Source organism: Mesorhizobium sp. 10J20-29 (assembly GCF_054130485.1).
Window position 1 is genome coordinate 1,678,305 of record NZ_CP199156.1, and the last position, 448,966, is coordinate 2,127,270.

Annotated in this window: 428 protein-coding genes, 3 tRNA genes and 3 pseudogenes (2 of these 434 only partly in view); 188 read left to right on the forward strand and 246 right to left on the reverse strand. The window is 64.8% G+C overall.

What is annotated here, in order from left to right; all coding sequences use genetic code 11:
• Together ACT2BZ_RS08010 and ACT2BZ_RS08015 are read right to left on the reverse strand one after the other, a co-directional pair.
• Positions 1–633 (reverse strand): IS3 family transposase gene (locus ACT2BZ_RS08010; protein ID WP_457936118.1). Its coding sequence is split into 2 segments (ribosomal slippage): positions 1–297 and positions 297–633, totalling 1,353 coding nucleotides (it extends 719 nt beyond the left edge of the window); the frame shifts between segments, so codons are not numbered across the junction.
• A gap of 52 nt (positions 634–685) precedes the next feature.
• A complete protein-coding gene (locus tag ACT2BZ_RS08015; protein WP_457940355.1) occupies positions 686–1,195 on the reverse strand; it encodes a ParB/Srx family N-terminal domain-containing protein in 510 nt (169 codons plus the stop codon).
• Positions 1,196–1,847: 652 nt separating this feature from the next.
• On the opposite strand from ACT2BZ_RS08015, the gene ACT2BZ_RS08020 reads away from it, so the two are divergent.
• From ACT2BZ_RS08020 to ACT2BZ_RS08050, 7 genes and pseudogenes are all read left to right on the forward strand, one after another.
• Entirely contained in the window at positions 1,848–2,861 is a 1,014-nt protein-coding gene (locus tag ACT2BZ_RS08020; protein WP_457940356.1) for an ABC transporter substrate-binding protein, read from the forward strand.
• Positions 2,862–2,939: 78 nt separating this feature from the next.
• A complete protein-coding gene (locus ACT2BZ_RS08025) occupies positions 2,940–3,731 on the forward strand; it encodes an ABC transporter ATP-binding protein (protein WP_457940357.1) in 792 nt (263 codons plus the stop codon).
• Positions 3,732–3,733: 2 nt separating this feature from the next.
• Positions 3,734–4,468, forward strand: coding sequence for an ABC transporter permease (locus ACT2BZ_RS08030; protein WP_457940358.1), 735 nt, complete (start codon positions 3,734–3,736; stop codon positions 4,466–4,468).
• 257 nt (positions 4,469–4,725) lie between these two features.
• A complete protein-coding gene (locus ACT2BZ_RS08035; RefSeq protein WP_457941252.1) occupies positions 4,726–5,247 on the forward strand; it encodes an ABC transporter permease in 522 nt (173 codons plus the stop codon).
• Between the two features lie 42 nt (positions 5,248–5,289).
• Positions 5,290–6,522, forward strand: a complete 1,233-nt coding sequence (locus tag ACT2BZ_RS08040) for an LVIVD repeat-containing protein (RefSeq protein WP_457940359.1) — start codon at positions 5,290–5,292, stop codon at positions 6,520–6,522.
• Between the two features lie 18 nt (positions 6,523–6,540).
• On the forward strand, positions 6,541–7,551 hold the full coding sequence (locus ACT2BZ_RS08045) for a CobW family GTP-binding protein (protein ID WP_457940360.1): 1,011 nt from the start codon (positions 6,541–6,543) through the stop codon (positions 7,549–7,551).
• Positions 7,552–7,902: 351 nt separating this feature from the next.
• Positions 7,903–8,069: pseudogene (locus ACT2BZ_RS08050) on the forward strand (IS21 family transposase); the annotation flags it as partial.
• Positions 8,070–8,197: 128 nt separating this feature from the next.
• Here the strand turns inward: ACT2BZ_RS08050 and ACT2BZ_RS08055 are convergent.
• Positions 8,198–9,133 (reverse strand): 3-keto-5-aminohexanoate cleavage protein, encoded by a 936-nt coding sequence (locus tag ACT2BZ_RS08055; protein WP_457940361.1) that lies wholly within the window; start codon positions 9,131–9,133, stop codon positions 8,198–8,200.
• A gap of 331 nt (positions 9,134–9,464) precedes the next feature.
• Between ACT2BZ_RS08055 and ACT2BZ_RS08060 the strand changes: the two genes are divergently transcribed.
• The 5 genes from ACT2BZ_RS08060 (at position 9,465) to ACT2BZ_RS08080 (ending at position 14,138) form a co-directional block, all read left to right on the forward strand.
• Positions 9,465–10,163 (forward strand): ABC transporter ATP-binding protein, encoded by a 699-nt coding sequence (locus ACT2BZ_RS08060; protein ID WP_457940362.1) that lies wholly within the window; start codon positions 9,465–9,467, stop codon positions 10,161–10,163.
• On the forward strand, positions 10,163–11,062 hold the full coding sequence (locus ACT2BZ_RS08065; RefSeq protein ID WP_457940363.1) for an ABC transporter permease: 900 nt from the start codon (positions 10,163–10,165) through the stop codon (positions 11,060–11,062). The genes ACT2BZ_RS08060 and ACT2BZ_RS08065 overlap by 1 nt, the downstream gene beginning before the upstream one ends.
• Positions 11,052–11,939 carry an ABC transporter permease gene (locus tag ACT2BZ_RS08070; protein WP_457940364.1) on the forward strand — a complete coding sequence of 296 codons (888 nt, stop codon included), beginning with the start codon at positions 11,052–11,054 and terminating at the stop codon, positions 11,937–11,939. Before ACT2BZ_RS08065 ends, ACT2BZ_RS08070 begins: the two co-directional genes overlap by 11 nt.
• Complete coding sequence (locus tag ACT2BZ_RS08075; protein WP_457940365.1) at positions 11,936–12,982, forward strand: ABC transporter substrate-binding protein; 1,047 nt, start codon at positions 11,936–11,938, stop codon at positions 12,980–12,982. Before ACT2BZ_RS08070 ends, ACT2BZ_RS08075 begins: the two co-directional genes overlap by 4 nt.
• A 97-nt stretch (positions 12,983–13,079) precedes the next feature.
• Positions 13,080–14,138 carry an amidohydrolase family protein gene (locus ACT2BZ_RS08080; RefSeq protein ID WP_457940366.1) on the forward strand — a complete coding sequence of 353 codons (1,059 nt, stop codon included), beginning with the start codon at positions 13,080–13,082 and terminating at the stop codon, positions 14,136–14,138.
• 68 nt (positions 14,139–14,206) lie between these two features.
• Here the strand turns inward: ACT2BZ_RS08080 and ACT2BZ_RS08085 are convergent, their stop codons facing one another.
• A complete protein-coding gene (locus ACT2BZ_RS08085) occupies positions 14,207–15,586 on the reverse strand; it encodes an NAD-dependent succinate-semialdehyde dehydrogenase (RefSeq protein ID WP_457940367.1) in 1,380 nt (459 codons plus the stop codon).
• Between the two features lie 2 nt (positions 15,587–15,588).
• Complete coding sequence (locus ACT2BZ_RS08090) at positions 15,589–16,368, reverse strand: IclR family transcriptional regulator (protein WP_457940368.1); 780 nt, start codon at positions 16,366–16,368, stop codon at positions 15,589–15,591.
• Positions 16,369–16,630: 262 nt separating this feature from the next.
• On the opposite strand from ACT2BZ_RS08090, the gene ACT2BZ_RS08095 reads away from it, so the two are divergent.
• From ACT2BZ_RS08095 to ACT2BZ_RS08105, 3 genes are all read left to right on the forward strand, one after another.
• Positions 16,631–17,284 carry a TetR/AcrR family transcriptional regulator gene (locus tag ACT2BZ_RS08095; protein ID WP_457940369.1) on the forward strand — a complete coding sequence of 218 codons (654 nt, stop codon included), beginning with the start codon at positions 16,631–16,633 and terminating at the stop codon, positions 17,282–17,284.
• Between the two features lie 164 nt (positions 17,285–17,448).
• Positions 17,449–18,402: a cyclase family protein gene (locus tag ACT2BZ_RS08100; protein ID WP_457940370.1), complete on the forward strand. Its 954-nt coding sequence runs from the start codon at positions 17,449–17,451 to the stop codon at positions 18,400–18,402.
• 76 nt (positions 18,403–18,478) lie between these two features.
• A complete protein-coding gene (locus ACT2BZ_RS08105) occupies positions 18,479–19,219 on the forward strand; it encodes an SDR family oxidoreductase (protein WP_457940371.1) in 741 nt (246 codons plus the stop codon).
• Between the two features lie 15 nt (positions 19,220–19,234).
• Here ACT2BZ_RS08105 and ACT2BZ_RS08110 read toward each other — a convergent pair whose 3' ends face one another.
• From ACT2BZ_RS08110 to ACT2BZ_RS08125, 4 genes are read right to left on the reverse strand one after another with little or no spacing between them, the layout of a single operon-like run.
• The gene (locus tag ACT2BZ_RS08110; protein WP_457940372.1) at positions 19,235–19,990 is read right to left on the reverse strand and encodes an ABC transporter permease; all 756 of its coding nucleotides are present in this window, start codon (positions 19,988–19,990) and stop codon (positions 19,235–19,237) included.
• A 2-nt stretch (positions 19,991–19,992) separates the two neighbouring features.
• Positions 19,993–20,688: an ABC transporter permease gene (locus ACT2BZ_RS08115; RefSeq protein ID WP_457940373.1), complete on the reverse strand. Its 696-nt coding sequence runs from the start codon at positions 20,686–20,688 to the stop codon at positions 19,993–19,995.
• Between the two features lie 59 nt (positions 20,689–20,747).
• Positions 20,748–21,515, reverse strand: a complete 768-nt coding sequence (locus tag ACT2BZ_RS08120; protein ID WP_457940374.1) for an ABC transporter ATP-binding protein — start codon at positions 21,513–21,515, stop codon at positions 20,748–20,750.
• Between the two features lie 22 nt (positions 21,516–21,537).
• Positions 21,538–22,479: an ABC transporter substrate-binding protein gene (locus ACT2BZ_RS08125; protein ID WP_457940375.1), complete on the reverse strand. Its 942-nt coding sequence runs from the start codon at positions 22,477–22,479 to the stop codon at positions 21,538–21,540.
• Positions 22,480–22,749: 270 nt separating this feature from the next.
• Between ACT2BZ_RS08125 and ACT2BZ_RS08130 the strand changes: the two genes are divergently transcribed.
• Genes ACT2BZ_RS08130 through ACT2BZ_RS08145 form a run of 4 tightly spaced genes read left to right on the forward strand, consistent with a single transcriptional unit; the run spans position 22,750 to position 26,520 of the window.
• On the forward strand, positions 22,750–23,661 hold the full coding sequence (locus ACT2BZ_RS08130; RefSeq protein ID WP_457940376.1) for a PfkB family carbohydrate kinase: 912 nt from the start codon (positions 22,750–22,752) through the stop codon (positions 23,659–23,661).
• Positions 23,658–24,668 carry a tagatose 1,6-diphosphate aldolase gene (locus tag ACT2BZ_RS08135; protein WP_457940377.1) on the forward strand — a complete coding sequence of 337 codons (1,011 nt, stop codon included), beginning with the start codon at positions 23,658–23,660 and terminating at the stop codon, positions 24,666–24,668. Before ACT2BZ_RS08130 ends, ACT2BZ_RS08135 begins: the two co-directional genes overlap by 4 nt.
• Positions 24,669–24,688: 20 nt before the next feature.
• Positions 24,689–25,471 (forward strand): SDR family NAD(P)-dependent oxidoreductase, encoded by a 783-nt coding sequence (locus ACT2BZ_RS08140; protein WP_457940378.1) that lies wholly within the window; start codon positions 24,689–24,691, stop codon positions 25,469–25,471.
• Positions 25,472–25,485: 14 nt separating this feature from the next.
• Complete coding sequence (locus ACT2BZ_RS08145; protein WP_457940379.1) at positions 25,486–26,520, forward strand: L-idonate 5-dehydrogenase; 1,035 nt, start codon at positions 25,486–25,488, stop codon at positions 26,518–26,520.
• 548 nt (positions 26,521–27,068) lie between these two features.
• Here ACT2BZ_RS08145 and ACT2BZ_RS08150 read toward each other — a convergent pair.
• Positions 27,069–27,962: a LysR family transcriptional regulator gene (locus tag ACT2BZ_RS08150; protein WP_457940380.1), complete on the reverse strand. Its 894-nt coding sequence runs from the start codon at positions 27,960–27,962 to the stop codon at positions 27,069–27,071.
• Positions 27,963–28,050: 88 nt separating this feature from the next.
• On the opposite strand from ACT2BZ_RS08150, the gene ACT2BZ_RS08155 reads away from it, so the two are divergent.
• The 4 genes from ACT2BZ_RS08155 to ACT2BZ_RS08170 are packed head-to-tail and all read left to right on the forward strand — an operon-like array spanning position 28,051 to position 31,960.
• Positions 28,051–29,196, forward strand: a complete 1,146-nt coding sequence (locus tag ACT2BZ_RS08155; RefSeq protein WP_457940381.1) for a mandelate racemase/muconate lactonizing enzyme family protein — start codon at positions 28,051–28,053, stop codon at positions 29,194–29,196.
• Between the two features lie 17 nt (positions 29,197–29,213).
• Positions 29,214–30,182 carry a DctP family TRAP transporter solute-binding subunit gene (locus ACT2BZ_RS08160; RefSeq protein WP_457940382.1) on the forward strand — a complete coding sequence of 323 codons (969 nt, stop codon included), beginning with the start codon at positions 29,214–29,216 and terminating at the stop codon, positions 30,180–30,182.
• Positions 30,179–30,685, forward strand: coding sequence for a TRAP transporter small permease (locus ACT2BZ_RS08165; protein WP_457940383.1), 507 nt, complete (start codon positions 30,179–30,181; stop codon positions 30,683–30,685). The genes ACT2BZ_RS08160 and ACT2BZ_RS08165 overlap by 4 nt, the downstream gene beginning before the upstream one ends.
• A gap of 12 nt (positions 30,686–30,697) precedes the next feature.
• Positions 30,698–31,960 (forward strand): TRAP transporter large permease, encoded by a 1,263-nt coding sequence (locus tag ACT2BZ_RS08170; RefSeq protein ID WP_457940384.1) that lies wholly within the window; start codon positions 30,698–30,700, stop codon positions 31,958–31,960.
• Between the two features lie 148 nt (positions 31,961–32,108).
• Here the strand turns inward: ACT2BZ_RS08170 and ACT2BZ_RS08175 are convergent, their stop codons facing one another.
• The 4 genes from ACT2BZ_RS08175 to ACT2BZ_RS08190 form a co-directional block, all read right to left on the reverse strand.
• On the reverse strand, positions 32,109–33,374 hold the full coding sequence (locus ACT2BZ_RS08175; protein WP_457940385.1) for an ABC transporter substrate-binding protein: 1,266 nt from the start codon (positions 33,372–33,374) through the stop codon (positions 32,109–32,111).
• A gap of 86 nt (positions 33,375–33,460) precedes the next feature.
• A complete protein-coding gene (locus ACT2BZ_RS08180) occupies positions 33,461–34,510 on the reverse strand; it encodes an aldo/keto reductase (protein ID WP_457941253.1) in 1,050 nt (349 codons plus the stop codon).
• Between the two features lie 10 nt (positions 34,511–34,520).
• Positions 34,521–34,868 carry a TIGR04076 family protein gene (locus ACT2BZ_RS08185; protein WP_457940386.1) on the reverse strand — a complete coding sequence of 116 codons (348 nt, stop codon included), beginning with the start codon at positions 34,866–34,868 and terminating at the stop codon, positions 34,521–34,523.
• Complete coding sequence (locus ACT2BZ_RS08190; RefSeq protein WP_457940387.1) at positions 34,861–35,577, reverse strand: GntR family transcriptional regulator; 717 nt, start codon at positions 35,575–35,577, stop codon at positions 34,861–34,863. The genes ACT2BZ_RS08185 and ACT2BZ_RS08190 overlap by 8 nt, the downstream gene beginning before the upstream one ends.
• A gap of 173 nt (positions 35,578–35,750) precedes the next feature.
• Here ACT2BZ_RS08190 and ACT2BZ_RS08195 point away from each other — a divergent pair, with 173 nt between their 5' ends.
• From ACT2BZ_RS08195 to ACT2BZ_RS08215, 5 genes are read left to right on the forward strand one after another with little or no spacing between them, the layout of a single operon-like run.
• Positions 35,751–36,560 (forward strand): ABC transporter ATP-binding protein, encoded by an 810-nt coding sequence (locus ACT2BZ_RS08195; protein ID WP_457940388.1) that lies wholly within the window; start codon positions 35,751–35,753, stop codon positions 36,558–36,560.
• Positions 36,557–37,312 carry an ABC transporter ATP-binding protein gene (locus tag ACT2BZ_RS08200; RefSeq protein WP_457940389.1) on the forward strand — a complete coding sequence of 252 codons (756 nt, stop codon included), beginning with the start codon at positions 36,557–36,559 and terminating at the stop codon, positions 37,310–37,312. The genes ACT2BZ_RS08195 and ACT2BZ_RS08200 overlap by 4 nt, the downstream gene beginning before the upstream one ends.
• Positions 37,309–38,220: a branched-chain amino acid ABC transporter permease gene (locus ACT2BZ_RS08205; RefSeq protein ID WP_457940390.1), complete on the forward strand. Its 912-nt coding sequence runs from the start codon at positions 37,309–37,311 to the stop codon at positions 38,218–38,220. Before ACT2BZ_RS08200 ends, ACT2BZ_RS08205 begins: the two co-directional genes overlap by 4 nt.
• Positions 38,217–39,230: a branched-chain amino acid ABC transporter permease gene (locus ACT2BZ_RS08210; RefSeq protein WP_457940391.1), complete on the forward strand. Its 1,014-nt coding sequence runs from the start codon at positions 38,217–38,219 to the stop codon at positions 39,228–39,230. The genes ACT2BZ_RS08205 and ACT2BZ_RS08210 overlap by 4 nt, the downstream gene beginning before the upstream one ends.
• Positions 39,214–40,695 carry an aldo/keto reductase gene (locus tag ACT2BZ_RS08215; RefSeq protein WP_457940392.1) on the forward strand — a complete coding sequence of 494 codons (1,482 nt, stop codon included), beginning with the start codon at positions 39,214–39,216 and terminating at the stop codon, positions 40,693–40,695. The genes ACT2BZ_RS08210 and ACT2BZ_RS08215 overlap by 17 nt, the downstream gene beginning before the upstream one ends.
• Before the next feature lie 97 nt (positions 40,696–40,792).
• On the opposite strand, the gene ACT2BZ_RS08220 is transcribed toward ACT2BZ_RS08215, so the two are convergent.
• Positions 40,793–40,877 (reverse strand) — tRNA-Leu (locus tag ACT2BZ_RS08220).
• 247 nt (positions 40,878–41,124) lie between these two features.
• Here ACT2BZ_RS08220 and ACT2BZ_RS08225 point away from each other — a divergent pair.
• Positions 41,125–41,703: a NifU family protein gene (locus tag ACT2BZ_RS08225; RefSeq protein WP_457940393.1), complete on the forward strand. Its 579-nt coding sequence runs from the start codon at positions 41,125–41,127 to the stop codon at positions 41,701–41,703.
• A gap of 19 nt (positions 41,704–41,722) precedes the next feature.
• Here ACT2BZ_RS08225 and ACT2BZ_RS08230 read toward each other — a convergent pair whose 3' ends face one another.
• Together ACT2BZ_RS08230 and ACT2BZ_RS08235 are read right to left on the reverse strand one after the other, a co-directional pair.
• Entirely contained in the window at positions 41,723–42,157 is a 435-nt protein-coding gene (locus tag ACT2BZ_RS08230; protein WP_457940394.1) for a hypothetical protein, read from the reverse strand.
• Positions 42,158–42,367: 210 nt separating this feature from the next.
• Entirely contained in the window at positions 42,368–42,988 is a 621-nt protein-coding gene (locus ACT2BZ_RS08235; protein WP_457940395.1) for a L,D-transpeptidase, read from the reverse strand.
• Between the two features lie 370 nt (positions 42,989–43,358).
• Between ACT2BZ_RS08235 and ACT2BZ_RS08240 the strand changes: the two genes are divergently transcribed.
• From ACT2BZ_RS08240 to ACT2BZ_RS08270, 7 genes are all read left to right on the forward strand, one after another.
• Positions 43,359–44,264: a helix-turn-helix domain-containing protein gene (locus tag ACT2BZ_RS08240; RefSeq protein ID WP_457940396.1), complete on the forward strand. Its 906-nt coding sequence runs from the start codon at positions 43,359–43,361 to the stop codon at positions 44,262–44,264.
• Positions 44,265–44,442: 178 nt separating this feature from the next.
• Positions 44,443–45,078, forward strand: coding sequence for a (2Fe-2S)-binding protein (locus ACT2BZ_RS08245; RefSeq protein ID WP_457940397.1), 636 nt, complete (start codon positions 44,443–44,445; stop codon positions 45,076–45,078).
• Positions 45,079–45,080: 2 nt separating this feature from the next.
• Complete coding sequence (locus ACT2BZ_RS08250) at positions 45,081–46,058, forward strand: FAD binding domain-containing protein (RefSeq protein ID WP_457940398.1); 978 nt, start codon at positions 45,081–45,083, stop codon at positions 46,056–46,058.
• Positions 46,055–48,277 carry a xanthine dehydrogenase family protein molybdopterin-binding subunit gene (locus ACT2BZ_RS08255; RefSeq protein WP_457940399.1) on the forward strand — a complete coding sequence of 741 codons (2,223 nt, stop codon included), beginning with the start codon at positions 46,055–46,057 and terminating at the stop codon, positions 48,275–48,277. Before ACT2BZ_RS08250 ends, ACT2BZ_RS08255 begins: the two co-directional genes overlap by 4 nt.
• A gap of 97 nt (positions 48,278–48,374) precedes the next feature.
• Positions 48,375–48,833 (forward strand): DUF2231 domain-containing protein, encoded by a 459-nt coding sequence (locus ACT2BZ_RS08260; RefSeq protein ID WP_457940400.1) that lies wholly within the window; start codon positions 48,375–48,377, stop codon positions 48,831–48,833.
• A complete protein-coding gene (locus ACT2BZ_RS08265) occupies positions 48,826–50,394 on the forward strand; it encodes a PQQ-dependent sugar dehydrogenase (RefSeq protein ID WP_457940401.1) in 1,569 nt (522 codons plus the stop codon). Before ACT2BZ_RS08260 ends, ACT2BZ_RS08265 begins: the two co-directional genes overlap by 8 nt.
• A 354-nt stretch (positions 50,395–50,748) precedes the next feature.
• Entirely contained in the window at positions 50,749–52,146 is a 1,398-nt protein-coding gene (locus ACT2BZ_RS08270; protein ID WP_457940402.1) for a pilus assembly protein TadG-related protein, read from the forward strand.
• A 58-nt stretch (positions 52,147–52,204) separates the two neighbouring features.
• On the opposite strand, the gene ACT2BZ_RS08275 is transcribed toward ACT2BZ_RS08270, so the two are convergent.
• The 15 genes from ACT2BZ_RS08275 to ACT2BZ_RS08345 all read right to left on the reverse strand — a co-directional run bounded on the left by ACT2BZ_RS08275 (position 52,205) and on the right by ACT2BZ_RS08345 (position 69,751).
• Positions 52,205–53,587: an FAD-containing oxidoreductase gene (locus ACT2BZ_RS08275; protein WP_457940403.1), complete on the reverse strand. Its 1,383-nt coding sequence runs from the start codon at positions 53,585–53,587 to the stop codon at positions 52,205–52,207.
• A 129-nt stretch (positions 53,588–53,716) separates the two neighbouring features.
• Positions 53,717–54,763 carry an alpha/beta fold hydrolase gene (locus ACT2BZ_RS08280; RefSeq protein ID WP_457940404.1) on the reverse strand — a complete coding sequence of 349 codons (1,047 nt, stop codon included), beginning with the start codon at positions 54,761–54,763 and terminating at the stop codon, positions 53,717–53,719.
• Between the two features lie 44 nt (positions 54,764–54,807).
• Entirely contained in the window at positions 54,808–55,458 is a 651-nt protein-coding gene (locus ACT2BZ_RS08285; protein ID WP_457940405.1) for a VOC family protein, read from the reverse strand.
• A 126-nt stretch (positions 55,459–55,584) separates the two neighbouring features.
• Positions 55,585–57,216, reverse strand: a complete 1,632-nt coding sequence (locus ACT2BZ_RS08290; RefSeq protein WP_457940406.1) for an ATP-binding protein — start codon at positions 57,214–57,216, stop codon at positions 55,585–55,587.
• Positions 57,200–57,529, reverse strand: a complete 330-nt coding sequence (locus ACT2BZ_RS08295) for a hypothetical protein (protein WP_457940407.1) — start codon at positions 57,527–57,529, stop codon at positions 57,200–57,202. The genes ACT2BZ_RS08290 and ACT2BZ_RS08295 overlap by 17 nt, the downstream gene beginning before the upstream one ends.
• 238 nt (positions 57,530–57,767) lie before the next feature.
• On the reverse strand, positions 57,768–58,139 hold the full coding sequence (locus ACT2BZ_RS08300; RefSeq protein ID WP_457940408.1) for a hypothetical protein: 372 nt from the start codon (positions 58,137–58,139) through the stop codon (positions 57,768–57,770).
• A 102-nt stretch (positions 58,140–58,241) separates the two neighbouring features.
• Complete coding sequence (locus tag ACT2BZ_RS08305; protein WP_457940409.1) at positions 58,242–58,874, reverse strand: response regulator; 633 nt, start codon at positions 58,872–58,874, stop codon at positions 58,242–58,244.
• 4 nt (positions 58,875–58,878) lie between these two features.
• Positions 58,879–62,109 (reverse strand): sensor histidine kinase, encoded by a 3,231-nt coding sequence (locus ACT2BZ_RS08310; protein WP_457940410.1) that lies wholly within the window; start codon positions 62,107–62,109, stop codon positions 58,879–58,881.
• 316 nt (positions 62,110–62,425) lie between these two features.
• Entirely contained in the window at positions 62,426–63,208 is a 783-nt protein-coding gene (locus tag ACT2BZ_RS08315) for an SDR family oxidoreductase (RefSeq protein WP_457940411.1), read from the reverse strand.
• Positions 63,205–64,383, reverse strand: coding sequence for a hypothetical protein (locus tag ACT2BZ_RS08320; protein ID WP_457940412.1), 1,179 nt, complete (start codon positions 64,381–64,383; stop codon positions 63,205–63,207). The genes ACT2BZ_RS08315 and ACT2BZ_RS08320 overlap by 4 nt, the downstream gene beginning before the upstream one ends.
• 15 nt (positions 64,384–64,398) lie before the next feature.
• The gene (locus tag ACT2BZ_RS08325) at positions 64,399–65,613 is read right to left on the reverse strand and encodes an amidohydrolase/deacetylase family metallohydrolase (RefSeq protein WP_457940413.1); all 1,215 of its coding nucleotides are present in this window, start codon (positions 65,611–65,613) and stop codon (positions 64,399–64,401) included.
• Between the two features lie 71 nt (positions 65,614–65,684).
• Positions 65,685–66,770 carry a Gfo/Idh/MocA family protein gene (locus tag ACT2BZ_RS08330; RefSeq protein ID WP_457940414.1) on the reverse strand — a complete coding sequence of 362 codons (1,086 nt, stop codon included), beginning with the start codon at positions 66,768–66,770 and terminating at the stop codon, positions 65,685–65,687.
• Positions 66,771–66,850: 80 nt separating this feature from the next.
• On the reverse strand, positions 66,851–68,011 hold the full coding sequence (locus ACT2BZ_RS08335) for an ABC transporter substrate-binding protein (protein ID WP_457940415.1): 1,161 nt from the start codon (positions 68,009–68,011) through the stop codon (positions 66,851–66,853).
• A 74-nt stretch (positions 68,012–68,085) separates the two neighbouring features.
• A complete protein-coding gene (locus tag ACT2BZ_RS08340; RefSeq protein WP_457940416.1) occupies positions 68,086–68,931 on the reverse strand; it encodes an ABC transporter permease in 846 nt (281 codons plus the stop codon).
• Positions 68,932–68,938: 7 nt separating this feature from the next.
• A complete protein-coding gene (locus ACT2BZ_RS08345; protein WP_457940417.1) occupies positions 68,939–69,751 on the reverse strand; it encodes an ABC transporter ATP-binding protein in 813 nt (270 codons plus the stop codon).
• A gap of 261 nt (positions 69,752–70,012) precedes the next feature.
• On the opposite strand from ACT2BZ_RS08345, the gene ACT2BZ_RS08350 reads away from it, so the two are divergent.
• The 3 genes from ACT2BZ_RS08350 (at position 70,013) to denD (ending at position 73,959) form a co-directional block, all read left to right on the forward strand.
• Positions 70,013–70,978 (forward strand): MurR/RpiR family transcriptional regulator, encoded by a 966-nt coding sequence (locus tag ACT2BZ_RS08350; protein WP_457940418.1) that lies wholly within the window; start codon positions 70,013–70,015, stop codon positions 70,976–70,978.
• Between the two features lie 43 nt (positions 70,979–71,021).
• Positions 71,022–72,803, forward strand: a complete 1,782-nt coding sequence (locus ACT2BZ_RS08355; RefSeq protein WP_457940419.1) for an NAD(P)-binding domain-containing protein — start codon at positions 71,022–71,024, stop codon at positions 72,801–72,803.
• Between the two features lie 169 nt (positions 72,804–72,972).
• Complete coding sequence (gene denD / locus ACT2BZ_RS08360; protein ID WP_457940420.1) at positions 72,973–73,959, forward strand: D-erythronate dehydrogenase; 987 nt, start codon at positions 72,973–72,975, stop codon at positions 73,957–73,959.
• A gap of 54 nt (positions 73,960–74,013) precedes the next feature.
• Here the strand turns inward: denD and ACT2BZ_RS08365 are convergent, their stop codons facing one another.
• The 7 genes from ACT2BZ_RS08365 to ACT2BZ_RS08395 are packed head-to-tail and all read right to left on the reverse strand — an operon-like array spanning position 74,014 to position 81,963.
• Positions 74,014–75,819, reverse strand: a complete 1,806-nt coding sequence (locus ACT2BZ_RS08365) for an ABC transporter ATP-binding protein (RefSeq protein WP_457940421.1) — start codon at positions 75,817–75,819, stop codon at positions 74,014–74,016.
• A complete protein-coding gene (locus ACT2BZ_RS08370) occupies positions 75,816–76,760 on the reverse strand; it encodes an acetamidase/formamidase family protein (RefSeq protein ID WP_457940422.1) in 945 nt (314 codons plus the stop codon). Before ACT2BZ_RS08370 ends, ACT2BZ_RS08365 begins: the two co-directional genes overlap by 4 nt.
• The gene (locus tag ACT2BZ_RS08375) at positions 76,750–78,396 is read right to left on the reverse strand and encodes an ABC transporter substrate-binding protein (protein ID WP_457940423.1); all 1,647 of its coding nucleotides are present in this window, start codon (positions 78,394–78,396) and stop codon (positions 76,750–76,752) included. Before ACT2BZ_RS08375 ends, ACT2BZ_RS08370 begins: the two co-directional genes overlap by 11 nt.
• A gap of 37 nt (positions 78,397–78,433) precedes the next feature.
• Positions 78,434–79,354 (reverse strand): ABC transporter permease, encoded by a 921-nt coding sequence (locus tag ACT2BZ_RS08380; RefSeq protein ID WP_457940424.1) that lies wholly within the window; start codon positions 79,352–79,354, stop codon positions 78,434–78,436.
• Positions 79,354–80,259: an ABC transporter permease gene (locus ACT2BZ_RS08385; RefSeq protein ID WP_457940425.1), complete on the reverse strand. Its 906-nt coding sequence runs from the start codon at positions 80,257–80,259 to the stop codon at positions 79,354–79,356. The genes ACT2BZ_RS08380 and ACT2BZ_RS08385 overlap by 1 nt, the downstream gene beginning before the upstream one ends.
• A complete protein-coding gene (locus tag ACT2BZ_RS08390) occupies positions 80,237–80,842 on the reverse strand; it encodes an ANTAR domain-containing response regulator (protein WP_457940426.1) in 606 nt (201 codons plus the stop codon). The genes ACT2BZ_RS08385 and ACT2BZ_RS08390 overlap by 23 nt, the downstream gene beginning before the upstream one ends.
• Positions 80,839–81,963 (reverse strand): transporter substrate-binding protein, encoded by a 1,125-nt coding sequence (locus ACT2BZ_RS08395; protein ID WP_457940427.1) that lies wholly within the window; start codon positions 81,961–81,963, stop codon positions 80,839–80,841. Before ACT2BZ_RS08395 ends, ACT2BZ_RS08390 begins: the two co-directional genes overlap by 4 nt.
• 423 nt (positions 81,964–82,386) lie before the next feature.
• Between ACT2BZ_RS08395 and ACT2BZ_RS08400 the strand changes: the two genes are divergently transcribed.
• Together ACT2BZ_RS08400 and ACT2BZ_RS08405 are read left to right on the forward strand one after the other, a co-directional pair.
• Entirely contained in the window at positions 82,387–84,396 is a 2,010-nt protein-coding gene (locus ACT2BZ_RS08400; protein ID WP_457940428.1) for a sensor histidine kinase, read from the forward strand.
• Between the two features lie 75 nt (positions 84,397–84,471).
• A complete protein-coding gene (locus tag ACT2BZ_RS08405) occupies positions 84,472–85,845 on the forward strand; it encodes a PAS domain-containing protein (RefSeq protein WP_457940429.1) in 1,374 nt (457 codons plus the stop codon).
• 56 nt (positions 85,846–85,901) lie between these two features.
• On the opposite strand, the gene ACT2BZ_RS08410 is transcribed toward ACT2BZ_RS08405, so the two are convergent.
• The 9 genes from ACT2BZ_RS08410 to ACT2BZ_RS08450 form a co-directional block, all read right to left on the reverse strand.
• Positions 85,902–86,216, reverse strand: a complete 315-nt coding sequence (locus ACT2BZ_RS08410) for a DUF982 domain-containing protein (protein ID WP_457941254.1) — start codon at positions 86,214–86,216, stop codon at positions 85,902–85,904.
• Positions 86,217–86,922: 706 nt separating this feature from the next.
• Entirely contained in the window at positions 86,923–87,558 is a 636-nt protein-coding gene (locus tag ACT2BZ_RS08415) for a hypothetical protein (RefSeq protein ID WP_457940430.1), read from the reverse strand.
• 141 nt (positions 87,559–87,699) lie between these two features.
• Entirely contained in the window at positions 87,700–87,981 is a 282-nt protein-coding gene (locus ACT2BZ_RS08420; RefSeq protein WP_457940431.1) for a BMC domain-containing protein, read from the reverse strand.
• Positions 87,982–88,005: 24 nt separating this feature from the next.
• Entirely contained in the window at positions 88,006–88,263 is a 258-nt protein-coding gene (locus tag ACT2BZ_RS08425; RefSeq protein WP_457940432.1) for a EutN/CcmL family microcompartment protein, read from the reverse strand.
• Positions 88,260–88,682, reverse strand: a complete 423-nt coding sequence (locus tag ACT2BZ_RS08430) for a hypothetical protein (RefSeq protein WP_457940433.1) — start codon at positions 88,680–88,682, stop codon at positions 88,260–88,262. The genes ACT2BZ_RS08425 and ACT2BZ_RS08430 overlap by 4 nt, the downstream gene beginning before the upstream one ends.
• The gene (locus tag ACT2BZ_RS08435) at positions 88,675–89,286 is read right to left on the reverse strand and encodes a BMC domain-containing protein (protein ID WP_457940434.1); all 612 of its coding nucleotides are present in this window, start codon (positions 89,284–89,286) and stop codon (positions 88,675–88,677) included. The genes ACT2BZ_RS08430 and ACT2BZ_RS08435 overlap by 8 nt, the downstream gene beginning before the upstream one ends.
• 3 nt (positions 89,287–89,289) lie before the next feature.
• Positions 89,290–90,891, reverse strand: a complete 1,602-nt coding sequence (locus ACT2BZ_RS08440; RefSeq protein WP_457940435.1) for an aldehyde dehydrogenase family protein — start codon at positions 90,889–90,891, stop codon at positions 89,290–89,292.
• A gap of 14 nt (positions 90,892–90,905) precedes the next feature.
• Entirely contained in the window at positions 90,906–92,198 is a 1,293-nt protein-coding gene (locus ACT2BZ_RS08445) for a class-III pyridoxal-phosphate-dependent aminotransferase (RefSeq protein WP_457940436.1), read from the reverse strand.
• 22 nt (positions 92,199–92,220) lie between these two features.
• Positions 92,221–93,189 carry a phosphotransferase enzyme family protein gene (locus tag ACT2BZ_RS08450; protein ID WP_457940437.1) on the reverse strand — a complete coding sequence of 323 codons (969 nt, stop codon included), beginning with the start codon at positions 93,187–93,189 and terminating at the stop codon, positions 92,221–92,223.
• Positions 93,190–93,500: 311 nt separating this feature from the next.
• Between ACT2BZ_RS08450 and qhpR (ACT2BZ_RS08455) the strand changes: the two genes are divergently transcribed.
• Entirely contained in the window at positions 93,501–94,568 is a 1,068-nt protein-coding gene (gene qhpR, locus ACT2BZ_RS08455; protein WP_457940438.1) for an AraC-like transcriptional regulator QhpR, read from the forward strand.
• 39 nt (positions 94,569–94,607) lie between these two features.
• Here the strand turns inward: qhpR (ACT2BZ_RS08455) and fabG are convergent, their stop codons facing one another.
• From fabG to ACT2BZ_RS08490, 7 genes are all read right to left on the reverse strand, one after another.
• Positions 94,608–95,387 carry a 3-oxoacyl-ACP reductase FabG gene (fabG, locus tag ACT2BZ_RS08460; protein WP_457941255.1) on the reverse strand — a complete coding sequence of 260 codons (780 nt, stop codon included), beginning with the start codon at positions 95,385–95,387 and terminating at the stop codon, positions 94,608–94,610.
• 27 nt (positions 95,388–95,414) lie between these two features.
• Positions 95,415–96,233, reverse strand: coding sequence for an ABC transporter permease (locus ACT2BZ_RS08465; protein ID WP_457940439.1), 819 nt, complete (start codon positions 96,231–96,233; stop codon positions 95,415–95,417).
• A 2-nt stretch (positions 96,234–96,235) separates the two neighbouring features.
• A complete protein-coding gene (locus tag ACT2BZ_RS08470) occupies positions 96,236–97,093 on the reverse strand; it encodes an ABC transporter permease (RefSeq protein WP_457940440.1) in 858 nt (285 codons plus the stop codon).
• Positions 97,094–97,105: 12 nt separating this feature from the next.
• Entirely contained in the window at positions 97,106–98,170 is a 1,065-nt protein-coding gene (locus ACT2BZ_RS08475; protein ID WP_457940441.1) for an ABC transporter ATP-binding protein, read from the reverse strand.
• Between the two features lie 98 nt (positions 98,171–98,268).
• Positions 98,269–99,432, reverse strand: a complete 1,164-nt coding sequence (locus tag ACT2BZ_RS08480) for an ABC transporter substrate-binding protein (RefSeq protein ID WP_457940442.1) — start codon at positions 99,430–99,432, stop codon at positions 98,269–98,271.
• Between the two features lie 260 nt (positions 99,433–99,692).
• Positions 99,693–100,127: a diol dehydratase small subunit gene (locus ACT2BZ_RS08485; RefSeq protein ID WP_457940443.1), complete on the reverse strand. Its 435-nt coding sequence runs from the start codon at positions 100,125–100,127 to the stop codon at positions 99,693–99,695.
• Positions 100,124–102,418: a propanediol/glycerol family dehydratase large subunit gene (locus ACT2BZ_RS08490; RefSeq protein WP_457940444.1), complete on the reverse strand. Its 2,295-nt coding sequence runs from the start codon at positions 102,416–102,418 to the stop codon at positions 100,124–100,126. The genes ACT2BZ_RS08485 and ACT2BZ_RS08490 overlap by 4 nt, the downstream gene beginning before the upstream one ends.
• A gap of 394 nt (positions 102,419–102,812) precedes the next feature.
• Between ACT2BZ_RS08490 and qhpR (ACT2BZ_RS08495) the strand changes: the two genes are divergently transcribed.
• The gene (gene qhpR / locus ACT2BZ_RS08495; protein ID WP_457940446.1) at positions 102,813–103,712 is read left to right on the forward strand and encodes an AraC-like transcriptional regulator QhpR; all 900 of its coding nucleotides are present in this window, start codon (positions 102,813–102,815) and stop codon (positions 103,710–103,712) included.
• Positions 103,713–103,730: 18 nt separating this feature from the next.
• Here the strand turns inward: qhpR (ACT2BZ_RS08495) and ACT2BZ_RS08500 are convergent, their stop codons facing one another.
• Together ACT2BZ_RS08500 and ACT2BZ_RS08505 are read right to left on the reverse strand one after the other, a co-directional pair.
• The gene (locus tag ACT2BZ_RS08500) at positions 103,731–104,654 is read right to left on the reverse strand and encodes a proline iminopeptidase-family hydrolase (RefSeq protein ID WP_457940448.1); all 924 of its coding nucleotides are present in this window, start codon (positions 104,652–104,654) and stop codon (positions 103,731–103,733) included.
• 80 nt (positions 104,655–104,734) lie between these two features.
• Positions 104,735–105,496 (reverse strand): LuxR family transcriptional regulator, encoded by a 762-nt coding sequence (locus ACT2BZ_RS08505; RefSeq protein ID WP_457940449.1) that lies wholly within the window; start codon positions 105,494–105,496, stop codon positions 104,735–104,737.
• Positions 105,497–105,609: 113 nt separating this feature from the next.
• Here ACT2BZ_RS08505 and ACT2BZ_RS08510 point away from each other — a divergent pair, with 113 nt between their 5' ends.
• From ACT2BZ_RS08510 to ACT2BZ_RS08530, 5 genes are read left to right on the forward strand one after another with little or no spacing between them, the layout of a single operon-like run.
• Positions 105,610–106,500, forward strand: coding sequence for a proline iminopeptidase-family hydrolase (locus ACT2BZ_RS08510; RefSeq protein WP_457940450.1), 891 nt, complete (start codon positions 105,610–105,612; stop codon positions 106,498–106,500).
• 51 nt (positions 106,501–106,551) lie between these two features.
• Positions 106,552–107,490: an ABC transporter permease gene (locus tag ACT2BZ_RS08515; RefSeq protein WP_457940451.1), complete on the forward strand. Its 939-nt coding sequence runs from the start codon at positions 106,552–106,554 to the stop codon at positions 107,488–107,490.
• Positions 107,487–108,338: an ABC transporter permease gene (locus tag ACT2BZ_RS08520; RefSeq protein ID WP_457940453.1), complete on the forward strand. Its 852-nt coding sequence runs from the start codon at positions 107,487–107,489 to the stop codon at positions 108,336–108,338. Before ACT2BZ_RS08515 ends, ACT2BZ_RS08520 begins: the two co-directional genes overlap by 4 nt.
• Positions 108,335–110,062: a dipeptide ABC transporter ATP-binding protein gene (locus ACT2BZ_RS08525; protein WP_457940454.1), complete on the forward strand. Its 1,728-nt coding sequence runs from the start codon at positions 108,335–108,337 to the stop codon at positions 110,060–110,062. The genes ACT2BZ_RS08520 and ACT2BZ_RS08525 overlap by 4 nt, the downstream gene beginning before the upstream one ends.
• 22 nt (positions 110,063–110,084) lie before the next feature.
• Positions 110,085–111,599, forward strand: coding sequence for an ABC transporter substrate-binding protein (locus ACT2BZ_RS08530; protein ID WP_457940455.1), 1,515 nt, complete (start codon positions 110,085–110,087; stop codon positions 111,597–111,599).
• A gap of 86 nt (positions 111,600–111,685) precedes the next feature.
• Here the strand turns inward: ACT2BZ_RS08530 and ACT2BZ_RS08535 are convergent, their stop codons facing one another.
• Positions 111,686–112,486 (reverse strand): response regulator transcription factor, encoded by an 801-nt coding sequence (locus ACT2BZ_RS08535; protein ID WP_457940456.1) that lies wholly within the window; start codon positions 112,484–112,486, stop codon positions 111,686–111,688.
• Positions 112,487–112,640: 154 nt separating this feature from the next.
• On the opposite strand from ACT2BZ_RS08535, the gene ACT2BZ_RS08540 reads away from it, so the two are divergent.
• The 7 genes from ACT2BZ_RS08540 (at position 112,641) to ACT2BZ_RS08570 (ending at position 118,641) form a co-directional block, all read left to right on the forward strand.
• Positions 112,641–113,771: an ABC transporter ATP-binding protein gene (locus ACT2BZ_RS08540; RefSeq protein ID WP_457940457.1), complete on the forward strand. Its 1,131-nt coding sequence runs from the start codon at positions 112,641–112,643 to the stop codon at positions 113,769–113,771.
• A 45-nt stretch (positions 113,772–113,816) separates the two neighbouring features.
• Positions 113,817–114,974: an ABC transporter substrate-binding protein gene (locus ACT2BZ_RS08545; protein ID WP_457940459.1), complete on the forward strand. Its 1,158-nt coding sequence runs from the start codon at positions 113,817–113,819 to the stop codon at positions 114,972–114,974.
• 19 nt (positions 114,975–114,993) lie between these two features.
• Complete coding sequence (locus tag ACT2BZ_RS08550) at positions 114,994–115,851, forward strand: ABC transporter permease (protein ID WP_457940460.1); 858 nt, start codon at positions 114,994–114,996, stop codon at positions 115,849–115,851.
• Between the two features lie 7 nt (positions 115,852–115,858).
• Positions 115,859–116,689: an ABC transporter permease gene (locus ACT2BZ_RS08555; RefSeq protein WP_457940461.1), complete on the forward strand. Its 831-nt coding sequence runs from the start codon at positions 115,859–115,861 to the stop codon at positions 116,687–116,689.
• Positions 116,686–117,447, forward strand: coding sequence for an SDR family NAD(P)-dependent oxidoreductase (locus ACT2BZ_RS08560; protein ID WP_457940462.1), 762 nt, complete (start codon positions 116,686–116,688; stop codon positions 117,445–117,447). Before ACT2BZ_RS08555 ends, ACT2BZ_RS08560 begins: the two co-directional genes overlap by 4 nt.
• Positions 117,425–117,970 (forward strand): hypothetical protein, encoded by a 546-nt coding sequence (locus ACT2BZ_RS08565; protein WP_457940463.1) that lies wholly within the window; start codon positions 117,425–117,427, stop codon positions 117,968–117,970. Before ACT2BZ_RS08560 ends, ACT2BZ_RS08565 begins: the two co-directional genes overlap by 23 nt.
• A gap of 332 nt (positions 117,971–118,302) precedes the next feature.
• A complete protein-coding gene (locus tag ACT2BZ_RS08570) occupies positions 118,303–118,641 on the forward strand; it encodes a hypothetical protein (RefSeq protein WP_457940464.1) in 339 nt (112 codons plus the stop codon).
• Positions 118,642–119,668: 1,027 nt separating this feature from the next.
• On the opposite strand, the gene ACT2BZ_RS08575 is transcribed toward ACT2BZ_RS08570, so the two are convergent.
• Positions 119,669–119,758, reverse strand: a tRNA-Ser gene (locus tag ACT2BZ_RS08575).
• Between the two features lie 254 nt (positions 119,759–120,012).
• Between ACT2BZ_RS08575 and ACT2BZ_RS08580 the strand changes: the two genes are divergently transcribed.
• The 3 genes from ACT2BZ_RS08580 to ACT2BZ_RS08590 all read left to right on the forward strand — a co-directional run bounded on the left by ACT2BZ_RS08580 (position 120,013) and on the right by ACT2BZ_RS08590 (position 122,296).
• On the forward strand, positions 120,013–120,339 hold the full coding sequence (locus tag ACT2BZ_RS08580; RefSeq protein WP_457940465.1) for a hypothetical protein: 327 nt from the start codon (positions 120,013–120,015) through the stop codon (positions 120,337–120,339).
• A 43-nt stretch (positions 120,340–120,382) separates the two neighbouring features.
• Positions 120,383–121,039 carry a peptide-methionine (S)-S-oxide reductase MsrA gene (msrA, locus tag ACT2BZ_RS08585; protein ID WP_457940466.1) on the forward strand — a complete coding sequence of 219 codons (657 nt, stop codon included), beginning with the start codon at positions 120,383–120,385 and terminating at the stop codon, positions 121,037–121,039.
• A 267-nt stretch (positions 121,040–121,306) separates the two neighbouring features.
• On the forward strand, positions 121,307–122,296 hold the full coding sequence (locus ACT2BZ_RS08590) for a BMP family lipoprotein (protein WP_457940467.1): 990 nt from the start codon (positions 121,307–121,309) through the stop codon (positions 122,294–122,296).
• Positions 122,297–122,376: 80 nt separating this feature from the next.
• Here ACT2BZ_RS08590 and ACT2BZ_RS08595 read toward each other — a convergent pair whose 3' ends face one another.
• Complete coding sequence (locus tag ACT2BZ_RS08595; protein ID WP_457940468.1) at positions 122,377–122,865, reverse strand: hypothetical protein; 489 nt, start codon at positions 122,863–122,865, stop codon at positions 122,377–122,379.
• An 11-nt stretch (positions 122,866–122,876) separates the two neighbouring features.
• Positions 122,877–123,086 (reverse strand): SlyX family protein, encoded by a 210-nt coding sequence (locus ACT2BZ_RS08600; RefSeq protein WP_457940469.1) that lies wholly within the window; start codon positions 123,084–123,086, stop codon positions 122,877–122,879.
• A gap of 201 nt (positions 123,087–123,287) precedes the next feature.
• On the opposite strand from ACT2BZ_RS08600, the gene ACT2BZ_RS08605 reads away from it, so the two are divergent.
• From ACT2BZ_RS08605 to deoA, 7 genes are all read left to right on the forward strand, one after another.
• The gene (locus ACT2BZ_RS08605; protein WP_457940470.1) at positions 123,288–124,820 is read left to right on the forward strand and encodes an ABC transporter ATP-binding protein; all 1,533 of its coding nucleotides are present in this window, start codon (positions 123,288–123,290) and stop codon (positions 124,818–124,820) included.
• Complete coding sequence (locus ACT2BZ_RS08610) at positions 124,817–125,368, forward strand: cysteine hydrolase family protein (RefSeq protein WP_457940471.1); 552 nt, start codon at positions 124,817–124,819, stop codon at positions 125,366–125,368. Before ACT2BZ_RS08605 ends, ACT2BZ_RS08610 begins: the two co-directional genes overlap by 4 nt.
• Positions 125,365–126,504 carry an ABC transporter permease gene (locus ACT2BZ_RS08615; protein ID WP_457940472.1) on the forward strand — a complete coding sequence of 380 codons (1,140 nt, stop codon included), beginning with the start codon at positions 125,365–125,367 and terminating at the stop codon, positions 126,502–126,504. The genes ACT2BZ_RS08610 and ACT2BZ_RS08615 overlap by 4 nt, the downstream gene beginning before the upstream one ends.
• A gap of 1 nt (position 126,505) precedes the next feature.
• Positions 126,506–127,477, forward strand: coding sequence for an ABC transporter permease (locus ACT2BZ_RS08620; protein WP_457940473.1), 972 nt, complete (start codon positions 126,506–126,508; stop codon positions 127,475–127,477).
• Positions 127,478–127,479: 2 nt separating this feature from the next.
• Positions 127,480–127,872: a cytidine deaminase gene (gene cdd / locus ACT2BZ_RS08625; RefSeq protein WP_457940475.1), complete on the forward strand. Its 393-nt coding sequence runs from the start codon at positions 127,480–127,482 to the stop codon at positions 127,870–127,872.
• Positions 127,869–128,675 (forward strand): purine-nucleoside phosphorylase, encoded by an 807-nt coding sequence (locus tag ACT2BZ_RS08630; protein ID WP_457940476.1) that lies wholly within the window; start codon positions 127,869–127,871, stop codon positions 128,673–128,675. The genes cdd and ACT2BZ_RS08630 overlap by 4 nt, the downstream gene beginning before the upstream one ends.
• A 68-nt stretch (positions 128,676–128,743) precedes the next feature.
• Entirely contained in the window at positions 128,744–130,063 is a 1,320-nt protein-coding gene (gene deoA / locus ACT2BZ_RS08635) for a thymidine phosphorylase (protein ID WP_457940477.1), read from the forward strand.
• A 3-nt stretch (positions 130,064–130,066) separates the two neighbouring features.
• Here deoA and ACT2BZ_RS08640 read toward each other — a convergent pair whose 3' ends face one another.
• From ACT2BZ_RS08640 to ACT2BZ_RS08650, 3 genes are all read right to left on the reverse strand, one after another.
• A complete protein-coding gene (locus ACT2BZ_RS08640; RefSeq protein WP_457940478.1) occupies positions 130,067–130,630 on the reverse strand; it encodes a TIGR02281 family clan AA aspartic protease in 564 nt (187 codons plus the stop codon).
• 98 nt (positions 130,631–130,728) lie between these two features.
• Positions 130,729–131,358, reverse strand: coding sequence for a uracil phosphoribosyltransferase (gene upp, locus ACT2BZ_RS08645; RefSeq protein WP_457940479.1), 630 nt, complete (start codon positions 131,356–131,358; stop codon positions 130,729–130,731).
• Between the two features lie 106 nt (positions 131,359–131,464).
• Positions 131,465–132,445, reverse strand: a complete 981-nt coding sequence (locus tag ACT2BZ_RS08650) for an adenosine deaminase (RefSeq protein ID WP_457940480.1) — start codon at positions 132,443–132,445, stop codon at positions 131,465–131,467.
• Between the two features lie 112 nt (positions 132,446–132,557).
• Here ACT2BZ_RS08650 and ubiE point away from each other — a divergent pair, with 112 nt between their 5' ends.
• The 5 genes from ubiE (at position 132,558) to ACT2BZ_RS08675 (ending at position 138,480) form a co-directional block, all read left to right on the forward strand.
• The gene (gene ubiE, locus ACT2BZ_RS08655) at positions 132,558–133,334 is read left to right on the forward strand and encodes a bifunctional demethylmenaquinone methyltransferase/2-methoxy-6-polyprenyl-1,4-benzoquinol methylase UbiE (RefSeq protein WP_457940481.1); all 777 of its coding nucleotides are present in this window, start codon (positions 132,558–132,560) and stop codon (positions 133,332–133,334) included.
• Between the two features lie 13 nt (positions 133,335–133,347).
• Complete coding sequence (ubiB, locus tag ACT2BZ_RS08660; RefSeq protein WP_457940482.1) at positions 133,348–134,922, forward strand: 2-polyprenylphenol 6-hydroxylase; 1,575 nt, start codon at positions 133,348–133,350, stop codon at positions 134,920–134,922.
• Positions 134,923–134,982: 60 nt separating this feature from the next.
• Entirely contained in the window at positions 134,983–136,398 is a 1,416-nt protein-coding gene (gene coaBC / locus ACT2BZ_RS08665) for a bifunctional phosphopantothenoylcysteine decarboxylase/phosphopantothenate--cysteine ligase CoaBC (protein WP_457940484.1), read from the forward strand.
• A 96-nt stretch (positions 136,399–136,494) separates the two neighbouring features.
• A complete protein-coding gene (locus ACT2BZ_RS08670) occupies positions 136,495–138,156 on the forward strand; it encodes an FAD-dependent oxidoreductase (protein ID WP_457940486.1) in 1,662 nt (553 codons plus the stop codon).
• Between the two features lie 15 nt (positions 138,157–138,171).
• Positions 138,172–138,480, forward strand: a complete 309-nt coding sequence (locus tag ACT2BZ_RS08675; protein WP_457940487.1) for a UBP-type zinc finger domain-containing protein — start codon at positions 138,172–138,174, stop codon at positions 138,478–138,480.
• Positions 138,481–138,661: 181 nt separating this feature from the next.
• Here ACT2BZ_RS08675 and gyrB read toward each other — a convergent pair whose 3' ends face one another.
• A complete protein-coding gene (gene gyrB, locus ACT2BZ_RS08680; RefSeq protein WP_457940488.1) occupies positions 138,662–141,103 on the reverse strand; it encodes a DNA topoisomerase (ATP-hydrolyzing) subunit B in 2,442 nt (813 codons plus the stop codon).
• Between the two features lie 221 nt (positions 141,104–141,324).
• Between gyrB and ACT2BZ_RS08685 the strand changes: the two genes are divergently transcribed.
• Positions 141,325–142,704, forward strand: coding sequence for a cytochrome P450 (locus tag ACT2BZ_RS08685; protein ID WP_457940489.1), 1,380 nt, complete (start codon positions 141,325–141,327; stop codon positions 142,702–142,704).
• On the opposite strand, the gene ACT2BZ_RS08690 is transcribed toward ACT2BZ_RS08685, so the two are convergent.
• The 3 genes from ACT2BZ_RS08690 to rsmI form a co-directional block, all read right to left on the reverse strand.
• Entirely contained in the window at positions 142,701–142,946 is a 246-nt protein-coding gene (locus ACT2BZ_RS08690) for a DUF3297 family protein (protein WP_457940490.1), read from the reverse strand. The genes ACT2BZ_RS08685 and ACT2BZ_RS08690 overlap by 4 nt on opposite strands.
• A 101-nt stretch (positions 142,947–143,047) precedes the next feature.
• Positions 143,048–143,422, reverse strand: a complete 375-nt coding sequence (locus ACT2BZ_RS08695) for a YraN family protein (protein ID WP_457940491.1) — start codon at positions 143,420–143,422, stop codon at positions 143,048–143,050.
• On the reverse strand, positions 143,412–144,305 hold the full coding sequence (gene rsmI / locus ACT2BZ_RS08700) for a 16S rRNA (cytidine(1402)-2'-O)-methyltransferase (protein ID WP_457940492.1): 894 nt from the start codon (positions 144,303–144,305) through the stop codon (positions 143,412–143,414). The genes ACT2BZ_RS08695 and rsmI overlap by 11 nt, the downstream gene beginning before the upstream one ends.
• A gap of 149 nt (positions 144,306–144,454) precedes the next feature.
• On the opposite strand from rsmI, the gene ACT2BZ_RS08705 reads away from it, so the two are divergent.
• Positions 144,455–144,634, forward strand: a complete 180-nt coding sequence (locus ACT2BZ_RS08705; protein ID WP_457940493.1) for a hypothetical protein — start codon at positions 144,455–144,457, stop codon at positions 144,632–144,634.
• Positions 144,635–144,699: 65 nt separating this feature from the next.
• Here the strand turns inward: ACT2BZ_RS08705 and ACT2BZ_RS08710 are convergent, their stop codons facing one another.
• The 5 genes from ACT2BZ_RS08710 to rph are packed head-to-tail and all read right to left on the reverse strand — an operon-like array spanning position 144,700 to position 148,137.
• On the reverse strand, positions 144,700–145,137 hold the full coding sequence (locus tag ACT2BZ_RS08710) for an EamA family transporter (RefSeq protein WP_457940494.1): 438 nt from the start codon (positions 145,135–145,137) through the stop codon (positions 144,700–144,702).
• A gap of 53 nt (positions 145,138–145,190) precedes the next feature.
• On the reverse strand, positions 145,191–146,360 hold the full coding sequence (gene hemW, locus ACT2BZ_RS08715; RefSeq protein WP_457940496.1) for a radical SAM family heme chaperone HemW: 1,170 nt from the start codon (positions 146,358–146,360) through the stop codon (positions 145,191–145,193).
• Positions 146,357–147,004 carry an RdgB/HAM1 family non-canonical purine NTP pyrophosphatase gene (gene rdgB / locus ACT2BZ_RS08720; protein ID WP_457940497.1) on the reverse strand — a complete coding sequence of 216 codons (648 nt, stop codon included), beginning with the start codon at positions 147,002–147,004 and terminating at the stop codon, positions 146,357–146,359. The genes hemW and rdgB overlap by 4 nt, the downstream gene beginning before the upstream one ends.
• Positions 147,004–147,414 (reverse strand): VOC family protein, encoded by a 411-nt coding sequence (locus ACT2BZ_RS08725; protein ID WP_457940498.1) that lies wholly within the window; start codon positions 147,412–147,414, stop codon positions 147,004–147,006. Before ACT2BZ_RS08725 ends, rdgB begins: the two co-directional genes overlap by 1 nt.
• 6 nt (positions 147,415–147,420) lie before the next feature.
• Positions 147,421–148,137, reverse strand: a complete 717-nt coding sequence (gene rph / locus ACT2BZ_RS08730; protein ID WP_457940499.1) for a ribonuclease PH — start codon at positions 148,135–148,137, stop codon at positions 147,421–147,423.
• Between the two features lie 142 nt (positions 148,138–148,279).
• Between rph and hrcA the strand changes: the two genes are divergently transcribed.
• From hrcA to cysK, 4 genes are all read left to right on the forward strand, one after another.
• Positions 148,280–149,350 carry a heat-inducible transcriptional repressor HrcA gene (gene hrcA, locus ACT2BZ_RS08735; RefSeq protein WP_457940500.1) on the forward strand — a complete coding sequence of 357 codons (1,071 nt, stop codon included), beginning with the start codon at positions 148,280–148,282 and terminating at the stop codon, positions 149,348–149,350.
• Between the two features lie 63 nt (positions 149,351–149,413).
• Positions 149,414–149,611: a hypothetical protein gene (locus ACT2BZ_RS08740; protein ID WP_457940501.1), complete on the forward strand. Its 198-nt coding sequence runs from the start codon at positions 149,414–149,416 to the stop codon at positions 149,609–149,611.
• A gap of 67 nt (positions 149,612–149,678) precedes the next feature.
• Positions 149,679–150,296, forward strand: a complete 618-nt coding sequence (locus ACT2BZ_RS08745; RefSeq protein ID WP_457940502.1) for a LysE family translocator — start codon at positions 149,679–149,681, stop codon at positions 150,294–150,296.
• A 137-nt stretch (positions 150,297–150,433) separates the two neighbouring features.
• Entirely contained in the window at positions 150,434–151,399 is a 966-nt protein-coding gene (cysK, locus tag ACT2BZ_RS08750; RefSeq protein ID WP_457940504.1) for a cysteine synthase A, read from the forward strand.
• A 29-nt stretch (positions 151,400–151,428) separates the two neighbouring features.
• On the opposite strand, the gene ACT2BZ_RS08755 is transcribed toward cysK, so the two are convergent.
• The 5 genes from ACT2BZ_RS08755 to rpe form a co-directional block, all read right to left on the reverse strand.
• Positions 151,429–151,767 carry a DUF190 domain-containing protein gene (locus ACT2BZ_RS08755; RefSeq protein ID WP_457940505.1) on the reverse strand — a complete coding sequence of 113 codons (339 nt, stop codon included), beginning with the start codon at positions 151,765–151,767 and terminating at the stop codon, positions 151,429–151,431.
• Between the two features lie 12 nt (positions 151,768–151,779).
• Positions 151,780–152,220, reverse strand: coding sequence for a fluoride efflux transporter FluC (locus tag ACT2BZ_RS08760; RefSeq protein ID WP_457940506.1), 441 nt, complete (start codon positions 152,218–152,220; stop codon positions 151,780–151,782).
• Complete coding sequence (gene crcB, locus ACT2BZ_RS08765; RefSeq protein ID WP_457940508.1) at positions 152,217–152,612, reverse strand: fluoride efflux transporter CrcB; 396 nt, start codon at positions 152,610–152,612, stop codon at positions 152,217–152,219. Before crcB ends, ACT2BZ_RS08760 begins: the two co-directional genes overlap by 4 nt.
• 122 nt (positions 152,613–152,734) lie before the next feature.
• Positions 152,735–153,286 carry a thioredoxin family protein gene (locus ACT2BZ_RS08770; RefSeq protein ID WP_457940509.1) on the reverse strand — a complete coding sequence of 184 codons (552 nt, stop codon included), beginning with the start codon at positions 153,284–153,286 and terminating at the stop codon, positions 152,735–152,737.
• A gap of 23 nt (positions 153,287–153,309) precedes the next feature.
• Positions 153,310–153,984, reverse strand: coding sequence for a ribulose-phosphate 3-epimerase (gene rpe, locus ACT2BZ_RS08775; protein ID WP_457940510.1), 675 nt, complete (start codon positions 153,982–153,984; stop codon positions 153,310–153,312).
• A 164-nt stretch (positions 153,985–154,148) separates the two neighbouring features.
• On the opposite strand from rpe, the gene ACT2BZ_RS08780 reads away from it, so the two are divergent.
• A complete protein-coding gene (locus tag ACT2BZ_RS08780) occupies positions 154,149–154,637 on the forward strand; it encodes an SH3 domain-containing protein (RefSeq protein WP_457940512.1) in 489 nt (162 codons plus the stop codon).
• A 31-nt stretch (positions 154,638–154,668) separates the two neighbouring features.
• On the forward strand, positions 154,669–155,460 hold the full coding sequence (pcaD, locus tag ACT2BZ_RS08785; protein WP_457940513.1) for a 3-oxoadipate enol-lactonase: 792 nt from the start codon (positions 154,669–154,671) through the stop codon (positions 155,458–155,460).
• Positions 155,461–155,478: 18 nt separating this feature from the next.
• Here the strand turns inward: pcaD and ACT2BZ_RS08790 are convergent, their stop codons facing one another.
• The 4 genes from ACT2BZ_RS08790 to ACT2BZ_RS08805 all read right to left on the reverse strand — a co-directional run bounded on the left by ACT2BZ_RS08790 (position 155,479) and on the right by ACT2BZ_RS08805 (position 158,319).
• Positions 155,479–156,402: a hypothetical protein gene (locus ACT2BZ_RS08790; RefSeq protein ID WP_457940514.1), complete on the reverse strand. Its 924-nt coding sequence runs from the start codon at positions 156,400–156,402 to the stop codon at positions 155,479–155,481.
• A gap of 15 nt (positions 156,403–156,417) precedes the next feature.
• Positions 156,418–156,960, reverse strand: a complete 543-nt coding sequence (locus ACT2BZ_RS08795; RefSeq protein ID WP_457940515.1) for a hypothetical protein — start codon at positions 156,958–156,960, stop codon at positions 156,418–156,420.
• A 232-nt stretch (positions 156,961–157,192) separates the two neighbouring features.
• A complete protein-coding gene (locus tag ACT2BZ_RS08800; RefSeq protein ID WP_457940517.1) occupies positions 157,193–157,429 on the reverse strand; it encodes an Lrp/AsnC ligand binding domain-containing protein in 237 nt (78 codons plus the stop codon).
• 59 nt (positions 157,430–157,488) lie between these two features.
• A complete protein-coding gene (locus ACT2BZ_RS08805) occupies positions 157,489–158,319 on the reverse strand; it encodes an alpha/beta hydrolase (protein WP_457940519.1) in 831 nt (276 codons plus the stop codon).
• Positions 158,320–158,500: 181 nt separating this feature from the next.
• On the opposite strand from ACT2BZ_RS08805, the gene ACT2BZ_RS08810 reads away from it, so the two are divergent.
• The 6 genes from ACT2BZ_RS08810 to ACT2BZ_RS08835 all read left to right on the forward strand — a co-directional run bounded on the left by ACT2BZ_RS08810 (position 158,501) and on the right by ACT2BZ_RS08835 (position 165,630).
• Positions 158,501–160,870, forward strand: a complete 2,370-nt coding sequence (locus ACT2BZ_RS08810; protein WP_457940520.1) for a DUF1989 domain-containing protein — start codon at positions 158,501–158,503, stop codon at positions 160,868–160,870.
• Positions 160,871–161,138: 268 nt separating this feature from the next.
• Positions 161,139–162,113 (forward strand): ABC transporter substrate-binding protein, encoded by a 975-nt coding sequence (locus ACT2BZ_RS08815; protein WP_457940521.1) that lies wholly within the window; start codon positions 161,139–161,141, stop codon positions 162,111–162,113.
• Between the two features lie 82 nt (positions 162,114–162,195).
• Positions 162,196–163,272, forward strand: coding sequence for a quaternary amine ABC transporter ATP-binding protein (locus ACT2BZ_RS08820; RefSeq protein WP_457940523.1), 1,077 nt, complete (start codon positions 162,196–162,198; stop codon positions 163,270–163,272).
• Positions 163,273–163,274: 2 nt separating this feature from the next.
• A complete protein-coding gene (locus ACT2BZ_RS08825; RefSeq protein WP_457941256.1) occupies positions 163,275–165,248 on the forward strand; it encodes an ABC transporter permease in 1,974 nt (657 codons plus the stop codon).
• 17 nt (positions 165,249–165,265) lie between these two features.
• Positions 165,266–165,556, forward strand: coding sequence for a YybH family protein (locus ACT2BZ_RS08830; protein WP_457940524.1), 291 nt, complete (start codon positions 165,266–165,268; stop codon positions 165,554–165,556).
• Positions 165,553–165,630 (forward strand): nuclear transport factor 2 family protein, encoded by a 78-nt coding sequence (locus ACT2BZ_RS08835; RefSeq protein WP_457941257.1) that lies wholly within the window; start codon positions 165,553–165,555, stop codon positions 165,628–165,630. The genes ACT2BZ_RS08830 and ACT2BZ_RS08835 overlap by 4 nt, the downstream gene beginning before the upstream one ends.
• Positions 165,631–165,649: 19 nt before the next feature.
• Here ACT2BZ_RS08835 and ACT2BZ_RS08840 read toward each other — a convergent pair whose 3' ends face one another.
• Together ACT2BZ_RS08840 and ACT2BZ_RS08845 are read right to left on the reverse strand one after the other, a co-directional pair.
• Positions 165,650–166,531: a bifunctional helix-turn-helix transcriptional regulator/GNAT family N-acetyltransferase gene (locus tag ACT2BZ_RS08840; protein WP_457940526.1), complete on the reverse strand. Its 882-nt coding sequence runs from the start codon at positions 166,529–166,531 to the stop codon at positions 165,650–165,652.
• Positions 166,532–166,586: 55 nt separating this feature from the next.
• Positions 166,587–167,930 (reverse strand): flavin-containing monooxygenase, encoded by a 1,344-nt coding sequence (locus tag ACT2BZ_RS08845; protein WP_457940527.1) that lies wholly within the window; start codon positions 167,928–167,930, stop codon positions 166,587–166,589.
• A 205-nt stretch (positions 167,931–168,135) separates the two neighbouring features.
• Between ACT2BZ_RS08845 and ACT2BZ_RS08850 the strand changes: the two genes are divergently transcribed.
• Both ACT2BZ_RS08850 and ACT2BZ_RS08855 read left to right on the forward strand, forming a co-directional pair.
• A complete protein-coding gene (locus tag ACT2BZ_RS08850; protein ID WP_457940529.1) occupies positions 168,136–168,858 on the forward strand; it encodes a helix-turn-helix domain-containing protein in 723 nt (240 codons plus the stop codon).
• Positions 168,859–168,950: 92 nt separating this feature from the next.
• Entirely contained in the window at positions 168,951–169,220 is a 270-nt protein-coding gene (locus ACT2BZ_RS08855; RefSeq protein WP_457940531.1) for a cyclase, read from the forward strand.
• A gap of 73 nt (positions 169,221–169,293) precedes the next feature.
• Here the strand turns inward: ACT2BZ_RS08855 and ACT2BZ_RS08860 are convergent, their stop codons facing one another.
• On the reverse strand, positions 169,294–169,617 hold the full coding sequence (locus ACT2BZ_RS08860) for a hypothetical protein (protein ID WP_457940532.1): 324 nt from the start codon (positions 169,615–169,617) through the stop codon (positions 169,294–169,296).
• A gap of 42 nt (positions 169,618–169,659) precedes the next feature.
• Positions 169,660–170,013, reverse strand: coding sequence for a hypothetical protein (locus ACT2BZ_RS08865; RefSeq protein ID WP_457940533.1), 354 nt, complete (start codon positions 170,011–170,013; stop codon positions 169,660–169,662).
• A gap of 148 nt (positions 170,014–170,161) precedes the next feature.
• Between ACT2BZ_RS08865 and ACT2BZ_RS08870 the strand changes: the two genes are divergently transcribed.
• Positions 170,162–170,626, forward strand: coding sequence for a hypothetical protein (locus ACT2BZ_RS08870; RefSeq protein WP_457940535.1), 465 nt, complete (start codon positions 170,162–170,164; stop codon positions 170,624–170,626).
• A 305-nt stretch (positions 170,627–170,931) separates the two neighbouring features.
• On the opposite strand, the gene lepA is transcribed toward ACT2BZ_RS08870, so the two are convergent.
• The gene (gene lepA / locus ACT2BZ_RS08875) at positions 170,932–172,737 is read right to left on the reverse strand and encodes a translation elongation factor 4 (protein ID WP_457940536.1); all 1,806 of its coding nucleotides are present in this window, start codon (positions 172,735–172,737) and stop codon (positions 170,932–170,934) included.
• Positions 172,738–172,804: 67 nt separating this feature from the next.
• A complete protein-coding gene (locus tag ACT2BZ_RS08880) occupies positions 172,805–174,043 on the reverse strand; it encodes an NAD(P)/FAD-dependent oxidoreductase (RefSeq protein ID WP_457940538.1) in 1,239 nt (412 codons plus the stop codon).
• 456 nt (positions 174,044–174,499) lie between these two features.
• Here ACT2BZ_RS08880 and ACT2BZ_RS08885 point away from each other — a divergent pair, with 456 nt between their 5' ends.
• The 6 genes from ACT2BZ_RS08885 to ACT2BZ_RS08910 all read left to right on the forward strand — a co-directional run bounded on the left by ACT2BZ_RS08885 (position 174,500) and on the right by ACT2BZ_RS08910 (position 180,432).
• Positions 174,500–175,798 (forward strand): imelysin family protein, encoded by a 1,299-nt coding sequence (locus tag ACT2BZ_RS08885; protein ID WP_457940539.1) that lies wholly within the window; start codon positions 174,500–174,502, stop codon positions 175,796–175,798.
• 73 nt (positions 175,799–175,871) lie between these two features.
• Positions 175,872–176,183, forward strand: a complete 312-nt coding sequence (locus ACT2BZ_RS08890) for a (2Fe-2S)-binding protein (protein WP_457940540.1) — start codon at positions 175,872–175,874, stop codon at positions 176,181–176,183.
• Positions 176,149–176,634 (forward strand): bacterioferritin, encoded by a 486-nt coding sequence (gene bfr, locus ACT2BZ_RS08895; protein ID WP_457940541.1) that lies wholly within the window; start codon positions 176,149–176,151, stop codon positions 176,632–176,634. The genes ACT2BZ_RS08890 and bfr overlap by 35 nt, the downstream gene beginning before the upstream one ends.
• Before the next feature lie 122 nt (positions 176,635–176,756).
• Positions 176,757–178,244: a di-heme oxidoreductase family protein gene (locus ACT2BZ_RS08900; protein WP_457941258.1), complete on the forward strand. Its 1,488-nt coding sequence runs from the start codon at positions 176,757–176,759 to the stop codon at positions 178,242–178,244.
• Positions 178,244–179,323 carry an imelysin family protein gene (locus ACT2BZ_RS08905; RefSeq protein WP_457940542.1) on the forward strand — a complete coding sequence of 360 codons (1,080 nt, stop codon included), beginning with the start codon at positions 178,244–178,246 and terminating at the stop codon, positions 179,321–179,323. Before ACT2BZ_RS08900 ends, ACT2BZ_RS08905 begins: the two co-directional genes overlap by 1 nt.
• A 2-nt stretch (positions 179,324–179,325) precedes the next feature.
• Positions 179,326–180,432: a DUF1513 domain-containing protein gene (locus tag ACT2BZ_RS08910; protein WP_457940543.1), complete on the forward strand. Its 1,107-nt coding sequence runs from the start codon at positions 179,326–179,328 to the stop codon at positions 180,430–180,432.
• 37 nt (positions 180,433–180,469) lie between these two features.
• On the opposite strand, the gene ACT2BZ_RS08915 is transcribed toward ACT2BZ_RS08910, so the two are convergent.
• From ACT2BZ_RS08915 to ACT2BZ_RS08955, 9 genes are all read right to left on the reverse strand, one after another.
• On the reverse strand, positions 180,470–180,724 hold the full coding sequence (locus ACT2BZ_RS08915) for a DUF2934 domain-containing protein (protein ID WP_457940544.1): 255 nt from the start codon (positions 180,722–180,724) through the stop codon (positions 180,470–180,472).
• 87 nt (positions 180,725–180,811) lie between these two features.
• Complete coding sequence (phnN, locus tag ACT2BZ_RS08920) at positions 180,812–181,435, reverse strand: phosphonate metabolism protein/1,5-bisphosphokinase (PRPP-forming) PhnN (protein WP_457940545.1); 624 nt, start codon at positions 181,433–181,435, stop codon at positions 180,812–180,814.
• A complete protein-coding gene (locus ACT2BZ_RS08925; protein WP_457940546.1) occupies positions 181,432–182,568 on the reverse strand; it encodes an alpha-D-ribose 1-methylphosphonate 5-triphosphate diphosphatase in 1,137 nt (378 codons plus the stop codon). Before ACT2BZ_RS08925 ends, phnN begins: the two co-directional genes overlap by 4 nt.
• On the reverse strand, positions 182,569–183,276 hold the full coding sequence (locus ACT2BZ_RS08930; RefSeq protein ID WP_457940547.1) for a DUF1045 domain-containing protein: 708 nt from the start codon (positions 183,274–183,276) through the stop codon (positions 182,569–182,571). It abuts the gene before it with no gap.
• 143 nt (positions 183,277–183,419) lie between these two features.
• A complete protein-coding gene (gene iolB / locus ACT2BZ_RS08935; RefSeq protein WP_457940548.1) occupies positions 183,420–184,217 on the reverse strand; it encodes a 5-deoxy-glucuronate isomerase in 798 nt (265 codons plus the stop codon).
• Position 184,218: 1 nt separating this feature from the next.
• Positions 184,219–184,455, reverse strand: a complete 237-nt coding sequence (locus ACT2BZ_RS08940; RefSeq protein WP_457940549.1) for a DUF3329 domain-containing protein — start codon at positions 184,453–184,455, stop codon at positions 184,219–184,221.
• Between the two features lie 19 nt (positions 184,456–184,474).
• Complete coding sequence (gene iolE, locus ACT2BZ_RS08945) at positions 184,475–185,389, reverse strand: myo-inosose-2 dehydratase (RefSeq protein ID WP_457940550.1); 915 nt, start codon at positions 185,387–185,389, stop codon at positions 184,475–184,477.
• A 105-nt stretch (positions 185,390–185,494) separates the two neighbouring features.
• The gene (gene iolD, locus ACT2BZ_RS08950) at positions 185,495–187,342 is read right to left on the reverse strand and encodes a 3D-(3,5/4)-trihydroxycyclohexane-1,2-dione acylhydrolase (decyclizing) (RefSeq protein WP_457940551.1); all 1,848 of its coding nucleotides are present in this window, start codon (positions 187,340–187,342) and stop codon (positions 185,495–185,497) included.
• A gap of 20 nt (positions 187,343–187,362) precedes the next feature.
• On the reverse strand, positions 187,363–189,294 hold the full coding sequence (locus ACT2BZ_RS08955) for a bifunctional 5-dehydro-2-deoxygluconokinase/5-dehydro-2-deoxyphosphogluconate aldolase (protein WP_457940552.1): 1,932 nt from the start codon (positions 189,292–189,294) through the stop codon (positions 187,363–187,365).
• 145 nt (positions 189,295–189,439) lie between these two features.
• Between ACT2BZ_RS08955 and iolG the strand changes: the two genes are divergently transcribed.
• Positions 189,440–190,429 carry an inositol 2-dehydrogenase gene (iolG, locus tag ACT2BZ_RS08960; protein ID WP_457940554.1) on the forward strand — a complete coding sequence of 330 codons (990 nt, stop codon included), beginning with the start codon at positions 189,440–189,442 and terminating at the stop codon, positions 190,427–190,429.
• A gap of 10 nt (positions 190,430–190,439) precedes the next feature.
• Entirely contained in the window at positions 190,440–191,267 is an 828-nt protein-coding gene (locus ACT2BZ_RS08965) for an SDR family oxidoreductase (RefSeq protein ID WP_457940555.1), read from the forward strand.
• Positions 191,268–191,276: 9 nt separating this feature from the next.
• Here ACT2BZ_RS08965 and ACT2BZ_RS08970 read toward each other — a convergent pair whose 3' ends face one another.
• The gene (locus ACT2BZ_RS08970) at positions 191,277–192,110 is read right to left on the reverse strand and encodes a MurR/RpiR family transcriptional regulator (RefSeq protein ID WP_457940556.1); all 834 of its coding nucleotides are present in this window, start codon (positions 192,108–192,110) and stop codon (positions 191,277–191,279) included.
• Positions 192,111–192,249: 139 nt separating this feature from the next.
• On the opposite strand from ACT2BZ_RS08970, the gene ACT2BZ_RS08975 reads away from it, so the two are divergent.
• The 7 genes from ACT2BZ_RS08975 to ACT2BZ_RS09005 all read left to right on the forward strand — a co-directional run bounded on the left by ACT2BZ_RS08975 (position 192,250) and on the right by ACT2BZ_RS09005 (position 201,609).
• A complete protein-coding gene (locus ACT2BZ_RS08975; RefSeq protein WP_457940557.1) occupies positions 192,250–193,359 on the forward strand; it encodes a Gfo/Idh/MocA family protein in 1,110 nt (369 codons plus the stop codon).
• A gap of 162 nt (positions 193,360–193,521) precedes the next feature.
• Positions 193,522–194,703, forward strand: a complete 1,182-nt coding sequence (locus ACT2BZ_RS08980) for an ABC transporter substrate-binding protein (RefSeq protein WP_457941259.1) — start codon at positions 193,522–193,524, stop codon at positions 194,701–194,703.
• Positions 194,704–194,772: 69 nt separating this feature from the next.
• The gene (locus ACT2BZ_RS08985; protein WP_457940558.1) at positions 194,773–196,452 is read left to right on the forward strand and encodes an ABC transporter permease; all 1,680 of its coding nucleotides are present in this window, start codon (positions 194,773–194,775) and stop codon (positions 196,450–196,452) included.
• 24 nt (positions 196,453–196,476) lie between these two features.
• Positions 196,477–197,121 carry an ATP-binding cassette domain-containing protein gene (locus ACT2BZ_RS08990; protein WP_457940559.1) on the forward strand — a complete coding sequence of 215 codons (645 nt, stop codon included), beginning with the start codon at positions 196,477–196,479 and terminating at the stop codon, positions 197,119–197,121.
• On the forward strand, positions 197,121–199,610 hold the full coding sequence (gene hrpB / locus ACT2BZ_RS08995) for an ATP-dependent helicase HrpB (RefSeq protein ID WP_457940560.1): 2,490 nt from the start codon (positions 197,121–197,123) through the stop codon (positions 199,608–199,610). The genes ACT2BZ_RS08990 and hrpB overlap by 1 nt, the downstream gene beginning before the upstream one ends.
• Positions 199,611–199,648: 38 nt before the next feature.
• Complete coding sequence (locus tag ACT2BZ_RS09000; RefSeq protein WP_457940561.1) at positions 199,649–201,031, forward strand: ActS/PrrB/RegB family redox-sensitive histidine kinase; 1,383 nt, start codon at positions 199,649–199,651, stop codon at positions 201,029–201,031.
• 14 nt (positions 201,032–201,045) lie between these two features.
• On the forward strand, positions 201,046–201,609 hold the full coding sequence (locus tag ACT2BZ_RS09005) for an ActR/PrrA/RegA family redox response regulator transcription factor (RefSeq protein ID WP_457940563.1): 564 nt from the start codon (positions 201,046–201,048) through the stop codon (positions 201,607–201,609).
• A gap of 1 nt (position 201,610) precedes the next feature.
• Here the strand turns inward: ACT2BZ_RS09005 and ACT2BZ_RS09010 are convergent, their stop codons facing one another.
• Complete coding sequence (locus tag ACT2BZ_RS09010; RefSeq protein ID WP_457941260.1) at positions 201,611–202,111, reverse strand: MmcB family DNA repair protein; 501 nt, start codon at positions 202,109–202,111, stop codon at positions 201,611–201,613.
• A gap of 275 nt (positions 202,112–202,386) precedes the next feature.
• Here ACT2BZ_RS09010 and ACT2BZ_RS09015 point away from each other — a divergent pair, with 275 nt between their 5' ends.
• Positions 202,387–202,779, forward strand: a complete 393-nt coding sequence (locus tag ACT2BZ_RS09015) for a low affinity iron permease family protein (RefSeq protein WP_457940564.1) — start codon at positions 202,387–202,389, stop codon at positions 202,777–202,779.
• An 18-nt stretch (positions 202,780–202,797) separates the two neighbouring features.
• On the opposite strand, the gene ACT2BZ_RS09020 is transcribed toward ACT2BZ_RS09015, so the two are convergent.
• The 4 genes from ACT2BZ_RS09020 to ACT2BZ_RS09035 form a co-directional block, all read right to left on the reverse strand.
• Positions 202,798–203,787 (reverse strand): SDR family oxidoreductase, encoded by a 990-nt coding sequence (locus ACT2BZ_RS09020; protein ID WP_457940565.1) that lies wholly within the window; start codon positions 203,785–203,787, stop codon positions 202,798–202,800.
• A gap of 89 nt (positions 203,788–203,876) precedes the next feature.
• The gene (locus ACT2BZ_RS09025; protein ID WP_457940567.1) at positions 203,877–205,187 is read right to left on the reverse strand and encodes a hypothetical protein; all 1,311 of its coding nucleotides are present in this window, start codon (positions 205,185–205,187) and stop codon (positions 203,877–203,879) included.
• Positions 205,188–205,217: 30 nt separating this feature from the next.
• On the reverse strand, positions 205,218–206,357 hold the full coding sequence (locus tag ACT2BZ_RS09030; RefSeq protein WP_457940568.1) for a glycosyltransferase: 1,140 nt from the start codon (positions 206,355–206,357) through the stop codon (positions 205,218–205,220).
• Between the two features lie 133 nt (positions 206,358–206,490).
• Positions 206,491–207,648, reverse strand: a complete 1,158-nt coding sequence (locus ACT2BZ_RS09035; protein ID WP_457940570.1) for a polysaccharide biosynthesis/export family protein — start codon at positions 207,646–207,648, stop codon at positions 206,491–206,493.
• A 493-nt stretch (positions 207,649–208,141) separates the two neighbouring features.
• Between ACT2BZ_RS09035 and ACT2BZ_RS09040 the strand changes: the two genes are divergently transcribed.
• The 3 genes from ACT2BZ_RS09040 to ACT2BZ_RS09050 all read left to right on the forward strand — a co-directional run bounded on the left by ACT2BZ_RS09040 (position 208,142) and on the right by ACT2BZ_RS09050 (position 212,202).
• The gene (locus tag ACT2BZ_RS09040; protein WP_457940571.1) at positions 208,142–209,818 is read left to right on the forward strand and encodes a type I secretion system permease/ATPase; all 1,677 of its coding nucleotides are present in this window, start codon (positions 208,142–208,144) and stop codon (positions 209,816–209,818) included.
• Positions 209,815–211,125 (forward strand): HlyD family type I secretion periplasmic adaptor subunit, encoded by a 1,311-nt coding sequence (locus ACT2BZ_RS09045; protein WP_457940572.1) that lies wholly within the window; start codon positions 209,815–209,817, stop codon positions 211,123–211,125. The genes ACT2BZ_RS09040 and ACT2BZ_RS09045 overlap by 4 nt, the downstream gene beginning before the upstream one ends.
• Before the next feature lie 66 nt (positions 211,126–211,191).
• Positions 211,192–212,202: an endonuclease/exonuclease/phosphatase family protein gene (locus ACT2BZ_RS09050; protein WP_457940573.1), complete on the forward strand. Its 1,011-nt coding sequence runs from the start codon at positions 211,192–211,194 to the stop codon at positions 212,200–212,202.
• Here the strand turns inward: ACT2BZ_RS09050 and ACT2BZ_RS09055 are convergent.
• Positions 212,199–213,065, reverse strand: a complete 867-nt coding sequence (locus ACT2BZ_RS09055; protein WP_457940574.1) for an aldo/keto reductase — start codon at positions 213,063–213,065, stop codon at positions 212,199–212,201. The two genes, ACT2BZ_RS09050 and ACT2BZ_RS09055, sit on opposite strands and share 4 nt — an antisense overlap.
• Positions 213,066–213,230: 165 nt before the next feature.
• Between ACT2BZ_RS09055 and ACT2BZ_RS09060 the strand changes: the two genes are divergently transcribed.
• Positions 213,231–214,874, forward strand: a complete 1,644-nt coding sequence (locus ACT2BZ_RS09060) for an FAD-dependent oxidoreductase (protein WP_457940575.1) — start codon at positions 213,231–213,233, stop codon at positions 214,872–214,874.
• A gap of 10 nt (positions 214,875–214,884) precedes the next feature.
• Here ACT2BZ_RS09060 and arsK read toward each other — a convergent pair whose 3' ends face one another.
• From arsK to ACT2BZ_RS09100, 8 genes are all read right to left on the reverse strand, one after another.
• Positions 214,885–216,114: an arsenite efflux MFS transporter ArsK gene (gene arsK / locus ACT2BZ_RS09065; RefSeq protein WP_457940576.1), complete on the reverse strand. Its 1,230-nt coding sequence runs from the start codon at positions 216,112–216,114 to the stop codon at positions 214,885–214,887.
• 51 nt (positions 216,115–216,165) lie between these two features.
• Positions 216,166–217,599, reverse strand: coding sequence for an FAD-dependent oxidoreductase (locus ACT2BZ_RS09070; RefSeq protein WP_457940577.1), 1,434 nt, complete (start codon positions 217,597–217,599; stop codon positions 216,166–216,168).
• Positions 217,600–217,650: 51 nt separating this feature from the next.
• Positions 217,651–217,971, reverse strand: a complete 321-nt coding sequence (locus ACT2BZ_RS09075) for an ArsR/SmtB family transcription factor (RefSeq protein WP_457940578.1) — start codon at positions 217,969–217,971, stop codon at positions 217,651–217,653.
• Positions 217,972–218,045: 74 nt separating this feature from the next.
• Complete coding sequence (gene arsH, locus ACT2BZ_RS09080) at positions 218,046–218,780, reverse strand: arsenical resistance protein ArsH (protein ID WP_457940579.1); 735 nt, start codon at positions 218,778–218,780, stop codon at positions 218,046–218,048.
• Positions 218,773–219,192: an arsenate reductase (glutaredoxin) gene (arsC, locus tag ACT2BZ_RS09085; RefSeq protein WP_457940581.1), complete on the reverse strand. Its 420-nt coding sequence runs from the start codon at positions 219,190–219,192 to the stop codon at positions 218,773–218,775. Before arsC ends, arsH begins: the two co-directional genes overlap by 8 nt.
• A 1-nt stretch (position 219,193) precedes the next feature.
• Positions 219,194–220,276: an ACR3 family arsenite efflux transporter gene (gene arsB, locus ACT2BZ_RS09090; RefSeq protein ID WP_457940582.1), complete on the reverse strand. Its 1,083-nt coding sequence runs from the start codon at positions 220,274–220,276 to the stop codon at positions 219,194–219,196.
• Between the two features lie 9 nt (positions 220,277–220,285).
• A complete protein-coding gene (locus ACT2BZ_RS09095; protein WP_457940583.1) occupies positions 220,286–220,795 on the reverse strand; it encodes an arsenate reductase ArsC in 510 nt (169 codons plus the stop codon).
• Positions 220,792–221,139 (reverse strand): ArsR/SmtB family transcription factor, encoded by a 348-nt coding sequence (locus ACT2BZ_RS09100; RefSeq protein ID WP_457940584.1) that lies wholly within the window; start codon positions 221,137–221,139, stop codon positions 220,792–220,794. The genes ACT2BZ_RS09095 and ACT2BZ_RS09100 overlap by 4 nt, the downstream gene beginning before the upstream one ends.
• A 166-nt stretch (positions 221,140–221,305) precedes the next feature.
• On the opposite strand from ACT2BZ_RS09100, the gene cls reads away from it, so the two are divergent.
• Complete coding sequence (cls, locus tag ACT2BZ_RS09105; RefSeq protein WP_457940585.1) at positions 221,306–222,742, forward strand: cardiolipin synthase; 1,437 nt, start codon at positions 221,306–221,308, stop codon at positions 222,740–222,742.
• A gap of 110 nt (positions 222,743–222,852) precedes the next feature.
• Here cls and ACT2BZ_RS09110 read toward each other — a convergent pair whose 3' ends face one another.
• Complete coding sequence (locus ACT2BZ_RS09110; RefSeq protein ID WP_457940586.1) at positions 222,853–223,227, reverse strand: response regulator transcription factor; 375 nt, start codon at positions 223,225–223,227, stop codon at positions 222,853–222,855.
• 256 nt (positions 223,228–223,483) lie between these two features.
• On the opposite strand from ACT2BZ_RS09110, the gene ACT2BZ_RS09115 reads away from it, so the two are divergent.
• The 5 genes from ACT2BZ_RS09115 to ACT2BZ_RS09135 all read left to right on the forward strand — a co-directional run bounded on the left by ACT2BZ_RS09115 (position 223,484) and on the right by ACT2BZ_RS09135 (position 230,366).
• Positions 223,484–225,313, forward strand: coding sequence for a sensor histidine kinase (locus ACT2BZ_RS09115; RefSeq protein ID WP_457940587.1), 1,830 nt, complete (start codon positions 223,484–223,486; stop codon positions 225,311–225,313).
• Positions 225,310–226,647: a sigma-54-dependent transcriptional regulator gene (locus ACT2BZ_RS09120; protein WP_457940588.1), complete on the forward strand. Its 1,338-nt coding sequence runs from the start codon at positions 225,310–225,312 to the stop codon at positions 226,645–226,647. The genes ACT2BZ_RS09115 and ACT2BZ_RS09120 overlap by 4 nt, the downstream gene beginning before the upstream one ends.
• Positions 226,648–226,932: 285 nt before the next feature.
• Positions 226,933–227,940 (forward strand): DctP family TRAP transporter solute-binding subunit, encoded by a 1,008-nt coding sequence (locus ACT2BZ_RS09125; protein ID WP_457940590.1) that lies wholly within the window; start codon positions 226,933–226,935, stop codon positions 227,938–227,940.
• Positions 227,941–228,040: 100 nt separating this feature from the next.
• Entirely contained in the window at positions 228,041–228,736 is a 696-nt protein-coding gene (locus ACT2BZ_RS09130; RefSeq protein WP_457940591.1) for a TRAP transporter small permease, read from the forward strand.
• A gap of 10 nt (positions 228,737–228,746) precedes the next feature.
• Positions 228,747–230,366 (forward strand): TRAP transporter large permease, encoded by a 1,620-nt coding sequence (locus tag ACT2BZ_RS09135; RefSeq protein WP_457940592.1) that lies wholly within the window; start codon positions 228,747–228,749, stop codon positions 230,364–230,366.
• Between the two features lie 20 nt (positions 230,367–230,386).
• Here the strand turns inward: ACT2BZ_RS09135 and ACT2BZ_RS09140 are convergent, their stop codons facing one another.
• The gene (locus tag ACT2BZ_RS09140) at positions 230,387–231,142 is read right to left on the reverse strand and encodes an FkbM family methyltransferase (protein WP_457940593.1); all 756 of its coding nucleotides are present in this window, start codon (positions 231,140–231,142) and stop codon (positions 230,387–230,389) included.
• 43 nt (positions 231,143–231,185) lie between these two features.
• A complete protein-coding gene (locus ACT2BZ_RS09145; RefSeq protein WP_457940595.1) occupies positions 231,186–232,247 on the reverse strand; it encodes a glycosyltransferase family 2 protein in 1,062 nt (353 codons plus the stop codon).
• A 75-nt stretch (positions 232,248–232,322) separates the two neighbouring features.
• Here ACT2BZ_RS09145 and ACT2BZ_RS09150 point away from each other — a divergent pair, with 75 nt between their 5' ends.
• Positions 232,323–233,516 (forward strand): glycosyltransferase, encoded by a 1,194-nt coding sequence (locus ACT2BZ_RS09150; protein WP_457940596.1) that lies wholly within the window; start codon positions 232,323–232,325, stop codon positions 233,514–233,516.
• A gap of 43 nt (positions 233,517–233,559) precedes the next feature.
• On the opposite strand, the gene ACT2BZ_RS09155 is transcribed toward ACT2BZ_RS09150, so the two are convergent.
• The 7 genes from ACT2BZ_RS09155 to ACT2BZ_RS09185 all read right to left on the reverse strand — a co-directional run bounded on the left by ACT2BZ_RS09155 (position 233,560) and on the right by ACT2BZ_RS09185 (position 240,676).
• A complete protein-coding gene (locus ACT2BZ_RS09155) occupies positions 233,560–234,339 on the reverse strand; it encodes an ion channel (protein ID WP_457940597.1) in 780 nt (259 codons plus the stop codon).
• Positions 234,340–234,343: 4 nt separating this feature from the next.
• A complete protein-coding gene (locus ACT2BZ_RS09160; protein WP_457941261.1) occupies positions 234,344–235,594 on the reverse strand; it encodes a cation:proton antiporter in 1,251 nt (416 codons plus the stop codon).
• Positions 235,595–235,637: 43 nt separating this feature from the next.
• The gene (locus tag ACT2BZ_RS09165; RefSeq protein WP_457940598.1) at positions 235,638–237,215 is read right to left on the reverse strand and encodes a sensor histidine kinase; all 1,578 of its coding nucleotides are present in this window, start codon (positions 237,213–237,215) and stop codon (positions 235,638–235,640) included.
• A gap of 138 nt (positions 237,216–237,353) precedes the next feature.
• The gene (locus tag ACT2BZ_RS09170) at positions 237,354–238,946 is read right to left on the reverse strand and encodes a peptide chain release factor 3 (RefSeq protein WP_457940599.1); all 1,593 of its coding nucleotides are present in this window, start codon (positions 238,944–238,946) and stop codon (positions 237,354–237,356) included.
• Positions 238,947–239,014: 68 nt separating this feature from the next.
• Positions 239,015–239,503 carry a hypothetical protein gene (locus tag ACT2BZ_RS09175; protein WP_457940600.1) on the reverse strand — a complete coding sequence of 163 codons (489 nt, stop codon included), beginning with the start codon at positions 239,501–239,503 and terminating at the stop codon, positions 239,015–239,017.
• 153 nt (positions 239,504–239,656) lie between these two features.
• The gene (locus tag ACT2BZ_RS09180; protein ID WP_457940602.1) at positions 239,657–240,457 is read right to left on the reverse strand and encodes a class II glutamine amidotransferase; all 801 of its coding nucleotides are present in this window, start codon (positions 240,455–240,457) and stop codon (positions 239,657–239,659) included.
• 3 nt (positions 240,458–240,460) lie between these two features.
• Positions 240,461–240,676, reverse strand: coding sequence for a DUF6356 family protein (locus ACT2BZ_RS09185; protein WP_457940603.1), 216 nt, complete (start codon positions 240,674–240,676; stop codon positions 240,461–240,463).
• A 108-nt stretch (positions 240,677–240,784) separates the two neighbouring features.
• On the opposite strand from ACT2BZ_RS09185, the gene ACT2BZ_RS09190 reads away from it, so the two are divergent.
• The 3 genes from ACT2BZ_RS09190 (at position 240,785) to ACT2BZ_RS09200 (ending at position 242,735) form a co-directional block, all read left to right on the forward strand.
• On the forward strand, positions 240,785–241,255 hold the full coding sequence (locus tag ACT2BZ_RS09190) for an Lrp/AsnC family transcriptional regulator (RefSeq protein ID WP_457940604.1): 471 nt from the start codon (positions 240,785–240,787) through the stop codon (positions 241,253–241,255).
• Positions 241,256–241,322: 67 nt separating this feature from the next.
• Positions 241,323–241,796 (forward strand): dUTP diphosphatase, encoded by a 474-nt coding sequence (dut, locus tag ACT2BZ_RS09195; protein ID WP_457940606.1) that lies wholly within the window; start codon positions 241,323–241,325, stop codon positions 241,794–241,796.
• Positions 241,797–241,925: 129 nt separating this feature from the next.
• On the forward strand, positions 241,926–242,735 hold the full coding sequence (locus tag ACT2BZ_RS09200; protein WP_457940607.1) for an isocitrate lyase/PEP mutase family protein: 810 nt from the start codon (positions 241,926–241,928) through the stop codon (positions 242,733–242,735).
• 7 nt (positions 242,736–242,742) lie between these two features.
• Here ACT2BZ_RS09200 and ACT2BZ_RS09205 read toward each other — a convergent pair whose 3' ends face one another.
• Positions 242,743–243,465, reverse strand: a complete 723-nt coding sequence (locus ACT2BZ_RS09205) for a sulfate transporter family protein (RefSeq protein ID WP_457940609.1) — start codon at positions 243,463–243,465, stop codon at positions 242,743–242,745.
• A 152-nt stretch (positions 243,466–243,617) separates the two neighbouring features.
• Between ACT2BZ_RS09205 and ACT2BZ_RS09210 the strand changes: the two genes are divergently transcribed.
• Positions 243,618–244,616, forward strand: coding sequence for an adenosine kinase (locus ACT2BZ_RS09210; protein ID WP_457940610.1), 999 nt, complete (start codon positions 243,618–243,620; stop codon positions 244,614–244,616).
• Positions 244,617–244,620: 4 nt separating this feature from the next.
• Here ACT2BZ_RS09210 and ACT2BZ_RS09215 read toward each other — a convergent pair whose 3' ends face one another.
• Positions 244,621–246,639: a hydantoinase/oxoprolinase N-terminal domain-containing protein gene (locus ACT2BZ_RS09215; protein ID WP_457940612.1), complete on the reverse strand. Its 2,019-nt coding sequence runs from the start codon at positions 246,637–246,639 to the stop codon at positions 244,621–244,623.
• 303 nt (positions 246,640–246,942) lie between these two features.
• The gene (locus ACT2BZ_RS09220; protein WP_457940613.1) at positions 246,943–247,284 is read right to left on the reverse strand and encodes a hypothetical protein; all 342 of its coding nucleotides are present in this window, start codon (positions 247,282–247,284) and stop codon (positions 246,943–246,945) included.
• Between the two features lie 710 nt (positions 247,285–247,994).
• Between ACT2BZ_RS09220 and ACT2BZ_RS09225 the strand changes: the two genes are divergently transcribed.
• On the forward strand, positions 247,995–248,987 hold the full coding sequence (locus ACT2BZ_RS09225) for a DUF2971 domain-containing protein (RefSeq protein ID WP_457940614.1): 993 nt from the start codon (positions 247,995–247,997) through the stop codon (positions 248,985–248,987).
• 202 nt (positions 248,988–249,189) lie between these two features.
• Here ACT2BZ_RS09225 and ACT2BZ_RS09230 read toward each other — a convergent pair whose 3' ends face one another.
• From ACT2BZ_RS09230 to ACT2BZ_RS09245, 4 genes are read right to left on the reverse strand one after another with little or no spacing between them, the layout of a single operon-like run.
• A complete protein-coding gene (locus ACT2BZ_RS09230) occupies positions 249,190–250,230 on the reverse strand; it encodes a heme-dependent oxidative N-demethylase family protein (RefSeq protein WP_457940615.1) in 1,041 nt (346 codons plus the stop codon).
• Positions 250,231–250,243: 13 nt separating this feature from the next.
• Entirely contained in the window at positions 250,244–251,209 is a 966-nt protein-coding gene (locus tag ACT2BZ_RS09235) for a PDR/VanB family oxidoreductase (protein WP_457940617.1), read from the reverse strand.
• The gene (locus ACT2BZ_RS09240; protein WP_457940619.1) at positions 251,206–251,805 is read right to left on the reverse strand and encodes a dimethylamine monooxygenase subunit DmmA family protein; all 600 of its coding nucleotides are present in this window, start codon (positions 251,803–251,805) and stop codon (positions 251,206–251,208) included. Before ACT2BZ_RS09240 ends, ACT2BZ_RS09235 begins: the two co-directional genes overlap by 4 nt.
• 14 nt (positions 251,806–251,819) lie before the next feature.
• The gene (locus ACT2BZ_RS09245) at positions 251,820–252,953 is read right to left on the reverse strand and encodes an aminomethyltransferase family protein (protein WP_457940621.1); all 1,134 of its coding nucleotides are present in this window, start codon (positions 252,951–252,953) and stop codon (positions 251,820–251,822) included.
• A 313-nt stretch (positions 252,954–253,266) separates the two neighbouring features.
• On the opposite strand from ACT2BZ_RS09245, the gene ACT2BZ_RS09250 reads away from it, so the two are divergent.
• The 15 genes from ACT2BZ_RS09250 to sugE all read left to right on the forward strand — a co-directional run bounded on the left by ACT2BZ_RS09250 (position 253,267) and on the right by sugE (position 266,609).
• Positions 253,267–253,587 carry a hypothetical protein gene (locus ACT2BZ_RS09250; protein ID WP_457940623.1) on the forward strand — a complete coding sequence of 107 codons (321 nt, stop codon included), beginning with the start codon at positions 253,267–253,269 and terminating at the stop codon, positions 253,585–253,587.
• A gap of 9 nt (positions 253,588–253,596) precedes the next feature.
• The gene (locus ACT2BZ_RS09255; protein ID WP_457940624.1) at positions 253,597–253,980 is read left to right on the forward strand and encodes a hypothetical protein; all 384 of its coding nucleotides are present in this window, start codon (positions 253,597–253,599) and stop codon (positions 253,978–253,980) included.
• Between the two features lie 9 nt (positions 253,981–253,989).
• A complete protein-coding gene (locus tag ACT2BZ_RS09260; protein WP_457940626.1) occupies positions 253,990–254,157 on the forward strand; it encodes a hypothetical protein in 168 nt (55 codons plus the stop codon).
• A 10-nt stretch (positions 254,158–254,167) separates the two neighbouring features.
• A complete protein-coding gene (locus ACT2BZ_RS09265; protein WP_457940627.1) occupies positions 254,168–255,562 on the forward strand; it encodes an APC family permease in 1,395 nt (464 codons plus the stop codon).
• 19 nt (positions 255,563–255,581) lie between these two features.
• Positions 255,582–256,307 carry a hypothetical protein gene (locus ACT2BZ_RS09270; RefSeq protein WP_457940628.1) on the forward strand — a complete coding sequence of 242 codons (726 nt, stop codon included), beginning with the start codon at positions 255,582–255,584 and terminating at the stop codon, positions 256,305–256,307.
• Complete coding sequence (locus tag ACT2BZ_RS09275; protein WP_457940630.1) at positions 256,304–256,582, forward strand: hypothetical protein; 279 nt, start codon at positions 256,304–256,306, stop codon at positions 256,580–256,582. Before ACT2BZ_RS09270 ends, ACT2BZ_RS09275 begins: the two co-directional genes overlap by 4 nt.
• 126 nt (positions 256,583–256,708) lie before the next feature.
• Positions 256,709–257,605, forward strand: a complete 897-nt coding sequence (locus ACT2BZ_RS09280; protein ID WP_457940632.1) for a class II glutamine amidotransferase — start codon at positions 256,709–256,711, stop codon at positions 257,603–257,605.
• Positions 257,606–257,610: 5 nt separating this feature from the next.
• Complete coding sequence (locus ACT2BZ_RS09285) at positions 257,611–258,297, forward strand: GltB/FmdC/FwdC-like GXGXG domain-containing protein (protein WP_457940634.1); 687 nt, start codon at positions 257,611–257,613, stop codon at positions 258,295–258,297.
• Positions 258,298–258,307: 10 nt separating this feature from the next.
• Positions 258,308–259,636: an FMN-binding glutamate synthase family protein gene (locus ACT2BZ_RS09290; RefSeq protein WP_457940636.1), complete on the forward strand. Its 1,329-nt coding sequence runs from the start codon at positions 258,308–258,310 to the stop codon at positions 259,634–259,636.
• 67 nt (positions 259,637–259,703) lie between these two features.
• Entirely contained in the window at positions 259,704–261,011 is a 1,308-nt protein-coding gene (glnT, locus tag ACT2BZ_RS09295; protein ID WP_457940638.1) for a type III glutamate--ammonia ligase, read from the forward strand.
• Between the two features lie 39 nt (positions 261,012–261,050).
• Entirely contained in the window at positions 261,051–262,304 is a 1,254-nt protein-coding gene (locus tag ACT2BZ_RS09300) for a sarcosine oxidase subunit beta family protein (protein ID WP_457940639.1), read from the forward strand.
• Positions 262,305–262,320: 16 nt separating this feature from the next.
• The gene (locus tag ACT2BZ_RS09305; protein WP_457940641.1) at positions 262,321–262,599 is read left to right on the forward strand and encodes a sarcosine oxidase subunit delta; all 279 of its coding nucleotides are present in this window, start codon (positions 262,321–262,323) and stop codon (positions 262,597–262,599) included.
• The gene (locus ACT2BZ_RS09310) at positions 262,596–265,577 is read left to right on the forward strand and encodes a sarcosine oxidase subunit alpha family protein (RefSeq protein ID WP_457940642.1); all 2,982 of its coding nucleotides are present in this window, start codon (positions 262,596–262,598) and stop codon (positions 265,575–265,577) included. The genes ACT2BZ_RS09305 and ACT2BZ_RS09310 overlap by 4 nt, the downstream gene beginning before the upstream one ends.
• Positions 265,570–266,205 (forward strand): sarcosine oxidase subunit gamma, encoded by a 636-nt coding sequence (locus ACT2BZ_RS09315; protein ID WP_457940643.1) that lies wholly within the window; start codon positions 265,570–265,572, stop codon positions 266,203–266,205. Before ACT2BZ_RS09310 ends, ACT2BZ_RS09315 begins: the two co-directional genes overlap by 8 nt.
• 89 nt (positions 266,206–266,294) lie before the next feature.
• Entirely contained in the window at positions 266,295–266,609 is a 315-nt protein-coding gene (sugE, locus tag ACT2BZ_RS09320; protein ID WP_457940645.1) for a quaternary ammonium compound efflux SMR transporter SugE, read from the forward strand.
• 6 nt (positions 266,610–266,615) lie between these two features.
• Here the strand turns inward: sugE and ACT2BZ_RS09325 are convergent, their stop codons facing one another.
• Complete coding sequence (locus tag ACT2BZ_RS09325; RefSeq protein WP_457940646.1) at positions 266,616–268,508, reverse strand: ABC transporter ATP-binding protein; 1,893 nt, start codon at positions 268,506–268,508, stop codon at positions 266,616–266,618.
• 157 nt (positions 268,509–268,665) lie between these two features.
• On the opposite strand from ACT2BZ_RS09325, the gene ACT2BZ_RS09330 reads away from it, so the two are divergent.
• On the forward strand, positions 268,666–269,034 hold the full coding sequence (locus ACT2BZ_RS09330) for a DUF3307 domain-containing protein (RefSeq protein ID WP_457940647.1): 369 nt from the start codon (positions 268,666–268,668) through the stop codon (positions 269,032–269,034).
• 39 nt (positions 269,035–269,073) lie between these two features.
• Here ACT2BZ_RS09330 and ACT2BZ_RS09335 read toward each other — a convergent pair whose 3' ends face one another.
• From ACT2BZ_RS09335 to ACT2BZ_RS09360, 6 genes are all read right to left on the reverse strand, one after another.
• Positions 269,074–270,219 (reverse strand): Gfo/Idh/MocA family protein, encoded by a 1,146-nt coding sequence (locus ACT2BZ_RS09335; protein ID WP_457940648.1) that lies wholly within the window; start codon positions 270,217–270,219, stop codon positions 269,074–269,076.
• Between the two features lie 25 nt (positions 270,220–270,244).
• Entirely contained in the window at positions 270,245–270,991 is a 747-nt protein-coding gene (locus tag ACT2BZ_RS09340; RefSeq protein ID WP_457940649.1) for a sugar phosphate isomerase/epimerase family protein, read from the reverse strand.
• A 40-nt stretch (positions 270,992–271,031) separates the two neighbouring features.
• A complete protein-coding gene (locus ACT2BZ_RS09345; RefSeq protein ID WP_457940650.1) occupies positions 271,032–272,129 on the reverse strand; it encodes an ABC transporter ATP-binding protein in 1,098 nt (365 codons plus the stop codon).
• Positions 272,130–272,134: 5 nt separating this feature from the next.
• A complete protein-coding gene (locus tag ACT2BZ_RS09350; RefSeq protein WP_457940651.1) occupies positions 272,135–273,076 on the reverse strand; it encodes a carbohydrate ABC transporter permease in 942 nt (313 codons plus the stop codon).
• The gene (locus tag ACT2BZ_RS09355) at positions 273,069–273,974 is read right to left on the reverse strand and encodes a carbohydrate ABC transporter permease (protein ID WP_457941262.1); all 906 of its coding nucleotides are present in this window, start codon (positions 273,972–273,974) and stop codon (positions 273,069–273,071) included. The genes ACT2BZ_RS09350 and ACT2BZ_RS09355 overlap by 8 nt, the downstream gene beginning before the upstream one ends.
• A gap of 69 nt (positions 273,975–274,043) precedes the next feature.
• On the reverse strand, positions 274,044–275,282 hold the full coding sequence (locus tag ACT2BZ_RS09360) for an ABC transporter substrate-binding protein (RefSeq protein WP_457940652.1): 1,239 nt from the start codon (positions 275,280–275,282) through the stop codon (positions 274,044–274,046).
• A 387-nt stretch (positions 275,283–275,669) separates the two neighbouring features.
• Between ACT2BZ_RS09360 and ACT2BZ_RS09365 the strand changes: the two genes are divergently transcribed.
• Positions 275,670–276,719, forward strand: coding sequence for a LacI family DNA-binding transcriptional regulator (locus ACT2BZ_RS09365; RefSeq protein ID WP_457940654.1), 1,050 nt, complete (start codon positions 275,670–275,672; stop codon positions 276,717–276,719).
• Positions 276,720–276,746: 27 nt separating this feature from the next.
• Here ACT2BZ_RS09365 and ACT2BZ_RS09370 read toward each other — a convergent pair whose 3' ends face one another.
• The 4 genes from ACT2BZ_RS09370 to ACT2BZ_RS09385 form a co-directional block, all read right to left on the reverse strand.
• Positions 276,747–277,142: a VOC family protein gene (locus tag ACT2BZ_RS09370; protein WP_457940656.1), complete on the reverse strand. Its 396-nt coding sequence runs from the start codon at positions 277,140–277,142 to the stop codon at positions 276,747–276,749.
• A gap of 13 nt (positions 277,143–277,155) precedes the next feature.
• Positions 277,156–277,629, reverse strand: a complete 474-nt coding sequence (locus ACT2BZ_RS09375) for an SRPBCC family protein (RefSeq protein ID WP_457941263.1) — start codon at positions 277,627–277,629, stop codon at positions 277,156–277,158.
• Positions 277,630–277,741: 112 nt separating this feature from the next.
• On the reverse strand, positions 277,742–279,016 hold the full coding sequence (locus ACT2BZ_RS09380; protein ID WP_457940657.1) for an RNA polymerase sigma factor: 1,275 nt from the start codon (positions 279,014–279,016) through the stop codon (positions 277,742–277,744).
• Positions 279,013–279,387 carry a YciI family protein gene (locus ACT2BZ_RS09385; RefSeq protein ID WP_457940659.1) on the reverse strand — a complete coding sequence of 125 codons (375 nt, stop codon included), beginning with the start codon at positions 279,385–279,387 and terminating at the stop codon, positions 279,013–279,015. Before ACT2BZ_RS09385 ends, ACT2BZ_RS09380 begins: the two co-directional genes overlap by 4 nt.
• Positions 279,388–279,530: 143 nt before the next feature.
• Between ACT2BZ_RS09385 and ACT2BZ_RS09390 the strand changes: the two genes are divergently transcribed.
• A complete protein-coding gene (locus ACT2BZ_RS09390) occupies positions 279,531–280,562 on the forward strand; it encodes a trans-3-hydroxy-L-proline dehydratase (protein WP_457940660.1) in 1,032 nt (343 codons plus the stop codon).
• Positions 280,563–280,569: 7 nt separating this feature from the next.
• Here ACT2BZ_RS09390 and ACT2BZ_RS09395 read toward each other — a convergent pair whose 3' ends face one another.
• From ACT2BZ_RS09395 to ACT2BZ_RS09410, 4 genes are all read right to left on the reverse strand, one after another.
• Positions 280,570–280,752 carry a hypothetical protein gene (locus tag ACT2BZ_RS09395; RefSeq protein WP_457940662.1) on the reverse strand — a complete coding sequence of 61 codons (183 nt, stop codon included), beginning with the start codon at positions 280,750–280,752 and terminating at the stop codon, positions 280,570–280,572.
• 3 nt (positions 280,753–280,755) lie between these two features.
• Complete coding sequence (locus ACT2BZ_RS09400) at positions 280,756–281,157, reverse strand: hypothetical protein (protein WP_457940663.1); 402 nt, start codon at positions 281,155–281,157, stop codon at positions 280,756–280,758.
• A complete protein-coding gene (locus ACT2BZ_RS09405; protein ID WP_457940665.1) occupies positions 281,157–281,390 on the reverse strand; it encodes a hypothetical protein in 234 nt (77 codons plus the stop codon). Before ACT2BZ_RS09405 ends, ACT2BZ_RS09400 begins: the two co-directional genes overlap by 1 nt.
• A gap of 131 nt (positions 281,391–281,521) precedes the next feature.
• Positions 281,522–281,731: a cold-shock protein gene (locus tag ACT2BZ_RS09410; RefSeq protein ID WP_457940666.1), complete on the reverse strand. Its 210-nt coding sequence runs from the start codon at positions 281,729–281,731 to the stop codon at positions 281,522–281,524.
• 585 nt (positions 281,732–282,316) lie between these two features.
• Here ACT2BZ_RS09410 and ACT2BZ_RS09415 point away from each other — a divergent pair.
• Positions 282,317–284,284, forward strand: coding sequence for a hypothetical protein (locus ACT2BZ_RS09415; protein WP_457940667.1), 1,968 nt, complete (start codon positions 282,317–282,319; stop codon positions 284,282–284,284).
• Positions 284,285–284,295: 11 nt separating this feature from the next.
• Complete coding sequence (locus ACT2BZ_RS09420) at positions 284,296–287,994, forward strand: DUF7929 domain-containing protein (protein ID WP_457940668.1); 3,699 nt, start codon at positions 284,296–284,298, stop codon at positions 287,992–287,994.
• Between the two features lie 67 nt (positions 287,995–288,061).
• Here ACT2BZ_RS09420 and ACT2BZ_RS09425 read toward each other — a convergent pair whose 3' ends face one another.
• Complete coding sequence (locus ACT2BZ_RS09425) at positions 288,062–289,519, reverse strand: MFS transporter (protein ID WP_457940669.1); 1,458 nt, start codon at positions 289,517–289,519, stop codon at positions 288,062–288,064.
• Between the two features lie 127 nt (positions 289,520–289,646).
• On the opposite strand from ACT2BZ_RS09425, the gene ACT2BZ_RS09430 reads away from it, so the two are divergent.
• On the forward strand, positions 289,647–290,537 hold the full coding sequence (locus tag ACT2BZ_RS09430; RefSeq protein ID WP_457940670.1) for a LysR family transcriptional regulator: 891 nt from the start codon (positions 289,647–289,649) through the stop codon (positions 290,535–290,537).
• A gap of 8 nt (positions 290,538–290,545) precedes the next feature.
• Here the strand turns inward: ACT2BZ_RS09430 and nagA are convergent, their stop codons facing one another.
• The 4 genes from nagA to ACT2BZ_RS09450 are packed head-to-tail and all read right to left on the reverse strand — an operon-like array spanning position 290,546 to position 294,396.
• Positions 290,546–291,718, reverse strand: a complete 1,173-nt coding sequence (nagA, locus tag ACT2BZ_RS09435) for an N-acetylglucosamine-6-phosphate deacetylase (protein ID WP_457940671.1) — start codon at positions 291,716–291,718, stop codon at positions 290,546–290,548.
• Positions 291,715–292,743, reverse strand: a complete 1,029-nt coding sequence (locus tag ACT2BZ_RS09440; RefSeq protein ID WP_457940672.1) for an SIS domain-containing protein — start codon at positions 292,741–292,743, stop codon at positions 291,715–291,717. The genes nagA and ACT2BZ_RS09440 overlap by 4 nt, the downstream gene beginning before the upstream one ends.
• A complete protein-coding gene (locus ACT2BZ_RS09445) occupies positions 292,740–293,528 on the reverse strand; it encodes a GntR family transcriptional regulator (protein WP_457940673.1) in 789 nt (262 codons plus the stop codon). Before ACT2BZ_RS09445 ends, ACT2BZ_RS09440 begins: the two co-directional genes overlap by 4 nt.
• Positions 293,521–294,396, reverse strand: coding sequence for a BadF/BadG/BcrA/BcrD ATPase family protein (locus ACT2BZ_RS09450; protein WP_457940674.1), 876 nt, complete (start codon positions 294,394–294,396; stop codon positions 293,521–293,523). The genes ACT2BZ_RS09445 and ACT2BZ_RS09450 overlap by 8 nt, the downstream gene beginning before the upstream one ends.
• 196 nt (positions 294,397–294,592) lie before the next feature.
• On the opposite strand from ACT2BZ_RS09450, the gene ACT2BZ_RS09455 reads away from it, so the two are divergent.
• From ACT2BZ_RS09455 to ACT2BZ_RS09475, 5 genes are all read left to right on the forward strand, one after another.
• Complete coding sequence (locus ACT2BZ_RS09455; RefSeq protein WP_457940675.1) at positions 294,593–295,528, forward strand: N-acetylmuramic acid 6-phosphate etherase; 936 nt, start codon at positions 294,593–294,595, stop codon at positions 295,526–295,528.
• Positions 295,529–295,551: 23 nt separating this feature from the next.
• Positions 295,552–296,811, forward strand: a complete 1,260-nt coding sequence (locus tag ACT2BZ_RS09460) for an ABC transporter substrate-binding protein (protein ID WP_457940676.1) — start codon at positions 295,552–295,554, stop codon at positions 296,809–296,811.
• Positions 296,812–297,015: 204 nt separating this feature from the next.
• Complete coding sequence (locus ACT2BZ_RS09465) at positions 297,016–297,939, forward strand: carbohydrate ABC transporter permease (RefSeq protein WP_457940677.1); 924 nt, start codon at positions 297,016–297,018, stop codon at positions 297,937–297,939.
• Positions 297,940–297,951: 12 nt separating this feature from the next.
• Positions 297,952–298,791 carry a carbohydrate ABC transporter permease gene (locus ACT2BZ_RS09470; protein WP_457940678.1) on the forward strand — a complete coding sequence of 280 codons (840 nt, stop codon included), beginning with the start codon at positions 297,952–297,954 and terminating at the stop codon, positions 298,789–298,791.
• A 55-nt stretch (positions 298,792–298,846) separates the two neighbouring features.
• On the forward strand, positions 298,847–299,848 hold the full coding sequence (locus ACT2BZ_RS09475) for an ABC transporter ATP-binding protein (RefSeq protein ID WP_457940680.1): 1,002 nt from the start codon (positions 298,847–298,849) through the stop codon (positions 299,846–299,848).
• A gap of 138 nt (positions 299,849–299,986) precedes the next feature.
• Here ACT2BZ_RS09475 and ACT2BZ_RS09480 read toward each other — a convergent pair whose 3' ends face one another.
• The 3 genes from ACT2BZ_RS09480 to deoC all read right to left on the reverse strand — a co-directional run bounded on the left by ACT2BZ_RS09480 (position 299,987) and on the right by deoC (position 304,353).
• Entirely contained in the window at positions 299,987–300,832 is an 846-nt protein-coding gene (locus tag ACT2BZ_RS09480; RefSeq protein ID WP_457940682.1) for a fumarylacetoacetate hydrolase family protein, read from the reverse strand.
• Positions 300,833–300,844: 12 nt separating this feature from the next.
• Positions 300,845–303,220 (reverse strand): aldehyde dehydrogenase family protein, encoded by a 2,376-nt coding sequence (locus ACT2BZ_RS09485; RefSeq protein ID WP_457940684.1) that lies wholly within the window; start codon positions 303,218–303,220, stop codon positions 300,845–300,847.
• A 77-nt stretch (positions 303,221–303,297) separates the two neighbouring features.
• Positions 303,298–304,353, reverse strand: a complete 1,056-nt coding sequence (deoC, locus tag ACT2BZ_RS09490; protein ID WP_457940686.1) for a deoxyribose-phosphate aldolase — start codon at positions 304,351–304,353, stop codon at positions 303,298–303,300.
• A gap of 284 nt (positions 304,354–304,637) precedes the next feature.
• Here deoC and ACT2BZ_RS09495 point away from each other — a divergent pair, with 284 nt between their 5' ends.
• Positions 304,638–305,102, forward strand: coding sequence for an MAPEG family protein (locus ACT2BZ_RS09495; protein WP_457940688.1), 465 nt, complete (start codon positions 304,638–304,640; stop codon positions 305,100–305,102).
• Positions 305,103–305,162: 60 nt separating this feature from the next.
• Here the strand turns inward: ACT2BZ_RS09495 and ACT2BZ_RS09500 are convergent, their stop codons facing one another.
• Positions 305,163–305,984 carry a ferredoxin--NADP reductase gene (locus ACT2BZ_RS09500; protein WP_457940689.1) on the reverse strand — a complete coding sequence of 274 codons (822 nt, stop codon included), beginning with the start codon at positions 305,982–305,984 and terminating at the stop codon, positions 305,163–305,165.
• Between the two features lie 200 nt (positions 305,985–306,184).
• On the opposite strand from ACT2BZ_RS09500, the gene ACT2BZ_RS09505 reads away from it, so the two are divergent.
• Genes ACT2BZ_RS09505 through ACT2BZ_RS09515 form a run of 3 tightly spaced genes read left to right on the forward strand, consistent with a single transcriptional unit; the run spans position 306,185 to position 310,596 of the window.
• Positions 306,185–308,254, forward strand: a complete 2,070-nt coding sequence (locus ACT2BZ_RS09505) for a hydantoinase/oxoprolinase family protein (protein ID WP_457940691.1) — start codon at positions 306,185–306,187, stop codon at positions 308,252–308,254.
• Positions 308,251–309,969: a hydantoinase B/oxoprolinase family protein gene (locus ACT2BZ_RS09510; protein WP_457940693.1), complete on the forward strand. Its 1,719-nt coding sequence runs from the start codon at positions 308,251–308,253 to the stop codon at positions 309,967–309,969. Before ACT2BZ_RS09505 ends, ACT2BZ_RS09510 begins: the two co-directional genes overlap by 4 nt.
• A gap of 54 nt (positions 309,970–310,023) precedes the next feature.
• Complete coding sequence (locus tag ACT2BZ_RS09515) at positions 310,024–310,596, forward strand: hypothetical protein (RefSeq protein ID WP_457940694.1); 573 nt, start codon at positions 310,024–310,026, stop codon at positions 310,594–310,596.
• On the opposite strand, the gene ACT2BZ_RS09520 is transcribed toward ACT2BZ_RS09515, so the two are convergent.
• The 7 genes from ACT2BZ_RS09520 to ACT2BZ_RS09550 all read right to left on the reverse strand — a co-directional run bounded on the left by ACT2BZ_RS09520 (position 310,584) and on the right by ACT2BZ_RS09550 (position 318,500).
• The gene (locus ACT2BZ_RS09520; protein ID WP_457940696.1) at positions 310,584–311,144 is read right to left on the reverse strand and encodes a putative glycolipid-binding domain-containing protein; all 561 of its coding nucleotides are present in this window, start codon (positions 311,142–311,144) and stop codon (positions 310,584–310,586) included. The two genes, ACT2BZ_RS09515 and ACT2BZ_RS09520, sit on opposite strands and share 13 nt — an antisense overlap.
• Before the next feature lie 22 nt (positions 311,145–311,166).
• Positions 311,167–311,622, reverse strand: a complete 456-nt coding sequence (locus ACT2BZ_RS09525) for a MarR family winged helix-turn-helix transcriptional regulator (protein ID WP_457940698.1) — start codon at positions 311,620–311,622, stop codon at positions 311,167–311,169.
• Positions 311,619–312,200: an amino acid synthesis family protein gene (locus tag ACT2BZ_RS09530; protein ID WP_457940700.1), complete on the reverse strand. Its 582-nt coding sequence runs from the start codon at positions 312,198–312,200 to the stop codon at positions 311,619–311,621. The genes ACT2BZ_RS09525 and ACT2BZ_RS09530 overlap by 4 nt, the downstream gene beginning before the upstream one ends.
• Entirely contained in the window at positions 312,193–313,077 is an 885-nt protein-coding gene (locus ACT2BZ_RS09535; RefSeq protein ID WP_457941264.1) for a UPF0280 family protein, read from the reverse strand. Before ACT2BZ_RS09535 ends, ACT2BZ_RS09530 begins: the two co-directional genes overlap by 8 nt.
• Before the next feature lie 2 nt (positions 313,078–313,079).
• Entirely contained in the window at positions 313,080–314,612 is a 1,533-nt protein-coding gene (locus tag ACT2BZ_RS09540) for a 6-hydroxynicotinate reductase (RefSeq protein ID WP_457940701.1), read from the reverse strand.
• A gap of 274 nt (positions 314,613–314,886) precedes the next feature.
• Complete coding sequence (locus ACT2BZ_RS09545; RefSeq protein ID WP_457940702.1) at positions 314,887–317,643, reverse strand: molybdopterin-dependent oxidoreductase; 2,757 nt, start codon at positions 317,641–317,643, stop codon at positions 314,887–314,889.
• Positions 317,640–318,500 carry an FAD binding domain-containing protein gene (locus ACT2BZ_RS09550; RefSeq protein WP_457940703.1) on the reverse strand — a complete coding sequence of 287 codons (861 nt, stop codon included), beginning with the start codon at positions 318,498–318,500 and terminating at the stop codon, positions 317,640–317,642. Before ACT2BZ_RS09550 ends, ACT2BZ_RS09545 begins: the two co-directional genes overlap by 4 nt.
• A gap of 191 nt (positions 318,501–318,691) precedes the next feature.
• On the opposite strand from ACT2BZ_RS09550, the gene pncA reads away from it, so the two are divergent.
• Complete coding sequence (gene pncA, locus ACT2BZ_RS09555) at positions 318,692–319,297, forward strand: bifunctional nicotinamidase/pyrazinamidase (protein WP_457940704.1); 606 nt, start codon at positions 318,692–318,694, stop codon at positions 319,295–319,297.
• On the opposite strand, the gene ACT2BZ_RS09560 is transcribed toward pncA, so the two are convergent.
• The 7 genes from ACT2BZ_RS09560 to pncB form a co-directional block, all read right to left on the reverse strand.
• Positions 319,294–320,001, reverse strand: coding sequence for an ABC transporter ATP-binding protein (locus tag ACT2BZ_RS09560; RefSeq protein WP_457940705.1), 708 nt, complete (start codon positions 319,999–320,001; stop codon positions 319,294–319,296). The genes pncA and ACT2BZ_RS09560 overlap by 4 nt on opposite strands.
• Complete coding sequence (locus tag ACT2BZ_RS09565) at positions 319,994–320,725, reverse strand: ABC transporter ATP-binding protein (RefSeq protein WP_457940706.1); 732 nt, start codon at positions 320,723–320,725, stop codon at positions 319,994–319,996. Before ACT2BZ_RS09565 ends, ACT2BZ_RS09560 begins: the two co-directional genes overlap by 8 nt.
• A complete protein-coding gene (locus ACT2BZ_RS09570; protein ID WP_457940707.1) occupies positions 320,722–321,681 on the reverse strand; it encodes a branched-chain amino acid ABC transporter permease in 960 nt (319 codons plus the stop codon). Before ACT2BZ_RS09570 ends, ACT2BZ_RS09565 begins: the two co-directional genes overlap by 4 nt.
• On the reverse strand, positions 321,678–322,559 hold the full coding sequence (locus ACT2BZ_RS09575; RefSeq protein WP_457940708.1) for a branched-chain amino acid ABC transporter permease: 882 nt from the start codon (positions 322,557–322,559) through the stop codon (positions 321,678–321,680). The genes ACT2BZ_RS09570 and ACT2BZ_RS09575 overlap by 4 nt, the downstream gene beginning before the upstream one ends.
• A gap of 50 nt (positions 322,560–322,609) precedes the next feature.
• Entirely contained in the window at positions 322,610–323,896 is a 1,287-nt protein-coding gene (locus tag ACT2BZ_RS09580) for an ABC transporter substrate-binding protein (protein ID WP_457940710.1), read from the reverse strand.
• A 168-nt stretch (positions 323,897–324,064) separates the two neighbouring features.
• On the reverse strand, positions 324,065–325,513 hold the full coding sequence (locus tag ACT2BZ_RS09585; RefSeq protein ID WP_457940711.1) for a hypothetical protein: 1,449 nt from the start codon (positions 325,511–325,513) through the stop codon (positions 324,065–324,067).
• Between the two features lie 182 nt (positions 325,514–325,695).
• Positions 325,696–327,000 carry a nicotinate phosphoribosyltransferase gene (gene pncB, locus ACT2BZ_RS09590; protein ID WP_457940712.1) on the reverse strand — a complete coding sequence of 435 codons (1,305 nt, stop codon included), beginning with the start codon at positions 326,998–327,000 and terminating at the stop codon, positions 325,696–325,698.
• A gap of 194 nt (positions 327,001–327,194) precedes the next feature.
• Here pncB and speB point away from each other — a divergent pair, with 194 nt between their 5' ends.
• Positions 327,195–328,256: an agmatinase gene (gene speB / locus ACT2BZ_RS09595; RefSeq protein ID WP_457940713.1), complete on the forward strand. Its 1,062-nt coding sequence runs from the start codon at positions 327,195–327,197 to the stop codon at positions 328,254–328,256.
• 4 nt (positions 328,257–328,260) lie between these two features.
• On the opposite strand, the gene ACT2BZ_RS09600 is transcribed toward speB, so the two are convergent.
• Both ACT2BZ_RS09600 and ACT2BZ_RS09605 read right to left on the reverse strand, forming a co-directional pair.
• Entirely contained in the window at positions 328,261–329,661 is a 1,401-nt protein-coding gene (locus ACT2BZ_RS09600; RefSeq protein ID WP_457940714.1) for an MATE family efflux transporter, read from the reverse strand.
• A 149-nt stretch (positions 329,662–329,810) separates the two neighbouring features.
• A complete protein-coding gene (locus ACT2BZ_RS09605; protein WP_457940715.1) occupies positions 329,811–331,004 on the reverse strand; it encodes an MFS transporter in 1,194 nt (397 codons plus the stop codon).
• A gap of 223 nt (positions 331,005–331,227) precedes the next feature.
• Here ACT2BZ_RS09605 and ACT2BZ_RS09610 point away from each other — a divergent pair, with 223 nt between their 5' ends.
• Entirely contained in the window at positions 331,228–332,115 is an 888-nt protein-coding gene (locus ACT2BZ_RS09610) for a DMT family transporter (RefSeq protein WP_457940716.1), read from the forward strand.
• A gap of 18 nt (positions 332,116–332,133) precedes the next feature.
• Here the strand turns inward: ACT2BZ_RS09610 and ACT2BZ_RS09615 are convergent, their stop codons facing one another.
• The 7 genes from ACT2BZ_RS09615 to ACT2BZ_RS09645 all read right to left on the reverse strand — a co-directional run bounded on the left by ACT2BZ_RS09615 (position 332,134) and on the right by ACT2BZ_RS09645 (position 340,163).
• A complete protein-coding gene (locus tag ACT2BZ_RS09615) occupies positions 332,134–333,720 on the reverse strand; it encodes an FGGY-family carbohydrate kinase (RefSeq protein WP_457940717.1) in 1,587 nt (528 codons plus the stop codon).
• Complete coding sequence (locus ACT2BZ_RS09620) at positions 333,717–334,388, reverse strand: HAD family hydrolase (RefSeq protein ID WP_457940718.1); 672 nt, start codon at positions 334,386–334,388, stop codon at positions 333,717–333,719. Before ACT2BZ_RS09620 ends, ACT2BZ_RS09615 begins: the two co-directional genes overlap by 4 nt.
• A 17-nt stretch (positions 334,389–334,405) precedes the next feature.
• Positions 334,406–335,884, reverse strand: a complete 1,479-nt coding sequence (locus tag ACT2BZ_RS09625) for a mannitol dehydrogenase family protein (RefSeq protein ID WP_457940719.1) — start codon at positions 335,882–335,884, stop codon at positions 334,406–334,408.
• A gap of 14 nt (positions 335,885–335,898) precedes the next feature.
• Complete coding sequence (locus tag ACT2BZ_RS09630) at positions 335,899–336,894, reverse strand: ABC transporter ATP-binding protein (RefSeq protein WP_457940720.1); 996 nt, start codon at positions 336,892–336,894, stop codon at positions 335,899–335,901.
• A gap of 52 nt (positions 336,895–336,946) precedes the next feature.
• The gene (locus tag ACT2BZ_RS09635; protein WP_457940721.1) at positions 336,947–337,771 is read right to left on the reverse strand and encodes a carbohydrate ABC transporter permease; all 825 of its coding nucleotides are present in this window, start codon (positions 337,769–337,771) and stop codon (positions 336,947–336,949) included.
• Between the two features lie 17 nt (positions 337,772–337,788).
• Positions 337,789–338,661 (reverse strand): carbohydrate ABC transporter permease, encoded by an 873-nt coding sequence (locus ACT2BZ_RS09640; protein ID WP_457940723.1) that lies wholly within the window; start codon positions 338,659–338,661, stop codon positions 337,789–337,791.
• A 191-nt stretch (positions 338,662–338,852) separates the two neighbouring features.
• Positions 338,853–340,163, reverse strand: a complete 1,311-nt coding sequence (locus ACT2BZ_RS09645; RefSeq protein WP_457940724.1) for an ABC transporter substrate-binding protein — start codon at positions 340,161–340,163, stop codon at positions 338,853–338,855.
• 328 nt (positions 340,164–340,491) lie between these two features.
• Between ACT2BZ_RS09645 and ACT2BZ_RS09650 the strand changes: the two genes are divergently transcribed.
• Positions 340,492–342,159, forward strand: a complete 1,668-nt coding sequence (locus ACT2BZ_RS09650; protein WP_457940725.1) for an adenylate/guanylate cyclase domain-containing protein — start codon at positions 340,492–340,494, stop codon at positions 342,157–342,159.
• 104 nt (positions 342,160–342,263) lie between these two features.
• On the opposite strand, the gene ACT2BZ_RS09655 is transcribed toward ACT2BZ_RS09650, so the two are convergent.
• Together ACT2BZ_RS09655 and betI are read right to left on the reverse strand one after the other, a co-directional pair.
• A complete protein-coding gene (locus ACT2BZ_RS09655; protein ID WP_457940726.1) occupies positions 342,264–343,280 on the reverse strand; it encodes a hypothetical protein in 1,017 nt (338 codons plus the stop codon).
• A 260-nt stretch (positions 343,281–343,540) separates the two neighbouring features.
• A complete protein-coding gene (gene betI / locus ACT2BZ_RS09660) occupies positions 343,541–344,125 on the reverse strand; it encodes a choline-binding transcriptional repressor BetI (RefSeq protein ID WP_457940727.1) in 585 nt (194 codons plus the stop codon).
• A gap of 119 nt (positions 344,126–344,244) precedes the next feature.
• Here betI and choX point away from each other — a divergent pair, with 119 nt between their 5' ends.
• Together choX and ACT2BZ_RS09670 are read left to right on the forward strand one after the other, a co-directional pair.
• Positions 344,245–345,180: a choline ABC transporter substrate-binding protein gene (choX, locus tag ACT2BZ_RS09665; protein WP_457940729.1), complete on the forward strand. Its 936-nt coding sequence runs from the start codon at positions 344,245–344,247 to the stop codon at positions 345,178–345,180.
• On the forward strand, positions 345,177–345,989 hold the full coding sequence (locus ACT2BZ_RS09670) for an alpha/beta fold hydrolase (RefSeq protein WP_457940731.1): 813 nt from the start codon (positions 345,177–345,179) through the stop codon (positions 345,987–345,989). Before choX ends, ACT2BZ_RS09670 begins: the two co-directional genes overlap by 4 nt.
• Positions 345,990–346,171: 182 nt before the next feature.
• Here the strand turns inward: ACT2BZ_RS09670 and ACT2BZ_RS09675 are convergent, their stop codons facing one another.
• Positions 346,172–347,131 (reverse strand): sugar-binding transcriptional regulator, encoded by a 960-nt coding sequence (locus tag ACT2BZ_RS09675; RefSeq protein ID WP_457940732.1) that lies wholly within the window; start codon positions 347,129–347,131, stop codon positions 346,172–346,174.
• Positions 347,132–347,357: 226 nt separating this feature from the next.
• On the opposite strand from ACT2BZ_RS09675, the gene ACT2BZ_RS09680 reads away from it, so the two are divergent.
• On the forward strand, positions 347,358–347,993 hold the full coding sequence (locus tag ACT2BZ_RS09680; RefSeq protein WP_457940733.1) for an HAD family hydrolase: 636 nt from the start codon (positions 347,358–347,360) through the stop codon (positions 347,991–347,993).
• 93 nt (positions 347,994–348,086) lie between these two features.
• Here ACT2BZ_RS09680 and ACT2BZ_RS09685 read toward each other — a convergent pair whose 3' ends face one another.
• Complete coding sequence (locus tag ACT2BZ_RS09685) at positions 348,087–349,991, reverse strand: diguanylate cyclase (RefSeq protein ID WP_457940734.1); 1,905 nt, start codon at positions 349,989–349,991, stop codon at positions 348,087–348,089.
• Between the two features lie 263 nt (positions 349,992–350,254).
• Positions 350,255–351,022, reverse strand: coding sequence for a class II aldolase and adducin N-terminal domain-containing protein (locus ACT2BZ_RS09690; protein ID WP_457940735.1), 768 nt, complete (start codon positions 351,020–351,022; stop codon positions 350,255–350,257).
• A 126-nt stretch (positions 351,023–351,148) separates the two neighbouring features.
• Between ACT2BZ_RS09690 and ACT2BZ_RS09695 the strand changes: the two genes are divergently transcribed.
• A complete protein-coding gene (locus tag ACT2BZ_RS09695) occupies positions 351,149–353,005 on the forward strand; it encodes an adenylate/guanylate cyclase domain-containing protein (protein WP_457940736.1) in 1,857 nt (618 codons plus the stop codon).
• Here ACT2BZ_RS09695 and ureG read toward each other — a convergent pair.
• Genes ureG through ACT2BZ_RS09725 form a run of 6 tightly spaced genes read right to left on the reverse strand, consistent with a single transcriptional unit; the run spans position 353,002 to position 357,487 of the window.
• Positions 353,002–353,634: an urease accessory protein UreG gene (gene ureG / locus ACT2BZ_RS09700; protein WP_457940737.1), complete on the reverse strand. Its 633-nt coding sequence runs from the start codon at positions 353,632–353,634 to the stop codon at positions 353,002–353,004. The two genes, ACT2BZ_RS09695 and ureG, sit on opposite strands and share 4 nt — an antisense overlap.
• Positions 353,631–354,071, reverse strand: coding sequence for a DUF3995 domain-containing protein (locus tag ACT2BZ_RS09705; RefSeq protein ID WP_457940738.1), 441 nt, complete (start codon positions 354,069–354,071; stop codon positions 353,631–353,633). The genes ureG and ACT2BZ_RS09705 overlap by 4 nt, the downstream gene beginning before the upstream one ends.
• Positions 354,068–354,733 carry an urease accessory protein UreF gene (locus ACT2BZ_RS09710; RefSeq protein WP_457940739.1) on the reverse strand — a complete coding sequence of 222 codons (666 nt, stop codon included), beginning with the start codon at positions 354,731–354,733 and terminating at the stop codon, positions 354,068–354,070. The genes ACT2BZ_RS09705 and ACT2BZ_RS09710 overlap by 4 nt, the downstream gene beginning before the upstream one ends.
• The gene (ureE, locus tag ACT2BZ_RS09715; RefSeq protein WP_457940740.1) at positions 354,726–355,316 is read right to left on the reverse strand and encodes an urease accessory protein UreE; all 591 of its coding nucleotides are present in this window, start codon (positions 355,314–355,316) and stop codon (positions 354,726–354,728) included. The genes ACT2BZ_RS09710 and ureE overlap by 8 nt, the downstream gene beginning before the upstream one ends.
• A gap of 29 nt (positions 355,317–355,345) precedes the next feature.
• Positions 355,346–357,058 carry an urease subunit alpha gene (gene ureC, locus ACT2BZ_RS09720; RefSeq protein WP_457940741.1) on the reverse strand — a complete coding sequence of 571 codons (1,713 nt, stop codon included), beginning with the start codon at positions 357,056–357,058 and terminating at the stop codon, positions 355,346–355,348.
• A 27-nt stretch (positions 357,059–357,085) separates the two neighbouring features.
• Positions 357,086–357,487: a lysozyme inhibitor LprI family protein gene (locus ACT2BZ_RS09725; RefSeq protein ID WP_457940742.1), complete on the reverse strand. Its 402-nt coding sequence runs from the start codon at positions 357,485–357,487 to the stop codon at positions 357,086–357,088.
• Between the two features lie 161 nt (positions 357,488–357,648).
• On the opposite strand from ACT2BZ_RS09725, the gene ACT2BZ_RS09730 reads away from it, so the two are divergent.
• A complete protein-coding gene (locus ACT2BZ_RS09730) occupies positions 357,649–358,125 on the forward strand; it encodes a hypothetical protein (protein WP_457940743.1) in 477 nt (158 codons plus the stop codon).
• A 44-nt stretch (positions 358,126–358,169) separates the two neighbouring features.
• Here ACT2BZ_RS09730 and ACT2BZ_RS09735 read toward each other — a convergent pair whose 3' ends face one another.
• The 5 genes from ACT2BZ_RS09735 to ACT2BZ_RS09755 are packed head-to-tail and all read right to left on the reverse strand — an operon-like array spanning position 358,170 to position 360,531.
• Positions 358,170–358,475, reverse strand: coding sequence for an urease subunit beta (locus tag ACT2BZ_RS09735; protein WP_457940744.1), 306 nt, complete (start codon positions 358,473–358,475; stop codon positions 358,170–358,172).
• A 2-nt stretch (positions 358,476–358,477) separates the two neighbouring features.
• A complete protein-coding gene (locus ACT2BZ_RS09740; protein WP_457940745.1) occupies positions 358,478–359,068 on the reverse strand; it encodes a HupE/UreJ family protein in 591 nt (196 codons plus the stop codon).
• A gap of 37 nt (positions 359,069–359,105) precedes the next feature.
• Positions 359,106–359,363 (reverse strand): DUF1272 domain-containing protein, encoded by a 258-nt coding sequence (locus ACT2BZ_RS09745; RefSeq protein WP_457940746.1) that lies wholly within the window; start codon positions 359,361–359,363, stop codon positions 359,106–359,108.
• A gap of 11 nt (positions 359,364–359,374) precedes the next feature.
• Positions 359,375–359,677 (reverse strand): urease subunit gamma, encoded by a 303-nt coding sequence (locus ACT2BZ_RS09750; protein WP_457940747.1) that lies wholly within the window; start codon positions 359,675–359,677, stop codon positions 359,375–359,377.
• 14 nt (positions 359,678–359,691) lie between these two features.
• Positions 359,692–360,531: an urease accessory protein UreD gene (locus ACT2BZ_RS09755; RefSeq protein ID WP_457940748.1), complete on the reverse strand. Its 840-nt coding sequence runs from the start codon at positions 360,529–360,531 to the stop codon at positions 359,692–359,694.
• Positions 360,532–360,743: 212 nt separating this feature from the next.
• Between ACT2BZ_RS09755 and ACT2BZ_RS09760 the strand changes: the two genes are divergently transcribed.
• The 3 genes from ACT2BZ_RS09760 (at position 360,744) to ACT2BZ_RS09770 (ending at position 363,025) form a co-directional block, all read left to right on the forward strand.
• Positions 360,744–361,001 carry an acyl carrier protein gene (locus ACT2BZ_RS09760; RefSeq protein ID WP_457940750.1) on the forward strand — a complete coding sequence of 86 codons (258 nt, stop codon included), beginning with the start codon at positions 360,744–360,746 and terminating at the stop codon, positions 360,999–361,001.
• 1 nt (position 361,002) lies between these two features.
• On the forward strand, positions 361,003–362,214 hold the full coding sequence (locus tag ACT2BZ_RS09765) for a beta-ketoacyl-[acyl-carrier-protein] synthase family protein (RefSeq protein WP_457940752.1): 1,212 nt from the start codon (positions 361,003–361,005) through the stop codon (positions 362,212–362,214).
• 106 nt (positions 362,215–362,320) lie between these two features.
• Complete coding sequence (locus tag ACT2BZ_RS09770; protein WP_457940753.1) at positions 362,321–363,025, forward strand: glutathione S-transferase family protein; 705 nt, start codon at positions 362,321–362,323, stop codon at positions 363,023–363,025.
• A 13-nt stretch (positions 363,026–363,038) separates the two neighbouring features.
• On the opposite strand, the gene ACT2BZ_RS09775 is transcribed toward ACT2BZ_RS09770, so the two are convergent.
• The 4 genes from ACT2BZ_RS09775 to ACT2BZ_RS09790 all read right to left on the reverse strand — a co-directional run bounded on the left by ACT2BZ_RS09775 (position 363,039) and on the right by ACT2BZ_RS09790 (position 366,989).
• Positions 363,039–363,329, reverse strand: coding sequence for a hypothetical protein (locus tag ACT2BZ_RS09775; RefSeq protein WP_457940755.1), 291 nt, complete (start codon positions 363,327–363,329; stop codon positions 363,039–363,041).
• 93 nt (positions 363,330–363,422) lie between these two features.
• Positions 363,423–364,031 carry a nucleoside triphosphate hydrolase gene (locus ACT2BZ_RS09780; protein WP_457940757.1) on the reverse strand — a complete coding sequence of 203 codons (609 nt, stop codon included), beginning with the start codon at positions 364,029–364,031 and terminating at the stop codon, positions 363,423–363,425.
• Positions 364,032–364,121: 90 nt separating this feature from the next.
• Positions 364,122–365,114 (reverse strand): diguanylate cyclase domain-containing protein, encoded by a 993-nt coding sequence (locus tag ACT2BZ_RS09785; RefSeq protein ID WP_457940759.1) that lies wholly within the window; start codon positions 365,112–365,114, stop codon positions 364,122–364,124.
• Between the two features lie 105 nt (positions 365,115–365,219).
• The gene (locus ACT2BZ_RS09790) at positions 365,220–366,989 is read right to left on the reverse strand and encodes a methyl-accepting chemotaxis protein (RefSeq protein WP_457940761.1); all 1,770 of its coding nucleotides are present in this window, start codon (positions 366,987–366,989) and stop codon (positions 365,220–365,222) included.
• Between the two features lie 260 nt (positions 366,990–367,249).
• Here ACT2BZ_RS09790 and ACT2BZ_RS09795 point away from each other — a divergent pair, with 260 nt between their 5' ends.
• The 3 genes from ACT2BZ_RS09795 to ACT2BZ_RS09805 all read left to right on the forward strand — a co-directional run bounded on the left by ACT2BZ_RS09795 (position 367,250) and on the right by ACT2BZ_RS09805 (position 369,263).
• Entirely contained in the window at positions 367,250–368,092 is an 843-nt protein-coding gene (locus ACT2BZ_RS09795; protein WP_457940762.1) for a D-alanyl-D-alanine carboxypeptidase family protein, read from the forward strand.
• Positions 368,093–368,220: 128 nt separating this feature from the next.
• Complete coding sequence (locus tag ACT2BZ_RS09800) at positions 368,221–368,667, forward strand: group III truncated hemoglobin (RefSeq protein ID WP_457940763.1); 447 nt, start codon at positions 368,221–368,223, stop codon at positions 368,665–368,667.
• A 143-nt stretch (positions 368,668–368,810) separates the two neighbouring features.
• On the forward strand, positions 368,811–369,263 hold the full coding sequence (locus ACT2BZ_RS09805) for a pyridoxamine 5'-phosphate oxidase family protein (RefSeq protein WP_457940765.1): 453 nt from the start codon (positions 368,811–368,813) through the stop codon (positions 369,261–369,263).
• 15 nt (positions 369,264–369,278) lie between these two features.
• On the opposite strand, the gene phnE (ACT2BZ_RS09810) is transcribed toward ACT2BZ_RS09805, so the two are convergent.
• The 4 genes from phnE (ACT2BZ_RS09810) to phnD form a co-directional block, all read right to left on the reverse strand.
• Entirely contained in the window at positions 369,279–370,091 is an 813-nt protein-coding gene (gene phnE / locus ACT2BZ_RS09810) for a phosphonate ABC transporter, permease protein PhnE (RefSeq protein WP_457941265.1), read from the reverse strand.
• On the reverse strand, positions 370,091–370,894 hold the full coding sequence (phnE, locus tag ACT2BZ_RS09815; RefSeq protein ID WP_457940766.1) for a phosphonate ABC transporter, permease protein PhnE: 804 nt from the start codon (positions 370,892–370,894) through the stop codon (positions 370,091–370,093). The genes phnE (ACT2BZ_RS09810) and phnE (ACT2BZ_RS09815) overlap by 1 nt, the downstream gene beginning before the upstream one ends.
• Positions 370,894–371,712, reverse strand: a complete 819-nt coding sequence (gene phnC / locus ACT2BZ_RS09820) for a phosphonate ABC transporter ATP-binding protein (RefSeq protein WP_457940768.1) — start codon at positions 371,710–371,712, stop codon at positions 370,894–370,896. The genes phnE (ACT2BZ_RS09815) and phnC overlap by 1 nt, the downstream gene beginning before the upstream one ends.
• Before the next feature lie 71 nt (positions 371,713–371,783).
• Positions 371,784–372,731, reverse strand: a complete 948-nt coding sequence (phnD, locus tag ACT2BZ_RS09825; protein ID WP_457940769.1) for a phosphate/phosphite/phosphonate ABC transporter substrate-binding protein — start codon at positions 372,729–372,731, stop codon at positions 371,784–371,786.
• Between the two features lie 244 nt (positions 372,732–372,975).
• Here phnD and ACT2BZ_RS09830 point away from each other — a divergent pair, with 244 nt between their 5' ends.
• Positions 372,976–373,767, forward strand: coding sequence for an inositol monophosphatase family protein (locus tag ACT2BZ_RS09830; RefSeq protein WP_457940770.1), 792 nt, complete (start codon positions 372,976–372,978; stop codon positions 373,765–373,767).
• Here the strand turns inward: ACT2BZ_RS09830 and ACT2BZ_RS09835 are convergent.
• From ACT2BZ_RS09835 to ACT2BZ_RS09845, 3 genes are read right to left on the reverse strand one after another with little or no spacing between them, the layout of a single operon-like run.
• A complete protein-coding gene (locus ACT2BZ_RS09835; RefSeq protein WP_457940771.1) occupies positions 373,757–374,833 on the reverse strand; it encodes an ABC transporter ATP-binding protein in 1,077 nt (358 codons plus the stop codon). The two genes, ACT2BZ_RS09830 and ACT2BZ_RS09835, sit on opposite strands and share 11 nt — an antisense overlap.
• A complete protein-coding gene (locus tag ACT2BZ_RS09840) occupies positions 374,833–377,109 on the reverse strand; it encodes an ABC transporter permease (protein WP_457940772.1) in 2,277 nt (758 codons plus the stop codon). The genes ACT2BZ_RS09835 and ACT2BZ_RS09840 overlap by 1 nt, the downstream gene beginning before the upstream one ends.
• 3 nt (positions 377,110–377,112) lie before the next feature.
• A complete protein-coding gene (locus ACT2BZ_RS09845) occupies positions 377,113–378,138 on the reverse strand; it encodes an ABC transporter substrate-binding protein (RefSeq protein WP_457940773.1) in 1,026 nt (341 codons plus the stop codon).
• Positions 378,139–378,321: 183 nt separating this feature from the next.
• Here ACT2BZ_RS09845 and ACT2BZ_RS09850 point away from each other — a divergent pair, with 183 nt between their 5' ends.
• Positions 378,322–378,789 carry an NUDIX hydrolase gene (locus ACT2BZ_RS09850; protein ID WP_457940774.1) on the forward strand — a complete coding sequence of 156 codons (468 nt, stop codon included), beginning with the start codon at positions 378,322–378,324 and terminating at the stop codon, positions 378,787–378,789.
• Between the two features lie 34 nt (positions 378,790–378,823).
• On the opposite strand, the gene ACT2BZ_RS09855 is transcribed toward ACT2BZ_RS09850, so the two are convergent.
• From ACT2BZ_RS09855 to ACT2BZ_RS09865, 3 genes are read right to left on the reverse strand one after another with little or no spacing between them, the layout of a single operon-like run.
• Positions 378,824–380,257, reverse strand: coding sequence for an FGGY family carbohydrate kinase (locus tag ACT2BZ_RS09855; protein ID WP_457940775.1), 1,434 nt, complete (start codon positions 380,255–380,257; stop codon positions 378,824–378,826).
• Positions 380,254–381,504, reverse strand: coding sequence for an NAD(P)/FAD-dependent oxidoreductase (locus ACT2BZ_RS09860; protein ID WP_457940776.1), 1,251 nt, complete (start codon positions 381,502–381,504; stop codon positions 380,254–380,256). Before ACT2BZ_RS09860 ends, ACT2BZ_RS09855 begins: the two co-directional genes overlap by 4 nt.
• Positions 381,497–382,894: an FAD-dependent oxidoreductase gene (locus ACT2BZ_RS09865; RefSeq protein WP_457940777.1), complete on the reverse strand. Its 1,398-nt coding sequence runs from the start codon at positions 382,892–382,894 to the stop codon at positions 381,497–381,499. The genes ACT2BZ_RS09860 and ACT2BZ_RS09865 overlap by 8 nt, the downstream gene beginning before the upstream one ends.
• 179 nt (positions 382,895–383,073) lie before the next feature.
• Between ACT2BZ_RS09865 and ACT2BZ_RS09870 the strand changes: the two genes are divergently transcribed.
• The 4 genes from ACT2BZ_RS09870 to ACT2BZ_RS09885 all read left to right on the forward strand — a co-directional run bounded on the left by ACT2BZ_RS09870 (position 383,074) and on the right by ACT2BZ_RS09885 (position 386,875).
• The gene (locus tag ACT2BZ_RS09870) at positions 383,074–383,829 is read left to right on the forward strand and encodes a DeoR/GlpR family DNA-binding transcription regulator (RefSeq protein WP_457940778.1); all 756 of its coding nucleotides are present in this window, start codon (positions 383,074–383,076) and stop codon (positions 383,827–383,829) included.
• A 55-nt stretch (positions 383,830–383,884) separates the two neighbouring features.
• On the forward strand, positions 383,885–384,397 hold the full coding sequence (locus tag ACT2BZ_RS09875) for a TRAP transporter small permease subunit (RefSeq protein WP_457940779.1): 513 nt from the start codon (positions 383,885–383,887) through the stop codon (positions 384,395–384,397).
• On the forward strand, positions 384,394–385,716 hold the full coding sequence (locus ACT2BZ_RS09880) for a TRAP transporter large permease (RefSeq protein WP_457940780.1): 1,323 nt from the start codon (positions 384,394–384,396) through the stop codon (positions 385,714–385,716). The genes ACT2BZ_RS09875 and ACT2BZ_RS09880 overlap by 4 nt, the downstream gene beginning before the upstream one ends.
• Before the next feature lie 67 nt (positions 385,717–385,783).
• A complete protein-coding gene (locus ACT2BZ_RS09885; protein WP_457940782.1) occupies positions 385,784–386,875 on the forward strand; it encodes a C4-dicarboxylate ABC transporter in 1,092 nt (363 codons plus the stop codon).
• A gap of 104 nt (positions 386,876–386,979) precedes the next feature.
• Here ACT2BZ_RS09885 and ACT2BZ_RS09890 read toward each other — a convergent pair whose 3' ends face one another.
• The 4 genes from ACT2BZ_RS09890 to ACT2BZ_RS09905 form a co-directional block, all read right to left on the reverse strand.
• Positions 386,980–387,630: a GntR family transcriptional regulator gene (locus ACT2BZ_RS09890; RefSeq protein ID WP_457940784.1), complete on the reverse strand. Its 651-nt coding sequence runs from the start codon at positions 387,628–387,630 to the stop codon at positions 386,980–386,982.
• A 101-nt stretch (positions 387,631–387,731) separates the two neighbouring features.
• A complete protein-coding gene (locus ACT2BZ_RS09895) occupies positions 387,732–388,592 on the reverse strand; it encodes a transglutaminase-like domain-containing protein (protein WP_457940786.1) in 861 nt (286 codons plus the stop codon).
• Between the two features lie 183 nt (positions 388,593–388,775).
• On the reverse strand, positions 388,776–390,899 hold the full coding sequence (gene katE / locus ACT2BZ_RS09900; protein WP_457940787.1) for a catalase: 2,124 nt from the start codon (positions 390,897–390,899) through the stop codon (positions 388,776–388,778).
• A 117-nt stretch (positions 390,900–391,016) separates the two neighbouring features.
• The gene (locus ACT2BZ_RS09905) at positions 391,017–391,523 is read right to left on the reverse strand and encodes a YciE/YciF ferroxidase family protein (RefSeq protein WP_457940788.1); all 507 of its coding nucleotides are present in this window, start codon (positions 391,521–391,523) and stop codon (positions 391,017–391,019) included.
• A 315-nt stretch (positions 391,524–391,838) separates the two neighbouring features.
• On the opposite strand from ACT2BZ_RS09905, the gene ACT2BZ_RS09910 reads away from it, so the two are divergent.
• The 6 genes from ACT2BZ_RS09910 to ACT2BZ_RS09935 all read left to right on the forward strand — a co-directional run bounded on the left by ACT2BZ_RS09910 (position 391,839) and on the right by ACT2BZ_RS09935 (position 399,133).
• Positions 391,839–392,138 (forward strand): hypothetical protein, encoded by a 300-nt coding sequence (locus ACT2BZ_RS09910; protein WP_457940789.1) that lies wholly within the window; start codon positions 391,839–391,841, stop codon positions 392,136–392,138.
• Positions 392,139–392,541: 403 nt separating this feature from the next.
• Entirely contained in the window at positions 392,542–392,880 is a 339-nt protein-coding gene (locus ACT2BZ_RS09915) for an NAD-dependent epimerase/dehydratase family protein (protein WP_457940790.1), read from the forward strand.
• A complete protein-coding gene (locus ACT2BZ_RS09920) occupies positions 392,811–393,587 on the forward strand; it encodes an NAD-dependent epimerase/dehydratase family protein (protein WP_457940791.1) in 777 nt (258 codons plus the stop codon). Before ACT2BZ_RS09915 ends, ACT2BZ_RS09920 begins: the two co-directional genes overlap by 70 nt.
• A complete protein-coding gene (locus ACT2BZ_RS09925) occupies positions 393,584–394,855 on the forward strand; it encodes a glycosyltransferase (protein WP_457940792.1) in 1,272 nt (423 codons plus the stop codon). Before ACT2BZ_RS09920 ends, ACT2BZ_RS09925 begins: the two co-directional genes overlap by 4 nt.
• 24 nt (positions 394,856–394,879) lie before the next feature.
• Positions 394,880–397,699 (forward strand): DUF3131 domain-containing protein, encoded by a 2,820-nt coding sequence (locus ACT2BZ_RS09930; RefSeq protein WP_457940793.1) that lies wholly within the window; start codon positions 394,880–394,882, stop codon positions 397,697–397,699.
• A gap of 87 nt (positions 397,700–397,786) precedes the next feature.
• Positions 397,787–399,133, forward strand: coding sequence for a nucleotide sugar dehydrogenase (locus tag ACT2BZ_RS09935; RefSeq protein ID WP_457940794.1), 1,347 nt, complete (start codon positions 397,787–397,789; stop codon positions 399,131–399,133).
• Positions 399,134–399,242: 109 nt separating this feature from the next.
• Here the strand turns inward: ACT2BZ_RS09935 and ACT2BZ_RS09940 are convergent, their stop codons facing one another.
• The 6 genes and pseudogenes from ACT2BZ_RS09940 to ACT2BZ_RS09965 all read right to left on the reverse strand — a co-directional run bounded on the left by ACT2BZ_RS09940 (position 399,243) and on the right by ACT2BZ_RS09965 (position 405,386).
• On the reverse strand, positions 399,243–401,132 hold the full coding sequence (locus ACT2BZ_RS09940; protein WP_457940795.1) for a bifunctional sugar phosphate isomerase/epimerase/4-hydroxyphenylpyruvate dioxygenase family protein: 1,890 nt from the start codon (positions 401,130–401,132) through the stop codon (positions 399,243–399,245).
• Positions 401,129–401,566, reverse strand: coding sequence for a type II 3-dehydroquinate dehydratase (locus ACT2BZ_RS09945; RefSeq protein WP_457940796.1), 438 nt, complete (start codon positions 401,564–401,566; stop codon positions 401,129–401,131). The genes ACT2BZ_RS09940 and ACT2BZ_RS09945 overlap by 4 nt, the downstream gene beginning before the upstream one ends.
• A gap of 15 nt (positions 401,567–401,581) precedes the next feature.
• A pseudogene (locus ACT2BZ_RS09950) lies at positions 401,582–402,882 on the reverse strand (TRAP transporter large permease).
• Positions 402,879–403,397 carry a TRAP transporter small permease gene (locus tag ACT2BZ_RS09955; RefSeq protein ID WP_457940797.1) on the reverse strand — a complete coding sequence of 173 codons (519 nt, stop codon included), beginning with the start codon at positions 403,395–403,397 and terminating at the stop codon, positions 402,879–402,881. The pseudogene ACT2BZ_RS09950 and the gene ACT2BZ_RS09955 overlap by 4 nt, the downstream one beginning before the upstream one ends.
• A gap of 58 nt (positions 403,398–403,455) precedes the next feature.
• Complete coding sequence (gene dctP / locus ACT2BZ_RS09960) at positions 403,456–404,442, reverse strand: TRAP transporter substrate-binding protein DctP (RefSeq protein ID WP_457940798.1); 987 nt, start codon at positions 404,440–404,442, stop codon at positions 403,456–403,458.
• Positions 404,443–404,477: 35 nt separating this feature from the next.
• The gene (locus tag ACT2BZ_RS09965) at positions 404,478–405,386 is read right to left on the reverse strand and encodes a shikimate dehydrogenase (protein ID WP_457940799.1); all 909 of its coding nucleotides are present in this window, start codon (positions 405,384–405,386) and stop codon (positions 404,478–404,480) included.
• Between the two features lie 107 nt (positions 405,387–405,493).
• Here ACT2BZ_RS09965 and ACT2BZ_RS09970 point away from each other — a divergent pair, with 107 nt between their 5' ends.
• A complete protein-coding gene (locus ACT2BZ_RS09970) occupies positions 405,494–406,216 on the forward strand; it encodes a TetR/AcrR family transcriptional regulator (RefSeq protein WP_457940800.1) in 723 nt (240 codons plus the stop codon).
• Positions 406,217–406,407: 191 nt separating this feature from the next.
• Here the strand turns inward: ACT2BZ_RS09970 and ACT2BZ_RS09975 are convergent.
• From ACT2BZ_RS09975 to oiaX, 14 genes and pseudogenes are all read right to left on the reverse strand, one after another.
• Positions 406,408–406,521, reverse strand: a pseudogene (locus ACT2BZ_RS09975) (hypothetical protein); the annotation flags it as partial.
• 314 nt (positions 406,522–406,835) lie between these two features.
• Complete coding sequence (locus tag ACT2BZ_RS09980; protein WP_457940801.1) at positions 406,836–407,591, reverse strand: SDR family NAD(P)-dependent oxidoreductase; 756 nt, start codon at positions 407,589–407,591, stop codon at positions 406,836–406,838.
• 55 nt (positions 407,592–407,646) lie between these two features.
• Positions 407,647–409,566 (reverse strand): hypothetical protein, encoded by a 1,920-nt coding sequence (locus ACT2BZ_RS09985; protein WP_457940802.1) that lies wholly within the window; start codon positions 409,564–409,566, stop codon positions 407,647–407,649.
• Between the two features lie 61 nt (positions 409,567–409,627).
• Positions 409,628–410,722 carry an ABC transporter ATP-binding protein gene (locus ACT2BZ_RS09990; RefSeq protein ID WP_457940803.1) on the reverse strand — a complete coding sequence of 365 codons (1,095 nt, stop codon included), beginning with the start codon at positions 410,720–410,722 and terminating at the stop codon, positions 409,628–409,630.
• 41 nt (positions 410,723–410,763) lie between these two features.
• A complete protein-coding gene (locus tag ACT2BZ_RS09995) occupies positions 410,764–411,618 on the reverse strand; it encodes a carbohydrate ABC transporter permease (RefSeq protein WP_457940804.1) in 855 nt (284 codons plus the stop codon).
• The gene (locus ACT2BZ_RS10000; protein ID WP_457940805.1) at positions 411,618–412,550 is read right to left on the reverse strand and encodes a carbohydrate ABC transporter permease; all 933 of its coding nucleotides are present in this window, start codon (positions 412,548–412,550) and stop codon (positions 411,618–411,620) included. Before ACT2BZ_RS10000 ends, ACT2BZ_RS09995 begins: the two co-directional genes overlap by 1 nt.
• A 120-nt stretch (positions 412,551–412,670) precedes the next feature.
• Complete coding sequence (locus ACT2BZ_RS10005; RefSeq protein ID WP_457940806.1) at positions 412,671–414,329, reverse strand: extracellular solute-binding protein; 1,659 nt, start codon at positions 414,327–414,329, stop codon at positions 412,671–412,673.
• Between the two features lie 150 nt (positions 414,330–414,479).
• Positions 414,480–415,535 (reverse strand): NAD(P)-dependent oxidoreductase, encoded by a 1,056-nt coding sequence (locus ACT2BZ_RS10010; protein WP_457940807.1) that lies wholly within the window; start codon positions 415,533–415,535, stop codon positions 414,480–414,482.
• Between the two features lie 12 nt (positions 415,536–415,547).
• Entirely contained in the window at positions 415,548–416,324 is a 777-nt protein-coding gene (locus ACT2BZ_RS10015; protein ID WP_457940808.1) for an HpcH/HpaI aldolase family protein, read from the reverse strand.
• A 62-nt stretch (positions 416,325–416,386) separates the two neighbouring features.
• Complete coding sequence (locus ACT2BZ_RS10020; protein WP_457940809.1) at positions 416,387–416,686, reverse strand: putative quinol monooxygenase; 300 nt, start codon at positions 416,684–416,686, stop codon at positions 416,387–416,389.
• Entirely contained in the window at positions 416,683–417,393 is a 711-nt protein-coding gene (nanR, locus tag ACT2BZ_RS10025) for a transcriptional regulator NanR (protein ID WP_457940810.1), read from the reverse strand. Before nanR ends, ACT2BZ_RS10020 begins: the two co-directional genes overlap by 4 nt.
• Before the next feature lie 164 nt (positions 417,394–417,557).
• Positions 417,558–418,895: a four-carbon acid sugar kinase family protein gene (locus tag ACT2BZ_RS10030; protein WP_457940811.1), complete on the reverse strand. Its 1,338-nt coding sequence runs from the start codon at positions 418,893–418,895 to the stop codon at positions 417,558–417,560.
• Between the two features lie 9 nt (positions 418,896–418,904).
• Complete coding sequence (gene derI / locus ACT2BZ_RS10035; RefSeq protein WP_457940812.1) at positions 418,905–419,348, reverse strand: D-erythrulose-4-phosphate isomerase; 444 nt, start codon at positions 419,346–419,348, stop codon at positions 418,905–418,907.
• Between the two features lie 40 nt (positions 419,349–419,388).
• Positions 419,389–420,645, reverse strand: a complete 1,257-nt coding sequence (gene oiaX, locus ACT2BZ_RS10040) for a 3-oxo-isoapionate-4-phosphate decarboxylase OiaX (RefSeq protein WP_457941266.1) — start codon at positions 420,643–420,645, stop codon at positions 419,389–419,391.
• Positions 420,646–420,830: 185 nt separating this feature from the next.
• Between oiaX and ACT2BZ_RS10045 the strand changes: the two genes are divergently transcribed.
• Entirely contained in the window at positions 420,831–421,550 is a 720-nt protein-coding gene (locus ACT2BZ_RS10045; RefSeq protein ID WP_457940813.1) for a transcriptional regulator NanR, read from the forward strand.
• Positions 421,551–421,633: 83 nt separating this feature from the next.
• Here ACT2BZ_RS10045 and ACT2BZ_RS10050 read toward each other — a convergent pair whose 3' ends face one another.
• From ACT2BZ_RS10050 to ACT2BZ_RS10075, 6 genes are all read right to left on the reverse strand, one after another.
• Positions 421,634–422,662, reverse strand: a complete 1,029-nt coding sequence (locus ACT2BZ_RS10050; RefSeq protein WP_457940814.1) for a Gfo/Idh/MocA family protein — start codon at positions 422,660–422,662, stop codon at positions 421,634–421,636.
• A gap of 2 nt (positions 422,663–422,664) precedes the next feature.
• Positions 422,665–423,729: an ABC transporter permease gene (locus ACT2BZ_RS10055; protein WP_457940815.1), complete on the reverse strand. Its 1,065-nt coding sequence runs from the start codon at positions 423,727–423,729 to the stop codon at positions 422,665–422,667.
• Complete coding sequence (locus tag ACT2BZ_RS10060) at positions 423,722–425,281, reverse strand: sugar ABC transporter ATP-binding protein (protein WP_457940816.1); 1,560 nt, start codon at positions 425,279–425,281, stop codon at positions 423,722–423,724. Before ACT2BZ_RS10060 ends, ACT2BZ_RS10055 begins: the two co-directional genes overlap by 8 nt.
• Positions 425,278–425,922: a DUF2291 family protein gene (locus ACT2BZ_RS10065; RefSeq protein ID WP_457940817.1), complete on the reverse strand. Its 645-nt coding sequence runs from the start codon at positions 425,920–425,922 to the stop codon at positions 425,278–425,280. The genes ACT2BZ_RS10060 and ACT2BZ_RS10065 overlap by 4 nt, the downstream gene beginning before the upstream one ends.
• Positions 425,923–426,003: 81 nt before the next feature.
• Positions 426,004–426,945: a substrate-binding domain-containing protein gene (locus ACT2BZ_RS10070; RefSeq protein WP_457940818.1), complete on the reverse strand. Its 942-nt coding sequence runs from the start codon at positions 426,943–426,945 to the stop codon at positions 426,004–426,006.
• Positions 426,946–427,011: 66 nt separating this feature from the next.
• Positions 427,012–427,839, reverse strand: a complete 828-nt coding sequence (locus ACT2BZ_RS10075; protein WP_457940819.1) for a phosphogluconate dehydrogenase C-terminal domain-containing protein — start codon at positions 427,837–427,839, stop codon at positions 427,012–427,014.
• Positions 427,840–427,938: 99 nt separating this feature from the next.
• On the opposite strand from ACT2BZ_RS10075, the gene ACT2BZ_RS10080 reads away from it, so the two are divergent.
• Positions 427,939–428,730: a triose-phosphate isomerase gene (locus tag ACT2BZ_RS10080; protein ID WP_457940821.1), complete on the forward strand. Its 792-nt coding sequence runs from the start codon at positions 427,939–427,941 to the stop codon at positions 428,728–428,730.
• A 665-nt stretch (positions 428,731–429,395) separates the two neighbouring features.
• A complete protein-coding gene (locus tag ACT2BZ_RS10085) occupies positions 429,396–431,363 on the forward strand; it encodes an outer membrane protein (protein WP_457940822.1) in 1,968 nt (655 codons plus the stop codon).
• A gap of 329 nt (positions 431,364–431,692) precedes the next feature.
• On the opposite strand, the gene ACT2BZ_RS10090 is transcribed toward ACT2BZ_RS10085, so the two are convergent.
• The 5 genes from ACT2BZ_RS10090 to ACT2BZ_RS10110 form a co-directional block, all read right to left on the reverse strand.
• A complete protein-coding gene (locus tag ACT2BZ_RS10090; RefSeq protein ID WP_457940823.1) occupies positions 431,693–432,307 on the reverse strand; it encodes a hypothetical protein in 615 nt (204 codons plus the stop codon).
• Positions 432,308–432,314: 7 nt separating this feature from the next.
• Complete coding sequence (locus tag ACT2BZ_RS10095) at positions 432,315–432,947, reverse strand: hypothetical protein (RefSeq protein ID WP_457940824.1); 633 nt, start codon at positions 432,945–432,947, stop codon at positions 432,315–432,317.
• A gap of 116 nt (positions 432,948–433,063) precedes the next feature.
• A complete protein-coding gene (locus tag ACT2BZ_RS10100; RefSeq protein ID WP_457940825.1) occupies positions 433,064–434,353 on the reverse strand; it encodes a hypothetical protein in 1,290 nt (429 codons plus the stop codon).
• A 110-nt stretch (positions 434,354–434,463) separates the two neighbouring features.
• Positions 434,464–435,300 (reverse strand): TniQ family protein, encoded by an 837-nt coding sequence (locus ACT2BZ_RS10105; protein ID WP_457940826.1) that lies wholly within the window; start codon positions 435,298–435,300, stop codon positions 434,464–434,466.
• Positions 435,293–435,853 carry a hypothetical protein gene (locus ACT2BZ_RS10110; RefSeq protein WP_457940827.1) on the reverse strand — a complete coding sequence of 187 codons (561 nt, stop codon included), beginning with the start codon at positions 435,851–435,853 and terminating at the stop codon, positions 435,293–435,295. The genes ACT2BZ_RS10105 and ACT2BZ_RS10110 overlap by 8 nt, the downstream gene beginning before the upstream one ends.
• 103 nt (positions 435,854–435,956) lie before the next feature.
• Here ACT2BZ_RS10110 and ACT2BZ_RS10115 point away from each other — a divergent pair.
• A protein-coding gene (locus tag ACT2BZ_RS10115) for an IS3 family transposase (protein WP_457936118.1) occupies positions 435,957–437,308 on the forward strand; the annotation gives its coding sequence in 2 pieces (ribosomal slippage) (positions 435,957–436,293 and positions 436,293–437,308; 1,353 coding nt in all).
• Positions 437,309–437,420: 112 nt separating this feature from the next.
• Here the strand turns inward: ACT2BZ_RS10115 and ACT2BZ_RS10120 are convergent.
• Positions 437,421–437,621 (reverse strand): hypothetical protein, encoded by a 201-nt coding sequence (locus ACT2BZ_RS10120; protein WP_457940828.1) that lies wholly within the window; start codon positions 437,619–437,621, stop codon positions 437,421–437,423.
• Between the two features lie 196 nt (positions 437,622–437,817).
• Between ACT2BZ_RS10120 and ACT2BZ_RS10125 the strand changes: the two genes are divergently transcribed.
• Positions 437,818–438,009 carry a hypothetical protein gene (locus ACT2BZ_RS10125; protein WP_457940829.1) on the forward strand — a complete coding sequence of 64 codons (192 nt, stop codon included), beginning with the start codon at positions 437,818–437,820 and terminating at the stop codon, positions 438,007–438,009.
• A 523-nt stretch (positions 438,010–438,532) separates the two neighbouring features.
• Here the strand turns inward: ACT2BZ_RS10125 and ACT2BZ_RS10130 are convergent.
• The gene (locus tag ACT2BZ_RS10130) at positions 438,533–438,766 is read right to left on the reverse strand and encodes a hypothetical protein (RefSeq protein WP_457940830.1); all 234 of its coding nucleotides are present in this window, start codon (positions 438,764–438,766) and stop codon (positions 438,533–438,535) included.
• A gap of 1,242 nt (positions 438,767–440,008) precedes the next feature.
• On the reverse strand, positions 440,009–440,296 hold the full coding sequence (locus ACT2BZ_RS10135; protein ID WP_457940831.1) for a DUF982 domain-containing protein: 288 nt from the start codon (positions 440,294–440,296) through the stop codon (positions 440,009–440,011).
• Positions 440,297–440,507: 211 nt separating this feature from the next.
• Here ACT2BZ_RS10135 and ACT2BZ_RS10140 point away from each other — a divergent pair, with 211 nt between their 5' ends.
• Both ACT2BZ_RS10140 and ACT2BZ_RS10145 read left to right on the forward strand, forming a co-directional pair.
• Positions 440,508–440,699, forward strand: a complete 192-nt coding sequence (locus ACT2BZ_RS10140) for a hypothetical protein (RefSeq protein ID WP_457940832.1) — start codon at positions 440,508–440,510, stop codon at positions 440,697–440,699.
• 863 nt (positions 440,700–441,562) lie between these two features.
• Positions 441,563–442,309, forward strand: coding sequence for a FecR domain-containing protein (locus ACT2BZ_RS10145; RefSeq protein WP_457940833.1), 747 nt, complete (start codon positions 441,563–441,565; stop codon positions 442,307–442,309).
• A 270-nt stretch (positions 442,310–442,579) separates the two neighbouring features.
• On the opposite strand, the gene ACT2BZ_RS10150 is transcribed toward ACT2BZ_RS10145, so the two are convergent.
• Positions 442,580–442,645: transfer RNA gene (locus tag ACT2BZ_RS10150), tRNA-Arg, on the reverse strand.
• Positions 442,646–442,721: 76 nt separating this feature from the next.
• Between ACT2BZ_RS10150 and ACT2BZ_RS10155 the strand changes: the two genes are divergently transcribed.
• The 4 genes from ACT2BZ_RS10155 (at position 442,722) to ACT2BZ_RS10170 (ending at position 448,593) form a co-directional block, all read left to right on the forward strand.
• Positions 442,722–444,044, forward strand: coding sequence for an integrase (locus ACT2BZ_RS10155; RefSeq protein WP_457940834.1), 1,323 nt, complete (start codon positions 442,722–442,724; stop codon positions 444,042–444,044).
• 991 nt (positions 444,045–445,035) lie between these two features.
• Complete coding sequence (locus ACT2BZ_RS10160) at positions 445,036–447,381, forward strand: AAA family ATPase (RefSeq protein ID WP_457941267.1); 2,346 nt, start codon at positions 445,036–445,038, stop codon at positions 447,379–447,381.
• 583 nt (positions 447,382–447,964) lie between these two features.
• Positions 447,965–448,225: a hypothetical protein gene (locus ACT2BZ_RS10165; RefSeq protein WP_457940835.1), complete on the forward strand. Its 261-nt coding sequence runs from the start codon at positions 447,965–447,967 to the stop codon at positions 448,223–448,225.
• A 38-nt stretch (positions 448,226–448,263) separates the two neighbouring features.
• A complete protein-coding gene (locus ACT2BZ_RS10170; RefSeq protein WP_457940836.1) occupies positions 448,264–448,593 on the forward strand; it encodes a hypothetical protein in 330 nt (109 codons plus the stop codon).
• 80 nt (positions 448,594–448,673) lie between these two features.
• Here the strand turns inward: ACT2BZ_RS10170 and ACT2BZ_RS10175 are convergent, their stop codons facing one another.
• A protein-coding gene (locus tag ACT2BZ_RS10175; RefSeq protein WP_457940837.1) for a recombinase family protein crosses the window boundary here: on the reverse strand, positions 448,674–448,966 show its 3' portion. The gene runs 286 nt beyond the window's last position; only the last 293 of its 579 coding nucleotides appear in the window; the start codon falls outside the window, past its right edge; it ends in the stop codon at positions 448,674–448,676.

Consider the following 448,966-nt stretch of genomic DNA (forward strand, 5'->3'; position numbering starts at 1 on the left):
GTTCGCGCGGCGAGAGCTCCGACTGATCCAACGCCAGTTCGATGATCTGATCATGAATCTCAGCCGGTATCCGGTTCCACACTCGGCTCGGCGCCGATGAGCGGTCTTCCAGCGCTTCCGGGCCGCCAACAAGGTAACGATCATACCAGCGGCAGAAAGTCCGGCGTGGGATGCCCAGATGCTCAAGTGTGCGACGAGCTGGCAGGTGTGACTGCTCGACAATCCGGATGATCTCGAGCTTCTCGGATGCGGGGTATCTCATTCGTCGTCGCCCCCATCCGCGATCATGCTTTTTTTAAGCAGACGGTTCTCGAGCGTCAGGTCGGCAACGCATTCCTTCAGCGCACCGGCCTCTCGGCGCAGATCCTTCACTTCGTCGGTGGTGGCGGCACGGGCGGTATCGCCCGCCAAGCGCCGCTTGCCAGCCTCCATGAACTCTTTCGACCAAGTGTAATACAGGCTCTGAGCGATGCCCTCCTTGCGGCACAGCTCGGCTATGCTGTCGTCACCGCGTAGGCCATCCAGCACGATCCGGATCTTGTCTTCCGCTGAGAAATGCCGCCGAGTTGCCCGGCGGATATCCTTCACTACCTGCTCTGCAGGTCTCTTCGCATTCGTCGTTTTGGGTGGCATCGTCATTCCTTCGTCAATGCGACGAGACCAAAACTCTCCTTAAGTCACAACCTCAAATCTGGGCCATAGGTGCTGACGGGAAACAACCTTCCCTGGAAACCGGCTCGGACTCTGGTATCACAATCGGCCCGTCCAGTTCCTGCAGGGGCAATAGTGACGGTGTCGTCAGCTTGTCGACCTCAATGGTGTCGAAGCCGGTCAAAGTGATGTCGAAATCCGTCGATGTGAGGTCGGCCAATTCAGAGGAAAGCAGATCCGGTGACCATACCGATGTGATTGCCAACTTGTTATCGGCAAGGCGCAACGCACGCTTCTGAACATGCGAAAGGTCGGCAAGACGTATGACGGGCACAGTTTCCAGCCCCAATTCCTTTGCCGCCTCAAAGCGCCCATGACCAGCAATGATCTCCCCGTTCTCATCGGCCAGAATCGGATTGGTAAACCCGAACTCGCGAATGCTAGCTGCGATTGAACTGATCTGCTTGCGCGAATGATGCCGGGCATTGCGTGCATAGGGGTGCAGCGCCGAAGGCGGCATATACTGCAGCTCGGTATACGTCATGGCTTGATATCCAGATGTCTTGGAGCTCTATTCTTGAATGCAGAATTTCATAAGTCAACAACAAAAACTTCATCCATCGGAAAATTTAGTTTAAAACGTTATACAACTAATAGTCAGTGGCGCTTTATATTGGTTTAGTTGTTGTATTTAGTCGCAAGCAGATTTGATTGTTCTCAACGAAGACGCAATTATTGGTGGACTAGCGCGCATGGCTCATTGACTCTCCCCTTGGCCAACTGAATGGCAGAAAGCAGAACCCAAAACGAAAAGCTGGGTTATTGTAGCGAGCTACCAAGGCGGAAACAGAGAGGCTGCGAGCGGCTCTGTTGGCGGATCGGTGATGGTTCCGGTTTAAAGCCATGATGCAAACAGCGGGACGTCAGTCGAAGATGACTGGATATTGCGCCGGCGTTTTGAACCGCCTTTTCACATATTGGCCTTCGTGCCCCAAAATTAGGGAGGCAGGCGTCTACGAATCTAGGGGCTATTCAGATCACCCGATACACATTCGCGCCGCTACAGAATGGTCCTGGCTGAAAAAAATTTCAGTAGGCGCCAAAATGCTCTCGGGTGTGATTGACAGATTCCGACCTGAGGCGCTGTTGCGAAAACGTAAAGCTCGTTGAGCAGTCCACTGGGAGGTGACCGTACCATGTTCAAAGCAATCGCTAAGGCAGCAATTGTCCTTGTAGGGATAGCCATTGGCTCCAATGCATCGAACGCTGATCCGCTAAACATCCGAATTGGATGGTCGACAATGCCAGGGCACATGATACCCGTGCTCTATCTGAAGCCTGAAATCCTGAAGCATTACGGGACCAGCTACACGGTTGAGCCGATCAAGTTCAAAGGGAGTTCGCCTCAGATCAGCGCCCTCGCCGCCAAAGAGATAGACATGGCCGCGTTTGGCCCCTTGGTTCTCGCGTTGGCGGTCAACAACGCTCACCTCGATGTAAAGCTAGTAGCCGACATCTTGCAGGATGGTGCAAATGGATACCATTCGTCGCCTTACTTGGTTAGGACCGATTCTGGTATCGAAACAGTTGAGGATCTGAAGGGAAAACGTATTGCGACGAATGCGATCGGGTCGTCAGTCTACACCGCAATGCAGATCATGTTCGGTAAACACGGGTTGGTCGATAAGCGCGACTACACCATGATAGAGGTCGGATTTCCCAACATTCCAGCGATGCTAGAAGAACGTAAGGTCGACCTCGGACCGGTCCTGCATCCCATGTCGGCAGATCTCCTGGCTACGGGAAACTACAAGGTGCTTTTTCGTACGATGGATGCCGTTGGACCGTCTCAGTCCACGTTTCTCGTCGCGCGTGGGGAGGTTCTTGCTGAGCATCGTGACCAGATGATGGACTTCTTCGAGGATCATGTACGTGCCTATCGGTGGTTTGCGGACCCCGCGAACCGCACGGAAGCGATCGGGATCATTGCCAAGTTTATGCAGCAGGACCCGGCAACGCTCCAGCATCTGTTTTCTAAGGACGACTACTACCGTGATCCATTTTTGATCCCGAACGTAGAAACGGTACAAAACGTGATCGACATCACAGTCGAAGCTGGATTGTCGCCAACCGATGGTATCGAGGTTGCACCTAATCATGTCGATCTGAGCTTCGTTGAGGAAGCCAAACGCCGCATCGAGGCCGAGTAACATTGGGTCGCTGAGGGTGAAATTGTAGTACAGCAAAATAGACGTTGTTGGATATTCAATAAAAAAGTAGCACATATTATGGAAACTGGCATTGGTATTAAGATTAGCGATCTGAATCATCGCTATGGTCCCCCGAGTGGCCCCGGTATCCCAGTGTTGGACAATGTGAACCTTCATATAAGGGACACGGAATTCCATGTGCTTCTTGGGCCATCTGGGTGCGGCAAGAGTACGCTCCTATACCTGATCGGCGGGTTTCTGCCGATCAGGTCAGGGACAATAGAAACGGTCGCAGGACTGGTAAAGAATCCTGGGCCGGATCGTAGCATCGTCTTTCAAAATTTTGCTCTGTTCCCTTGGATGACAGTGATTCAAAACGTAGCCTACGGCGTGAAGAAAAAGGGCCTTCCGAAGGAAGAGTGTAGCCGCATTGCGCAGCAACATATTGATCTCGTGCATCTGTCCGGATTTGAAAAGTCCTATCCATCTCAGCTGTCCGGGGGAATGCAGCAACGAGCTGCGCTCGCCCGAACCCTTGCGATTGATCCACGCATACTGCTGATGGACGAGCCCTTTGGCGCATTAGACGCACAAACTCGACGTGTAATGCAGGAAGAGCTCAGACTCATCTGGAAGAGAAGCCCAAAGACGGTTGTGTTTGTAACCCACGATGTGCATGAGGCCGTTTATCTCGCCGACCGAATTTCAATCATGAGCGCCAGGCCTGGCCGGATCGAGCACGTAATCGACGTCGACCTTCCCGACGAGCGAACTGAAGAAACGCTTAAAGATCCGTCGTTTGTCGAACAGGCTGAATATATCTGGAGGCTCGTCCGTGAGCAGGCCGTCGCGGCCGCCCGCGGGGTATGACCATGCTTAAATTCGCTCCCCTCTTGATCATGGCTGCGATTTGGCAATTGCTGGTGGACACCGGAATGGTTTCCAACCTCATTCTTCCGAGCATTCCGCAGATCGGTTCGGCATTCTGGCAGATCCTGATGAACGGGGATCTTCTGTCACACACCGGCCGTTCCTTGTACCGAGCCGCAAGTGGTTTGAGCGCCGCGATCATGGTCGGCATTACTATTGGTGTCACAATGGCACTCTGGAAGCCCTTCAGGCTAGTCGTGAACCCAATCGTCCAATTGTTTTATCCGATGCCGAAATCAGCACTCATACCGGTGGTTATGATCTGGTTCGGATTGGGCGACCAATCCAAGATTATCCTTATCTTTCTTGGCTGTCTGCTACCGGTGGTGATCAGCACGTTCAATGGCGTCCGCGGAATAAATCCGGTACTCATTTGGTCGGCAAAAAGCTTAGGGGCTTCAACACCCGCAACAATCATTCAGATTATAATACCAGCAGCGCTCCCAGAGATCCTGAGTGGTTGTCGCACTGCCTTGTCATTTGCGTTCCTGCTTATGGTGAGTTCGGAATTTGTCATAGCCTCGGATGGTGTGGGCTACATGATTAGCTCTCTTGGTGATGCCGGCCTCTATCCAGCCATGTTCGGGGTAATATTTTTTGTCGCGTTCGTTGGCTTTTTGGTCGACCAGATATATTCCGCGGTCTCCCGTTACCAGTTGCGCTGGAGGATGGCATGATGTCGTACGCGACTAAGATGTCATCCGAAGTAGCGATCCAAGCGTCCGTTATACTAGGTCTATGCATATTGTGGGAGGCAACCTCACGCATAGGTGAGATCAACCCATTCCTGCTCCCGCCACTCAGTGTTGTTCTGATGAGGCTATGGAATGACATTTTTTCGGGCCAAGCGGTGGTTGACCTACTCCTTACACTATACCGCGCTGTGGCTGGGTTCGGGCTTGCAGCTGCCTTAGCGATTCCAATTGGCGTGTTGATGTCGCAGCTAAGACCCGTGAGATGGTTCTTCGAACCGATAATTTCGGTTGGCTTTCCCATGCCGAAGGTTGCCTTCCTTCCGATCTTCATTCTTTGGTTCGATGTCTACGATACCTCTAAGATCGCGGTAGTCGCCTTCACCTGCTTTTTTCCGATCGTCTCGACAACCTACGCTGGCACTAGTGGTATCGACAAATGGCCATTGTGGTCGGCGAGGTCGCTGGGTGCCAAAGAGGGTCAGCTTCTAACCGAAGTGGTGTTGCCGATGGCGATGCCGCAGATAATTACGGGTCTGCAGATTGCCCTGCCCGTCGCTCTAATAGCTGCCATCGTTGCCGAGATGCTGATGGGAGGCCAGGGCATCGGCGGAACAATGATCATTGCCGGTCGGTACGCGGACTCAGTCGGTGTGTTCGCGGGTATCGTGGAAGTCATCCTCCTCGGTACAGTGGTGCTTAAGGCAGCGACCTATTTCCGCATGAGGCTCCTCAAATGGCATCCTGAGTCTCAGAAATCCTAGGCTGGTGGTTGCCCACCGGATTACCCCAGCTATGCAAAACAATTGGCGAATAAGAAAATGCATCAAGCACTGAATTGGAATTTCAAGCTGCTCAGTCATCATACGCTCGATGGCTTTGGCGGAATGGGCGAAGGCATGTCCGTACAAATAGCTAAGGATGGCAGACGGATTCTTTGGCTGGCACATGAAAGCGCACCGAAGAATTTCACCGGCTTGGATGTGACAAATCCATTGAAGCCCCGGGTGGTTGTGCAGACTGATTTGCCTCAGCCACACATGCGATCGAATTCTCTTGAGGTTGTTGGCAACTTAATGGCCGTGGCGTACCAGACTAGACAACCTGGTCAGCAGCCGGCTGGAATGGAGCTCTTCGACGTTTCCATTCCAGAAGATCCTCGCTCAATCTCGTTTTTCGACTGCTCTGGGCCTCATTCTCGGGGCGTGCACCAGTTGTGGTTTGTCGATGGACAATATGTACACATGGCCGCCGGGGCACCGGACTTCGAACCCCATAACCAGTTAGACGATCAATTCTATCGGATAATTGATGTTCGTGACCCCGCAAAGCCCGTTGAGACTGGTCGCTGGTGGCTTCCTGGCACAAGGGTGGGAGACACTCAACCGCCGCCGATCCGACATGAGAAGGCATGGGATTCGGGCTTTCGAGCCCACAACACAAATGTTTATACCCAGCGACCAGACCGTTGCTACCTTGGATATCTTGACGCAGGAATGATTATTCTTGATATCTCAAATATGGCAAAACCAAAGATGGTCTCGCGGTGGGACAACTCTCCTCCTTACTACGGGTTTACTCACACAGCGCTGCCGCTCTTCGACCGTGAACTTCTCGTGGTAACGGACGAGTCTGTTATGGAGGGAGCTGCTGACTGGCCGAAGCTCGTGTGGATCCTTGATGCGCGCGACGAGAACAATCCGGTGCCGATCTCTACGTGTCCGAAACCGCCTCTGGATGTTTTCGGCAAGCGAGGCGGGCGGTTTGGTGCGCATAATCTTCATGAGAATGTGCCACTACCAACCTCCTGGTGCTCGGAACAGATAATCGTGGGCACCTTTTTTAATGGCGGTCTGCGGGCGTATGACATCTCCGATGCCTATCAGCCTCGTGAAGTTGGCTACTTTGTGCCCCCGCCGCCCGATTCATCTCCTGTGGGAGAGATTCAGCTGAACGACGTATTCATCGACGAGCGCGGGATCGTCTATACCGTGGATCGCCACGCGGGCGGTGTGTACATCCTCGAGATGGAGTTCTAGCGCCCTGAGCAAGTAAGCATGAACTTTCTCAGATCCCATCCATTCGGACGCATTCAGAAATCTCCGGGTGCAGCGCGAATACCTGTAACGATTCTCACAGGGTTCCTAGGGGCCGGCAAATCGACATTGCTGAAACGGTTCCTTGCCAGTCCGGTGGGCATGGGCACAGCCGTAATTGTGAACGAATTCGGCGAAATCGGGATCGACGACACCATTTTACGGACAGCTACTGACAATATCCGACTAATCGAAGGCGGCTGCCTGTGCTGTGCGTCTAGCTCCGATCTTGCGCGGGCCTTGCGCGAGCTTTTCGCGGAACGGGCCAAGGGGACAATTCCCCCCTTTTGCCAAGTTGTACTAGAAACTTCAGGCATGGTCGACCCGAGCCCAATCCTCATGACACTGGCTAATGATCGAGCCCTCGCAGACGTATATGCGCTAACAGATATCGTGACAGTGGTTGACGCTGTTTCGGCGCCATCTTCTTGCCGCGAGCTTCCGGAATGGGGAAAGCAAGTGGCCCTCGCTGATCAAATCGTCCTGTCAAAGACCGACCTGGCCACGGATCGCGATCAAAGGGCATTAATGGAGACGCTTTCAGCAATAAACCCCAGCGCGAATATTGTTATCTCTCGAGAAGATGCACATCTAGTGCTTGGCGCGCGGATACGGAGCGTTATTGGTACCAGTCCCTTTCGATCGGTTGAGGTTTCTAACGCCGATCAGTTACATAACTATACTAGTTTCTCGGTTCGTCGCGAAAAGCCTGTACCTTGGATGCGTTTCAGGAGGTTCGTCGATGTCATCGCAGAATGCCGTGGTGATGACTTCCTGAGGATGAAGGGTTTGGTCAACGTCGAGGGTCGGGTCGGTCCAGTGATTGTCCACCAAGTGCAGCATCTGACTCATGCACCCGAAGAACTTGAAAGGTGGCCGTCGGCGGACAGGTCGACGCGTTTGATTTTTATTACGAAGAACATTGATGGCCCGACCGTAGAAGCGTTGTTTGCATCAATACTGGACTTATAAAGGGGGATCATCGCCTCATGTCAGAAGATTACAGCGTCTTCGCCCTTCGTGCCCAAGATTTCGCGAGCCTCATCGGACGTCGCGATCTCCAGAGACAGGTGTTCAATGATTGACCGGATCTTAGCCGCCTGTTGTGCGTTGCTGATATCGGTATTGCAGAGGTGTTCAACATCGCAACAGTCATTTTCGAATCGTACCTGCGATCGTGCGCCAGTTCTTTGATAGTGTAAATCGGTATTTCGCTAGTTAGTCGGAACGTATTGTTATCTGTGCCATCAGTATAAGTTCTCTTCCACTCACACTTCCATTTATTGTAACGCTTGGCCGCGGGAAAACTGCGAAGTACATTGACGAGGCAAGGAGCGCGACGTCGATGAGCGCTTCCTGGCCACGGCCAACCACCATCTCTTCGAACACAAGTTCTGCAATCCAGCGTCAGGCTGGGAGAAGGGCAAGTCGAGAAGAACGTTCAGGATGCAAGTCATCGGCTCTGGCAGCCGCTTCCACGCTTTCGCGACAAGCGACCCAAGTCCTCGACGGTATCGCGTGGCATGTGGAGATAACCGAATTGCTGACCGTAAACGCCTGTTTTGGACACAGTGGGAGCAAAGCATGCGTCAAATCCAAGGGGCGTCTGTCCTTCACCTCAGAATCTTACTGCGTCGCCGCCCTTCGTCCCAAGAATTTCACGAGCTTCGTCTGGCGTGGCGATCTCAAGTGAAAGATTCTCCACGATCGATCGGATCTTGGCGACCTGTTGTGCGTTGCTAGACGCCAACTCACCCTTGCCGATGTATAGAGAATCCTCAAGGCCGACGCGAACGCTGCCGCCGAGCAGCGCCGATGCGGTGCAAAAATTCATTTGATGCCGGCCCGCGGCGAGCACCGAGAACACGTAGTCCTCTCCAAAGAGTTTGTCTGCGGTGTTTTTCATGTGAACTAGATGGTCGAGATCTGGGCCGATCCCACCGAGAATGCCGAAAATGAACTGGATGAAAATCGGCGGCTTCAGGCGGCCGCTGCGGTAGAAATACTCCGTATTATAAAGATGGCTGATATCGTAGCACTCATGTTCGAAGCGCACGCCCCGCTTGTCCGCCAGTTCCTTGATGACGTAGTCGATCGTGCGGAATGTGTTCGGAAAGATGTTGTTGTCGGTGTCTTCGATATATTTCTTCTCCCAATCGAATTTCCAATTATCGTAACGCTTGGCCGCCGGGAAGATCGCGAAGTTCATCGAACCCATGTTAAGCGAAGTGATTTCCGGTTCGGCGCGCACTGCCGCCGCGATCCGATCGTCCATGCTCATACCGACGCCCCCGCCGGTGGTGATGTTCACGATGGCCTTCGTGCTTTGCTTTAAACGCGGCAAAAATTCCATGAACACTTTCGGGTCGGCAGTTGGCGCACCGGTTTCCGGATCTCTTGCATGAAGATGCAGGATCGCAGCTCCGGCCTCTGCGGCCTCGATCCCTGAACGCGCGATCTCATCGGGCGTGATCGGCAGAGCATCCGACATTGTCGGCGTGTGAATACCTCCTGTCACCGCACAGGAGATTATGACTTTGGTCTGACGTGCCACGGATTCCTCCTCAATCGCGCCGGCAAAGCCGGGAGTCGAGACGACGTACGTGCGTCTCGCGGTGCGGGCTTCGAAACCGTGCTGTCCGCCCCGAGAGAAAGGACGCAGCACGCGCCTAAATCCACCGCGCGTTGCGTGCGGCTGCACTCAATGAAACGAACGTCGCCATTTCCTTGAATTCGTCTCGTGGCCGGTTGAGCTAGTTTCGAGGACAACCACACTGAAGCGAACGAGGGCCGTGCAGTTGGAGGAGGAGAGAGGTGCAACACGCGTTGCCAGGGCTGCAGAGGTTATCAATGCGCACGCCTTAACTAAGGTGTTCGGGAACGCCGTGGTTGCTCTGGAAGCTGCGAGCTTCTCGATCTCTTCGGGCAGCTTTGTCTCTCTGGTCGGTCCAAGCGGCTGCGGAAAATCGACTCTGCTGCGCATGATTGCGGGTCTGATTTCAAAGACGTCAGGCAGTTTGAAGATTCAGGGCGAGGAGATAACCAGTCCTCGCACAGATATCGGCATGATGTTTCAAAAGCCCACATTGCTCGACTGGCGCACGGCCATCGAGAACGTCCTTCTGCCAACCGAGATCGGTGGCATCGTTACCGACGAGGATAGACGGAAGGCATACGATCTGCTGCAGCTCGTCGGTCTATCAGGTTTCGAGTTCTCCTTTCCCCGTCAGCTATCGGGCGGCATGCAGCAACGCGTCGCGCTAGCTCGGCTGTTGCAGACGGGGGCTGATATTTTGCTGCTCGACGAGCCATTCGGGGCGCTCGACGAATTCACTAGGGAGCGGCTTAACCTTGAACTGCGCCGTATCGTGACCGGCGGTGCCAAGACCACGGTGTTCGTCACTCACAATATCGCGGAGGCGCTCTTTCTCGCGGATAAGGTGATCGTGCTCACGCCGCGCCCAGGGCGCCTCGCGAAGATTATCGACGTGCCATTCAAGGGGGAGAGACCTCTCTCGATCCAGCAGACCCCCGAGTTCAATGCGCTGGTCTCCGAGGCGCGCAGGGCCTTGGGAGCGGACTGATGGCCGATGCGAATGCGCTCCCGGGCAAACATGCTGTGCGCCGCGCGCTACCCAACTTACGTCAATTCGCCATCCACGCCGCCATCCTGATCGCGCTTCTGAGCGCCTGGGAGTGGGTTACCTGGACGGGCATTGCCGACGCCCTCATTTTTCCCCGGCCCACCGACATCCTCATTTCGGCGTGGCGAATCTACGTCGTAAACGCAAACATCTGGCACCACCTGTTCATAACCGTGACGGAGGTCCTGTCGGGGTTTGTGCTGGGGTCCGCACTGGGGATAGTGCTTGCCATCATCGTGGGCCTCAGCCCAGCCGTGCGCTCATACCTCAAGCCCTATGTCGTTGTGCTGGAGGCGACCCCGCGGATTGCCATGGGGCCGCTCATCATCGCCTGGCTCGGCTTTGGATGGAGTTCGAAGATCGCGATCGTTACGCTCGTTTGCTTCTTTCCTCCTTTCGTTAACACCCTTGCGGGCATCCTGAACGTCGACAGCGAAGCGCTCCAGCTGTTTCGTTCCTTGCGCGCAACCAGCTGGCAGACTTTTCGCAAGCTCATGCTTCCCGACGCCATGCCGCTCATAATGGCGGGGCTGAGGCTGGCAATGGCGGCCGCGCTTGGCGGCGCGCTCGTTGCGGAATTTATCTCGGCCAACGAGGGAATGGGTGTGCTCCTGTCGCGATACACCGAAGCCCTCAATATGGGCTCGTCTTTCGCATCGCTGCTCACGCTGACCCTTCTCGGTTTCACGATCTACCGGCTCATGGAGTTCGCCGACAACCGCATCGTCTACTGGCAGCATGCCGGGCGCCTCACGGAGATGTCCCGCAGGCGCGCAGTCCAGTGGTGCAGACGCCTCGACCTGACGGTCGATCGCGGAGATTCTCACGATGGAAACTGAGCGCGGCGGAGAGCCAGAACCAAGATACCTGGGGTTTGCGATACTCCCTCACATCGCGCTGTTCGCCCTGCTGGTCAGCCTCCTCGAACTTGCCGGTATCGCCGGTTGGCTGAATGAGTTCATTCTGCCGCGTCCGAGCAAGATCGGAGCCGCCTTCGTCGAGGTCTACGTGACGCAGCGGACCGTCTACTGGCATGCGGCGGTGACGCTTTACGAAACCGTGGTGGGCTTCACGATCGCCGCCGTGGTGGGCGTCGGACTTGCTGTGGCTTCGGCCGTGAGCGATCCATTCCGCCGCTACGTCTCGCCTTATGCTATCGTGCTCAACGTGACGCCTGGATTGGCGTTGACGCCAATTGTCATCGCCTGGTTCGGATTCGGCTGGAGTTCGAAGATCGCGCTGGCGGCCATCGTCTCGTTCTTCCCGATATTCGTGAACACGCTGGCCGGACTAACCCAGGGCGACGATGATCGACGCGAGATGTTCCGCTCTCTCGGAGCGAGCAGAATGCAGACATTCTTGAAGCTGCAGCTTCCAACCGCTCTCCCCACTACCATTGCAGGCCTTCAGATCGGCGTCACCGCAGCGCTGGTTGGAGCCATCGTCGCCGAGTTCGCGTCTGCCAGCGAAGGCATCGGTGTTCTGATGAAGCGCTTTTCTTTCGCCCTGAACATCCAGGCCACCATCGCGACGCTTCTGACGATGTCGCTGCTTGGATTGCTGCTTTTCGTCATTCTCGAAATCATCGACGACAGACTGGTCTTCTGGCGTCGGGATGTGCGCATGGCTCGGGTGAGCCGGCGTCGGGCAGCCCGCTGGCGGGTGCCTTCACCGCAACAAACCAAAGAGACCGTCGAAGGAGGAACTAAGAAATGAAGATTGCCGGGATTCTTTTGGGGGCTGCACTATCGGCAGCTGTCTTCGCACCCGCGGCGGCTCAGCAAGAGCCTACCGTAGTAAACATCATCATGCCGCTGCAGCGTTCGATCGGCTTCTTCCCGCTGCTTGGCGGGGAGGCGCTGGGATATTTTGAAGATGAGGGCGTGAAGGCGAACCTCCTCTCATCTGACACCAGCCTACCATTCGTAGCATTCTTGCAAAATGGCCAGGCCGACATCGCCACGCTCGACGGTCCGGAAACATTTGCGGCAATCACCGCTGGCGCAGATGTTTCGGTTATCTTCGAAGCACAGCAGCGAGTTCCGGAGGGCATTGCCGTGCCGGCCGACAGCCCGATCAAGTCCGTCACGGAGTTGAAGGGCAAGATAGTTGGTTTAGCCAGCGACCGCGACATCAATACGCTGCGCTGGGCTCTAAGTTCGGTCGGTTCCAACGCAGATGACATCCAGACTGTGGTAGTCGGCGACGCAGGGCCTACGCTCGCCCGTGCGCTCCGAGACGGAACAGTCGCGGCCGTGGTCGGCTCGCTAACCGATTGGGGTCCAATCAAAGCAAACGGCATTCCCGTCCGCATCATCACACCGAAGGAGATGGCGCAAGCTCCATCGAACAACTTCGTCGTGTTGACCAGCACCCTGCAGGATCCGGCCAAACGCAAAGCGATCGTCGGCTTCCTGCGGGCCTGGGCCAAGGGCTCGCTAGTTGCCTCAATCGATCGCGATGCATTGGCCGCGATGTCCAAGGCAATCGTGCCCGAAGAATGGGAAAACGAGAAGTTCGCCAACGAGTGGTTGGATTCAACCATCATCACGATGGAGTCGGTGACCGAAGACGTTGGCCAGGTCCAGCCACAATCCTGGGAGAACCTCCAGAACGCCATGGTCGACATCGGCGTCGTTCCGGGCAAGGTCGATCTCCAGGGTCATCTCACCAACGATCTAACGGTCGAAGCGAACGATTTCGACCGGGAGAAGGTGAAGGCCGACATCGCCGAATGGCGCGCGGCCAACATGAAATGATGGCTTAGAGCCGTAGGACCCACCAGCCGATTGGCTGGCGGGTCTTCCTAGTGATAGCCGAGCACAGAAATATGAGATCAGGGAGCGACCTTTCGTCATGGAAGTTTGGAACAAATACGGCCCGACAGCCGCCCGTGAGCATTCCGGCGAAAAGTCCGACAGGCGCTATTCAGCGCCGATCACCGATATGCACGCGCATGTTGCGATTCCCGCAGCCGGCGCGTTCGTGGGCAGCCGCTCGGACTTCAGATCGACCCCACTCGGCATGTATTCCTCAGAACAGACGGTTGCGATCAACAAGCAACAAGAAGGCGATGTCCGAGCGCAGATTACCGGCTATGATGAACGTTTTGCGGTTATGGAAAGCATGGGTGTGGAGCGGCAGCTTGTGATGTGCCCGCCGTTCCAGACCTACTACGAGACGGAAGGTGAGGTTGGCATGCGCGCCAGCGAAATGATCAACCAAGGCCTTTTCGACTTCGTTTCCAAACATTCAGACAGGCTATTTGCCCTCGGTAACGTACCGTTGCAGGCGCCTGACATTGCCGTCAAACAACTCGAAGATTGCATGAAAGCCGGTTTCAAGGGCGTTCAGATCTTGACCAACGTCAACGGGATAGAGCTGTCCGACACGCGATTTGAAACCTTCTGGAAGCGGGCCGAGGATCTCGGCGCGATCGTGTTGCTGCATCCGAACGGCTTCACGGAAGGCCGACGATTTGCCAGCTATTACTTCAACAACATCATTGGGAACCCATTGGAAACCACTATAGCGCTGCATCACCTAATTTTTGCGGGCGTTCTGGAGCGCTATCCTGAGCTGAAGATCTTGTCGGTTCACGGGGGTGGTTATCTGGCTGCCTATTCTGGACGCATCGATCACGCCTGGGGAGCGCGTTCGGACGCCCGGACCAATCTGCCCAGGCCACCTACCCATTATCTGCGCAAGGTGTTTGTCGATACGGTTGTCTTCACGCCTCACCAGCTGCGCGCCCTGGTGGAAGTCTTCGGCGCCGAACATGTCGTTCTAGGCACCGATTTCCCTTTTGACATGGCGGAATTCAAGCCGGTGGCGCATGTCGAGCAAGCAGGTCTGTCGGATGATGTGGTCGATGCGATCGTTGCCGGCAATGCGCGGCGCCTTCTTGGCGTGTGAGCATTGGTCAGAAGAAAAAGGGGCGCCATCGAGGGCCCTTTTTCTTTGTTCTGCCTGCCTGCGCTTCATCAAGTGCTCGCCGGGCCAATCCAGACCGTCTTCATGTTGGTAAACTCGCGGATCCCTAGAACGCCAAGCTCGCGGCCGTAGCCGGAGCGTTTGATGCCCCCAAAGGGGAGTCGGGGATCCGAGGCGACCATGCCGTTCACGAATACGGCGCCGGCGTCAATCGCACGGGCAAGCTCTTTCGCCTTGATTAGGTCTTGCGTCCAGAGAGCAGCTCCCAAGCCAAACTCGGACTGATTGGCCATACGGATAGCTTCAATTGAGTCCTTGACGCGTATCACCGCCGCAGCTGGGCCGAATGTCTCTTCGTCAAATGCTGGCATACCCGGCGTTACAAAGTCGAGCAAAGTGGGCTGGTAGAAGCAGCCGGGACCTTCGACGCAATGTCCGCCCAACACGAGACGTGCGCCGCGCGCCACGGACGTCTCAACCTGTCGATTAAGGGTTTCGCGCAGGTTCGCTCGCGCCATCGGTCCAATGGTAACGCCGGTCGCAAATGGGTCACCAACCTTGAGTTTCTGTATACCCTCAGAGAACAGCTCGACGAAGCGATCCGCTACGCTTTCTACTACGATGAACCGCTTTGCGTTGACGCAGCTCTGCCCAACGTTGATGAACCTGGCTTTTACTGCGGTCGACGCGGCCAGTTCGATATCGGCGTCAGCGAGCACAATGAAGGCGTCAGAGCCGCCGAGTTCGAGCACCTGCTTTTTGATGGCTTTGCCGGCCTGCGAGGCTACGATAGAGCCAACCTCGGTCGACCCCGTCAGCGTCACCGCCGCAATCCTGTCGTCTGCGATTAGCCCGGCGATCTTATCAGCTCCAATAAGGAGCGCTTTCATCAGACCGTTTGGAACACCGGCGGCGGACATGATCTCTTGGCAGGCGAGGGCGGAGCCCGGCACGTTGCTCGCGTGTTTCAAGATGATCCCGTTTCCCGCAGCCAGTGCCGGCGCGGCAAACCGAAAAAACTGCCAAAGAGGATAGTTCCAAGGCATTATCGCGAGCACAACTCCGAGCGGTTGATACCCGATATAGCTTTCCGACGCCCCGGATGGCGCGGATTCATCCGCAAGGAATTTTGAGGCGTTGTCGGCGTAATATTCGCAGTTCCACGCGCACTTATGAACTTCCGCTATCGCTTCAGCGAGTGGCTTGCCCATTTCAAGTGTGATCAGCCGGCCGTATCCGTCGGCGCCTGCCCTCAGGATTTCTGCGACGCGGCGAACGACTTGCGTTCGCTCCTCCACGCTGCGAATCCGCCATTCCTTCTGCGCCGTCACAGCAGCATCGAGCGCGGCGTTGACAGCTTCGTCCGTATCGCAGGAATACTCCTGTAAAGTCTCACCGGTCGCGGGATTGAGAGATGTTATGGTTTGCATGCTTAATGCTCTGAATTGGGCTTTACGGCCTTGGCCAAGATAGCCTTGGCGTGTTCAATGATTGCTTCGCTTGAGAGCCTGCGAAGGTGTTCGTTGGTCGTGGTCAGCCAAATCCCGAAAGTAGGTCGGCCGGTCTGGGTCGGTACCATTATGCCAATCCCGTTGAGCCCAATGGAATATTCCCCACATTCGGTGGCATGTCCCACCACGCGGATTTGCTGCAGTTCCCTCACCAATGACGAGTATCCGCTAGTGGTGCGCGTCGTATGCCGCTCCATTACGCTGGCGGCGTAAAGCGATTTCACCTCGGCAGGATCCGCTGCGGAAAGCAAAACCTTCCCAATTGATGTAGCGTGAGCGTCGACCACTCCTGCACGGAGAGCTTCGGTGACACTGGGATGCCGCGCAATCGCCGACGGCTGCGAATAAAGCTGAACTCGCGATCCCTTTCGTGACCCTAGCAGTGCCGTCAGACCCGTAAGAAGTTCGATCTGGCTCAGCACCGGCTGAAGGCTGTCGACCGCCGAAGAATGTGCAAATTCCGAGCTGCCCAACTGGCATATCTGCAGGCCGGGTGTATAGCACCGTGTCGCTCTGTTCTTGTAAACGAAGCCTTCACGCACCAGTTCGGACAAAATCCTATAGGCCGTTGCACTATCGAGGCCGGTTTGTCCGGCGATATCCACTAGACGCACAGGGCTTTCATATCCGCCTATGCAATTCATAATTGCAGCAATACGGCGCACAAGCCTGTGGTCATATCCAGACAACTTCTGTTTCATCCCAAGACACCATCTGAATGTTTTTATTGACTTTATGGCAATGCGGCGATCTGAATCACCTCATTAGTGACTAATGATCACCAGTAGTGATCAAGAGTCAATAGCCAAGTCGTTTGGGTGAGCCACCTGGTGATAAATGCAGTCAATGCAGTGTATGCTGCGAGCGACATTGTGCTATTTCACCTGAGCGTTAGAGCTCGCGAGGGGCACCAAGATCAGGCGTTCCAGACTTGTATCGGGCAGAGTGGGAGCTACGACTTCAATGGCAGAAAAGGTCGTATCTGAACCGCGAAACATCAGGCTCGCGCCCGACCGGCGTGCGAAGCTCATACTCAATCGGTCGATAGAATTTTTTGGCAAGAACGGGTTCTCGGGGACGATGCGGGAGCTCGCAGATCACTGCGGCGTTTCCTCCGGACTCATTCTCAAATACTTCGGGACCAAGGAGCATTTGCTCGACCAGGTTTTCGATTCGATATTTATCGATCGCTGGGAAGAGGAGCGGCTTGTTGCACTGGTCGATCGATCGGTAGAATTTCGGGTGCGGCTCAAAAACTTTTATGCCTGGTTCTTCGAAATTACCGACGACTTCAACTGGATCCGGACTGGAATCTTTTCCGGCCTTACCAACCAGGAACTCTCGCGTCGCCACTATGAGTTGCAGGTCCGGCGCATCCTCGAGGCTGTTGCTCTCGAACTGCGGGAGGAGCGCGGTGACGCAGATAAATTGACGAACGTGCCCCCCGAAATGTGGGAGTTGGAAGTGGCCTGGACACTGCACTCCACTTTCATTCAATGGAATATACGGAACCACGTCTTCGGCCGCCCGGTTTGGCGCGACAAGCAAGGCATGGTGGAACTCGTCGTGGACCTTTTCATCGACGGTTGTTTTGTGCGGCCAGCTACCAGAACCTGATCTTTTTTCAGCCAGTGAAAAGCTTGGCAGAGGAAGCTCGAAGGGGACGTCCAAGTTTCCTACGGTCGTTGAGAGCCGCCTTGGCACCTGTCCGTGAACGCACCTCGTCCGCGGACTTCTCGTCTCAAGCGACTTGCAACATAAAGAGATTCGAGGATCTGCTAATGAACATCAAAGTCGATAAGGCCGCGGTCTACAAGGCCGCCAAAGAGCTCTCCAACTGGGGGCGCTGGGGAGCGGAGGACGAAATCGGCACCCTAAATTTCATCGAGCCCGCCGACATTGTCGCGGCAGCCAAACTGATTCGCAAAGGCAAGATCTTTGCTCTTGGGATCCCGGTAGACAAAGATGGCCCGCAACGAGGCGGCGATGGTCGCTGGAACCCTATCCACACCATGCTCGCCACTGGCACCGACGCAGTCTCCGGTATGCAGGACGACTGGAACCGCTGCCGGTATGCGGATGACGCCATCAATATGCCGGTCCAGTCGGGCACACATTGGGATGCGCTCGGTCACATCTTCATCGATGACAAGATGTATAATGGCTTTCCAGCCAAACTTGCCGACTCGCGCGGCTTGCAGAAGGGTGCAATCACCGCATCCAAGGACAAGATGGTCGGCCGCGGTGTGCTGCTCGACATAGCGCGTCACAAGAAAGTGGATTCACTACCCGACGGCTATGGAATTTCCAACGACGAGTTGGATGAGGTTGCTAAGGCACAGGGTGTCACCATTGGACGCGGTGACTTCGTGATCATCCGCACTGGTCACATGGAGCGTGTTCGCGCGGATGGCGGCTGGGGCAACTACGCCGCTGGCGATGCACCCGGAATGAAGTTCGAGAATTGCTACTGGTCACACAAGAAGGAAATCGCCGCAATCTGCACTGATACCTGGGGTGTCGAGGTTCGCCCGAACGAGACGATGGAAGTGCAGCAGCCTTGGCATTGGGTAGTGATTCCCGCCATGGGCCTGACAATGGGTGAGATTTTTAACTTGAAGGAACTCGCCGCTGACTGCGCGGAAGACAAGGTATACGAATTCTTCTTCTGCGCTCCGCCGCTTCAGATCACCGGCGGCACCGGTTCACCGATCAATCCGCAGGCAATCAAGTAGACCCATCGAACTCTCTGCTCAGCCGCCCGGCTCCGGCCGGGCGGCGTTTCATCGTATCTAGTAAAGGATTCCAGCGATGGGCACACAGTTTCCCCTACTCGTTACCGGCGGCAACCAGGGCATCGGCGAAGCTACAGTGCGGCTCGCCGTATCGCGCGGCTACCATGTCCTTTTCACATACCGCCGAAATGTCGATGCGGCGAACAGGATCGTTGCGGACTTTGATAGAAGCGTTCGCGCGGTCCGGTGCGATCTTGGACGAGAAGGCGACATCCAAAGCCTTTACAAGCTTATCGACGATGACTTCGGCGGGGTGTGCGGTGTAGTCAACAATGCCGCGACACAGGCCTCATCCAACTCATTGCTGGCCGATGCCGACATGGCAGACATAGCAGAACTCATTAAGGTCAACGTCACAGGAACGATCAGCGTCACCCGCGAGGCGGTGCGGCGCATGGCTAAGTCGCGGGGTGGTTCGGGCGGCGCCATCGTCATGGTCTCGTCCGTGGCCGCCCGCCTCGGAGCTGCCAATGCGCAGATCTGGTATGCGGCTTCAAAAGGCGCCCTTGACAGCCTGACGACGGGATTGGCGCGCGAGGTCGCGACCGACGGAATCAGGGTGAACGCCGTATCCCCAGGTCCGACTGACACGAACGACCGGCCTGAACAACTGCAGCGCATGGAGATGCTGAAGGCGACAATCCCAATGGGGCGACTCGGCCAACCAGGGGAGATCGCCGCGGCCATACTATGGCTGCTCTCAGACGAGGCGTCCTTCGTGACCGGCGCGAACCTCACAGTGAGCGGCGGGCGTTAGAGCCCGGCTCCGGCGCTAGCGCTGCCACCGCAACAGATAGCGCTCTGCAAACTGGAGCAGAGCGCTGCTCAGCCAACCGACAATTGCCAAGACGACCAGCCCTGCAAACATGTCTGCCGAGTTGAAGCTTCGACCGGCAAGCAGCACGAAAGTGCCAAGGCCGCGGCGCCCGGCAAGCATCTCTGTAACCACGGCAAGGATCAGTGCCACGGTCAAAGACAAGCGCATGCCACCTAAAATGTCAGGAACGGCGTTCGGCAGCCCGATCTTTCTGATGAAGGCGAGCGGCGATAGGCGCAACGCCGCGGCTACCTCGCGCAATCTTGGCTCGACAGTTGCAAAACCGTGTATCGTGGCCAGCAGTAGCGGCCAGATCGACCCGAACGCCACGACGCCGATTACCATTGATGAACCGAGGCCGAAAAGGGCGATGGCAACCGGTATAATCGCTGAGGCCGGAAGAGGGCGAAGAAATTCGAGGATCGGCCCCAGTGTGTCGCGCGCAGGCCGCCAGCTGCCGATAAGGCTTCCAAGGATTACGCCGATGATACTCGCCAGCAGCCAACCCTGAACCATCAAGAGAACCGTGGCTAACGTATCGCGTCCGAGACCGCCGTGTGTGAACCCCCACCAGAGCGATTGCGCTGCCGCGGCAGGTGACGGAACGAAAGCGCGTGAAACCATGCCGGTCGCCGAAAGCATGTGCCAGCCAAGCAGCAACAGAAGTATCGCTGGTAGGTCGTAGGCAAGAATACGGCCGGTTCGATGCATGCTCAGGTTCCGGACGCCTGGCCGAGCCTGAGGTACAGCCGACGCTCGGCGACTATGACAAGTTGATTCAGTACCCAACCCAAAATGCCTATCCAGACCAAGAAAGCGAGCATAAGGGCCGGCCGCAACGACTGTTGCGCGATCACGAGATCATATCCTATGCCGCGTGGGTTGACAGTGATCTCCACGGTCACGGCCACCACGAGCGCTATGCCGGTCGCCAACCGCAGCGCGACGATAATGCGCGGCAGCGCAGCCGGAAGGACGATCTTGGTTAGGCGGGCGAAGGACGTTAGTTCAAGCGCATCTGCAACGGCCAGAAGCTGACGGTCGACACCCGCGACTGCGTATTGAGCCATTATCATCGTCGGCCAAAGGGTGGCGAAAGCCACTATTGAAGCTTCAAGGGAGACGCCGAAACCAAAGGTCATCAGAGCGAGTGGAATGAGAGCCACGGAGGGTAGTGGGCGCAGCAGTTCAACGGGGGCTCGCGTCGCCTTCGTGAGGAACGGTGACAGACCAATCAGCAATCCGAGAATTATACCCGCGCCCGCGCCAATCAACAGGCCAAGCGCACCTGCCGACACAGTCTGCCACACAGCTCTGAATACGGAACCGTCGGCAACCGTTGACACCATCGCCATCGCGACCTCGCTCGGAGGAGCGAAAGATTCTGTGACCACTGCTCTGGTGCGCATGGACGCTTCCCACGCGATAACGGCAACACCCACGATGGCCACGGGACGCCAATTCATGTCTATCCCGAATGTCCGTGAGATAGGCCGAAAAGCTCGCGGCGCATGCGCAGGAAGTCCGGATGCTCTCGGGTGGCGAGCTGGTTCCGGGGGCGCGGCAGGTTAACTTCAACAATCTGGTGGACACGCCCTGGATTTGCCGCGAGCGCAATCACTTTGTCGCCGAGATAAAGCGCTTCTTCCAGATCGTGAGTCACGAATAGCACGCAAAGGCTTGTCTCGGCCTGAAGTTTTAGCAGTTCGTCCTGCAACGTCTGGCGGGTCATTGCATCGAGCGCACCGAAGGGCTCGTCCATGAGCAGAAGCCTTGGCTCCTGAGCCAGACAACGTGCGATTTGAAGCCGCTGCTGCATGCCGCCGGAGAGTTGTGATGGGAACTTGTCCACGTGCTGGGCGAGACCAACTGTCTGCAGCAGATGTTCGATACGAGGCTCGCGTTCGGCTTTCGGAATGTGCGCCGCCTCGAGCGCCAGCGACACATTACCCGCGACATCACGCCAAGGGAGCAGAGCCCGGCTGTAGTCCTGGAACACAATCGCAACGTCGCGCGATGGACGTTCACGTTTATTGCCATTCACGCGCACCATTCCCGTCGTCGGGCGCGTGAAACCCCCGACCAACCTGAGAACCGTTGTCTTGCCGCATCCCGAAGGTCCGATGACGCAAACGATCTCGCCGGGGTCGACTTTAAAGCTAATGTGCTCAAGAATCGATTTGTCGCCGTAGCTGAGACTTACGTCCTCCAATTCAATAGCGTTGACAGTGTTCATCAGCTATCGGTTTTTCGATTCCTCAGGAAAATACGCACTGCTCCGGATCGATCTCCGTGCGGATCATATTCTGCGCCTTCATCAGGTCGATCCAGTTCCGCACGTCGTCGACTGTGGCTGTCGCCCGCAACCGGGGGAAAGGGACCGCCTTAATAGCTTCGAGGTCCAGCTTGGTATACTTCGCGACGTATTCCTGGGCCTTTTCGAGGTTGTTCTGGGCGAATTCGACGCCCTTGACTGTTCCTGCCTGGAAAGCGCGCACAGCGTCCGGATTTTCAGCGGCAAAATCGCGTGTTGTGGCGAGGAAGGCGGTGGGTAACTCGTGTGCGAGATCGTCCATATGCGTGATAATTTCGCCCGCCCCGGACGCTACGATACGGCCGACGATCGGCTCAGAGCCGATGACCGCATCGATCGAACCGCCACGCATAACATCTGCCATCTGAGGGAACGGCACTTCGACAAAAGTAACTTGGCTGGCGTCGGCGCCCTGATCCATCATCCATTTCCGGAACACGACGTGTAGGAACGCATTCAGCCCCGGCACACCGACCCGTTTTCCGTAAAAGTCCGCTGCCTGCTTGATCTTCAGTGAGGGACTTGCAACTGCCGCGAAGCTCTTTACGCCCTTCGCAATCACGCTTGTCGATCCTACCGCAACGAGGTCGAGCCCTCCGTCGATGGCCGAGACAAATACCGGCGGGGAAGGGTTAGCGAACTGCAGCGAGGCGGACTGAAGCGCGCCCGGAATGGTCGGATTCAGCGCGACGAGCTGAAGCTCGGTATCGAGCCCAGCTTCCTTATAGAAACCTTCTTCCTGCGCTGCATAGACACCGGCTGGATCCGCGGCCGCCGTGAAGCCAATCAGAATTTTGCCCGATCGAGCAAACGCGCGATTCGGACGAAGAGCAATGGAGGTGGCAAAAAATGAAATGCCGCCAACAAGCTGGCGCCTGTCAATCATGTTTTCTCCCTTGTCTCGATCCCATCTTATCGCCCTTGCGGGATCGGCTGGGGTAACTTTGACACGGACGAAACGATGAATCTGCGTTTTGAGCGAATTCTTTCATAGGCTGCAATCGCTGTAGAGAATTTAGCTGCGTTCGACGGCCTGTTTTTCACTGCGCGCAATCCTGGTCGGTGATGCGTTGCGGGCGTGCATTGTGATGCTAGGTGTGTTGCCAACATTGCGTTGCGCCATGCCCAGAGGGGCAAGGAAGCTCCCAGGAACAAGATGTCTCACGCCCCACTTGTAATCTGCTGTGGTTCAGCTGTCGTCGACCACGTATTCGACGTCGCAGTAATACCTGAAAGCGCCATGAAGGTCCCTGCATCGCGCTATCGCGAATCCGGTGGCGGCATCGCTGCGACAGCGGCCGTAGCGGTCGCCGCGCTTGGCGGAAAAGCAATCTTCTGGGGCGTCCTTGGCGAGGATCATGCCGGTTCGGTAGTTCGCGAGATGCTCCACGCGGCTGGGGTGGATGCCGCCGACGTTATTCAAGATGGTTTAGCGCAGACGCCCGTTTCCGGGGTGCTCGTGGACGATGCAGGCGAACGGTTGCTCGCCTTTTTCCCCGGCCACCGCCCTTCCGGTCTGGAAAAGACGCTTCCGTTGGAGCGTGTCAAGGACGCTGGCGCCGTCCTTGCGGATATCCGTTGGTTCGACGGAGCGATCGCGGCGCTCAACGCAGCTCGCTCTTCCGGCGTTCAGACGGTGCTGGACATAGACGTTTCGAAAGACCCCCGCCTGCCTGAACTCATCGGACTAGCGGATCACGCGATCTTTTCGATGGGCGGATTGCACCACGTTACCGGAGCCGAAGTGCCGGAGGAGGGCTTGTCCCGGGCAGCCACAATTACGGGGGGCATTGTCGGAGTCACCCTCGGTCAAGACGGTTACCTCTGGTTGGAAGAGGGGCGCGTTCATCGTGAACCCGCATTCGCTGTAGCGGTGAAAGACACCAACGGTGCCGGCGACACCTTCCACGGTGCGTATGCACTTGCGATCGCGGAGCGGCGAAGTGCAGCGGAGGCGGCCAGGTTCGCAAACGCAGCCGCCGCTGCAAAATGCGTAAGGACTGGCGGGTGGAGCGGCATGCCGTTGCGCGAGGACGCCGAAATTTTACTTGCAGGGAGAATTCAATGAACCTAAGCGCCGGGAAATATCGAGGCTTTCAGCGCGTGTCGGACGTGAACGGCACGATGAAGATGCTTGCTGCTGACCAGCGGGGGCCGATTCTAGGACCGATCGCCAAGGCGCGTGGCGTCGCAGAAGCTCCCTATGAGGACGTATCACGATTCAAGGAACTGCTCGTCCGGCATCTTGCGGGCCAGTCGTCCGGCGTTCTTATCGATCCGATCTACGCATTCCCGAATACACTGCCGCTAGTAGGGCGGGATCCTGGATTGATGATGACCTTGGAACACTCCTTTGTCGAGGAGACCCCGCTCGGGAGAAAGTCCCTCAATATCCCCGGCTGGACCGTCGAAAAGTCACGGCGGGCTGGCGCAGATGCGGTGAAAATTCTTGTCTGGTATCGCGCTGATTCTGATGACTCGGTGCGCGAGCATCAACTCTCCTACGTGCGTGCTGTCGGCGACGCGTGCCGTGAAGCAGATGTGGCCCATCTACTGGAGTTGCTCGTCTATCAGCTGCCGGATGAAGATATCGCCAGCTATGGTGCGCGCAGAGGCAAACTTGTCGAGGAATGCGTTGCCGATTTCCGCGGTGAGGAATTCGGTGTCGACATCTACAAGCTCGAACCACCGTCGGCTCTCGTCGATGTTCCGGATCCGGACGGCAAGGATGCCGCCGCGGTGCAGAAGCTCTACGACGCCATGGCTCGCGACCTGCCGCGTCCATGGGTCTTGCTTTCGGCTGGCGCCAATGCCGAGGATTTCCTCCGATCGCTGGTTTATGCCTACCGGTCAGGTGCGACCGGCTACCTCTGTGGTCGTGCCATTTGGAAGACGGCATTCGACCTGTTCCCGAATTTTGATGCCATAGAGCGCGAACTTGTCCGAACAGCCAAGCCCTATCTCGAGCGGATCAACGGACTGACCGACCGACACGCTCTTCCTTGGCAGAAGCATTCAGCCTTTAAAGACGGCATTGCGCTCGGCGGCGGCGCGGATTTCCCAAAGCATTATTGACTGAACGAGTGGAGACAAGCATGGCTGAGAAAGAAAAGAACCGCGTCGCCGTTATTACCGGCGCAGGATCGGGCATTGGGGCCGCGACTGCGGTGCGCTTCGCCAAGGGCGGATATGACGTCGCTGTGAACTACCGGAGCCGCGAGGATGAAGCGCTGGCTGTCGTAGAGGCTTGCAAGGCAAACGGTGTCGACGCGATTGCAGTCCAGGGAGACATTGCTGACGGCAGGGATTGTCCCGCGATCGCGGCAGCAGTGGCCGAGCGGTGGGGCAGGGTCGATGCCTTGGTCAATAGTGCCGGCGTCACCGTCAGTGCCCCGCAGTCTGATCTCGAAGCGCTGGAGACGAAAGACTTCGCAAAGGTGTTCGGAGTCAACGTCGTCGGCAATTATCATATGGTGCGGGCCGTATGGCCTTTGCTGCGCCAGAGCTCGGCGGCCTCAATTGTCAACGTCTCGACGTCCGGATCGCTCACGGGGCTTGGTTCGTCGATTGCGTATGCAGCCTCCAAAGGTGCTTTGAATATCATGACGCTAAGCATGGCGAGGTCGCTGGCGCCGCACGTGCGCGTCAATACCGTCTGCCCCGGTGTGGTAGACACGGGGTGGCGTCTCCAATGGATGTCGACCGAGGAATATGAGGCCTTCCGGACCAAGGAATTGCAGATCGCACCGCTTCAGCGGATCGCGAGCGCAGACGAGATCGCCGAGGCAATTCACTGGCTATCTACCGCGGCGCCTTCGATGACAGGCCAGATCATCACCATCGACAATGGTGTCAATCTGAAGCTCGGCGTTGTTTAAGTGGGGATTGACAAATGCGCGCAGTATTCATCCACGCGGCGAAGGATATTCGTATCGCCGAAATTCCTGAAAGCAGTGTCGGTCCATATGATGTCGCAGTCCGTATAAGGGCGGCAGGCATCTGCGGTTCCGATCTCCACTACTATCTGCATGGTGGTTTCGGGCCGATACGCCTGCAAGAACCGCTGATTCTAGGTCACGAGATGTCCGGCGAGGTTGTCTCGCTCGGCTCGAGCGTATCAAACTTAGCAGTCGGGGCTCGGGTAGCGATCAACCCAAGCCAGCCATGCTATAGGTGCCATTTTTGCCTGCGCGCTGAATACCGTCACTGCAGCGACATGCGTTTTTTTGGCAGCGCGATGCGCTTTCCACACGTGCAAGGCGGTTTTCGCGAGACGCTCATTGTGCCGGCCAGGCAGGCATACCCGATCGATGACGACGTGTCCTTCGAGGAAGCGGCGCTCGGCGAACCCCTCGCTGTGTGCCTCCATGCAGCCCGTCGTGCCCAACTCGGTTTCGGACAGAAGGTGCTGGTCACTGGCTGTGGGCCGATAGGAACACTTTGCATCGCGCTCGCACGTCTTGCCGGCGCCCAGGAAATCGTCGCCACCGACGTCAGCGATTTTCCTCTGGAGCTTGCTCGTCGGATGGGAGCAGATAGGACGATCAACGTCGCAAGCAATCCGGACGGCCTCGCGCCCTACAACGAGAACAAAGGAAAGTTCGACGTGCTGTTCGAGGCGTCCGCAAACGAGAGTGCGATCAAAGCTGGCATCGACGCTGTTCGGCCTGGCGGCGTCGTAGTTCAGCTCGGCTTGGGCGGTAGCATTCCGATACCCATAAATTCACTGGTTGCAAAAGAGATCGAGTTTCGCGGCACCTTCCGTTTCGACCGTGAGTTTGGTGAGGCAGTCGATATGATCAACAGCCGCGTGATAGACATTGCTTCATTGATAACGACGGTGTTGCCATTCACGGAGGCACCGCATGCATTCGAACTCGCTGCCGATCGACGCGCCGCAATGAAGGTCCAACTCTCTTTCGGTTGACCCCGAAGGCTGGCTTAGCCCTGATCAGGTCGGCGATCTTGCCGTCCAGGTTCAGCGGCAGGAACACAGCTACTCGATTAGTCGCTTGCACATGGCCGACTAGCAACTGACGTCGTGCATGTCGGAGAAACAGACCTATAGCACCAGCCAATAGCTGCTACCCTGTTCCGCCTGAAACATTGCCTGTTCCGATAGTTTCTTTCTCTGTTATGTCGGATAAAGTTCCCTGTTTCATCGCATAGGGAATTCGTTCCCAAACCATTGTAAATACGAAACTATTCGACATCTGGATCTTCGCCATGGCGTCAAAATTGCGAAAGTTCCCTGTTCTTCAGGCGATTACAGGGAACTTCGACCAGAGACGGGTTCGCTCTAGACTGGACCCACCACCAATCAGTCTCCTCCACTTCGGTGGATTTTGACGGTTCGAAATTCTACCCTCAATTCATTAGCTTGGCCTGCGGGAACTGCATGGCGTGAACGCGCAGCGGCCCGTGCGGTGCGCTTTGTGACGCGCATCAGCTGCGGGCAGGCGTGATTGTGCAGCTTCAGATCAGGTACTGCATCTGCCCGACGGTCTCGGTGACGCAGTCGACGAAGGCGCGCGCCGCCGGCGTCAGCATGCCGGTGCGGTGAACGAGGAAGATCGCCACCGGCTGCACCGGCGGGAATGTCTCGAGGACGCGCAGGCGCCCGGAAGCGACCTGCTCGTCGATCATCCGGGTCGGCAGGATGCCGGCCCCGGTGCCGGCCTCGATGAGCTTGGCCTGGATCGCAACGCTGGAACAGATGTCGATGGAGGCCGGCTTCAGGCCTTCCGATGCGAACCAGCGGACGACCTGCCTGTAGCCGATCGTGCCGGGCTGGTTGCTGATGATGCGGATCTTCGCGAGATTGTCGGGTGTCACGGGGGTTGGCACGTCGAGCGACGAGGCCACCACCCATCCGGTCGGCTGCAGGCCGAAGTAGACGTAGGTAAAGCCTTCCAGTTCCGTCGGCTCCACGAGGAACGCGAGATCAATGCGGCCGTCCTGCAAGGCAGGTTCCATCGAGGAACTGATCGAGACGGTCAGTTCGGGGTGGAGATCGGGATAGGTGGCGTGAACCCGCTCGAGGATCTGCGGCAGGCAGGCGAGTGCGAACCCTTCCGCAAACCCCACCTTGATCGTGCCGCTGATACCGGGCGATGCATCCGCTCCAAGCGAATCGACGCCCTCGATGATGCCGCGCACCGTGCGCAGGGCTTCGCGGCCCGCCTGCGTCAGCCGCAGGTGCCGTCCGGCCCGTTCGAAGTGACGGCGGGCGGCGTTTCGCTCGAACTCCTTGAGCCTCAGCGACACGGCCGGCTGGGATAGGCCAAGCCGATCCGCGGCCTTCTGCACGGACCCCAGAGTGGCCGTCCAGTAGAACGCCTCGATCTGCTGCAGCGTCATTCGACTCATTAATTTTCCTTATGAGTTGAGCGTCAAACTTCAAATTGGACGTAATCCATCTAATGCAATATCTCGGCTTGGTCACGGGGGGAAGCGTGTGGGCAGCACGATCAAATTCATCGAAGGGTTCGTCGTTTCCTGCGCGCTGCCGGAGCGGGTCGGCAATGCGCGCGTGATGTTCGACAGGCGCAGCGCACTGCTCGTGCGTGTGCATACCGACGATGGTGCCACCGGCTGGGGCGAGAGCTGGGCCTATCCCGAAGCGGTGGCGCAACTGATCCGCACAAGGCTCGGCCCGTCGCTGATCGGCGCCGACGTCACCCTTCCGCTGCCGGCCTTGGCGCCGCTCTTCGGCTTTGCGGCGCAGGATCGCCGTGGTCTTCACCACATGGCCATCAGCGCGCTCGACATGGCGATCTGGGACGCATTCGGACGAACGGCGGGCAAGCCCATACACGCCCTGCTCGGCGGCGCTCACCATGCCGCCCTTCCAGCCTATGCGAGCGGTCCGCTGCTGCGCGAGGGAAACGATCCCTACGCCGGATTGGCAGAGGCGATCGCCGGCTACCGGGACCTGGGTTTTCGCGCCTACAAGCTGCGCGTCGGGCTCGACCGTGATCGCGATCTGGCCGCCCTGCGCACGGCGCGCGACGTGGCGGGAGCCGATGCCATGATCGCGGCAGACATGAACGAGGCGGCCACGGAAAAGGAAGCGCTTGCCCTTGTCGAGGCGGCGGCCGATGTGCACCTCGCCTGGCTCGAAGAGCCTGTCCCGCACGACAACATTCCCGCTTACGTTCGCCTGGCGCAGCGTCTGCCCGTGCCGCTCTCCGGCGGCGAGTCGCTCTACGGCCTTGCCGCCTTTCGCGACGTGCTTGCGCAGGGCGGGCTCGAGATCATCCAGCCGGATCTGGCGCTTTGCGGCGGCTTTGCAGAGGCTCGAAAGATCGCCGCGCTGGCGGAGGCTTTCGGCGTGCCGACGGTGCCGCATGTCTGGGGCACCGGCATCAACTACCTGGCGTCGCTGCAGTTCACGGCAACGCTGCCTGCGCAGCGTCTCGGACGGCACAAGCTGCCGATGCACGAAGTCGACGTCGGGCACAATCCGCTGCGCGAGTGCATGGTCGGCATCGAACTCGATGCCGGTGGCAAGATCGTGGTGCCCGGCGGCCCCGGGCTCGGCGTCGATATCCAGAAATCACAGTTCGAAGAGTTCATCGTCGATCAGTGGACGATTGACTGATAACAAGGGAGGTAAACATGAAAAGACAGATCATTCTATCCGCATTGGCACTTGTGCTTGCACAGGGAATTGCCCACGCCCAGACAGTGCTCAATCTCGGCTTCGTCGGCGGTCCGGCCGCGCCGGAGGCCATCGGCATGTCCCAGTTTGCCGAGGAGATCGCTGAGCGCACTGAGGGACGCTACACGGTCCAGCTCCAGGGCGGCGGCGCACTCGGCGGTGACCGGGACGTCGTCGAAGGCGTCCAGTTCGGCACGATCGAGATGACGGTCGTATCGACGTCGGTCGTCGCCAACTTCGCGCCCGACTTCGCGGTCTTCGACGTGCCTTTCCTGTTTCGCGACTTTGACCACGCGCAGGCCGTCTTCGATGGTCCCGTCGGACAGGAAATCCTTGGAACCCTGCCAGACGCCGGCTTTGTCGGGCTCGCGGCAGGCGGCATCGGCTTCCGGCAGCTGACCAACAATGTCCGCCCCGTCGCTTCAGCCGCCGAGGTGGCGGGCCTCAAGATCCGCACCCAGCAGAACGAGTTGCACCTGCAGGCCTGGGAAGCGCTCGGCGCGCTGCCGACGCCCATGGCGGTGACCGAAGTCTATTCGGCGCTCCAGCAGGGCGTTGTCGACGGGCAGGAAAACCCCATCGGCGCGATCATCAACAACCGCTTCGGCGAAGTGCAGAAGTACATGAGCATAACCAACCACGCCTTCACCCCGGTGGTGCTGCTCATCAATCCCGGCGTCTATGACGCCCTGAGCGATGCCGACAAGCAGATCTTCGGCGAGGCCGCCGTCAAGGCCATGACGCGTACGAAGGAAGAAGTCGCCAAGGTCCAGGATACCGGGCTCGACACCTTGCGCGGCATCGGCGTGGAAATCCTGACCGAGGTCGATGGTCAGAGCTTCCGCGACAAGCTGGATCCGACCTTCAAGGATCTCGCCAAGCGCTTCGGCGAACGCCTCGACGCCATCCGCAGCGTGGGTCAATGATCAAAGGCCTGCGGCCCCTGCTGCGGGAGGGCGAGCGCCAGCTGAACAGGCTGGTGGTCGCCGCCGCAGCGCTCATGCTGCTGGTCGCCTCGACCTCGGCACTGTACCAGGTGTTCAGCCGGTTCGTTCTTCACGTGCCGGCGCACTGGTCGGAGCCGCTGGTCAAGGTTTCGCTGATCTGGATGGTCTATCTCGGGCTGATGGCCGGCGCCCGGACCGGCACGCTGATCGCAGTCGATTTCCTGATGGACAAGTCGTCGGGCCTTGTGCGGTCGGCCATGCGGGCGATGGTCATGGTATCGACGCTGATCATCTTCGGGGTGCTCGTCTACTACGGCTGGCTCGCGGTCTACATGGTGCGCAACCAGACGATCGCCGGGCTGGGCGTTTCCGCCTCCTGGGTATACTCGGCAATTCCGGTCGGGGCCGGCTTCGCCGCCCTGGGAGCGATCGCGCATTTCGTCGACCCACAAACGAAGTCCGACAGCGCCGAAGCGCTCTGACGCGAGGGTCTCATGCTACCTGTCATGATTGCAGCCATGACGCTGCTGATGCTGATCGGCATCCCCGTCGCCGTCGCGATCGGCCTGGCGAGCCTGATCGGCATTGGCGGCTTCACCACGTTGCCGCTGGTCGTGCTGCCGCAGCAGGCCTACGTCGCGCTCGACAAGTTCCCGCTCGCTGCAATCCCGTTCTTCATCCTGGCCGGCAACCTCATGACAGCGGGGGGCATCTCTCGCCGCCTCGTCGAGCTCGTGGAAAGCTGCGTCTACTCGATCCGCGGCGGCATTTTGCTGACCTGCGTCTTTACCGCGCTGATCTTCGGGGCCGTATCGGGGTCCAGCGTCGCGACGACACTAGCCATTGGCGCCGTGCTGATACCCGCGATGGTCAGGCGCGGCTATCCGGTCGGCTTCGCGGCGGCGCTGCAGGCGACCGCTGCCGAACTGTCGGTGCTGATACCGCCGTCCATCCCGATGATCATCTACGGCCTGGCTGCCGACGTGTCCGTCGGCGATCTGTTTCTTGCTGGCACCGGACCCGGCATTCTGGTGGCCGTCGCGCTCAGCGCCTTTGCCCTTTTCTACAGCCGCCGGAAAGGCTTCGTGGAGCTTCGCGACGAGGCACGCCCGCCGTTCCTGCCGGCACTCAAGGGCGCCGGCCTGGCGCTGATGATGCCGGTCATCGTGCTCGGCGGCATCTATGGCGGCGTGTTCACGCCCACGGAAGCCTCGGTGATCGCGGTCGGCTATTCGCTGCTCGTTTCCCTTGTCTATCGCGAGATCGACCTGCGGGGATTCGGGGACGTCATCAAGCGATCCGCAATATCGTCGGCGATCGTCATGTTCATCGTTTCAATGGCCGGGATCTTTTCCTTCGCCCTGACAAGGGCCGGCATTCCCGCCGCCATCGGCGCGTGGATCGTCGAGAGTTTCACGTCCCCGATCAGCTTCCTGATCGCCGTCAACGTCTTTCTGTTCGTGCTGGGGATGTTCATCGAAACCTCCGCGGCGATTGTAGTGCTCGGGCCGATCCTCGCGCCGGTCGCCGTTCACTACGGGATTGACCCGGTTCACTTCGGCATAATCATGATCTTCAATCTTGCCATGGGCATGATTACGCCGCCGCTCGGGGTCAATCTTTTCGCGGCCTGTGCCGTCGCCAACATCGGCATCGAAAAGATGATTCCCTATCTGCTGCCGCTCGTCGGCCTGATTCTGATCTGCCTCGGTTTCGTTACCTTCGTGCCGGCCATATCGCTCTTCCTGATCGGCTGACCAGAGCAGAGCCGGTTCCGGCCCACCGCCTGGCAAATGCGCCGGCGACCGCGCGGCCTGTCCGGGCAACAATTCGCGGAATCGAGGGCCGGTGCAAAAAGGAAAAAGCCGGCCGCTTGCGCGGCCGGCTTCGATGTTCGGGTCCGGATTACTTGGCGAGCTCGGCCTTGATCTTCTCGACCTCGTCAGCGCTCATCTCGCCGACGGTCGTTACCGCGCCGTCCGTGATCCGCCACAGGCGGAACGGGCCGGTGATGTCGCCATACTGGTCGAAGCTGACCGGTCCGATGACACCCTCGTACTTGACCGGCTTGCCTTCCTTGATCAGCGCCAGCGCCTTGGCGAACTCTTCCTTGCCGGCATGGATCGGCTCGCCACCGGCGGCGACGACTTCCGGGATCGCCGCCTTGATCGCGGCGGAGTCGGCCTTGCCGGCCTTGGCGACGGCCAGCGCAACAATGGCGCCGGCGTCATAGGAGCGGTCGGCAGCCGGAGCGTCCGGCTTGATGCCGCCTGAGAAGGCTTCGTAATTGGCGTTGAAGTACTCGGTCGAGGCGGTGGTGCTGGTGCCCGACGACGTGCCATAGGCTTCGGTCAGATACTGCGCGCCGACGGCCTCGACGAATTCGCTGGAGTTCATGCCGTCATTGAGCAGGAACTTCTGCGCGCCGCCGCCCGATACCCAGGCGCGGGCAATCGTTGCGCCATCCACCGGATAGCTGACGAGGTAGAGCGCTTCCGGCTCGCCGGCCATCGCCGCACTGGCCTCCGACGCATAGCTCGCCTGCTTCTCGTTATAGGGCGTGGTCGAGGTGATGACGCCGCCGAGCTTCTCGTAGGCGGAAGCGAACTCGCGCACCATGTTGACGCCGAAGTCGTTGTTGACGTGGATGATGGCGAGCTTCGTCAGGCCCTGGTCGATGGCGTATTTCGCCGCCGCCGTGCCCTGCAGGGCGTCCGAGGTGATGGTGCGGAAGAACACGCCGTTGGTCTTTCCCTCGCGGCCGAGATCGGTCAGCGTCGGCGAGGACGAGGCGGGCGACACCTGCACGACGCCGGCCGGCGCCGTCACGGAGGTCAGGATCGGGATGGAGACCGACGAGATGATGCCACCGATGATCACCGGAACCTTCTTGATGTTGACCAGCTGCGTCGCCTGATCGACGGCAACCGTGCCCTGGCTCTGGCTGTCGCGCGTATCGGCGACAAGGTTGCAGCCATCGACGCCGCCGGCCTCGTTGAAGTCGCGGAACGCCATTTCGACGGATTTCGCGCCGGCCTGGCCATACTGGCCGGCCGGTCCGGTCAGTTCCATGACCATGCCGATGGTGATGTCGCAACCGGCGGCAAAGGATGGCATCGCCGAGGCGCCGAGCGCCGTCAGAACGGTGGTGGCAAGAAGCATATGTCTCATGGCATTCCCCTTTGGTTTCGAACGCTCTCCCGGAGCGCCGTTGGCTTGTTTCCGTGCAGTAACCGGTAGTCCCAATCCGTGGTCGCTCAGGCGGCTCCCTTGTTCAGATTGTATTTCATCACCGAGCCGTGCCGGCCGTGCCGGTCGCGCTCCAGCGTATAGACGTCGCCCTCGATCTCGTTGGCGGTGGCGAGCATTGTGGCGATCTCGGCATGGTCATGGTCAGTCAGCGCGATGCTGGAGACGGCGAGATTCGACGCCAGGTGGTCTCGCGTCCGGGCACCGACGATGACGCCTGCCACTGCGGGCCGCGTCAGCATGGCCGCGCTCGCCACCGTCGCGATGTCAGCGCCGTGCCGGTCGGCGATCTGGCGCAGGGTCCGAAGCAGGGCCTGGAACCGGTCCCAGCCGCCGAAATCGTCAATGATCAGCTTGTATTTGATGAGCGAGCGGTTCTCGAGCGAGTCCGACGGTTCCGGCTGCCCGAGCCAGCGGTCTCCCAAAAAGCCGCCCGCGACGGTGCCGTAGCAGAGCAGCGAGATGCCGTTCGCTTCGGCCGCTGCCGCCATGCGTCTGGACGGTCGGGAATCGAGCAGCGAGTATTGCACCTGCATCGAGGTCAGCGGCACGCCGCCTTCGACCATGGCCAGCATTCTGTCGGTGTCGAAATTGGTGGCGCTGACCTTGTGGATCTTGCCGGCGAGGCGAAGCTCGTTCAGCCATTGCGCCGTTTCCAACCAGCGCGGCGCGTCGTAGTCCCACCAGTGAAGCTGCACCAGATCGAGCCGCTCGATGTTCAGCCGGCGCAGCGACTCGTCGATCCCGCTTTCGACATAGCGCCTTGTGATGCCGGGAAGGATATCGAGATCGGGCACGAACTTGGTGTGCACCTTGATGCGGTCGAGCGCCTCCTGGCCGCGCATGTTGCGATAGTGGAGGCGAAAGCGGCCGATCGTCTCCTCGACGCCGGTATAGATGTCGGCGCAGTCGAAGGTGGTGATGCCCGCATCGGCGAAGGCCACCATGTCGGCGACCGGATCGTCGCTTTTCACCGCGCCGTGGCCGCTGGCCAGTTGCCAGCCGCCGCGGATCACCCGCGAGATCTCGTAGTCGGGCGCCAGGCGAATGCGCTGCATGTCGGGTGTTTCAGTCATCGAGTGGCACCGCTGTGGTTTCGGCATGGCTGAACTTGCGCAATCCGAGCCGCGTGATGCGCAGCCGCGATCCGCAATGCGGGTCGGGGCAGGCAATTTCCGCGTCGGTCGTCATCCAGTCGTTCTTGTGGCTCGGCCGCTGCTTGGCCGCCAGCAGCGGCAGCACCGAGGCCAGCGAATAGATCGAAATGCCCTGGCCGGGCGGCAGATGCAGCATCTCGCCGCGCAGCTCGAAATGGTCGCCGACCTTGGCGCCGCAATAGATCGCCGCGCCTTCCGGCGCCACGACCTCGACGCGCAGGTCGAAGATTTCGAAGCTGTCGTCCTTTTGCTCAGCCATAGGCCTGTGTCTCCCGGTTGGCGATTTCATCTTCGAAGCGCCGCCGCACCAGGTTGAAGGATCGCGTGATGTCGTCGGTCAGCGCCTTGACCGAGGCATCCCTGTCCCCGGCTTCCAGCGCTTCGATCAATCCCCAGTGATGATGGGTCGCGGAAATGTCGCGCTGCTCGTCATGCAGTTGCGCCGCCGCCCGCACATAGGGGCCGGACTGCAGCCACAGGCTCTCGGCAATCGGGATCAGCACCGCCGAGCGCGCCGCTCCATAGACGGCATAGTGGAAGGCGTGATTGAGCTCGGAGGTAAGGTGCGCCTTGTCGGGATCGTCGCTGCGGAACGCCGCCTCGCAGTCAAGCGTCAGCGATCTCAGCGTTTCGAAATTCTCCGGCCCCAGATTGGGTAGCGCGAGCGCCGTCAGTTCGCCTTCGATCAGGCAGCGGGCGCGGGCCAGATCGTCGAGCCGTTCCAGGGTGATGACCGGAACGCGCACGGTTCGGTTTGGCAGCGACTCCAGCGCCTGCTCGGAGACCAGCCGGCCCAGCGCCTCGCGCACCGGCATGGTGCTGGTCTCGAGAGTCGTGGCAAGATCCTGGATGCGCAGCATGGCACCCGCGTCGAACATGCCGTGGATGAGGGAGCGCCTGAGCTCGGCATAGACGCGGTCGTGCAGTGTCTCGCGGCCGACCGGCGAAAGCGCACCACGCGGGCTCATCGCAAGAGCACCGGGTGGGAAGGCCAGAGCCAGAATTGCCGATCGAACATGCGAACCGCCGTTGGTGATCGTGACGCCGAGACAACCGGCACTGGCAAAAAATCTAGTTGCAAACCAGATCGATGTAAAGTTTGATCAAACATCAGGTATCAAAATAATTCGGTGAAGACGGAATGCAGCCAGCCGCCAGCGCCCGCGACAAACCGACGGCCAGTGAGCGCAAGCCACTGCTGCGGGCGCGTGGTCTGGTGAAGGCATTCGGTGGCCTGCTGGCCGTCGACGACATGTCGATTTCTCTCGGGCAGGGCGAGATGCTCGGCCTCATCGGCCCGAACGGCGCCGGCAAGACGACGCTCTTCAATCTCCTGGCCGGAAGCCTGAAGCCGACGGCCGGCAGCATCGACATGGCCGGCCGCGACCTGACGCGCGCCGGACCGGAAAGACGCATCGCCAGCGGCATCGGCCGCACCTTCCAGATCCCTCGGCCTTTCGCCGAGATGACCGTCCTGGAAAACGTGCTGACGGGCGCCCAGAACCAGGCCGGCGAGCGCATCTGGATGAACCTGCTGCGCCCTGGCCGCGTCGCCGCCGAGGAGCGTGCCTCGGTCGAGAGGGCGCGGTCGCTGCTCGATTTCGTGACCCTGTCGCGTCTCGAGGGCGAGCCGGCGCGGGTCCTGTCGGGCGGCCAGCGCAAGCTGCTCGAACTGGCGCGCATCCTGATGGCCGACCCGCAGGTGATCCTGCTCGACGAACCGGCTGCCGGGGTCAATCCGACGCTGCTGGAACTGATCATCGACCGCGTTCTCGACCTGAACCGGCAGGGCAAGTCGATCCTGCTGATCGAGCACAACATGGAGATGGTCTCCCGGCTGTGCAGCCGCGTCGTCGTCATGGCCGGCGGTCGACATCTGACAGAGGGAAAGCCGTCGGACGTTGCGCGCGACAAGGCGGTCATCGACGCCTATCTCGGCGGTGTCGCATGATGGAGGTCGTCAAGCCCGTCGTGCTTTCGACCGAGGGCCTGGTCGCCGGATACGAGCGCGACCTGCCGATCGTGCGCGGTGTCGATTTCGCGGTGCGGGCCGGTGAACTGGTCGTGGTGCTTGGACCGAACGGCGCCGGCAAATCCACCTTCGTGAAAGCCATTGCCGGCCTTGTCCCGGTGCACTCGGGCACGATGGCGCTCGACGGCGCAGACATCACCGCCGTGCCGGCGCACGAAAAGATCCGGCACGGCCTGGCCTTCGTGCCGCAAACCGAAAACATCTTCGCCACCCTGTCGATCAACGACAACCTGCTGCTCGCAGCCGACATCCTTCCCAAGGAAAGGCGCGCCGGTCGCATTGCTGCCCTCTACGACATGTTCCCCGACCTTTCGGCCCATTCGTCGCGCCGTGCCGGCCAGCTGTCCGGCGGCCAGCGCCAGATGCTGGCGGTGGCGCGCGCTTTGATCGTCGAACCGTCCGTGCTGATCCTCGACGAGCCATCGGCCGGCCTGTCGCCGAAGATCGTCGCCGAGGTATTCGCCCGGTTGAAGGAAATCAATGCGCAGGGCGTCACCATCATCCTCGTCGAGCAGAACGTGAAGGCGGCGCTCGCTATCGCCGACCGTGCCGTCATCCTGGTCGAGGGCGCCATTCGCCACGAGGGCACGGCCGAGGGCCTGGCTGACGATCCGCTCGTCGCCGAACTCTATCTCGGCGTCCGCCACGACCGTGCGGAGGCGTCGTCATGAATCCGCAGGCCCTGATGGACGGTCTCATTGCCGGTTCGATGATCGGCCTCGGCGCCATTGGCGTGACGCTGACCTATTCGATCCTGCGCTTTGCCAATTTCGCGCATGGCGAGTTCGTCGCTTGGGGCGCCTATTTCGCGCTTGCCGTAGCCGGTGCGCTGGGCGCGCTCTTCAGCGGTCTTCTGACGCCGATCGGACCTTTCTCCTTCGGCTGGGCCCTGCCGATCGCCGCGCTAATCGCCATTGTGCTGAACGGCGGCCTCGCCCTGCTCGTCGATGCGCTGCTGTTCGGCAGGCTGCGCGACCGGCGCAGTTCTATCATCATCATGGTCATGGCGAGTTTCGGCGCGGCGTTGACCCTGCGCAGCCTGCTCGAGTTCATCTTCACCTCGAAGCCCGCCTATTTCACCACAGCCCTGCAGATCGCCCAGCCGCTCGGCGGCGGCATCCGGGCGACGCCAGACCAGTTGCTGTCGCTCGGCGTCGCGGCGGTTCTTGTCATTGCCGTGCACCTTCTGCTCACCCGCACCTCCATCGGCCGCTCGATGCGCGCCGTCAGCGAGAATGTGCAGCTTGCCGGTGTTGTCGGCATCGAGGTGCGCAAGGTCATCCGTATCGTCTGGCTGCTCGGCGCGGCACTAGCCTGCATCGCCGGCATCAGCGCCGGCCTGCTCGTACAGATCCGCCCGCAAATGGGCCTCGACCTGCTGCTGCCGCTGTTCGCCGCCGCCATCCTCGGCGGCATCGGCTCCGTGCCGGGCGCCATGCTGGCCGGCCTGATCGTCGGGCTTTCCGAGGCCTTTGCTGTCCAGCTCATCGGCGCCGAGTGGCGCGCCGCAATCGCCTTCGTCATTCTGGTGATGGTGTTGTTGCTGCGCCCCCAGGGCCTGTTCGGGAGGCCCGAATGAGCGTCGAACTTATCAGCTACGGCGCCTTCTTCCTGACCATGGCGCTGACCTACGCCATCATCTGTCTCGGCCTCAACGTGCAATGGGGCCAGACCGGCCTTTTCAATGTCGGCATCGCCGGCTTCGTCGCCATCGGCGCCTATGTCTCGGCCCTGCTGACCACGCCCGACACGGCCGGTCGCATCGGCGGCTTCGGCCTGCCGATCGTCGTTGGCTGGATCGGCGGCGCGGTGATCACCAGCATCGTTTCGTTTCTGATCGGCGCACTGACCATCCGCCTGCGCGCCGACTATCTTGCCATCGCGACTTTCGGTGTCGCCGTGGTGGTGCAACTCTGCGCACTGAACCTCGAGGCGCTGACCGGCGGCCCCTTCGGCATCGGTTTCATTCCGCGCCCCTTCGCCGAACTCGCGGCCACGCCGCTGCTGTTCAGCCTCGCCAATTTTGCCGTCGTCGCGCTGCTGGTGATCGCGCTCTACTTCGTGCTCGAGCGGCTTGCGCGCAGCCCGTGGGGTCGCGTCCTGCGCGCCATTCGCGAGGATGAACCGGCCGCGCTCGCACTCGGCAAGAGCGCCGTCGGCTTCAGGCTCCAGGCCTTCGCCATCGGCGGCGGCATCATGGGACTGGCCGGCGCCGTGCAGGCGCATTTCATCGGCTTCATCGCGCCTGACAATTACGTGCCGATGCTGACGTTCCAGGTCTGGGCCATGCTGATTGTCGGCGGCTCGGGCAACAATCGCGGCGCCATCCTCGGCGCGGTTCTGGTCTGGGCGATCTGGGCGGGCTCCGCCGGAGCAGTCGCCTCGATCTTCCCGCCCGGCGAACAGGCGCGCGCCGCCGCCCTTCAGATCGTCATGATCGGCGTTGCGCTTTGTGCCATCCTGCTGCTGCGCCCGCGCGGCATTCTGGGCGAACAGAGCGTCGTGTCACGCCATCTCGGCAAACTGCGCCGTGGCGTCGCGGCTCCGGCTCCAACCGAAGAGAAGACTGAGAATGCCGCAAACACCTGACCGCATCACGCTTGGCGAAAGCCTTTCCATCAGCCGGCTGGTCTGCGGTCTCTGGCAGGTCGCCGACCTCGAGAAGAACGGCACGACGCTCGATCCGGACACCGCCGCCGACGCGCTCCAGGCCTACGCCCGGTCGGGCTTCGACACGTTCGACATGGCCGATCATTACGGCAGCGCCGAGATCATCACCGGCCGCCTGCTGGCGCGCTATCCCGATGCCGGAGCCCGCCCCGCAGCCTTCACCAAATGGTGCCCCGAGCCGGGGCCGATGACGCCAGACATCGTTCGCAAGGGGGTCCAGGAGCGGCTCGACAGGCTCGGCGTCGAAAAGGTCGACCTCCTGCAGTTCCACTGGTGGAGTTTCGAGCACCCGGCCTGGCTCGACGCGCTGCACGAGATGGCCAGTCTGAAGGACGAGGGTCTGATCGGCGCCATCGGCGTCACCAATTTCGATGCCGCGCATCTGCGGGTCGCGCTGACCGACGGCATTCCGGTGGCCACCAACCAGGTCTCCTTCTCGCTGGTCGACCGCCGCGCCGCCTGCGAACTCTCGACGCTTTGCATGGAGAGGGGTGTGCGGCTGATCGCCTATGGCACGCTGTGCGGCGGCTTTCTCTCCGACAAGTGGCTGGGAAAGGCCGAACCCGAAACCATCGCCGACTGGAGCCGCTCGAAATACAAGCGCTTCATCGACGTCGCCGGCGGCTGGGCAGGTTTCCAGGGCATCCTTGCCGCTGCCGCCGATATCGGCAGGAAACACGGTGTTTCGATCTCCAATGTCGCCACGCGGTGGGTGCTCGAGCATGAAGCCGTCGCCGCGGCCATCATCGGCGCACGCATCGGCGAGAGCGAGCACCGTTCCGACAATCTGAAGCTCTTTGGCTTTGAACTCGATGGCGACGACAAGGACCGTCTCGAGGAAGCATTCGCCGCGACAGTCCAGATCCCGGGCGATTGCGGCGACGAGTACCGCAAGCCGCCCTACCTCACGGCCTCGGGCGACCTCAGCCATCATCTCGACGCTCTGCCCTCGATCTACAGCGCCGAACCCGTACCGGGCCGGCCGGGTCAGTTCCGCGTCTCTTCCGGCAGCGTGTGGGAACCCGTTGCCGGCTACAGCCGGGCGGTCAGGGTCAAGGACACGATCCGCGTCTCCGGCACCACGGCAACGCATGGCAATGACCGCTGCGTGGCGCCGGGCGACCCGGCCGCGCAGACTACCTATATTCTGGACAAGATTGCCGCTTCGCTGAGACCGCTCGGCGGCAGCATGGACGACATGGTGCGCACCCGCATCTATCTGCGCGACGCGGCGCAGTGGGAGCCCGTCTCGCGCGCGCATGGCCGGGTCTTCGGCGACATCATGCCTGCCAATACCATGGTCGAGGCCGGTGACCTGATCGGCGACTACGCGGTCGAGATCGAGGCCGAGGCGGTGGTGCCGGATAATGCCCAAGGTCGGTAGCCGGGGCCTGCAATGGCCCGCGCGACCGAATGTCCACAAAAAAGCCCCGCTCTCGCGGGGCTTTTTGGGGATTCCGGAACGACCCGGAACAAATGATTGGTGCCCAGAAGAGGACTCGAACCTCCACGCCTTGCGGCACACGGACCTGAACCGTGCGCGTCTACCAATTCCGCCATCTGGGCTGGTGGGCGCTGATGTAGGCGGGCTAACCTGACGTGTCAACGCGCTTTCTGCATCGGCAGGGCGGTTTGTGCCTTTCATTTCCACGCTTTGGCTGCAGAAGGACGGTGCTTCCTGTGAAGCAGCCGGAAAAACATTCCACCTGCTGCCGCGCATACAGTCCCGTTTCGCTTGAATGCATGCCCGAACAGGCTTATTTAGAATTATTCCAATATTGTAGGCGGCCCGTGAGCCGCGGAGAGCCAAGCCATGTTCATCCAGACCGAGGCGACCCCCAATCCCGCGACCCTGAAATTCCTGCCGGGCAAGGAAGTGCTGCGTGAAGGCACGGCCGACTTCCGCGACGCCGAGAGCGCAGCGACGGCCTCGCCGCTGGCCGGCCGGCTGTTTTCCATCCCTGGCGTCACCGGCATCTTCTTCGGCTACGACTTCATCACCGTGACCAAGGAGGAGGGGCCGGACTGGCAGCACCTCAAGCCGGCAATCCTCGGCGCCATCATGGAGCATTTCATGTCTGGCGCGCCGGTGATGGCGGCCGGTGGCCAGGCGGCCACGGACCGCATCGATGCCGACGGCGAGTTCTTCGACGAGGCCGACAGCGAGATTGTCGTCACGATCAAGGAACTGCTTGAGACGCGGGTGCGCCCGGCCGTTGCCCAGGACGGCGGAGACATCACCTTCCGCGGCTACGAGAACGGCACGGTGTTCCTGCACATGAAGGGAGCCTGCGCTGGCTGCCCATCATCGACGGCGACGCTGAAGCACGGCATCCAGAACCTGCTTCGCCATTTCGTTCCCGAGGTCCAGCAGGTCGAACAGATTTCCTGATCGGCCTGCCGCAGCCGGCTCATTCCTTCGGGGCGGTTGCGAAGATCCAGACCGACGACTTGTACTGCTCGACGATCGAACGTGCCTGCTTGGAACTGTCCGTCTCGACGCCGATCCAGCCGGGGAAGACCGAGCTGCTCGGCTGCACGGGCTCCAGCGCGGCGTCGATTGACCGCTTCGTCGCTGCGTTTTCGGCGCGCGCCTGCTTCAGCTGGCCCTCCATCTCCGCAATCATGGAGACCATCGAGGCGATCTTGGTCTCGTTGCGGGCATTCGAGGCGAGCAGGTCGGCGAACTTCAGGCTGAGCCCGGAGTACTGGTTGAAGAGCAGCCCCAGCGCCACCACCGCCATGATGACGGCGGCACCGAGAACCTTGGACTGAAAGGCGAGTTGGTCGCGCAGGCCCGCGAGGGAATGGCCGATTTCACCACGCGTTTCGAACTTCTCGCTCATTGCTTCCCCTTTTTTCTACTGATCCGGCATCCGCTGGATGCAAGGCCCGGCGCTGCCCCGAATCCCTGCAGGATGCGGTGCCAAGGCGATACCGTGCCGCCCTTCGGCTGGGGACAGCTTATCGGCTCGGGTGAGGCGCAAACAACAAAAAACCGGGCCCCCAGCCCGGTTTTCTGTCTTGGTGGTCCGTTGCTGCCGAGACGGTCCGCCTTACTTCACTATGACCTTTGCACCGACGCTGGCGCGGTCATAGAGATCGATGACATCCTGGTTCATGAGCCGGATGCAGCCCGACGACATGGCCTTGCCGATGGAGAACCACTCCGGCGTGCCATGGATCCGGTAGCCCGAATCGCCGCGCTTGTTGAACAGGTACAAGGCCCGCGCGCCGAGCGCGTTCTGCGGGCCGCCGGGCATGCCGCCGCGCCACTTAGCGAGATCGGGCCGGCGCTTGATCATTGCCGCGGGCGGGGTCCAGACCGGCCATTCGCGCTTCATCGCGATGCGGGCCGTGCCCTTCCACTCGAAGCCTTCCTTGCCGACGCCGATGCCGTAGCGCATCGCCTTGCCGTTGGGCATGACGAAGAAGAGATGCTTCTCGGACGTATCGATGACGATCGTGCCGGGCGTCTCCTTGGTCTCATAGCGAACCAGCTGGCGCCGGTACTTCGACGGCACCTTGCTGACCGGAATGGCCGGCAGGCGGTATCCGGCATCCTTGCGGGCACCGTAATCGCTGGTGAACATCGTTCCGGTGCCGTCGGTCGAACAACCCGCGAGGGTTGTCGCCAGAGCAAGTCCGGCAGCGATGAGCAGTGATCTTATCCGCATGAACAATCCGATTCCGTTCCCGCCCGATTCGGGCCGTATTTTCGCCGCTATTTCTAAAAGCCCGGTCCTCCACATGCCAAGCGCATATTGCCCCATACGGACACCTGACCTGCGGGTAAGCCGGCGACTATGGCATTTGCGCAACAGGCCTCACGGAAATGTGAAGTGATTTCAATGGGCCGGCGGGACTCGTTACTGCCAACGGCTACGGTTGCGAAGCCGTCCTCATACCCGGGCAAAACCCCTCACCGGCGCCAGGCTCTGCACGCTGCGGCGGCCTTTCCTGATTGAACGTCGGCGCGCCGCGGGCGCCTTCTCTAACTATCCGGGATGCTGTCTAGTGAAGCCGGTTCCGCGTGAGGGAGCGACGATGGGCGAACAGATTGGCCAAAGGCTTGGCAAGTTCGTTGGGCTGGATCAGCCGGTCACCCTCGTCGCCCGCGCACTGCAGTCGGCCGAACTCTTCGCCACCAGACTGCGCTGGGAGGATTCGCCGGAGGGCAATCCGACCTGCTTTGCCCGCATGGAGGGCTATCTCGTCTGCGTGCAGCGCCGCAGCCTGCTTGCAAATCCCTGCTGGGTCGACGACCACCCGGTTCCGTTGGAGCCGTTGCGCCGCGGACAGTTCCTGCTCATCGATGTGAGGCAGCAGCATGCCGCGCTGGTTCGCGGCAATGTCGACTGCGTCTCCTTCTACGTTTCGCGCGAGGCGCTCGAGCGCTTCCGCGATGAGCACGACCTGCCGCGCGGCGCCACGTTGCGGGCCCGCTCGGGTGTGGCCTTCAGCGACGAGCCGGTGCGGCAGCTCGGCGAATGCATGCTGCCTGCCTTCGACCGGCCCGAAAGGGCGAGCCAGCTCTTCATCGACCACGTGACGCTGGCTCTGCTGTCCCACCTCACCGAGTTCTACGGGGACCGTGCCGCAGCACCAGCGCACTTGCGCGGCGGGCTCGCCCCGTGGCAGGAACGGCGGGCCAGGGAGATGCTGATGGCCAATCTCGACGGCAGGATCGGACTTGGCGACCTGGCGCGCGAATGCCAGCTGTCGCGCAGCCACTTCGCCCGCGCCTTCAAGGCGACGGTCGGCGTGCCGCCCCTGCAATGGCAGCAGGCGCAGCGCCTCGAGCGGGCAAAGACCCTGCTGCTTGAATCCGACCTGCCGGTCAGCGACATCGCCTTCACCAGCGGTTTCAGCGACTCCAGCCACTTCACCCGCGCCTTCACAAGGGCGACGGGTGCGGCGCCCGGTTCCTGGCGGCGTGTGCGTCGCGCCTAGCGGACCGCCTCGCCAGGTCGCGCAGCCTCCAGCTATTGCGCTGCGGTCTACGAAGACAGCACTCCTGTACAAATCGCAGCACTCCGAGCGCTGGCCCGCCGTCCTGCTGGCTGTAGGCTTTGTCCAGTCGATCGCCCGGAAGGAGCGGGCTGAGGCCAGGCTTTCACAGGAGGTTGCATTGAAAAGCAGACATCCGACCACAGGCAAGGTAACCCGAAGCGGCGCGCCCGCCGCCCGCCCCGGCTCCATTTCTCGCCGGGAAGTGCTGCAACTGGCCGGCGGGGCCGCCACGCTCGCGGCGATTCCCACTGCCCCTGCCACTGCCGCGACCACCGCCGAGCAGGCGACGCCCGCCGGTACCCTGCGCCTTGTCGTCAATGGAGAACCGCGCGAGCTGACGCTCGACCCGAGGCAGTCGCTGCTCGACGTGTTGCGCGAAACCCTTGACCTCACAGGCACCAAGAAGGGATGCAACCAGGGTGCATGCGGGGCCTGCACGGTGCTGGTCAACGGCAGGCGCGTGGTGTCGTGCCTGACGCTTGCCGCCATGCACGACGGCGCCGAGATCACCACCATCGAGGGTCTCGGCAAGGAGGGCGAACTGCATCCGCTGCAGGCCGCCTTCATCGAGCACGAGGGCATGCAGTGCGGCTTCTGCACGCCGGGCCAGATCATGTCGGGCGCCGCCTGCATCGCCGAAGGGCATGCGGGATCGCCGGAGGAGATCAGCTTCTGGATGAGCGGCAACATCTGCCGCTGCGGTGCCTACCCGGGCATCGTGGCGGCGGTCGCCGACGCAGCAGCGAGGACCTGACCATGCTGCCCTTCACATTGGAAAAGGCCACGGACACATCAGGGGCTATCGCCGCCGCGGCGGCAGGCGGCCGCTACATTGCCGGCGGCACCACGCTGGTCGACCTGATGCGCGAAGAGGTCGAGCGCCCGGAGCGACTGATCGACATCAATGCATTGCCGCTAGGAGGCATCGGGATGGAGGGCGGCGACCTCGTCATCGGTGCGCTGTCGCGCATGTCCGATGTTGCCGCCGACGAGAATGTGCGGCGACTGCATCCGCTGATCGCCGAGAGCCTGCTCGAGGGGGCATCGCCGCAACTGCGCAACATGGCCTCGATGGGCGGCAACCTGCTGCAGCGCGTCCGGTGCCCCTATTTCCGCATGCTCGACGCGGCCTGCAACAAGCGCGACCCGGGTTCGGGCTGCGCGGCGATCAACGGGCTGAACGCCGGCCACGCGATCCTCGGCACGAGCGATCATTGCGTGGCGACGCACCCGTCGGACGTGGCCGTGGCGCTGGTCGCGCTCGACGCGACGATGTCTGTACGCGGCCCCGACGGCGCGCGCAGCTTTCCGGTTGAGGAATTGTTCCTTCTGCCGGGCGACACGCCGCAGCTGGAGCACAGGCTGGTGCCGGGAGAACTCATCGTCGAAATCCGCGTGCCGGCCGGCCCCTACGCCCGCAACGCCCGCTACCTCAAGGTGCGCGACCGCGCCTCCTACGAGTTTGCGCTGGTCTCGGCAGCAGCAGCGCTCTACATCGCCGACGGGGTCATCCGCTCGGCCCGCATCGCCTGTGGCGGCGTCGGCACGTTGCCCTGGCGCATGCGCGAATGCGAGGCCGCGCTGGTGGGTGCGACCCCTGGCCGCCCCGCCTTCGAGCAGGCGGCGCAACTGGCGACACGGGGCGCCCGGCCGCTGCATCACAACCACTTCAAGGTCGAGCTTTTGCCGCGCACCATCGTGCGTGCGCTCGAAATGGCAGGAGAGGTCGCATGAACGCTAGCATCGGAGCATCCCTGACAAGGGTCGACGGCGGCGCCAAGGTAACGGGTGCGGCGCGCTATGCGGCGGACTTCAACCAGCCGGGCCAGCTCTACGCCGTGATCGTCGGCGCGACGGTCGGGCTCGGACGCGTCACCGGCATCGAGGCCGCCGCGGTCGAGGCCATGCCCGGGATCGAGGCCGTCGTCACGCATCTCAACGCGCCGCGGCTCGCCTACCGTCCGCACAAGGCGGTCATCGACCCGGACGAGGGCGAAAGGCTGCACGTCCTGCAGGACGATGCGGTGCGGTTCTTCGGCCAGCCCGTGGCGCTGGTAATCGCCGACACGCTGGACCATGCCGAACGCGGCGCTGCCGCACTTCGCGTCGCCTACGAGGCGCGTCAGCCGCTGGTTGACCCGACCGACGCCAGGGCATCAAGGATCGTCCCGGCGACGGCCGAACGCACCGGCGCCTTCGCCGACCAGGCACGCGGCGACGCCGACAGCGGTCTCGCCGCCTCCGCCGTGAGGGTCGACGAGACCTACGAGATCGCCCGCGAGAATCACAACCCGATGGAGCCGCACGCCACCGTCGCCGCCTGGCAGGGCGGCCGGCTGACGCTGTGGAGCAAGAGCCAGTACCTCGCCAACGAGAAGGCCGAGATCGCTGCTGTCTTCGGTCTACCGGAGGACGATGTCGAGGTCATCTGCCCGTTCGTCGGCGGCGGCTTCGGAACGATCCTGAGGACCTGGCCGCATGTGACGCTGGCAGCGCTCGCGGCGCGCCAGACGGGCCGTCCGGTGAAGCTGGTGCTGACCCGCCGGCAGATGTTCTTCACCACCGGGCACCGGCCGCGCACCCTTCAGCGGATGGCTCTCGGCGCCGGCACGGATGGCAGGCTGACCGCCATCGTGCACGAGGGTGCCGGCGAAACGAGTCGCTATGAGCAGTTTACCGAGGCGCTCACCACAGTTGCCGGCTACATGTATTCCTGTCCGAACGTCTGGGCACAGTACCGCCTGGCCGAACTCGACACGGCGACCCCGAACCACATGCGCGGGCCGGGGGAGTCGAGCGGCATGTTCGCGCTGGAATCGGCGATGGACGAACTGTCCTATGCGCTCGGCGTCGACCCGATCGAGCTTCGCCGCCGCAACGAACCGGAGATTGACGAGGGCGAGGACAAGCCGTTCTCCAGCCGCTCGCTGACGCAATGCTACGACCTGGCCGCCCGGCAGTTCGGCTGGTCCCGCCGGACGCCGGAACCGCGTTCGATGCGCGACGGCCGCCTGCTGATAGGCATGGGCGCGGCGTCGGCTACCTACCCCGCCCTCCAGGCGCCGGCGAGCGCCCGCGTCCGCCTGCTCGGCGACGGCTCGGCAGAAGTCGAGGCAGCCGCCAGCGACATGGGGCCCGGCACCTATACGTCGATGACCCAGGTCGCCGCCGACAGTCTCGGCCTTCCGGTCGACCGGGTACGGTTCCGCCTCGGACGCACGGACTACCCTGCGACGCCCGCGCATGGCGGCTCGTGGACGATGGCCTCGGTCGGATCGGCGGTCCGCGCCGCCTGCCTCGAAGTGCAGTCTGCCGCAGCCATGCGCGCCGTGGCGGAAGCCGGCTCACCGCTGAACGGGCTGGACATGGAAAACCTCGAATGGGCCGAAGGGCACTTGCGCAGGCGCGGCGATGCCGGCCCCGGACTAAGCTTCGCCGAGATCGTCGGCGGCGGCCGGCCGGTCGAGGCGACAGGTTCGGCCGCGCGCGACGCGGCGGTCGCCGCGGGCTATTCCATGCATTCCTTCGGCGCAGTGCTGGCCGAGGTCGCCGTCGATCCGGATGTCGGCGCGATCAGGGTGCGCCGCATCGTCGGCGCCTACGGCATAGGCCGGGTCGTCAACCCGTTGCTCGCCGGCAGCCAGTGCACGGGCGGCATGATCGGCGGCATCGGCATGGCGCTGATGGAACGGACCGTGCTCGACCCGCGCGACGGCCGGCCGGTCAACGCACACATGGCGGACTACCTGTTGCCGGTGAACCTCGACATCCCGCACCTCGAAGCACACTTCGTCGATGAGGTCGATCCGCATGTGAACCCGCTCGGCGTCAAGGGCCTCGGCGAGATCGCGCTGGTCGGCACGGCGCCGGCGATTGCCAACGCCGTCTATCATGCGACCGGCAAGCGAATCCGCCGGCTGCCGATCACCATCGAGGACATGCTGACTGCCTGACGTCGCCACGGGCGCTCAAGGAATAGTGACAGGAACAAAAGGCGGGGGTCATCCGTATTGCTCACACGATCCATCGTGTTTGCATGGAGATGAACTCATGTCCTATCCGCCCGCCCGGGCTTCCGGCGTCGTCATCGTCGGACGGCCTGTCCATTCCATTCTGGTCCAGTTCCCGGTCGTCTGCTTCACGCTGGCACTGCTGACAGACATCGCCTATTGGCAGACCGCCAACCTCATGTGGCAGAACTTTTCGGAGTGGCTGCTCTTCGCTGGACTCGTCTTCGGCGGACTGGCGGTACTCGCCGGCATCCTCGAACTCCTTATGCGCTCGACGGTCCGCTCGCATCGCGCGACATGGACGTACGCGATCGGCAGCGCGGTCGTGCTCGTGCTCGCATTCTTCAACAGTCTTGTTCACGCCGGTGACGGCTGGACCGCCGTCGTGCCCTGGGGCCTCGCTCTCTCGCTGGTCACCGTGATCGTGATGATCGCCACCTGCTGGATGGTACGCAGCTTCACCTATCGCCACGAGATGGAGGTGATCCGCCATGTTTGATCGCATTCGCATCCTTCGCGCCGGCGCGCTTGCCGGCAGCTGCCTGGTTCTCGCCGCGCTGGCCGGCTGCAGCGACGACGGCAGCAATTTCGATGTCTCCTCGCAGATCGGTCCCGACCCGGTCCTGCCTGACCCGGCACCCTCGCTGATCGCCGACATGAAGCTCGCCGAGGTCGTCGGCTGGCAGGAGGGTCAGACGCCGACCGTGCCGGAGGGGCTCACTGTCACCGCCTATGCGACGGACCTCGCCAACCCGCGCACGGTCTACACGCTGCCCAATGGCGACGTGCTCGCCGTTCAGGGCCGCGGTCCCTCGGGCAAGCCGGTGGTGCGGCCGAAGGATATCATCCGCGGCTGGATCATGTCGCTGGCGCATGGCGGCGGTGGCGAGCAGAAGGAAACCAACCTGATCACGCTGCTGCGCGACTCCGACCGCGACGGCACGGTGGACGAGCGCAGCGACCTGCTGACGGATCTTGCCTCGCCCTTCGGCGTGTCCTGGTACGACGGGACACTCTATGTGGCGTCCGCCGAGGCCATCCTCGCCTGGCCCTACGAGCTCGGCCAGAACACGATCGAGGGCGAGCCGGAAGTCCTGACGCCGCTGCCCGGCGGGCCGATCAACCACCACTGGACCAAGGATCTCGCGCTCAGCCCGGATGGCCGCTACCTCTACGCCTCGGTCGGCTCGAACTCCAACGCGGCCGAACGCGGCATCGAGGCGGAAAAGGGCCGGGCCGCGATCTGGCAGGTCGACCGCGAGACAGGCGCGGCACGCGTCTTCGCCTCGGGCCTGCGCAATCCGAACGGCCTCACCTTCGAGCCGGAGACGGGCGTGCTGTGGGCCGTCATCAACGAGCGCGACGAGCTCGGACCGAACTTGGTGCCCGACTACATGACCTCGGTGCAGGAGGGCGGCTTCTATGGCTGGCCCTGGAGCTACTTCGGCGACCACGTCGACGAGCGGGTCAAGCCGGCGCGTCCCGACATGGTCGAGAAGGCGATCAAGCCCGACTATGCGCTGTCGAGCCACGTCGCGCCGCTCGGCATGACCTTCACCGCCGATTCCGCGCTGCCCGAGGCCTATCGCAACGGCGCCTTCGTCGGCGAGCACGGTTCCTGGAACCGCAGCTTCTTTAATGGCTACAAGGTCGTCTACATCCCGTTCGAGAACGGCATGCCGGCCGGCAAGGCGCAGGATGTCGTGACCGGCTTCATCGACGGCGACCAGGCGCGCGGCCGTCCGGTCGGCGTCGGCATCGACGGTACCGGCGCGCTGCTGATTGCCGACGACGCAGGCAATACCGTCTGGCGTGTCGCGGCAGCCGATGGCTCGGTCACCGACCGGCCGATCGGCACCGACCGGGCGGCCACGCTTGCCGCGGCCCCGAACGATGCCGCGCCAGATGAGGCGGGCGGGGCAGACGGCGCGGAAGAGCCCGCGGCAGCCGAGCAGGGTGCAGCCGCGCCTGCGGAAACGCCTGCCGCCACGCCTGAGGAAACGCCTGCCGCACCGTTGCCCGGCGCCGCACCGGAAGGCGAGGCGCCCGCGCAGGAATAGACCCAGGGATCTCCCCCGCGGACCGAGATAGCCCCGGCCGTCCTGCCGGAAGGCAGCGCGGAACAGGCGCCCGCTGGTGGCGGCTAGGTCGTCTGTCACCGCGACAGGAGAGCCCTGCGGCGTTCCTTGCCGGGGTTGCGTGACTGGCAAGTTATAAGCCGGCTCACGACATCTCCGGGGCGTCGCAGAATACAGCGTTAACCATGGCACATGAGTGGGTTTCGTCGCTAACGACTCGTCAATCAGGACCGGCGCTTAGTCAGCGAATGAAACCAAGGGCTGGCCATGCGCTCACTTCTCCGATTCCTCAAGGATAAAACAGGTAACTTCGCGGTACTGACTGGGATCCTGACAGTGCCCCTTCTTCTGACCCTCGGCCTCGCGACGGACTATGCGCGCGGGGTCTCGGCACGTTCTCACATGCAGGAGCTGGCAGATGCGACCGCGCTGGCGCTCGCCGCCTCTGGCGAACAGAACAGCACGAAGCTCAGGGACCTTGCCGAAGACTTTGTCAAGGCAAACGAATCGAAGGCCCGCGTCGACAAGGTGTCGATCAGCGAGCTGAAGACCACGGAAAGCAGCATCGACCTCTTCCTGAAAGGTCAGATCCGCACCAACTTCATGAAGCTCGCCGGCATCTACACCGTCGACGTGCGCGCCTCCGCGCTCGCCGAGCGCGCTGTCACCGGCAGCGTCGAGGTGGCGCTGGTGCTCGACAACACCTGGTCGATGTCGGAGGTCGGACCGACCGGGGTGACCAAGATCGCTACGCTGAAGACCGCCGCGCAGTCGCTGGTCACCGAGCTGATGAACAACAAGAAGGCCTCTGTCCGCATCGGCATCGTTCCTTATGCCGACTACGTCAATGTCGGCACCAAATACCGCGGATCGAGCTGGCTCTCCGTGCCCGACGACTACGTCGTGCCCGCCGTGGCCGCCACCTGCACCACCTCGACCACGAAGAGCGTGTGCACCGCCTACGCGCCGACCTATCCCTGCACCAAGACAGTGGACGGCGTCGTCGAACCGGCCACCTGCGGCGGCGGTTGCACGCAGTCGACCACCCAGACCGTGCCACCCTACCAGGTCTGCTCGGGCGGCAGCAGCAAGAAGACCTACAGCTGGTATGGCTGCGTGGGGTCGCGCATGAACAGCGATTCCCGCCTGCATGACGGCAGGCCCGCGGACACCTACCCGGGCTATGTCGAGACAAGCCAGAAGTGCCTGAACCCGATCGTTCCGCTGACCGACAATCTCCAGACGCTGACGTCAGCAATCAGCGGGATGGTCATCAACATCGGCTCCTACAAGCCCTACACCTACATCCCCGCCGGGCTGATCTGGGGCCAGAACGTGCTGTCGCAGAGCGAACCCCTCAACCAGGGCAAGGCCTACGATCCCAAGAACAAGCTGCCGCGCAAGGTCGCGGTGCTCATGACCGACGGCGAGAACACGCTGCGCTTCAGGAACAGCGACGGAAGGCATATCCAGCCGAGCTCGAATGCCACGACCGCAAAGGGCGAGATCAAGAAGACGAACGACGATACCAAGGCGATCTGCGACTACATGAAGGCGAACAAGATCGAGATCTATACGGTCGCCTTCATGGTCACCGACCCCGACGCGAAGCAGTTGCTGGAGAACTGCGCCACCGACGCCAGCCACTACTACGACGCGTCGGATCCGGCCAAGCTGCTGGCGGCCTTCTCGGGCATCGCGCAGTCGCTCGCCCAGGTCAGGCTGGCGCGGTAGCGTGCCGGTCGCGGACGGTCGCCGGGGCGTCCGCGACGATGGTCGCTAATGGAGCGGGTCAGTCCCGCTTCATGTCGCCAATCACTGTGGGGATGAGTTCCGAAACGGTCGGGTGTATCGGCACCGCCCATTGCAGGTCCCGGTAGGGCGTGCCCCAGTTGATGGCGTCGAGGATGCCGTGGACGGCCTCGTCGCCGCCGGGGCCGAGTATGGCCGCGCCGAGGATCTTGCCCGTCTTGGCGTCGGCGACGATCTTCATCAGGCCGAGCGTCTCGCCCTTCTCGACGGCACGGCTGACGCGCGTCATCGGACGCGACCCGACCAGGACGTTGAACCCCTTCTTGCGTGCCTCTCTCTCGCTCATTCCCGCCCGGCCAAGCGGCGGATCGATGTAGAGCGCATAGCCCGGTACGCGGTCGCTGACCTTGCGGTCGCCACCGTCGAGCAGGTTGGCGGCAACGATCTCGAAATCGTTGTAGGCCGTGTGGGTGAAGGCGCCGCGTCCGTTGCAGTCGCCAAGCGCGAAGACACCCTCGACATTGGTCGAGAGTCGGTCGTCGACCTCGAAGTAGCCGCGCTCGTCGCATGCGATGGCGGCGCGGTCGAGCCCAAGGTCGTCGGTGTTGGGGCGGCGTCCGACCGCCAGCAGGACGTGGCTGCCGACCACCGCGCGCGGCTCCTTCTCGCAATGCAGGCCGACCCTGGTGCCGTCGCCTGCCGGTTCGAAGTCGATGCACTCGGCATCGAGCCGGATTGCGATTCCCTCACGCTCCAGAATGTCCCTGACCGCGTCGGAGATCTCCTCGTCCTCGCGCGAGATCAACCGGGACGCCTTCTCGACCACCGTCACCTCGGCGCCGAAGCGTCTGAACATCTGGGCGAATTCGAGCCCGATATAGCTGCCGCCGATCACCACCAGGTGGCGCGGTACCGTGTCGAGGGCGACCATGTCGGTGTTGTCCAGCAGCCGCACGCTGTCGATGCCGGGGATTGCGGGCCGGTTCGCCCTGCCGCCGGTGTTGATGAAGATCTGCGGCGCGGTCAGCGTTTCGCCGTTCACCTCTACCGCATGCGGCCCGACGAACCGTGCGTGGCCGCGGATAAGGGTCAGGTTCCGCATGCCCGCCAGCCACTTCTCGAGCCCCGACCGGGCGTCGAGCGCGATGCCGGACGCCCGCTCATGCACCCGCTTCATGTCGACCGAGATGTCGCCGCCGATCGTCACGCCGAAATCGCCGGCGCGGCGTGCAAGATGTGCCGCGTGGGCGCTGGCAACCAGCGCCTTGGTCGGCGTGCAGCCGGTATTCACGCAGGTGCCGCCGAGATGCTTTCGTTCGATCAACGCCACCTTCCTGCCGGCATCCGTCAGGCGCCCGGCCAGTGTCGGCCCGGCCTGGCCGCCGCCGATGATGATTGCGTCGAATTCGCGGGGTTCGTTCATGGCGCTGTCCTCCATGTCGTCTCTGGAGCCGCGATCGCGTCCGCGCGACGGCCGCCGGTTCCGTAGCGGCTTCTTATCACATCGTGGCGCGGCAGGGACGGACAAGGGGCCTTACGGTCGCCGGCGGGATCAGCTCCCCGCGCTTGCCGCCAGCACCGCCTCGAAGAAGGCCTGCGGTGCCTCCTGCGGCAAGTTGTGGCCAACGCCGCCTGAGACGAGGCGATGCTCGTACCGGCCTGTGAACATTCTTGCATAGGCGGCGGGATCCGGATGCGGCGCACCATTGGCATCGCCTTCGAGGGTGATGGTCGGGACGCCGATGGTCGGCGCCTGCGCAAGCTGTTCCTCGAAGGCATCATATTGCGGCTCGCCCCGGGCAAGGCCAAGGCGCCAGCGGTAGTTGTGGATGACGATCGCGACATGGTCGGGATTGTCGAGCGCTGCGGCACTGCGCTCGAACGTCGGTTCGTCGAAAGCCCAGCGCGGCGAAGCCAGATGCCAGATCTGCCTCGCGAAATCGCGCGTGTACCGGGCGTAGCCCTCACGGCCGCGCTCGGTCGCAAAATAGAACTGGTACCACCATTGCAGTTCCGCCTTCGGCGGCAGGGGCAGCTTGCCGGCCTGCTGGTTGCCGATCAGGTAGCCGCTGACCGAAACCATCGCCGTGCAGCGTTCCGGGTAGAGGGCGGCGACGATGTTGGCGGTACGGGCGCCCCAGTCGAAGCCGGCGATCGTAGCCTTCTCGATCCCGAGAGCGTCCATCAGGTTGACGACGTCCAGCGCGAGGGCCGATTGCTGACCGTTGCGCTTTGTCTCGTCCGAGATGAAGCGTGTGGTGCCGTAGCCGCGCAGATGGGGAACGATCGCGCGGTAGCCCCTTGCCGCGAGAAGCGGTGCAACGTCCACATAGGCGTTTATGTCGTAGGGCCAGCCGTGCAGCAGGATCACCGGGGGCCCGTCCGCCGGCCCGAGGTCGACATAGCCGACATCGAGCAATCCAGCGGCGATCTGCCGGACCGGTCCGAGCGAGGCCGAAGCCTGGACGCCTGCGGCCTGTTTCGGGCTTGATGCGGCCATGGCCGGCGCGCGCGCCGCAAGGCTGGCTGCCGCAAGGGCCAATGCCCCCGCGCCGAGCAGCCTGCGGCGTGCGAGATCGATTGTCGAAGTCCCGCTCATCTCGAACTCCATAGCACTTGCGATGGCCAGTGGCGTTGCTGCCGCTAGACCGGCAGCTCGCTGCCGGCCTGTTCTGCCACCATGTAGTCGGCGTACCAGTCCGGCCAGCTGTCGTCGTGCTGGCCGCCGGTCCGCTTTTCGTGCTCGCCATGCGCGGCGCCGGCGCGCCGGAGCGCGGCGGCAAGATCGGAAGGCGACGAGAATGTCGTCGCGGTCGCGTCTACCCGGCCTGGCAGCCGCGCCGTCACTTCCTGCAGCAGCCAATTGTTGCCGTCTGGGTCGCTGAAGTTGGCATAAGACGAGTAGCTGCGCCGCTGCGGATCGCGACCCTTGACGGGTGGCTGGCCGGGGCCTTCGCGATGAAAGATCTCGCTCACCTCGACGCCGCGTTCAACGAGTTCGGCACGAGACTTTTCGATGTCTGAAACAACCAGAATCGTCGCGCCTGCCGAGCCGGGCACGGCAGATGTGAGACCCGTGCCGAAATGAATGGAACTCGGCGACCCAGGAGGCGTGAATTGCACGACGTGAAAATAGTCGCCGACCACGAAGTCGGCGTCCAGCCGCCAGCCGATGCTGCCGTAGAAGCTCTTGGCCCGGTTCACGTCAGCGACCGGAACAACGACGACCTCGAGCTTCATATCGCCCGGCCTGACCGACGACACCTTGTCCGTACTGCTTACGACCTGATCCATGCTGGCCTCCTTTGGATGACTGATTGATCTCTATCGGTCGGCAACGTGCTCGACTGAGCGGGGACTCTACGTCGTATGCGGATCAGGAACTTTCAGCTTCGAACGATGCCCGGCGCTCGGGTGCTTTTAGCCGGCAAGCTGTTCCGCGCGTGCGGCCCATGTTGGAGCCCCGGCAGGTTCGACTCGGACCGGCACCGCGCCGAGCGTCATCGGGGCTTCGGCAGGCAGCGCGATGTGAAACACCGCGCCGCGCGGCGCATTGGCCGTCACCCAGAACCGCCCGCGATGCGCCTCGACAACCGAGCGGCAGAACATCAGGCCCATGCCCATGCCGCCGGTCTTGGTCGACACGAAGGGCTCGAAGATGCTGTCGGCCATGTCGGGGGAGACGCCTGTGCCGGTGTCGGCAACGGTGACATGCACCTCTCCGCCGGGCCGGCGCTCGGTTGCTATCCTGATGCGCCGCTGCCTGTCGCCGACCTCCCGGACGGCGTCTAGGCCGTTCTGGATGAGGTTGCAGATCACCTGGTGCAGCTGCACCGGATTGCAGAAGACCGAAATATCCGTCTTGAAGTCCGTTTCGATCTGGATGCCGTCGAGATCAGCCTCGCCGGCGGCCGCGCAGGCTGCGTCCTGGACGACGGTATTGAGGTTGATCGACTGGCGCTCCTGGGCTCCCTTCACGAACATGGCGCGGATGCCGGCGATGATCTTGTCGACCCGGTGTCCGTCGCTGATTATTCGGCGCAGTGCCTCGTCGACCTCGTCGAGCTGGGGCTTGTCCCTGCCCAGCCAGTTCCGCGCCGCGCCGGCATTGGTGATCATGCTGGCCAGCGGTTGCCGGATTTCATGCGCGATGGTGGCCGAGAATGCCTCCATTGCAACCAACCGGTTCTGCCGGCTGCGCCGTTCCGCAGCGGCCAGTCGCGCCATCCGCGCGAAGACGGTGGTCACTTCAGAGATCAGGACCAGCGGCAGGATCGTCACGGCGACGAGTTCATAGGATCGCCCGGCCCACCAGCCGACGCTCAACCGGGTGCTGCCCCCGGGAGAGAGGAAAAGGACGAGTTCCATCGCGAAGGCCAGCAGGACAAGGCTCATCCACACGTCGAGCAGATTGCGTCGCCGCAAAAGCAGCAAGCCGGCACCGAGCGCGTAGAGGGCAAGCGCGAGGACGGGGACGAAGCGCCAGGATGCGGCGGCGCCCGACATGTCGGCGACCGGTGTCTGAGCGACGGGTGTTACAGCGAAGAAGAAGCACAGCGCCAATCCCGCGCCGGCCGCGGCAAGGATCATCGTCCGGACGAGCGGCGCGATAGCCGGCAGCGTTGTCCCACGGCTGGTCGGTGCGAGCGCGTAGCCAAGCGCGACGAGCGGGAAGGCCAATCGCCTTATCGCGTCGATGACCGCTGCCGTCTGCGCTCCGAAGTCGAGGCCGAATGTCGCGAAGACGGCCGGGAAGGTCAACGCCCATGCCGGCATCATCAGCACGTTGAAGATGTAGCCGCAGGCAAGCACGAGCAGAGCCGTGGAACGCTGCAGGCCGTAGAGCGACAGCAGCAGTGCCGCGGTGACGGTCTCGAGCACGGTCGCGGCGGCCGCATAGGCTGGCAGCAGGGCCTCGCTGCCGGGGCCTGCCGTGGCACCTAGCGGCACGCCCGAGGCGAAGGCGGCGAGCAGTCCGGTCAGAAGGCCAGTTGCCGCCAGCAACTGCGTCTTCGTCGCAAAGGCAGAAGGCGCGCTATCCGGCATCGACATCGTGGCCGCGATTCCGGCTGCTGCCGCTCGCCGCAGCTCCCAGGATGACGAGCCCCGCCCGCCGCGTCGCCGCGATGGAGCGACGTATCGCCTCCACCGCTTCGGCGAGGTCGGGCTTGTCCCTGTCCAGCCATCTGAGGCACGCCTCGGAATTCAGGGCGATCGCGGTAATGGGATCCTGCATGTCATGCACGATCGACGTGTTGGAGACACCGTTCCGCTCCAGGCGGGCGGGCCGGCCGCTCGACTGGGCTGCGTCGGTTGCAGAAGCAGCGCATCCACCGTCCGGACTTTCCATGAGATACATCATCACGGCGCTTTTCCTTTACCGGTAAACGTCGCGCCGCCATGCGGATATCTGAAACGATTCCGTGAATGCCAGTCCAGTTGGCGCGAACAAGCAAGAGATCGTCTTTGAATGCATTTCATCATGGCCGGGTGTTTCGTGGCACCCCACCATGAGGGCCCGGGCATCCCCCCTTTAGGGGTGCTGCTCGCGTCTTGCGGGATGCCGATAAGACAGACAGCCGCAGGTAGCGTAGGGGACGGTCTCATTCGGGCGGCCGCCGGCGCACACTGATCTTTCGCCGTCCGTAGACCGCAGCGTCCACGGACCAGGCGCCGGGCCCGATCAGCGCGAGACTGACACTGGCGCCGACGAGCCCCCAGAAGGGCAGTGTCCAGTGGCCTTGATGGAGGCCCTCATAGGCGAGCAGCAGGCAAAGCGCCGAGGCACCGAAGGACGTTCCCAGGCCAAGCGACAGGGAAATCACGATCCCGGCCATGGCCGCCAGCAGGATCGGATGCTCGATTTTCGGCTCGCCCAAGGCCAGGCCTGCCGCGCTGCCTGCCAGCGAGAACCGCAGGATGAAAAGGCCCGCGCCCGGCAGTGCGTCTGGAAATCTGGAAAGCAGTCGCTGCACGGGTCACCTCGATCGAGGCAAGGCTACGCCCGTGAGGCGGGATTGGCAGCCTCGTTCGAAGCCCTGGCAGCCCCCTCTTTAGGGGTACCTAAAGTTGCGGATCTAGAGCGAGATCAGTCCACGCTTCAGGCCGAGCGTCACAGCATGCGTGCGGTCGTTGGCGCGCAACTTGGCCAGAATGCTCTTCACGTGGCCCTTGACGGTCTCCTCCGTGATTCCGAGTTGCGAGGCGATCAACTTGTTCGAGTTGCCAGCCGCAATGAGGTCGAGAACCATCAGCTCGCGGGCACTGAGCGTGTCCTCGGCCAGATAGTTGGCCATGTCGGCGGCGACATTGACGTCGATCCGCTTCTGTCCCTTGTGAACCAGCCTGATCGTGTCGAGCAGTTCCTTGCGGACCGAGCTCTTGAGCAGATAAGCCTGGGCACCGGCGCGAAGGGCGCGCTTGGCGAGCTCGTCGCCCGCATAGGTGGTCAGGACGATGATCCGCGCAGTGGCGAACTCGCCGCGTATCGCGCCGATCGTGTCGATGCCGCTGAGACCAGGCATCTGCATGTCCAGCAGGACGACGTCGGGCCGATGCTGGCGGAACTTTTCCAGCGCTTCGTGCCCGTCGCGCGCTTCCGCGACGAGGTCGATGTCGGGCTGGCCGGCGACCAGCGCGGCGATGCCCTCGCGCACCAAAGGGTGATCGTCCACCGCAAGCAACCGTATCCGTACCTGTCCAGTTGTCACTGCTCTACGACCTTCCTGCATGCTGTGTCTGGGTGGCCCGGACGTAGGCGAGTTTGGCCGGGATGCTTACCTCCAGTTCGGTGCCCTTGCCCGTCTTGCTCCAGAGGGTGAAGGTTCCGCCAATCCTTTCGGCCCTTTCGCGCATGCCGGGCAACCCCCAGTGGCCCGCCTTCATGCCCTCCTCGAGCACCTGCGGGTCGATGCCGCGGCCGTCGTCCCTGACCCTCAGCCGCAGCGCCGCGTCGGAATAGGTAAGCTCGCATTCGACCTTCGAGCCGTTTGAGTGCTGGAACGCGTTGCGCAGTGCTTCGCGCGCCAGCCTGTAGAGCTCGTCGCGGATGACCGGATTGACGAGGCGACTGTGTCCTTCCACCAGGATCTCGACATTGAGTCTTCCGGGTTCAGCGGCCGCCAGTTCGCTTGCCAGCGCCCCGAGTACCTCGGGCAGGTCCTTGTCCACCAGCGGCGCGGCCCGAAGTTCGTGCACGGCGTCGCGGCCCTCGATCAGCGCCTGGTCGCCGCGGTCCATGGCGATCTCGAGGTGTTCGGTCGCCTTGGCAGGGTCCTGGGGAAGCATCGAGCGTGCTGCCTGCAGCCTGAACATGATTCCGTGAAAGCCCTGCAGCAGCGTGTCGTGCAGCTCGCGGGCGATGCGCGTGCGTTCCATCACCCGCTCCTCCGAGCGGATCTCGTACTGGTGCGTGATCTGGGCAATTCGGTAGCGGTAGGCGCCGAACAGCAGCAGCGCCAGAGCTGCCATGACGGCTGCCCGGAACCACCATGTCGCCCACCAGGGCGGCAGGACCGTGATGCCGAGCATCGCGCCGGGCTCCGTCCAGGCACCGCGCGCGGTCGCCGCCTGGACCTCGAGCTGATAGGTGCCGTGCGGCAATGTGGTGAAGCTCACCTGCCGGCGCTTGCCCTCGTGCCATTCGCTGTCCAGTCCCCGAAGCCGGTAGCGGTAGCGGGTCGTGTCCGGGCTGGAGAAGCTGAGCGCCGAGAAAGCGATCGAGAACTCGGTCACGTCGGGCGCTATGCTGATGTTCGTGGCATAGGTGACGGAGCCATCGAGCGGCGGCGTGCCGGGCATGACGGGCTCGCCCGACAGGCGCAGCTCCGTGATCAGGACCGGCGGGGTGAAGCCGTGCGCGACCGGGGCATCGGGCCGCACCACCGTCGCGCCGGCGAAGCCGCCGAAGTACATCTCGCCCTGCGCGTTCCTGGAGCACGCATTCCAGCCCGTCAGGTCGTTTCCGGGCAGGCCGTCGGCGGTCGAGAAATTGTTGAACACGCCGGTCGAGCGACGGAAGTGCGAGACGCCGTTGTTGGTGCTCATCCACAAGTCGCCGTTCCCGTCGGCCAGGATGCAGCTGACCGCCTCGCCGGGCAGCCCGTCGGCCGCAAAGTAGCTCCTGACCACTGACCCGCTCTTGCCGTCGAATGCGTTCAGCCCGTTCTGCGTGCCGATCCAGAGGATGCCGTCGGCGTCGAGGTGCAGCGTGTTGATCGTGTTGTTGCTGATGCTCTTGCGGTCGTCGGGGTCATGCGTGAACGAGGCGAATTCCGATGACTTCGGGTCGAAGCGGAAAAGACCGGACGTGCTGCCCAGCCACAGCAGGCCCTGGGCGTCCTCGACAATCGAGAAATAGGGCTCTGCGCCGGCGGTCAGGTCTCGGCGGAAGGTCGTGAACCCTTCGCTTTCTTCGTCATACCTGAGCAGGCCATTCCACGTCGTCAGCCACATCGCGCCGCCACGGTCGAAGAAGATGCGCGTGACGATGTCGCTGCTGAGCGAGCGGTCGTCGTCGGGCCTGTAACGGAAGTTCGTCACGGCCCCGGTCGCCCCGTCGATCCTGAACAGCCCCGTTCCGAGCGTGCCGACCCAGAGGTTCCCGCGCGGGTCCCGAATTGTCGTCAGGACCTCCATGGGAACATTCGGGCCGAGCAGCTCGACCACCTCCGATTGCCGGGTCGTTCGGAAGAGCCTCGTCAGTGCGCCGCCCGAACCGATCCAGACATCGTCCTGGGCCCCGGCAAAAATCGAGTTGACCAGGAACTCGCCCGACGCGCTGGGATGGACTTCGGGCAGACGGATGGTCTCGAACAGCGGTGCGACGCCCGGGAAGGAGTTCGGCGGCGTCGCATGGAGGCCGGCCCATATGTTGCCTTCCGAATCCTCGAACAGCGCAATGACGCGGTTTTCGGCGAGGCTTTCGCTGTTGCTCTGGTCGTGCCGATAGCTGAGGAACAGGTTGTTCGTCCGGTCGTACTTGAGCAAGCCGGCGCCCATGGTGCCGAGATAGATCGTGCCGTCCGCCGCCTCGACGATGGCAAATACGCCGGTCAGCCCGTCGCTTTCGGTCTGCGGATCGCTGAAGGTAAGCTGCGTCAGTTCGTTGGTTTGCCGATCGTAGGTCGCCAGCCCGTTGCCGGACCCGTAGATGATCCAGAACACGCCATGCCGGTCTTCGTGGAAGTAGAACTCACGCACCTCCACGCGCAGCGGTATCCTGATCGAGACCTCGCCGGTCTCCGGATCGAAAGCTTCCAGGCCCTCGCTCGTTGCGACCCAGAAAGTGCCGGTCCGGTCCACGCCTGTGGACTTGATGTCGTCGCTGGAAAGCGACCGCGGATCGTCGGGATCGGCGCCGAAGCGCTCGACCGCGCCAGTGTCCGGGTCGAGCCTGTAGAGACCCTGGCCGGTTGCCAGCCAGAGCTTGCCCCTGGGGCCTTCGCTGATATGGATGACGATCGGATCGCGCTCGCCGAGCCGGATGTGGCGGAAGGTTTCCGTTTCCTTCTCGAAGCGGTCCAGCCCCTGATCGCTGCCGACCCAGACGCGGCCCGAACTGTCGTTGAACAGCGCGTAGATGAACACGCCGCTCAGGCTGCCGGCACGGCCGACATCATGCTTGAAGACGCGGAAGTTGTAGCCATCGAAGCGGTTCACGCCGTGCTGGGTTCCGAACCAGATGAACCCTTCGTCGTCCTGCATGATCTGCGCGACGCGCGTCTGCGACAGGCCCTGGGCAAGCGACAGCCTGCGGAAACGGACGTCGTTTGCCGGCAGGAGCGCCAGCGTCTTCGTGTCGGGCAGGACGTGCGCCGTGCGCGGCAGCTGCGAAGCGGCAAGTACAGGGCAGGCGAGGAGAAGCATGAAGGCGATCAGAACGGCGAGGCCGCACAGGCCAATCGACAGGCGCTGCCGATCTGCAGCCTGCCAACTGCCCGACATTTGGACCGCTCGCCTCAACATCGTTCCCCACCGAAAGGCCGCTGGAGCCTTGACCGCCAGCGACTGGAACCCGGCCGCTTCTTACCAGATGCATGTCACCGCGCAGCCGGATTTGGTCCCGGTTGTCCAGTTTTGGGGCTGTCGGCGGTTGCGGAAACGCACGATGATCGACAATACCGCCGGCCCGGGCACGCCACCAGGCCCCTGGTGCCACGGTGTCGGCACCGATCTTCCACCTTTTCGCGCAGGCCGGCAAGCGTGGGCGGTCCGGTCCGCGGTTCGGAAGGCGGATGGTTCGGCACGCCCGGTTCAGGAACTAGAAATCCTCGACCGTCAGCTCGCGCGCCATGACGATGTTGCCGGCGGTCAGCCCGCAATCGACCGGGAGAGCGACGCCTGTCACGGCGCTCGCTGCGTCGGAGGCGAGGAAGGCGATGACCCGCGCGACCTCGTCCGGCTCGACGATGCGACCGAGCGGATACCACCGCTCGAGCTGTTTCAGCACGTCGGGATCCTTGGCTTTGCGCTGGTCCCAGATCGGCGTGCGCACCGTGCCGGGCAGCACGCAGTTGGCGCGGATGCCGTAGCGGCCATATTCGAGCGCGATGGCCTTGGTCATGGCGATGATGCCGGCCTTGGCGGCGCTGTAGGCGGGATCGCCGAGCGCCGACAGTCCGTTGACCGAACCGACGCTGACGATGCTGCCTGAACGCCGTTTCACCATTTGCGGCAGCACCGCGTGTGCACAGGCATAGGCGCCGTTGAGATTGGCTGCCACGTCGGCGGCCCAGCCCGCCGGATCGGTTGCCGCCAGCGTCGGGTGGCTGGAGACGCCGGCATTGTTGATCAGGAGATGCACCTCGTCGCCGAAGCCTTCGAACGCTGCCTTGACCTGGTCGGCATCGGCAATGTCGGCGATGGCGGGCCTTACCTCGATCCCGTCCTTGCCGAGCAGGCCGACGAGCTCGTTCACCCTGTCGCTCCGGTCAAGCGCCGCAATGGTGGCGCCCTCCGCGCCAAAGAAGCGGCAGAGCCATTGGCCGATGCCGCCGGCGGCTCCCGTGATGGCTACCGTTTTGCCGGCAAACTGTCCGCTCATGAGGTTCCCCGCAAGGCTTCGCCGATCCAGGCGAGGTTGGCGCGTCGGAGGTGGCCCCAATTGTAGAAAGCGAGTTCGTCCACGCCGCCCTCGCGCAGTGCCGCGACCGCGGCAAGAAACTCGCCCTTGCTGGAAAGGTCGGGGTGCGACGGGCGCAGAATCCCGCGAAAGTTGCCGGCACCCTTCAGCCGACGGCGAATGTCGAAGAGGTCGGCCTTAACCCGCATCGCGTCGGGTTCGTAGAAGCAGGCTTCGATGATGCCCGCGCTGCCGGCCAGCGCGGCGAGATCGCTGCCTTCGTACCAGGCGCCGGCCGTCGGTCGCGCGACCGACGGGATGACGGCGACATTGGCGTCCTTGCGGACGGCCGAGCGGATTTCGCCGACGAGCGAGGTCACGACTCCGCTGCGGAAATCGATGAAGCGGCGCAGGTCGCCGTCGGCGGCGACGTCGGCCATCCAGAAGGCCTCGGCCATGTCGGCCGGGTAGTCGATGTCGCTGTCGAGATAGGCCTCGATATCAGCGGCGGTTTCAGCCTTGAGGCGGCGGGCGTCTATGCCGGCCTTTTCCGCACCGGCGATGCAGTGGTTGCAGAAGCAGAGACCGAGCCGGTTTTCCAGCCATGCGTTCGACTTCATCAGTGCGAACTCGTGGTGGAAGCCGTGCGCATAGGGCGCGAAGCCCGGCGATTCCAGCGTGATGCCGCTGACCGGGTAAGTCTCGGTGACGTCGCGGGCGAGGCCGACGGCATAGGCACGCGCTTCCGGCGCCGACGGACAGAGACTGTAGTGGTAGGGATCGCCGAAGGCGTTGCGCACGACGGCGTCGGGGTTGGCCATGCCGAGCCGCGTATTGTGCAGCAGCACCAGCCAGGCGTTTACGGCCATGCCGCTTGCATCGACGAGCTCCTGCAGCATGTCGCGTTCGCCGACCAGTTGGCTGGCGACCGGCTTGATCGCGCCGTAGCGCGACGGGTCGGCCCTGAAATAGACCGTGCCGTCGTCGGGGAAATAGACCTTGCCGGCCTTGCCGTGCGGCCGCATGAACTTGCCGGCATGGTAGCTGCCGGCCATCGTCACCGTGTTGAGGCCGAGCGCGCGGAATTCGTCCGCGGCAGCGACGACCCCTGTCTCGGCGAGGTCCCAGGCATAGGTGTAGATGGCCTTGTAGCTCATGCGGTTTGCCCCGGTTCAGCGATGATCGTGGCTGGCATGGCCGGAAAGCACAAACGGTTCCTCGAACGGGCGGCGGCTCACCTCCATCGCCCTGCCGTCCAGATAGACGGCGACCGGCTGCAACAGGGTCGAACCCTGCCGGGTTGTTCCGACCACGTCCTCGAAGACGTAGTCGCTGTCGACCTGGCGCAGCACGGTGATATCGGCTGGCGCGCCGACACCGAGATGGCCGAGTTCGGGATGGCGCATGGCGAGTGCCGGGCGGTTCGCCGACATGCCGACGACATCGGGCAGGGACAGGCCGCAATTCAGCAACTTGCTCATCGTGTGCAGCAGGTCATAGCCCGGTCCCTCGACGGCGATCACATGGACGTCCGACGAGATCAGGTCGGGCGGAAAGCCTTCGCTGAGCGCCTGCTCGGTTGTTTCGTAACCGAAGGCGCCCATGCCGTGGGCGATGTCGAACAGGACGCCGCGTTCGCGTGCGGCGCGCACTTCCTTCATGATCCGGCGGTCCGCGCCGAGCGCGGAATTGGGCTCCGGCCGGAAGCAATGCGTGAGGATGTCGCCCGGACGCAGCATCGAGACGACGTCCGCGTAGCTCGGCGGCGCGGTGCCGATATGCGTCATCAGGGGCAGGTCGACGGCGTTGGCCGCCTCCAGCGCAGCCTCGAGCGCGCCCAGCCCGAGGTCGCCGGTCACCGGTCCGCCGATGCGGACCTTCACGCCCACGATGCGGTCGCGGTTGGCCTCGATCTTGGCGACGCAGCGGTCCACCGGCAGCATTTCGCGCAGCCGCGCCTCGCCCAGCGAAACGCCCTTGTCGAAGCCGAATATGCCGGGGAAGGAAACGTTGAGGAACGCGAATATGCGGTAGGGCGAGTGCTGCATCACATAGTCGCGGAAGCCGTCAAAGTTGCCGGCGCCCGCACTGCCCGCATCGACCATGGTGGTCAGCGCCGAGCGCCGCGCAATGAAACCCGGATCGACGCTGAGCGACGTCGCCTTGTGATAGACATGGGTGTGGATGTCGATGAGGCCGGGCGCCACGATGGCCCCGCCAACGTCCTCGACCACACGGCCCGCGGCTGCGAGCGAAGCACCCACGGCGGCGATCTTTCCCCCGGAGATGGCAACGTCCGTCACGGCGTCGATGCCGTTTCGCTCATCGAGGACGCGACCGCCCGTCAAGACCAGATCGTAGCCTTGTGCGGCTGCCGGCTGACTCATCGAATTTCTCCGGTTGTTCGGGTCTCCATGGACGGCCCGGTCGGACCGTCCATGGCTGGGTGCGAGGCCGCTCAGTCCAGCTCGACGACCCGCTTTTCGTTGATCGACTGCTCGGCTGCCAGCACGATGCGCAGGCTGTTCACCGCGGCATCCATGGACTCGGTGAGGTCGAGATCCTCCTTTATGGCCTTCAGGAAGAACGCCTGTTCGCGGTCGCAGAGCTTCTGGTGCCCCGGCTCGTCGGTCATGTTGAACATCTCGTCCTTCTTGACGAAGTTCTTGTCCGGACCGACCTCTGCGTGGTGGTAGCGGATCGCGTCGGTCTTGGTGTGGCGGTCGATGTCGGCGGAGTCCGAGATGTCCTCGAGCTGGTCCTTGCCTTCGGAATGGCCGGCCACGATCGAGACCGCTCCCTTCGGCCCCACGACATCCTTCACGAAGAAGGCTTCCTCGCTCATCATCGGGCCCCAGCCGGCCTCATACCAGCCGACCGATCCGTCGTCGAAGGTGACGTGGAGGTGGCCGTAATTCTGCTTGTCGGCTTCCGCCCAGAGTTTTGCGCCGATGCCGTGCACCCGCACCGGCTTGGCGCCGGTCAGCTGGCACATCACGTCGACATAATGCACGCCGCAGTCGACGATCGGGATCAGCGAGTCGATCAGGTTCTTGTGCCAGGCCCAGGCCGGACCGTTGCTCTGCTGGTTCAGGTTGAGTCGCATCACCAGCGGCTTGCCCAGCGTCTGCCCGAGTTCGATGAACTTGATCCAGCTCGGGTGCACGCGCAGGATGTAGCCGAGCACCAGCTTCTTGTTCTTTTCCCGCGCCAGCTTCACCACCGCCTGGGCATCGGCGATGTTGGTGGCCAGCGGCTTTTCCATGAAGACATGCGCGCCGGCATTGATCGCCTTGATGGCGTATTCGGCATGCGTGTTCGGCCATGAATTGATCGAAACCGCGTCCGGCTTGGTGGCCGCGAGCGCCTCTTCATAGTCCTCGAACAGCGGATATCCCTTGAGCTCGTCCGGGATCGGCTTCGACTTGATCGAACGGCTCATCAGCCCGACGATCTCGAAGCCCGGGTTGCGGTGATAGGCGCTTGCGTGGGAGGCGCCCATGTTGCCGAGCCCGACGACCAATACTCTTACCTTGTCAGGCATGATGCCCTCCCTGTGATGCTTGTCTGTCAGTGGCGGGCGGCGCATGCGCCGCCCGCATTTTCCTTAGTCCGGTTGGCCCGTCAGCCCGGAACGGCCTGGTCGTAGAGATGCGCCTTGACGTTATCGACGTCTATCGCCGCGAACGCATCGCTGAGCTTGTAGCCGTCTGCGTCGGCTTTGACCTTGGCATGGTCGAAATCGTTGGCGGCCGCAATGCAGGCATTGGTGCAGACGTCTTCCGCCTTGACCGGATTGGAGATCTGGCCGAGCTCGTGGATCTGGTCGAAGAAGGTCTGCCAGGCCGTCATGTCGTGGTCGCCCCAACCGGCGCGCTTGTCCATGTCGCCGCGGAATACGGCGATCTGCTGCAGGATCGACGTGGTGCCGAGTTCCGGCCCGATGTTGGTGGCAAGTGTCGGGAACTGCTCGAACACGGCTTCCACCGCCGCGCGCGGATTCTGGTAGCCGAACTCGAGACCCATCGCCCAGCCGCGCAGATACTTGTCTAGGAAGGCCTTCCTTTCGGGGTCGTCAACGTCGGCAGCACGCACCACGAAGGTGTTGGCAAAGAGCGGCGACTTCTTGACGCCGAGCCAGTACTCGAAGTCGAGGCCGGTGCCGATCCATTCGGCGCGCAGTCCCTCCCAGCCAAGAGCTGCATCGCCCTGGCCGGCCTTCAGCGCGGTTGCCCAGGTGGGCCAGCCGGCTTCGACATACTTGACCTTCGTGACGTCGACGCCCTGGACGGCGAGCATCGGGTCGACGATCGACTGCCAGGCAGCAGAGCCGAGCAGGATGGTCTTGCCCTCGAGTGTCTTCAGGTCGTTGGTACCTTCGCCCTTGCGGAAGGCAAGGCTGAACGTGTCGAGCGCGCCCATGTGGAAGGCGGACTTCAGCTTCATGCCGTTCTCCAGCGCGAACGAGAACACGCCGGGCGACGGAAAGCCCATGTCGGCCTGGCCGACATCGACAAACTTGACGGTCGCCGTGCCGTCCGAGGGACCGGGCTGCATGTCGGCCTCGACGCCGAGGTCGTCGAAATAGCCCATCTTCTTGCCGATCCAGTAGGGGTAGTCGTCGAGCACTTCGAGCGTGCCGCGCGGCGAGATCCAGGTGAACTTGGAATAGGGCTCGGCGCTCGCGCCGCGCGTGCCGAGCGCGGTCGCGCTGACGACGCCCGCGGCGGAAACCTGGAGGAAGGTGCGGCGGCTGAGGCCGCCCGACATGAAGTTCCTGATCATAGCTTTTCCCCTTTATGTTGGACGTTCCGATAGTTGCTTTCCCGGCGCCCGCTCCAGCAGGCTTCGGTCCTGGATCAGGCCTCCCAGCTGGCGTAGCGCTTCCCGAGCAGGAAGAAGAGCACGTAGATGAGAATGCCCAGAATGGAGAGGATCAGGACGACCGCGAAGAACTGCGGCATCTGGATCATCGACGAGTAGGAGGTCAGCCGGTTGCCGAGCCCGAAGCCACCGCCGACCATTTCGGCGCCGACCGCGGTCAGCAGCCCGAAGATCGAGCCGACCATCAGGCCGACGAAGATCATAGGCAGCGCCATCGGCGCGCGGATCTTCCAGAAAATCTGCAGCGTGGAGGCGCCATAGGAGCGGGCGAGCGCGATCTTGCCCTGGTCGACGCGGCGGAAGCCGGTCGCGGCGTTGATCATCACCATCGGGCCCGAGGCGAGCGCCACCGCGATGATGCGCGGTTCATAGCCGAAGCCGAAGCGCAGGATGAGCAGCGGTACGAGCGCCAGCATCGGCGTCGTGACGAGCAGCAGGATGTAGGGCGTGACGATCTTCTCGACGAAGGGAAACTGGGTGATCACGGCTGCGAGAATGAGGCCGACCGATGCGCCGATGGCGAAGCCGCCGAACAGTTCGACCAGCGTATGGCCGAGATGCGGCGCGATGAAGTGGAAGTCGTAGACCAGCGCGACGGCGATCTCGCTCGGCTTGGGCAGCACATATTGCGGCACGTCGAAGATGTTGAGGGCGAGCTCCATGCCGCCAATGACGATGACCGCGACGAGGATCACCGCGAACACCTCGCCCGCCGACTTGATGCCGGGACCCGAGGTCAGGGCGGACATGTTGGTGATGCCGACATCGCTGCCGCCGTCCGCCTTGCTCTTGAACACCGGTATCGCGTCGGTTTCGCTCACATCGTCCTCACTGGGCTGCCGGGAGAGATTCGGCCATCGCAGCGTCGCGATCGGCGTAGCGGCTCTGCTGCGTGCCGACGATCTCCTGCTTGATGGCGTTGGTGAGGTCGAAGACCTCCTTGGTGGCCATGATCTCGGGGGAGCGGGGGCGGGCGAACGGCACCGTGTGAATGTTGGCCACTCGGCCGGGCCGGGGGCTCAGCACCACGACGCGATCCGACAGGAAGATCGCCTCCTCGATCGAATGGGTGATCAGGACGATGGTGGTCTTGGTGTCGAGCCAGATTTCCTCGACCAGCCGGTTCATCTCCTCGCGTGTGAAGGCGTCCAGCGCACCGAACGGCTCGTCCATCAGAAGCACGGAAGGCTTGAAGGAAAGCGCCCGCACGAGCGCGGCTCGCTGCTGCATGCCGCCGGAAAGCTCGCGCGGGAAGCGGCCGCCAAAACCCTCGAGGCCGACGCGGTTGAGCAACTCGTCGACCCAGATGCGGTCGGGCTTGATGCCCTTGATCTCGAAAGGGAAGTTGATGTTGGCGTCGAGGTTGCGCCAGGGCAGTAGGTTGGCGTCCTGGAAGACCATGCTGATATCGGGGTTCGGGCCGGTCACCGGCACGCCGTCGAGCTGCACTTCGCCGGCGGAAAGTCCATGCAGTCCCGACATCGACCACAGCAGTGTGGTCTTGCCGCAGCCGGACGGCCCCACGATCGAGACGATCTCGCCTTCCATGATGTCGAGCGAACAGCGGTCGATTGCCAGCAAGTCACCGGAACGGGTGCTGTACACCTTGGTGGCGCCTTTGACTCCCAGTTTGGGGGGCATGGAAACTCCTGCCGGCATCGTCCCTCACGCAGTGCTGCTTACCCGACTGGCGACTCCGGCAAAGCCGGTGACGTTCGGGAAACCAGTCTGTAACTATCCGACTTTCCGAGTCAAGCGCGCTTTCCGCGCTGTAGGCTTTTCGGCACGAATCCACGATCTGTGGGGTTTTCACGCTTGCGTAGTGTGTAAGTTTCCTACATCCTGTGAAAACGAACCTTGGGTAATTGGCGATACTTCGACGAGAGATGACCGGCAAGTAAGATGGAAGTCGAATTCGATCAGGGAGCCGACAGGCCGAAGATGCAAAGACGCAAGCCCGACGAAGCTGCCGGCGAATCCCATGCCAGGCCGATCCCGGACATTCTCTCGCAGATCAGGGATTCATACGCCGAACTGCGCCCGGCCGAACGGCGGGTCGCAGACGCGGTGCTTGCCGATGTCACCTTCTCGGTCGATGCATCGAATGCGGAGATCGCCAGGCGCGCCGATGTCAGCGAGCCGACGGTCACGCGCTTCTGTCGCGCGATCGGCTGTGATGGCGTGCGCGACTTCAAGCTGAAGCTGGCGCAGAGCGTGGTGGTCGGGCGGCTCTATCTTTCGCCGGTTGCGCCATCCGAGCCCAACGGCAACGGCTCGCCGCTCTGGAACGTCGTGTTCGGCGAGGCCCGCAATGCATTGAGCGCCGTCGAGCGCAGCATCGACCCGAAGGACGTCATCGCTGCCGCCGACATGGTGGCGAATGCCCACCAGGTCGTGGTCTTCGGCCTCGGCGGCAGTTCGACCGCGCTTGCGCAGGAAACCCAGAACCGGCTGTTCCGCTATGGCGTCGTCGTGTCGGCGCATTCGGACCCCTACGTCATGAAGATGGTGGCTTCGACGCTGAAGCCGAACGACCTGGTAATCGCCATTTCAGGCACCGGGCGGACCAAGGAAGTGGTCGAGGCGACGGTGCTGGCAAAGCACTATCGCGCCAAGGCAATTGCCATCACCGCGCCCGACACCGACCTCGCCGAGGCAGCCGACCTGGCGCTGACCGTCGACGTACCGGAATACCAGGACGTGCTGAAGCCGACCGCCTCGCGCTATGCGTTCCTCGCCATCATCGATCTGGTTTCGACCGCTGTCGGCTACCGCCTCGAACCCGATGCGCGCGAGACGTTGCGCAGGATCAAGTACACCGTGCTCAACCACCGCAAAGGGAAGGTGCTGGAGCCTCTCGGCGATTGAAGTTCCCGTGGCGCCCGTCGCCACCCAGATCCGGAGAATGCTGATGCATGACACTGCACCCGCGGCAGAGGCGGCGGCCTGGCTCGCGACGTTCGGCGACACGCTCGCATCGGGCGACGTGGACGCGACGCTCGCGCTGTTTGCCGACGACTGCTACTGGCGCGATTTCGTGGCCTTCACCTGGAACGTCAAGACGATGGAGGGCAAGCCGGCAATCGCCGACATGCTGCGGGCGACGCTCGCCGCCGCCAGACCGTCCGACTGGCAGGTCACCACCGCGTCAGGTTCGCGCGGTGAACCGGTCGAGGCCTGGTTCACCTTCTCGACCGCTGCCGGCAAGGGCAACGGCATCCTCCGCCTCGAGGGCGGAAGCTGCCGCACCATCCTCACCACGCTGCAGTCGCTCGATGGCCACGAGGAAGCGTCCGGGCGAACCCGGCCGATGGGCGTGCGCCACGGCGCAGACCGCAAACGCACGACCTGGTCCGAAGACAGGGCCCGCGAGGCTGAGGCACTCGCGACCGGCACCGCGCAGCCCTACTGCCTGATCATCGGCGGCGGCCAGGGCGGCATCATGCTCGGCGCCCGGCTAAGACAGCTCGGCGTGCCGACGGTGATCGTCGAGAAGAACATGAATGCCGGCGATTCCTGGCGCAACCGCTACCGCTCCCTCGTCCTGCACGACCCGGTCTGGTACGATCACCTGCCCTACATGCCCTTCCCCGACAACTGGCCGGTCTTCACGCCCAAGGACAAGATGGGCGACTGGCTCGAGATGTATGTGAAGGTGATGGAACTGACCTACTGGGGCGGCACCGAGTGCGTTTCGGCGCGCTTCGACCCCTTGGAAAAACGCTGGATCGTGGAGTTGCTGCGGGACGGCCGGCCGATGACCCTGCACCCCACGCAACTGGTCTTCGCAACCGGCGCCTATGGTCCGCCGAAGATGATCGACCTGGCCGGTTCGGATGAGTTCGCCGGCGAGGTGATCCACTCCAGCCAGTATTCCGACGGTGCTCCCTACAGGGGCAAGAAGGTCGCCGTCATCGGTGCGGCCAGCTCCGCCCACGATGTTGCGGTCGACCTCTGGGAGGCCGGCGCCTACGTCACCATGGTGCAGCGGTCGCCGACGACGGTGGTGAGGTCCGAGACGCTGATGGAGCTTGCCTTCGACATCTACTCCGAGACGGCGGTCGAGAACGGCATCGACGTCGACAAGGCGGACCTGATCGCGGCCTCGACGCCCTTCGCGCTGCAGCCGCCCATCCAGCAGGCGCTCTACGAGCGCATCCGCGCCCGCGATGCCGAGTTCTACCGCAAGCTCGAGGCGACCGGTTTCCTGCTCGACTTCGGACCTGATGACACCGGGCTTTTGATGAAGGCCTACCGGACGGGCTCGGGCTACTATGTCGATGTCGGAGCCTCCCAGCTGATCATCGACGGCGAAATCGGCATCAAGGCGGGAAGCGAGATCGAGCGGCTGACGCCAACTGGGCTGCGCTTTTCCGACGGCAGCGAGATCGAGGCGGATGCAATCATCCAGTCGACCGGCTTCCAGTCGATGCATGAGGTGGTGGCGAAGATCGTGTCGCGCGAGGTTGCCGATTCGATCGGCACCTGCTGGGGGCTGGGTTCCGGGACGCGCCATGATCCGGGTCCGTGGCACGGCGAACTGCGCAACATGTACAAGCCCGTGGCGCAGGAGAACCTGTGGTTCCAGGGCGGCAATCTGGCGCTGTCTCGCTTCTTCTCGAAATTCGTCGCCCTGCAGATCAAGGCGCGGATGGAAGGCATCGACACGCCGGTCTACGCGCCGCCCCTCTAGCCGGCACGGCATCTCCAGCCGAAGCCGGTCCGATCGGTTGCCGGGCTAGTGACAGCGGCTGCTGCCCGGCACATATTGCGAATCTCCGAAACAGGCCGGGAGCATGCGGCGGCGGCGCGAGCGATGGCGCAGCCGCAACCTCCGGGAGAAAGAAGGATGGTAACCCGAGATGCATGTTCTGGTAATCGGCGCGGCCGGCATGATCGGCCGCAAACTGGTTGCGGCGCTGACCGGCAGGAAAGCCCTCGCAGGGCGCGACATCGAGCAATTGACGCTGGCCGACATCGTCAAGCCCGAGGCGCCGGCGTTTTCCGGCAAGGTCGATTGCCTTGCCATCGACCTCTCGGTCGACGGCGCTGCGGCCGGCCTCGTCGCCACGCGTCCCGACATGATCTTCCATCTGGCTGCAATCGTCTCGGGCGAGGCCGAGGCCGATTTCGAGAAGGGCTACAGGGTCAATCTCGACGGCACGCGCGAGCTGTTCGAGGCGATCCGCCTCGAAAGCGCCAAGGGCCCATACTGCCCCAAGCTCGTCTTCACCTCATCCATCGCCGTCTTCGGCGAACCGCTGCCGGCCGTCATCGACGACAATCATGGCCTTACGCCGCTGACCAGCTACGGCACCCAGAAGGCGATCGGCGAATTGCTGCTTGCCGACTACTCGCGGCGCGGCTTCTTCGACGGCATCGGCATCCGCCTGCCCACCATCACCATCCGGCCGGGCAAGCCGAACAAGGCGGCGTCGGGCTTCTTCTCGGGGATCCTGCGCGAACCGCTGGCCGGCATGGAGGCGGTGCTTCCGGTCAGCGAGGACGTGCGGCACTGGTTTGCCAGCCCGCGCGCCGCCGTGCGCTTCCTGGTCCATGCCGCGGAGCTCGACACCGCGCCGCTCGGCAGCCGTCGCTCGCTGACCATGCCGGGCCTGGCCGCAACCGTGGGCGAGGAGATCGAGGCCCTGCGCAGGGTGGCCGGCGAAAAGGCGGTCGGGCTGATCCGCCGCGAGCCAGATGCGACGATCATGAAGATCGTCGGCGGCTGGCCGCAGAGCTTCGACCCGCGCCGTGCCCTGGCACTCGGCTTCGAGGCTGAAAATTCGTTCGACGAGATCATCACGGCGCATGTCGAGGACGAACTCGGCGGCCGCATTCCGCAATAGGATCGGCCTCGACCCGTCCCGGAAAAGCCGCGCGACGTCTTCGCGACGCTCGCGCTAGTTTCCTGCAACCAGGTGACCGCCGCCGGTATCGCGCAGCGTGACCGTTGCCGGGCTCTTTCCCCTGGCATGGACCGGGCTCGGCACTTCGCCCTGCATGCGTGGAAAGCGGGCCCGGCGCTTTGCCGGGTCGGGGATGGGCACGGCGTCGATCAGCCGCCTCGTGTAGGCATGCTGCGGGTTGGAAAAAACCTGGTCGCGCGTGCCCAGCTCGACGATCTGGCCGAGATACATGACCGCGACGCGTTCGGAGATGTTCTCCACCACCGCCATGTCGTGCGAGATGAAGAGATAGGCGATGCCAAACTCCGCCTGCAGTTCCTTCAGCAGCTCAAGCACCCGCGCCTGCACCGAGACATCGAGGGCCGAGACGCTCTCGTCGGCGATGATCAGTTTGGGCCGCAAGGCAAGCGCGCGAGCGATGCAGATGCGCTGGCGCTGGCCGCCGGAAAACTCGTGTGGATAGCGCTCCATCTGGTCCGGGCTGAGGCCGACGCGGTCGAACAGGGCGGCGACCCGCTCGCTGCGTTCGGAAGGCGTGGCAATGCCGTGGATGATGAGCGGCTCGCCGACCAGGTCGCCGACGCGCATGCGCGGATCGAGTGAGGCGAAGGGGTCCTGGAAGATCATCTGGATGTCGCGCCGCACGCGCTTCAGGCCGTGGCGGTCGAGGCCGGCGATGGACGTGCCGCCAAGCCGGATGTCGCCGGTGAACGGCACCAGTCCGGCCAGCGCCTTGGCGATGGTCGACTTGCCGCAGCCGCTTTCGCCGACCAGCGAAAAGGTCTCCCGGTCGCGGATGGTGAAGCTGACATTCTCGACGGCATGCACGCGGTGGGTGGCGCGGCCAAAAATGCCGCCGCGAATGTCGAAGCCGACCGTCAGCCCTTCGACATCGACCACCTTGCCGGCGCCACCGGCCAGTTGCGCCGTTCCGCTCGCCATGCCGTCGCCGAGGCGGGGAACGGCGTCGAGAAGGCTACGTGTGTAGTCCTGAGATGGCGCCGCAAAGAGCGGGCCCACGGCGCCGCTCTCGATCATCCGCCCCTTCTGCATGACGATGACCCTGTCGGCCATTTCGGCGACGACGCCCATGTCGTGGGTGATGAGGATGATGCTGGTGCCAAAGTCGTTCTTGAGATCGCGCAGCAGTTCAAGCACCTCGCCCTGCACGGTGACGTCGAGGGCGGTTGTCGGTTCGTCGGCGATGAGCACGTCGGGGCGCAGCGCCAGTGCCATGGCGATCATGACTCGCTGGCGCATGCCGCCTGAAAGCTCATGCGGGTATTGCTTGAGCCGGGTCTCGGCCTGCGGGATGCGCACCGCGTCGAGCGCCTCGATGGCGCGTTCGCGCGCCGCGCCGCGCGGCAGCGAGGTGTGCGCCTCGATGGCTTCGATCAGCTGCCGGCCGATGCTGAGCACCGGGTTGAGCGAGGTCATTGGCTCCTGGAAGATCATGGCGATACGGTCGCCGCGAATGCGCCGCATCGCGGCTTCGTCGAGCGTTGCGAGGTCCCGGCCGCCAAACAGGATGGAGCCCCCGGAAATCCGCACGGCGGGTTGCGGCAGCAGCCCCATGATGGCGAGCGAGGTTATCGACTTGCCCGAGCCGGACTCGCCGGCAATGCACAGGGTCTCGCCGCGCCGGAGGTCGAAGGTCAGCCCCTCGACCAGCGGCGTGTCGCCCGCACCGGTGCGGGCGACGACGTCGAGGCCGTTGACGGACAGCACGTTTTCCCCGGGCGCGCCGGACGGCTGGTCCGACACGTCCGGGATGATGCTGGCGGCCGGCGCTGCGTTCATTCGAAGACGCAGCGCGGGAAGTAGAACGACACGACCCAGTTCGGCATGTCGACGATCTCGCTGATCCGGAGATCGCCGCACGTCGAAACCAGCATGTAGGCGTCGACGGCGTTCATGTTGTAGCGCGAAGCCAGCATGTCGACCATCTGGCTGACGGCGCTGCGCGCCCCGGCCATCAGGTCAGTCTCGATGCCAGTGGTGACTTCATACCCCTTGGCGTCGAGATGGCGCGTCACCGGGCCGGGCGTGGTGAAGCGCGGCGTCTTCAGCCGCGCATCCTTGACCAGGTCGAGCGTCAGCACGACATCCATCGGGCTTTCGATCGCCGTGCCACAGACCTCACCATCGCCCTGTGCGGCGTGCGTGTCGCCGACCGAGAACAGGGCGCCGGCAACCTCGACAGGCAGATAGAGCGTCGTGCCTGCCGCCAGATCGCGAATGTCGAGATTGCCGCCGACGCGCCGCGGCGGCACCACCGAGTGCAGGCCGGGTTCGGCCAGTGCATTGCCGATGGTTCCGGCGAAGGGCTTCAGCGGCACCCGGCCATGCTTGCCGAACAGGGCCGGCTCGAGACTGTCCGGATCGTATTTCCAGACATTCAGCGCCGGTTCCTTGAAGTCGTCCGCCAAGAGGCCGAAGCCCGGAATGTTGGCGGTCCAGCCAAAGCCCGAGGGCTTGAAGCTGTCGATCGACACCTTGATGGCGTCGCCAGGCTCCGCGCCCTCGATGAAGATCGGGCCGCTGACCGGATTGATCTTGCCGAAGTCGAGCGTTGCGACATCGGCGACGGTGCTCGACGGGCCAAGCTGGCCCGCCGAACTGTCATGGCAGTGGAACAGGATCGTCGATCCCGGCGCCACCCTTTCAGCCGGGACAAGCGAATTGTCCCAGCCGAAGTGATGCTGCGCACCATGAATTGTATAGTCGCACTTACTGCACATCGGTCACGAACACGTAGTCGTAGTTGACGGGGATCGAGACCGGGTCGACGTAGAGCGCGTCGGCGCCGCCCATGCGGGGCGACTTCATGGTGAAGCGCTGTTCGTTGAAGACCGGAACCCACGGCGCGTCTTCCATGATCTTGCCGTAGATCTCGCTCCACATCTTCGAGCGTTCGTCGGCCTTGGCCGGATCGGTGACCGAGTCGGCTTCGGTCGCCATCTTGTCGAGGTCCTCGTTGCAGTACCACGACCAGTTCCAGCCGCCTTCCACGGCACCGGCGCAGCCGAGGATCGGGCCATAGAAGTTCGACGGGTCGGGGAAGTCGGCGATCCACGCCATGCCACCCGACCAGATCATCGGCGCCTGGTCCTTTTCGCCGCCGGCGGCGATCACGTTGGCCTGGGCCAGCGACAGGATCGAGGCCTTGATGCCGACCGCCGAGAGATCCTGCTGGATCGCCTGGGCGATGCGCGGGTTGGGGTCGGTGTTCATGACGAAGAGTTCGGTTTCGAAACCGTCGGCAAGTCCGGCTTCCGCGAGCATGGCCTTGGCCTTCTCCGGATCGTAGGCGTAGCCCTCATAGGCATTGTCGTAGCCGGGCATCGAGGGCGGCAGCGGCTGGTTGGCCGGGATCGCCCGGTTGTTGATGATCTGGACCACGCGGTCCTTGTTGATCGCCATGTTGACGGCCTGGCGCACTTCCTTCTTGTCGAAGGGCGCCATCTCGACATTCATGGTGATGTAGCCGGTGTGCAGCTGGCCGCCTTCGACGACGCGCGCCTTCTGCTCGGGATCGGCCATGACCTCCTGGAACTTGGCCGGCGGAATGCCGTCGCCCGGCACGTCGACCTCGCCCTTCTGCAGACGAAGCAGGGCGACGATTGGCTCCTGCCCGACCTCGAAGGTGATCTGGTCGAGGTAGGGCAGGCCCTTGCGCCAGTAGTCCTCGTTGCGTGCGAACACGAGGCGCTGGCCGATGGTCCATTCGCCGAGCTTGAAGGCGCCCGTGCCAACCGGCTTCTTGCCGAAGTCGGCGCCGGCTTCCGCGACGGCCTCCTGCGGGACGACAGAGGCGAAGTTGAGCGCCATCACATGCAGGAAGGTGGCGTCGGGACGCGAGAGTTCGATCTTCACGGTCATCGGATCGACGACGGTGACGCCCGACAGCGTCTCGGTCGAGCCGGCGGTGATCTCGTCAAAGCCCTTGATCGAGCCGAAGAAGCCGGCGCCGGGGCTCTGGGTCTTGGGGTTGGTGACGCGATCGAGCGAATATTTCACGTCGTCGGCCGTCATTTCGCGGCCATTGTGGAATTTCACGCCCGAGCGGAGCTTGAAGGTGAAGGTCTGACCGTCCTCGGAAATCTCGTAGCTCTCGGCCAGGCCCGGACGCAGCTCGGTGGTTCCCGGCTTGTAGTCCATCAGTCCGTCGAAGATGCTCTTGATCATCGACCAGTTCTGCCAGTCGTAGCCGATCGCCGGATCGAGCGTGGCGACATCGTCCTTGTAGGTGATGACGATGCTGCCGCCCTGCTTGGCGGCAGGATCGAGCATCTCTTCCTGCGCGAGCGCCGGAGCGCCTGCCATCAGCACGGCAAGTGCCGATGCCGATACGGTAGTGCGAAGCCAGTTGTTCATGAGTGTTCCCTTTCTTGGTTTTGCTGCTGGTGCCCGGTCATCTCAGCCGAATGCGCGGATCGATGAACGGGGTAACAAGATCGGCAAGCAGGTTGCCGATCACGATGGCGCAGGCCGAGACCAGCGTGACACCCATGATGATGGGGATGTCGATGCGCTGGATGGCCTGCCAGGCGAGCTGACCGATACCGGGCCAGCCGAAAACGCTCTCGATGACGACGATGCCGCTCATGAAGAGCCCGATGTCGATGCCGATCATCGCGATGATGGGCAGCACGGCATTGGGCAGGGCATGCCGAAACAGGATGGTGCCGCGCGCTAGCCCCTTGGCGCGGGCGGTGCGCACATAGTCCTGGCGCAGAACGTCGATCATCGACGAGCGCATCATGCGCGAATACCAGCCGGCGCCGAGGATGCCGAGCGCCACCGAGGGCAGCACCATGTGCTTCCATGTCCCGTAGCCCCCGATCGGGAACCAGCCGAGGCGCACCGAGAAGAAGTAGAGCAGCAGCAGGCCGACCACGAATTGCGGCGCCGAGACGCCGACGAAGGAGGCGATCATCATGGTCTGGTCGGCGACGCTGCCGCGCCGGACGGCGGCGACGATGCCCATGGTCAGGCCGAGCAGCAGCTCGCAGCCGATTGCGCCGACCATCAGGAGAAGGCTGGCCGGCAGGCGCGCCGCGATCAGCGTGCTGACCTCGGAGCGCTGCAGGTAGGAGCGGCCGAGGTCGCCCTGCAACAGTCCCGACAGATAGCGCCAGTACTGCACGATGAAGGGCTGGTCGAGCCCGAGCTGGCGCCGGATGTTCTCGACCGTCTCGGGCGTGGCGCTGCGCCCGGCAATCTGGCGCACCGGATCGGCCGGCAGCAGATAGAGCAGGGCGAAGGTAATGACCGAGACGCCGAGCAGGATCAACGCGGTCTGCAACAGGCGGCGGACGAGATAGGCGGCCATCAGTCCCTGCCCCGCTGTGTCGGGTCAAGAATGTCGCGCAGCGCATCGCCGACCAGGTTGAAGCCGAGGGCCAGCGCCAGGATCGCCATGCCGGGAAAGAAGACCAGCCAGGGTGCCGCCTGGAAGTAGGTCTGGTTCTCGAAGATGATGTTGCCCCAGGAGGGGGTCGGCGGCTGCACGCCGACGCCGAGATAGGAGAGCGTCGCTTCGAGCAGCACCGTCGTCGAGATGCCCAGTGTTCCCCAGACGATGATGGTCGGCACCAGGTGCGGCAGGATGTGGCGAAACAGGATACGGCCGGTGCCGGCGCCGAGCGTGCGCTCTGCCGCGATGAATTCGCGTTCGGCGAGAGAACTGGTCTCGGTGAAGATGACGCGCGCTGTCTGCACCCAGTTCACCAGCGCGATGACCATGGCCACGATCCACAGGCTCGGCTGGAACACGGCGGCAAGGCAGATGGCGAGCAGCAGCGCCGGAAACGCCATCATCAGGTCGGTGAAGCGCATCAGAATGGCGCCGATCCAGCCGCGGAAAAAGCCGGCGACGACGCCGACCAGCGTGCCAATGATCAATGCCGTCCCGTTGGCGGCGATGCCGATGATCAGCGAGGTGCGTGCGCCATAGAGAATGCGGGTCAGGAGATCGCGGCCGAGCAGGTCGGTGCCGAGCAGGAATTGACCGCCCGGCGGCATCGGCGCGCCTTCGATGGTCAGCCCATCGAACATCTGGTCATTGGGATCGAAGGGGGTAAGCCAGGGCGCAAACAGCGCGCCGGCGAGCGTGACGACGATGAAGAACAGGCCGATGAGCGCCAGCGGGCGACCGAGCAGGCGGCGCCAGACGCCGGCGCGGACTGGTGGCGCTACGGTTGCCACGGCGATGTCAGGCGATGTCGGTGCGGTCACCGGCAGTTCCTTCCTTCGACCAGGCAACGACACGCCTGGCGGCATCCTCCATGCTGATCTGCCAGCTCATGGCAAGCGCCCGAAGCTGGGCATAGGCCTGCTCGTCATCGAGACCGCGCGATGCGAGCAGCGTGACGGCCTGCACGATGGTGTGCCGCTCGGCGACGCGGTTGCGAAGATCGACGATTTCGGCGTCGAGGCGCTTTCGGGCGTCGAAGGCGCGTCGGGCAATCAGCAGCGCGCTATAGACACCGGCATTGCCGACCGGCTTCAGGAGATGCGCGTCGGCATTCTGATTGAGCGCCCATTCGATGCGCCCCGGCGCCTCCGAACCGATCAGCGCGATGGCCGGCATCGGCGCGGCACCGGGAGCCCAGGGAAACTGGGCGTCGTGGCCGAGGTCGGAGTCGAAGAACAGGAAGTCTGCGGCCAGTGCGTCGGAGGGAAGGTCCGGCCAGCAATCGACAGCGTTGACGCCGATCGCCGTCAGTTGCCGCGCGATAGCAGCGACCACGCCATGCGGACGGTGCACGATCAGCGCGGTGGCGCCGCCGAGATTAGGGATGCGGAAGCCGCGCTTCATGACACGACCCTCAGGGTCTGGCGTCCGAAAGTCAGCGTGCGGTCATAGCGCGAGAGATAGGGGTCGGGTGCGACGCTTGGCGTGATCTCGAGCGCTTCGACGTCCGGCCCGGCGATCCGGCCGATGACCACGGGAAGGGCCATGTGCTGGGTGCGCGGATCGACGCTGACGGTACCGTAGGGCGAAGCAAATCGGCGTCCGGAGAAGGCCGCCTGCAGGTCCGCCTGGCGCGAGCCATGTGCGGTCGCGAGAACGTCGGCGAGGATGGCGACGGCGGTGTAGGCGGCGGCCTCGAAGGAAGAGGCGCAGCGCCGCTTGCCGGCAAGCGGCCAGCCATTGGCCTCGGCCGCCTTGCGGAAATAGGGACCGACGACGAGATGGCCGTCGGCGACGCCATTCAGTGCCGGGAGCTCTGCTTCGGTCAGGTTGCAGGAGAGCAACGGGCAGGATTCGGGCGTGAAGAACCGGTCATCCCGGCCGAGCGCCGCATAGGCCTCGAGGAACGCATAGGAGGACGGGCCGATCAAATTGTTGAGGATGAAGGACGGCCGCGTGGCGCGGATCTCGTCGATCAGCCGCGCGACGTCGGTGTCGCCGAGTGCCAGGTAGCGTTCTCCGAGCACCTCGCCGCCGGCGTCGGCGATGAGGTCGCGGGCGACGCGGTTGGTTTCCCAGCCCCAGATGTAGTTGGAGCCGAGCAGGAAGCCGTTCGGGCCGTGGCGGCGCGCCACCCAGCCGATCAGCGGCACCAGGTGCTGGTTGGGACAGGCATGGGTGTAGACGACGCGGTCATTGGCCTCGAAGCCTTCATAGGGGCATGTGTACCAGAGCGTGCCGCTGTGTTTCTCGACGACCGGAATGGCCTCCTTGCGGCTCCACGAGGTGATGCAGCCGACGACATGGCGGGCCGAACTGTTGGTGAGGATGTCTTCGCAGAGCGGGGCGTAGCGATCAATATTGCCTTGCGGGTCGCGTTCGACCGCGATGATCTCGATCGGAGAAGCCGGGTCGGCATTGATGTCCTCGATCGCCGCCAGCGCGCCGTCGCGGCAGGCGTTCGACAGCAGCACGTAGCCACCCGACCGGGAGTATAGAAGTCCGACTTCGACCCGCTGCTTCAAACGCCAACCACCCCAAAACGCAAAACGCCCCGCAATCAGCGACCGGTCAAACGGTGCGATGTCGGGGCGCGAATGCCAACGGAAAATGTCCGATATGTTGGCTGAAGCGTACTGCACGGCAATCGAGAGTCAAGGGGCAGCCGGAGCGCAAAGCCGGTCGGTTCGCTGATTTCCCGGCTCTCGCCCGGTCTCGCCGGCCATCCGCGGACACGCGCCGGAAGGCAGGCACGGAGTGTTCAACATCGGATGGAAGGGCCTCGACCGGCACGCTCAAGGGGCTGTCGAGTGGCACCGCGAGAGGGTGCGGGAGATTGCCGGCCGGTTCATCGTCCGCTAGCCGCAGCGCCCCACTTTCCTTCCTGGAAAATTTCGCGTTAGCTGATCTTCCATCGGTGTGGCAGTGACCGGTGCCTGGGAGGATGATTGACAGGGACTCGCCGTTCGGCCCGTACCTATCTGATGGGACTGATCGCCGCGGCAGTCGTGCCGGTCTGGCTGTTTGCAGCCTATGTACTGGTTTCCTTTGCGCTGTCCCAGCAGGAGGGATTCCGCGACCGCGCCATCGAGATGGCGCGACAGGCCGCGGCAATCGTCGACAGCGAACTGAATGGCATGCTCCTGCGCATCGACGCGCTGGCTCGCTCGGCGGCATTCGCGGAGGGTGACTTCGCAAAGTTGCATGCCGAGGCGCAGCGCCTGGTAAGCGGCAGTAACCAGACGATCATCCTGCGCACGGAGGCCGGACGGCAGCTCCTGAACACCGGCCTGGCGCCGGGACAGCCCATGCCGTCGCTGCCGGCCCTTTCAGCCGTGGAGCTCGAAGGCCTTGCCGCCGGTCAGCCTCGCGTATCGGACGTGCATGCTGATGCGGCGTCGGGTGCGCCGAGCGTCTCGGTGATGCGCAGACTCCAGCTCAAGGACGGTTCACCCGTTCTGCTGGTCATCACTACGCCGACCGCCGCACTTCACCGCATCCTCAGGGTTCTGGCGCCGAAGCCGTGGGTCATCGGCGTCGGCGACCGCACCGGCGTCTACGTCACCCGCTCGGAGCGCCACGACGAAGTCACCGGCACGCCGGGAGTTGCGACCTATCTCAGTCGTGCGCTCGGCAGTTCGGGCAGCTTCACCGCCGACAACCAGTTCGGCGACACGCTGCTTGCTGGCTACGTCCGATCGGATTTCTCGGGTTGGCTTCATGCGGCCAATGTCGACCTTTCGCTGGTCGAGGCACCGCTCTGGCGATCCTTGTTCAGCATCCTGGCGATCGGCGCGCTGGCCCTTGCGGTTTCGCTGGTGCTTGCCCTGGCTGTCGGCAAGGTGCTGACCGGCGACACGTCCAGCCTCGCGCGCCAGGCCTTGATGCTCGGAGCCGGCAAGCCTGTCGAGCGCCTGCCGACGAGACTGCGCGAGTTCGAACTGGTCAGCGCTGCCCTGGCCGATGCCGATGCCGATATCCGCAAGCGCACCTCCGAACTGCAGGCCGTGCTCGACACGGTGCCGGTGGCCGTATGGTTCACCTACGATCCGACCGGCCGGCAGGTCATCCGCAACCGGCTGGCTGCCGAACTGATGAACGTGCCCGACGACCACGAACACCCGTTCGGAGCGCCCGATCCGGTGATCGAGACCGTGGCCTTCAAGGATGGCGAAGTGGTGAGCCGGGAGGACCGTCCGCTGACGCGCGCCATGCGCGGCCAGGAAACCGATCACGAGGAGTTCCTCTACCGGCTTCCGACCGGGCGCGAGTTTGTGCTGTCGAGCAGCGCTCGCGCCATCCGTGGCGAGGACGGCAAGGTCGTGGGCGCCGTGCAGATCAGCCTCGACGTCACCGAACGCAAACGCGCCGAGGACCAGCGCAAGCTGCTCACCCGGGAACTCGACCACCGGGTCAAGAACAACCTCGCCATCGTCCAGTCGCTGGTCCAGCAGACATTGCGCAACGCGAAGGACCTCGAGGAGGCAAGAAGCGTCGTGCGCGACCGGCTGTCGGCGCTTGCCCAGGCGCATGATGTCCTGGCGCGCAACGCCTGGCTCGAGGGCGATCTGCATACGACGATTGCGGCTGCGGTCCAAGCCGAGGCGAAGGGCAGCCGCGTCAGGCTGACGGGGCCGGAACTGATGCTCCCCCCGGGCTTCGTGATGACCATCTCGCTCGCCATGCATGAACTGATGACCAACGCCGTCAAATACGGTGCGCTGTCGATCGGCGACGGGCGGATCGAGATCTCCTGGCAGGTCACCGAGGGACCGGATGCCGAACTGGTTGTGCGTTGGCAGGAGGCCGGCGGGCCCCCGGTGTCGAAGCCGAGCAGGCTGGGATTCGGCTCGCGATTGCTCGAGCGCATGACCCAAAGCGAGGGCGGCTCGGCCGAGCGCACATTTGGTCCTTCCGGGCTGGTCTGCGTCCTGCGCCTGCCCTGGCGGCCCTCCTGACCCCGACCGGCGCTGGAACCGGAAGCCGCTCGCGGCATTCATGGATTGGCGGTTTGCGCCATTGGGGGAGGCAGATTGCGTCGACTGACGGATAATCGGCTGGAGGAGAGCAGCCTCAAGCTGCGCCTGGCCCTTCGCGCCGCCCGGATGGGCGTGTGGGACTGGACGATCGATACCGGCGAAATGAACTATTCGCCGCGCGCACGGGAAATCTACGGCTTCACGCCGGACGAAGCCGTGACCATCGACAAGGTTCGCGGCGCAACGCACCCCGAAGACCTTCCCAGAACGTCGGCGCTCGCGAAGCTGGCGCTCAATCCATCGATCCGTTCCAGGGAGCCATACGAATACCGCGTGTTGAGGGCCGACAACGGCGAGGAGCGCTGGCTGCGGGCGCATGGCGAAGCCATCTTCGAGGAGATCGAGGGCGTTACCCGGGCGACGCGTTACCTGGGGACGATCGAGGACATCACCAGTCGCAAGGCCACCGAACTGGCCCTGCAGGAAAGCGAGCGTCGCAAGCGACTGGCGCTAGAGGGCGCGCGCATGGCGGTATGGGAGCTCGATCTCGCGACCGACGCCCTGACCAGTTCTGCCGAGCTCAACCGGATCTACGGGCTCCCCGCCGATAGCCATCCCACAGTAGAGGAACTGCGCAATTTTTACGCGCCGGGAGAGCGCGAGCGGATTCAGGAAATCGGCATGAGGGCGATCGCCGAGGGCCGGTCGGATTTCGAGGCCGAGTATCGCATCCGGCGGCCTGACGGCAAGATCGTGTGGTTGCTGCTTCGCGCGGAAGTCGTATCGGACGAAGACGGGCGCATGACTCGTGTGATCGGCGTCGTCATGGACATCGACGAACGCAAGCGAAGCGAGGAGAGCCAGAAGATTCTGATGCGCGAGCTTGCGCACCGGGTGAAGAACTCGCTCAGCGTGGTCCAGTCGATCGCAACCCAGTCCTTCCGAGGTGGACGCGCCGACCCTGCCGCGCTGAACACCTTCCGCAACCGGCTTGTCGCGCTGGCTGACGCAAACGAGGTGCTGCTGAACCAGGACTGGAGCGGGTTCCGGCTGCGCGAGCTGGTCGACCGCATCGTCGCGCCCTATCGCGACCCGCATGATCGCATCGAGGTTTCGGGCCCGGTTCTCGATCTCCCCGCTCGCCTGAACGTTCCGCTTGCCCTGACCCTGCATGAGCTCTGCACCAACGCGTCGAAATATGGCGCTCTTTCCAGCCCCTTCGGCAAGGTGAGCGTCAGGTGGGAGAAGTCGGGAGAAGGAGAAATCGACCTGCTTTGGGTCGAACAGGGCGGACCGCCCATAGAGGGGCAGCCGGCCAAGGGATTCGGCCTGAGGCTGATCTCCGAAATCCTGTCGGTCGAGCTGGGAGCGGTCGAACTCTCGGCCGCGGAGCCGGGCCTGAGGTGCAGGATCAAGCTGCTCGTATAGCCGCGCCGACTGCGGCCGTCACGCGGCCGCGGTCTTGTCTCACGCGCGGCGTGCCGTCAGACGCCGCTACCCGGAACCGACACCCTCGGAATTGTCGCGCCGGCAGTCCCGGCGCCATCCGCCTTCCAGCCTCCCGGTCCGACGTCTTCCAGCAAGATGTCCAGCTTGAGGGCGAACGCGATGAAGGCAAAGCGAGCCGTATCGGCCGAGGTCTTTCCATCAAGCGCCGCCCGGCAGGCCGCCAGGGCGGCATTCTTCTCGCGCGCGTCGCCCGGCCAGTCGTTCAGGAACTCCAGGGCTTCCAGGACGTTGCGGATTTCCCGCCGGTAGCCAAGTCCGACGAGTACGAAAACCGGTCTAGCGAATTGCATGGTCACGACGTGCTGCTCCTGTTCATGCTCCCAGCCAATGCAGAACCCCGCGCCCTGTAACTCAATCCCGCAACGCTGGTTCCATCCGGAACGCTAGACGATCAAGAGGCCTGGCAGTGTTCGATTGGCCCGCTTGCGATCGCAGCGCGCCCTGCCGACCTGCAGCTGCAATTACCGGACAGCACTGCCGCGAGCGGCGAAATATGCGGTCCTCGATGTCGCGGTCGGTCAGGCGTACCCGCGGGAACCGCTGCGGCGTTCGGAAGTTTCAGCCGGATGATGAAATGGTTGAGAAGTCTCGCGGCAGAACTCCTTCCGGCATGGCACCGGCGCCGCCTGAGGCGTGCGTCCGAGGGCCGGGCCGTAAGGGGCGAGGACGCGCTGTCGAGATTTCGGCAGCGCATTGCCCTGGACGATTCGGCATCGGGCGACGCCGACAAGGCCGGGACGCGAAAGCCGGCGCAGCGGCAGGTTTCGGGAGCGGGAACGGATGCGCCCGGTTAGCCTCGCCGGCTACCGGGATTGAATTCCACCGCCGCTCTTAGGCGAACAAGGTGGAGTGGATGGCTCGGTGACCGTCGAGAAGTCGCCGCAGTGGCCTTCATCGCAAGTGACCATCGTTGCTCATGCAACCAGACGTCGCCCGAACAGCAGCAGAATGGCTCGTCGGAGCAAGCGCCGTCGCGGCGGACCGCCTTGGCAGCGATCAGGAGCGGCCCGGTCGGCCGACGATGCTTCCCAGCACCTCGTCGATGCGGTCACGTGCCCGCTCGCACTCGGCCCGCGTCCCGGCCAGGAAGAGCCGTCCGCTCGCGCCGATCATCTGGACATCGACGAGCGTGATGCCGGGCGCCACCCGCTCGGCCTCGTTGGCCGCAACGGTCGCGAATAGCGCCGGCTCCAGCTCGTAGACCAGCAGCGACTTGCCCGGCAGCAGCATCGAGGCTTCGCGCGTGCGGTTGAGGATGATGGCGTGCTGGTCCGAGACGTCCTCGATGATGTCGGCATAGAGGGTGCGCGGCCTCAGCTGGTCGTCGGCCTTGTGGCCGATGCCGTCGAGGATCGCCTTGCCGGCCTCCTCGAGTTGCCCGAGATCGGCGGAATGGAGTTCCAGGATGCCATATTGCCGCTCGGTGTAGAGCAGCCCCGGCTCCATGTCCGGCATCTTCTTCAGCGCAAGGTCGCAGATGCGGTGAATGGCGAGTGCGGGCGCAATCTCGATGATGAGCGAGTGTTCGCCCTGCATCGGCGGATAGCCGCGTGCACGGGTCGGCGTCGACATGTAGGCCGCGAACTGTCGGCCGAGATCCTTCACCAGCAGATAGACCCGTAGTTCTGTCATGTTCTCATCCGTCGCACGCGCTCCATCCCCCTCCGGCACGGAGGGAGGTCACAAGACGCCGGGGGCCACGCCCCGGCCTCGGCCGCGCAGCTGCCCGCACCGTCCAAGGCAGGCGACACGAGCGTGTCGCCTGGCGAGGCGTCACTTGCCGGTCGTGGTGGAAAAATGCTTGCCAAGGTCCGGATGCGGACGCGGAATGACATGCACCGAGACCAGCGTGCCGACGCTGGACGCAGCTTCCGCGCCTGCCTCGGTCGCGGCCTTCACGGCGCCGACATCGCCATTGACGATGACGGCGACAAGGCCGTCACCGACCTGCTCGCGGCCGACGACAACCACGTTGGCCGCCTTGACCATCGCGTCAGCGGCGGCGAGCGCGGCAACGAAGCCCTTGGTTTCGATCATTCCGATTGCATTCGACATGGTTCTCTCCTGTTTGCAGATTGGCTATTTGGATTTCTGTTTTGGTGTCTCGTCGAGCGACCCGATAATCAGCGCGTCGATCGGAATCTTGCCGCCGCCGAGCCATGTGGCAGCCGTGGACCCGGTAACGACGAGCACGTCCTCGCCGTCGCCGCAGCCGAGTACGTCGAGCGCGATGATGCGTCCGCCGCCGGCGCTCTCGACTTCCAGAAAGGCCCCGGAAGGAATGTGTTCGATACGTTTTGTGGCCCAGTATCGGCCCACCACGCGACCTCGAATCATTGTTCGACCCTTTCGATGCTGATGTTGCGCGACCTGGCCTTGTCCCGGGCCAAGGGGGTGATGCTGACGCCGGCGCCGAGCAGCAGGCGCGAGACGCCCTTCGGCAGCTTGGCTATGGCGGTTTCGGTTACGACGCCCTTGTCGATGCGATGGTCGGCAGCGGCCGCAACCGAGGCGGTCGGCGCCGCGGAGCCTTGCCGCGCCAGCGAGAAGGGATGGCGACCGCCCATGATGGCGGCGCGCACGCCCGGATCTTCCGCCAGGGCGAGGACCTGCCTTGCGAAGGCGGCCAGGTCCGCGTCGCTGGCGATCGTCACGGCGGAAGGCGCGGCGGGGGCTGCTTGACCGCCCTTCAGATGTCGAACCTCCTCCGCGATGACGTCGCGGATCAGGGTCCGGATTGCGTTCTTGTCAAGCATGTGCACCGTCCTTCAGCGCCGCGAGCGCGGCCTCGGCGCCCATGCGCACATCCGACTCCTCGCCGGAAAGATAGACGCGCCCGGTGGCGCCGAACATTCGGTAATCGATGACCTTGATGTCGGCGTTCTTCTCAGCCTCGTTGGTGGCAAGGATGGCGTAGGACGCCGGCTGCATTTCGAGCACGAAGAGCGACTCGCCCGGCAGGATCATCGAGCCAGACTTGTTGCGGTTGATCAGGAAGGCGTGGCCATTGTCGATGCGCGTGACGATCTTCGACGCCAGTATCTTCGGCGGGATCGCCTGGTCGGTGCGGGCATCCAGCACCTCGAGCACGGCTTCCGCGGCAGACTTCACCGACGAGGTCGAGCGCGAATGGAACTCGAGATAACCGAACTGCCGCTCGACCACGAGCATGCCGCCGCTGACATCGGCATGTTTCAGCGCCACGTCGGTCAGCGCCTCGATGTCCAGTCCCGGTGCGACCTCGATGATCTGTGCTGCCATGTTGGTGCGTGGCAGGCGGCCACGCATGCCGCTTGCCATGTAGCAGAGCGTCTGCGGCTGGAGCTGGTCGATGAATATGAATGAGCGAAGCTCGGCCATGGGTCAGGTCTTCTTCCCGGCGGCCAAGGCCCCACGCAGTTCTTCAAGCACCATCTTGCGGATTTCCTCGCGCATCAGCGCAAGCTCGTCGGTGCCGCCCGCTGCGTTCGAGGGCGCAGGATCGCCGAGTTTCGGCGCACCTTCCTGCAAGCGCCCGAGCGAGATCGGCGCTTCGAGGCCGAGCGCAAGGGCTGGGCCGCCGGACCATGCGTCGAGGCCGGCAAAGTCGCCGAAGGCTTCCGACGGGTCGTCATTGTAGGCGATCCGGGTCCAGTTGATGAGGTGCTGGGGGCCCACATTCTCGCCGACCGACGACGAGCCGAAATAGCCCGTGCCGATCGTGAAGGCGGGAGCCAGGTGGGTGCCGTATCCGGCCGCTCCCATGCTGCAGGGAGCGTTCACAACAACCCGCAGCGCCTTCACGGCGGCGCCATAGGCGAGGATCGTCGCTGAATGGTGGCTGTGTATTGCGGCGGAATGGCCGGCACCCGAAAGCCGGATCAGTGCCTTGGCCTGGTTGATGCCGGCCTGGGCATGCGGCACGCGCAGGAACCCGAGCACGGGGCAAAGCTTTTCCTTCGACAGCGGCTCGTCGATGCCGACGCGGTCGATTTCGACGAGGATGATCTTGGTGTGCGGCGGCAGGCGCAGGCCGATCATGGCGCCGATCTCGACGGCCGATTTGCCCAGCACCTCGACATTGAAGGTTCCACGCCCGAACAGCAGTTCGCGCAGCGCCGCGACTTCCTCCGGCTTGGCGACATGCGCGCCGGCCGAGCGCATCGACTGCACCAGCCGGTCGGCGACGCTCTCCACGGCCAGCACCACGCTCTCATTGGTGCAGAGGATCGAGTTGTCGAAGCTCTTCGAGGCGACGATGCGCTTGGCGGCTTCGTTGAGGTCGGCACTTTCGTCCACCAGAGCCGGCGCATTGCCCGGGCCGACGCCGATGGCCGGATTGCCGGAGCTGTAGGCAGCACGCACCATCGGCGTGCCGCCGGTCGCCAGGATCACGCCGACCCGTGGCGACTTCATCACATGCTCGATCAGCGGCAGGTTCGGGTGCTCGATGACCTGGATGATGCCGGCAGGGGCGCCGGCCTTCTCGGCTGCCTCGGCCATCAGCTTCGCGGCCCGCGCCGAGCAGGCCTTGGCCATCGGATGCGGCGAGATGATGATGGCGTTGCGCGTCACCAGCGCCATCAGGATCTTGTAGAAGACGCTGCAGACGGGATTGGTGGAAGGCGTCAGTCCAAAGACGACGCCGGCCGGCCGCGGCAGTTCCACCATCTTCAGGTCGGGTCTGATCCGGGCGGAACAGAAGTCCTCGCGGGAATAGAGCTCGAACAGCGCGCGCGACGTGAGTTCGTTCTTGATCTTCTTGTGCTCGGCAACGCCGAAACCGGTCTCGGCGACCGCAGCCTCGGCCAGTTCGCCTGCGTGGGCGTGCGCTGCCTCGGCCGCGGCGCGGGCGATCTCTTCCACCTTTGCCCGGCCAAATCGTGCATAGGCGGAGGCCGCCCATTCGGCCACCTGCAGCATCAGGTCGGCTGCGCCGGTTGGGCGCTTTTCACCGGCCAGGATTTCTTCGACTATCGCGGTCATTTCGACTTTTTCCTTCAGGCCGCGCGGGCTTTGCCGCGTCCGCGCCCCATGCACTCGGCATAGGCAAGGCCGACGCTGCGCTCGACACGCTCAAGCACCTCGTGACAGAGATCGGCCGTCATCAGCACGCCGGGCTTGAATTGCAGCACGCGTGGATCGAGCGTGGAAAAGATTGCCCAGACGCCGTTCTCGTACAGATGCCGCATCACCGGCTTGGCGCCCTCGGGAAAATCGAACTCGAGCCCCATGACGACGCCGCACTGGCGGATGCCGACAAAGAAGTCGGGATAGAGCTTCATGATCTCGTGCAGCCCGTTGCGGAACGTCTCCGAGATGTAGTTCACCATCGGCTTCACCGGCGGCCGCTGCAGGATTTCAAGCGTCTTCATGGCAACGAGACAACCGAGTTCGGCACCGCCCATGGTCGACATGTGCGCAAAGCCGTCCTGGGTCAGCCAGCCGGCATAGGGCTCGCGCACCACCACGCAGGCAATCGGATACATGCCGCCCGAAATGCCCTTGCCGGTTACGACCATGTCCGGGACGATGCCGTAGCGCTGGTAGCCCCACATCTCGCCGCAGCGCATCAGGCCGGTCTGCACCTCGTCGGCGATGTAGAGTGCGCCGTAGCGCTCGCAGAGCTTCTTGACGTCCTTGAGATAGCCCGGCAGCGGCATCGGAAAGCCGTAGGTCGCGGGGATCGTCTCCATGATCAGCGCCGCGACGTCGTTGCCCTTCAGGGCGTCTTCCATGGCGGTCAGGTCGTTGAACGGCACATGGACGAAATCCTCCGGCTGATCGGACAGGAAAATCTTCTTGAAGCGGTCGGCACCGGCGGCGACCGCCAGGCCGGTATGACCGTGATAGGCGTTGACGATGGAGACGATCTTGCGCCGCTGGGTCGCGTGCCTTGCCGTCTTCAGGGCGATGTCGATCGCTTCGGCGCCGCCCGATGCATACATCGTGTAGTGCAGGTCGCCGCCGCAGATTTCGGCAAGCCTTTCGGCGAGTGCAGTGCGCGCCTGCGACGGAAAGTGATGGTTGCCCATGTCGAAGCGCTGGGTGCCCCGATTGAGAATCTCGATCAGTTCGGGATGGCGATGCCCGATATTGTAGGTGCCGCCGTTGAGATGCAGGTCGATCAGCCGCCGACCATCCATGTCCCAGATGAAGTAACCCTCGCGCCGGTCGATCACCAGATCGACGCCCATGTCCTGCCACGCCTGGGTCTTGCCGGGGTTCCAGAACGTCTTCGACTTGGCGATGAATTCGCGCTTTTCCGGGCTCTGCGGCTTTACGTCCGACATGTTCAGGCTCCAGGTCCTTCGGCTAGCCGTACTGGCTCAGATAGCGCTCGGCCAATTCGCAGGTCCCGGTGCTGTAGCCGGGGCCTTCCGTGCGCGCGAGATCGGTTTCGCTGTGCGAGCCCATCCAGGCGAACAGCGTCATGCGGCGCATCAGGATGAAGGTCCACAGCTCGTCTTCGTCCTCCTTGGGAAGGACACGCTGGCGGCGATAGCCCTCCTTCCAGGCCTCCATCAGGTCCGGCACGTCGGCCCGGTCCTCGAAGAAGCTGACCGCCGTCGCGGCGTCGTAGAGGAACCAGCCAAGGCCGCAATCGTCGAAATCGATGACCCGGACATCGCCCTCATGCACAAGCAGATTGGCGAGGCGGAAGTCGGCGTGGATCAGGCCGTAGCGGTCGCTTCCCTTGCCGAAGCGGGCGAGCCGGCGTTCCATCAGATCAACCGCGCGCTGCAGCAACCGCTGACGCTCTGGCGTGCAATCTGGCCCGTCTTTCCATTGGCCCCAGTTGGCAGTGGCGCCGAAAGAATGCTCGAAATCCCAGCACAGCCGCTCGAAATAGGGTGGCCGCTCCCAGGTCTGGCTGTGGGTATGGCAGCGCGCAGTGACCTCGCCCAGTTGCCGGAATGGCGCCATCAACTCGTCCTGCGCCGGCTCGGCACCGTCGATGAACTCGAACAGCACGCAATTGTGCCCGGACGGGATCTGCTTCGTTTCGACAAACTGTATGTCGGCGCCGTCCATTCCCGGGATTGCCTGCGGTGTCTTGACGGCAGCCTCCGCCTGCAGCGCGCGCATCCAGTCCAGTTCGCTGCGGATGCCGTCGGTGGTGTGATAGTCGCTGCGATGGATGCGCAGGATGACCGGCCGTCCGCCACCGGCCGGCGTCACGCGATAGGTCCAGTTTTCGGAATGGTTGATCAGCGTGGCGCTGGCGCCCTCGAGACCCCAGCGCGGCAATGCAGCCATGGCCAGCCCATCGATTGCACGCAACGATGTATCCTCGGCTAGCTCCATGCCCATGCGCTGTCATTCTCCCTGGACGAAAAGTTGGGCTTCTGCTGGTGGCCAGTTGCTTCGCTGCTTTGCCTGAGCAGCTTCATCTGATCCACACCCTAGCCCCGGCGTCACCCCCACCGCTTGACCCGTGATGCGGCGATCTTGACAGCTGGATGGTCGATGCGGCGCCGGGCAGGGGCCCTTCTCGCCGGCACCCGATTGTCCCGCCGACCGGTTCCGCTTGAAGCGGTGGCCGCAGCCATGCAATCATTCACGGCATTCCTTGGCTGGATTGGATATCGGCAATGACGTTCGCTCTGCTGCAACCCAACTCGACGATCGCGCCTGACGGCGCGCCCGTCGTCTTGGCAGCAGCGGCGACCGGCCTGGTCGACTTCATCGAGGCGCAGGGCGGAGACGTGGATTCCATCTTCGGCAATTCCGGCATCGCGCCGGATATGGCCGGTGCGCCAACGCTCAAGGTCAAGCTGTCGTCCTACTGCCGCCTGTTCGAGGAGGCCGCGCGCCAGATCCGGTCCGGTCATTTCAGCGAGGGCAATTTCGGCCTCTGGTTCGGCCAGCAGTTCCAGCCCCGCGATCTCGGCATGTGGGGCTATGCGGCGGTCTCGGCGCCGACGCTTGGTCAGGCGCTCGACAATCTCGTGCGGCTTTTTCATTACCATCAGGAATCGTCATGGATGCGGCTGGTCAGGAGTGACAGCGGCATGATGCGGCTGGAGTACCAGATATACTCCTCCGAAATCGTCGAGCGCCGTCAGGATGCGGAGCTCTCGCTGGGAATGTTCGCCAATGTCATCCGCGACTGCGGCGGTTCGAGATGGGCGCCGGTCGAGGTGCATTTCGAACATGCCCGTCCGCAGTTCTGGCGCGAGCATGAGACCGCATTTGACGCGCCGGTCTATTTCAGCCAGCCGACCAACGCCCTGGTCTTCCGGCCGGAACTTCTCGACCGCCCGATGCCGGGCAGCGACCTGCAACTGATGAGCATGATGCAGACTTGCCTGGAGTCGCTCGGTTCGCATCGCACCGGGGACGAGGGGCTGGTCGACCGGGTCAAGACGGCCATTCGCGTCGGCCTTCCGAATGGCTATCCGCGCATGGATAGGATCGCGCACGAACTGCGCGTGACGCCGGCGAGCATCCAGCGCGACCTGGCCGAGGAAGGCATGACCTACAAGGATGCCGTCGAGCAGACGAGGCAGAATCTGGCGCAGATGTATCTCGACCAGCGGCAGCTGCCACTGACCGAGATCGCCCTGCTGCTCGGCTACTCCGAACTGTCTGCGTTTACGCGTGCCTTCACGCGCTGGACCGGTGTCAGCCCGCGGGCCTGGCGCAAGGACGGCGCGTGACGCCAGCGCGTCACGAACCCCGATCAGAATAAGCGTCGGTCACATCTGCGACAGAGCGTCCGACGATTCAGGCAGGATCTGACCGCCGTCGACGATGATCGTCTGGCCGGTGATGTACCGCGCCTCCTGGCTGGCGAGGAACAGTGCCGCGTGGCCGATGTCCTCGACATCGCCCAGCATGCCGAGCGGAACCGATGCGGCCATGGTCTTCATATATTCCGGGCCGAGATCCTTCAGCCCCTCCGTCACCACGTTGCCGGGCAGGACGGCATTGACCGTGATGCCGTACTTGGCCAGTTCCATGCAGGCGGTGCGCATGAAACCGAGCTGTCCGGCCTTGGACGCGCCGTAGTGGCTCCAGCCCGGGAAGGCGGTGTTGGGTCCGGTGATCGACGAGGTGATGACGATGCGGCCCGCACCGGAGTTCTTGAGGTAGGGGACGCAGGCCTTGACCGACAGGAAGGTGCCCTTGAGGTTCGTTGCCTGCACCTCGTCCCATTCCTCGGGGCTCATCTTTTCGATGGTCACCTGCGGAAACATGCCTGCATTCGCGCACAGCACATCGACGCCGCCGTAGCGGTCGGCCGCAGCCTTGGCCATGGCTTCCATGTCTTCCAGCTTGGTGACGTCGGCCGAGAAGCCGCCGGCCGTATAGCCCTGATCTGTGAACTCCTTGGCAACGGCGTTGGCCGAGGCCAGGTCGCGTCCGACGATCATGACCTTGGCGCCATGTTTGGCGAATACCGTCGCAATGCCCTTGCCTATGCCCTTGCTGGCGCCCGTGACGATTACCGATTTACCCTTCAAGGATTCCGCCAGCATCTTCAGTCCTCCCGTTGCGCGGTGTCAGTTCGAGTCGACGTCGGCCGTTCGGCGGCGACGAAGGATGACGATCATCAGGTAGCCGACCAGCATCAGCAGAGCGGCGCCGAAAGTCGAGACGGTGCCGAGCACCGGCACGCCCGGCGTGTAGCCGGCTATCATCTTGGCGTAGAGATATTCCGGCAGCGTGGTATCGGCGCCGGTCGTATAGAGCGACAGCGGGAAATTTCCCCATGACAGAAGAAACGCGAACAGCGCGCCGGAGAAGATGCCCGGGAAGAGTACCGGCAATGTCACTTCGCGAAACACCTGCCAGCGCGTGGCACCGAGATCGAAGGCCGCCTCTTCCAGCGCCGGGTCGAACGAGTAGACCTGGATCGAGATCACCAGCGTGCAGACGGGAATGATCCAGACGAGATGCGCGAATACCGCCGTCTGCCAGGACATCGTGAAGCCGAGCGCATTGAAGTAGAGAAGCAGCGCCAGCCCGAGCACGGTCTGCGGAAAAAAGATCGGCAGCAAGACCAGCTTCTGGTAGATCGACCGGCCCTTCCACTCATAGCGGGCAAAGGCCAGCGCACCGAACAGGGCGATGACGACCGCAATCACGGTCACGCAAAGCGCAATCGCCAGCGACGTCCTGAAAAGCTGATGCACCTCCAGCGAGTCGAACGTCTTCTGCCACCAGACGAAGCCCCACTTCGTGATGGGGAAGCCGAAGTAGCGGCTCGATGTGCTCGACGCGAGGAACAGGCTCAGCGCCGGCAGGTACATGAATATGATGACCGCCCCGGTCCAGGACCAGATCAGTGCGCGGCGCATGCGATCTGCGGAACCGTCCATGCTCACTTCTTCCCCAGGATGGTGTCGAGATCGAAGCGCCGCAGGACGACGAGAACGAGAGTGCCCACGACCAGCATCAACAGCACGGAGAGAGCCGCTCCCAGCGGCCAGTTCTGGGCGTAGGTGAAGGCTGTTTCGATGTCCTGGGTGATCGGAATGATGCGCTGGCCGCCGAGCACCTTGGCTTCGGCGATCGCGCCGACCGCCAGCACGAAGGTCAGCAGAAAGCCGATGACGATGCCCGGCATCGCCAGCGGCAGGTCGACCTCCTTGAACACCTGCCAGCGCGTGGCGCCGAGATCGAACGCGGCGTCGCGGGTCTGCTGCGGCACCATCGAGACACCGAGCGTCATCGGAAACAGCATGAACGGCAGGTAGACATAGACCATGCCCATCAGGGTCAGGCCTGTCGTGAACAGGATGCTTTCGGGCTCGTAGCCGAACATCGATTTCAGCGAGCCGAGCAGCACGCCGTTCTTGATGAAAAAGAGGATCCACCCGTAGATGCGAACATTCTCGGAGACGAACAGCGGCAAGGTGAAAAGCAGCGTGATGAAGGTCGCGTACTTGCCGAACACCCTGGTCATCCCGAAGGCTACCGGATAGCAGATCATGGCCAGGATCAGCACTGTCGCGGCCGCAAGCCCGAGCGACCAGACGAACGGTATGTAGCTCGATGAGTTGAAGATCTCGGCGTAGTTGTCGAGGTTCCAGTCCTGCCACAGGTCGAAGGTGCGCGACGGAACGAAGCTGTACATGACGACCGTGACGAGCGGGGCGACGAACCCCAGCAACAGGAACAGCATCACCGGAATTGCGTGCCGCGGGCCGGGCCGGAAAATCTTTGCGAGCCTGTCCATCACCGATTCCGCTCAGTCCGTCACAAGGATGCTGTCGTCGGCGTCCCAGCCGATCAGAACCTTGTCGTCCCGGTGTCCGCCAAAGGCCTGCTGGCGCAGCTTCTCGACGATGAAGACGTGGTCGCCGACCCGCACCTGGTACTGCACGCGAGAGCCCAGAACGTATTCGTTGTACAGACGCCCCTCGAGGCAATTCTGCGCCTCGTCGGGCTTGGACAGGAAGCGCAGCGATTCCGGCCGGACCACCAGGTAGCCGGCACCGAAGCCCTCCGGCACGGCGGGCGTCTTGAGGCTGGCGCCGAATTCCTTTGCCTTCACCTGCGCAGTGCCGTCGGCCGTGACGCCGATGATATTCACGTCGCCGATGAATTCGGAAACGAACTTGGTGTGCGGCGCGGAGTAGATTTCCTGTGGCGATCCTACCTGGATCAGCTTGCCGCCCCGCATGACGCCGATACGGTCACTCATCACCATAGCCTCTTCAAGGCTGTGGGTGATGTAGATGAAGGTTTTTCCGGTCTCCCGGTGAATGTCCTTGAGTTCCTTCTCCAGCGTCTTCCGGAGCTTGTAGTCGATGGCCGACAGCGGCTCGTCGAAGAACAGGATGTCAGGCTCGTAGGCGAGGGCGCGGGCCAGTGCCACGCGCTGCCGTTCGCCGCCGGAGCACTTGGTGACGTTCTTTGAATAGTAGGATTCGGGTAGCCGCAATTGCGACATGAGTTCGAGCGCGCGGGCCTTGCGCGTCGCCGGATCGACGCCCTTCATCTTCAGGGAGAACTCGATGTTCTGTCCGACCGACCGGTGTGGGAACAGCGCCAGCGACTGAAAGACCATGCAGGTTGGCCGCTTGTTGGCGGGCAGGTCGTTGATGCGCTTGCCGCGCAGCAGGATCTCGCCACTCGTTGGCGTTTCCATGCCGGTCAACATGCGCAGGAGAGTGGTCTTTCCACTACCAGACGGCCCGACGATGGTGAAGAATTCACCCTCGTCGAAATCCAGGTCTATCTTGTCCACCGCAGCCAGGGAGCCAAACGTCTTGGTCAGGCTGCGCAGCTGCAAAATTGGTACGCCAGTCATGAATTACGGAATCCGGTGATGGTGCGACACGGAAAACCCGGAAGTCGCCCAGCCGAAAATGCTGGACGACTTCCAAGAACGGGAGCAGGCAGGCCTCGTCAGCCGCCCGATGTTTCGCGCTTTACTGCGGTCATGATGTCCAGCAGCTTGTCGTAGTCCGGCACGATATCGTACTCGGCCGAACGCGCCATTTCTTCCTCGAGGCTGTCCCACTGGATGACGTCGAGTTCTTCCTTGGAGAACAGGTCGAAGCACGCGGAGTTGCCCATCTGCGTGACGGGATTGAACGTGCCCTCGGCGAAGGCCACGGTGTGGGACATTTCGGGAGACTGGACGTATTCGAGGAAGTCCTCTGCCAGCGGCGAAACGTCCGGATTGTTGACGACCGAGGTGATCTCGATCCACGAGATGCCGCCCTTACCGCCCTCGAAAGGACCGCGCAGCGGGGTGATCGCCCGGATGTTGAGGTTGCCGTCTGCGCGCGCCGGGGAGCACGAGTAGGTACCGCCCGTCAGGTAGAAGTCGATCTCGCCTGAAACCAGCGCCTGGTTCATCGTGGCCAGGTCGCCGACCATTCTCGCGCCCTTGAAGACCCGCTTCGCGGCGTCGGTGTACTTGGCCACCTCTTCGTCCGTATGCTCGCGGAAGGGGTCGAAGCCGGCGATGCAGCAGAGATCGAAGACGTTCCAGTCGTCGGACGCCTGGACGCCATACTTCTTGTCATTCGCGGCATCGTTCCACAGATCCCAGCCCTGGTCCTCTGCGGTAGCGCGGCTGATCTTGTCGGTGTTGACGACGAAGCTGTATGGGCCGAAGCGCTGGGCCATGCCCAGCAGCTGATCGCCGGCATCGTCCATCGCCCACTTGTAGGGCGCCTTGAAGGCCGGCAGCATCTTGTCGAAATAGGGCTCGAACCGGGCCTTGTCGATCGGCTTGATCAGGCCTTCCGGATTCATCACCTTGCGGGCCCAGGGGTTGTTGACGTTGATCAGGTCCCAGATGTTGGTCTCGCCGGCACGCAGCCGGTTGATCATGGTCGGATCGTTGGTGAGGGACTCGGCCCGCACCGTTGCGCCGGTCGACGTCCGGAACGGGTCGAGCACCTGCGCCGAGTTGTAGCCCTCCCAGCACAGGATGTTGAGTTCCTTGGACCGGTCTGCGGCCGCCGGGAGCACCCCGGCCATACTGCCGGCCGCAAGTCCACCCGCCATCAGTGCTGAATTCTGTAGAAAGTCGCGTCGTGTCTGGTTGAATTTGCTCATCGGTTCCACTCCGTTGGCGCGGCCCCGGAACCATCTTCGTGTCCCATGAACCGCTATGCGCTTGACCAAGCTCGGCCGCACCACCGTCTGCGCACTCGGTGACGCGTCATCATGTCTGCCTCGCGGCGCGTGCTGTTGCACGAGCTCGTATCGTGCTTTGCCTTGACGCTACGGACGTTAGGCAAGGCTCGCCAGCCGGTCTTGACAGTAAGACCCTCAAACTTGACAGAGTTGGACGCCAGCCCCGGCGCGGCGCCGTGTCAGAATCGGTACCCGAAAAGACCGCGCCGCTCGTAGACTTCGGCGGCCTCCTCGACGAAGGCCGCCATCCGCTCGGCGCCATGGCCTGCACGCAGCGTGGCGGCGGCTTCCAGCAATTGCGCTTTTGACTTGGCCCGGCCGGGACGCAGAAGTTCGTAGACCTCGAGCAGGAAGTCCTGCGGCACGTCGACAAGTTCGGCCGCGCGCTCGAAGTTGCGGGCCAGCGTAGGCCGGCCGGCCGCGACTGCCACCTGTGCCTGATCGGACAGGGCCCTGGGTGTGATGCGAAGATCCTCGAGCGTCACCTCGCCGGCCTCAACCGCTGTCAGGGTCAGGTCGTCGAGGGTCTTGCCGCTCGCCGTCGTGACATCGGAGGGGCACTTTTCCGCGAGCGGATAATCGGCAATGCCAAGGCGGCGTCCCGGGTCTCTCATGACGTGGCCTCCAGGTCTGCAACCTCTAGATCCTCGGGCTGCGCGCCATCCTCGGCCAGCGCCGTCTCGATGGCATAGATCAGCGCGACCTGGGCATGGTAGCGGGCGCCAAGCGCCATGCCTCCGGTGGGCACCACCACCGGCTCCGGCATCTCGCCTGCGGCATAGACAGCAGCGTTCTCGCCAAACGATCGGTAGTGAGCCAGCGAGGTGATCGGCGCATTGGAAAACAGTTCCAGATTGTGGTGCGGCAGCCGGTCCGCCTGATGAATGACCGCGGTGCCCTTGGCCTGCAGTCCGATTCCGACGCCCGATCCCGCAAGCCTCGCCGCGGACAGACCCAGAAACGAGGTGTCGGCGGTATGGCGCATGCGTACCACCCTGACCGTGCCGCCTTTGGCCCTGATGCCTTCCGAAAGCGCCCGCAGCACCGCCGACAGGGGATGCCCTGCAAGCGTCTGGAAGAGCTTGATGCCGAAGGCCGGACTGATGCCGATGACGATCTCGCTGGCCGGTCCTTTCGAGGCCGCGGGGCCCAGCGCCTTGTAGGAGATCCGCGCGGCCTCGGCCGGCGCGAAGGCAGCCTCGGTGCGCAGCACTTCCTCGCGCGTCAGGACGTCGCGGATGGCGGCGAGTTCCCGGCGCCGCGCATCCGAGAGGCGATAGCCGGTGCCGGGGCCGACATAATCGTTCGGGTCGTTGACCGCGCTGACCACATGGCCGTCGCGCACGACGGCCGCCGTCTGGAGATAATCGCCGGAAACGCGGAGACGCACGACGTTCAGCAGGTTCTGTGCCTCCTCGCGAAACCCTCTCGCCGCCAGGGCCTTGATGACGTCCAGCACGTTGATGCCCTGCGCCTTGATCCTGTCGCTGATCAGCGCGACATCGCGGGGCAGATAGCTGTCGGTGTCGTTCGAGCCGGAGGCCACCGCGACACTGCGCTTCATCGCCGCCGTCGGCGTGCCGAGGCCGAGTTCGTCGAGAACCGCCGCAAGGGCCTCGATGGCGCGGCGCCGCACGTCGAGCGCGGTCGCTTCCTCGACCGACGTCAAGCCGCCATCGGCCTCGAAGTCGCGCTGCAGCACCAGGAAGTCCTCCATCTCCTCGCCGTTGAACGAGGAGGGGTTGAAGGAGTTGTCGTATTTGAGGATCGAGCCCATGCCGGAACAGACGAGATCCGACCCGGCGATCAGAAAGGGAAGGATCTTCGCACCGACCCGGATCTCGGATTCCGAGTGGCGCGCGTCGTTGCCGGTCGCGCATTCGAGGTCGAGCCAGGCTGCGATCAGGTTCTCGGCCATCAGCTCCCGCACGCCGCCCGGCATGGACGCCGCCAGCGGTGCACCGTCGATGCCGCCATTCTGCGTTCCCTGCACGCCCATGGCCCTTTGCAGGCAGAGGCAGCGGGCCTCGAGATAGAGCAGCGACTTGGATTCGTGGAATCCCATCAGCAATTCCGAAGCGGCACCCGAGGTGCAGCGCATCTTGATGCCGCGCGATGCATAGGCGGCTGCCAGGAAGGCCTTGGACCAGGGCGTGTCGTCGCCGTCGGTGAAGGCGCGCTCGGTGCCGTAGACGGAGACGGTCTCGGCATAGGAGGTGAAGCCCGCCATGCCGATCTGCAGTTCTTCGGCCTCTTCGCTGGCGCACTGGAACAGCGTGCCCCAGCGCCCGACCGACACGCCCACCGCGCAGGCCAGCGCGTTGGACCAGGCGTTGCGCGCCACGCGCATCGTGGTCTCGACCTCGTCGAAGCCGAAGGCCACCGCGATCGCTGCATCCGCTGCCAGTTGCAGCGGGTCGTCCTTGGCGTTGGTGACGTGCCCCTGGTTTCCGGGCGTCTTGCGGGTACGCATCTTGGAAAAGGCAAAGGCCAGTTCGATGGAAGAGAGCTGCGCCACGGCCTCGGCGAGCTTGGCCGGCGTCAAACCGTGTGCAAGGCGCGTCAGTTCGGTGCGCGGCACCGCGACGTCGACAAGCATTCGGGCAAGCCGCTCGGAAGGGATCGCCATTGCGGTCTCGGCCATCTCGAGATCGAGGTGATGCTCGGCCACGAAGGCATCGATCATGTCGAAGTCGGCCAGCGCCGTACCGTCCATCGAGACGATACGTCCCTTCGCGATCTGCAGGCCGGGAGCGGGATCGCGCGCGCCCTTGAAGGCGGCAAAGCCGTTCTCGGGATCCTCGACCGCGAACCTGTCGAGCCTGAGCGGCCGCTCATCCCAATCGGCGAAACGGCGCCAGCGATTTGCACCGCTAACGGCGTCAATCTCGGGCTGATCGGTCATTGCCATTCCTCCGTCAGGCTGTCTGACCGTCGGTGTTCGGGCAATCGATGTCTTGTGCCACCACAGGGGGGGATCGTTGCAAACCGACAGGCACACCCTACAGAGCCGCACTCCGTCCGGCTTGACCGAAAGCGGGCCAAGCTTGACAGATCGTGGCATGTTGCCTTGCAGCATAATGGGGCACGTGCCATGATTTTGTCGCTTGTCATTCCGCAGAGGCATTTTCCGGAACGATAAGAAGGGGTCGAACTGAATGGGCCAGGCTGGCCAGCTAACGTCGCAAATCGATACGCCCGTGGTCCTGATGGCCGCGGCCGCCGGGCTCACCGAGTTTGTCAGGGCTCAGGGCGGCGACGTTGACGCGGTTTTCGGCCGTTGCGGGGTCGCACCCGAAATGACAGTCGCGCCAACCCTGCAATTGCCGCTCGCCACTTTCTGCGCGCTGTTCGAGGAGGCCGCGCGCGACACAGGCTGCGACAACTTCGGCCTGTGGTTCGGACAACAGTTCCAGCCGCGCGACCTTGGCATGTGGGGCTATGCGGCTCTGTCGTCGCCGACGCTCGGCTCGGCGCTGGAAAACCTCGTCGGCCTGTTCCGCTACCAGCAGAGTTCCTCGACCATGTGTATCGTGCGGGAGGATGAGCGGCGCGTCAGGCTCGATTACCAGATTCACACGCCTGCAATCGTTGCGAGACGACAGGATGCCGAGCTGTCGCTCGGACAGTTCGTCAACCTGATCAGGGAATGCTGCGGCCGGACCTGGGCGCCCATCGAGATCCAGTTCGAACATCCGCAGCCCGTCGAGTGGCGCCAGCATGAGACTGCGTTCGGCGCTCCGGTTTTCTTCGGCTGCGACAGCAATTCGATCGTATTCGATCCCGCGCTCCTGGACAGGCCGATGCCGGGGCGCGACCTCAAGCTGCTGACGATGATGCAGACCTGTCTCGAACTGCTCGGATCTCCGGAACGGGCCGAGTCGCTGGTCGACCGTGTGCACGGCGCAGTGCGCCGGCGTCTGCCCGACGGGGCGCCAACGCTGGAGAAGGTCGCCGATGATCTGCATCTCGCCCCAAGCGCCATCCGCCGGGCACTTGCAGACGAGGGCTTGGGATTTCGCCAGGCGATCGACGCGATACGCTTCGACATGGCGCGGCATTACCTGGCGCAGCGCCATCTGCCGCTCAGCGAAATCGCCCTGCTGCTCGGCTATTCCGAACTATCGGCCTTCACCCGCGCCTTCAGCCGATGGGCCGGAACCTCACCGCGCGGTTATCGCAGCGTCATTGGCGGCTAGATCTGTCGACGGGCCAACTCAACCCGGTCCGCCGGAGCCTGCCTCGATACCCGCCAGAAAGTCTGACACCACCGACATGCAGGCTGCCCTCTCCTCGACATGCGGCATGTGGCTCGAACTCTCGAACACCACTGCACGGCAGCCGGGCACGCGCTCTGCATAGGGCCGGATGACCTCGGGCGTCGCCTCGTCGAACCTGCCGGAGATCAGGAGCGTCGGCGCTTCGACAAGCGGCAGCCGGTCTTCGATCGTCCAGTCTCTCAGCGTTCCGATCACGTGAAATTCCGTCGGTCCGTTCATGTTGCGATAGACAGTGTTGTCCTCGTCCATGATCGCAAAAGTCTTCGCCACCTCCGGCGGCCAGGGCACGACGCGGCAGACATGCCGGTCGTAGAACACGCGGGACGCGGCAATGTATTCGGGATCGGTGATGGTGCCGGCATTCTCGTGCCGCAGCAGCGTGTCCTGAACATCCTGCGGCAGCTCGTGCCGCAGGCGGTTGGCCTCCGCCACCCAGGTCCGCATGTTGGCAGGCGAGTTGGCGATGACCAGTGCCTTCAGGCCGGATGGGCGGCGAACGGCATGTTCCGAGCCAAGCATCCCGCCCCATGACTGGCCGAGAAGCGCATATCTGTCCCCGATGCCGAGGTGCTCGAGCAAATTGTCCAGCTCGGCCAGGAACAGCGACACGGTCCAGAAGTCTGCACCCTTGTCAGGCAGCCGCGTCGAGTTGCCGTTGCCAAGCTGGTCGTAGTGGATGACGGCGCGCCCATCGAGAGCGGCAATGTCCTTGAATGAATCGACGTAGTCGTGGGTGCAGCCCGGTCCGCCATGCACCACGACCAGGGGCAGTTTGCCCGACTGGAGCGTCCCTGTGATGCGGTACCAGGTCTGGTAATCCCGGAACGGGGCGAAGCCTTCTTTCGTGAGCGGCATGGACATCTCCTTCCCAGGGACATCCGGCAGCATAGGGCGCAGGCAATCACGCCGCATCCTATCAAAAATCATAGGTGAGCCTGGCTCTACCCTTCAAGCAGGCGGTAGTGCGTCGCCGAGACCGCGGCCTGGGTACGATTCTTCGCGCCGAGTTTGCGCGTCGCCGCAGCCAGATGCATGACGACGGTCGGAACGGAACGGTCAATGACGCGGGATATTTCCTTGGCCGACAGACCCTGCGACGACAGGCGCAGGCACTCACGCTCGCGCTCCGTCAGAGGCGCAACGTTGGGCCGCAGCGCCGACTGGTCGAAATGCTCGAAGGCACACTCGTGGAAAATCTGGGCAAGGAACCCGAAGTCGGCCAGGTAGCGCGCTTCGCGTGCGAACTCGACCTCCCGGCCAAAGCCTATGCCGTTCAGGGTCGCGTAACCGCCCCCCGGCAGATGGATCGGAATGGTAACCCCGTTGGTCCGGTCGCATTTGCGCATGTAGCGGACGACCGGTTCGGAATCCTCGGTAAGGAATTCCCTGATCTGCGTATCGGCCTCCTTGTCGAACTTCCAGAAGAACGGGACCGACGTGCGCGCGGCCGCCTTCTGGATGGGATCGATGCGCCCATAGCCTCGCTCGCACCAGTATTCGTGCATGTCGTCGGCCATGTTCCGCGACATCAGCAGCGATGGCACCATGATCGATCCATCGAGGTCGAACGGCACGGGAGTGTAGTCGTAGACGAGCGCGTCGAAGCCGAGTGACCGCAGCAGGGCGAAGGCCTCGTCGACGCAGGCGTCCAGCGTCTTGTGAGACGCGAAACAGTCTCTGATGGCGTCAACCCTGTCCATCATGCCCCTACTCCCACGGTGTCGAAAAACGCTACCCTATCACTTCTTATAGCTAACATAGCCGGCGTGGTCCGTTAATATGCCGGAGCCCGATTACCCGGCTGATGGAGTTGCCCGTGTGGCGTGAGATGCAAGCCGACGACCGCGTCGAGGTCAAGGTCGATGGGTTCAAGGTCGTTGCCTATAGCTTTGGCAGCGGCAGCGAGACCGTATTCTGCCTGAATGGCGGCCCCGGCCTGCCATGCGACTATCTGCGTGAATCCCATTCCTGCCTGGTCGACCAGGGCTATCGCGTCGTCGCCTTCGATCAGCTTGGGACCGGCGCGTCTGACCGGCCCACGGAAAAGGGGCTGTGGACGATTGCCCGCTATGTCGAGGAAACAGAAACGGTCCGCAAGGCCCTGGGTCTCGGCAAGGTCCATATGCTCGGCCACTCCTGGGGTGGCTGGCTCGCCATCGACTATGCCCTGACCTATCAGGAAAATCTGCAGACGCTGATCCTCGAGGACACCGTTGCCGACATGCCGCATCTCATCTTGGAACTTGAACGGCTGCGCGCCGCGCTCGGGCCGGAGACGGTGGCGATGATGCAGAGGCACGAGGCGGAAGGCACGTTCGACCATCCCGAATACGCCGCTGCCGTAACCATTCTCAACTACCGTCACGTTTGCCGGCTGCAGGAGTGGCCGGCCCCGGTCAATCGCTCGCTCAATGACTGGAACATGGGGCCCTACACGACCATGCAGGGCCCCAACGAGTTCCTCTATGTCGGCAACCTCAAGGACTGGAACCGGGTGCCGGACCTGCCAAGGATCAAGGTCCCCGTTCTGATCACCCATGGCGAGCACGACGAGTTGACGCCGGCCTGTGGACTTCGGATGAAGCTTGGCCTGCCGAATGCCGAAATCAGGATCATTTCGAACGCCAGCCACATGCCCTTTTATGAGAACCCATCCGAATACTATCCAATCCTGACAGACTTCCTGTCGAGGCACAGGGCCGGCTGATGCCCATGCGAACGCCGCTGCTCGACACTTCGCGACGAGCCCCGGATCGTCATGCACCGGTATAAGTTCGTCCTCTATCGGCCGCTGCAATTCCTGCCGGTGCTGTTCGGCATCAGCATCATCACCTTCGTACTCGTGCGCCTCATTCCAGGCGATCCTGCCCGCGTCCTGCTCGGCTCACGCGCGACGCCCACCGCCATCGCCAACATCCGTGCCCAATACGGGCTCGATGAGCCGATCTGGACGCAGTATTTCTACTTCATTGCCAATCTCGGCCAGGGCGAGATGGGCAAGTCCATCCTCTACAAGATCGACGTTCTGCGGCTCATCGCGACAAGGCTGGAGCCGACCTTGGCGCTTGTGCTGTCGAGCGTGCTTCTGTCGGTTCTCATCGCCGTGCCGCTGTCGGCCATTGCCGCGCGCAACCAGGGCCGTGCGCCCGACCAGATCGTTCGCATCGTCTCCACCCTCGGCATCGGCTTCCCGGCCTTCTGGCTGGCGCTGATGCTGATCATCCTGTTCAGCGTCAGGCTCGACATCTTCCCGGTGTCCGGATACGGCAACAGCCTCGGCGACAAGCTCTACCATCTGGCCTTGCCCAGCCTCACGGTTGCGCTGTCGCTCTCGGCGGTGCTGACCAGAAGCCTGCGCGGTGCGATGGTTCAGGCATTGAAGTCGGACGTCGCCACGGCAGCGAGAGCGCGTGGTATGCCGGAAAGCACCGTATTCTGGCGCCATGTCCTACCCAACTCGCTGGTGCCGACAGTCAATCTGCTCGCCGTCAACATCGGCTGGCTGATCGGCGGCACGGTTGTGGTGGAAAGCGTGTTTGCGCTGCCGGGCATGGGGCAGCTGCTGGTTCGGGCAATCTTCTCGCGCGACTACATGGTGGTCCAGGGTGTGGCGATGGTCTTTGCCTGCTCCACCGTCCTCGTGAACTTCCTGGCAGATATCGTCACCGTTGCCCTGGATCCGAGGGTAAAGCAGTGATCCGGCAGGCCACCCGCACATTCCAGCTTCCATGGCGCCGGATCTTCGGGGGTCGGGCAACGCTCGTCGCCGGGGTCCTCGTCCTCGGCCTGTTCGTCGGCATGGCGATATTCGCGCCGCTGGTCGCGCCCTATGATCCGATCTTCCAGGACACGACGGCGCGCCTTGTGGAGCCGTCCTGGCTGCACCCCTTCGGCACCGACAATTTCGGACGCGACGTTTTTTCGCGGGTGATCTGGGGCGCTCGCATCGACCTGCAGATTGCCGTGATCGGCGTTGCCTTCCCCTTCATCATCGGCACGACGCTTGGCACCATCGCCGGCTTCTTCGGCGGCATCGTCGACATCATCTTCATGCGGCTTGTCGATGTCGTGCTGGCCTTTCCTTTCCTGGTCCTGATGCTGTCGATCATCGCCATTCTCGGGCCGGGGCTGAGCAGCTTCTACATCGCCATGGCACTTGTCGGATGGGTCTCCTATGCCCGGCTGATACGGGCCCAGATCCTGGTACTGAAGAACGCCGACTACGCTGTCGCTGCCGTCAGCCTCGGATTCAGCCGAACCCGCATCATGTTCCGGCATCTGCTGCCCAACGCGGTGGCCGGTTCCGTGGTCTTTGTCATGTCCGACGCTGTCCTGGTGCTGCTGAACGGCGCGGCGATCAGCTATCTCGGGCTGGGCGTGCAGCCCCCGCTGGCCGAGTGGGGCATCATGGTCGCCGAAGGCCAGTCCTTCATTACCACCGCCTGGTGGATCACGCTGTTTCCGGGTCTGTCGATCGTGTTGCTCGCATTCGGCTTCAGCTTGCTCGGCGATGCGGTCAGCGACGTTCTGGGTGTCACGGAATGAGCGCGCCGCAGCTTTCTGTCCGGGATCTGAGCGTGGCCGTCGAGGACGGGCCCGGCCAAAGGCTCCTGCTCGATCGGGTCTCCCTCGATCTCGGCAGCGGCGAGATCCTGGGGCTTGTCGGCGAAAGCGGTTCGGGCAAGAGCTTGTTCTGCAGGGCGCTGATGCGTCTTCTGCCGTCCACCAAACTCTCGATCACCCATGGCTCGATACTGCTCGAAGGCCGCGACCTGGTGACCGCCGATGAGGCTGAAATGCTCAAGGTTCGCGGCGGATCCATCGGCATGATTTTCCAGAACCCGACCAGTCATCTCGACCCGGTCATGTCAGTCGGCGACCAGATCGCCGAAGGCATTCGCTACCACCAGGGTCTCAACCGGCGCGACGCCCGCGCCGCCGCCGTCGAAATCTTGGCGCAGGTTGGCTTCCCGAATCCCGACCGGCAATATGACGGTTATCCGCACGAATTTTCCGGCGGCATGCGCCAGCGCGCCATGATCGGTGTGGCCCTGTCCAGCAATCCGAAGATCCTCGTCGCCGACGAGCCTACCACCGCGCTCGACGTCACCATCCAGGCGCAGATCCTGCGGCTGCTGATGGATGTTCGCGACAGGCGCGGCCTGTCGATCATCCTGATCAGCCACGATCTTGGCGTCGTGGCGCAGACCTGCGACCGCATCGCCGTCATGCGCGACGGCAAGCTGGTCGAGCAGGGTGACAAGCGCAAGCTACTCGAGGCGCCGACGCACCCATATACCAAGTCGCTGATCCAGAGCCATCCGTCGATGCCGGGCGAGGCCGCAAGCGAGATTCCGGAGACTGTGGTGGCTGAACCGTCGTCGTCCAGGCCATTGCTCGAGATCGACGATCTGCATGTCCGCTTCACCGGAGGGGGGGGGCTGTTCGGCAGGGGCGCGCAGACAGTTGCCGCGGTCAAGGGCGTCAGCCTGCGCGTCATGCCTGGCGAGACCGTTGGCATCGTTGGCGAGTCCGGCAGCGGCAAGAGCACGCTGGCCCGCGCCATCCTCGGCCTGACGCCACTGTCCTCTGGGCGCGTCAGCTTCGATGGTTCCGATCTGACAACGGACCGTGCCGCCGCCCTGGCAAAGCTGCATGGCGAAGCAGCGATGGTCTTCCAGGATCCCTACAACGCACTTAATCCGCGGCTCACCATCGGCGACATGCTATCCGAAGTGCTGCGCGTGCAGGGCAAGGCGAGTGACACCGACATCGCCACGCGCGTCGGCGAGCTGCTCGATCTGGTCGGGCTGGAGCGGGAATTTGCCAGCCGCAAGCCGCGCAGCATGAGCGGCGGCCAATGCCAGCGCGCCGGCATCGCAAGGGCGCTGGCTGTCGATCCGCGCATGATCATCGCCGACGAATGTGTCGCCGCTCTCGATGTCACCATCCAGGCGCAGATCATCGACCTGTTTCGTGAACTGACGGCCAGCATGTCGCTGACCGTGCTCTTCATCGCCCACGACCTCGCAATCGTGCGCAATCTGTGTGAGCGCGTGGTCGTGATGTATCGCGGCGAGATCGTCGAGGAGGGGCTCTGTGCGGACGTCTTTGCGCGTCCCAGGCACGCCTATACGGCGGCCCTGATACAGGCCATCCCCGACATCGACCCCGACAAGCCATTGGGAGGAGGAGCGGCGTTGAAACTCGATGCCGTGACGCAGCAAGGCCATTCGTCAGGCCACCCACTTACCGCAGTCAACCAGTAGCAAAAGAAGAAGGGAACATACGATGCTAAAGAAATGGATGAGAATCGGCTTGGTCAGCGCCATGGCCAGCCTTACGGTCGGCGCCAGCATTGCCGAAGCAGCCGGCGTGCTGACGATCGGCCGGCGCGAAGATTCGACGACGTTCGACCCGATCAAGACAGCCCAGAACATCGACTTCTGGGTTTTCTCGAATGTCTATGACGTGCTCGTGCGCGTCGACAAGAGCGGCTCCAAGCTGGAACCCGGCCTGGCCGAAAGCTGGACGGTTTCCGAGGACGGCCTTACCTACACGCTGAAGATTCGCGATGCGAAGTTTTCGGACGGTTCGCCGCTGACGGCTGCCGACGCTGCTTTCAGCCTGCTGCGCATCCGCGACGACGAAGGCTCGCTGTGGAGCGATTCCTACACCGTCATCGACACTGCCGAGGCCACCGACGATCGCACGCTGGTGATCAAGCTGAAGACACCTTCGGCTCCCTTCCTGTCCACCCTGGCCATGCCGGGAGCATCCATCCTGTCGAAGGCGGGCATGGAGTCCCTCGGGGCCGAGGCCTATGCGGAAAACCCGATCGCATCGGGCGCCTTCACGCTCAAGGAATGGCGTCGCGGTGACCGTGTTATCCTGGCGAAGAACCCGAACTTCTGGGAAGCTGATCGCGTGCAGCTCGATGGCGTGGAGTGGATTTCGGTCCCCGACGACAACACCCGCATGCTCAACGTCCAGGCCGGCGAACTCGACGCGGCGATCTTCGTGCCGTTCTCGCGGGTCGCGGAGCTCAAGAAGGACTCCAACCTAATCGTCCACACCGATCCCTCCACGCGCGAAGATCACCTGCTGATCAACCACGAGAAGGGTGCGCTGGGCAAAAAGGAAGTCCGGCAGGCGCTCGACATGGCGATCGACAAGCAGGCCATCATCGACACCGTCACCTTCGGCCTTGGCGAAGTCGCCAATTCCTTCGTCCCCAAGGGCGCTCTCTATTATTATGCGGACAACCTGCGGCGTCCCTACGATCCGGAGAAGGCCAAGCAGATGCTGGCCGACGCCGGCGCCTCCGACCTGACGCTGAACTATGTCGTTCGTGCCGGTGACGAAATCGTCGAACAGACCGCGGTCCTGCTGCAGCAGCAGCTGGCCAAGGCCGGCGTTACCGTCAACATCCAGAAGGTCGACCCCAGCCAGGAATGGGACATGCTCGTCGATGGCAATTATGATGTCGGCGTCAACTACTGGACAAACGACATTCTCGACCCCGACCAGAAGACCACCTTCGTGGTCGGGCACGACACCAACATGAACTACATGACGCGTTATCAGAACGACACGGTGAAGGACCTTGTCGCTGCGGCCCGTATCGAAATGGATCCGGTCAAGCGCGAAGCGATGTATGTCGACATCCAGAAGATGGCCAAGGACGACGTCAACTGGATCGACCTCTACTACAGCCCGTTCATCAACGTATCGCGTTCCAACATCGAGAATTTCGACCAGAACCCGCTCGGTCGCTTCTTCCTCGAGGATACCGTCAAGAACTAGGGTTATGGCCGACGGGCGTCGCGTCATGCGGCGCCCGTCGGCACCATTGTCGCGGAGCCGGGACCGCTCTTGCCCGGAGGCGCGGTTCAAACCGCGCGCAGGTCCGACAGCGAGCGGATGAACTGCGCGAACAGCTCACCCTGCGAATTGATGCCAAGCTTGGTGTAGATGTTCTTGCGGTGAATGCGCACGGTGCCCGGCGCTATGCCGAGGATGTGCCCGATGGCCGCCGAGGAATGGCCCTTCAGGACATATTCCACGACGTCGCGCTCGCGCCGGGTCAGCACCGATCTCCCGAAGCTGCTGAAGGCGCTGTCGATCGTGCTCTGGATGATGGAGAGGCCCGGCCCGGGCGCCGCATCGAAGCTTTGGTGCAGGTCCCTCCAGTGGCGCGCGACGAAGGAACTGACGACCGGGTGGGCGTCGCGCAACTGGCGGAATTCCTTCGCCGAGAAGGCCGGGTGCCGGCTCGAGCGCATCAGCGAGACGACCACCATGACCGAGCCGGGCAGCGCGGCAATGTAGCCGATCTCCTCGGACAGGCCGGTCTGCGCATAATAGGATCTGAAATACTCGCCCTGGAAGAATCGGTCTGGCGCCAGGCTGCGCAACCGGTAGAGATCCGGCTGCACCCGGCGGGCACAGGCGAGATAGAGCGGATCGAGCAGGTAGGGGCCGTCCTGGTAGATATCGACCATGACCCGTCGCTTGCCGGCCGGAAAATCGTCATGCAGGTCGATCGGCCGCGCCTCGCCCCGATAGGCGAAGGTCACCGAATAGTCGAAGTCGGCCAGGGTCCTGAGGGCGGCGACCAGCGCGCCCGCAAACGCGTCGGTGTCGAGCGCGCCGACCAGCCTGCCGATCGCCGTATTCCATTCGGCCGTCATGCACGCCAGGCCCTCCGCACGGCCGCCTATCCCAAAATGCATATGCCTTGCGTCCTATATACAGAAAAGCGACCGACTGAATAGATTTGCTACCGGTCGGTATAGGCGGGCTCGCCGCTCCGACTGTTGCAGGATCGACGGGGAACCAGTGCAGATGGCGGAAGACGCAGCCCGCAAGCCCATTGCCGTTTTCCGGGGCGTCAGCAAGTTCTTCGGCGAAGTGGCCGCCGCGAGCGACATCTCGCTCGAAGTTGCGGCCGGCGAATTCCTGTCCTTTCTCGGACCGTCCGGCTGCGGCAAGACGACGGCGCTGCGCATGATCGCAGGCTTCGAGCAGCCGAGCGAGGGCGACGTCTTCCTCGACGGCGTGCGGGTGAACGACATCCCCGCCTACCGGCGACCGGTCAACATGGTGTTCCAGAGCTACGCGCTGTTCCCGCACCTCAACGTCTGGCGCAACGTGGCCTACGGCCTGCTGCAGCGTTCGCCGCGGTCGTCGCGCGCCGACATCGACCGCAGCGTGGCGCGCGTGCTCGACCTCGTCCAGCTGAACGGCTTCGAGACGCGCCGGACTTGGGAAATGTCGGGCGGCCAGCAGCAGCGCGTCGCCCTGGCGCGGGCGCTGATCAACGAGCCGAAGGTGCTGCTGCTAGACGAGCCTCTGGCCGCGCTCGACCGCAAGCTGCGCCGAGAGATGCAGATCGAGCTGCAGAACCTGCAGCGGCGGGTCGGCATCACCTTCATCCTGGTCACCCACGACCAGGAAGAGGCGCTGTCGATGAGCGACCGGGTCTGCATCATGCGGCAGGGCAGGATCGTCCAGATCGGAAAGCCAACCGATCTCTACGACCGGCCCGCCAGCCGTTACGTCGCCGATTTCGTCGGCAAGTCGAACTTCTTTCCCGGCACCGTCGGCGAGGTTGCTGCCGATAGCGCCCAGGTGACGGTGGCGAGCGGAGTCAGCCTCCCGGTCAACAGGTTCGGCGAAAACATGCAGCTCGCGAAAGGCGACAGCGTCGTGCTGGCGGTGCGGCCGGAACAGATCCTGCTCACCAGAAGCGCGGAGTCGTTGCCGCAGGACAGCGTGGTCAGGGTCGAAAGCCGCGTGCTGAACCGCATCTTTCTGGGCGAACACACCGAATATCTGCTGAGCAGTGAAGGGCTCGGCGAATTCGCGGCACTGGCACCGCGCCAGAGCGAACTTGTCGAAAGTCCGTTCGAGACGGGAGAGATCGTCACGGCGGGCTTTCGGGCGGAGGCGGCGCAGGCGCTTGCCGCCGACTGACTAGCAGACGGAAACAAGGCGTGCACTCAAACAAAGGGGAAGACCATGTCGAAGGATACAAAACCCATCTCACGTGAGAAATTCATCGAGGAACTGCTGCGCTACCGGAAGGGTTCGGTGTCGCGGCGCCATTTCCTGGGCGTCACCGGCCTCGGACTGGCGACGGCGGTGCTGGGCAGCGCCATGCCCGGACTGCGTCCGCGCCCCGCTTACGCTGCCGGCGAGCTCGGCGACACGCTCAATTTCACGACCTGGCCGAACTACTTCGCGCAGGCCAATCTCGACCAGTTCACCAAGGATACCGGGGTCAACATCAACGTCGCGGTGTTCGGCTCCAACGAGGAAATGCTGGCCAAGCTGCAGGCCGGCGGCACCGGCTGGGACGTTTTCGTGCCGACCAACTACACGATCTCGACCTATCAGTCCCTCGACCTGATCGAGCCGCTCGATCTGGCGCAGGTGCCCAATTTCGACGAGAGCACGCAGGAGGCGCGCTTCATCGGCGAGGCCAAGATCGGCGGACAGATCTACGCGCTGCCGAAGAACTGGGGAACCACAGGCTACGTCGTCAACACCGACAAGGTGAAGGGCGAGATGACCAGCTGGCGCCATTTCTGGGACCGCACCCGCGACGACCTCTCGGGCCGGGTGATGGTGCACGACTACCAGCTGACGACCATCGGCAACGCGCTGAAATATTTCGGCTATTCGTTCAATTCGGTTGATCCGAACGAACTGGCCGAGGCCGAGAAGCTGCTGATCGAAGCCAAGCCGCATCTGTTCGCCATCAACTCGGACTACCAGCCCGGCATGCGCGCGGGCGATGCCTGGCTGTCGGTCGCCTGGACCGGCGACGCCTCCCAGCTGAAGCGCGACATGCCCGAGATCGACTATGTGCTTGGCACCGAGGGCGGCGAGATCTGGACCGATTTCTACGCCATCCCGAAGGGCGCGCAGAACCGTCCGGCCGCCTATGCCTTCATCAATTACATGCTGGATCCCGAGGTGAACGCGCGCGAGGTCTTGGCGCACGGCTATCCGAGCACGGACTCCAAGACCAACGCCCTGCTGCCGCAGGAGGTGCTGACCGACCCGATCCTTTACCCGGCGCAGGAACTGCTGAGCGCACTCGAGTTCGGCGCCGCGGCGACGCTGACCGATCCGCTGCGGGCGGAACTCATGGCCCGCTTCAAGTCGGCCTGACGGGGCGCGGGCGACGGGCATGGCTCTGCGACGGCAAAAGGGCGTAACAGCGCTGCTGGTGGGACCGGCGGCGGCGTTCTTCCTGTTGCTTCTCGTGCTGCCGCTCGTCGTCGTCGTGATCTACAGCTTCGGGGAGCGGGGGCCGGCCGGTGGCTATACCCCCGCTTTCACCTTCGACAACTATCTCAATATCGCCTCGCGCGGACAGGCCTTCCTCAACACGCTGATGATGGCGCCGCTGGGCACCCTGCTGTGCGCGCTGGTCGCCTACCCGATGGCCTACTACCTGGCCGTAAAGGCGCCGGCGCGCTGGCGCGTGATGCTGCTCGTGCTGATCATCGTGCCGTTCTGGGCCAGCCAGCTGCTGCGCATCTACGCCTGGCTGCTGATACTGGGCAACCGCGGCATCCCCTCGCTCCTGGAACTGGTCGGGCTGGAGGATGTGCGGTTGGTCAACACCCGCTTCGCCGTACTGCTCGGCATGGTCTACGGCTACCTGCCGCTGATGATCTTTCCGATTTATGTCAGCCTCGAGAAGCTCGACAAGCGGCTGCTGGAGGCCTCGGCCGATCTCGGTGCGGGCGCGTGGAGGACTTTCCGGCAAGTCACGCTTCCGCTGTCGCTGCCGGGCGTGGCGACCGGCTCGCTGCTGGTGTTCATCCTGCTGATGGGCGAATTCATCATCCCCGCGCTGCTCGGCGGCGGCAAGGTCTTCTTCATCGGTAATGCCCTGGTCGACCTGTTCCTGCAGTCGCGCAACTGGCCCTTCGGCGCCGCGGTAGCGGTATCGATCGTCGCGATCATGCTGGCCACGATCGCGGTCTACATGCGCTTCCTGCTCGGCAGGAACCAGTTGCGCCAAGAAGCGCTGATCTGAGGTTCTGATGCGCTGGTATGCTGCTGCGATATACGTGTTTCTCTACCTGCCGATAGCGCTGATCGTGATCTTCAGTTTCAACGCCGGCAAGTACGCGATGGACTGGCAGGGTTTTTCCGTCGAGTGGTACTTCAAGGCCTTCGCCAATCCCTTCGCGCTCAAGGCGCTGCGCACCAGCCTCGTCGTCGGCCTGTGGACCGCCGTTCTGGCGACCTCCCTCGGCACGCTCGCGGCACTCGGGCTGGAACGGATGAGCGGCTGGCCGCGGCGCGCCAGCGACGGGCTCATCTACATCGCCATCATGGTGCCGGGCGTCGTCATCGGCATCGCCACGCTGATCGCCTTCGTCACCGTCTTCAACCTGGCCAATCCTTTCCTGGAAGGTCTCTTCGGGGACGCCGCGCCGCGCCTCGCCATGGGCCTGCCGACGGTGATCGGCGCGCATGTGCTGTTCAACCTCGCCGTGGTCATCCTGATCGTGCGCTCGCGGCTCGCCGGTCTCGACCGCAGCCTGATCGAGGCGTCAGAGGATCTTTATGCGACGCCGTTCGGCACATTCCGGCAGGTCGTTCTGCCGATGCTGGCGCCGGCGATCCTGGCCAGCTTCCTTCTCAGCTTCACCTTCAGCTTCGAGGACTTCATCATCGCCTTCTTCGTCTCCGGTCCCGACAGCACGCTGCCGATCTACATCTTCTCGTCGATCCGCCGCGGCATCACGCCAGAGGTCAACGCGATCGGCTCGGTAGTCCTCGCCGTATCGCTGACCCTGCTGATCATGGCGCAGTTCCTGCTGCGCGACAGAACGGGCTCGAGAGGAGCGAGGGGAGACCAGGCATGATCTTGCAGGACAGGGTGGCGATTGTGACCGGCGCCGGCTCGGGCATCGGTCGGGCGAGTGCCGAGATCATTGGCCGCGAGGGCGCCATGGTCGTTGTGGCGGACCGCGACCTCGCCTCGGCCAGCGAAACCGTCGGCACCATCGCGGCCAGGGGCGGGCGCGCGCACGCGATAGCCACCGACGTCACCGACGACGGCCAGCTTGAGACACTCGTCGAGACCTGCGTGGCGGCGTTTGGCGGCCTCGACATCGTGCATTCCCATGTCGGCATCCAAGTCGAGGGGACGCTCGAACAGGCGAGCACCGAAGGCATGGACCGGTCCTGGCAGATGAACGTGCGGCAGCATTTCCGGCTTGCGCAGCTTGCGGTGCCGCACATGAAAGCCCGCCAGGGTGGCTCGATCGTCATCACGGCGTCGAATTCGGGAGTGCTCTACGACCGCGAAATGATCGCCTACGCGACGACCAAGCATGCGGTGGTTGCGATGGCCAAGCAGATCGCGCTCGACTACGCCCGCTTCAACATCCGCGTCAACGCGTTCTGCCCGGGCTGGGTCGACACGCCATTCAACGAGCCGTTCATGCGCCAGATGGGCGGCCGCGACGCTCTCGAGGGCTATGTACGCAACAAGATCCCGATGGGTCGCTGGGCGACCGTCGAGGAGGTCGCCGAGGCGGTTCTGTTCCTCGCCTCCGATCGCTCGTCATTCATGACAGGCCAGGCACTGGTGGTCGATGGCGGAGAGTGCCTCGGCTAGAAGCGTCGCACCGGCAAGGCGCATCCAAATTCCGGGACGACGGCAAAAGAAGGCCCTGGGCAACTCAACGGAGCTTCCCGGCACTACCGATTATGCCCAATACGTCGAAGCGACAGGCGAAAAGGTGGAGCGCGGAGACCTGGCAATCGCCAGCCGCATCCTCGCAGCCCAAGCCATTACGCTCGACAGCATGTTCACCGAGTTTGCCCGCCGTGCAGCCCGCAACATGGGGCAATATGTCGACGCTATCGAGCGTTTCGGGCGGTTGGCTATGAAGGCCCAGAGCAACTGCCGGTCAACACTGGAGGCTCTGGCAAAGCTGCATCAACCGCGCGAGCAAACGGTCCGCCATGTCCACGTCAATGAGGGCGGGCATTGTCGCCGACCAATTCCATCACCACACGGGGGCTACCGAAATGACAAACGGTCAAACAATCCCATGCAGCCAGAGCCACTGGCGAATGCGCCACGCTGCCTTGCCAAGACCCGGTTCGGGAGGAAGTGCCGATCCCCGGCCGTGTAAGGGAAGCGCCGATGCCGAATGCACGGCGGCACGAACCCCGGAGCGCCTAAGGGTAATCAGAATGCGTACAAGCGTGGAGGACGGGCTGCGGCAACCAAGACGGCGGCTCTATTTCCAAAGGCGATGATGGAAGTGGACTGATCTGGCCTGCTCTTGGCCATCGCCAATCCGCCAATGCCAATCTGGCAGACCTGGGAGCGTTGAAGCGCGAGCGGCCATATTCCGTCTGTGGCGAGGTCGAGAAAAAGTTTTGAACCTTTCTTCTCGGTCACTCGACCAAGGGTTATCGGGCAGCAAAAGCCCGGCTTTGTAACAACCCAACGGAGACTATTATGAACACTTCCTTCAATCGTTTTGCTCTTGCCATTGCCTCGCTGACTGCGCTCTCGGCAGCCGGTCCGGTCACTGCCGCCCAGTTCGCCTCAGCCCCCGCTTCAGCCGGTGCCGCTATTCATTGTACTATCCCCAATGCAGTGTCTTGTACGGTTTCGAGCCAGAAGGGCGTCCGCTCGGTGAAGATCACTGCCAACACGCCGCAGGGCACCATCAATCTGGTCAACAAGCGCTACAATAGCTGCCCGAAGAGCGTGAAGGTGAGCTGGGACTCTGCTTTCCAGGCAGCAAGCACGAAGATCGTCGAATGTGGCAATCTGGGCCTCAAAATCAACTGACCGAAACAGTTTGACTACCGGGAGGGGAGGCGCGCAGCGTCTGCCCCTTTCCGGCGTTGCCAGTATCAGACCCGGCAAGGCTTATCCCTCAAGGCCTAGCCAGGACACTGAAGACCAGATGTAAGCTTAAAGCCTGTAAGCATGCGGAACGGACTGCGGCGACCAACGCGGCGGCCCGGTACCTGTCTCCTCAGTTGATCGGTTTCTGCGCGCCGGAATAATTTTTGCGCGCCGGACATGGGTGAGCGCTAGCACGGCAGTAATGCGAGCGAATGGGTAAACCCGTCTTGCCACAGTGTAACGATTTATCAAGGGCAAGTCCCCAATCACCCCAGCGCCCGCCATAAAACCTTACTGCCCTGGCGCTCCATTCTTCCCGTGCCTTCTTCTTGGCTCTTGATGCTCCAGCAGCTTTGGCAGTCACTCCAGACGCTGCTCACATATGTCCTTCCCCGTCGGGGCCGGCTTGGCCCTCTTCGCCTTCGGGCCGGACGGCCCCTTTGTCCCCGTTGTCGTGCGCACGCCAGGCTTGTCGTTACGGCCACCTTCGTAACCTTGGGACCGAAAGATGAAGGCGTCGTCGAATTCGTGCGCAACTGCGGCCCGCAGGTCGCTTTGAAGCGGACCCGAGCTGAAACCTCATCCTGCCAGATCACCTCGGCTCTGTACTTGGATATGGCGTCAGTGGGGATCTTGAACAGGTTCTCGACCGTGCCGACATCGTTGCCACCCGGTCCCTTGGCGGCCTGCGCCGGCGCGGCAAACCCGATGTCCACCCCGAGGACAATCGCACTTGAAGAAATACGTTTCGCGCGGCTACGCCGCCTTGCCATATCAATCATCGGCGCTGGCTCATCTATTCAAAGTCCACACAGACATCTGGAACGGCAGTAAGTGTCTATACCATCCAATTGCGATGCTGCCTTCGGAGGGGCTATGCCGCGATTGATAGCAAACGCCCCATTGGGGAACTATTATAGGAATGGTTCTTTGTTTGGGCAAATAGTCTTGCATAATCAATGATATGTGGCGGAGAGAGCGGGATTCGAACCCGCGTTACGGTCTCCCGTAAACACACTTTCCAGGCGTGCGCCTTCAACCACTCGGCCACCTCTCCGCGTCGCCGGCTGACCGCTAGGCCTGCCGACGAGGGGCTGATCTAGTCGATTGCGCGGCGAATGCCAAGCCATTGCGGACCTTTATGTGGCCCGGCTGGCCCACCTCTCCGGAGTCTCGCGTGGAAATGTCGCGGGTGCATTGCTGGCGCAGCGTCGAAGAAGCTTCCGGCGGGCTTCAAATTCCCGTGTAAAGATTGCAGTGTAAGGGCTGCAATCATATGTGTCGCAGCGACTGATACAATCAAGGATCGCGATGTTCCGTTTCCTGTTCCGGCTGTTGGCCAGCCTCGCGCTGGCGGTAGCTGTCATCATGGCCGTGCTCGACGTCACGCGCACCATTGCAGCCTCGCATCTGGTGCTGACGCCGCTCGGCGCGAGCTGGGTCAGTGCCTCGCCCTCGACGCTCGATGCGATGCAGGCTTTCCTGATCGAGAAAGCCCACCCCCTGGTGTGGAACCCGGTGATGATCTTCGTCCTCGACCAGCCGGGCTTTGCCGTTTTCGGCATCATCGCGCTCCTCTTCTACGCCATTGGCCGCCGGCCCGAGCGCCGCATCGGCCGGTTCGCCGTCACCCGCTAGCCGATTCCGGGGCGGTGCCGCCGCCCCGACCAAGGAGACAACGATGTTTTTCCTGAGCGACATGCTGAACAAGAAGCTGAACCTGCCGACGCCTGCCGACGCGCTGCCCGGCCGCGACAAGCCGATCCCGACCGCATCCGAGCACTTCGTATCGAAGCGCCCGCTGAAGGGACCCTACCCGCAAGGGCTGGAGAACGCGATGTTCGGGCTCGGCTGCTTCTGGGGCGCCGAGCGCCTGTTCTGGCAGACCGAGGGCGTCTGGGTGACGGCGGTCGGCTATGCCGGCGGCGTCACGCCCAACCCGACCTACCAGGAGACCTGCACCGGCCTGACCGGCCATGCGGAGGTCGTGCTGGTCGTCTTCGACCCGAAGATCGTCTCCTATGCCGATCTCCTGAAACTGTTCTGGGAAAGCCACGATCCGACCCAGGGCATGCGCCAGGGAAATGATGTCGGCACCACCTATCGCTCGGCCATCTATACGTTCGGCGAGGCCCAGCAGCAGGCCGCGATCGCCTCGCGCGATGCCTATGACGCCTCGCTGCGCGCCACGGGCCGCGAACGGATCACCACCGAGATCGCGCCGGTGCCGGAATTCTACTTCGCCGAGGAAGACCACCAGCAGTACCTGGCGAAGAACCCCTACGGCTACTGCAACCTGAAGGGCACCGGCGTCTCCTGCGCGATGCCCGCCGCCTGACCGGCGGCCCGTCGGGGCCGGCGCCGTTCTGCGCCGCCTGCCATCGGCGCCCGGCTGCAACCCGCGCAAACCGGCTGCCGGCGGCTTTAAGCTTTGCTTTTCATTGTTTTCCAGAAGGTCAAAATTCCGCGTGAATTTTGGCTTTCGGCATGCAAGACTGAATCATGAGCGGAGGGTGGAAGCCCCTGCCATGGCCGTGCAGCGCCGGGCGGACCCGGGAAAAGCGCGGCATGAAGCAAAGAAAACAACCGACAGGGTGTGGATCACATGAAACGTATCGTTTTTGGCCTTCTGGCCGCTTCCGCGATGTGCCTTCCGGCATTCGCCGCCGACATAAAGCCGGCGCTGCTCTACGATCTGGGCGGCAAGTTCGACAAGTCCTTCAACGAGGCTGCCTATAACGGTGCCGAGAAGTTCAAGTCCGAGACCGGCGTCGAATATGTCGAGTTCGAGGTATCGAACGCCTCGCAGCGCGAACAGGCTCTGCGCCGCTTCGCCGAGGACGGCCGCAATCCGATCGTCATGACCGGCTTCTCGTGGGCCGAGTCCCTCGACAAGGTCGCCACCGATTTCCCGGACCTGCAGTTCGCCATCGTCGACATGGTTGTCGACAAGCCGAACATCCGTTCGATCGTGTTCAAGGAGCAGGAAGGCTCCTACATCGTCGGCCTGCTCGCCGGCATGGCGTCCGAGACCAAGAAGGTCGGCTTCATCGGCGGCATGGACATTCCGCTGATTCGCCGCTTCGGCTGCGGCTATGTCGGCGGCGCCAAGGCTGCCGGCGCGACCGAGGTGATCCAGAACATGACCGGTGACACGCCGGCTGCCTGGAACGACCCGACCAAGGGCGGCGAGATCGCCAAGACGCAGATCGACCAGGGCGCGGACGTGATCTACGCCGCGGCCGGCGGCACCGGCGTCGGCGTTCTGCAGGCTGCGGCGGATGCCGGCAAGCTCGGCATCGGAGTCGATTCCAACCAGAATGGCCTGCAGCCCGGCAAAGTGCTGACCTCGATGCTGAAGCGCGTCGACACGGCGGTCTATGGCGCCTTCATGGACGCCAAGGACGGCAAGCTTGCCGGCGGCATCAACGACCTCGGCCTCAAGGAAGGCGGCGTCGATTATGCCGTGGACGACAACAACAAGGACCTGATCACGGCCGAGATGAAGGAAGCCGCCGAGAAGGCCAAGGCCGACATCATCGCCGGCACCATCACGGTTCACGACTACATGTCGGACGATTCCTGCCCCTACTAAGAGGCAGCCCGTTCATCTGAAAGAAACCGCCGGGCGAAAGTCCGGCGGTTTTTTGTTGTCCGGAGTTTCTCGCGCCGGGCCTAGGGCAGGAACTTCTGCACCGAGGCCGGCATGTCGAGCGATGCCCGGCCCGCGACGTAGCCGAGCACGAAGGCCACGATCAGGCCGAGTGCGATGGCAAGGGCGCGGCGATTGGGAACCGAGTGCGGTGCCATCCGCGTGCCGGCCGGCAACGCAGCCGGTGCAATCGTGTCGCGCAGGGCATCCGAGCGACGCCTGCCGAACGGGGCCTGCGGGTCCGGCGGCGCCGCCTCGACGGGTGGCGGCGCAGGGCGCATCTGCGGCATCGAGGCCAACCTGTCCTCGACCACCTTCCAGGCGTCCTGCGGCGCCTTGTCGGGAGCGGCCATGCGGTCGAAGAGGTGCATGCGCTGCGCGATCTCGACCATCGCGTCGCGGAAGTCGGGGTCGACCTCGAGGTCGTGCTCGGCGCGCTCGCGTTCCTCGTCGTCCATGAGGCCGAGCACGTAGCGCTGCGCCCTGTCGATCCGGTTTCCCGACTCCTCCATCGGCATTCCCCCTACCAGTGCGGCGGCTTGGCCACCGGCACTTCAGACGCGTTCTGATGTTCGAATTCCACAAAGCGCTCCGTCAGCGCCTCGACCTGCTTGCGCAGCCGCTCGATGACCTTCCACTGCTCGGCGATCTGTGTGGAAAGCTCTTCCACCGTCCTGTCCTGTTCTGCAGTCCGCATCTCCAGCGCCATCAGGCGATCGGGCGACATTGACATGGCTTGACCTCTTCCGGGTTCGCAGCGAAGCGCGACTGCAATTCCGGCAGATCAATATCACCGCCGGGTCCCTTAGGGAAATTGACAAGCGCGCGCGTATTTATAGAGAGTGCGCACGGCCGCCACTCGATTGGCAGCAGACAGGCAGCATGCTAGCTTTTTGACCGGACGATAAAAACAACAAGGGTGGGACCCGGCCGCATGGCGCAAGCAGCAATCGAGCTGACAGGCATCAACAAGAGCTTCGGCGCCGTCCAGGCCAATCGCGACATCAACCTCGTCATCGAGCGCGGCACCATCCGCGGCATCGTCGGCGAGAACGGCGCCGGCAAGTCGACGCTGATGTCGATCCTCTACGGTTTCTACCAGGCCGACAGCGGCGAGATAAAGGTCGACGGCAAGCCCGTGTCGATCAAGACGCCCAACGATGCCATCGCGCTCGGCATCGGCATGGTGCACCAGCATTTCATGCTGGTCGAGAATTTCACCGTCATCGAGAATGTTATCCTCGGCGCCGAGAGCGAGGCGCTGCTCAACAAGAGCATCGCCAAGGCACGCTCCGAGCTCGAGCGGCTTGAGCGCGAATACGGACTGGAAGTTGACCCCGACGCGATCATCGAGGAACTGCCGGTCGGCCTGCAGCAGCGTGTCGAGATACTGAAGGCGCTTTATCGCGGCGCCGAAATCCTCATCCTCGACGAGCCCACCGGCGTGCTGACGCCGGCCGAGGCGGACCACCTCTTCCGCATCCTCCAGCAGCTCAAGGAGCAGGGCAAGACGATCGTCCTGATCACCCACAAGCTGCGCGAGATCATGGCGATCACCGACACTGTTTCGGTCATGCGCCAGGGCACCATCGTGGCGACGCGCGAGACCGCCGGAACGACGGTCGAGGAACTGGCCGAACTGATGGTCGGCCGTCGGGTGCTGCTGCAGGTCGAGAAGGGCGAGGCCAGCCCGGCCGAGGTCAAGCTCGCAGTGAAGGGCCTGACGGTGAAGGATTCCCGCGGCGTCACCATGGTCGACGACGTCTCCTTCGACGTGGCGGCCGGCGAGATCGTCGGCATTGCGGGCGTCGCGGGCAACGGCCAGTCGGAACTGATCGAGGCGATCTGCGGCATCAGGCGCGCCGAGTCCGGCAGCGTGCTGCTCGACGGAAAGCCGATCGACGTGACCGGCATCGCCGACCCCGGCGAGTTGCGCGATCGCGGCCTCGCACACGTGCCGGAGGACCGCCACCATGTCGGCCTGGTGCTCGCCTTCGAGGAGAACGAGAACTCGATCCTCGGCTATCACGACAAGCCGCTTTACCTGAAAGGGCCCTTTCTCAACATCGACGCCATCCGCAACGACGCCCGCGAGAAGATCGAAAAATTCGACATCCGCCCCGGCGACTGCCGGCTGCGGACGGCCAATTTCTCCGGCGGCAACCAGCAGAAGATCGTGCTCGCGCGCGAGATGGAGCAGGACCCCGGTGTGCTCGTCGTCGGGCAGCCGACGCGCGGCGTCGATGTCGGCGCCATCGAGTTCATCCACAAGCAGCTGATCGCCATGCGCGACCGCGGCAAGGCGGTGCTGCTGATCTCGGTGGAGCTCGACGAGATCCGTTCGCTTTCCGACCGCATTCTGGTGATGTTCGACGGCCGCATCGTCGGCGAACGCGGCGCCGAGGCAACGGAGGGCGAGCTTGGCCTGCTGATGGCGGGTGTCGAGCAGCAGGAGGCGGCTGAATGATTACGCCGGCGCTCATCGTCATTGACGTGCAGAAGGCCATCGACGATCCAGTATGGGGACGCCGGGGCCAGCCGGAGATGGAAGACCGCATCGGCGATCTGCTTGGCGCCTGGCGCGAACGGCGCCTCCCGGTCGTTCACATTCGCCACGATTCGACGGACATGGCCTCGCCATACCATCCGGGCAGCAGCGGCAACGAGTTCAAGCCCGAGGTTGCGCCGTTGCCCGGCGAGCCGGTGGTGGACAAACGGACCAACAGCGCCTTCATCGGGACGGATCTCATGGATGTGCTCGACGAGTTGCAGGTCGGCCAACTGGTGGTTACCGGCGTACTTCTGGAGAATTCCGTCGAAGCGACAGTGCGCATGGCCGGCAATCTCGGCTTCGACGTTGTCATCCCCGAGGACGCGGTGGCGAGCGTCGACCGTACCGACCGCCGTGGCAAGCACTGGCCAGCCGAGGATGTACACGCGCTGACCCTGGCCCTGCTCGACCGCGAATACGCGCGCATTTCGGACACCCGCACCGTCATCGAGACCCTGCCATGAGCACCCCCTACGCAAAACTTCCCGGCTGGGCCGATTACGGGCTGATACCGCTGATCAATCTGCTGGTCGCCTTCGCGGTTGCCGGCCTCGTCGTCCTGCTGGTCGGCGAGAACCCGTTCCACGCTGCCGTCATTCTCGTCGACGGCGCCTTTGGCAGCGGCCAGGGCATTGCCTACACGCTCTATTACGCCACCAACTTCATCTTCACCGGGCTCGCCGTCGCCGTCGCGTTCCATTGCGGGCTGTTCAACATCGGCGGCGAAGGCCAGGCCTACATTGCCGGCCTTGGCGTCGGCGTGGTCTGCCTCGCCTTCGACCATGTGTTGCCCTGGTGGCTGACCTTCCCGATCGCCATCCTGGCCGCGGCCGCCGTCGGCGCGCTCTGGGCGCTGATCCCGGCCTATCTGCAGGCCAGGCGCGGCTCGCACATCGTCATCACCACCATCATGTTCAACTTCATCGCGGCCAGTGCCATGGTCTACCTGCTGGTCGGGCCGCTCAAGCCGCGCGGCGCGATGGCGCCGCAGACCCGGCAGCTTGCCGAAGGCGCGCAACTGCCAAAGATCGGCTTCCTGCTCGAGCCCTTCGGCCTGACGGTGCGGCCATCGGTTCCCTTCAACCTGTCCTTCATCCTGGCGCTCGTGATGGCGGTCGTCGTCTGGGCGATCATCTGGCGCACCAAGCTTGGTTACGAGATCCGCACCTATGGCTTCAGCCCCAAGGCTGCGCGCTACGCCGGCATTTCGGAGACCCGCATCATCATCATCACGATGATGATTTCCGGCGCCCTGGCCGGCATGATGGCGCTGAACCCGATCATGGGCGACCAGCACAATGTCTCGCTCGACTTCGTGTCGGGTGCCGGCTTCGTCGGCATCGCGGTCGCCCTGATGGGGCGCTCGCATCCGGCCGGCATCGTGCCCGCAGCCATCCTGTTCGGCATGCTCTACCAGGGCGGCGCCGAACTCGCCTTCGAGATGCCGGCCATCTCGCGCGACATGATCGTCATCATCCAGGGCCTGGTGATCCTGTTTGCCGGCGCGCTCGAACACCTGTTCCGCCCGACGGTGCAGACGATCTTCGCCAGCCTCAGTCCCCGCTCGGTCAGCATGGCCGCCAAAGGGGAGCGCGCCTGAGATGGAATTCGTCGATACGCTGATCAACATAGGCAACTCGACCATCCGGGTCTCGGTGCCCCTGCTGCTCGCCTGCCTGGCGGGCCTCTATTCGGAACGCTCGGGCGTCTTCGACATCGGGCTGGAGGGCAAGATGCTGGCCGGCGCCTTTGCCGGCGCGGCGGCGGCCGCCGTCTTCCAGTCGGCCTGGATCGGGCTCGGCATAGGCATGCTGATATCCGTCATGCTCTCGCTGGTGCACGGCTTCGCCTCGATCACCCACCGCGGCAACCAGATCGTCTCGGGCGTCGCCATCAACTTCATCGCCGCCGGCTCCACCATCATTCTGGGCCAGGCCTGGTTCAACCAGGGCGGCCGTACGCCCTCGCTGCCCCCCGAGGCGCGCTTCGGTTCGATCACGCTGCCCGGCGCCGATGCCCTGCGCGACGTGCCTGTCATCGGCCAGCTCTATTCGGGCCTTCTGTCGGGTCACAGCCTGCTTGCCTACGTCGCCTTTCTCGCTGTCCCCTTCACCTGGTGGGTGCTGTTCAGGACCCGCTTCGGGCTCAGGCTGCGCGCCGTCGGCGAGAACCCGGCCGCCGTCGATACGGCCGGCATCTCGGTCGCCTGGCTGCGCTACCGCGCCGTCATCTGCACCGGCATCCTCACCGGCATTGCCGGCTGCTACATGGCGCTCTCGCAAAATGCCGGCTTCGTCAAGGACATGACCGCCGGTCGCGGCTACATCGCGCTCGCCGCCCTTATTTTCGCCAAGTGGAAGCCGGTGCCGGCAATGTTCGCATGCCTGCTGTTCGGGTTCCTCGATGCGCTGGCGATCCGTCTGCAGGGCACGCCCCTGCCTCTCGTCGGCAAGGTCCCTGTACAGCTCATGCAGGCGCTGCCCTATATCCTGACGGTGATCCTGCTCGCCGGTTTCATCGGCAAGGCGATCCCCCCGCGCGCCGGCGGCGTGCCCTATGTGAAAGAGCGGTAGTCATGGCGCACGATCTGTTCCTCGCGGCGCAGGCCGCGATGGCCAAGGCCTATGCCCCCTATTCGAAATTCCCGGTCGGCGCGGCGCTCCGCACCGCCGACGGAAAGATCTTCTCCGGCGCCAACATCGAGGTTGCCTCCTATCCCGAGGGCTGGTGCGCCGAGACCACGGCGCTCGGCCACTACATCATGGGCGGCGGTGGCGAGATCACCGAGATCGCGGTAACCGCGGAACGCATGGCGCGCATAACGCCGTGCGGCGGATGCCGGCAGCGCCTCGCCGAATTCGCGCGGCCGGATACGAAGCTCTTCCTCTGTGACGAGAGCGGCGTCGTCGAGACCGTCACGATGGGCGCGATGCTGCCCTACGGGTTTGCGGGGGACATTCTGAAATGACCAACGCCGAAGACGTTCTGGTCGAGAAGCTCAACGGCCTGGCGCCGGAACTGGCGATCGTCCTCGGTTCGGGCCTCGGCCCCATGGCGGCCGAGGTCGAGGATGCGGTTCGCATCCCCTATGGCGACCTGCCGGGCTTTCCGCAAAGCGGCGTGACCGGCCACGCCGGCGAAGTCGTGGCCGGCACCCTGGCCGGCCGGCCGGTGCTGCTGCTCGCCGGGCGGGCTCATTACTATGAACACGGCGACGCTGCCGTCATGCGCCCGGTACTCGAGACGTTGGCCGGCATTGGCATCGGCAAGCTGGTCCTCACCAACGCGGCGGGTTCGCTGAAGCCGGAGATGCCGGCGGGCTCGGTCATGCTGATCACCGACCACATCAATTTCTCCGGCAGCAACCCGCTCTTCGGCGAACCGAGCGAGCGGCGCTTCGTCGGCATGACCGAGGCCTATGACGCCCGGCTGAGCGCCGCGCTGAAGAAGGCGGCGGCAGCCACCGGGACGTCGTTGCACCAGGGCGTCTACATGTGGTTTTCGGGTCCCTCCTTCGAGACCCCAGCCGAGATTCGCATGGCCCGCGTACTGGGCGCCGACGCCGTCGGCATGTCGACCGTCCCCGAAGTCATCCTCGCGCGCTTCCTTGGCCTGCGGGTTGCGGCCTGCTCGGTCATTACCAATCTCGGCGCCGGCATGACCGGAAACGAACTCTCGCACGACGAGACCAAGGACGTCGCGCCGCTTGGCGGCCGGCAGTTGTCCAAGGTGCTGAAGCACGCGCTGCGCGAAGGGCTCTTCGATGACTGAACCCCGCTTGCCGCAGCGACGGCCAACCGGCGTGACGCCATCGTCACGGTCCGTCCGGAGATAGACCGATGCTGTCGCAGGAAATCATCCGCAGGAAGCGCGACGGCCACCCGCTCCCGGCGGACGACATCGCAGCCTTCGTCGGCGGCATCGCGACGGGCAAGGTATCCGAAGGACAGGTCGCGGCATTTGCCATGGCCGTCTTCTTCAACGGCATGTCGCGTGACGAGGCTGTCGCGCTGACGTTGGCCATGCGCGATTCCGGCGAGGTCCTCGACTGGTCGGACCTGCCCGGCCCGGTCACCGACAAGCACTCGACGGGCGGTGTCGGCGACAATGTCTCGCTGATGCTCGCGCCCATCGTCGCCGCCTGCGGCGCCTATGTGCCGATGATCTCGGGACGCGGCCTCGGCCACACCGGCGGAACGCTCGACAAGATGGATTCCATACCGGGCTATGTCAGCCAGCCCGACAATGCGCTGTTCCGCAAGGCAGTGCTCGATACCGGCTGCGCCATCATCGGCCAGACCGCAGCATTGGCGCCCGCCGACAAGCGTTTTTACTCGATCCGCGACGTCACCGCGACGGTCGAGTCCGTGCCGCTGATCACAGCCTCCATCCTGTCGAAGAAGCTCGCAGCCGGACTGCAGTCGCTGGTGCTCGACGTCAAGCTCGGCAACGGCGCCTTCATGGCCAAGAGCCGCGACGCGACCGAACTCGCCACCAGCCTCGTCGAGGTGGCGAACGGCGCCGGGCTGCGCACTTCGGCGCTGATCACCGGCATGAACGAACCGTTGGCCTCGGCTGCCGGCAATGCCGTCGAGGTCCACAACGCCGTCGATTTCCTGACCGGGAAGTGGCGCGACAAGCGGCTGCTCGAGGTGACGCTGGCGCTGGCGACCGAAATGCTCGTCTCGGCGGGCATCGCCGCCTCGTCCAGGGAGGGCACCGAGCAGGCGACCGAAGCACTGGAATCGGGCCGCGCGGCGGAATGTTTCGGCCGCATGGTGTCGGCGCTCGGGGGCCCCGCCAATTTCGTCGAGAATGCCGCGCACTATCTGCCCAAGGCTCCGGTCGAACTCGCGGTCGAGGCCGACGCCGGCGGCCGCGTCGGCGGGATCGCCACCCGCGACATCGGGCTGGCCGTCGTGGCGCTTGGCGGCGGAAGGACGCGGCCGGACGACGTGATCGATCACTCGGTCGGGCTGACGCGGCTGATGCCGGTCGGATCGGAAGTCGTGAAGGGCGAGGCGCTCGGAGTCGTTCACGCAAGGTCCCAGGAAGAGGCCCTGCGGGCTGCCGAGGCGGTCCGGTCCGCCTATGCCGTGTCCGATGGGCGGCCGCCGACGCAGAAGGCGGTCATCCGGCGCATCGCGCCCACCGCCTGACCGCTACTGCACGAGCAGCAGCGCCCCGTCCTCGACCTGGTATTTTGCCAGCCGGTTGAGGAAGCTGGCGCCGATCAGCGTGCCCGACAGCGCCGAATCGTCGAGCACCACGGCCTTGACGTCCTCGATGCTGATGCGGCCGATCTGCAGGCGGTCGATCATCGCGCTTGCGGCGCGCGCCTTTCCGTTGGCCGTGTTGACCGTGTACTTGAAGTCGCGCGGCGTCAGCGCGATGCCGATGCGCCTCGCAGTCGACGCGTTGATGGCGACCAGCGTGGCGCCCGTGTCGATGATCGCGCCGACATTGCGGCCGTTCAGCCTGAAATCGGCGGTGAAGTGACCATGCGGCCCGACCTGGATCTGAACCTTGCGGCCGAGCATGCGCTCCGGCACCGGCACGACCGGGCGCACCACGTTGATCTCGGCGCTCGATATGTCGAACTCGGCTTCCTGCTGCAGCGCCGAGCGCAGCAGATGATCGACGGCTTCCGGGTTCGACTGGTAGAGAATCGGGATCGACGCCGACGAACCGGCGCAAATACCGAGAATCAAGAGTTTGCGCAGCATGGCCTTGCCCCTTCAGGCTCTGACCATAGCCGCGCCATGGTGTGCGCGACCTTAAAAAGCGGCGGCGAATGGCAACGCGGTGAACGGCTGGTAAACGGCTACTTGGTGCCGTAGAGGCGATCCCCGGCGTCGCCAAGGCCCGGAATGATATAGCCCTTCTCGTTGAGCTTTTCGTCGATCGAGGCGGTGAACACCGGCACGTCGGGATGCGCCGCCGTGAAGCGGGCGATGCCTTCCGGCGCCGCCAGCAGGCAGAGGAAGCGCAGGTTGGTGGCGCCGCGTTCCTTCAGCTTGTCGATCGCCGCGATGGCCGAATTCGCCGTTGCCAGCATGGGATCGACGACGATCACCAGCCGGTCGGCTAGGTCGCTCGGCGCCTTGAAGAAATACTCCACCGCTTCCAGCGTTTCGTGGTCGCGGTAAAGCCCGATATGCGCCACGCGCGCGGCGGGCACCAGGTCGAGCAGTCCTTCCAGCAGGCCGTTGCCGGCGCGCAGGACGGAGGCGAAGACCAGTTTCTTGCCCTCGAGCGTCGGCGCCTGCATCGTCTGGATCGGCGTCTCGATCGTCTTGGTCGTCAGTTCGAGGTTGCGCGTTACCTCGTAGCCGAGCAGCAGCGAGATCTCGCGCAGCAGCCGGCGGAAGCTCGCGGTCGACGTCTGCTTGTCGCGCATGATGGTGAGCTTGTGCTGGACAAGCGGATGGTCGACGACGGTGACGCCCTGCATGGTGTCTGCTCCTGAATTCAGATCTTGCGGAGCACCCTATCGGGTCTGGCGCGGGCAAGAAACGTCCGGACCGCCATCGACCACAGTTTTGTCGGCGTTTGAGGCCCTAGCGGCCGCCGGCAGGGGTCTTCAGGCGCGCCAGCAACTCGGCCCTGGTCTTCTTGTCGACGAAGGCCGCTTCGATGGCGGTCCTTGTGACACCGAGAAGGGCCTTTTCGTCCATGCCGAAATATTCCGCCGCGATCTCGTATTCGCGCTTCAGCGAAGTCCAGAAATAGGGCGGGTCGTCGGAATTGAGGGTCACCTTGCAGCCGGCCGCCCGCAGGGCCGGGAAGGGATGCTCCTCGAAACTCGGGAAAACCTTCAGCGCGATGTTCGAGCCCGGGCAGCATTCGAGCACGATGCCCTCGTCGGCGATGCGCTTGACCAGATCCGGGTTCTCGATGGCGCGCACGCCGTGGCCGATGCGCGATGGCCTGATGTGGTCGAGCGCGGCCTGCACGCTTTCCCAGCCCAGCAACTCGCCGGCATGGATGGTGATGCCAAGCCCTGCCTCGCGGGCAATCTCGAAGGCCTTCACATAGTCCTCGAAGTCTCCCATGCGCTCGTCGCCGGCGACGCCGAAACCGGTGACCAGCGGATGCCCGCAGCGTGCAGCGAAGCGCGCCGCCTTTTCGATCGCCTCGACCCCGACATGGCGCACGCCGGTCACAATCATGCGGCCCTCGATGCCGGTCTTGGCCCTGGCGCGCGCCATGCCCTCGCCGAGCGCATTGGTGTAGGCGGCGGGCGACAGCCCCGACTTGATGGCATGGTCGGGCGAGGTGAACACCTCGGAGTAGATCGCGCCGTCGCGCGCCAGGCTGGTCAGGTAGTGGTCGGCCAGCCGCGCATAGTCTTCCTCGCTGCGCAAAAGGTCGGCGGCGAAATCATAGGCAGCCAGGAAGCTGGTGAAGTCGTGCCAGACGAAGGCGCCATCCTTGATGTAAGGCGAGAAGTCCCTGCCGTATTTCCGGGCTTGGGCGATGACGAAATCGGGCGACGCGGCCCCCTCGATGTGGCAGTGCAACTCCGCTTTCAATGGCATTACGTCATCCTTGTGGTGCCCGTCCCGACGCGGCCGAACACCGCGCCCCCGACCATAGCGCGGTCGGATATGATCAGCTATGGTCCCGCCGACTTTGAATGGTAATACGAGAATGTCAGAACAACGTTCCACTGCCGCTGAGGACATGGAGACCTCTTATGGTTTCCGAACCGTCGGGGCCGGCGAAAAGCAGCCACTCGTCAACGAGGTGTTTCACAAGGTCGCCAAGCGCTACGACCTGATGAACGACCTGATGTCGGGCGGCATGCACCGGCTGTGGAAGGATGCGCTTGTCAGCTGGCTCAACCCGCCAAGACGGGACGGCTGGAAAGTGCTCGACGTCGCCGGCGGCACCGGCGACATCGCCTTTCGCATCATCGATGCTTCGGACCGGCAGGCCCATGCGACGGTTCTCGACATCAACGGCTCCATGCTCGCCGTCGGGCGCGACCGAGCCGTCAAGCGCGGACTCGAGGCCAACACCGACTTCGTCGAGGCCAATGCCGAGGAACTGCCCTTTCCCGACGAGAGCTTCGACGCCTATACGATCGCCTTCGGCATCCGCAACGTGCCGCGCATCGATGTCGCGCTGGCAGAGGCGTTCCGCGTCCTGAAGCCGGGCGGCCGCTTCCTCTGCCTCGAGTTTTCCGACGTCGACATGCCGTTGCTCGACCGCGCCTACGAAGCGTGGTCGTTCAATGCCATCCCGCGCATCGGAAAGGCGGTAACCGGCGACGCCGAACCCTATTCCTATCTTGTCGAATCGATCCGCAAGTTTCCCGACCAGAAGGCGTTTGCCGCAATGGTCTCGCAGGCCGGGTTCAGCCGGGTCGACTTCCGCAACTATGCCGGCGGCATAGCCGCGCTTCATTCGGGCTGGAAGCTTTGACGGACGTATGTCGATGAGCAGCCCGGGCGCTGCTCTCCGGCTTTTCAGGGCCGGCTGGATCATGGTGCGCGAGGGGGTCGTGGCGGCGCTGCCGGGCGACGATCTCGCCGGCCTGCCGCGTTTTGGCTGGCGCTTCGCACGCCTGCTGACGCGGCCACGCGCCATCGGCCGCGGCAGGAGCGACCGGCTTGCCTTCGCGTTGACCAGGCTTGGCCCCTCCTATGTCAAGCTCGGCCAGTTCCTGGCGACGCGCCCCGACGTCGTCGGCAACGACATGGCGCTCGACCTCGCCCAGTTGCAGGACCGGATGGGCACCTTTCCGCGCAGCCAGGCGGTCGAGGCCATAGAGGGCTCGCTCGGGCGCCCGCTCGACGATCTCTTCGTCAGTTTCGGGGAACCGGTTGCGGCCGCTTCCATCGCGCAGGTCCATGCGGCTGAGGTCGGCGACGACGGCGACTCCAGGAAGGTCGCCGTCAAGGTCATCCGGCCCGGCGTTCGCCGTGCCTTCTTCCGCGACCTCGAAGGCTTCTTCCTCGCCGCGCGCATGCAGGAGCGCTACATCCCGGCCTCGCGGCGTCTGCAGCCGGTCGAGGTCGCGCGCACCCTGGCGCAGACCACCAGGATCGAGATGGATCTGAGGCTGGAGGCAGCGGCACTTTCGGAGATTGCCGAGAACACACGTGACGATCCGGGCTTTCGCGTGCCGCAGGTCGACTGGGTCCGCACCGGCCGCGATGTCCTGACGCTCGAATGGATCGACGGCATCAAGATGTCGGACGTCGAGGGCTTGCGCGCCGCCGGCCACGACCTCAATGCCATCGCCGCCAACCTCGTCCAGTCCTTCCTGCGCCACACGCTGCGCGACGGCTTCTTCCATGCCGACATGCATCCGGGAAACCTCTTCGTGGAGGCCGACGGTACGATCGTCGCGGTCGATTTCGGCATCACCGGCCGGCTTGGCAAGAAGGAGAGACGCTTCCTCGCCGAGATTCTCTACGGCTTCATCACGCGCGACTACCTGCGCGTCGCAGAAGTGCATTTCGAGGCCGATTACGTGCCGCGCACGCACAATGTCGCCGCCTTCGCTCAGGCCATCCGCGCCATCGGCGAGCCGATCCACGGACAGCCGGCCGAGACGATCTCGATGGCCAAGCTGCTGACGCTGCTCTTCGAGGTGACCGAGCTCTTCGACATGCAGGCGCGGCCGGAGCTGGTTCTGCTGCAAAAGACCATGGTGGTGGTCGAGGGCGTTGCGCGCACGCTTGATCCGGCCTTCAACATGTGGAAGACCTCCGAACCGGTCGTCGGCGACTGGATAGCCGGCAATCTCGGCCCGCGCGGGGTCTTGATCGATGCGCGCGACGGCGCCAACGCGCTACTCGCCCTGGCGCGCCAGGCCCCGGACCTTGCTGCGCGCACGGAACGGCTGTCGCGTGAGATCGACAGCATGGCAGAGCACGGCCTGCGCTTCGACAAGACGACCACGGATGCCATCGGCAAGGCCGAGGCGCGTGCAAACCGCTGGGGACGCGTCGCGCTCTGGGTTTGCGCACTCGCATTGGTGTGGATCGCCTACAGGCTTTCCTGACAGGCCGGAACATGCCACTATGATTGCATTGCAATCATTTGACCCAAGGCGTGCAATCAAGTGGCCAGCATCACCGTCAGGAACCTCGACGATTCTGTCAAAGACCTTCTGCGCCAGCTCGCCGCGCAACACGGCGTCTCGATGGAAGAGCAGCTTAGGTTGATGATCCGCGACGGCGTTACCGGCCGGTTGCCGGCGGCGGGGTCGGCGCAGTCGCAGCCGGTCGCTACGGCCCCACGCGACCCAGGCGACGCATCTGGCACATTGGCAGGCAGGCGCATCCTCCTGATCCTCGGCGGCGGCATCGCGGCCTACAAGTCGCTCGACCTGATCCGGCGCCTGCGCGAGCGCGGCGCCGCCGTTCGCTGCGTCATGACTGCCGCCGCGCAGGAATTCGTCACGCCGCTGTCGGTCGGCGCGCTGTCGGCCGACCACGTCTTCTCAGACCTTTTCGACCGCCAGGACGAGCACGACATCGGCCACATCCGCCTGTCGCGCGAGGCCGACCTGATCGTCGTCGCCCCGGCCACCGCCGACCTGATGGCGAAAGCCGCAAACGGGCTTGCCAACGACCTGGCCTCGACGGTGCTTTTGGCCACCGACAAGCCTGTACTGATGGCACCGGCGATGAACCCGAGAATGTGGAACCACAAGGCAACCCGCCGCAACCGGGCCACGCTCGAGAAGGACGGCATCGCCCTTGTCGGTCCCAACAGCGGCGAGATGGCCGAAAGCGGCGAGGCCGGCGCGGGCCGCATGGCCGAGCCGCTTGAGATCGTGGCGGCGATCGAGGCGCTGCTCGCTCCCGGACCGAAGCCGCTTGCCGGCCGCCGGATCATCGTCACCTCCGGGCCGACGCACGAACCCATCGACCCGGTGCGCTATATCGCCAACCGCTCGTCGGGCAAGCAGGGCCACGCGATTGCCGCGGCGCTAGCCCGGCTAGGCGCCGATGTGCGGCTGGTTTCGGGCCCGGTCTCGATTGCCGACCCGGAAGGCGTTTCCACCGTCCATGTCGAACGCGCGGAGGAGATGCGCGACGTAGTCGAGCAATTGCTTCCGGCCGATGCGGCGATCTTCGTCGCCGCGGTCGCGGACTGGCGCACCGCATCGTCGGCCGGCGAGAAGATCAAGAAGCAGGCGGGTAACGGGCCGCCATCGCTGCAGATGGTCGAGAACCCCGACATCCTCGCCGGCATCGGCCATCACCGGCAGCGCCCCTATCTGGTGATCGGTTTCGCCGCCGAAACCGAAAACCTGCTGGCCAACGCCCAGGCGAAGCTCGCGAAGAAGGGCGCCGACTTCATCGTTGCCAACGATGTCAGCCATGCGGGCGGCGTCATGGGTGGCGACAGGAATCGTGTCCGGATCGTCGCCAAGTCCGGCGTCGAGGACTGGCCTGATATGAGCAAGGAGGACGTTGCCGCGCGTCTCGCGGAGCTGGTCGCCGAGCGCCTGAAATCTGTTGAGGTGTGACGCGGGAGTGATGCAGGATCGCGCTCGGCGGCTGCGCATCGCCTATTGCGGGCGAATTGAAAAGACTTGGCGCCGGCAGATGAGAGAACTAGCCTCATGGTGCAAAAATCCGTCTCCGAGCTGAATTCACGTTACGATCAGATGTTTCCGGTGCTGTCGTCGCACGATGTCGGCCGCATCGCCCCCTTCGGCACGCTCAGGCATTTCGCGGCCGACGAGCTGATCGTCGAGACGGGAAGGGTCGCGCCCGGCATGATCCTTGTCCTCAAGGGCCAGGTGGCGATGAGCCAGCGCGACGGGCTCGGCCACGTCAATCCGATCGTCGACCACGGCCCCGGGCAGTTCATCGGCGAGGTCGGGCAGCTCTCGGGCCGGGCTTCGCTGGTCGACGCCAGGGCCGACGGCGGCGAAGTCGAGGCGCTGGTCATTCCGCCAGATCGGCTGCGTGCCCTGATGGTCGCCGAGGCCGATCTCGGCGAACGCATCATGCGCGCGCTCATCCTGCGCCGCGTCGGGCTGATCCAGAGCGGCGTCGGCGGCCCGCTGATCGTTGGCGACGACACCATGCCGGACGTCGCGCGGCTGCAGAACTTTCTCAACCGCAACGGTTATCCGCACCACCTTGTCGATCCTGCAACCGACGAGGATGCCGCCTCGTTCGTCGCGGCCTCGCCCACCTGCCTGCGCAACCTGCCATGGGTCGTGCTGGCCGATGGCACCACCTTGCGCAATCCGGGCGAGCCCGAACTGGCGCGCGCCATCGGCATGAATGCGCTCCGGGCCGAAACGGCGGTCTATGACGTCGCAATCGTGGGCGCCGGACCGGCGGGCCTTGCAACCGCCGTCTATGCGGCGTCGGAGGGGCTTTCGGTTGCCGTGCTCGACAGCCGCGCCTATGGCGGCCAGGCCGGGGCCAGCGCCCGCATCGAGAACTATCTCGGCTTTCCGACCGGCATCTCGGGCGGTGCCCTGACCGGGAGGGCCTTCGTGCAGGCCCAGAAGTTCGGTGCCGACATGATGATCCCGACAGAGGTTCTCAGCCTCGACTGCAGTCTCGACGACGGCTTCTTCGGCATCCTGCTCGATGCTGGCGAGCGTATCCGGGCGCGCTCCGTAGTCATCGCCAGCGGCGCCCGCTACCGGCGTCCGCCGATCGCGGAACTCGACCGCTTCGAGGGCAAGGGCGTCTGGTACTGGGCCTCGCCGGTCGAGGCCAAGCCGACGGCTGGCCAGGACGTCATCGTGGTCGGCGGCGGCAACTCCGCCGGCCAGGCAGCGGTCTACCTTTCCGGCCTGGCGTCCAAGGTCGACGTGCTGATCCGCGGTCCAGAACTCGCCGACAGCATGTCGCGCTACCTGATCGACCGCCTGGCGGCGACGTCCAATATCGAACTGCACCGGCGCACCGAACTCGTGGCGCTCGACGGGTCCGATCGCCGCCTCGAGCGGGTATGGATGCGCGACAATGCAAGCGGACGCGAGACCGAGCGCGACATGCGCCACGTCTTTCTCTTCGTCGGGGCCGACCCGGCCACAGCCTGGCTCGAAGGCTGCGGCGTCGGCGTCGACAAGGCCGGTTTCGTCGTCACCGGCCAGCGCGCCGGCGCCCATCTCGAGACCAGCGTGCCGGGCGTTTTCGCCGTCGGCGACGTGCGCTCGGGCTCGGTCAAGCGCGTCGGCGGCGCCATCGGCGAAGGCGCGCAGGTGGTCGCCGCCCTGCACAGCTATCTCTCCGCCCGGCCCCAGCCGACGGCCTGAAGGAGGACGAAGCCCATGGCCGACGAGTGCCGTCACGCAGAGCAGGTCCAGGACGTGACGCCGAGCGCGCGCGGCTGCGAGGAATGCCTGAAGATCGGCAGTGCGTGGGTGCATCTACGGCTCTGCCGCACCTGCGGCCATGTCGGTTGCTGCGACGACTCGCCGAACCGCCACGCCACCAAGCACTTTCACCAGACGCGCCACCCGGTCATCGAAGGCTACGATCCGCCGGAAGGCTGGGGCTGGTGCTTCGTCGACGAGATCTTCCTCGACCTGTCCGACAGGAAGACGCCGCAGCTCGGGCCCATCCCGCGCTTCACCTGAGCCCGAAAAGGGGACAGATCGAGCGGCTGCGCGAATTGTGCTGGCAAAAGAACAAGTGAATACAATGGCTTGCGCGAAAACTCCCGAGCAGGACCCCGGCAATCTGTCAACAAGCACCCGCTTGCGGCGGAATACCCCCCGCAATGACCGTCCGCCGGGCGCTCCGGCGCGCCTTCGGCGGCTAGACGTCGAGGTTGGCGACGCTCAGCGCATTTTCCTGGATGAATTCGCGGCGCGGTTCGACATCGTCGCCCATCAGCCGTGCAAAAAGCGAGTCGGCGTCGGTGGCGTCGTTGACCCTGACCTGCAGCAGCGAGCGCACGTTCGGATCGAGCGTGGTTTCCCAGAGCTGTTCGGCGTTCATCTCGCCGAGACCCTTGTAGCGCTGCATCGTCAGGCCCTTGCGGCCGGTGGCGAAGATCGTGTCGAGCAGGGCCATCGGACCCGAGATCGGTTCCGACACCTCCTTGCGGCGCAACACCGGCGATTGCTGGTAGATCTCGCCGAGCCTGGTCGAATAGCGGCCGAGCTGGCGGGCATCCGCCGAGTTGATCAGCGCCAGGTCGAGAAGGGCGAATTCCTTGACGCCGCGAACCGTGCGCTCGAAAACAAACCCGCCCGGCCCTTCGTTGGAGGTGGACAGCCGGCCCGTCCAGCCACGTTCGGTTTCGTCGGCGATGGCGTCGAGCCTTGCGGCGACAGCATCGGCCATGCGCGTGGCATTGCCGAGGTCGGCCATCTTCTCCGAGTTGAGGGCGCCGGCGATTGCCGCCTGTTCGACCACCGTGCGGCTGTAGCGGGAGTGCAGGCCGTTGATCAGCGACCGCACCGCCAGCGCGTCGTCGACCGCGGCGCGAAGGTCCTGGCCGGTGCGGACTTCGCCCGACGACAGGGTCAGCGAGGCTTCTTCGAGGCCCGAACCGATCAGGAATTCCTCGAAGGCCGCCTCGTCCTTGATGTATTGCGAGCTCTTGCCGCGCGTCACCTTGTAGAGCGGCGGCTGGGCGATATAGAGGTGCCCGCGCTCGATCACTTCCGGCATCTGGCGGAAGAAGAAGGTCAGCAGGAGTGTGCGGATATGCGCGCCGTCGACGTCGGCGTCGGTCATGATGATGATCTTGTGGTAGCGCAGCTTCTCGATGTTGAACTCGTCGCTGCCGATGCCCGTGCCAAGCGCCGTGATCATGGTGCCGATCATGTCGGATGACAGCATGCGGTCGAAGCGGACCCGCTCGACATTGAGGATCTTGCCGCGCAGCGGCAGGATCGCCTGGTTCTGGCGCGAGCGGCCGCCCTTGGCCGAGCCGCCTGCCGAGTCACCCTCGACGATGAAGAGTTCGGATTTCGCCGGGTCGCGTTCCTGGCAGTCGGCCAGCTTGCCCGGCAGCGACGTCACGCCCAGCGTGCTCTTGCGGGTGATGTCGCGCGCCTTGCGCGCGGCCTCGCGGGCGGCGGCGGCCTGGATCACCTTCTCGATGACGATCTTGCCCTCGGCTGGGTGTTCTTCCAGCCAGGTGCCAAGCGCCTCGTTGACCAGCCCCTCGACCACGGGGCGGACCTCGGAAGACACCAGCTTGTCCTTGGTCTGCGAGGAGAATTTCGGATCGGGAACCTTGACCGACAGCACGGCGGTCAGGCCCTCGCGGCAATCGTCGCCGATGAGAGAGACCTTTTCCTTCTTGGTCAGGCCGGAGGTTTCCCCGTAACCGGTGACCTGGCGCGTCAGCGCGCCGCGGAAGCCGGCCAGATGCGTGCCGCCGTCGCGCTGCGGGATGTTGTTGGTGAAGGCCAGCACGTTCTCGTGGTAGCTGTCGTTCCACCACATCGCGACCTCGACGGTGATGCCGTCGCGCTCGGCCCGGATGGCGACAGGCTCGCTGATAAGCGGCTTCTTCGAGCGGTCGAGATATTTCACGAACTCTACCAACCCGCCGTCGTAGATCAGTTCCTGCACCTTGACGTCGGCATGGCGTGCATCGGTCAGCACGATGCGCACGCCCGAATTCAGGAAGGCCAGTTCGCGCAGCCGGTGCTCCAGCGTGCCATAATCGAACTCGACCATGGTGAAGGTCTCGGACGAAGGCATGAAGGTGATTTCCGTACCCGTGTCGGAGCCGGCGTCGCCGGTCTCGACGAGCGGCGAGTCGGCGACACCATGGGTGAAGCTCATCTCATGGATCTTGCCCTTGCGGCGGATCTTCATCTTCAGCCACACCGACAGCGCGTTGACGACCGATACGCCGACGCCGTGCAGGCCACCCGATACCTTGTAGGAGTTCTGGTCGAACTTACCGCCGGCATGAAGCTGGGTCATGATGACCTCGGCCGCGGAGACGCCCTCGTCATGCATGTCGGTCGGAATGCCGCGCCCGTTGTCGGTCACGGTGACCGATCCGTCCGGGTTGAGCGTCACCGTCACGAGGGTCGCGTGGCCGGCCAGGGCCTCGTCGATCGCGTTGTCGACGACTTCGTAGACCATGTGGTGCAGGCCCGAGCCGTCGTCGGTGTCGCCGATATACATGCCCGGCCGTTTGCGGACGGCATCCAAGCCCTTCAAAACCTTGATTGAATCGGCGCCGTATTCGGCCGGCACGCCGGGAATGTTCTCGGACTGATCGCTCATGAATTGCTTTCGTCTGACTGCTGCGCGACAGAGCGCGAAACCCGCCCCGAATCGGGCGCTTGAATATGCTCAATATATAGGCGCTCAGGCCTTGAATTCCAAGCTTTTGACGGTTTTGCACACCCTCGGCCGGGGAGGGCGGCCAGCCCCCCTTTTCGGCGCGCGCCATGGACGTTCCATCCGAGGCACACTAGATTCGCTGTTTGAAGGCGGAGACATTGATGGACACACTGCCAGCACCCTTCGTGCCGCCGGCGCCGACACCGCGCAAGACGCCGCCCTCGACGCTGGAAATGATCCGCATCGTCTACCGCAACCCGCTCGAACTCTGGGGCGAGCCTTCCTACAACGAGCCCTATATTTCGGTGAGCGGCATAGGCGGTCCGCTGGTCATCGCCAACGACCCGGCGCTGATCCGCCATGTGCTGGTCGACAATGCCAAAAACTACAGGATGGCGACGGTACGCCAGAAGATCCTGCGGCCGATCCTGCGCGACGGGTTGCTGACGGCCGAGGGCGACGTCTGGAAGCGCTCGCGCAAGGCGATGGCGCCGGTCTTCACGCCACGCCACATTTTCGGCTTCGCGCGGCCGATGCTCGAGCGGAGCCTCGCCTTTGCCGAGCGCTACGAGGCGGGTGGAACGGTCGATGTCGCTACCGACATGACCATGCTGACCTATGACATCCTGGCCGAGACGCTGTTTTCCGGCGAGATCGCCGGCGAGCCGGGCAGCTTTGCATCGCAGATCGACCGCCTGTTCGAGACCATGGGGCGCGTCGACCCGCTCGACCTGTTGCGCGCGCCCGACTGGCTGCCGCGCCTGACCCGGCTGCGCGGCCGCAAGACGATGGCCTATTTCCGCAAGATCGTCGCAGACACGATCACCATGCGCAGCGAACGCATGAAGAGCGCGCCAGACGAGGTGCCCGAGGATTTCCTGACGCTGCTTCTGAGGGCCGAAGGGCCGAGCGGGCTGACGCGCGGCGAGATCGAGGACAACATCATCACCTTCATCGGCGCCGGCCACGAAACCACGGCGCGGGCGCTGGGCTGGACGATATACTGCCTCGCCGAAGCGCCATGGGAGCGCGAGGCGATCGAGCGCGAGATCGATGCCGTGCTGTCGCGCGAGCCCGACCCGGTGAAATGGCTGGACGCCATGCCGCTGACGCGCGCCGCCTTCGAGGAGGCGCTCAGGCTCTATCCCCCGGCGCCATCGATCAACCGCGAGCCGATCGTGCCCGAACAGTGGCGCGATCTCTACATTCCGCCGAAGGCCGCCGTGCTGATCATGCCGTGGACGATCCACCGCCACCGCAAGCTATGGGACCGGCCCGACGCCTTCATGCCGTCGCGCTTCCACCCGGAGAACCGCGACAGGATCGACCGCTACCAGTACCTGCCGTTCGGCGCCGGTCCGCGCGTCTGCATCGGCGCCAGCTTCGCCATGCAGGAGGCGATCATCGCGCTGGCCGTGCTGATGTCGAAGTACCGCTTTAACACGACGCCCGAAACCAGGCCCTGGCCCGTGCAGAAGCTGACGACGCAGCCAGAGGGCGGCCTGCCGATGACGGTCGAGCGGCGCAACCCGGCTGCCTAGGAGGCGGCGGGTTCGTCCTTCGGGAAGGGCTCGACGGTCCCCTTGAGCTTGATGGTCAGCGGCTGGCCGAAGCGGTCCTTGGACTTGCCGGCCGGCACGCGGATCCAGCCCTCGCTGACGCAATACTCGCTGACGTCAGTGCGCTCCTTGCCATTGAACAGGATGCCGACGCCGCGTTCCAGGAGGTCCGCGTCGTAGAACGGGCTCTTGGGCTCGCCGCTCAGCCGGTCGGGAAGTGTCATGGTCGTCTCCAGTGGACAGTGCCTGTCTCGTCGCCGGGCGTCGCGCCCGGCTGTCTGGCTGGGCAGATAGTTGGATTGTCCGGCCGGGTAAAGGGCTGCGGTCAGTTGCGCCCGTAAAACACGTTCTCGACATGCACCGGCCAGCGCCATGGCAGCACCGCCACCATGTCGAAACGGACGGAGAGCCGGCCGTAGTCAGGCTGCCGCATCAGCCAGAGATCGGCTGCACCCTCGATGCGTCGCTCCGAGTCACGCGCAATCGCCTCCATCGCATCGGAAAGCGTTCGCCTCGCCTTGACCTCGACGATCAGCACCAGGTCGCCGCGCCGGGCGATCAGGTCTATCTCGCCGAGCCTGGTGCGGTAGCGGCGGGCAAGGATGCGGTAGCCCTTGGCAAGCAGGGCCGCCGCGGCCAGCCATTCGCTCGAATGGCCACGCCGGTAGGCCTTCTGCCGTGTTCGCCGGTCAGCCGCCATCCCCGTCTCGAAGCTCCAGCAACCGCCTGTAAAGCGCCTGTTTCGGCTGCCCGGTCATGCGCGCCGCCTCGGCGGCGGCCTTCGATGCCGCCATCTCGGACACCAGCGACCTGAGCAGCCGATCGACATCCCCGGGCTGGTCGGGCTGATGCTCCGGCGGCGCGACGCAGATGACGATTTCGCCCTTCGGCGTCGGTGCCTCGCCATAGTGGGCAGCAAGCGCGCCGAGGCTGCCGGTGCGCATTTCCTCGAAGGTCTTGGTCAGTTCGCGGCCGATTGCCGCCGGCCGGTCGCCGAGCACATCGGCCATGGCTGCGAGCGTGTCGGATAGGCGGCGCGGCGATTCGAAGAAGATCAGCGTCGCGGGCGTGGCTTTCAGCGCCTCGAGCCGGCTTCGCTTCTGGCCGTCCTTCACCGGCAGGAAGCCGGCGAACAGGAAGGCGTCCGACGGCAGGCCCGATGCGGTGAGCGCTGCCAGCACGGCGGAGGCTCCGGGAATGGGAACCACGCGCTGGCCGGCCTCGATCGCCTGGCCGACCAGCCTGAAGCCAGGGTCGGAGACGAGCGGCGTGCCGGCATCGGACACCAGGGCCACGCTCTTGCCGGCTTCAAGCGCGGCTATCAGCTTCGGGCCTGCCTCGCCGGCATTGTGTTCGTGGTAGGCGGTCGGGCGCTGCCGGATGCCGTAGCGGTTGAGCAGGACGCGGGTGACGCGGGTATCCTCGCAGGCAAGCACGTCGGCCGCCGCCAGCGTCTCCAGCGCCCGCAGCGTGATGTCGCCGAGATTGCCGATCGGCGTGGCGACGAGGTAAAGCGCCGGCTCGAGCGGCCGGGCCACGATCTCGTTCTGTCCAACGACGTAGGTTCGTTGCGCTTGCGTCACGTCTGGCTTCGCTTCCCTGGTCTGTCGAAGGGCTTTCGGCCCGCCTCGCGGCTTCGTCCCCAACCCATATCGTCGGCGTCATTGCGTCGCCACAGTCTGGAACCAAACAACGCTGGGCGGATTCTTATCGGAGTATCGAGGAGGATACGATGGCTTCGCTTATCATCCAGGACAGTTTCGAACCGTACTATGCCGGACGCCGCAAGTGGGTCTCGCCCACGCGCGCCGCAAAAGAGCAGAATGACCGCAGCGCCCGCGCGCAGGATTCCGCCGAACGCAGCGAGACAAGAGCCAGCGACGACCGTCCGGAAGACGAGGCCAGGCACTGATGGCCAGCCGCTTCGATGCGTGCATGGCACAGCTTGCCGCCAGCCAGATCGCGTTGCGCGGCGCGTCAGAAACGATAGGCCACGAGGACCGCGCCGGCCGAGATCAGGACCACCCCGAGCCAGTTCACCGGGCTAAGCCGCTCGCCCAGAAAGACCGCGCCAAATACCGCCACCAGCACGACGCTTAGCTTGTCGACAGGTGCGACCTGCGACGCATTGCCGAGCTTCAGGGCGCGGAAGTAGCAGAGCCAAGACGCGCCGGTGGCCAGGCCCGACAGCGTCAGGAAGAGCCAGGTCCTGGCGGAAATTTCGCCCAGAGGCTGCCATTGGCCGCTGCCGGCAATGATGATGCCGAGCACCAGGAAGATGATCGCGGTGCGGATCAGGGTCGCGAAATCCGAGCCGACATTCTCGACGCCGACCTTGGCGAAAATGGCGGTCATGGCCGCGAAGGCCGCCGCCAGAAGGGCCCAGAATTGCCAGGATGCAAGGCTTGCGTTCATGGCTTCCCTCTCTAAGTAAGCCGTTGCTTACCTATATGATGCCGCCAGTACGGTTACCGCGCCAGGTCGGCGACCACTGCGTCGAGCACGATCATGCCGGAAGCCGTGGCACGCAAGCGCGAATTGCCGACCGGCGCCACCAGGCCCTCTTCCTGCAGCACCGACAGGCGCGCCGGCGAGAAGCCGCGGCCCGACATCGCCTCGTAGCGCGCAAGGTCGATGCCCTCGACGAGCCGCAGTCCCATGAGCAGGAACTCGTCGGCCTCTTCAGCCCGTGTCAGCGTCTCGCCGCCGGTCACGCCGTGCCCCCTGGCCTCGACGAGGTTGGCCCAGGTCTCCGGGACCCGTTCGGCGATCGTCACGATCCGCCTGCCGTGCTCGACGAAGCGGCCATGTGCGCCGGGACCGACGCCGACATACTCGCCGTAGCGCCAGTAGGTGAGATTGTGCCGGCTCTCCGCCCCCGGCCGTGCGTGGTTGGAAATTTCGTAGGCGGGCAGCCCGTGCGCGGCGGTGACCTCCTGGGTCAGCGCGTAGAGGTCGGCGGCGAGGTCGTTGTCGGGGATGATGAACTTCTTTGCCGCATGCAGCGCATGGAAGGGCGTGCCTTCCTCGATGGTCAGCTGGTAGAGCGACAGGTGGTCGGCCGCATAGCCGATCGCCTGTTCGAGTTCGGCCGCCCAGTCCTCCGCCGTCTGGCCCGGCCGGGCATAGATCAGGTCGAAGGAAAGGCGCGGAAAGATCTCGCGCGCCAGCTCGATTGCCTTCAGCGCCTCGGCGACATTGTGCAGCCGGCCGAGGAAGCGCAGGTCCTTGTCGTTCAGCGCCTGGACGCCGAGCGACACGCGGTTGACGCCGGCCGCCCGGTAGCCGCGGAACCGCTCCGCCTCGACCGACGAGGGGTTGGCCTCGAGCGTCACCTCGATGCCGTCGGGCACCGTCCAGTTGCAGCCGATCGCGTCGAGCATGGCGCCGACCGTCTCGGGATGCATCAGCGAGGGCGTACCGCCTCCGAGGAAGATGCTGGTGACGCTGCGCGGCCCGGTGCGTGCCCGCATCGTCGCGAGTTCCGTCGCGAAGGCGGCGGCGAACCGCTCCTGGTCGACAGGCTGGTGGCGGACATGGCTGTTGAAGTCGCAATAGGGGCATTTGGCGGCACAGAACGGCCAATGGACGTAGACGCCGAAGCCGGGATCGCGGCCGACCGGCAGGAGATCGTTCATGCTGCCCCCAGGCAGGCCCGGGCGAATTTCTGGAAGGCGCGCGCGCGGTGCGACAGCGCCTCGGCCTGGCCGGGTTTCCAGCCGTGCTTCTCCTCGGCGGTCATTTCGCCGAACGTCCTGGCGTGCCCGTCGGGCAGGAAGACCGGGTCGTAGCCGAAGCCGCTGTCGCCGCGCGGCGGCCAGACCAGATGCCCCTCGGCCTCGCCGCGGAAATACTCCGCCTCGCCGTCGGGCCAGGCAAGGCAGATCACGGCGACGAAGCGGCCGGTGCGCTGGCCGGGCTCGGTCGCGCCGCGCTGCTGCAGTTCGGTCTCGGTCCGCTGCATGGCCATGCCGAAGTCGCGCGTGCCGTCCGGCCGCTCGGCCCAGTTGGCGGTATAGACGCCGGGCGCGCCGTCGAGCGCGTCGACCACCAGCCCGGAATCGTCGGACAGCGCCGGCAACCCGGTGGCGCTCGCCGCCGCGAAAGCCTTGATGTAGGCGTTTTCCTCGAAAGTCGTGCCGGTCTCGTCGGGTTCGGGCAGCCCGAGTTCCTTCGCCGACTTCGCCTCGAAGCCGAATGGCGCCATCAGGTCGGAAAACTCGCGCAGCTTGCCCTCATTGTGGCTCGCCACGACGATCTTTCGCTCCTCGAGCTTGCGCATCACAGTCCCCAGAGTCTCGGTTCGGCGAATTCGATGGAATTGCCGGACGGGTCGCGGAAATAGATCGAGCGGCCGCCATTCGGCCATTCGAAATCCGCTTCGATGGCGACGCCGCGGTCCAGAAGGTGTGACTTCCAGGTCTCGACCTCGTCGGCTGTCGCGGCAAAGCAGAGATGCCCGGGTCCCGTCGCGCCGTGTGGCGGCACCGGCAGTCGGGCGTCGGGCGGCGGGCCGTTTCTGGTCGCCTCGGCATTGAAGAGCAGGAGCACGCCCGCGCCACAGCGGAAGAATACGTGCCGGCCCTCGACACTGGCGATCCGTTCCAGCCCGAGCACTTCCGCGTAGAAATCCGCCGCGGCGTCGAGATCGGTGACGTAGAGGGCCGATTCGAGGATCGCGGAGGGCTGCATGCCTGCCTACGCCACCGCCATCTGCTGCAGGTCGACCAGCCGCGCGATGCCCTTCTTGGCGAGCGCCATGAGGTTGGCGAACTCTTCCTCGCTGAACGGCGCGGATTCGGCGGTGCCCTGGATCTCGACGATGCCGCCCTTGCCGGTCATCACGAAGTTGGCGTCGGTGCCGGCGGTCGAATCCTCGGCATAGTCGAGGTCGAGCACGGCCTCGCCGGCATGCACGCCGCAGGAAACCGCGGCGACATGGTCCTTCAAAACCTTGGCGACGCTGATCATCTGGCGGGTTTCCATCCAGCGCAGGCAATCGTGCAGCGCGACCCAACCGCCGGTGATTGCCGCGGTGCGGGTGCCGCCATCGGCCTGGATGACGTCGCAGTCGACGGTGATCTGCTGTTCGCCCAGCGCCTGCAGGTCGACCACGGCGCGCAGCGAGCGGCCGATCAGGCGCTGGATTTCCATGGTGCGTCCGCCCTGCTTGCCGGACGCCGCCTCACGGCGCATGCGGTCGCCCGTCGAGCGCGGCAGCATGCCGTATTCGGCCGTCACCCAGCCCTTGCCGGAATTGCGCATCCAGCCGGGCACTTTCTCCTCGAGGCTTGCCGTGCACAGCACATGCGTATCGCCGAACTTGACGAGGCAGGAGCCTTCCGCGTGCTTGGAAATGTTGCGCTCGAAGGAAATGGCGCGCATTTCGTCGAACTGGCGTTTGGATGGGCGCATCGAGGCTCTTTCTTCGGGAATCGGACTGGTCGCGGGCTTTTAGCCCCGCGCTCCCGGGAGCGCAAAGAAAAACGGCCCCTGGCGCCTTGTTGTGTTCCGCCCGACACCATCTATATCATTCCTCCGGAGGTGCTGCGCCACGATGACCACGCCGATCACCGATCAGAACCTGCAATCCCTCGATGCGCGCTCGCGCGAAATATTCCGCCGCATCGTCGATTCCTTCCTCAAGGACGGCGAGCCCGTCGGCTCGCGCAACCTGTCGCGCATGCTGCCGTCGTCGCTGTCGCCGGCCACGGTGCGCAACGTGATGAGCGACCTCGAGCATCTCGGCCTCGTCTACTCGCCCCATATTTCCGCCGGCCGGCTGCCGACCCAGCGGGGCCTGCGCTTCTTCGTCGACGCCTTCATGGAGCTTGGCGACCTGTCCGACGACGAGCGCCGGGTCATCGAGGCGCAGGTCAAGGCGTCGGGCAGCGGCGCCACCATGGAACACATGCTGACGGAAGCCAGCCAGATGCTTTCGGGCCTGTCGCGCGGCGCCGGGCTGGTGCTGACGGCCAACAACGAGGTGGCGCTCAAGCACATCGAGTTCATCCAGCTCGAGCCGACAAAGGCGCTGGTCGTGCTGGTGTCGCAGAACGGCGACGTCGAGAACCGGGTGGTCGAGCTGCCGCCCGGCATCACCGTATCGCAGCTGCACGAGGCGTCGAACTTCCTCAACGCCCACATCCGCGGCCGCACGCTGGCCGAGGCCAAGGCGGAGATCGCCCGCATCAAGGAAGAGACCCGGGCAGCCCTCGACACGCTGTCGCAGGATCTCGTCGAGCGTGGACTGGCCATCTGGGCCGGGTCCGAAAGCGGACTGCCGTCGCGGCTGATCGTGCGCGGTCGCGCCAACCTGCTCGACAACGTCACCGCCCAGGCCGACATGGAGCTGATGAAGCACCTGTTCGAGGACCTCGAGACGCAGGACGGGCTCATCCAGCTGCTCGGCCTCGCCGAGGAGGGCTCGGGCGTGCGCATCTTCATCGGGTCCGAAAACAAGCTGTTCTCGCTGTCCGGTTCGTCGCTCGTGGTGGCGCCCTACCGCGACAAGGATGCCCGCGTCATCGGGGCACTGGGCGTCATCGGCCCGACGCGCCTCAACTACGCCCGTATCGTGCCGATGGTGGACTATACCGCGCAGGTCGTTTCGCGCATGCTGCGCTAAGCATATCAACAACCGGCCGGTGGCCGGCAGCAAGACGGGACGGAACGTCCCAGGGAGCAGACAATGGCACTCGAGGAAATCAAGGCTCAGATCAGCCTGCTCCTGGAACAGATGGTCAACCAGCCGGAAGACGCCCACGAGGTGCACGAGAACCTGCGCGAGAAGCTGAACGAGCTGCGCGCCATGGGCATGCCGCTGCCCGACGATCTCGTCGAGCTCGAAAAGCGCCTCGAGGCCGATTTCCCGGCGACGCGCCGCTGATCGAAAGCCGTTTCCGGCCGAACCGGATTGTGCGAAAAGCCGGACTGCATTTCTCACGAGTGACTCGATGACCCTTGCCGGTTTCGTTACCTATTGCGGCGCGCTGGCGCTGGCTGCCGCCATTCCCGGGCCAGGCCTGACCGCACTGATCGCGCGGGCGCTCGGCTCCGGCTTCCGCTCGGCGCTTGTCATGTCGCTCGGCCTGATCGCCGGCGATCTCACCTACCTGACGGCCGTGGTGCTTGGCCTGGCGCTGGTGGCGCAGACCTTCGGCATGGTCTTCCTCGTCATCAAATGGCTGGGCGTCGCCTATCTGGGCTTTCTCGCCTGGACCTTCTGGACCAGCGGCATCACGGCCGAGAATGTCGAGGCGCGCAGGGGCAAGGGCGGCCTCGCCGCGAGTTTCCTCGCCGGCCTGACGGTCACGCTGGGCAACCCGAAGACCATGATCTTCTACCTGGCCATCACGCCGACCATCGTGGACCTGAAGACGATCACGGTCGCAGACTACGGCGTGCTCGCGGCACTGACCGTCCTGGTGCTTCTGGTGGTGCTGGTGCCCTATCTGCTGCTGGCGGCCAAGGCGCGCTGGTTCCTGAGGACGCCGCGGGCGCTGCGGGTGCTGAACCGGACCGCCGCGGGCTTCATGGCGGGTGCGGCAGCGGCGATCGCGGCGCGCCACTAGCATCCTTCGCGCCAATTCCTTCTCGCGATCGTCCGTTTTGAGGAATCCGGTTTCTCGACTGCGCAAGTTTGAGCATGGCGTTCCCTCGGATTCTCCCGCGCGAGGCCCTATCTTGTGCGCAACAAGGGAGTGAAACGATGTCGAACCACGTTCCAGGCCGCGGCCGAGTCTACAATTCCATCACCGAAACGATCGGCGATACCCCGCTGGTGCGCCTCGACAAGTTTGCCAAGCAGAAGGGCATTGTCGCCAATCTCCTGGCCAAGCTCGAATTCTTCAACCCGATCGCCTCCGTCAAGGACCGCATCGGCGTGGCGATGATCGAATCGCTCGAAGCGGCTGGCAGGATCGCGCCTGGCAAGAACACGCTGGTCGAGCCGACCTCTGGCAACACCGGTATCGCGCTCGCCTTCGCGGCGGCCTCCAAGGGTTACAAGCTGATCCTCACCATGCCCGAGACGATGTCGCTCGAGCGCCGCAAGATGCTGGCGCTGCTCGGCGCCGAACTGGTGCTGACGGAAGGCGCCAAGGGCATGAAGGGCGCCATCGCCAAGGCCGACGAACTGGCCGCCAGCATCGAGGGCGCGGTCATTCCGCAGCAGTTCGAGAATCCGGCCAATCCCGAGATCCACCGCAAGACGACCGCCGAGGAAATCTGGAACGACACGAAGGGCAGCGTCGACATCCTGATCTCGGGCATCGGCACGGGCGGCACCATCACCGGCGTCGGCCAGGTGCTCAAGCAGCGCAAGCCCGGCGTTCACGTCGTCGCGGTCGAGCCGGAAGCCTCGCCCGTCCTGTCGGGTGGCCAGCCCGGCCCGCACAAGATCCAGGGCATCGGTGCAGGCTTCGCGCCGAAGATCCTGGACACCCACATCTATGACGAGATCGTCACCGTCTCGAACGAGGATTCGGTCGCCAATGCGCGCCTCGTCGCCCGCCTCGAGGGCGTGCCGGTCGGCATCTCCTCGGGCGCCGCGCTGCAGGCCGCGACCATCATCGGCTCGCGCCCGGAGAATGCCGGCAAGGACATGGTGGTCATCATCCCGTCCTTCGCCGAGCGCTATCTGTCGACGATCCTCTTCGAAGGTCTCGGCGGCTAGGGTCAGGACCCTAGGCAGCCACTCGCGGGTCAGTCGGCGTCCTTGCCGTAACGCAGGACCTCGACTGTATCCAGCGTGACCAGGCCGCCCGTCATCATCGCTTCCAGCGCAGGCAGGAAGGCGTCGATCTTGTCGCGCGCGTCGACGATCTCGATGATGACCGGCAGGTCTTCGGACAGGCGCATGATCTTCATCGTACGCAGCCTGCTCGAATGGCCGAATCCCATGCCGCCGCGCCAGGCGGTCGCGCCGGCGAGTCCCGCCTCGCGCGCCTTCATCACGAGGGCCTCGTAGAGCGGGCGGCCGTCGTGCCGGTCGTCCTCCCCGACCAAGATGCGCAGCAGCGTTGCCTGTTTCGGTATCTGCATCGGTCCGGTTCCTCACATGCGGTTGGAGCGCATCGCTAGCACCTGGCCGAGCCAGGCGGCCGCGAGCCATGTCACGACGGAAAGGGCGACATAGAGCCCGGCGAGCGGAAGGCGGCCGGCCTGGGCCAGCATCAGCGTCTCCAGGCTGAAGGCGGAGAAGGTGGTGAAGCCGCCGCAGAAGCCGGTCATCACAAGCTGCCTCTGGCGCGTCGAGGCCATGATGCGCCCGCCCGGTCCGGTCATCGTGGCATAGTAGCCGATGATGAAGGATCCGAGCACGTTGACGGTCAAAGTGCCGAGCAGGAACGCCTCGCCGAGCCATGCGACCGCAGCGAGCGACACCAGCGCCCGCGACACGCTGCCGATCACCGAGCCCAGGCTGACGGCAAGGTAGAGCCCCGCCGTCTCGCGTGCATCGGCAGCCCCGGCCTGCGTTGCAGCGCGCTCCCTCATGCGAGGATTCCATTTGCCGCAGCGTAGCCAAGAGCGACGGCGGCCAGACAGAGGCCGAAGGACAGCGCGATGTTCCACCCGGCGCCGGCCGATTGGCCATCGCGCGCCAGCGCAAGCGTCTCGCGGCTGAAGGAAGACACCGTCGTGTAGCTGCCGAGGAAGCCGATGCCGGCGATCTGCCAGCCGGGCGAGGACAGGGCCATGCCATTGAGGGAGACCGTCGCGGCCAGTGCGCCCATCAAAAGGCAACCGGTCACGTTTGCAGCCATCGTGCCCCAGGGAAAGGTCTCGCCGAAGCGACGGCCGACAAGTCCGGACACGTAATAGCGGGCCGGCCCGCCGAGCGCGCCGCCGAGCGCTATCCACAAGAGTCCGGCAACGATTTCCGGCATGCGTCAGGTTTCTCCGCGAGGGGCCGGGCGCTGCCCGCCATTCGAGGGCACGTATAGCGCAAATGGCCGCAACCGACTGCCCGGATGCATGGCGTCGATCGCGATGCAGCGCGCCGTGGGCCTCAGTCCTTCCACTTGATGGAGCAGCCGATCGACGCGATCTGGTCGCGCGGCCCCGCGCCGCTGGCGGCCACCTCGCGCATCGCCTCGAACAGGTCGCGACGCAGCCCCGGCTCGTCCTGCCGGTTGCGCGAAGCGTCGAGCCTGCCGCGATACTGCAGTTCCAGCTTGCCGTTGAAGCCGAAGAAGTCAGGCGTGCAGGCTGCGCCGTAGGCGCGCGCCACCGACTGGTCCTCGTCATGCAGGTAGGGGAAGCCGAAACCGTTTCGTTCCGCGAAGAGCTTCATCTCGGGAAACGAATCCTGCGGATGGCTGGTGGCGTCGTTCGAATTGATGGCGACGAAGCCAATGCCGAGAGGTGACAGGTCGGCGGCGTCGCGGACGATGCGGTCGATCACGGCCTTCACATAGGGGCAATGGTTGCAGATGAAAGCCACGACCAGGCCATTGGGCCCGGCCAGGTCGAAGAGCCGATGCTCCCTTCCGTCGACGCCGGGCAGCGTCGCGTCGATTGCGTTCCATCCGAAGTCGCAGACCGGGGGTGTGGCTGCCATGGTTTTCTCCTCCTGCCAGGTCTTCAACGCGCCTTGTCGGCCGCGTCCCTGATGGCGGCAATGTTGGCGCGATAGGCGGCTTCGGTGCCGCCCTTGAAGATGGCCGCGCCCGCCACCAGCACGTCGGCGCCGGCGGCCACCACCAGCGGCGCCGTCTCGGGCGAGACGCCGCCGTCGATCTCGATGTTGATCGGGCGGTCGCCGATCATCGCCTTTACCCGCCGTACCTTCTCGACCACCGCAGGGATGAAGGCCTGGCCGCCGAAACCGGGATTGACCGTCATCAGGAGAACGAGGTCGAGCCGGTCGAGCACGTATTCGATGACGCTTTCGGGCGTCGACGGGTTGAGCGAGACGCCGGCCTTCTTGCCGAGCGCCTTGATCGCCTGCAGCGAACGGTCGAGATGCGGCCCCGCCTCGGCATGCACCGTGATGCGGTCGCAGCCGGCGTCGGCGAAGGCGGCGATGTAGGGATCGACGGGCGCAATCATCAGGTGGCAGTCGAACACCTTGTCCGTACGGTTGCGGATCGCCTTGATGATGGGCGGCCCGAAGGTGATGTTGGGCACGAAATGCCCGTCCATGACGTCGAGATGGATCCAGTCCGCGCCGGCAGCCGCCACCGCCTCGACCTCTTCGCCGAGCTTCGAGAAATCCGCTGAGAGCACCGATGGCGCGATAAGGGTCTTTGGGGTCATTCCTGCCGGTCCCGTTGTCTCGTTCGTTTCATCTGCCTTGAACTGACCTGCCTTAGCGCAGATCGGGTGACAAATGACAGTCCGGATGCGCGGGACGCAGCGTCGCGGCGGCAATTGTTTGTCGGATGTTAAAGTCTTGGCCCCACCATGGCTGCATGGCTGGATTGGCGCTTCCGAAACTCAGATGGCTGCTTGCCGGCGGCTTGGCCGCGGGCATCTGGGTCGTGTCCCAGGAAAAGGGCGTGCCGCGCCCGCCGGAGCGTGTGCCGGTCTTCAAGTCGGTTGCCGCGCCGTCGCGGCCGGCCATCACGCTGCCAAGGCGCGTGGAGCGGCCGCCGCCGCGTCCCGAAAAGATCGTCACCGGGTCGATCTCGAAGCCCGACCGACCGCGCATCCTCAGGACGACCACCGCGGTGAACCTGCGTCAGCGCGCCGATGTCGGATCCGCTGTCCTCATGACGCTCGCCGGCGGCAGCCGCGTGCGCGAGATCGCCCGCTCCGGCAAATGGCGGCTGGTCACGATCGACGGCAGCAAGGGCTGGGTCCACGCCAATTATCTCGACGCCTCGATGGACAGGCCGAGACGGCCGAAACTTCCGGTCTTGGGGCGCTCGGCAAAACCGGCTAAACCTGCGGCCGACAAGAAACCCTGAACAGCCGCCTGCGCCGCGGCGCGGAGAGCCCATGCAGTTCGCCAAGATCGGCAGCGTCACGCTGCACTACCAGCTGATCGGCGCGCCGGCCGGAAAGCCGGTCATCGTCTTTGCCAATTCGCTCGGCACCGATTTCCGCATCTGGCGCGATGTGATCGTGCGGCTGGCCGGCGATTTCGCCATCGTGACCTATGACATGCGCGGCCACGGACTGTCGGATTCCGGCGGGGCGCATTCGACGATGGACGATCATGTCGCCGACCTGGCGGGCCTGCTCGACATGCTGGATACGCGGCAAGTGATCGTCTGCGGACTGTCCGTCGGCGGGCTGGTGGCCCAGGGGCTCTATGCCGCGCGCCCGGACCTGGTACGCGCGCTGGTGCTCTGCGACACCGCGCACAAGATCGGCACCAACGAGCTGTGGAACGGGCGCATCGAGGCGATTCGCGCCGATGGCATCGAGGCCATTGCGGACGCCATCCTCGAGCGCTGGTTCACGCCGGCCTTTCGCGCCGCGGGCAATGCCGACTTCGCCGGCTACCGCAACATGCTGATACGCCAGCCGGTCGAAGGCTATGTCGCGACCTGCGAGGCGATCCGCGATGCCGATTTCACCGAGGAGGCCGGCCGGATCGCGGTTCCGGCCATCGGCATCGTCGGCGACCAGGACGGCTCGACGCCGCCCGATCTCGTCCTGTCGACGGCAAAGCTCATCCCGGGCTGCCGCTACGAGGTCGTCAAGGATGCCGGCCACATACCCTGTGTCGAGCAGCCGGAAGTGCTGACGGAAATCATCCGCGCCTTCGTCGCGGAGATAGGCTAGGCGCGCACAAGCGGCCGATCAGAGGCTGTCCGGGTCGATGTTCATCTGCCTGAGGCACCGCCTGACCGGGAAGACCCAGACCTCGTTGGCGTCCTCGATGCCGCCGAACAGGAGGCCGACCGCCATCAGGCCGGCGCCGGAGCGGCAGAACACCACGGCGCCGGAATGGCCGGGGCGGCAGCGGCCGACCGTCAGCCGGAGCTTGTGGAAGCCGGCATAGTTCAGGCTGTGGCCGTCAATGTCGATTTCGGCCGCGCCGGGCACGAAGCCGAGCCACACCGCCTCGTGCACGAATTCCATCGCCACGTAATAGAAGCGCCGGGAATCGTTGTTGGCGATCTCGCCGCAGCCGACGAGGCGAAGGGCGGTGCCGCGGAAACTGCCGGATGCGATGGTGCCCGTCGCGACGTGCACGATCGCCGCGTCGCTGCGCACCACGCCGCCGAGCAGATCGTCGAAGTCGCTGACGATGCCCTGGACGATGGGGCCGTCCGGCACCTCGACGCTCACCAGGCCGGGTTGCTGGCCCGGGTCGGTGACGACATGGGCGTTGGTCAGGAACAGGTCGCGATTGCCGCGCTGGAAGACGAGGCCGACCGTCCCGTGCTCGTTGTCGGCGCCGATCACCACGTTGCCGCCGCGCATGTTGAAGCCGCGGGGCCTGCCGCCGAGTTCGCACACGTCGGTGAGGATGCGGCGCTCGCGCGAGCCGTCCTCGTAAAGCAGCGGGAATTCCGGCGGGACGGGTTCGCCCGATGCGGGCGTACCCTTCTGCGCCACGTAGAAGGTGATGCAGGTCTCGGAGAGCTTCTCGCCCGCCCGGAATTTCTTCGAGACGCCGACATGGTGTGCGCCGTAGCGCTGAGCGAGGTCCTGCTCCTCGTCCACGATTGTTCGCTCGACGGTGGCGTATTCGGGATGCCTGACGATGTCGGCGACCATGGCTGCAGCCAACCCTTAGACCGGCCCCGGCGTTATGCCGTCGTCGCCTTCGTTCGGCTGGGCGGCTTGGCGGGGCGCCGCGATGACGGTGCGTTCTGCCGTCTTCACCCGGAGCAGGTTGGGCTCGATGAGCAGCGGCCGCAGGCCGACCAGGTTGCCGTCGTCGTCGAAGACGATGTCGTAGACCTGGAAGCGGTCCTTGATGCCGCCGGCGGAAGGGCCGCCAGCCGGTCCGGAGAAGCCTTTCGGCGCTGGGATCTTGTCGATGAGCGCGGTCAGCACCTTAATGAATTCCGTGGAATCCATATCCGCCTTGACCGTCGTCAGGATGCCGTTCTGGAGCGAAGCCTCGAAGTTGTTCTTGGCGAGGAAGGCGCCGAAGCGCAACGCGTAGGGACGGTTGTAATTGGGGACCATCTCGATGGTGACGTTGTCGCCGCTGACGATCAGCAGCGGCTTCACGTCATAGATGGGAATGCCGTTGATACGCTCCCCGGGTTTGCGCGGCACCGCCGTGACATATGCGCAGCCGGCCGACAGGCCTGCCGCCAGCAGCATCAGGGCCGGCGGAACGAAACGAAGACATGCACTTCCTGAAAAGCCCTTGCGCCACATTGATTTCCCCCTCGAAACCGGACAGGGGCATCATCTTACCTTCCGTTAGGGAAGTCAATCATGGATTGCAACAACACAATTATACAACTTATTGGTTGCATGCGGACGAGCGTTCAGGCCGGCAGAGCATTCGTTGCCCTCCGGGTGAGAAATGCAGAAGTTCTTGCTGCTGGGTCTAGAAGGCCTTGAAGGTCAGCGTCGTCAGCGAGCGGACGATGCCGGGCACGTTGGCGACGTGCTCGTTGATGAACTTGCCGATGTCGTCCTCGTTGTCGACATAGATCTTCATCAGGAGGTCGTATTCGCCGCTTGTCGAATAGAGTTCCGAGACGATCTCGCGTTCGAACAGCGCGTGCGCAACGTCGTAGGTCTTCCCTGGCTGGCACTGCAACTGCACAAAAACCGCTCTCATCGCTGTATTCCCGTCAACTCTTCGATCTTCCGGATGCTCGCTTCATAAAGCCAGCGGCATCATTGCGCCAGCAGGGTCCGCGTCAAGGCATGGTCCGGATCGGCCAGCCCGTCAATGATGGTGAAGTGGTGGCGGTCCGGCTCGACCACCGTCGCGGTTGCCGCGCCAAGTCCCGTCCAGGCGTTTGCAAGCAGGGCATTCTGGCGGATGAACTCCGAGCGTTCCGCGCCGCCGACCCAGCAGGTGATGCGCGCATTGTCCATCGGCTCGAGCAGTGCCGGGCTTTCGGCGAGCGCTTCCGCCCGGTCGATGTGCAGTTCGGCGTTCATGGCCGTGCGCATCATCGGGCGCAGGTCGTGCACGCCGGATATGGATACCGTGTTGCCGATCCGGCGCCGCACGGGCTGGCTTAGCGGCGAATTGGCGCAGATCATCCGCGATGCCAGATGGCCACCGGCGGAATGGCCGGTCAGGTGGATCGGCCCGCCGATCATCTCGGCCGCATGCTCGATGGCCGCGCCCACCTCGGCGACGATGCCGGCGATGCGGATTTCAGGGCACAGCGTGTAGGAGGGCATGGCGACGGCATAGCCGCTCTCGACGGCGCCGCGCGCCAGGTGAGACCAGTAGGAATTGTCGAAGCGCAGCCAGTAGCCGCCATGGATGAAGACGACGAGACCTTTCGGTTCGCCTGCCGGCAGGAACAGGTCGAGCCGGTTGCGCGCGCGCTCGCCATAGGCGAGCCCGAGCTTTGCCCGGCCCGCGCCGGCGCGTTCCTCGCGGTAGGCTTTCGACGGCGCAACCCAGGCCTCGGGCCAGCGGTCGCCACGCGGCACGTTGCTGCCGTTGGCATAAGCGTCGTCGAAGTCTGCAATGCGGTGGTAGATCATGCCCGGGCATCCTCCCATGCCGCTTCATAACGGCCCGGGCACAGGAGGCAAGCTGTTTGACGCCCCGCGCAATCGTCCGCTCGCATCTTCGCCTTGCTCCCCCGCCAGCGCTCCGATATTCTTCTGATGCAAATAATCTTCCGCGCAAGCAAGTCGCCGCCGACCGGCCAGGGACCGAGCAATGCTGCATCTGCCATATCCCGACGTCCTTGCCGGCCCGCCCAGGCCGAGCCGCATCATCCGTCCGGGCGGCGGCACGCTGGCAGCGGGCGTGGAGCGCCATGTCGTTCCGGGCGCCGGCGCCATCCTGCTCGAGCTCGAAGCCGGCGACACGATCACGATTGCCAACAGCGAGGGCGGGCAGGCTGCCGAACTCGTGGCGCTCGGACGCGACGGGCGCGGCGATCCGGCGGTGCTCGGCGTCAGCGAGGGCAGCGATGCCGCCGGCCTGAAGGCCATGCTCGCGGCCGGCGACCAGAGCCTGCGCGCCTTCCGTCGCAAGCTCGAGCGGCGCAGCATCGATCTGTCGAAGGCCACCGCGCTGCGCATCTTCGGCGCCGACACGCCGGCAGGTACCGAGGAAAGCTTCGTCGCAGCGCGCGACGGCATGCTGATCGTTGCCGCACCCGGCGGCCCGATGGCGGTCGACGCGCACGACACGGCAACGCCGCTGGCGGTGACGCTGAAGCGCGCAAGACCGAAGCTGGTACATCGCTTCGAGCTTCCCGATCCGCTCGCCGACCCGCTGCTCGACCAGCGCATCAAGTCGGCGACGGCCCAGTCCTATTTCGTCAAGGCCGGCGACTACATCCAGATCATCGACATCGACGGACGCCAGTGCACCGACTTCCAGTGCTTCTCGGCCCGCAAGCTCGACAAGGGCAAGGACCACCCGCTCGACGTGACGACGACGCGCTCGCTGATGGGCTCGAGCTACCCGATGCCCGGCCTGCATTCGAAATACTACGACCAGGACATGGAGCCGCTGGTCGAAGTGGTGCAGGACACCTGCGGGCGACACGACGCCTTCGCGCTCGCCTGCGCGGCGAAGTATTATGATGACATCGGCTATCCCGGCCATGCCAACTGCTCTGACAATTTCAACCGGACGCTGGCCGACAAGGGCGTGACGCCGCGCGCCGGCTGGATGGCGATCAACTTCTTCTTCAATACCGCCATCGACGCGCAGGGACTGGTCGTCTCGGACGAACCGTGGTCGCGTCCCGGCGACTACGTGCTGCTCAGGGCGCTGACCGACATCGTCTGCGTCTCCTCGTCCTGCCCGGACGACACCACGCCGGCCAATGGCTGGGACCTGACCGACATTCACGTTCGCACCTATTCGGGCGAAGAAAAATTCTCTCGAGCCGTAGCGAAACGCATGACCCCAGACGCCGAACCCGTAATGACCCGCGAGACCGCCTTCCACGCGAGCTTCGCCGAGCACACGCGCAACTTCATCGAGTACAAGGGCTACTGGCTCGCCAATGCCTTTTCCAAGGCAGGGCCGATCGAGGAATACTGGGCCTGCCGCGAGAAGGCGGTGGTGATGGACCTGTCACCGCTCAGGAAGTTCGAGGTCACCGGCCCGGACGCCGAGGCGCTGCTGCAATATGTGCTGACGCGCGACGTCAAGAAGCTCGGCGTCGGCCAGGTCGTCTATTCGGCCATGTGCTACGAGCATGGGGGCATGATCGACGACGGCACGCTGCTGAGGCTCGGCCGCGACAATTTCCGCTGGATCGGCGGCGACGACTTCGGCGGCACCTGGCTGCGCGAGCAGGCGAAAAAGCTCGGCCTGACAGCCATGGTGCGCTCCTCGACCGACCAGATGCACAACATCGCCGTGCAGGGCCCGAACAGCCGCGAAATCCTGAAAGAGATCATCTGGACGTCGCCGGTGCAGCCGTCGATCGGCGAGCTGGAATGGTTCCGCTTTGCCGTCGGCCGCATCGGCGATGCACAGGGCGTGCCGATCGTCGTCTCGCGCACCGGCTATACCGGCGAGCTCGGCTACGAGATCTTCTGCCATCCGCGCGACGCGGCAACCGTCTTCGACGCTGTCTGGGAAGCCGGCCAGAAGCACGGGCTGAAGCCGATGGGCATGGCCGCACTCGACATGGTGCGCATCGAGGCCGGCCTCATCTTCGCCGGCACGGAATTCTCCGACCAGACCGATCCCTTCGAGGCCGGCATCGCCTTCACGGTGCCGCTGAAATCGAAGACAGACGACTTCATCGGCCGCGACGCGCTGATCCGGCGCAAGGAGAACCCGTCGCACAAGTTCGTCGGGCTGGAGATCGACTCCAATGTCGATGTCGGCCATGGCGACTGCATCCATGTCGGCCGCGCGCAGATCGGCGTCGTCACCTCCTCGATGCGCTCGCCGCTGCTCGGCAAGAACATCGCGCTCGCCCGCGTCGATGTCGTGCATTCGGCGCTCGATACCGAGGTGGAAATCGGCAAGCTCGACGGTCACCAGAAGCGCTTGCCTGCGCGGATCGTGGGCTTTGCGCACTACGACCCAAAGAAGACCAGGCCGCGCTCCTGAGGCGACCGCCCAAGCACTGGGCACGGCCTGCCCGCCCAGCGGTCAGTCCGCTGTGGCTTTGTGCAGTTTTGCCCAAACTTCGGGTCGAAAGGCGATCGAAACCCGCAAAAGCGGGCTCGGGACCGCAATCACCATTGCGCGTGGTCAATGTTGGTATATAAATTTTCATAGCATGAAAAAGCGTCGTGGCTCCGCCGCGGACGATGGCCCGCCAAGAGGCCCGATAGGGGACTACCGACGACACAAGATCGTACAATGGGAGTTACGCATGTCGATGACCAGTAAGTTTGCGCGTTTTGGGGCCGGAGCTGCAGCGCTCGCGGCAGCAAGCCTCTTTATGCCTTCTGCCTACGCGGCGGCACCTGAATCCAACGACCCGATCAAGATCGCGCTGTTCGACTGGACCAGCGTCAACCTGAACGCCAAGATCATTGGCGGCATCTTTGAAAAGCTCGGCTACACGGTCGAATACCCGACCGCCGATTATCTCTCGAGCCTGACCACCGGCCTGACCAATGGCGACCTGACGCTCGCCATGGAGTTCTGGGACACCACGGCCGGCGAGGCCATGAAGGCCTCCGACGCGACGGGCCAGACCGAACGGCTTGGTCCCCTCGGCCCCAAGGCCAAGGAGGAGTGGTGGTATCCGGAATACATGAAGGAGAAGTGCCCGGGCCTGCCCAACTGGGAAGCCCTGAAGGACCCGGCCTGCGCCGAAGCCTTCTCCACGGCCGAGACAGCCCCCAAGGGCCGTTATCTCGGCGGACCGGTGACCTGGGAAGGCTTTGACGACGAGCGCGTCGAGGCCCTCGACCTGCCCTTCACCGTCATCCATGCCGGCACCGACGGCGCCATGTTCGCCGAACTGGAATCGGCCTATCAGCGCAAGGCGCCGATCATGCTGTGGATCTATTCGCCGCATTGGGCGCCCGCCAAGTACAAGGGCGAGTGGGTCGAATTCCCCGAATACTCGGCCGAGTGCTATGCCGATCCGAGCGTCGGCATCAATCCCGACAAGGCCTATGACTGCGGCAAGCCGTTCGGCGAAATCTACAAGTACTCCTGGGCCGGCATGAAGGACAAATGGCCGGTCGCCTACAACGTGGCGAAGAACTACTCGCTGACCTCCGACGAACTCAACGCGATGAGCGGCGAGGTCGATCTCGACGGCAAGTCCGCCGAGGACGTGGCTGCGGCCTGGATCGCTGCCAACGAGGCCAAGTGGAAGGCCTGGGCCGAGTAGGGCCAGCGCGAAATGGACAAACGGCCCCGTTCGGGTAACGATCGGGGCCGTATCTTGTGGACGCCACTCCAAAGGACGACCGATGAACAGTGCTGTTGAGGTGGGGCACGTGGCCGTGCCGGACGCCCGGCCCATAAAACTCGCCTGCCGCAATGTGTGGAAGCTGTTCGGTTCGGACGCCGAAAATTTCATCAAGAGCCGCGACGGCAAGGCAAGTGCCGCAGACCTGCAGCAGGCAGGCCTCGTCGGCGCCGCCCGCGCGGTCGACCTGGAGATCCGCGAGGGCGAGATCTTCATCATCATGGGGCTCTCGGGCTCCGGCAAGTCGACGCTGGTGCGCTGCATGTCGCGGCTGGTCGAGCCGACCTTCGGCAAGGTCGAGTTCGAGGGCAAGAACCTGCTGACGATCTCGGACGCCGAACTGATCGAGCTGCGCCGCCATCGCATGGGCATGGTGTTCCAGAATTTCGCGCTTCTGCCGCACCTCAACGTGCTGGAAAACATCGCCTTCCCGCTGAGTGTCCAGGGCATGGACCGCGCCACCCGCGAGGCCCGCGCCCGCGAAGTGATCGACCTGGTCGGGCTTGGCGGTCGCGAGCATTTCTACCCGCGTGAACTGTCGGGCGGCCAGCAGCAGCGGGTGGGCATTGCCCGCAGCCTGGCGACCAAGCCCGAGATCTGGTTCCTCGACGAGCCCTTCTCGGCACTCGACCCGCTGATCCGCCGCGAGATGCAGGACGAACTGATGCGGCTGCAGGATGTGCTGCACAAGACGATCGTCTTTATCACCCATGATTTCGACGAGGCGATCCGCCTTGCCGACCGCATCGCCATCATGAAGGACGGCGAGGTCATCCAGATCGGCACGCCCGAGGAACTCGTGGTCAATCCGGCAACCGACTACGTCGCCGAGTTCACCCGCGACGTGCAGCGCGCAAAGGTCATCTCGGCGCGCAGCCTGATGCGCCCGTGCCAGACCGAAGGCCACCCCGGAACGGTGGCGCCGGAAGACCGCATCGCGACCTTCTCCGCCAGGCTGATTTCGGCCGGCAAGCCCTTCGCCGTCGTCAACGGGACCGGCAAGCCGATCGGCGAGGTGACGCCCGACGCCGTGATCGACCTTCTTGCCGGTATCGACCGGTCCGGAGCGCAGGCGTGACGATCGCGGCCGACACGCCTTCGGGCAGGGTGCGGCCGGTCCAGAAATGGCTGGCGGTCTGGGCCGTTGCTCTCGCGGCCGTACTTGCCCTGGCCGTCTTCCGCGGCCATCTGGCCTGGGCGGTCAACTACCCCGCCGACCACGTCGTTCCCATCGCCGACTGGGTCAGCGCGATCATGACCTGGATGAAGGTCAATCTGAGCTGGTTCACCCGCTCGATCACCACCATCCTCGGCGTGCCGCTCGACTTCGCGCTCGACCTGCTCGCCAAGAATTTCAAGATCGGCCACGGGCTCGAGGCGACCGTGCTGCCCAGGCTCTCCTGGGTCGGTGTCGTCATCGCGGCCTTCCTTGCCGGCCATGCCGCGGGCGGCCGCAGGCTGGGCTACCTGGTCGGCGGCTGCTTCCTCTACATCGCGCTGTTCGGCCAGTGGACGAGCGCCATGCTGACGCTCGCGCTGATCGCCATCGCCGTGCCTTTCTGCATTCTCACAGGCCTGTTCCTCGGCATCTGGGCCTGGCGCCGGCCGTGGGCGGAGCGCCTGCTGGTCGCGCCGGCCCTCGACCTGATGCAGACGATCCCGACCTTTGCCTACCTGATCCCCATGCTGCTTCTGTTCGGCAACAGCCCGGTCTCGGCGATGATCGCCACCGCCATCTTCGCCACGCCGCCCATGGTGCGCGCCACCATGCTCGGCCTGTCGCGCGTGCCGGTGGAGATCGGCGAGTTCAGCGAGATGGCCGGCTGCACGGCACGCCAGAAGCTGTGGCGCGTGCTACTGCCTTCCGCGCGCCCGACGCTGATGGTCGGCGTCAACCAGGTCATCATGCTGGCACTCAACATGGTCATCATCGCCTCGATGATCGGCGCCGGCGGCCTCGGCTACGACGTGCTGCTGGCACTGCGCGCCCTGAAGGTCGGCGAGGCGATGGAAGCCGGTCTTGCCATCGTCGCGCTCGCCATCGCGCTCGACCGGCTGAGCCAGGCCATGGCGCGGCGGCAGGCGCTTGGCCATGTCCATGGCGATGCAGACGGCGGGCTGCTGCAGCGCTATCCGCGCCTTGCTCTCGCAATCGCCGTGCTAGCGGCGACCACGCTGGCCGGCCTGTTCATCCCGGCCTTCGCCGAGGTGCCCAAGGCGATCACCTTCACCACCGCGCCGGCATGGAAGGCGGCGGTGACCTGGGTGACGATCAACTTCTTCGACGCCATCGAGGTGTTTCGTGTCACGCTGATCCTCTATGTTCTCAATCCTGTGCGCACCTTCTGCGAGGGCTTTCCGTGGCTCGGCGCCGTGTTCCTGCTCGGCCTTGCCGGCTACCAGCTCGCCGGCGCCAGGCTTGCCATCCTGATCGCCGCGCTGACCGCCTTCTGCGCCGTCACCGGCCTGTGGGAAAAGACCATGGCGACGGTCTATCTCTGCGGCATCTCGGCCTTCGTCGCCTGCCTCATCGGCATCCCGCTCGGCCTGATGGCCTCGCGCAGCGACCGCTTCGAGAAGATCATCACGCCGATCATCGACACGCTGCAGGTGCTGCCCTCCTTTTGCTTCATCATCCCGGTGGTGATGCTGTTCCGGGTCGGCGACGTCACCGCCATGATCGCCACCGTTGCCTTCGCCGTGGTGCCGGCGATCCGCTACACCAATCACGGCATTCGCCAGGTGCCGCCCGGCCTCATCGAGGCCGCCGTGGTGTCGGGCTGCACCAGGCGCCAGACCTTCTGGAAGGTGCAGCTGCCACTCGCCCTGCCGGAGATCATGCTCGGCATCAACCAGACCATTTTGATGGCGCTCGCCATGATCATCATCTGCGCCATGATCGGCACGCGCGATCTCGGCCAGGAAGTGTTCATCGCCCTGTCCAAGGCCGATTCGGGCCGCGGCATCGTCGCGGGCCTGGCCATCGCCTTCATCGGCATCATCGCGGACCGGCTGTTCAGCGCCTGGAGCGCGAGGGCCCGCGCCAAGCTCTGAAGGACAGGGAGCATTTCGTGGCCACACCGACTGTCGAAGACCTGCTCGCCCAGTGGATCGAGGCCTTCGACCGCCACGACCTCGACCGCCACATGGCTCTCTACGCCGAGGATGCGACGCTGTTCGGCTCGGTTGACGAGCTGAAGGTCGGACGTGACGCCATCCGCGCCTATTTTGCCGGGCGGGCGCCCGATGTGCGCGAAGAATCCTACCCGATGCCGCAGGTTCGCATGCTGACGGCGGACGTCGCCGTCACGGCGGGTTTCGTCGACTTCGCCGAGGGCGACACCCAAGCCCCTACCGCATGACCTGGGTACTCGTGCGGCAGGGCGGCGACTGGAAGATCACCCAGCACCACGGCTCGCCGCGGCGCGGCACGTAGTCGTGAACGCCTGCCGGCGTCAGAGCGCCTTCTCGAACCAGAAGTCGGCGTAGGGATTGTCGTTGTAGCGGGCGATCGCGCGGTAGCCCGCCTTGCGGTACATCGCCTGCGCCTCGGCGAGCGCCCGGTTGGTGTCGAGGCGCACATGCGTCCAGCCGAATTCGCGGGCGATCTCCTCCAGCCGTGCAAGCAGCCGGCCGGCGAGTCCGGCACCGCGCACCGACGGGCTGACCCACATGCGCTTGATCTCGCCGATTGCCTCGCCGTCGCGCCGCAGCATGCCGCAGCCGACCGGCGCGCCGTCCAGCCGCGCGACGAGGAAGGCGCCGTCCGGCGGCGCGACAAGAGCCTCGTCCGGAGACGCGCCGAGCGCGGTATCAAAACCCTCCTCGAAGCGGGCGGCGAGCTCGCCGAAATACTGATCGAGGCACCAGCGCGCGTCGGCACTGTCGGAGGGCTCGATCGCCAGCACGATGCCGGCGGCGCTGAGCAGGCGTTCGACATCCGCCATCGCCGCGACCAGCCGGGCGCGATGCGCCTCGGTGAGCGAGGAAAGCAGCGACGCCGCGAGCTCGTCGGACAGGCCGTCATAAGCCGAAAATTCGGTGAGGCCGGCTTCGGTGAGCGCGACCCGGCGGCGGCGGCCGTCTGCCGCGTCGCGCCCCACCGCGACGAGCCCCTGGCGCTCAAGCGAGCGCAGCAGGCGGCTGACATAGCCTGAATCGAGATTGAGCCGGCCGCGCAATTCCTGCACCTCGGCGCCGTCCGGACCGATCTCGAACAGGAAGCGCGCCTCGCCGAGCGGCCGGCCACGGTGGAGATAGCCGTCCTCCAGCGCGCCGATGCGCTGGGTGACGGTGCGGTTGAAGCGCCTGACGGTCTCGATCTGCTGCCGGTCCATTACCTGACTTTAGTCAGGTAATTTCTCTTCAGCAAGCGGGTGGAAAGTCGCCGGCCTATTTTTCGGCCAGATAGGCTTCCATGGAATCGTCCATCGCCTCGAGCCAGGGCGTGTGGTGCTTGGGCGACATGGTGCCGGTCATCAGCGAGCGGTAGGCATTGTTGCGGAAGCCCATGATGTCCTCTTCCTTGTGGTGCTCCCATTCCATGAAGGTCTTGTTGGTCGCCTCGATGTCGAAGCTCGGATAGTCGGTCTGGTCGATCAGTTCCTGGGTGTAGTCGCCCTGGAACCAGATCATCTGCTCGGCGTCGGCCAGCGTTTCCTCGCGCTCGCGCCATTTGGCGCTGTGCGCCTTCATCTCGGCCAGCGACGGCAGCTTGATGCGGCCGAGCATCACGTCGCGCGCGAACCAGGCCTGCGCGTCGAACATGTTGAAGGTGTAGAACTGGTCCTGCATGCCGATGTAGAACAGCGCCGGATTCTTCTCCCACACCACGCCCTCGTAGAGGTCGAGCGGCCACATGCGGTTGCCGGTCTTGAGCCGCAGGCCCTCGTCGAGGAAGGGGAAGTGGTGCAGGTAGCCGGTGCACAGGATGATGGCGTCGACATCCTTGGTCGATCCGTCGGCGAAGTGCGCTGTCTTGCCGACAACCTTCTGCAGCAGCGGGCGCTGCGTCCAGTTGTCGGGGAAGGTGAAGCCCATCGGCGCCGAGCGGTAGGTCACGGTGATCGTCTTGGCGCCGTATTTGTGGCACTGCGAGCCGATGTCCTCGGCCGAATAGGAGCGGCCGACGACCATCACGTCCTTGCCGGTGAATTCTGTCGCGTCGCGGAAATCGTGGCTGTGCAGCACGCGTCCCTGGAAGGTCTCGAAGCCCGGGAAATAGGGCACGTTGGGGGTCGAGAAATGGCCCGACGCGACGACCACGTAGTCGAACTCCTCCGAATAGGTGACGTCCTTCTCGCGGTCATGCACGGTGACGGTGAATTTCTGGGTGTCGTCCGACCAGGTCACCATGCGCACCGGCGTGTTGAAGCGCACCCATTTGCGCACGCCCGATTTCTCGACGCGGCCCTTGATGTAGTCCCACAGAACGGCGCGCGGCGGGTAGGAGGCGATCGGCCGCCCGAAATGTTCCTCGAAGGTGTAGTCGGCGAATTCCAGGCATTCCTTGGGGCCGTTCGACCAGAGGTAGCGGTACATCGAGCCGTGCACGGGGTCGCCATGCTCGTCGAGGCCGGTGCGCCAGGTATAGTTCCACAACCCGCCCCAGTCCGACTGCTTCTCGAAGCAGACCACTTCCGGGATTTCCGCCCCCTTGGCGGCCGCGGACGCGAACGCCCTCAGCTGGGCTAGGCCCGATGGTCCGGCTCCGATGACGGCTACGCGCTTCTGCATTCCGACGCTCCCCACAGCTTGTCCGATACGAAAGAAATTTCACTGTGAGGACAATAATTTGTCCTGTATGTCTGTCAATGCGCGATCGTCGAGCTGCGGCGTTCCGTGCAACGCTTGAGGTTCTATTCCTGCCAGTGTATCTGGCGCCCGATAAGTTCACCGGAAGTGAAAAGCGACCGGAACCAAGGGTAGAGAAAGACCGACCATGGCTGAACGCAAGACGAATGGCGCAAGACCGGCGGCGGACGAGCCGCTGAAGTCCCTGAAGGGCAAGGTCGGCGACATCCATGCCATCCGCCCGCCGCTGACGCAGAACCCCCACGCCGTGCGCGACACGCGCGAAAAAGTGCTGGAAGTGGCGATCGGCCGCGAGGTGCGGGCCTTTCGCAAGAAGCTCGGCATCACGGTTGCCGACCTCGCCGCCGCCACAAGCCTGTCTCTCGGCATGCTCTCGAAGATCGAGAACGGCATCACCTCGCCATCGCTGACCACGCTGCAGGCGCTGTCCCACGCGCTCGGCGTGCCGGTCACCGCCTTTTTCCGCCGCTTCGAGGAGGAGCGCAACGCGGTCCTGGTCAAGGCCGGCGAGGGGCTGGAGATCGAGCGCCGCGGCACGCGCGCCGGCCACCAGTACAACCTGCTCGGCCATGTCGGCTCCAACACCAGCGGCGTCGTCGTAGAACCCTATCTGATCACGCTCTCGGAGGATTCCGACGTCTTCCCGACCTTCCAGCACGAGGGCATGGAGTTTCTCTACATGCTAGAGGGCGAGGTGGTGTACCGGCACGGCTCGAACCTGTTCCGCATGCTGCCCGGCGACAGCCTGTTCTTCGACGCCGACGCGCCGCACGGGCCCGAGGAACTGACGACGCTGCCGATCCGCTATCTGTCGATCATCTCCTATCCGCAGGGCAGCTCGGGCGACTGAAGCTTGGCCGATGCCGGCCCACGGTCTATCCTGCCTGACGCTGCGCCTTTCAGCGACGCCCCCGTCGCGGGCGAGCGCCGGGAGGATCTGCCATGATAACGCTGTTTGTCCGCCACACGGTCGCCGACTATGCCGCCTGGCGCAAAGCCTATGATGCCTACGGCCCGGTTCAGACCGAGATGGGCGTAAAGGCGCAGGCCGTCTACCGTTCGATTGACGACCCCAACGACGTCACCGTAACGCATGAATTCGCGACGGCGGAGGAAGCGCGGGCGATGGTCAGCAGCGCCGACCTGCGCAGCAAGATGCAGGAGGCCGGCGTGACCGGCGCGCCGACCGTCTGGTTCGCCAGCAAGGTCTGACCGGCGCGCTTCCTGACGGACAACGCCTGGCCGTATCGACGGCGGAGGCCGGCGCCCACTGCGGTGACGCTGCTTACTTCGCCAGCTCTTCCATCTCGGTCGAGAGCGGCCGGATGCGCGGGTCGGGCAGTTCGGCCCCCTCGTCTGACGCCGCGGGCACAGGCGCGCGCGGCGAAGCGCAGGCGCACAGGACAAGGATGAGAATCAGGGACAGGGGGCGGATCATTCGCGCTACCCTTAGCGCGCGCTGCCCGGCGGGGAAAGCCGGGCTTTTTTCGCGCGGCGCGCCGGGGAACTCGTCACGGCATGGGCGGTCGGGGCCAGGCCCGAGGATGACGACGTCGAAAGATTCGCGGCCAATCGCCGGCGACCACGCGAGCCCGGACCCATCGGTCATGGCGGGAGCCGGCAAGACAGCAGCGCGGCGGAGGCGCCCGCCTTACCGTCCGATGACGATGGTCGTCGTCGCCTTCTCGACGCAGATCGTGCAGCAATCCTCGCAGAGCTGGTCGCGGTCTGGGCCGACGCCCCAGAAGGTGCCGGCGTCGCCGTTCAGCCAGGCGCCGTAGCAGATGTTCTCGCCGGCCTGGCACTTGATGGGCACGGACTTCTTCTCGCCCTTTTCCAGGAAATAGACCTGGTCGTCGCCCGGCCACACCGTGTTGCGGTCCGTGCTCGAGAGTTCCACGACGACGCCGAGCGGCGCCTCGTTCTTCATGAAGAACGCCATCTGGTCGGCCTGCGCCGGGGCGGCGATGAGGAGGGCGAGGAGGATGAGGGCGAAGCGGATCATGCGCTATATTTGCGCCGGGATTTGGGGGAGGGCAAGGGGGATCCTGCCGCCAAGAAGAATCGTTCCCCTATGACGAAGCACGCCCCCACCCTCCTGCCAGTCCTGTCAGGAGGGCTCTGCTATGCATGCGCGCGCAGTGGAGGGATGCATGGCCGGGTTTGACGATTTCGATTTTCTGGAAGGCGAATGGACGATCCGCAACGAGCGCCTGACGGCGCGGCTTGTCGGCTCGACGGACTGGGAGTTCTTCGACGCCACCTCGCGGGTGGAGAAGGTGATGCGCTCGCCCGACGGGGTGTTCGGCGGCAATCTCGACCAGATGTTCGTGCCGGAGCGCGGCTTCACCGGGATGACGCTTCGGCTCTACGATCCGGCGACCGGGCTGTGGTCGATCTACTGGTCGGACACGAAGAGCCACCGGCTGTTTCCGCCGATGGTCGGGCGGTTCGCTGGCTCCAGCGGCGAGTTCTTCGGCGACGATGTGGAAGGCGGCCAGCCGGTGCGGGTGCGGTTTGTCTGGACGGCGGGCGAGCGTCCCGTATGGGAGCAGGCGTTTTCGACGGATGGCGGGGTGAGTTGGGAGAAGAACTGGGTGATGCGGTTTGAGAGGTAGGGGTGGTGGCTAGTCGCCAGCGTGCGGCCTCAGCGCCGCGCTGGGGTGGGACCGGACTGCAATCGACAAACCAATTTCGCTGAGGCCGGAGGGACAGTACCCCCCTCTGTCCTGCCGGACATCTCCCCCTCAAGGGGGGAGATCAGCAGCGTCGAGCTCCGGCGGCTAGTCGCCACCCTGCAGCTTCAGCGCCGCGCTGGGGTGGGACCCGCTGCCTCCGGCAGCTCCCACCCTTTCGAAGCCTGACATCGACCCACCGGGTCGATGGCTCCGCGCCGCGCTGACGCTTGGCGCGGACCGGCTTCTCAATCCCCCATCTTAAGCGCTTGAATGAAGGCTTCCTGCGGGATGTCGACCTTGCCGAACTGGCGCATGCGCTTCTTGCCCTCTTTCTGCTTGTCGAGGAGCTTGCGCTTGCGCGAGACGTCGCCGCCGTAGCATTTTGCCGTGACGTCCTTGCGCAGCGCCGAAATGGTCTCGCGGGCGATCACCTTGCCGCCGATGGCGGCCTGGATCGGGATCTTGAACAGGTGGTTGGGGATCAGCTCCTTGAGCTTCTCGCACATCACGCGGCCGCGCTTTTCGGCGGCCGTGCGGTGAACCAGCATCGACAGCGCGTCGACCGGTTCCTCGTTGACCAGGATCGACATCTTCACCAGGTCGCCTTCGCGGTAGTCGGTCAGCGCGTAGTCGAAGGAGGCATAGCCCTTTGAGATCGACTTCAGCCGGTCGTAGAAATCGAACACCACCTCGTTGAGCGGCAGGTCGTAGACCAGCATGGCGCGCTTGCCGACATAGGAGAGGTCGGCCTGCACGCCGCGGCGGTCCTGGCAGAGCTTCAGGATGGCGCCGAGATAGTCGTCGGGGGTGAGGATGGTGGCGCGGATCCACGGCTCCTCGATGGAAGAAATCTTCATCACGTCGGGCATGTCGGCCGGGTTGTGCAGCTCCTTCTGCGTGCCGTCCGAGAGGTTCAGCTTGTAGACGACCGAGGGCGCGGTGGCGATGAGGTCGAGGTTGAACTCGCGCTCGAGCCGCTCCTGGATGATCTCGAGGTGCAGCAGGCCGAGGAAGCCGCAGCGGAAGCCGAAGCCCAGCGCTGCCGAGGTTTCCATCTCGAAGGAAAAGCTGGCGTCGTTGAGGCGCAGCTTCCCCATCGCGGCGCGCAGCTCCTCGAAGTCTGAGGCATCGACCGGGAACAGGCCGCAGAAGACCACCGGCTGGGCCGGCTTGAAGCCGGGCAGCGCCTTGACGGTGGGGCGCTTGTCCTCGGTGATGGTGTCGCCGACGCGCGTGTCGGCCACTTCCTTGATCGAGCCTGTGAAGAAGCCGAACTCGCCGGGGCCGAGCTCGGCGACATTGACCTTGGCGGGCGTGAAGACGCCGGTGCGCTCGACGAGGTACTTTGCGCCGGTGCCCATCATGCGGATGGTCTGGCCCTTCTTGAGCACGCCGTCGATGATGCGCACCAGCACGATGACGCCGAGATAGGTGTCGTACCAGCTGTCGACCAGCATGGCCTTCAGCGGTGCGGTGGCGTCGCCCTCATGCGGCGGCGGCAGGTCCTTGACGATCGCCTCGAGCACGTCGGGGATGCCGAGGCCGGTCTTTGCCGAGATCAGCACGGCGTTGGAGGCGTCGATGCCGATGACTTCCTCGACCTGCTCGCGGATGCGCTCGGGCTCTGCGGCCGGCAGGTCGACCTTGTTCAGCACCACGACGATCTCGTGGTTCTTGTCGATGGCCTGGTAGACATTGGCGAGCGTCTGCGCCTCGACGCCCTGCGAGGCATCGACGACCAGCAGCGAACCCTCGCAGGCGGCGAGCGAACGCGACACCTCGTAGGCGAAGTCGACATGGCCGGGCGTGTCGATCAGGTTGAGGATGTAATCTTCGCCGTCGGCGGCGTGGTACTTCAGGCGCACGGTCTGCGCCTTGATGGTGATGCCGCGTTCTCGCTCGATGTCCATCGAGTCGAGAACCTGCTCCTTCATGTCGCGCAGCTCCAGCCCGCCGGTCAGCTGGATCAGCCGGTCGGCCAGCGTCGACTTGCCGTGGTCGATATGGGCGACGATGGAGAAATTGCGGATGTGGGAAATCGGTGTGCTCATGGTCCGGCGCTTTAGCAGGCAGCACCCTCAACGACAAGCGGACAAAGGCGGCGCGCGATTTGCCGCGTCAGGCCCGGGCCTGCTGCCAGGCGGCGAAGGCGGCTTTCAGCGCCTCGCCGCCGCCGGCAGCAATGGAAGCGTCCGGCGAAAAGCGTGCGGCCATCATCTTGCGCCCGAGCATGTGGTCGGCCGGCCGGTTGACGGTCTCGATGCCGGCAAGCCGGCCTTCGCGGTAGTGGAACACCGAAAAGCGGTTGTCTTCCGGTTCGCCGGTGACGAGCTGGCTGTCGCTGCCGGCGGTGAGCCCGACCATCTGCAGCTTCATGTCGCCGATGTCCGACCAGAACCAGGGCACGGCGCGATAGGGCTCGGCATGGCCGGTGACGGTGCGCGCGGCGAGCTTGGCGTGGTCGGTGGCGTTCTGCACCGATTCCAGGCGCACATCGGCCCTGGTCTGCCAGTGGCGGAATTCCGCCACGTCGCCGATGGCGAGGATGTTTTGGGCGCCGGTGCGCAGTTGCTGGTCGACGGCGATGCCGTTGCCGACGGCAAGCCCGGCCTCCTCGGCGATCCTGCTGTTGGGCACCACGCCGATTCCGACGATGAGCAGCCTTGCCGCGATGCGCTCGCCGGCCGACGTCTCGACGGCGGCAATGTCGCCGGCCTGGCCTTCGAGCCGGGCGATGGTGGTGGCGGTCAGGATGCGCACGCCCGAGGCTTCGAGCCGGCGCGCGACATGCGCGGCGACGACGGGCGCGACGGCGCGGGCCAAGAGCCGGTCCTGCGCCTCGATCACGGTGACGCGGCGGCCGCCGGCGGCAAGCGTGGCGGCAATCTCCAGCCCGATGAAGCCGCCGCCCATCACGACGACGTCCTCGGCGCCGGCGGCGCGCTCGCGGATGGCGCGCGCATCGGCAAGCGAGCGCAGCGACAGCACGCCGCCGAGCGGCCCGCCCTCGATGGAGAGCGGCCGCGGCCGCGCGCCGGTGGCGATGATGGCATGGCCGAAGGGAATGGTGGTGCCGTTCAGGAGCCGCACCCGGCTGGCGGCGGGGTCAATGGCCGCGACCGTCTCGCCGGTGATCAGTTCGATGGCCGCACCGCTGTAGAAGGCCTCGGCGCGCAGGATCTGCGGCTTTGCGTCCGGGTCCTTGATGAAGGTCTTGGACAGCGGCGGCTTGTGGTAGGGCAGGTCGCCCTCGTTGCCGATCAGCGCGATGCGCCCGGAAAAGCCTTCCTCGCGCAGGCTGGCCGCGGCCTGCACCCCCGCATGCCCCGTTCCGATGATGACGACGCCGTTCTTCATGCCAGTCCGATCGCTCCGGCCCCTGTGCTGCCATCGCCGCCGGCCGGGCGCATGGCTGGCGGCGGCGCGAAGGGCGTCATCCGGGTCGCACCCGGAACGCCGCCCTGTCAAGCGGCCAGCCGGGGCGAAGCCTGCGGCCTGGCGGGCTAAAACATGACTGTTCCAGTTTAGAATAATTCTAAACTGTTGATCTAAATGACTTTTCTACCCCGGTTATTGTTGACAATGACGGTCAAGATGCTGTTTAGGAGCCGTGCTCCGACGAGCATTCGCCTTTGGTGTCCGGGCCTTGAACCCGTTCGATTGGAGGATTTGGTGGCTGTCCGTTTCAAGCCGCGCGGTGGCGCGGCCCCTTCAGCAACGATCCCGATTTCGTGCATGGCCGGACGCCTGACGGGCGAGCGCGCCCGATCGGCCGCGAGCCTGGGCGCCGAAACACCTATTGAGGAGAGACAGATGATCAGAACCACCGGGAAAGGGCAGGGCAGGCTGGCAGCACTTGCCGCGGCCGCCCTGCTGACCGCCGCGGCGTTTGCCTTGCCGGCACGCGCCGAGACAGATCCGAAGGCGGTGCTGGAGACCTATGCCGAAATCGCCAAGGCCAAGTACGAGGATTCGCTCTCCACGGCCAAGGCGCTCGACGCCGCGGTCGAGGCGCTGATCGCCAATCCCTCCGAGGAAACCCTGGCCGCCGCCCGTGACGCCTGGAAGGCGGCGCGCATCCCCTACCAGCAGACCGAGGTCTATCGTTTCGGCAACCCGATCGTCGACGACTGGGAAGGCCGGGTGAACGCCTGGCCGCTCGACGAGGGGCTGATCGACTATGTCGACGCCGGCTACGGCACCGAATCCGACGAAAACACGCTCTACACGGCCAACGTGATCGCCAACACCTCGATCGAGATCAACGGCGAAGCCGTCGACGCCACCGAGATCACGCCGGAATTCCTCTCCGGCACGCTGCAGGAGGCCGGCGACATCGAGGCCAATGTGGCGACCGGCTACCACGCCATCGAATTCCTGCTCTGGGGCCAGGACCTGAACGGCACCGGCCCGGGCGCCGGCAACCGGCCCCATACCGACTTCGACACCGCCAACTGCACCGGCGGCCATTGCGACCGCCGCGCCGCCTATCTCTCGGCGGCGAGCGACCTGCTGGTCACCGACCTCGAGGAAATGGCCGCCAACTGGGGACCCGATGGCGAGGCGCGCAAGAGCCTGCTGGAGGGCGACGTCAATGCCGGCATCGGCGTCATCCTGACCGGCATGGGATCGCTGTCCTACGGCGAACTGGCCGGCGAGCGCATGAAGCTCGGCCTGCTGCTGCACGATCCGGAGGAAGAGCACGACTGCTTCTCCGACAACACGCACAACTCGCACCTCAACGACGCGCTCGGCATCCGCAACGTCTATCATGGCAGCTACACGCGGGTTGACGGCACCAAGGTCGAAGGCCCCTCGGTCGCCGACCTGGTGAAGGAGACGGACGCAGCGATCGACGCGGAACTTTCGGCCAAGCTCGACACCACGGTTGCCGCCATGGAGGCGATGGCCAGGCGCGCCGAAGGCGGCGAGGCCTACGACCAGCAGATCGGCGAAGGCAATGCCGAGGGCAATGCGGCGGTGCAGGCCGCCATCGACGGGCTTGTCGACCAGACCCGCTCGATCGAGCGCGCTGTCGCGGCCCTGAAGCTCGGCAGCATCGCCTTCGAGGGATCCGACAGTCTCGACTCGCCGGACAAGGTCTTCCAGTGAGCCGTCAGAACACCTAGATTTTAGCCAGGCGGCGCGCGACGAGCGTGCCGCCAGCCACTTCCCAGAGCGTGCCATGCTTGTCTGTCACTGCAACCTGATCACGGAAAGGGAGATCGAGGACACGATCATCCAGCTGCTCGATCAGGATCCCTGGAACCTGATCGTTCCGGCCAAGGTGTATCACACGCTGCAGAAGCGCGGGCGCTGTTGCGGCTGCTTTCCGAATGTGGTGGAAACGATCATAAGAGTTACCGAGAACTACCATTCCCGATCAGAGGTGAACGGGGTGGATATCGTTTCACACCTGGACCGCGTGCGAGGATTGCGCGGCCAATTTGGGAGCAAGGGCCATGAAGGGCGAAAAGCAGATCATAGAGCGGCTTAACGAGGCTCTGTTCCTGGAGCTTGGCGCCGTCAACCAGTACTGGCTGCACTACCGGCTGCTCGACGACTGGGGCTTCAAGAAGCTCGCCAAGAAGGAGCGCGAGGAATCCATCGAGGAGATGCACCACGCCGACCGGATCATCGAACGGATCATCTTCCTGGAAGGTCACCCGAACCTGCAGTCCCTGGCGCCGCTGCGCATCGGCCAGAACGTCAAGGAAGTGCTCGAGTCCGACCTGGCAGGCGAGTACGACGCGCGCACCTCCTACAAGAAGTCGCGCGAGATGTGTAACGAGGCGGGCGACTACGTGACGATGAAGCTCTTCGAGGAACTGCTGAAGGACGAGGAAGGCCATATCGACTTCCTCGAGACGCAGCTCGAACTGCTGAACACGATCGGCGAAGCCAAGTACGGCCAGCTCAACGCCGTCTCGGCCGACGAGGCCGACTAGGACATGAGAGCGTGCGGCACGACCTGACCTCTTCGCGCCGCGCGCCAGTGCCCGGAGTCCGGCCCGCCTGGCCGGCCTCGATCCTGCGCGTCCAATCGCTGGTCCTTGCAGCTTTCATCGCCATGCCGGGGGTGGCGGCCGTCGCCGGCGACGTGCCCGCCGGGCTGCAGACGGTGCGCCAGGACCTGACGCCCGAGGACCTTGCCCGCGTCACGGCCATCACCGCGCCGACAACCGACTTCTCGAAGGCGGAGCCTTTCGAGCTGATGCAGGGGGGCGCCGGCACCTCCCGCAAGCGCATCAACCAGGACGCCTTCTCGCATTCCTCGGCCAACCTGACCTTCGAGGAAGAAGGCACGTTCAAACTCGGCAACGGGCTGTTCCGAAAGCTCTGGGTCTCCTCGCCCTCCTCGACGCAGGCCTCGGACGGGCTCGGGCCGCTGTTCAACGCGCGCGCCTGCCAGAGCTGCCACCTGAAGGACGGCCGCGGCCATCCGCCCGAGGCCAATCCCGACGCGACCTCGATGTTCCTGCGCCTGGCGCGCGAGGCCGAGACCGCCGAGGAGAAGGCGGCGATCGCCGAGCACAGGGTGCTGAATTTTCCCGACCCGGTCTATGGCGGGCAGCTGCAGGACCTCGCTGTTCCGGGTCTCGCCGGCGAAGGCAGGATGGCGATCTCCTACAGCGAGGTGCCGGTGATGCTGGGCGACGGCAGCACGGTTTCGCTGCGCAAGCCGAGCTACAGCGTCGAGAACCCCGGCTACGGACCGCTCGGACCCACGACCACGCTGTCGCCGCGCGTGACGCCGCAGATGATCGGGCTCGGCCTTGTCGAGCAGATCCACCCGGCCGACATTCTCGCCAATGCCGATCCCGACGACCGCGACGGCGACGGCATATCGGGCAAGGCCGCCATCGTGCGTGACGGCAGGAGCGGCGAGCTGACGCTCGGCCGGTTCGGCTGGAAGGCATCGCGCCCGACGATCCGCGAACAGTCGGCCGAGGCCTTCGTCGGCGATCTGGGCATCTCCAATCCCGACATCAAGCGCGCGCATGGCGACTGCACCGAGACGCAGGCCGCATGCCTTGCCATGCCGATCGGCGTGCAGGAGCGGCTGGGCGACACGGAAGCACCCGACCCGGTTCTCGACCTCGTCACCTTCTATTCGCAGAATCTCGCCGTACCGGCCCGCCGCAAGGTCGAGGACCCGGCGGTGCTCAAGGGCAAGAAGCTGTTCTACGATCTCGGCTGTGCCTCCTGCCACACGCCGAAATTCGTCACCCGGCGCGACGCGCCCAACAAGGCGCAGGCCTTCCAGCTGATCTGGCCCTATTCCGATTTCCTGCTGCACGACATGGGCGAGGGCCTCGCCGATGGCCAGCAGGTGGGTGACGCGACGGGCACGGAATGGCGCACGCCGCCGCTCTGGGGCATCGGACTTACCAAGCGGGTCAACGGCCACACCTTCTTCCTGCATGACGGGCGCGCCCGCAATCTCGACGAGGCGATCCTGTGGCATGGCGGCGAATCCGCCGCCTCCCGCGACGGCTATGCCGCGGCAACGGCTGCCGAGCGCGCCGCACTGATAAAATTCCTGGAGTCGCTCTGATGCGCATTCACCTCGCCGGCTCACTGATGCTCGCGCTCGCTTCCGCTTTTGTCTCGCCGGCTCTCGCCAACGAGAAGGCGACGGGCATCATCACCGGCGCGATCGACGGTTTCATCCGGCCGGGCTATGCCGCCTTCCATCAGGCGACAGGCGAACTCGTCGAGGCCGAACAGGCGCTCTGCGCCGCGCCGTCGCAGCAGGCGCTCGACGCGGCGCGACAATCATTCGGCAAGACGGTCGACGCCTGGTCGAGGATCGAGATTATCCGCTTCGGACCGGTGAGCGAGGACAACCGACTGGAGCGCGTGCTGTTCTGGCCGGATCGCAAGAGCACCGGCCTGAAGCAGGTGCAGGCAGCGCTCGTGGCGGAAGACGCGACGGCGACGGATGCCGACAGCCTGGCGAAGAAGAGCGTCGCGATGCAGGGGCTGGGGGCGCTGGAGTTCGTGCTGTTCGGCACCGGCTCGGAAGGGCTGGCCGAGGCGGACGAGGACTACCGCTGCGCCTTCGCTGCGGCAATAGCCGGAAATCTCGACGCCATCGCCGGCGAGGTCGAGACAGAATGGGCCGAGCCGGACGGCTTTGCCAGGCAATGGGCCAACCCCGGACCCGACGACCCGCTTTACCGCGACGGCACCGAGGCGGTGACCGAACTGATGGACGTCTTCGTCACCGGCTTCGAGCTCGTCCGCGACGTGCGGCTGGACGGCTTCCTCGGCGAGACCCCCGAAAAGGACAAGCCCAGGCAGGCACTGTTCTGGCGCTCCGGCAAGACGATCGATGCGGTTGCCGAGAACCTTGCCGGCATGGCAGAGCTGTTCGAAGCATCGCGGCTTGGCGAGGCCGTGCGCGACGACGCCCGCTGGATCGGCAATTCGGCGAGGTTCGAGTTCGGCAATGCGGCGAGTGCCGCGGCTGCAGCCAATGGACCTGTCGCGGATGTGCTGGCCGATCCGGCGCGGCGTGACAAGCTCGTCTATCTCGGCCTCGTCACCTCCAGCCTGTCGGAGATTTTTGGCACCAGCCTTTCGGGCGTACTCGGACTGACCGCCGGCTTCTCCTCGCTCGACGGCGACTGACCATGAAGTCGCCGCTGATCGACCGCCGGGATTTTCTCAGGGCAGCTGGCGTTACCTTCCTTTCGGCGCTGGCGCCGAGGGCGCTTGCCGCGACGCTTGACGCGGACGCCGTCTTCGCCACCGCCTACCAGCAGCGCAGCGGCGCCTATGGCGTGGCGATCCTGTCGGAAGCCGGCAGGATCCTGCATACGGTCGAGCTGCCCGACCGCGGCCACGACATCACCTTCGATCCGGTATCCGGCCGCTCGGTCGCCTTCGCGCGCCAGCCGGGGACCTTCGCGGTGGTGTTCGACCCGAAGGGCAGGGCTGCGCCGCGGACCATCCAGAGCGTCGCCGGCCGCCACTTCTTCGGCCACGGCGTGTTCTCGCCGGACGGGGCACTGCTCTACGCGACGGAGAACGATTTCGAGAACGCCGCCGGCATGGTCGGCATCTATGATGCGCGGGCGAATTTCGAGCGGATCGGCGAGTTTCCGACGCATGGCGTGGGCCCGCACGAATTGCTGCTGCTCGATGATGGCCGCACCATCGCGATCGCCAATGGCGGCATCGAGACGCATCCGGACTTCGGCCGCGCCAAGCTCAACATCCCGACCATGAAGCCGTCCTTCGTGCTGGCCGACCGCACGACGGGCGAGCTGATCGAGAAGCATGAACTGCCGGCCGAGCTGCACAAGCTGTCAATCCGCCACATGGACATCGACGCCGCGGGCACGGTTTGGTTCGGCTGCCAGAACGAGGGTCCGGCGAGCGAGCGGCCTGCGCTGGTCGGGCGCGCCGTGCGCGGCAAGGAGCTGCAGCTCGTCGAGATGCCGGAGAAAGTGCTGTCTGGCTTCCGCAACTATGTCGGATCGGTGGCGGCCAACCGGCAGGCCGGCACGGTGGCGGTCACCTCGCCGCAGGGCAATTGCCTGGTGGTGATGGACGCGGCAAGCGGCGCCGTGGTGTCGGCAACGGCGCTGACGGAGGTCTGCGGCCTGGCGCCCGACCATGCCGGCTTCATGGCGACCACCGGCACGGGCGCCGTGGTCGAGCCGGACGGCACGGCATCGCAGGACGACGACCGCGTCTGGGACAACCACGTTCTCAGGATCGCGCCGGCGGTCTGACCTCCGGCAACGCCGCCCGTTTCGCGCGGGCTCCCGGCTACTTCTTGGCCTTCGTGGGCGCCTTGGCTGCTTTTGGCTTGGCCGCAGCCTTGGGTTTGGCGGCCGCCTTGGGCTTGGCCGCGGCTTTCGGTTTGGCCGCCGCCTTCGCGGGCTTCGCCGCCTTGCTGCCGGCCATGTCTATTTCGCGCTCGGCCTGCTGCCAGTGCCTGTCATGCGAGCCGCTCGGCCGTCCTTCCGCTTCCCAGATCGCATGTGCGCGCTTGCGGATCTGTTCGTCCCGGGTGCCTGTCATCGCCGCCTCCGAATGTGTTCCGACAATTCACAATAGCGAAAGGCGGGCACTGTGGCATGGGAATTTTGCGAAACCGCCTGGCAGGATTCAGACGGTGCCTGAAATGTCGGCAAAGGCCATCGCCTTGCGGATGATGCCGACAAGCTTGTCGCCGGCGATTTCGGGCGCGCCGCTGTTGTCGAGCGCGATGGCGCTGCCGGTCGTTTCGCAGGAAATCGTACGGGCCAGCCGCGCCAGCACCTCTTCGCGGGACTCCCGGCCACGGCCGGCAAGCCGGGCGGCGAGAATCTCGGGGTCGGCGGTGACCTCGACGACGGCGACGTTGGCGTAGCGTTCGCGCAGCGCCGGCAGGGCGCCGCGCGACAGGTTGGCGACGGCGACATGGCCGTTGTCCAGCGCCAGGTCGATCTCGGCCGGCAGGCCGTAGCAGAGCCCATGCGCCTCCCAGGAGAGCGCGAAGGCGCCTTCGGCCAGCGCCTTGGCGAAGGCGGCGTCGGATAGGCTGTCGTGCTCCTCGGTCTGGCCGTCGCAGGGCCGCGTGATGACGCGGCGCACGAAGTCGATCTGCGGCTCGCCGGCAAGCGCTGCGCGCGCATGCGCGATCAGCGTGTCCTTGCCGGCACCGCTCGGGCCGACCACGGCGACGAAGGCGCCGTTGCGGATCGGCAGGGCGCGGGACTGCTCCCGCTCGAGCATTGCGGACGCCATCATGCCACGCGGCGTCCCTGGCGCCAGACGGTGCGCACGACCGGGATGTGGTCGTCGACGCGGACCCGGACAAGGTCGGCGCGGCGGCCGGCCTCGATGACGCCGCGGTCGTCGAGCCCGACGGCCTCGGCGGGGTTTTTCGACACCATGGCGACGGCCTGCGGCAGCGAGATTGCCTCGACGGCCTCACCAAGGAAGAAGGCCGACTGGATGAGGCTGAAGGGGATGTAGTCGGACGACAATATGTCGAGCATGCCGCCGGCCGCCAGCGTGCGGGCCGAGACATTGCCCGAGTGGGAGCCGCCGCGCATGACGTTGGGGGCGCCCATCAGCACGCCGAGGCCGGCATCCTTGGAGGCACGCGCCGCCTCCTCGGTGGTCGGGAACTCGGCGACGCGGATGCCCTGTTCGATGGCCTCATCGACATGCGCGATGGTGGCGTCGTCGTGGCTGGCCAGCACGATGCCGCGCTCGCGGCAGGCTTGCGAAATGGCGATGCGGTTGGGGCCGGAATTCTTCGCCGACTGCGCCATGCGCTTCTCGCAATAGTCGCGGAAGGCCTCGTCCGACAGCTTCAGCTTGCCCTGGTAGTAGAGCGCGTAGGCCTCGAGCCTGGCGAACTGGCGCTGCCCGGGCGCATGGTCCATCAGCGAGGCCAGCTTGACCCGGGCGTCACCGTCGAACTGGTTGAAGGCCTCGACGCAGTCGGACGCCGAGACCTCGCAGCGCAGGTGGATGAAGTGGTCGGCGCGCAGCCGGTCGCGCGCGACGCTCTCCTCGATCGCGCCGGCGAGCTTGCGCATGTCCTCGATGGTCAGGTCGGCGTCGTAGTCCATGCCGACGCGCAGCGCGTCGAACACGGTGGTGATGCCGGCCGTCGCCACCTGGGCGTCATGCGCGAGCACCGAGGCGACCGGGTTCCAGCGCACTTTCGGGCGCGGCGCGTAGTGGCCCTCGAGATGATCGGTGTGCAGTTCGACGAGACCCGGAATGACGTAGTCGCCTTCCATGTCCTCGCCGGTGCGCGCGTTGTTGCTGGCGACCTCGGCGATCTTGCCGTCGCGCATGACCAGCGAGCCCGTCACGACTTCGTCGGCGAGCACGATCCTGGCGTTGGTGAGTACCGTTTCGTTCATTCAGGCGGTCTTTCTTTCGAGTCGGCGGCCGAGCCGGTGCCAGGATTTCACCACGAAGGGCGCGCCGGGCTCCGGCTCGACGAACAGCGCGAGGCCGTCGAGCGATATGGGTTTGGCGAGCGCCGGGGCGAAGACCTCGTCGATGGCAGCGCGCACGCGCGGCAGGTCGGGGTCGGCGACGCGGCCGGTAAGCGTCATGTGGAAGCGGAAGGACTGGAAAACGTAAGGGTAGCCCCACTGGCAGAGGTTGCGGAACTCGTCCTGCGACAGCTTGTCGGGATTGCGGCGGCGAATGTCTGCCTCCGACAGGGGCGCGCGGAACGCTTCGAATTGCTTGACGATTTCGCCGGCGAAACGATCGAGCTCGGGCGAAGGCGCGGCCGGCACCAGCGCCAGGAAGCCATCAAGCCGGGCGGGCGCCAGTCCTGCCAGGCCGACCGGTTCGGCGGCGGCCGAAAACGATGCCAGCGCCGCGTCGAGCTCGGCTTCGGTCTTTCCCTCGGCCAGCACGAAGGGAGCCTTCAGCGTCGCATGGAAGCCGTAGCGGCGCGCGCTCGCCGTGTGATAGGCGATCTCGGCAGGCGACAGCGCAGTGACTGCTGGCGCCTGTGGGACGGTGCCCATGAAGGGGTCGCGGCCAAGCCAGCTCGCGGCGGTTCGCGCAAGCGGATCGTCCTGACCCGGGGTGAAATAGATAGCGTAACGCATCGAAAATCCTCGTCGGCTTCGACCCATTAGGTGATTTGCATGACGAAATGACGAAGCCGGCTTAATTGGCCCGGCTGATAGCAGAGGCTTGGTCCCAAGTCATCATGCCAGCCAGCGCAGGCAGGATGGCCGAAAGCGCGGCGTCACGCCTTCATCAGCCATTCGTGTTCGGCTGCGTTGTGGAATTTCCATGTCCGCTTCGGCCCGGCCATGACGTTGAGATAATAGAGGTCGTAGCCGTGGCAGGTCGCGCAGGGGTGATAGCCCTTGGGCACCAGCACCACGTCGCCGTCCTCGATGGCCATGGCCTCGTCGAGCGAGCGGTCGTCGGTGTAGACGCGCTGGAAGCCGAAACCCTGTGGCGGGTTGAGGCGGTGGTAGTAGGTCTCCTCGAGATAGGATTCGGCCGGCAGGTTGTCCTGGTCGTGCTTGTGCGGCGGGTAGCTCGAGGTGTTGCCGGCCGGCGTGATGACCTCGACGACGAGCAGCGAGTCCGCCGGCTCGTTCTCCGGCAGGATGTTGGTGACGTGGCGGACGTTGCTGCCCTTGCCGCGCACGATCGGGTCGCGGCTTTCCGGCGCAATGACGCGCGCCGGCAGGCCGCCGCCGAGACCGGGCGCACTGCAGACGGCGAGTTCGAGATCGGTGTCGGCGGTGACGCTCCAGTCGGACTTTTCAGGCACGTAGACCGACCATGGCTTGCCCTCGAAGGGCGTCATGCGCTCGCCGAGCAGGCCGAGATCCTTGCCAGCGGCGGTGACCTTGCCCTTGCCGGTGACGAAGACCAGGCAGACCTCGCGGCCCTCGGTCCTGGCCGAGACGCTTTCGCCGGGTTTCAGGCGGTGCAGGTCGAAGCCGACATAGGTCCAGCCGGCCGTCTCCGGCGTGACGTGGGCGACGCGGCCGTGGCCCCTGTCGGCCTTGACGATCAGCTTGGACATCTCACTTCTCCTTTTCGTCGGCGGGCGTCTCGCCGGCGTCGGGCGCCGGCGCATCCGGATCGACCGGCTTGTAAAGATAGAAAAACTGCCAGATCGCGTAGGCGGTGAAGGCGGCTGCCGCCATGCCCCAGCCCGTCGAGCCCATGGAATATTCGAAGACCGCCCAGCCCGCGCAGACGAGCACCACCAGGATGCGCCGCCAGAGCGGCCGGAAAAACGGGTGCTCGTGGTCCTTCATGCCTGTTCACCATGCCTTTTCATTGCGGGAATCCCCGGGTTTCGACGCTGTAGCCGGCGGCCGTCATCACCCGCATCAGTTCCTTGTGGCCGACCTGCGCCATCTTCAGCGGCGGGTTCTTCCTGGGGTCCTGCTCGGCCTCGACGACGAACCAGCCCTCATAGCCGTAACCGGCGAACTTTTGAACGATGGCGCCGAAATCGAGCGACCCGTCGCCGGGCACGGTGAAAGCGCCCAGCGCCACCGCGTCGAGGAAGGATTGTTTCGTGCGGTCGAGGCCGTCGATGACCGCCATGCGCACGTCCTTGACGTGGACGTGGCTGATGCGGGCGTGGTGATTGTCGATGGCGCGCAGCACGTTCCCGCCGGCAAAGGCCAGGTGTCCCGCATCGAGCAGCAGCGGGATGCCCTCGCCCGAATGGCGCATGAAGGCATCGAGCTCCGGCTCGGTCTCGACCACCGCCGCCATGTGGTGGTGGTAGGCGAGCGGCATGCCCTCGTCCGCGCACCACTCGCCGAACTCGGTCAGTTTTTTCGCATAGGCCTTCATCTCGTCGTCGGAGAGTTTCGGCTTCGTTGCCAGCGGCTTCGAGCGGTCGCCCTGGATCGAGCGGCCGACCTCGCCATAGACGATGCAGGGCGCGTCGACCGCCTTGAACAGCTCGATCATCGGGCGGATGCGGTCCTTGTTCGCCGCCATCTCCTCGTTGACCAGCGTGCCCGAGAACCAGCCGCCGCAGAGCGTCACGTCGGCCTTCTTCAAGATCGGCAGCATGACTTTCGGGTCGCTCGGAAAGCGGCGGCCCATCTCCATGCCGGTGAAGCCGGCCGAGCGCGACTGCGCCAGGCACTCCTCCAGCGACACGTCGTCGGAGAGTTCCGCAAGATCGTCGTTCCACCATGCGATGGGGGACATGCCCAGTCTGGCTTTCAAGTCTTTTGCTCCAGTGTGAGAGCCTCCCCCTCGTGGGGAGGTCGCGGGTGGGGGTAAGTCTGGATGCTGCGCGCCGACCCTCCCGCAAGGGAGGGCAAGCCAGCGCTAGTTCACCAGGTGCTGCATCCTGCGGTTCTTCTCGTAGTCCGCGCGCGCCTTGTTGACGCTCGGGCGTTCCGAGACTTCCGGCACCGCGACATCCCACCAATGGCCGCCGGCATCGGTCGAGATCAGCGGGTCGGTGTCGATGACGATGACCGAGGTCTTGGTGTCGGCCTCGGCCTCCTTCAGCGCACGCTCGAGTTCGGCGATCGAGGCGACCTTGCGCGACACGGCGCCCATCGAGGCGGCATGCGCGGCGAAGTCGATCTCCGGCATCACCTCGTGTTTGGCGTCCTTCAAAAGATTGTTGAAGTTGGCGCCGCCGGTCGCCATCTGCAGCCGGTTGATGCAGCCGAAGCCGCGATTGTCGAGCACGACGATGGTGAGCTTCTGGCCGAGCATGACGGAGGTGGCGATCTCGGAATTCAGCATCATGTAGCTGCCGTCGCCGAGCATCACGATGACGTCGGCATCGGGCTTGGCGAGCTTAACGCCGAGCCCGCCGGCAATCTCGTAGCCCATGGTCGAGAAGCCGTATTCCATGTGGTAGCTGCCCGGCGCGCCGGAAGGCCACAGCTTGTGCAACTCGCCGGGCAGCCCGCCCGAGGCGCAGACCAGCGTCGCGCCGGAGCCGCGCGCCCGATGCACGGCGCCGATGACATGGGCGTCGGACGGCAAGGTGTTGGTCGGGTCGGTGACCGCCTTGGCGGCTTTCAGCCAATCGGCACGGGCGGCGTGTGCCGTCGAGACCCAGGCATCCGGCGACTTCCAGTTGCCGAGCCGCGCCTCGAGCGCTTCGAGACCGGCCCTTGCGTCGGCGACCAGCGGCAGGGCGCGGTGCTTGCCGGCATCGAAGGCCTGCGCGTTCAGCCCGACGATCCTGACGCCATCGGCCTTGAACAGCGCCCATGAGCCGGTGGTGAAATCCTGCAGGCGCGAGCCGACCGCAAGTACCACGTCTGCCTGCTCGGCGAGCAGGTTGGAGGCCGACGAGCCGGTGACGCCGACCGAGCCCATGTTGAGCGGATGGTCGTGCGGCAGGCTCGACTTGCCGGCATTGGTCTCCATCACGGGAATGCCGTGCGTCTCGGCGAAAGCCTTCAGCGTCGCGGCGGCTTCGGAATAGAGCACGCCGCCGCCGGCGATGATCACCGGCTTCTTCGCGGCCTTCAGCGCGGCAACCGCCGAGTCGAGTTCGCCGGCGTCCGGCTGCGGCCGGCGCGGCGTCCAGACGCGCTCCTCGAAGAAGGTTTCCGGATAGTCGAAGGCCTCGGCCTGCACGTCCTGGCAGAGCGACAGGGTGACCGGGCCGCAGTCGGCGGGGTCGGTCAGAACCTGCATGGCGCGGTGGAGTGCCGGGATGATCTGTTCGGGCCGCGTGATGCGGTCGAAGTAGCGCGATACGGGGCGGAAGCAGTCATTGGCGCTGACCGTGCCGTCGCCGAAGCTCTCGACCTGCTGCAGCACCGGGTCGGGCGCGCGGTTGGCGAAGACGTCGCCGGGCAGGAACAGCACCGGCAGCCGGTTGACGTGGGCCAGGGCTGCCGCGGTGACCATGTTGGTGGCGCCCGGCCCGATCGACGAGGTGGCGGCCATGAAGCGGCGGCGGAAGCTGGCCTTGGCGAAGCCGATCGCCGCATGCGCCATGCCCTGCTCGTTGTGGGCGCGGTAGGTCGGCAGCTCGTCGCGCAGCTGGTAGAGCGCCTCGCCGACGCCGGCGACATTGCCATGGCCGAAGATGGCCCAGACGCCGCCGAAGATCGGCAGCTTCTCGCCGTCGATCACCGTCATCTGGCGCGCCATGAAACGGGTCAGCGCCTGCGCCATGGTCAGGCGGATGGTATTCGTCATCGTCTTCTCCTCCCGTCTCTCTATGCCGCTTTCCGGCCGCGCACGGCAAGCCAGGATTCCGTCAGGCGCTGGAAGCGCGCCGCCATGTCGTCGATGGCCGCCTCATCGGAGATCGTGCCGGCCAGCCACTTTTCCGCGGCGTCGGCAAACAGCGTCCGGCCGACGGCGAAGCCCTTGACGATGGGCGCGTTCGCGGTGGCGGCGAAGGCCGCCTCGAGTTCGGCCTGTGGCGCCTCGAGGCCGAGCAGCACGATGCCGCGGCACCAGGGGTCGTGTTTCGCGATGACAGTCTCGATCTTCGCCCAGGCCTCGGGCGAAGCCTGCGGTTCGAGCTTCCACCAGTCGGGCTTGATGCCGAGCGCATAGAGTTCTTCCAGCGCGCGCGGGATGGTGTCCTCGTCGAGCGTCCCGTGCTTGCCGGCGATGATTTCGACGAGGAGTTCGCGGCCCACTTTCCGCGCGGCATCGAAAAGGCTGCGCAGCTTCTGCTGCTGTTCCGTCTTCAACTCGGCGGGGTCGTCGGGGTGGTAGAAGCTCAGGCACTTTATGCAGTGATCGACCGGCCATTCGACCAGCTGCGAGCCGATGTCCTGGCTGAATTCGAAGCGCAGCGGCCGCGAACCCGGCAGTTCGACCGGGCGGCCGAGCCAGGAAAAACCGTGCCTGGCATATTCGAACATCGCGCTGCGGCCATGCTTCTCGTCGAGCAGCATGCCGTAGCCGGGGCGGCCATCGGCGACGCGCGCCGCGGCCTTGACCGCCAGAACCTTGAAGTCGCCGATGCGCGAAGGATCGGCGCCGGCACGTTTCGCGATGTCCTCAAGCTGGATGCGATGGTCGCAGGCAAAGGCCATCAACGACGGGACGTCGTTGCGGCGCGTCGTCGCCCAGTGAATGTGGTTCAGCGCCTCGTCCTTGCGCAGCGCGCGATGCGGGCTGCCGTTCTTGAGGAAATACTGCAATTCCTCGAAGCTCGGATATTCCGGCGCGCAGAGCAGCCGCGACACGGCGAAGGCGCCGCAGGCATTGGCCCAGGTGGCGGCAGTCTGAAGTCTTTCGCCGCCGAGCCAGCCGCGCAGCAGGCCCGACATGAAGGCGTCGCCGGCGCCGAGCACGTTGTAGATCTCGATCGGAAAGCCCTTGCCGACGATGCCGTCCTCGAGGTCGTCGCTGATGGCGCCGTCATAGACGATGCAGCCCATCGCGCCGCGTTTGAGGACGATGGTGGCGGATGACAGCGAACGGATGGTCTTCAGCGCGCCAAGCACGTCGTCGGCGCCGGACGCGATCATGATTTCTTCCTCGGTGCCGACGATCAGGTCGCAATCGGGCAGCACGGTCTTCAGCCGCGACGAGACATGGTCCGACTTGACGTAGCGCTCAAAACCCTCGGCGTGGCCGGCGAGGCCCCAGAGGTTGGGGCGGTAGTCGATGTCGAACACCACCTTGCCGCCACTCGCCCTGGCAATGCGGATCGCCTTGCGCTGCGCGGCGTCGCTGTTGTCGCGCGAGAAATGCGTGCCGGTGACGACGATGGAACGCGCCGAGCGGATGAATGCCTCGTCGATATCGTCTTCGGACAGCGCCATGTCGGCGCAATCCGTGCGCATGAAGATCATCGGCGAGACGCCCTCGGCCTCGACGGACAGCAGCACCAGGGCCGTCAGCCTTTCCCCGTCGATGGCGATGCCCTCGACCGAGACGCCCTCGCGCACCAGCTGCTCGCGGATGAAGCTGCCCATCTGCTCGGCGCCGACGCGGGTAAGCAGCGCCGAGCGCAGGCCGAGGCGCGCGGTACCGACCGAAATATTGGCCGGGCAGCCGCCGACCGACTTGGCGAAAGAGGCAATGTCTTCGAGGCGCGAACCGATCTGCTGGCCGTAGAGATCGACCGAGGCACGGCCGATGCAGATGACGTCGAGCGGCCGATCGTCTGCGTGCGTTTCGGTCATGGTGTTGCCTCCCGTCGAACGGCTGCTAGCATCTTGCACATCTGCATAGGAAGCGTGGAATGAAACACACATTCCATTTGACAGTCAATGTGGAATATTTATTCTGCGCGCAACTTCACAGCACCACGACAACAAGGACGGCTCCATGATTTCCATCGCGCTGCTTGGCGCCGGCCGCATCGGCCAGATTCACGGCAGGAACATCGCCGCCTCGCCGCGCGCGAAACTGGCGGCCATCGCCGACCCGTTTCCGGAGGGCGCCAAGACGCTGTCGGCCGCGACCGGAGCACCCATACGCACGGCCGAGGAGATCCTGGCCGACAAGAGCATCGACGCGGTGCTGATCGGCACGCCGACCGACACCCATGCCGACTATATCGATGCGGCGGCCAAGGCCGGCAAGGCGGTGTTCTGCGAGAAGCCGGTCGACATGAGTTCGGCGCGGATCAGGGAAACGCTGGAGCGCGTCGACAAGGCCGGCATCGCCCTGATGATCGGATTTAACCGGCGCTTCGACCCGAACTTCGCGGCGCTCCAGAAGCGGCTCGCCGACGGCGCGGCCGGCAATGTCGAGCTGGTCACCATCCTGTCGCGCGACCCCGCACCCCCGCCGGTCTCCTACATCAAGCATTCCGGAGGCCTGTTCCGCGACATGATGATCCACGATTTCGACATGGCGCGGTTTCTGCTGGGCGAGGACGCGGTCGAGGTCTTTGCCGTCGGCTCGGCGCTGGTCGATCCGGCGATCGGCGAGGCAGGCGACGTCGATACCGCCGCCGTGGTGCTGAAGACGGCGTCCGGAAAGATCTGCCAGATCTCCAACTCGCGCCGCGCCACCTATGGCTACGATCAGCGCATCGAGGTGCACGGTTCGAAGGGCATGCTGTCGGCCGCCAATGTTCCCGAGACCACCGTGTCTTTCGCGGGCGCGGACGGGATTGTCGCCGACCCGGTGCAGAACTTCTTCCTCGAGCGCTACGCTGCCGCCTACAGGCGGGAGATCGAGGCTTTCATCGACGTCGTCGAGAAGGGGACCAGGCCAAGCCCCGACGGCACCGACGGGCTGAAGGCGCAGATGATGGCCGATGCGGCCACGCAATCCCGTGAGACCGGCAAGCCGGTTTCGATCGGCTGAGGAGGAAAGCATGTTCGATGCATCGTCGCTGAAACTGTCTTCGCTCGAAGGCAAGGTCGCCATCGTTACCGGCTCGACGCAGGGGCTGGGCGAAGCGATTGCGCATCTCTTTGCCGAGCGCGGCATCGCCGGGCTGGCGATCACCGGCCGCAATGCAGAGCGCGGTGCGAAGGTGAAGGCGGCGCTCGAGGCGAAGGGCGTGAAGGTGATCTTCGTCGCCGCCGACCTCGCCAACATGGACGACACCCGCAAGGTGGTCGCCGAGGCCGACAGGGCGTTCGGTCGCATCGACGTGCTGGTCAACTCGGCCGGCATCACCGACCGCGGCACCATCTGGGACACCGACCCGGAACTGTTCGACCAGATGTTCGCCGTCAATGTGCGCGCGCCGTTCTTCCTGATGCAGGACACGCTGAAGGTGATGAAGCGCGAGAAGATCGAGGGTTCTGTCGTCAACATCATCTCGATGTCGGGGCATGGCGGGCAGAGCTTCATTACCGCCTACTGCTCGTCGAAGGGCGCGCTGATCACGCTGACCAAGAACGTCGCCTATTCGGTGCTCAACCACCGCATCCGCGTCAACGGCCTGACCATCGGCCACATGGACACGCCGGGCGAGGACCGCATCATGAAGACCTATCACGGTGCGCAGGAAGGCTGGATCGAGGATGCGAAAAAGCAGAAGCCGTTCGGCCGGCTGCTCGATACCGCCGAGGTGTCGCGCGCCGTCGCCTATCTGTCGAGCGCCGAAAGCGGCATGATGACCGGCTCGATCATCGACTTCGACCAGCAGGTCGCCGGCACCGGCGATTCGCCGCCGATCCCGCCGGCTGTCTGAGACGACCGCCTAGCGCTCGCTGCGCCGTCCGGCGACCGCGACGGCGAGCGTCATGGCGACTGCCATGGTGGTCGCAAGCGAGCGGAACCCCTCGAAATTCGCCTCGGCAATCTCGATCATCACATCGGCCGGCGCGGCGATCGGCGACATCACCGAATCCGTGATGGTGACCATCTTCGCGCCGCGCGTCCTCGCCGCCCCGGTCAGCGCCACAGTCTCGCTGGCATAGGGCGCGAAGCTGATCGCAAGCGCGGCATCCTTCGGGGTGATGAAGCTCGCCTGTTCGGAACCCATTCCGGCGACCCCGTCGACCAGGATGCTGCGCACGCCGAGCTTGCCCATCGCATAGCTTAGATAGGAGGCAATCGGGAAGGAACGGCGCAGGCCGATGAGATAGATGATCTCGGCGCCTGCGAGCACGTCCACCGCCCGGTCGATCGCCGCGTGGTCGAGCTTCTCGCGGAAGCTGGCTATGGACCGCTCGCTGGCTTCCAGGAACCCGTCGAGCACCAGCCCCGACTTGCTGCCGGCGATGCCGTGGTCGCGCAGCTGCGACAGGCGCTCGTCATAGTTCAGCACGCGTTCGCGCAGCCGCGAGCGAAACACTTCCTGCAGTTCGGAAAAACCCTGGTAGCCGAGCGCGTGCGAAAAGCGCACCAGCGCCGATGGCTGCACTTCGGCGCTGGCGGCAATGCTGGCGACCGTGCCGAAGGCGATCTCGTCGGGAAATTCGAGCGCGTAGGCGGCGACCTGCGCGAGCCTGCGGGGCAGGTCGCCGGCCCGACCGGCAATGGCCGTGCGCAAGGCCTGGTAGTCCCTGGGTGCGTCCTGCGTGGCCGTCATCGCCCTGCCCGTTCGAAACGTTTCGACAGGAATAGAACAAAAATTCCAGACCGAACAGCCGATGCAGCTTCTATTCCATTATGCGACGCGGTAGATCGGAAATGCGCCGCCGCTGGCGGTGGTCGGAGGGAGCTGTTGCATGCAAGAGATCGGCGTCGGCCTGATCGGAACCGGATTCATGGGCAAGGCCCATGCGCTGGCCTGGAATTCCGTGCGGCCGGTCTACGGCGACGTGCCGGCGGTGCGGCTGGTGCATCTGGGCGAAGCCAACCGGGAACTGGCCGAGAAGAAGGCTGCAGAATTCGGTTTCGAGAAAGCGTCCGGCGACTGGCGGGAGGTGATAGCCGACCCGGCAGTCGATGTCGTGTCGATCACCACGCCCAACCGCTTCCACCTCGAAATGGCGCGGGCAGCACTCAAGGCCGGCAAGCATGTCTGGTGCGAGAAGCCGATGGCGCCCAATCTCGGCGAGGCCGAAGAGATGCTGGCGGCCGCCCGCGCTTCGGGCAGGACGGCGGTGCTTGGCTACAACTACATCCAGAATCCGACGATCCGTCACATCCGCAAGCTGCTCGACGAGGACGTGATCGGCGCGGTGAACCATGTCCGCATCGAGATGGACGAGGATTTTCTGGCCGACCCGGAAGCGCCGTTCCAGCAGCGCCACGAGGCCTCCAACGGCTATGGCGCGCTCGACGATTTCGGCGTGCATCCGCTGTCGCTCATCCAGACGATGTTCGGCCGCGTCACCCGCGTCATGTGCGACATGGCAAAACCCTATCCGACGCGCCGGACACCGGAAGGCGAACGAGCGGTCGAAGTCTATGACATCGCCACCATCCTGCTCAGGCTGGAGAACGGCGCCTCGGGATTCATCGCGGTCAGCCGCACGGCCTGGGGCCGCAAGGGTCGCATCGCGATCCAGATCTTCGGCGCAAAGGGGTCGATCCTCTACGACCAGGAGCGGATGAACGAGTTCCAGCTCTATCTGACCGCCGACCGGCCGACCGAGCAGGGTTTTCGCACCGTCCTGACGGCGCCGCACCACAGGCCCTATGACCGCTTCATCCCGGCGCCCGGACACGGCCTCGGCTTCAACGAGCTCAAGACCATAGAATGCCGCCAGCTGATCGGCCGCATCATGGGCGAGGACAGCGTGGCGGTGACTTTCGAGGAAGGCATCCTGATCGAGCGGGCGGTCGATGCCATGGCGCGTTCCTTCAAGGAGGAGCGCTGGGTCGAAGTCTAGGCGGGCATTCCGGTTCAAGCCGCTCTCACCCCGAAGTGAACGCCGCTTGCTTATCCGTGCATTGACCCCGCTTACGCGACAATGCTCAAACGCCGGACGACCGCAAAGGACCGGGAGGCTGGATTGAAACAGGCAATTTTGGGCATTGCATCGCTGCTCGCCATGACGCTGGCGGCGGCGGCGGAACAACCCGATGCCGCGAAATGGGATGCCGTGCTTGCCGAGGCGAAGGGCGAGACCGTCTATTTCAACGCCTGGGGCGGCGCCGAGAACATCAATGCCTATCTAGAATGGGCCGGCGACGAGTTGTCCCGGCGCTACGGCGTCACGATGGTGCATGTGAAGCTCGACGACACCGCCAATGCGGTGGCCAAGGTCGTCGCTGAAAAGGCCGGCGGCAAGGATGCCGGCGGCACCGTCGACCTGATCTGGATCAACGGCGAGAATTTCGCCTCGATGAAGGAGCAGGGCCTGCTGTTCTCGCCCGGCTGGGCCGAAAGCCTGCCCAACTGGCGCTATGTCGACATCGAGAGCAAGCCGACCATCCGCACCGATTTCACCATTCCCGTCGAGGGTCTGGAAAGCCCCTGGGGCATGGGCAAGCTGGTCTTCTTTCACGATTCGGCCCGCACCGACGCCGCCTCCATGCCGGGATCGGCGAAGGACCTCTTGGCCTGGGCGAAGGAAAACCCGGGTCGGTTCTCCTATCCGCAGCCGCCGGACTTCGTCGGCTCGTCCTTTCTCAAGCAGGTGCTGAGCGAACTCGTGACCGACCGCAGCCTGCTCCTGAAGCCGGTGGACGAGGCGACGTTCGACGCCGTGACCGCGCCGCTGTTTGCCTGGCTGGACGAGATCAACCCGCTGCTGTGGCGCGGCGGCAAGAGCTTTCCGCAGAACTACTCCGCCATGAAGCAGCTGCTCGCCGACAACGAGGTCGACATCATCTTCGCCTTCAACCCGTCCGAGGCGTCGAGCGGCATTGCGGCCGGCGAACTGCCCGACACGGTGCGCTCCTTCACCTTTCCGGGCGGCACGCTGTCCAACACGCATTTCGTGGCGATCCCCTACAATGCAGCCGCCAAGGCCGGCGCCCTGGTGCTGGCCGACTTCCTGATCTCGCCGGAGGCACAGGCACACAAGCAGGACCCGGTGGTCTGGGGCGACCCGACGGTGCTGGCGGTCTCGAAACTCGACGCCGCTGACCGCGCCCGCTTCGACGCGCTGGACCTCGGCGTCGCGACGCTGAAGCCCGACGAACTCGGCCCCGCACTTGACGAACCGCATCCGAGCTGGATGGATCGGCTGGAAACCGAATGGAAGCGGCGCTATGGGGCTGCCAACTGAGCGATCGCCTGCGTCACCGGCTGACCAGCCCGTGAGGCCGGCCGGTCTCGGCTGCCCATCGCCAGCGCCATGCTGACCAGGCTCGGGCCGCCCTTCGCCATTCTGCTGCTCGCTGGCCCGATCGTCGCCGGGCTGGCCGGCACGGTTCTGCCGGCCCTCGGCTATTTCCCGGCGCTCGGCGGCTTTTCCCTCAGCCTTGCGCCCTTTGCTGCCGTTCTTGCCGAACCCGGCATCTGGATGTCGGTGGCGATAAGCCTCGGCACCGGGCTTGCCGCCACCGCCATCTCGCTTGGCGCGGTCATGCTGTTCGTCGCCGGCTGGTCCGGTACGCGCATCTTCGCCCGCATCCAGCACCTCGTGTCGCCGCTGCTGTCGGTGCCGCACGCTGCGGTGGCCTTCGGGCTAGCCTTCCTGATCGCGCCGTCAGGCATGCTGGCGCGTCTCGTGTCGCCGATGCTGACCGACTGGCACCAGCCGCCGGACGTGCTCATCGTGCACGACCCGGCCGGGCTGACGATGACGGCGGGGCTGATCGTCAAGGAAATCCCTTTCCTGCTGCTCATCGCGCTGGCCGCCCTGCCGCAGACCGACCCGGCCCGCACAAGGGCGCTTGCCGCCTCGCTCGGCTATGGCCAGGTCGCCGGTTTCCTGCACGGCACATGGCCGCCGCTCTACAGGCAGATGCGGCTGGCCGTTTTCGCCGTCATCGCCTTCTCGACCTCGGTCGTCGATGTCGCGCAGATCCTCGGTCCGACGACGCCGGCGCCGCTCGCCGTCCGGCTGATCGAGTGGATGCGCGACCCCGACCTCTCGATGCGCTTCCTGGCCTCGGCCGGCGCGATCCTGCAACTGGGCGTGACGGCGCTGGCCATCGCGATCTGGATCGGCTTCGAGCGCATGTCCACCGCCATGTGCCAGCGCATACGCGATACCGGCTGGCGGTTTCGCGGCGACGCCTGGCTGCGGGGTGCCGCACTCGCGGCGGTGATGCTGGCAGCCTTTGCCGTGTTCGCCGGCCTGGCCACGCTGGCGCTCTGGTCGGTGGCGGGCCTGTGGCAATACCCCGACGCGCTGCCTGAGTGGCTGACGCTGAAGACCTGGATGAAGACGCTGCCGCGCGTCGCCGGGCCGCTGGCGACGACGGTTCTCGTCGCCACCCTGTCGACGCTGCTTGCCGTGGCGCTTTCGCTGCTGTCGCTGCTGCGCGAGGACGAAACGGGCCGGCGCGGCGGGAGCGGTGCCCTGATGCTGCTTTACCTGCCGCTGATCGTGCCGCAGGTCGCCTTCCTGTTCGGGCTGCAGTTGCTGCTCATCCTGGCCGGTGCGGAGGCAAGCCTGCCGTCGCTGGTCTTCGCCCATCTCGTCTTCGTCATGCCCTATGTCTTCCTGTCGCTGTCGGATCCCTGGCGCGCCTATGACAGGCGCTACGAAGCGGTTGCCGCCGGCCTCGGCAAGCGGCGCTGGAGCGTGTTCTTCCGCGTCAAGCTGCCGATGCTGGCGCGGCCGGTGCTGACCGCGGCGGCGGTCGGCTTTTCGGTTTCGGTCGGGCTCTATTTGCCCACCGTGCTGATCGGCGCCGGGCGGCTCGAGACGATCACCACCGAGGCCGTGGCGCTGGCCTCGGGCGGCAACCGGCGCGTCATCGGCGTCTATGCCTTCCTGCAGATGGTCCTGCCGGCGCTGGGCTTTCTGGTTGCGATCTTCGGTCCCGCGCTGATATTCCGGCATCGCCGTGCCATGCGGGTATAGGCCGGGGGGCGGATACGGGATTGCATGACTGAACAGGGTCTCCACCTCGACCACGTGTCGATCGCGCTGAAGGGCAAGACGCTGCTTGCCGTCGACCGGCGCGTGGCGCCGGGCGAGGTGTTCACCGTGATGGGGCCATCGGGCTCCGGCAAGTCGACGCTGCTCGCCTTCATCGGCGGCTTTCTCGACCCGGCCTTCTCGGCCTCGGGAAGGGTGTTCATCGACGGCGCCGACCTGACCGGCCTTGCCGCGCAGGACCGCCACGCGGGCATCCTGTTCCAGGACCCGCTGCTGTTTCCGCACATGTCGGTCTGCGCCAACCTTGCCTTTGCCATCCCGGCCAGCGTGAAGGGCAGGTCGGCGCGGGCCGCGCTTGCCGATACCGCGCTCGAGGATGTCGGCCTCGCCGGTTCCGGCGCGCGCGATCCCGACACGCTGTCGGGCGGCGAGAAGGCGCGCGTGGCGCTCGCCCGCTCGCTGCTCTCGGGCCCGCGCATGCTGTTGCTCGACGAGCCTTTTTCGAAGCTCGACGCCGGCCTGCGGCAGCAGGCGCGCCAGCTGGTCTTCGACAAGGCGCGCGCCATGCGCCTTCCGGTGGTGCTGGTGACGCATGACGAGGCCGACGCGGAGGCCGCCGGCGGCGCCATCCTGCGTATCGACGATTGCTGATGCGCGACCTGCCAGCCCTGCCGGTCACCGAGGTGCTGCCGGCGCTCGCCGGGGCGCTCGAGGTCGGCCGCAGTGCGGTGCTGGTCGCGCCGCCCGGCGCCGGCAAGACGACGCTGGTGCCGCTGTCGCTGCTCGACGCACCCTGGCTGGGCAAGGGGCGCATCGTGCTGCTCGAGCCGCGCCGACTTGCCGCCCGCGCGGCGGCCCGGCGCATGGCATCCCTGCTCGGCGAGGAGCCCGGCGACACGGTCGGCTACGCCATGCGCATGGAAAGCAGGATGTCGGCAAGGACCCGCATCATGGTCGTGACCGAGGGCGTGCTGGCGCGCATGATCCTCGACGATCCGGAGCTGCCGGGCGTCTCGGCGGTGATCTTCGACGAGTTCCATGAGCGTTCGCTCGACGGCGATTTCGGGCTGGCGCTGGCGCTCGACGTGCAGGACGCGCTGCGCCCGGACCTCAGGCTGCTGGTGATGTCGGCGACGCTCGATGGCGCCCGCGTCTCGACGCTGCTTGCCGGCGCGCCGGTGATCGAAAGCCAGGGCCGCAGCTTCCCGGTCGAGGTGCGCCACGAGGAGCGCGCGCCGGGCACGCCGATCGAGGACGCCATGGCCAAGGCGATCCGCGAGGCGCTCGCCGCCGAACCCGGCAGCGTGCTCGCCTTCCTGCCCGGCCAGCGCGAAATCCTGCGCACGGCCGAGCGGCTGGAAGGGCGCATTCCGGACAATTGCGATGTGGTGCCGCTCTACGGCATGCTCGACGGCAAGGCGCAGGACATGGCGATCAAGCCGGCGCCCGCCGGCCGCCGCAAGGTCGTGCTGGCCACCGCCATCGCCGAGACCTCGATCACCATCGACGGCGTGCGCGTTGTCATCGATTCCGGCCTGTCCCGGCTGCCGCGGTACGAGCCGGCGACGGGGCTGACCAGGCTGGAGACGGTGCGCGTGTCGCGCGCCTCGGCCGAACAGCGGGCCGGCCGCGCAGGCCGAACGCAGCCGGGCGTCGCGATCCGCCTGTGGCGCGCCGAGCAGACCGCCGCCCTGCCGGCCTTCACGCCGCCCGAAATCCTCGAGGCCGACCTGTCCGGCCTGATGCTCGACTGTGCTGCCTTCGGCGTCGCCGATCCGGCGACGCTGCGCTTTCTCGATCCGCCGCCCGGCCCGGCGCTCGGCGAGGCACGCGCCCTGCTCGAGGAACTCGACGCCATCGACGAGGCCGGCCGGTTGACGCAAGCGGGGACGGCGATGCGCCGGCTGGCGCTGCCGGTCCGGCTGGCTCACATGGTGGCGGTCGCCGCCGAAACCGGACGCCAGCGCGAGGCGGCCCTGCTGGCCGTATTGCTGACCGAGCGCGGGCTGGGCGGTGACGCGGCCGATCTGGAGCGCCGCCTGTCGCGCTTTGCCACTGACCGCTCGCCGCGCGCCAGTGCCGCGCGGCAGCTTGCCGAAAGGCTGGCCAAGGCCGCGGCTGCAAGGAGTGGACAATCTTTGCGCGGCGGGGACGGCGCGGCCCGTGCCGGATCGGGCTCCGCCGGCGCCCTGCTGCTCGCTGCCTGGCCCGACCGCGTCGCGCGGGCGCGCGGCGAACGCGGCCGCTTCGTACTCGCCAATGGCAGCGGCGCACAGCTCGACGCCGCAGATCCGCTGGCCGGCGAGACCTATCTCGTGGTGGCCGACCTGCAGGGCAAGGCGCAGAATGCCCGCATCGCGGCAGCCGCCGCAATCGCGGAGGAGGATATCCGCGCGGCGCTTGGCCACCGCATCGAGACGCATACCGAGAGCGCCTTCGACCCGGCGCGCGGCGCTGTCAGGGTGCGCGAGGCGGTGCGGCTCGGCGCCATCAGGCTAAGCGAGCGCATGCTGCCCGCCCCCTCGGGAGCGGAGGCCGACCGCGCGATCCTCGACGCGATCCGCGCGCACGGGCTCGGCCTGCTGCGCTGGAGCAAGGACGCCGAGACGCTGCGCCAGCGCCTCGGCTTCCTGCATCGCGGCCTCGGCGCGCCGTGGCCCGACGTTTCCGACGCGGCGCTGGTCGCGGGGCTCGACGAGTGGCTCCTGCCCTTCCTGTCGGGCGAGGCGTCCTTCGCGCGCATCGATGCCGGCGTGCTCAATGCCGGCCTGATGTCGCTGGTGCCGCACGACCTGCAGCGGCAGCTCGCAAAGCTCGCGCCGACGCATTTTGACGTGCCGTCCGGAAGCCATGTACCGATCCGCTACGACGGCGAGCAGCCGGTGCTGGCGGTGCGCGTGCAGGAACTCTTCGGCCTCGACCGCCACCCCGCGATCGCCAGCGGTACCGTGCCGCTGACGCTCGAGCTTCTGTCGCCGGCGCACCGGCCGATCCAGACGACGCGCGACCTGCCGGGCTTCTGGCGCGGTTCATGGGCCGATGTGCGCGCCGACATGCGCGGCCGCTACCCGAAACACGTCTGGCCCGACAACCCGCTCGAAGCCGCCGCCACCAGCCGCGCCAAGCCGCGCGCCAAATAGCGCTTGGCGGCGACCGGCTGGCCGGGCATATACGCCCGATGACCAGCGACCTCGACACGCCAGACCTCGCCCAGAGCCAGCGGCTTCGCCTCAACACGCTGATCCGGCTGCGCTGGCTGGCCATTGTCGGCCAGAGCATCACGGTGGTGATCGTCGCCTATGGCTACCAGTTCCCGCTGCCGGTGGTGCCGTGCTTCGCGCTGATCGCGACCTCGGCGGCGCTCAATCTCTATCTGGCGCTGAACTACCCGGCGACCTACCGGCTGAGCACGCCGGCGGCCTTCGCCATCCTGACGCTCGACGCCTTGCAGCTTGCCGGCCTGCTGTTCCTGACCGGCGGCCTGACCAACCCGTTCTCGCTGCTGATGATCGTGCCGGTGGTGGTTTCGGCAACCTCGCTGCCGCTGCGCATGACCGCACTGCTCGGGGTGATGGTCGTGGCCATGGCGAGCGTGCTGGTGTTCTTTCACTTCCCGCTGCCCTGGTTCGACGGCACGGCGCTCGCCATGCCCTTCATCTATGTCGCCGGCATGTGGATGGCGCTGTCCTCCTCCATCGCCTTCACCGGCATCTACGCCTTCCGCGTGGCCGAAGAGGCCAGGCTTCTGGCCAACGCGCTTGCCGCCACCGAGCTGGTGCTGCAGCGCGAGCAGCATCTGTCGGCGCTGGACGGGCTGGCGGCCGCCGCCGCGCATGAGCTTGGCACGCCGCTCGCCACCATCGCGCTGGTCGCGCGAGAGATGGAGCTGACGCTCGGCAACGACGCCACCTATGGCGAGGACGTGCGCCTGCTGCGTTCGCAGAGCGAGCGTTGCCGCGATATCCTGAAGCGCCTGACCAGCCTCTCCTCCGAGGGTGAGATGCACCTTGCCCGCCTGCCGCTGACCTCGCTGGTCGAGGAGGTAATCGCGCCGCACCGCGACTTCGGCATCGCCATCCGTCTCGAGCCCGGCGAGCAGTCGGGCCCCGAGCCGGTCGGCCAACGCAACGCCGGTGTCATCTACGGTCTCGGAAACCTCGTCGAGAACGCCGTCGATTTCGCGGCGGCCAGCGTCACCGTGCGATGGAGCTGGAACGACGAGGAGGTGACCCTGCGCATCGCCGACGACGGGCCGGGCTTCCCGCCGGAGATCATCGGCCGCATCGGCGATCCCTATATGTCGACGCGCCAGGGCGCCGAGCGCGGCGGCGGGCTGGGGCTTGGCCTGTTCATCGCCAAGACTCTGCTCGAGCGCTCGGGCGCCACGCTGTCGTTCAAAAATCATCGCGCCCCGCATGAGGGCGCCTCGATCGAGATCGTCTGGCCGCGCGCGCTGTTCCTGGCGCGCGGGCAGGCGGCCGACCAGGCACTGCCGGATGCGTTTGCGGACGCCCAGTTGGATAAGCCGGCACAAGACCTATATGGTGCGAAGCAGGACTAGAGACGGGCGCAGCGATGACAGCAGACGACAACCCCGATATCGGCACGATCGGCGAGGATGCCTCGCTCCTGATCGTCGAGGATGACAAGCCGTTCCTGACCAGGCTTGCGCGCGCCATGGAAGGCCGCGGCTTCGCGGTCGACACGGCCGAAAGCGTGGAGGAGGCGGTAGCCAAGGTGCGCGCCAATCCGCCGGCCTATGCGGTCGTGGACATGCGGCTGGCCGACGGCAACGGGCTCGACGTCATCGCCGCCATCCGCCAGAAGCGGGAGGACACGCGCGCCATCATCCTGACCGGCTACGGCAATATCGCCACCGCCGTGACCGCGGTGAAGCTCGGCGCCGTCGACTATCTGTCGAAGCCCGCCGATGCCGACGAGATCTTTGCCGCGCTGACCCGCTCGGCCGGCGAGCGCGCCGCGCCACCGGAAAACCCGATGTCGGCCGACCGCGTGCGCTGGGAACACATCCAGCGCGTCTATGAAATGTGCGAGCGCAACGTCTCGGAAACCGCGCGGCGGCTCAACATGCACCGCCGCACCCTGCAGCGCATCCTGGCCAAGCGCGCGCCGCGCTAGGCTACTCGCTTTCGCCGTCGAGCGCCGGCACCGACACGCCGGCAAGCTCTGCCGCAAGCAGACGCGCAGCACCGGCGCGCGCCAGCCTGAGCATCAGCGCCTTGCGCGTCGCCGGCGCCAGCCGGTGCTCCGGCGCATCGCGCAGGATCTCGGCGCCGTAGCCGTCCGACAGGATGAAGCCGCATTCCTCCGGGAAGATGTCCGCCGGCACGCCCGGATGCGTGGCGAAGAAGAAGCGGTCGGAATGCAGCCTGTAGTCCGGCCATTTGCGGTCGACGCGAAAATCCTCGACCGACGATTTGATCTCGATGATCCAGATGTCGCCCTTGGCGGTCAGCGCCACGAGGTCGGCGCGCCGGCCGGTCGCCAGGCTGAGCTCCGGCAGGACGTGCGCACCCATCTGCGCCAGCAGCCGCTGCACGCCGCGCCGCACGAGCAGGGCGCGGTCCGACTGGCGGCCGTCGATCAGCGAGTTCTGCTGCAGGGGCGAGACGATGGGCATGGCCGCACCATGACAGAGTCTGTTCACGATTTGAACCCGGTTCTGTCAGCTGGGAACTGGCGATGCGCAGCCGCGTTATCCGGGCCAAGATTGCGTGAGAGTGTGCGCCATGACCCAGCCTGGAAGACCATCGCCGCGGCCGGAACCCTTTCCGGCCCCGCAGCCAGCCCCGGTTCCCCCCGACCCGGCGCCGCCGCCGGGCCCTATACCGATACCGCCGGTTCGGCAGCATTTCGGTCTTACACGCCCGGTTCAACTCGTCGGATGAGACGTCGATGGAAAGACTCTTCACCAGAATTGCCAACGCGGTCGCCCGCGCCGCCGGCCGGCCGATAACCTTTCTCGGCTGCTGCCTCATCATCGTCCTGTGGGCGATGACCGGGCCCGTCTTTCACTACAGTGACACCTGGCAGCTGATCATCAACACGGGCACAACCATCATCACCTTCCTGATGGTATTCCTCATCCAGAACACGCAGAACCGCGACGGTGCGGCGGTTCAGACCAAGCTCGACGAACTGATCCGCGTCAGCAAGGGCGAGAACTCCTTCATCGGCATCGAGCACCTCTCGGAGACCGAGGTGCTGGAATTCCGCAGCCGCTGTGAGGCCGCGGCCAAGCAGCATGACCGGCTGACGGCCGGAGGCCTGGCGCCGGCCGCTGAGTGACGGCCGGCGCGTTCTGCTTCAATAGCCGCCGATGATCGGCAGGATTTCGCCGGTGATGTAGCTCGAGCATTGCGGCGAGGCGAGGAACACGTAGGCCGGCGCGATCTCCTCGGGCTGGGCCGGCCGCTTCATCGGCGTGTTGCCGCCGAATTCCGAGACATCGCCTGCCTGTCGGTCCGACGGGTTTAGCGGCGTCCAGACCGGTCCGGGCGCCACGGCGTTGACGCGAATGCCCTTGCCCAGAAGGTTGCCCGACAGAGCCCGCGTGAAGGCGTGTATGCCGCCCTTGCTCATCGAGTAATCGACCAGTTCCTTCGACCCCTCGATCCCGGTGACCGACCCCGTGTTGACGATCGCCGAGCCCGGCTTCATGTGCGCTACGGCCGCCTGGGCCAGGTTGAAATAGCCGTAGAGATTGGTCTTCAGCGTGGCGTCGAAATGCTCGGGCGTCAGGTCCTCGAACTTCGTCGAATGGACCTGGAAGGCGGCGTTGTTGACCAGCACGTCGAGCCCGCCGAGTTCCTTGACCGTGCGGGCGACTGCCTTGATGCAATGGGCGCGCAGGGCCACGTCGCCGGAGATCAGGATGGCCTTGCGGCCCTCCGCCTCGACCGCCGCCTTGGTGGCGTGCGCGTCCTCGTGCTCCGTCAGGTAGGCGATGGCCACGTCCGCGCCCTCGCGCGCGAACAGCACCGCGACGGCCCGGCCGATGCCGGAATCACCGCCGGTCACCAGCGCCACCTTGCCCTCGAGCTTGCCCGACCCGTGGTAGTAGGGAGCGTCATACATCGGCGCCGGGTCGATCAGCCGTTCCTCGCCGGGTTTCGGGTGATGCTGCTTCGGGAATGGCGGCGCGGGGTATTCGCGCGCCCCGAGCTTCGCGGCGACGGGCTTTTCGTCCTTCCCGTCCTCGCGGTCGTTTCTGTCGACGGTCGCCTGGATCTTGCGCTGCCTGGCCGCCGCCGTTTTGGCGTTGCCGTTCTTCTTGGTGCTGGTCTTCGTCGCCATGTCGGTCTCCGGTTTCATGCGTCCACCCCAAACGCGCGAAGCGCCGGAAGGTTGTGGCGGCAGGAAAACGCGGCGTCGAGGCGGGCGAGCTAGGCCTGGCGTTCCGCCTCCCATGGCTCGATCCGCCGCGATTGCAGCAGTGCGAAACCCGACACGGCGGCAAAGAAGCCGCCATAGACCCACAGCAGCCCAGTCGGCTCGAACCGCCCGATCAGCATGATCGCCTCCGCCGCACCTGCCCCGACCGTGGCGAAGACCGCAACGCCGAGCACCAACCGCCTCGCATTCAGGTAGGAAAGGAACAGCGTGGCCGGCTGGTAGAAGCCGCTGACCATGATGATGAGCGCCGCGGCCGGTGCGGCTTCGGGCGGAACGACATTGTTCGGGCCGAGCAGGAGATCGAAGACGAAGGGCGAGAAGAACAGCACCGAGCCCGCCGGGATGGCAGTCGCGGCGGCGCAAAGCAGCGTGACCCGCCATAGGCCGCGCTGCGCCTCGGCGCGCTCGCCGTCGATGAGGTGCCGGCTGATGCGCGGCAGGAAGATCTCGGCCAGCGTCCGTGTCCCGGCCATGGCGAGGCGGGCGACCTTCATCACCGAATCGAACACCACCAGCACCGGCCCGACGCCGAACAGCGCCGTCAGCACCGCATAGGGCGAGTTCAGCACCAGTAGCTCCGACAGGGCGAAGGCGAGCGAAGCCCAGAACTGTTTCCAGTAGGCGAGAAATCCCGTGCGCGCGGGATTGGCCGGGCCGGCCGCCAGCACCGGCGCGCGGCGCGCGGCTCTCAAAACGACCGCCATGAAGAGCACGATGACGACGGTCGTCGCCATGCCGTAGAGCAGGAAGTCGCCGGTCAGCCAGAACAGGCCGAGCGCCAGCAGGAAGGCGAAGCGGCGCAGGATGGAGACGAAGGCGAAGCGGCGGCCGAGATCGGCCGCCCATGCCGTCGATTGCAGGTCGAAGGACCAGTAGTTGGTGAACAGGCAGCCGAACAGGAAGAGCGCGTTGCCGAGGTAGCGCACGGGGTCGTCCGTGCCGAACCACAGCGGCACCGCGAAGGAGAGCAGGAGAAGCAGGCAGGCCTGGCCGGCCAGGAACCACACGACCGCGCCGCGTGCCGCGCCGGCCATGCCGGCAGCCGCCGGGCGCAGCGCCATGTAGTTGGCGCGCCCGATCGCCTGGTCGGCCGGCTGGATGTAGAAGCCGACGGCGGTCAGGAAGACGATCTCCGCATAACGCGGCTGGTCGAGCAGGCGCGCCAGCACGAGAAGCTGCAACAGGCTGAAACCGAGGTTCATTGCCGTGTGCAGCACGTGCAGGGCGCCGAATCCGGTCGCCAGGCCGAGGATGCGGGACATCCGGCCGGCCGGTACGGGCTGGGACAACTCCTGGGTCATCTATTTGCTACGGGCCGCGTCGCGGCCTGCTCACTTGCGCGTCGAGGAGGCGACGGTCCAGGTCTGGAAGCGTTCGCCACGGATGGACTTGTAGACACCGATCGCGGTGGCCCACATCGCCACGAAGATCTCCCACATGCCGGTGATGATGGGCAGGTTGAACCGTGCCGCGGCGGTTGCCGCCAGCGCCAGCAAGGCGATGTAGGCCGCGAAGGCGGCGGGCCCGAAGGCAAGCCAGACGATCGCCGACGAGGCGGCCGCCCCGGCGACCAGGAAATAGCCGGCCAGCCAGCGCAGGAACTTGTGCGACAGGTACTTGTAGACCGTCAGCCCGTCGAGCCGGGCGATGCGCGGCCACAGCAGCCGGTGGCAGTTGAAGGCGCGGCAGGCGATGCGCACCTTGCGGCGGAATTCGTCGCCGCGCACGGTGGCCGATCGCTCGTAGGCGACGAAGTCGCCGCCGCGCACCAGCCGGTAGCCGGCGCACAGGATCGACATCGAGGTGTGGAAATCGTCGATGATGTCGGCCGGCGTCGGGCGGTGCAGCTTGCGTCGGATGGCAAACAGCGAGCCGTCGGCACCCATCACCGAGCCGGTGTCGCTCTCGAGCTGCTTCACCCATTCCTCGTGCTTCCAGTAGAGCGCGCCGATGCGCGCCGTCTCGCTCTCCTCCTCGTTCTGGTAGCGCAAGTGGCCGGTGACGCAGCCGACCCCTTCGTCGGCAAAATAGCGCGCCAGGTTTGCGGCCGTGGCCGGGTCGATCATCACATTGGCGTCGGTATAGATGACTATCTCGGCGTCGGTCATGGCGATGAGCCGGTTCATGCCGGCGCTCTTGCCGCTGCGCGCTTCCGCCAGCGAGATGGCGAACTCGCCCTCCACCGACTGCAACACCTCGTTGGTGCCGTCGCTCGAGGCGTCGCTGTGGATCAGCAGCTGGCAGTCGCCAAGCGCGTCGCGCACCGCACGCATGTTGTCGATCTTCTGCTCGACCACGGAACGCTCGTTGTAGACGCAGCAGACGATGGCGAAGCGCGTCGGCTCCGGCAGTGTCGGCCTGAGCGGCTGCGGCCGCAGGCGCCGCACCGCCATCAAGCTGAGCGGGTACGTGACGTAGGGATGCAGCACCACGAGCACGCAGGCCACCAGGATCGCTATCAGCCAGATCATGTCATGCGCCCCCGTCCTGTTGCCGCCTCGGGCCGCCGCCCGCCCATCTTCAGCCCCGCGCCGCCGCCCGCCGCCGCCAGGCCAACCTCATGCATGTTCATTCGCCGGGCTACCTCCTCTGCGGGTCCCTGCCTCAGTTCCAGTTGACGGTGTTGCGCCCGGCCGACAGGGCCGTCGTCGTCTCGCCGACCGCGTTGATGAGCTTCAGGTATTTCACGACGGCCGCGTTGCCGATGTAGAGCACGTCCTTGTTGTGGACCGGGAACTGCGAGGCGAGGAAGAAGCCGCCGGAATCGCGCAGGTCGAACTGGTAGATGACCGGAATCTCGTCGCCCTGGAACTTGTCGACCGGCACGCCGAGCTTGGCCGCGACCTTGCGGCTTTCCATGCGGTAGACGACCACGGCGCCGGGATTGGCGCGGTTGTCGAGCAGGCCGCCGGCCTTGCCCATCGCGTCGGACAGGCTGATCTGCTCGTCGGCGAAGTCGAAGCGGCCGTTCTCGCCGGACGCGCCGAAGGCGATGAAGGCGTGCGGCTCGCGATAGACATAGATGGTGTCGCTGGGCAGCACGTAGATGTTGTTCTTCGGCTCGCGCACCAGCTTCTGGAAGTAGATGGTCTCCTTCTTCGAGCGGCGCTGCAGCGTGACATAGGTCTCGTAGCCGGGCTGCTTGGGCCCGCCGGCCCTGGCGATCACGTCGAGGATGCGCTCGCCGTCGGCGTTGATGGCGAATTTCGACGGCGAGTTGACGTCGCCGAGCACGCTGACCTCCGACGAAGTCTGAGACTTCACCGACACCACCGCCTGCGGTTCGATCGCCCGGCTCTCCAGGCGCTGCTCGATGACCCGCTGGATGGCGGCAGGCTCCTGCCCGGCGGCGCGGATCGAGCCGGCATAGGGCACCGATATGTTGCCCTCGCTGTCGACCTTCTGGTCCGGCAGGTTGACGAAATTGCCCGAACTGCTTGTCGATTCCAGCGGGATGAAGAGCCCGCCGGGGCTGGCCTCGAAGATGGTGACGGCCACGATGTCGCCGACGCCGAGCCTGATCGCGGCGGGTCCGCCGCCCTTCAGTCCCGCCAGCCCCTTGTCGGGACGCGACTTCTCGAGCACCTTGACCACCGCCGGCGTGACGTTGACGACGGCATGCGGAGCGCCGGCCGGCGGATTGACTGCCGCGAAACTGTTCGGCCCGATCTCGGGCCCGGAAGAGGGTAGGGTATTGCAACCGGCAAGGGCCAGGCTGCTGACAAGGAGGACGGAAATCGACTTAGCAGAGAACTGGCACACACAACCTCACTTCGCCCCTCCCTCAGCCTATAGGTGCACTGCACAAATGCGAGTCCTGAAATTCCGGAATGACCCTGACGGGGCAGTTTTGATGCCGGTGTTGCCTTGAGAACACACAACAAGATGTTCGTCAGAATTATGTCGGCACCCGGAATGCGCACTTGGGGCTCCGCGTCACAATAAAAACAAAATCAACTACAGGCTGTGCGAACGAATATACTTTTATCCGATTTTTAAATTATCTGCTCGCAATCGATTTCGTTTCCATATGAACTGATCAAACAGGGATCGCCGGCCGCGTGTAATTCAACAATTTTTACGCAGCTGAAACATTCTGTCACTGTGCGTTTTGTTTGCAGTGCAGCATGCTGGTCCATGAAACCGCGGCAGGTAAGGGGTGGCCCTACCGCAGATCGGTAGACAATCGGCCATGCAGTCCGCACCGGCGCCTTCCAAGACGATTCCCCGCCCGGCGGGACCGGATCTGCCTGTCGTGCGCCAGGCAGTCATCGGCGGCTATGCCGGCATCCTGGCGCTGTCGGCCGTCTTCAACCTCTTCATGCTGTCGGGCTCGCTGTTCATGCTCTTGGTCTACGACCGGGTGTTGCCGAGCGGCAGCCTTGCGACACTCATCGCCCTCTTTGCGCTGGTCGCCGGCATCTATGTCGGCCTCGGCGCGCTGGAGACCCTGCGCCTGCGTGCGGCCACGCGCATCGCCGACCGTTTCGGCGACGAGGCGGGACCGGCCGTCTTGCGCGCCGCCGTCGCGGCTCCTGCGATGACAGAACCGGGCCGGGCCATGCGGCCCGTCAACGCGATGCAGGATTTCGACCGGCTGCGCGGCTTCATCGGCTCGCCGGCCGCGATCGCGCTCTGCGACCTGCCCTGGCTGCCGATCTACCTGGCGATTGCCTTCCTGTTCCATCCGGCGCTTGGAACGCTGGCGCTCGGCGGTGTCGCCCTCCTGGTGGTGCTGACGGCGCTCGGCGACCGGCTGGCGCAGGAGCCGGCGCGTCTTGCCGGCGTGGAGAATGCGCGACGGGCGCGGCTGTTCGAGACCGCCATGCGCAACGCCGGGACCATCGCCGGGCTCGGCATGCGCGGCGCCTTCTCCGGCCGCTTCGCCGCGACTGATCAGGCGCTGCGTTCGGCGGTGCGTGGCGCGGCCGACAGCTCGGCCCTATTCATCGGCCTGTCGCGCGGCATCCGGCTGCTCTTGCAATCCGCATCTCTGGCGCTTGGCGCTTATCTGGCGCTGCGCAACGAGATCACGCCGGGCATGATCATCGCTGTTTCGATCATCACTTCGCGCGCGATGGCGCCGGTCGAGCAGGCGATTGTCCACTGGCGCGGCTTCGTCGCCGCCCGGCAGGCTTGGCTTCGCCTGGGGCCGGTCATCCATGCGGCGGCCGAAGCCGGGCCGCGCACCGGGCTGCCCGCGCCGGCGGCGTCGCTCGCGGTCACGGGGCTCTCGGTCGACGCTCCGGTTTCGGGCCGCCGCATCCTCACCGGCGTGACATTCTCCGTTAGGGCCGGCAGCGCGGTTGGCGTCATCGGCCCGAGCGGGGCGGGCAAGTCGACGCTCGCCAGGGCACTCGTCGCGGTCTGGCCGGCGGCTGCCGGGACAATAAGGCTCGACGGCGCCGAACTGTCGCAATGGCCGCAGGACGACCTCGGCCGGCACCTGGGCTACCTGCCGCAGGAGGTCGAGCTCTTCGAGGGAACGGTTGCCGAAAACATCGCCCGCCTGTCCGCCCCGGTCGATTCCAGCGCTGTCATCGCCGCAGCCAAGCAGGCTGGCGCGCACGGCATGATCGTCGGCCTGCCAGACGGCTACGATACGCAGATCGGCCCGGACGGCATCACCTTGTCGGCCGGCCAGCGCCAGCGCATCGGCCTTGCGCGCGCGCTGTTCGGCCAGCCCTTCCTCGTCGTGCTCGACGAGCCGACCTCCAACCTGGATGCCGATGGCGACGAGGCGCTGCTCGGCGCCATTGCCGGCTGCCGCAAGCGGGGCGCCATCGTGATCGTCATCGCGCACCGCCCGGGCGCCATCGCCGCCTGCGACCAGGTGCTCGTCATCTCGGGCGGCACCCAGGCCGGCTTCGGCCCGCGCGGCGAGATCCTGCGCGATCAGGGCAGGGGGCCGGTCAGGGTGGCGACATCATGAAAATCCTTCGTCCGCAGCACTCCCCTGTCCGCCGCGAACTTCTCGCCGGTCTGCTCGTATGCGTGCTGATGGTAGGCGGCCTCGGCGGCTGGGCCGTCACGACACGGCTCGACGGTGCCGTGATCGCCGGCGGCCGTCTGACCGTCAGCGACCGCGTCAAGCAGGTGCAGCATCGCGAGGGCGGCATCGTCAGCGCCATCCTCGTCCGCGATGGCGCGCGTGTGGCAGCCGGCGAACCGATGCTGCGCCTCGACGACACCGCAGCGCGCGGCAACCATGCCATCATCGTGGCGCAGCTGGTCGACCTGGTTGCAAGGCGCCAGCGCCTGCGCGCCGAGCAGGCAGGTCTTCCCGACATGACAGAAGCCGCCGCCACGATGCCCGGCATGGAGGGTCTCGAAGGCGATCTCGCTGCTGCGCTTGCCGCCGAGGCCACGCTCTTCCAGGCCCGCCGCACGGCCCTTGCCGGCCAGAAGGACAGCGTTGCCGAGCAGATCAGGCAGTTGCGGGCGGCGGTCCGCGGGCTGCAGGCCCGCCTGTCGGCGACGCGCGACCAGGTTCGCTACATGGGCGAGGAACTGGCCAGCGCCGAAAAGCTGATGCAGCAGGGGCTGACGACGCAGCGACAGATTTCGGCGCTGCGTCGCGGCAGGGCCGAGCTCGAGGGCAGCATCGGCCAGCTCGAATCCGACATCGCACAGTCCAACATCGCGATCGCGCGCAGCGAGCTCGAGAGCCTGCAGCTCGACCTCAACCAGCGCGAACAGGCAGAGCAGGAACTGCGCGACGCCGATGCCCGCATCGCCGAACTGCTGGAGCGCCGCAAGGCGACCCAGGACCAGCTCGAGCGGCTGATTGTTCGCGCCCCCGGTGCTGGCGTCGTCAGCCAGCTCGCCGTCCACACTGTGGGTGGCGTCATCGCGGCCGGCGCCGTGCTCGCTTTGGTGGTTCCCGCCAACGACCGGCTGGTCGTCGAGGCGCGCATCAGGCCGGTCGACATCGACAACGTCGTCGCCGGTCGTCCGGCGCGCATCAGGCTGCGCACGCTCGATGCCGGCATGCTGGAGGATATCGCCGGCGAGGTGCTGTCGGTGTCGGCAGATGTCATCGAGCGCACGGGCGGACAGGAACCCTACTATCTGGCACGCATTGGCATCGACGAGGAGGCGAGGCTGCGCCGCGAACGCAAGCTGGTGCCGGGCATGCCGGTCGACGTCTTCCTGGCCACGACCGGCCGGCGCACCGCCCTGCAGTATCTCCTCGGACCGCTCAGGGACCAGATGTCGCATGCCATGCGCGAGGGCTGAAACCGCGAGCCGTCCATGCGAGGCTGGCGCCGTGCCGCCCCATGGGCGGCCGACGAAGGATTATTCATGACCGAGGCCACGGAAGACTATGCGGGCGGAACGCCGACCATCGGGTGGCTTCCCGGCGCCCTGGCCTGGGCCCTCCTCGCCGCCGCCGCTGTCGCCGTCGGGCTGCTTGCCTTCGCGGAAAAAAGCTGGCCAGGCGACATGGCCGCCTTCTTCCGGCCCCAGATCGCCGTGGCGACAGCTGTCCTCCTGCTGTGTGCGGTTGCCTTGCGCCGTCGCCGCCTGGCTGCGGCCTTCGGCGTCCTGCTTCTGTTGTCCGGCGCGCCGCTCTTCCTGTCCGGCGTGCCAAGGGCGCCCGACGCTTCGCATCGCGACCTGCGAATCGTCTCGGCAAACCTGCTCTACGACAATCCTGACAAGGCTGGCTTCCACGGCGTCGTAGCCGGGCTCTCACCCGACATTCTGGTGACGCAGGAGGCGAAATTCGGCTGGCCCGAGGTGCTGCGGACCCTGCCGGGGCTGCCTTATGCGGCCGGGCCGGAAGTCTCGCGCTGGAACGGCAACATCGTGCTCAGCCGCTACCCGATGAAGGCGCAGCTGGTGCCGGACATGCCGCCCTCGGGCGATCCGATCGGCGGCGCGCAGGCGATCCGCGTCGAGGTGATGCGGCCGGACGCCGTGCGTCCCCTCGTTCTCTATGCCATCCACGCGCCGACGCCGCGCACGGCTGCCGGCTGGCGGACACGCAATCTCTATCTCGACACGCTGGCCCGGCGCATCGCTGCCGAACCGGCGGGCATCGACCTCGTGATGGCCGGCGACTGGAACACGCCGGTCTGGACACCGGCCTTTCGCGACTTCTTAGACCGCTCGCAGCTGCTTGCGACCGAGCGCTCCGCCTGGCCCGCGGCGACGCGGGTCTTCTTCGGCCTCGGCAAGCTGCTCGGCACCGCCGTCGACCATGTCGCGGTGTCGCGCGGCATCGGCGTAGCCGGCATTTCCACCGGCGAGAATTTCGGCAGCGACCACCTGCCGGTCGTCGTCGATCTCGCCCTGCCGGAAGGCGGCTAGCCGCCTGTAACCGGCGCCGGCACCCCGATGCCGGCCTCCAGCGCGGCCAGTGCATGCTTCAGATGGGCAATGCTGGAGGTGCCGAGGATCACCGAGGTGACGCCGTCGCGCCGGGCCGCGCGCACCAGCGCCTCGCCGGGCGCCAGGCCCGGCTGCAGCCGCAGCACCTCGCGCGCCAGCACGCCGATCGAGCGCTTCTTGATGACTTCCGTCAGCCCGGTTTCGATGGCCGCGTCGAGTACGTCGATCGGCAGCTCGACCATCTCGATGCCGGGCAGCGCCAGCGTTGCCTCGAGGGCCGGCAGGTCGTCGCAGGACATGCCGTAATGGCGAAGCTTGCCGGAGCGCTTCAGCGCCTCCAGCGCCTCGGCCGCTTCCAGCGTGACGTCGCCGGCCGGCGGGCTGTGCAGCAGCAGCGCGTCGACATGGCCGGTGCCCAGGCGTTTCAGGCTGTCGTCAAGCGCGGCAATAATGTGAGCCGGCGAAAAGTCCGTCACCAGATTGGCGTCACGCTGGCCGACGACGGCCTTCCTCGCCGATCCGGCGCGCCCGAGCAGCGGTTTCAGCATCGGTTTCAGCGAGCGCATCAGCCGCATCCTGCGCGAGAAGCGCTTGCCGACCTTGGTCACCACGAAGGCCTCGTCGCGGCGCCCGGCGATCAGCCGGCCGATCTCGCGTTCGCTGTCGCCCTGGCCATAGATGTCGGCCGTGTCGAACAGGTTGACGCCGAGTTCCAGCGAGCGTTCGAGCAGGCGGCGCATGTCGCGCATCGGAACGGGGTTGCCGAGCGAGCCGATGCGGCTGCAGCCGAGGCCGAGTACGGGAAGCGGGGTCTGCGCGGGGCCGAAAGCGCGCTGCATCATGAGATACTCCGATGCCGCCGGCGCCCCAATGCCAACGGTCTTGCTGCAGTGCAACCAAATATTCCGCGCCCGTGTTGCAATTGCTAACACCAAGTGGAATAAAAATCACCAAGCATGGGGAGCAAAACCGTCGGCCGTCGTTGTGGCCGCAAGGAGCGTTCATCCGTGCTTGCATCATTTGCCGACATTCCGGACCGCGGCCTTTCCTGCGATGTCGCCATCGTCGGCGCTGGGGCGGCGGGACTGACGCTTGCCCGCACGCTTGCCGCCGAAGGCGTGGACGTTGTCCTCCTCGAGGCCGGCGGCGACAAAAAGACCAATGCCTCGCAGGAATTCTACCGGGGCGAGCTCGTCGACCCCGTCCGGCACCCGCATACCCACAACTACCGCGTCCGTGCGCTGGGCGGCACCAGCACGATCTGGGGCGGTCGCGCCATTCCCCTCGATCCGATCGATCTCGAGGAACGCCCGTGGGTGCCCGGCTCCGGCTGGCCGATCGCCCATGCGGAGCTTGGAGCGGACTACTCCATGGCACTCAAGGCCGCCGAGGCGGGCGTGCCTGCCTACGCGCCGGCTGACGCCCTGCCGGGCGAACAGGAAGAGCTCGCCCCGGGCCTCGACGGCGACTACGTGCGCACCACCGTCGAGCGCTTCAGCAGGCCGACCAACTTCTGGCGTCGCTACGGCGCCGAGCTTGGCAGATCGGAATCGGCGAAAGTGTTCCGCAATGCGCCGGTGACGCGTATCCAGCTCTCTGGCGACGGCAACAGCGTCGAGTGGCTGGATGTCGCCGGGCCCGATGGCGCGCGCAGGCGCATCACCGCCCGCAACTACGTGCTGGCGCTCGGCGGGCTGGAGACGACGCGGCTGCTGCTGGCCTCGAACGACGTCAGGCGGGACGGCATCGGCAATGACAGCGGCCAGCTAGGCCGCAACTACATGAGCCATCTCTGCGAGACGGTCGGCACGGTAACCTTCACCGGCCCGCCAGAGGGCATCGCATACGACTATGCGCAGGACGGCGACGGCATCTACCTGCGCCGCCGCCTGTGGCTGACCGACCGGGCGCAGCGCGAGCACGGGCTGCTCAACACCACCTTCCGCACCCATCTGCCGGAGCCCGGCGACCCCGCGCATGGCGACGCCGTTCTGTCGGCCATGTTCCTGGTCAAGGACATGGTGCTTTACGAATACAGCCGCAAATTCGTCGACAAGCCGGTCGGCTGGGCCGGCCGCGCGCGTCATGTCTCCAACATCGTCCGACAGCCGCTTCGCCTGGCAAGGTTCGGCACAAACTGGCTGCGCAAGCGCACCTTCGCCGACCGCAAGCTGCCCTCGGTGGTGCTGGGGTCGGCCGCAAACCGCTATGCGCTCGAATTCCATGCCGAACAGGCGCCCAATCCCGACAGCCGGCTGACGCTGTCGGCCGAAAGCGACGCGCTCGGCATGCCCCGCCTGAAGGTCGACTGGCGCATCACCGATCTCGACATCGAGAGCCTGGAGAAGAGCTACGCCCTGCTGGCGACCGAGCTGGAGCGGACCGGCACCGGCCGGCTCGACTTCGACAGGGAAAAACTCCGCGAGCGCGCCCACCGGCACGGCATCGTCGGCGGCCATCATATCGGTACCACGCGCATGGCGGCCGATCCGAGGCAGGGCGTCGTCGACACGGATCTGCGCGTCCATGGCGTCGGCAATCTCTACGTCGCCAGTTCGTCGGTGTTTCCGACCTCGGGCCAGGCCAATCCGACGCTGACCATCCTGGCGCTGACGCTCAGGCTGGCGCGCCAGCTCAGCCATCCCGGCTGAGCGCTGGCGATCAGGCTGCTTCGGCTTCGGCCGGGCGCCCGCGCGCGGCCACGCAGATGGCGGTGAAGACGGCGACGCCCAGCACGGCGACGACCCACAGCGCACCGATCGACACCGGCACCGAGGTGCGCGCCATCATCAGCGCGAAGAGGAAGGGGGCGAAGGACGACGAGAACTGCCGCGCCGCGCTCATCCAGCCGACGCGCGAGCCGTAGTCGTGGCGGCCGAACATCTCGAGCGGCAAGGTGCCGCCGACGATCGACACCAGTCCCGAGCCCAGGCCGAACAGCACAACGAAGGCGGCAATGCCTGGCAGGGATGGCGCAGTCGCCAGCAGCACGGCCAGCCCGACGGCGAGCAGCAGCGTTGCAATGACGGCAAGAAGCGCCTGCGACAGGCGCCCGCCGAACAGCATGTTGATGAGCCGGCTGGCGACCTGGGAGGGCCCGAACAGCGTCGCGACCAGCGTGCCGGCGGTGCCGAGCCCGATGGCGGTGAGCAGCGGCACCATGTGGATGAGGATGGACGACAGCACCAGGCCGCCAATGGCGAAGCCCGCCATCATCAACAGGAAGACGATGCGGGTTTGCGCCGGATCGAGCGGCGCGGCCTGGGCGAGAGCCGGCGCGCTTGCGGGAAGGCCCGGGGCAAGCACCTGCCGCCGCCGCGACAGGCTGAGCAGCCAGGCGTGAATGGGCAGGCAGACGAGGAGGTTCAGCCCGGCGAAGACGAAGTAGACCGCGCGCCAGTCGAGGAAGCCGTGCAGCCAGGTGGTGACCGGCCAGAAGATCGTCGAGGCGAAGCCGGCGATAAGGGTCAGGTGGGTGATGCTGCGCTGCGCGCCAACCGGCCCGATCTGCACGATGGCGACGAAGGCCGTGGCGTAGAGCACGAAACAGGAGGCGAGTTCCATCGCCACCAGCGCGGCGACGAAGCTGAGGCGCTCGGGCGCCAGGGCGCAAGCGGCAAGTGCCAGGGCGGCGGCGGCCGAACCGACGGTCATCACCCGGCCGGCGCCGTGGCGGTCGGCCATGCGGCCGGCCGTCGGCGCGAGCAGGCTGCCGAGGAAGAGCGCCAGCGACAGGGCCGCAAACACCCATTGCTCGGGCAGGTCGAGGTCGGCGGACATTGCTGGCGCGAGAATGGCAAAACTGTAGAACAGCGTGCCGTAGCCGATGATCTGGGTGACGCCGAGCGCCCAGACGGCAAGCGCCGGCGCCCGGACGTCAGGCGAGTGCATGGGGCATGTCGCCTTCGCCGCGGCGGGCTGTTCCGCCTGTCACGCCTGATCTCATCCGGCGGCTCCGCAGCAGGGCGACTTGCTTGCCGGTTCGATCACCACGCTCGAGCCGCAGCCGCAGCCGGTTTCGCCTGCGGCCTTGGCATCCGCATCCTTGACGCAGCAGGCGTCGACGCCGGCCGGCGCGGGGCCGCCGCAGCAGCCTGAAGCCCCGGCCTGCGGAAGCGGGTCCGAATTGCACACGCCGGTCTCCGGCAGCACCAGCCGCACGTCGCGGGCCGCCTCGTGGTCGCCGGCGATGTCAGCCACCACCGAGCGCACCTGCTCATAGCCGGTCGCCATCAGGAAGGTCGGCGCGCGGCCATAGGATTTCGAGCCGACGATGGTGAAGCCCGGTTCGGGATGCAAAAGTTCGGCGATGCCGTGCGGCGGAACCGTGCCGCAGGAATGGAGATTCGGGTCGATCAGCGGCGCCAGGGCAGGGGTCGCCTCGACGGCGGGATCGAGCGCGATGCGCAGTTCGCTGAGGAAGGAAAGATCCGGCCGGAAGCCGGTAGCGACGACGATCCGGTCGACCTCGAGCCGAGTCGGCTTCCCGCCATGGCTCGCCTCGACCGCAAGGCCGTCCGCAGTGGTCTCGATGCGGCCGACCGAGAAGGGGGCCAGCATGTTCAGCCGGCCTTCCTGCATTGCCCGCCGGGCGGCAAGGCCGAGTGCGCCGCGCTCCGGCAGCTTGTCGTTCAGCCCGCCGCCGAGCAGGCGCTCCACGCCGGCGCGGCGCAACGCCCAGAAAATCTCCGTATTCGGCGCGTCGCCCTGAAGCTGCATCAGCGCCAGCGCGACATTGATCGCCGAATGGCCGCCGCCGATAACCAGCGTGCGCTTGCCGGCATAGGCCGCGCGCTCGGTGCCTGCCACGTCTGGAATGCCATAGGCGATGCAGTCCGCGGCCTCGGTCTCGCCGGGCACGCTGAGACCGTCAACGCCGATCGGGTTGGGCCGCGTCCAGGTGCCCGAGGCATCGATCACGGCGCGCGCCGTGACACGATGCTCGCCGCTGGAGTCGCGGTAGCGGACGACGAAGGGCGCTTCGGCGCGCCCCTTGTCGGCGAGCTTGTCGCGGCCTTCGCGGGTGATCGCCGTGACGGTTGCCCCGAGCTTCAGGTTCGGCGCGATCCCGGCAAGTGCCGCCAAGGGCTGCAAATAGCCGCGAACGATCTCGCCCCCGGTCGGCAGCAGGTCGTCGTCAGGCGCCTGCCAGCCCGCGCGCTCGAGCAGACGGCGCGCCGCGGCATCGATATTGTAGCGCCACGGCGAGAATACCTTGACATGGCCCCATTCCAGCAAGGTCGCGCCGAAGCTTGCGCCGCGCTCCAGGATCACCGGCCGGATGCCACGCTCGACGAGGTGCGCAGCGGCGGCGAGGCCGACGGGGCCGGCGCCGATAACGGCCACGGGAAGTCCGGTTTGAATTGCTGCGCTCATAGCTTCCTTCCTTCTAGTATATTCGAAATACAAAGGCAAAAAAACGCATCCTCATGCGCTCGCGATGCTGCCGACCGGCGGGCAGGTTCCGTCGGCGCAGCATTCGTCGGCCAGGTAGCCGATCAATTGCTGCATGCCGGGATAGTGCGCGCGGCAGATCAGCGTCGTCGCCTGCCGCTCCTGCGTCACAAGCCCGGTGTCGACGAGGCGCTTGAGATGGTGCGACAGGGTCGAGGCCGGGATCGTCAGCCGGTCCTGGATGCTGCCGACGGCCAGACCCTCGTCGCCCGCCCGCACCAGGGTGCGATAGAGCTGCAACCGGGTCGGATTGCCGAGGGCCTCGAGCTGGGACGCTGCTTTTTCGAGTTTCATGGAAATAGCTTTAGCGCCCGTAGCGTCCTTCGTCAATCGAATTTCGATAATGTTGGAAATATTGCGGCCGAACTTCAGATCGACCGCTGGTTGACCCGCTTGGAAACCGCCTCAGCGCTCTCGACACGCTCGGAATAACGATCGGTCAGATAGGCGGAGCGGTCGCGCAGCAGCAGCGTGAACTTCATCAGTTCCTCCATCACGTCGACGATCCGGTTGTAATAGGAAGACGGTTTCATGCGGCCCGCCTCGTCGAACTCGGCGAAGGCTTTTGCGACCGACGACTGGTTGGGGATCGTCACCATGCGCATCCAGCGGCCGAGGATGCGCAGCTGGTTGACCGCGTTGAAGCTCTGCGAGCCGCCCGACACCTGCATCACGGCGAGCGTCCGGCCCTGCGTCGGCCGGACCCCGCCGAGCGACAGCGGCAGCCAGTCGATCTGCGTCTTCATCACCCCGGTCATCGCACCGTGGCGCTCGGGCGAGCACCAGACCTGTGCCTCCGACCAGACAGAGAGGTCGCGCAGCTCCTTGACCTTCGGATGGTCCGCCGGCACTGAATCGACGAGCGGCAAGCCGGCCGGATTGAAGATGCGAACCTCGGCACCGAAGTTTTCCAGGATCCGCGCCGCTTCCTCGGTGGCGAGGCGTGAATAGGAGCGCTCGCGCAGCGACCCGTAAAGCATCAGCACCCGCGGCCTGTGCTGCGAGCGCGGCGCGTCGAGCAACACCCGGGTGTCGATCGGCCTGAACTGGTCTTCGTCCAGATTGGGCAGCGGTTCGCCGGGCTTTGCCGGACCGTCAGGCAACCGGCTTGCTTCCGGTCGCGACTGTTTCGCCGTCTTCCTTCGTGAAGGTCCCGATGTCCTTGTTGGGCAGCACCTTCAGCACAGCTTCGGACGGCCGTGCCAGCACGGCGCCGAGCGGCGTCACGACGATCGGCCGGTTGATCAGGATCGGATGCGCCAGCATGAAATCGATCAGCTCGTCGTCGCTCCATTTCGGGTCGTCGAGCCCGAGTTCGGCATAGGGCGTGCCCTTCTCGCGCAGCAGCTGGCGCGGTGTCATGTCTATGGCGGCGAGAAGTTCGACCAGTCTCTCACGTGACGGCGGCGTCTTCAGATATTCGATGACCTCCGGTTCCTCGCCGGACTGGCGGATCATCGCCAGCGTGTTGCGCGAGGTGCCGCATTGCGGGTTGTGGTAGATCGTGACGGTCATGTCAGCCTTTCGGGAACCAGTGTTGCGTGCGGTTGGCGAAGGCGACCAGCGACAGCATGACAGGCACTTCGACCAGCACGCCGACCACGGTCGCAAGGGCGGCGCCGGAGTTCAGTCCGAACAGGCTGATCGCTACGGCCACCGCCAGTTCGAAGAAGTTCGAGGTGCCGATGAGCGCGCAGGGTGCCGCGACGTTGAAGGGGACCTTCCAGGCCTTCGCCGCCGCATAGGTGATCGCGAAAATGCCGTAGGACTGAAGGATCAGCGGCACGGCGATCAGCACGATGAGCATGGGGTTGGCGAGGATCACGGTGCCCTGGAATCCGAACAGCAGCACCACTGTCGCCAGCAATCCGACTACCGACACCGGCTTCAGCCGGCCGGTGAATTCCGACACCGCCGCCTCGGCGGTCTTGCCGCCGCCGGCGCGCCCGATCAGCCAGCTTCGGGTGATCGCGCCCGCGACGAGCGGTATGACCACGTAGAGCACGGTCGAGAGGATAAGGGTCGCCCATGGCACCGTAATGTCGGTCACGCCCAGCAACAGGGCGACGATCGGGGCGAAGGCGAAGATCATGATGACGTCATTCACCGACACCTGCACCAGCGTGTAGGTCGCGTCGCCGCGCGTCATCTGGCTCCAGACGAACACCATTGCCGTGCAGGGAGCCGCGCCGAGCAGGATCAGCCCGGCAATGTACTGCTGGGCGTCAGCCGGCGCTATCCACGGCGCGAAGACATAGTTGAAGAACAGCACGCCAAGCGCCGCCATGGTGAACGGCTTGATCAGCCAGTTGACGACAATCGTCAGCGCCAGGCCCTTCGGCCGGTCGCCGATGTGGCGCAGGCTGGCGAAATCGACATTGACCATCATCGGGAAGACCATCGCCCAGATCAGCACGGCGACGACGAGGTTCACGGAGGCGAACTCGAGTCCGGCCAGGAAGCCGAACACGCCCGGCATCAGGGTGCCGAGCGCGATGCCGGCGGCGATGCAGAGCGCGACCCAGACCGAGAGCCATTTCTCGAAGAAGCCGATGGATGGCGCAGCGATCTTGCGCGCCGGATAGGCGTGGTCAGTCATGTGTAGTCCTTAGCCGGCTTTTGGAAGTTCTGCGCCGATCTCGTCCAGGCGCTTCTGCAGGGCGAGCCTGTCGAGCATGTTCATCGGCAGGCTGGTGAAGATCGAGATGCGGCTGTTGAGCATGCGGTATGTGTCGGCAAAGGCGAAATGCTTCTCGGCTTCCGTTCCCTCTGCGGCTGCCGGGTCCGGCACGCCCCAATGCGCGGTCATCGGCTGGCCGGGCCATACCGGACAGGCCTCCATCGCGGCATTGTCGCAGACGGTGAAGACGAAATGCATCTGCGGCGCGCCGGGTGTTGCGAATTCCTCCCAGCTCTTCGAGCGGGCGAAGGACGTATCGTGGTTGAGGCTCTTCAGCAGCTGGAGCGCACAGGGATGAACCTCGCCCTTGGGTTGCGAGCCGGCCGAGTATGCCTTGAAGCGGCCCTGCCCGACCCGGTTGAGGATGGCTTCGGCGAGAATCGACCGGGCCGAATTGCCGGTGCATAGAAACAGGACGTTGAAAGGTTCTGCGGTCATGTCATTTCCTCCTGGCAATCGCAGATGACGGCATCGATGACGGGCCGGCAGAGCTCCGGCGACCCGTTGCAGCAATCTTCCATCAGGTAGGCCAACAGGTCGCGAAAGCCGGTCATGTCGGCGCTGTAGCGTACGCTGCGGCCGTCGCGGCTGGCGCGCACCAGCCCGGCATGGGTCAGAATCTTGAGATGCGAGGACATGGTGTTCTGGACGGTGCCAAGGCGGGTCGCGATCTCGCCCGCCGGCATGCCTTCGGCGCCCGCCTTGACCAGCAGCCGGAAGGTTTCAAGGCGCGTGTCCTGGCCGAGGGAAGCCAAGGCGGCGAGGGCGGTGGTCTTGTTCATATATCCAGAAATCTCGATTAATTGATTCCACCAGTAGCAGCCCTTTTCCGCAATGGGAAGGGGCAGGAGCGGGAATCTTGTCAGTACATGCTGATTTGCGCGGCCGCCCGCGCGGCCCCCCGGCTGCCGTTGACGATATGGGGCAATCCCGGTCTAACTCCGGCGCATGGAGACGCTGCTCAGTTCATCGCTCTACGGCATCCTGCTCACCATGGCGGACCTCGCCGTGATGGCGCGGATCCTGCTGCGGCCCAACCGCGATCCGGCCTCCCGCATCGCGTGGCTCGTCGTCGTCGGCGCCGTGCCGGTGATGGGCATCATGATCTACGTGCTCTTCGGCGAGGTCAGCATCGGCCGCAGACGAGTCAGACGCATGCGTGACGTGCTGGCGCGGCTGCCGAAGGCGACCGAACATGGCACGCCGGCGCCGGTTCCCGACCACTACGCCAGCCTTTTCCAGCTCGGCCATTCCATCGGCGGCTTCCGGCCGGTCGGCGGCAATGCGGCGCGGCTGCTCGCCGATTCCAACGCCACCATCGATGCGATGGTGGCCGACATCGACGCTGCCACCGATCATGTCCACCTGCTGTTCTACATCTGGCTTGCCGACAATAACGGCCGCAAGGTGATCGAGGCGCTGATCCGCGCCGCCGGGCGGGGCGTCACCTGCCGGGCGATGGCCGACGACCTCGGCTCGCGCGCCCTGATCCGCTCCGAGCACTGGCAGGCGATGCGCCGCGCTGGCGTCCGGCTCGCGTCGGGACTGCCGATCGGCAACCCGCTTCTGCGCCCCTTTGCCGGCCGCATCGATCTGCGCAACCACCGCAAGATCGTCGTCATCGACGGCACCATCACCTATTGCGGCAGCCAGAACTGCGCCGACCCCGAGTTTCTGGTCAAGGCGCGTTTCGCGCCCTGGGTCGACGCGGTGGTCCGCTTCGAGGGTCCGATCGCGCGCCAGAACCAGGTCCTGTTCGCCAGCGACTGGATGGCCGGCGTCGACGAGGATATCGGCGATCTGCTGCACGTCCCCGCGCCGCAGCCGGCGTCCGGCGCCATGCCGGCCCAGGTGGTCGGCACTGGCCCGACCGTGCGCCCCGCTGCCATGCGCGAGCTCTTTGCCTCGCTGATGTTTTCCGCGCGCCGCGAGATCGTCATCAGCACGCCCTATTACGTGCCCGACGAGGCGTTGCAGGACGCGATCTGCACATCGGCCTATCGCGGCGTCGAAACGACGCTGATCGTGCCGGCGCTGAACGACTCGCGCATCGTCAGCGCCGCCAGCCGCAGCTACTACGCCGAGCTGATCGCAGCCGGGGTGAAGCTCTACGAGTTTTCCGGCGGCCTGCTGCACGCCAAGACTTTGACGGTCGACGGCGAACTGACGCTGATCGGCTCGGCCAACATGGATCGCCGCAGCCTCGACCTGAACTACGAGAACAACATTTTGGTGCACGACGCCGAGCTGACCGCTGCGCTGCGTGCGCGCCAGGCCGACTATGTCGGGCGCTCGACCCGCGTCACCCGGGAGGCGGTCGAGGCCTGGCCGATGACGCGCCGCCTGTGGAACAACGCCATCGCGACGCTCGGCCCGCTGTTCTGACGGGCATGCAGACCGTGGCGTTCCGCAACGCGGCGACGTGCGATTCGGCAAGAAGTTCAGCTGGCGTTGAGAAAAGAAGCCGGCAAATGGATTGCGTGGCCGGCCCGGTTCTATTCGGCGGCGCGCAGCGCCTGCTCGATCGCCTCGACCATTTCCCGTCCCTCGAAGGGCTTGCTGAGAAAGCCGATCGCGCCGGCGCTCATCGCCTTGCGGCGGACGCGTTCCTCCGGGAAGGCGGTGATGAAGATCATCGGTATGCCGTTGCCCAGCGAGCGCAGCCTGGCCTGGAGGTCGATCCCGCTCATGCCCGGCATCTGAACGTCCGAAATCACGCAATCGGCGTCGCGCAGCCTCGGTGAATTGAGAAAGGCCTCGGCGGAATCGAAGGTGCTGGTCTCGAAGCCGAGCGACCTGACGAGGCTGGCGGTCGCCGTCCGAACGGACTCATCGTCATCGATGATCGAGATCATCGCGGGCTGGCGCACAATGGCAATCCTTTGGGTTCGTCTGTCTGAGCAAAGGCGCACGCCTCACTTTCGGTTCCAGCTATCCTCAAACTTCGCCAATCCCGCAATCATATCAAGGTTTGTATAGTCGGCTGGCTTGATCTCCGTCCCCGGGGCCGTGCGGCGCCGGACAGGGCGAAGCGGCGATCTCTTGGCCGTTGGCTCCGCAGGCCCTAACATGGCCCGCCGGCGCGCGGCAGCGTGCCGGATCCGCTGTCGATCCGCCTGGAGGAACATGACGCAAATGCCCGGTACGCCGGCTGTCGAGACCGATGTGCGGCGCCGCTACGCCAGGCTAGAGCGCGTCGTCATCCTGGTGATCGCGCTGGTCGGCCTGGCTGTCGCCTGGCTGGCACAGTCGGTTGTCGCGGATCGGGCGCACCACACGGTTTTCGCCACCGCGCGCGAAGCGCTCGCGCTGCAGACCGAGACGCTGTCGGGCGTACTCGAGAAATACCGGCTGCTGCCGCCGCTGCTGTCGCATCGCAACGACATCATCAACGTCTTCGCCGATGCCAACGCGCCGGGAGGCATGCAGGCCGCGCATGAAATGGCGCTGGAGATCGCCGGCTATTCGGGCGCCATGGATGTCGCCTTCGCCGGGCCGTTTGGCCGCGTCTTCGCGTCGGCCCGAGGCATCTTCGACAATTCGCGCCTCAACGAGGAAGCACTGCTCGAGGCCGCGCGCCAGGGCAGGCTCGGCCGCGAATCGCTGTCGCCGCAGGAGCATGAACGTGCCTATGTCTTCGCCTCGGCTGTCCGGCGCGGCAACGCGCTCATCGGCGTTATCGCCATCTATGTGCGCATGGACCAGATCGAGCAGACCTGGGCGCTGTCGGCAAATCCGATCGCGGTGACCGGCCTGGATGGCAGCATATTCATCTCCAACCGTCCGGCCTGGCAGGGCCACCAGCTCTTCGGCGGCGGCGATGCGCTGTTTGCGGAGGAGGGTGCGGGCGAAGGCCGCACGGTCAGCCTGGCCGCCGGCGACGGTCCCAGCTATCTGGCGGCCAGCCGTCCTTTGCCCCTGATGGGATGGACGCTGCACGTGCTTGCCGACCGGAGCGCGGTCGTGTCGGCGCAGCTTTCCGCTGTCCTCATCACCGTCCTTGCGGCACTGCTCGCCGGCAGTCTCGCCTTCTTCTTCGTCAAGCGGCGCGAGGCCACCGAGCTCAGGCAATTGCGCGCGGACGCCAGCGCACAGCGGCTGGAAAACCTCGTGCGCGAGCGCACCGCCGACCTGACCGAGGTCAATGCCGCGCTGGCCCACGAGGTCAAGGAGCGCACCGAGGCCGAGGAACAGCTGCGCAAGACCCAGGCCGAACTCATCCAGGCCGCCAAGCTCGCCGCGCTCGGGCAGATGTCGGCGACGCTCAGCCACGAGTACAACCAGCCGCTGGCGGCGATCCGCACCTATGCCGACAACGCCGCCGAGTTCCTGGCGCGCGGCAAGGCCGCGGCCGCCACGGACGCCGTCGCGCGCATCGCCGGGCTCGTCGACCGCATGTCCGAACTGTCGCGCACGCTTTTGTCTTTTGCCCGCAAGCCCGGCACGACGGTCGAGGACGTGCTGATCGCTCCCGTTATCGACGAGGCTCTGATGCTGGCCGGCCCGCGCGCCCGCAAGGCCGGCGTCGCAATCCGCCAGGAAGGCGTGCTGCCGGGCGTGGCGGTGCGCGGCGGCCATGTCCGGCTGACGCAGGTCGTCGTCAACCTCGTCAACAACGCCGTTGACGCGCTCACCGGAATAGGTTCGAAAGCCGCGGTCGACAATCCCGAGATCGTTGTCCGGCTGTCCCGCCGGCGTTCGCGCATCGCGCTCAGCGTCGAGGACAACGGACCGGGGATTCCCGAAGAGGTGCACGAGCGCATGTTCGAACCGTTCTATTCGACCAAGGGCGTCGGCGAAGGCCTCGGTATCGGCCTGTCGATCGTCTACAACATCGTTCGCGAGTTCGACGGCTCGGTCAGCGTGACCGAACGACCCGGCGGCGGCGCCATCGTCACCGTGCTTCTCGCGCCCGCCCGTCAGGCCGCGTTGCGCAAGCTTGCCAAGGCATCATGAGCGAAGCGCGCGTCCTGCTCGTCGACGACGACGACGACCTTCGCCCGGCCCTCGTTCAGGGGCTTGAGATCGAGGGTCTCGATGTCGACGCCTTTGCGCGCGCCGAGGACGCGCTGCCGCGCGTTACCCGCGACCTCTATGGCGTCGTCGTCAGTGACATCCGCATGCCGGGCACCGACGGCATGGCATTGCTGCGCCAGGTGCTCGAGATCGACCCGGCCATGCCGGTCGTGCTGATCACCGGCCATGGCGAGGTGGCGCTCGCCGTCGAGGCGATGCGCGACGGCGCCTATGATTTCATCGAGAAACCATTCCCGGTTCGCCGGCTCACCACCGTCGTGCAGCGGGCTATCGAGAAGCGCCGGCTGGTGCTCGAGAACCGCCTATTGCGCGAGAGCCTCGATGCCTCCGGCGACCTCGGCTCGCGGCTCGTCGGCCGCAATCCGGCGATGGCCCGGCTGCGCGAAGAGATACTGGCGCTCGCCGATACCGACGCCGACGTGCTGGTGCTCGGCGAGACCGGCAGCGGCAAGGAGGTGGTGGCGCGCGCCCTGCACGATTTCGGCGGCCGTTCGAAGGGCAACTTCGTCGCCATCAATTGCGGCGCCCTGCCGCGCGATATCTTCGAGAGCGAGCTGTTCGGCCATGAGGCCGGCGCCTTCACCGGCGCGCAGAAGCAGCGCATCGGCAAGCTGGAACATGCCGACAAGGGCACCGTCTTCCTCGACGAGATCGAATCGATGCCGCTCGACCTGCAGGTCAAGCTTCTGCGCACCATCGAGCACCGCACGATCGAGCGACTCGGCTCCAACAAGTCGATCCCGCTCGACGTGCGCTTCATTGCCGCCACCAAGGCCGATCTGCAGGAGGAGAGCCGGGCCAAGCGCTTCCGCGCCGACCTGTTCTACCGGCTCAACGTCGCGCGGCTGCGCATTCCGCCGCTGCGCGAGCGCAAGGACGACATTCCGCTGCTGTTTGCGCATCTGGCGCGCGAGGCGCGGGCGCGCTACCGCCGCGACATGCCGCAGATGACGCCGGCGCTGGAAGCAGCGCTCACCGGCAACGACTGGCCGGGCAATGTCCGCGAATTGCGCAACGCCGCCGACCGCTGGGTGCTCGGCCTGTGGCGCGGCGTCTCGGCGGGCGATGGCCAGGCCGAGGACGGCGACAGCCTTGCGCAGCGGCTGGCCGCCTTCGAGAAGTCGGTCATCGAGACGGAACTGGCCCGCCATGGCGGCCGCCAGAAGGAGACCTACGAGGCGCTCGGTATTTCCCGCAAGGGGCTCTACGACAAGATGCGCAAGCTGGGCATCCGCGCGGGCGAAGGCGGGTAGAATCCTACCCATTCAGCGGCGCCGATGGGTCGAACCGGTGACATGGCGCAGGCGTCTCGCCGCGTTCCGGGCACTGCATCGCCATGCAAAGACCGGAAAACCGCCGGATATCCCGCCCCGACGAAGATTTCTGCCACTTGGCACGTGCCTTGCGATACATTCGGCGGATTGCCGCGAGGAGCGGCGTCTCGGGGAGGAAATCGTCCATCAGCGACGGGCATGCACCGCGTGCCGCCGCCCTGACGAATGAAGTGAGCGGGCCAGGCCCGCCAGTGGAGGACTGTCATGAAGAAACTTCTCGGCGCCGTCTCGGCGCTATCGCTCACCCTGTTCGCCGGCCAGGCACTTGCCTCCGACGGCTGCGACAGCGGCGAAATGGTCATCAAGTTCAGCCACGTGGTTGCCGAAAAGGGCCACCCGAAGGGCGAGGCCGCCAAGAAGCTGGCCGAGCGCGTCAACAAGGAGATGGAAGGCACCGCCTGCATGGAGGTGTTCCCGAACTCCACCCTGTTCGACGACGACAAGGTGATGGAAGCGCTGCTGCTCGGCGACGTCCAGCTCGCCGCGCCGTCGCTGTCGAAGTTTGAGGCCTATACGCTGAAGTATCGCCTCTTCGACCTGCCCTTCCTGTTCGCCAGCCTGAAGGACGTCGATACCTTCGGCTCGTCGGACACCGGCAAGGAGATGCTGAAGAGTGCCGAATCCGCCGGCTACACCGGCCTCGGCTACTGGCTCTCGGGCCTCAAGCAGTTCTCGGCAAAGAAGCCGCTGCTGATGCCCACCGACGCAAACGGCCTGAAGTTCCGCATCCAGACCTCCGACGTGGCCGATGCCATGATCGAGGCAATCGGCGGTTCGGCCCAGAAGCTCGCCTTCAAGGAAGTCTATGGCGCGCTCCAGACCGGCGTTGTGGACGGTCAGGAAAACTCGTGGTGCAACATCTACACCCAGAAGTTCTTCGAGGTGCAGGACGGCATCACCGAGACCAACCACCAGACGCTGGCCTACCTGCTGGTCACCTCCTCCGAGTGGCTGAACGGCCTGGATCCCGCGGTGCGTGACCAGTTCATCAAGATCGTCGATGAGGAAACCGCCGCCGCCAATGCCGACGTCGGCAACAAGGAGGCGACCTGCCGCCAGAACATCCTCGACGCCGGCGGCACCATCCGCGAACTCGACCCGGCGCAGCGCCAGGCCTGGGTTGACGTGATGAAGCCGGTTTGGGCCAAGTTCGAGGGCGACATCGGTACCGATGCCATCGCCGCCGCCGTGGCGGTTGGCGCCAGCAACTGATAGGCTCATGACCTTCCCGCGCGGCGCACGGGCGCCGCGCGGGCAACCATAAGAGGTCCGCGCCATTGGATGCGGCCGCTGCGTTAGGGGGAGGATACCGATGGCACTGCTGATGCCGGCGTTTCTGCTTGTCCTGCTTGTCGTCCTGCTCTTCCTCGCCGAACGACGCTGGCCCGCCGGCGTGGATCGCTTCGAGGAGAACGTGCTTGCCGCGCTCCTCGCCATCATAACGCTCGTCTCCTTCGTCCAGGTCGTGATGCGCTACGGCTTCAACACCGGCTGGTCGGGCGCGCTCGAATTCACCCGCATCATGTTCGCCTGGATGATCCTGTTCGGCATGGGCTTCGGCATCAAGCGCAGCGTCCATCTCGGCGTCGACGCCTTCATCCGCATGCTGCCGCCCGGGCCTTTCCGCGTTGTCGCCCTGTTCGGCGCCTTCGCCACCTTCCTCTATGCCTTCCTGCTGCTCTATGCAGCCTGGCTGTCGATCATCGGCATCAATGTCAGCACCAACTGGCGCCAGACCGGCGCCATCGGCTACTGGACCTTCATGTTCCAGCAGGGCACCGGGCTGGACGATCTGCGCTATCCCGAAGTCCTGCAGAACCTGTTCGGCCTGCAGGAGCGCGTCCACCGCTGGCTCGCCTATGTCATGCTGCCGATCGGCCTCGCGCTGCTCGCCTACCGCAGCCTCGAGGCGATGCTGGCGATCTGGCGCGGCGAGCGCGAGCTCGTCATTGCCGGCCACGAGGCTGAAGAGCTCGTCGCCGAAAACAAAGACATCCTGAAGGACTGAGGGCGCAACCATGGAAGCCGCAATCCTCTTCGTCCTCGTCCTGTTCCTGCTCTTCGCGGGCGTGCCGGTCGCCATCTCGCTCGGCCTGTCGTCGCTGATCCTGATTGCGGTGTTCTCGCAGGACTCCATGTCCTCGGTCGCGCTGCAGCTCTTCACCGCCTCGCAGAACTACACGCTGCTGGCGATCCCCTTCTTCGTGCTCGCCTCGGCCTTCATGTCGACCGGCGGTGTCGCCGCGCGCATCATCCGTTTCGCCATCGCCTCGGTCGGCCACATTCGCGGCGGCCTGGCCATTGCCTCGGTGCTGGCCTGCATGCTGTTTGCCGCGCTGTCCGGCTCCTCGCCGGCAACCGTCGTCGCCATCGGCACCATCGCCATCGCCGGCATGCGCAAGGTCGGCTACACGCGCGAGTTCGCCGCCGGCATCATCGCCAATGCGGGCACGCTGGGCATCCTCATCCCGCCTTCCATCGTCATGGTGGTCTACTCGGCCGCCACCGACGTGTCGGTCGGCCGCATGTTCCTGGCCGGCGTCGTGCCGGGCATCGTCGCCGGGCTGATGCTGATGGGTACCATCTACGTCATGGCGCGGGTAAAGAACCTTCCGGCCGAACCCTGGCACGGCTTCGGCGAGATTATCGCCGGCGGCAAGGAGGCGGGCTGGGGCCTGTTCCTGATCATCATCATCCTCGGCGGCATCTATGGCGGCGTCTTCACGCCGACCGAGGCCGCTGCGGTCGCGGCCGTCTATGCCTGGTTCGTCGCGCTGTTCATCTACCGCGACATGGGGCCGCTCGCCGGCATCCGCTGGATTCAGGACACCGACGCCAAGCGCGCCCGCGTCGGCTTCTCGTCGCTGGTCTATGCCGTCGCCTTCTTCTTCGTCTGGATGATCCTGTCCTTCTTCGTCGCCGGCGAGTGGGAAGGCGTCACCGGCACCGGGCGCGCACTGGTCGGCCTGGTCCTCTCGCTCGCCATCATGGTCGCCTATGCGCTGTGGCGCGACCGCGAGTCCAACCCGCTCAACATTCCCGGCTACCTGGTTGCCGGTCTGCCGATCTGGGGCCGCAATTTCGGGCAGATCGGCCGGGCCCTGCCGCGCATGTTCTTCAACGACGACACCCGCAAGGTGCTGGTCGACGCATCCAAGACGACGATCATGCTGATGTTCATCATCGTCAACGCGCTGCTCTTCGCGCATGTGCTGACGTCCGAGCGCATTCCCGATGCCATCACCGACATGATGCTCGGCTATGGCTTCAACTGGTTCACCTTCCTGATCGCGGTCAACGTGCTGCTGCTCCTCGGCGGCCAGTTCATGGAACCCTCTGGCCTGCTGCTGATCGTCGCGCCAGTTGTCTTCCCGATCGCCATGGAGCTCGGCATCGACCCGGTGCATCTGGGCATCATCATGGTGGTCAACATGGAGATCGGCATGATCACGCCGCCGATCGGGCTGAACCTCTTCGTCACCTCCGGCATCACCGGCATGAGCCTGATCCAGGTCGTGCGCGCGGCGCTGCCCTTCGTGGCCGTGCTCTTCGTCTTCCTGATCATCGTCACCTACGTGCCGGTGCTGTCCACCTGGCTTCCCTACAGCCTGATGGGCCCGGAGATCGTCACCCGCTGACAAGGCATCGCGGCCGGCTGCTAGCCGGCCGCATCCTGCCGCACATAATAGGCGTCGTAGTGCTCGTCCGGGCCGGCCCGGGAAATCTCCACGAAGCCCTCAGATGCCAGCAGCGCCAGCAGTCCCGCCTTGCCGTCGCCGGCCAGGTTGTGCTCGGAGACCTCGATGATGATCGCCTTGATCGCCGGATAGAACCGCGTCTGTCGCAGGATCGAAAGCACCGCCGCCTCGCTGCCCTCGACGTCGATCTTGGCCAGGATGTCGCCTTGCGGCTCGCCGACCAGCCGGTCCAGTTCGGTCGCGCCTATCGCCCTGGCCCGAACAGTGCCCGGGCCTCGTTGCGGCATCACCTTCGACATGCCCGAATGGGCTGGATCATGGGACAGTTCGACATGACCGCCGGCAGCGCTGATGGCGCAGCAGTGGGCGGTGACCTTTGCCGCACTGTTGCGCTCGAGATTGGCGCGCAGGCTGGCGAAGACGGAAGGCAGGGGCTCGAAGGCCAGCGCCCTTCGGCAGAGCGGCTGGCGGTCGGCAATCAGGCTGAACAGGCCGAGATTGGCGCCGATGTCGAGAAACAGGAACTCGCGCCCGTAGCCCGCGATCCGCTCGGCGACGAACGGGCCATAGCCTGTCAGGCAGAGCTCGAAGGTGCGGTCGTCCGGCGTGTCGAGAAGCAGCGGGCCATAGACCGATCTCCGGAACGCAGGCCCCGACGGGTTGAGCAGCCGACGGGCGGCGTCGGATAGTTGCCTGGCGACGCGCGAAGCTCTCATGCGTATCGGCGCTCCTGTTTGTCGGACGGTCGCATGGGCAGAGCTATCTCAGGATCCGGGGACGCAGCGGGCGCGGCAGGCATGTTGCTAGGCGATGGATGCGCCGGCGCATCGGCGTTGCCCAGTCACCCAGCAGTCGGTGCGCATCGGCATTGGCAGCGATCAGTTCGAAAGCCTCGGCCCACCCGATATGGTTGACCAGCAGCCGCCCCATCAGGCGCCGTGGGATCAGCGGTTCGAGATCGGGTGCGACGGCGCACCATCGCTCTGCGAGCGCCGCTCGGACTGCCTTATCGGTCGCCTCCGGCGCCAATCCCATGCGGCAGGCGTCGCCAAGAAGTCGCTGATGAGCCCAACCGTTGTTCGAGTGCAGCCGATAGCTTCCAAGCACGTGCTCGATCCGGACGGTCCCGCCAAGCATATGGGCAGCCGGCGCAAGATACGCGTCGGCGCAATGCCGGATCCGGTCAGTGTCGAGAGGGCGGATGGCCTGGATCGCGTCACGCCGGAACATCATCCCCGACGTGGTCGACCAGCGCCACTTTGGCACCAGCCGATTGACGAAGACGAGCGTGTCGCCGCCTTCTTGAACCTCGTGGAAGAGTTTGCGACCTCGACCCGTTTGGCGCATGTCACCGTCGCGAAACATCGGCAAGCCGCCTGCCACGATTGTGTTGGTGTCATCGATAATGTCCGCGTCCGACGACGAGATCGCCCTGATGCCGTTCCTGCTGAGATGAGCCCTGACGTGCCGTTCGATGAAGTCTCGGCTCCAGACGTCGTCCGCATCGAGAAATGCCACGAAAGGCGAACTCGTTGCATCAAACCCCTGCATCATGGTCGTCATCTGGCCGCCATTGGCCGTCCGCTCCAGGAAGCGAAAACGATCATCTCTCATCTCCGCCAGCACTGCCCGGATTCTCTCCCGGGAGCCGTCGGACGACACATCGTCGATCACAACACATTCGAAATCGACGTGGCTCTGCGACGCGACCGACCGGATTGCCGCCTCGACGAATTCCGCCTGATTATAGCAACCTACGATGACGGCGACGCGAGGGCTTCGTGTGAAGGAGGTAAATGGATAGGGAGCTTGATGAGTCATGTTCTTGGTTGCGGATGGTGGGGTACATCGGAGAGGATTACTTGAGTCTCACGGCGGAGGCGATACACCAACCTGATGATCCATAGCCGATCGAAATCTTCGTGCGACCAGTCGGGCCGACAACGAACCCCCGCTGACGACCTTGCGTCCGATCTCGGATTTCGTCCGCCCACGTCCAACGAACTGACCCGCATCCTGTTGCGTCACGCGAAGTCGGGCTTCAGAAGGCGCCGGCCCTTCTCGAGAGCGACCATTCTCCAGTCGAGCCTGATCTCCGCCGATCCGTTCATCGCCTACTCCGGCATCACCCAGGCGCCGCTCGGACTGGCGAGCGAGCTGCCGTGGCGGTGGCGAAACCGCAACGCGTGGTTCCTGCTGTCGCCGACCTGGTCCCTCGAGGGCAACTTCTTCGCCAAGGCCCTGCGCGGCTATGCCGTCATGCACCGCCTGTTCAATCCCTGGCATCGCCTGGTTTTCCTGTGCAACACCGAACAGGAGGTCGCGCAGATGCAGGAGGTCGGCGAGGCGGCGCTCTTTCACATCAAGACATCGGTCGTCTCCGAGCATGTCTTTCGACCGCTGGACGATGTCCCGGTCGAGTTCGATGCGATCTACAATGCCCAGTTGCGTCCGTGGAAACGCCACGAACTCAGCCTCGGCGTCGAACGATGCGCCTTCCTCTACTACCGGGATGAGACCGGTCCCAACACGGCACGCGACGAGGCAGCCCTGATCGCCGGCCACACCGCCCGCGCACCGGGGCACGTCTTCATCAACCGGTTGGACGAACAGGGCTTCGCCGTCCGGCTGGCGCCGGACGAGGTCAATGCAGAGCTCAACCGCGCGTCTGTCGGCCTGTGCCTTTCGGAAGTTGAGGGGCCGATGTTCGCCAGCATCGAATACCTTCTTGCCGGGTTGCCGGTCATCTCGACGCCGAGCCGCGGCGGCCGGCAGCACTTTCTCGACAATGACTACTGCCTGACCGTCGACCCCGACCCGCGATCGGTCGCGGGCGCGGTCGGGGCCCTGCGGGCGCGGCAGATACCAAGGGAATATGTCCGCCAGCAGACGCTTGAGCGGATGCGGCCGCAGCGACAGGCCTTCATCGACCTCCTGAACCGCATCCTCGCAGAGGCGGGCTCTGACCGCACGATAGTCACGCCCTGGCCGTTCCGGCGTCCGGTCATCATGCAATGGCGCCGAAGGGGCAGAACGGTCTGCCGGGCGCTTGCCGGCGAAGTGGACGCTTTCCACGTGCCCGAGGATTGACGGCTATCCGCCGGGTTGCCCACCGACTCTGCCGGCCCCGCCGCTAGGTCGCGCCTTCGGTCTTGATGTGCAGCGTCTCGCCGCAATGCTTGCAATGCACCGCGTCGGGGTCGTGCCGCGTCAGGCCGCAGGTCGGGCACTCATAGGTGACCTTCTCCGGCCGCAGCAGCACCTGCGCCAGGCGCAGGAACAGCGTCACGCCGACGATCATGATCGCCACCGAGATCAGCCGTCCTGTCGTCCCCGGCAGCGTGATGTCGCCGAAACCTGTCGTCGTCAGCGCCGTCACCGTGAAATAGAGCGCGTCGGCGTAATTGCCGATGTCGGGGTTGCTGCGATACTGCGTCTCGTAGACGAGGCCGGTCATCACGAAGATGAAGACACCGAGGTTTATCACCGCCGCCAGAACGTCGGCATGTCGCGACACGATCTTGAAATCGGCCTTCAAGCGGGCCAGCACCTGGTAGGTGTAGAGCAGGCGCAGGGTGCGGAAGATGCGCAGGAAGCCCAGACCCTCGCCGGCTACCGGCGCCAGGAACGAGACGATCGCGACGATGTCGGCCAGCGTGCCGATATGCAGCAGCGACTTGAGGCGCTTGCGTGACAGGGCTATCCGGGCGACGAAGTCCGCAAGGATGATGGTGCCGATGACGCCGTCCAGAACTTCGACAGCCATGCCGCGCGGCGTGAACGAGGTGGCGATGACGAACAGGATGGTCAGCACGTCGAAGACCAGCAGCGCATAGCGAAACGTGTGCGCCCGCGGCGTGTTCTGTTCGTAGAGTTCGCGGATGGTCTGGAAGTAGGTCTGGTCTGCCGTCAAGGAGCTATTCCACCACACGTTGCACAAGCCGCCGCAGGCTAAGCCCTTGCACGACGATTGTGAACACGACCACCGTATATGTCGCGGCGAGCAGCACCGATTTCTCGGCCACTTCCGGGATCGACAGCGCCAGGGCCACCGAAATGCCGCCTCTCAACCCGCCCCACACGAGCACGGGAATGGTTCCCCGCACGAAATCCTGGCGCGCCGAAAGCGCCAGCACCGGCATCGATACGGCGAGCAGCCGGCCGAGCAGCACCAGCGGAATGCTGACCAGCGCCAGCCAGACGAAGGAAGGATCGTAGCGCAGCACCAGCACTTCGAGCCCGATCAGCAGGAACAGCACCGAGTTGAGCATTTCGTCGATCAGCGTCCAGAATCCGAACAGGTAGCGCTGCGTCTCGTCGCTCATGGCAAGCGCGGCACCCCTGTTGCCGATCAGGAGCCCGCCGACCACCACCGCGATCGGTCCGCTGAGATGCAGCTTTGCGGCCAGCGCATAGGCGCCGGTCACCAGTGCCAGCGAGATCAGCACCTCGATGGGATAGTCGTCGATCGCCAGCATGGCGCGGTAGGCGATGTACCCGGCGATCAGTCCGAGCAGCGCGCCGCCGAGCGCCTCAACGACGAACAGTTCGGCGACATGCGCGAGGTCCACGGCCCCGCCCTGCAAGCCGACGGCGAGGGAGAGGATCACCGCGAAGATCACGACGCCGACGCCGTCGTTGAACAGCGACTCGCCGATCATGTCGACCTCGAGCGCCTTCGGCACGCGCACCGCCTTCAGCGTCGAGAGCACGGCCACCGGATCGGTCGGGCTGATCAGCGCACCGAACACCATTGCCCAGGGCAGGGAGATGTCGACGCCGACAAGCTGCGCAAAGCCCCAGAAGCCGAACCCGACCACCGCCGTCGAGATCAGCACGCCGAACGTCGCCATCGTTCCGACCACCGCGGCGCGCATGCGCAGCAGCCCGAGATCGACATGCAGCGCGCCGGCAAACAGCAGGAAAGCCAGCATGCCGTTCAGCACGGTGTTCTGGAAATCGAACTCCCCGACCAGCTGCGTCAGGTCCTCGTAGAGCGAGATCTCCGGCACCGACAGTTCGAAGGCGATCAGCAGCAGCGACGAGGCCAGCCCCATCACCAGCATGCCAATCGTGTTGGGCAGCTTGATGAAGCGATGGTTGATCCAGCCGAAGGTCGCCGTCAGCACCAGCAGCAGTGCGATCAGGTCGAAGGCTGACAGGGTCATGTGCATGCGGCCTCCCGGGGCAGGGTCCTGGCCGTGTCGGCCCTCATCGTGAGTTCCGGCTGTGCAGGGCGAATTCGAGCGTAAAGGTCGTGCCGCTCGCGAAATCGTAGGCGAAGTTGCCGTCGAGCTGGTCGACCACGCCCTTGATCAGCTTGCTGCCCATGCCCGTGCGCACCGCGTCGGCATCGAAGCCGACGCCGTTGTCGGCGATGACGAGCCGCGCGCGCCCGTCGCCGATCGGCTCGAGCCGGATACTGATCTTGCCCTTGCGGCGGTCGGCGAAGGCATATTTCAGGCTGTTGGTGACGATCTCGTTGGCCACCAGCGCCAGCGGCGTGGCCTGGTCATGGTCGACCACCATCGACTGCAGGTCGTAATCGACATCGACATCCTTGGCGTAGGTCTCGACCAGCGCCTTGATCACCGACCGTAGCATCTCGCTCGCCTCGACGTCGGCAAACTGGTCGAAGCTGTAGATGTGCTCATGCACCGAGGCCATTGCCGCGATGCGGCCCCTGAGGTCGGTCTTGGCGTCGTCGGGAATGTTCTGCAGCCTGACCAGCGACTGGATCGACTGCAGGTTGTTCTTCACCCGGTGATGGATTTCGCGCAGCAGCAACTTGTTGCTCTCCAGCGCCGTTGCCAGTTCGCGCCGCCGCGTGGCGTCCCGCTGCAGCAGCTGCGTGATCCACAGCGAGGCGGCCGCCAGCCCAAGCGCCGTGGGCAGGGCGAGCAGCAGGGTGATCAGCGCATTGTTCCAGAACAGCGCCATCGCCTCGCGCTCGTCGATCGATGCCAGAGCAATGAACCTGGTGCCGGGCACCGTTCGGAAGCTTACCAGGCGCTCGACGCCGTCGATCGGGGACGGGCCGCTGTAGGTCCCGGTCGGCGCCTGCTTCAGATGGTCGGTGAAGAGGGTGTAGTTGCTCATGTCGAGCGGCTTGTCGGCAAGCGGGTAGCGGGCCACCAGCATGCCGTCGTCGCGCACCAGACTGATCGTCGAGTTGGCGCCGAGGTCCAGCGAGGCCCACACGCTGGCCAGCAGCGCCACGTCGAAGGAGATAATCGCGGCGCCCGCGAATTTTCCGTCGCGCACCAGGCGGCGGCTGAACACGAAGATCTGCTTGTCGTTGAGCCGGCTCACCATCAGTCCCGACAGGTAGGACGACTTGCCCGCGGCAAGCACCGCGAAATAGTCGCGGTCGGTGATGTTGATCGGCTTCACCTCGGGGTCCGTGGAGTAGATCGTGTCACCCTTGGCATCGACGACATAGGCCTTCACCTGGCCCGGCAGGCTGTCGACCGCCTCGCGGATGTCCTGCACCTTGCCGCTGCGCGGCTGCAGCGACGGCCCGACCGTGTCGTCGATGCGGCGCAGCGCCTGGCGCGCCACCTCGCTGATCCACAGCGCATTGGTCGCCACCACCTGCGAGGCGGCCGCGACGCGGTCCTCGCCGCGCATGCGGGCGGCCTCGTGCGCCTGTGTCAGCCACAAGGCTATGAAGGCGGCGAACACCACGAAGAAGGCGAGGATGAGCAGCACCGCCGACCTGACCGTGATGGGCGCCGACGCAGCTGGATTCGATCTGCCGGTTGCTGCACCGTTCTCGGCCTTGCTCATGCGTGTTGTCCGCTGTCGTGTCGCGATCTGGTCGGTCCTGACACTAAGTAGTGCGCGCCGCTTCCGCCACCAGTTCGTGCACTCATCTAGGCGAATGCAATCCCGGGGTTATTCCGTTCCTCACCCGGCGCGACAGCATCACGCGGCCTTGTCCCGGACCTGGTAGTCCTTGATGGCCGTGAAGCGGATCGCCTTCCAGCGCTCGGCCTCGTAGTTGAGCGAGAACTCGTGCTGGGCGAGGAACACCGGGTCGCCGTCAAGATCGCGGGCGATGTCGCCATGATGCGCCTCGACGAAACGGTAGAGCTCCGCCGGGCTGTCGGCGTCGATCCAGCGGCAGATGGAGAAGCGCGCGACCTCGAATTCCACCGGCAGCGAATATTCCACCGACAGCCGCTCTTTCAGCACGTCGAGCTGCAGCGCGCCGACCACGCCGACGATCGCCGGCGAGCCGTCTTCCGGCGAGAACAGCTGCACGACGCCTTCCTCGGCCATCTGCTGCAGCGCTTCCTTCAGCTTCTTGGCTTTCATCGCGTCGCCGAGCCGCACCCGGCGCAGGATTTCCGGCGCAAAGTTCGGCACACCCCGGAACAGCAGTTCCTCGCCGTCCGTCAGCGTGTCGCCGATGCGCAGCGTGCCGTGGTTGGGGATGCCGACCACGTCGCCGGCGAAAGCTTCGTCGGCGGTGATGCGCGAACGCGCGAAGAAGAACTGCGGCGCCGAAAGGCTCATCGGCTTGCCGGTGCGTACCAGCTTCGCCTTCATGCCGCGTTTCAGTTCGCCCGAGCACACGCGCACGAAGGCGATGCGGTCGCGGTGGTTCGGGTCCATGTTGGCCTGGATCTTGAACACGAAGGCGCTCATCGCCGGCTCCGTCGCGTGCACCATCCGGGTGTCTGCTTCCTGGTCGCGCGGCGGCGGCGCAAACTCGCCGAGCGCCTCGATCAGGTCGCGCACGCCGTAATTGCGCAGGGCCGAGCCGAAGAAGACCGGCGTGAGATGGCCTTCCAGGAACGCCTGCTTGTCGAAGGGCCGGCAGGCCTCGCGCGCCAGTTCAAGCTCGTCGATGAAGGTCTCGCGCTCATTCTCCGGCAGCAGCCCGGCGACCTTGTCGGAATCGGGCCCGTTGACCTTGGTGCGCTCCTTTTCGGCATCGCCGCGGCGCACCGCGTTCTGCGCCAGGTGATAGGTGCCGGCAAAGCTCTTGCCCTGGCCGATCGGCCAGGTGATCGGCGCGGTGTCGAGCGCCAGTTTCTGTTCGATCTCGTCGAGGATCTCGAACGTGTTGCGCGCCTCGCGGTCCATCTTGTTGACGAAGGTGACGATCGGGATGTCGCGCAGCCGGCAGACCTCGAACAGCTTCAGCGTGCGCGGCTCGATGCCCTTGGCGGCGTCGATGACCATGACCGCCGAATCGACAGCCGAAAGCGTGCGGTAGGTGTCGTCGGCGAAGTCCTCGTGGCCCGGCGTGTCCAGCAGGTTGAAGACGTTGTCGCCATATTCGAACGTCATCACCGAGGTGACGACCGAGATGCCGCGTTCGCGCTCGATCTTCATCCAGTCGGAGCGCGTCTGGATCTTGTCCTTCTTCGCCTTCACCTCGCCGGCAAGCTGGATCGCGCCGCCGAACAGCAGCAGCTTTTCCGTCAGCGTCGTCTTGCCGGCGTCCGGATGGGCGATGATCGCAAAAGTGCGCCGGCGCGCCACCGCTTTGTTGATGTCTTCTGCCAATGTCGTGAAATCCCGTGTGGCGCGGCTTTTAGCAGCCGGGATTCGACCTGTCGAACGGAAATGGCGCGTCAGGCGATCGGATGGAACCGCCGCAGCGACAGAAGCCCGATCAGAATGAATACCACCAGCAAGATGCCTTGCGCGATCGTGAAGGGCGGCTCGTTCCCGCCTGGCGCCAGCGCGTTCAGCGCCGGCACCTTCAGGAAGGACTGCACCACCAGCACGAAGACGTTGAGATAGAGCGACAGGACAGCGCCGGCGACATAGACCCAGCGCCAGGGCCCGCGCAGGCGGAAGGCATAGAGCGCGGCCAGCGTGACGAGCAGGACGAGGCTCGACACGATGCCCACGCCCAGCGCCGGCGTGAAGGCGGTGATCGGAAACAGGAACCCTGTCAGCGTTGTCAGCACGGTCGTCAGCAGGAAGACGAAGGTCAGGCTGCTCACGCGGTTGGCGGTCAGCATGCCCCAGACGACGATCAGGCCGGTGGCGATGGCAACCAGGCTGATCAGCACATGCAGGGTGGTGAAGGTGGAAACGGACATTCCCAGGATCATGGCGCGGCTCCCTCAAACCATGCCGACACGGAACGCCCGCGAGCGCCATTTGTAAATCCCCGCGCGGCCTCGCCATGCCAATAATTTGGCGGATATGTCCAAAACACACGTCGGGGGTTGCGCCTCGGCTTTTCTCCGGCCGGGCGCTGCGGGTCAGCCGGCGAGGGCGAGGCCCTTGAAGGACGGCACGAAGGGCTGGATGCTCATTGCCCCGTCGGCCACGGTGACGAAGCTCGATTGGGCGATCGCCTGCCAGTTGCCGCCCTCGCGGTCGAAGGGCTCCGAGACGAGGCAGCGTCCCGCGCCGCCGCGCATCTCGCCGGTATAGAGCGTCGGCGCATGGTCATCGGTGGCATAGCGGATGGCAAATAGCGACCGCCCGTCCGAGAAGGCGGCGGTCAGCTTCAGCGACGGTTCGATGCCGGCCCGGTTTGCGGCGTCGATCACGCGTCCGGTGGCGCGCAGCGCAGCGCCTCGCGGGTCGGCGTCGAGCCCCTCGTCCAGCATCAGCAGGAAGAACAGCTCCGAATCGGTGGTTCCCTGCTTCTGGTCGTAGAGTTCGTCCGGGATGGCATTCTCCAGCGACCGGCGAATGCGCTCGAAGCCGCCGATCTGGCCGTTATGGATGAACGACCAACGGCCCGACACGAAGGGGTGGCAATTCGCCCGGCTGGTCGCGCCGCCGGTGGAGGCGCGGATATGGGCGAGGAAAAGCGGGGAGCGGATCTGCCGGCAAAGGCTGATCAGGTTCGGGTCGGACCAGGCTGGCAGAATGTCGCGATAGAGACCGGGTTCGGGCCGGTCGCCATACCAGGCGAGGCCAAAACCGTCGCCATTGGTCGGCGACTTGGCTTCCTGCGCACAATGGCTCTGCGCGATCAGCGAGTGGCAAGGCGACGTGACGATGTCTTCGAGGAAGACTTCCTGCCCGGAATAGGCCGCCCACCGGCACATGAACTATCTGCCCCTGTTGTGCGTCCGCTCGTAGAGTTCGCGGATGATCGTACTGGCCGTAGTTTCGAACAGAAAAGGCAAGAAAGCGTGAACGAGCGCGGCGAAGCCGGCGGCAAACAGGCGCGAGGCGAACCAGCCCGCAAAGGCCATGTGGCCGAAATAGGTTTCGTCCACCGATGCCGGATGTTCGACGAAAAGCCTGGCAATTCTTGTAGTCATGAACGGTTCCCCTTCTCTCAGCGAGGCCTCCAATATGCGCGGCTCGCCGGAAGAAGACATCTCAATTTGTCCTTGCAATTGGTTCATCGATGGGACATTCATCCCAACATGGCGTACGTTCTGGATGAAATTGATCGACGGATCCTCGCGGAACTCCAGCGCGACGCCACGCTGTCGGCCGATCAGATGTCCGAGCGCATCAACCTCTCTCGCAATGCCTGCTGGCGGCGCATGCGGCGGCTGGAGGACGACGGCTTCATCACCGGGCGTGTCGCCCTCGTCGATGCCGAAAAGCTCGGCCTTGGCCTTTCGGTCTTCATCCTGATCCGGACCTCGAACCACGACCGCGACTGGCTTGCCCGCTTCCATGGCGCGGTCGCCACCTTTCCGGAGATCACCGGCGCCTACCGCATGTCGGGCGACCTCGACTACGTGCTGCGCGCCCGCGTTGCCGACGTTAAGGCCTATGACCGGCTCTACCAGCGGCTCATCGCCAAGGTGCCGCTGTCGGACGTTTCGGCCTCCTTCGTCATGGAGGAGATCAAGGAAACCACAGTCGTGCCGGTGGAACTGCGCTGAAAAAAGCGGTTGATCGAGCAACGCTGCGATTGACCGGCCGGCCGGATTTTTCGATAGGGTCGCGGCCATGAAGAAAGACCCGCAAGCTTCCCCGACCCTCGGCCTTGTCCGGCTCCCGCATGGCGAGGGCCTCGACCTGCCATCCTACGAGACCGCCGGAGCGGCCGGGATGGACCTTCGCGCCGCGGTGCCGGAGGACCGGCCGCTGCTGCTTCTGCCGGGGCGTCGCGCGCTCGTGCCGACCGGTCTCGTCTTCGAGATTCCGGACGGTTTCGAGGGCCAGGTGCGGCCCCGCTCCGGCCTTGCCTTCAAGAACGGCATCACCTGCCTCAACACGCCCGGCACGATCGACAGCGACTACCGCGGCGAGGTCAAGGTGCTGCTGGTCAATCTGGGCGACGAGGATTTCGTCGTTACCCGCGGCATGCGCGTGGCCCAGATGGTTATCGCGCCGGTCACCCGCGCCGCGATCGAGGAGCGCACCCTGGCCGGCGAGACCGTCCGCGGTGGCGGCGGTTTCGGCTCGACCGGCACCGGATGACATGCTGTCAGGAGCGCCCCTGGTCCAACGATAAGGGGATTTTCCGGGGGCTCCGCATCCGGTAGGATGCGTCCGTTCGGAGCGTGAATCCGTCCGGCTCTCGCCGGGCGACATTTCGGGACGGCGACCATGGACAAGGGCAAGATTTTCCGCGACCTGCATCGGGCAGGTGCGCCTTTCATCATCCCGAACCCCTGGGACGTCGGCACGGCCAAGCTGCTTGCCTCCTGCGGCTTCCGGGCGCTCGCCACGACCAGCGCGGGTTTCGCCTTCTCGCGCGGCCTGCCCGATGGCGGTGTCGGCTTCGAGACGATGATCCAGCATTGCCGCGAGATGGCGGCGGCGACCGACCTGCCGGTATCGGCCGACCTCGAGCGCGGCAAGGGCGATTCGCCCGAGAGCGCCGCCGAGACCGTCTTCGCCGCCGCTGCTGCCGGGCTTGCCGGCTGCTCGATCGAGGATCACACGGGCGATGCCGCCGATCCGATCTACGACTTCTCGCTGGCCGTCGAGCGGGTGGCTGCCGCTGCCGAGGCCGCCCGCGCCCTGAAGAGCGACTTCGTCTTCACGGCGCGCGCCGAGAATTACCTCTGGGGCCGGCCCGACATCGACGACACGATCAGGCGCCTGCAGGCCTTCGAGGCGGCCGGCGCCGACGTGCTCTATGCGCCGGGCCTCGCCGATACGTCCACTGTCGGGAAGGTCTGCTCCGCCGTCTCCAAGCCGGTCAACGTGCTTGCCGTGGCGGATTTCTCCGTCGCCGCGCTCGCCGCCGCCGGCGCTGCCCGCATCTCGCTCGGATCGAAGCTAACCACCTATGCCTTCGGCATGGTCGAGAGGGCGGCGAAGGAAATGCTCGACGGCGGCAGTTTCGGCTTCGCCCGCGATGCGATGCCCTTCTCGCGCGCCCAGGCGCTGTTCGCCCGGCCCGACGAGTGACGGCGCTTTAGCGGCGCAGGCCTGCCGGCGCGGCATCGCGCGCCGCCACCATCTTGTGCAGGTGCACCATCATCGCCGCGGCAAACAGCGGCGTCACGAGGTTGAGCAGCGGCACGGCCAGGAAGCCGGCGATCACCAGCCCGGCGAGAAACACCGTGCCGGCATATTTGCGGCGCAGCGCCTTGGCCTCGGCCTCGGGGCGGAAGCGCATGGCGGCGAATTCGAAGAACTCGCGCCCAAGCAGGTAGCCGTTGACGATGAAGAAGGCGCCGATGTTGATGCCCGGGATGAGCAGCAGCAGCAGCGCGAACAGATTGCCGAGGATCACGACGAACAGGAATTTCAGCGACATCACCAGCGCCGGAATGGCCGGCACCGCGCGGCCCGGCGGTTCCTGCGGATAGGCCACGCGTTCCACCGTCTCTGCGGCATCGTCGAGAAACAGGCCCGCCACGATCGCCGTCACTGGCGCGATCAGCAGCGCCAGCACCAGCGCCAGCCCGATGCCGGCGGCGATCGCCGTGACGAAGCTCAGCCAGCCGGCCCAGCTCGGCAAGCCGGGCATCAGCGCGTCGATCCACGGCAGCGCCAGCCAGTCGAATGTCTCCTTCAGCCCGAACCACAGGCCGGCGAGCGCCAGCAGCGTCAGGCCGAGCGTCTTGAAGAAGACGGCGCGGAATTCGGCGGTGAAGAGATTGCCGGCGGCGGCGCGGGCGGCGTCGAGGATCATGGTGGCTCCCGGTTTTCACCAGTCAGATAGGCGAGGCGGCCCTGCGCGGCAAGAAATGCCGGCCGGCGGGTTTCCAAAAATCGACCGGTCTTGTAGACCCGCCGGCGGCCGGCATGCCAAATAGCCCGGCCCGCCGCGTCCCGGAGACCTTCATGAGCGAATACGACGTGCTCTGCATCGGCAATGCCATTGTCGACATCATCGCCCAGTGCGACGACGATTTTCTCGCCGACAACGGCATCATCAAGGGGGCGATGAATCTCATCGACCCGGAGCGCGCCAACCTGCTCTACAGCCGCATGGGCCCCGCCATCGAGGCGTCCGGCGGCAGCGCCGGCAACACGGCGGCCGGCATCGCCAGCCTCGGCGGCCGCGCCGCCTTCTTCGGCAAGGTCTCCAAGGATCAGCTCGGCGACATCTACACGCACGACATCCGTGCCCAGGGCGTCGCCTTCGACACGGTGCCGCTCTCCGGCGAACCGGCGACGGCGCGCTCGATGATCTTCGTCACGCCCGACGGCGAGCGCTCGATGAACACCTATCTCGGCGCCTGCGTCGAACTCGGGCCCGAGGACGTCGAGGCCGACAAGGCGGCCGGCGCCAAGGTCACCTATTTCGAGGGCTACCTTTGGGATCCGCCGCGCGCCAAGGAGGCGATCCGGCTGACGGCCGAGCACGCCCATGCGGCAGGCCGCGAGGTCTCGATGACGCTCTCGGATTCCTTCTGCGTCGATCGCTACCGCGAGGAATTCCTCGACCTGATGCGTTCGGGCACGGTCGACATCGTCTTTGCCAACGACAACGAGATCAGGTCGCTCTACCAGACCGAGTCGTTCGACGACGCGGTGGAGCTGATCCGCAAGGACTGCCGGATGGCGGCGGTGACGCGCTCCGAGAAGGGGTCGGTCATCGTGCGGGGCGACGAGACGGTGAAGGTCAGCGCCATACCGCTGGCAAAACTCGTCGACACGACCGGCGCCGGCGATCTCTATGCCGCCGGGTTCCTCTACGGCTACACGGCGGGGCTGGACCTCAAGCGCTGCGGCGATCTCGGCTCGCTCGCCGCCGGGCTGGTCATCCAGCAGGTCGGCCCGCGCCCGCGCCAGAACCTGCGCGACGAGGCGATCAAGGCGGGCCTGCTCCAGCCCTAGCGGCTCACGCTGCGATGCGCGGCCGTCCGGTCGCGACGGCCACCAGCCTGGCCTCGATGAACATGCGCTGGCCCTCGACGACGGAGGTCTTCATCTCGCGCGTCACCGCGATCTCGGCAGCGTCGGTGCCGGCATTCTGCGCACGGCCGGCGACGGTCTCGCGGATGCGCGCCTCGGCCGCCGCAAGCGCCTCTTCCTCGTCGCGGAAATCGCGCAGGTGCTCGCCCGCCGACAGCCGGAAGATGCCCTCGACCGGCTGGCTGACCAGCGCCTCGGCCGAAACCCGGACCTGGCCGACCACGGCGCCCAGCGCATTGGCAACGTCGGTGTCGTCCGGCACGATGCAGCGGTTGCCGATCAGCGGCGGCAGCCCGCCATAATGCAGCGGCGCCGAGGCGCCGAGCCCGATCACCGGCCGGTCGAGCGCCACCGACAGCCGGGCGATGCCGGCCTTGCCGTCGACCGCGCGCTGCACCAGCGCATGCGCCACGGTGGCGGCGCCGTCGAGCCCGTCTTCGGCGAAGGCGGTTTCGAGGATCAGTTCGGCCGACTGGCGCGTCAGCGCCGTCAGCACGCGCTCGCAGAAAGCCTCGGGCGAGGGCGCGATCGCGTGGCCGCGCCCGTCGCGCCGGCGGATGAAGAGTTCGGCGCCGAGCCTGGCGGTCGCGGCGTCCCAGTTGGCCTGCCGGCCGAGCACATGGGCGGCGTCCGACGGGGTGAAGCCGGCGATGTGGATCAGCCCGCGCGCCACCAGCCTGTTGACCGTCGCGCCCTGCGCGGTGGAGGTGAGCAGCGTGTCGAGCGGCAGCGGCACCATGCCGATTGCCTCGTAGAGCTTCGCCTCGGGCGGCGTCAGCCCGGCGGCAAGCCTGTCCGGCACGCCGGTGCGCACCGCGAAGCGGCCGTCGAGGCGGCCGGGATTGGGCGCCCGCAGCTGGCGCTCCAGCGGACCCCGGACGGCGGCGCCATGCGCCATGCCGGCAAGCGACAGCGGCAGCAGCCGGCGCGGCCCGAGCAGCAGTTCGGGGTCGAGCGCGCCCGGTTCCAGCGCCACTTCGGAATCGCCGCCGAGCCCGAAGGTGCGCATGGCGACGGCCTCGACCATGGTGCGGTAGCCGCCGACGGTGGCGCCCTCCGGGTCGAGCCGCGGCCGGCCGCGGTCGAGCACGGCGACGTCCGTGGTGGTGCCGCCGATATCGGAGACCATGGCATCGTCGAGCCCGGTCATGTGGCGCGCGCCGACGAGGCTGGCGGCCGGGCCGGACAGGATCGTCTCGATCGGCCGGGCGCGCGCGAAGGCGGCCGAGACCAGCGCGCCGTCGCCGCGCACCACCATCAGCGGGGCGGCGATGCCGCGCGCTTCGAGAAACCCTTCGGTCGCCGCGACCAGCCGGTCGATCATCGAGATCAGCCGCGCGTTGAGCAGCGTAGTCAGCGCGCGGCGCGGGCCGCCGAGCTTGGCCGACAGTTCGTGGCTGGCGGTGACCGGCAGGCCGGTCTTCTCGCGGATCAGCTCCAGCGCGGCGAGTTCGTGCGCCGGGTTGCGGGTGGCGAAATAGGCGCAGACGGCAAAGCCCGAGACACTGGCGGCAAGCTCGGGCAATTCGGCCTCGAGGGCGGCAAGGTCGAGCGGCTGCGGCTTGCCGTGCACGTCGTGGCCGCCGGGCGCAAAGACCACCGGGTCGCTGCCGAGCGCGGTTCTCAGCCCATCACGCTCGAGGTCGGTCGGCGAAAAGCCGATCATGACCAGCGCGACGCGGCCGCCCTGGCCCTCCACCAGCGCGTTGGTGGCGAGCGTCGTGGACATCGAGACGAGCTTGATCGAGGCGGGCGCGCAGTCCGCCTCGGCGATCACTGCGTCCACCGCGCCCGAAATGCCAACCGCGAGGTCGTGCCGGGTTGTCAGCGCCTTGGCCTTGGCCAGCACCGTGCCCCGCTCGCCGCCGGCCTCCGTCCACAGCACGGCATCCGTATAGGTGCCTCCCGTGTCGATGCCGAGATAGAGGGCGGGCTGTGCGGTCATCTGGGGGCGTTCCGGCGCGTGCGTTGGCTTTCAGGCCCTGTAGCGCATCGCCGTCCGCCACGGAAGCCGTGCCCGTTACGCCACCGCTGCGCCTCAGCACCCCAAACACGCGTCATCCCGGCCAGGCGGCGCAGCCGCGCCGAGCCGGGACCCATTGAGCCGCGCGGCCGGGTGGCGTGAAGGGTGCAGGAGTGCTGACACGCAACCGCACGAGGACCGGGCCGTGCTCCACGATCTTCTGGCCAATGGGTCCCGGGTCACCGCTCGCTGCGCTCGCTCGCACGGGTTGACGATGCGTGCCGGCTAGCGACTGTGCCGCAGCGTGATGTCGCCCGACATGACCGTGTGGTGCTCGACGAATTCAGGCGGGTCGATCAGGTAGATCTCGTCGACCGTATAGTAATGCGCGCGCTCCGGCTCGTCGCCGACGAACTCCTTGATGGCCTCCATGTCGGTCCACCACGACAGCGCGGTGATTTCCGTGGTGCCGTCGCCGAGGTCGCGCGTGGTGATCTGGTAGCCGAGATTGCCGGGCAGCATCTGCAAATCCTCGCCGCCGGTCTCGGTCATATAGCGGGCATATTCGGCGGCGCGCTCGGTCGCGACCTTGCCGCACCATTTGCGAAGGATGACCGTCTTGTCCATGAACCGCCTCGTGCCGGGGAGTGCATGGTGACATGGGGCGGGGAGGGAGTCGAGTTGGGTGAGCAGCCGGTTCGCCGTAGGCGAATTGGCCATGCCGGTGGCATGGCCAAAGGCCGGCGAACGCCGGGACGCTGCGAAGCAGCGGGGACCCGGCCGGGGGCGACGTCATGGCCGCGTTCTTCACGCGGTCAAGTGTCAGAAATCGCAAGAGAGGGGAATGCGCGCCGAGGGGACCCCCCTCTCTGGCAAATTCTAAGGGCTTGGCTTCGCCAAACCCAAGAATTTGCTTTCTCCCCCGCAAGGGGGGAGATCAGGCGCGCGCCCTTGCGATCCTCGCGCCTTCGTCATCCCGGGGCGAAGCTGGCCGCAGGCCTGCGGAGACCCTGGGATCCATGCCGTGACATCGGTGGGCCTGCCAGCGGTTCAGAACCGGCGCGCGTTCTGCACCGCCGGTTCCAGCATCAGCGCTACGGCATGGACCCTCGGGTCGCGCTCCGCTTCACTGCGCTTGCCCGTGGATGACGAAGGGAGGGGCTCGCTTCGTCATGCCGGCGCCCAGCTACTAAGATCGACCGATCGCAAAGGCCATGTCGCAAGGTCGCCTAATGCGTATGGATGCGGCGTCTCATGCAAATCCGGGTGAACTTGCATTGCCGGTGCTTCCTGCGACACTCCGCTGGCCTCGTGGCGCGCGACATGGAGGATGTCCTGTGGAAGACCCGAACTTAATCAGAACGCTGGCGAGCCTTTCGCCAGAGCAATTGAAGATATCTGAGATATTTTTTCCGCATGCATTTGAGCGGACGAAGCACGCGGTTCAGAGCGGCATTCGATTTGCGCATTACTCTTCTGCGGAGGCAGCAATGAAAATGCTGGCCAGCGAGGAGGTCTGGATGCGCAAGTCCGCAGCGATGAACGATTTTAGGGAAATCGATTATGGTCGGGAGCTCTTGAACGAAACATACAAGGGCGAGGCAGGCGATCAGTTGAAGGCGATCTTGGAGGAAATGTATCCAGGAATCTGTAGGGAAATCGAAAAGCTATTCGACGGCTGGTATCCGCACTTTGTTGCAAATACCTATCTGACTTGTATATCTGAGCACGATCCTGATGAAGACCACATAGGGCGGCTATCTATGTGGAGAGCGTATGGCGGGGCCACAGGGGTCGCTGTAATCCTCAAAGGTGCGCCATTTATCGCGCCGACTGATGCGTTACAGGCCTATACTAGTCCAGTTGCCTATCTATCCCGTTCCCAATTCGTCAGGGAGTTTCACAGGCTCCATCAAAACATCGTTGCTAACCGCGAATTCGTGCAGGGCTTAGGCAAGCCCTTGGTCCTAAATATGTTGTTCGACGTTTTCAGAGCTGCGACCGTATGCACCAAACATCCTGGGTTTCATGAGGAGCGAGAATGGCGAGTGGTCTACAACCCAGCATGGAAGAAATCGGAGCGAATTATAGCTTCGGCTGAGATAATCCGCGGCGTACCTCAGATGGTGCAGAAGATTCCGCTGAAAGACTTACCTGAAGAAGGATTGGTTGGGATAACAATCCCCGACATCATCGACCGAGTTATCATTGGCCCAACGAACTTTCCTTGGGAAATCCGCGAGGCACTTATAAGCTTGCTGGAAGGCAAAGGCCTAGAAAACGCTGCTCAAAAAGTGGTGATTTCTGATATCCCGCTGCGAAACTCCTGATTGACTTTGGATGATGCGCGCCAACCAGCGGATGCGAATCTTACCCGATTTTCTGCCGGGCGGGAACCATCTTGGCGTTGCCGGCGGGCTTACGGCCCAGGCCTGTATTACTTCCGCGGCACTTTATACAGCCCTTTGGTTTGAGCCGCCCCAACCCGGCGCTGCGCGCTGACCCTTCTCCCAAGTGGGAGGGTTACGAGCCCTAATCCGGCCCGAACCCCGGGCTCGTCTCCGCCCCGTCGTCATGCTTCGCCAGCCAGTCCAGCAGCGTCGGGCGGTAGAGCGTCAGGCCCTTGTAGGTGGCGAGTTCCTCGGGGAGGTCGCGGATGACGCGGTGCAGGCGGCGGGCCCATTTCCTCGAGGTGACGAGCTCGTCCATCTTGATCAGGTAGCAGCGGATCGGGAAGACCATCGCGTTCGATCGCGGCAGGCGCCAGAAGCTTTGCAGCTCGACGCGCAGATGCACCTTCTGGCCGACATTTTCCGGCGTCACCGTGGCGCGGTCCGCACCCCATTTGTGATAATTCTCCGGGCTGGTGTCGAGCCGCGGGTTGATGGTCATTGTCCAGTTCAGCCGGCGCGCCGGCTTGCCCTGCTGGATGTTGGTGAGGAATTTCAGGGCGCGGGTAAAAATGCCCTTCTCGTGCGCCAGCGGCACCGGCGCGTGCCACTCGAAGAAGTTCATGCCGATGTCGAAATCGAGCGACCAGTCGGCCTGGGTGGTGACGATGCCGGCATCCATCCACAGATTGCCGTCGCGCTGGTCGAGGATGCAGAAGTCGCCCTGGCTCTGGCGGGTGATGTACTCCATCGGCCCGTAGGGCAGCGTCGTCAGGTCGCCGAAGACGAAATGATGGTCGATGCCGAGCGGCCGGTTGATCCAGTGCCACTTGTCGCCGTCGCGGGTCAGCGAAAAATGCTCGGGATAGCCTTTCGCCTGCTCGGTCATCAGCAGTTCGAGCAGATCCCAGCCGGCCAGAGTCATGTGCGGCAGCGACTGGCAGCGCAGCGGGTCTTCCGCCAGCACCAGCGCGCGGTCGCGCATCTCCGAGACATAGTGCTCGTCGACGTCGATCAGGTTTTCCAGCACGCTGCCCTTCGGCCCCGGCACATGCGGCTCGATGTTGACCGCATACATGTAGCTGTCTTCGTGGAACGGGAAGGGAAATCGCCTTATGTGCTCCGGCGAGTTTTTGAAGGTGAAGTCGTCGCGGAACGTCTCGTCGCGGAAAACTATGCCCATCGTAAGTAGCTCCTTACCGTTCGAGAACCAGTGACCGGCCCTCGAAGCGCGACACGCAGGGCATGATCTTCTTGCCCGAGCGGTGCTCCTCTTCGGTCAGCCAGTGGTCGTTGTGCAGGAACTTGCCGTCGCAGGAGACGACGTTGGTCTCGCACTGGCCGCAGACGCCGCCGCGGCACAGATAGGGCGGATCGACACCGGCCGCCTCGATGGCCTCGAGCAGGCTCTGCTGCTCGCCGACATGGATGGTCTTGCCCGAGACGGCGAGCTCGACGTCGAAGGGCACGCCCGGCTGCGGCGCGGAAAAATGCTCGAAATGCACGGTCTCGGGCGGCCAGCCGGCCTCGGCCGCGGTCCGGCGCACCCAGTCGATCATCGGCGCCGGGCCGCAGACATAGAGATGCGTGCCGAGCGGCTGCGAGGACAGCAGCCGCGTGAGCTCGATCTTCTCGCCGCGGTCGTCGTGGTAGAGGTGGATGCACCGGCCGTAGCGCTCGGCGAGCACGTCGCCATAGGTGAACAGCGAGGCGGTGCGGCAGGCATAGTGCAGCTCGAAATTGCCGCTTGTCGCCGCCAGTTGCGCGGTCTGCGCCATGAAGGGCGTGATGCCGATGCCGCCGGCGATCATCAGGTGCTTCTTGGCACGCAGGTCGAGCGAGAAGAGATTGACCGGGTAGGAGACGACCATGCGGTCGCCGGGCTTTACGGCGCGGTGCATGAACAGCGAGCCGCCGCGCCCAGAATCGTCGCGGCGCACCGAGATGGTGTATTCGGCCGTGTCGAGCGGCGACGACATCAGCGAATAGGGGTTGAGGCGCGTGGTGTCGCCGTCGCGCATCTCGACCACGACATGCGCGCCGCCCGAGAAGGTCGGCAAGAGGCCGCCATTGGTCGGGCGGAAGTGGAAGCGGGTGACCAGTTCGTTGACCGGCACCACATCGGCCACGGTGACGTCGAGTTTCGTCGTTCCGGTGCTCATTTGAACATCTCCACCATCGGAGGCACTTCGCTCGGGTCCTCGGCGTTGATGCACACGCCCTGGAAGGCGGCGATGCGGCGCGAATAATGGTCGCGTACCAGAAGCATGAGGCCGCAATGCGAGCAGCGCGCCGGCTGCGTGGTGACGTCCTCGGTGATGCCCTTGCAATGCACGCATTGCACGCGCCGCGCCAGCGAGCCGCGCTGCTCGGTCTGGATCGACTTGTGGTCGATGCCGGCCTCGAGCGCTGCCTGCATGGCCTGGCCGATCAGCCCCTCCGTGCCGGTGAGATAGAGGCGCAACCCCATATGGGCGGTGGAAAGCCGCTGCTTCAGCCGCGGCAGGGCCGCCGCGATCGACGGTCCCTCGTAGAAGCGCGCCGGCTTCAGCGCCTTCAGCGCGGCGATGTACTTTTCGCCGGTGTCGCGCGGGATGAAGACGATCTCGACCTCGGCGAAAAAGTCCGCCGGCGCCGATTTCGCGAGGTCCAGTATGGCTGCCGCGCCCTCGGCGTCGGCGATGAGGAGATGGTCGCTGCCCGGCTGCGGCGAGAGCGTGCCGTAGACCGGGCGGCTGATGATGCTTTTCACTGCCATGCCGGGATTATGCCTCAGCCCTTGGCCGTGCGCTTGGTTTTCTTCGGGTCGTCGAAGGGCAGCGGCTGCGCCGTTGCCTTGATGACGCCGCCGGCATTGTGGATCTCGAGCGGCGTGCCGGCGATGGCCGTTTCCGGCGACAGCCGGGCGATGCCCATCGATTTCTTGACCAGCGGCGAATACATGGCGCAGGTCACGACGCCGACCTGCTTGCCGCCGGCATGCACCGGCGCGCCCTCGTCGGCGGGCGTCGAGCCTTCCAGCAGCACGCCGAAGATCTTGAAGCGCTCCTTGCCCTTCAGCCGGTAGTGCTCCTCCGCACCGCGGAAGCCGGTCTTGCCCGGGCTGACGGTGAAGTCGAGGCCGAGCTCCCACAGCGTGTCGCCGGGGCCCTCGTTCTCGAACGGGTATTTCTGCGAATTGTCGTAGGGATAGAACAGCAGGTAGCTCTCGACGCGCAGCATGTCGAGCGTGGTGAAGCGGCACGGAATGATACCCATCTCCTTGCCCTCGTCGAGGATGCGGTCCCAGATCGTGCCGGCGTCCTGGCCGCGGCAGAAAATCTCGTAGCCGCGCTCGCCGGTATAGCCGGTGCGCGAGATCATCACCGGCAGGCCGAAGAGCTGCGTCTGCATGTGGTGGAAATAGGGCAGGTCGCGGATGCCCGGCACGTGCTTGGCGAGGTAGTCGACGGCCAGCGGTCCCTGCAGCGACAGGTCGTGCAGATTGTCGTCGAAGCGGATCGACACGTCGCGGCCCATCGCCGCCTTGGTCAGTTCCTCGTGGCCGGTGCCCGAGCCGTGCACCACCATCCAGCTGTTCGGCCCGGTCCGGTAAAGCAGGCAGTCGTCGGTGAATTTTCCGGCATCGTTGAGCATGCAGGCATAGGCCGACTTGCCGGGATAGATCTTTTCCACGTCGCGCGTGGTGGCGAGGTCGAGCATGTGCGAGGCGTGCGGCCCGGTGACATGCACCTTCTTGAGGCCCGACACGTCCATCAGGCCGGCCTTGGTGCGGATGGCGGTGTACTCGGCGTCCGGATCGCCCGAGTAGCTCCACGCCGTTCCCATGCCGCTCCAGTCCTCGAGGTTCGAGCCGAGCGCCCTGTGGCGGTCGGCAAGGGTCGAAAATCTCCAGGATCTGGTCATCGGTGGCTCTCCGCGTTGGCAATCAAATCAATGCTCCGCACAGCTCGATCAGAGCCCTCGGAGGATATCACATTGTCCCGATTTCGCCGCGTCGGCAATACTCTGGTGCAAAAAGTTTTCCTGCTAGGCAAAATTGCTCCCGGGCGCGTCGGCGAAGGGATTGAGTGCCGCCCCGATTGTTCAAATCATGTGCATTTGCATAGAATTGACGCAGTGCAGCATGCGCGACAGCTTGACGCAGGACTCAAAGGCGCAGACATTCCTCGCAGGCAATTTGTTTTCATGCCAATCAAATGTGTTTGGGGGAGGGAAAATGGAAGCGGGCATCGCAGGAAGCACCGATACGCGTCCGATGGGAGCGCGAATCGACCAGATGCACCAACGGGATCGATGGGGCGCCATGGCCTTCGTCGTGGTCCTGTGGGCGGCACTGCTGTTCGTGCTCATCACCATGTGGTCGCTGGTCGAGGACGATATGATTAGGACGGTGCTCGCGATAGCCGCGGCGCTGGTTCTGGCGTTCAACACCGCCGCCATCGCAGCGATGCTGCGGCACTATCATCATGACAAGGCCTTCATCTACGGCCTCGACATCAAGCATCTCGACGAGATGCGTCGGCGCAAGCGGGGCTAGGGGGAGACGATGGCATATCAACCACCGAAACAAAGTATCGCAGGCCAGATCGTTGACGTCGTCGTCCTTCTGGTGCTCACCGTGGGCGCGCTCTATCTGCCGCTTTATCTGGGCCTGGCCGGCGCGGCCAAGACGCCCGCTCTGATCGAGAATCCCACTTGGGAGGCCCTCGGCCAGAATGCTGCCGAACAGCAGCAATGGGCAGCGCTCGGCTATGCCGATGCGGCATCGGCCAACGAAATCATCACCGCCCGCTTCGACTACACCTTCAGCTGGACGGCGCTGATCGTGATGATCGTTGCGGTCGTCGGCTATTTCGTTCTCGTCGTTCGGCTTTCGCAGCGGGAATACCGCGAAGTGATCGCGGAACGCTTCGGCGACGACAGGACGTAGGGGGCAGAGATGGACGTATGGAATTACCTGGAATATGCGGCCTGGGCGCTTTCGGCACTCGTTGCCGTGGTCATGCTCCTCGACATGTTCAAGATCGACACGACCTATGACAACGAAATTCTGACGTCATCGCGCGAGGGGGAACTCGAGCTGACGCAAGAACGTCACGAGCTCTGAGGACACATCAATGAGCAATTCAACAGCGACTACGGCGCCGGAGCGCCTGGGACTTTTGCGCGTCCTCGGACCTGGCCATGTCTGGGCACTGGGTGTCGGCATCGTGCTTGTCGGCGAATATATGGGCTGGAACTTCTCCGTCGGCAAAGGCGGCATGATCGCCGGCCTCGTTGCCTGCTGGGTGGCGGGTCTTCTCTACACCTGCGTGGCCATGATCGATTCGGAAGTTACCTCGACGGTGGCGGCCGCGGGCGGCCAATACGCCCAGGCAAAGCATATCGTCGGACCCTTGATGGCTTTCAATGTGGGCCTCTTCCTGGTCATGGCCTACACCATGCTCGAGGCGGCCAACGCTATCACGATCGGATTTCTGCTCGACACCGTGGCAGGCATGCTCGGCCATACCGGGCTGAACCAGAAGCCCTTCATCATTCTGACAATCCTGGCGCTTGCCTGGCTGAACTATCGCGGCGTCCTGGCGTCGCTCAGCTTCAACTTCGTGATAACGGCCTTCGCCTTCGTCGCCATCATCGTGCTGTTCCTCGCGGTTCAGTTCGGCGTGTCGGCGGTCCCCCTCGACTTCTCGGCGGTGACCAACGAGCCCCTGCCCTATGGCTGGCTGGGCATCGTGGCGGCCATGCACTTCGGCCTCTGGTACTACCTCGGCATCGAGGGCACCTGCCAAGCGGCCGAGGAAGTCAGGTCGCCGGCCCGCTCGCTGCCCTTCGGCACGATGGCCGGCATCATGACGCTGCTGATCGCCGCGACGCTCACCTGGTATGTCTGCTCGGGCCTGATCCCGTGGGAGTACCTTGGCAACTCGGGAACGCCGCTCTTCGACGCCGCCCGCGTTACCGGCAACAGTGGTCTGATGGTCCTGCTCTTCATCGGAACGGCCTTCGCAACGACGGCTTCGGCAAACGGCTGCATCAACGACGCATCGCGTGCCTGGTTCTCGATGGGACGCGACCGCTATCTGCCAAGCTGGTTCGGTGCCGTGCACCCGCATTATCGGACACCCTACCGTTCGATCGTGTTCCTCGTGCCCATCGCGCTCATCTTCGCGCTCGGCGCGCCGCTCGATCAGGTCATCACCTTCTCGATCCTGTCGGGTCTGCTCGGCTACACCTTCATGACCTTCAACATGGTGATGTTCCGTCGCAAGTGGCCGCTGGGCACGATCAAGCGCGGTTACGTGCATCCTTGGCATCCGCTGCCTGCACTGATCCTGCTGATTCTGTGCGGCGCAACCTACTTCGCGGTCTTCCTCGGATATGGCACGCAGCTGATCGCCATGTTGTCCTTCTACATCATCGCATCCCTGTGGTTCCATTTCTGGCGGTACCGCTTCGTACGCCGCGGCGACCAGTTCACGATGCCCTGGCCACGACCCCTGGGCTACTGAGAAAGCTGGCAGGAAACCCATGCCGTTGGTATTCGATCCGACCGCACTGAAGCTGTCCGCCAGCGGCATGGGGCTCCTTGTCTTCTGCGCCATAGGTGTCGCCATGCTCGTGGCGATGGCGCGAAAGGAACTGCGATCCGAACTCGACCGCCGCAAGACGCTTCTAGACGCGGCGGTCGGGCTACTCGACAACCCCCGCCTGACAATCTGCAGCGACGGCTATCCGCGCCTCGACGGCGATAGCGACGGCAACCAGGTGCGGCTGGAGATCGTCTCCGACAGCCTGGTGCCGCGTCGGCTGCCCCAGCTCTGGCTGCGCTCCACACTGATGGCCAGGGAAGAAACATTCGGCCCCTCGATCGGCGTCCTGGCGCGACCGGCGGGCACGGAATTCTACTCACGGGTGTTGAGCCTGCCCGACACCCTGACGCCGACCTTCACCCCGGACTTCCCCATGCTCATGCGCGGCGGAAGGGCGACGGAAGAGGCGCTCCAGAAGACCAGCAACCTGTTCCGCACGCTGTTTGCCGATCCGAAACTCAAGGAGGCTGTCATCACGCCGCGCGGAAGCGGCATCGTGAGACAGATCGCCGAAGGGGACCGCGGCGCGCACATACTCTACCGGCAGATGCGCTTTCCGATCTCGCAGGTGCCGCCGGAACTCGTCCGAAACGCCCTTGGAGAACTGCACTTGCTGAACGATGCTCTGAGGCCCGCCACCCGCATGTCCCTGGAGCCAGCATGACCCAGCCGCTCAACCCCCGCGCCGTGCTTGCACTGGCCATCGTTCTTCCGGGAGCCGGCCATGTCGCGATCGGGCAGGTACAGCGCGGCCTCTGCTTCGTTCTCTTTGCCATCCTGCTGATGATGGTCACATACCTGACCACGACACCCGACCACTCCTTTGTCGGCCGTCACGCGGGCGGGCTGTTTGTCTGGGCGCTTTCCATCACCGACGCCTATCGCCTCGCCAGGATAAGGCAGGAGGCATTTCGCCGGGGTTCTGCGTCCGGCGGCTGAGCAAATCACCCGGCGTGACGCCGGGCGATTAATCAGCAGGAATATTTTTTTCATGTCAGTTGAAACCGGTTCGGCGATTGGCTAGAACACAAGCCAGCAGTCTCTCCAGAATGGAAGGGGAATACCATGTGCGGCATTGTGGGTCTGTTCCTGAAGGATAAGTCGATGGAGCCGCAGCTTGGCGCGCTCCTTTCCGAGATGCTGGTGTCGATGACCGATCGCGGTCCCGACAGCGCCGGCATCGCCATCTACGGTGCCGGCGACGGCAAGCACAGCAAGATCACCATCCAGTCGGCCTCGCCCGAGCGCGATTTCACCGGCCTCGACAAGGATCTCGGTGCCAAGCTCGGCGCCGACGTGTCGCTGGTCGCCAAGTCGACCCATGCGGTCATCGAGGTGCCCACGGCAAAGCTCGACGCCGCCCGCGAGGCGCTTGCCGAGTTGCGCCCGGACGTCCGCATCATGGGCTCCGGCGACGTCATCGAGATTTACAAGGAAGTCGGCCTGCCTGCCGACGTTGTCGAGCGCTTCGCCCTGGCCAAGATGACCGGCACGCACGGCATCGGCCACACGCGCATGGCCACCGAATCGGCGGTCACGACGCTCGGCGCGCATCCCTTCTCGACCGGCCCGGACGAGTGCCTCGTGCACAACGGCTCGCTGTCCAACCACAACAATCTGCGCCGCGAGCTGAAGCGCGACGGCATGAAGTTCGAGACCGAGAACGACACCGAGGTCGCCGCCGCCTATCTTTCCAACAAGATGGCGCACGGCATGAATCTCGGCCAGGCGCTCGAGGCCGGCCTCTCCGACCTCGACGGCTTCTTCACCTTCGTCGTCGGCACCAAGGACGGTTTCGGCGTCGTGCGCGACCCGATCGCCTGCAAGCCGGCGGTGCTGGCGGAGACGGACCGCTACGTTGCCTTCGGTTCGGAATATCGCGCGCTTGCCAATCTACCCGGTATCGAGGACGCCAAGATCTGGGAGCCGGAGCCCTCCAAAGTTTACTTCTGGGAACATTGAGCATCATGCCGACAGTCGATCTGGCCAAATCCACCCTGCGGGAGCTCAATCATGCTCTGCATAACATCAAGGACGGCTCCAACGAGACGGCCTGGGAAGTCGTAAACCCCAAGGGCAGCCATTCGGTGGCGGTCGGCGTCGATGCGCCGGTCAAGGTCGATGTCCACGGTTCCGTCGGCTACTACTGCGGCGGCATGAACTCGGAGGCGACCATCACCGTGCATGGCTCGGTCGGTCCCGGCGTCGGCGAAAACATGATGTCGGGCGCCATCTTCGTGAAGGGCGACGCCAGCCAGTATGCCGGCGCCACCGGCCGCGGCGGCTTGCTGGTCATCGAGGGCAACGCCTCGTCGCGCTGCGGCATCTCGATGAAGGGCATCAACATCGTGGTGCATGGCAATATCGGCCACATGTCGGCCTTCATGGCGCAGTCGGGCAACCTCGTGGTGCTCGGCGACGCGGGCGATGCGCTGGGCGATTCCATCTACGAGGCCAGGCTCTTCGTGCGCGGCAAGGTCAAGAGCCTCGGCGCCGACTGCATCGAGAAGGAGATGCGGCCTGAGCATATCGAGCTGCTCGCCGGCCTGCTCGAGAAGGCCGGGGTGACCGGCGTCAAGCCGGAAGAATTCACGCGCTACGGTTCGGCCCGTACGCTCTACAATTTCAACATCGACAACGCCGACGCGTATTGAGGCGGACAGCATGACATACAAGAACCCGCCCACCACCCCGCGCAAGTCCGCGACCTTCGACGACTACACGATGTCGGAAATCCGCCGCGCCGCGGCGACCGGCATCTACGATATCCGCGGCGGCGGCGCCAAGCGCAAGGTCCCGCATTTCGACGACCTGCTGTTCCTCGGCGCCTCGATCTCGCGCTACCCGCTCGAAGGTTACCGCGAGCGCTGCGACACCAGCGTCGTGCTGGGCGCGCGCCATGCCAAGAAGCCGATCGAGCTGAAGATCCCGATCACCATCGCCGGCATGAGCTTCGGCTCGCTCTCCGGCCCGGCCAAGGAAGCCCTCGGCCGCGGCGCCACGCTCGCCGGCACCTCGACCACCACCGGCGACGGTGGCATGACCGAGGAAGAGCGCGGCCACAGCCAGACGCTGGTCTACCAGTACCTGCCGTCGCGCTATGGCATGAACCCGCGCGACCTGCGCCGTGCCGACGCCATCGAGATCGTCGTCGGCCAGGGCGCCAAGCCCGGCGGCGGCGGCATGCTGCTCGGCCAGAAGATTTCCGACCGCGTCGCCGAGATGCGCACGCTGCCCAAGGGCATCGACCAGCGCTCGGCCTGCCGCCATCCCGACTGGACCGGCCCGGACGATCTGGAAATCAAGATCCTCGAACTGCGCGAGATCACCGACTGGGAGAAGCCGATCTACATCAAGATCGGCGGCGCCCGCCCCTACTACGACACCGCGCTCGCCGTGAAGGCCGGCGCCGACGTCGTCGTGCTCGACGGCATGCAGGGCGGCACCGCGGCGACTCAGGAAGTCTTCATCGAGCATGTCGGCCAGCCGACGCTCGCCTGCATCCGCCCGGCGGTCCAGGCGCTGCAGGATCTCGGCATGCACCGCAAGGTTCAGCTGATCGTCTCCGGCGGCATCCGCAATGGCGCCGACGTTGCCAAGGCGCTGGCGCTCGGCGCCGACGCGGTCTCCATCGGCACCGCCGCCCTGGTGGCGCTCGGCGACAACGATCCGCATTGGGAAGAAGAGTACAACAAGCTCGGCACCACGGCCGGCGCCTATGACGACTGGCACGAGGGCAAGGATCCGGCCGGCATCACCACGCAGGACCCCGAGCTGATGAAGCGCGTCGATCCGATTGCCGCTGGACGCCGCCTGGCAAACTATCTCAAGGTGATGACGCTGGAGACGCAGACCATCGCGCGCGCCTGCGGCAAGAACCACGTGCACAACCTCGAGCCGGAGGATCTTTGCGCGCTGACGCTCGAGGCTGCCGCCATGGCTGGCGTGCCGCTGGCCGGCACCAGCTGGATACCCGGCAAGAACGGTCTCTGAACGGCCATACCCGGGAACGAAGAACAAGCCACCGGAACGGCATTCGGCAAAATGATGGGGAACTCTATTGGCTACTGATCTCGCGCAATTCGCCAAGAAGAACGGCGTAAAGTATTTCATGATCTCCTACACCGACCTGTTCGGTGGCCAGCGCGCCAAGCTGGTGCCGTCGCAGGCGATCGGCGACATGCAGAAGGAAGGCGCCGGTTTCGCCGGCTTCGCCACCTGGCTGGACCTGACGCCGGCGCATCCCGACATGCTGGCCGTGCCGGATGCCGACAGCGTCATCCAGCTGCCGTGGAAGCCGGATGTCGCCTGGGTCGCTGCCGACTGCATCATGGAAGACAAGTCGGTCGCCCAGGCGCCGCGCAATACGCTGAAGCGGCTGATCGACGAGGCGGCCGGCGAGGGCATGCATGTCAAGACCGGCGTCGAGGCTGAGTTCTTCCTGATCTCGCCGGACGGCAAGCAGATTTCCGACGAATACGATACCGCCTCAAAACCCTGCTACGACCAGCAGGCGGTGATGCGCCGCTACGACGTGATCGCCGAGATCTGCGATCACATGCTGGCGCTCGGCTGGGAGCCCTACCAGAACGACCACGAGGACGCGAACGGCCAGTTCGAGATGAACTGGGCTTTCGACGATGCGCTGGCCACCGCCGACAAGCACTCCTTCTTCAAGTTCATGGTGCGCTCTGTCGCCGAGAAGCATGGTCTGCGCGCCACCTTCATGCCAAAGCCCTTTATGGGCCTGACCGGCAATGGCTGCCACGCCCACATCTCGGTCTGGGACAAGTCCGGCAAGACCAACGTCTTCGCCGACAAGAACATGGAACTCGGGCTCTCCGCCAAGGGCCGCACCTTCCTCGGCGGCATCATGAAGCATGCCTCCGCGCTTGCCGCCATCACCAATCCGACGGTCAATTCCTACAAGCGCATCAACGCGCCGCGCACCATTTCGGGCGCCACCTGGGCGCCGAACTCGGTGACCTGGACCGGCAACAACCGCACCCACATGGTGCGCGTGCCGGGCCCGGGCCGTTTCGAGCTGCGCCTGCCCGACGGCGCCGCCAACCCCTATCTGCTGCAGGCCGTCATCATCGCCGCCGGCCTCGACGGCGTGCGCACCCAGGCCGACCCGGGCAAGCGCTACGACATCGACATGTACCAGCACGGCCACACGGTGAAGGGCGCGCCCAAGCTGCCGCTCAACCTGCTCGACGCGCTGCGCGAGTTCGACAAGGACAAATCGCTCAAGGCGGCGCTGGGAGAGGAATTCTCGTCGGCATACCTAAAGCTCAAGCATGGCGAATGGAATTCCTATGCTTCGCACCTTACGCAGTGGGAACGCGATCACACGCTCGACATCTAGCATGCGAAAGCGCGCCAAGCGGGTCCGAGACGGCAGGAAATGAAATACTCGATCTTCTCCCTCGCCCGCGCGGCGCTCAACGGCCACAAGAACTGGCCGCGTACTTGGCGCGACGCAGCGCCAAAGAAGCACTACGACGTGGTCATCATCGGCGGCGGTGGGCACGGACTCGCCACCGCCTGGTTCCTCGCCAGCCGCTACGGCATCAGGAACGTCGCGGTGCTCGAGAAGGGCTGGATCGGCTCCGGCAATGCCGGCCGCAACACCACCATCATCCGCTCCAACTATATGCTGCCCGGCAATATCGGCTTCTACGAGCTGTCGATGAAGCTGTGGGAGACGATGGAGCAGGACCTCAACTACAACACGATGGTCAGCCAGCGCGGCATCGTGAACCTCTACCATTCCGACGCCCAGCGCGACGCCTATGCGCGGCGCGGCAACGCCATGCGAATCAACGGCATCGACGCCGAACTGCTCGACCAGGACGGCGTCAGGAAGATGATGCCGTTCCTCAATTTCGAGCATGCGCGCTTTCCCATCCAGGGCGGCCTGCTGCAGCGCCGCGCCGGCACCGCGCGCCATGATGCCGTGGTCTGGGGCTATGCCCATGCCGCCGACAAGCTCGGCGTCGACATCATCCAGAACTGCGAGGTCACCGGCTTCACGCGTGACAAGGCCGGCAAGGTCATCGGCGTCGAGACGTCGCGCGGGGCAATCGGCGCCGGCAAGGTCGGCATGTCGGTCGCCGGCAGTTCATCGCGCGTCGCCGCGATGGCCGGGCTGCGCCTGCCGATCGAGAGCCACGTGCTGCAGGCCTTCGTCTCGGAAGCCATCAAGCCGCTCATCCCGTGCGTCGTCACCTTCGGCGCCGGCCATTTCTACGTCAGCCAGTCCGACAAGGGCGGCCTCGTCTTCGGCGGCGACATAGACGGCTACAATTCCTACGCCCAGCGCGGCAACATGCCGACCATGGAAGACGTCTGCGAGGGCGGCATGGCGCTGATGCCGATCATCGGCCGCGTGCGCCTCCTGCGGCAATGGGGCGGCATCATGGACATGTCGATGGACGGCTCGCCGATCATCGACCGCACGCCGGTAGAGGGACTCTACCTGAATGCCGGCTGGTGCTACGGCGGCTTCAAGGCGACGCCGGGCGCGGGCCTGACCTTCGCCCATCTGCTGGCGCGCGACGAGCCGCACGAGGAAGCGGCGCGCTACCGCCTCGACCGTTTCCGCACCGGCTGGACGATCGACGAAAAGGGCATGGGCGCCCAACCGAACCTGCATTGAGAACGGCCAAGAAGAGATGCGCATAGCCTGTCCATATTGCGGTCCGCGCGAGAACGGCGAGTTCAGCTATCTCGGCGACGCCACGCCCGTGCGCCCGTCGCTCGAGCAGGGCGTCGATGCGATGCTCGATTACGTTTTCCTGCGCGACAACGTCGCCGGCGAGATGCAGGAACTCTGGTACCACGGCGGCGGCTGCCGCGCCTGGCTGAAGGTCACGCGCAACACGCTGACGCATGAGATTTCCGCCGTCGAGGCCGCGCGCGGCGCCGGTGCTGCAAAGGTCGGCAAGCGATGAGCAGCCAGTCACATCGCCTCGCCTCCGGCGGCCTGATCGACCGCTCGACGCCGATGAACTTCACCTTCGACGGCAAGCCGATGACCGGCTATGCCGGCGACACGCTGGCCTCCGCGCTCGTTGCCAACGGCGTCAGGCTGGTCGGCCGCTCGTTCAAGTATCACCGTCCGCGCGGCATCCTGACCGCCGGATCGGAGGAGCCCAACGCACTCGTCGAGCTGCGCAGCGGCGCAAGGCGCGAGCCCAACACCAAGGCAACCACGGCCGAGCTCTATGACGGTCTGGAGGCGGCGAGCCAGAACCGCTGGCCGTCGCTGCGCCACGACTTCCTGTCGGTCAACCAGCTTGCCTCGCCGATCTTCGTTGCCGGCTTCTACTACAAGACATTCATGTGGCCGGCCGCGCTCTGGGAAAAGCTCTACGAGCCGCTGATCCGCCGCGCCGCCGGTCTCGGCCGCGCCGCCGAGGCTGCCGATCCGGATAGCTACGAGAAGGCCTGGGCGCATTGCGACGTGCTCGTCGCCGGCGGTGGCCCGACCGGCCTTGCGGCAGCCCTCGCCGCCGGCCGCACCGGCGCGCGCGTCATCCTGTGCGATGAGGGAACGCAATTCGGCGGCCGCCTGCTGTCGGATGGCGGCGAGATCGACGGCATGCCGGCCGGCGAATGGGCCGCCAAGGCGCTTGCCGAGCTCGAAGCCCTGCCCAACGTCCGCATCATGGCGCGCACCACCGTCACCGGCGTCTATGACGGCGGCGTCCATTCCGCGCTCGAGCGCGTCAGCGACCACCTGCCGGTGCCGCCGGCGCATACGCCGCGCCAGCGCCTGTGGCGCATCGTGGCCAGGCGCTCGGTCGTCGCGGCCGGCGCCATCGAGCGGCCGATCGTCTTCCCCGGCAACGACGTGCCGGGCGTCATGACGGCGTCGGCCATGCGCACCTACATTTCCCGCTACGCGGCGACGCCGGCGCGGCGCATCGCGCTCTTCACCAACAATGACGACGGCTGGAAGACGGTCGAGGCCGCACTTGCCGCCGGGCTGGCGGTTGCCGCCGTGGTCGATTCCCGCGCCGAGATCTCGGCCGCGCAGCGCGAAACGGCCAGGGACGCCGGCTTCGCCATTCTCAACGGTGCGGTCGACAGGGTGGACGGCGGCAAGGACGGCATCGGCTCGATCTCGGTCGCGCTCGCCGGTGGCGCCCGCGCCACCGTCGAGGCCGACGGTCTCGCCGTCTCGGGCGGCTGGAACCCGGCGCTGGCGCTTACCTCCTATCACCGTGGTCGGCCGAAATGGCGCGACGACATCGCAGCCTTCGTGCCCGACTCGCCGCCGCCCGGCATGCATGCCGCCGGTGCCGCCAACGGCTCCTTCGGTCTTGCCGCCTGTCTTGCCGACGGCCACGCCGCCGGCGCCACGGCCGCCTCCGATCTCGGGTTTTCGAAGAGCGCCGGCAAGGCAGCCTCGGCCGCCGACGCGCCGGAAACGCCGCTGTCGCCGCTCTGGCATGTCGCCGGCAAGGGCAAGGCCTTCGTCGACTACCAGAACGACGTCACCGCTTCCGACATCGAACTGTCGGCGCGCGAGGGTTTCCAGTCGGTCGAGCACCTGAAGCGCTACACCACGCTCGGCATGGCGACCGACCAGGGCAAGACCTCCAACGTCTCGGGCCTCGCCATCATGGCGGCGGTCACCGGCCGCTCCATTCCCGAAACCGGCACCACCATCTACCGCCCGCCCTATGTGCCCACGTCCATGGGTGCGCTGGCCGGCACCAACCGGGGCGAGCACTTCCACGCCACCCGCCTGACGCCGTCCCATCACTGGGCCGAGGAGCAGGGCGCGGTCTTCGTCGACACCGGGCTGTGGAAGCGCGCGCAATGGTATCCGCGCGCCGGCGAGAAGGACTGGCTGGAATCGGTCACCCGCGAGGTCAGGACGGTGCGCTCGGGCGTCGGCTTCTGCGATGTCTCGACGCTCGGCAAGATCGACGTGCACGGTCCCGATGCCGGCGCCTTCCTCGACCGCGTCTACATCAACACCTTCTCCACGCTTGCCGTCGGCAAGGCGCGCTACGGGCTGATGCTGCGCGAGGACGGCATGGTCTATGACGACGGCACCACGTCGCGGCTCGCCGAGGATCACTATTTCCTGACCACCACCACGGCCAAGGCCGGGTCGGTGATGCAGCATCTCGAATTCTGCCGCCAGGTGCTGTTCCCGGAACTCGACGTCCAGCTCACCTCGGTCTCGGACCAGTGGGCGCAGTTCTCCATCGCCGGGCCCAAGGTCCGCGACCTGCTGCGCGAGATCGTCGATCCCGAAGAAGACCTGTCCAACGAAGGCTTCCCCTTCATGGGCGTGCGCGAGGTCGCGCTGCGCGGCGGCATAAGGGCGCGTCTCTTCCGCATCTCCTTCTCCGGCGAGATGGCCTTCGAGATCTCGGTCCCGGCCCGTTTCGGCGACGCGCTGGTGCGCAACCTGATGCGCGCCGGCGAGCCCTTCGGCATCATCCCCTACGGCACCGAGGCGCTCGGCGTCATGCGCGTCGAGAAGGGCCACGTCGCCGGGCCGGAGCTCAACGGCACCACCACTGCCGGCGACCTCGGCCTCGGCAAGATGATGTCGTCCAAGAAGGACTATATCGGCCGCACCATGGCCGGCCGCGACGCGCTGACGGCGCCCGACCGGCAGGTTGTCGTCGGCATAAGGCCAACCGACAAGGCGCGCCGCCTGCGCTCGGGCGCGCATCTGATCCCGATGGGCGAGATGCCCGAACCGTCGACCGACCACGGCTATGTCACGTCGGTCTGCTTCTCGCCGATGCTCGACCAGTGGATAGGGCTCGGCCTGCTTGCCCGTGGGCGCGACCGCATCGGCGAAGTCATGCGCGCGCATGATCCGCTGCGCGGCGAGGACTACGATGTCGAGATCTGCAACCCGGTCTTCTACGATCCCGAGGGAGGACGCCAGCGTGGCTGAATTGTCCTGGGTCGCGACGGCACCGCTGTCGCATGTTCTGAAGCCCGGCCATCACGGCGCCGAGACCGGCGGATCGGGCGTTGCCTATACGGGCCTGAGCGATTTCGCGCTGGTTCAGGTCATGGCGCGGCGTGGCAAGGCGGGCGCGCTGGCCAAGGCCGCGAAGGCACATTTCGGCGTTGCCGCACCCTTAAAGCCCAAGGCCGTGGCGGCGGGCGGCAGCCTGCTCATCTGGTCGGGTCCCGACCAGTTCCTGGCGCTCTCCCCGCGCGATGGCCTCGCCTCGCCGCTGGCATCACTTGCCGGCCCCCTTGCAGGCGCGGCGTCGCTGTCGGACCAGTCCGATGCCCGCGCGCTGGTCCGCATCGCCGGACCGCGGGCGCGTGACGTGCTGGCGAAATTCTGCTCGCTCGATCTCGACGCCTCGGTGTTTCCGGTCGGCACTGCTGCGGCGACATCCGTTGACCATACCGCCGTCACGCTGTGGCGCGGCGAAGACACGGCAGGCGGCGCGGCTACCTTCAACCTTCTTGTCTTCACCAGCTTCGCCGAGAGCCTCTGGCACATGATGCTGGACGCAGGCGCTGCCTACGGCATAGAGGTCGGCGAGGCGTCATACGGCGTGTGACGCCCGGCACGCCGGACAGCGGCGGGGACGACCTCGACCAGCTCTAGCGAACCGGAAGGGACGGCCCTTTCACTACGGGAGAATGCACGATGCATTGGCTCATTCTGTTTGTCGCCGGCCTGTTCGAGATCGCCTGGGCCATGGGCCTGAAATACACGCATGGCTTCACCAGGCTGACGCCAACCGTCGTCACCATCGCCTGCATCCTGGCCAGCCTCGGCCTGCTCGGCCTGGCGCTGAAGGAACTGCCGGTCGGCACCGCCTACGCCGTGTGGACCGGCATCGGCACGGTCGGCACGGCGATCCTCGGCATCTGGCTGCTGAACGAGCCGGCAACAGCGGTCCGCCTCGCCTGCATCGGCCTGATCATCACCGGCATCATCGGCCTGAAGCTCGCCGCCTGACGGCGCCTAGCGATACCCTGCCGCCTGCAGCTCGAACAGGTCGGCATAGACGCCTTTGCTCGCCACCAGTTCGTCATGCGTGCCGGACTCAAGAATGCGCCCGTCGGCAATGACGAGGATGCGGTCGGCCATGCGCACGGTCGAGAAGCGGTGCGAGATCAGCACTGTTGTCTTGCCGGCGGCCAGGCCCTTGAACCGCTGGAAGACTTCGGCCTCGGCCTTGGCGTCGAGGGCGGCCGTCGGCTCGTCGAGGATGATCAGTTCGGCCTGGCGCATGTAGGCGCGGGCGATCGCCACCTTCTGCCATTCGCCGCCCGACAGGTCGCGGCCATTGGCGAACAGCTTGCCGAGCGGCTGCTCGTAGCCGAGCGGCAGCCTGTCGATGACGCCGGCCGCCAGGCTCTGTTCGGCGGCACTGACGATCTGCTCGCGGTCGATGCCGGCCTCGATGCGGCCGACGCCGATGTTTTCGGCCGCCGTCATGGAGTAGCGGATGAAGTCCTGGAAGATGACGCCGATATGGGTGCGCAGCTCGGCGAGATCGATGTCGCGCAGGTCGATGCCGTCGATCAGGATGCGCCCCTCGTCGGGGTCGTAGAGGCGGGTCAAAAGCTTGACGATGGTGGTCTTGCCGGCGCCGTTCTCGCCGACCAGCGCCAGGGCCTCGCCGGCCTTCAGCGTGAAGGACAGGTCGCGCACCGCCCAGCGCTCGGTGTCGGGATAGCGGAAGCCGACGCCCTCGAAGACGATGCCCTCGCGGATCGGCGCCGGGAACGGTTTCGGCTCGGCCGGCGCGACGATGGTCGGCTTGATGTCGAAGAAGGAGAACAGATCGTCGAGATAGAGCGACTGGCCGGCGATCTGGGTCACGCCGATCAAAAGCTGCTCGAACAGCCCGTGCAGGCGCAGGAAGGAACCGGCGAGGAAGGTCAGGTCGCCAAGCGTGAATTCGCCGTCCACCGTGCGCCAGACGATATAGGCATAGGCGCCGTAATAGGTGGCCGAGCTGAGCGCCGCGAACACGCCGCCCCAGAAGGCGCGCTGCGTCGCCAGCCTGCGGTTCTCGATGAGGATCGTCTCGGCCAGACGGCGGAAGCGCGCCACCAGGAAGGAGCCGAGCCCGAACAGCTTGATCTCCTTGGCGGTCTCCGCACTGGCGCCGATATAGCGCAGATATTCGAGCTCACGCCGCTCCGGCGAGCGCAGCCGGTTGAGCCGGTAGGAGCGCGTGTTGAACTTCGATTCCGAGATCACCGAGGGGATCAGCGAGATCAGCAGCAGCAGGATCAGCCAGGGCGCGTAGAACAGCAGGCCGGCCGCCAGCGTCAGGATGGTGATGATCGATTGCCCCTGCGAAAAGACCTGCGACAGGAGCTGGTTGCGCCCCGCCGCCTGGCGCCGCGCCCGCTCGAGCCGGTCCTGGTATTCGCTGGATTCGAAATGCCTGAGATCGAGGCCGGCGGCATGCTGCATCAGCTCCATGCTGACCGTGTTGGAGTGCAGCTCGGCCAGCAGGCTGTCGGCAAGCGACGCCCCGCGCGACAGGAGATCGCCGGCCAGCACCAGCGCGAATTCCAGCGCCAGGAGTTCGGCCACCGTGGCCAGCCGGCCGCTCGCCAGCCAGTCGGAAAAGCCGGGGCCCGGCGAGGGCATCCCGGTCTGCAGCACCACCTCGTCGATGATCAGCTTGCCGACGTAAAGCAGCAGCAGCGGCTGCACGGCGCGCAGCAGGCGCAGGCCGATGGCGGCCGCGGTCAGCGGCCGGCTCGTGCGCCAGATCTGCTGGAACAGTCGCTTCAGGTGCTTGAGCGTTGCCAGCCGCTGGCCGAGCGGCACGTTCTCGTTGCCACCGCCGCTTCGCAGGGCCAGCCTTGCGGCGAAATTCTCACTGGAGCTCATCTGCGCCTATAGATGGTGCAGGCCGGCCTTCTCTGCAATGCGCGCGTCCCCATGGGGGAAGGCCTTTTGGGCCCTCGCGCAATTGACAGGTCGGCGACCGTCCCGCAGGTTGCGGGCCGCGGTGCGGACGCCTCGCGAACGACAAACGGGACTTCGGATGACTTCCGCCGCGATTACCCTTCTCGCCCTGCTTCTGGTCAAGCACTGCCTTTGCGACTTCGTCTTCCAGACACCGTGGCAGCTGTCGCAGAAAGGCACCTACGGCGCGCCGGGCGGCCTCGTCCATGCCGGCTCCCACGTTACCGGCACCTTCATCGCGCTGCTGGCGGTGATGCCGTCGCCTTCCGTCATCCTGACCGTGCTCGTCGCCGAGTTCGTGGTTCACTACCATATCGACTGGGTGAAGGAGCAGGTCGTCAGGCGCTGCGATATCCGCGAGGGCGCCCGCTTCTGGAACGCCATCGGCGTCGACCAGCTTCTGCACAACCTGACCTACCTCGCCATACTCGTCTATGTGACGGCCTGAGGGGAGGCGGCCGGCGGGCCGCTCTCCCGGATCGGAGGCCTAGGCCTTCTTTGCCAGCATGGCCCGCGCCTGCTTGGCCCCGAGTGCCTCGGGTCGTTCGCAGGTCGTGCGCATGGCGACGAACTTGCCCGTCTCGCCCGACTTCAGGATGCCGGTCATCACGTCGATGGCGTGCAGCGCCATGTCGAGCGAGCAGCGATGCGGGCGGTCCTCGGCGATCGCCAGCGCCATGTCGGCGAGTCCCGCGGTGCGGTAATTGGCCATCATGCCGCGCGCATGCTTCTGGTTGGGCACGCCGAAGGGATGCTGCCACTTCGGCAGCTTCTTCACCGGCTTGTCCTGCTTGGTCATGGCGAGATCGCCGCCGAAGAAGTTGGGGTCGGGCACGTGCAGCGTGCCGTCCTCGCCATAGAGTTCCATCGGCGAGTGGCCGTGCTGCCAGACGTCCCAGCTGGCGTTGAAAGTCACCACCGCGCCGCTCTCGAATTCCATGATCGCGTGGATGGTCGTCGGCGTCTTCACCGGCACCTTCTCGCCAAGCCGCGGGCCGTTGCCGATGGTGCGCTCCTTGCTGGGCGTCGAGGTCAGCGCCGTGACCCGCTTCACCGGCCCGATCAGCTGGATCAGGTTGGTGATGTAGTAGGGCCCGAGGTCGAGGATCGGTCCGGCGCCCGGCAGGAAGAAGAAGTCCGGGTTCGGGTGCCAGTGCTCCATGCCGTGGCTCATCACATGGCAGGTACCGCCGGTGATGCGACCGACCGCGCCGCTGTCGACCAGGTGGCGCGCCTGCTGGTGCGCGCCGCCGAGAAAGGTGTCGGGCGCGGAGCCGACGCGCAGTCCCTGCTTGTCGGCGCGCTTCTTCAGGTCGAGCCCTTCCTTGACGTCGAGCACGAAGGGCTTTTCCGAATAGACGTTCTTGCCGGCGTCGAGCGCCTGACGCGAGATCGCGTAATGGACTGCCGGCACGGTCAGGTTGACGACGATGTCGACGTCCTTCGCCTTCATCAGGTCCTCGACCGTCGCCTCGGCGCGGACGCCGAATTCCTCGGCACGGGCCTTTGCCGCCGCCGGGTTGATGTCGGCGCAGGCCGTGACCTTGATGCCCTTGAACAGCGGCGCGAGCGAGAAATACGCGGCCGAGATGTTGCCGCAGCCGACGATGCCGACTCCGAGTTTGCGTGCCATGGGGAGTGCTCCTGAAAATCTCTTGCTAGTATGAACTGACGGCTTCGATGGAACGGCGCGCGAAACGCTCGATGTCGTTTGGATTGTCCTGCTCCATGACGAAGTGCTTCGCCGGCGTCTTCGCCCGCAACGCTTTCAGCATCGCCGCCCAGTCGATGGTGCCGTGGCCGACGTCGCTCCAGCCGTCCTCGTCCAGGCCCTGACCCGGCTTGGCGATGTCCTTGACGTGCACTGCCACGATGCGCTTGCCGAAGCGGTCGATCCAGGCGAGTGGCTCCGAGCCGCCGCGCACCAGCCAGGCAAGATCCATTTCCCAGCCGAGGTCGGGAGCCGATTCGAAAATGTGCTCCTGCGGCACGCTGCCGTCGGCGAGCTTCTTGAACTCGAAATCGTGATTGTGCCAGGCAAAGCCGTAGCCGGCCTTCGTGGTCCTTTCGCCGATGGCGGCGAGGCGCTCGCCGAAGCCGCGCCAGCCGGCGGCGTCGGCCGGCCGCGCCTCGGCAACGATATGGGGGCAGATCAGCGTGGTGACGCCGAGCGCGTCAGCGAGCCTGCGCGCACCGTCGAAATCGTTCTCCAGCATGTCGACGGGGAAATGACCGGTCGGCATCGCCAGTCCGTTCTTGTCCATCTCCGCGCGAAAGCCGGCGGGGTCGGCGTAGACGCCGCCAAAGCCCTCGACCTCCTTGTAGCCGAGACCGGCAAGCATCTTCAGGATCTTGTCCCAAGGCTGGAAATTGCGGGCGCTGTAGAGTTGAAACGACCAGTTCATGTGAGTTCCTTCCAAGAATGCCTCGGGCCCGGGAGGCCGGCTAGAGTCTCTCGCCCGATGCCGCATCGAACAGCGATGCGTTCATCGGATCGAATCCTATTGTCACGTTTTCCCCGACGCGCGGCGTGCGCTCGGAGGAAACGCGGATGGTCAGCGCCTGCTTTCCGAGCCGCGACCAGACCAGCGTGTCGGAGCCCATCGGTTCGACGATCTCGACGGGCGCGGTGGCGGTGAACGGCCAGTCCTCGCCGCTGTTGACCGCGACATGCTCCGGCCGGATGCCGAAGGTCGCCGGTCCGGCTTTCGCGCCTGCCTTGTCGAACTCGTAACGCGCAAGCGGGATGTCGAGCCCGTCGAAGCGGAAATGCGCCCCGCCGTCCTTCAGGGCAACCTCGCCCTCGATGAAATTCATGCCCGGCGAGCCGATGAAGTCGGCGACGTAACGGTTGACCGGCCGGCTGTAGATGGTCTGCGGCGCGTCGAGCTGCTGGATCAGGCCGCTGCGCATCACCGCGATGCGGTCGGCCAGCGTCATCGCCTCGATCTGGTCGTGCGTGACGTAGATCATCGTGTTGGCGAGCTTCTGGTGCAGCCGCTTGATCTCGACGCGCAGTTCCGAACGCAGCTTGGCGTCGAGGTTGGACAGCGGTTCGTCGAACAGGAAGACGTCGACGTCGCGCACCAGCGCCCGGCCGATGGCGACGCGCTGGCGCTGGCCGCCCGACAGCTGCGACGGCTTGCGGTCGAGCAGCGGCTCGATCTGCAGTACGTCGGCGGTGCGCGCGACGCGCTTGGCGATCTCGTCCTTGGCGACGCCCGCCGTCTTCAGCCCGAAGCTGAGATTGCCCCTCACCGACATCTGCGGATAGAGCGCATAGGACTGGAACACCATGCCGATGCCGCGGTCCTTGGGCTCTTCCCAGGTGACGTTCTTGCCCTTGATGTGGATCTGCCCGTCGGTGACGTCCATCAGCCCGGCGATGCAGTTGAGCAGGGTCGACTTGCCGCAGCCGGACGGTCCGAGCAGCACCAGGAACTCGCCGTCCTGGACGTCGAGATCGAGGTTCTTCAGCACCGAGACGGTGCCGAAGTTCAGAGACAGGTTGCGGATGGAGACGCTGACGTCGGTGCTTTCCATGCCGCTCATCCCTTCACCGCGCCGGCCGCGATGCCGCGGACGAACAGTTTGCCCGAAACGAAATAGACGATCAGCGGCACCAGGCCGGTCAGGATGGTTGCGGCCATGTTGACGTTGTACTCCTTCACGCCTTGCACGGAATTTACGATGTTGTTGAGCTGCACGGTCATCGGGTAGGTATCGGGCTTGGTGTAGATCACGCCGAACAGGAAGTCGTTCCAGATGCCGGTGATCTGCAGGATGATGGCGACCACGAAGATCGGCAGCGCCATCGGCAGCATGATGACGAAATAGATGCGCCAGAAACCGGCGCCGTCGACGCGCGCAGCCTTGAAGAGTTCCTCCGGCACCGAGCTGAAGTAGTTGCGGAAGAGCAGCGTCAGGATCGGCATGCCGAAGATCGAATGCACGATGACGAGGCCCCAGAGCGTGCCGTAGAGGCCCATCTCGCGCAGCAGGATGACGATCGGGTAGATCATCACCTGGTAGGGAATGAACGCGCCGACGATCAGGATGGTGAAGAAGGTGTCGGCGCCCTTGAAGCGCCAGTTGGCGAGCGCATAGCCGTTCACCGAGGCCACCGCGATCGAGAAGATCACCGAGGGCACGGTGATCTGCACCGAGTTCCAGAAGCCGCGGGAGAGCCCGTCGCAGTTCAGCCCGGTGCATGCCGTCGCCCAGGCCTTAACCCAGGGCTCGAAGGTGATCTCGACCGGCGGCGAAAAGATGTTGCCGAGGCGGATCTCGGGCATTCCCTTCAGCGAGGTCACGATCATCACGTAGAGCGGGATGAGGTAATAGACGGCAACCACGATCAGCGTGCCGTAGAGAAAGATGTTGCGCCGCGACAGCACGCGGCGCGGCTTGGCGCCGCGCGGGCCGGACAGCTGGCCGGCGGCCGGATCGATGCCGACGGCGACCGTGTTGAGGGTTTGCACGTCAGCCACGCTTCTTCCCTCCGAACTCGAGATAGGCCCATGGCACGACGATGATCGCCACCGACAGCAGCATCATGGTCGATGCGGCAAAGCCCTGGCCGAGATTCTGGGCGAGGAACATGTAGTCGTAGACATATTTTGCCGGCACCTCGGAGGCGCCGCCCGGGCCGCCGCTCGTCTGCGCCACGACCAGGTCGTAGAGACGCACGATGCCCGAGGCGATGATGACGAGCGTGGTGATGAACACCGGACGCATCATCGGGATGACGATGAACAGATAGGTCTTCCAGGTCGGGATGCCGTCGACGCGAGCGGCCTTCCAGATATCCTCGTCGATGCCGCGCAGGCCGGCCAGCATCAGGCACATGATCAGACCGGTGCCCTGCCACAGCCCGGCGATCAGGATGCCGTAGATGACGATCTGCTGGTCATAGAGCGGATTGAAGTTGAAACTTTCCCAGCCGAGGCTGCGCACGATGTGCTGCACGCCGAAATCGGGATTGAGGATCCACTGCCAGGTCAGTCCCGTGACGACGAAGGACAGCGCGAAGGGGTAGAGGAAGATCGTCCGGAACACGCTCTCGAAACGGATCTTCTGGTCGAGCAGCGCGGCAAGGATGAAGCCGATGACCAGCGAGAAGATCAGCGACAGCACGCCGTAGACGAGCAGGTTCTCGATCGAGGTGAACCAGCGCGACTGCGACCACAGGCGCTCATACTGGTCGAGCCCGACGAACTTCAGGCGCGGCAGCAGCTTGGAGTTGGTGAAGGAGTAGACGATCGTCCACGCCGTGCCGCCGAGAAAGACGACGAGCGCGGTCAGGATCATCGGCAGCGAGGCGATCTTGGCGTTCAGGTTCCTGAACAGCTGGCTCGGGCGGCGGGTCGTGGTTCCGCTGATGCTCATCATGGGCTCCGGCTGCGCGCGGACAGGCCGGTCCGCTTGCGGATCGGCCTGTCGCGTTTGGCGATAAGATCAGTCGGCGGACGCGATGATGGCCGCGTAGCGCTTCTGAGCTTCTTCCGGTGTCATCGAGGGCGTCTTGAAGAACTCGACGAACAGGTCGTTGAGCTGGTTGTTGGTGTCCTCGGTGTTGAGCTGGTTGGTGTCGGGGATGATGTTGCCCTTGGCGAGGATGTCGAGGCCCTTCTTCATGCAGTCATTGGCTGCCGAGACATCGACGTCGCCGCGCACCGGCACGGAACCCTTCTTCAGGTTGAACGCAACCTGCGTGGACGCGTTCAGCATCGTCGATGCCAGCACTTCCTGGGCTGCGGTCTTGTCGGCATCGTCCAGCTTCGGGAAGTAGAACGAGTCGCCGCCCGTCGAGATCAGCTGGTTGACGCCGAGGCCCGGCAGGCAGGTGTAGTCCTTGCCGGCGACCTGTCCGGCCACCTGGAACTCGCCCTGCGCCCAGTCGCCCATGATCTGTCCGCCGGCCTGGCCGGTGATGACGAGGTTGGTCGCCTGGTTCCAGTCCTGGACGTTCGACTTGGCCGACATCTTGCGCGCGTCGTCGGCGGCCTTGAACACTTTCGCGATCTCGGGCCCTGCGGCCACTTCCGCGTCGTGGTCCTGGTAGACTTTCAGGAAGACGTCCTTGCCGGCGATGGCCGGGATCAGCACGTTGAACGTGCCGGTCGTCTGCCAGGACTGGCCGCCGATGGCGAGCGGGATCTTGCCGGCCTTCTCGAGTGCGGGCCCGGCGGCGACGAATTCGTCCCAGTTGGTCGGAACCGGCACGCCGGCATCCTCGAACGCCTTGTTGGAAAGCCACAGCCACTGCCAGGAGTGGATGTTGACCGGCACGCAGTAGACCTTGCCGTCGACCGTGCAGCCTTCGAGCAGGCTGGCCGGACGGATGAAGTCCTTCCAGCCCTCTTTGGCGGCCAGATCGGTGAAGTCGCGCATCAGGCCGGCTTCGACCAGTTCCTCGGCCTGGCGGCCGGTGTTGAACTGCGTTGCGGCCATCGGCGAGCCGCCGGTGATGCGGCTGACCATGACCGGCCGCGCCGTGCTGCCGCCGCCAGCGATGGCGCCGTCGACCCATTTGTTGCCGGTGGCGTCAAACGCCTTGGCGAATTCGGCGACAGCCGCTGCTTCGCCGCCCGACGTCCACCAGTGGGTGACCTCGAGGTCGGCTGCTCCGGCTGGTGCTGCCAGTGTGATGGCTGTCGACGCGGCAAGCGCGGCGGCCAGGAAATGATAACGCATTTATACTCCTCCCAGAATCTGAAACGTTACAGATCGGAGGATAGGGGAGGCATTTCGGAATCGCAATGCGCAAATCGGCGTAGAGCCGAATTTTTTCGAATGTCGAACTAATGGCGCAGGCCCGCCGGCATGTTTCGGCATCCGGTCAAACTCTGCTGCAATGCAATAAAACTGGCCTCTTTAACCCTGTAAGCCGCTGATCCTGCACCCGTTTGCACTGCGAAACAACCACCGCTCGACTGCCTGGGCTCTTGCGCCTCCGACTGCGCCCTGAGGGCAACAGGAGTCAGTACTGTAACGTTACAGAACTTGCCTCGGCCCGATTTCCCGTTCACTGTGCGTCAACAACGTTGCCGCTTGCGGCACCGGCGGTTAAGAGGCGGGACAATGAACAAGCCGCATGACCCAGCGTCCGACATGCCCGCACCGTCGGGCGCCGGCCGGCCGACCCTGAAGACGATCGCCTTCATGACCGGCCTGGCCGTCACCACCGTGTCGCGCGCGCTGAAGGATGCGCCGGAAATCGGCGAGGAGACGCGCCGCCGCGTGCAGCTCGTCGCGCGCCAGGTCGGCTACCGGCCGAACCGCGCCGGCGTTCGCCTGCGCACCGGCAAGACCAATGTCATCAGCCTGGTTCTCAACACCGAGGAGCAGATCGGCGGCTTCGTCTCCGACATGATCTACGGCATATCCGAGCAGCTCGCCCAGACGCCCTACCACCTGATCGTGACGCCCTATTCGCGCAACAACGATCCGCTCGAGCCGGTGCGCTATGTTGTCGAGACCGGTTCGGCCGACGGCATCATCATCTCGCGCACCGAACCGGACGACAAGCGCGTCCGCTACATGATCGAGCGCGGCTTTCCCTTCTCCGCCCATGGCCGCACCAACATGGGCGTGGCGCATCCCTTCCACGATTTCGACAACTACGCCTTCGCCAGCGAGGCCGTCGCCAGGCTCGCCGCGCTCGGCCGCCACAGGCTGGCGCTGCTCGCGCCGCCCTCGGCGCTGAGCTACCACCGCCACATGCGCGACGGCTTTTCAGACGCGCTGGCCGAGCACGGGCTGGACGAGGTCGCCTTCGACAACGTCACCGTCGATCACTCGATCGACCAGATCCGCGCCCGCACCCTGCAGCTGATGCAGCGCCCCAACCGGCCGGACGGCATCGTCAGCGGCGCCGGCGGCGCCACCTTCGCGCTCGTCGCCGGCATCGAGGACGCCGGCCTGAAACTCAGCGAGGACATCGACATCGTCTCCAAGCAGTCGGCCAATCTCCTGCACCTGTTCCGGCCGCAGCTTCTGGTCGTCAACGAGAACATCAGGCTGGCCGGGCGCGAGCTCGCGCGCAACGTCGTGGGCGCCATCGACGGCGCGCCCACCGAGGCCCTGCAGAGCCTCACCCAGCCAGGCCCCGTCGTCTCGTTCACGGATTAGGCGAACCCCGCCGTTTTGCGGGAGCGGTCAGGCCGGCCCGACGATGCCCCAATGCACCCCGAACGGGTCCCTGAGCTGGCCGTATTTGTCGCCCCAGAACTCGACCTTGATCGGATGCACGATCTCCGCGCCGGCTTCTGTCGCTCGATTCCACCACGCGTCGGCGTCGTCGACGACCAGATGCAGCACGATGTTTTTCGGGGCGTCCTGCATGGTGCCATATTCGGGAAAGGGGTCGTTGAACATCATCGACCCGCCATTGATCTCGACATGCACATGCATCGACCGCCCGTCCGGGTTCTCTCTTCGGTCGATCAGGCGGGCGCCGAAGGCCTTCTCGTAGAAAGCAGTCGCTGCCTTGCTGTCGCTGACGGTGAAATAGGCGATCACGCCGGGGATCGCCTTTGTCTTCTGGTCGGCCATCGGGTTTCTCCTTTCAGAATGTCTTCAGCAGTTCCGCAAGCTGGTCGGCGCACTGGCCCCAGCCCTCGTGAAAGCCCATCGTCTCGTGCGCCTCGCGGTCTTCGGCGGTCCAGTGGCGCGCCAGCGCGGTGTATTTCGTCTTGCCGTCCGGTTCCTCCTCGAAGCTCAGGATGACCGTCATGAACGGCTTGTCGGATGGCACCCAGGCGCTGGTATAGGCATCGGTGAAGACGATCTTCCGGTTCGGCACCACCTCCAGGTAGACGCCCTCGCTCGGATGGTCGTTGCCCTCGGGGTCGCGCATCACCACGAGCGTACTGCCGCCTGGCCGCGGGTCGGTCCGGGCGCCCGATACGCTCCATGGCCGCGGCGCGAACCATTGCTTGATGAGCTTGGGCTCGGTCCATGCGCGAAACAGCTTTTCGGCCGGCGCGTCGAACAGGCGCGTCAGCACGAGGTCGCGATTGGTGGACGGATTGACCTGCATGTTCACGATTGTTCTCCCTGCTTATGCTGTGCACCTAGGACGGCCCGGCATCGGCGATTCCGACAGGGCCTCGTCAGGAATTGCCAAGAGGGGTCGCAGCCCGCGAAAGGGATCAGCCCGGCGAGGCGCCTGCAATGCTGTCGTCGGTCTCGCGTTCGAGCCTGTCGAGATGCATGCGGATATGGGTGGCCTCGGCGGTCGTGTTGGCAAGCGCGATGGCGCGGGCAAAGGCCTCGCGCGCCTCGGCACGCCGCCCTAGCTGCATCAGCAACCCGCCCTTGACGCCGAAGAAATGGAAATAGCCCGACAGCCGTGCCTCGAGCGGCTCGATCATCGCCAGTGCCTCTGAAGGACCGCGCGCCTTGGACACGGCGACGGCGCGGTTCAGCGTGATGACGGGCGACGGCTGCAACCGCTCCAGCGCGCCGTAAAGCAGGTCGATCTGCGCCCAGTCGGTGTCTTCGGGCCGCTTGGCGCGCGCGTGCAGCGCAGCGATCGCCGCCTGGATCTGGTACGGGCCGGGCCGGTGGTGGCGGATCGCCTTGTCGATCAGCGCCAGCCCCTCGGCGATCATCTTGTGGTTCCACAGGCCACGGTCCTGGTCTTCCAGCAGCACGACCGCGCCATCGCCGTCAAACCGGGCCGCCGCCCGCGCGTGCTGCAGCAGCATCAGCGCGGCCAGCCCCATGATCTCGGGCTCGGACTGGAACAGCTTGAGCAGAAGCCGCGCGAGGCGGATCGCCTCGTCGCAGAGCGGCAGGCGCATCGCCGCGTCGCCGCCGCTCGCCGAATAGCCTTCGTTGAAGACGAGATAGATCATCGCGGCAACCGCCCCGAGGCGCTCGGATCGCTCCACCGCGCCCGGCGCCTCGAACGGCACGCCGGCCTGCGCGACCTTCGCCTTGGCGCGCGTGATGCGCTGCTCCATGGCGCTCTCGCCGACCAGGAAGGCGCGCGCGATCTGCTTCACCGACAGCCCCGACACGATGCGCAGCGCCAGCGCCACCTGCTGCGTCGCCGGCAGGTCGGGGTGGCAGCAGACGAAGAGCAGTCGCAGGATGTCGTCGCGATAGTCGGAATCGTCGAGCCGCGCGGCGATCTCCTCCTCGGCATCGTCGAGATCGGACAATGCCTGTTCGTCGGGCAATGGCTGGTTGCGCGCGCTGCGGCGCACCGCGTCGATGGCGGCATTGCGTCCGACGAAGATCAGCCAGGCGACGGGATCGCGCGGCGGCCCGTTCTTCGGCCATGCCTTCAATGCCCTGAGGCAGGCGTCCTGGAATGCCTCCTCGGCCGTGTCGAGGTCGCGGAAATAGCGCAGCAGGGCGGCTACCACGCGCGGTCGCGCGGAGCTCAGTGCCTGGCTGATCCATTCCATGTCTGTCATGCGGGCAACGTCCAGGGATGGAAGATCCCGATGGGCCGTATCTCGTAGGAGCCGGGTCCCGGGTTGGCTTCGGTCAGTTCGCGCGCGATGTCGAGCGCCTCGTCGAGCGAGGCGCAGTCGACGACGTAGAAGCCGAGCAGCTGTTCCTTGGTCTCGGCAAACGGGCCGTCGAGCACCAGCGGCTCGTCCTTGCCCTTGCGCAGCGTGGTGGCTGCGGTCGTCGGCAGCAGGCGCAGCACCGGGCCGAGGCGACCCTCCTTATGCAGGCGTTCCTGGATCGTCAGGAGGCGCGCCATGCAGGCCTCGTCCTCTTCCTTGGTCCATGATCCGACGACGTCTTCGTCGCTGTAGCAGAGAATGGCGTATTGCATGTGGTATCGGCTCCCTTTCGAAGGACGAAAGGGTAGAGCCAACCCCGACAATGCGTCGAGATTATTTCGCGACCGCCGCGCCATTGCATGCGGCGCGAAGCCGAACCAAACTGTCCGTCGACACGTCTCATGCCGGGTGAACCATGCGCTCCACGAAAGTCGTCCATGTCGTAAGCTGCCACGCCGAAGGCGAAGTCGGTGACGTCATCGTCGGAGGCGTCGCACCGCCGCCGGGCGACACGCTGTGGCAGCAGAGCCGCTTCATCGCCGGCGACCAGGCCCTGCGCAACTTCGTGCTCAACGAGCCGCGCGGCGGCGTCTTTCGCCATGTGAACCTGCTGGTGCCGCCGAAAGACCCCCGCGCCGCGATGGGCTTCATCATCATGGAGCCGGAGGACACGCCGCCCATGTCCGGGTCGAACTCGATCTGCGTGGCCACCGTGCTGCTCGACAGCGGCATCGTGCCGATGACCGAGCCGCTAACCCGCATGACGCTCGAGGCGCCGGGCGGGCTTATCGATGTCGTGGCCGAGTGCCACAACGGCAAGGCCGTGCGCATCACCGTCACCAACGTGCCGTCCTTCGCGGCAAAGCTCGGCGCGAAGCTGGAAGTGCCCGGCCTCGGTACGCTGCAGGTCGATACCGCCTATGGCGGTGACAGCTTCGTCATCGTCAGCGCCGAGAAGCTCGGCTTCGAGCTCGACGACAGCGAGGCGCGGCAGCTTGCCGAAACCGGCATGAAGATCACCGCCGCAGCCAACGAGCAGCTCGGCTTCTCCCATCCCGGCAACACCGGCTGGGATCATATATCGTTCTGCGCCTTCGCTGGTCCGGTCTACACCGAGGACGGCGAGCCGATGACGCGCTCGGCGGTCGCCATCAGGCCGGGCAAGATCGACCGTTCGCCGACCGGCACGGCGGTTTCGGCGCGCATGGCGGTGATGCATGCCCGCGGCGAGCTGCAGGTCGGCCAGAGCCTGACCGCGGTCTCGATCATCGGTTCGCGCTTTGTCGGCAGGATCGTCGGCGAGACGGACATCAACGGGCACAGGGCCATCGTTCCGTCGGTCTCGGGCAGGGCGTGGATCACCGGTACGCACCAGCACATGCTGGATCCCGACGACCCCTGGCCGGGCGGCTATCGGCTGACCGACACCTGGCCCGCGATGGGCTGAACCCGGCTCAGAATTTTCGGGACTTGCGCTTCTTCGGGGCCGGCTTGGCCAGCGAGGGGAACAGTTCGGAATCGCCGTCGCTCGTCACGGCGTCCGCATCTTTTGGCGCCGCGGACGGCACCGGCGCCTTGACGGCCTTGCCTGGCTTGTCGTCAAGCGGCAGGTCCTTGCTGGTGAACTTGATGGCCATGGCTCAGTCGTCGAAATCGTGGCGCGGCTTGTCGCTCGGATTGCGCAGCCTGCCGATCAGCGCCATCACGGCGGTAATGTTCATTTCCTCGGGCGACCAGTTCCTGGTCTCCTCGATGTGCTTCGGCGCCAGTTCGCGATGCGTGCTGCCGCTATAGGCGGCATCCGACGTCACCGTGCTCTGCTTTGTCTTGGCATCTTCGGAGATGTATTCGATCAGGTAATTGGGGCATTCGGGCCGGCCGCGAACGCCGATCCTCACCTGCGCGTCGCCATGCGCGCGCTTGCAGCGCTCCAGCTTCTCGAGCACACGGCGGACATATTCGACCGGACGGTCGAGCGTGCCTGCAACGTCGGCAATGGTGGAATCCCCGGGGATTGTCGTCACGGTCGCGCGGCGGGCCATCAGCGCTTGGTCCCGCGTTTTGCAGGCGCGCTGGCCTTGGCGATTTCGGCGGCGGCAAGTTCCTCGGCTTCTTTCTCGAGGCGCAATTCGCGCAGCCGTGCCGTCTTGGCCTCGCGCGCCTGGCTGGCGGCGTCCTGCTCGGAAAGAATCCGGTTGAGCGACAGCATCTGCGTCTGCGTCTTGCTGAACATGGTTTCCGCGTGGTCGCGGCTCTTGCGTGAGTTCTCGGTCAAGCTTGTGTCCTCTGGGTGATGTAGCGGGTCACCGCTACGAAAAAGGCCAGGCAAAAAAGCCTGACCTCTCTGTTGGCATTCACGCTGCCGGTGCCGGTACATCCGCGGTCATCGGCGCTGTTGAATGCCGTCTAGACTGCTTGCAGCTGGTCGGCTGCCATCTTGCCCGACTTGTTGTCGCGGACCATTTCGTAGCTGAGCTTCTGCCCTTCCACGATGTCGCGCATTCCGGCGCGCTCGACGGCCGAGATGTGAACGAAGACGTCGGCGCCGCCGTCGTCAGGCTGGATGAAGCCGAAGCCCTTGGTGGCGTTGAACCATTTTACTGTGCCGGTGCTCATGTCGAACCCCTTTCATTGGCATATTATCGCGCTGCCTTGCGAATGCAGGGCGGCATCTAGTCTCGATTTTTGAAGAGGAAGTTCGTCAACCGCGCGCCTCGACGCGCATGAGCAAAAGTCGTGCAAACCAATAATCGATTGAAAAACCATATACATTTTTCGTTCCCGAGTCAAATATTTGTATTCAGCCGCGCGAATTCTTTGCCCCGGCGACGAGCGAAGCTTCTTCTTTCGGGTGCCGCCGGCGACAGGGCCGGCGATTGCGATGAACCTTTCCAGGTCCCGCTGCGACTGACCTCCAGGCGCCGCAATGGTGCGGCCCTGGAAAGGAAGCACCCCATGACCAGAAACACGAAGTGTTGCGGGTCACCGGGATCGTCCGGCATGCAACGCAGCCACCGTCGTCGAGACGGCCTGGCGGCGGAGCATGTCGGACCGATTGCGTTGACCCAGCGTAATACCCGTCGTAACGTTCCGCCCGGGGACGTACAAATCGCAAAGGGAGATAGTGCCGGACAAGCGTGCTTGGCACCTGGTAGCGCGATTCCCCCGGCATTCTTTCCCCGCCACCACGGGAGAAGAAGCATGCCCTCCAACCGCGGAGCCCGGCCTTCCTTCGCTTCGTCCGCCGGCCAATTGAGCAGGACGCTTGCCGCCGGCAGCGGCCTGATGGCCCTGGCGCTCGGCGCGAGCCTGTGGCTGGCAAGTCCCGGCCACGCGCAGGACGCCCGGATCATCCAGCCCGGATCGATGGCGGTGACCGGTTTTTCCGGCACCTGGATCCCCGGTTTCGATGAGGGTCTGCCGCCCGGCGTCGATCCGGTCGAGGAAACCTTCATCGACACGTCGCGCGCAACCCTGCGCGTTTTCGACGTTTCGGTGCTCGGCGCTCCGTCCGGCCAGGTCGTCTACACGCCGCAGCCCTTCGAGGTGCTGGCCAGCCAGATCGGCCAGGTCTTCGGCCTCGCCTACGACGACGGCGTGCGCGACGGCGAGCCCTCGGGCGTTCCCGACCTCTACGCCGCGGCCACCTCGCTGCACGGCATCCGCATCGTCACGCCCGACGCCGACGATGACGGCCGGCCCGAACGCGAGCGGCGCGGCATTGCCGGCGCCAGCTTCATGGACGGCCAGTTTGGCCTCGAGAACGGAGGCGGTCCCGGCACCATCTGGCGCATCGACGGCATCACCGGCGCCGTCTCGCTGTTTGCCGACATCGAGTCCAACAGCGGGCCCGGCATCGGCAACATCGCCTTCGACAGGTCGCACCGGCAGTTCTTCGCCAGCGATCTCGACAGTGGCCTGATCCACCGCATCGACGCCGACGGCGCCGTCATCGACAGTTTCGATCACGGTGTTGACGGGCGTCCGGCGCGTGGTCTCGACGCCGTCGCCGACGATGGCGCGGTGATGGACATCCAGGGCGCGGCCTTCGACAGCGAGGACCCCGACAGCTGGGGCTTCACGCAGGACGAGCGCCGCGTCTGGGGCGTCGCCGTGCATGGCGGCCGCGTCTACTACGCGGTCGGCGAGGCGGCGGAAATCTGGTCGGTCGGCCTGACGCGCGAAGGCGAATTCGCCGGTGATGCGCGCTGGGAACTGACGGTCGAGGCCGACAAGGACCTTGCCGTCACCGACATCGCCTTCGACAGCCGGGGCTTCATGTACCTGGCGCAGCGCGGCGAGACCGAGAACCGCTTCAACTATTCGCAGTTCGCCGATTCCGGCAAGGGCGAGGTGATCCGCTACTGGCGCGAAAGCCCCGACGATCCGGAAACGGAATCGATCTGGGTGCCGGTGCCGCAGGAATACGCGGTCGGATTTCCCGAGGGCAACCGCCAGTCGGCGGGCGGCCTCGACCTGCAATACGGCTATGACAGCGAGGGCTACTTCAACCGCAACGCCTGTTCGGTCACCCTCGTCAAGACCGGCGACAAGCTGCGCGACAACCCCGCACTTGCCGACCAGCTCGCCGCCGGTGGCCCGCTCGCCGTCAACGGCGTGCAGATCACGGCGACCTCGCTGGTCAAGCCGCAGAACGTGCCGCCCTTCGGCTCGTGGTTCGTCGATTTTGATTCCTTCTACGAGGATCCCGAGGTCGAGGGCCATGTCGGCGATGTCGAGGTCTGGCATCCCTGCGACGGCCGCGCCGGCTACTATGAGGATATCCCGGGAGGCTACCTGCCGCCCTATTATCCGCCGGAGTTTCCGCCGGACGGCGATCTGCCACCCTGTCTCGATGTCGAGGACGTGCAGTATTTCTGTACGCCGGCCGGCCTCGAGGCCGATCTCTATCTCCATGACCAGGCCGGCATTGGCGGCGATACGATCATGGCTGACTCCAGGACGCCCGGCGTCGGGGTGACCCCGCCCGTGCAGACGCAGGCTCCCGGACTGCCATACACGATCGGCATCACCGGCCATTTCCCGGGCGACAGGGTCGATGTCGGGCTCTGCTTCTACAAGCAGTCCGACGCCGATGCGGGAGGGTACTACCCCTGCTGCAAGGTGACGCTGCCGCTTGAGACCCCAGCCATCAGCTGCGAACCGTGAGGGAGGAAAAGATGAGCAATCTCGCACTTTTCCCGCTCGACGCGGGCAGCAAGCCAACCGTCATGGAGACGATCATGAAACCCCTGTCATACGCCGCGCGCCCAGCGCGCTGGCTGATGGCGGCAGGGCTCGCGCTCGCCGCCATGCATGCGCCGCAGGCCTCGGCCCAGACGACCGAGCTGTCCGGCGGACTCAATGTCGAGAAGGGTGGTCATCCGAATCCCCCGTCGGGAGAGGCCCTGCCCTTCTTCGAAAAGACCGGCGTCCAGCGCGACTGCGACTACGTCGTCTACAATCTGCGCTTCGGCGCGCGGGGCGATCCGGCGAAGTTCGTCGATCCGGCTTTCGAGGCCAACCTGAAGAATGTCCGGATGGATTTCCTGGACACCCTTCCGGCAGGTCTCGAAATCGTCGACGTCGCCGTGTCGGGTGATGCAACCGACGCCCTTGGCGGGCCGCTTCCGGCGGCCTCCATCTCGACAACGACCAACCCCAACGACACCGCGTCACTCGATGACTTCCGCCTGACCACCGCCGATCTCGACGGTTCGGGCGAAATCGACCGCCGCTATGTCGATATCGTCATCACCGCCAAGATCGACCAGGCGTCGTTCCCGGCGCCGACATTGGTCGACAACCAGGGCTTCGTCACGCTCGGCCTGGCAGGCGGCGTGGTGATGGAAGTTCCCTCGCACGATCCGGCCCTGCCGGATGATGGCGACTTCACGACCGGCGAACCGACATCGATCCTGATCGACGTCACCGGCTGCGAACCTCCCCCGCCACCTCCGCCTCCGGGCGACGACGAGGCCTGCTTCTCGGTCGAGACCGGCGACGTGGACTGCGTGCCCGGTGGCGGCGCCTTCATCTATCACATGCCTGTCGGGCCAGAGCTCGGCGGCAAGTGGGTACAGGTTTCGACGACCACCCCCGGCATCACCATCGAGCCGCCTTTCCAGCTCGCCCCGATCGGCGGTGGCGTCCTGGCATGGACCATCACCGGCGCCCTGCCGGGCGATGTCGTGCATCTCGTGGTCACCGGCATCGACAGCTATGCCGGCCCGGAGGAGGGCGTCGGCCTCTGCTGCACGCAGACCGTCGACATCGTCATTCCGGAGGACCTCGATTGTCCGCCTGAAGAGAAGGAGCCCGACATCCAGGTCGAGAAGCGCGCCGACGTGGCCCGCTGCACGCCCGAGGGTGGTTGCGACTTCACCATCCGGGTCACCAATGTCGGCGACGCCGACTACAACGGCCCGATCGTGCTCGACGAGGTGACGACCCCCGGCAATGCTGCCGTGGTCTCCGGCCCCAACGCACCCTGGGCCTGCGTGCCGATGGTCAGCCCGATGAGCTGCACCCATCCGGCCACGACGCTCGCTCCCGGCGAGTTCGTCGAGCTCAAGCTCGGCTTCGCACCGGGCGCCGGGTGGGACTGGAACACCATCCGCAACTGCGCGGAGTACGACTACACCGCCAGCGGCAAGCCGGAAGTCTTCGGCTCGACCGCCAACGACAGGGCCTGCGCCTCGATCCCGATCTGCATTCCCGGACGTGACCGCGAATGCACGCCGCCCGAGGAGAAGCGTGTCGACCTGCGCATCACCAAGGATCCGCGGACATTGTCCTGCAGCGCCGATGGCGTCTGCACGTTCGTCATCCGCGTCTTCAACAACGGTTCCGACCCCTATGTCGGTCCGCTGACGGTGATCGACGACTACCCGACGGGCGTTCCCGCCTCGTCGACCTTCGGACCGACTCCGCCCTGGGCCTGCGGCCCGATCGGTGGCGGCCAGTTCCAGTGCGACCATCCGGGCGTCAATCTCGCGCCGGGTGCCTTCATCCCGCTCGGGGTGACGGCGATCGTGCCGGGCGACTATCCGGGCGATCTCATCCGCAACTGCGCGGAAGTGAACGCGATACCCGGCGAGGCCAACCTCGCCAACAACAAGGCATGCGCAGACATGCGCATCCCGAATCGCGATCCCGGCCAGCCGGCATTGCGCATCCAAAAGACCTGCGACGGCGGCGTTGTCGGCGCAGCCGTGTCGTGCCGCATCACCATCACCAGTACCGGTTCTGCGGCTCCTTCCGGTCCGGTTCGCGTCAATGACGCGGCCACCGTCATCGGTGCCGGCGTGCCGGTCCAGATCCAGACCGTCACTCCTGACGGCGCGGAGTGGACCTGCGGTCCGGTTCCGGCCGACGCGCTGTCGTGCGAAATTCCAGGCGCCGTCATGACGCCCGGAACGAGCCGTCACTTCGACGTCACGGTCAATGCGCCGACGTTCGGACGGTTCGAGAACTGCGCACGCGGTTCCTTCGGTCCCGCCCCGGGAGACGACATCGTCTATCCGTTCGGCGAGGCCTGTGCCCAGGGTGGCACGACCCTCAACGTAGAAAAGACGGGCGACGCGGAATGCCAGCCTGGCGAGCCGTGCACGTTCGAGATCACGATCACCAATGAAGGCCCGTCCGGCTTCTCCGGTCCGGTCCGCATCGGCGACGCGATCGGCGTGGAGGGTCTCGGCAGGCTGGAAGGCGTTCCGATCACCTCGATCGAGCCGCCCTTCGGTTGTTCGCCTGAACCGGCGACGCTGCCCCTGTCGTGCGTCGCCAACATGACGCTCGGCGCCGGCGAAAGCCGTGTCCACAGGATGACGGTTGTCATCCCGGATGACGGTCGCTTCGCCAACCTCAACGGGCCGGCCAACGGACGCAACTGCGTCGGTGTCCTGCCTCCGGCGGTGCCGGTGGCCAGGCAGGGAGCGGCAGCTGCCAATACCGAGCTGGAGCACCAGGGCGATCGTGGCGTTGCCTGCCACCCCTTCACCATCATCAGCGAGGTGGAGAACCAGTGTTCGGAAGGCTTCGTGATGAACGACGCCGGCCGCTGCGTCTGCCCGGAAGGCACCACCTTCCGCAATGGCCAGTGCGTCGGTGGCTCCACCACTGTCCCGATCCCGCAGCCGAGGCCTGATCGCTGCACGCTGCTGCCGGGGCAGATCCGCACCAAGGACGGCCAGTGCGTCTGTCCGCAGGGTACCGATCTGAGGAACGGTCGCTGCGTCGGCGACACGCCGCCGCCTCCGCCTCCGCCCCCGCCGCTGTGCAAGCTGCTGCCGGGACAGATCCGGACCCAGGATGGACGCTGTGTCTGTCCGCGCGGTACGGAGCTCAGGGGCAACCGCTGCGTCAGGGACGTACCCCCGCCGCCGCGTGAGTGCACGCTGCTGCCGGGCCAGATCCGGTTGCAGGACGGGCGTTGCGTCTGTCCGCGTGGCACCAGCCTCGTCAGGGGTGCGTGCCGCAAGGACCAGCCGCCGCAGTGCCGTCTGCTGCCGGGCCAGATCCGGCTGAAGGACGGGAGCTGTGTCTGCCCGCGTGGCACCGAACTGCGCCGCGGCGCCTGCCGCAAGGTCCAGGTCGAATGCCCGAAGGGTACGACGCTGAGGAACGGCCGCTGCGTCAGGATCGAACGTGAGCGCTGCCCGCGCGGCACCGTCGGCACCCCGCCGAACTGCCGCAAGGTGCAGGTGGAGTGCCCGAAGGGTACGACGCTCAGCAACGGTCGCTGCGTGAAGATCGAGCGTCAGCGCTGCCCGCGCGGCACCATCGGCACCCCGCCGAACTGCCGCAAGCTGCAGCTGAACAACAACAGCCGCGACCTGCTGCAGCAGCTGCAGAGGCGACAGAACCAGATTCAGTAGGCACTGAAGTCTGAAGACAAGAGCCCCGCCGGTCCGCCGGCGGGGCTTTTTCTTGTCCGGCTGTGGCTCAGGGCGCGTCGGGCGTCGGCGCCCGGGCAGTGCCGGCGCGGCTTGCCATCCAGATGGCGAACGCCACGCCGACCAGCACCGCCGCGACCGCGAAGGTCACCTGCATCCCCGTTGTCATGGCAGCAGGCTTTGCTGTCCGGATGTCGCTGACGGAAGCAGCAAAGGCGAACACCGCACCCATCACCGAGGCCCCGGTGATCAGCCCGACATTGCGCGACAGGATCAGCAGGCCGGAGATGACGCCCCGCTCGTCCGGCTTCACGTCGCTCATGACCGCGGTGTTGTTGGCCGCCTGGAACAGCTGGTAGCCGGGCGTCATCACGGCGATGGCGGCGATGTAGCCGGCAAGGCCGAAAATGGGCGGCAGCAAGGCCAGCGCGACGCATCCGGCCGCCATCGCGACCAGCCCGATCGTGACCACCGGCTGGGCCTGCAGCCGGTCGACCATGCGCCCGGCCGGCACGCCGCTCAGCGCCGAGATGACCGGGCCGATCGACAGCACGAGGCCCGTCATGGCGGTGCTCAGCCCGAGCGCGCTCGACAGGTAGAAGGGGCCGACGACCAGCGTCGCCATCATCACGGTCGAGACCAGCCCGTTCATTGCCAGGCTGGCGCTGAGCGAGGCCTCGCGCAGCGCCGAGAGCCGGACCAGCGGCGAGGCGACCTTCTTCTGCGCCAGCACGAACAGCCCGACGGCCAGTACGGCGGCCGCTATCAACGCCGCATTGAGCAGGCCGAAGTGTCCGCCGCCGGCCGTCGTCGCCAGCGCGTAGGCGCCGAGCCCCAGCGCCAGGAGCAGGGTGCCGAGGCCGTCGAAGCCTGGGCGTTCGCTGCCGTCCCGGCGGCGGTCGGCTGGCAGGGTTTTCAGCGCCAGCCAGAAGGCGGCGGTGCCGAGCGGCACGTTGACGAGGAAGATCGCCTGCCAGCCGGTTGCGGCAAGCAGCAGGCCGCCGAGCGAGGGCCCGAGCGCCGTTCCCACCGCCGACATGGTGCCGAGCAGCCCCATGGCGCTGCCGGTTCTTTCCCGGGCAACCGCCGAACGCACGAGGCCGATGGTCAGCGCCATCATCACGGCGGCCCCGGCGCCCTGTACCGCCCGCGCCGCAATCAGCATCGGAAGGGCCGGTGAAATCCCGCTGAGCAGCGATGCCGCGGTGAAGACCGCGATACCGGCCAGCATCACCCGCCGGTGACCGAAGATGTCGCCGAGCCGCCCCGCGCTGACGATCAGCGTGGTGATGGCGAGCAGGTAGGCGAGCACCACCCATTGCACCTGCTGGAACGAGGCCGCGAAGGCCTCGGCCAGCGTCGGCAGCGCCACATTGGCTATGCTGGTGCCGAGCGACGAGAGCAGCATGGACAGCGAAAGTCCGGCGAGCGCCCAGCCAACCGGCGGCGTCTTCACGGCTGCTTCGGGGACAGTCACTGCGGACTGCGCGGTCTGGGGTTTCGACATTTGTCTTGTCTCCTGCGGCCCCGGCGCGGGGCTTCCAGAGACCTAGTCGCTTTCCCCGGATTGCGGAACGCGCAGCATCTGCACTCTATTCGTGCATCAAACGCCATGTCATGCTAAACAGGCATGCATGGCCCGACCCGACCTCAACCTGCTTGTCACGCTTGATGTGCTGCTTGCCGAAGGCAGCGTGGCGCGCGCCGCCAAACGCCTGAGGCTCAGCCCCTCGGCGATGAGCCGGGCGCTTTCGCGGCTGCGCGAGACGACCGGCGATCCGCTGCTGGTGCGGGCCGGGCGCGGTCTCGTTCCGACGCCGCGCGCGCTCGAACTGCGCGAGCAGGTCGGCCGGGTGGTCGGCGACGCCGAGGCGATCCTGCGGCCGGCGGAAAAACTCGATCTTGCCAGGCTCGACCGCTCTTTCACGCTGGGTAACAGCGAGGGTTTCGTCGAGACCTTCGGCCCCGCGCTCATCGCCCGCGTCGGCCGCGAGGCACCGGGGGTCAGGCTGACTTTCGTCACCAAGCCCGACCGGGAAAGCACCCGGCTGCGCGATGCATCCGTCGATCTCGAAACCGGCGTCATCGGGCCGGAGATCGGCCCGGAGGTGCGCACGCAGGCGCTTTTCCGCGACCGCTTCATCGCCGCTGTGCGGACCGGTCACCCGCTCGCCGAGCGCGAGGAGCCGGCAAATCTCTATGCGAACGGCCGGCACATCCAGGTCTCGCGCCGCGGCCGCGATGCCGGTCCCCTCGACGACGCGTTGCAGGCGGCGGGGATCAGGCGCGACATCGCCACCACCGTCGGCGGCTTCGCCACCGCGCTGGCGCTGGCGCGTGCTTCCGACCTGATCGCCACCGTGCCCGAGCGCCACACCACGGCAGCGCGTAGTGGCATGCAAAGCTTCGCGCTGCCCTTTGCCATGCCCGAGATCACCGTGTCCCTGCTCTGGCACCCGCGCCTCGACGCCGATCCGGCGCATCGCTGGCTGCGCGGCTGCGTCCGCGAGGCCTGCGCCGGCTGAAGCCTGGCTCAGCCCTCTTCGGCGGCGACGAAGACCTTGCGGCCCTCGATCCAAACGCCGCGCACGTCGAGATTGTTGGAGAGCGCCACGATGTTGGCTGCCGCACCCGGCGTGAAATGGCCGAGCCGCTCGGCCTGCCCGGCGGCCTCGGCCGGGTAGAGCGAGGCCATGCGCAGCGCCTCCGACAATTCCAGCCCGACCGTCTTGTGCATGAAGCGCACAGCCGAGATCATGTCGAGGTCGGCGCCCGCCAGCGTGCCGTCCTCGAGCGTCAGCCGGCCGCCCTCGCGCTTGATGGTGCGGCCGTTGAGCAGGAAGGACGTCATGCCGGTGCCGATAGTCGCCATCGCGTCGGTGACGAGGAAGATATGCCCGGGCCCGCGCTTGGCCCTGACGGCAATCGCGATCGTCGCCGGGTCGACGTGAAAGCCGTCGGCGATCAGCCCGGCCGACAGTCCCGACGTGTCGAGTGCCGCACCCACCAGTCCCGGCTCGCGGCCGGTCAGCGGGCTCATCGCATTGAAGAGATGCGTCACCACGCTGGCGCCGGCATCGGCATGCGCCACCGCCGTCGCATGGCTGGCGTCCGAATGGCCGAGGCTGACGATGATGCCGGCGCCGGCAAGGGCGGCGATCTGCTGCGGCGACACCGATTCCGGCGCCACCGTGGTCAGCAGCACGCGCAGCTCCCTGCGCGCCGCGATCAGCGCCGCCTGGTCGGCCTCCGTCATCGGGCGGATCAGCTGCGGATCATGCGCGCCCTTGCGCCCGATCGACAGGTGCGGCCCCTCGAGATGCAGGCCGAGAAAGCCCGGCACCCGCATGGCGGTCGCCCTGGCGCCGGCGCTAACCGCCGCCGCCGTGATCTCCGGCGTGTCGGTGATCAGCGTCGCCAGCAGCGCGGTCGTGCCGAACTGCGCATGCGCCTTGCAGATCGTTTCGATGCTCTCGAGCGATGGCCGGTCGTTCAGCATCACGCCGCCGCCGCCATTCACCTGCAGGTCGACGAAGCCCGGCGCCAGCATGCCGGCGCCCGATTCCGTGATCTGCGTCGCATAGGGCGTCTGGTAGCGTTCCATCACCGCTTCCACCAGCCCGTCGCGCACCATCAGCACGGCGTCGCGCAGCCAGAACTCGCCGTCGAAGATCCAGGGTGCCGCAAGGGCGAAGCTGTCGCTCATAGCGTCTCCGTCACCTTGCGCAGGTTGGGCGGCTGGTCGGGGTTGAGCCCGAGCCGCACGGCAAAGGCCTCGACGAAGGCATAGAAGGAGACGATCAGCGCCAGCGGATCGGTCAGCGGATGGCCGGTGGCGGCATGCGGCAGCATCGCGGCCTGCTTCGAAAGGCGCGAGGTGATGAAGGCCGCTGCACCCTTGCCGGCCAGCGTGTCTGCGGCCGCGGCGATGGAGGCCTCGGAAGCGTCCCGCGCGGCCAGCGCCAGCACCGGAAAGCCCGGCCCGACCAGCGCCAGCGGCCCGTGCATCACTTCCGCCGCGCTGTAGGCCTCGGCATGCATCGAGCAGGTTTCCTTGAACTTCAGCGCCGCCTCGGCGGCGATCGCCGTCGAGGGTCCGCGCCCCAGGATGAACAGCGACGTCTCGCCCGACAGCGCCGCGCCGATCTCCATCCAGTCGCAGTCGATGGCGTCCTGGAAATACGCCGGCAGCCGGTGCAGCGCGGCCAGCAGTTCCTCGTCGTCCGTCCAGTGCGCCAGGAGCAGCAGGCCGGCCAGCGCCGAATTGACGAAGCTCTTGGTCGCCGCGACGCTCGTCTCCGCCCCCGCCATGATGTCGATAGCGTGGTCGGACGTCGCAGCCAGTGGCGATCCGGCGGTGTTGGTCAGCCCGATGGTCAGCGCCCCGCCATCCCGCGCGCCTTCGGCCATCGCCACGATGTCGGGGCTCTTGCCCGATTGCGAGACGCTGATGCAGGCCGAGCCGCGCAGCCTGAGCTTCGCGCCGTAGATCGAGGCGATGGAGGGCCCGAGCGAGGCCACCGGCACGCCGGCCGACAGCTCGACGGCGTATTTCAGGAACGAGGCGGCGTGGTCCGACGAGCCGCGCGCCACCGTTGTGAGAAAGCGTGGCGACAGGTCGCGCAGGTGCTTGCCCGCGGCGGTCAGCGCGCCGCCCGAGGCGTCGAGCAGGCGAGCGGCCGCATCAGGGATCTCGGCGATCTCGCGCCGCATCTGCGTCGTCTTGGTCATGCAGCGCCCCCGCTGCCGTCGGGCGCGTCCGGCAGGCGCAGCTCGACGACGAAATCATAGGTGTCGGCACGATAGACCGAACGGGTGAACTCCACCACCTTGCCGCTCGGCAGGTAGGAGATGCGTTCAATGTTGAGGCTGGCCGAACCTGCCGGCACGGCGAGCAGCTTCGCATCGGCTTCGCCCAGATTGGCGGCTGAGATGCGCTGCACGGCGCGCGTCGGCCGCTGCCCTGTCTTTTCCAGCGCCGCATAGAGCGAGGCGTCGATCTTCTCGGGCTCGGGCAGCACGCTTGCCGACAGCGAGGCGCGCTCGATGGCGAGCGGCGTGCCGTTGGCCATGCGGATGCGGCTGACGCGCGCCACCGGCTCGCTGGCCGTCAGCCCGAGCGCCATCATCTCGTCGGGCGAGGGCGCGTAGAGGCCGCGATCGAGCCAGGTCGATTCCACGCTCAGCCCGCGCCGCGCCATGTCTTCGGTAAACGAGGTCAGCCGCGACAGCGACTGTTCGACTCGGCCAAGCCGCGGCGCCACGAAGGTGCCCGAACCGTGGCGCTGCACCAGCACGCCGCCCCGCACGAGGCTCTGCACCGCCTTGCGCACGGTCACCCGCGACACGTCGGCCTTGATGGCGATGTCGCGCTCGGAAGGCAGCGCGTCGCCCGGCCCGATGATGCCGGCATTGACCGCCGCCTCGATGCTCTTCTTCAGCTGCAGGTAGAGTGGCGCGCCCTTTTGCGGCGCGTCGCGCACGCTGCCGAAGATCTGGTCCGCGACGTCAGTCATTTTCGGGCCCGCCGTAGAGCCGCGCGGCCATCGCCACCGCGCCGCCCAGCGCGTCCTGCATCGGCGGCTTCAGCATCGTCTGGAAGCGCGGCGCGAGCCTCGCCGCATAGATCGGCGCCAGCCCGCCGAGCAGGCAGAGCGGCGCCTTGCCGTCGAGGCCGAGCGCATCGAGCGACGCCTCGACGTCGGCCACCGCCTTTGCGACGATCGCCTGCGCCACCGCGTCGCCGCGCCCGGCATGCTCGAAGACCTTGGGTGCGAAACCGCCGAAATCGCCGGGGCTTGCCGTCGTGGTGAATTCGACCAGCACCTGCGGGTCGTTGCGGAACACCTTCATGATCTCGCCGGTCAGCGGCGAGGCGGCGCGGATGCCGTCATGCGCCAGCAGCGTCTGTTCGAGCAGGTCGCGCCCGACGCGTGCGCCGCTGCCCTGGTCGCCGACCTGAAAACCCCAGCCGCCGATGGCGCGCGAGGCGGCGTCCTTGCGCACCATGTAGGCGGTACCGGTGCCGAGGATCGCCATGGCCCCGTCGCCGGCGCCAACCGCGCCCTCGAGCGCGATCAGCGCGTCGGTCTCGACGCGCGACGAGCCGAAAGGCAGGATGGTTTCGAGCTGCTGCGCATAGGTGCCGACATTGGCGCCGGCCAGCCCGAGCACAGCCGGTGTCTGGGAGATCAGCGCGGGGTCGGCGCCGGCATCGGCGAAGGCGCGCTCCGCCGCCTCGACGATGTGGGCGCGCGCGCCCGAGAGATCGGTACGCACATTGGCGGCACCGCTCTTGCCGCGCCCGACGATCTCGCCCGTCGCCTTCGCAAGCGCTGACCTGCAACCTGTTCCGCCGCCGTCGATGCCGAGCACAAAGCGCAATGGAAGCCCTCCTGCGCGGATAATACCAATAAAATACCAATAGCCAAGGCTTAATTTTGCTTGATGAAACGTTAAGGCATATTTTATTGAATTTACGGGACTTTCGGGCGCAAAGTCAGCCGGCTGCGGAGGAAATCGTTAACGCCGCTGGACAAGTGGTATTTTTTTGGTATCGTCTGTGGCAAGGAGAAAACCAATGGCGCAATTGCGGACCGAAGCATTGCATGAACACGCGGAAGGGCTTGACATGCAGCCGCCTGCGGCCGTTCTCGGTTTTCTCGCCGACGCCCAGGTCGAAGCCGCCCGCAGCGTGCAGGGTGCCATATCTCAGATCGCGGCCGCGGCCGCCATCGCAGCCGAGTGCCTGGGCAGTGGCGGCCGGATTGCCTATGCGGCGGCCGGCAGTTCCGGCCTGATGGCGCTGGCCGACGGGCTCGAACTCCCCGGCACCTACGGCATTACCCGCGACCGCATCGTCATCCTGCTTGCCGGCGGCGCCGCTGCCTTCCACGACCTGCCGGGCGGCCCCGAGGACGACGCCGTTCAGGCCGCGAAGGAGGTCGCCGATGCCGGTCTCACGTCGGGCGACTGCCTGATTGCGGTCTCGGCGAGCGGCACCACGCCCTATGCGGTTGGCGCGCTTGAGGAGGCAGCGCGCCGCGGCGTGCGCACCATCGCCATCGCCAACAATCCCGGCACGCCGCTGCTGGAAAAGGCCGAGGCGCCGATCCTGCTCGCCACGCCGCCCGAGCTCATCGCCGGCTCGACCCGCATGGGCGCCGGCACGGCCCAGAAGATCGCGCTCAACATGTTGTCGACGCTCGCCGCCATCCATCTCGGCCACGTCCACGACGGCTACATGGTCAATCTGCTGGCCGACAATCTGAAGCTGAAGGGCCGCGCCGCGCGCATCGTCGCCGCGGTTGCCGGCTGCAGCGAGGCCGACGCTCGCACGGCGCTGGAAAAGACCGGCGGCGCGGTCAAGCCGGCGATCCTGGTCGCGGCAGGCGCCGCCGATCGCGCGGCCGCCGAAAAGCTTCTCGCAGGGACCGGCGGCCGCGTGCGGCCGGCTCTCGCAACATTTGAGGGAAGCCGGGAGCAGCGCTCCCGGTCCGCCAACAACCGAACCTGAAACAGGTCAACAGGGAGACTGACATGACACGCAAGACGCTTACCGGACTGCTTCTCGCCTCCAGCATTCTCGGCACGGCCGGGATGGCGATGGCGCAGGATACCACCATCACCATCGAGAGCTGGCGCAACGACGACCTGCCGATCTGGCAGGAAAAGCTGATCCCCGCCTTCGAGGCCAAGAACCCCGGCATCAAGGTGGTGTTCGCGCCGTCCGCGCCGACGGAATACAACGCCGCCCTCAACGCCAAGCTTGACGCAGGCTCGGCCGGCGACCTCATCACTTGCCGCCCCTTCGACGCCTCGCTCGAACTCTACAACAAGGGCCACCTCGCCGATCTGGCCGACCTGCCCGGCATGGAGAACTTCTCCGATGTCGCCAAGTCGGCATGGACGACGGATGACGGCGTCCATGATTTCTGCGTGCCGATGGCCTCGGTCATCCACGGTTTCATCTACAACAAGGATGCCTTCGCCAAGCTCGGCATCGAGGTGCCGACCACCGAGGCCGAGTTCTTCGCCGCCCTCGACAAGATCAAGGAAGACGGCACCTACATCCCGATGGCCATGGGCACCAAGGATCTCTGGGAGGCCGCGACCATGGGCTACCAGAACATCGGACCGAACTACTGGAAGGGCGAGGAAGGCCGCAACGCGCTCATCAAGGGCGAGCAGAAGCTGACCGATCCGCAGTGGGTCGAGCCCTACGCCACGCTCGCCAAGTGGAAGGATTACCTCGGCGACGGCTTCGAGGCGCAGTCCTACCCCGACAGCCAGAACCTCTTCACGCTCGGCCGCGCCGCCATCTACCCGTCCGGTTCGTGGGAGATTTCGGTGTTCAACCCGCAGGTCGATTTCGAGATGGGCGCCTTCGCGCCGCCGGTCAGGAATGCCGGCGACACCTGCTACATCTCCGACCACAACGACATCGCCATCGGCCTCAATTCCAAGAGCCCGAATGCGGAGGCGGCAAAGACCTTCCTGTCATGGGTCGCCTCGCCTGAGTTCGCGACCATCTACGCCAATGCACTGCCGGGCTTCTTCAGCCTGTCCTCGGAGCCGGTGAAGATGGAAGATCCGCTGGCGCAGGAATTCGTCTCCTGGCGCGACAAGTGCGAGTCGACCATCCGCTCGACCTACCAGATCCTGTCGCGCGGCACGCCCAACCTCGAGAACGAGACCTGGGTGGAATCGGCCAACGTCATCAACGGCACGGATACGCCCGAAGCGGCTGGCAAGAAGCTGCAGGACGGCCTCGACAGCTGGTACAAGCCGGCTAACTAAGGCTCAGCTAGACCCTTCCCGTCGCAGGGAGGGTCGCAGACAAGGTGAGCGGGGTGGGGGTCTGAGCAGATCATCCCCACCCCGCCTCCAGACGGCACTTCAGGAAAACGTCCCGACGACCCCTCAAGGGGGAGGGCAAGGCGCGGCCTTGCCTGCAGCCCGAATACGGGCATCATTCAACCGGCAGCATGGAGGGAGGCGACGATGGCGACGGCGAAAAGACCCATCCGCTGGCATGTCGCGGTCTTCCTCGCGCCGGCCGTCCTCGTCTACACTGCGGTGATGATCGTGCCGCTGTTCGGCACGCTGCAGCTTTCGCTGTTCAACCGGTCGGGGCAGGAGGCCGTCTTCTTCGCCGGGCTCGACAACTTCCGCACCCTGTTCTTCGACCCGCGCTGGTCGGAAAGCTTCTGGAACGCGTTGTGGAACAACACCTGGTTCTTCATCATCCATATGCTGGTGCAGAACCCGATCGGCATCGCGCTGGCCGCACTGCTTTCCAGCCCCAGGTTGCGCTTCTCCGCCTTCTACCGCACCGCCATCTTCATCCCGACCATCCTGTCCTTCGTCATCGTCGGCTTCGCCTGGAAGCTGATCCTGTCGCCGCTCTGGGGCGTCGCGCCCAATCTGCTCGACATGGTCGGCCTGAAAAGCCTGTTCGCGCCCTGGCTCGGCAAAGAGGAATATGCGCTCACCACGCTCGGCCTGATCTCGGTCTGGCAGTTCATCGGCATCCCGATGATGCTGATCTACGCCGCCCTTCTGTCGATCCCCGACGAGGTCATCGAGGCCGCCGAATGCGACGGCATCACCGGCATGGGCCAGTTCTGGAAGATCAAGCTGCCGCTCATCCTGCCCGCCATCGGCATCATCTCGATCCTTACCTTCGTCGGCAATTTCAACGCCTTCGACCTGATCTACTCGGCGCAAGGGGCGCTCGCCGGACCGAACTATTCGACCGACATCCTCGGCACCTTTCTCTACCGCACCTTCTTCGGCTTCCAGTTGCAGACCGGCGACCCCTACATGGGCTCGACCATTGCCTCGATGATGTTCTTCATCATCCTGGCCGGCGTCTGCCTCTACCTCTTCGCCATCCAGACGCGCCTGCGTCGGTACCAGTTCTGAGGGAGGGACAGGATGACCCGTTCCACCCACTCCATCCCGCGCTCCATCGCAGCCCACGCGGTGCTCATCGCCTATACGGTCATTGCGCTGTTCCCGGTCGTGGTCATCGTCATCAACTCCTTCAAGTCGCGCAACGCCATCTTCCGCTCGCCGCTGTCCTTCCCGACCGAAAAGACCTTCGACCTCGTCGGCTATGCGACGGTGCTCAACCAGGGCGACTTCCTGCACTATTTCCAGAACAGCTTCGTCGTCACCGTGGCCTCGCTGTTCTTCGTGCTTCTGTTCGGCGCCATGGCGGCCTTCGCGCTCGCCGAATACCGCTTCCGCGGCAATTCGCTGATGGGGCTCTATCTGGCGCTCGGCATCATGATCCCGATCCGGCTCGGCACCGTGGCCATCCTGCAGCTGATGGTAGCGAGCGGGCTGGTCAACACGCTGACCGCGCTGATCCTGGTCTATACCGCGCAGGGCCTGCCCCTTGCCGTCTTCATCCTGTCGGAATTCATGCGGCAGGTGTCAGACGACCTGAAGGACGCCGGGCGCATCGACGGCCTGTCCGAATATCGCATCTTCTTCCGCCTCGTTCTGCCCCTGGTGCGCCCGGCCATGGCGACCGTCGCCGTCTTCACCATGATCCCGATCTGGAACGACCTCTGGTTCCCGCTGATCCTGGCGCCCTCCGAGGCCACCAAGACGGTGACGCTCGGCGCGCAGCTCTTCATCGGCCAATACGTGACCAACTGGAACGCGGTGCTCGCCGCCCTTTCGCTCGCCATCCTGCCGGTAGTCATCCTCTACCTCATCTTCTCGCGGCAGATGATTCGCGGCATCACCTCCGGAGCGGTAAAATGACGGGCGCCCGCCGCCCGGATCGCCCGGCACGACCTCAAGCAAGGGGAGCGGCATCTTGGGCTCGCTGACCATCGACAATGTGAAGAAGTCCTTCGGCAAGGTCGAAGTGCTGAAGGGCATCGACCTCGAGGTGAAGGATGGCGAGTTCGTCGTCTTCGTCGGCCCGTCGGGCTGCGGCAAGTCGACTCTGCTCCGCGTCATTGCGGGCCTTGAGGATTCCTCGTCGGGCGACGTCAGGATCGACGGCGACAGCGTCGTCGGCGTGCCGCCGGCCAGGCGCGGCATCGCCATGGTGTTCCAGACCTACGCTCTCTACCCGCATCTGACGGTACGCAACAACATGAGCCTCGGCCTCAAGCAGGCCGGCACGGCGGCGGATGAAATTGCCCGGCGCGTCGACGTGGCCTCGACGATGCTGTCGCTCGACCCCTATCTCGAACGCCGCCCGGCCGAGCTCTCCGGCGGCCAGCGCCAGCGCGTCGCCATCGGCCGTGCCGTGGTGCGCGATCCGAAGCTTTTCTTGTTCGACGAGCCGCTGTCCAATCTCGATGCGGCGCTGCGCGTCAATACTAGGCTGGAAATCGCGCAGCTGCACCGCCGCCTCAAGGCGACGATGATCTATGTCACCCACGACCAGGTCGAGGCGATGACGCTGGCCGACCGCATCGTCGTGCTCAATGCCGGCCGCATCGAACAGGTCGGCAAGCCGATGGATCTCTACAATTCGCCGGCCAATGAATTCGTCGCCGGCTTCATCGGTTCGCCGAAGATGAACTTCATCGACGCCGCCCGTCTCGGCGACAGCGAGGCCAGGACGATCGGCGTGCGTCCCGAGCACCTGACGGTCGATCCGGCATCGGGCACCTGGAAGGGCACCGTCATCCACGCCGAACACCTCGGCGCCGACACCAACATCTATCTCGATACGGAAAAAGCCGGCTTGCTCACGGTGCGGATTTTTGGGGTCTACGACGCCGAGCCGGGCTCGACGCTCTATGTCACGCCGGACCCCGAGAAAACCTACCGTTTCGACAAGGAAGGCAGGCGGATCGGCTGACCGGGCCTGCTTGTTGAAAGATTTCGGGTGCCGCGCGCGGGCAATCCGGCGCAAACAGCTGTTTGGAAACCTGTTTTTTCTGGCACGATCCGACGCCCGGGCGGGATTTATCCCCGCCGGGCGTCGTTCAGGTGAGGCTCAGGCGTCGGCCTTGAACGTCTGCTTCTGCGTGCCGAGACCTTCGATGCCGAGCTCGACGACGTCGCCGTCCTTGAGGAACATCGGCGGCTTCATGCCGAGGCCGACGCCGGGCGGCGTGCCGGTCGAGATGATGTCGCCGGGCAGCAGCGACATGAACTGGCTGAGATAGGAGACCAGGTGCGCAACGCCATAGACCATGGTCTTGGTCGAGCCGTCCTGCATCGTCTTGCCGTTGACCGTCAGCCACATCTTGAGGTTCTGCGGGTCGGCGACCTCGTCCTTGGTGACGAGCCACGGGCCGGTCGGGCCGAACGTGTCGCAGCTCTTGCCCTTGGTCCACTGGCCCTGGCGCTCGGCCTGGAAGGCCCGCTCGGAAACGTCATGCGCGACGCAATAGCCGGCGACATAGTCCAAAGCCTCTGATTCCGATACGTATTTCGCCGGCTTGCCGATGACGATGGCGAGCTCGACTTCCCAGTCGGTCTTTTCCGAACCGCGCGGGATCAGCACGTCGTCGTTGGGGCCGACGATGGCCGAGGTCGCCTTCATGAAGATGATCGGCTCGGATGGCACGGTGGCGCCGGTCTCGGCGGCGTGGTCGGAATAGTTGAGGCCGATGCAGATGAACTTTCCGGTGCCGGCAACGCAGGGGCCGAGGCGCGGATTGCCCTCGACCAGCGGCAGCGACTTGGCGTCGACAGAGGCCAGTTTCTTCAAGGATTCCGGGCTGATATCGGCACCGGCGATATCGGCCACGTGGCCGGACAGGTCGCGGATGTTTCCGTCCGCATCGATCATGCCCGGACGCTCGCGTCCAGGTTCTCCATAGCGCAGCAGTTTCAAGAAAAGTCCTCCTCAGTCGCCGTAAGGCACCCAGACATTTTTGACTTCGATGGCGCGTCGCAGGAACTCGTCCCCCGCGGCTGCCCCGGATGCCCAGTCGAGCGAGCGGCCATTGCTGGTCCAGACCCGCTTGAGATTTCCGGTCGACTGGGCTTCCGCGTTTTTGCAGGTGTCGGCGTCTGCGACAACCCACAAACCGTCGATATCGTCGTGTTTGGCCATCACGCCGGCAAGTTCGGCGGCCTTTCCCGTGACGATGTTGAGTGCGCCGGCCGGCAGGTCGGACGTCTCGATCACCTGGTAGAGATCGGTCGCCACCAACGCGTGCCTGCGGCTGGGCACGGCAACGACCGTATTGCCCATGGCGAGCGCCGGCGCGACCAGCGAAACGAGGCCGAGCAGCGGCGCCGCATCACCGGCGACGATGCCGACAACGCCGACCGGCTCGTGCAGCGCCAGCGTCACGGCGCGGGCCGGCGGCTGGTGCACGCGGCCCTCGAACTTGTCGGCCATGCCGGCATAGTAGAAGAGCCGCTCGACCGAGGCCTCGACCTCGGCGGCGGCAACCTTGGCCGAGACACCGGTGAGGTCGGCGATGCGCGCCGAAAATTCATCCGACCGGGCAGACAGGTTCTCGGCGAGGAAATAGAGCACCTGCGCGCGGTTGTAGCCGGTGGCGGTGGGCCATGCCTTGCAGGCGCGCGCCGCCGAGACGGCGTCGCGGATGTCCTTGCGGTTGCCGAGCCCGACCTCGCCGGCGAGCCGGCCTTTGGTATTCACGACGGCCATCGAATAGCTGCCGTCCGGCCTGACCTGCTTGCCGCCGATATAGAGCTTTGCGGTGCGGTCGATACCGGCGCCGTCGCTGTCGGTCGCCGCGGCAGCGGCCGCCTCGCTTTCAGGCTTGATGGCGGGGCCATAGGGCGGCTTGCTCGCCAGATATTCGAACATGCCCTCCTTGCCGCCCTCGCGGCCGAAACCGCTTTCGCGGTAGCCGCCGAAGCCGCAGGCGGCATCGAACATATTGGTGCCGTTGATCCAGACCACGCCGGCCTTGAGCTGGGGTGCCGCGTGCACGGCGAGGTTGATGTTCTCGCTCCACACGCTCGCTGCCAGACCGTAGCGGGTGTTGTTGGCAAGCTCGATGGCTTCCTCGGTGCTGCGGAAGGTCATCGCCGCGAGTACCGGGCCGAAGACCTCTTCCTGCGCCAGCACGTTGGCGGGCGCGACGCCGGTGGCGAGCACCGGCAGGTGGAAATAGCCGGTCTCGGGCAGGACGCAGTCGGGCTGCCAGCATTCCGCGCCCTGTTTCGCGCCCTCGGCGACGAGGCCGCGCACGCGGTCGAGCTGGGTCCTGTCGACCAGCGGGCCGATATCGGTGTTCTTGTCGAGCGGGCTGCCGACGATCAGCTTGCCCATGCGCGCCTTGACCTTGGCGATGAAGGCATCGGCGATGCCCTCCTGGACGAGCAGGCGTGAACCGGCGCAGCAGACCTGGCCCTGGTTGAACCAGATGCCGTCGACCAGCCCCTCGACGGCGCTGTCGAGATCGGCGTCCTCGAAGACGATGAAGGCCGACTTGCCGCCGAGCTCGAGCGACAGCTTCTTGCCGGATCCGGCGGTGGCGCGGCGGATGATCTTGCCGACCTCGGACGAGCCGGTGAAGGCGATCTTCTGCACGCCGGCATGCTCGACGAGTGCGGCACCCGCATCGGGGCCGCCCGGCAGGATGTTGACGACGCCCTTCGGCACGCCGGCTCGGGCGCATATCTCGGCAAACAGGATGGCCGTCAGCGGCGTGAACTCGGCGGGCTTCAGCACGACCGTGCAGCCGGCGGCGAGCGCAGGCGCAATCTTCCAGGCGAGCATCAGAAGCGGGAAATTCCACGGGATGATCTGGCCGACGACGCCGGCCGGCTTGTGGTCGGGGAACTCGCGCTCGAGCGCCTGCGCCCAGCCGGCGTGATGGATGAAGTGGCGGATCGCCAGCGGCACGTCGATGTCGCGGCTTTCGCGGATCGGCTTGCCGTTGTCGAGCGTCTCGAGCACGGCGAAGAGCCGCTGGTGGCGCTGCATGCCGCGGCCGATGGCGTAGAGGATCTTGGCGCGCTCGAAACCCGACTTCGCGCTCCATTTCGGCAGCGCCTTGCCCGCGGCGGCGACCGCCGCGTCGACATCGGCCGCACCCGCATCCGAGACCTTTGCTAGGAGCTTGCCGGTCGCCGGGTCGCTGGTGTCGAAGCGCCTGCCGTCCTTGGAGGCGCGCCATTCGCCAGCGATGAAGAGCGACTTGTCGAAGTCGCGCGCGGCGATCCATGCGTCGGCCTCGTTGCGGGCTTCCGGGGCCGGGCCGTAATCCATGGCTGCGTAGCGTTCGAGAATGGTCATTGGTCTGTTCCAGGCAGTGCGTTCGAGAAGATCGCCCGCTCAATGGGTGAGGGGAGTGTTTCCATCCGGGCGCCGGCCTAGGCCATCGCGTGGCGGTGGTTGGCGGAGTAGTGGCCGGTCAGATGGTGCTCGAGCTGGCGTTCGATGTCGGTCAGCAGGCTCGAGGCGCCGAAGCGGAAGAGTTCCGGCTCCAGCCAGGGCCGGCCGAGCTCTTCCTTCATCAGCACCATCCAGTCGAGCGAGGCTTTTGCGGTCGAAATGCCGCCGGCCGGCTTGAAGCCGATCAGGTAGCCGGTTTCCTCGAAATAGGCGCGGATGGCGCGCACCATGACGAGGCCGACAGGCAGCGTGGCGTTGACGCTTTCCTTGCCGGTCGAGGTCTTGATGAAGTCGGCGCCGGCCATCATGGCGACCATCGAGGCCAGCATGACATTGCGCAGCGTGGCGAGATCGCCGGTGCCCAGAATGACCTTCAGGTGCGCCTCGCCGCAGGCGGCCCGCATGGCGACGATCTCGTCGTAGAGTTCCTGCCACCTGGCGCCGAACACCAGGCCGCGCGGGATAACCACGTCGATCTCGTCGGCCCCGTCGGCAACCGAGGCTTCGATTTCCTGCAGCCGGGTCTTGAGCGGCGCAAGGCCGTGCGGGAAGGCGGTGGAGACGGCGGCGACATGCACGGCGCTGCCCTTGAGCGCGGCGACGGCCGTGGCGACGAAGGGATGGTAGACGCAGACGGCGGCAGGACGGATTTTCGTGTCGCCGAGATCGAGCCCTTCGGCAATATCGGCGCGCAGCGGGTTGAGCGCCTTGGCGCAGAGCCGGCGGACGCGCTCGTCGGTGTCGTTGGAATTCAGCGTCGTCAGGTCCATCAGCGAGATGGCGCGCAGCAGCCAGGCCGCCTGGTTGTCGGCCTTGATCGAGCGGCGCTTGTTGATCGTGCCGGCGCGGCGCTCCAGCGCAGAGCGGTTGACGTTGCGCACGGATTCGAGAAAGCCGAGGTCGAGCTTCATGCCGGGGTTGCGCGCGATGCCGTGGCCGGAGGTGGTGTTGGCTGCCACGCGCGACGGCAGCGTCGTGACCCTTGCGGCCACGGGCGCGACGATTGCTTCTGCTTCGCGAATGCTGCTGCTCATCTTCCGTCCTTCCCTGGACCGCCCCTAGCTGCCTGGCGGCTTGGATCACGGATGGGGAGCGCTTGCCCCGGCCTTCACGCGATCGGCACAACGATAACCCGTGCAGCGCCGCTCCACGAGTCCTCAATTGCGCGCGTCATAGTCGAATTGGGAGCGGATTGCAGCCGATTTTTGACCGGACGGTAAAATCATCGTGCCGCTTGTCGACCTGCCGGGGCCGGCGTGTATAGCTATGTGCCCCAGCGGCATCCGCCGGGGGCGGATCGGGCGGAGAGGAGAGTTCGATGGCGGCACTGAGCATGGAGAATCCTGTTTTCGTCAGCTACATGATCGCCGCGTCGATCATGATCCTGAAGCTGATGGGGCAGGGATGGATGACGGTGTTCCGGATGCTGAAGAGCGATGCCGGAATGCTCAACCCCGAGGACCTGCTGCCCGGGCCGGCAAACCGCAATCCGCGCCCCGAACAGTTGCTCGCCAACGACTATGTCGAGCGGTCGCGCCGCATGCAGCGCAACGACCTTGAGAACATCCCGGCCTTTCTGGCCGCAGGGCTGATCTTCGTCGCCGCGCAGCCGTCGCTCTGGCTGGCCAACAGCCTGATGATCGCCTTCGTGGTCGCCAGACTGTTCCACGCTGTGGCCTACGCGACCGGGCAGCGTCACGAAGTGCGCGCCACCTTCTTCTCGATCGGGTCGATTGTCGTGATCGTCATGGCGCTCTACGCGCTTGCCGCCGCGCTGGCCTGAAAGCGGGCCATGGACACGGGACGGGCGCCAGAGGCGCCATCGGCACCAGAGGTGCCGGAGTCAGCCGACGAAGGCGCGCTCGACGACGAAGTTCGACGGCTTGCTGTTGGAGCCTTCGTCGAAGCCGAGCTTCTCGACCAGTTCCTTGACGTCGTGGATCATGTGCATTGAGCCGCAGATCATGACGCGGTCGGTTGCCGGATCGAGCGGCGCGATGGCGAGGTCCTCGTAGAAGCGACCGCTCTCGATCAGCCGCGTGATGCGGCCCATGCGCGGCGTGATCTCGCGCGTCGTGGTCGAATAGAGTGTGACGCGGCCCTCGGTCATCTCGCCGATCAGCGGATCGGCGGCGAGGCCCTCGGCGAGTTCGACGCCATAGGCGAGCTCGGCATGGTCGCGGCAGGTGTGGGTGATGACGATCTGCTCGAACTTCTCGAAGGTCTCGGGGTCGCGCACCAAGCTGGCGAAGGGCGCGATGCCGGTGCCGGTCGAGATCATGAACAGGCGCTTGCCCGGCGTCAGCGCGTCGTTGACCAGCGTGCCGGTCGACTTCTGGCGCATCAGCACCGTGTCGCCGGGCGCGATCTTCTGCAGCTCGGAGGTGAGCGGGCCGTCCGGCACCTTGATGGAGAAGAACTCGATTTCCTCGTCCCAGCTCGGGCTGGCGATCGAATAGGCGCGGAAGACCGGCTTCTCGGCATTGGGCAGGCCGATCATCACGAATTCGCCGGATCGGAAGCGAAAGCTCTGCGGCCGGGTGATGCGGAAGGAGAACAGGCGGTCGGTGTAGTGGCGCACCGAAACAACCGTCTCGGCATGCACATTTGCCGGGATCGGGAAAACGACGCCGGGGTCTTTCCGAAGGGCTGAAACCTGCTGCATCACATCGACCTTTTTCCGGCGCAAAGCCGTACCCGCACTGACCGCGCCCGTTTCGCGCACGCCGTCAGCTTCGGCGGAATTGAGGGAGTCTTGTCTTGCATATTTATTAGTGTACAAACGATTATCGCGTCAAGATTGCGATGCGAAACAGGCTTCCAAACTGACGCGCGAGCGTAGGTCCGGCATTCCGGTTTTGATGCATGGTTGAGAAAAATCGAGCATTGCGCGGCAAAGTGGTCGCAGGCATCGACGTCGGGGGCACTTTCACCGACCTGATCCTGATCGACGGTCGCGAAGGCGGCGGCGTCAGCATCGCCAAGACGCCGACGACCACCGACAACCAGGCCTATGGCGTGGTCGCCGCCCTCGGCTTGACGAAGTTTCCGGTACCCGAGATCGACCTCATCGTGCACGGCACGACGACTACCACCAATGCGGTGCTGGAGCGGCGGCTCGCCAGGACCGGCATGATCACCACCGAAGGCTTTCGCGACATCATCGAGCTTGGCCGCCGCACGCGGCCGCAACCCTACGGCATGACAGGGACCTTCGTGCCGGTCATCCCGCGCAACCTCAGGCTTGAGGTTCCCGAGCGGGTCGAGGCCGCGGGCAAGGTGCGCCTGCCGCTCGACGAGGAGGCGATGCGGGCTGCGGTGAAGCAGCTGATCGACGCCGGTTGCGAGTCGCTGGTCATCCATTTCCTGCATGCCTATGCCAACCCGGCGCATGAACAACGCGCCGCCGAGATCGCCGCCGAGACCTGGCCGAACGCCTACATCACCACCGGGCACTCGCTGCTGTCGGAGGCGCGCGAGTTCGAGCGCGGCGTGACGGCGGCGGTCAACGCCTCGGTGCAGCCGATCCTCGAGCGCTACGTCAACCGGCTGCGCGGCGAGCTGGAGGGGCTGGGCTACGCGCGCGACTTCCTGATCATGAACGGCAATGGCGGCATGATCTCGGCCCGCTTCGTGACGCGGGAATCGGCCAAGACCGTGATGTCGGGGCCGGCCTCGGGCGTTATCGCCGCCGCCTATACGGGCCGCCGCGCCGGCTTCGAACACCTCGTCACCTACGACATGGGCGGCACCTCGACCGACGTCGCGCTGATCCGCAATGCCGAGCCGGCCGTCTCCAGCGAGACCGAGATCGAATATGCCATGCCGATCCACGTGCCGATGGTGGCGGTGCACACGGTGGGTGCGGGCGGCGGCTCGATCGCCCGCGTCGACGCCTCGGGGCTGATCCAGGTCGGGCCGGAAAGTGCGGGCGCCAGCCCGGGGCCGATCTGCTACGGCCGCGGCGGCGAGGAGCCGACGATCACCGACGCCAATCTGCTGCTCGGGCGGCTCGACCCGAAAAGGCTGCTCGCGGTCGACGCGCCAGTGACGGTCGACCATGTGCGAAAGATCTTCGAGGAGAAGATCGGCAAGGCGGCCGGGCTCGACGCCGTCCAGGCGGCGGGCGCGGTGCTGAGGCTCGGCAACATCAAGATGGCGGGCGCGATCCGCATGGTGTCGGTCGGGCGCGGCCACGACCCGCGCGACTTCGCACTGTTTGCCTTCGGCGGCGCCGGGCCGCTGCACGCTTCCGCGCTGGCGCGCGAGCTTGGTCTGCCGACGGTGCTGGTGCCGGCAAGGCCGGGCATCACGAATGCTCTCGGCTGCGTCGTCGCCGACCTGCGGCACGATTTCGTCAACACCGTCAACCAGCCGGTGGCGCTGCTCGACGAGGCGGCGATGCGCGCGGTGCTCGAGCGGCACCGCGAGGAGGGCGAGGCGCTGATTGCCAAGGAGGCGGTGACGCCCGAGACGATCCGCACCATCCATTCGGCCGACATGCAGTTCGTTGGCCAGACGCATATTCTGAACGTCGAGTTGCCGTCTCCCGATGTGGACCGCGCGACGCTGCAGGCGCTGTTCGAAAAGGCCTATTTCGCCCGCTTCCGGGTCGAACTGCCGGAGATCCGCGCCAATCTCGTCAACCTCAACACCTCGGTGATCGGCGCGCGCGCCGCGGTCGACCTGTCGCGGCTGATCGCCCCGGCGGGCAGGGCCGCGACGCTCGCCGGCGCGCTGCGCGAGACGCGCCCCGTGTGGTTCGACGGCACGTGGCAGGACACGCCGGTCTACCTGCGCGAAAAACTGCCGCTCGACGCCATTGTAGCGGGCCCGGCGATCCTCGAGCAGATGGATGCCACGACGGTGCTGGAGCCCGGCGATCGTGCGGTGAGCGATGCGGACGGCAACATCATCGTGGAGGTGGGAAAGTGAGCCTCGACGCCATCACTCTGTCGGTCATCCAGGCGGCGTTGCAGCAGACCTGCGACGAGATGGACCTGACCTTTTCGCGCGCTGCCTTCTCGCCTGTCATTGCAGAGGCGAACGACCGTTCCGACGGCATCTATTCGGCGCTCGACGGCGCGCTGATCGCGCAGGGGTCGCAGGGCCTGCCGGTCTTCGTCGGCGTCATGCAGTATTCGACGAAAACGATCATCGAGATGATCGCCGACGGCCGCTGCCTGCCGCCGGAAGAGGGCGACATCTACATCGTCAACGACCCTTATCTCGGCGGCACGCACCTGATGGACGTGCGTTTCGCCATGCCGGTCTGGCGCGACGGAAAAATCTTCTGCTGGCTGTCGAACACCGGCCACTGGCCCGATATTGGCGGCTCGGTGCCGGGCGGATTTTCGGCCTCGGCCACGGCGGTCGAGCAGGAGGGGCTGCGTCTGCCGCCGGTAAAACTGTTCAAGAAGGGCAGGCTCGACCCGGAAATCTACGCCATCATCACGTCCAACATCCGCGTTGCCGACCAGCGCATCGGCGACATCCGCGCCCAAGCCGCCGCGCTGCATGTCGGGCAGGACCGGCTGTTCGCCATCCTCGACCGTTACGGTGACGAAACGGTGGTTGCGGCGATTGCCGAACTGCGCCGCCGCGCCGCCGAGCAGATGCGCGCCAACATCGCCGCCATGCCGGACGGCACCTACCGGTCGAAAGCCTTCGTCGATTCCGACGGCGTCGTCGACGAGCCGCTGACCATCGCGCTGGCGATCGAGAAGAAGGGCGACGGGCTGACGTTCGATTTTGCGGGCTCGTCAAAGCCCTGCGCCGGGCCGATGAACAGCGTGCTGGCGACGACGCTGTCGTCGGTCTATCTCGCAATGCGCCACATCTTCCCCGACGTGCCGATCAGCGCCGGCGCCTTCGAGCCCCTCGACGTGATCCGGCCGGAAGGCACATTTCTCGACGCGAAATATCCGCGGCCGGTGTCCGGCTGCGCGGCGGAGGTCTCGCAGCGCATCGCCGAGGCCGTGTTCGCGGCCATGGTGCAGGCGCTGCCCGACAAGGTGACGGCCGCCCCCGCCGGCTCGAGCGGCAATTTCGCGCTCGGCGGCCACGACCCGGCGCGCGGCCGCGACTTCGTCATGTACCAGATCTCCGGCGGCGGCTATGGCGGCAACGCCAGCGAGGACGGGCTGTCGAACGGCTGCTCGACCATCGGCATCTCGAAATCGCCGCCGGTCGAGATCATGGAACAGGCCTATCCGATCCTCTACCGCCGCTACGCGCTGCGCGAGGGTTCGGGCGGCGCGGGAAAGCATCGCGGTGGCTTCGGGCTCGCATACGAGGTCGAGCTGCTGCGCGGCGAGGCGCGCGCGTCCTTCGTCATGGACCACGGCCGTGTCGGTCCGCAGGGCGCGCTCGGCGGTAAGGATGGCGCGGTGAACAGCGTGACCGTCTGGCGTGACGGCGAAGCACATGTCCCCAAACACCTGTCGAAGGAACAGGACATTCCGCTGAAGGCCGGCGACCGCGTCGCGGTCGGCACGCCGGGCGGCGGCGGCTATGGCGACCCGGCGCAGCGCGACCCGGCGCTCGTCAGGCGCGATGTGGCGATGGGCTATTATACGCCCGAGCAGGCGGCAAGGATGTTCGGCGCCGCTGGGTGCGACGTGGACGGCCCGGAGCCGAAGGGCGCGTGAGGCGCGCGCCGCCGGCATTTGCCACTTCCGCTGCTTCGATCCTAGAGTGAGCCGATGACCACCATTGCATGCATCGGCTGGGGTTCGCTGATCTGGGACCCGCGACAGCTGCCGATCCAGCGCCACTGGTTCGAGGACGGCCCGCTGCTGCCGATCGAGTTCGTGCGCCAGGCGCGGGACGGCCGCGTCACACTTGCCATAAGTCAGGCCGCGCGCCCGGTACGCACGCTCTGGGCGATCATGGACCTCGACGATCTCAGCGAAGCGCGCGCGGCACTGCGCGACCGCGAAGGCTGCACCGACGAGCGCATCGGCTTCTGGCCGGGCGGCGCAGCATCCGCGGAGCATGCGCACATCGCCCGCTGGGCCGCGGCGCGTGACGTCGATGCCGTCGTGTGGACCGGACTGAAACCCGTCTTCGGCGGGGTCGACAGGACGCCGTCCGAAGACGAGGTCGTGGATTATCTGAGGGGTCTAAGGGGCACGGTGCGCGATCTTGCCGAGCGCTACATCCGCCGCGCGCCGCGCCAGACTGACACGGCCTACCGCCGCCGCATCGAGGCCGAGTTCGGCTGGACGCCGCTCGACAGCTGGCCGCCGGCCCAGCGGCCGCCCTACGCTGGCTGATCCTCCATCTCCCAGAGCTCCGGATAGGTCCGCACGAAGCCGCTTTCGTCTATCACGAGCATGGTCGCGTAGTCGTTGCTGGGCGACTGGTAGGCATAGAGCCGCTCCTCCCGGCGCTCGTAGATCTGCGGCAGCTCGACCAGCGTCTCCGTGCCGATGTCGAACCAGGCGACCGAGAAGGCCGCCCGCTCGCCGACGGCGAGCCTGATGCGCGAGAGCTGCTGGAGATTCGTTGCCGGCGTAAAGCCGAAGTCGAGGTCGACGATGTGCGGCAGGCCCTGGTTCCTGCCGTCGAGCGTCCAGCCGTCGGGCCTACGCTCGATCGAATGGGCAAAACGCCGGCCCGCGGCGATGCCGGCAACCCTGCCGCGCCGCGCGCACCAGTCCGCATCGATCTCGACCGCGTAGTCGACGGCGACCGGACCTTCCTGGGCGAGGAAGGCGGCCGCTCCAGAGAGCAGCCACCCCTCCGGCGCCGGCGCGACCAGCGCGGCGTCGTGGCCGGGCGTATGAAGATTGCGCCAGAGGACGGAGCGGGAGGGCGGCATCGGCTTCGCGGCGCCGGAAGGCTCAGGCAAGCTTGGCGAGCAGTTTCATCAGCGTCGCCGCTTCCTTGGCGGTCAGCGGCGCGACGGTCTCGGCGGTGATCCGTTCTGCTGCCGGAACGAGACGGGCAACCGCTTCGCGGCCTTCGGGCGTCAGGCTGACCAGCAGCCGCCTTTTGTCGACTTCGTGCCTGGTCAGCTTCACCAGGCCGCGCGCCTTCAGCCGGTCGATGACGCCCTTGACGGTGGCGGCATCCATGGCGATCAGCTGGCCGAGCTGGTTCTGCGAGGTCTCGCCGACATCGGCAAGCTTGGCGAGGGCGGCGAATTGCGGCGGCGTCAGGTCGGCGATGTGCGAGGCGAAGATCGAGACATGGCGCTGGTGCGCCTTGCGCAGGATGAAGCCGATCTGGTCCTGCAGCCGGTAGGTTTCCGTCGCATCCGCGTCGACCAGCTTGAGGATGTTGTCCTCGCCGCTCACCTCTGGCCGTCCCAGACCGAGATGGCGTCGGCCTCCAGCCCTCCCATGCGGCTGTGCACGCGGCCGCCGCAGGCCATGGTCAGAACGAAGAGGATCTCGTCGGGGCGCGGCCCGTCGGAGATGCCGACCTCCATGGCGTCGAAATGGCTGCGCACATAGGCGGCATTGATATGGCCGAGCGGCACGTCGAGCCGCGCGCCGAAGGCGCCGACCTTCATCGCCGAGGGCACGATGGCCTTGGCCTGGCCGAGCTTTTCTCGCATCGCGTAGCCGCCCGGCACGTGCCAGAGTGCGCCGTGCTCGATCTCGCCCGCCGTGCCGACGATGGCGCCCTTGCCGTAGCCGTCGATCTTCTTCACGTCGCCGAGCGCCGCGATCAGGCGCTCGGTCAGTTCGAGGCCGAGCGGCTTCAGGTCGTCCATGGCGCTTTGCAGCTCCTCGGCATAGCGGCCGGCGAAGGGGTTCCTGACCAGAGCGAGTGCCGCGGCGCGCCGCATCGGCTCGGCCGGCGCCGGTCCGCCCTCGTGGCGGATTTCCTCGACGAGAACGGCAATCTTGCGGACCGGAAAATCAGGCATGAACGGGTATCCTCCCAGGCATTGTCGTAGTCGGCTCGGCCGGCGCAATCAATCCGCAGATGCGGCTTTCTCCGGCGAGAAAGAGCGCGGCCGATTGGATGAACCCGCGGCGGCGCAGGCTTTCGGCTCGCTCGATGCCGCGATCGAGGGCGGCGGCAATGTCGCGCGGCGACAGCGGCCCGACGCCCTGCGTCACCGGCCGGTCGCCGAGATCGCTGTCGGGTGCGAGATCGCTGGCAGGCAGCCGCGTGACCGCAGGGTGTCTCGGCAGGTCGACGGCATTGGCGATCAGCGTCGCGGCGGCGTCGGCGGCGGCAGCCGAGTCGGCCAGCACGGTGACGGCGTCGGCGATGCCGAGCGAGAAGCTGCGGCCGCGCCAGCCGCTGGTGGCGACGCCGCGCACGGCGTCTCCGGCGCGGATCATCGCGCGGTCGGCAAAACCGTTGCCGGTGCCGGCGACGGCGAGCGTCAGCGACTGGCCCGCAGCAAGGAAGAGCGCGATGTCGCCGCCATTGTTGACATAGGCTTTCTGCAACCGCCGCCCGGCCGTCAGCGCGGCCAGAATCTCGTCGGCGACCGAACCGGCGACGGCGGCCATGGGCGTGATGAAGTCCTTTGCCGCCAGCGGCGAGACCGCCGCCTCCATGCGTCGCGCGGTGGTTCCGTGAAAGCGGCGCGGCGCAGCACCGGATGCGCTGCGCAAGGCCGGCAGTTCCTCGACCAGCTCGGTCAGGATCGTGCGGAAGCGATCCGTCGCCTGCGCATAGGCGGCCTCGCGTTCCTTGGCGGCGCCGAAGGCCTCGACGACCAGGTCGATCGGCCCGTGGTTGAGGTGCAGCCGCCGCCCGTCGGGCAGCATCGCCGCCTGCGGTTCCATCGTCACGGCATCCGTCCGGCGCGGCGCAGCTGCGCCAGCGGCGGCCAGGGGTTCACGCCGGAATCCTCGCGGCGCTCGCGCGGATTGAGGTATTCGCCGCCCGAGGCGAGGATGTCGTCGACGCTGCGGATGGCCGCGGCGTGGCCGCCGAGCGCCAGGTAGTCGTCGCGTGTCAGCGTGAACTCGATCGGCGCCACCAGCGCCGGCGTCGGCACGTAGCCGAAGGCGTTGTCGGGCACGCGCATGACGTCTACCATCAGCGTGATGCCGCCGCCCGGCCAGACATAGACCGGCGCACCGCCGACCGTGACATAGGTCTTCAGCCCCTGCACGGAGCGCGTCAGGTTGACCGGGTTTTCCACCACGCCGGCGCGCAGCGAGCCGCCGGCGCCGCCGACGAAGAGCACGGTGCAGAGAGCCGGCTCGCAGTTCTCCTCGATCAGCTCGACCGACTTACTCAGCCGCTCCGGGAAAGGTTTTTCGACGGGCTTCAGATCTCCGTCCAGTTCGTAATAGGCGAACTGCTCGCCGGTGGTCGACACCATCATCAGCGACATGCCGGGCCGCGCGCCCTTCTTGGCGTTCCACTCGCCGAGGATCGACAGCGGGTCGGAAATCGTCGTGCCGCCCCAGCCGAGGCCGGGCTCCGAGACCTTGAAGTAGCGGCCGGGCGTCGAGCGACGGCCGATGATCTTGATGCCTGTGTCTTCCCAGCCCAGGACCTTGCCGGCCTGATGCTCGGAGACGACGCCGGTGATGTGGTCGTCGACGACGACGACCTCGTCGACGAGGCCGCGCCATTGCGTCGCGAACATGCCAATGGTGGCCGAGCCGCAGCCGACGCGCATGCGGTGCTCGACCGCGCCGTCGATGACCGGCGGCTTGCCGGCCTCGACGATGACGGTGGCGCCGCCGTCGATGACGAGTTCCACCGGCTGCCTGTTGCAGAGCGCAAGCATGGCGGCGCAGGTGGCGCGCCCCTCGGCCTTGGAGCCTCCGGTCAAATGATGCACGCCGCCGAGCGACAGCATCTGCGAGCCGTATTCGCCGGTCGTCACGTGGCCGATCGCCTCGCCCTCGGCGCGCACCGTCGCGGTCTCCGGCCCGAGATGCCGGTCGGTGTCGATCTTCACCTTGACGCCGCAGTAGGAGAAGATGCCCTCGGTGACGCAGGTGACGAGATCGACGCCCTCGACCTCCTGGCTGACGATGAAGGGGGCGGGCTTGTAGTCGGGATAGGTGGTGCCGGCGCCGATGGCCGTGACGAAGCGGCGGCCGGTGTTGACGAGCTCGCCGTTCCACGCGCCGGCGGCTTCGAGCGGCACCGCCTCGCCGCCCGTTTCGGCGCGCTGTTCGAGGATGGTCAGCGGCTCCAGCCGCACGATGCGCCCGCCGCTGTTGCCGTAGCGGTCGCAGGCGCCGGTGCGGCCGTCGGCGATGTAACACATCACCGGGCAGGCATCGCAGCGCACCTTCTCGGCGACCAGCTTTTCGCCGGGCTCATGCGTCTCGAAGCGTTCGGAGAGTTCGCTCATGGGCGTGCCTTCTCACGGATCGGGTGAGGGGCGTCGGAGGATGGTGCTCTACGGCGCCCCCCTCTGTCCTGCCGGACATCTCCCCCACAGGGGGGGAGATCGGAAGCTTTGCCGGGGTCGAGATGATTCAGGCCGCGCAGGGCGCTCGAAACGGTATGCCGGAGACGGTTGGGCAGGGCAGTTGCGACGGCCAATCTCCCCCCTTGTGGGGGAGATGTCCGGCAGGACAGAGGGGGGTGCGACGAAGCGCCGGCCGTCGTTGATGGAGGCTTGCTCATCCTGCCTCCTTCGCCCGTATCGCCGCGAGGACGCGGCTGGGGGTGGCCGGGATTTTTGTGACCAGCGCGCCGGTGGCGTGGCGGATGGCGTTGAGGATCGCCGGTGCGGTCGGGATCAGCACATGCTCGCCGAGCCCCTTGGCCCCGAAGGGTCCTTCGGGGTCCGGCACCTCGACGAGGATGGACTCGACCGGCGGCACGTCGCCGATGGTCGGGATCAGGTAGTCGTGCAGATTCTCGGTGCGGCCGGGGATGTATTCCTCCATCAGCGCCATGCCGATGCCCTGCGCGATGCCGCCCTCGATCTGGCCCTCGGCGAGCAGCGGGTTGATGGCGCGGCCGACATCATGCGCGGCGGTGATCTTAAACAGGCGCACCGTGCCGAGCCGCATGTCGACCTCGAGCTCGACGACCTGCGCCCCGTAGCCGTAGACGGCGTACGGGCTGCCCTGACCGTTCTCGTCGAGCGGCGTGGTCGGCGGGTCGTAGGTTTCCTCCGCCGCGAAGACCAGCCCGTCGAGATCGGCGGGGAGCGAGGCAAGCTCGATTCGGCGCGTCGCCTCGCCCTCGGCGATGACCAGCGTGCCGCCGTCGAGCCCGAGCGTGGCCCGCTCCGACACGTTGGCGAAGCGCAGGATCGACTCGCGCAGCGCCCGTGCCGCCTTCTCGGCCGCCTTGCCGGAAACGAAGGTCTGGCGCGAGGCCGAGGTCTTGCCGGCGTCAGGCGAAATGGCGGTGTCGGCGCCGCGCAGCCGCACGGCCGAGAGCGGCAGGCCGAGCGCGTCGGCGGCGATCTGCGCGATCACGGTGTTGGAACCCTGGCCGATATCGACCGCGCCCTGGTGCAGCACGACGTCACCGGCCGGCGACAGGCCGAGCTTGATGGTCGAGGGGTTGGGCAGCGAGGTGTTGCCGCAGCCATACCAGCACGACGCGATGCCGACGCCGCGTCGGGTGAGTGTGGCGGTCGCGTTGAAGGCCTCGGCCTCGGCCAGCGCGCGCGTCCAGGCGGGTTTCAGCGCTTCGAGGCAGTCGGCGATCCCGACGCCGGATGCAAGATGCTGGCCGGTGACTGTTTCGGAACCGTTCCGAAGTGCGTTCTTCAAGCGAAAATCGAGCCGGTCCAGGCCAAGCTTTGCGGCCAGTTCGTCGTAGAGCGTTTCCTGCATGATGGCCGCCTGCGGCACGCCGAAGCCGCGAAAGGCGCCAGAGATCGGCCCGTTGGTGTGGATGGCGCGGCCGATGGCGCGATAGTTCGGCGTCGCATAGGGCCCGGAGGCGTGCACCGGTACGCGGTTGGCGACCGTCGGCCCCCAGGAGGCATAGGCGCCGGTGTTGAAATCGCCGTCGAAGACCATGCCGGTGACGCGGCCTTCGGCGTCGGCGCCGATGCTGGCGGCCATCGAGGCGGGGTGGCGCTTGGTCGTCGACTGCATCGAGGCGGTGCGCGTGTAGGCAAGGGCCGCCGGCCGGCCGGTCTTCAGCGCGACGAGGCCGATCAGCGGCTGCAGCGACACGTCGAGCTTGGAGCCGAAGCCGCCGCCGGTGGCTGTTGGCACGATGCGCACCTTGTCGGGCGCGAGGCCGAGCACCTTGGCCGTCTCGTCGCGGTCCATGTAGGGCGCCTGTGTGCAGGCGGTGACGACCAGCGTGTCGCCCTCCATGCGGGCGAAGCCGGCTTCCGGCTCGATATAGGCATGCTCGACATAGGAGGTTTCGATGCGGCCTGAGGCGACGAAGGCGGCCGCGGCAAGCGCGCCCTCGGGATCGCCGCGCGCCACCACGCCGGCGGTCAGAAGGTTGCCGGCGCGCGAGGGATGCAGCAGGTCGCGGCCCGGCGCCTGCGCCTCGGCCGGCGTCAACGCATGCGGCAGTTCGGTCCAGGTGACGGGGAAGGCGGCAAGGTCGAGCGCGGCGACATAGCCGGGCTCGACGGCGATCAGCGCGACGGCCTCGCCGCGGAAGCGCACCATGCCTTCGGCGAGCGCCGGCTGGTCGGCGAAGGGCGCGATGACGCCGAAACAGTTGACGCCGGGAATGTCGGCGGCGGTGAAGACGGCGGCGACGCCCGGCGTGTCGCGCCGATAGGCGGCGAGGTCGCCAAAGGCGAAGCGCGCATGATGGTGCGGCGACCGCACGACGAGCACGGCGAGCGCCTCGGCGGGAAAGCTGTCGGCGCCGAACTTTTCGGCCCCGGTGACCTTCGGGATGCCATCGAGGCGGACCGGCGAGGCGCCGACCGCGTGGCCGGAACCGGGCAGGCGGGCATCGTGCGGCGATCCCTCGGCGAATCTCCACGCGTCCATCACCGCGGCGATGATCTTGCGGTAGCCGGTGCAGCGGCAGAGGACGCCGCCGAGCGCGTCCTGCACCGCCGCCTCGTCGGGCTTCGGGTTGCTTTCGAGCAGCGCGGTGGCGGCGACGAGCAGGCCGGGCGTGCAGATGCCGCATTGCGCCGCGCCATGCGACAGGAAGGCTGCCTGCAGCGCCGAGAGCGTGTCGCCGCCGAGGCCTTCGACGGTGCGCACGCTGCGCCCCTCGACCGAGGCGGCGGGCACGAGGCAGGCGCAGACCGCCTCGCCGTCGAGCAGCACCGTGCAGGCTCCGCAGTCGCCGGCGTCGCAGCCGATTTTGGTGCCGGTAAGCCCGAGAGTGTCGCGCAGAACGGCCGACAGCCGCGTCGCCGGATGGACCTGCGCCGAGACCGGCTGGCCGTTGACCGTGAGTCCGATGGCGTGGCCGAGCGCGTTCATGCCGCCACCGACCGGCCCGAGGGAGCAGACGCCTGGGCGAGGGCCCTCAGCACGATCTCGCGCGCTGCCGCGCGGCGGTATTCGGCGGTGCCGCGCACGTCGTCGATCGGCGTCAGAGCGGCGAGGTCGGCTTCGGCCACGGCCCGTTCGAGGTCGGGGCCGGGCCTCAAGCCGACAAGTGCTGTCTCGAGGCCGGCAAGCCGCTGCGCCACGGCAGAGCAGGAGCCGACGGCGATTGCGGCCGACGCGACGGACCCGTCGCCGGCAAGCACGATGCGGGCCGCCGCCATCGCGATCGAGATGACGAGATAGCGCCGCGCCCCGAGTTTGACGAAGGCCGAGGTGCCCTGCGTGGAGCTCTTCGGCACGCGGATGGCGGTGACGAGTTCGTTCGACAGGAGCGCGGTCTTGCGGTTGCCAAGGATGAAGTCTCCGAGCGGCAGCACGCGGCTGCCCCTGATCGAGCGCAGTTCGACCTCGGCGTCGAGCACAATCAGCGGCGGCACGCCGTCGGCTGCGGGCGAGGCGTTGCAGAGATTGCCGGCAACCGACGCCATGTTCTGAATCTGCACCGAGCCGACCTCGCGTGCCGCCTGCTTCAGCGCGTCGAAGGCGGATGGCAGGGGGTGGCGCAGCAGTTCGGTCCAGGTCGTGCGTGCGCCGATGACGACATGCGAGGCGGTATCGGCGATGCCGCGCAGCGCGTCGAGCCCGTTGAGATCGAGGATGTTTTCGGTCAGCGGGCGGGTGCCCTGGGCGGGATAGAAATCCGTTCCGCCGGCCAGCATTCGCCAGCTTGCATCGCCGAGCAAAGTCAGCGCCTCGTCCAGACTGGTGGGTTTCGCGTAGCGGCTCACGCAATGCCTCCCGGCGCCCCAGGGCCGGCAAATATTCGTTCGTATGCAAATGATATCAAGCCGGCCCGAATTGTCAAAACAAGTCTTGGCCGACGGGTCGTGGCGTCGGGGCGCGGGAAAGCCTTGACGCGACCGCCCTATCCATCGAAGTCTGCGGCCTGTCGCCACAGAAAGTTCTCAGGGAGTGTTTCATGGTCAAGCAGGCGCTGGTCATTGTCGATGTGCAGAACGATTTCTGCCCGGGCGGCGCGCTGGCGGTTGCCGGCGGTGACGAGATCATCCCGCTCATCAACCAGATGTCGCCGGGCTTCGAGCATGTCGTCCTGACCCAGGACTGGCACCCGGAGCATCATTCCAGTTTTGCCTCGAGCCATCCGGGCGAGGCGCCGTTCGAGACGATCCAGATGCCCTACGGGGCGCAGACGCTGTGGCCGGACCATTGCATCCAGGGTTCCTTCGGCGCCGAATTCCACAAGGATCTCGACCGTTCGCGCGCCGAGTTGATCGTCCACAAGGGATTCCGGCCTGAAATCGACAGCTACTCGGCCTTCTTCGAGAACGACCGCACCACGCCGACCGGACTGGCCGGCTACCTGCACGAACGCGAACTGAACAAGGTGACGCTGGTCGGCCTCGCCACCGACTTCTGCGTCGCCTATTCGGCGCTCGACGCGGCGGGTCACGGCTTCGACACGACGGTGCGTCTCGATGCCTGCCGGGCAATCGACCTCAATGGCTCGCTGGAGGCGATGATCGACGCGATGAGGAAGGCGGGCGTGAGGCTCGCCGGAGCCTAGCCGACGCCGACATAGCGCATCACCAGCGCATGGTCCTCGCGCAGTCGCTCGACATCGACGGTCTCCTTCAGCCGGCCGTTCTCGATGAAGGAGACGCGGTCGGCGACCGACAGCACGGCGTCGACGCGCTGCTCCACGAGGATGGTCGAGACGCCGCGTTCGCGCAGCTTGGCCACCGTCTCGCGGATCCTTGCGATCATCGAGGGCATCAGGCCCTCGGTCGGTTCGTCGAGCAGCAGCACCTGCGGTTCGAGGCAGAGCGCGCGCGCCATGGCCAGCATCTGCTGCTCGCCGCCCGACAGCGTGCCCGACTGCTGTTTCAGCCGGTCGCGCAGGAGCGGAAACAGCTCAAGCACGCTTTCGCGCGTCGCCTTGCCCTTGCCGCGCGTCATCAGGCCGATCTCGATGTTCTCGGCGACCGTCATCTCCGCGAACAGCCGGCGGCCCTGCGGCACATAGGCGACGCCGGCCTTGGGCACTTCATGCGCCGGCAGCTTCGTCAGTTCGGTTCCGTCGAGCATGATCGAGCCGGCGCGCGCCGGGATGAGCCCCATGATGGCCTTCAGCGTCGTCGTCTTGCCGGCGCCGTTGCGCCCGAGCAGGCAGAGCACTTCGCCCTGCCTGAGATCGAGGTCGAGCCCGTGCAGCACCGGTGTCTCGCCGTAGAAGCAGTCGAGGCCGCGGATGGTCAGCGCGTCACTCATCGGCCGGCGTCCCCAGATAGGCGTGCTGCACGTCGGCATTGGCGCTGATCTGCTCCGGCGTGCCCTCGGCGAGGATGGTGCCGCCGTTCATCACCGTGATGCGGTCGGCAAGCTTCATCACCACCTGCATGTTGTGCTCGATCAGGAGCACGGTGGCGCTGCCGGCGATCTCGCGCACCAGCGTGATGAAGCCGTCGATCTCGCCGTCGGAAAGCCCCTGGGTCGGTTCGTCGAGGATCAGCAGGCGCGGCTTGAGCGCCAGCCCCATCGCCACTTCGAGCAGGCGCTGGTGGCCGTAGGAGAGGTGGCCGGCAAGCACATCCTCGCGGCCGGCAAGCCCGGTACGGGCGAGCGCCTCCATGACGCCGGCATGAACGGCCTTGTGGCCGTGCCCTCCCTGCAGGGTTCGCTGCACCGGCAGGGCGACATTGTCGTAGGCGGTCAGGTTGGCGAAGACGCTGGTGATCTGGAAGGTGTAGGCGATGCCGTGCCGGACACGCTGGTGCGGCGGCATCGAGGTGATGTCCTCGCCGTCGAAGACGATCATGCCCGCGCTCGGCTGCACGCGGCCGCAGACCAGGCTGACGAAGGTCGTCTTGCCTGCGCCGTTGGGGCCGATGATGGCGCGGATCTCGCCGGGCATCAGCGAGAAGTCGACGCCGTCGACCGCCTTCAGCCCGCCATAGGATTTCCCCAGCCCCTTGGTGGTGAGCAGCGGCATCATGGCAGCCACCTCACCCAACGGTCGCGAATGGTGCCGAGCACACCCTTCGGGAAGTAGAGCACGAGCAGGATCAGCGCGATGCCGACGACCAGCATGTAGGCCGAGGTGTAGCCGCTGGTGACGTCGATGACATAGTACATGAAGACCGTGCCGACGAGCGGCCCGAGCGTGGTGGCAGCCCCGCCGAGGAGCACCCAGAGCAGCGGCAGAATGGAATACTGCACCGAGGCAAGCGTCGAGCCGACATAGCCGAAGAGCAGCGCGTAGGCGGCACCGGACGCGGCGCAGATGACGCCCGAGGCAACGACCGCGGCGAGCTTGTTGGCGAAGGTGTCGTAGCCGAGCATCTTCGTGCGCTCTTCGTTCTCGCGGATAGCCACGAGCACGCGTCCGAACGCCGACCGCGCGATGAAGAGGGTGGCGACGAGCACCACCGAGAACAGGCCGAGCGCGGCCATGTAGCGGGTCACCGGTTCGGTGAGGTCGAGCGTCGCGCCGCCGACTTCGATCACCCGCTGCGCCTGCTGCAGCACGAGGCCCTGATCGCCGCCGGTCCATTGCGCGAAGTAGAGGATCGAGAGGTAGAAGACCTGCGCGAACATCATGGTGACGATCATGAAGGCGACGCCGGTGGTGCGCAGCGCAAGCAGTCCGATCACCAGCGAGAGCGCGGCGCCCGAGACGAGGCCGGCGCCGAAGGCCGCCGGCACGCTCCAGCCGAGATGGTAGATCGCAAGGCCGGAGCCGTAGAGCCCGGCCGAGAAGAACATGGCGTGGCCGAGGCTGAGCAGGCCGACATAGCCGAACAGCAGATTGTAGCCCATCGCGAAGACGGCAAGCACCATGATGCGGGCAAGCAGGCCGTGATGATAGTCGGGCAGCATGAAATTGAGCGCGAAGAGCAGCGCGATGACCGCGACATGCAGCGCCCCCGGCTTGAACCCGTCGTGCCTCATCGGCGGGCCGTGCCGAACAGGCCCTGGGGCCGGAAGACGAGCACCATGGCGACAACGAGCGTCGCGATGATCTTGGCGAGCGTCGGCGAGAAGAACACCGAGATGACGCCGTCCGAAACGCCGATGAGCAGGGCGGCGACGACCGTTCCGCGCAGCGAGCCGAGGCCGCCGATGATGACGACGATGAAGGAGAGCAGCAGTGGGTCGAGCCCCATCAGGTAATGCGCCTGGCTGATCGGCACGATGAGCACGGCGGCCACCGCCGCCAGCATGGCGCCGAGCGCGAAGACGCCGGCATAGACGCGCTCGACCGGGATGCCGAAGGCCTGCGCCGTCTCGCTGTCATACTGGGTGGCCCGCATGACGAGGCCGATGCGGGTGCGCGTCAGCACGAACCAGGTGGCGATGAGCAGGATCGCCGAGGCGCCGATGATCGACAGCTTGTAGCCGGAATAGCCGAACCAGGGCAGCGAGATGCGGTAGTTGAATGGCGCCGCGACCGGGCGCGCATCCGGCCCGTAGAAGGTGAGCGCCAGCTGCTGGATGATGTAGAGCAGGCCGATCGTGGCGACGATGGTCGCTTCCGGATTGTAGTTCAGACGCTTCAGCACGAGCTGTTCGGCAAGCAGCGCAACCGCGCCGACGATCAGCGGGCTGATGACGAGGGCGGCGAGGAAGCCGATGGCAGGATTGCCGCCGAGCGTCGCGGTGACGGCCCAGGCGAGCACGGCCCCCAGCATGAAGAACTCGCCATGCGCGACATTGACCACGCGCATGACGCCGAACACCAGCGACAGGCCGAGCGCCATCAGCGCCAGCACCGCCGACGTGACGAGCCCTTCGAGCGTGGCCAGCAGGAGATGCGGTCCGAATGCCATTCAGTCTGAGCCTGGGCCCTCTCCCGCAAAGGGAGAGGGAATTGCAGAAATCAAAGCGGCTGCGTGGTGTAGTCGCCTTCGGGCTCGTACATGCCGTCCTCGATCGAGGTCTTGTGCACGACGTTGAGCCGGCCACCCTCGAGCTTGGAGATGTTCTGGATGCCGAAGCACTGGTGGATCTTGCCGTTGAAGATCTTCGGCCCCTGCGGATGCTCGGGGCCCTCGGCGAACTCGGTCAGCGCCTCGGTCGCCTCGACCAGCTTGGCGGCGTCGTCGCGGCCCTGGTAGCCGGAATCCTCCATCGCCTTCTTGATGACGTAGAGCGTCTCCCAGCAGCCGAACATGTGGGCGGCCGTCGAGATGTCCTTCGGGTCGTCGACCGAGGCGCCATTGTCGTCGATGCCGACGGCGGCGCGATAGGCCTTCTGCGCGTCGCTGTCGTCGGGCTGTGCGTAGCGTGGCGAGCCTTCCCAGAAATGGCTGCCGTCGAGGAATTCCAGGCCCGGGCTGTTGATGTCGACGGCCTCGAGGCTGTCGATGAAGCCGAAGAGCTGCGGCCGGTTCGAGCCGTAGAACTCGCCGAGCTCCTTGACGAAGGTGAGCACGGCGGGTCCGACCATGACGTGGTAGATGACGTCGGTGTCGGCCGGGATCTGCGGGAAGTACTTGGTGAAGGAGCTCTCTGTCGGCGGAATGGCGATCTGCGCGATGACGTCGGCGCCCTGCGCCTTCAGCGCCGGCGGCAGGTAGTCGCGATGATCGTAACCGAAGGCGAAGTCCGGGAAGATCTGGGTCACCTTCTTGCCGGCGTTGGACGCGATCCACGGCGCCATGGCCTGGATCTGGCTCTTCACGTCGGTGATGCCGGGCTGGAAGACGTAGCGATTGAGCTTGGTCGAGGCGACGTGATGGCCCTCGCTGACCACGTAATAGGGCAGCTTGTTTTCGCCGGCCGCCGGCGCCGAGCCGATCACCACATGCGAGAAGAGGGTGCCGAAGGCGACGTCGACCTTGTGCTGGTTGGCGAACTTGCCGACCACCTCGGCGCCGCGGCCCGGATCGGTGCCGTCATCCTCGACGATGACCTCGACCTGGCGGCCGTTGATGCCGCCGGCGGCGTTGATCGCCTTGACGGCGGCGTTGGTGGTGCGCTCGTACCAGCGGCCGTAAGAGGCGCCGATGCCGGTGCGGTGAGCCTGGAAGCCGATCTTGATCGGCTCCGAGCTCTGCGCCTGGCTGTAGCGGACGAAGCCCGGCCCGGCGACGAGGCCGGCGGCGGCGCCGAAGCCTTTCAAGGCCGTGCGGCGCGTGATTGATTTCCTGATGAAGCTGCTCATGCCGGTTCCCCTTTTTTGTAAAAATTCCAGCCGAATTTTCAACCTGTTCGCGGTCGTTGCAGCGCCGCGAAAATTGCATGTGTACAAACTAAATCACCAAAGGTTCAGCGTGGCAAGGGAGGTTTCCGCAGCGGCGTATCGGGACGCCCGCCGGAGGCGTTTAGGCGGCTAGCCGACCGTCGGCGTCGACAGCAGCCAGAGGCCGAGGACCGTATAGGCGACCATCAGCAGCGTCAGCGGCAGCTGGCTGAGGAGTGCTGCGCGCGGCGTCGGATGGAGTCGGAAGGCCAGCCGGTGCGCGGCAAGCACGGCGAGCACATGGCCGCCGATGATGGCTCCGGCCTGGAGATTCCAGATCGTCCATGCCGCGGCCGACCCGGTGGCGAGCGCTGCCTCGACCTGCCACCAGGCGGTTCCGAAGAGGTTCCAGCCGAGTGCGAAGGGATCGGACAGCGCCACCAGCGCATATTGCCCGTTGACGAGCAGCGCGGTCAGGTAATGCGCGAAATGGTAGGCAAGCGCGATCGGCACGATCGACCACACGAGCAGGCCGGCGGCCGCCGCAAAGCCGCTCTCCCTTCCGCGGGCGAGCGCTTCGCCGGCGGCGACTGAGACGAGATAGGCGGCAGCGAGCAGTGTCGAGGCGGCGAGAAGGCCGGTGCCGTTGATGCCCATCATCGCGGTGCGGCCCGGGAACTCAAGCGGGTTGATGCCGTTCGTGCCGAGCCAGAAGAAGGTCTTTGAAAGCCCGTCGAAAGAGACCGAGCCGAGCGCGGCGAGGAGGAACAGGGTGCCGGAAAAGGGCAGCGGCTCCGTGGTGGCGAGCTTGGCGCCGGGCAGGCAGAGTGCAAGCCGGTTCCTTCCGTCCGGCGATGGCGTGCGCTCGACGATGCCGAAGCGCGCCACCATGGCGAAGAACACCGACAGGAACTCGCCGCGACGGCTCCATTCGGCATGGCCGAAGGCAAGCATGGCGGCGAAGCTGAAGAGCCAGTAGAGGCCGACGGCAAGGCCGAGTTTCTCGGGGTCGTCGGGCGCCGGGTAGACCAGTTCGAACCAGGCGAAGGCGAGGAGAAGCAGGAGCGCCGGCCACATGGCGAGCCATGCCGGCAAAGCGAGCGGCGGGGCGTCGGCGGCATCGCGGCCGGCGAGGCGCATGGCCAGCCGCCAGGGTCCGTACCACGGGTCGATCCAGCGCCAGAGATTGCCGAACATGCCCTGGACGAATGTCAGCCCGACCCACAGAAGCGTCCAGATGGTGAGCGGCAGCGGGTTGGACAGCGGATCGCGGCTGCCGAGGAAGCCGGCGGCAACGAGCGTGGCGAGGAAGGCGAGGGAGACAAGGCTGGTGGCGAGCCTGCCACCATCGCCGAGCGTACCGACGGGGAGGCGGGCGGCGAAGGCGCGCTCGAGCGCGTCGCCGCGCAACAGCCCGAGCACGGCGAAACTGGCGGCGACCGCCAGCGCCCCGCCGACGAGATAATAGCCGGTCGGCAGGATGAGCACGTGGCCGCGCTCGGACGCGTGCGCAATGGCGTCCGTGGGGAGGAGGGGGAGCAGGGCGGACGTCCACCTCGGCGAAACCCTCCACCGACCCCCCTCTGGCCTGCCGGACATCTCCCCCTCAAGGGGGGAGATCAGCCTTCGCGGACGGCTTCGCAAATCGGCGGCGTCGCAGGAAGAGGTGGTGCGCCGAACCTGCCAATCTCCCCCCTTGAGGGGGAGATGTCCGGCAGGACAGAGGGGGGTGTTCCCGCGCTGTGCGCCCGCTACGGGCCTGTCGGCGCCAGGCACTAGCCTCACACCTTGACGCGGTGCTCGACGCGCTCGGCGGTGCCGAAGACGCGCAGATAGCGCGCGATTTCGTCGGGGTCGCCGGTCGCCTTGGCCGGGTTGTCCGAGAGTTTCACGGCCGGGCGGCCATTGGCCGATGTGACTTTGCAGACCAGCGAGATGGCGTCGAGCCCGTGCGTTTCCATCGGCGCGCAGTCCTCGAAGTCGTTGGTCAAATTGGTGCCCCAGCCGAAGGCCATGCGCACCTTGCCGCGGAAATGGCGGTAAGTCTCCTCGATGGTTTCCAGCTCCAGCCCGTCGGAGAAGATGAGGAGCTTTTCCCGCGGGTCGACGCCCTTGGAGCGCCACCACTCGATGATCCTCTCGCCGGCCTCGATGGGCGGCGCGCTGTCGGGGCGAAAGCCCGTCCAGTCGGCGATCCAGTCGGGCGCGTCGCGCAGGAAGGAGGCCGTGCCGAAGGCGTCTGGCAAGACGATCAGCAGGTTGCCGCCATAGTAGCGCTGCCAGTCCTGCAGCACGCGGTAGGGCGCGGCGCGCAGTTCCTCGTCGCTCTCGGTCAGCGCGGCGAACACCATCGGCAGTTCATGCGCGTTGGTGCCGAGAGCCTCGAGGTCGGTGTCCATGGCAAGCAGCACGTTCGAGGTGCCGGTAAAGGCTTCGCCGATGCCTTCCTTCAGCGCCTCGACGCACCAGCGCTGCCACAGGAAGCTGTGTCGGCGCCGCGTGCCGAAGTCGGAAATCTTGAGGTCCGGAAGCTCGCGCAGCCGCTCGGTCTTGGCCCACATCTTCGACTTGGCGCGGGCATAGAGAACGTCGAGCGCGAAGGGGCCGAAGGGCTTCATCGCCGAGCGCGAGCGCAGTTCGTTGATGATGGCGAGCGCCGGGATCTCCCACATGGTGGTGTACATCCAGGGCCCGTGGAACTCGAGCTCGTACTGGCCGTCGCGCTTGGCGAGTTCGTATTCGGGCAGCTGGAAATTCTCGAACCAGGCGAGGAATTCCGGTTCGAAGATCTGCTTGCGGCCATAGAAGCTGTTGCCGCCGAGCCAGATCATTTCCTTCTTGGCAAGCCGCAGCGTGCGCGCATGGTCGAGCTGCTCGCGCAACTCCTGCTCGTCGATCTCGTCGGCCAGCCGGACGCGCTTGGTGCGGTTGATCAGCGAGAAGGTGGCGTCGACCTTCGGATACATGCCCCAGATCATCTGAAGCATCAGAAGCTTGTAGAAATCCGTATCGAGCAGGCTGCGCACGATCGGGTCGAGTTTCCAGGCGTGATTGTAGACGCGCCGCGCGATATCGGTCTTTGCCATCGAATACTCCCAGGACAGCCGATGGTTCACATAGCATCGTTTTTCCCGCTATGCGCGCGTTCAGCCGCTGGACCGACAAAAACACCAAATCCTGGGCAGGCCAAGTGCCGGTCCGGGCGGCCCGGCGCGACAATTGCGATTGATTTTCCGCGCCGGCTCCCGCATCACTTCGCGCCTCACGGAGACCGACAGACATGGCATTCGACCGCGAAAAACTCGAGGCATTGCGCGCAAGATTTGGCGACAGCCAGGGCGGCGAGACCTTCGACCCGCGCTTCAAGCGCGTTGCCGAGAAGATCTTCTCGGAGAGCGGCACGCGGCTGGCGCCCTATTCCGGTATCCCGACCTTCCTGACTGCGCCCCACCGGGAGGTTTCCCCGGACAAGCCAGACTTCGGCGACCTGCAGGTGGCGATGATCGGAATGCCGATGGATCTCGGCATCACCAACCGGCCGGGCTCGCGCTTCGGCCCGCGCGCGCTACGCACCATCGAGCGCATCGGTCCCTACAACCACGTACTCGACTGCGCGCCGGTGCACGAGTTGCGCGTTGCGGACATCGGCGACGTGCCGTTCCGCAGCCGCTACCGGCTGGAGCAGAGCCACGAGGACATCGAGCGCCGCGTCGGCCAGATCGTCGATGCCGGCGTCGTGCCGCTGTCGGTCGGCGGCGACCATTCGATCAGCCACCCGATCCTCAAGGCGGTCGGCAGGAAGCGCCCGGTCGGCATGATCCACATCGACGCGCATTGCGACACCGGCGGCCCGTTCGACCAGACCAAGTTCCACCATGGCGGTCCCTTCCGCAACGCCGTGCTCGACGGCGTGCTCGACCCGACGCGCACCATCCAGATCGGCATTCGCGGCCCGGCCGAGTATCTTTGGGAGTTCAGCTACGAGTCCGGCATGAGCGTCATCCACGCCGAGGAGATCACCGGGCTCGGCATTCCCGGCATCGTCGAGCGGGCGAGGAAGATCGTCGGCGACGGGCCGACCTACATTTCCTTCGACGTCGACAGCCTCGACCCTGCCTTCGCGCCGGGCACCGGCACGCCGGAGATAGGCGGCCTGACGACGCGCGAGGTGCTCGAACTGCTGCGCGGGCTGAAGGGCCTCGACATCGTCGGCGGCGACGTCGTCGAAGTGGCGCCGCAGTACGACGCCACCACCAACACGGCTCAGGCCGGCGCGCAGGTGCTGTTCGAAATACTCAGCCTGATGGTGTTCAGCCCGTCGATCACGGGCCGGAAGGCCTGACGCTTCAGGCGGGCCGCACCGGCGCAGGGAGCCGGTCGCGGCGCAGCCAGCGGACGACGAGCAGCAACGCCACGACGCCGAGCCCGGTAGACAGGCCGATCCAGATGCCGTCGCCGGCGAAGCCGAAGCGGAAGGCCAGCAGGACACCCAGCGGCAGGCCGATGCCCCAGTAGCCGATCAGCGCGAAGAGCATCGGCACACGGGTGTCGTGCAGGCCGCGCAGCATGCCGCTCGCCACCGCCTGCGCACCGTCGAAGATTTGGAACAGGCCGGCAAAGACCAGGAAGCCGACGGCAAGGCCCACGACATCGGCGTTCTTCGGGTCACCGATGTCGATGAAGGCGCCGATCAGCCGGTAGGGGAAGCTGATCATCAGCAGCGCCATGACCGCCATGAAGCCGACGCCGAGCGCAAAGGCCGTCCAGCCCGCGCGGCCGACCGCCTCGGCATCGTGGCGGCCATTGGCGCGGCCGACCCTGACGGTTGCCGCCTGGCCGATGCCCATCGGCACCATGAAGGAGATCGAGGCGATCTGGATGGCGATGGCATAGGCGGCGATCGAGGCAGCGTTTATCAGTCCCATCAGGAAGGTCGCGGCGTTGAAGATCGAAACCTCGAAGGTCAGCAGCCCGGCGATCGGCAGGCCGAGGCCGAGCAGGGTGCGAAAGCGCGGCCAGTCGGCACGCCAGAAGCGGCCGAACAGGCGGTAGCGCCGGAACCGCCGGTCGAGCGACACGACTGCAGCCAGTCCGCCGAACATCAGCAGGCTGGACAGGGTTGTCGCCCAGCCGGAGCCACGCAGGCCGAGTGCCGGGAAGCCGAGATTGCCGTACATCAGGCACCAGTTGGCGAGCACGTTGAAGGCGACGGCGGCGAACACGATGACCAGCGCCCAGCGCGGCCGCTCCAGCGCGGAGATGAATGAGCGCAGCACGATGTAGCCGTAGAAGGGCAGCACCGCCCATTGCAGTGTGCGCACATAGGTCGCCGCATGCGCCGACAGCGCCGGCTCCTGGCCCATCGCGATGAGGATTGCCTCGGCGTTCCACAGGATGACCCAGATCGGCAGCGCCACCATAATGGCGATCCAGAAACCCTGACGCACGGTGCGGCGCACGTCGCGCACGGAATGCCGGCTGCGGCCGAGTTCGGTCGAGATCATTGGCGAGACGGCGAGCATCAGCCCGAGCCCGAAGATCAGCGGCGCGAAATAGAGGTTGGAGCCGAGCGAACCCGAGGCAAGCGCCCGCGAGCCGAGCCGCCCCATCATCAGGACGTCGGTCGCCGTCATTGCCGTCTGGCCGAGATTGGTGAGAATCATCGGCCAGGCCAGCAGAAGCATTGCGCGCATTTCTGTGCGCCACGGGTTTGCCTGGGCGTCTGCCCCGGCATCAACAACAGACATGGTCCTGTCTTTCGGCGCGCGAGCCGGATGGCGGCTGGCGCTGGCTTGGCGGCGGGCGAATGGCGACCGCGGCAAGTGAACTTGGCCTTCTGGATGAAGCCGAGGCATCGCGCAAGATGCGTCAAGCCGGGAGATGTTGAGCCAGAGCGTCAGGCGGGCTTGCGGACCCGCAGCGGCAGCATGGCGACAATGCCGAGCGCCGGGCCGATGGCGAGGCCGCCAAGCACCAGCGGCCAGCCGATGGCATGCGCCACGACAGGCGTCATCTGCACGGTCACGATGGTCAGCGCGAAGCCGATCGCGGTCTGGAAAGTCATCAGGCTGCCGGCGAGATGCGGCGGCGCCGCGTCGGCGACGAGCGCCGAGAACTGCGCAGAATCCGGGATCACCGCGATGCCCCAGATCATCACCAGCCCGAAGGTGAGCCAGACGGGGCCGCCGAAGGTCGCCGCGGTGAGTACGGCGGCGGTGCCGCTGACGGCCATGGCGATGATCGCCACATTGGCCTTGCCCATGCGGTCGGCCGCGCGCCCGGCCGCCACGCAGGCGAGCGCCCCGAGGGCAATCGTGAGAAAGGCGGTGAGCTTGCCGAGGCTCTCGGCCGCCGCAAGGTCGAGCGAGGCGCGGTAGGAGACGGCCGATGCCGCGCCGATCCAGGCCCAGAAGGCGAAGAGCTCCCACATGTGGCCGAAATAGCCGAGATAGGCGGCGCGGATCCTGCTGTCGGTCCAGGCGAGCCTGATCGCGCCGGGATCGAATGTTGGCGCCCTGGCGTGATGCGGGCCGAGCCCGACGCCGAGCACGACAAGGCCGCCGGCCCCGGCAAGGGCCGAGACGGCGACTATGGTCGAGCGCCAGTCGGCGCCGCCGAGGAAGGAAGCGAGGTAGGGCAGGCCGTTGCCGAGCGTCAGCGCACCGACCAAGAGGCCGACGAGGAAGCCGCGGTCGCGCGTGCCCCAGCCTACGACGATCTTCATGCCGACCGGGTAGACGCCGGCAAGCAGGGCGCCGGTGACGAAGCGGGCGAGGATGGCAAGGTTGCCGCCAAGCGGGAGCACGAGCAGCATGGCGTTGGCGAGGGCGGCGAGCAGGGCCGAGACGGCGAAGACCCGGCGCGGGTCGTAGCGGTCGGCGATGCCGCCGATCGAGGAAACCAGTGCTCCCAGCACGAAGCCTGCCTGCACGCCGCTCGACAGCAGCGCCTGGCGGTCGGGCGAAATGGCCGCCTCGCGCGCCATGTCGGGCAATACCGCGGCCGAGGCGAACCACAGGCTCATGCCGGCAATCTCGGCGACCACCAGCAGCGAAACCGACAGCAGCTTGGACGGGCTGGACCCGGGCATGTCCGTTTCTCCTCCCTGGGCACGGCATGCCGTCGCCGACGCGCCGGGCAGCCGGAAACGGCGCCGGCGCCTGCTGCCGACTATGCAGAATTCGCGGCCTGTGTCCCCTGCATTCTGGTTGCAACGGCCCTGCGCCTATCGCATGGCGGGCAGCGTGTGCGTTCATGCGCGCTGCCGCCGTGGACTATTGCCCTAGCGTCAAAGCTCTGGTCATTTCGCGCGCATGAATTTTATCCCGCCCGCCGTCCGCGGCCCGCTCTTCATGGTCATTGCCACCGGCTCTTACGTCATCAACGACACGATGATGAAGCTCGCGACCGTAGGCCTGCCCGCCTACGAGGTCCTGTTCCTACGCGGCGTGGCGGCGGCGCTGTGGGGCTTTCCGCTGGTGCTGCTGCTCGGCTACGGACGCCAGCTTGCACATATTGCCGACCGGCGGGTGCTGCTGCGCAATCTCTTCGAGCTGGGCGCCATCATGTCCTACGTGGTGGCGCTGGCCAACATGCAGATCGCCGACGCTGTCGCGCTCGGGCAGATCGCGCCGCTGTTGATCCTGCTTGGCGCGTCGGTGCTGTTTCGCGAGCGTATCGGCGGGCTGCGCATGGCGCTGATCGGGCTCGGCTTTGCCGGCGCGCTGATGGTGGCGCAGCCGACCATCGAGGGCATCTCCGTCTATGCAATTCTCGGGCTGGCCAATGCCGTCTTTTCCGCAGCGCGCGACCTGTCGAGCCGGCGGGTCGCCGCCCATGTGCCGGGCATGATCGTCGCCATCTCGGCAGTCGTCGTCGTCATGGTGGGCGCCGGCATCGCACATCTGCTGCTCGAGGAATGGGTCGTGCCGGGGCCACGCCACCTGCTGCTGCTCTTCGGTGCCGGTCTCTTCCTGGTGTTCGGCCACTTCTTCATCTTCATGGCCTACCGCGTAGGACAGGCGGGCGTCGTCGCGCCGTTCTACTATTCCTTCACGGTGTGGGCGGTTATCTCCGGCCTTCTCGTGTTCCGCGAGCTGCCGAATACGCTGGCGATCGTCGGTATCCTGCTGGTCGTGGCGAGCGGCCTCGTCATCATCTCGCTCGACGAGCGGCGACGCCGGCTGACCGTGGTCGCCTGAGCCGGGAGTGACGCGGCGCTACCTGATGGCGTCGAGCTTCTGGCGCTGCTTGTGCATCTCGAGAAAGACGCGGAAATCGCGGTCGAAGCGCGGCCATGCCGCCGGGTCTGGCGCACGCTTGCGACCGTGCTGCCGCATGGCCGCGCAGGCGCTGGCCAGGTCGGGATAGAGCCCCGCACCGGTCGCGGCCACCATGGCGGTGCCGGCAAGCACGGCATCGTCGGCGACGGGCTGGACGACGGTACAGCCGACGGCGTCGGCATAGAGTTCCATCAGCAGCGGGTTCTTGGTGTGACCGCCGGTGACGTGCAGCGTATCGATGACGAAACCGCAGGCGTTGAGCGTCTCGAGGATGTGGCGGATGCCGAGCGCGATCGACACGCAGGTGCGCCAGTAGAGCCGGCACAGGCTGTCGAAGGAGGCGTCGAGCGTCAGGCCCGAGATGACGCCGAGCGCGTGCGGGTCGGCGAGCGGCGAGCGGTTGCCGTGGAAGTCGGGCAGAACGTGCAGGCGGCCGGCGAGGTCGAGGCCCTCCTCCTCGCGCAACTGCATGATGCGCTCGACGATGGCGCGGTGGCGCTCCGGCGTCGGGTTGCCGCCGGCGCCGTGCAGCCGGACGATGTGGTCGAGCAGCGCGCCGGTGACCGACTGGCCTCCCTCGCTGATCCAGATGCCGGGCAGTGCGGCGCCGAAATAGGGGCCCCAGCCGCCAGGGAAGGAGCGCGACTCCGACGACATTGCCATGACGCAGCTCGACGTGCCGGCAATCAGCGCGAGGTGATGCTCGAGCCCGTCCGGATCGCTGGCAAAACCGCCGAGCACGCCGAGCGCGCCGGCATAGGCGTCGATGACGCCCGTCGCGACGCGGCAGCTTTCGGTCAGGCCGAGGTCGCGCGCCGACTGGGCGGTGAGCGGCCCGAGGTCGAAGCCGACCGGCTTGGCGCGGCCGGGCAGCTGCCCGCGCTCCAGCATGTCCTCGAGGCGGACCTTGGCGAAAAAGTCCTGCTGCCAGCCTGGCTTTTCATGCGCGAGATAGGTCCATTTGCAGGTGAGCGTGCATTGCGAGCGCTCGATGGAGCCGGAGGCCCGGCAGGTCAGAAAGTCGGTCAGGTCGAAAAGATAGCCGGCTTCGTTCCAGCTCGCGGGCAGATGCCGCTTCAGCCACATCAGCTTGGGCGTCGCCATTTCCGGCGACATGACGCCGCCGAGATAGTCGAGCACGCGGTGGCCGCTGGCGGTGCATTCGTCTGCCTCGGCGAGTGCCCGGTGGTCGAGCCAGACGATCGTGTCCCAGCGCTTCTCGCCGGTGGTCGAGACACTGACCTGACCGCCATCGACATTGCGCACGACGAGCGAGCAGGTGGCGTCGAAGCTGATGCCGGCGACGCTCTCGGCTGGAACGCCGGAATTCTCCAGTGCCGACCTGACAGCATGACAGACGGCGGCCCAGATATCCTCCGAATCGTGTTCGGCATGGTCTGGCTTGGGGCGGTTCATGGCGATCGGGTGCTCGGCCCGCCCGAGCATGCGGCCGGTGCGGTCGACGATGCCGGCGCGCGCACTGCCCGTGCCGACGTCTACGGCGCAGACATGCACCGCCGTCACCTCAGGCCTGCGAGCATTTCCGGCAGCTGCCGCATATCGTCGAAGGTGCGGTCGGGACGCCGCTTGGCGAGTTCCGCCACGAGCGCGGCATGTCCGGCATGCGAGGCGCCGGTGAAGGCGAAAACGCGCATTCCGGCGCTGTGCGCGGCATCGATGCCGGCCGGGCTGTCCTCGATGACGAGACAGTCGCCGGCGGCCACGTTCATGGCGCGCGCCGCGTGCAAAAACAGATCCGGGGCCGGTTTGCCTCTCCTCACCATGCCTGCACTGTACAGACGCGGCTCGAGCATTTCCAGCAGTCCCGTGATGCCAAGTGAAAGCCTGATGCGGTCCAGGCTTCCCGAGGAGGCGACGCAGCTCGCGACGCTCAGCCGCGCCAGCGTTTCGGCAATGCCCTCGACCGGCCTGAGCTGGCTGCGGAAGCGGCGCATCAGTTCGGTCCGCATCTCGCCGAGCTGCGGGTCGGTGAGCTCCAGGGCGAACTCGTCGCGCAGCACTTCGCGCACGGTCGCCATGCTGCGGCCGAGGAAATGGCGGTAGGCCTCTTCCTCGCTGACGCTGCCGCCGGCCCGACCGATCATGTCGAGCAGAACGGCAATCGAGATCGGCTCGCTATCGACCAGCACGCCGTCGCAGTCGAAGATGACGAGGCGAGGAGGTTGCTGCACTGACAAGCGGACCGGCCTCAGGCAGTGCCGTTGAGATAGGCCTGGAGCGTGGCGCGTGCGCCGTTGGCCCAGAGCGCGGCGAGATGGCGGGCGAAGGCATCGGCAAAGACGCGTGACTTGCCGACGTCGCCGTAGATGTCGGCCATGGCGAGCCAGGCGCCGGGGTCGGTGCGGGCAGCACTGGCCATCGCCAGCATGCGCTCCCAGTTGGGATCGTTCGCCTCGATGACGGCGCCGGAATCGGTAGTGCCGAAGCAGTAACGGCACCAGAGTGCGGATTCGAGCGCCAGGCCGTCGATGCCCTTGCCGGCCTTTAGTCGGTCGGCGATGGTCGGGATGATGAATTTCGGCTGCCGGTTGGAGCCATCGAGGCAGAGCCGCCTGACCGTGTCGCCGATCGTCGGGTTGGAGAAGCGGCCGACGACCTCGGCAGCGTAGTCGGCGAGCACGACGCCCGGCACCGGCGGCACCGTCGGAATGATCTCGTCTTCCTCGATCTTCTGCAGGAAGCCGCGCACCAGCGGCTCTTCCATCGCCTCGTGCACGAAGTGGATATCCATCAGGCCGGCCGGATAGGCGATCACCGCGTGGCCGCCGTTGAGAATGCGGATCTTCATCAGCTCGAAGGGCGCGACGTCCGTGACGAACTGGACGCCGACCTTTTCCAGCGCCGGCCGCCCGTCGGTGAAGCGGTCCTCCAGCACCCATTGCTTGAAAGGCTCGCAGAATACCGGCCAGTTGTCCCTGACGCCGAATTCGCGCTCGAGGATCTGGCGCTCGCGCTCGCTGGTGGCGGGCGTGATGCGGTCGACCATGCCGTTCGGAAAGGCAACGTGCTCCGAAACCCAGGTGGCGAGGTCCTCGTCGACCAGACGGGCGAGCCCGATGACGGCGTCGGCCGCGACATGGCCGTTATGGGGAATGTTGTCGCAGGACATCACCGTGAAGGGGACGCCCTCCTCGTCGCGCCGGCGCATCAGCCCGGCGAGGATCAGCCCGAACACGGTCCTGGGCGCCGACATATTATGCGCGTCGGCGACGATGTCGGGATGCGTCGGGTTGAATTTTCCCGACGCCGCGTCGATGAAATAGCCGCCCTCGGTGATGGTCATCGAGACGATGCGGATCCGGGGATCGGCGAGCTGGTCGATGATGGCCTGCGTGTCGCCGGGCGTCAGGAAGTCGATCATCACGCCGGTGACGCGCGCCTGCCTGTGGCCGGCATCCTGCTCGACCACGGTGGTCAGCCAGTCCTGCGCCTCGAGGCTGGCGCGGCCGGCCTTTTCGCCGTCGAAGACGCCGGCGCCGACCAGTGCCCAGTCATGCCCTTCGCCGGTGTTGAACAGGTCGTCGAGATAGACGGCCTGGTGCGAGCGGTGGAAATTGCCGACGCCGAAATGCACGATCCCCGGCCTCAGCCCATCGCGGCTGTAGCCGGGCCTGCCGACGGTTTCGGGCAGGTCGGTGAGCGTCTTGAGCGACAGGGTTACGGGCATGACAGGTCTTCCAATCAGAGCGCCATTCCATCGGCGCCGAAGCGGTGAAGCTTGCTGGAGTCCGGCGTCAGGTAGATCGTGTCGCCGTGACGGGCAGCGATCTCGCCGTCGCCGCGCACGGTGAGCGGGCCGACGTCGGACTGCACGTGCAGGAAGGTGTCGGAGCCCAGATGCTCGGCGACGCCGACGGTCGCCTTCCACTCGCCCTCGGTCTTCGAGATCGCGAGGTGCTCGGGACGGATGCCGATCGTGTGCGCCTTGTGCTTCGTGGCGGGTGCGCCTTCGATCAGGTTCATCTTGGGCGAGCCGATGAAGCCGGCAACGAAGAGGTTCTTCGGGTTCTTATAGAGGTCCATCGGCGAGCCGACCTGCTCGATATTGCCGGCGTTGAGCACGACGATCTTGTCGGCCATGGTCATCGCCTCGACCTGGTCGTGGGTGACGTAGATCATCGTGGTCTTGAGCTGGTTGTGCAGCTCGCTGATCTCCAGCCGCATCGTGCCGCGCAGCGCGGCATCGAGGTTGGACAGCGGCTCGTCGAACAGGAAGGCCGAAGGCTGGCGCACGATGGCGCGGCCGATGGCGACGCGCTGCCGCTGGCCGCCCGAGAGCTGGCCGGGCCGCCGGTCGAGATAGTTGGTGAGGTTGAGCACCTTGGCGGCGTCGCCGACCTTCTTGTCGATGGTCGCCTGGTCCTCGCCCGCCATCTTGAGCGGAAAAGCGATGTTCTTGGCGACCGTCATGTGCGGATAGAGCGCGTAGGACTGGAACACCATGGCGAGCTTGCGCTTGGCCGGCGCCTCGCCGGTGACGTCGCGCCCGTCGATCGAGATCGAGCCGCCGGATGTGTCCTCCAGCCCGGCGATCAGCCTGAGCAGCGTGGACTTGCCGCAGCCGGAGGGGCCGACGAAGACCACGAACTCGCCATCCTCGATGGTCAGGTCGAGGCCCGGAATGATGACCGTCGCCCCGAAGGACTTCGACACGTTGTTGAGCGTGATGTTTCCCATTATTTCCTCCCCCGGGGGACGTAGGTCCAGTGTCGATCGAAAGGCCGGCGCGTCACTTGACGGCACCGAATGTCAGGCCGCGCACCAGCTGCTTCTGGCTGAACCAGCCCATGATGAGGATCGGTGCGATGGCGAGCGTCGAAGCGGCCGACAGCTTGGCCCAGAACAGGCCCTGCGGGCTCGAGAACGAGCTGATGAAGGCGGTCAGCGGCGCGGCGTCGATGGCCGTCAGCCGGATCGTCCAGAAGGCCTCGTTCCAGGCCAGGATGATGTTGAGAAGCATGGTTGATGCGATACCGGGCACCGCCATCGGTGTCAGCACGTGGATGATCTCGTTCCACAGCGAGGCGCCGTCCATGCGGGCGGCTTCCAGGATCTCGCCCGGGATCTCGCGGAAATAGGTGTAGAGCATCCACACCACGATCGGCAGGTTGATCATGGTCAGCATGACGGTGAGGCCGAGGCGCGAGTCGAGCAGGCCAAGGTCGCGGAAGATCAGGTACATCGGGAAGAGCACGGCGACTGCCGGCATCATCTTGGTCGACAGCATCCACATCAGGATGTCCTTGGTCCGGCGCGTCGGAGAAAAGGCCATCGACCAGGCCGCGGGCACTGCGATGAGAAGCGCCAGGAGCGTCGAGCCGAGTGCCAGGATCACCGAGTTCATGAACGGCTTGAAGTAGTTGTACTGGCTCTGCACCTCCTCGTAGCTCTCCATCGTGCCCGACGGGATGAGGTTGAAGCCGGCGATCGCCTCGGTCTCGGATTTGAACGAGGTGATGATGGTGTAGAGGATCGGGAAGAAGATCAGGAATGCGACGATCCAGGCGGCTGCCGTGACGATGGTCTTGTGCTGATTGCTGACTGCGCGGGCCATGGTTTTTCTCCTCCGTCCTACTTGTCGAGGTTCTTGCCGACGGCGCGCATCAGGAAGATGGCGACGATGTTGGCGAGGATGACGGCGATGATGCCGCCCGCGGATGCCTGGCCGATTTTGAACTCCAGCGAGGCTTTCTGGTAAACGAGGAAGGGCAGGTTGGTAGACGCGTAGCCCGGGCCGCCATTGGTCGTGACCAGGATCTCGGCATAGACGGCGAGCAGGAAGATCGTCTGGATCAGGATGACGACGGTGATGCCCCGCGCCAGATGGGGCAGCGTCAGATAGATGAAGCGGCTGACGAAGCCGGCCCCGTCCATCTCGGCGGCTTCCTTCTGCTCGCCATCAAGCGACTGCAGCGAGGTGAGCAGGATCAGCGTCGCGAAGGGCAGCCATTGCCAGGCGACGATCAGGATGATGGAAAACAGCGGATATTGTGCGAACCAGTCGATCGGTTGCAGCCCGAAGAAGCGGGATATGTCGGCAAAGACGCCGTAGCCCGGGTGCATGATCATGTTCTTCCACACCAGGGCGGCCACCGGCGGCATGACGAAGAAGGGCGAGATGACCAGGATGCGCACGACGCCTTGGCCCCACATCGGCTGGTCGAGCAGCAGCGCCAGCATGATGCCGCCGATGACGGTGATGGCGAGCACGCTGCCGACGAGGATCAGCGTGTTGAGGATCGACTGCAGGAAGGCCGGGTTCGCGTAGAACAGCGCATAGTTGTCGAAGCCGACGAAGCCGTCGCGGATCGGGTTGAGCGGATTGTACTGCTGGAAGGAAAACCACAGGGTGATGCCGAGCGGGATGACCATCCAGACCAGCAGCATGATGACCGACGGGGCCAGCATGAAGCGGGCGAGTGTCTGAGTCTGTCGAGTAGCCATAACGATCCCTCCCCGGTCCGGTCACCAGAGTCAGTCCTCAGCCGGACGGAACATGCTTGATATGGTCAGATCTTGTGTTCTTCACGGCCCGCAGCATGCCGCGCCTTAGCGCAGGGGCAAGCTCATTTTCCGCGACCGCGTAGGGTGGTCGCCCGGCAGGGGCCGGACGACCAAGGCACCGGGAGGTTGCCTTACTGGATGTAGCCGCCTTCGGTCATGGTGGCGGTAGCGACGTCCTGCGCCTGCTTCAGCGCATCGTCGACCGACATCTGGCCGGCAAGGGCCGCCGAGAAGAGCTGGCCAACGGTGGTGCCCAGGCCCTGGAACTCGGGGATGGCGACGAACTGCACGCCGACATAGGGAACCGGCTTGACGGTCGGCTTGGTCGGGTCAGCCGCGTTGATGGAGTCGAGGGTCATCTTGGCGAAGGGCGCTGCCTCCTGGTACTTCGGGTTCTCGTAGAGCGAGGTGCGGGTGCCGGGGGGTACGTTGGCCCAGCCTTCCTTCTCCGCGACGAGGGCCAGATATTCCTTGCTGGTTGCCCAAGCAACGAACTTCTGCGCCGCATCGGCCTTCTGCGATCCGGCCGGAATGCCGAGCGACCATGCCCACAGCCAGTTGCCGCGCTTGCCGAGACCCGTGTCGGGCGCCAGGGCGTAGCTCACCTTGTCGGCGACGGTGGAGTCCTTCGGGTTCGACACGAACGACGCCGCCACGGTGGCGTCGATCCACATGCCGCACTTGCCCTGCTGGAACAGCGCCAGGTTCTCGTTGAAGCCGTTCGAGGAAGCACCGGCCGGACCCGCGTCGTTCATCAGGTCGACATAGAACTGCAGCGTGTTCTTCCACTCGGGCTGGTCGAACTGCGGCTTCCAGTTCTCGTCGAACCAGCGCGCGCCGAAGGAATTGGATGTGGCCGTCAGGAAGGCCATGTTCTCGCCCCAGCCGGCCTTGCCGCGCAGGCAGATGCCATTGATGTCGTTGTCGCGGTCGGTCATCTTGCGCGCCGCGTCGGCGACGAACTCCCAGGTCGGCGCGTCGGGCATGGTGAGCCCCGCCTTCTCCATCAAATCCTTGCGGTACATGATGAAGGAGCTCTCGCCGTAGAAGGGGGCGGCATAGAGCTTGCCGTCAACCGACAGGCCGCCGGCGATCGCCGGGATGATGTCGTCAGCGTCGTAGTCGGCGCCGAGATTGTCGAGCGGCAGCAGCCAGTTCTGCTTCGCCCAGATCGGCACTTCATAGGTACCGATGGTCATCACGTCGTACTGGCCGCCTTTGGTGGCGATGTCGGTGGTGACGCGTTCGCGCAGGACGTTTTCCTCAAGCGTGACCCAGTTGAGTTCGATGCCGGGGTTCTTCGACGTGAAGTCGTCCGTCAGCTTCTGCATGCGGATCATGTCGCCATTGTTGACGGTGGCGATGGTGATCGATTCGGCGTGCGCGGCGACAGCGAGCAGGCTCGCGGAGCACAGACCCAATATGAGCGTGTTCAGTTTCATTCAGAATTCCTCCCATTAATACCAAGTGAGCATTTGCCTTGGTTGTGAGCAATTATTCACCAGATAGCCCTTAAGTCAACCGTCATTCGATGCTGCACCGCAGCATGGATGGGGGTGAACGGCCCTTGCGGAAGGTCTGCAGGAGCAGCGGGGCGAGGCGGCGGCAACGTCGGCGACGGACTGTCAACAGGCGACCTGTCCCTCGGGCATTGTCGCAAGCGCGCCGCCCTGCCAATCTGGCGCAATGGATAGTTCGACGCCGAAGGCCCAGAAGATTCCTCCGCAGAGACCGGCCGCCACTGCCGCGGCGTCATGGTGGTCGGAGCGCATGCTGCGCAACGCCAGGCTGGGCTCCGGGCTGGTGATGATGGTGTTCATCATCATGCATTTCGGCAATCTGTCGCTCAACCTGATCTCGCTCGAGGCAGCGGAGGCCGGGCGTCTGTGGTTCCTCGCCATCTGGCGCAACCCGGTGGGCACTGTCGCGCTCTACGGCGCGGTGGCGGTGCATGTCGCATTGGTGCTGCGCAGCCTTTACCGCAGGCGCAGCCTCGTGATGCCGTTACGCGAAGCCGCCCAGGTGGCGGCCGGCCTCGCCATCCCGCTGCTTCTGGCCCTGCATGTCATGGGCACGCGCGTCTTCCACGAGCTGACCGAGGTTCCCGACACATATGAGTTCGTCGTACGCGTGCTGTGGGTCACCAATCCCGGCGTCGGGCTCGCCCAGGCCATCGCGCTGGTCGTGGTCTGGGCGCATGGCTGCCTCGGGCTGCATTTCTGGCTGCGCTACCGCCGCTGGTATCCGACCGCCGCGCCCTGGTTCCTGATCGCCGCAGTCCTGGTGCCGGTCGTCTCGCTGCTTGCCTTCGCCCATGCCGGCCAGCTCGTCGCGCTGATGGAGCAGCAGCCGCTGCCCGACGGCATCGACCAGTCTCTGATCCCCGGCGCAATCGAGACCGTCCACATGCTTGTCGACGTGGCCTACGCGTTCTTCGCCTCGCTGATTGTCGGCCTGTTCGTCCTGCGGGGGCTGCGCAGCAAGCGCGAGAGGAGCAGTCTCGTCGAGATCCGCTACGAGAGCGGCCAGACGGTTCGCCTGCCCAAGGGACACAGCGTGCTCGAGGCGAGCCGCATCGGCGGCGTGCCGCATTATTCGGTGTGCGGCGGCCGCGGCCGCTGCTCGACCTGCCGCATCCACGTGACGAAGGGGATGGAGGGCCAGCCCGTGGCGGGCTCGGTCGAGGAACTGACGCTGATGCGTATCAATGCCGGGCCGGACGTGAGGCTGGCCTGCCAGTTCCGCCCGGTGCACGACCTGACCGTCATACCCCTGCTTGCCGCCGGCACCGAGCGGGCTCTTCCCGTCGGCGGCCGCCAGGCGACGCCCGGCCGGGAACAGGAGATCGCCGTGCTGTTCTGCGACATAAGAAGCTTTACCGCGCTGGCCGATCACCGCCTGCCCTATGACATCGTCTTCCTGCTCAACCGCTATTTCGCCGTTGTCGGCAAGGCGGTGGAACAGTCGGGCGGCCAGCTCGACAAATTCATAGGCGACGGCGCCATGGCGCTGTTTGGCCTCGGCACGACCAAGCAGGAGGCCTGCCGCCAGGCGCTCGCGGCCTCGGCCGCCATCATCGCCGACCTGGCGCATTTGAGCGAAGAGCTGGCCGCCGAGATCCCGGCGCCCCTGAGGGTCGCCATCGGCATCCATGCCGGCCCGGCAATTGTCGGCGCCATGGGTTATGGCGGCGTGATGGGCGTGACCGCGATCGGCGACACGGTCAACATCGCCAGCCGGCTGGAGTCGGCGGCCAAGGAGTTCGATGCCTCGATCGTCATTTCGGACGATGCGGCGATGCTGTCGGGCATCGACATGTCGGCCTACGAGACGCGCGAGATCGCCATCCGGGGCAGCACCCGTCCGCACAATGTGCGGGTGGTGCCGCAGGACGCCGCTTTTGCCGCGGTCATGGTGGAAGCCGAAACGGCGGCGTAACGCGCGGCTCGCTGTCAGCGCACGATCGACATGTAGCGGCTCGCCAGCATGTCGCGTCCGCCGAGCTCGGCGCTGGTGGCTTCGCCGCCCCCCTTTCCTGCCGGTCAGAGGGCGGGTTCGGGAGCCTCCTCGAGCTCGCCGGCGTCGAGATCCGTGTCGGTCTCGGGTGTCTCTTCCGTGTCCACGGCCGCTGTCTCCTGCGGGTCCACGGCCTGCGCCTCGAGCACGCTCTTCATCTCGTCGATCTTGCCCACGGCGGTGCCGACGCCGAGGACTTCCTTCGACCACGAGACGACCGCCTCGTTGACCGTCTTGTTCGACATCGCCTCCAGCGCCGCCTGCAGCGACGCGTCGTCCGTTCCGACTGCTGCCGTTTCGGCCGCGGCCTGGGCCTCGGTCGCGGCCTGGCTGGCGGTTTCGACCGCGGCTGCCTGCTCGCCGATCTCGGCTTCGAGCGCCGACATGCGGCTGGTGCGCTCGGCCTGCTCCTCTTCGGTCAGCCCTGCCACGGCTTCTTCGGTCATCGCCGACAGCGTGCCGAGCTCGGCGTTGAGCGCATCGAGCTTTTCCTGCTCGGCAGCGGCCGCGGTGTTGGCCGCCTCGACCTTGTCGAGCGCGATCTCGTATTGCGCCGAGGCGACGACGAAGGACTGCACCGCCGCGAAGCGCGGGCTCTTGGCGTTGAGATAGGCGTTGATGTTGCGGTTCAGCGAGTTGAGTGCGCCAAGTTGCGCGTGAATGTTCTTTTCCTTGGCGACCGCCGCGACCTGCTGCTTGGCTGCGGATTTTGCCGCGCCCTTGTTCGTCTTGGCCGTGCTGGCGGTCTTCGTCGTGCTGGTCTTGGCCGAATTCGACTTGGAGGCCGAGCTGCTTGAGGATTTGCCGGCGCTCTTGCCGCCGCCGCCGGCGTTGCCGCCGCCCTTGCCGCCGCCGTTGCCCCCACCGTTACCGCCGCCATTGCCGCCACCATTGCCGCCGCCGCCACCGCCCCCGTTGCCGCCGCCATTGCCCTTGGCCCAGGCGCTGCCATCGCCCGAAAAACCATCCGGCAGGTCGAGCGGGAGGGCGCCGAGCGCAACGCCGCATAATGCTGCGACGAGGAAGTTCCTGGTTCGGGTCATGGCTATGGTCCTCCGGCATCAATCGAGCAAGGCGGGTCGCCTTGTGCGTCCCGCCGGACCGGCACCATGATCGCCAAACGTTAAGGGCGGCTGACGCAGGAGGTTAGATTTCTACGCATTCATCATCGGCTGGCCGTGCGGCACGGCGCGCTCCGGCATCGGTCGGGGTGAACGAGGCCACTCGAGGCAGGTAGTGTCACCGGTCCAGCGGCGACGAATGCGCATCTCCGCACGGGGCTTGCCTGGCCGGAGGCGTCCCGTCAGACAAGTTGGGCAAGTCTTGCGGAAACATAGTCTTTGACCTGCTTCAGCGCGTAGTCGCGCGGGATGCCGTCAGGCTGGAGACCAAGCCTGAGCCACAGGCCGTCGATCATCGCGGTGACCCCGAAGGCAATGTCCTGCGCGTCTGCCGCCGGGACGATGTGGCGCAGGCCCGACAGGAGGTTGGAGCGCATGCGCGCGTGAATGACAGTCTGGATGCGCCGGAGCTTGTCGTCGCGCGGTACCTCGGCGCACAGAGACAGCCAGGCATGGCCGAGCGGCGGGCGAAACAGGTGCGGCTCGAAATTGCCCTCGATGACGGCATCGATGCGCTCCATCGGGGTCCGCGCCCGGTTCAACCGCGCCACGACGACGTGGCGCAACACGGCATTCGACTCGCGCATGGCGTGTTCGAACAATTCGCGCTTGCTCTTGAAGTAGTGGAGCACGATTCCCTTCGAGGCACCGGCCTGTGCAGCGACCTTCTCGATCGTGGCGCCCGCTATCCCCTCTCGCTGCAAAACTTCAAATGCCGCCTGACGCAGCTCCTTGCGGCGGATGTCACTGAGGCGCGTGAGGTTCACGGTCTGCTTCCCCGAAATTGGTCGGCGCAACGTGTCAGCTTAGGCTTGTGAGATCAACTATTGACCCGCTGGTCAATGTCCAAGACAATGGGTCAACAAAAGAAGGGGAGTGTTCCGAAATGAAGCCTATCCATCGCATTGTCGCGAGCTGCATCGTGCTTGCTGCCTGCTCGGTTCAGGCCGCCCATGCCGGAGACCCAGCCGAATGCCGCGTTGTTCGCATGGCCGAGCCGGGCTGGAACGATCTTGCTTTCACCACGGGAGTGGCAGACGTCCTGTTCAATGCTCTCGGCTATGAGGCCAAGAGCGATGTGCTTGGCATCAACGTCATCTACGAAGGTATGAAGAACAGCGATCTGGACGTCTTTCTCGGCTACTGGGACCCCGCAATGGTCACCTATTTCGACCCGTACAAGCAGGACGGTTCGGTCGAGACCATTGGCGTAAATCTCACCGGCGCAAAATACACGTTTGCGGTGCCGACCTACGCATGGGAGGCCGGCGTCAAGGACTTCAAGGATCTCGACAAGTTCGCCGACGAGTTCGATCGCAAGATGTACGGCATCGAGCCCGGCTCCAACCAGCTGATGCTCGACGCGATCGCCGATCTCGGCCTGAAGGACTGGAAAGTCGTGGAATCCAGCGAGGCGGGGATGCTGTCGGAGGTCGGCTACAAGATCAAGGAAGAGAAGTTCGTGGTCTTCCAGGGATGGGCGCCGCATCCGATGAACGCCATGTACGACTTCAGGTACCTGACCGGCGGCGACAAATATTTCGGCCCCGATTTCGGCGCGGCGACCGTCAGCACGCAGGCTCGCAAGGGTTACGCCGAGGCGTGCCCGAATGCCGCCCGGCTGCTGCAGAACCTCACCTTTGACATCGACTTCGAGAACGTCGGCATGGGTTACCTGATCAATGACGGGATGAAGCCCGCCGAGGCGGGTGTAAAGGCCATCAAGGCCAATCCCGACAGGCTCGATGGTTGGTTGGCGGGCGTCGAGACATTCGATGGCAAGCCCGGCCTGGAAGCGGTGAAGGAAAAGCTCGGGCTGTGACCCCTGCCGATCAGCAGGGTTGGAGCGGGCGAAAGGAAACGGTCGCTATCGGAGGTGCCGAAATCGCCTATGTGGAGATTACAGGCAGCGAACCTGCGCTGCTGCTGATCCACGGGTTTACCGACACGAGCCGCAGCTTCTCCCTGCTGGCGCCGCACCTTGCAGGTCGGCGCCTTCTCATTCCGGACCTGCCGGGACATGGCGATTCAACCAACAGTACTGGCGGGGTGAGGCCGAAGGATTTCGCGGTCGACGTCGCCCGCCTGATCGAGGCGCTGGATCTCGACAGGCCGATCGTCGTCGGCCATTCGATGGGCGGCATGATCGCCATCGAGCTGGCGGCCGGGCGTCCTGATCTTGTGGACGGGCTGGTACTCCTGGCGACGACGCTGCGGGTCGACGTAACCGATGAGGACGCTGTGGCGATCGGCGTTCTTGCCCTGCAGGATCCGATTTCACCGACCGATCCATTCTATGATTTCTGGCATGCCTGCGAGGTTCCGGTTGCGCCCGACTTCTTGGCCAGGACGGCCGAGGAGGCTTCTGCCATGCCGGCCGTCAGCTGGCGCAGCATCTTCGACGAGGTTCGGCGCGCCGACCTGACGGAGCGCGTGCGAAAGGTGCGCGCAAGGACGCTGATCATTAGCGGCGGTCGCGACCCGCTATTCGACAGGACGCATCAGGAACGGCTTCGCGCGACCATTCCGGCGGCAGGGTTCGTCGAGGCCGAGCAGTGCGGCCATAATGTGCATTGGGAGAATCCGGCACTGGTAGCCGAGGCGATCATCGGACACTTCGGCGGTCACTGAAGACGGGCGGTGGCCAGCGACGCGCAGGCGTCTGCCAACGCCGGCGGACAACTGACGCGCGCCTGCTCCAGGCCGTATTGGAACGGCAGCTGTCCGACATGGCGAGCGAACACGAAGCTGAAGGCGCTGGTCAGCCCGTAGCCGCGGCGTTCAGAGATCTCCGCGACGCCGACTTTGCCGCGTCAGGCCGCCGCGAGCAGCGCTTCGGCAGTCTGCTCGTCAGTGATCAGCCCGTTGACGAGCCGGCGCGTCACCGCGGCGAGGATGCCGGGCAGCTTCTTCTCGCCCATCGCCAGCGCGACGACCAGCGAGCGCTCGCGCGAGGGCAGCGGCGCCGACGCCACGCGGTCGTTGATGACGTCCTCGATGAGTCGGCCGTCGCGGTCGAACACCCAGCCCACGATCTCGGCGACGCCGCCGGCCTTCTGCAGGGCCTTGAGTTCAGCCTCGGTGATGAAGCCGTCCTCGTAAAGCGGCGCCTTGGGTCCGAGGTCGCCGATGCCCACGAAGGTGACGTCGGCGCGCGCGGCGAGCGCCAGCGTCGGCTGGATCATCGGCTGGCTGTGCAGCATGGCGCGCTCCTCCGCCGAGGACGAGATGACCGGCAGCGGCATCGGAAAGGATCGCGCCTTGATGCGGTCGGCCATGGTGAAGATGACGTTGTAGAAGGCGGCCGAGCCGTCGGGCGCGATGTTGCCGGTGAGAGACACGACCTTGTGCTGCGGGCAATCCATCGGCGCCAGCTGCTCGATGGCCGCTTTGAGCGTACGCCCGGTACCGATCGCCATGACGATCGGCTCGGTCGAGCGCAGCCAGCGCTCGATCTCGCTGGCAGCCGCTTCCGCGATGCCGATGGTGGTCGACGACGAATCGCCGCTGCTCGGCACGACCTCGGCAAGGTCGAGCGCGAAGCGCGTGGTCAGGCGCCGCGCGAGTTCCAGGCAATTGGCGATGGGATGGTCGACGCGCACCTTGATCAACCCCTCAGACACCGCGAGCGAGACAAGCCGCTGGGCCGTCTGGCGCGACACGCCGAGCTTGCCGGCGATCTGGTCCTGGGTGTTGCCGGCGACGTAATAGAGCCAACCGGCGCGCGCTGCCTCATCGAGCCGCGGATTGCCGCCTTCCTGCCGTAAACTCATGCGCACCCCTTCTGCTGCGGGGCCAGCTTTTCGCGGGGACCCGCTTGGAGTGTTGCAGGGAATGGCCTGATGCGCAATTCTCTATTGCCCGGGCAAATGCCCGTGCCGCTGCCGACGTCCTCCCCTTGCTTGACCGGACCTATCTGTGCGCGACCGCCGCCGCCGGTCGCATCGCGGTTTATCTCGCGCACCGAAACCTCTAGGACTCGTCGAAAAGGAGCTCCGCATGAAGCCGAAGGCGGTCTACTGGGACATGGACGGAACGCTGGTCGACAGCGAGCCGCTGCACGATCAGGCCCTGTCGGCCGCACTCGAGAGCGTCGGCATCGAACCGCCGGCCGACCTGCACGAGCGGGTACTCGGGCAGGCTGCGCAGCCGGTCTACGACATGATGCGGCGCGACCTCGGACTGAAGCTGCCCTTCGACGACTGGATCCGGCGCAAGTACGATTTCTACCTGCTGCACGCCGTGACGCTGAGGCCGCGGCCGGGAGCGCTGGAGATCTTTCGCGACCTGCAGCGCGCCGGCGTGGTGCAGGCGGTGGTGTCGAATTCCGACCGGCTGATCATCGACGCTAATCTCGGCGCCGTCGGCATCGTCGAGCCGGGCATGAAGACGGTTAGCCGCAACGACGTGCGCGAGGGCAAGCCGCACCCGGAGCCTTTCCTGCGCGCCGCCTGGCTGACCGAAGTCGACCCGGCCGAGACCTTCGTCATGGAAGACAGCGTAACGGGCGCGACGGCGGGACTGGCGGCCGGCATGAAGACGATCTTCTGGCCTGAGCGGCCTACCGCCGGGCCGCGCGACGCCCTGCACGCCGAGACGGCCGAGGACGTCAGAAGGCTTCTCGGACTGGACTGATCCGGTCCGGAGCCGGCGCCCGCGCCTGCTCTGCGAAGTACTCGTTGGCCGGTTAGAGCGCGCCCGAAGCGGTTGACCCGCAAGAGGGTGCGGTCAGCCGCCCTGCGCCATCGCAACATCGTGCCCTGCGTAGGGACGCCAGCCATGCACCCGGTCGCGACCAGCCGCCTTGGCGCCGTAGAGCGCCTCGTCGGCGCGCCGCACCAACTGGCCTACAGAGGCCGCGCCATCGCCGTCAAAGGTCGACACGCCGATGCTGACGGTGAGATGCTTCTTCTGGCTGGCTTCGTGCGGGACCTTCAGCGCGCGCACCGCCGACTTCAGCGCCTCTGCTATGACGAAGGCGCCGCGGGCATCGGTGTCGGGCAGGATCACCGCGAATTCCTCGCCGCCGTAGCGGGCTGCCAGATCGCTCGGACGCCGCGCGGTGGTCTCGATACAACGGCTGACGATGCGCAGGCACTCGTCTCCGGCAGGATGGCCGTACTGGTCGTTGTAGAGCTTGAAGAAATCGACATCGATAAGGAGCAGGCTGAGCGGGCTGCCGGAGCGCCTGCTGCGCGAGAATTCCCGCTCGATCGCATCATCGAATGCGCGCCGTGTCGACAGGTCGGTCAAACCGTCGCGGTGCGCAAGATGGTTGAGCTTTTCGTTCGCCGCCAGCAGTTCCGACTCCGCCGTCTTAGCGCTGGTGATGTCAGAAAAGACGCTGAGCCTGCCACCATCGTCGGTCGGCCGCGCCCGGACGTCCAGCCAGCGGCCATCGCCCAGCTGGATCTGCTGGTTGCCGACACGGTTGGCGTCGACAATGTCTTCGATCCAGGCCTCGATCCGGTCGGCAGGCATGACGATCTCGCCGGTCTCAGCGGCAGCACGCAGTATGTCGCGTTGCATCGCGCCCGGAACCCGCAGATGCGCGGTCTTCGGAAACATCGAGCGATATTGTTCGTTGCACAGCAACAGGCGCCGCGAGCTGTCGTAAAGCACCAGGCCGTCTGCCATGTGCGTCAGCGCGTAGCTGAGCTGCGCGCGGCTTTGGGCGAGCTCGCTTTCCAGTTTCTTGCCGCGGGTGATGTCGCGGTTGTGGGTGATCAGACCGACCACCTTGCCATGATAGTCCGTAAGCGGCGTCTTCATGCTCGACAGCCAAGTATCGACGCCGTCGGCACGCGTGAAGCGCTGCTCGATGTTGATCGACTTGCTGGCCATCAGGGCCGCCATGTCGACCTGCTTGAACTCACGCGCCACCGCCTCCGGGTAGAAGTCGAAGTCGGACTTGCCGATCAGCGCCTCGGTTTCCTCGGCCTGCATCAGGTCGGCAGTCGCCGGATTGGCGAGGATGAAGCGCCCCTGCAGGTCCTTGACGTTCAGACAGTCAGGCAGGGCGTCGACGACGAGTTTGTAGATGCGCTTGGACTGCAGCGCTTCAATGCGCCGGCGCTCCTGGTACAACGCAAGGCCGACAAGCACGATCGTTCCAAAGTCGAGAACTGCCGAGGGCAGGGCAGCCGTCTTCATATAGGCTTCGACGATGTGCCACGGCAGCACGACCAGGCCGATACGCGATGCGATGGCGACCGCCGCCGCGATGATCAATATGTCGCGCCGCATTGGCGGGCGGCCCCGCAGCAACTGGTGGCCAGCTGTGGTGACGATCATCGCCGCGAGAACAGAGAGCGTGCCGGCAAACGCGCCGGCGCCGCCTTCGTGAATTCGGAAGGCGCCGGCCATGACGCCGGTGATCAGCCCCGCGACAGGTCCGCCGAACAGGCCCGACAATGCGATGGTGACAAAGCGCAGGTCGATCATGACTCCCGGCATGAGTTTGACCGGCAGGCTCATCACAACGATGGCGGCCATGCCCATGAGGAGCCCGAAGGCGGCGGAACTTGTCCGCTCGCCGAGCCGGTCGACCCACACATGGGTATGGATCCAGACCGAGACGAACATCGCCACGACCGCGAAATTCGCGAGCAACTGGGCCCAGGCAGACGTCATGTCGCCTTCTCCTACGCATAACACTTGAGTTGAGGCCTAAGCGGTCACTGACAACAAACCGTTACCGCAGTCTCACAAATGCGTGTTTTCGACGGATGACATGCAATTCTTACAATATGACGCGAGGGCATGAGGCGCGGGCCTTGTCGCCGCGACGGCGCAAGGCGACAGGCCGTGCGACGCGGTGATGGTCGAAAGCCGGTTTCAAGGCGTGAAAAAGCGCCGCCGCGGAGCCGCAGCGGCGCATCGCGAGCGGGCGAGCTTCAGTGCCGGTAGGCGGGTTCCTGCTCGTCGAGGATCAGCTTCAGCTCGGCGAGGTGCCGCTCGGCCTGACCCGGATAGTCGTCCATCTCGGCGGCCGTCTTCTCGGCGATGGCGTCAGACAGGACGCGCAGCTTCTGGCCCGTCCACAGCGCCTTGACGTAGGTCTCGGCGGCGCGCTCGAAATAGAACATGCGGTTGAACGTGTCTGCGACGCTGTCGCCGATGACCATGACGCCGTGATTGCCCATGATCATGACCTTCTGCTTCGGGTCCGTGAAGAGCGTGGCGCAGCGCTCGCCCTCTTCCTCGAAGGCGAGGCCGCCGTAATTCTCGTCGACGACCTGGCGATTGAAGAACATCGCCGAATTCTGGTCGACCGGCGGCAGCTTCGAGTCAGCCATGATGGCAAGCACGGTGGCATGGATGGAATGCACATGCATGACGCAGCGCGCATGCGGCACACGGCGGTGGATGGCGCCGTGCAGGCCCCAGGCAGTCGGGTCAGGCGCGTTCGGCCCGGTCAACGTCTCGGGATCGTTGGCGTCGATCAGGAGCAGGTCGCTCGCCTTGATGCGCGAGAAATGCACCTGGTTGGGGTTCATCAGGAACTGCGTGCCGTCGTCGTTGACGGCGAGCGAGAAATGGTTTGCCACCGCCTCGTGCATGTTGAGCCGGACCGTCCAGCGGAAGGCTGCCGCGAGATCGACGCGCTCCTCGTAATGGGGCAGGTTGGTCTGGGGCGGCTGCTGCAAGCGGGCAATGGACATGGCAGTCTCTCTGGCTGTGGATGGACTTGCCGCACACTAGCCGGTTCCCCCGCGGGATGCAGCCCCCTTTGCGCGGTGGACCGCCAATCCGCGGTGGTTGGCGCATCGGCTTTCTAACGGCCACGAATGGCTGTAAGACTCGCCCGCAACGACATGCGGTTTCGAATAACCATCATCCTGATGATCGCGCTGGGGGGCCTTACGGCGGTCGCCACCGGCACGGTGCTCGTCATTTCGGCTTCGGCCAGCATCAAGAACACGCTCGAACTGACCAGGCAGCGCGCGGAGCTGACAATTTCGGCGCTCGAGCGGGCGGTCGCCGACCACCTTCAGCCCGGCCCCGACCTGATTGCCGGCATCAGCAGCCGCGTCGCCGACGGTTCGCTCGACCTGACGGACAACCGGCGCCTGACGGACGTTCTGGGCGGCTCGCTTGCTCCGGCGCCGCAACTCGGTGGCATCGTGCTCTGGCGCAGAAACGATAGTGGCGTATCGGTGTACCGGACCGAGACTGGCGGTATCGGCGTCACCGAGAATCCCGAAGCCGACGTTCCGCAGTTCTCCGCGTTCATGTCCGGTCTTGCGACATCGAAGGACATGGTCTGGGCGCCGCCCTATCATCTCAACAACGAAACCTACATCACCATCGGCTCGCGCCTCGCGAACAAGGGCGAGGTTGTCGGTTCGGTCGCCACCGGCATCTCGCTCGAGGCCCTGTCGCGCTTCGTCAGCAAGCTCAACCAGAACGGGCTGACCGCCTTCGTGCTCTACGGCGACGACCACGTGCTGGCACATCCGGCGATGCTGGATGAAAGCCGCGAAAAGCTGCTGTCGGCCGAAAGGCCGATGCTCTCGGTGACGGAGATCGGCGATCCCGTGCTGGCGGGCTTCTCGCAGGCCGAGAAGGTCAAGCTGCGCGGCTGGGAAGACCTCGATATCCGCGAAACCGGACAGCGCGAGTCGGGCGACCTGATCCTGTCGCGCACCAGCAACGCCTATGGCGCGGTGCCGTGGCGGATCGGCATCCACGTTCCTGTCGAAGCGGTGAGCGAGCAGATCAGACGCCTGATCGGCTCCATCGCCATCAGCATCGGAATGCTGGTTGTATCGCTGGCAGCGGCATTGCTGCTGGCGCGGCGGATCGCCAGGCCGATGCGTGCCGTGGCCTCGGCGGCGGGCAAGATCGAGCGCCTGGAACTCGACACGATCCGGCCTCTGCGGGGCTCGATGATCCGCGAGATCGACGACCAGGCGGTTTCCTTCAACCGCATGATACAGGGCCTGAAGTGGTTTCAGGCCTATGTGCCGCACCAGCTGGTGCGGCGGCTGATGACCGTGACGGGCGGGCCCGTCACCGACGCACGCGAGGCTGAGCTGACGGTGATGTTTGCCGACATTGTCGGCTTCACGCCACTGTCTGAAAGCCTGCCGCCGGCCCGCGTGGCGGCGCTGCTCAACGATCACTTCGAGATGCTGGGTGCCTGCATCGAGGCAGAGGACGGCACGCTGGACAAGTATATCGGCGACGCGGTGATGGCCTTCTGGGGTGCGCCGGAACCGATCCAGGACCACGCGGCGCGCGCCTGCCGGACCGCGCTGGCCATGGCAAGCGCCCTTTCGGCCAGAGAACATGAAGTGCAGGGCGAGAAGTTCCGCCTGAAGATCGCGCTGCATACCGGGCCGCTGATCGTCGGCAATATCGGCGGCCGCACGCGCATGAACTACACGGTGATTGGCGACACGGTGAATGTCTGTGCCCGCATCGAAGCGCTGGCCTCCGACTATATCGGCGACGAGGCAGTCACGATCCTGGTCAGCGGCGATGTCGTGCAGGCGGCGGGCGCCAGCTTCCGCTTCGAGCCGCTGGGCGACGTCACCGTCAAGGGACGCGAGCAGAGCGTGGCCATCTGGCGGCTGGTTGGCGAAGCAGGTCCGGCGGCAGTACATGCCGAAACGGCGAAGGCGGGCAGCGGGACGGCCTAGGCTGCCGGGCGCGCCATGCGCAACCCGCCATTCTCGACGATGTAGTCGATCACCGCGTCCAGCCCCTTGCCGCGCGACAGGTCGGTGAAGCCGAAGGGGCGCTTGCCGCGCTGCCTGGCCGCGTCGCTTTCCATGACATCGAGATTGACGTTCACATAGGGCGCGAGGTCGCTCTTGTTGATGACCAGGAAGTCGGAGCGGGTGATGCCCGGCCCGCCCTTGCGCGGGATCTCCTCGCCCTGGCAGACCGAGATCACGTAGAGCGTCAGGTCGGCGAGATCGGGCGAGAAGGTGGCGGCGAGATTGTCGCCGCCCGATTCGATGAAGACGATGTCGAGGTCGGGGAACTTGCGGTTCATCTCGGCGATCGCCTGCAGGTTGATCGAGGCGTCCTCGCGGATGGCCGTGTGCGGGCAGCCGCCGGTCTCGACACCCATGATTCGGTCCTCGGGCAGCGCCTGCAGGCGGGCCAGCATCAGCGCGTCCTCGCGCGTGTAGATGTCGTTGGTGACGACGGCGATGGAGAACTCGTCGCGCAGCGCCTTGCAGAGCTTTTCGGTGAGCGTCGTCTTGCCGGAGCCGACCGGGCCTCCGATGCCGACGCGAAGCGGCCCGTTATGCGAAGTCATCCAGAAAATCCCCTGATGCCGAGAGTGAAAATGCCGGCGCCGATGAGCAGGCAGAGCGGCGAGTAGTAATAGCGATCGAGACGCGCGAAGGGCTCGACCGGGCTAAGCCGGCGCCAGGCGGAGGTGTAGCCGGCAATGCCGCGCCCGACGAAGACCAGGGTGATGGTGAGCGCCGAGGGGCCGAGCAAAAAGAAGGGTATGGGGCTCTGGATCAGGCCGCCCAGCACCAGCGCGACGATGGCCGAATAGACGAGAAGCGCCGCGACCAGGAAGCTGGCGATGGCAGAGGGCGGCGACGGTTCGCCGGCAAAGCCCGCGACGCGGGCTGCGAGATCGGCGGCGTCGGTACCCGGCCACAGGCCGCCGAGGCCCCAGTAGACATGCAGGGCGGCGATGAGCAGCAGCACGCCCGCCACCAGCAGCGCCAGCATCATCATGTGCGGAACAGCCTCGAATATTGCGTCTCGTGATTCATCGCCATGATGTCGGAGAGTATACTCGCCGAGCCGAGACCGTCGAGGGTGGATTGCGCGGCGCGGGCAGCGACCGCCAGCACGCGCGGCTCGAGGGTGGCGATTGTGGCGACCGCGCCGGACTGGCCGGTAACGGAGAGCCGGATCGCCGCCTGGGCGAGATTTGAGCAAAAAGCTTGCAAATAGGCGGCGAGCGCGTCGGAAAGCGGCACGGCATGCGCGCCGGACACTGCGCCGACCGCGATGCAATAGGCTGGTGTCTCCGGCAGCCTCCCGATGACCGGATGCGGCCAGCCGGCGGCAGCAGCAAGGAAGGCTGCGCCCTGCAGCGTGGTTTCGCGGTGACGCTCCAGCGACCCGGCAAGCGCTTCGGCAAGTTCGGCCAGGTCGCCGAATTTCTCGCCCGCGTCGGCCCGCCGCCATGCCTCGGCAAACAGCACCGCGTCGTTCCAGCCGGAACCGATCTCGATCAGCGCGCCGAGCCATGCCTCGAGTCCGTCGCGGTCGGCGACGCGTCCGTCATGCACGGCGCGCTCCAGCCCATGCGAGTAGGAGAAGCCGCCGACGGGAAAGACCGGTGAAAGCCACGTTATAAGACGCAGCAGCCCGGCCCGCTGCTCAGCCATGGCTGTGGCCGTAATGCGGATCGCCGGGCAGGCGTCCATGGGCGTCGCGCTCGCCGTGATCGTGGTGGCCGTGGTCATGCGAATGCGAATGAGCGCCGTGGCCATGCGTTCCATGCCCGGAATAGGCGCCGGCAAGCGGTGAAAATGGCTCGACCGTATCGGCGACGGTGGCCCCGAGCCCTTCGAGCATGGCCTTGATGACATGGTCGCGCAGGATGAGGATGCGGCCGGGCTCGATGGCGGCGGCGAGATGGCGGTTGCCGATGTGCCAGGCAAGGTCCGTGAGGTGCAGCGCATCGCGCGGCCGGATGTCGTAAAGCTCTTCGGCCGCGGCAACGATCTCGGCCTGGCGGCCGTCCTCCAGCACGAGCAGGTCGCCATGCGCAAGCACGATGGTTTTGGGCAGGTCGACCAGGACCTTCTCGCCCTGCGCCAGTTGAATGACGCGGCGGCGCAGATGGCGCTCGTCGTGGACGAGTTCGGCATGGTCGAAGGGCTCGGCTCCGGCCGGGCGCTCGGCGGCGCGGATGACGGAAACGGCGCGCGCCAGCTTGGTGAAGTCGGTGTTGAGCGAGAGTTTCAAGGCGTGTCCTTTGCGGGTATTCCCGACACCTAGAACAGAAAATACCGCTGCGCCATCGGCAGCACGGTGGCCGGCTGACAGGTCAGAAGCTCGCCGTCGGCCCGCACCTCGTAGGTTTCGGGGTCAACCTCGATATGGGGCGTCGCGTCGTTCAGCACCATCGAGTGCTTGCCGATCCCGCCGCGCGTGTTCTCGACCGCCACCATCTGCTTGTCGACGCCGATTTTTGAGCGCAGTCCGTCATCGAGAGCGGCCTTCGACACGAAGGTGACGGAGGAGTTGGTGATCGCCTTGCCGTAGGCGCCGAACATCGGCCGGTAGTGCACCGGCTGCGGCGTCGGGATCGAGGCGTTCGGGTCGCCCATCGGGGCGGCGGCGATCGAGCCGCCGACGAGGATCATGTCGGGCTTCACGCCGAAGAAGGCCGGATTCCACAGCACCAGGTCGGCGCGCTTGCCGACCTCGACCGAGCCGATCTCCTTCGACAGGCCGTGCGCGATGGCCGGGTTGATGGTGTATTTGGCGATGTAGCGGCGCACCCGGATGTTGTCGTTGTCGCCGGTTTCCTCGGGCAGGCTGCCGCGCTGCCGCTTCATCTTGTCGGCCGTCTGCCAGGTGCGGATGGCGACCTCGCCGACGCGGCCCATGGCCTGCGAATCGGAGGCGATGATGGAGAAGGCGCCGATGTCGTGAAGGATGTCTTCGGCGGCAATGGTCTCCTTGCGGATGCGGCTCTCGGCAAACGCGATGTCTTCCGGAATGGACGGCGACAAATGATGGCACACCATAAGCATGTCGAGATGCTCGGCGATAGTGTTGATCGTGTAGGGCCGCGTCGGGTTGGTCGAGGACGGAATGACGTTGGGCAGGCCGCAGACCTTGATGATGTCGGGCGCATGGCCGCCGCCCGCACCCTCGGTGTGGAAGGCATGGATTGTGCGGCCCTTGAAGGCGGAAACCGTGTTTTCCACGAACCCGCTCTCGTTCAGCGTGTCGGTGTGGATCATCACCTGGACGTCGTGCTCGTCGGCGACGGTCAGGCAGCAGTCGATCGCGGCGGGCGTCGTGCCCCAGTCCTCGTGCAGTTTGAGCGCGCAGGCGCCGCCCAGGATCATCTCCTCGATCGCCGCCGGCAAGGAGGCGTTGCCCTTGGCCGACAGGCCGATGTTCATCGGGAAGGCGTCGAACGACTGGATCATGCGTGCCATGTGCCAGGGGCCGGGCGTGCAGGTGGTGGCCAGCGTGCCGTGGGCCGGGCCGGTGCCGCCGCCGAGCATGGTGGTGATGCCCGACATCAGCGCTTCCTCGATCTGCTGCGGGCAGATGAAGTGGATATGCGCGTCGAAGCCGCCGGCGGTGAGGATCTTGCCCTCGCAGGCGATGATTTCGGTACCGGGACCGATGATGATGGTGACACCGGGCTGGGTATCCGGGTTGCCGGCCTTGCCGATGGCGGCGATGCGGCCGTCCTTCAGCCCGATATCGGCCTTGAAGATCCCCTTGGCATCGACCACCAGCGCATTGGTGATGACCGTATCGACAGCGCCCTGCGCGCGGGACACCTGGCTCTGGCCCATGCCGTCGCGGATCACCTTGCCGCCGCCGAATTTCACTTCCTCGCCGTGGATGCAAAAATCCTGCTCGACCTCGATGAAGAGTTCGGTGTCGGCGAGACGCACCTTGTCGCCGACGGTCGGGCCGAACATCTGGGCGTAGGCGGCGCGGGATATCTGTGCGGGCATGGCTTCGTCCGTTCCGGGTGTTGGCTGCTATTGGGGTCCGTCGATGTATCGCATGAGTTCCTGGGTGCGCAGGCGCGTGGTTTCGGCGAGGCACATCGCAACCAGCATCGGCTCCATGGAGCCGCCGCGCGCCTCGAAACCTGCCAGTTCGCAATGGCCGTCGCGATAGGCGATCCAGCCGCGCTGTTCGGCGAGAAGAGCCTTCTCGGCACCCTTCAGGCCCTCTTGATACTCTGCGTCCTCAGCCTTTGCGGCAGCGCGCGCCTCTTTCCAGACGGCGTTGAGTTCGGCATCGGCAGCATCGTAGTCGCGGCTGGCGCAGATCGTCATGTCCTGCTGCGCCATCACGTTCTCGCAGTCCAGTTTCTCTTCAGCGGCCAGAGGCGAAGCGGCTGTGCAGAGAAGGGCGAGGGTGAGAAGCATTCTCATGGCCGGCTCCATGCCGGGCGCGTGCCGAGGGCTCCCCGAAGCAGGCGTGCCGTGCTCGAAAGTCCATTTTCGCCGCAATCGCCGGGCACGATGGCGGCGGGGCGAAATGATGGAACCGGGCCACACACCCTGCGTTGCGTCGCAGAATGAGGGAGAACGCCATGCATTCCGCACGAACATTCCGCGCCGTCTCGCTTGCCGCGCTGACCATGCTGGCCGCGGCGCCAATTGCGCAGGCGCAGGGCCTCGACAGCGACCAGGCGATCGATACGATCGTCGGATCCGAGGTCGACGAACAGGAGACGCGTTCGATTGCCGCCATCAACGATGTGCTCTCGGCGATCGACAAGACTGTCGAAACGACGGGCAGGGTGCGCAAGGTGACGACGCTCGACACGGTCGACATCGTCTTCCTGAGCGATGCCGCACAAGCCGAGGGCGGTCCGCCGCCCCAGATCGAGGCAAGCATCGCCGCACACCAGGACGAGATCGCCGAGCTGCGCAAGGAACTCGAGGGCAACGCCATGCTGTTTCACGCTGTGGATTCGCGCAACGTGCTGATGCGCGACATCATCGCAGTGGCGTTCAGCGATGACAGCAAGGTGACGATCTATGCGGCGACCAAGCCGCCGAGCTGAGCCTGAACGGCCCGATACCGACACACCTGCCGGCGCCTTCCTGCTCACAGCTTGCCCATGACCTGCTGGCGAAAGCCGTAGATTTCGCGCTTGCCGCCGACCGGCACCAGCGTGACATCGCGCTCCTGGCCGGGCTCGAACCGGACGGCGGTTCCCGCCGCGATATCGAGCCGCATGCCGCGCGCCCTGTCGCGGTCGAAGCGCAGCCCCTCGTTGGTTTCGAAGAAGTGGTAGTGGCTGCCGACCTGGATCGGTCGGTCTCCTGTGTTCGCGACGCGAAGGGTCACCGTGGCGGCGCCCTTGTTGAGTTCGATCGAGCCGGGGGCGGTGATGACTTCGCCGGGGATCATGGTCAGGCTCCCATCGCCATCACGAGACCGGCGACGGCGGTCGCGCCACCCATGAAACGGATCAGGATGCGGCCCGTGGAGCTGCCAAGCAGGCGGCCGAGGCCAATGCCCGCCAGGTGAAGCAGCGCCGTGGAAACGGCGAAACCGAGGCCGAAGACGAGTACGTTCGCTCCGCCTAGCTCACCCCCATGCGCGTAGCCGTGGAACAGTGCAAAGGAAGCGACCAGCGCCATGCCGGCGCCGACCGGCACCGTGTAGGCGGCCGCTGCAAGCAGACCGAGCACCACCACCGAGGCGAGGATGGTCGGCTCGACGAAGGGGAGCGCCAAGCCTGAGAGCGCCAGCACGAAGCCGACTGCCATGGCGCCGACGAAGGCTGCCGGCACCAGCCAGACGACGCGCTTCTCGCCCTGCGCGCCGAGGAGCGAGGCCCACAGGCCGACGGCCAGCATCGCCAGCACATGGTCGAGGCCGAGGAATGGGTGCGCCATTCCCGCCGCGAGCGAGCCACGGTCGAGGGCACCCGGATGCGCGAAGGCCGGCGACGCGGCGGCAAGCGAGGCGATGGCGGCGAAGGCGAGACGTCTGGTCATGGATGGATTCCTGTTCATTCAGGCAGTGAAATCGGCCTCAGGCAGCTCGTGCAGGCGGCGAACATCCCTCTGCCTTGAGCACGCGCTCCGTCGAGGCGGGGTGTTTTGCCAGCATGGCCGCTGGACGGATAGGGCGCGGCGAGAAATTGCCACCGCAATTGGGGCAGACGCCGCCGAGCACGGCTTCGACGCAATCGGCGCAGAAGGTGCATTCATAGGTGCAGATCATGGCATCGGTCGCGGCTGGCGCAAGGTCCTTGTCGCAGCATTCGCAATTTGGCCTGAGGTCGAGCAATGGAGAGCCTCCTAGCGGATCGGTTCGTGCACGGTGACGAGCTTGGTGCCGTCGGGAAAGGTCGCCTCGACCTGCACGTCGTGGATCATCTCGGCGATGCCCTCCATGACCTGATCGCGGGTGATCACATGGGCACCGGCTTCCATGAGATCGGCAACCGTGCGTCCGTCGCGCGCGCCCTCGACGACGAAATCGGTGATCAGCGCGATGGCTTCCGGGTGGTTGAGCCTCACGCCGCGCTCCAGCCGCTTGCGCGCCACGATTGCGGCCATGGCGACCAGCAGCTTGTCCTTTTCCCGGGGCGTCAGGTTCATGCTGCCGAAAACTCCTAGATTGACCAAACCTTGGGCAGGCCTGCCTGTCCGTTGAGCAGGCCGATCAGCGGCACCAGCCGCTGGCGCAGCCGGTAGCTGTCCCCGGCAACGAGCCTCGCAAGAAGCTTGCCAGTTCCGGCCACGCTCCAGGCGCTGGCGCCGCCGTCCTCGCCGACGATGTCACGCACCGCGGCGAGGCGCTCCTCCGCGTCCTGCGCGACGACGAGCAGCGTCGCAACGGCGATCCCGCCGCGGGTGACGGCGCCGAGGCCGAGCGTCGCGGCGGTGTCGGGACCGATGGCGAAATCCTCGGCATGGATCAACCTGCCGTTCTGCCGGATGCGCCAGCGGTCGTGAAAGTCGGCTTGCCGCACGGCCTCGCCCATGGCGAGCCGGCCGAACACGGTGGCCTCAAGGATCAGCGCCTCGGCGCCCTCGGCGAGATCGGCCTCGAGCCTGCGGGCAAATGCGGAACGGTCGAAGACGATGGTTTCCTGCGGCAGCCAGGCGAGTCGCGCGCCCGGGCCCGCGATCAGCCGGACATCGACTTCTGCGCGGCCCGAACCGGTGCGATAGAGCCTTTCGCAGGCCTGCGTCGTGACGGTGACCGAGGCGCCGGTCTCGGCTTCGACCTGCCAGGCGACACGGTCGCCGCCCGTCAGCCCCCCGGCCGTGTTGATGAGCACTGCTTCCAGTGGGTCAGCGACAGTGGCCGGCATGCGGATCTTCGCGGCACCGTCCTGGTGCAGCCGGGCAAGCCGGGTGCGCCCGGCAACGCGCCGGACGACAAGCCTGCCGCGCGCCGCGACGCGTTGCGCCGCGAGCTCGAGCATATCGCCGGTATCCATCAGCATCTCTTCATTTTTCCTGCCATATGGTCGGGCACCCGGAACGCTTTGTCGAGCACTTCCGTTGTTGCCTCACGACGTTTCGCTTCCTATAGAAGACAGCTTCCGGGCAGTTGCCCAAAGATCCAGCGTCATCCCGACGGCCATGCCGCAGGACGGAAGATCAGGGGAATCTGCGTTAGCCATAGGGGGGCAACGCACTATTTTGGAAGGACGCAATGGCTGATCAGCTTGCAGACGACATCATCGCCAAGATCATGGCTCACGCCGAGCCGGACGGTGGCGAGATTGGCCTGGATACGGAGCTGACCGCACTCGGAATTCATTCGCTCGAGCTGACCGAGATCATTTTCGATCTCGAAGAGGCCTACGACATCGAGATCGAGATGAATACTGTTGAGGCGTGGAGCAACCTGTCGAATGTCGGTGACATGGTTGAGGCCGTGCGCGACCTGATCGCCAAGAAAAACGCCTGACGTGACAAGACAGCGTATTGCCGTCACCGGCATTGGCGGCATCTGCGCGCTCGGCAATTCCGCACCTGACATCTGGGCCGCGATGCGCGCCGGTCGCTCGGCCATCGGCGAGATCGAGCACGCGCCGATACACGAGTTGAAATACCGCATCGGCGCCGAGATAAAGGCGCTGCCGGAGCATGGCCTCGACCGCAAGCGGATGATGACGATGGACAGGTTCAGCCTGCTGTCGGTGATCGCCGCGGGTGAGGCGCTGCGCCATGCCGGGCTGACGGTCGACGCGTCCAACACGCGCCGTGTCGGCACGGTGGTCGGCGTCGGTACCTTCGGCGTCGAATGCGTCGAGGAAAACTACCGCACGCTGTTCATCGAGAAGAAGCCGCGCGCTTCGGTGTTCTCGGTTCCGCGTACGATGCCGAGCGCACCTGCCGGCCAGATCAGCATGCAATACGGCCTGCGCGGGCCCTCCTTTGCCGTCACCTCGGCCTGCGCCTCGTCCAACCACGCCTTTGCCTCGGCCGCCGACCAGCTGCGGCTCGGCCGCGCCGACGTGATGATCGCCGGCGGTGCCGATGCGCCGCTTGTCTATGGGCTGATGAAGGGTTGGGAGGCGCTGCGCGCGCTGGCCAGAGAGACCTGCCGGCCGTTCTCGGCCGACCGCGACGGGCTGGTGATCGGCGAGGGTTCCGGCATGCTGGTGCTGGAGACCTTCGAGCACGCGACAGCGCGTGGCGCGACCATCCTCGCCGAACTGGCGGGCGTGGGCATGTCGGCCGACGCAGGCGACATCGTGGCGCCCACGGTCGAGGGGCCGACGGCAGCCATGCTTGCCTGCCTCGAGGATGCCGGCCTGGCGCCCGGCGACATCGACTACATCAATGCCCACGGCACGGGCACAAAGGCCAATGACCAGATCGAGACGGCTGCGATCAGGCGCGCCTTCGGCGCCGATGCCGACCGCCTCTCGGTGTCGTCGACCAAGTCGATGCACGGCCATTGCATGGGCGCTTCCGGCTCCATCGAGGCCATTGCCTGCATCATGGCGATCCGCGAGAGCATCGTGCCGCCGACCGCCAACTACCGAGAGGCGGACGCAGACTGCGACCTTGACGTGACGCCGAACGAGGCGCGCCGGCGCGAAGTGCGGGCGGCGATCAGCAATGCCTTCGCCTTCGGCGGGACCAATGCTGTGGCGGCCTTCACGAAGGCTTGACCGGGCGGGATGCCGGCCTATCTGGCGTCCCGGCTGCACTGTGCCCATCTTCGGCTTCCGGCGGCAGCGTCGGAGACAACCCACCCGCATCGCTTCGGAGCCTCGCATGACCGGTCTCTCAGCCTTCCCCATCGCCTCCCGCTGGGAGGCCAAATATCCCGACCGCCTGCAGCTCTATTCCTTCCCGACGCCGAACGGCGTGAAGGTGTCGATCGCGCTGGAGGAGATCGGGCTGCCCTACGAGGCGCACACCATCAACATCTCGGCCAACGAGACCTGGACGCCGGAATTCCTGTCGCTCAACCCGAACGGCAAGATCCCGGCGATCATCGATCCTGACGGGCCAGGCGGCGAGCCGATCTGCCTGTTCGAGTCCGGAGCCATCCTGCTCTACCTCGCCGAGAAGACCGGCAAGCTGATGCCGCTCGATCCGGCGCTGCGCTACGAGACGGTGCAATGGGTGTTTTTCCAGATGGCAAATATCGGCCCGATGTTCGGCCAGCTCGGATTCTTCTACAAGTTTGCCGGCAAGGAAATCGCCGACAAGCGGCCGCTGAACCGCTACGCCGACGAATCAAGGCGGCTGCTCGGCGTGCTGGAAACACGGCTGACCGGGCGGCGCTGGTTCATGGGCGACGAGTTCACCATTGCCGACATCGCGCATGTCGGCTGGCTGCGTAGCCTGCTGCAATTCTACGAGGCGGGTGAACTGGTGGGTATCGATGCGTTCCCGAATGTCCAGGCGTGGCTCGAGCGCACGCTGGCGAGGCCAGCCGTTGCGGCCGGGCTGACCATTCCGGCGCGTTCCTGAACCGCCGGAGCGGCTAGCGCTTTTCCTTGGAGTGCGTATCGGACTTGCTGAACAGCGAGGTAATACCCTTAACGGCGCTGCCGATACCGGCCAGCGCGCGTGCGGCGATCGACTGGTCGTCGGTCGCCCTACGGCCCTTCTGACGGGTCTGCCCTGAAGCTGTGGCGGACATCACCTGCCTCGGCGCTGCCTTGCCGAATGTCTTCTTGACGTCCTTGGTGCGCTCGGCGGGTGGCGTGCCGCCAGCTGGCGGCTGAGGACGTACTGTGCGCTTGGTGACTGTCTTGCGTGGCTTCGCGGCCATTGCTTGCTCCCTGGCCCGCAAAATGACGCGGGACCCTTCCGGAAGAACGTCCCGAATTCCTTTCAGTTCCGTTAACGCTGGCCGGCCCGGGCCTCATATCACCAGGTCCGCTTCGCGGCGGGAGCCGAGAACCCGGTCGACATTGGGCATGTCGTTGCCAGCCACCCAGGCGCGGGCCTCGTCGTCGGGCCTGCCATGTTCGCGCCAGCGTTCAAGCAGGCGCCGCTCAAGCTCGAAGCGCGGCACGTTGACGAAGATGGAGAAGTCGAAGCGCTCGCCGAGCCCCGACCACGGCTCTTCGTCTAGCAGCAGGTAGTTTCCTTCGACCAGGATGAACTTGACCTCGGGGGCGATCACCGCCGCGCCGGCGCGCGACAGTTCCATCGAGCGGTCGAACACCGGGATGGCTATGTCGGGTTCGCCCGAGCGGATGCGCTTCAGGAGGTTGTCGAAGCCTGCGAAGTCGAAGGTTTCGGGCGCGCCCTTGCGCTGGCGCAGTCCACGCTGCTCGAGCACCCCGTCGTCGAAATGGAAGCCGTCCATCGGCACGACGACGGAAAGACCCTCTGGCAGGACTTCGTGCAAGCTGGCCGCGAGTGTCGACTTGCCCGAGCCGGGGGGGCCGGCGATGGCAACGACGAAGCGCTGCTTCCCGGTGGCTCGCTTGAAGATGGCGGCGGCGATCGAAGCGATCTCGGACATGGTCTCCCCGGCGGTTCCTGGACGGCCATCTTGCCGTGCCGCGGCCGGGATTTCAAATGTTTCGCCGTCGAGTGCGCGGGAGGCTCGGCCCTAGAACTTGCCGGTCGCGCCGTAGAGCGAGAAGATCGCGCCGCCGCCCGTCTTGCTGCGTTCGAGCGCCTGTTCCGCCTTGACGAGAATTTCGTCGTTGCTGGTGGCGTCCTTCGGCGCGAAGGCGATGCCCATGGACAGGCGGACGATGATTTCCCGTCCGTCGATCTCGAAGGGCCGGGCAAAACGGCTTAGAACACGGCGCGCCAGCACGGTCGCGTCGGCGATCTCGTTGATGCCGGTCTGCACGATCGCGAATTCGTCGCCGCCAAGCCGCGCCAGCGTGTCGTTCTCGCGGATCGCGCCCGAAAGGCGTTCGGCGGCGGCGATGAGGAGCTTGTCGCCCGTGCTCTGGCCGAGGCTGTCGTTGATGGTCTTGAACCCGTCGATGTCGATGCTGTGCACCGCCATGAGCCCGTTGCGCTTGGCGAGCGCGATGGCCGTTTGCAGTCGGTCGGTGAACAACGTCCGGTTGGGCAGGTTCGTCAGCGCGTCGTGATGGGCCATGTGGGCGATCATCGACTGCGCGCGCCGCTGCTCCGTGACGTCGAAATAGGTGGTGACGAAACCGCCGCCGGAGACGGGAGAGCCACGGACCTCGACGACGGTGCCGTTCGGACGGGTGCGCTCGAAGACATGCGCCTTGCGCTGGCGCGCCCGGCGCATGCGTTGCGATACCTGTTCCTCCGGGTCGCCGGGTCCGTATTCCCCGCGGCGGGCATTGAAGCGGAACAGCTCCTCCATCGACGGATAGCCGGCGGAGAACAGCGTGTCGGGATAGTCGAGCATCTGGCGCAGGCGCCAGTTGCACAGCACCATGTCCAGATCGGCGTCGAAGACACAGATGCCGCCCGGAAAATTCTCCAGCACCGCTTCGAGCAGGCGCACCCGCTCGCGCAGGCCTTCCACGAAGCCGCCGAGATGGCCGATTGCCGACGCCAGCTGCTGGAGTTCGTTCCCCGGATCTGAACTGGCCCTTTTGGCCTGCCGCATTGCCCACCTGTCGCGCATCGGCGCTGTCTCTCGGCGTAAACGCTAGTAAACAATGCTTGCGGATCAATTAATCAGGCCGTCGGAGAGCAGAAGTCACCGCACTTGCTATCGCCTGAACTGGCGCACCGGCGATTGTGTTCCGTCGGAATAGGTTACCTGCACCGACATCGAGATGACGTCTTTGCCAACCTTGAAATAGGGCATGTAATCATTGGGAATCGCGTAGGGCTCCTCGGCGTCGCAGGGCGGCAGGTCGAGCGCCTTGTCGAGTGCGTCGCCATTGAGGCTGTAGCGTACTTCCTTGATGCCGCAGCGGTAGGAGACCATCTGCGTGAAGTAGACGAGGCCGGTATTGCCGCTGGCGTCAAAGGCGATCCACGAGGTCCAGAACTGGTCGAGCACCTGCTTGTTGCCCTCCGCAAGTGCGGCGTCGGGATCGAAGCGGATGTCGAACGGACCGTTCTCCTGGCCCCGGACGTCGGTGTATTTCAGCGACACGGTTCCGGCCGGGGTGTCATTGGGCACGACGAAGCTGGGATTGGGCATCGGCTTGCCGGTGGTCTGGTCGTTGTAGGCCAGAAAGCCGGTCTCGGTGAACGGTCCCTCGTTCCCGAGGCGCCATGAGATGCTGGAGGCGGATTCCGGCAGGGTGATCGTCACCATCCAGCCCTGATTGGAGCGTTGCGGCACCAGCTTCGGCGCAAACAGCGCCGGGTCTAGCACATTGCCGAGGGCTGCCAGCCGCCGCCGGGACGAATCCAGCCATTCGGCAAGCTGCGTCTGGTCGATGAAGAAGGGCAGCAGCCCGCCATCGGCTTCATAGGACAGGAATTTTTCCAGCGCCTCGGCCTCGGCGCGCTTGTCAGCGAGGGACTGGGTGCCGAGCCTGTCCTCGGAAAATTCGAGCGAGCGCAGGTAGTAGGCTGGTGCGAAATCGGGGTTTGCCGCTATGAAGTCGTTCAGCCGCGAAATGCGCTGGGCGTCGTCGAACTGCAGCGCATGGACCAGCTGGATCGACAGCGCCTTGCCCTTGCCGGCGAGCGTGCCGAAGACTTCGCGGGCGCCGGCCCGGCCGTCCTGGACGCGCAGCAGGGTGGCAAATCTGGTGTAGGGATCGACAGCATCGACGTCGAAACCGGCAAAGGCGAGGTAGGAGCGGCGCGCGTTCAGCATGTCGCCTGACTGCTCGTAGGCGCGGGCATTGTGATAGAACTGGTCGGGACGCTCGGGGTCCGCGATGATGCCGCCCTGCTGCGACAGGGTGGCGAAACCGCTGGCGATGGCCTCGACGGAGGCAGCGATCTTTTCGGTCGTCGCCTGAAGCTCTGCGGCCTGCTCCTGGCTCTTTTGCTGGCCGGCAGCGATTTCCTGCGTGGTCCTGTCGACCTTTTCGGTAGTCTGCTGAACCTGCTGGGTGGTCTGCTGGACCTCTTCGGTCGTCTGCTGCACTTCCTCGACCGTCTTCTGCGTCTCGGTAACGGTCTCCTGGATCGCTTCGACACGGGCCGATACGATGCCCATCGACTGCTGCAGCCCGGCAATTGCCGGCACCAGAGAGGCGAGCACGCCGTCCTCGGCGTCATCGGCCTGCTGCAGCGCAAAGACGCCGCCGGCGATCGCCGCTGTGGTGGTGGCGAAGACCAGCGCCGGCAGGGCGCGCGTCGCCAGAACGAGGCGGAAGGCGATGGCAACGGCCACGACCATCGCGGCGACCGCAGCGATCAGCGCGATATAGGCCGCGAAAGGCGCCAGCGGCTGCAAGATGTCGGCGATGAAGCCACCGACGGCGCCGAGGCCGGCCGCCCATTTGCCGCTGCGGCCGAGCGAGGCGCGCAGCACCGATTGCGCGCCGCCGATTGAACTGGTTTCGGTCATGAGAGCTCCCCTCGCAGGTATCCGGCATACCGCAGCGGAAGCCCGATCTCAAGAAGCCGGGGCTGGGACCGTTGCGGCCGATTTGTCCCCACCTGTTGCATAAAGGGAATGGCAACCGGGACGGTCATGGGTTAGTCGGGGGCAGGCAACCGACAAATGGCGTCATCCCAACGCACCGCATGATCCAGCAGCATACCCTGAGCCGTCAGACCTTCCCGTCGCCTCTTGCACTTCTTCGCCGCGCGGCGATCCTGTGTTTGATGCTGGTGGTAGCCGGCTGTTCGACCACGAGCACGCTGGAGCCGCCGGCACCGGTCAACCTGCCCGGCCCGGCCTCACGCTATTCCGAACTCGTCATCGACGCCTCGACCGGCGCCACCCTGCAGCAGATCGATTCGCGGGCGACGCGCTATCCCGCCTCGCTGACGAAGATGATGACGCTCTACCTGCTCTTTGAGGCGCTCGACCAGGGCCGCATAACGAAGTCGAGCCAGATCCCGGTATCCGCCAATGCGGCACGCCAGCCGCCGAGCCGCCTCGGGCTCAAGGCCGGGCAGACGATCGACGTCGAGACCGCGATCGAGGCGCTTGCCGTCAAGTCGGGAAACGACACGGCAGTGGCGGTCGGCGAGTTTCTCGGCGGCGGCAGCGAGGAGCAGTTCGCCCGGCAGATGACGGCGCGGGCGCGCCAGCTCGGCATGTCGGCCACCACCTTCAGGAACGCGTCCGGCCTGCCCGACGACGAGCAGCGCACGACGGCGCGTGACATGGCGGTGCTCGGCCTAGCCTTGCGCTCGCGTTTCCCGCAGCACTTCCATTACTTCTCGAAGCGCGAGTTCACCTTCAACGGCCGGACCATTCGCGGCCACAACGACCTGCTCGGCCGGGTACCCGGCGTCGACGGCATAAAGACCGGCTACATTCGCGCCTCGGGCTACAACATCGTCACCTCGGTCACCAGGGGCTCGCGCCGCCTCATCATCGTTGTCATGGGGGCCGACAGCGCCCGCGCACGCAACGCGCAGGTCGAGGTACTGATCGACAAGTATATGGCTCAGCCTTCGTCCGATGGGATGCTGGGCGCGCTTTTCAGCAAAAACTGACACCCATCGCCGAAAGCCGCGGCGGAAAATGACGCCCGGTTTGCCCCAGCGCAAAGACCTGGCGGGCCGATTGCGCATTGTCGCAGTGAACGCGGCCTTGCCGGCGACAGACGATGCAGGTTGCAGAAATGCCCACGAGAAATCCTCAAGCGACGCCGCCTGCGGCCGAGCAGCCGGTCGAGCATGCCGGACTGGACCGCGCCTTCATCGGCAGGCTGGTCCGCACCTTCTACGGACGCATCAGGCAGGACGAGCGTCTCGGCCCGATATTCGCGGCCGCCATCACCGGCGACTGGGAGCCACATCTGGAGAAGATGACGGATTTCTGGTGCTCGGTGATGCTGAAGGATGGCAGCTACCAAGGCCGCCCGGTGCCGGCCCACGTCAAGCTCACGACCGTCGTCGAGAGCGATTTCGCAATCTGGCTCCGTCTGTTTGGAGAGACGGCACATGATCTGTGCCCGCCCGATGTCGCGACTGCCTTCATCGAACGGGCCGAACGCATTGCGACCAGCCTCAAGCTCGCGATGTTCTTCCGGCTTCCGCCGCATGGCATAGGGAGCGTGCCAGCCTGACGGCGAGACGACGCGCAACGACAGAGGCGCACCGGGCGATTGACCGGGATCAACGCGCCTGCTGTTCGCCTGCGCGATGATGCCCGACATGTTCACGCGCCAGACTGCGGACCTGGTCCGGTGGCCGGCAGCAGGAGGACGCAATGATCATCAGGGAAATGAACAAGTCCGAATGCGCGGCAGTGATTGCGCAGGCGCGCGTCGCGCGGCTTGCCGTCAGTCGTGAGGACCAGCCTTACTTAGTGCCGGTGCACTTCGCCTATGCTGCTCCCTTCTTCTACAGCTTCACCATGCCCGGCCAGAAGATCGAATGGATGCGCCAGAACCCCAAGGTCTGCATGCTCATCGAGCAGTATTCAGCCGGGCGCGAATGGCGCAGCGTCGTGGCCTATGGCCGGTTCGAGGAGTTGCCAGACCGAATCGGCTGGAAGCGTGAACGCGACCACGCTTGGTCGATGCTGGGCAAGCAGGCAAGCTGGTGGGAACCGGGCGGGTTGAAGCCGGTGCCGGGCCCGTCGGCAAACGCTGCTGAGCACCTGTTCTACCGCATCGAGGTCGAGAGCATGACCGGCAGGCAGTCGGTCGACGCCGACTGAGTCATGTCGGCTGCCTCAGGTGATCGCTTCGCGCACCTTGGCCGAGACCCATTCCGAGACCACCACCGTGCCGAGGATGACGACGAAGATCAGCGTCACCTGCGGCCATGCCAGCGTGTTGAGCGAGGCCTGCAGCTGCAGGCCGATGCCGCCTGCGCCGACCAGGCCGAGAATGGTGGATTCGCGGATGTTGATGTCCCAGCGGAACACCGAGATGCCGAAGAAGGCAGGCAGCACCTGCGGAACGATGGCGTAGTCGATCACCTGCGCACGCGAGGCGCCGGTGGCCGCCACCGCCTCGACCTGGCCCTCGTCGATCTCCTCGATGGCCTCGTAGAGCAGTTTTGCGACGAAGCCGATCGAGCGCAGGCCGATGGCGACGATGCCGGCGAGAATGCCCGGCCCGATGATGGCCACCAGCAGCAGCGCCCAGATCAGCGAGTTGATGGAGCGCGAGGCAACGATAATGAACAGTGCCGCCGGCCGCACGAAATAGAGCGAGGGCGTGGTGTTGCGGGCCGCCGCGAAGGCGACAGGGACGGCGATGAGGATGCCCAGCATCGTGCCAAGCGTGGCGATGTTGAGCGTGTCCCACAGCGGCCACCACAGCCGCTCCATGTATGACCAGCGCGGCGGGAACATGCGGCTGCCGAGATCGGCAGCCTGCTCGGGTGCGTCCATGACGAAGGCCCAGATCGTGTCCTTCGTCATCACCTGCCAAGAATAGACGAACAGGATGGCGAGCGCGAACCAGCCGCCCCACAGCGTCCACTGCGCCGCCGTCGTGCGCTTCCTCCAGACTGGCACCGTACCCTGCTCCACCGGCATCACTGCACCCACTTGCGAACGAAGCCCGACGAATATTCGGCCAGCATGACGATGGCGATGATGATGAGCAGGATGGCGCCTGCGGAATCGTACTCGTAGCGGTCGATCGATGTGTTGAGCGTGGCACCGATGCCGCCGGCGCCGACAATGCCGATGACCGAGGATTCGCGGAAATTGATGTCGAGGCGGTAGAGCGCCAAGCCGATCAGGCGTGGCATGACCTGCGGCTGCACGGCGTAGTTGACCACCTGCCACCACGAAGCGCCGGTGGCGCGCACCGCCTCCGTCTGGGCCTCGTCGATGTCCTCGATGTCCTCGGCGAGCAGCTTGGCCATGAAGCCGATGGTTGCGAAGGTCAGCGTCAAGAATCCGGCAAAGGGACCGAAGCCGAACATCGCGACGAACAGGATGGCGACAATGATCTCCTGCAGGCTGCGCGAGATGGCGACGATCGAGCGGCAGACGAGATAGACCGGGAGCGGCGCGAGGTTGCGCGCCGCGCCAATGCCGACCGGGATGGCCAGGAGCACGCCGACGATGGTCGAGGTGACGGTCATGGTCAGGCTTTCGACGAGGCCCGAACCGATGTCGCGCCAGCGCGAGGTGAAGTCGGGGACGAGAAAACCCTGCAGGAAACGCCAGCCACGCTCAAGCCCCTCGTAGACGCGCGCCCAGTTGACCTCGACGCTGGAGACGGCGAGCACGAGGTAGATGATGGCGAATGCATAGATGCCCCAGCGCCAGCGCCAGTCCTTGATCAGGATCGGCGGACGCCGCCAGGTGCGCACGGCTTCGGCAGCCATCAGGCGAGACCCGCCATGCGCTCTTCGTCGGTGATGGTATCATCGTGATGGTCGCCGTCCTTGCGGCGCATCGCCGTCCAGTCCTCCTCGCCGTAGATCGAGGTCAGCACGTCGTCGGTGAGTTCGTCGGGCGTGCCGTCGAACACGACTTCGCCGGCCTTCAGGCCGATGATGCGCTGGGTGAAGGCCTGGGCCAGCACCACGTCATGGATGTTGATGATCGCGGGCAGGTTGCGCTCGGTGCAGATCTCTCCGATCAGCCGCATGATCTGGCGCGACGTTTTCGGGTCGAGGCTGGCGGTCGGCTCGTCGATCAGCAGCAGTTCGGGATCCTGTTCCAATGCGCGCGCGATACCGACGCGCTGGCGCTGGCCGCCCGATAGGGCGTCGGCGCGCTTGTCGGCGTGGTCGGTTAGGCCGACGCGGGCGAGCAGCGCAAACGCCTTGTCGACATCGGTCTGCGGAAAGCGGCGGCTGAAGGAACGCCAGAACGGCACGTAGCCGAGGCGGCCCGACAGCACGTTCTCCATGACGGTCAGCCGTTCGACCAGCGCGTATTCCTGGAAGATCATGCCGATGCGCCGGCGCGCCGTGCGCAGGCCGGCGCCGGACAGGCCGGTGAGTTCGGTGTCCCCGAGAAAGATCTTGCCGGCGGTCGGCTCGACCAGCCGGTTGACGCAGCGGATCAGCGTCGACTTGCCGGCGCCGGAGGGGCCGATCAGCCCGACCACCTGGCCGGCCTCGACGGTGAAGCTGACATCGTTCAGCGCGCGGTCGCCGGTCTTGTAGGTCTTGCCCAGATTCTTGACTGTGAGCACGGTTGCCCCTTCTTTCGCCTCGGAGGTTCAGGCCGGGACGAGCCCGGCCTGTCGCAAGTGCGGGGTCGCGCCTACTGGCAGGAATACTCGACGCCGTTGGCCTCGTCGATCTGGCGGATGACCGCCCAGTTGTCCTTGAAGGTGATCGGGATGAACTTGGCCTCGCCGGACTTCGAGAACTCTTCCTGCAGCTTCGAGCCCTCCCACGGGAAGGAGAAGAAGCCGTCCTTGATCTTGTCCTGAAGTTCCGGAGTCAGATTGTTGGCAACGCCGTAACCGGTGGTCGGGAAGGTATCGGACTTGTAGACCGTGACGATCTGCTCCGGCTTGACGACGCCGCGCTCGAGCATGCGCGCCATGACCGAATTGGCGATAGCGGCCGCCGGATAGTCCTTGTTGGCGACGCCCAGGATCGAATTGTCGTGCTTGCCGGAGAAGACCGGCTCGAAGTCGGTGCCGGCGACCATGTTGTACTCTGCCTTCAGCAGCGCCGACGGCGCCTTGAAGCCGGAGTTGGAGGTCTCGGAGGTGAAGGCGAGCTTCTTGCCCTTGATGTCCTCGACCTTCTCGATGCCCGAGCCCGGATAGGTGATGATCTCCATCTCGTAGCCGAAGGAATCGTCGGCCGAGGCCATCATGGCGAAGGGACGCAGCCCGGCGCAGGCGACGGCAAGCGGGTTGGAGCCGGTGTTGAAACCGGCGATGTGCAGGCGGCCGGCGCGCATCGCCTCGATCTGCGCGGCGTTCGACTGGACGGGGAAGAACTGCACCTTCTTGCCGGTCTTTTCCTCCATGTGCTTGAGGAAGCCGTCCCACACTTCTGCATAGACGGCCGGGTCCTCGACCGGCGTGTAGGCAAAGATCAGCGTCGACGGGTCGACCTGCTGGCTTGCGTCGGTGGGGATGTCGGCGATGAGGTCGCCATCGGCGTCCTGGTAGCGGCTGTCCAGCTTGAATTCGGCCTGGGACACAATGGTGGTGGCGAGCAGCATCGCAGCTGCGGCGAGCAGTTTTTTCATGAATTCCTCCCTTTGGATGTGCAGCCTGAGCCGGACCCGGCGAAAGGCTGCAGCAACGGCTTGCAGTTTTGGGGCACCGGCCTTCAATGTCCACCCCAAATTCGACAACCGGCAAACTATCCTGTGGCCGGAAACGAAGCCTCGGCCGCGGCCTGGCCGGTCTTGCCGCATCGACCCTTCAACGCGCCCGGCGCATCTGCTATCAGCGGCAGCAGATTCCTCCCACAGTCGAGAGCAGATGCCCATGGGACATGACAATGAAGCGCGGATGCAGTTCGCGGCAGAGCTGGCAAAGCGCGCCGGCGATCTGGGCATGGAGTATTTCCGCCGCCTCGACACGCTGACCATCGAGAGCAAGGGCCACCAGGACCTGGTCTCGGAAGCCGACCGAGACGTCGAGACCTTCATCCGTTCTGCGCTTGCCGAAAAATATCCGGACGACGCCGTCGTCGGCGAGGAGCACGCCCCGACGCCAGGTACCTCGGGCTATTCCTGGGTCCTCGACCCCATCGACGGCACGGCGAATTTCGTGCGCGGCATTCCGGCGTGGTGCGTGGTTATCGCCGGCTTCAGGGACGGCCAGACGGATGTCGGCGTGATCCACGAGCCGTCGACCGGCGAGAGCTTCTATGGCCGGCGCGGCGGCGGCGCCTATCTCAACGGCAAGCCGATCCGCGCGACCGGGGCAACCAGCCTGACCGAAGGCTCGCTCGGCACCGGCTTCTCCAACCGCGCGGAGGCAAACAATGTCGTGGGCCTCATCGCCGACCTGCTCGGCCAGGGCGGCGTCTATTTCCGCAACGCCTCGGGCGCGCTGATGCTCGCCTACGTCGCCGCCGGACGCCTGCTCGGCTATGTCGAGGAGCACATGAACGCCTGGGACTGCCTGGCCGGCATGCTGCTGATCGAGGAGGCCGGCGGCAATGTCGCGCCGCATCCGGCCGAAGTGCTGACCAAGGGAACGCCGGTGATCGTTGCCGGCCAGGGCGTCTACGACAAGGTCGAGGCGCTGGCGCAGGCCGCCTTCAGGAGCTGATGAGCACCGGGCCGCGCTCCGGGAACGCAAGCCCAACCAACTCGCCGGCCTTGGGGCCGGCGTCGACATTCGACGAGACGACAAAAACCTCGCCGAACTCCGTGCCGACGATGAATTCGAGATGGCTGCCGACATAGGTGGCCTTCTCGATCGTGCCGGGCAGCGTGCCGGGCGTTCCCGCCTCTGCAATGTTGATGCGGTTCGGCCGCGCCGCAAGCTTTGCCGCACCGGCCGAGTGGCCCCGCGCCGGCAGGTTCAGCGTCACCGGGCCGAGCCGGACCGCCGCCAAGTCGCCTTCCACGGAAACGACCTCGCAGTCGAAGATGTTGGCCTCGCCGATGAAGTCGGCAACGAAGGCGTTGGCCGGCGCGTCGTAGAGCTCGCGCGGCGTGCCGTCCTGCGCGATGACGGCGTTGTTCATGACGATGATGCGGTCGGAGACCGCCAGCGCCTCTTCCTGGTCGTGCGTCACGTAGACGACTGTCAGGCCGAGCTTCTGCTGGATCTCGCGGATTTCCTCGCGCACGCGGCGGCGCAGCTTGGCATCGAGGTTGGAGAGCGGCTCGTCGAACAGCAGCACCTGCGGTTCGAGCACCAGCGCGCGCGCCACGGCGACGCGCTGCTGCTGGCCGCCGGAAAGCTGGCTGGGCAGCCGGTCGCCGAAGCCGGTCAGGCCGACGAGCTCCAGCCCGGCATTGGCGCGGTCGTTGATCTCCTTCTTCGGGAAGCCGGAGAAGCGCAGGCCGTATTGCACGTTTTCCATGACGCTCATATGCGGAAACAATGCATAGGACTGGAACACCATCGACACGTCGCGGTCGGTGGCGGGCAGCGAGGTGACGTCGGCGCCGCCGATCAGGATCTGCCCGCTGGTTGCCATTTCGAGCCCGGCGATCATGCGAAGCGTCGTCGTCTTGCCGCAGCCTGACGGACCGAGCAGGGTGACCAGCTTGCCCGCCTCGACGTTGAGCGAGACGTCGTTGACCGCGGCCACCTTCGATTTGCCGTAGAACTTCGAGACGTTTCGAAACTCCACCGATGCGGCGTTGCTCTTGATCTCGGCCATCAGCCGCCTCCTGAAAATGCCGGTTGCCGGCCGGGCAGGCTGACATTGGTGCGCGATTGGGAAAGGTCGCCGTCGCCGCTGCTGCGGCGGCCGATGTTTCGGCTGCCGACGGCGAGCTGCATCAGGCCGATGACGGCGAGCATGACGGCGATCAGCACCGCCGAGTAGGCGATGGCGATGCCGTACTCGTTGTTCTCGACACGGCCGATGATGTAGCTGGTCGACATGTCGTAGCGGGCCGAAACCAGGAAGATGATGGCGCTGATGGCGGTCATGGCGCGCACGAAGGAATAAACCAGAGCGGCGAGGATGGCGGGCCTCAGAAGCGGCAGCACGATCTTGCGGAAGGTCTGCCAGGAATTGGCGCCCAATGTCAGCGAGGATTCGTCGAGGCTGCGGTCGATCTGCGACATCGACGCGACGCCGGCGCGCACGCCGACAGGCATGTTGCGGAAGATGAAGGACAGCACGAGGATGACGCCGGTACCCGTCAGCTCGATCGGCGGCACGTTGAAGGCGATGACGTAGGAGACGCCGATCACCGTGCCGGGAATGGCGAAGGACAGCATCGTGCCGAACTCGAAGGCATCCTTGCCGGCGAAGTCCTGGCGTACCAGCAGGTAGGCGGTCAGGAGTCCGATCGCCGCGGTGAGCGGCGCCGAGACGAGCGCGATGGTGATTGTGGTCCAGAAAGAGCTCCAGGCCGCGCCCTTCCAGTGGATGCCGAACTCGGTCCAGCCGATGGCGAAGGACTTCACGTAGTGGACAAGCGTCAGGCTGTTGTCGACGCCCCACAGCTTGACGAAGCTGCCGTAGAAGATGGTGGCGTAGACGAAGATCGTGAACAGCGCCCAGAAGCCGGCTATGGCGAAGACGGTGTATCGCAGGCCGGTGGGAAGCAGCGGATGGACGCCGGAATCACCCTTGCCCGAGACGGTGGTGTAGGATTTCTGGCCGAGCCAGAAGCGCTGCGCGTAGAAGGCGCCGAGCGTGAAGGCCAGGAGCACGATGGCAAGCACCGCGGCCTGCGCCTGGTCGTTCTGGGCGCCGACGATGGCGAAGAAGATCTCGGTCGAGAGAACGTCGAAATTGCCGCCGAGCACCAGCGGGTTGCCGAAGTCGGCCATGCTCTCGATGAAGCCGAGCAGGAAGGCGTTGGCCAGCCCCGGGCGCATCAGCGGCAGCGAGACAGTGCGGAAGGTCTGCCAGCGGCTGGCACGCAGTGTCTGGGCGGCCTCCTCCATCGACGGGCTGATGCCCTCGACGACGCCGATCAGCACCAGGAAGGCAATCGGCGTGAAGGCGAGGAGCTGAGCGATCAGGAGGCCGGGCAGGCCGTAAACCCAGCGCGTCGCCTGGACGCCGAAGAGTTCGGCGAACATCTGGGTGACCGCGCCCGACAGGCCGAACAGCAGGATGATGGCAAGGCCGATCACGAAGGGCGGCGTTATGATAGGCAGCACGGTCAGCGCGCGCAGGATGCGGCCATAGCGGAAGCCAGTGCGCGTGACGACCAGCGCGAAAACGAGGCCGAGCAGCGTGGTGAGTACGCCGACGAGGATGGCGAGGAAGAGCGAGTTCCAGGCGACGCCGCAGCCGATGTTCTGCGTGACACAGCCGATTCCCCACAGCCGGTCGCTGAAGATCTTCTCGACGAAGCTGGAGAGCGAATAGGTTCCCTCCTGCGTGATCATGGCATTGGCCAGCATCTGCAGGATGGGCATGAAGATGAAGAGCGCCACGACGGTGATGACGAAGGCGATGGTGCTGACGACGAAGACGTCGCCGCCGACCACGCCGCGGCCGGCGAGGCCGACGGAAAACAGGAAGAGGAAGGCGCCGGCGCACAACATGGCGCCGTAGCCCATGCCGAACTGGCGGTCGCCGAGCTCTCCGAACAGGGCCGTCAGCCATTCGAAACGCCAGCCGCGCAGGCCGATGGCGAAGCCCTGCAGCATCAGATAGGCAAATCCGATCGCACCGACGGCGATCAGCAGGCGACCGAAGAACGGGTCGTTTTTCTGCCGGTTCCAGAGCAGGAACGGCACAAGCAGCAGCAGTCCGACCGGCGCCAGCCAAGGCTTCTCGCCCTGCAGGGCCAGGAACAGCGCCGGCGCCACGTCGCCGTCGAACGGGTAGCCATCGAGCAGCCAGGAGAGCGTGAAGAAATTGGAGTCCGTGCCGTACCAGGGAAGTACGGCAAAGCCGATCAGTCCGACCGCCACCCACAGGGTGACGGTCGGATGAAGGCCATGGACCTCTTTATGCTGCCGCACGGTTTACTGCGGCAGGGTCGAAACCTCGTCGTCCCACTTCTTCAAGAGCCGCTTGCGTTCGTCGCTCGAGCCGTACTTCTTGAAGTCGTAGTCGATCAGCTTGATCGTCGACAGGTCGGGCGACAGCGGCGAGGCGGTCGCATTCTTGTTCGACGGCAGCTGGTAGGAGTTGGCATCCTTGGCACGCGACTGCATCTCTGCCGACAGCGCCCAGTCGTAGAACTTCTTGGCCGCTTCGGGATTCCGCGCACCCGCGATCAGCGACATCGAGCCGATCTCGTAGCCGGTGCCCTCGCAGGGCGCCACGGTGACGATCGGGAAACCGGCCGCCGTCTGCGCCACGGCATCGTGCATGAAGACGATGCCGACGGTGGTTTCGCCGAGGCCGGCCGCCTTGATCGGAGCAGAGCCCGACTTGGTGTACTGGTTGATGTTCTTGTGCAGGGCCTTCATGTAGTCGAAGCCCTTGTCCTCGCCGAACAGCTGCACCATCGTCGCCAGCGTCGTGTATGCGGTGCCCGACGAATTCGGGTTGGCGATCTGCACATGACCCTTGAACTCGGGCTTGGTCAGGTCTTCCCAGCATTTCGGCTCGGGCAGGCCGTTCTTGGCCAGCAGGTCCTTGTTGTAGCCGAAGCCGAGCGCGCCGGAATAGACGCCGATGGTCTTGTCGCCGGCCGCTTCCGCCTGGCGGATCGCCCAGGGCTGCAGCTGGTCGCGCATCGGCGAGACATAGGCCTCGGTCAGGCCTTCCTCGGCAGCCTGCAGGTGCGGGTCACCGGTGCCGCCCCACCACACGTCGCCCTTCGGGTTGCTGGCTTCCGCCTTGACCTGGGCGAAGGTTTCGCCTGAGCTCTTGCGGGTCATGTCGACGGTGATGCCGGTCTCGGCCTCGAAATTGGTCTTGATCTGCTGGCACCAAACCTCGTCGGCGCTGCAGTAGAGCGTCACGCTTTCGGCACGCGCCAGCGCGGTCCCCGAAAGCAGCATTGCGGCCATCGCGGCCGTTCCAAGATAGTGCTTCTTCATGAGCGGTTCTCCTCCCAAATTATTTCGCCGTCTAACAAGTAGCAAATTCTGCTATTACGGCAACCGATCCGTGGCAATTGTGTTGGAGTGCAATTCCGATACAGGGAGTCACGGAGCGCTTGGAGAGCGCCGGCAGACAGCTGGCGGAATGCATCGGCGACAGGGTAGGGTCCAAAAGACGGCATGGTCAAGCAGAAGCTCATCGTTGCGAAAGCCAAGAAGGGAAAGCCGATCCGGCAGGTCGCTGCCATTCCGTTCCGGCTCGATGCCGAGGGCAAGGTCGAGGTGTTGCTGATCACGTCGAACACCACGAAGCGCTTCATCGTTCCCAAGGGCTGGCCCATGAAGGGCAAGAGCGGCAAGAAGACAGCCGCGATCGAGGCGCGGGAGGAAGCGGGCGTCAGCGGCAAGATGCTGAAGACGCCGCTCGGTACTTACGACTACTGGAAGAGGCTGAAGACCCGCTTCGTCAAGATCCGGGTGACGGTTCACATGCTCAAGGTCGAGGAGGTGCTGGCGGACTGGGAGGAAAGCGCCAAACGACACCGCGCATGGCTGTCGCCGGAAGATGCCGCGCTGCTGGTTGACGAACCGGAGCTCGGCACGCTGGTCCGCTCTATAGACTTCAAGGGTGTTGCCGCGGCGGCTTGAGCAGCGTGGCGCGGCTAACCGCGCGGAACGAAACTCACCTGAAATTTCCGTAGGCCTGGATCGCCTGCCGCGCCGTCACGAACCGTTCGGCGCGTCCTGACGGGACGTCGCCCGGCAGCACGCGGCGACCGCTGCGCCTAAAGTCGAAGGGTTTCCCCACCGCCTCCGCCGCGAGTGCGGCGGCACCGACGGCGGTGAGCTCTGGTTGGTCGGAGACGATGATCTCGCGCTGCAGCGTGTCGGCCAGGAACTGGCAGAAGTAATGGTTGGCGGCCATGCCGCCGTCGATCGATACCGGCGCCGAAAGCGGCGCGGTTTCCTGCAGGGCGGCGGCCACCTCGCCCATGCGCAGCGCCACGCCCTCGAACAGCGCCTGCATCATGTCGGCGGGCGAGGAATCGAGAGACAGCCCGAGCCAGGCGCCGCGCGCCGAGCGATCCCAATGCGGGCAGGCAAGCCCGGCGAGCGCCGGCACGAAGGCGATGCCGCGGTCGATTGCCGCCGGCGCGTCGAAGGCGTCGATCTCCGCGAAGTCGGAAAACAGGCCGAGGCCGCGCGCCCAGTTGACGGCCGAGGAGGCGCTGTAGACGCCGCCGTCGAGCGCGAAGGTCGGCGCCTCGCCGGCCTTCTGCCAGGCGACGGTGGGCAGCGGCCCGCCGGCCTTCGTGCGCAGCAGATCGCCGGTAAGGGCAAGCGCGAAGGCGCCGGTGCCGAAGGTGATCTTGGCGTCGCCGGCCTCGCGGCAGCCATGGCCGTAAAGCGAGGCCTGCTGGTCGACGATGGAGGCGGCGAGCGGTACCGACCTTCCGCCGACATCGAGCGCGCCGAAATCGCCGGTGCTCGATACGATCTGAGGCAAGGCGTCGACCGGGACGCCGAAAAGGGCGCAGAGTTCGGCGTCCCAGCCGCAGGTGGCAAGGTTCATCAGCGAGGTGCGCGAGGCTGTGGCGACGTCGGTGACGAAGCGCCCGGTCAACCGGTCAAGGAAGAAAGCGTCGGTTGTGCCGAGCCGTAGCTGCCCCTTGGCGGCCAGCCGCGCCGCCTCCGGGATTTCGCGCATGATCCAGCCGAGCTTGGAGGCGGAAAAATAGGGGTCGAGCGGCAGGCCGGCGCGCTCCAGCACCGTGGCCTCGAGCCCATCGGCGGCAAGCCTTTCGATGTCGGATGCCGTGCGGCTGTCCTGCCAGACGATGACCGGGCTGATGGCGCGGCCGGTCCCGGCGTTCCATGCAAGGCAGCTCTCGCCCTGGTTGTCGAGGCCGATGGCGCCGATGTCAGGCACGGCGCCGGACGCGTCGAGACAGGCTCGCAGATTGCCGATTAGTTCTTCCGGGTCGTGCTCAACCCATCCGGCTTGTGGGTAGATCTGACGGTGCGGCAGCGAAGCCAGCGGCGTTACCTTGCCTGCTGCGTCGACGACGAGCGCGCGCGTGCTGGTAGTGCCCTGGTCGATCGCCAGCGTGTTCACTTTGCTTGCTCCCGCACGAAGAATTCTGCGGTACCCTTCCGGCCATCGGGCAGCATCGAGACCGGCACCGTCAGCCGCCGTTCTGGCACGGCCGAGAGCGGCTTGGACCACAGCTCGGTGCCGTCGATGCGCAGGCCGAGCCGCCCCTCGACCGGGCGTGTGACGCGCAGCTGGATTTTCGTCGCCGAACGCGGGCTGCCCGCGGGATAAGCGACCCGCTGCGGCACGGCGTATTTCAGCGCGTCGCTGGCCATCACCAGCCGCAGCCCCTCGCGCGGCTCGGGAAGGCTGCTCTTCAGGTCGTGTGCGATCGTGTTGCCGGCGCGGCGGCCCTCGGCCCAGCTCCAGCCGGCGGTTTCCACTGCACGCAAGAGGTTGCCGGCGGCGAAATAGGTCGGGTCGGAGCAGCGCCCGAACTGGTCGATGTCCGGCCCGCCGCTGGCGGGGTCGACGGCGAGGTGGCTGGCCCTGAGCAGCGAAGCCTCGGGCAGGAAGGCGCCGGTAACGATGACGCCGTCGCAGTCGATGTGGCGCGTGCCGCCGTCGGGTGTGACGAGGTCCACGCCGGTGACTTTCGAGCCGCCATGGATTGCGGAAATGCCGGTGTCGAGGAGAAGCGGAATGCGCAGGAGCTTGGGCAACAGGCGGGTCGGCCAGCGGGCCGTGACGCGGCTGGCGGGCTCGACCATGGCGACCGGGCGGATGCCCATGTGCCGGCAGGTCAAAAGTGCGGAGAAGGAGACGAGCTCGGTGCCGAGCACGACGGGACGCGAGAAGGGCTTCTGGTGATTGAGATAGACGAGCCCCTGCAGCGCTCCGGTGGACAGAACGCCGCCGGGCTTTTCGCCGCCGATCAGCCGTGCGGCGCGGCTCTTCTCGCGCACGCCGGTGCACAGAAGCACGCGCGTTGCCGCAAGCTCGGCAGCGCCTTCTGGCGTCGACAGGCCGAGCCGGCCACCAGGGTCGAGCGCGGTGACGGTGACGGAAGTGCGGATGTCGACGCCCGACTTCAGCGCCCGGGCGACCAGCCGCGCGGCGTAGTCGGGGCCGCGCAGCACGCGGTTGAACTCGCGCATGCCGAAGGGATAGTGGCCGCAATGGCGCGGTATGCCGCCGGCCTGCGCCTCGCGTTCCAGAACAACGACCGATGCGACGCCTGCCTTGCGCAGCGCAACGGCTGCGGCAAGTCCCGCCGGCCCGCCGCCGACGATGGCGACGTCGCAGCTTTGCGGCGCTGAATCAGCCATCGGCGGTTTCCGTCATCGCAACCGCAAGCCGGTCGCGCGTCATCGCGGCAAGCTCGGCCGAGCAGTAGAAGCCCTGGCAGCGGCCCATGGTGACACGGGTGCGGCGCTTCAGCCCGGCAAGCGTTTGCGGCGCCAGGGGGCCTTCCATCGCGGCCTCGACCTCGCGCCTGGTGACCAGCTCGCAATGGCAGACGATGCCGGCATTGCCCGCGGCGCGCCAGTCGCGCTGGCCCTCGTCGGTGAGCGCTGGAAGGCGCGGCCAGACGGGATCGGCAAGCGGCTGAGCCGGGAGGCCGAGCTTCACGGCGAGCGCCTGCACGTAGCGCGCCACGCCGAGTGCGGAGCTCAGGCCGGTCGAGCGGATGCCGCCGACGGTGATGTAGGCTTTGCCCTCATGCGCGCGGACCCGGTAGTCCTTGTATTCGGTCGCCGGACGCAGGCCGGCATAGATGGCGGTGACCTCCTCGCCGGCGAGCGCCGGCAGGATTTCCTCGCCGCGCCGGCGCAGCGCCGCGAGCGCGCCGGGCACCAGTTCAGCAACGCTGCGATCCTCCTGCTCCTCGGCAGTCGGTCCGACGAGCAGGTTGCCGTAGGCGGTTCGGCAGACCACGATGCCCTTGGTCGTCTTGCTCGGCACCGGCAGCAGGATGTGCGTGGTGAGCCGCGCGGCGGTCTTGTCGAAGACGACGAATTGGCCCTTGCGCGGCTTGATGTGGAAATCGCGCCGGCCGGTCAGCCGTTCGTCAACGATATCGCCATAGAGCCCGGCGGCGTTGACGACGAGGCGCGCCTGCACGCCGCCACGGCTTGTCTCGAGCCGCCAGGCGACGCCGTCATAGATGCCGCCCAGAACCTCGCAGTCGCGCCGGAGCACGGCGCCGTTCTCCATCGCCTGCAACAGATAGGCGTGCGGCGCCGACCACGGGTCGATGAGATGTTCGCGCGGCACGCGGAAGGCAGCGCGCAGCGTGCCGGCAAGCTCGGGCTCGAGCTTCAGCGCCTCGGTGGCCGTCAGCGGCTGGATGTCGGTGATACCATTGGTCCGCGCCTGCTCCATCAGTCCGGGCAGGGCCGCTTCCTGTTCCTCGGTCCAGGCGAGCACGAGCGCGCCAGCCCGCACGAGCGGCAGGTTAAGGCGCTCGCGAATGTCGAGATACTCGGCGTAACCGGCTTTGATGCAGGCGAGTTCCAGCGAGCCGGGCGGCGCGTCGAAGCCGGTATGCAGGATCGCGCTGTTGCCTTTGGAGGCGCCGTCGAGAATGTCGAGCGCCTTTTCCAGGATGACGACGCGGGCACCCTCCAGCGCGAACTTGCGCGCCACGGCGCAACCGATGACCCCGCCACCGATCACGGCAACGTCGAAAACCTCGGAGGAACTGTCCTGCGACATCGGTTGAGCGACTCTCCCGCCTGGCTCGCCGCCACGTGAGTGTGAATTGGGCAGTCATGCCCACGGAATGACCAATTAGTCAACGAAATCGGACTAATGACTACAAAACTTTGCCGCATCCAACAAAAAGCTGTTGACTTGGGCGCTGCCGCTTGTTTCGTGTCAAGTTTGGGGGCGGAATGAAACCAAAGCAACGGCAAAGCCAGATCGCCGCGATCATCGACAGGGACGGGCAGGTCTCGGTCGATGCGCTGGCGGTGCGCTTCGACGTGTCGACCGAAACGATCCGTCGCGACCTCGGCCTGCTGGCCGAGGCCGGCATCGTGCAGAAGGTGCATGGCGGCGCCAAGCGGCCGCGCCTGCAGTCCGAGTCGAGCTTCCAGCAGCGCATGACCGAGAACGCCGAGGCCAAGCGGCAGATCGCCGTGAAGCTCGCCGGCGTCATCGAGCGCGGCGACACGCTGTTCATCGACACCGGGTCGACGACGCTGGCTTGCGCCGAGGAACTGGCGCCGACCGGCGGCATGACCGTGATCACCAATTCGCTGCGCGTCGCGCAGGTGTTCGGCGCGGCCGGCGGCGACAACGCGGTCTACCTGCTCGGTGGCGGCTACAGCAGTGACAATGCCGAGACTGTCGGCCCGCTCGCCATCCGGCAGGTCGAAGCCTTCCAGGCCGACTACGCGGTGCTCACGGTCGCCGCCATCGACGCCAAGGCGGGCGTGATGGACGCCAATTTCGACGAGGCGCAGATGGCGCGCGCGATGATCGGCCGGGCGCGAAACGTGGTCGTGGTGGCCGACGCCACCAAGTTCGACCGCCGTGCGGCGTTCCAGGTCTGTGCGCTGTCCGATCTCGATCTGCTGATCAGCGACACGCCGCCGGACGCGATGTTGACCGCGTCGCTGCGTGAGGCTGAGGTGACAATCCGATGAGTTCCGGCCACACTGCGATTTCGTGCCTATTCTCGACACAGTACCAGGGGCAAGCATGCCAGCCGCAATAAGACACTACGTGCGGATAATCGACCGGCTGTCCGACTATGTCGGCTACCTGGCCATGATGCTGATCTTCGTCATGGTCGGCGTACTGCTGCTCGACGCGGTGACCCGCAACGTTGTCCACATACCGCTGCACTGGTGCATCGAGTTCGCCCAGTTCACGTTGGCGGCCTATTATTTCATGGGCGGCGCGATGACCATCAAGGACGATTCCCACGTCCGTATGGATCTGTTCTACGAGCGCCTCTCGCCGCGCGGGCGGGCCAAGATGGACCTGGTCACCATCGGCTGCATGCTGTTCTACCTGTCGGTCATGCTGATCGGCTCGATCTCCAGCCTGAAATACGCCATCGAGACCGGTGAGCGGCGCTTCTCGATGTGGAATCCCTCGATGATCCCGATCAAGGCGCTGATGGTCGCCTGTCTCATTCTCATGCTCCTGCAGGGTGTGTCCCTCGTCTTCAAGCATATTGCCACACTCCGCGGAGCCGACCTTTCATGAGCTATGAGCTTATCGCCATACTGATGTTCGCATCCATGATGGTGCTGCTCATGACAGGGCAGCGCGTCTTCGCGGCGATCGGCTTTGTCGCGGCTGGCGCGGCGCTGCTGCTTTACGGCCAGGGCGCCGTGGAGATGCCGTTCAGCGCGACCTTCAAGCTGTTCAACTGGTTCCCGATGCTGACGCTGCCCCTGTTCATCTACATGGGCTACATCCTGGCCGAGTCAGGCATTGCCGAGGACCTCTACCGCATGCTGCATGTTTGGTTCGGCCGGGTGCGCGGCGGGCTGGCCATCGGCACGATCTTCCTGATGGTCATCATTTCGGCGATGAACGGCCTGTCGGTCGCGGGCATGGCCATCGGCGCGACAATCGCGCTGCCCGAGATGCTGCGCCGCGGCTACGACAAGGTGCTGATATCGGGTGTCGTGCAGGGTGGCTCCTCGCTCGGCATCCTGGTGCCGCCGAGTGTCGTCATGGTGCTCTACGGCATGATCGCGCGCCAGCCGGTGAGCCAGCTCTGGCTGGCTGGCGTGGTGCCCGGCCTGCTGATGGCGGGGATGTTCGTCATCTATGTGGTGATCCGCTGCCGCATCAACCCGGAACTCGCGCCGGTGGTTTCCGATGAGGAACTGAAGATGCCGCTGCGCGAGAAGCTGGCGCTGCTGCGCGCCGGCATCATCCCCTTCCTGATCTTCTTCACCATGACCGGCCTCTTCGTCATGGGCATCACCAGCCTCGTGGAGAGTTCCGCGGTCGGCGCCACCTCGGCGACCATCGCCGCGGCGCTGAAAGGCCGGCTGTCTTGGAACCTCATCACCGAGACGGCGCGCAAGACGCTTGCCATCTCCTGCATGTTCCTGTGGCTGATCCTGGCGGCACTCGCCTTCGGCGCCATCTTCGACGGGCTGGGCGCCGTGCGCGCCATCGAGTCGCTGTTCATCACCAGCTGGGACCTGTCGCCCTGGCAGGTGATCATCATGATGCAGCTGTCCTTCATCATCATGGGCATGTTCCTCGACGACACTGCCATGCTGGTGATCGTCGCGCCGCTCTACGTACCGCTGGTCAAGCTGCTCGGCTTCGACCTGGTGTGGTTCGGCGTGCTCTACACCATGACCTGCCAGATCGCCTACATCACCCCGCCCTTCGGCTATAACCTGTTCCTTATGCGCGCCATGGCGCCAAAGGAGATCGGGCTGAAGGACATCTACCGCTCGATCTGGCCCTTCGTCGTGATGATGGCGTTGACCATCGCGCTGGTCATGATCTTTCCGCAGCTGGCACTCTGGCTGCCCCACCATGTCAGGGGGATCTGAACCCCCGACTGCCGCCAACGGCCCGCAGAGGCCGCAACACCAGTTCCACCAGAGGAGTAAAGTGACGATGACGAAAGACAACAAGACGCAATCTCCATCCGAGAAGATCCTGGCGAGCCGCCGCACCTTTCTGCGCAATGCGGGTTTCGGCGGCGCGGCCCTTGCCGGCTCGACGCTTGCCGCGCCGGCCATCGTGCGGGCACAGGCACCCATCAAGTGGCGCCTGCAGAGCTATTCCGGCGCGCCGCTCGGCGCGCACGTCATCAAGCCGCAGATCGACGCCTTTAACGCGGCGGCCAATGGCGAGATGGAGATCGAGCTCTATTACGCCGACCAGCTGGTGCCGACGGCCGAGTTGTTCCGCGCCATGCAGAACGGCACCATCGACGCCGTGCAGTCGGATGACGCCACCATGGCCTCGCCGGTCGACATCTCGGTGTTCGGCGGCTACTTCCCCTTCGCCACGCGCTACAGCCTCGATGTGCCGTCGCTGTTCAACTACTATGGCCTGAACGAGATCTGGGCCGAGGCCTATGGCGAGGTCGAGAACGTGACCTGGCTGTCTTCGGGCGCCTGGGATCCGCTTCACATCTTCACCGTCAACAAGCCGATCCGCAGCCTTGCCGACATGAACGGACTGCGCGTCTTCGGCGTGCCGACGGCCGGCAAGTTCCTGTCGAAATACGGCCTGATCCCGGTCACCGTGCCATGGGACGACGTCGAGGTGGCGATGCAGACGGGCGAGCTCGACGGCGTCGCCTGGTGCGGCTTCACCGAAGCCTACGAGGTCGGCTGGGCGGACGTCTGCAACTACGCGCTGACCAACTCGGTCACCGGCGCCTGGTTCGGCTCCTACTTTGCCAACACCGAAAGCTGGAACAAGGTGCCGCCGCACCTGCAGCAGCTCTACCGCTCGACCATCGACCAGTCGCACTACTATCGCGACGTCTGGTACTGGGGCGGCGAGGCGAAGCTCCGCGTCGAGGGCGAGAAAATGGAACTGACCTCGATTCCGGCGGAGGAGTGGGGCAAGGTGGTCGACGATTCCGAAGCCTTCTGGGACGAGATCGCCTCGGCGAGCCCGCGCTCGGCCAAGGTGGTCCAGGCGTTCAAGGACTATGCCGGCGTGATGAAGAAGGCCGGCTACCCCTACCGCTGAGCGGCAGGCGGAAACCCTCCCGGCAAGCCGGGTAGAAGATCGGGATGGCGGGCTTCGGTCCGCCATTTTCGTTTGCGGCAGTCTCTGAATGCCCCGCCCGGCGGTCAGCGCGTCGCAGCCAACTCCGCATTGCTGCGCAGCATGGCCATCAGCTGTGCGGCACGTTCGCCGGCGGCCTCCTCGTCATGGCGCACGATCGCCTCGATCAGCTCGACATGGTGGCGGGCGGAAACTGCAAGCCCGGTCTCGCGGTGGAAGCGGTACCAGAAGCGGCGGCTGTGCGTCTGCAGCGGCGCGGCGAGCCGGGCGGCAAAGAAATTGTCGGCGGCCAGCGCCAGCGCCTCGTCGAGTGCCTTGTCGGCCTCGAGGAAGGCCAGAACGTCGGAAGAGGCCGTCGCACGCTGCATAGCCCGCGCCGCCTCCTCGAAGAGCCGCGCCGTATCCAGCGTGACGAAGCGCGCGGCAGACCGCGCCAGCACGATCTCGACGCCGGCGCGCGCGTCGATGACGCGCAGCCAGTCGCCGGCATGCAGGGGCGCGATGGCAAGCCCGGCGCGCGGGCGGATCTCGATCAGGCTTTCCCAGGCCAGACGCTGGATCGCCTCGCGCACCGGCGTGCGGCCAAGCGCCAGCCGGTCGATCAGCGCTCCTTCGGTGGTGGTGCTGCCTGGTGCAAGTTCGAGGGTGACGATCAGCCGCTCGAGTTCGCGGTAGGCCCTGATCGCGGCCGGCTCCACCCTGTCATTAAGCATCATTAATCCTGTCGCCGGCCGGATAAGGTTCGGTCCGGTGCGACACTACAGATGGCTGATATATCAAACAAGCGACGAGCGCCGTTGACCCCAGGCAGTGAAGCCTAGCCGGCGCCTGGCCCCGGTTCTTCGGTCGAGATCGCGTCGGTGGTGCGCGTCGAAGGCTCGGGCGAACCATCGGCGCGCTCCATCGAGATGTTGATCGGTCCGGCCTCCATCTGGCCGAACGGCGTGGCAAAGGCGATCTCGGCCGCATCGCGGCCGGCGCCGATGCGGATGAGGCCGTCGAGATTGGCCTGGCGTGTGCCGTCGAACAGCCACCAGCGGCCGTCGAGATAGGCCTCGAACACAGCGTGGAAATCGCCGGGCTCGAGTCCGTGCGCGTAGCAGCTGACAAAGCGCGCCGGGATGTTGAGGGCGCGGCAGAAGGCGATGCCGAGATGCGCGAAGTCGCGGCAGACGCCGGCCCGCATGATCAGGCTTTCGTCGGCAGTGGTGAACTGGTCCGAGGAGCCGCGCTGGTAGTCGAGATTGTCGTAGAGCCAGTTGCAGATTTGGGTGACACGCTGGTGGCCGGGCGGCACGTTCCCGAACTCGCGCTGCGCGAAGGCAGCGAGCCTGTCGGAAGAGACGAAGCGCGACGGCAGCAGGAAGGGCATGATGTCGAGCGGGAGGTCACCGAGCGGCGTCTCGTGCACCGTTGCAGGATCCGCACGGTGCACGTCCAGTGTGACTTCCGCCTCGTAGTGGACGTCGAGCGGACCGGCATCGGCATCGACGCTGACATACCGGTTCTGCATGTCCGGCACCGTGTGGCTGCGCCGCGTGAGTTGCGGCGAGAAAGTCAGAGTCTCGACGAGGTCGCGGTGCCTCGGCAGCCGGGCCACCTCGATGTTGAAGATGAAGAGGGTCAGGTTCATGACCTGATATGAAAGGTCGCAGCCCAGTCTATAGCGGACGGTCATCGTTTTGGTCCTTGCAAAGATTTGCCTGACATCAGGAGTTGGCGCGTTGCCGTTTGCCGTCATCGAAGCAGAATCCGGCGGGCAGGGGAATGACTGGGGTTGTAGCGGCCTTCTTGCCGATCCTTGGAACGCGAAAGGCGCCCGGCGCGGCAGAAACCGCGCCGGGCGCCTGTCCGGGGTGACTTACAGCTTGACCTTTGGCTCGCGCGCCCAGAGGCGTAGCTTGCGGCAGCTCTCGATGAAGCTGGAGATGCCGGCAGCCGAGCCAAGTTCGATGAAACCCTCGTCAAGCTCGACCTGCGCCTTGTCGAAGAGCGGCTGAGCCGCCTCGACATGGCCGATGAACTTGCAGTGGGCGAAGGCATCGGCCACGAAATCGCGGGCCGTTGCCTCCTTGGTGAGCTTTTCGGCGCCTTCCGGGCTAACGATCAGCGCCACCGCGTCGTAGAGCACGGACGGACCGCCGTCGATCATCTGGTGGCCCTCGATGAAGCTGCCATCGGAGGCCTCCACGCCGCCGACCTTGGGCGCGATGATTTCCATCATGGCGCCCTCCTTCTTCAGCGCTGCGGCGAGCTTCTTGACGATGCCGGCGTCGCAGCCGTTAGTGACCAGCACGCCAACCTTGCGACCGGCGAAACTGGCGGGACCATTCTTGACGATCGACAGCGCATCGGAGGCCGGCAGGTCGTCGCGCGGTGCAACGGCGGCGTCGGCCTTCTTCGGCAGTTCCTTGATGCCGAGTTTGTCGGCTACGGTCTCGGCCAGCCCCTCGTCGATGTTGAGCAGGTGCGAGACCATGCGCTCGCGGATGACGGGCGTCTCGACCTTCGACAGCTCGAAGGTCAGGGCCATGGCAATATGCTGCTGCTCGGGCACCGTCTGGCTGATGAAGAACTGCCGCGCCTGGCTGTAATGGTCGGCAAAGCTTTCCGGGCGCAGCCGGACCTTCTGGCCCTCCTCGGCATCGGCGAAGGAACGGAAGCCGCGCTGCGGATCCTCGCGCGGTCCCATGCCCCAGGAATTCGGCTCGTAATTGGCGCGGCCGACCGGGTTGCGCATCGCCATGTGGCCGTCCTGCTGGAAATGGTTGAACGGGCATTTCGGCGCGTTGATCGGCAAATGGCTGAAATTGGTCGAGCCCAGCCGTTTGATCTGCGTGTCGAGATAGGAGAAGTTGCGGCCCTGCAGCAGCGGGTCGTTGGAGAAGTCGATGCCTGGCGGCACGTTCTGCGTCATGAACGCCACCTGCTCGGTCTCGGCGAAGAAATTGTCGGGCATGCGGTCGAGCACCAACCGGCCGACCGGCATCGGCTTGATGATCTCTTCAGGGATGATCTTGGTGGGATCCAGAATGTCGAAGTCGAAACTGTCGGCAAATTCCTGGTCGAACAGCTGGACGCAGAGTTCCCATTCCGGAAAATCGCCGGACTGGATGGCCTGCCAGAGGTCGCGGCGGTGGAAATCCGGATCGGCGCCATTGATCTTGACCGCCTCGTTCCAGACCACCGACTGCAGGCCGAATTTCGGCTTCCAGTGAAACTTGACGAAGGTGGATTCGTCATTGGCGTTGACCAGCCGGAAGGTATGGACACCAAAGCCTTCCATGAAGCGGAAGGAGCGCGGGATGGCGCGGTCCGACATCACCCACATGATCATGTGCATGCTTTCTGGGGTCAGCGAGATGAAGTCCCAGAAATTGTCGTGCGCCGACTGGGCCTGCGGGAAGGCGCGGTCGGGCTCGGGCTTAACCGAGTGAATCAGATCGGGAAACTTGATCGCGTCCTGGATGAAGAAGACCGGAATGTTGTTGCCGACGAGATCCCAGTTGCCCTCCTTGGTGTAGAGTTTCACGGCGAAGCCGCGCACGTCGCGCGCCACATCGAACGATCCCTTGGAGCCGGCAACGGTCGAGAAACGCACGAAGGCCGGCGTCTTCTCACCGGCGCGCTGGAAGATGTCGGCGCGGGTGTATTCGGCGAGCGAATCATATGTCTCGAAATAGCCGTGCGCGCCATAGCCGCGCGCATGCACCACGCGCTCGGGAATGCGCTCGTGGTCGAAATGGAAGATCTTCTCGCGGAAGTGGAAGTCTTCGATCAGCGTCGGGCCGCGCGTGCCGATCTTCAGCGTGTTCTGATCGTCGGAGACCGGAACGCCGTGCGCGGTGGTCATCGCCTCGGTATCGCTGCCGGCGGTCTGGTGCAGTTCGCCACCATTGCCGCGCGCGAGCTTCTGGTCGTGGATGGTGACGGCGGATCCGTCGGACCGGCCGGTCCTTGCTGTCTTGCTGGGCTTGCGGGCCATTGAAATACCTCGGATTGGTGGACTGGAAGCGGGCGGGGGCGTGGTTTGCAGTGCCTCGCGGGGCCGAAGACCTCGAAAGAAACGACCCGGGAAGACAGGGCTTCCCGGGTCGGGTCGTCAGGCGGCCTTCTTGGCCTTGGCCCGCTGGTTGGCGGAAGCATCCGCGAGCTTGGTCAGGTCGCCGTCGGTCTTCGATTCTTCCTGCAGCGTGGCATCAAGCAGCTTGGCGGCGTCGTTCATCCCGAGCTCGGTCGCCCAGCGCTTCAGCGTGCCGTAGCGGGTCATCTCGTAATGCTCGACTGCCTGTGCCGAGGAGATCAGTCCCGCGTCGAGGGCGGCCGTGTCCTTGAACTCGTCCATGATTTCTTCGCCCTCGGCGATGATGCCTTCGATGGCATCGCAGGTCTTGCCGCGGGCCGGCTTGCCAAGCAGTTCGAAGACCTGCTGCAGGCGCTCGATCTGGCCCTCGGTTTCGGTGTGATGCTTGTCGAAGGCTGCCTTGAGATCGTCGGACTGGGCTGCGCGTTTCATCTTGGGCAGCGTCTTCAGGATCTTGCGCTCTGCGTAGTAAATGTCTTTCAGCGTGTCGTGGAAGAGATCTTCCAGCGTCTTTTCCTTGGCCATGTTCTGTCCCTTTGACTTGGAGTGGGATCACGGGGGCGTGATCTGTCCTTCAACTCACGATGGCCGCGGGCGTTCCCGGACTGCCGACGATTTTTCTGGGACAGTTGCGCGATGGCCTGCCGACGCCCGTCATGCGCGGCCGGATGCCGGGGTGCAGCGTGGATTACACTTTAAATGACAGGCGTTTGGCGGCACGGCGCCGATCACGATGCCGTGTCCGGAGGAAGAAATTTTCCCGGAACTTTCCGTCCGCCCGGCGGTTCGTTTGGCAGTGCAGTTACCGACTGCCGGAACGAAACAAGGAAGGAAACCACCATGAAAATTCTTCTCGCAGCATCCATGGCCCTGATGATGGCCGGCGCCTCTTTCGCCCAGGAAACCTCGTCGACCTCGGCGAGCGATCGCGGCGGCTCTGACCCGGCGAACTATCTCAACAGCCCGAGCGTCCACCAGTTCTACACCGACGATTCGATGACCACCCTCCGCTCGAATGAAGAGATCAAGGCCGCCTGGGAGGCCATGTCGGAGGAAGACCAGGCCAGCCTGTCGACGGCCTGCGAGGCCAACACGGATCCCAACCGCGACGAGCTCTGCCTGTCGATGCGCACCAACTAAGCGCAGACTGATAGGCGCCGCATAGGTGGAGGAAGCCGCTGCCGACTTAAGGTCGGTGGCGGCTTTTTCTTGTCGCAGCGGCCGGCGCCACTTCGGACAGTGTGTGCCAGTTCGGGCCACTCGATTGCCCGTGGCTATGGCGGCACATTCGCCGTTTCAATAGCGAATGAATCAAGCGCGTCCCGCTGCCCCATAGATTGCTCAATGTCAACGGTGCTTACTCCCGCGGAGCTCAAAGGAAGTGTTTCAATTCGATACAGCAATCCTCTGAAGGCCTCATTAGTTAAGAGTTTTCAGCATCTTAAGGTCCTGCTCTCGTTAACTATACATTAACGATAAAGTTGCCGCCCTGTGGAAAACCTGCAACTTTAACGTGGGTCGGACAAGTGGTGGGTGTAGGTGCATGCGTAATCTCAGACTGAATCGTAACCGTTGCCTTGTTGCCGGTGGGGCAGGCTTCATCGGTAGCAACCTTGTCCGCGCGTTGCTGGCAAGGGGGATGCAGGTGGACTGCGTCGACGACCTGTCGACAGGGCGAGAGAGTAATATTGTCGATCTGAAGCGGAATCCATCATTCCGGTTCATCCAGCTCGATGTCTCAAATGCCGAAGACTGCACGCGCTTCTTGCGACGTCATTATTCCCGAGTATATCACCTGCGTGTCCGACCGGCGTGCCCAACATCGAGCTTCTCGGTGAGGAGATGCTGCTGGCATCCTCGGCAGGAACCTACAACCTGCTGAAAATCGCCCGCACCTCCGGTGCACGCTTCCTGTTCACCAGCACTGCGGAGGCATACGGCGACCCGCAGGTTTTCCCGCAGGCCGAAACCTATGCCGGCAATGTCGATCCGGTTGGACCGCGCAGTGCGTACGAAGAAGCAAAGCGCTTCGGAGAGGCGCTCACCTGCTATTACGGTCGCAAGTACGGGGTCGACGCACGCATCGTGCGCATCTTCAACACATACGGTCCGCGAATGTCTCCGGAAGACCAGCGGGTCATTCCTCAGATGATCGGCAGCCTGATCAATGGCCAGCCGGTCTTGATCTATGGGGACGGCTCGCAAACGCGCACGTTCCTGCATGTCGATGACCTGATCGACGGCCTGTTTACCGTGATGGAGCGCGGGTCGAACGGCGAGGCCTACAACATTGGTGGCAGCAGGCAGCTCACGATCAAGCAGTTGTTCGAGGCCGTGAAGAAGGCGACCGGTTTGTCCGGGAGAGCTGTCTTCCAGAGGCACTTCATCTCGGATCATCGCGGACGCTGGCCGGACACATCGAAGGTCGAGGCCCTGGGATGGAGCCAAAAGGTCAGCCTGGCCGACGGCTTGAGAGAGATGTACGCCGAGTTCGTGTCCTCGAAGGATGAGCGTCGCTCGGACGAAGTGACCCTCGTTGCCGCGTTCGCAATGAATGGCCGGAGCGGACGGCCTCAGGCACGTGTATGACAACGTTGTTCAATAGCGGTTGGCTGTTGCCGATAATCGCTGCGTCGCTCGGTGTCAGCATAACTTTTTGGTGTACCGTCGGCATTGCCCGCCTCGTATCGGAAAACCTGTTTGCGCCTCGGCGCCGGCAACCTCTGCTGTCGGTCGACGATGTCGCGGTGGTCATTCCTGCACACAACGAGGAAGTGGCCCTGCCAAAGTGTCTTGCCGCGCTGAGGGCGATCGTTCCTGCCTCCCAGATATTCGTGGCGAGCGACGGCTCCAGGGACCGGACGGTAGAGCTGGCTCGTGAAGCCGGATGTAACGTTGTCGATATCCAGCCGAACGGTGGCAAGGCAAAGGCGCTCGCTACCGCTCTCGTAGAGTTCGACCTTTGTGGTCGATACAAGGCCGTCCTTATTCAGGACGCCGACTCCGAAATCGACCCGCACTATCTCGAGCATGCACTTCCGCTTCTGGACGATCCGAGAAACGCGGTGGTCGCCGGCCATGTCCTTTCCCGGTGGCGCAGCCAGTTCTGGCCCAGTCCCGACTTGCTCTACGCCGCGTACAGGACCCGGCTTTACCGTCTCCTGCAGACGGCTTTTCAGTACGGCCAGTCATGGCGTTGGACGAATGTGAGCTATATCGCGCCGGGGTTCGCCAGCATGTATCGCGCGAGTGTTCTTGAGCATATCGACATCACGGCACCCGGGCTCGTGATCGAAGATTTCAACATGACCTTCGAGGTGCAGCGCAAGCGGCTCGGCCGTGTCGCCTACACGCCGACAGCCCGCTGTTCGTCCGAGGATCCCCTCACGCTGAACGATTACCGCAAGCAGGTTCAGCGTTGGTATCTCGGGTTCTGGCAGACAGTCTGGCGCAACGGTGTCTGGCCCAGCATGTTCTGGCTGTCGCTCGGCGCGCTGCTGATCGAGCTGCTCACGATTTCCGCGTTTGTGCTCGCCTTGCCAGTCATGCTGGCGTTGTACCTCACCGCGGGTATCCACGTTCCGGCTTTCTCGCTGCTCGACATGGATGTCGAAATGATCTCGCCGGTTCCGCTGGTCGCTCTCTTCCTTGCGACGGATTACGCACTAACGGTTGTCGTATCCCTGGTGGAACGTCGTCCGAGCATGCTTCTGTATGGACTTCTTTTCCCGCTGATCCGCCTTCTCGACGCCGCGCTCTTCTGGCGCGCCCTGGTTGTTTCGTTCATCGCCCAATCGGATGGTCGCTGGGTCAGTCCCCAGCGCTACGGACCCATCACGACCGTGGCCGAAGCATGACCGCCGGATTGAAAAGGAGCTGACATGAACGTTACGAGGCGCAATCTTCTCCTCGGTGCGCTAAGCGTACCGGCAATGTCCATATTGGGGCGCTCAGCCGCCAGGGCGGCATCGGCTACGTTGCCCAACCCACTCGTCATTACGATCAGCGGCGCCGACCCCGCATCCGATCCTATTCGGCTCGCGACGATCGTCAGCCCGTTCCAGATCCGCGGAATCCCCGTCACATTGACGGTCAATCCTCATGGCGGCGAAGGCGCCTTGCTCGAATATGATTCCAAGATGGCGCGATACCTGCGCGACATCATCCAGCAAGAGCGCCGAGACATCGAGATCGGGCTTCATGCAGAGACGCTGGAAGCTACGGATCCGTATTTCCAGTTGCGTCAGGTGAGTGCCGCTCAAGCGCACTTCTCCAAAGCCATCAACCAGTACGAGCGGTACAAGGACAAGGCTGTAACGACAGCATGCACCTTGACCACCAATTCGCCGCTCGCCTCCTATCAGGACGGGGCAGCGATGCGAGCGGCGGGAATTCGCTCGATAATTCGGTTAGCTGCCGGCGTGAAGGATGTAGCCAACCTCCAGCCCGACCAGGGTGGATACTGGACGACCGACACCGGGCTCGTGAACCTGTTCGGCTCGCCCAAGAGCAGCAGCCGTCCTTCGCGCAAGCGCAAACCCAACCCTGCCTCTGTTGCGGCGGGAATAGACAAGCTCGCGAATTCTGACGAGCCAATCATCGTTGACATTCCCTACGCTGCTTTTGACAAGATGAGCGAAGGCGATCTTGCAAGCTACGCTACCGAGATTGCCCAGGCAGCGCTGCACGCCGGGGAATCAGGTGAAGCAAGAACTGTCCTGCCGATGGAATTGCATCGGCAAAGCCACCCCGACAACCATCGCTTCGTTGTAGTCCGCTTCGACGATCTTAGGGTCAACGCGAAGTCCGACATCACACAAATGGCGTTCGTCGAGGAACTGATCAATGGCGGTTACCCCGTCACCGAAGCGGTGGTCCCCGCTCCGTCAGACTACTTCCTTTCCGCCGACGGCGCGGTAGAGGCATATCTGCGGCGCATGTTGCAGCATCCTCGATACGACGTTTCCACGCATGGATGGCGCCACCTTCCATCGGAGCTCGTCGGCAACTCGATTGAGAAGAACCTCGATCTGATCCGCTACGGCGTGGCCGAGGTCTCGCACGCCAGCGGCCGCATCCCGGCGTCTTACATTCCGCCGAACAACGCCTATGACGAAAACACGCTGATAGCCCTTGCGGGCATCGGCGCGACCGTCATCAGCGCGGAGAAGCGCGATTTCCGATGGTTTACCGGAATGGATGAGCGGGGTCTTCTGCACGCTTCCAACACCGTCATGTTCGAAGAATCGTGGGAGGCCGATGCCCCCTATCACGACACGCAAACGGTTCTGGATCTGGTCGGCGACAAGAATGATGCCGTTTTCAGCGTCCACCTCAACACGGCGAACACGCCACAAAGGATCGAGCAGATCAAGGACGTCATCTCGACCCTGTCCGGACAAGCCGGCACGAAGCTCGTCAACTTCGAGGAGTATCGAAGAATGGTCCTGCCGCCATTGGCAGCATACGACCGAATCTGCGGCGCGCGCGCCGAGGTGCAGATCCGCGACTGGAACCCCGTCGACATGACCGATGCCGAGAGGGGCCTGCTTCTCAACGATGCCGAACTTGCGTGGCGGTACTTCGATTGGGGAATGAAGACCTTCAACGGCATTGCTCCCGGCACCTCATGGATGGAGGACGGAAGCCAGCAGGGCTACCCATTCGCCACCATGTGGGACGTTGCGAGCATGGTCATGGCGACGGTTTCAGCCAAGCGACTGGGGCTGATCGATAATGGTGAACTCGAGGAACGCAGCAGGCGTATCATCGAGTTTCTTGGCGAACAGACCTTCCGCTATGCCGGCGTCAAACTGCCGCCGGCAGAGCGCAGGCTGAGCACCCAGGCAGGCGAACGCAGCGGATTCGACTCCGCGGACACAGGCCGGTTGCTCATCGCGCTCAAGGTGCTCGACATCGAGTCCGGAAGCAGTCTCGGGATCGACAAACTGGTTGGCAGTTGGGGCCTTCACAAGATCCTGATCAAGGGAGAGATGCATCTTGTCAGCGGGAAAGGCCGCCTGACATCGGTCCACGCCAACAGCTATGCGAATTATGTTGCCAACGGGTATCGCCTGTGGGGTTTCGAGACCAAGCCGGTTTTCGGCGAACAGGACCCAAGCCGCAATATGGACGATGCCGTCGAAGCCCTGCGCGAGATTGCCGACCGCGGCCGCATCGCCACGGAACCGCACCTGACGGAAGAAATCGAACTCGGCGGCTCGCCGCACGGACGGTTTTCGTCGGACATCCTTCTCGATGCGCAGGTCAAGCGCTTCCAGGAGACGGGAGTGCTGACAGCGGTATCTGAAGGTCCGGTCGCCTTTGCGCCCTACTTCACATACCAGGGCTACCAGATCACGCCTGACGGGGGTGAATTCGTGGTCGATGCGCCGACCAGCAAGCAGGCGGGCAAGACAGCAAGACGCGAAGCGGACCTCAGGATGGTCAACAGCAAGGCATCCTACCTTTGGTACGCCTGCCGGCAAGGTAACTACAGTGACAGGCTGATTTCGCTCATTCGCGACAAGGGCAAGATTCCGGAAATAGGTTTTGCATCCGGTGTCGGCGAAATCAGTCAGTCGGCTGTCGAAGTCGCCGACGTGAACACTAACGGCATCATTCTCGAAGCCATTTCCTACATTGTGAACGAACGAACGCCCTTTCTCGATCGCGAAGTCACATCGGGTATCCGGGACTAGTGCGATGACCAGGAAACCGGCTCCGAGCAGTGCAATCAATCCGGCGCGCCCAAAAGCGGCAAAGCGCCATTTCGAGGAGAGCTCCAAATGCTAGTCGCAGAACATGCACGGGCGGCTTCGCTGTTTTCCAAGCTTGAGACGCGTACCGCTACGGTCGGCATCGTGGGTATGGGCTATGTCGGCCTCCCACTGGCTTCGGCCGTCGCGCGGGCCGGCTTCAATGTCATCGGATTCGACATCGACCGGTCGAAAGTAGAGAAACTCAATGGCGGCAAATCATACATCGACGCGGTGAGCGACGCTGCGTTGCAATCGCATATGGCCGAAAAGCTGTTCAGAGCAAGTTGTGACTTCGCCCAGTTCGAGGAATGCGACGTCATCGCGATCTGCGTTCCCACCCCGCTGACCAAGCAGCGCGAACCCGACCTGTCGTTTGTCGAAAAGACCACCCGGTCAATCGCGCAACATCTGCGCAAGGAGCAGCTCGTCCTTCTGGAATCGACGACCTATCCCGGCACGACCGACGAGTTGATGAAGCCGATCCTGGAAGCCACGGGCCTGCGCTCGGGCCGCGACTTCTTCCTCGGCTATTCGCCGGAACGCGAGGACCCGGGAAGTGCGGGCTTCGAGACCGCGACCATTCCCAAGGTTGTCGCGGGCGACGGCCCGGTTGCCTCGAAGCTGGTCGCGCAGTTCTACGGTTCGATCGTCGAGAAGGTCGTGCCCGTGTCGAGCATCAAGGTCGCGGAAGTGGTCAAGCTGACCGAAAACATCTTCCGGGCCGTCAACATCGCCTTGGTCAACGAACTTAAGGTGATTTACGACGCCATGGGGATCGACATCTGGGAAGTCATCGAAGCCGCCAAGACCAAGCCATTCGGATACATGCCCTTCTATCCGGGCCCGGGATTGGGCGGCCACTGTATTCCTATCGATCCCTTCTATCTCACCTGGAAGTCACGGGAGTTCGAGGTGTCGACCCGCTTCATCGAACTGTCCGGCGAAATCAACGTAGCAATGCCGCACTATGTCGTGAGCAAGCTGATCGACGCCCTGGACACACGGCTTGGCCTGCCGCTTAGCCAGTCTTCGATCCTGATCGTCGGCGTCGCCTACAAGAAGAACGTTTCGGACGTCCGGGAGAGCCCCGCGCTGAAGCTGATAGAACTGCTTGAGAACCGTGCTGCCGACATCGCCTATCACGATCCGCACGTTGCCCGCATTCCCAAGACCCGCAAGCACCCGACGCTTGCTGGCAAGGATTGCATCCGCCTGTCGCGAGACTCGATTGCCGCCTACGACGCGGTCGTCATCGTGACCGATCACGACGATATCGACTACGCGCTTCTCGCCAACCATTCGCGATTGATCATCGACACACGCAATGCAATGCAACGCGCCAACATCATCTGCGATCGCGTGGTGAAGGCCTGAGGCCGCTCGGATCGGCGCTTCTGAGGGTGGGCCAGCCCTCGTGCGAAGCGCCGGCTTCCGGGAGTAAGGCAGCGAGATCGTGGACCCGCGCTGGGTGTCGTGAAGCTGCCTACGCGCGTGTCGCGCGCGGCATCCCTCTCGGCCTCAGCATGCGCCGTTGCGCCGCGATCCTGAAAGGCGCGTTGGCCGCGCCATATCCCCGGTACCCTCCGCGCCGCTCGACGATCTCGAAGAAGAACGCCTCGCCGAAGTTGCCGCTGTAGAACTGGAAGAACTCGCCGTGCTCGTCGCGGTCGTACAGGATGTTGAGGTCACGCAACGTCTCGACGAACCCGGCCTCAAGGCCGAAGCGGGCCGCGATATCGTCGAAATAATTGGGCGAGATGACCAGCGGCTTGAAGCCACGGTTGCGCAGGCGCCGCGCGGTCTTCAAGATGTCGCCCGTCCGGAAGGCGATATGCTGGACGCTGGACCCGAAAGTCTCGGCGATAAACGTCCCGGCCAGGGTCTTGCGGTTTTCGGCGCCGTTCAGGGTCAGGCGCAGCGAACCGGACGCGTTCTCGATCACTTGGCTGCGAACCAGCCCGGCCGGGTCGACGACGTCGACCATCGGCGACTTATGCACCTGGAAGATCGAGGTTAAGAACAGAATCCAGGTCAGCATCTCTTCGTAGTTCATGGTCTGGGCCACGTGGTCGATGCTCCGGAAGGCGCTGTCGCCGGCATCCGAGCCGGTCGGCTCGAATTCGATCTCCCAGACGCCCTCGGTCTTGCCATCGACAAAATAGAGTACGCCGCCGCCAACGCCCCTAATGGCGGGGATGGCCAGTTCGCCCGGCCCGTGACGCTGCTCGAAAATGTCGGCGCCGAGCGCGCGCGCCCGCTCGACGGTTGCCGCGGCATCCGCCACCTTGAGGCCGATTGCATAGGCCGACGTACCGTGCACCAGATAGGACGAGTGCGCGAAGCCCTCCTTCTCGGTGTTGACGACAAGATTGACGGCACCCTGCCGGTAGAGCGTAACCTCCTTGTTGCGGTGCCGGGCGACGGCCGCGAAACCCATCGCCTCGAACAGGGTGCCAAGTTCCTGGGCCTCCTGCTCGTTGGCTGCGAATTCGATGAATTCGATGCCTTGCGCCTCGACGCGGTCGGGAATCTCGGGGACGTCGATGGATATTGCCGGCTCGGCACGCGCCACCTGGTCCATCAGGTAGATCAGCGAACGCCGGCCGTCGACGGCGATGGACCGCGGCGAGCCGCCCCGGAACTGGTCGTTGAAGATCTCTAGCGACAGCGGACCGTCATAGCCTGTTGCCGCTACCGCGCGCATGAACTCGGTTACCGGCAGGTCGCCTTCGCCCGGCATGTTGCGGAAGTGACGGCTCCAGTAGAGCAGGTCCATGTCGATCAGCGGTGCGTCTGCGAGTTGGACGATGAAAATCCTGTCGCCGGGGATAGCGCGGATCGACCCGACGTCGATCTTGCGCGCCAGCGTGTGGAAGGAATCGAGGATCAGCCCGGCATTCGGGTGGTCGGCGCGCCGCACGACCTCCCAGGCATCGCGGTGGTCGCTGATGTGCCGGCCCCAGGCAAGTGCTTCGTAGCCGATGCGCAACGACCTCTTGGCTGCCCGCTCGCCAAGTTCGCGGACATCGGCTGCAGCCCGGTCTATCCCGCCCAGCGCGAGCGGCGAGACGTTTGAGCAGACGAGCATGAGATCGGTGCCAAGCTCGGCCATCAGGTCGAACTTGCGCTCGGCACGATCCATGGCGCTTGTGCGCTGTGGTTCCGGCATTCCTTCGAAGTCGCGGAACGGCTGGAACAGCGTGATCTCGAGCCCATGGTCGCGCACCATGCGGCCGACCTCCGCCGGGCTGCCGTCGAAGGTCAGAAAGTCGTTCTCGAAGATCTCGACTCCATCGAACCCTGCCGCCGCGATAGCCGCCAGCTTCTCGCGCAGGTCTCCACTGATCGAAACGGTGGCGATCGAGGTTTTCATCTGTCGATCATGTCGAGCAGCGCGTGCACGGCCAGCGCATAGCCTTTCGGACCGAGCCCGGCCAGCACCGCGGTCGCGACCGGGGAGACGAGCGAGTGATGGTAGATTTCCTCGCGGCGATGGATGTTCGAGATGTGAAACTCGATGATCGGCCCGGGAAACATCTTGAGGGCATCGAGGATCGGGATCGACCGGAACGTCAGCCCGGCCGGGTTGATCAGGATGCCCGCGCCGTCGTCGATCGCCTCGTGGATCCAGTCGACGAGCTGGTGCTCGGCATTCGACTGGTGGAACCGGACCGGCCAGCCCCCGGCGGCCTCCCGGCACATGGTCTCGACTTCGCCGAGGGTGACCGTTCCGTAGATCTCCGGTTCGCGCATGCCGAGCCGGTTAAGGTTGGGTCCGTTGAGCACGAAAATCGGTTTGTCGGCCATGAAGGTCCTCTTTCGTCAGCCCTGGTAGCCCAGCAGGCGCGGCAGCCAGAGCACCAGCGCGGGGAAGAATGTGATGAGCGCGAGCGAGGCGAGCATCGCGCCGAGAAACGGCAGCACGTCGCGCACGAGGTCGCGCAACGGGACTTCTGCGATGCGCGTCATGATGAACAGCAGAAGCCCGTAGGGCGGCGTGATCAGGCCGATCATGATGTTGACGACGACCACCACGCCGAAGTGAACCATGTCGATACCGAGCAGCTTGGCGGTCGGGATCAGCACGGGCACGATGACGAGAAGGATCGTCGTGCCTTCGAGAAGGCAGCCGAGCAGCAGCAGGATGACGTTGACCAGGATCAGAAAGCCGGTCGGCGAAAGCTCCCAGCCGGTCAGCAGGACGCTCAGCGACTGCGGAATGTTCTCCACCGTCACCACGTAGTTGAAGATCAGCGCGCCGGCGATCAGCATGCCGACCGATGCACTGGTGCGGGCGCTCGAGAGCACCGATTTGTAGAAATTGGCCGCGCTGACGCTCCGGTAGAGCACGACGGAGACGATCAGGGCATAGGCGGCAGCGATGGCAGCGGCCTCGGTCGGAGTCGTCGCGCCGCTGTAGATTCCGCCCAGAAGGACGACCGGCATCATCAGCGAGGGCAGTGCGCGCCACGTGATCATCGGCAGTTCGCGGAGCGGGGTAGGGCCTCGACCGGAAAATTTCGGCGCCGCGAATCGACGCCGACGATCAACATCTGGGTTACCGCCATCAGCAGGCCGGGGACGACGCCGCCGAGGAACAGGAAGCCTATCGAGGCGTCGGAGACGAGTGCGTAGATGACCATTGGGATGGATGGCGGGATGATCGGTCCGATCACCGCCGTGGCGGTGGTCAGGGCGGCGGCGTAGCTCGCCGGATACTTGCCGTCCTTGGTCATCATCATCTGCATCATCTTGCCGGTGCCCGCCGCGTCGGCGATCGCCGAACCCGACATGCCGGCGAAGATGATGCTCTGCAGGATGTTCACATAGGCGAGGCCGCCCCTGAACCGCCCGACGACCGCGTTGCAGAAGGCGAGCAGCCGGTTGGTCATCGAGCCGATGTTCATCAGTTCGGCTGCCAGGATGAACAGCGGCACGGCCAGGATGATGTAGTTGGAATACATCCCGTTGAGGATCTGTTCCGCCACCGTGCCGAGATCGAGGCCGGCCAGGAGCAGGTAGAGGATGGATCCCGCGATCATCGCGTGGCCGATCGGCAGGCCGAGAAAGGCCAGCGCCGTGATCGCGACCAGCGACAACGAGAACGGGCTGGCAAGGTTCATTTGCGCGGCTCGATCGTCGGGCCGTCAGTATTCTCGGCGCTGCTGGCCATCAGGCTCTGCCACGCCAGCCAGATGTAGCGCACGATGACGGCGACGGCGAAGACGACGTAGATCGAGAACAGCCAGTCGAAACGGATCTTCATGTAGGCGGTGCTCTCGACCTTCATGAACCCGACATAGTCGACGACCGCCGGCAGCGAGATGCCGTAGAGGCCGATCACGGCTGCTGCCGACAGAACCAGCATGACACGGCGGACCTGCGGGCCGAGCGCCGAATAGATCAGGTCGAAGCGGATTTCCTCTTCCTCGCGCAGCACGAAGGCCGCGCCGAAAAGCACGATCCATATCCACATGACCACGCTGATCTCGTTGGTCCATCCGACCGGCCAGTTGAGGACGTAGCGGAACACGATCTGCAGGATGAAGGCGAAGAACATCACCGCCAGCATCATCGCCAGCGCGTTTTCGGCGCGCCGGTAGAGCCAGCCGCCCAAGGTTCGAAGTCGCGTGCTCACCCTGTTCATCCCCCGGCTGTCCGGCCGGCGCTCTGCCGGCCGGACGCCGATTGCCATGTTAGATGGCGTTGATCTTCTCGACCATGCCCGCGGGCCAGGTCGTGGCGAGATCCGAGGCCAGGTACTTTTCCTGGACATGCTTGCGGAACGCCGCGACGTCCGGCTCGTAGATCTTGAGGCCCTTGGCCTTGAACGTTTCCACCAGTTCCTGTTCGCGGGCGAGGTGCTTCTCGGTCGAGAAGTCGATCGCCGCGTCGGCTGCAGCCTGCACCTTCGCCTGCTTCTCGGCGCCCATCTCGTCCCAGACTTTCTTGGAGATCGACAGCAGGTCGAAGCCGACGAGATGCGAGGTCAGCACGATCTGCGACATCACCTCGTAGAACTTCATGTTCTCGACGTTCGGCAGCGGGTTGTCCTGGCCGTCAATCGCGCCCGTCTGCAGGCCGGTATAGACCTCGGCATAGGCCATCGGGGTCGGGTTGGCGCCGAGCGCCTCGCCGAGGAACTGCCACGCGTCGCCGCCGGGCATGCGCAGCTTGACGCCTGCCATGTCGTCGGGCGTCTTGATTTCCTTGTCGATCTTCAGGCCGAGCTGGCGAACGCCGAAATAGGTCGGTCCGAGCACCTTCACGCCGAGCTGGTCCTCGGTCATCTGCTTCATCTCGGCACCCGCGTCGCTGGCGAAGAACGCCTTGAGATGGGCGGCGTCGCGGAACAGGTAGCCGGCGGTCAGGATCGACCATGCCGGGATTTGCTTGGAAACATCCTGCGGCGCGATGTTGCCCATTTCCAGGTTGCCGCGCTGCAGCGCCACGAGTTCGGTCCCCTGCTTGAAGAGGTTGCCGCCATAGTAGCCCTCGAAGGCGAAGTCCTCGGCCGTTGCCGCGGCGAACGTCTTCATCATCTCGGCGCGGATGTCCTGCTCGGAGAAGACCGCCGAAAAGCGTAGCTTCGGCTTGTCCTGGGCAAAGGCGGGCGCTGCCGCGGAAGCGGCCAGAAGGCCGGTTCCGATCAGTACCTGTCGGCGGGTTGCGTGTGTTGTCATGTCATTCCTCCCTGTGGTGCACTATGACGTGGCGTTCATGCCGCCGTCTCGAAATAGCCGGCCATGGTCCGGCGATCTGGTGTTTTTCCGGTGAAAAGCTCGAAGGCCCGTACGGCCTGGTAGATGGCCATGCCGGCACCCGGAAGCGTGCGGCAGCCAAGGGCGCGGGCGCGCCGCAGAAGCTCTGTTTCCTGCGGGAAATAGATGATCTCGGCGACCCAGTGGCGCGGCTCGAGAAGGTTGGCCGCAAACGGCACGCCGGGATGCTTGGTCATGCCGACTGGCGTCGTATTGACGATGCCGTCGGCCAGCGCCAGCGTGGCCTCGACGTCGGTCTCGGCATGGACCCGGTTGGCAAAGCGCCGGCGCATGGAATCGGCCAGCTTTGCTGCTCGCTCTCGGTCGCTGTCGATGATCGAAAGGGTTCCCGCACCGAGTTCCATCAATGCGTGGGCAACCGCTGCACCGGCGCCGCCGGCGCCGAACTGGACGACCCTGCGCATGGGCACGTCGTCCATGCTCTCCCGGAAGCTTTCCCCAAAACCCCAGCAATCGGTGTTGTGCCCCTCGGTGCCGACGGGTGAGAGAACCACGGTGTTCACCGCACCGATCGCTTCGGCATCGGTGTCGAGCGCGTCGAGATGATCGATGATGGCCTGCTTGAAAGGGTAGGTGACGTTGAGGCCTGCAAATCCGGAAGTCCGCGCCTGCGCGATGACATCTGCGAGAGAGTCGTCGGACAATCCGAGCAGGTCGAAGTCGATCAGCACATAGACATAGGGGATGCCCAGCCGCGCGCCCTCGCGCTCATGCATCCTCGGCGTCCGCGAGGCCTGGATGCCGCGCCCGATCAGCCCGACCATGATGGCGTGCTCCGGCAGCACGCCCGTGTCGGGAACGAGGCGTCCCACCATCTCCGCGATGATGCCGGCATGTCGGCTCAACAAATCCTCCCGTTCGAACCGCGACCCGAGCTCGCAAGGCGCATCTTCGGCGCTCTTGTCATTGGTCTTTCAAAGCCGGTATGGACTTCGGTACGACTTAGTACACAATGTACGAACTGGTTAGTTTATTCAATCGCCGTCCGGCGGGAGGGACTGGTGCCGTGAATACCCAGAAAAGTGCCCGTCGGCGGAACGGTGATTCTGTCACCCGGACGCAGGATCCGGAGGGGACGCGGCGCGACATTCTCGCCATCGCCACCGAGGAGTTTGCGCTGAACGGCCTGTCGGGCGCGCGCATCGATGAGATTGCGGCGCGGACCCGGTCCTCCAAGCGAATGATCTACTATTATTTCGGCGACAAGGAGGGGCTCTACCTGCGCGCCCTGGAAAATGCCTACCGCCTTGTCCGCGAGGGAGAGAACGGCCTGGACACGGCGGGATTGTCGCCGGTCGATGCCTTGCGCAGGCTCGTCGAGTTCACCTTCGACCACCACCATCGGAATGAGGGGTTCATCCGCATGGTGATGATCGAGAACATTCATCACGGGCAGTATCTGGAACGGTCCGAAGCCATCCGCGCACTCAACGTGACCGCCATCGATCACATCTCCGGCATCTATGAGCGCGGGGTGTCGGACGGCGTCTTCCGGGCGGGCATCGATCCGGTGGAACTGCACTGGCAGGTCAGCGCGCTGTGCTTCTTCAATGTCTCGAACCGCGCCACCTTCTCGAAGATCTTCGGACGGGATTTCGGGGCGGCCGCATCCCAGGCCAGCCTGCGCAAGAACGCGGTCGATATGGTTTTGCGGTTCGTCGAAGATAAGCGGTAGGTTGCGAGGTGTTTGCTACCTCGGCTGGTTGAGGTTGGGATCTCCGCCACGGCGCCTTTCGCTTTGAAGTCCCAACAGCACTCCTCGAATCGCAGGCTCTTCGAGAGCGCCAGAGAATCCTCGGCAAGAACCCGCACGTGGCTTCGCATCGATGTCGATGCGGTTTCGCCGTCGCCGCGGAGCAGGGCCTCGAAGACGGCCTCATGCTCCTTCATCGCGGTCTGGGTGCGACCGGGCCGGAAGGTGATGAAGCGTCGATAGGGGGACAGTCTCTTGTTCAGATGTTCGATCTGCTCGATCAGCATGCTGTTGTGGGAGGCAGTTGGGCGGACTCCATTAGACACGTCCCGCGCGCCAGTTCTGTACAATCATCCTCTTCGATTTTGGATTATCAAACATCGTGTATGGGGCCGGAAGCGGTAGGTCCGCTTTTGGCGGCAGCCGATCCATAGCGGCCAATAGGCTTGTGCTCGATGGCGGCATTCACCAACTAGAGCAAGATGGCGTGCCCGATTAGCTGACCATCCCTGTTAATTTCGCAGACGCCTTTTTCCTTGATCTAAGGCCAGGAGGTCACGAACGCCCTCTAGGCTCGAACGATATGGCTCGACGTTGACCATCAGTAAGTAGCCCGGCCACCGCTGAGGTCGAACGTGAACCCGGTGGTGAAGCTACATGCCGGTGAAACGATCCAGGCAATCATCTCTGCAGCTTCATCCAGTTCGCCGCAGCGCTTCATTGGAATTTTATCAGTCATGTAGTTGACCTGTGCTTCGGGCAGGGCGGCCACCATCGGTGTGCGGATAACGGCCGGGGCGAGCGCATTCACCGTGATTCCCGTCTCGGCATAATCCTTGCCCATCGATTTAACCATTCCGATCACACCAGCCTTGGTGGCTGAATATGCGACCATGCCGGCATTGCCCTCCTTGCCGGCAATGGAGGCAATGTGAAGGATACGGCCAAACTTGTTCTCGAGCATGTGTGGGAGAACGGCTTGCGAGACAAGAAGAGTGCCCATCATGTTGATACGGTAGACCAGATCGAAGTCCACAGGATCGACTTCGTGTGTCTTCAGATTGGTCTTGCCGGTCACGCCCGCGCAGTTGACCAGACCATGGAGTTGGCCGCACTCGTCTAGTGCCTTTTGCCAGACGGTCTTCGCGGCGACCGGGTCGGTGACATCCAGGGCGTAGGCGGACGCCCTGCCGCCCGCCGCGATGATCTCGTCACGTGTTTTCTGCGCACCAGCGCTATCGCGATCAAGGCAGATTATGGACGCGCCGCGAGCGGCCATCAGTCCGGCCGCCGCTTGGCCGATACCGCTCGCTGCGCCGACAACCGCAATTGCGTATGGGTCTGGAAAATTGGTCAAGGGAATCTCCAACGTCTTGCCTGGCAAGTCCGCAATGCACGGCTGATTTTCAATCTTAGCGTCTTGGCGTGTCGATTTCGATCCTGGCGACCGCGTAAGCGCCGAGTTCGACCCGACCGGACGCAAGGTCGATCCGCGCATTGTCGAGATAGTCCGGCGACGCCGTCAGTTCCGCAAAGCCTCTCTCATCCAGTTGTGCAATTCGGGCGCCGGTAGTGTCGACCGAAGGGATAACCGCGGTGACAGCGTTTGAGGTCAAGTTGGCCAGCCAAAGCTGCGTCTTCTTGTCCAGAGAAAACGCTAGTGCGGCGAGTTTTCCCTGTTGCGACAGAGTGGTCGATAAGTGGGGTTTGCCGGCGGCTTGAGCGAGCCCGGCCAGTACATGAAACGATGGGTAAACGGCAGGCTGATCGAGATCGTCGAAGTAGGGTTGTTCGAAATCCGTGCGACGGTAGATGTGCCCGAACGGTCCGGTGGTCGACCCGAGCGCGACCACGTCAACCTTTCCCCTCGCACAGGCCGCCATGTAGGCAAGCGACCAGGCGGCGTTGAACAGCCCGCGCTGGCGTGGGTCTATCCTGCTCAGGCACACGCGGCCATTGTGCGGATTGGGCGTGGTAGCCTTTCCGTACGGGTTCTCCCGGCATCCGAGCTGGCTCGGGCCGATGCGGTATGAGATGGCATCGCCCATGAATGAGCGGGTCGAGATGATCTGGTATGGCAACGCCTCGATCGTCTCCATGACCGACTGGTCGTCTGCCGCGTGCACGTTCGGACAGGTGGTGTGAGTGACGTAGTCGAGCGGTGCTGCCGGCGGTCGCTTGCGGTTGAGTTCGGTAAAATAGGCCGCCATTCCACCGCCGATCGCGGCATGCGGAAATGCCTTGCGCGCTGCAGCGAAGGTTTCCTCGAATGTGGGCATCTCCGGCCACGGCACGCCGGGTTGGACAGAAACCATGTCCTGGGCCGGAAACGCGGCGACGGCCGAGGGTTCGAGGCCAGCGGCTCTGGCCGCCCGGGCTACCGAAGTCAGTTCCGAATCCGGATCCAGACTGCCGAGCGTGATGATCTCGAGCGCCACCTCGGCGCCGGTCAACTGCGAGAGCGAGCAGAAATTTTTCATCTCCGCTAGCCCGTGCCCCTGGCGCAGATCGACCTCGCAGACGAGCCATTGGGGAGACAACAGTTCGACCAGCGCGCCTCTTTCCAGCGAATGGCCGGCTTCCTCGGCAGGGATGCCGATGCCGACGGCGGGCAGGACGCCCATCTCCTCGCCGATGGTGACGGTGACCGGCTGTCTGCCGTCCGAAGCGGCAGCCGACGGCGGCTTTCCCGATATCGTCAGGCTGACCTTCTGCGCGACGGGCTCGCCCTTCGGCAGCACATAGGGCCACGGCTGCGTCAGCGGGCGCACATAGGTCTTGTAGGAGGCATCCGACCAGTTGCGCTGGTCTTCCATCTCGAACGTGTCACCCTCCATGGTGCAGGTTGCCCAGCTTCCCGGAGCGAACTCGTGCGACAGGGCACGCAGATCCTTGAAAGGGCACATCGGATTGATGATTTCCGGAAACGTCGAAAGGGTCTCGCTTCCATCGACCTTGAGAATTTTCACCGGCTGGCCGGCAACGCCGTCGAGTGGATGCAGGACGATGAAGCCGGTGCGGTTGGTCAGCACGTCCGTCTGCGGCGTGGCGACGGCCTCGAAGGTCAGCGCGCCGTCGCTCCCGCCCGTTATGGTGGCCTCATAGACGAGGCTTCGCTTCGCGTCCGCGCATGTTGCCCGATAGCTGACGGAGAACCCGTCCTCGGACTCGATTATCTTCAGATTTTCAAGGCTCGCGGCGAAGGTACCCCAATTCTCGTCGCGCACCAGGAATGCGATGGCCCGGAGCACCTCGATGCCGCCATAGCGCACGTAGCGCAGAGCGCCATTGTCGAATTCGACGGAGAGCAGCCCGGCCGTCAGGGTCCGCATCGGCGGATCTGCGGAATCGGTCCCGCAAAGTGCAATCGCGCGTGAGAGCATGGCTTTCCCCCTAGAGTGCGCGCTGCGTGTCCGCATCGAAGATCGAGGCGCGCATCATGTTGATGTCGATCGGCATCTGCTGGCCAGCCCGGCTCACGTCATGGGCCTGGAGTTCGGCATTCACCGGCTCGCCGGCCATTCGAAACGTCGCATAGGTCCGCGAACCCGTCGGCTGGACCAGCTCGATCCGGGCTTCGTGACGGTACACGCCCTCGGCCGGTTGCTCCCCATGCGCGCGGGTCAGATGCTCCGGCCTCAGGCCCAGCAGCACCGACATCCCGTCCCGGGCCCCGCTCAGGGACCGGTCGGCTGGGATCGGCAGCATCATCTCGCCGACCCGGACGCCATGGGTCTCGCCGGCAATCGCCAGATTGCCAGGCAGGAAGCTCATGCGCGGCGAGCCCAGGAAGCCGGCGACGAAGGTGGTGGCCGGGCGCTCGAACAGTTCGAGCGGCGCGCCCTGCTGCTCGATCAGCCCGTCGCGCATGAGCACGATCCGGTCGGCCAGCGTCATCGCCTCGATCTGGTCATGCGTCACGTAGATCATCGTGGTGGCGATTTCCTGGTGCAGCCGCTTAATCTCGCCGCGCATCTCGTCGCGCAGCTGGGCGTCCAGGTTGGAGAGCGGTTCGTCGAACAGGAACACTTTCGGGTTGCGCACGATGGCGCGGCCGATCGCGACGCGCTGGCGCTGGCCGCCCGAAAGCTGGCGCGGAAAGCGGCCAAGCAGCGAGGTGATGCCGAGCATGGTCGCCGCTTCCGACACGCGCGCCTCGATGTCGGGCTTCGGCATCTTGCGGGCCTTGAGACCGAAGCCGATGTTGTTCGCCACGGTCATGTGCGGGTATAGCGCATAGTCCTGGAACACCATGGCGACATCGCGATCGCGCGGCCGATAGTCGTTGACCACCTCGCCGCCGATCTCAATCGTGCCGCCGGAAGCTTCTTCAAGCCCGGCAATCGTGCGCAGCAGCGTACTCTTGCCGCAGCCGGATGGCCCGACCAGCACGGCAAACTCGCCGTCGCTGATCTCGAGGTCGATGCCCCTGACGGCGTGGAAGGCGCCATAGCGCTTGTGTAAACCGGTGATCTTGACGTCCGACATGTTCAATCATTCCCAAAAAGGCGGGGTGGATGCGGCACTTCTCATCCGCGAATTGCGCCGAGCGTCAGCCCGCGAACGAGGTGCTTCTGGACCAGCACGCCCAGCACGATCGATGGCACGAGAGACACGATCGCCAACGCACTTGCCTCGCCATACTGTGCGCCCTGGAAGCTCAGGAAGGCGCGGAACACCGTGGGCAGCGTGTAGGCGTTGCGGCTGGTCAGGACGAGCGCGAAGAAGAACTCCGTCCAGCAGGCGATGAAGGTGAAGATCGCGGCCGCCACGATGCCCGGTATCGCCAGCGGCACGGCGACCCGCCAGAACGAGGTCCAGCGCGTGCAGCCGTCGACCAGAGCCGCCTCTTCGAGCGAGCGCGGCATCTGGCGGAAATAGGCGAACATCATCCAAACCGACACCGGCAAGGTGAAGACGGTGTAGGCGAGGATCAGCCCGACATGCGTATCGTTGAGACCGAGCACCCGATAGTTGAGAAAGATCGGCAGCACGATCGCGATCGGCGGCAGGAAGCGCTGCGACAGCACCCAGAAGGAGAGGTGCTGGCCGCCCGTATTGAAGCGGGCCAGGCTGTAAGCCATCAGCGTGCCAAAGAGGCAGGACAGGAAGGTCGCGGAGATCGAGACGATCAGGCTGTTGATGAGCCCGTTCAGCCCGCGATAGGCAAACAGCGCGGCCGTGTAGTGGACGAGCGTCGGCTTGTCGGGAAACCAGACCGGCGGGATCGCCAGGTAGTCGTCGCTCGGCTTGATCGAGGTGACGAACACCCAATAGAGCGGCAGGACGACGAAGATCACGCAGACTGCCAGAAACAGGATGCGCAGGAACGGTATCCGCCGCAGGCGCGAGCGTCGGCTGCTGTGTGGTGCCACGGGCGCCATCACTTCGACTCCATGGTCAGCAGGCGACGGACGAGCAGAAACACCACCAGCAGGGTGAGGATCATGAAGATCCAGGCACCGGCGGTTGCCCGCGAAAGGTGAAACTGCGTGAAGCCGATGGTGTAAAGATAGTAGGACGCACTGTAGGTGGAGGTGCCGGGACCGCCGCCGGTCATGATGAAGATCGTGTCGAACAGTCGGATCGCGTCGAGCAGCCGGAACGTCACGGCCAGCAGCATCATCGGCGCGATGTAGGGCACGGTGATGTACCAGAAGGTCTGCCAGGGCCCCACGCCGTCCAGTTCGGCGGCTTCGTAGACGTGCGGCGGGATGGAAGTCAGCCCGGCGAGCAGGATGACGAACATGAACGGCGTCCACTGCCACACGTCGGCAAGGATCAGGGCGACGAAATTCCACGGAAATCCGGTCAGCCACTTGATGGTGACTTCATAGCCCAGGAGCTGGCTCAGCAGGTAGTTCGTCGGTCCAAACGGGCTGTGCAGCATGAGCACCCAGACCTGGCCCACGATGATCGGACTGATGAAGAGCGGCACGATCAGGACGGAGATGAGCACTCCGCGGCCCCTGAACGTGTTTGCCATCGCCATGGCAATCGCCAGGCCAAGCAGGAATTCGACCACCACGTTGATGGTCGACAGCGCCACTGTGACCCACAGCGAATAGACGGCCACTGGATCGAAGATGACCTGCTTGAAATTCTTGAGGCCGACGAAGGCGTGGCCGGGGATCTGGAAATCGTAGTTGACGAAAAGCACCCAGACCGAAAACAGCAGCGGGTAGATCGAGATGGCAAGAATGAGGAACGCCGCCGGCGCGACGAGCAGCCACTTGAACCAGGTATCGCTCGTCCGCGCTGAAGGGCGCTGCCTGCCATCCTTCGGTCCGACGTCCGCCGCTGCTCCTGTCATCATCCCACGCACCTGTTTTTGTCCTGCTGAAGCTTCTTTTCGCGAATGTTCGGCCATGACAGGCCGTCCGCTCGCCTTGGTCGGAAGGGCCGCCGCAAGCAAGCGGCAGCCCTTCCGTTTGTCCTAGAGCGTGACCGCCATGCCGAGCTTTTCCACCGTGTTGTCGGCAGTGGCACCTGGCAGCTTGAGGAACTCCTGGTAGAAGCCCTTTTGGGCGTCGACGCCGAGGTTTTCGGTCGTGGCGTCCCATTCGGCCGCAGCCGTCTTCAGGGCCTCCATCGGGTCCGTGCCTGCCCAGACAGAGGTGCACATGCGGTCGAGCGAGAGCTGGTAGTCCTGCGCGCCCGGCATGATCGGGTCCAGCAGGCCGACATTGGCCGAAGCGTTGAGATTTGCCAGATATTCCGGCGCGCTCGGGAACAACTCTCCGTAGAGTTCCGACTTGAAGTGCGAGATCCGGTAGGGATCACGCAGCGCGTAGGGCAGCATGCAGCGGGCAAGCGACACCGGCGGCGAGCACGCCCACTGCATGAACAGGAATGCCGCTTCGGGATTGGCCGAATCGGCGGCAAGCGCCTTGTTGAAGCCGAAGGCATGCTCGGGATTCCCCCCGGGTACGATCGCATAGCCGACCTTGCCGGCGATCGACGACTGGGGAATGAACGAGATCGCCTTGTCGCTCTGCGAATAGCCGGCCGACATGCGGCCGGTCGGCGGCCACGAGTACATCATGGCGATCTTCCCCTGCAGCCATGCAACCCACAGCGACACCGCATCGAGTTCCTCGTTGCCGGGGATCGATGCCTTGTTGGCGGCGATCATGTTCTGGAGGGTCTTTACGCCGATGTCGGTGGCCAGCGCGGCCTTCATGTCGCCATCGAAGAACGCGCCGCCGTTCGAACGGAACTGCTGCATGAAGTCGAACTGGTTGCCCGGGCTGCCTGCCTTGCGGAAGTGTCCGGCGCCATAGACCTTGGGTGCCATCTGGTCGGTGATGAACTGTGCGACCTGCGCGTAGTCCTCCCAGGATTTCGGCACTTCGAGCTTTTTGCTGAACTTGGCCTCATAGGCCTCGTTCAGCTTCGGATCCTCGAAAATGTCCTTGCGGTAATAGAGGGCGAACATGTCGCCGTCGTCGAACAGACCCCAGATCTTGCCCTTGTAGGTCGGCAAGGCCTTGTAGAGAGGGTGGTAGTCCTCGAGGTCGGCCGGGTTCATGTATTTGGCGATCAGGTCGTCGAGCGGCGCGATCACACCACCGTCGGCAAGCGCCGGTGTCCACTGCGGTTGCAGGTCGAGGATGTCGTAGGCGCCGGACTGCGCGATATGCTCGGCGATCGGCTTGGAGTACATGTCCGGCGACGGCAACTCGACGACGGTCGATTTGATGCCGGTCAGTTCCTCCCAGAGGGGGCCGGAGAAGTTGCGGGGATCGAGCCCCTGCAGACCGGCCTCGTAGGTCATGTTGAGGTTGACGCCGGCAAACTGCTTGGCTGCCTCCACGGCGCGGAAGGCCGAACCATCCGCGGGACCTTCGGTTGATGCCTTGAGGGCAAGGGCCTGCGCCTTGCCTAGCGGCGTGCTCGGGTCCTCAAGTTCCATCTTCGCTTGTGCCAAGGCCCACTGCACACCGGATCCGAGCGCGCCGCCGACGATCGGCAACATGCCCATGGCCTGACCGAACCTCTTGATGAAGGTTCGACGTGTCGGCTCACCACGCAGGAAAGCGTTCACCTCGTCTTCCAGGCCCGCCTGAAAGTCTCGATTCTGACGTTCATTCATAGTCCTAGCTCCTCCCATCGGGGCTACCGAAGAATTCGGTAGCCATCGCATCGGCTTCACTCGACCGCTGGCGCGGCGGGTCGAGCCTCCCTGCCTAGATCGGCGCCGTGGAACTCACCCGCGGCGACGCGCCAAAATCCTTTCCCCGTTCTACGTGCCGGCGCGCGCGGCAAGGCCCGCCAGCCGCTTCGTCCAGACCTCACTGGACAAAACCTCCCTATTGACCACGCCGCGCGGCTCGCGACCGTGCTGCACTTCCAGTACAGCCTTGACGTCAGCTGCGCCGTTGCCGGCAAAACATTGGTCGGTCCAGCACAGCGCGTGCGGCGCCAGAATGACGTTGTCGAGTTTCAGGATCGGATCATCGGCCTCCGGCGGCTCCTGCTCCAGCACATCGAGCCCCGCGCCGGCAATGCGCCGCTCCTGCAGTACCCGGGTGAGCGCCTTCTGGTCGACGATCGGTCCGCGTGCGGTGTTGATCAGGTAAGCCGTCGGCTTCATCAGCGCGAGCCGCTCAGCGTTGACGATGTGCCGGGTTTCGGGCGTCAGCGGACAACTGACCGACAGTATGTCGGCGCGGCGAAACAGGTCCTCCAGGCCGACCAGTTCGATCCCGAGTTCGGCCGCGACCGGCTTGCTGGCGAAGGGGTCGTGCGCAATGAACTTCATGTCGAACGGCTTTGCCATGCGGAAGACTTCGGCGCCGATATTGCCGATGCCGAGCGAACCAAGTGTACGGCCGACGAGGCCGACGCCCATGTGGTCGGAGCGCTTGGCAAAGCCGTTGGCGGCTTCGCGCGTCAGGCGGTCCTTGATCATCAGCTTGCCGGTCAAGGCAAGCATCAGGGTAATCACCGATACGGCGACCGGGCGCCGGACGCCGTCAGGCGTAATGACCAGCGCGATGCCCGCCTTTGTGCAGGCGTCGACGTCAACGGTATCGTAGCCGACGCCGAACCTTGCCACGACGGCCAGCCGACCGCTCTTGGGGACGCTCTCCGCCCCGAAGCGATGCGTCAGCAGGATCAGCGCATCAAAGTCCTCGAGCTGCTCGGCACGGATCGGGTTGTTCGATTCCAGGAACGCCATCTCGACACCCGGCGCAGTGCGCAGTGGCTCCAGATCGAAATCCGGATAGGTCGGCGAACCGTCCGGCTTGCGGAAGTCTCCGGATATCGCGACGCGGAATTTCGGGTCGTTCGTCATGCTGACACTACCCTATTTGCAGCCATCGCGCAGCTTGCCGATGGCGTCGGCCAGCGCGTCGTGAAGCACCCAGACATCGCCCGAATAGCAAATGAAATCAAAACCCTCGGCATTGAAATCTATGCCCTGCTGCACATTCGGCACCAGCCGGCCCAGAGACTTGTTGTGCCGCTTGGCCGCGGCGATGATCTTGTCCATAGCCGTAGCGAAGGTGGGATGGGCGAAGTCACCCGGCACGCCAAGCGACACCGACAGGTCAAAGTGGCCGACCCACAGGCAATCGACCCCATCGAAGCCGGCAATGGCATCGATATTGTCCACGCCCTCCGCGGTCTCGATCAGGCAGAAGAACGTCGAGCGGTCATTGGCGGCCTTGAATTTGTCGGCCACCGAACCAGGGCGGTAGCGATCATGCGCGATCTGCAAGGCAACTCCGCGATTGCCAGCGGGGTGATATTTCATCGAATTGACGATGTGGCGAACCTGATCGACGTTGCTCACCATCGGCGCAATGAAGCCTTCGACGCCCATGTCCATGGCGCGGCCGATGAAATGATAGTCCTGCGACGGCACCCTCACCATGGCCGGCAATCCGGCCGCCTCGAAATATCGGATGGCGCTCTTCACGGTCTCCATGCTGAAGCCGGAATGCTCCATGTCGAAGAACACGAAGTCGCATCCGGCGGACTTAAGGATGTGGCCGATCCCCGGCGTCGCGAACTCGGCGACCAGATGACCCAACTTGACCCGCCGGTGACTCGTCATCTCTCTAAGACTGCTGTCGGCCATTCCATCCCTCCCGAACGTCGCGCCGCTCCCCGGCTTGTGCGACCTGATTGCCTTTTTCGTTGCTATCCCCCGCAGACCAACTGCGCCTTGATGACCTTCTTGTCGCTCACGAGGGCTGCGCTCTCGGCGTCGAACTTCAGAAAGTGATCGGTCCTGCAATGCGCCTCGAAAGCCGCCTGATCATCGTAGATCTCGTAGAGCATGACCCGGTTGGGTTCCCCGACCGGTTCAACCACATCGAAGCGACGGCAAGACTTCTCAAGCCGCATCGAAGTCCTGGAATTGGCATCAATCAGGACCCGGAAGTCGCTACGCTTTCCATCCCGCAGTTGGAAATCGACTATCACCACGTAGCCACTCATGCGCCGCCCCCGGCGACGTCAGTGTAACGCTTCGCCACATACTCCAGATGCTCGCGCATAGCTTGTTCGGCGCGGTCCGGGTCCTTCGAGACGATGGCTTCGTAGATCGCGACATGCGCCCGATAGGCCACCATGTCCTGACCGGCCGCCAGGGTGGTCCGCCTCTGTTCCAGCAACCATTCTGCCAGTGCGGCGTGAATGGCCGTGAATATCGGGTTGCGGGCAATCACTGCGAGCACAAAATGAAAGTCGACGTCCGTTCGCTCGAATCGCTTGAGATTCCCGATAGACAGTCGGTTTTTCTCCAACGCCTCCTTGAGCGTCGCAAGTTCATCTTCGGTTGCGTGCAAGGCGGCATGACGCGCCAGTCCAACCTCGAAGAAACTCCGCGCATGCTGGAAATTCTGAACGCCGCCGGGCGCTGAAATCAAGCTTCGAGCGGGACTTGCAAGCGCCTCGATGACGAATTGCGGAGTCGGGCGCGTTACCTTGGCGCGCTCCCCAGAGCGAAGCTCCACGAGCCCAATCTTGCGTAGATGAAGCAGCGCCTCGCGCACGGACGGGCGTCCGACGCCGAAGAGGCGCATCAGATCACGCTCCGAAGGGAGCTGGTCGCTTTCCGAGAATTCACCGCTCTGGATCATCCGCTCGAGACGGTCCGCGACATCCTCGGACAACCTTCTTTGCTTGATGACCTCAATTGGCATGATGGCATACCTGTTATACCAAGATTGGAACGTAGGACCGAGAGTTTCTCCCGTCAAATGGATTCGAGTCGATGCAGGCGCCCTTCGTGGGGCGCGGTGGGGCACTTAAGCCTGTCTCGGACACATCTCTAAATGGGGCCGCCGAAACGCCTGTTGAGCTGAACTCAGGCCACAAGACCGTCGCGAATATCGGCGAAATAGGCGTCGGTGCCGACCTGTCCGCCCTTGAGCGCGATTTCCAGCCCGTCGATGCCGGCAGCCCGGCTGTGAGCGGCGCAGAGCGGCGATCCGGGCGACTGCGGGAAGGGCATGCGCACGGTAAGCGCGTCGACACCGAGTTGACCAAGCGCGTGGCTCGATGTGTCTCCACCGGCAATGACGGCGCGTTTCAGCGATTGCTCCACCACCAGCCGGTTGAGGATGCGACCGAGGCTGCGGCCGATATGGTGGCGGGCGCCTGCAACCTTGTCGATCTCGGCGCCGAGGTCTGCCGACGAGCCGAGCGCGGTGTAGAGGATCACGCTGCGGCCCTCCCTCAGGCTGGCGAGCCCGGCAGCCACGGCCTTGTCGAGTGCCGCATCCGAGTCCTCGCCGATCATGTCGCGGGCGTCGAGCGCGATGCCGTCGAAGCCGTTGGCCAGGGCATGACGGATCTGCCGTTCGGTCGTCGGCGACACGCTGCCCGAAACGGTAGCGATGCGGTCGACGGCCGGCGTCGGTTCGAAACGCGCCTTGCCCGGCGCGATGCCCGAGCGCACCCATTCGGCCATCAGCGCGTATTCGACACCAGAAGAGCCCGCCACGTAGAGGCCTCCCGGCCGGCGCAGCCGCCACAATTGCTCGCCGACGGCGCGCTGCGTTTCGGCGCTGTCGATGTCGAGGAGCAGGATCTCGGGACCGTCTTCGAGGACACGGTCCACGGCGGCGGCAGGATCCGTGGAGCGCAGGGCCGGTCCGTCGACGAGCCGGGACCGCAGGCCGGTCTGCCTGGCAAGGTGAAGGAGCAGGTCTGCCTCGTCCATCGGCGTCACCGGATGCCTGCTCATCACCGGGTGGCGGTCGATGCGGTAGACCTGGCCCTGGTAGCCGGCAAACAGGTTGCCGAAGCTGGTGTAGCGCCGCAGTTGCGGCGCGCCGACCGCCACCGGCACGCAGTCCTGCTCGAACAGCGTCTTCCCGATCTCGATGGCGCGACCGATATTGCCGACCGCCGGGCTGGAATCGAAGGTCGAGCAGACCTTGTAGTGGCAGATCGCAGCCCCCAGTCCCTTCATCCAGGCGAATGCCGGGGGCAGGTGTTCGTCCATCCAGTCCGGCGTCTCGCTGCGGCTCGTTCCGGCGAGGCCCATGGCCCGGCAATGCGCAAAGCGCGCCTGCAGCTCGGCGTCCGGAACGCGCATGAACAGCACAGTCGGCACGCCGCCCAGCGCCATCGATTCCATGACGTCGGTCGACCCGGTCAGGTCGTCGCCATAATAGCCGAGCAGCAGCTCCTTGCTCATCCTGGCCGGTCAGCCCTTCTTGCCGGCATCGAGCCTGTCGATCGCCTCGACATTGCCGGCCGACGGGCCCTGCGGGTCGAAGGTCGAAGCAAGCCAGGTATCGACGATCGCCTTGGCCAGTTCGGGACCGATGACGCGCGCGCCCATGGTGATGATCTGCGCGTTGTTCGACTTCGCCGCGCGCTCGGCCGAATAGGTGTCATGCGTCAGTGCCGCGCGGATGCCGGGCACCTTGTTTGCCGAGATGCTGACGCCGATGCCTGTCCCGCAGAAGAGGATGCCGCGGTCGTTGCTGCCGTCGAGGATCGTCTCGGCAAGCCCCTTGGCGAGTTCGGCGTAGAAACCGGACTGGCTGAGGTCGTTGACGACGATGCCGGGCTTGGTGGCAAGGTGCTTGGCGATGACGTCGAGAAGCGGTTTGCCGGCGCTGTCGGCTCCGATGGCAATTTTCACGGCATGTCCTTTCTGGAAACTGGTTGGTATCTGCCCGACCCTAGCGGGATTTCTTGCTGCCGAACTTGTTGATCGACTGCTGCAGTTCGGGATGCGTCCTTGCATAGTCTTCGAGAGCGATCCCCTCAACCGCTGCCTGCCAGGCCTGCTGGACGGCCCGCACGCCGGCCGCCGGTCCGCCCGGATGGCTGACGATACCGCCGCCGCAGAGGTAGAGCAGGTCGGTCGTTCGACCCGTGCGTCGGTAGGTTTCCGGTGCCTGCCCGCCCCACTGGCCCGAACCGGCTACCGGGAGCGGGCAGTCGGCCTTGTCGAAGAGCGGCGTGCTGATGGCCTTGAACGATTCCACGAAGGAATCGTCCGGCTCCCAGTATTTCACGCCGATCCCGTTGATCTGGAACTGATCGACCCCAAGCAGCCGCCAGAACTGCTGCGCGACCTTGAAGTCCATGCCAAGCCCCGGATGCCGGGTCAGGATGTCCCAGCCGTTTCGGTGGGCATGGATGACAAGGTTCGTCCGCTTGCGCAGGAAGGCGACGCCCCCCATGCCGACGGAAAAGATGTTGACCACGGCGCAATTGCCGCCCGCCTTCGCCACGATATCGTGGTTGCGCATCATCTGGTCGGGATCGGCATGGGATATGCCGAATGCGTACATCACCTTCTTGCCGGTCTTCTGCTCGTGGTCGAGGATGAGCGGCATGATCGCCTTCACCCGCTCTTCGAGCGGCGAATAGGCCGGGCTCATCAGCTTCTCGTCGTCCTTGATGAAGTCGACACCGGCCTCGATCAGTTCGCCGACAAGTGCCGCCGTTTCATGCGGGCGCAGGCCGAGTGCCGGCTTCACGATGGTGCCGATGATGGGGCGGTCCTTGACGCCCGTCAGGCGCCGGCTGCCCGCCACGCCGTACTTCGGACCGGGGTGCGCACCGCGGAAAGCCTCTGGCAGCTTCATGTCGACAACGCGGATACCGGAAAGCTCGCGAATCGAATAGGTTCCGCCGATGGCAATTGTCATCAGCGCCGACAGATCGGTGCCGATGGCATCGAAGGGGAAACCGATATCGACATCGGCGCGATTGAAGGGGCCCTGCTGACCGGCAGCCTGGGGAAAGGACGGAACCGTTGCAGGCGCAAGAGGCCGGATGGCCAGCACGCGCGCCGCAACCCGCGCCTTCAACTCCTCGGTCTCACCCGGCAGATCGACGAAGGTGCCCGTGGACTGGTCGCTGGCAATCTTGGCGGCAAGCGCTTCGATGCTGCCCGGCGTTTCGATGCGATAGGTGAGGATGATCATCGCGGGGTGGGCTTTCGTATCGTGCGGAACTTGCGGTCCCATGCATTCGCGAGTACTGGTATAATGAGTATGCCGGGTTTACAAGAGGAATTGGCTGGCTACCCTAGGGTCAGGCGCAGTCAGAAGCTGGTGCGAGGCACTGTCCCCCGAGTATTGTCTGTTCCGGTTGCGAGGTTGAAATTCCCATGAGCCATTCTGAACCGATCGTCCGACGCAAGCTGTCCGACGAGGTTTTTGTGCGGCTGAAGCGGATGATAACCAGCGGCGAGCTGCAGCCGGGCGACGAAATGCCGTCCGAGCGCGAGCTGATGGAGCGCTTCGGTGTCGGCCGCCCGGCCATCCGCGAAGCCATGCAGGCGCTGAGCAGCATGGGGCTGGTTGCCATTTCGCACGGCGAACGCGCCAAGGTGCTGCAGCTCACGGCCCAGTCGATCTTCCGCCAGGTGGATGTGGCAGCCAAGATCATGCTCGCCTCATCCCAGGACTCGCTCGAACACCTAAAGAGCGCCCGCATCTTCTTCGAGCGCGGCATGGTTCGCGAGGCTGCGGCCAAGGCCAGCGCCGAGGACGTCGCGCATCTGCGCGACATCGTCGAGCAGCAGCGGAATCTGCGCGGCAATGCCGAAGCGTTCATCGCAATGGACATGAAGTTCCACAACGCCATCGCCGTGCTGTCGGGCAATCCGCTCTACGTCGCCGTCAGCGAAGCGATGCTCGGCTGGCTGAAGGAATACCACACCGAGATGCTGATCTGGACGGGCAAGGAGAAATACACCCTCGCCGAACACGAGGAGATCATCGAACGCATCGAAGAGCACGATGCGGAGGGGGCCGAGCAGGCGATGATCAAGCACCTCGAACGCTCGCGCGCGCTCTACATGCTCCACACCAGCGGCAATTCCTAGGGTTGGGCCCAGGCAGGGCAGGGAACGGCCTGACCCTCTGTCGCATCGGCCGGACCGCCAATGCTTAGGAAAGTGAGCGTCGATCAGACGTCCGCCAGCGCCACCGGCTTGTGGCTCTCGGCGCCGCGATAGGCCGCTTCCACCAGCGCGAATGTCTTCAGATTGTCATCGCCCGAGGTTGCCGGCTCGCATCCGGTCTTAAGGCAGTCGACCCAATGCTGCTGGATCGCCACGACGCTCTGCTGGATGTTGTGCCAGGGACGCGACGCCCATGAGTAGAGGGGCGGCGACACGTCCGCGACGGTCGTCTTGCCGCCGCTGGTGACGGTCAGATGATAGCCCTGCGACAGCCGGATCGTGCCCTCGCTGCCGTCGATCTCGACCAGCGTCTCGGGAAAGGGCTCGACCTCCAGCCTGCTCGCATAGCTGCAGTCGACGATCGAGGTCGCGCCGCCCGCATGATCGAGCAGCATGGTGGCGACATCCTCGCCCGCGATCTTCGGGTTGATCCGGGCCGTGCGCGTGGTGATCGCCGTCACGTCGCCCAGCACATAGCGGGCGATGTCGAGGATGTGGATGCCCAGGTCCTCGATGATGAAGCGCTTGCCGGTGGCGAGATAGGGCTGGCCCGAAAACACGTCGTAGCCGGAGCGGAACGAGATGCGGCCGAAAAACGGGGTGCCGATCGCGTCGCGGTCGAGCACGGCCTTCACCGCCTGGATCGCCGACTGCCAGCGGAAGTTCTCGTGCACCATCAGCGGCACACCCGCCTCCTTGCACGCGCGCACCATCTGACGTGCATCCTCAAGCGTCGGCGCAAAGGGCTTCTGGCAGATCACCGGCACCTTGTTGCGCGCGGCCAGTTCGACCAGCGGCCGGTGGCTCGGCGCCGTTGTGGCGATGTCGACGAAGTCGAGCTTCTCCCTGGCGAACATCTCCTGCGCATCGGTGTAGCGACGCTCGATGCCGAACTGGTCGCCGACGATCTTCAGGCGTTCCGGATCGCGGTCGCAGATCGCGACGATCCAGGCCCCGTCGACCTCCGCCCAGCCATGCATCTGGTTGACGGCGAAGAAGCCGCAGCCGATCAGTGCCCCTTTGAATTCCGTCATGATCAGCCGATTCTTGCCATCTGGATGAGCGTGACCCGGCTCTGCAGCCGGCGCTGTGCCTGGTCGACGACGACGGCGACGATGATCACCAGGCCCTTGATGACCATCTGCCAGAAGGAACTGACGCCCATCATGACCAGTCCGTCCGAGAGAATGCCGATCACGAAGGCGCCGATGATGGTGCCGCCGATCGTCCCGCGCCCGCCCGACATCGAGGTGCCGCCGAGCACGGCCGCGGCGATCGCGTTGAGCTCGAAGCTCTCGCCGGTCGCCGGGTGCGATGCCATCAGCTCGGACGAGATGATGAGGCCGACGATCGCCGCACAGAAGCCGGAGAACATGTAGACGAACATCTTGACCATATCGACGCGAACGCCAGAGATCCGCGCCGCCCGCTCGTTGCCGCCGACGGCGAAGATATGGCGTCCAAGCGGCGTGTAGCGCGCAAGGTAGGCGGCCCCCAGCGCCACCACGATCAGGATCCAGATCGAGACCGGGATGTTGAGGATGCGCCCGGCGCCGAGAAAGCCGAAGCCGGTATTGCCGAGATCGGCCTTGCCCGCGAGGTTCGGAAAGGTGCTGCCGCCGGACGACAGCAGCGCGAAGCCGCGCGCGACATAGAGCACGCCGAGCGTGGCGATGAACGGCGCCACGTTCAGCTTGGTAATCAGTATGCCGTTCACCGCGCCGATCAGTACGCCGACGACCAGGGTGATCAGGATGATCTCGATGACGTTGAAATAGACCGTGTAGCCGATCTGCAGGTCGATGCCATTCAGCACGAGGTAGCCGGCGACCATGCCGCACAGGCCGACGATCGAGCCGACCGACAGGTCGATGCCGCCGGTTATGATGACGAAGGTCATGCCCATGGCGAGAAACGCGTTCAGTGCGACGTGCTTCGACATCAGAATGAGATTGGCCGTCGACAGGAAGTTGGGCGCGGCGATCGAGAAGAACACGATCACGGCAATCAGCGCAATGAAGGTCCTGAGCTTCATCAGCGTCAGCAGCATGGATCCGCCGGTAGGCGCAGCCGCTGCAGTCCTGGCTGAGGTATCAGTCATTTGTCGTTGCTCCCGCCACTCGTGACGCCTTGCCGTGACCGAGCGCCGATGCGGCCACGATGGCCGCCTCCGTCGCTTCGGCGCGATCAAACATTCCCGTCAGCCTTCCATTGCTCATCACCGCGATCCGGTCCGACAGGGCCATGACCTCGTCGAGATCGGAAGTGGCGAAGAGAATTCCCAGCCCGTCGCGCGCAAGCTTGCGCATCGTGCGGAACACGTCCGCCTTGGCGCCGACATCGATGCCGCGGCTGGGCTCGTCCATTAGCAGCACCTTGGGCTGTGTCAGCAGCGCCTTGCCGATGACGACCTTCTGCTGGTTGCCGCCCGACAGCGAGGACACTTCCTGCGCCGGGTCGGCGACCTTGATCGCCAGTTCGGCAACCATCTGCTCGACGGCCTGCTTTTCGGCCTTGCTGCTGATGTGGAAGAAGTTTGCGATGCGCGACAGGCTTGCCATGGTCAGGTTGCTGGCGACCGACAGGATCGACACCAGGCCCTCGCGCTGCCGGTCTTCCGGGATCAGGGCAAGGCCGTGCCGGATGCGGCGCGTCGTGTCACGCTCGTGCACCTCTTCGCCGCTGATGAAGATGCGGCCCGTGGACTGGCTGTGGCGCCCCATGATGCAGTCGAACAGCTCGCTGCGCCCGGCGCCCATCAGCCCGTAGACCCCGAGAATCTCGCCGGCCTTGAGCGACAGGGAAACGTGGTCGACGGACAGGCCGCCCGTCTCGCGCGGCAGCGATATCTCCTCGGCGCGAAAGACCTCGGCGCCGGGCTGATGGCCGTCGGGCTTGGCGAAGTCCTTGGCGTCGGAGCCGATCATCTGGCGCACGATCCACTGCGTATCGATGTTCTTCACTTCTTCATGGCCGGTTATCTGGCCGTCGCGCAGGACGGTGATCGTGTCGCCGATGCGGATCAGCTCTTCCAGCCGGTGCGAGATGTAGACGATGGCCACGCCGCGCGCCTTGAGATCCTCGATGACCCGGAACAGGATTTCCACCTCGGTGGCGCTCAGCGCCGACGTCGGCTCGTCCATGATCAGGATGCGGGCGTCGAGCGAGACGGCCTTGGCGATCTCGACGAGCTGCTGCTGGCCGATGCGCAGGTCCTCGACCATCATGTCCGGCCGGATGCCGGCCTCGAGGCGGTCGAGAAACTCGCCGGCGCGCCGGACCTGTTCCTTGTGGTCGATCTTCCAGAGGCCGCTGGTGATCTCGCGGGTGGCGAATATGTTCTCGGCAACGCTAAGGTTGCTGAACAGGTTGAGCTCCTGGAACACCATGCCGATACCGCGCGCGACGGCGTCGCCGGAACTGTCGAAGGAGACTTCCTTGCCGTCGAGCAGGATCTTGCCCTGCGTCGGGCGCTCGACGCCGGCGATGATCTTCATCAGCGTCGACTTGCCGGCGCCGTTCTCGCCGACCAGCACGTTGACAGCACCCCGCCGCACTTCGAAGTTCGCGCGCTTCACCGCGACGGTGCCTGCATAGACCTTGGTGACGTCCTGCAGCCTCAGGATGACATCGTCGGTGGGTTCGGCCGTCATGGCTTGGGCCCGATTTCGACCTCGGCCGGCGTGACCAGAGGCAGGTCAGAACCCTTGCTCGTGCTGTAGGCGCCGAGCACCTTGGCCGTGCGGCCTTCGAGGTCCTCGCGCGGCAGTTTCGACAGCACGGTGGAGTCGACATAGGTGTTGAACGCCTTGCCGTACTGCGCAAAGTCGATCTGGTTGGTGAATTCGTTGAAATTGACGAAGTCGAGGCTGTCGCGCAGCGACGTGCCGCGCATTGCCGGGCCGAACTGCACGCGCGCGTCGGCCTTGCCGTCGCCGTCAACATCGATGTCGATGGTCGCGGCGCGCGACTTGGTGTTCGATCCGATGATCGTGCCGTCCAGCGTGACGGCATAGGTCCAGGGCGAACTCGCCTGCTTGTTGGGGTTGCCGTATTTCGTGCCAGCGGCCTCGGGGTCGGCCTTGGCGGCCGCCTCGACCTCGGCGAAGGATGCGGCCTTGGCCTGCAGATAGGGGATGACGCGGGATGTCCAGATCTCGGTCACCATGGCGTCCGGATTGAACGCCGCCGCGTCAACCTCGTCGCCCGACGGCGTTGGCAGGATCTTGCACGCCGACAGTGACAGTGCGCCGGCCGTGGCGGCGACGATCAGGCAGGTCAGTCTCTTGAACATGGCGGCGCGACGGTTCCGGTCGTTAAAGATGGACATAGGGGCGGGCGCTGGGCCCACCCCTCGCAATTGCACCAGTCAGGCCTAGTTCTTGAGAGCGAACGTCTCGAGATTCGGCGCGTTCTCGGCGGTGATGAGGACGCAGTCCATCAGCTGCTTTTCCTCGGCCGGAGCCTTGCCGGTCTTGATGTAGGCGTCAGCCTGTTCGACGGCCATCTGCGCCTGTGCGTAGGCAGGCTGCAGGACGGTTGCCTTGATGCCACCCGAGTTGATCGAGTCGCGGACGTCGTTGGAGCCGTCGAAGCCGACGACGATGACGTCGCCCTTGCCGGCGGCGACCAGGGCCGCGTAGGCACCCATTGCCATCGTGTCGTTGCCCGAGATCACGCCCTTGATGTCGGGGTTGGCCTGCAGGATCGATTCCATCTTCGAGTAGGCCTCGGTCTGGCTCCAGTTCGCCGACTGCGCGGCGACCATCTTCAGGTCCGGGAATTCGTCGATGACGTCATGGTAGCCCTTCGAGCGGATGCCGGCGTTGGTATCCGACTCCTTGCCGATCAGCTCGACATAATTGCCGGCTTCGCCCATCAGCTTGACGAACTCCTGCGCACCGAGCTGGGCGCCCTGGTAGTTGTTCGAAACGATCTGCGCCGCGGCAACGCCGGTGGCGTTGATCTCGCGGTCGATCAGGAAGGACGGGATGCCGGCGTCCTTTGCCTTCTGCACGGCAGCGACGGAAGCGTCGGCACCGGCATTGTCGAGGATGATCGCCTTGGCGCCACGGCCGATCGCGGTGTCGATCAGTTCGGACTGCTTGTTGGCGTCGTCGTCATGCACGAGCACCAGAGCCTCGTAGCCGAGTTCCTTGGCTTTCGCCTCGGCGCCGACCGCTTCTGCCTTGAAGAACGGGTTGTCGTGCGAGGGCGTGATGATGGCGATCAGGTCCGCCGCATAGGCTGGCATTGCCGTGCCGATCGAAAGAAGAGCGGCGAAGGCAACAAGCGTTGTTCTGCGAGTAAGTTTCATTGAGTCCTCCCGGTGAGATGTAACCAAACCCGCCGGACCCGTCCGGACGGGGTACCAAATTCGAATTCAGGTGATGCGCCGAATGCTGTCGGCAATCTCCTGCGGTTCGAAAACCCGCTTCCAGTCGTCGCGCATCAGGACCGGTTTGCCGAACTCGATGGCCTTGTTGCACGCATCTGAAAACACGCCCTGCGTCTCCCCGAAGATGACGGCGCCCAGGACATTCATGTGGCCGAGCAGGAAGTCGAGCGCGGCTTGGCGGTCCACGCCGCGCGCCACCACCTCGTCCATCGCCTCGCGCATCACCACCAGCAGCGAAGCGCACACGGTCTCCGACAGGCCGGGCTCCAAGAGCGCCATCTGCTCGACGGTTACGCGGTGCGAGCGCATGACCGGCGCCCAGATGATCTTGGCGATCGCTTCGCCGGTGGCATAGGCCTCTTCGGGACCCTGCATCAGCGCGCTGACGATGTGCTGCTTGGCCTTGACCCCACCGAAGAAGTCACGCTTGGCCTCCAAGTCCGTCTCGTCGTTGAAGATCGGCGGATGGCATGGGTGCGTGACGAAGTAGGTGAGGTCCGGTCGCTTGGGAAGATGCCCGGCAAAGGGGGCGGCAGCGTCGAGCACGACCACCATCGTGCCCGGCTTCAGCTTGCTTTCGATACCCGCGGCCACCTTGCCGATGGCCGTATCGGGGACTGCGAGAATGACCACGTCGGTGCCATCCAGCGCCTCGTCGGCCGACACCGTGTCTAAACCGAGGCCGGACTTAAGCCGCTCGCGGCCGGCGTCGCTGACTTCGACATGACGAACCAGGTAAGGCGAGCCCTTGAAATTGGTAGACAGGCGGTAGCCCATCTTCCCGCCGGCTCCGAAAAGGGCGATCGTAGTCATGCACTCATTCCCAGTTTTGTCGCTCACGCACTGTGCTGCTGGTATAATGAGTATGTCATCAATTGCAAACGCTTTTTGCGCGTGTCAGAATCAGACGACATGTTGAGTAGGACGAAGGGGGCGACGGACGTGACAGATTTCTGGGTCGGCACGAGCTGGAAGATGAATAAGAGCCTTGCTGAGGCGCTGTCCTTCGCGGCCACGCTTGCGGACCGCCTGCCGAAGGTCGACCCGCGCATCCAGCCCTTTGTCATCCCGTCCTTCACCGCCGTTCGCGAGGTCAAGGCCGCCCTTGCCGAGACGCGGGTCAGGGTAGGAGCCCAGAACATGCACTGGGCCGATGCCGGCGCGTGGACAGGCGAGATCTCGCCGCCGATGCTGAAGGATTGCGGGCTGGACCTTGTCGAACTCGGTCACAGCGAGCGGCGCGAGCATTTCGGCGAGAACAACCGCACCGTCGGCATGAAGGCGGCGGCGGCCGTCCACCATGGCCTGGTGCCGCTGATCTGCGTCGGCGAGACGCTGGCCGAGCGCAACGAGGGGCGTGCGGTCGAGGTGCTGGCCGCGCAGGTCGAAGGCGCGCTGCAGTTCCTCGAAGGCGACGGGCTGCGCCAGAAGATCCTGTTCGCCTACGAGCCGGTCTGGGCGATCGGCGAGGGCGGCAGCCCGGCGAGCGCCGACTATGCCGACGAGCAACAGGCGCGCATCAAGAAGACGGCCGCCGCGCGACTGGGCTCGGAACCCCAGGTGCTCTACGGCGGCAGCGTCAATCCGCAGAACGCCGCGGAGCTCATCGCGATGCCGCATGTCGATGGCCTGTTCGTCGGGCGGTCGGCGTGGGACGTCGGCGGCTACCTCGACATCCTGGCCAGGTGTTCGAACGCAATATAATGAGCCGCGTTCGGACAAGCAGATCGCCGATAACAGTTGTCGGGCGACAAAGAAGTCTGGACTCGAACGTATTACGAAACAACGGCTTGACGTCCTACAACGACAATGTGCTGGACTATTTCCGCCACAATAGATTGGACTCTGATCGCAGAGCGCCACAAAAGATTGGACCTAGCCGTACGGGCGCGAAATCGGGCCGGATCGTCGGCTCTAGGGCCGTAAGCAGTTTGTCCGCTACCGGACGCTGGCCTCAGCATAGCGGACGTTCGCGCGAACTGAGTTTCAGCTTCTCCAGTGTCAAGTCCAACACCAACTTGCGATCTGCTCGTTCTCATTCTCAAGATCGTTGAGATGCTTCACCTTGTCGCCTTTCGACCGAACAATCTCTATGTGCCAGCGGTAACATGACAACTGTCATAACCCCGATCAAGCGAACCTGTCGACCCTACAGGGAGGACCACTTTTCAAGATGCAGACAACAGATATCCGACATAGGATCTTTCAACAATTGCTCAAAATGTGGCGGCAGTGCAACAGATCGGGCGGGATTTTCTGCCGCTCGCGACTATGAGGCTGGAAATGTTTACGATTTATGGCAATCATCACGAAGTTTGCTAGCCGCGCATGCGACCAGTCGCGGTCGAATTGATCTCAAGGTGGGGACCATGAAAATACTCGCAGCCATGGGTGCCAGTTTCGTTGTCTTAACAACATGTGCATGGGCCGCAGACCCAACGGTTTCCGTAGACACCGGCTACAATTGGTCAGGCTTCTATGCAGGCGTCAACATAGGGCACGCGGGCCATCGCACTGGGTTCGAAGACCCAGAATACGATTGGTATGGTTCCACATTCTATCTTAACGAAGACGGCTTCGCCTACGGCATTCAAGGCGGTTACAATTGGCAGCAGGGAGCAGCAGTCTACGGCATTGAAGGCGACTTCTCCGGGCTGACCAACAGCGCTTCCACAATTTTCTCCTCCGACAATGCAATCGAAAACGATGTGAACTGGATGGCCTCGCTGCGCGGCCGCGTTGGCCTCGGACTAGATCGGACCTTGGTTTATTTGACCGGCGGCTTGGCTGTAGCAGATTTCGATCGATCTTGGATTGAAACAAACGATGCCGACGACAGTTGGCCCGATCTGGGCGATACCAAGTTTGGCGTTATCGGCGGTTTCGGTGTGGAGCATGCTTTCTCCAGCCGATGGACGGCTCGTTTCGAGGGGTTGCTCGCTCGTTTTGGCGAGAACACAACTGTCAACGACAATGATTACCCTCTCCTGACTTCGGACACTATCGCAACGGCGCGCTTGGCGATCAACTATCGATTTGGTGAGATGCCCGACGCCGGGATTGCACCGTACACCTCAGGAACGCCTTCTGACTTTTCAGGCTTTTATGTAGGCGGCAATTTAGGCGGTGCATTCGACATCGTTTCGCAAACCGACATTGACTACTATGAATGGGGCGCCACCTACGACCACAGGAGCGAAGGTTTCACCGGCGGCGGGCAGATCGGATTTAACGTGCAGGATGGCGCGGGCCTGTACGGTGTTGTTGCAGATTTCAACTTGTTCTCCAACAGTAATGCTAAACTGTATTACGACCCAGACGACCCCGAGTACGAAATTCGTACCGGCATCAATTGGATGGCGTCGCTCCGCGCCAAGGCTGGTTTGGTAGCCGGCAACTCGCTGATGTATTTGACGGGAGGTGTCGCACTGGCGGATTTCGACAGTGAGGTCGACGGGAGACCTTACGACGACCCTTATTGGGACATGAGCGGCACAGAAATCGGCCTGATAGTGGGTGGCGGTTTCGAACAGAAGTTCACCAATAACGTAAGTGGTTTTGTCGAGGCGACATTTGCTGCTTTTCCGGGATCCACGGTATACGGAAGCGGCGATGGCGACGATGCACCCTACCGCGGCGCCGGTCAGGTAACCTCAGTGCGCACCGGCATCAACTATCGCTTCGGCGGCGCCGAAATGTCAGACGGGGTAGAGATGCCGCTCATTGATTGGAGCGGTGCTCACGCGGGTGTTGAGACTTCCTTCGCATACCACAACGGCAGCATTTGGGATCGTGTGTATTATGACTTTGGCGGGACATATCAGGTGCCCAGCTTGGGGGCCGGGTTTGGCGGGCACGTGGGCTATAATTGGCAAAACGGAAGCTTCGTATATGGTGCCGTTGCCGACATAGAAATGTTCACGAATGGAGAAACGGATACCGCTGTCGATTATCGAGCGGTGGTTTCTGAACTCGATTGGCTTGCTACTATCCGGGGTCGTGCGGGTATAGCATCCGGTAGCACCTATATGTATGCGACTGGCGGTCTGGCTATTGCCGATGTCGATCTGGAGTACAATTATCTTCCATCGCCGGATTCCAGCAGTTTTGACATAGGCGGTACACGCACCGGCTGGGTCGTGGGCCTAGGCGTCGAGCAGGCGTTGACAGACAAGGTAAGCTGGAAGCTTGAAGGCCTCTATTCTAAGTTTCGAGGGGAAACGGCCGGCAACGGTGAGACATGCAGCGACACATATGTCGAACCGTGCGAGATGGATGGCTTCGATGACAACGTGTCAATCAAGCTGGGTCTTTCCTACAAGTTTGGCAGTCTGTGAGGCGGGTAGGTAAGGACTGCTACGCTAAAAGCACGGGGCTGCCGAAATCCCTGGTCGCGGAGAAGCCGCTTTCGGGAGGATAGGATTTTGCGGAGATGAGGCGCGAAGCAGGGCAAATTTCAGATCAAGATGACGCAGTTTAAGGACGAGGTAGAAACTTCAGATCTCGGCCAGCATGCCGACGGCGATGAGCTCAGGACTCGCTGCCATTTGCCCAACAGAACTAGGCTTCGGGACGGTGCCGACTCTAGTGGCATGCGAAAGATCGGACGGACGGCGAGATAGCTCTACTTAGGCGCTGCGCCCAGACTGATTGGGATGAATCCGCACTAGCGCTCCAGCGCTCGTTTGATCACCCCATGCCAAGTCTTCGACGAGAACGCCGCTGAGGGGTGCAGCATTCGCACTGCTCGAACTGGAGGCTGATGCGGAAGATCGATCCATTCCCCAGTGAATGACCAAGGATCTCCATCGTAACCAGCATAGTGATTCCGTATGACCCATGGAAAAAGCTCATAGCCACAAACCAGCAGAATTTGAGGTCTCACTTCGCTTAGCACTGTCTCGAAGTGCCGCTGACCATCACGGAACTGTTGTGACGTCGGTCGCGTCGATCTCGCACTTTTCGCAAGGACCACGGGAATGTAGTTGTAGAACGCAAGCGAGTTCCAGACGTCCAACTCGCCACGCTTGCCGTTAGCTTCGAGCTCGATTCGATTCTTGCCAGATACCGCCCATGCGACGTTATCAAACGTACGAACCCAACGTTTTCCGGCTGGCCTAGATTCGTACAGACGCATTGCGTCCCGTGTCATCTCCGGCACTTCCTGGCCTACTCGCTCCTCGTAGTCGTCATAGTGGGATTCTCCAACCACAAGGATGCGCTTCGCCCCGATGGGGTCATTACCGGATCCAAACTTGTTGCCAACCCAAGGCGTGAACATGCAGTCGTTACCCTTCCACAACTGTGAATGAAATTGTTTCGTTCGCCCAGTCCGCGAGCATGGCGCCGAGCACGCAACCCAAGATCGCATAGGGCAATTCATCCGAAGAGTACATATGGATGACCTTGCCTCTGCGGTCTTTTAGCCAGACGCGATAGTTCGGTGCCCATTTGCCTTCACCCTCGACGATTGTGAGATTGAGGGCGGCCCGAAATACACGCGTTTTGAACATCAGCGCGCCACTCACCGAGGTCGTGAACCGGGGTACCAACTGCAGAATTGGAAGTTCGACAAACTGTCCTTCGGCATCGAGATAACCACATCGCCCCGCTTCGAAGGTATCGGCAGAAGCATCGAAGCTATCGAGCGTTAGTTCTCTCGTCTCACTGACCCAATCCTCATATGCCGTTGGGCTCATCGCGCGAATGGCGTTCTGTAAATCGCCAGCATCAGGGGGGAGATCCCTTAGGACTGTGTCGCAGCTGACTACTGTGGCCTTCCGAACCTCACGAGCATCTATCAATTTGAAAAGTTCGGCATCGAAGTCGCGACTGCCGTAGTTCGCTCCCACTCCCGGCAACAGCTCCAGCAATCTGGCCACAGTCGATCGTGCAATTTTCCTTTGGTCCGCATCGTCCATTGGTTGCTCCATATTGTTTCCAACCAAGAACCCCTTCGCCCCCTCCAATTCAGCCTTCGCGCCATAAGAACCCTTTCACCGGTAACCGATCCGATCAGGAGCGAGCTTCAGATTCCTTATCGGCTACGCGACCCAGGACGGGCGAGGGGATGATGTGGAACCTGTATTTCGCGCAGGACTGCCGCACGCTGAAGCAGCCAATTGAATGCCTTCGCGGGGTCATTACCGTCGTAAGGATGGCTCTCTGTCACGCTGAGACCATGCAAAGGCAGTACCTGGGGCACAGCCTGAGGCCATCCGTGATTTATTGCTGATTGGTGAGCGCGAACGCGAGCTGAATTAAGTGGGACCACAATACGAAGTCGTCGTTCCCCAGGCTCTATTAGCAGATTCAACCGACGAGTACTGTCACTCAACACCATTGTGGTAGAATCTGGATGCCACCGAAGAGTGTATCCCTGAGCAAAACGTTCTAGATAAATTTCGAGATCATTATGCAGCTCCTGAGCCTCAGGCCGATCTTGAAAGGTGCCTTGAGCAAGGCCCAGTGCACGCTCCGCATCCACACGCCTGACGAACAATGTCACGCAACCCACGAGTTCGCGAGGAACTCCCACACCGCGCGCCTTGAGGAGTTTCGCTGCCTCGCGCCGCTTGCATCCCAAGGCGGCTGAGTACATATGCGCCGGCGCGTAATGCAATCGAAAGTGCGATACGGACTCGCGATCGATTGCGGCTGTTCCCCCTTCTTGGGCGTGTTTCAAAACTCCCGCATCAATGAGTTTTTTCACCATATCCCTAGTGGTTCCAAGAGAGGTGGCAGCTTGGATAAGCGTGACCGAAATCAAGTCACTTCGCTTCTTTCGAGGGACGAAGTGGTAAGCTGCTTTCCGCCGCGGAGGTAAACTCTCCGGCGAAATAAGCACTGCTCCGAGGCCCCGCCCAAGCGGACTTGAATCCACGACGTTTAAGCGCCCTGCAATAATGTCGGACACTACCTGAGCAAAGCTGCAATTCGCTTTGAATCGAAATTCGTCGATAGTGAGCCCACTTCCTGTGTAGGTCTGCCTCGATACTGGTTTCGCCAATGTAATGATGCCCTCTACGGCAACACGATCATATTTGCTAAGAAGCCCGCCATGTCCTCTGACAATGGGCACGAGCACGCCACAGGACTTGAGCCGCGCAAGACGCCCAGCCGATATCCCGAGGGCATCCGCTGTCGCCCTGCTATCCATCATCCGCCCAGCACGACGCTTTATCGTTTCAAGAGAAACGTCGTGTGGATTGAGACTGGAATTTGCAGCATGATCCGAATCCTGATCATTCCAATGAGCCAAGGCTTGAACCTCGGTTGCATACATATCGAGGATGACCGCGATTTCGCGATAACGCGGAACTTCCACCGGGAAGTTCCTACGCAGTTTCCTACAAGCGTTATTGGTTCCGGCTGCCCAGTTCAGCATTTTGCCGACACTAGGAATATCGCATCCGCTCTTTCCAAAGACGGCGGATTTCACCCAACCGAGGGTTTTCTTGATGTTCTTTGAGCTTGTTGGCTTCTGCAATTGATACGGCGAGGACTTGAGATAGTCCTCGAAGAGCGCAGGAATCTCCCCCCTTCGGCCAAGTAGAGATATCCAGCTTCTGCTGCCCTCTGTCGTGAGGCCAGCCAATCGTCTCTAGGCAATGTCTTCTGCCAACCATAAATGCTGATTCTTCCGAGTAGGATCAGCAACCCGATAGCTTTAGACAGCGAAAGATCGTCCAACTCCGGCAACTGGAGGCGCGCCAATCCGTTGAGGCGACCGTAGACATAGGCAGAAAACGGCGTCGGACTGCACACGTCTCCCTTGTTATTGCCAACGGTCCGAAACGTTTGAGACGGAGACTTGCCCCAGGCCCAGGTAAAGCCGCCAATTTCGGTGTGCAGCACTGTGCCGTGAAATGGACAGGTTCGCAGGATCGTCAGGTCGAACCAATAGCGATGATAAGAACATTCGCTGATACAGTCGGGACAATATCGACGGTTCCTGACAGACCAATCACGACTTACCCTCAGATGCTCACCGCGAACACTGACGAACGCATCGTTGAGGATGGGCGTGCAATCTCGCAGGCGATCGAGACCCTCTATCGGCAGGTTCTCGCAAAGCTGGAGCATCTCCTGAGGTTTGATATTGCGACCGTTGACGCCCAGTGTCATCGCGAATGGCCTGATCGACTCCTGGCCGTTGAGCGCCGCAAGACGGAGGAAGAACCCGTGTGCGGGTTCGTCCTTAAATGGGATCAGTCCCCACCGGGGGATCGGCGGAATGCTCGGCACCGAAGCGTCCGATCGGCGGTCAAGCATGCGCGCGCTGCTTCCGTTTCGAGAAGGGGTCGTGGGACGCGGCCGGCCGCGAGTCGTTGGCCGGCTTTGGCTTCTTCGACCAGTCGTCCCTGAAAGGGTTGAAGCTCGTCTGCGGCGGCTTGATCCAATCGTAAGCCAGAGCGAGATGGGAGGCATTGATCGCATCCGATCCGTCGTTGATGGCTTCCGTGCCGGCAAGGAATAGAAAATTCTTGAGAAGTCCGATAATGCCCTCGCTGACCCAATGCAGTTGTTCGGCCACTGCGGTATCTCCAAGACCCGACTTCTTGAGAAACGGCATGCCTTTATCGAAATGATCACACAGCAGACGGAACGACATTCGCTCTTCTGCACTGTCCCATGAGTATGGACGAAGGAAAACGTATGGCAGCCCGCCACGGCCCACCAACTGCTTGTCGCCACTCAGGAGGCCGTATGTCTCGGGCAGGCCGATGCAGATGATGCTAGCCTTCTCGAGATTGAGAATTTTCCGGATGAGCCGCTTGAAATCGGCGGCAAGCTTCGGGTTCCTGACGCTGCAGACATCCTGCACCTCGTCGAAAACAATGAGTGTTTCCCGTCAGCACCTATGGCCCAGATTTGAGGTTGTGACTTAAGGAGAGTTTTGGTCTCGTCGCATTGACGAAGGAATGACGATGCCACCCAAAACGACGAATGCGAAGAGACCTGCAGAGCAGGTAGTGAAGGATATCCGCCGGGCAACTCGGCGGCATTTCTCAGCGGAAGACAAGATCCGGATCGTGCTGGATGGCCTACGCGGTGACGACAGCATAGCCGAGCTGTGCCGCAAGGAGGGCATCGCTCAGAGCCTGTATTACACTTGGTCGAAAGAGTTCATGGAGGCTGGCAAGCGGCGCTTGGCGGGCGATACCGCCCGTGCCGCCACCACCGACGAAGTGAAGGATCTGCGCCGAGAGGCCGGTGCGCTGAAGGAATGCGTTGCCGACCTGACGCTCGAGAACCGTCTGCTTAAAAAAAGCATGATCGCGGATGGGGGCGACGACGAATGAGATACCCCGCATCCGAGAAGCTCGAGATCATCCGGATTGTCGAGCAGTCACACCTGCCAGCTCGTCGCACACTTGAGCATCTGGGCATCCCACGCCGGACTTTCTGCCGCTGGTATGATCGTTACCTTGTTGGCGGCCCGGAAGCGCTGGAAGACCGCTCATCGGCGCCGAGCCGAGTGTGGAACCGGATACCGGCTGAGATTCATGATCAGATCATCGAACTGGCGTTGGATCAGTCGGAGCTCTCGCCGCGCGAACTGGCCGTGCGGTTCACCGACGAGAAGCACTACTTCGTATCGGAGGCCACGGTTTACCGCCTGCTCAAGGCCCATGATCTGATCACCAGCCCGGCCTATGTGGTGATCAAGGCCGCTGATGCGTTCCACACCAAGACCACTCGCCCGAACGAGATGTGGCAGACCGACTTCACCTACTTCAAGATCATCGGCTGGGGCTGGATGTATCTGTCCACGGTGCTCGACGACTACTCCCGCTACATCATCAGTTGGAAGCTGTGCAGCACCATGCGGGCCGAGGACGTCACCGACACCTTGGATATGGCGCTGGCCGCTTCAGGTTGCGACCAGGCTCATGTCCGGCACAAGCCGCGCCTGCTCAGCGACAATGGCCCGAGTTACATCGCCAGTGATCTGGCAGACTATATCGAGGCGCAGCGCATGAGCCATGTGCGTGGCGCTCCGTTCCATCCCCAGACGCAGGGCAAGATCGAGCGCTGGCACCAGACCCTCAAGAACCGCATCTTGCTCGAGAACTACTTCCTGCCCGGAGACCTCGAACGCCAGATCGAGGCGTTCGTCGAATATTACAACCACCAGCGCTACCACGAGAGCCTGGGCAACGTGACGCCCGCCGACGCCTACTTCGGCAGAGCGGAGGCAATCATCCAACAACGAGAAAGGATCAAACGTCAGACCATCGAACAGCGGCGCTTGCAGCACCGCAAGCTAGCCGCATAACATCAACACCGAGACGAGGCCGAAACTCCTCTAATCAAAGCTGCAGTCTGTGCCACGCCAAATGTTCTGACGACGGACAGATTTGCCTTGGCGGACAGCGTTGTCAATCATGTCAACAGGGCGCTTCTGGATCAGATGTCCCGCCGGAATAATGGGCCTCGTTTAGACGTTCATCAATCTGCGTTATTGCCGCCTCGAGATGCCTGCGCTCTTCGACGGCGAATTCCTTCAACTCGTCAGGAAACTCATCGAGCTTTTCGATAGCTTCGACGATCGCGGCGCGGTAGACAGTCAGAGATTGAATAAGGTCCAAGTGCGGCTCCTTAAATTCCGCAAGTCTTATCGGAACTTTGGCCCAATAGCGACAAGCGAACGATCAAGTTTCAACCTGAAACATTACCCATCATAAGCAAAGGTTGAACTGCAACCCCACGCAGCCCGACCGACTGGCGAAGGCGTTGCGCTGCCTTGCCCGGACCCGAAAAGGATCGAAGTGCCAATCCCCAGCCGTGAAGGGTAGGCGTCGATGCCGGATGCACGGCGGCACGAACCCCGGAGCGCCTAAGTGCAATCGCAATGCCTGGAAACATGGTGGGAGGTCTGCACTGGCCATCAAGGCGGCTCGGTACCTCAGAAACTTATCGACCGCTGCTGAATGTCGAGTTACTCAATCAGTGGAGCAGGGGGAGCAAATTCAGTGAGGCAGCATAGCCGTCATCGACTAGCTAATCTGGGTGCGGCCATAGCGGCCCTAGCCGCAATCCTCACCGTACTATTTTTTACGTTCGGACCTTCGTGAACAGCAACGGCATCGCCGCTCTCATCACTTAGCGCTTAACAGACGAAGCCCGCCAATCGGTGAGAGTGGTTGACAGGCTCGGAGGCGGCTGGCTGGCGAGGGCCGCGAGCACAGCCAGCCTTTGACATCCAGCTGCAAAAAATGGCCCGTCGACAGAGAGGCAACGGGCCAAGTGTGCAAGCTAAAACTTGCCACGCGATCATCATGCTCGGGGGGGGAGCCGGTGATCAGCCAAGACAATCATGGAAAGCCAAAAAGGTTCCATACCGAACTGAGATGGAGTATTTCGTTCAACTGGTGTGCTGCTGGCCGTTCTTGCGCCCGTCTTTCCTCATTGCCAGTTCAGAACAAACCGCCAACGACTCGCGCTCCATCTTCGCCCCCAGCATGCAGCATAACGCCGGATCTAGTCGTTGCGCTGTTGGTCAAACGGACGATGCTCTCGTTCTCGGCGAATAGATTAGGCTGACGTTCTTGCCGCCGCATTTCGAGCATTTGAGCTTCGGAGCAATATCCGCGGCCATCGCTGGCGCGCGTTCTCCGAGCATCGCCTGCAAGAGTTCCAAGTCAACCGTCCGGTTGTGATGACAGCCTTGAGCCTCACAATAGGCCGTGATCGTCATGTCTTCGGAGATAAGCTCGGCAAGGGTCCAGACCATGCCGGCAACATAGCTCGAATTCGCGGTATGTGCAGGTGGCCCGTCGCTGTTGGATGAGGGGTCGCTCTAAGCGACGGGCCTGTTGCAAACAGCGGTGAGAAAGAGGGCCGCCAATCCAGAATCTGCTCTCGCTCTATGAATAATGGGTTAAGGGGTTTGCTCTCGTCCCTGCTAGCTAGTCCGAACTGTTTTTGGCTTGCACCCAATTGGGCAATGCTACACAGATTCAGCGTTTGGGGACGACATGCAATCATGGCCAAGAAAAAGGATCGACTGCGACTGATCGAGGAGGTCGAGTCTCAGCCGTTTGAAATAGCTTGTTCTAAAGGCCATCGGTTCTCGAGAACGGGAGCCTGGTTACAGAGAAATTTGATATTCAGCTGTCCAGCTTGCGGAACCAGCATTGTCCATTCGGAAGTCAGACTCCGGAAGCTTTTCTGCGAACGGGTCGAGCAACTCCTCCAAATTACTTCATGGCAAGATAAGTAATACTAGTCAAACCTAGCTGTGAGAGTCGGGGATTCTTCCATCGCTTGCTTGTTTGGCAATGGAGGCAAACCAAGCTGCTGTGGTAGCTTGGGGATAACAAAGCCCGCCGACCGGTGGGGGTGGTCGACGGGCCTGCAAGGTTCACGTCGGAACCTCCGACCTCCTGAGTTGGCACCCGGAGTTCGAAGCGACTTAACGGCTCGCCTCGCAAATGGTTCCGCTCATTTCCTGGGAATGAGCTGTCTTCCCCAACCTCTTTGTGTTTCTCCAGCTAGTCAGTGCAGCCATTGACATCTTTTGCGCAGTAGGCCGCTACGTTAACGCCAGGGCAGCAGTAGGGCAGTTCATCCGAACAATAGCTGCCGCTGCCATTAGGACACTCCGCTCCAGCAACCTGTGTCGCGGCCGACTCATTCGCTGGAGGAACGGTGGGCTTGCCATCAAGGCTCCAAAAGACAGGGGTCAAGGGCAGTCGCGATGCCTCCTCGCCCGCATGGGCAGAGGCCGCAACTACGATCGCGCCAGCAATTGCGATCATTGATAGTAATAGCGGAAAGTGCATGTCATCCTCCCAACCGGGTACGACGAGCCTGTTACCCGAAACTTGCTCCCGTGCGTCCTTGGTGACAAGGACGGGCTCCACGTTCGATCTGTGTCGGAACTGCCATCCGCCGGTAGCGTCATTCTGCTATCACAACGAGCGCAGCGTTTGCTGATCCGACATCCATAGCAAACACCAACGTGCTGACCGCGTCAGGCGGCCTCTGCACCTTGACCGCCGAGGTCTCTTAAAGTGGCGATGTCATCGAGTATGCGCGCCGACCTTGCAAAGCTGGCAAAGCAGGCTCGAGCGGACGATGACGGGAGCCTGCCATCGCTCGCATAATCGCAAGCTTGAATCGCCGTGCGATGGATGGACCCGCGCATTTCTTGCGGCCAGCCCTCAAGGAAGCGTTGAGCTTCCGAGACGCTTGCGATCTCTTGGATAAGGTGGTCTCCGCAGATGACGAAGACTGAATAGTCGAAAAGCCGGTCGTTCATCACTTCCTCCTTGTGATGGAAACGTGAGCTTACTCGATGGGAACTGCCTACGCGGGGGAACAGTGTAAGGCGACGCTAATATGGTCATCGTCGCCTTCGCATTCAATGGGACCCATGGAGCGGTCTGTAGTCGGCGAGCTGGATCGAGTGATATGATAAAGCCGTTGCCGGCAGAAAGCCGGATGATCGTTTGGGTTGAGGAGCCTGACAAATGGACAACAAGAACGTCATAATTGGCGCCATTGCCGCTATTATCTTGATCGCCATTATCGGTTGGTACGCTGGCTGGTTTGGTGCCGGCGAGACCACGCCACCGGCGGTGGCCACCGAGGAACCGGCGACCACCGAGGAACCGCCTGCCACCGAGGAGCCGGCGACCACTGAGCAGCCGGCGGCCAACTAAGCCTGGCAGCAGAAACGTGCAACAGAACGGCGCATGAACCTGCCCGGAAGCGCCAGCCGACGGGAAGGCGAGAATGTGGCAATGGAGGCATAGCAGTATTTAAATGCTCTGTTTGGACAGGCGGTCGTCTCTAAACGGCCAGCCTGTCCACGTGCTTGGTACTCAGGCTATGTGCATTGCACGCCTTCGACTCGTCCCGAGTGCATTATTGAGTTCTGGTAGCGCGCAGCGACCTCCCACCATCCAGTTTCACCCGGACGCGCTGGTTGCGACACATCACGGCATGGTCAAAAGCCGAATATTGCGAGCCCTCCTGAACGAAAAACGCTAAATTGCAATTGAATTCGTTTCGGGGCCAATATTGGATTGGTTCCCTTGGAGGGCTTTCATATGCCCATATCTGACTATGCAGAAACGTTCCTTCCGTCCGACCTGGACGAACTCCGCAATGTTTATGACCGTGTGTGTGCTGAGCGCGGTCTAACTTCCAAGGATACGACCAAAACCGAAAAGCTCGCTGATGAGCTTATCCGGCATCGGTTACTGGGCACTTCCAACGAAGATGAGCTTTATCAGGCCGTAAACGAGGAGCGGGGCTCAAACCGGACATAGTTGCTCCAATAGTTATCAGGTCGATCAAATCTGATCGATCTAGGTAATTGATTTGCCTTTGGTTAAAATCATCGGAGAAAAGTTTCCGGAATAAAAGGAAATTTGGGCTCATTGCTCGCGCTACGATTCCTTCTTTATGGATGGATAGTGCAATGATCATGCGGTCGTTTTCCCTGGTTCCGCTTTATGCGGCGTTGCTGTTGCTAGGCCTCATTTCGGTAGCGCAGGCAGCGGATTGGCGTGTCGCACAGATGAGCGGTCGCGTTTTCATGCAGCATCGCGGCGTGCAACTCGCCTCGCTTGCAACGGGCGGCCTGCTCAAGAGCGGCTCCGTGGTCATCACCGACCGCAACGGGCGCGCCAAACTGGTTCGGGGCGACCAGACGATGATCGTGTCTCCAAACTCGATGGTAACGCTGCCCGGCAGCAAGGGCGGTTCGACCAAGATCATTGAGGGCGTCGGCCTCGTTGAATATGACATCGATCATCGCAAGGTCCAGCACTTCTCGGTGGAAACGCCCTTCCTGGCCGCCGTGGTCAAGGGTACGCGCTTCAAGGTAAAGGTTTCCAAGAGTGGTGCCAGCGTCGGCGTGCTGAGGGGCATGGTCGAGGTGACCAATTTGAGGTCTGGCGAGCACGCCAACATCCTGGCCGGCCAGATAGCCTTCGTGAATTCCTCGAAGGGCATCACCATCCGGGGCAAGGGCGCGATCCAGAAAATTATCCCGGGTCCAGTGCGCGAGGCGCTTGTAGCTCCGCCGAACGGAAGCGGCATCGATACGGTGCTTGGCGGCGTATCGGCCATTGCTACAGCCGGCGCATCCGCAAACGTCGGCGGTGTGTCGGCGAGCGTCGGGGTTGGCGGCGTGTCGGCCAGTGTTGGTAGCGGCACGTCGGCCGGCGTGGGACGCGGCGGCGTTTCTGTCGGCGTTGGTGGCGTATCGGCCGGCGTGGGAAGCGGCGGCGTGTCAGTTGGCGGTCTAGCGGGGCGCCGGTAGAATTTCGGAGACGGGCGGCAATCCGGTCGATTATTTGAGGACACGGATGGCAGCCATCTCGTCGAAGGCCTCGATGTCGGTGCGAATGACACTGCCCACATAACAGAGCGGGCGCCAGCGGTCCCGACTCCCTCTTTCGAACATCATAGACGCCTTGTTGTGTGTCCCCCCGGTTCCAACTGCAAACCGCTCTCCGGCGCAACTTCACCCCCAGTTTTCCGTACGCGTTCCATACGGGAGAGGTCGCTTGGATGTAAGTTATTGAATTTATGGCGCACCCGAGAGGATTCGAACCTCTGACCTCTGCCTTCGGAGGGCAATGCAGTGAGCGCTCGCGTGTATCTGTGATAGCCATGAAGCCTTGTTTCCTGCGGTTTCACCGTTATACATATCACACCAATCCCGGAAATCTATGTGGGACGATCGTGTGGGACAAAAACTTGCCGAGATCGACAGCCCATCCAAACGAGCGAAACTGGCAGCTCGGAAGAATCCCTACTGGCAGGGGGTTGGCGGTGGCCGCGGCGGCGTAAGCCTTGGTTACAGGAAGCTGTCTCGAGGACCGGGTGCCTGGGTGGGCAAGATTGTCGTGGAGGGCAGGCGCGTCGAAGAGCGGATCGGAACGGCGGACGACGACGGCAATGCCGCCGGAGCGCTGACCTTTAGGCAGGCCGTGACAGCCACGCTCGAGTGGAGCCGCCGGCAGTACGCCTCGCTGCAGGCAGAGAAAACCGCGGCGTTCGGTGCTTCGGTCCCGACAGTGGAATCCGCGGTCGCGGAATACACGGCTGCCAGAAAGGCCCGCTCTGCGCGCGACGGATCGAACGCCGGTGGCCGACTCAAGAAGCATGTGCTTGCCGATAAAAAATTCTCGCGAACCCCATTGTCAAAATTGAGCGCGGTCACGATTGCTGACTGGAGGGGCCGACTGGCGATCAGGGGTCAGACGCAAGTGGGCTGTGCCGACGAAGCCCCAGCGATTGCGCCGTCGACGTTGAACCGCCTAATGAACGATCTGCGCGCTGCGCTCAACGGGGCGGCCGAACGACATCGGCGTGAACTTCCGTCCCACATTGCTGGCGAGATCAAGGTTGGAACCCGCGCGGTGAGCACGGAAGATAATGCACGTCACCAGTTGCTTACCGAGCAAGAGGTTCGGTCAGCGATCGAAGCATCATTCGCCGCTGATCCAGATGGCGACTTCGGACGGTTGGCGCTCACCCTGGCCACGACAGGTGCGCGTCACTCTCAAGCCAGATTGCTGCGTGTTCGCGACGTCCAAGTCGATGAGTGCCGTATCATGATGCCGGGATCCAGGAAGGGGCGGCTAGGCAGGGCCAGGGCGCCCGTCGCCATTCCCGTTTCGGCAGACGTTGTACGCGAATTGATGCCGGCCATCGACGGACGCGGTCTTGATCAGCCGCTGCTGGAGCGATGGGCTTACAAACGGGCCGGGCCGGTCAAGTGGGAAAGGTCAGCGCGGCGCCCGTGGGGCCCGGCTTACGAGGTCGATAAAGTGTGGGCGGACGCGGCGTCGAAAGCCAAACTGCCGGCTGGCACGACGATGTATGCCTTCAGGCACTCGTCGATAGTTCGAGGATTAAAAGCCGGACTGCCGGTGCGCCTTGTGGCTGCTTTGCACGACACAAGCAGCGAAATGATCGAGAAGCACTATTCGGCATACATCGTAGACGCGACCGAGGAGCTTTCTCGCCGCGTGACACTCTCAATATAGCGACTCGGGAAGATAGTAGAAAACGACATACGATTTGATTGATGTAGTAAAAGAATTGCCGTGATTGACAGGTTGCCAATGAACCGGTAATTTAACGATCAACGCGTCGCACTAATTGTTAAATGATAGACGGCTGGCCTGGATTGGCATGACGCACTTTCCCCGAAACGGGCGCGAAGCGCCCTTTGCAAGGTCAGCCGATGCCAACTACTGCACAGCGCATCACCGCGCGCGAAATCTCAAAATCTGCCGACGCCGAAATCTCTTGGCGTGACAGGCCGTTACTGACGCTCGCCGCGGCAGGATCATTGCTCGGGTTGTCCACTGCCTCCCTGTACAGGTTCGAAACCGAGGGCAAGTTGACGTTCCGTCGACTTGGAGGTCGTACACTCGTCAAAGTGGACACCCTCATTGCTCTTGTCGACGGTGCTGAAAGCTGGTCGCCCTCACAACGCGGGTCCGCCGCGCGGGCGGCCCGTAGCGAACGCGCGCAAGCAGCGTGGTCCGAATGACGGCAGCGTCGAAGTCCCGCCGAGAACGGCGCCGTAACAGATCGGGTGTGCTTGTTTTCGAAAAGCCGCCGGTGATCTGCTCTCTTCGCCCGATGACCTTGGCGGATATCGAGCCCGGCGGGAGTTGGGTCCCGGGAATGACCGTTCTGGAAATTCGCCATGTCGACAACAACGGATACCCCCAGGAGCCCGAAAACATAATCCTACGGCTGTCGCCTGGCCTGCGAGAAAACACCACGGCCAACGTCAAGGAGGTCATCAGTCGAATCCGAAGTGCGTCGGACGAGGTGCGGGTCCTAATCGATCAGTACGCAATATTGCACCAACTGCCTCGGACGGTCGGCAAGGATGTCGGGCGGCGCGCTGCCTAGCGTCCAAATTTGCCAATACAAAATAGCTGACGACCAAGCATCTAGTGAAACAAAAAATAGGCCGCGCGATCCGGAAGATCGTGCGGCCCGAAAGAAAGTTTGGTCGAGATGAACTCTATCGAATCACCGCGCGAAGCGCAACAGTTCGGCGACGTTATTGCGAGCTCGATTGCTCAATCGCTTTCATCCTTCAACACATCTGTTCCGCCTAAGCAACGTCTGTCCGGCGGCGCTGTAGCATCCGCCTTCCTGCATGAACTCGACCCGACTGGCTGGCACAACCTGGTCGCGCTCGATCCGACGCAAGACATTGCGCCGCCGGTCGCTGCGCAGACGTTTGCGCCTGGGGAATTCGACGCCATGGCGAAGTGGATCGACGAGCGCGATGGCGAGCTGAACCTCTACTATTCGGTCAATGAGCCTCGACCAAGATCGCCTCACAAGAAGCTTGCCGCGGGGGACATCGGAGCAATTCGTGCCGTCGTGGCCGACATCGACCTGCCAGCACTTGCACAGGGTGCCGATGCCGAAAAGGAGGTTGCCCACTACGTTAAGTTAATGGGCGCCGTCGCCGAGCAGACTTCGGCACCGCCGACTGTGCTGATCGATTCAGGTGGTGGCGTTCAGCTGGTGTGGAAGCTGGACCGCGGGTACGACCCCAAAGAGTCCAGGACATGGGCCGAGGAGCAAGGCCGAGCGATTGCCAATGCTTTTGGCGGGGACAAGGTCCAGGACATTGCACGGATTATGCGGCTCCCCGGGCCAGAGAACATACCGACACCCAAGAAGGTCAAGATGGGCCGTGTACGGCGTCGTGCGGCGGTCGTCGCCAGCCATGTTGAACGAGGCTACAGCGATGCGGCGCTCGCCAGCGCGTTCACTCCTGTTGCTGCAAGCGAAGCCTTGGGCGCCGCGCCGGCCGACGTTGCAGCGGCGCACGAGGCGATCGACATGGGAGAGGTCGAGGCGCATGAGACCTACGGAGATCTGCCTAGCGATCTTCGGCTGCGCTTCGAGGCTGCAATTGATCGCGTTCCGAAACTGGCGGCGTTGTGGAACGGCGATACGACCGCATTGCTTGGAAGCGATCAGACCAGCTCCGCGTGGCGCGCCGCGCTGGCTGGGCGATTGTCCTCGAATGAAGGTTTCGACGCGCAAGACTACGCAAGTTTGGTGTGGGTTTGGGAACAAGCGGACAGAGCAAAGATCGACCATCGCCAGCTGGCGCGAGATTGGGCAAAGTACGGTGAGCCCAACGTCGCGAGGCGCGCTGCAGTCCTTGCGCATTTTGTGCCCGTGGCGGAAACGGCTCTGCCCCCGACGCAGTGGATCGACCCTACCGCTTGGCTCGGCCAAACAATAAAGCCACGCGAGTGGGAAGTCGAAGGTTGGATCCCGCGCCACGAGGTCACGCTGCTCTACGGCGACGGCGGCATTGGCAAGACGCTGCTCGCGCACCAGTACGCTACCGCAGCGGCTACAGGTCGCTCTTGGCTGGGCCAGAATACGCGGCCGGCGCGGGTCATGTGCTTCTTCTGCGAAGACAGTGCCGCGGAGCTCCACCGGCGCCAGGCCGACATCAACGCCTTACTCCACGTTGACTATCCGGACCTTGCAAACCTCCGGCTCGCGTCTCGCAAGCAAGATGACAATGCGCTTGGAGTTTGGGACCGCAGCGCCGGCAGACTCAAGCTGACACCTGCGTGGGATCAGCTGAAGGCCGACGCGATCGAGTTCGGCGCCGACGTGATCGTGATCGATACCTTGTCCGACGTGTTCGTGGGCGATGAGATTTCGCGCAACCAAGTCAATGCCTTCGTGAAGGGTTGCCTCGGACGCCTGGGCGCTGCGATCGGCGGCAGCGTCATTGCGCTTGGGCATCCGTCCGTTTCAGGCAAGGCAAGCGGTTCCGGAACGTCTGGCTCAACCGCTTGGAACAATGCAGTCCGATCGCGCCTGTATTTGCGGTACCCCAAGGGCACCGACAAAGGAAATATCCGTGAACTCGAGGGGATGAAGCTCAACTATGGTCCCAAGGGTTCGCTCCTCAAGATCCGATGGGAGAGGGGCGCATTCGCCACGATCGCCGGGAATACGACAGCCGCGGCTAACGCAAACACCGGCTGGCCGGCCTATCTAATCCCACAGCTCGACGACGTTGCCGAGGCCGCGACGATCAAAGCCTTGAATGAGTGCTCAGACGTGGCCCTGTCGATGTCCAGGAACAGCGTTCATTTCGCGCCAAAGATACTGGCACGCCGCTCGCCGGAGCTGCTGCAAGGCTATTCCGCAGAAGAGATACAGGGCGCCATGGAGCGGCTCGAGCGAAAGAAACTCATCCGCAACGCAGTCGTGGGACGAACCTCATCGCGGCATCCGATCAACGGCTTCGTGGTCGTAGTACCGGACAACCTGTCGGTCGCCGCTAGCGCTACAGCGTCGGTGTTCGAATGAGAGAGGGCAAGCGCACAGTGCGCAAGGTTGAGGGGGATGTGCGCAGGGTTCCCGCTAAGTCGTTGAAATCATTGCGGCGCAGTCTGCGCTCGGGTTCGGCGACGCCAAGCGCGCTTGGGTGCGCCCAAGCCCAATATTCACAAGGATTTGCGGGTTGCCCTCGGGTAGTGCGCTGGGGTCCACCCCTACGGGGGAGCTGCGCTTTGCGCGCAGTCGCTCCCCATCGCCGGTTTTGGGCGGTCAATGCTGAAGGACTTGGGGACGAAAAGTCGATTCTGGCGATACCTCACGGACGCGTCGCTGGGAGGCGGCAATGAAGAGGCGTCGTCCGACGAGAGCGCCAAGCGCGTGGCAGAGTTCGAGCCAGTGGCGCGCGATCGGTACTGCAGCGATCCGGCGCTGGAACGCCAAACGGCATCTGGCTCCAAAGTGCGGCGCGACAAGCAAGAGCACCGGCTACCCTTGCCAGCAAGTCGCGATGGCCAACGGCCGCTGCTACTTCCACGGGGGGCGAACCCCCAAGGCGGACGGGTGGCACCAGTCACGCTGGCCAAACGGCAAGGCGCCGGATGCCGTTGATAGGATGAACCGTAAGCTGGCCGACAAACAGCGAGCCGCGGCCAAGCGCGCGACGCGACTGAAGGCGATGACGCCAGAGCAGCTCGCGAAGCATGAAGCCTGGCAGCGGACGCACGCGCCGACGTCGGCCGGCGACCGCGCGCGCAAGCGTGCTGAGCGCGAGCACAACAAATGGTTTCGCGAAGGCGTGAAGAAGATCAAGCAGGCGGAGCGTGAGGCCGAACTGGCGGCAGCGATCGAGAACCGACTGGGAGTGTTTGCATGATTGCGTGACCACCCAGCTACTTAAGAAAGGACAGAGACATGGCATCGAAAAGGAACGAGAGCTCCGAAGAAGTCTACGAGCGCGTGCACGAATTGCTGATGACACGCGGCATTGTTGCAGCGGTTGAAAGCCTGATCGCCGTGGCCGAAGATCCTAAGGCACCAGCCCCAGCAAGAGCTACCGCGGGGACAAGCCTGTTGCGGGCGGCGGGCATGTTTGCCGCCGGTAAAGCCGGAGGCAAACAAAAGCTGCCTTCGGAAATGACTCCGGAAGAGCTGACAAATACATTGGCCAAACTGCGCAGCGACTTGGAGCGCAGCGAGCGCGCCGGCCACGACGACGAACAGAACGACGGTATTTTCGCCTAGTCGATTTCGGGGTCATTCTGCCCGAAGCGGCTTTCCTTAGATCAGGTTGACGGCGTCGCGCAGATCGTCGCGAGAATGTTTTACGTAGGTCCAGCCTGTTGGGCCTTTGCAAGCGCTCGATACACGCTGGCCTTCGACAGCTTTTTCGCTTTCATGATCGAGGGCACTGTCTCACCCGATGAACGTAGTTCAATGATTTCGTTGACAACGTCATGGGTGAGCGTCGGCCGTCGACCGAATTTTACGCCCTTCTTGCGTGCCATTGCGATTCCGTCGGCCTGGCGCTCACGCCGGATATCGTTCTCGAACTCTGCAATTAGCGCTAGGATCCCAAGCAGCAATTTCCCCGATCGAGTTGTCGTGTCTGCCTCGG

Excerpts from the sequence above, each read along its gene's own strand:
- ACT2BZ_RS09915 (WP_457940790.1), top strand. The coding sequence starts at position 392,542 with ATGCGTAATCTCAGACTGAATCGTAACCGTTGCCTTGTTGCCGGTGGG.
- ACT2BZ_RS08210 (WP_457940391.1), top strand. The coding sequence starts at position 38,217 with ATGAGCGTCGAACTTATCAGCTACGGCGCCTTCTTCCTGACCATGGCG.
- nanR (WP_457940810.1), bottom strand. The coding sequence starts at position 417,393 with ATGCCAATTGAGGTCATCAAGCAAAGAAGGTTGTCCGAGGATGTCGCG.
- ACT2BZ_RS08505 (WP_457940449.1), bottom strand. The coding sequence starts at position 105,496 with ATGATGGACAGGGTTGACGCCATCAGAGACTGTTTCGCGTCTCACAAG.
- ACT2BZ_RS09485 (WP_457940684.1), bottom strand. The coding sequence starts at position 303,220 with ATGACCATTCTCGAACGCTACGCAGCCATGGATTACGGCCCGGCCCCG.
- ACT2BZ_RS08150 (WP_457940380.1), bottom strand. The coding sequence starts at position 27,962 with ATGAGTCGAATGACGCTGCAGCAGATCGAGGCGTTCTACTGGACGGCC.
- ACT2BZ_RS08165 (WP_457940383.1), top strand. The coding sequence starts at position 30,179 with ATGATCAAAGGCCTGCGGCCCCTGCTGCGGGAGGGCGAGCGCCAGCTG.
- rdgB (WP_457940497.1), bottom strand. The coding sequence starts at position 147,004 with ATGCGCAAGCTCGAGGAGCGAAAGATCGTCGTGGCGAGCCACAATGAG.
- ACT2BZ_RS09135 (WP_457940592.1), top strand. The coding sequence starts at position 228,747 with ATGGAAGCCGCAATCCTCTTCGTCCTCGTCCTGTTCCTGCTCTTCGCG.
- ACT2BZ_RS08345 (WP_457940417.1), bottom strand. The coding sequence starts at position 69,751 with ATGCCCCCCAAACTGGGAGTCAAAGGCGCCACCAAGGTGTACAGCACC.
- iolD (WP_457940551.1), bottom strand. The coding sequence starts at position 187,342 with ATGACGAATACCATCCGCCTGACCATGGCGCAGGCGCTGACCCGTTTC.
- ACT2BZ_RS09940 (WP_457940795.1), bottom strand. The coding sequence starts at position 401,132 with ATGAAAACCTCGATCGCCACCGTTTCGATCAGTGGAGACCTGCGCGAG.
- ACT2BZ_RS09200 (WP_457940607.1), top strand. The coding sequence starts at position 241,926 with ATGGACAAGGGCAAGATTTTCCGCGACCTGCATCGGGCAGGTGCGCCT.
- ACT2BZ_RS09290 (WP_457940636.1), top strand. The coding sequence starts at position 258,308 with ATGACATACAAGAACCCGCCCACCACCCCGCGCAAGTCCGCGACCTTC.
- phnD (WP_457940769.1), bottom strand. The coding sequence starts at position 372,731 with ATGAAAAAACTGCTCGCCGCAGCTGCGATGCTGCTCGCCACCACCATT.
- ACT2BZ_RS08545 (WP_457940459.1), top strand. The coding sequence starts at position 113,817 with ATGTCGAAGGATACAAAACCCATCTCACGTGAGAAATTCATCGAGGAA.
- ACT2BZ_RS08690 (WP_457940490.1), bottom strand. The coding sequence starts at position 142,946 with ATGACACTTCCCGACCGGCTGAGCGGCGAGCCCAAGAGCCCGTTCTAC.
- ACT2BZ_RS08865 (WP_457940533.1), bottom strand. The coding sequence starts at position 170,013 with ATGATCCGCTTCGCCCTCATCCTCCTCGCCCTCCTCATCGCCGCCCCG.
- arsC (WP_457940581.1), bottom strand. The coding sequence starts at position 219,192 with ATGACCGTCACGATCTACCACAACCCGCAATGCGGCACCTCGCGCAAC.
- ACT2BZ_RS09800 (WP_457940763.1), top strand. The coding sequence starts at position 368,221 with ATGCCCACGAGAAATCCTCAAGCGACGCCGCCTGCGGCCGAGCAGCCG.
- ACT2BZ_RS09570 (WP_457940707.1), bottom strand. The coding sequence starts at position 321,681 with ATGAGGCACGACGGGTTCAAGCCGGGGGCGCTGCATGTCGCGGTCATC.
- ACT2BZ_RS09340 (WP_457940649.1), bottom strand. The coding sequence starts at position 270,991 with ATGAACTGGTCGTTTCAACTCTACAGCGCCCGCAATTTCCAGCCTTGG.
- ACT2BZ_RS09385 (WP_457940659.1), bottom strand. The coding sequence starts at position 279,387 with ATGCAATACGCCATTCTCTGCTACAGCGACGAAGACGTCGTCGGATCA.
- msrA (WP_457940466.1), top strand. The coding sequence starts at position 120,383 with ATGTTTTTCCTGAGCGACATGCTGAACAAGAAGCTGAACCTGCCGACG.
- ACT2BZ_RS08145 (WP_457940379.1), top strand. The coding sequence starts at position 25,486 with ATGCGCGCAGTATTCATCCACGCGGCGAAGGATATTCGTATCGCCGAA.
- ACT2BZ_RS08065 (WP_457940363.1), top strand. The coding sequence starts at position 10,163 with ATGGCCGATGCGAATGCGCTCCCGGGCAAACATGCTGTGCGCCGCGCG.
- ACT2BZ_RS09495 (WP_457940688.1), top strand. The coding sequence starts at position 304,638 with ATGGCGGCACTGAGCATGGAGAATCCTGTTTTCGTCAGCTACATGATC.
- ACT2BZ_RS09865 (WP_457940777.1), bottom strand. The coding sequence starts at position 382,894 with ATGTCGCAGGACAGTTCCTCCGAGGTTTTCGACGTTGCCGTGATCGGT.
- ACT2BZ_RS08410 (WP_457941254.1), bottom strand. The coding sequence starts at position 86,216 with ATGCAATTCGCTAGACCGGTTTTCGTACTCGTCGGACTTGGCTACCGG.
- ACT2BZ_RS09945 (WP_457940796.1), bottom strand. The coding sequence starts at position 401,566 with ATGGCCGACAAACCGATTTTCGTGCTCAACGGACCCAACCTTAACCGG.
- ACT2BZ_RS09430 (WP_457940670.1), top strand. The coding sequence starts at position 289,647 with ATGGCCCGACCCGACCTCAACCTGCTTGTCACGCTTGATGTGCTGCTT.
- ACT2BZ_RS08325 (WP_457940413.1), bottom strand. The coding sequence starts at position 65,613 with ATGAGTCAGCCGGCAGCCGCACAAGGCTACGATCTGGTCTTGACGGGC.
- iolB (WP_457940548.1), bottom strand. The coding sequence starts at position 184,217 with ATGTCCAAGCTGATCGTCAAGGCCGACAGGGGCCACGGCCGCGTCGCC.
- ACT2BZ_RS09795 (WP_457940762.1), top strand. The coding sequence starts at position 367,250 with ATGCTGGTGGTAGCCGGCTGTTCGACCACGAGCACGCTGGAGCCGCCG.
- ACT2BZ_RS10080 (WP_457940821.1), top strand. The coding sequence starts at position 427,939 with ATGTTGAGTAGGACGAAGGGGGCGACGGACGTGACAGATTTCTGGGTC.
- ACT2BZ_RS09705 (WP_457940738.1), bottom strand. The coding sequence starts at position 354,071 with ATGATGATGCTGGCGCTGCTGGTGGCGGGCGTGCTGCTGCTCATCGCC.
- ACT2BZ_RS08675 (WP_457940487.1), top strand. The coding sequence starts at position 138,172 with ATGGCCGACGAGTGCCGTCACGCAGAGCAGGTCCAGGACGTGACGCCG.
- ACT2BZ_RS08470 (WP_457940440.1), bottom strand. The coding sequence starts at position 97,093 with ATGGACAGGCTCGCAAAGATTTTCCGGCCCGGCCCGCGGCACGCAATT.
- ACT2BZ_RS09100 (WP_457940584.1), bottom strand. The coding sequence starts at position 221,139 with ATGAACAAGACCACCGCCCTCGCCGCCTTGGCTTCCCTCGGCCAGGAC.
- ACT2BZ_RS08265 (WP_457940401.1), top strand. The coding sequence starts at position 48,826 with ATGTTTGATCGCATTCGCATCCTTCGCGCCGGCGCGCTTGCCGGCAGC.
- ACT2BZ_RS09785 (WP_457940759.1), bottom strand. The coding sequence starts at position 365,114 with ATGCGGCAGGCCAAAAGGGCCAGTTCAGATCCGGGGAACGAACTCCAG.
- speB (WP_457940713.1), top strand. The coding sequence starts at position 327,195 with ATGGCATTCGACCGCGAAAAACTCGAGGCATTGCGCGCAAGATTTGGC.
- ACT2BZ_RS09910 (WP_457940789.1), top strand. The coding sequence starts at position 391,839 with ATGAAAATTCTTCTCGCAGCATCCATGGCCCTGATGATGGCCGGCGCC.
- ACT2BZ_RS08240 (WP_457940396.1), top strand. The coding sequence starts at position 43,359 with ATGGGCGAACAGATTGGCCAAAGGCTTGGCAAGTTCGTTGGGCTGGAT.
- ACT2BZ_RS08880 (WP_457940538.1), bottom strand. The coding sequence starts at position 174,043 with ATGAAGAACGGCGTCGTCATCATCGGAACGGGGCATGCGGGGGTGCAG.
- ACT2BZ_RS08330 (WP_457940414.1), bottom strand. The coding sequence starts at position 66,770 with ATGCCTGACAAGGTAAGAGTATTGGTCGTCGGGCTCGGCAACATGGGC.
- ACT2BZ_RS08105 (WP_457940371.1), top strand. The coding sequence starts at position 18,479 with ATGGGCACACAGTTTCCCCTACTCGTTACCGGCGGCAACCAGGGCATC.
- ACT2BZ_RS08020 (WP_457940356.1), top strand. The coding sequence starts at position 1,848 with ATGTTCAAAGCAATCGCTAAGGCAGCAATTGTCCTTGTAGGGATAGCC.
- ACT2BZ_RS08125 (WP_457940375.1), bottom strand. The coding sequence starts at position 22,479 with ATGATTGACAGGCGCCAGCTTGTTGGCGGCATTTCATTTTTTGCCACC.
- ACT2BZ_RS10135 (WP_457940831.1), bottom strand. The coding sequence starts at position 440,296 with ATGAACGACCGGCTTTTCGACTATTCAGTCTTCGTCATCTGCGGAGAC.
- ACT2BZ_RS08465 (WP_457940439.1), bottom strand. The coding sequence starts at position 96,233 with ATGGACGGTTCCGCAGATCGCATGCGCCGCGCACTGATCTGGTCCTGG.
- ACT2BZ_RS08280 (WP_457940404.1), bottom strand. The coding sequence starts at position 54,763 with ATGAGCGGGACTTCGACAATCGATCTCGCACGCCGCAGGCTGCTCGGC.
- ACT2BZ_RS08190 (WP_457940387.1), bottom strand. The coding sequence starts at position 35,577 with ATGAGCCCGCGTGGTGCGCTTTCGCCGGTCGGCCGCGAGACACTGCAC.
- ACT2BZ_RS08035 (WP_457941252.1), top strand. The coding sequence starts at position 4,726 with ATGTCGCAGCTAAGACCCGTGAGATGGTTCTTCGAACCGATAATTTCG.
- ACT2BZ_RS09310 (WP_457940642.1), top strand. The coding sequence starts at position 262,596 with ATGAGCAGCCAGTCACATCGCCTCGCCTCCGGCGGCCTGATCGACCGC.
- ACT2BZ_RS08890 (WP_457940540.1), top strand. The coding sequence starts at position 175,872 with ATGCTTGTCTGTCACTGCAACCTGATCACGGAAAGGGAGATCGAGGAC.
- ACT2BZ_RS08550 (WP_457940460.1), top strand. The coding sequence starts at position 114,994 with ATGGCTCTGCGACGGCAAAAGGGCGTAACAGCGCTGCTGGTGGGACCG.
- ACT2BZ_RS09455 (WP_457940675.1), top strand. The coding sequence starts at position 294,593 with ATGGCGCAATTGCGGACCGAAGCATTGCATGAACACGCGGAAGGGCTT.
- ACT2BZ_RS09415 (WP_457940667.1), top strand. The coding sequence starts at position 282,317 with ATGCCCTCCAACCGCGGAGCCCGGCCTTCCTTCGCTTCGTCCGCCGGC.
- ACT2BZ_RS08100 (WP_457940370.1), top strand. The coding sequence starts at position 17,449 with ATGAACATCAAAGTCGATAAGGCCGCGGTCTACAAGGCCGCCAAAGAG.
- ubiB (WP_457940482.1), top strand. The coding sequence starts at position 133,348 with ATGAGCAGCCCGGGCGCTGCTCTCCGGCTTTTCAGGGCCGGCTGGATC.
- ACT2BZ_RS09830 (WP_457940770.1), top strand. The coding sequence starts at position 372,976 with ATGGGACATGACAATGAAGCGCGGATGCAGTTCGCGGCAGAGCTGGCA.
- ACT2BZ_RS09695 (WP_457940736.1), top strand. The coding sequence starts at position 351,149 with ATGGCTGTAAGACTCGCCCGCAACGACATGCGGTTTCGAATAACCATC.
- ACT2BZ_RS09250 (WP_457940623.1), top strand. The coding sequence starts at position 253,267 with ATGGAAGCGGGCATCGCAGGAAGCACCGATACGCGTCCGATGGGAGCG.
- ACT2BZ_RS10160 (WP_457941267.1), top strand. The coding sequence starts at position 445,036 with ATGAACTCTATCGAATCACCGCGCGAAGCGCAACAGTTCGGCGACGTT.
- ACT2BZ_RS08885 (WP_457940539.1), top strand. The coding sequence starts at position 174,500 with ATGATCAGAACCACCGGGAAAGGGCAGGGCAGGCTGGCAGCACTTGCC.
- phnE (WP_457941265.1), bottom strand. The coding sequence starts at position 370,091 with ATGCCGGTGGAGCAGGGTACGGTGCCAGTCTGGAGGAAGCGCACGACG.
- ACT2BZ_RS09285 (WP_457940634.1), top strand. The coding sequence starts at position 257,611 with ATGCCGACAGTCGATCTGGCCAAATCCACCCTGCGGGAGCTCAATCAT.
- ACT2BZ_RS09355 (WP_457941262.1), bottom strand. The coding sequence starts at position 273,974 with ATGAGCATCAGCGGAACCACGACCCGCCGCCCGAGCCAGCTGTTCAGG.
- ACT2BZ_RS09390 (WP_457940660.1), top strand. The coding sequence starts at position 279,531 with ATGCGCTCCACGAAAGTCGTCCATGTCGTAAGCTGCCACGCCGAAGGC.
- ACT2BZ_RS09845 (WP_457940773.1), bottom strand. The coding sequence starts at position 378,138 with ATGAAGAAGCACTATCTTGGAACGGCCGCGATGGCCGCAATGCTGCTT.
- ACT2BZ_RS08275 (WP_457940403.1), bottom strand. The coding sequence starts at position 53,587 with ATGAACGAACCCCGCGAATTCGACGCAATCATCATCGGCGGCGGCCAG.
- ACT2BZ_RS09165 (WP_457940598.1), bottom strand. The coding sequence starts at position 237,215 with ATGAGCAAGGCCGAGAACGGTGCAGCAACCGGCAGATCGAATCCAGCT.
- ACT2BZ_RS09605 (WP_457940715.1), bottom strand. The coding sequence starts at position 331,004 with ATGCCCGGGTCCAGCCCGTCCAAGCTGCTGTCGGTTTCGCTGCTGGTG.
- ACT2BZ_RS08650 (WP_457940480.1), bottom strand. The coding sequence starts at position 132,445 with ATGCCATTGAAAGCGGAGTTGCACTGCCACATCGAGGGGGCCGCGTCG.
- upp (WP_457940479.1), bottom strand. The coding sequence starts at position 131,358 with ATGCAGGGCGTCACCGTCGTCGACCATCCGCTTGTCCAGCACAAGCTC.
- ACT2BZ_RS09690 (WP_457940735.1), bottom strand. The coding sequence starts at position 351,022 with ATGTCCATTGCCCGCTTGCAGCAGCCGCCCCAGACCAACCTGCCCCAT.
- ACT2BZ_RS08335 (WP_457940415.1), bottom strand. The coding sequence starts at position 68,011 with ATGATCAGGAACTTCATGTCGGGCGGCCTCAGCCGCCGCACCTTCCTC.
- ACT2BZ_RS08475 (WP_457940441.1), bottom strand. The coding sequence starts at position 98,170 with ATGACTGGCGTACCAATTTTGCAGCTGCGCAGCCTGACCAAGACGTTT.
- arsB (WP_457940582.1), bottom strand. The coding sequence starts at position 220,276 with ATGACTGACCACGCCTATCCGGCGCGCAAGATCGCTGCGCCATCCATC.
- ACT2BZ_RS08755 (WP_457940505.1), bottom strand. The coding sequence starts at position 151,767 with ATGCAGATACCGAAACAGGCAACGCTGCTGCGCATCTTGGTCGGGGAG.
- ACT2BZ_RS09115 (WP_457940587.1), top strand. The coding sequence starts at position 223,484 with ATGACGCAAATGCCCGGTACGCCGGCTGTCGAGACCGATGTGCGGCGC.
- ACT2BZ_RS09050 (WP_457940573.1), top strand. The coding sequence starts at position 211,192 with ATGACCGAGGCCACGGAAGACTATGCGGGCGGAACGCCGACCATCGGG.
- ACT2BZ_RS08560 (WP_457940462.1), top strand. The coding sequence starts at position 116,686 with ATGATCTTGCAGGACAGGGTGGCGATTGTGACCGGCGCCGGCTCGGGC.
- ACT2BZ_RS09650 (WP_457940725.1), top strand. The coding sequence starts at position 340,492 with ATGCTGCGCAACGCCAGGCTGGGCTCCGGGCTGGTGATGATGGTGTTC.
- ACT2BZ_RS09680 (WP_457940733.1), top strand. The coding sequence starts at position 347,358 with ATGAAGCCGAAGGCGGTCTACTGGGACATGGACGGAACGCTGGTCGAC.
- ACT2BZ_RS08965 (WP_457940555.1), top strand. The coding sequence starts at position 190,440 with ATGTTCGATGCATCGTCGCTGAAACTGTCTTCGCTCGAAGGCAAGGTC.
- ACT2BZ_RS08090 (WP_457940368.1), bottom strand. The coding sequence starts at position 16,368 with ATGAAACAGAAGTTGTCTGGATATGACCACAGGCTTGTGCGCCGTATT.
- ACT2BZ_RS08745 (WP_457940502.1), top strand. The coding sequence starts at position 149,679 with ATGACCCTTGCCGGTTTCGTTACCTATTGCGGCGCGCTGGCGCTGGCT.
- ACT2BZ_RS08430 (WP_457940433.1), bottom strand. The coding sequence starts at position 88,682 with ATGCTTGACAAGAACGCAATCCGGACCCTGATCCGCGACGTCATCGCG.
- ACT2BZ_RS08170 (WP_457940384.1), top strand. The coding sequence starts at position 30,698 with ATGCTACCTGTCATGATTGCAGCCATGACGCTGCTGATGCTGATCGGC.
- ACT2BZ_RS08160 (WP_457940382.1), top strand. The coding sequence starts at position 29,214 with ATGAAAAGACAGATCATTCTATCCGCATTGGCACTTGTGCTTGCACAG.
- ACT2BZ_RS08800 (WP_457940517.1), bottom strand. The coding sequence starts at position 157,429 with ATGAGAGCGGTTTTTGTGCAGTTGCAGTGCCAGCCAGGGAAGACCTAC.
- ACT2BZ_RS08440 (WP_457940435.1), bottom strand. The coding sequence starts at position 90,891 with ATGACCGCGATAGTCGAAGAAATCCTGGCCGGTGAAAAGCGCCCAACC.
- sugE (WP_457940645.1), top strand. The coding sequence starts at position 266,295 with ATGCATTGGCTCATTCTGTTTGTCGCCGGCCTGTTCGAGATCGCCTGG.
- ACT2BZ_RS10155 (WP_457940834.1), top strand. The coding sequence starts at position 442,722 with ATGTGGGACGATCGTGTGGGACAAAAACTTGCCGAGATCGACAGCCCA.
- pcaD (WP_457940513.1), top strand. The coding sequence starts at position 154,669 with ATGCAGTTCGCCAAGATCGGCAGCGTCACGCTGCACTACCAGCTGATC.
- ACT2BZ_RS08490 (WP_457940444.1), bottom strand. The coding sequence starts at position 102,418 with ATGACCGATCAGCCCGAGATTGACGCCGTTAGCGGTGCAAATCGCTGG.
- ACT2BZ_RS09020 (WP_457940565.1), bottom strand. The coding sequence starts at position 203,787 with ATGGCGACGAAGACCAGCACCAAGAAGAACGGCAACGCCAAAACGGCG.
- ACT2BZ_RS09470 (WP_457940678.1), top strand. The coding sequence starts at position 297,952 with ATGACCCGTTCCACCCACTCCATCCCGCGCTCCATCGCAGCCCACGCG.
- ACT2BZ_RS08535 (WP_457940456.1), bottom strand. The coding sequence starts at position 112,486 with ATGACGGCCGAATGGAATACGGCGATCGGCAGGCTGGTCGGCGCGCTC.
- cdd (WP_457940475.1), top strand. The coding sequence starts at position 127,480 with ATGGCGCACGATCTGTTCCTCGCGGCGCAGGCCGCGATGGCCAAGGCC.
- ACT2BZ_RS10140 (WP_457940832.1), top strand. The coding sequence starts at position 440,508 with ATGGACAACAAGAACGTCATAATTGGCGCCATTGCCGCTATTATCTTG.
- ACT2BZ_RS09010 (WP_457941260.1), bottom strand. The coding sequence starts at position 202,111 with ATGCCCATCGTCTCGCCCCTGCAGCAGAACTCGCTGATCGACGGCCGC.
- ACT2BZ_RS08620 (WP_457940473.1), top strand. The coding sequence starts at position 126,506 with ATGGAATTCGTCGATACGCTGATCAACATAGGCAACTCGACCATCCGG.
- ACT2BZ_RS09760 (WP_457940750.1), top strand. The coding sequence starts at position 360,744 with ATGGCTGATCAGCTTGCAGACGACATCATCGCCAAGATCATGGCTCAC.
- ACT2BZ_RS09330 (WP_457940647.1), top strand. The coding sequence starts at position 268,666 with ATGACTTCCGCCGCGATTACCCTTCTCGCCCTGCTTCTGGTCAAGCAC.
- ACT2BZ_RS10070 (WP_457940818.1), bottom strand. The coding sequence starts at position 426,945 with ATGAAACTTACTCGCAGAACAACGCTTGTTGCCTTCGCCGCTCTTCTT.
- ACT2BZ_RS09325 (WP_457940646.1), bottom strand. The coding sequence starts at position 268,508 with ATGAGCTCCAGTGAGAATTTCGCCGCAAGGCTGGCCCTGCGAAGCGGC.
- ACT2BZ_RS09095 (WP_457940583.1), bottom strand. The coding sequence starts at position 220,795 with ATGACCGCAGAACCTTTCAACGTCCTGTTTCTATGCACCGGCAATTCG.
- ACT2BZ_RS09545 (WP_457940702.1), bottom strand. The coding sequence starts at position 317,643 with ATGAACGCGCTCGGCCACGCCATCGGACTCACGGTCAACGGCCAGCCG.
- ACT2BZ_RS10130 (WP_457940830.1), bottom strand. The coding sequence starts at position 438,766 with ATGGTCTGGACCCTTGCCGAGCTTATCTCCGAAGACATGACGATCACG.
- ACT2BZ_RS08970 (WP_457940556.1), bottom strand. The coding sequence starts at position 192,110 with ATGACGGCCACGCAGGACGCACCCAGGGACTACCAGGCCTTGCGCACG.
- ubiE (WP_457940481.1), top strand. The coding sequence starts at position 132,558 with ATGTCAGAACAACGTTCCACTGCCGCTGAGGACATGGAGACCTCTTAT.
- cysK (WP_457940504.1), top strand. The coding sequence starts at position 150,434 with ATGTCGAACCACGTTCCAGGCCGCGGCCGAGTCTACAATTCCATCACC.
- ACT2BZ_RS09565 (WP_457940706.1), bottom strand. The coding sequence starts at position 320,725 with ATGATGCCGCTGCTCACCACCAAGGGGCTGGGGAAATCCTATGGCGGG.
- ACT2BZ_RS09460 (WP_457940676.1), top strand. The coding sequence starts at position 295,552 with ATGACACGCAAGACGCTTACCGGACTGCTTCTCGCCTCCAGCATTCTC.
- ACT2BZ_RS08015 (WP_457940355.1), bottom strand. The coding sequence starts at position 1,195 with ATGACGTATACCGAGCTGCAGTATATGCCGCCTTCGGCGCTGCACCCC.
- ACT2BZ_RS09775 (WP_457940755.1), bottom strand. The coding sequence starts at position 363,329 with ATGGCCGCGAAGCCACGCAAGACAGTCACCAAGCGCACAGTACGTCCT.
- ACT2BZ_RS09190 (WP_457940604.1), top strand. The coding sequence starts at position 240,785 with ATGGCGTACGTTCTGGATGAAATTGATCGACGGATCCTCGCGGAACTC.
- ACT2BZ_RS08770 (WP_457940509.1), bottom strand. The coding sequence starts at position 153,286 with ATGGCAGCCACACCCCCGGTCTGCGACTTCGGATGGAACGCAATCGAC.
- ACT2BZ_RS08225 (WP_457940393.1), top strand. The coding sequence starts at position 41,125 with ATGTTCATCCAGACCGAGGCGACCCCCAATCCCGCGACCCTGAAATTC.
- ACT2BZ_RS09925 (WP_457940792.1), top strand. The coding sequence starts at position 393,584 with ATGACAACGTTGTTCAATAGCGGTTGGCTGTTGCCGATAATCGCTGCG.
- ACT2BZ_RS09370 (WP_457940656.1), bottom strand. The coding sequence starts at position 277,142 with ATGGCCGACCAGAAGACAAAGGCGATCCCCGGCGTGATCGCCTATTTC.
- ACT2BZ_RS08425 (WP_457940432.1), bottom strand. The coding sequence starts at position 88,263 with ATGATTCGAGGTCGCGTGGTGGGCCGATACTGGGCCACAAAACGTATC.
- ACT2BZ_RS08705 (WP_457940493.1), top strand. The coding sequence starts at position 144,455 with ATGGCTTCGCTTATCATCCAGGACAGTTTCGAACCGTACTATGCCGGA.
- ACT2BZ_RS08080 (WP_457940366.1), top strand. The coding sequence starts at position 13,080 with ATGGAAGTTTGGAACAAATACGGCCCGACAGCCGCCCGTGAGCATTCC.
- ACT2BZ_RS09160 (WP_457941261.1), bottom strand. The coding sequence starts at position 235,594 with ATGACCCTGTCAGCCTTCGACCTGATCGCACTGCTGCTGGTGCTGACG.
- ACT2BZ_RS08570 (WP_457940464.1), top strand. The coding sequence starts at position 118,303 with ATGAACACTTCCTTCAATCGTTTTGCTCTTGCCATTGCCTCGCTGACT.
- ACT2BZ_RS09885 (WP_457940782.1), top strand. The coding sequence starts at position 385,784 with ATGACGAAAGACAACAAGACGCAATCTCCATCCGAGAAGATCCTGGCG.
- ACT2BZ_RS09120 (WP_457940588.1), top strand. The coding sequence starts at position 225,310 with ATGAGCGAAGCGCGCGTCCTGCTCGTCGACGACGACGACGACCTTCGC.
- ACT2BZ_RS09425 (WP_457940669.1), bottom strand. The coding sequence starts at position 289,519 with ATGTCGAAACCCCAGACCGCGCAGTCCGCAGTGACTGTCCCCGAAGCA.
- ACT2BZ_RS09770 (WP_457940753.1), top strand. The coding sequence starts at position 362,321 with ATGACCGGTCTCTCAGCCTTCCCCATCGCCTCCCGCTGGGAGGCCAAA.
- ACT2BZ_RS09395 (WP_457940662.1), bottom strand. The coding sequence starts at position 280,752 with ATGGCCATCAAGTTCACCAGCAAGGACCTGCCGCTTGACGACAAGCCA.
- choX (WP_457940729.1), top strand. The coding sequence starts at position 344,245 with ATGAAGCCTATCCATCGCATTGTCGCGAGCTGCATCGTGCTTGCTGCC.
- ACT2BZ_RS09635 (WP_457940721.1), bottom strand. The coding sequence starts at position 337,771 with ATGGCCCGCGCAGTCAGCAATCAGCACAAGACCATCGTCACGGCAGCC.
- ACT2BZ_RS09645 (WP_457940724.1), bottom strand. The coding sequence starts at position 340,163 with ATGAAACTGAACACGCTCATATTGGGTCTGTGCTCCGCGAGCCTGCTC.
- ACT2BZ_RS08565 (WP_457940463.1), top strand. The coding sequence starts at position 117,425 with ATGGCGGAGAGTGCCTCGGCTAGAAGCGTCGCACCGGCAAGGCGCATC.
- ACT2BZ_RS09685 (WP_457940734.1), bottom strand. The coding sequence starts at position 349,991 with ATGACGTCTGCCTGGGCCCAGTTGCTCGCGAATTTCGCGGTCGTGGCG.
- ACT2BZ_RS08315 (WP_457940411.1), bottom strand. The coding sequence starts at position 63,208 with ATGAGCGGACAGTTTGCCGGCAAAACGGTAGCCATCACGGGAGCCGCC.
- ACT2BZ_RS08350 (WP_457940418.1), top strand. The coding sequence starts at position 70,013 with ATGGAAGTCGAATTCGATCAGGGAGCCGACAGGCCGAAGATGCAAAGA.
- ACT2BZ_RS09360 (WP_457940652.1), bottom strand. The coding sequence starts at position 275,282 with ATGCGTTATCATTTCCTGGCCGCCGCGCTTGCCGCGTCGACAGCCATC.
- ACT2BZ_RS08130 (WP_457940376.1), top strand. The coding sequence starts at position 22,750 with ATGTCTCACGCCCCACTTGTAATCTGCTGTGGTTCAGCTGTCGTCGAC.
- ACT2BZ_RS08515 (WP_457940451.1), top strand. The coding sequence starts at position 106,552 with ATGCACCGGTATAAGTTCGTCCTCTATCGGCCGCTGCAATTCCTGCCG.
- ACT2BZ_RS08850 (WP_457940529.1), top strand. The coding sequence starts at position 168,136 with ATGGCTGAACGCAAGACGAATGGCGCAAGACCGGCGGCGGACGAGCCG.
- ACT2BZ_RS10020 (WP_457940809.1), bottom strand. The coding sequence starts at position 416,686 with ATGAGTGGCTACGTGGTGATAGTCGATTTCCAACTGCGGGATGGAAAG.
- ACT2BZ_RS08320 (WP_457940412.1), bottom strand. The coding sequence starts at position 64,383 with ATGAGCTACAAGGCCATCTACACCTATGCCTGGGACCTCGCCGAGACA.
- ACT2BZ_RS08250 (WP_457940398.1), top strand. The coding sequence starts at position 45,081 with ATGCTGCCCTTCACATTGGAAAAGGCCACGGACACATCAGGGGCTATC.
- ACT2BZ_RS09220 (WP_457940613.1), bottom strand. The coding sequence starts at position 247,284 with ATGGACAAGACGGTCATCCTTCGCAAATGGTGCGGCAAGGTCGCGACC.
- ACT2BZ_RS09850 (WP_457940774.1), top strand. The coding sequence starts at position 378,322 with ATGGTCAAGCAGAAGCTCATCGTTGCGAAAGCCAAGAAGGGAAAGCCG.
- ACT2BZ_RS09655 (WP_457940726.1), bottom strand. The coding sequence starts at position 343,280 with ATGACCCGAACCAGGAACTTCCTCGTCGCAGCATTATGCGGCGTTGCG.
- ACT2BZ_RS09445 (WP_457940673.1), bottom strand. The coding sequence starts at position 293,528 with ATGACTGACGTCGCGGACCAGATCTTCGGCAGCGTGCGCGACGCGCCG.
- ACT2BZ_RS08500 (WP_457940448.1), bottom strand. The coding sequence starts at position 104,654 with ATGTCCATGCCGCTCACGAAAGAAGGCTTCGCCCCGTTCCGGGATTAC.
- qhpR (WP_457940446.1), top strand. The coding sequence starts at position 102,813 with ATGACAGTCGCGCCAACCCTGCAATTGCCGCTCGCCACTTTCTGCGCG.
- crcB (WP_457940508.1), bottom strand. The coding sequence starts at position 152,612 with ATGCCGGAAATCGTTGCCGGACTCTTGTGGATAGCGCTCGGCGGCGCG.
- bfr (WP_457940541.1), top strand. The coding sequence starts at position 176,149 with ATGAAGGGCGAAAAGCAGATCATAGAGCGGCTTAACGAGGCTCTGTTC.
- ACT2BZ_RS09140 (WP_457940593.1), bottom strand. The coding sequence starts at position 231,142 with ATGAGAGCTTCGCGCGTCGCCAGGCAACTATCCGACGCCGCCCGTCGG.
- ACT2BZ_RS09935 (WP_457940794.1), top strand. The coding sequence starts at position 397,787 with ATGCTAGTCGCAGAACATGCACGGGCGGCTTCGCTGTTTTCCAAGCTT.
- ACT2BZ_RS09575 (WP_457940708.1), bottom strand. The coding sequence starts at position 322,559 with ATGGCATTCGGACCGCATCTCCTGCTGGCCACGCTCGAAGGGCTCGTC.
- ACT2BZ_RS08590 (WP_457940467.1), top strand. The coding sequence starts at position 121,307 with ATGAAACGTATCGTTTTTGGCCTTCTGGCCGCTTCCGCGATGTGCCTT.
- ACT2BZ_RS08840 (WP_457940526.1), bottom strand. The coding sequence starts at position 166,531 with ATGGACCGGCAGCAGATCGAGACCGTCAGGCGCTTCAACCGCACCGTC.
- ACT2BZ_RS08605 (WP_457940470.1), top strand. The coding sequence starts at position 123,288 with ATGGCGCAAGCAGCAATCGAGCTGACAGGCATCAACAAGAGCTTCGGC.
- ACT2BZ_RS08365 (WP_457940421.1), bottom strand. The coding sequence starts at position 75,819 with ATGAACGCAGCGCCGGCCGCCAGCATCATCCCGGACGTGTCGGACCAG.
- ACT2BZ_RS08630 (WP_457940476.1), top strand. The coding sequence starts at position 127,869 with ATGACCAACGCCGAAGACGTTCTGGTCGAGAAGCTCAACGGCCTGGCG.
- ACT2BZ_RS09130 (WP_457940591.1), top strand. The coding sequence starts at position 228,041 with ATGGCACTGCTGATGCCGGCGTTTCTGCTTGTCCTGCTTGTCGTCCTG.
- ACT2BZ_RS09145 (WP_457940595.1), bottom strand. The coding sequence starts at position 232,247 with ATGACTCATCAAGCTCCCTATCCATTTACCTCCTTCACACGAAGCCCT.
- ACT2BZ_RS08205 (WP_457940390.1), top strand. The coding sequence starts at position 37,309 with ATGAATCCGCAGGCCCTGATGGACGGTCTCATTGCCGGTTCGATGATC.
- ACT2BZ_RS08835 (WP_457941257.1), top strand. The coding sequence starts at position 165,553 with ATGACCTGGGTACTCGTGCGGCAGGGCGGCGACTGGAAGATCACCCAG.
- ACT2BZ_RS08290 (WP_457940406.1), bottom strand. The coding sequence starts at position 57,216 with ATGTCGATGCCGGATAGCGCGCCTTCTGCCTTTGCGACGAAGACGCAG.
- ACT2BZ_RS09730 (WP_457940743.1), top strand. The coding sequence starts at position 357,649 with ATGCATTCCGCACGAACATTCCGCGCCGTCTCGCTTGCCGCGCTGACC.
- ACT2BZ_RS08725 (WP_457940498.1), bottom strand. The coding sequence starts at position 147,414 with ATGCAGCCCTCCGCGATCCTCGAATCGGCCCTCTACGTCACCGATCTC.
- ACT2BZ_RS10075 (WP_457940819.1), bottom strand. The coding sequence starts at position 427,839 with ATGACTACGATCGCCCTTTTCGGAGCCGGCGGGAAGATGGGCTACCGC.
- ACT2BZ_RS08990 (WP_457940559.1), top strand. The coding sequence starts at position 196,477 with ATGACTGAACAGGGTCTCCACCTCGACCACGTGTCGATCGCGCTGAAG.
- ACT2BZ_RS08900 (WP_457941258.1), top strand. The coding sequence starts at position 176,757 with ATGCCGGGGGTGGCGGCCGTCGCCGGCGACGTGCCCGCCGGGCTGCAG.
- ACT2BZ_RS09185 (WP_457940603.1), bottom strand. The coding sequence starts at position 240,676 with ATGACTACAAGAATTGCCAGGCTTTTCGTCGAACATCCGGCATCGGTG.
- ACT2BZ_RS09880 (WP_457940780.1), top strand. The coding sequence starts at position 384,394 with ATGAGCTATGAGCTTATCGCCATACTGATGTTCGCATCCATGATGGTG.
- ACT2BZ_RS08530 (WP_457940455.1), top strand. The coding sequence starts at position 110,085 with ATGCTAAAGAAATGGATGAGAATCGGCTTGGTCAGCGCCATGGCCAGC.
- ACT2BZ_RS09345 (WP_457940650.1), bottom strand. The coding sequence starts at position 272,129 with ATGGAAAGCACCGACGTCAGCGTCTCCATCCGCAACCTGTCTCTGAAC.
- ureG (WP_457940737.1), bottom strand. The coding sequence starts at position 353,634 with ATGACTTCGCATAACGGGCCGCTTCGCGTCGGCATCGGAGGCCCGGTC.
- ACT2BZ_RS09805 (WP_457940765.1), top strand. The coding sequence starts at position 368,811 with ATGATCATCAGGGAAATGAACAAGTCCGAATGCGCGGCAGTGATTGCG.
- ACT2BZ_RS08580 (WP_457940465.1), top strand. The coding sequence starts at position 120,013 with ATGTTCCGTTTCCTGTTCCGGCTGTTGGCCAGCCTCGCGCTGGCGGTA.
- ACT2BZ_RS08860 (WP_457940532.1), bottom strand. The coding sequence starts at position 169,617 with ATGACCGATGGGTCCGGGCTCGCGTGGTCGCCGGCGATTGGCCGCGAA.
- ACT2BZ_RS10005 (WP_457940806.1), bottom strand. The coding sequence starts at position 414,329 with ATGAATGAACGTCAGAATCGAGACTTTCAGGCGGGCCTGGAAGACGAG.
- nagA (WP_457940671.1), bottom strand. The coding sequence starts at position 291,718 with ATGAGCGACAGCTTCGCCCTTGCGGCACCCTGGATCTTCGACGGCGAG.
- phnE (WP_457940766.1), bottom strand. The coding sequence starts at position 370,894 with ATGGCTGCCGAAGCCGTGCGCACCTGGCGGCGTCCGCCGATCCTGATC.
- ACT2BZ_RS08815 (WP_457940521.1), top strand. The coding sequence starts at position 161,139 with ATGTCGATGACCAGTAAGTTTGCGCGTTTTGGGGCCGGAGCTGCAGCG.
- ACT2BZ_RS08445 (WP_457940436.1), bottom strand. The coding sequence starts at position 92,198 with ATGTCGGACGTAAAGCCGCAGAGCCCGGAAAAGCGCGAATTCATCGCC.
- ACT2BZ_RS09585 (WP_457940711.1), bottom strand. The coding sequence starts at position 325,513 with ATGTCCGGCAGGCCAGAGGGGGGTCGGTGGAGGGTTTCGCCGAGGTGG.
- ACT2BZ_RS08115 (WP_457940373.1), bottom strand. The coding sequence starts at position 20,688 with ATGCGCACCAGAGCAGTGGTCACAGAATCTTTCGCTCCTCCGAGCGAG.
- hemW (WP_457940496.1), bottom strand. The coding sequence starts at position 146,360 with ATGAACGATCTCCTGCCGGTCGGCCGCGATCCCGGCTTCGGCGTCTAC.
- ACT2BZ_RS09420 (WP_457940668.1), top strand. The coding sequence starts at position 284,296 with ATGAGCAATCTCGCACTTTTCCCGCTCGACGCGGGCAGCAAGCCAACC.
- ACT2BZ_RS09875 (WP_457940779.1), top strand. The coding sequence starts at position 383,885 with ATGCCAGCCGCAATAAGACACTACGTGCGGATAATCGACCGGCTGTCC.
- ACT2BZ_RS09260 (WP_457940626.1), top strand. The coding sequence starts at position 253,990 with ATGGACGTATGGAATTACCTGGAATATGCGGCCTGGGCGCTTTCGGCA.
- ACT2BZ_RS09230 (WP_457940615.1), bottom strand. The coding sequence starts at position 250,230 with ATGGGCATAGTTTTCCGCGACGAGACGTTCCGCGACGACTTCACCTTC.
- ACT2BZ_RS08230 (WP_457940394.1), bottom strand. The coding sequence starts at position 42,157 with ATGAGCGAGAAGTTCGAAACGCGTGGTGAAATCGGCCATTCCCTCGCG.
- ACT2BZ_RS09675 (WP_457940732.1), bottom strand. The coding sequence starts at position 347,131 with ATGAGTTTACGGCAGGAAGGCGGCAATCCGCGGCTCGATGAGGCAGCG.
- ACT2BZ_RS08845 (WP_457940527.1), bottom strand. The coding sequence starts at position 167,930 with ATGCAGAAGCGCGTAGCCGTCATCGGAGCCGGACCATCGGGCCTAGCC.
- ACT2BZ_RS08310 (WP_457940410.1), bottom strand. The coding sequence starts at position 62,109 with ATGTCGGGCAGTTGGCAGGCTGCAGATCGGCAGCGCCTGTCGATTGGC.
- ACT2BZ_RS10050 (WP_457940814.1), bottom strand. The coding sequence starts at position 422,662 with ATGACGGAATTCAAAGGGGCACTGATCGGCTGCGGCTTCTTCGCCGTC.
- ACT2BZ_RS08790 (WP_457940514.1), bottom strand. The coding sequence starts at position 156,402 with ATGGTCGCCGACATCGTCAGGCATCCCGAATACGCCACCGTCGAGCGA.
- ACT2BZ_RS09540 (WP_457940701.1), bottom strand. The coding sequence starts at position 314,612 with ATGAGCGAACTCTCCGAACGCTTCGAGACGCATGAGCCCGGCGAAAAG.
- ACT2BZ_RS09990 (WP_457940803.1), bottom strand. The coding sequence starts at position 410,722 with ATGTCGGACGTCAAGATCACCGGTTTACACAAGCGCTATGGCGCCTTC.
- ACT2BZ_RS08710 (WP_457940494.1), bottom strand. The coding sequence starts at position 145,137 with ATGAACGCAAGCCTTGCATCCTGGCAATTCTGGGCCCTTCTGGCGGCG.
- ACT2BZ_RS09755 (WP_457940748.1), bottom strand. The coding sequence starts at position 360,531 with ATGCTGATGGATACCGGCGATATGCTCGAGCTCGCGGCGCAACGCGTC.
- ACT2BZ_RS10085 (WP_457940822.1), top strand. The coding sequence starts at position 429,396 with ATGAAAATACTCGCAGCCATGGGTGCCAGTTTCGTTGTCTTAACAACA.
- ACT2BZ_RS09835 (WP_457940771.1), bottom strand. The coding sequence starts at position 374,833 with ATGGCCGAGATCAAGAGCAACGCCGCATCGGTGGAGTTTCGAAACGTC.
- ACT2BZ_RS08685 (WP_457940489.1), top strand. The coding sequence starts at position 141,325 with ATGGACACACTGCCAGCACCCTTCGTGCCGCCGGCGCCGACACCGCGC.
- ACT2BZ_RS08695 (WP_457940491.1), bottom strand. The coding sequence starts at position 143,422 with ATGGCGGCTGACCGGCGAACACGGCAGAAGGCCTACCGGCGTGGCCAT.
- ACT2BZ_RS09515 (WP_457940694.1), top strand. The coding sequence starts at position 310,024 with ATGACCACCATTGCATGCATCGGCTGGGGTTCGCTGATCTGGGACCCG.
- ACT2BZ_RS09890 (WP_457940784.1), bottom strand. The coding sequence starts at position 387,630 with ATGATGCTTAATGACAGGGTGGAGCCGGCCGCGATCAGGGCCTACCGC.
- ACT2BZ_RS08175 (WP_457940385.1), bottom strand. The coding sequence starts at position 33,374 with ATGAGACATATGCTTCTTGCCACCACCGTTCTGACGGCGCTCGGCGCC.
- ACT2BZ_RS09305 (WP_457940641.1), top strand. The coding sequence starts at position 262,321 with ATGCGCATAGCCTGTCCATATTGCGGTCCGCGCGAGAACGGCGAGTTC.
- ACT2BZ_RS09905 (WP_457940788.1), bottom strand. The coding sequence starts at position 391,523 with ATGGCCAAGGAAAAGACGCTGGAAGATCTCTTCCACGACACGCTGAAA.
- hrcA (WP_457940500.1), top strand. The coding sequence starts at position 148,280 with ATGACCACGCCGATCACCGATCAGAACCTGCAATCCCTCGATGCGCGC.
- ACT2BZ_RS08805 (WP_457940519.1), bottom strand. The coding sequence starts at position 158,319 with ATGATCTACCACCGCATTGCAGACTTCGACGACGCTTATGCCAACGGC.
- oiaX (WP_457941266.1), bottom strand. The coding sequence starts at position 420,645 with ATGATCATCCTCACCTATCGCATCGAAACGCCGGGCAGCATCGAAGCG.
- ACT2BZ_RS09750 (WP_457940747.1), bottom strand. The coding sequence starts at position 359,677 with ATGAACCTGACGCCCCGGGAAAAGGACAAGCTGCTGGTCGCCATGGCC.
- ACT2BZ_RS08640 (WP_457940478.1), bottom strand. The coding sequence starts at position 130,630 with ATGCTGCGCAAACTCTTGATTCTCGGTATTTGCGCCGGTTCGTCGGCG.
- ACT2BZ_RS09610 (WP_457940716.1), top strand. The coding sequence starts at position 331,228 with ATGAATTTTATCCCGCCCGCCGTCCGCGGCCCGCTCTTCATGGTCATT.
- ACT2BZ_RS08940 (WP_457940549.1), bottom strand. The coding sequence starts at position 184,455 with ATGAAGGACCACGAGCACCCGTTTTTCCGGCCGCTCTGGCGGCGCATC.
- ACT2BZ_RS09790 (WP_457940761.1), bottom strand. The coding sequence starts at position 366,989 with ATGACCGAAACCAGTTCAATCGGCGGCGCGCAATCGGTGCTGCGCGCC.
- ACT2BZ_RS09780 (WP_457940757.1), bottom strand. The coding sequence starts at position 364,031 with ATGTCCGAGATCGCTTCGATCGCCGCCGCCATCTTCAAGCGAGCCACC.
- ACT2BZ_RS08260 (WP_457940400.1), top strand. The coding sequence starts at position 48,375 with ATGTCCTATCCGCCCGCCCGGGCTTCCGGCGTCGTCATCGTCGGACGG.
- ACT2BZ_RS10090 (WP_457940823.1), bottom strand. The coding sequence starts at position 432,307 with ATGTTCACGCCTTGGGTTGGCAACAAGTTTGGATCCGGTAATGACCCC.
- ACT2BZ_RS09640 (WP_457940723.1), bottom strand. The coding sequence starts at position 338,661 with ATGGCTACTCGACAGACTCAGACACTCGCCCGCTTCATGCTGGCCCCG.
- ACT2BZ_RS09535 (WP_457941264.1), bottom strand. The coding sequence starts at position 313,077 with ATGGAACCGCAGGCGGCGATGCTGCCCGACGGGCGGCGGCTGCACCTC.
- ACT2BZ_RS08600 (WP_457940469.1), bottom strand. The coding sequence starts at position 123,086 with ATGTCAATGTCGCCCGATCGCCTGATGGCGCTGGAGATGCGGACTGCA.
- ACT2BZ_RS08110 (WP_457940372.1), bottom strand. The coding sequence starts at position 19,990 with ATGCATCGAACCGGCCGTATTCTTGCCTACGACCTACCAGCGATACTT.
- ACT2BZ_RS09930 (WP_457940793.1), top strand. The coding sequence starts at position 394,880 with ATGAACGTTACGAGGCGCAATCTTCTCCTCGGTGCGCTAAGCGTACCG.
- ACT2BZ_RS09530 (WP_457940700.1), bottom strand. The coding sequence starts at position 312,200 with ATGCCTGATTTTCCGGTCCGCAAGATTGCCGTTCTCGTCGAGGAAATC.
- ACT2BZ_RS09860 (WP_457940776.1), bottom strand. The coding sequence starts at position 381,504 with ATGGCTGATTCAGCGCCGCAAAGCTGCGACGTCGCCATCGTCGGCGGC.
- ACT2BZ_RS08740 (WP_457940501.1), top strand. The coding sequence starts at position 149,414 with ATGGCACTCGAGGAAATCAAGGCTCAGATCAGCCTGCTCCTGGAACAG.
- ACT2BZ_RS09235 (WP_457940617.1), bottom strand. The coding sequence starts at position 251,209 with ATGAGCACCGGAACGACGAAACTCGACGTCACCGTGGCCGATGTGGTG.
- ACT2BZ_RS08045 (WP_457940360.1), top strand. The coding sequence starts at position 6,541 with ATGAACTTTCTCAGATCCCATCCATTCGGACGCATTCAGAAATCTCCG.
- qhpR (WP_457940438.1), top strand. The coding sequence starts at position 93,501 with ATGACGTTCGCTCTGCTGCAACCCAACTCGACGATCGCGCCTGACGGC.
- ACT2BZ_RS09265 (WP_457940627.1), top strand. The coding sequence starts at position 254,168 with ATGAGCAATTCAACAGCGACTACGGCGCCGGAGCGCCTGGGACTTTTG.
- ACT2BZ_RS09870 (WP_457940778.1), top strand. The coding sequence starts at position 383,074 with ATGAAACCAAAGCAACGGCAAAGCCAGATCGCCGCGATCATCGACAGG.
- ACT2BZ_RS08540 (WP_457940457.1), top strand. The coding sequence starts at position 112,641 with ATGGCGGAAGACGCAGCCCGCAAGCCCATTGCCGTTTTCCGGGGCGTC.
- ACT2BZ_RS10060 (WP_457940816.1), bottom strand. The coding sequence starts at position 425,281 with ATGACGGCCGAACCCACCGACGATGTCATCCTGAGGCTGCAGGACGTC.
- arsK (WP_457940576.1), bottom strand. The coding sequence starts at position 216,114 with ATGCACTCGCCTGACGTCCGGGCGCCGGCGCTTGCCGTCTGGGCGCTC.
- ACT2BZ_RS08185 (WP_457940386.1), bottom strand. The coding sequence starts at position 34,868 with ATGGCTGAGCAAAAGGACGACAGCTTCGAAATCTTCGACCTGCGCGTC.
- ureC (WP_457940741.1), bottom strand. The coding sequence starts at position 357,058 with ATGCCCGCACAGATATCCCGCGCCGCCTACGCCCAGATGTTCGGCCCG.
- ACT2BZ_RS09410 (WP_457940666.1), bottom strand. The coding sequence starts at position 281,731 with ATGAGCACCGGCACAGTAAAATGGTTCAACGCCACCAAGGGCTTCGGC.
- deoA (WP_457940477.1), top strand. The coding sequence starts at position 128,744 with ATGCTGTCGCAGGAAATCATCCGCAGGAAGCGCGACGGCCACCCGCTC.
- ACT2BZ_RS08610 (WP_457940471.1), top strand. The coding sequence starts at position 124,817 with ATGATTACGCCGGCGCTCATCGTCATTGACGTGCAGAAGGCCATCGAC.
- ACT2BZ_RS08370 (WP_457940422.1), bottom strand. The coding sequence starts at position 76,760 with ATGTGCAGTAAGTGCGACTATACAATTCATGGTGCGCAGCATCACTTC.
- ACT2BZ_RS10095 (WP_457940824.1), bottom strand. The coding sequence starts at position 432,947 with ATGGACGATGCGGACCAAAGGAAAATTGCACGATCGACTGTGGCCAGA.
- ACT2BZ_RS08480 (WP_457940442.1), bottom strand. The coding sequence starts at position 99,432 with ATGAGCAAATTCAACCAGACACGACGCGACTTTCTACAGAATTCAGCA.
- ACT2BZ_RS09710 (WP_457940739.1), bottom strand. The coding sequence starts at position 354,733 with ATGGCTGAGCAGCGGGCCGGGCTGCTGCGTCTTATAACGTGGCTTTCA.
- ACT2BZ_RS09005 (WP_457940563.1), top strand. The coding sequence starts at position 201,046 with ATGACAGCAGACGACAACCCCGATATCGGCACGATCGGCGAGGATGCC.
- ACT2BZ_RS08085 (WP_457940367.1), bottom strand. The coding sequence starts at position 15,586 with ATGCAAACCATAACATCTCTCAATCCCGCGACCGGTGAGACTTTACAG.
- ACT2BZ_RS09055 (WP_457940574.1), bottom strand. The coding sequence starts at position 213,065 with ATGATGCAGCGCGCTTTCGGCCCCGCGCAGACCCCGCTTCCCGTACTC.
- ACT2BZ_RS08670 (WP_457940486.1), top strand. The coding sequence starts at position 136,495 with ATGGTGCAAAAATCCGTCTCCGAGCTGAATTCACGTTACGATCAGATG.
- ACT2BZ_RS09275 (WP_457940630.1), top strand. The coding sequence starts at position 256,304 with ATGACCCAGCCGCTCAACCCCCGCGCCGTGCTTGCACTGGCCATCGTT.
- ACT2BZ_RS08810 (WP_457940520.1), top strand. The coding sequence starts at position 158,501 with ATGCTGCATCTGCCATATCCCGACGTCCTTGCCGGCCCGCCCAGGCCG.
- ACT2BZ_RS09270 (WP_457940628.1), top strand. The coding sequence starts at position 255,582 with ATGCCGTTGGTATTCGATCCGACCGCACTGAAGCTGTCCGCCAGCGGC.
- ACT2BZ_RS09000 (WP_457940561.1), top strand. The coding sequence starts at position 199,649 with ATGACCAGCGACCTCGACACGCCAGACCTCGCCCAGAGCCAGCGGCTT.
- ACT2BZ_RS08795 (WP_457940515.1), bottom strand. The coding sequence starts at position 156,960 with ATGCTGCTGGCGGCAGGCCTGTCGGCCGGCTGCGCATATGTCACGGCG.
- ACT2BZ_RS08985 (WP_457940558.1), top strand. The coding sequence starts at position 194,773 with ATGCTGACCAGGCTCGGGCCGCCCTTCGCCATTCTGCTGCTCGCTGGC.
- ACT2BZ_RS09440 (WP_457940672.1), bottom strand. The coding sequence starts at position 292,743 with ATGACCAAGACGACGCAGATGCGGCGCGAGATCGCCGAGATCCCTGAT.
- ACT2BZ_RS10170 (WP_457940836.1), top strand. The coding sequence starts at position 448,264 with ATGGCATCGAAAAGGAACGAGAGCTCCGAAGAAGTCTACGAGCGCGTG.
- ACT2BZ_RS09400 (WP_457940663.1), bottom strand. The coding sequence starts at position 281,157 with ATGGCCCGCCGCGCGACCGTGACGACAATCCCCGGGGATTCCACCATT.
- ACT2BZ_RS08975 (WP_457940557.1), top strand. The coding sequence starts at position 192,250 with ATGCAAGAGATCGGCGTCGGCCTGATCGGAACCGGATTCATGGGCAAG.
- ACT2BZ_RS09375 (WP_457941263.1), bottom strand. The coding sequence starts at position 277,629 with ATGCAGGTCAATCCGTCCACCAATCGCGACCTCGTGCTGACGCGCCTG.
- ACT2BZ_RS09500 (WP_457940689.1), bottom strand. The coding sequence starts at position 305,984 with ATGCAGCAGGTTTCAGCCCTTCGGAAAGACCCCGGCGTCGTTTTCCCG.
- ACT2BZ_RS09725 (WP_457940742.1), bottom strand. The coding sequence starts at position 357,487 with ATGAGAATGCTTCTCACCCTCGCCCTTCTCTGCACAGCCGCTTCGCCT.
- ACT2BZ_RS08555 (WP_457940461.1), top strand. The coding sequence starts at position 115,859 with ATGCGCTGGTATGCTGCTGCGATATACGTGTTTCTCTACCTGCCGATA.
- ACT2BZ_RS09560 (WP_457940705.1), bottom strand. The coding sequence starts at position 320,001 with ATGAGTGACGCGCTGACCATCCGCGGCCTCGACTGCTTCTACGGCGAG.
- dctP (WP_457940798.1), bottom strand. The coding sequence starts at position 404,442 with ATGACAACACACGCAACCCGCCGACAGGTACTGATCGGAACCGGCCTT.
- ACT2BZ_RS09045 (WP_457940572.1), top strand. The coding sequence starts at position 209,815 with ATGAAAATCCTTCGTCCGCAGCACTCCCCTGTCCGCCGCGAACTTCTC.
- dut (WP_457940606.1), top strand. The coding sequence starts at position 241,323 with ATGAAGAAAGACCCGCAAGCTTCCCCGACCCTCGGCCTTGTCCGGCTC.
- ACT2BZ_RS09070 (WP_457940577.1), bottom strand. The coding sequence starts at position 217,599 with ATGAGCGCAGCAATTCAAACCGGACTTCCCGTGGCCGTTATCGGCGCC.
- ACT2BZ_RS09205 (WP_457940609.1), bottom strand. The coding sequence starts at position 243,465 with ATGATCCTCGACGCCGCCCGCGCCGCCGCCGGCAATCTCTTCACCGCC.
- ACT2BZ_RS09895 (WP_457940786.1), bottom strand. The coding sequence starts at position 388,592 with ATGACCGTCCGCTATAGACTGGGCTGCGACCTTTCATATCAGGTCATG.
- ACT2BZ_RS09740 (WP_457940745.1), bottom strand. The coding sequence starts at position 359,068 with ATGACCAGACGTCTCGCCTTCGCCGCCATCGCCTCGCTTGCCGCCGCG.
- ACT2BZ_RS08380 (WP_457940424.1), bottom strand. The coding sequence starts at position 79,354 with ATGGCCGCCTATCTCGTCCGCCGCCTGTTGCAGACCGCGTTGATCCTG.
- ACT2BZ_RS08235 (WP_457940395.1), bottom strand. The coding sequence starts at position 42,988 with ATGCGGATAAGATCACTGCTCATCGCTGCCGGACTTGCTCTGGCGACA.
- ACT2BZ_RS08200 (WP_457940389.1), top strand. The coding sequence starts at position 36,557 with ATGATGGAGGTCGTCAAGCCCGTCGTGCTTTCGACCGAGGGCCTGGTC.
- ACT2BZ_RS10145 (WP_457940833.1), top strand. The coding sequence starts at position 441,563 with ATGAGCGGTCGCGTTTTCATGCAGCATCGCGGCGTGCAACTCGCCTCG.
- ACT2BZ_RS10105 (WP_457940826.1), bottom strand. The coding sequence starts at position 435,300 with ATGCTTGACCGCCGATCGGACGCTTCGGTGCCGAGCATTCCGCCGATC.
- ACT2BZ_RS08195 (WP_457940388.1), top strand. The coding sequence starts at position 35,751 with ATGCAGCCAGCCGCCAGCGCCCGCGACAAACCGACGGCCAGTGAGCGC.
- deoC (WP_457940686.1), bottom strand. The coding sequence starts at position 304,353 with ATGAGCAGCAGCATTCGCGAAGCAGAAGCAATCGTCGCGCCCGTGGCC.
- ACT2BZ_RS09245 (WP_457940621.1), bottom strand. The coding sequence starts at position 252,953 with ATGACCAGATCCTGGAGATTTTCGACCCTTGCCGACCGCCACAGGGCG.
- ACT2BZ_RS08375 (WP_457940423.1), bottom strand. The coding sequence starts at position 78,396 with ATGAACAACTGGCTTCGCACTACCGTATCGGCATCGGCACTTGCCGTG.
- ACT2BZ_RS08595 (WP_457940468.1), bottom strand. The coding sequence starts at position 122,865 with ATGGAGGAGTCGGGAAACCGGATCGACAGGGCGCAGCGCTACGTGCTC.
- ACT2BZ_RS08820 (WP_457940523.1), top strand. The coding sequence starts at position 162,196 with ATGAACAGTGCTGTTGAGGTGGGGCACGTGGCCGTGCCGGACGCCCGG.
- ACT2BZ_RS09075 (WP_457940578.1), bottom strand. The coding sequence starts at position 217,971 with ATGAAACTCGAAAAAGCAGCGTCCCAGCTCGAGGCCCTCGGCAATCCG.
- ACT2BZ_RS08140 (WP_457940378.1), top strand. The coding sequence starts at position 24,689 with ATGGCTGAGAAAGAAAAGAACCGCGTCGCCGTTATTACCGGCGCAGGA.
- ACT2BZ_RS08930 (WP_457940547.1), bottom strand. The coding sequence starts at position 183,276 with ATGCGTTACGCTATCTATTTCACCCCGGGTCAGGACGATCCGCTTGCG.
- ACT2BZ_RS08925 (WP_457940546.1), bottom strand. The coding sequence starts at position 182,568 with ATGAACGAAACGGTACTCACCAACGCCAGGATCGTGCTCGCCGACGAA.
- ACT2BZ_RS08120 (WP_457940374.1), bottom strand. The coding sequence starts at position 21,515 with ATGAACACTGTCAACGCTATTGAATTGGAGGACGTAAGTCTCAGCTAC.
- ACT2BZ_RS08525 (WP_457940454.1), top strand. The coding sequence starts at position 108,335 with ATGAGCGCGCCGCAGCTTTCTGTCCGGGATCTGAGCGTGGCCGTCGAG.
- ACT2BZ_RS08420 (WP_457940431.1), bottom strand. The coding sequence starts at position 87,981 with ATGTCGAATGCAATCGGAATGATCGAAACCAAGGGCTTCGTTGCCGCG.
- ACT2BZ_RS08955 (WP_457940552.1), bottom strand. The coding sequence starts at position 189,294 with ATGACCGAAACGCACGCAGACGATCGGCCGCTCGACGTCATCTGCATC.
- ACT2BZ_RS08075 (WP_457940365.1), top strand. The coding sequence starts at position 11,936 with ATGAAGATTGCCGGGATTCTTTTGGGGGCTGCACTATCGGCAGCTGTC.
- ACT2BZ_RS09255 (WP_457940624.1), top strand. The coding sequence starts at position 253,597 with ATGGCATATCAACCACCGAAACAAAGTATCGCAGGCCAGATCGTTGAC.
- ACT2BZ_RS09995 (WP_457940804.1), bottom strand. The coding sequence starts at position 411,618 with ATGGCGCCCGTGGCACCACACAGCAGCCGACGCTCGCGCCTGCGGCGG.
- ACT2BZ_RS09970 (WP_457940800.1), top strand. The coding sequence starts at position 405,494 with ATGTACGAACTGGTTAGTTTATTCAATCGCCGTCCGGCGGGAGGGACT.
- hrpB (WP_457940560.1), top strand. The coding sequence starts at position 197,121 with ATGCGCGACCTGCCAGCCCTGCCGGTCACCGAGGTGCTGCCGGCGCTC.
- ACT2BZ_RS09625 (WP_457940719.1), bottom strand. The coding sequence starts at position 335,884 with ATGCCCGTAACCCTGTCGCTCAAGACGCTCACCGACCTGCCCGAAACC.
- ACT2BZ_RS09505 (WP_457940691.1), top strand. The coding sequence starts at position 306,185 with ATGGTTGAGAAAAATCGAGCATTGCGCGGCAAAGTGGTCGCAGGCATC.
- ACT2BZ_RS08485 (WP_457940443.1), bottom strand. The coding sequence starts at position 100,127 with ATGAGAGACCCGGGACGCCGCCTTGGCATTGCCGATTATCCGCTCGCG.
- denD (WP_457940420.1), top strand. The coding sequence starts at position 72,973 with ATGCATGTTCTGGTAATCGGCGCGGCCGGCATGATCGGCCGCAAACTG.
- lepA (WP_457940536.1), bottom strand. The coding sequence starts at position 172,737 with ATGAGCACACCGATTTCCCACATCCGCAATTTCTCCATCGTCGCCCAT.
- ACT2BZ_RS08215 (WP_457940392.1), top strand. The coding sequence starts at position 39,214 with ATGCCGCAAACACCTGACCGCATCACGCTTGGCGAAAGCCTTTCCATC.
- ACT2BZ_RS10065 (WP_457940817.1), bottom strand. The coding sequence starts at position 425,922 with ATGTTCAAGAGACTGACCTGCCTGATCGTCGCCGCCACGGCCGGCGCA.
- katE (WP_457940787.1), bottom strand. The coding sequence starts at position 390,899 with ATGGCCCGCAAGCCCAGCAAGACAGCAAGGACCGGCCGGTCCGACGGA.
- ACT2BZ_RS10010 (WP_457940807.1), bottom strand. The coding sequence starts at position 415,535 with ATGACGAACGACCCGAAATTCCGCGTCGCGATATCCGGAGACTTCCGC.
- ACT2BZ_RS10015 (WP_457940808.1), bottom strand. The coding sequence starts at position 416,324 with ATGGCCGACAGCAGTCTTAGAGAGATGACGAGTCACCGGCGGGTCAAG.
- ACT2BZ_RS08415 (WP_457940430.1), bottom strand. The coding sequence starts at position 87,558 with ATGACAGAACTACGGGTCTATCTGCTGGTGAAGGATCTCGGCCGACAG.
- ACT2BZ_RS08615 (WP_457940472.1), top strand. The coding sequence starts at position 125,365 with ATGAGCACCCCCTACGCAAAACTTCCCGGCTGGGCCGATTACGGGCTG.
- ACT2BZ_RS09215 (WP_457940612.1), bottom strand. The coding sequence starts at position 246,639 with ATGACCGCACAGCCCGCCCTCTATCTCGGCATCGACACGGGAGGCACC.
- ACT2BZ_RS08390 (WP_457940426.1), bottom strand. The coding sequence starts at position 80,842 with ATGAAGCGCGGCTTCCGCATCCCTAATCTCGGCGGCGCCACCGCGCTG.
- ACT2BZ_RS08135 (WP_457940377.1), top strand. The coding sequence starts at position 23,658 with ATGAACCTAAGCGCCGGGAAATATCGAGGCTTTCAGCGCGTGTCGGAC.
- rph (WP_457940499.1), bottom strand. The coding sequence starts at position 148,137 with ATGCGCCCATCCAAACGCCAGTTCGACGAAATGCGCGCCATTTCCTTC.
- ACT2BZ_RS09180 (WP_457940602.1), bottom strand. The coding sequence starts at position 240,457 with ATGTGCCGGTGGGCGGCCTATTCCGGGCAGGAAGTCTTCCTCGAAGAC.
- ACT2BZ_RS10000 (WP_457940805.1), bottom strand. The coding sequence starts at position 412,550 with ATGATGACAGGAGCAGCGGCGGACGTCGGACCGAAGGATGGCAGGCAG.
- ACT2BZ_RS08255 (WP_457940399.1), top strand. The coding sequence starts at position 46,055 with ATGAACGCTAGCATCGGAGCATCCCTGACAAGGGTCGACGGCGGCGCC.
- ACT2BZ_RS09600 (WP_457940714.1), bottom strand. The coding sequence starts at position 329,661 with ATGTCTGTTGTTGATGCCGGGGCAGACGCCCAGGCAAACCCGTGGCGC.
- ACT2BZ_RS09175 (WP_457940600.1), bottom strand. The coding sequence starts at position 239,503 with ATGATCCTGGGAATGTCCGTTTCCACCTTCACCACCCTGCATGTGCTG.
- rpe (WP_457940510.1), bottom strand. The coding sequence starts at position 153,984 with ATGACCCCAAAGACCCTTATCGCGCCATCGGTGCTCTCAGCGGATTTC.
- ACT2BZ_RS08025 (WP_457940357.1), top strand. The coding sequence starts at position 2,940 with ATGGAAACTGGCATTGGTATTAAGATTAGCGATCTGAATCATCGCTAT.
- ACT2BZ_RS10165 (WP_457940835.1), top strand. The coding sequence starts at position 447,965 with ATGAACCGTAAGCTGGCCGACAAACAGCGAGCCGCGGCCAAGCGCGCG.
- ACT2BZ_RS09985 (WP_457940802.1), bottom strand. The coding sequence starts at position 409,566 with ATGCGGACCCTGACGGCCGGGCTGCTCTCCGTCGAATTCGACAATGGC.
- phnN (WP_457940545.1), bottom strand. The coding sequence starts at position 181,435 with ATGATGGCGTCCGCAATGCTCGAGCGGGAGCAGTCCCGCGCCCTGCCG.
- ACT2BZ_RS09630 (WP_457940720.1), bottom strand. The coding sequence starts at position 336,894 with ATGGGAAACATCACGCTCAACAACGTGTCGAAGTCCTTCGGGGCGACG.
- ACT2BZ_RS09365 (WP_457940654.1), top strand. The coding sequence starts at position 275,670 with ATGAACAAGCCGCATGACCCAGCGTCCGACATGCCCGCACCGTCGGGC.
- cls (WP_457940585.1), top strand. The coding sequence starts at position 221,306 with ATGGAGACGCTGCTCAGTTCATCGCTCTACGGCATCCTGCTCACCATG.
- ACT2BZ_RS09210 (WP_457940610.1), top strand. The coding sequence starts at position 243,618 with ATGAGCGAATACGACGTGCTCTGCATCGGCAATGCCATTGTCGACATC.
- iolG (WP_457940554.1), top strand. The coding sequence starts at position 189,440 with ATGATTTCCATCGCGCTGCTTGGCGCCGGCCGCATCGGCCAGATTCAC.
- pncA (WP_457940704.1), top strand. The coding sequence starts at position 318,692 with ATGGTCAAGCAGGCGCTGGTCATTGTCGATGTGCAGAACGATTTCTGC.
- ACT2BZ_RS09300 (WP_457940639.1), top strand. The coding sequence starts at position 261,051 with ATGAAATACTCGATCTTCTCCCTCGCCCGCGCGGCGCTCAACGGCCAC.
- ACT2BZ_RS10045 (WP_457940813.1), top strand. The coding sequence starts at position 420,831 with ATGAGCCATTCTGAACCGATCGTCCGACGCAAGCTGTCCGACGAGGTT.
- ACT2BZ_RS10030 (WP_457940811.1), bottom strand. The coding sequence starts at position 418,895 with ATGAGCAAGGAGCTGCTGCTCGGCTATTATGGCGACGACCTGACCGGG.
- ACT2BZ_RS09520 (WP_457940696.1), bottom strand. The coding sequence starts at position 311,144 with ATGCCGCCCTCCCGCTCCGTCCTCTGGCGCAATCTTCATACGCCCGGC.
- ACT2BZ_RS08095 (WP_457940369.1), top strand. The coding sequence starts at position 16,631 with ATGGCAGAAAAGGTCGTATCTGAACCGCGAAACATCAGGCTCGCGCCC.
- ACT2BZ_RS08915 (WP_457940544.1), bottom strand. The coding sequence starts at position 180,724 with ATGACAGGCACCCGGGACGAACAGATCCGCAAGCGCGCACATGCGATC.
- ACT2BZ_RS08435 (WP_457940434.1), bottom strand. The coding sequence starts at position 89,286 with ATGGCCGAGCTTCGCTCATTCATATTCATCGACCAGCTCCAGCCGCAG.
- ACT2BZ_RS09735 (WP_457940744.1), bottom strand. The coding sequence starts at position 358,475 with ATGATCCCCGGCGAAGTCATCACCGCCCCCGGCTCGATCGAACTCAAC.
- ACT2BZ_RS08030 (WP_457940358.1), top strand. The coding sequence starts at position 3,734 with ATGCTTAAATTCGCTCCCCTCTTGATCATGGCTGCGATTTGGCAATTG.
- ACT2BZ_RS09150 (WP_457940596.1), top strand. The coding sequence starts at position 232,323 with ATGATCCATAGCCGATCGAAATCTTCGTGCGACCAGTCGGGCCGACAA.
- ACT2BZ_RS08855 (WP_457940531.1), top strand. The coding sequence starts at position 168,951 with ATGATAACGCTGTTTGTCCGCCACACGGTCGCCGACTATGCCGCCTGG.
- ACT2BZ_RS09280 (WP_457940632.1), top strand. The coding sequence starts at position 256,709 with ATGTGCGGCATTGTGGGTCTGTTCCTGAAGGATAAGTCGATGGAGCCG.
- ACT2BZ_RS09030 (WP_457940568.1), bottom strand. The coding sequence starts at position 206,357 with ATGATCTGGCTGATAGCGATCCTGGTGGCCTGCGTGCTCGTGGTGCTG.
- ACT2BZ_RS08870 (WP_457940535.1), top strand. The coding sequence starts at position 170,162 with ATGGCCGGGTTTGACGATTTCGATTTTCTGGAAGGCGAATGGACGATC.
- ACT2BZ_RS08980 (WP_457941259.1), top strand. The coding sequence starts at position 193,522 with ATGACGCTGGCGGCGGCGGCGGAACAACCCGATGCCGCGAAATGGGAT.
- ACT2BZ_RS08760 (WP_457940506.1), bottom strand. The coding sequence starts at position 152,220 with ATGAGGGAGCGCGCTGCAACGCAGGCCGGGGCTGCCGATGCACGCGAG.
- pncB (WP_457940712.1), bottom strand. The coding sequence starts at position 327,000 with ATGGCAAAGACCGATATCGCGCGGCGCGTCTACAATCACGCCTGGAAA.
- ACT2BZ_RS09335 (WP_457940648.1), bottom strand. The coding sequence starts at position 270,219 with ATGGCACGCAAACTCGGAGTCGGCATCGTCGGCTGCGGCAACATCTCG.
- ACT2BZ_RS09025 (WP_457940567.1), bottom strand. The coding sequence starts at position 205,187 with ATGACCCAGGAGTTGTCCCAGCCCGTACCGGCCGGCCGGATGTCCCGC.
- ACT2BZ_RS09125 (WP_457940590.1), top strand. The coding sequence starts at position 226,933 with ATGAAGAAACTTCTCGGCGCCGTCTCGGCGCTATCGCTCACCCTGTTC.
- ACT2BZ_RS08355 (WP_457940419.1), top strand. The coding sequence starts at position 71,022 with ATGCATGACACTGCACCCGCGGCAGAGGCGGCGGCCTGGCTCGCGACG.
- ACT2BZ_RS08180 (WP_457941253.1), bottom strand. The coding sequence starts at position 34,510 with ATGCAGCGCATTCGCCTGGCGCCCGACTACGAGATCTCGCGGGTGATC.
- gyrB (WP_457940488.1), bottom strand. The coding sequence starts at position 141,103 with ATGAGCGATCAGTCCGAGAACATTCCCGGCGTGCCGGCCGAATACGGC.
- ACT2BZ_RS08905 (WP_457940542.1), top strand. The coding sequence starts at position 178,244 with ATGCGCATTCACCTCGCCGGCTCACTGATGCTCGCGCTCGCTTCCGCT.
- ACT2BZ_RS09380 (WP_457940657.1), bottom strand. The coding sequence starts at position 279,016 with ATGACAGACATGGAATGGATCAGCCAGGCACTGAGCTCCGCGCGACCG.
- ACT2BZ_RS08070 (WP_457940364.1), top strand. The coding sequence starts at position 11,052 with ATGGAAACTGAGCGCGGCGGAGAGCCAGAACCAAGATACCTGGGGTTT.
- ACT2BZ_RS08910 (WP_457940543.1), top strand. The coding sequence starts at position 179,326 with ATGAAGTCGCCGCTGATCGACCGCCGGGATTTTCTCAGGGCAGCTGGC.
- ACT2BZ_RS09240 (WP_457940619.1), bottom strand. The coding sequence starts at position 251,805 with ATGGCAGTGAAAAGCATCATCAGCCGCCCGGTCTACGGCACGCTCTCG.
- ACT2BZ_RS09580 (WP_457940710.1), bottom strand. The coding sequence starts at position 323,896 with ATGAGCAGCTTCATCAGGAAATCAATCACGCGCCGCACGGCCTTGAAA.
- ACT2BZ_RS08285 (WP_457940405.1), bottom strand. The coding sequence starts at position 55,458 with ATGGATCAGGTCGTAAGCAGTACGGACAAGGTGTCGTCGGTCAGGCCG.
- ACT2BZ_RS09465 (WP_457940677.1), top strand. The coding sequence starts at position 297,016 with ATGGCGACGGCGAAAAGACCCATCCGCTGGCATGTCGCGGTCTTCCTC.
- ACT2BZ_RS10055 (WP_457940815.1), bottom strand. The coding sequence starts at position 423,729 with ATGACTGATACCTCAGCCAGGACTGCAGCGGCTGCGCCTACCGGCGGA.
- ACT2BZ_RS09015 (WP_457940564.1), top strand. The coding sequence starts at position 202,387 with ATGGAAAGACTCTTCACCAGAATTGCCAACGCGGTCGCCCGCGCCGCC.